Origin of the sequence: Tardiphaga sp. 768_D3_N2_1 (genome assembly GCF_052076105.1) — a bacterium.
Taxonomy (GTDB): Bacteria; Pseudomonadota; Alphaproteobacteria; order Rhizobiales; family Xanthobacteraceae; genus Tardiphaga.
The window spans coordinates 5,481,330-5,942,702 of sequence record NZ_CP197245.1 but is presented as its reverse complement, the minus strand read 5'-3'; the positions used below and the strand labels follow the sequence as shown (position 1 = coordinate 5,942,702).

The 461,373-nt window shown below is 61.6% G+C and carries 421 protein-coding genes, 3 tRNA genes, 4 pseudogenes and 2 riboswitches (2 of these 430 running past the window's edge); of the genes and pseudogenes, 182 read left to right on the top strand and 246 right to left on the bottom strand.

Going from position 1 to position 461,373, the window contains the following annotated elements:
- Positions 1–756, top strand: the end of a protein-coding gene (gene feoB, locus AB8A27_RS27945; protein WP_441244684.1) for a ferrous iron transporter B. Its footprint begins 1,131 nt before the window's first position; only the last 756 of its 1,887 coding nucleotides appear in the window; the start codon falls outside the window, past its left edge; its stop codon occupies positions 754–756.
- Between the two features lie 106 nt (positions 757–862).
- Here the strand turns inward: feoB and AB8A27_RS27940 are convergent, their stop codons facing one another.
- Entirely contained in the window at positions 863–2,455 is a 1,593-nt protein-coding gene (locus AB8A27_RS27940) for a gamma-glutamyltransferase family protein (protein WP_441244683.1), read from the bottom strand.
- A 176-nt stretch (positions 2,456–2,631) separates the two neighbouring features.
- Here AB8A27_RS27940 and AB8A27_RS27935 point away from each other — a divergent pair, with 176 nt between their 5' ends.
- Entirely contained in the window at positions 2,632–4,080 is a 1,449-nt protein-coding gene (locus tag AB8A27_RS27935; RefSeq protein ID WP_441244682.1) for an amidohydrolase family protein, read from the top strand.
- Positions 4,081–4,129: 49 nt separating this feature from the next.
- On the opposite strand, the gene AB8A27_RS27930 is transcribed toward AB8A27_RS27935, so the two are convergent.
- The gene (locus tag AB8A27_RS27930) at positions 4,130–5,383 is read right to left on the bottom strand and encodes an acetyl-CoA C-acetyltransferase (protein WP_441244681.1); all 1,254 of its coding nucleotides are present in this window, start codon (positions 5,381–5,383) and stop codon (positions 4,130–4,132) included.
- Positions 5,384–5,637: 254 nt separating this feature from the next.
- On the opposite strand from AB8A27_RS27930, the gene AB8A27_RS27925 reads away from it, so the two are divergent.
- Entirely contained in the window at positions 5,638–7,200 is a 1,563-nt protein-coding gene (locus tag AB8A27_RS27925) for an adenylate/guanylate cyclase domain-containing protein (protein WP_441244680.1), read from the top strand.
- 127 nt (positions 7,201–7,327) lie between these two features.
- On the top strand, positions 7,328–8,242 hold the full coding sequence (locus AB8A27_RS27920) for a 3'-5' exonuclease (protein WP_441244679.1): 915 nt from the start codon (positions 7,328–7,330) through the stop codon (positions 8,240–8,242).
- 64 nt (positions 8,243–8,306) lie between these two features.
- On the opposite strand, the gene AB8A27_RS27915 is transcribed toward AB8A27_RS27920, so the two are convergent.
- A complete protein-coding gene (locus AB8A27_RS27915; protein WP_441244678.1) occupies positions 8,307–9,296 on the bottom strand; it encodes a Bug family tripartite tricarboxylate transporter substrate binding protein in 990 nt (329 codons plus the stop codon).
- 234 nt (positions 9,297–9,530) lie between these two features.
- Here AB8A27_RS27915 and AB8A27_RS27910 point away from each other — a divergent pair, with 234 nt between their 5' ends.
- On the top strand, positions 9,531–10,589 hold the full coding sequence (locus AB8A27_RS27910) for a ketopantoate reductase family protein (protein WP_441244677.1): 1,059 nt from the start codon (positions 9,531–9,533) through the stop codon (positions 10,587–10,589).
- Positions 10,590–10,675: 86 nt separating this feature from the next.
- Here AB8A27_RS27910 and greA read toward each other — a convergent pair whose 3' ends face one another.
- Positions 10,676–11,158 carry a transcription elongation factor GreA gene (gene greA / locus AB8A27_RS27905; protein ID WP_441244676.1) on the bottom strand — a complete coding sequence of 161 codons (483 nt, stop codon included), beginning with the start codon at positions 11,156–11,158 and terminating at the stop codon, positions 10,676–10,678.
- Between the two features lie 343 nt (positions 11,159–11,501).
- Here greA and AB8A27_RS27900 point away from each other — a divergent pair, with 343 nt between their 5' ends.
- Positions 11,502–13,370 carry a dihydroxy-acid dehydratase domain-containing protein gene (locus tag AB8A27_RS27900; RefSeq protein WP_441244675.1) on the top strand — a complete coding sequence of 623 codons (1,869 nt, stop codon included), beginning with the start codon at positions 11,502–11,504 and terminating at the stop codon, positions 13,368–13,370.
- A gap of 99 nt (positions 13,371–13,469) precedes the next feature.
- Here AB8A27_RS27900 and AB8A27_RS27895 read toward each other — a convergent pair whose 3' ends face one another.
- On the bottom strand, positions 13,470–13,814 hold the full coding sequence (locus tag AB8A27_RS27895) for a hypothetical protein (RefSeq protein WP_441244674.1): 345 nt from the start codon (positions 13,812–13,814) through the stop codon (positions 13,470–13,472).
- Positions 13,815–14,271: 457 nt separating this feature from the next.
- Between AB8A27_RS27895 and AB8A27_RS27890 the strand changes: the two genes are divergently transcribed.
- From AB8A27_RS27890 to AB8A27_RS27860, 7 genes are all read left to right on the top strand, one after another.
- The gene (locus tag AB8A27_RS27890) at positions 14,272–14,997 is read left to right on the top strand and encodes an outer membrane protein (RefSeq protein WP_441244673.1); all 726 of its coding nucleotides are present in this window, start codon (positions 14,272–14,274) and stop codon (positions 14,995–14,997) included.
- Positions 14,998–15,186: 189 nt separating this feature from the next.
- Positions 15,187–17,334, top strand: a complete 2,148-nt coding sequence (locus AB8A27_RS27885; protein WP_441244672.1) for a methyl-accepting chemotaxis protein — start codon at positions 15,187–15,189, stop codon at positions 17,332–17,334.
- Between the two features lie 119 nt (positions 17,335–17,453).
- A complete protein-coding gene (gene bioB, locus AB8A27_RS27880) occupies positions 17,454–18,506 on the top strand; it encodes a biotin synthase BioB (RefSeq protein ID WP_441244671.1) in 1,053 nt (350 codons plus the stop codon).
- A gap of 87 nt (positions 18,507–18,593) precedes the next feature.
- The gene (locus AB8A27_RS27875) at positions 18,594–19,658 is read left to right on the top strand and encodes an MBL fold metallo-hydrolase (RefSeq protein WP_441244670.1); all 1,065 of its coding nucleotides are present in this window, start codon (positions 18,594–18,596) and stop codon (positions 19,656–19,658) included.
- Between the two features lie 176 nt (positions 19,659–19,834).
- Complete coding sequence (gene hemA / locus AB8A27_RS27870; protein ID WP_441244669.1) at positions 19,835–21,064, top strand: 5-aminolevulinate synthase; 1,230 nt, start codon at positions 19,835–19,837, stop codon at positions 21,062–21,064.
- A gap of 29 nt (positions 21,065–21,093) precedes the next feature.
- Positions 21,094–21,582: a GlpM family protein gene (locus AB8A27_RS27865; protein WP_441244668.1), complete on the top strand. Its 489-nt coding sequence runs from the start codon at positions 21,094–21,096 to the stop codon at positions 21,580–21,582.
- 113 nt (positions 21,583–21,695) lie between these two features.
- Positions 21,696–25,214, top strand: coding sequence for a NahK/ErcS family hybrid sensor histidine kinase/response regulator (locus tag AB8A27_RS27860; protein ID WP_441244667.1), 3,519 nt, complete (start codon positions 21,696–21,698; stop codon positions 25,212–25,214).
- 121 nt (positions 25,215–25,335) lie between these two features.
- On the opposite strand, the gene AB8A27_RS27855 is transcribed toward AB8A27_RS27860, so the two are convergent.
- Positions 25,336–26,013 (bottom strand): response regulator, encoded by a 678-nt coding sequence (locus tag AB8A27_RS27855; RefSeq protein ID WP_092140136.1) that lies wholly within the window; start codon positions 26,011–26,013, stop codon positions 25,336–25,338.
- 374 nt (positions 26,014–26,387) lie between these two features.
- On the opposite strand from AB8A27_RS27855, the gene AB8A27_RS27850 reads away from it, so the two are divergent.
- Positions 26,388–28,076: an MFS transporter gene (locus tag AB8A27_RS27850; protein WP_441244666.1), complete on the top strand. Its 1,689-nt coding sequence runs from the start codon at positions 26,388–26,390 to the stop codon at positions 28,074–28,076.
- A gap of 100 nt (positions 28,077–28,176) precedes the next feature.
- On the opposite strand, the gene AB8A27_RS27845 is transcribed toward AB8A27_RS27850, so the two are convergent.
- Positions 28,177–28,647: a secondary thiamine-phosphate synthase enzyme YjbQ gene (locus AB8A27_RS27845; protein WP_441244665.1), complete on the bottom strand. Its 471-nt coding sequence runs from the start codon at positions 28,645–28,647 to the stop codon at positions 28,177–28,179.
- A gap of 32 nt (positions 28,648–28,679) precedes the next feature.
- Here AB8A27_RS27845 and AB8A27_RS27840 point away from each other — a divergent pair, with 32 nt between their 5' ends.
- Positions 28,680–28,901 carry a hypothetical protein gene (locus AB8A27_RS27840; protein ID WP_441244664.1) on the top strand — a complete coding sequence of 74 codons (222 nt, stop codon included), beginning with the start codon at positions 28,680–28,682 and terminating at the stop codon, positions 28,899–28,901.
- A gap of 15 nt (positions 28,902–28,916) precedes the next feature.
- Here AB8A27_RS27840 and AB8A27_RS27835 read toward each other — a convergent pair whose 3' ends face one another.
- The 3 genes from AB8A27_RS27835 to AB8A27_RS27825 all read right to left on the bottom strand — a co-directional run bounded on the left by AB8A27_RS27835 (position 28,917) and on the right by AB8A27_RS27825 (position 30,516).
- On the bottom strand, positions 28,917–29,138 hold the full coding sequence (locus tag AB8A27_RS27835; protein ID WP_441244663.1) for a DUF6894 family protein: 222 nt from the start codon (positions 29,136–29,138) through the stop codon (positions 28,917–28,919).
- Between the two features lie 160 nt (positions 29,139–29,298).
- Positions 29,299–29,835, bottom strand: coding sequence for a hypothetical protein (locus tag AB8A27_RS27830; RefSeq protein WP_441244662.1), 537 nt, complete (start codon positions 29,833–29,835; stop codon positions 29,299–29,301).
- 57 nt (positions 29,836–29,892) lie between these two features.
- Positions 29,893–30,516, bottom strand: coding sequence for a 2-hydroxychromene-2-carboxylate isomerase (locus tag AB8A27_RS27825; protein WP_441244661.1), 624 nt, complete (start codon positions 30,514–30,516; stop codon positions 29,893–29,895).
- A 274-nt stretch (positions 30,517–30,790) separates the two neighbouring features.
- Here AB8A27_RS27825 and AB8A27_RS27820 point away from each other — a divergent pair, with 274 nt between their 5' ends.
- From AB8A27_RS27820 to AB8A27_RS27800, 5 genes are all read left to right on the top strand, one after another.
- Positions 30,791–31,165 (top strand): AtpZ/AtpI family protein, encoded by a 375-nt coding sequence (locus AB8A27_RS27820; RefSeq protein WP_441245058.1) that lies wholly within the window; start codon positions 30,791–30,793, stop codon positions 31,163–31,165.
- A gap of 104 nt (positions 31,166–31,269) precedes the next feature.
- Positions 31,270–32,019, top strand: coding sequence for a F0F1 ATP synthase subunit A (locus AB8A27_RS27815; protein WP_092140142.1), 750 nt, complete (start codon positions 31,270–31,272; stop codon positions 32,017–32,019).
- 71 nt (positions 32,020–32,090) lie between these two features.
- Positions 32,091–32,318: a F0F1 ATP synthase subunit C gene (locus AB8A27_RS27810; protein ID WP_068732626.1), complete on the top strand. Its 228-nt coding sequence runs from the start codon at positions 32,091–32,093 to the stop codon at positions 32,316–32,318.
- A gap of 62 nt (positions 32,319–32,380) precedes the next feature.
- On the top strand, positions 32,381–32,950 hold the full coding sequence (locus AB8A27_RS27805) for a F0F1 ATP synthase subunit B family protein (protein ID WP_441244660.1): 570 nt from the start codon (positions 32,381–32,383) through the stop codon (positions 32,948–32,950).
- Positions 32,951–32,954: 4 nt separating this feature from the next.
- The gene (locus tag AB8A27_RS27800) at positions 32,955–33,443 is read left to right on the top strand and encodes a F0F1 ATP synthase subunit B family protein (protein ID WP_441244659.1); all 489 of its coding nucleotides are present in this window, start codon (positions 32,955–32,957) and stop codon (positions 33,441–33,443) included.
- Positions 33,444–33,514: 71 nt separating this feature from the next.
- Here the strand turns inward: AB8A27_RS27800 and AB8A27_RS27795 are convergent, their stop codons facing one another.
- The 12 genes from AB8A27_RS27795 to coxB all read right to left on the bottom strand — a co-directional run bounded on the left by AB8A27_RS27795 (position 33,515) and on the right by coxB (position 44,475).
- Positions 33,515–34,198 (bottom strand): hypothetical protein, encoded by a 684-nt coding sequence (locus AB8A27_RS27795; RefSeq protein WP_441244658.1) that lies wholly within the window; start codon positions 34,196–34,198, stop codon positions 33,515–33,517.
- 167 nt (positions 34,199–34,365) lie between these two features.
- Positions 34,366–34,953: a GNAT family N-acetyltransferase gene (locus AB8A27_RS27790; protein ID WP_092140145.1), complete on the bottom strand. Its 588-nt coding sequence runs from the start codon at positions 34,951–34,953 to the stop codon at positions 34,366–34,368.
- Positions 34,954–34,987: 34 nt separating this feature from the next.
- Positions 34,988–36,277, bottom strand: a complete 1,290-nt coding sequence (locus AB8A27_RS27785) for a M16 family metallopeptidase (protein WP_441244657.1) — start codon at positions 36,275–36,277, stop codon at positions 34,988–34,990.
- The gene (gene thrC, locus AB8A27_RS27780; protein WP_441244656.1) at positions 36,277–37,692 is read right to left on the bottom strand and encodes a threonine synthase; all 1,416 of its coding nucleotides are present in this window, start codon (positions 37,690–37,692) and stop codon (positions 36,277–36,279) included. Before thrC ends, AB8A27_RS27785 begins: the two co-directional genes overlap by 1 nt.
- A gap of 127 nt (positions 37,693–37,819) precedes the next feature.
- Entirely contained in the window at positions 37,820–38,575 is a 756-nt protein-coding gene (locus tag AB8A27_RS27775; protein WP_441244655.1) for an SURF1 family protein, read from the bottom strand.
- Positions 38,572–38,967, bottom strand: a complete 396-nt coding sequence (locus AB8A27_RS27770; protein WP_441244654.1) for a DUF983 domain-containing protein — start codon at positions 38,965–38,967, stop codon at positions 38,572–38,574. Before AB8A27_RS27770 ends, AB8A27_RS27775 begins: the two co-directional genes overlap by 4 nt.
- Before the next feature lie 80 nt (positions 38,968–39,047).
- Positions 39,048–39,905, bottom strand: coding sequence for a cytochrome c oxidase subunit 3 (locus AB8A27_RS27765; protein ID WP_441244653.1), 858 nt, complete (start codon positions 39,903–39,905; stop codon positions 39,048–39,050).
- 97 nt (positions 39,906–40,002) lie between these two features.
- Positions 40,003–40,653, bottom strand: a complete 651-nt coding sequence (locus AB8A27_RS27760) for a cytochrome c oxidase assembly protein (RefSeq protein WP_441244652.1) — start codon at positions 40,651–40,653, stop codon at positions 40,003–40,005.
- 18 nt (positions 40,654–40,671) lie between these two features.
- Positions 40,672–40,845 (bottom strand): CoxF protein, encoded by a 174-nt coding sequence (locus AB8A27_RS27755; RefSeq protein WP_092140163.1) that lies wholly within the window; start codon positions 40,843–40,845, stop codon positions 40,672–40,674.
- A gap of 16 nt (positions 40,846–40,861) precedes the next feature.
- Positions 40,862–41,803: a heme o synthase gene (locus AB8A27_RS27750; protein WP_441244651.1), complete on the bottom strand. Its 942-nt coding sequence runs from the start codon at positions 41,801–41,803 to the stop codon at positions 40,862–40,864.
- Between the two features lie 97 nt (positions 41,804–41,900).
- Positions 41,901–43,526, bottom strand: a complete 1,626-nt coding sequence (gene ctaD, locus AB8A27_RS27745; protein WP_092140165.1) for a cytochrome c oxidase subunit I — start codon at positions 43,524–43,526, stop codon at positions 41,901–41,903.
- 103 nt (positions 43,527–43,629) lie between these two features.
- Complete coding sequence (gene coxB / locus AB8A27_RS27740; RefSeq protein WP_320446422.1) at positions 43,630–44,475, bottom strand: cytochrome c oxidase subunit II; 846 nt, start codon at positions 44,473–44,475, stop codon at positions 43,630–43,632.
- A 483-nt stretch (positions 44,476–44,958) separates the two neighbouring features.
- On the opposite strand from coxB, the gene AB8A27_RS27735 reads away from it, so the two are divergent.
- Positions 44,959–45,519, top strand: coding sequence for an invasion associated locus B family protein (locus AB8A27_RS27735; protein WP_441244650.1), 561 nt, complete (start codon positions 44,959–44,961; stop codon positions 45,517–45,519).
- Positions 45,520–45,536: 17 nt separating this feature from the next.
- On the opposite strand, the gene AB8A27_RS27730 is transcribed toward AB8A27_RS27735, so the two are convergent.
- From AB8A27_RS27730 to AB8A27_RS27720, 3 genes are all read right to left on the bottom strand, one after another.
- On the bottom strand, positions 45,537–46,169 hold the full coding sequence (locus AB8A27_RS27730) for a TlpA family protein disulfide reductase (RefSeq protein ID WP_441244649.1): 633 nt from the start codon (positions 46,167–46,169) through the stop codon (positions 45,537–45,539).
- 46 nt (positions 46,170–46,215) lie between these two features.
- Entirely contained in the window at positions 46,216–46,728 is a 513-nt protein-coding gene (locus tag AB8A27_RS27725; RefSeq protein ID WP_441244648.1) for a DsrE family protein, read from the bottom strand.
- 91 nt (positions 46,729–46,819) lie between these two features.
- Entirely contained in the window at positions 46,820–47,203 is a 384-nt protein-coding gene (locus AB8A27_RS27720) for a DoxX family protein (RefSeq protein WP_441244647.1), read from the bottom strand.
- Between the two features lie 227 nt (positions 47,204–47,430).
- On the opposite strand from AB8A27_RS27720, the gene AB8A27_RS27715 reads away from it, so the two are divergent.
- Positions 47,431–47,766 carry a winged helix-turn-helix transcriptional regulator gene (locus tag AB8A27_RS27715; RefSeq protein ID WP_441245057.1) on the top strand — a complete coding sequence of 112 codons (336 nt, stop codon included), beginning with the start codon at positions 47,431–47,433 and terminating at the stop codon, positions 47,764–47,766.
- A 17-nt stretch (positions 47,767–47,783) separates the two neighbouring features.
- On the opposite strand, the gene AB8A27_RS27710 is transcribed toward AB8A27_RS27715, so the two are convergent.
- Positions 47,784–48,968 (bottom strand): PepSY-associated TM helix domain-containing protein, encoded by a 1,185-nt coding sequence (locus AB8A27_RS27710; RefSeq protein ID WP_441244646.1) that lies wholly within the window; start codon positions 48,966–48,968, stop codon positions 47,784–47,786.
- Positions 48,969–49,343: 375 nt separating this feature from the next.
- Here AB8A27_RS27710 and tldD point away from each other — a divergent pair, with 375 nt between their 5' ends.
- Positions 49,344–50,771, top strand: coding sequence for a metalloprotease TldD (gene tldD / locus AB8A27_RS27705; protein WP_441244645.1), 1,428 nt, complete (start codon positions 49,344–49,346; stop codon positions 50,769–50,771).
- On the top strand, positions 50,768–51,544 hold the full coding sequence (gene lepB, locus AB8A27_RS27700; RefSeq protein WP_441244644.1) for a signal peptidase I: 777 nt from the start codon (positions 50,768–50,770) through the stop codon (positions 51,542–51,544). Before tldD ends, lepB begins: the two co-directional genes overlap by 4 nt.
- A gap of 16 nt (positions 51,545–51,560) precedes the next feature.
- On the opposite strand, the gene AB8A27_RS27695 is transcribed toward lepB, so the two are convergent.
- From AB8A27_RS27695 to AB8A27_RS27675, 5 genes are all read right to left on the bottom strand, one after another.
- A complete protein-coding gene (locus AB8A27_RS27695) occupies positions 51,561–52,052 on the bottom strand; it encodes a DUF6644 family protein (protein WP_441244643.1) in 492 nt (163 codons plus the stop codon).
- Between the two features lie 10 nt (positions 52,053–52,062).
- Entirely contained in the window at positions 52,063–52,422 is a 360-nt protein-coding gene (locus AB8A27_RS27690; protein WP_441244642.1) for a DUF6152 family protein, read from the bottom strand.
- Positions 52,423–52,449: 27 nt separating this feature from the next.
- Positions 52,450–53,007, bottom strand: a complete 558-nt coding sequence (locus tag AB8A27_RS27685; RefSeq protein ID WP_175500294.1) for a PAN domain-containing protein — start codon at positions 53,005–53,007, stop codon at positions 52,450–52,452.
- Positions 53,008–53,114: 107 nt separating this feature from the next.
- Positions 53,115–54,485: a glutamate--cysteine ligase gene (locus tag AB8A27_RS27680; RefSeq protein WP_441244641.1), complete on the bottom strand. Its 1,371-nt coding sequence runs from the start codon at positions 54,483–54,485 to the stop codon at positions 53,115–53,117.
- A 96-nt stretch (positions 54,486–54,581) separates the two neighbouring features.
- Positions 54,582–55,082 carry a MarR family winged helix-turn-helix transcriptional regulator gene (locus AB8A27_RS27675; protein ID WP_441244640.1) on the bottom strand — a complete coding sequence of 167 codons (501 nt, stop codon included), beginning with the start codon at positions 55,080–55,082 and terminating at the stop codon, positions 54,582–54,584.
- 125 nt (positions 55,083–55,207) lie between these two features.
- Here AB8A27_RS27675 and gstA point away from each other — a divergent pair, with 125 nt between their 5' ends.
- On the top strand, positions 55,208–55,822 hold the full coding sequence (gene gstA, locus AB8A27_RS27670; protein ID WP_115031594.1) for a glutathione transferase GstA: 615 nt from the start codon (positions 55,208–55,210) through the stop codon (positions 55,820–55,822).
- 156 nt (positions 55,823–55,978) lie between these two features.
- Here the strand turns inward: gstA and AB8A27_RS27665 are convergent, their stop codons facing one another.
- The 4 genes from AB8A27_RS27665 to AB8A27_RS27650 form a co-directional block, all read right to left on the bottom strand.
- Positions 55,979–58,192, bottom strand: coding sequence for a 3-hydroxyacyl-CoA dehydrogenase NAD-binding domain-containing protein (locus AB8A27_RS27665; RefSeq protein ID WP_441244639.1), 2,214 nt, complete (start codon positions 58,190–58,192; stop codon positions 55,979–55,981).
- 12 nt (positions 58,193–58,204) lie between these two features.
- Entirely contained in the window at positions 58,205–59,413 is a 1,209-nt protein-coding gene (locus AB8A27_RS27660) for an acetyl-CoA C-acetyltransferase (protein ID WP_441244638.1), read from the bottom strand.
- Positions 59,414–59,608: 195 nt separating this feature from the next.
- The gene (locus tag AB8A27_RS27655) at positions 59,609–61,399 is read right to left on the bottom strand and encodes an acyl-CoA dehydrogenase C-terminal domain-containing protein (protein WP_441244637.1); all 1,791 of its coding nucleotides are present in this window, start codon (positions 61,397–61,399) and stop codon (positions 59,609–59,611) included.
- A gap of 98 nt (positions 61,400–61,497) precedes the next feature.
- Entirely contained in the window at positions 61,498–61,884 is a 387-nt protein-coding gene (locus AB8A27_RS27650) for a nuclear transport factor 2 family protein (RefSeq protein ID WP_441244636.1), read from the bottom strand.
- Positions 61,885–61,997: 113 nt separating this feature from the next.
- Here AB8A27_RS27650 and AB8A27_RS27645 point away from each other — a divergent pair, with 113 nt between their 5' ends.
- The 5 genes from AB8A27_RS27645 to AB8A27_RS27625 all read left to right on the top strand — a co-directional run bounded on the left by AB8A27_RS27645 (position 61,998) and on the right by AB8A27_RS27625 (position 69,034).
- Entirely contained in the window at positions 61,998–62,549 is a 552-nt protein-coding gene (locus AB8A27_RS27645; protein WP_441244635.1) for a TetR/AcrR family transcriptional regulator, read from the top strand.
- A gap of 226 nt (positions 62,550–62,775) precedes the next feature.
- Positions 62,776–66,189, top strand: coding sequence for a hypothetical protein (locus tag AB8A27_RS27640; RefSeq protein ID WP_441244634.1), 3,414 nt, complete (start codon positions 62,776–62,778; stop codon positions 66,187–66,189).
- Between the two features lie 115 nt (positions 66,190–66,304).
- Positions 66,305–67,120: a hypothetical protein gene (locus tag AB8A27_RS27635; RefSeq protein ID WP_441244633.1), complete on the top strand. Its 816-nt coding sequence runs from the start codon at positions 66,305–66,307 to the stop codon at positions 67,118–67,120.
- Between the two features lie 214 nt (positions 67,121–67,334).
- Complete coding sequence (locus tag AB8A27_RS27630; RefSeq protein WP_441244632.1) at positions 67,335–68,264, top strand: sulfite exporter TauE/SafE family protein; 930 nt, start codon at positions 67,335–67,337, stop codon at positions 68,262–68,264.
- Positions 68,261–69,034, top strand: a complete 774-nt coding sequence (locus AB8A27_RS27625) for a TIGR02186 family protein (RefSeq protein WP_315840312.1) — start codon at positions 68,261–68,263, stop codon at positions 69,032–69,034. The genes AB8A27_RS27630 and AB8A27_RS27625 overlap by 4 nt, the downstream gene beginning before the upstream one ends.
- On the opposite strand, the gene AB8A27_RS27620 is transcribed toward AB8A27_RS27625, so the two are convergent.
- The 3 genes from AB8A27_RS27620 to AB8A27_RS27610 all read right to left on the bottom strand — a co-directional run bounded on the left by AB8A27_RS27620 (position 69,031) and on the right by AB8A27_RS27610 (position 72,103).
- A complete protein-coding gene (locus AB8A27_RS27620) occupies positions 69,031–70,335 on the bottom strand; it encodes an NRAMP family divalent metal transporter (protein WP_441245056.1) in 1,305 nt (434 codons plus the stop codon). The two genes, AB8A27_RS27625 and AB8A27_RS27620, sit on opposite strands and share 4 nt — an antisense overlap.
- Positions 70,336–70,408: 73 nt before the next feature.
- A complete protein-coding gene (locus tag AB8A27_RS27615; RefSeq protein ID WP_441244631.1) occupies positions 70,409–71,173 on the bottom strand; it encodes an MBL fold metallo-hydrolase in 765 nt (254 codons plus the stop codon).
- Positions 71,174–71,176: 3 nt separating this feature from the next.
- Positions 71,177–72,103, bottom strand: coding sequence for a DMT family transporter (locus AB8A27_RS27610; RefSeq protein ID WP_441244630.1), 927 nt, complete (start codon positions 72,101–72,103; stop codon positions 71,177–71,179).
- Between the two features lie 95 nt (positions 72,104–72,198).
- Here AB8A27_RS27610 and AB8A27_RS27605 point away from each other — a divergent pair, with 95 nt between their 5' ends.
- Positions 72,199–73,062 (top strand): LysR substrate-binding domain-containing protein, encoded by an 864-nt coding sequence (locus tag AB8A27_RS27605; protein ID WP_441244629.1) that lies wholly within the window; start codon positions 72,199–72,201, stop codon positions 73,060–73,062.
- A 20-nt stretch (positions 73,063–73,082) separates the two neighbouring features.
- Positions 73,083–73,616: an ureidoglycolate lyase gene (locus AB8A27_RS27600; RefSeq protein WP_441244628.1), complete on the top strand. Its 534-nt coding sequence runs from the start codon at positions 73,083–73,085 to the stop codon at positions 73,614–73,616.
- 30 nt (positions 73,617–73,646) lie between these two features.
- Here AB8A27_RS27600 and pdeM read toward each other — a convergent pair whose 3' ends face one another.
- From pdeM to AB8A27_RS27585, 3 genes are all read right to left on the bottom strand, one after another.
- The gene (gene pdeM / locus AB8A27_RS27595) at positions 73,647–74,339 is read right to left on the bottom strand and encodes a ligase-associated DNA damage response endonuclease PdeM (RefSeq protein ID WP_441244627.1); all 693 of its coding nucleotides are present in this window, start codon (positions 74,337–74,339) and stop codon (positions 73,647–73,649) included.
- Positions 74,340–74,377: 38 nt separating this feature from the next.
- Positions 74,378–77,113 carry a ligase-associated DNA damage response DEXH box helicase gene (locus AB8A27_RS27590; protein ID WP_441244626.1) on the bottom strand — a complete coding sequence of 912 codons (2,736 nt, stop codon included), beginning with the start codon at positions 77,111–77,113 and terminating at the stop codon, positions 74,378–74,380.
- 87 nt (positions 77,114–77,200) lie between these two features.
- A complete protein-coding gene (locus tag AB8A27_RS27585) occupies positions 77,201–78,421 on the bottom strand; it encodes an ABC transporter substrate-binding protein (RefSeq protein WP_441244625.1) in 1,221 nt (406 codons plus the stop codon).
- Between the two features lie 347 nt (positions 78,422–78,768).
- Here AB8A27_RS27585 and AB8A27_RS27580 point away from each other — a divergent pair, with 347 nt between their 5' ends.
- Both AB8A27_RS27580 and AB8A27_RS27575 read left to right on the top strand, forming a co-directional pair.
- Positions 78,769–80,142 (top strand): outer membrane protein, encoded by a 1,374-nt coding sequence (locus AB8A27_RS27580; RefSeq protein ID WP_441244624.1) that lies wholly within the window; start codon positions 78,769–78,771, stop codon positions 80,140–80,142.
- A 208-nt stretch (positions 80,143–80,350) separates the two neighbouring features.
- A complete protein-coding gene (locus AB8A27_RS27575; RefSeq protein WP_441244623.1) occupies positions 80,351–81,757 on the top strand; it encodes an outer membrane protein in 1,407 nt (468 codons plus the stop codon).
- Between the two features lie 71 nt (positions 81,758–81,828).
- Here the strand turns inward: AB8A27_RS27575 and AB8A27_RS27570 are convergent, their stop codons facing one another.
- Positions 81,829–82,755, bottom strand: coding sequence for a methyltransferase domain-containing protein (locus AB8A27_RS27570; protein WP_441244622.1), 927 nt, complete (start codon positions 82,753–82,755; stop codon positions 81,829–81,831).
- A 69-nt stretch (positions 82,756–82,824) separates the two neighbouring features.
- Here AB8A27_RS27570 and AB8A27_RS27565 point away from each other — a divergent pair, with 69 nt between their 5' ends.
- The 4 genes from AB8A27_RS27565 to AB8A27_RS27550 all read left to right on the top strand — a co-directional run bounded on the left by AB8A27_RS27565 (position 82,825) and on the right by AB8A27_RS27550 (position 87,310).
- Positions 82,825–83,865, top strand: coding sequence for a ligase-associated DNA damage response exonuclease (locus AB8A27_RS27565; RefSeq protein ID WP_441244621.1), 1,041 nt, complete (start codon positions 82,825–82,827; stop codon positions 83,863–83,865).
- On the top strand, positions 83,862–85,538 hold the full coding sequence (locus AB8A27_RS27560; protein WP_441244620.1) for an ATP-dependent DNA ligase: 1,677 nt from the start codon (positions 83,862–83,864) through the stop codon (positions 85,536–85,538). Before AB8A27_RS27565 ends, AB8A27_RS27560 begins: the two co-directional genes overlap by 4 nt.
- Positions 85,539–85,624: 86 nt before the next feature.
- The gene (locus tag AB8A27_RS27555; RefSeq protein ID WP_441244619.1) at positions 85,625–85,930 is read left to right on the top strand and encodes a DUF6460 domain-containing protein; all 306 of its coding nucleotides are present in this window, start codon (positions 85,625–85,627) and stop codon (positions 85,928–85,930) included.
- A gap of 30 nt (positions 85,931–85,960) precedes the next feature.
- Complete coding sequence (locus AB8A27_RS27550) at positions 85,961–87,310, top strand: MATE family efflux transporter (RefSeq protein WP_441244618.1); 1,350 nt, start codon at positions 85,961–85,963, stop codon at positions 87,308–87,310.
- Here the strand turns inward: AB8A27_RS27550 and AB8A27_RS27545 are convergent.
- Positions 87,285–88,379, bottom strand: a complete 1,095-nt coding sequence (locus AB8A27_RS27545) for a quinone-dependent dihydroorotate dehydrogenase (RefSeq protein ID WP_441244617.1) — start codon at positions 88,377–88,379, stop codon at positions 87,285–87,287. The two genes, AB8A27_RS27550 and AB8A27_RS27545, sit on opposite strands and share 26 nt — an antisense overlap.
- Positions 88,379–88,720 carry a DUF952 domain-containing protein gene (locus tag AB8A27_RS27540; RefSeq protein WP_441244616.1) on the bottom strand — a complete coding sequence of 114 codons (342 nt, stop codon included), beginning with the start codon at positions 88,718–88,720 and terminating at the stop codon, positions 88,379–88,381. The genes AB8A27_RS27545 and AB8A27_RS27540 overlap by 1 nt, the downstream gene beginning before the upstream one ends.
- 235 nt (positions 88,721–88,955) lie before the next feature.
- On the opposite strand from AB8A27_RS27540, the gene AB8A27_RS27535 reads away from it, so the two are divergent.
- Together AB8A27_RS27535 and AB8A27_RS27530 are read left to right on the top strand one after the other, a co-directional pair.
- Positions 88,956–89,585 (top strand): S24 family peptidase, encoded by a 630-nt coding sequence (locus AB8A27_RS27535; protein ID WP_441245055.1) that lies wholly within the window; start codon positions 88,956–88,958, stop codon positions 89,583–89,585.
- An 84-nt stretch (positions 89,586–89,669) separates the two neighbouring features.
- Positions 89,670–90,179, top strand: a complete 510-nt coding sequence (locus tag AB8A27_RS27530; RefSeq protein ID WP_441244615.1) for an SgcJ/EcaC family oxidoreductase — start codon at positions 89,670–89,672, stop codon at positions 90,177–90,179.
- Between the two features lie 62 nt (positions 90,180–90,241).
- On the opposite strand, the gene AB8A27_RS27525 is transcribed toward AB8A27_RS27530, so the two are convergent.
- On the bottom strand, positions 90,242–91,885 hold the full coding sequence (locus AB8A27_RS27525; protein WP_441244614.1) for a lysine--tRNA ligase: 1,644 nt from the start codon (positions 91,883–91,885) through the stop codon (positions 90,242–90,244).
- Between the two features lie 71 nt (positions 91,886–91,956).
- Positions 91,957–92,787: a transporter substrate-binding domain-containing protein gene (locus tag AB8A27_RS27520; RefSeq protein WP_441245054.1), complete on the bottom strand. Its 831-nt coding sequence runs from the start codon at positions 92,785–92,787 to the stop codon at positions 91,957–91,959.
- 275 nt (positions 92,788–93,062) lie between these two features.
- Here AB8A27_RS27520 and AB8A27_RS27515 point away from each other — a divergent pair, with 275 nt between their 5' ends.
- Positions 93,063–94,943, top strand: coding sequence for a glycosyltransferase (locus tag AB8A27_RS27515; protein ID WP_441244613.1), 1,881 nt, complete (start codon positions 93,063–93,065; stop codon positions 94,941–94,943).
- Here the strand turns inward: AB8A27_RS27515 and AB8A27_RS27510 are convergent.
- From AB8A27_RS27510 to AB8A27_RS27500, 3 genes are all read right to left on the bottom strand, one after another.
- Positions 94,934–95,527, bottom strand: coding sequence for an SCO family protein (locus tag AB8A27_RS27510; protein ID WP_441244612.1), 594 nt, complete (start codon positions 95,525–95,527; stop codon positions 94,934–94,936). The genes AB8A27_RS27515 and AB8A27_RS27510 overlap by 10 nt on opposite strands.
- A gap of 33 nt (positions 95,528–95,560) precedes the next feature.
- The gene (locus tag AB8A27_RS27505) at positions 95,561–95,722 is read right to left on the bottom strand and encodes a hypothetical protein (RefSeq protein WP_441244611.1); all 162 of its coding nucleotides are present in this window, start codon (positions 95,720–95,722) and stop codon (positions 95,561–95,563) included.
- A gap of 279 nt (positions 95,723–96,001) precedes the next feature.
- A complete protein-coding gene (locus tag AB8A27_RS27500) occupies positions 96,002–96,460 on the bottom strand; it encodes a hypothetical protein (RefSeq protein WP_441244610.1) in 459 nt (152 codons plus the stop codon).
- 256 nt (positions 96,461–96,716) lie between these two features.
- Here AB8A27_RS27500 and AB8A27_RS27495 point away from each other — a divergent pair, with 256 nt between their 5' ends.
- Positions 96,717–98,375: an FAD-binding dehydrogenase gene (locus AB8A27_RS27495; protein WP_441244609.1), complete on the top strand. Its 1,659-nt coding sequence runs from the start codon at positions 96,717–96,719 to the stop codon at positions 98,373–98,375.
- 12 nt (positions 98,376–98,387) lie between these two features.
- On the opposite strand, the gene corA is transcribed toward AB8A27_RS27495, so the two are convergent.
- The gene (gene corA, locus AB8A27_RS27490) at positions 98,388–99,395 is read right to left on the bottom strand and encodes a magnesium/cobalt transporter CorA (protein ID WP_441244608.1); all 1,008 of its coding nucleotides are present in this window, start codon (positions 99,393–99,395) and stop codon (positions 98,388–98,390) included.
- A gap of 283 nt (positions 99,396–99,678) precedes the next feature.
- Between corA and AB8A27_RS27485 the strand changes: the two genes are divergently transcribed.
- The gene (locus tag AB8A27_RS27485) at positions 99,679–100,002 is read left to right on the top strand and encodes a hypothetical protein (RefSeq protein WP_441244607.1); all 324 of its coding nucleotides are present in this window, start codon (positions 99,679–99,681) and stop codon (positions 100,000–100,002) included.
- Positions 99,999–100,814, top strand: a complete 816-nt coding sequence (locus tag AB8A27_RS27480) for a helix-turn-helix domain-containing protein (protein WP_441244606.1) — start codon at positions 99,999–100,001, stop codon at positions 100,812–100,814. The genes AB8A27_RS27485 and AB8A27_RS27480 overlap by 4 nt, the downstream gene beginning before the upstream one ends.
- 561 nt (positions 100,815–101,375) lie before the next feature.
- Here the strand turns inward: AB8A27_RS27480 and AB8A27_RS27475 are convergent.
- Positions 101,376–101,636: pseudogene (locus AB8A27_RS27475) on the bottom strand (helix-turn-helix domain-containing protein); the annotation flags it as partial.
- On the opposite strand from AB8A27_RS27475, the gene AB8A27_RS27470 reads away from it, so the two are divergent.
- A complete protein-coding gene (locus tag AB8A27_RS27470) occupies positions 101,535–102,314 on the top strand; it encodes an autotransporter outer membrane beta-barrel domain-containing protein (protein WP_441245053.1) in 780 nt (259 codons plus the stop codon). The pseudogene AB8A27_RS27475 and the gene AB8A27_RS27470 overlap by 102 nt on opposite strands.
- A 65-nt stretch (positions 102,315–102,379) precedes the next feature.
- Here AB8A27_RS27470 and AB8A27_RS27465 read toward each other — a convergent pair.
- Positions 102,380–102,505, bottom strand: a pseudogene (locus AB8A27_RS27465) (AtaL-like protein); the annotation flags it as partial.
- Between the two features lie 37 nt (positions 102,506–102,542).
- Positions 102,543–103,406 (bottom strand): SDR family oxidoreductase, encoded by an 864-nt coding sequence (locus AB8A27_RS27460; protein WP_441244605.1) that lies wholly within the window; start codon positions 103,404–103,406, stop codon positions 102,543–102,545.
- A 100-nt stretch (positions 103,407–103,506) separates the two neighbouring features.
- On the opposite strand from AB8A27_RS27460, the gene AB8A27_RS27455 reads away from it, so the two are divergent.
- On the top strand, positions 103,507–104,400 hold the full coding sequence (locus AB8A27_RS27455; RefSeq protein ID WP_441244604.1) for a LysR family transcriptional regulator: 894 nt from the start codon (positions 103,507–103,509) through the stop codon (positions 104,398–104,400).
- 268 nt (positions 104,401–104,668) lie between these two features.
- On the opposite strand, the gene AB8A27_RS27450 is transcribed toward AB8A27_RS27455, so the two are convergent.
- From AB8A27_RS27450 to groES, 7 genes are all read right to left on the bottom strand, one after another.
- Positions 104,669–104,887, bottom strand: coding sequence for a DUF6894 family protein (locus AB8A27_RS27450; protein ID WP_441245052.1), 219 nt, complete (start codon positions 104,885–104,887; stop codon positions 104,669–104,671).
- A gap of 31 nt (positions 104,888–104,918) precedes the next feature.
- On the bottom strand, positions 104,919–105,176 hold the full coding sequence (locus tag AB8A27_RS27445) for a hypothetical protein (protein ID WP_441244603.1): 258 nt from the start codon (positions 105,174–105,176) through the stop codon (positions 104,919–104,921).
- A gap of 86 nt (positions 105,177–105,262) precedes the next feature.
- On the bottom strand, positions 105,263–106,372 hold the full coding sequence (locus tag AB8A27_RS27440) for a trypsin-like peptidase domain-containing protein (protein ID WP_441244602.1): 1,110 nt from the start codon (positions 106,370–106,372) through the stop codon (positions 105,263–105,265).
- 66 nt (positions 106,373–106,438) lie between these two features.
- On the bottom strand, positions 106,439–106,939 hold the full coding sequence (locus AB8A27_RS27435) for an Hsp20/alpha crystallin family protein (RefSeq protein ID WP_441244601.1): 501 nt from the start codon (positions 106,937–106,939) through the stop codon (positions 106,439–106,441).
- A 77-nt stretch (positions 106,940–107,016) separates the two neighbouring features.
- Positions 107,017–107,478 carry a small heat shock protein HspB gene (gene hspB / locus AB8A27_RS27430; RefSeq protein WP_441244600.1) on the bottom strand — a complete coding sequence of 154 codons (462 nt, stop codon included), beginning with the start codon at positions 107,476–107,478 and terminating at the stop codon, positions 107,017–107,019.
- A 631-nt stretch (positions 107,479–108,109) separates the two neighbouring features.
- Positions 108,110–109,729: a chaperonin GroEL gene (gene groL / locus AB8A27_RS27425; RefSeq protein WP_441244599.1), complete on the bottom strand. Its 1,620-nt coding sequence runs from the start codon at positions 109,727–109,729 to the stop codon at positions 108,110–108,112.
- A gap of 39 nt (positions 109,730–109,768) precedes the next feature.
- Positions 109,769–110,083, bottom strand: coding sequence for a co-chaperone GroES (gene groES, locus AB8A27_RS27420; protein WP_441244598.1), 315 nt, complete (start codon positions 110,081–110,083; stop codon positions 109,769–109,771).
- Positions 110,084–110,854: 771 nt separating this feature from the next.
- Here groES and AB8A27_RS27415 point away from each other — a divergent pair.
- The gene (locus AB8A27_RS27415) at positions 110,855–111,397 is read left to right on the top strand and encodes a DUF4142 domain-containing protein (RefSeq protein WP_441244597.1); all 543 of its coding nucleotides are present in this window, start codon (positions 110,855–110,857) and stop codon (positions 111,395–111,397) included.
- 177 nt (positions 111,398–111,574) lie between these two features.
- On the opposite strand, the gene AB8A27_RS27410 is transcribed toward AB8A27_RS27415, so the two are convergent.
- From AB8A27_RS27410 to AB8A27_RS27400, 3 genes are all read right to left on the bottom strand, one after another.
- On the bottom strand, positions 111,575–112,186 hold the full coding sequence (locus tag AB8A27_RS27410) for a cysteine hydrolase family protein (RefSeq protein ID WP_441245051.1): 612 nt from the start codon (positions 112,184–112,186) through the stop codon (positions 111,575–111,577).
- A 430-nt stretch (positions 112,187–112,616) separates the two neighbouring features.
- A complete protein-coding gene (locus tag AB8A27_RS27405) occupies positions 112,617–112,958 on the bottom strand; it encodes a DUF3147 family protein (RefSeq protein WP_441244596.1) in 342 nt (113 codons plus the stop codon).
- On the bottom strand, positions 112,951–113,523 hold the full coding sequence (locus AB8A27_RS27400) for a phosphatase PAP2 family protein (RefSeq protein ID WP_441244595.1): 573 nt from the start codon (positions 113,521–113,523) through the stop codon (positions 112,951–112,953). The genes AB8A27_RS27405 and AB8A27_RS27400 overlap by 8 nt, the downstream gene beginning before the upstream one ends.
- 162 nt (positions 113,524–113,685) lie before the next feature.
- Between AB8A27_RS27400 and AB8A27_RS27395 the strand changes: the two genes are divergently transcribed.
- Together AB8A27_RS27395 and AB8A27_RS27390 are read left to right on the top strand one after the other, a co-directional pair.
- Positions 113,686–114,174, top strand: a complete 489-nt coding sequence (locus AB8A27_RS27395) for a YciE/YciF ferroxidase family protein (RefSeq protein ID WP_441244594.1) — start codon at positions 113,686–113,688, stop codon at positions 114,172–114,174.
- A gap of 541 nt (positions 114,175–114,715) precedes the next feature.
- Entirely contained in the window at positions 114,716–115,336 is a 621-nt protein-coding gene (locus AB8A27_RS27390) for a cupin (RefSeq protein ID WP_441244593.1), read from the top strand.
- Positions 115,337–115,628: 292 nt separating this feature from the next.
- On the opposite strand, the gene AB8A27_RS27385 is transcribed toward AB8A27_RS27390, so the two are convergent.
- Together AB8A27_RS27385 and AB8A27_RS27380 are read right to left on the bottom strand one after the other, a co-directional pair.
- Positions 115,629–117,305: an ATP-binding protein gene (locus AB8A27_RS27385; protein ID WP_441244592.1), complete on the bottom strand. Its 1,677-nt coding sequence runs from the start codon at positions 117,303–117,305 to the stop codon at positions 115,629–115,631.
- Positions 117,292–118,809 carry an ATPase domain-containing protein gene (locus AB8A27_RS27380; RefSeq protein WP_441244591.1) on the bottom strand — a complete coding sequence of 506 codons (1,518 nt, stop codon included), beginning with the start codon at positions 118,807–118,809 and terminating at the stop codon, positions 117,292–117,294. The genes AB8A27_RS27385 and AB8A27_RS27380 overlap by 14 nt, the downstream gene beginning before the upstream one ends.
- Positions 118,810–119,893: 1,084 nt before the next feature.
- Here AB8A27_RS27380 and AB8A27_RS27375 point away from each other — a divergent pair.
- Positions 119,894–120,523: a MarC family protein gene (locus tag AB8A27_RS27375; protein WP_441244590.1), complete on the top strand. Its 630-nt coding sequence runs from the start codon at positions 119,894–119,896 to the stop codon at positions 120,521–120,523.
- 535 nt (positions 120,524–121,058) lie between these two features.
- Here AB8A27_RS27375 and AB8A27_RS27370 read toward each other — a convergent pair.
- A complete protein-coding gene (locus AB8A27_RS27370; protein WP_441244589.1) occupies positions 121,059–122,174 on the bottom strand; it encodes a S1C family serine protease in 1,116 nt (371 codons plus the stop codon).
- A gap of 284 nt (positions 122,175–122,458) precedes the next feature.
- On the opposite strand from AB8A27_RS27370, the gene AB8A27_RS27365 reads away from it, so the two are divergent.
- Entirely contained in the window at positions 122,459–122,947 is a 489-nt protein-coding gene (locus AB8A27_RS27365; protein ID WP_441244588.1) for an Hsp20/alpha crystallin family protein, read from the top strand.
- Between the two features lie 59 nt (positions 122,948–123,006).
- Positions 123,007–123,747, top strand: a complete 741-nt coding sequence (locus tag AB8A27_RS27360; protein ID WP_441244587.1) for an ETC complex I subunit — start codon at positions 123,007–123,009, stop codon at positions 123,745–123,747.
- A gap of 460 nt (positions 123,748–124,207) precedes the next feature.
- Here AB8A27_RS27360 and AB8A27_RS27355 read toward each other — a convergent pair whose 3' ends face one another.
- Together AB8A27_RS27355 and AB8A27_RS27350 are read right to left on the bottom strand one after the other, a co-directional pair.
- On the bottom strand, positions 124,208–124,426 hold the full coding sequence (locus AB8A27_RS27355; protein ID WP_441244586.1) for a DUF6894 family protein: 219 nt from the start codon (positions 124,424–124,426) through the stop codon (positions 124,208–124,210).
- A gap of 102 nt (positions 124,427–124,528) precedes the next feature.
- Positions 124,529–124,858: a hypothetical protein gene (locus tag AB8A27_RS27350; RefSeq protein WP_441244585.1), complete on the bottom strand. Its 330-nt coding sequence runs from the start codon at positions 124,856–124,858 to the stop codon at positions 124,529–124,531.
- A gap of 241 nt (positions 124,859–125,099) precedes the next feature.
- Between AB8A27_RS27350 and AB8A27_RS27345 the strand changes: the two genes are divergently transcribed.
- The 3 genes from AB8A27_RS27345 to AB8A27_RS27335 all read left to right on the top strand — a co-directional run bounded on the left by AB8A27_RS27345 (position 125,100) and on the right by AB8A27_RS27335 (position 127,929).
- The gene (locus AB8A27_RS27345) at positions 125,100–125,552 is read left to right on the top strand and encodes an Hsp20 family protein (RefSeq protein WP_441244584.1); all 453 of its coding nucleotides are present in this window, start codon (positions 125,100–125,102) and stop codon (positions 125,550–125,552) included.
- 109 nt (positions 125,553–125,661) lie between these two features.
- Positions 125,662–126,540, top strand: a complete 879-nt coding sequence (gene rpoH, locus AB8A27_RS27340; RefSeq protein ID WP_441244583.1) for an RNA polymerase sigma factor RpoH — start codon at positions 125,662–125,664, stop codon at positions 126,538–126,540.
- Between the two features lie 678 nt (positions 126,541–127,218).
- Positions 127,219–127,929, top strand: coding sequence for an outer membrane protein (locus AB8A27_RS27335; protein ID WP_441244582.1), 711 nt, complete (start codon positions 127,219–127,221; stop codon positions 127,927–127,929).
- A gap of 405 nt (positions 127,930–128,334) precedes the next feature.
- Here the strand turns inward: AB8A27_RS27335 and AB8A27_RS27330 are convergent, their stop codons facing one another.
- From AB8A27_RS27330 to AB8A27_RS27295, 8 genes and pseudogenes are all read right to left on the bottom strand, one after another.
- Complete coding sequence (locus tag AB8A27_RS27330; protein WP_441245050.1) at positions 128,335–130,539, bottom strand: xanthine dehydrogenase family protein molybdopterin-binding subunit; 2,205 nt, start codon at positions 130,537–130,539, stop codon at positions 128,335–128,337.
- Between the two features lie 103 nt (positions 130,540–130,642).
- Complete coding sequence (locus AB8A27_RS27325) at positions 130,643–131,659, bottom strand: FAD binding domain-containing protein (RefSeq protein ID WP_441244581.1); 1,017 nt, start codon at positions 131,657–131,659, stop codon at positions 130,643–130,645.
- Complete coding sequence (locus AB8A27_RS27320; RefSeq protein WP_441244580.1) at positions 131,656–132,165, bottom strand: (2Fe-2S)-binding protein; 510 nt, start codon at positions 132,163–132,165, stop codon at positions 131,656–131,658. The genes AB8A27_RS27325 and AB8A27_RS27320 overlap by 4 nt, the downstream gene beginning before the upstream one ends.
- Positions 132,166–133,056: 891 nt before the next feature.
- Positions 133,057–136,362: an autotransporter outer membrane beta-barrel domain-containing protein gene (locus AB8A27_RS27315; RefSeq protein WP_441244579.1), complete on the bottom strand. Its 3,306-nt coding sequence runs from the start codon at positions 136,360–136,362 to the stop codon at positions 133,057–133,059.
- Positions 136,363–136,540: 178 nt separating this feature from the next.
- A complete protein-coding gene (locus AB8A27_RS27310) occupies positions 136,541–136,960 on the bottom strand; it encodes a DUF6647 family protein (protein ID WP_441244578.1) in 420 nt (139 codons plus the stop codon).
- A gap of 38 nt (positions 136,961–136,998) precedes the next feature.
- A complete protein-coding gene (locus AB8A27_RS27305) occupies positions 136,999–137,157 on the bottom strand; it encodes a hypothetical protein (RefSeq protein ID WP_441244577.1) in 159 nt (52 codons plus the stop codon).
- A 134-nt stretch (positions 137,158–137,291) separates the two neighbouring features.
- Positions 137,292–139,259 carry an autotransporter domain-containing protein gene (locus AB8A27_RS27300; protein ID WP_441245049.1) on the bottom strand — a complete coding sequence of 656 codons (1,968 nt, stop codon included), beginning with the start codon at positions 139,257–139,259 and terminating at the stop codon, positions 137,292–137,294.
- Positions 139,260–139,418, bottom strand: a pseudogene (locus AB8A27_RS27295) (autotransporter-associated beta strand repeat-containing protein); the annotation flags it as partial.
- Here AB8A27_RS27295 and AB8A27_RS27290 point away from each other — a divergent pair.
- Positions 139,389–139,940, top strand: a complete 552-nt coding sequence (locus AB8A27_RS27290; protein WP_441244576.1) for a hypothetical protein — start codon at positions 139,389–139,391, stop codon at positions 139,938–139,940. The pseudogene AB8A27_RS27295 and the gene AB8A27_RS27290 overlap by 30 nt on opposite strands.
- A gap of 1,006 nt (positions 139,941–140,946) precedes the next feature.
- Positions 140,947–141,744 (top strand): helix-turn-helix transcriptional regulator, encoded by a 798-nt coding sequence (locus AB8A27_RS27285; protein ID WP_441244575.1) that lies wholly within the window; start codon positions 140,947–140,949, stop codon positions 141,742–141,744.
- A gap of 117 nt (positions 141,745–141,861) precedes the next feature.
- Here the strand turns inward: AB8A27_RS27285 and AB8A27_RS27280 are convergent, their stop codons facing one another.
- The 5 genes from AB8A27_RS27280 to AB8A27_RS27260 form a co-directional block, all read right to left on the bottom strand.
- Positions 141,862–142,101, bottom strand: coding sequence for a hypothetical protein (locus tag AB8A27_RS27280; protein ID WP_441244574.1), 240 nt, complete (start codon positions 142,099–142,101; stop codon positions 141,862–141,864).
- 131 nt (positions 142,102–142,232) lie between these two features.
- Positions 142,233–142,922, bottom strand: coding sequence for an alpha/beta hydrolase family protein (locus AB8A27_RS27275; RefSeq protein WP_441244573.1), 690 nt, complete (start codon positions 142,920–142,922; stop codon positions 142,233–142,235).
- The gene (locus tag AB8A27_RS27270; protein WP_441244572.1) at positions 142,919–144,163 is read right to left on the bottom strand and encodes a DUF763 domain-containing protein; all 1,245 of its coding nucleotides are present in this window, start codon (positions 144,161–144,163) and stop codon (positions 142,919–142,921) included. Before AB8A27_RS27270 ends, AB8A27_RS27275 begins: the two co-directional genes overlap by 4 nt.
- Positions 144,164–144,200: 37 nt before the next feature.
- Positions 144,201–144,746, bottom strand: a complete 546-nt coding sequence (locus tag AB8A27_RS27265; protein ID WP_441244571.1) for an alpha-ketoglutarate-dependent dioxygenase AlkB — start codon at positions 144,744–144,746, stop codon at positions 144,201–144,203.
- Between the two features lie 312 nt (positions 144,747–145,058).
- Positions 145,059–145,304 carry a hypothetical protein gene (locus AB8A27_RS27260; RefSeq protein ID WP_441244570.1) on the bottom strand — a complete coding sequence of 82 codons (246 nt, stop codon included), beginning with the start codon at positions 145,302–145,304 and terminating at the stop codon, positions 145,059–145,061.
- A 94-nt stretch (positions 145,305–145,398) separates the two neighbouring features.
- On the opposite strand from AB8A27_RS27260, the gene AB8A27_RS27255 reads away from it, so the two are divergent.
- Positions 145,399–145,578, top strand: coding sequence for a hypothetical protein (locus AB8A27_RS27255; protein ID WP_441244569.1), 180 nt, complete (start codon positions 145,399–145,401; stop codon positions 145,576–145,578).
- A gap of 113 nt (positions 145,579–145,691) precedes the next feature.
- On the opposite strand, the gene AB8A27_RS27250 is transcribed toward AB8A27_RS27255, so the two are convergent.
- The 9 genes and pseudogenes from AB8A27_RS27250 to AB8A27_RS27210 form a co-directional block, all read right to left on the bottom strand.
- On the bottom strand, positions 145,692–145,934 hold the full coding sequence (locus AB8A27_RS27250; RefSeq protein ID WP_441244568.1) for a hypothetical protein: 243 nt from the start codon (positions 145,932–145,934) through the stop codon (positions 145,692–145,694).
- Positions 145,935–145,951: 17 nt separating this feature from the next.
- Positions 145,952–146,125 carry a DUF2934 domain-containing protein gene (locus tag AB8A27_RS27245; protein WP_441244567.1) on the bottom strand — a complete coding sequence of 58 codons (174 nt, stop codon included), beginning with the start codon at positions 146,123–146,125 and terminating at the stop codon, positions 145,952–145,954.
- 82 nt (positions 146,126–146,207) lie between these two features.
- Positions 146,208–146,981, bottom strand: a complete 774-nt coding sequence (gene xth / locus AB8A27_RS27240; protein ID WP_441244566.1) for an exodeoxyribonuclease III — start codon at positions 146,979–146,981, stop codon at positions 146,208–146,210.
- Positions 146,978–147,316 (bottom strand): annotated as a pseudogene (locus tag AB8A27_RS27235) (hypothetical protein). Before AB8A27_RS27235 ends, xth begins: the two are co-directional and overlap by 4 nt.
- A 28-nt stretch (positions 147,317–147,344) precedes the next feature.
- Positions 147,345–147,854, bottom strand: coding sequence for a YciE/YciF ferroxidase family protein (locus tag AB8A27_RS27230; protein ID WP_441244565.1), 510 nt, complete (start codon positions 147,852–147,854; stop codon positions 147,345–147,347).
- Between the two features lie 194 nt (positions 147,855–148,048).
- Positions 148,049–148,294, bottom strand: coding sequence for a hypothetical protein (locus AB8A27_RS27225; RefSeq protein ID WP_441244564.1), 246 nt, complete (start codon positions 148,292–148,294; stop codon positions 148,049–148,051).
- A gap of 2 nt (positions 148,295–148,296) precedes the next feature.
- A complete protein-coding gene (locus AB8A27_RS27220) occupies positions 148,297–148,617 on the bottom strand; it encodes a hypothetical protein (RefSeq protein ID WP_441244563.1) in 321 nt (106 codons plus the stop codon).
- A 391-nt stretch (positions 148,618–149,008) separates the two neighbouring features.
- Positions 149,009–149,698, bottom strand: a complete 690-nt coding sequence (gene scpB, locus AB8A27_RS27215) for an SMC-Scp complex subunit ScpB (protein ID WP_441244562.1) — start codon at positions 149,696–149,698, stop codon at positions 149,009–149,011.
- A gap of 1 nt (position 149,699) precedes the next feature.
- Positions 149,700–150,512 (bottom strand): DUF1403 family protein, encoded by an 813-nt coding sequence (locus AB8A27_RS27210; protein ID WP_441244561.1) that lies wholly within the window; start codon positions 150,510–150,512, stop codon positions 149,700–149,702.
- A gap of 681 nt (positions 150,513–151,193) precedes the next feature.
- On the opposite strand from AB8A27_RS27210, the gene AB8A27_RS27205 reads away from it, so the two are divergent.
- Positions 151,194–151,730 (top strand): hypothetical protein, encoded by a 537-nt coding sequence (locus tag AB8A27_RS27205; protein ID WP_441244560.1) that lies wholly within the window; start codon positions 151,194–151,196, stop codon positions 151,728–151,730.
- Positions 151,731–151,918: 188 nt separating this feature from the next.
- A complete protein-coding gene (locus AB8A27_RS27200; protein ID WP_120287934.1) occupies positions 151,919–152,932 on the top strand; it encodes a tyrosine-type recombinase/integrase in 1,014 nt (337 codons plus the stop codon).
- A 53-nt stretch (positions 152,933–152,985) separates the two neighbouring features.
- On the opposite strand, the gene AB8A27_RS27195 is transcribed toward AB8A27_RS27200, so the two are convergent.
- Positions 152,986–153,059: transfer RNA gene (locus AB8A27_RS27195), tRNA-Gly, on the bottom strand.
- Between the two features lie 166 nt (positions 153,060–153,225).
- On the opposite strand from AB8A27_RS27195, the gene AB8A27_RS27190 reads away from it, so the two are divergent.
- From AB8A27_RS27190 to AB8A27_RS27175, 4 genes are read left to right on the top strand one after another with little or no spacing between them, the layout of a single operon-like run.
- The gene (locus tag AB8A27_RS27190; RefSeq protein WP_441245048.1) at positions 153,226–153,807 is read left to right on the top strand and encodes a methylated-DNA--[protein]-cysteine S-methyltransferase; all 582 of its coding nucleotides are present in this window, start codon (positions 153,226–153,228) and stop codon (positions 153,805–153,807) included.
- 9 nt (positions 153,808–153,816) lie between these two features.
- Positions 153,817–154,659 (top strand): helix-turn-helix domain-containing protein, encoded by an 843-nt coding sequence (locus tag AB8A27_RS27185; RefSeq protein WP_441244559.1) that lies wholly within the window; start codon positions 153,817–153,819, stop codon positions 154,657–154,659.
- Positions 154,660–154,694: 35 nt separating this feature from the next.
- A complete protein-coding gene (locus AB8A27_RS27180) occupies positions 154,695–155,096 on the top strand; it encodes an SRPBCC family protein (RefSeq protein ID WP_441244558.1) in 402 nt (133 codons plus the stop codon).
- Complete coding sequence (locus AB8A27_RS27175; protein WP_441244557.1) at positions 155,093–155,620, top strand: hypothetical protein; 528 nt, start codon at positions 155,093–155,095, stop codon at positions 155,618–155,620. Before AB8A27_RS27180 ends, AB8A27_RS27175 begins: the two co-directional genes overlap by 4 nt.
- Before the next feature lie 7 nt (positions 155,621–155,627).
- Here AB8A27_RS27175 and AB8A27_RS27170 read toward each other — a convergent pair whose 3' ends face one another.
- Positions 155,628–157,073 carry an MATE family efflux transporter gene (locus AB8A27_RS27170; RefSeq protein WP_441244556.1) on the bottom strand — a complete coding sequence of 482 codons (1,446 nt, stop codon included), beginning with the start codon at positions 157,071–157,073 and terminating at the stop codon, positions 155,628–155,630.
- Between the two features lie 128 nt (positions 157,074–157,201).
- The gene (locus AB8A27_RS27165; protein ID WP_441244555.1) at positions 157,202–158,254 is read right to left on the bottom strand and encodes a hypothetical protein; all 1,053 of its coding nucleotides are present in this window, start codon (positions 158,252–158,254) and stop codon (positions 157,202–157,204) included.
- Positions 158,255–158,381: 127 nt separating this feature from the next.
- Between AB8A27_RS27165 and AB8A27_RS27160 the strand changes: the two genes are divergently transcribed.
- A complete protein-coding gene (locus AB8A27_RS27160) occupies positions 158,382–159,722 on the top strand; it encodes a PQQ-dependent sugar dehydrogenase (protein WP_441244554.1) in 1,341 nt (446 codons plus the stop codon).
- A 2-nt stretch (positions 159,723–159,724) separates the two neighbouring features.
- Here AB8A27_RS27160 and garD read toward each other — a convergent pair whose 3' ends face one another.
- Positions 159,725–161,269, bottom strand: coding sequence for a galactarate dehydratase (gene garD, locus AB8A27_RS27155; RefSeq protein ID WP_441244553.1), 1,545 nt, complete (start codon positions 161,267–161,269; stop codon positions 159,725–159,727).
- 161 nt (positions 161,270–161,430) lie between these two features.
- On the opposite strand from garD, the gene AB8A27_RS27150 reads away from it, so the two are divergent.
- A complete protein-coding gene (locus tag AB8A27_RS27150) occupies positions 161,431–162,285 on the top strand; it encodes an NAD-dependent epimerase/dehydratase family protein (protein WP_441245047.1) in 855 nt (284 codons plus the stop codon).
- A 19-nt stretch (positions 162,286–162,304) separates the two neighbouring features.
- Here the strand turns inward: AB8A27_RS27150 and AB8A27_RS27145 are convergent, their stop codons facing one another.
- The gene (locus tag AB8A27_RS27145; RefSeq protein WP_441244552.1) at positions 162,305–163,297 is read right to left on the bottom strand and encodes an aldo/keto reductase; all 993 of its coding nucleotides are present in this window, start codon (positions 163,295–163,297) and stop codon (positions 162,305–162,307) included.
- A gap of 139 nt (positions 163,298–163,436) precedes the next feature.
- Between AB8A27_RS27145 and AB8A27_RS27140 the strand changes: the two genes are divergently transcribed.
- The gene (locus AB8A27_RS27140; protein ID WP_441244551.1) at positions 163,437–164,330 is read left to right on the top strand and encodes a LysR family transcriptional regulator; all 894 of its coding nucleotides are present in this window, start codon (positions 163,437–163,439) and stop codon (positions 164,328–164,330) included.
- Between the two features lie 243 nt (positions 164,331–164,573).
- Entirely contained in the window at positions 164,574–165,233 is a 660-nt protein-coding gene (locus AB8A27_RS27135; RefSeq protein ID WP_441244550.1) for an outer membrane protein, read from the top strand.
- Between the two features lie 95 nt (positions 165,234–165,328).
- Here AB8A27_RS27135 and AB8A27_RS27130 read toward each other — a convergent pair whose 3' ends face one another.
- Positions 165,329–166,435 (bottom strand): 2'-deoxycytidine 5'-triphosphate deaminase, encoded by a 1,107-nt coding sequence (locus tag AB8A27_RS27130; protein ID WP_441244549.1) that lies wholly within the window; start codon positions 166,433–166,435, stop codon positions 165,329–165,331.
- Positions 166,436–166,541: 106 nt separating this feature from the next.
- A riboswitch (SAM riboswitch) is annotated at positions 166,542–166,621 on the top strand.
- 83 nt (positions 166,622–166,704) lie between these two features.
- Between AB8A27_RS27130 and AB8A27_RS27125 the strand changes: the two genes are divergently transcribed.
- Positions 166,705–167,886, top strand: coding sequence for an O-succinylhomoserine sulfhydrylase (locus AB8A27_RS27125; protein WP_441244548.1), 1,182 nt, complete (start codon positions 166,705–166,707; stop codon positions 167,884–167,886).
- 114 nt (positions 167,887–168,000) lie between these two features.
- Here the strand turns inward: AB8A27_RS27125 and AB8A27_RS27120 are convergent, their stop codons facing one another.
- From AB8A27_RS27120 to AB8A27_RS27110, 3 genes are read right to left on the bottom strand one after another with little or no spacing between them, the layout of a single operon-like run.
- Entirely contained in the window at positions 168,001–168,972 is a 972-nt protein-coding gene (locus tag AB8A27_RS27120) for an SGNH/GDSL hydrolase family protein (RefSeq protein ID WP_441244547.1), read from the bottom strand.
- Positions 168,972–169,730, bottom strand: coding sequence for an SGNH/GDSL hydrolase family protein (locus AB8A27_RS27115; RefSeq protein ID WP_441244546.1), 759 nt, complete (start codon positions 169,728–169,730; stop codon positions 168,972–168,974). The genes AB8A27_RS27120 and AB8A27_RS27115 overlap by 1 nt, the downstream gene beginning before the upstream one ends.
- Positions 169,727–170,983 (bottom strand): OpgC domain-containing protein, encoded by a 1,257-nt coding sequence (locus AB8A27_RS27110; RefSeq protein WP_441244545.1) that lies wholly within the window; start codon positions 170,981–170,983, stop codon positions 169,727–169,729. Before AB8A27_RS27110 ends, AB8A27_RS27115 begins: the two co-directional genes overlap by 4 nt.
- Before the next feature lie 230 nt (positions 170,984–171,213).
- Here AB8A27_RS27110 and apaG point away from each other — a divergent pair, with 230 nt between their 5' ends.
- A complete protein-coding gene (gene apaG, locus AB8A27_RS27105) occupies positions 171,214–171,606 on the top strand; it encodes a Co2+/Mg2+ efflux protein ApaG (protein ID WP_441244544.1) in 393 nt (130 codons plus the stop codon).
- Between the two features lie 1,195 nt (positions 171,607–172,801).
- Here apaG and AB8A27_RS27100 read toward each other — a convergent pair.
- The 3 genes from AB8A27_RS27100 to AB8A27_RS27090 form a co-directional block, all read right to left on the bottom strand.
- Positions 172,802–173,800 carry an Hsp33 family molecular chaperone gene (locus tag AB8A27_RS27100; protein ID WP_441244543.1) on the bottom strand — a complete coding sequence of 333 codons (999 nt, stop codon included), beginning with the start codon at positions 173,798–173,800 and terminating at the stop codon, positions 172,802–172,804.
- A gap of 180 nt (positions 173,801–173,980) precedes the next feature.
- Positions 173,981–174,919 carry an ornithine carbamoyltransferase gene (gene argF / locus AB8A27_RS27095; protein WP_441244542.1) on the bottom strand — a complete coding sequence of 313 codons (939 nt, stop codon included), beginning with the start codon at positions 174,917–174,919 and terminating at the stop codon, positions 173,981–173,983.
- Positions 174,919–176,145: an aspartate aminotransferase family protein gene (locus AB8A27_RS27090; protein WP_441244541.1), complete on the bottom strand. Its 1,227-nt coding sequence runs from the start codon at positions 176,143–176,145 to the stop codon at positions 174,919–174,921. The genes argF and AB8A27_RS27090 overlap by 1 nt, the downstream gene beginning before the upstream one ends.
- A 446-nt stretch (positions 176,146–176,591) precedes the next feature.
- On the opposite strand from AB8A27_RS27090, the gene AB8A27_RS27085 reads away from it, so the two are divergent.
- Positions 176,592–177,101, top strand: a complete 510-nt coding sequence (locus tag AB8A27_RS27085; RefSeq protein ID WP_441244540.1) for a GcrA family cell cycle regulator — start codon at positions 176,592–176,594, stop codon at positions 177,099–177,101.
- 258 nt (positions 177,102–177,359) lie between these two features.
- On the opposite strand, the gene phoB is transcribed toward AB8A27_RS27085, so the two are convergent.
- The 10 genes from phoB to AB8A27_RS27035 form a co-directional block, all read right to left on the bottom strand.
- The gene (phoB, locus tag AB8A27_RS27080; protein ID WP_068737970.1) at positions 177,360–178,064 is read right to left on the bottom strand and encodes a phosphate regulon transcriptional regulator PhoB; all 705 of its coding nucleotides are present in this window, start codon (positions 178,062–178,064) and stop codon (positions 177,360–177,362) included.
- Positions 178,065–178,154: 90 nt separating this feature from the next.
- Entirely contained in the window at positions 178,155–178,868 is a 714-nt protein-coding gene (phoU, locus tag AB8A27_RS27075) for a phosphate signaling complex protein PhoU (RefSeq protein ID WP_092140309.1), read from the bottom strand.
- A gap of 26 nt (positions 178,869–178,894) precedes the next feature.
- The gene (gene pstB, locus AB8A27_RS27070) at positions 178,895–179,722 is read right to left on the bottom strand and encodes a phosphate ABC transporter ATP-binding protein PstB (protein WP_441244539.1); all 828 of its coding nucleotides are present in this window, start codon (positions 179,720–179,722) and stop codon (positions 178,895–178,897) included.
- The gene (pstA, locus tag AB8A27_RS27065; protein ID WP_092140311.1) at positions 179,719–180,564 is read right to left on the bottom strand and encodes a phosphate ABC transporter permease PstA; all 846 of its coding nucleotides are present in this window, start codon (positions 180,562–180,564) and stop codon (positions 179,719–179,721) included. The genes pstB and pstA overlap by 4 nt, the downstream gene beginning before the upstream one ends.
- 1 nt (position 180,565) lies before the next feature.
- Complete coding sequence (pstC, locus tag AB8A27_RS27060; protein WP_441244538.1) at positions 180,566–181,564, bottom strand: phosphate ABC transporter permease subunit PstC; 999 nt, start codon at positions 181,562–181,564, stop codon at positions 180,566–180,568.
- A 152-nt stretch (positions 181,565–181,716) separates the two neighbouring features.
- Positions 181,717–182,727, bottom strand: a complete 1,011-nt coding sequence (pstS, locus tag AB8A27_RS27055) for a phosphate ABC transporter substrate-binding protein PstS (RefSeq protein WP_441244537.1) — start codon at positions 182,725–182,727, stop codon at positions 181,717–181,719.
- Positions 182,728–183,168: 441 nt separating this feature from the next.
- Positions 183,169–184,485: an ATP-binding protein gene (locus AB8A27_RS27050; protein WP_441244536.1), complete on the bottom strand. Its 1,317-nt coding sequence runs from the start codon at positions 184,483–184,485 to the stop codon at positions 183,169–183,171.
- A gap of 39 nt (positions 184,486–184,524) precedes the next feature.
- On the bottom strand, positions 184,525–185,571 hold the full coding sequence (locus tag AB8A27_RS27045) for a lysylphosphatidylglycerol synthase domain-containing protein (protein WP_441244535.1): 1,047 nt from the start codon (positions 185,569–185,571) through the stop codon (positions 184,525–184,527).
- A 330-nt stretch (positions 185,572–185,901) separates the two neighbouring features.
- Positions 185,902–186,201: a hypothetical protein gene (locus tag AB8A27_RS27040; protein WP_441244534.1), complete on the bottom strand. Its 300-nt coding sequence runs from the start codon at positions 186,199–186,201 to the stop codon at positions 185,902–185,904.
- Complete coding sequence (locus tag AB8A27_RS27035; protein ID WP_441244533.1) at positions 186,198–187,601, bottom strand: OmpA family protein; 1,404 nt, start codon at positions 187,599–187,601, stop codon at positions 186,198–186,200. The genes AB8A27_RS27040 and AB8A27_RS27035 overlap by 4 nt, the downstream gene beginning before the upstream one ends.
- Before the next feature lie 162 nt (positions 187,602–187,763).
- Between AB8A27_RS27035 and AB8A27_RS27030 the strand changes: the two genes are divergently transcribed.
- Complete coding sequence (locus tag AB8A27_RS27030) at positions 187,764–188,819, top strand: polysaccharide deacetylase family protein (protein ID WP_441244532.1); 1,056 nt, start codon at positions 187,764–187,766, stop codon at positions 188,817–188,819.
- Positions 188,820–188,868: 49 nt separating this feature from the next.
- Here the strand turns inward: AB8A27_RS27030 and AB8A27_RS27025 are convergent, their stop codons facing one another.
- The gene (locus AB8A27_RS27025; RefSeq protein ID WP_441244531.1) at positions 188,869–189,594 is read right to left on the bottom strand and encodes a CBS domain-containing protein; all 726 of its coding nucleotides are present in this window, start codon (positions 189,592–189,594) and stop codon (positions 188,869–188,871) included.
- 169 nt (positions 189,595–189,763) lie between these two features.
- Here AB8A27_RS27025 and AB8A27_RS27020 point away from each other — a divergent pair, with 169 nt between their 5' ends.
- From AB8A27_RS27020 to atzF, 4 genes are all read left to right on the top strand, one after another.
- Entirely contained in the window at positions 189,764–190,570 is an 807-nt protein-coding gene (locus AB8A27_RS27020) for an SDR family oxidoreductase (RefSeq protein WP_441244530.1), read from the top strand.
- Positions 190,571–190,838: 268 nt separating this feature from the next.
- The gene (locus AB8A27_RS27015; protein ID WP_441244529.1) at positions 190,839–191,573 is read left to right on the top strand and encodes a cysteine hydrolase family protein; all 735 of its coding nucleotides are present in this window, start codon (positions 190,839–190,841) and stop codon (positions 191,571–191,573) included.
- Positions 191,570–193,213 (top strand): regulator, encoded by a 1,644-nt coding sequence (locus tag AB8A27_RS27010; RefSeq protein ID WP_441244528.1) that lies wholly within the window; start codon positions 191,570–191,572, stop codon positions 193,211–193,213. Before AB8A27_RS27015 ends, AB8A27_RS27010 begins: the two co-directional genes overlap by 4 nt.
- A gap of 54 nt (positions 193,214–193,267) precedes the next feature.
- The gene (gene atzF, locus AB8A27_RS27005; RefSeq protein ID WP_441244527.1) at positions 193,268–195,088 is read left to right on the top strand and encodes an allophanate hydrolase; all 1,821 of its coding nucleotides are present in this window, start codon (positions 193,268–193,270) and stop codon (positions 195,086–195,088) included.
- Between the two features lie 181 nt (positions 195,089–195,269).
- Here atzF and AB8A27_RS27000 read toward each other — a convergent pair whose 3' ends face one another.
- The 3 genes from AB8A27_RS27000 to AB8A27_RS26990 form a co-directional block, all read right to left on the bottom strand.
- Positions 195,270–197,315 carry a methyl-accepting chemotaxis protein gene (locus AB8A27_RS27000; protein WP_441244526.1) on the bottom strand — a complete coding sequence of 682 codons (2,046 nt, stop codon included), beginning with the start codon at positions 197,313–197,315 and terminating at the stop codon, positions 195,270–195,272.
- A 273-nt stretch (positions 197,316–197,588) separates the two neighbouring features.
- The gene (locus AB8A27_RS26995; RefSeq protein WP_441244525.1) at positions 197,589–198,293 is read right to left on the bottom strand and encodes a 3-oxoacid CoA-transferase subunit B; all 705 of its coding nucleotides are present in this window, start codon (positions 198,291–198,293) and stop codon (positions 197,589–197,591) included.
- The gene (locus tag AB8A27_RS26990; protein ID WP_441244524.1) at positions 198,290–198,961 is read right to left on the bottom strand and encodes a 3-oxoacid CoA-transferase subunit A; all 672 of its coding nucleotides are present in this window, start codon (positions 198,959–198,961) and stop codon (positions 198,290–198,292) included. Before AB8A27_RS26990 ends, AB8A27_RS26995 begins: the two co-directional genes overlap by 4 nt.
- A gap of 238 nt (positions 198,962–199,199) precedes the next feature.
- Here AB8A27_RS26990 and AB8A27_RS26985 point away from each other — a divergent pair, with 238 nt between their 5' ends.
- The 4 genes from AB8A27_RS26985 (at position 199,200) to AB8A27_RS26970 (ending at position 204,282) form a co-directional block, all read left to right on the top strand.
- Positions 199,200–199,685 carry a (2Fe-2S)-binding protein gene (locus AB8A27_RS26985; protein ID WP_092140359.1) on the top strand — a complete coding sequence of 162 codons (486 nt, stop codon included), beginning with the start codon at positions 199,200–199,202 and terminating at the stop codon, positions 199,683–199,685.
- 88 nt (positions 199,686–199,773) lie between these two features.
- The gene (locus AB8A27_RS26980; protein WP_441244523.1) at positions 199,774–202,128 is read left to right on the top strand and encodes a xanthine dehydrogenase family protein molybdopterin-binding subunit; all 2,355 of its coding nucleotides are present in this window, start codon (positions 199,774–199,776) and stop codon (positions 202,126–202,128) included.
- Between the two features lie 12 nt (positions 202,129–202,140).
- On the top strand, positions 202,141–202,941 hold the full coding sequence (locus tag AB8A27_RS26975; RefSeq protein WP_441244522.1) for an FAD binding domain-containing protein: 801 nt from the start codon (positions 202,141–202,143) through the stop codon (positions 202,939–202,941).
- 258 nt (positions 202,942–203,199) lie between these two features.
- Complete coding sequence (locus tag AB8A27_RS26970) at positions 203,200–204,282, top strand: CaiB/BaiF CoA transferase family protein (RefSeq protein ID WP_441244521.1); 1,083 nt, start codon at positions 203,200–203,202, stop codon at positions 204,280–204,282.
- A gap of 156 nt (positions 204,283–204,438) precedes the next feature.
- Here the strand turns inward: AB8A27_RS26970 and hppD are convergent, their stop codons facing one another.
- On the bottom strand, positions 204,439–205,563 hold the full coding sequence (gene hppD / locus AB8A27_RS26965; protein ID WP_441244520.1) for a 4-hydroxyphenylpyruvate dioxygenase: 1,125 nt from the start codon (positions 205,561–205,563) through the stop codon (positions 204,439–204,441).
- 133 nt (positions 205,564–205,696) lie between these two features.
- Here hppD and AB8A27_RS26960 point away from each other — a divergent pair, with 133 nt between their 5' ends.
- Positions 205,697–206,173, top strand: coding sequence for an Lrp/AsnC family transcriptional regulator (locus AB8A27_RS26960; RefSeq protein ID WP_092140369.1), 477 nt, complete (start codon positions 205,697–205,699; stop codon positions 206,171–206,173).
- Positions 206,174–206,325: 152 nt separating this feature from the next.
- Positions 206,326–206,637, top strand: coding sequence for a DUF1272 domain-containing protein (locus AB8A27_RS26955; protein WP_441244519.1), 312 nt, complete (start codon positions 206,326–206,328; stop codon positions 206,635–206,637).
- 106 nt (positions 206,638–206,743) lie between these two features.
- On the opposite strand, the gene hmgA is transcribed toward AB8A27_RS26955, so the two are convergent.
- The 4 genes from hmgA to AB8A27_RS26935 all read right to left on the bottom strand — a co-directional run bounded on the left by hmgA (position 206,744) and on the right by AB8A27_RS26935 (position 210,953).
- Complete coding sequence (gene hmgA, locus AB8A27_RS26950) at positions 206,744–208,090, bottom strand: homogentisate 1,2-dioxygenase (protein WP_441244518.1); 1,347 nt, start codon at positions 208,088–208,090, stop codon at positions 206,744–206,746.
- A 61-nt stretch (positions 208,091–208,151) separates the two neighbouring features.
- Positions 208,152–209,105, bottom strand: a complete 954-nt coding sequence (locus tag AB8A27_RS26945) for an MBL fold metallo-hydrolase (RefSeq protein ID WP_092140374.1) — start codon at positions 209,103–209,105, stop codon at positions 208,152–208,154.
- 22 nt (positions 209,106–209,127) lie between these two features.
- The gene (locus AB8A27_RS26940; RefSeq protein WP_441244517.1) at positions 209,128–209,343 is read right to left on the bottom strand and encodes a DUF2783 domain-containing protein; all 216 of its coding nucleotides are present in this window, start codon (positions 209,341–209,343) and stop codon (positions 209,128–209,130) included.
- The gene (locus AB8A27_RS26935) at positions 209,340–210,953 is read right to left on the bottom strand and encodes an FAD-dependent oxidoreductase (protein ID WP_441244516.1); all 1,614 of its coding nucleotides are present in this window, start codon (positions 210,951–210,953) and stop codon (positions 209,340–209,342) included. The genes AB8A27_RS26940 and AB8A27_RS26935 overlap by 4 nt, the downstream gene beginning before the upstream one ends.
- A 144-nt stretch (positions 210,954–211,097) precedes the next feature.
- Between AB8A27_RS26935 and AB8A27_RS26930 the strand changes: the two genes are divergently transcribed.
- The gene (locus AB8A27_RS26930) at positions 211,098–211,571 is read left to right on the top strand and encodes a MarR family winged helix-turn-helix transcriptional regulator (RefSeq protein ID WP_441244515.1); all 474 of its coding nucleotides are present in this window, start codon (positions 211,098–211,100) and stop codon (positions 211,569–211,571) included.
- Between the two features lie 4 nt (positions 211,572–211,575).
- On the opposite strand, the gene AB8A27_RS26925 is transcribed toward AB8A27_RS26930, so the two are convergent.
- Positions 211,576–212,388: an N-acyl homoserine lactonase family protein gene (locus AB8A27_RS26925; protein WP_441244514.1), complete on the bottom strand. Its 813-nt coding sequence runs from the start codon at positions 212,386–212,388 to the stop codon at positions 211,576–211,578.
- Positions 212,389–212,654: 266 nt separating this feature from the next.
- Between AB8A27_RS26925 and AB8A27_RS26920 the strand changes: the two genes are divergently transcribed.
- The 5 genes from AB8A27_RS26920 (at position 212,655) to AB8A27_RS26900 (ending at position 220,198) form a co-directional block, all read left to right on the top strand.
- The gene (locus tag AB8A27_RS26920) at positions 212,655–214,169 is read left to right on the top strand and encodes a caspase family protein (RefSeq protein WP_441245046.1); all 1,515 of its coding nucleotides are present in this window, start codon (positions 212,655–212,657) and stop codon (positions 214,167–214,169) included.
- A gap of 256 nt (positions 214,170–214,425) precedes the next feature.
- Positions 214,426–215,082: an OmpA family protein gene (locus AB8A27_RS26915; RefSeq protein ID WP_441244513.1), complete on the top strand. Its 657-nt coding sequence runs from the start codon at positions 214,426–214,428 to the stop codon at positions 215,080–215,082.
- Between the two features lie 230 nt (positions 215,083–215,312).
- Positions 215,313–216,176 (top strand): efflux RND transporter periplasmic adaptor subunit, encoded by an 864-nt coding sequence (locus AB8A27_RS26910; protein ID WP_441245045.1) that lies wholly within the window; start codon positions 215,313–215,315, stop codon positions 216,174–216,176.
- Positions 216,176–219,286, top strand: a complete 3,111-nt coding sequence (locus tag AB8A27_RS26905) for an efflux RND transporter permease subunit (RefSeq protein ID WP_441244512.1) — start codon at positions 216,176–216,178, stop codon at positions 219,284–219,286. The genes AB8A27_RS26910 and AB8A27_RS26905 overlap by 1 nt, the downstream gene beginning before the upstream one ends.
- 9 nt (positions 219,287–219,295) lie before the next feature.
- Positions 219,296–220,198: an efflux RND transporter periplasmic adaptor subunit gene (locus AB8A27_RS26900; RefSeq protein WP_441244511.1), complete on the top strand. Its 903-nt coding sequence runs from the start codon at positions 219,296–219,298 to the stop codon at positions 220,196–220,198.
- A 28-nt stretch (positions 220,199–220,226) separates the two neighbouring features.
- On the opposite strand, the gene AB8A27_RS26895 is transcribed toward AB8A27_RS26900, so the two are convergent.
- Positions 220,227–221,093 carry a caspase family protein gene (locus AB8A27_RS26895; RefSeq protein WP_441244510.1) on the bottom strand — a complete coding sequence of 289 codons (867 nt, stop codon included), beginning with the start codon at positions 221,091–221,093 and terminating at the stop codon, positions 220,227–220,229.
- A 350-nt stretch (positions 221,094–221,443) separates the two neighbouring features.
- Here AB8A27_RS26895 and AB8A27_RS26890 point away from each other — a divergent pair, with 350 nt between their 5' ends.
- The 4 genes from AB8A27_RS26890 (at position 221,444) to AB8A27_RS26875 (ending at position 226,205) form a co-directional block, all read left to right on the top strand.
- Positions 221,444–223,195 carry a hypothetical protein gene (locus AB8A27_RS26890; protein WP_441244509.1) on the top strand — a complete coding sequence of 584 codons (1,752 nt, stop codon included), beginning with the start codon at positions 221,444–221,446 and terminating at the stop codon, positions 223,193–223,195.
- Positions 223,196–223,309: 114 nt separating this feature from the next.
- Complete coding sequence (locus tag AB8A27_RS26885) at positions 223,310–224,035, top strand: thermonuclease family protein (RefSeq protein WP_441245044.1); 726 nt, start codon at positions 223,310–223,312, stop codon at positions 224,033–224,035.
- A gap of 53 nt (positions 224,036–224,088) precedes the next feature.
- Positions 224,089–224,940, top strand: a complete 852-nt coding sequence (locus AB8A27_RS26880; protein WP_441244508.1) for an LssY C-terminal domain-containing protein — start codon at positions 224,089–224,091, stop codon at positions 224,938–224,940.
- Positions 224,941–225,026: 86 nt separating this feature from the next.
- On the top strand, positions 225,027–226,205 hold the full coding sequence (locus AB8A27_RS26875) for a pyridoxal-phosphate-dependent aminotransferase family protein (protein WP_441244507.1): 1,179 nt from the start codon (positions 225,027–225,029) through the stop codon (positions 226,203–226,205).
- A gap of 153 nt (positions 226,206–226,358) precedes the next feature.
- On the opposite strand, the gene AB8A27_RS26870 is transcribed toward AB8A27_RS26875, so the two are convergent.
- The 4 genes from AB8A27_RS26870 to AB8A27_RS26855 form a co-directional block, all read right to left on the bottom strand.
- Entirely contained in the window at positions 226,359–227,612 is a 1,254-nt protein-coding gene (locus tag AB8A27_RS26870; protein WP_441245043.1) for an MFS transporter, read from the bottom strand.
- Between the two features lie 87 nt (positions 227,613–227,699).
- Positions 227,700–228,338 carry a PRC-barrel domain-containing protein gene (locus tag AB8A27_RS26865; RefSeq protein WP_441245042.1) on the bottom strand — a complete coding sequence of 213 codons (639 nt, stop codon included), beginning with the start codon at positions 228,336–228,338 and terminating at the stop codon, positions 227,700–227,702.
- A 68-nt stretch (positions 228,339–228,406) separates the two neighbouring features.
- Positions 228,407–230,608, bottom strand: coding sequence for an amylo-alpha-1,6-glucosidase (locus AB8A27_RS26860; protein ID WP_441244506.1), 2,202 nt, complete (start codon positions 230,606–230,608; stop codon positions 228,407–228,409).
- A gap of 75 nt (positions 230,609–230,683) precedes the next feature.
- On the bottom strand, positions 230,684–232,450 hold the full coding sequence (locus AB8A27_RS26855) for an ABC transporter ATP-binding protein (protein WP_441244505.1): 1,767 nt from the start codon (positions 232,448–232,450) through the stop codon (positions 230,684–230,686).
- Between the two features lie 302 nt (positions 232,451–232,752).
- Between AB8A27_RS26855 and AB8A27_RS26850 the strand changes: the two genes are divergently transcribed.
- The 4 genes from AB8A27_RS26850 to AB8A27_RS26835 all read left to right on the top strand — a co-directional run bounded on the left by AB8A27_RS26850 (position 232,753) and on the right by AB8A27_RS26835 (position 236,784).
- Positions 232,753–233,817, top strand: a complete 1,065-nt coding sequence (locus AB8A27_RS26850; RefSeq protein ID WP_441244504.1) for a glycosyltransferase family 4 protein — start codon at positions 232,753–232,755, stop codon at positions 233,815–233,817.
- Positions 233,818–234,003: 186 nt separating this feature from the next.
- On the top strand, positions 234,004–235,587 hold the full coding sequence (locus AB8A27_RS26845; protein WP_441244503.1) for a Na+/H+ antiporter: 1,584 nt from the start codon (positions 234,004–234,006) through the stop codon (positions 235,585–235,587).
- A 94-nt stretch (positions 235,588–235,681) separates the two neighbouring features.
- Entirely contained in the window at positions 235,682–236,431 is a 750-nt protein-coding gene (locus AB8A27_RS26840; RefSeq protein WP_439095310.1) for a glucose 1-dehydrogenase, read from the top strand.
- Positions 236,432–236,604: 173 nt separating this feature from the next.
- Positions 236,605–236,784 (top strand): hypothetical protein, encoded by a 180-nt coding sequence (locus tag AB8A27_RS26835; protein ID WP_441244502.1) that lies wholly within the window; start codon positions 236,605–236,607, stop codon positions 236,782–236,784.
- 7 nt (positions 236,785–236,791) lie between these two features.
- On the opposite strand, the gene AB8A27_RS26830 is transcribed toward AB8A27_RS26835, so the two are convergent.
- The 10 genes from AB8A27_RS26830 to AB8A27_RS26785 form a co-directional block, all read right to left on the bottom strand.
- Positions 236,792–238,156, bottom strand: a complete 1,365-nt coding sequence (locus AB8A27_RS26830) for an FAD-containing oxidoreductase (RefSeq protein WP_441244501.1) — start codon at positions 238,154–238,156, stop codon at positions 236,792–236,794.
- A 113-nt stretch (positions 238,157–238,269) separates the two neighbouring features.
- A complete protein-coding gene (locus tag AB8A27_RS26825; protein ID WP_441244500.1) occupies positions 238,270–239,265 on the bottom strand; it encodes a branched-chain amino acid ABC transporter permease in 996 nt (331 codons plus the stop codon).
- Positions 239,262–240,128, bottom strand: coding sequence for a branched-chain amino acid ABC transporter permease (locus AB8A27_RS26820; protein ID WP_441244499.1), 867 nt, complete (start codon positions 240,126–240,128; stop codon positions 239,262–239,264). The genes AB8A27_RS26825 and AB8A27_RS26820 overlap by 4 nt, the downstream gene beginning before the upstream one ends.
- Positions 240,129–240,140: 12 nt before the next feature.
- Positions 240,141–240,845 (bottom strand): ABC transporter ATP-binding protein, encoded by a 705-nt coding sequence (locus AB8A27_RS26815; protein WP_441244498.1) that lies wholly within the window; start codon positions 240,843–240,845, stop codon positions 240,141–240,143.
- On the bottom strand, positions 240,838–241,557 hold the full coding sequence (locus AB8A27_RS26810) for an ABC transporter ATP-binding protein (protein ID WP_441244497.1): 720 nt from the start codon (positions 241,555–241,557) through the stop codon (positions 240,838–240,840). The genes AB8A27_RS26815 and AB8A27_RS26810 overlap by 8 nt, the downstream gene beginning before the upstream one ends.
- Positions 241,558–241,602: 45 nt before the next feature.
- Positions 241,603–242,847 carry an ABC transporter substrate-binding protein gene (locus tag AB8A27_RS26805; RefSeq protein ID WP_441244496.1) on the bottom strand — a complete coding sequence of 415 codons (1,245 nt, stop codon included), beginning with the start codon at positions 242,845–242,847 and terminating at the stop codon, positions 241,603–241,605.
- A 208-nt stretch (positions 242,848–243,055) separates the two neighbouring features.
- Positions 243,056–244,003 (bottom strand): glutathione S-transferase family protein, encoded by a 948-nt coding sequence (locus tag AB8A27_RS26800; protein WP_441244495.1) that lies wholly within the window; start codon positions 244,001–244,003, stop codon positions 243,056–243,058.
- A 19-nt stretch (positions 244,004–244,022) separates the two neighbouring features.
- On the bottom strand, positions 244,023–244,232 hold the full coding sequence (locus AB8A27_RS26795; protein WP_441244494.1) for a hypothetical protein: 210 nt from the start codon (positions 244,230–244,232) through the stop codon (positions 244,023–244,025).
- A 133-nt stretch (positions 244,233–244,365) separates the two neighbouring features.
- Positions 244,366–245,646: an MFS transporter gene (locus tag AB8A27_RS26790; RefSeq protein ID WP_441244493.1), complete on the bottom strand. Its 1,281-nt coding sequence runs from the start codon at positions 245,644–245,646 to the stop codon at positions 244,366–244,368.
- Between the two features lie 84 nt (positions 245,647–245,730).
- On the bottom strand, positions 245,731–248,013 hold the full coding sequence (locus AB8A27_RS26785) for an FdhF/YdeP family oxidoreductase (RefSeq protein WP_441244492.1): 2,283 nt from the start codon (positions 248,011–248,013) through the stop codon (positions 245,731–245,733).
- A gap of 186 nt (positions 248,014–248,199) precedes the next feature.
- On the opposite strand from AB8A27_RS26785, the gene AB8A27_RS26780 reads away from it, so the two are divergent.
- The 3 genes from AB8A27_RS26780 (at position 248,200) to AB8A27_RS26770 (ending at position 251,772) form a co-directional block, all read left to right on the top strand.
- The gene (locus AB8A27_RS26780; RefSeq protein WP_441244491.1) at positions 248,200–249,312 is read left to right on the top strand and encodes an alkene reductase; all 1,113 of its coding nucleotides are present in this window, start codon (positions 248,200–248,202) and stop codon (positions 249,310–249,312) included.
- Positions 249,313–249,392: 80 nt separating this feature from the next.
- Positions 249,393–249,584: a hypothetical protein gene (locus AB8A27_RS26775; RefSeq protein ID WP_149529380.1), complete on the top strand. Its 192-nt coding sequence runs from the start codon at positions 249,393–249,395 to the stop codon at positions 249,582–249,584.
- Positions 249,585–249,684: 100 nt separating this feature from the next.
- Positions 249,685–251,772, top strand: a complete 2,088-nt coding sequence (locus AB8A27_RS26770; RefSeq protein WP_441244490.1) for a molybdopterin-containing oxidoreductase family protein — start codon at positions 249,685–249,687, stop codon at positions 251,770–251,772.
- A 47-nt stretch (positions 251,773–251,819) separates the two neighbouring features.
- Here the strand turns inward: AB8A27_RS26770 and AB8A27_RS26765 are convergent, their stop codons facing one another.
- The 3 genes from AB8A27_RS26765 to alr form a co-directional block, all read right to left on the bottom strand.
- Positions 251,820–253,457 carry a GMC family oxidoreductase gene (locus tag AB8A27_RS26765; protein WP_441244489.1) on the bottom strand — a complete coding sequence of 546 codons (1,638 nt, stop codon included), beginning with the start codon at positions 253,455–253,457 and terminating at the stop codon, positions 251,820–251,822.
- Positions 253,458–253,628: 171 nt separating this feature from the next.
- Complete coding sequence (locus AB8A27_RS26760; RefSeq protein WP_441244488.1) at positions 253,629–254,882, bottom strand: D-amino acid dehydrogenase; 1,254 nt, start codon at positions 254,880–254,882, stop codon at positions 253,629–253,631.
- Positions 254,879–256,042: an alanine racemase gene (alr, locus tag AB8A27_RS26755; protein ID WP_441244487.1), complete on the bottom strand. Its 1,164-nt coding sequence runs from the start codon at positions 256,040–256,042 to the stop codon at positions 254,879–254,881. The genes AB8A27_RS26760 and alr overlap by 4 nt, the downstream gene beginning before the upstream one ends.
- Before the next feature lie 153 nt (positions 256,043–256,195).
- Between alr and AB8A27_RS26750 the strand changes: the two genes are divergently transcribed.
- Both AB8A27_RS26750 and AB8A27_RS26745 read left to right on the top strand, forming a co-directional pair.
- Positions 256,196–256,672, top strand: coding sequence for an Lrp/AsnC family transcriptional regulator (locus tag AB8A27_RS26750; protein WP_309940907.1), 477 nt, complete (start codon positions 256,196–256,198; stop codon positions 256,670–256,672).
- A gap of 207 nt (positions 256,673–256,879) precedes the next feature.
- Complete coding sequence (locus AB8A27_RS26745; RefSeq protein ID WP_441244486.1) at positions 256,880–257,209, top strand: GIY-YIG nuclease family protein; 330 nt, start codon at positions 256,880–256,882, stop codon at positions 257,207–257,209.
- Between the two features lie 108 nt (positions 257,210–257,317).
- Here AB8A27_RS26745 and AB8A27_RS26740 read toward each other — a convergent pair whose 3' ends face one another.
- Both AB8A27_RS26740 and AB8A27_RS26735 read right to left on the bottom strand, forming a co-directional pair.
- Positions 257,318–258,940 carry an ABC-F family ATP-binding cassette domain-containing protein gene (locus tag AB8A27_RS26740; protein WP_441244485.1) on the bottom strand — a complete coding sequence of 541 codons (1,623 nt, stop codon included), beginning with the start codon at positions 258,938–258,940 and terminating at the stop codon, positions 257,318–257,320.
- Positions 258,941–259,028: 88 nt separating this feature from the next.
- Positions 259,029–259,937, bottom strand: coding sequence for a LysR family transcriptional regulator (locus AB8A27_RS26735; protein WP_441244484.1), 909 nt, complete (start codon positions 259,935–259,937; stop codon positions 259,029–259,031).
- A 164-nt stretch (positions 259,938–260,101) separates the two neighbouring features.
- Between AB8A27_RS26735 and AB8A27_RS26730 the strand changes: the two genes are divergently transcribed.
- The 8 genes from AB8A27_RS26730 to AB8A27_RS26695 all read left to right on the top strand — a co-directional run bounded on the left by AB8A27_RS26730 (position 260,102) and on the right by AB8A27_RS26695 (position 268,769).
- Complete coding sequence (locus AB8A27_RS26730; protein ID WP_441244483.1) at positions 260,102–261,154, top strand: ABC transporter substrate-binding protein; 1,053 nt, start codon at positions 260,102–260,104, stop codon at positions 261,152–261,154.
- Complete coding sequence (locus tag AB8A27_RS26725; RefSeq protein WP_441244482.1) at positions 261,154–262,611, top strand: amidohydrolase family protein; 1,458 nt, start codon at positions 261,154–261,156, stop codon at positions 262,609–262,611. The genes AB8A27_RS26730 and AB8A27_RS26725 overlap by 1 nt, the downstream gene beginning before the upstream one ends.
- 221 nt (positions 262,612–262,832) lie before the next feature.
- Positions 262,833–263,882 carry an ABC transporter substrate-binding protein gene (locus AB8A27_RS26720; RefSeq protein WP_441244481.1) on the top strand — a complete coding sequence of 350 codons (1,050 nt, stop codon included), beginning with the start codon at positions 262,833–262,835 and terminating at the stop codon, positions 263,880–263,882.
- Positions 263,883–263,950: 68 nt separating this feature from the next.
- The gene (locus tag AB8A27_RS26715; RefSeq protein ID WP_441244480.1) at positions 263,951–264,745 is read left to right on the top strand and encodes an SDR family NAD(P)-dependent oxidoreductase; all 795 of its coding nucleotides are present in this window, start codon (positions 263,951–263,953) and stop codon (positions 264,743–264,745) included.
- Between the two features lie 14 nt (positions 264,746–264,759).
- Positions 264,760–266,187 (top strand): dihydroorotase, encoded by a 1,428-nt coding sequence (locus tag AB8A27_RS26710; protein WP_441244479.1) that lies wholly within the window; start codon positions 264,760–264,762, stop codon positions 266,185–266,187.
- A gap of 4 nt (positions 266,188–266,191) precedes the next feature.
- Positions 266,192–267,034, top strand: coding sequence for an ABC transporter ATP-binding protein (locus AB8A27_RS26705; RefSeq protein ID WP_441244478.1), 843 nt, complete (start codon positions 266,192–266,194; stop codon positions 267,032–267,034).
- A complete protein-coding gene (locus AB8A27_RS26700; RefSeq protein ID WP_441244477.1) occupies positions 267,031–267,807 on the top strand; it encodes an ABC transporter permease in 777 nt (258 codons plus the stop codon). The genes AB8A27_RS26705 and AB8A27_RS26700 overlap by 4 nt, the downstream gene beginning before the upstream one ends.
- Positions 267,808–267,821: 14 nt before the next feature.
- A complete protein-coding gene (locus tag AB8A27_RS26695; protein WP_441244476.1) occupies positions 267,822–268,769 on the top strand; it encodes an acetamidase/formamidase family protein in 948 nt (315 codons plus the stop codon).
- On the opposite strand, the gene AB8A27_RS26690 is transcribed toward AB8A27_RS26695, so the two are convergent.
- The 4 genes from AB8A27_RS26690 to AB8A27_RS26675 form a co-directional block, all read right to left on the bottom strand.
- Positions 268,766–269,785, bottom strand: coding sequence for a carbon-nitrogen hydrolase family protein (locus AB8A27_RS26690; protein WP_441244475.1), 1,020 nt, complete (start codon positions 269,783–269,785; stop codon positions 268,766–268,768). The two genes, AB8A27_RS26695 and AB8A27_RS26690, sit on opposite strands and share 4 nt — an antisense overlap.
- 189 nt (positions 269,786–269,974) lie before the next feature.
- Positions 269,975–270,286 (bottom strand): hypothetical protein, encoded by a 312-nt coding sequence (locus tag AB8A27_RS26685; RefSeq protein ID WP_441244474.1) that lies wholly within the window; start codon positions 270,284–270,286, stop codon positions 269,975–269,977.
- A gap of 134 nt (positions 270,287–270,420) precedes the next feature.
- Entirely contained in the window at positions 270,421–270,975 is a 555-nt protein-coding gene (locus AB8A27_RS26680; RefSeq protein ID WP_441244473.1) for a helix-turn-helix domain-containing protein, read from the bottom strand.
- 254 nt (positions 270,976–271,229) lie between these two features.
- Complete coding sequence (locus AB8A27_RS26675) at positions 271,230–271,433, bottom strand: hypothetical protein (protein WP_441244472.1); 204 nt, start codon at positions 271,431–271,433, stop codon at positions 271,230–271,232.
- A gap of 24 nt (positions 271,434–271,457) precedes the next feature.
- On the opposite strand from AB8A27_RS26675, the gene AB8A27_RS26670 reads away from it, so the two are divergent.
- The 4 genes from AB8A27_RS26670 to AB8A27_RS26655 all read left to right on the top strand — a co-directional run bounded on the left by AB8A27_RS26670 (position 271,458) and on the right by AB8A27_RS26655 (position 275,287).
- A complete protein-coding gene (locus AB8A27_RS26670; protein WP_441244471.1) occupies positions 271,458–272,747 on the top strand; it encodes a sensor histidine kinase in 1,290 nt (429 codons plus the stop codon).
- Positions 272,740–273,381, top strand: coding sequence for a response regulator transcription factor (locus tag AB8A27_RS26665; protein ID WP_441244470.1), 642 nt, complete (start codon positions 272,740–272,742; stop codon positions 273,379–273,381). Before AB8A27_RS26670 ends, AB8A27_RS26665 begins: the two co-directional genes overlap by 8 nt.
- A 99-nt stretch (positions 273,382–273,480) precedes the next feature.
- The gene (locus AB8A27_RS26660; protein WP_441244469.1) at positions 273,481–273,846 is read left to right on the top strand and encodes a response regulator transcription factor; all 366 of its coding nucleotides are present in this window, start codon (positions 273,481–273,483) and stop codon (positions 273,844–273,846) included.
- Between the two features lie 136 nt (positions 273,847–273,982).
- Positions 273,983–275,287: a PQQ-dependent sugar dehydrogenase gene (locus AB8A27_RS26655; RefSeq protein ID WP_441244468.1), complete on the top strand. Its 1,305-nt coding sequence runs from the start codon at positions 273,983–273,985 to the stop codon at positions 275,285–275,287.
- Positions 275,288–275,350: 63 nt separating this feature from the next.
- On the opposite strand, the gene AB8A27_RS26650 is transcribed toward AB8A27_RS26655, so the two are convergent.
- Positions 275,351–276,844: a CoA-acylating methylmalonate-semialdehyde dehydrogenase gene (locus AB8A27_RS26650; protein ID WP_441244467.1), complete on the bottom strand. Its 1,494-nt coding sequence runs from the start codon at positions 276,842–276,844 to the stop codon at positions 275,351–275,353.
- Between the two features lie 98 nt (positions 276,845–276,942).
- Here AB8A27_RS26650 and AB8A27_RS26645 point away from each other — a divergent pair, with 98 nt between their 5' ends.
- Positions 276,943–277,830 (top strand): LysR family transcriptional regulator, encoded by an 888-nt coding sequence (locus AB8A27_RS26645; RefSeq protein ID WP_441244466.1) that lies wholly within the window; start codon positions 276,943–276,945, stop codon positions 277,828–277,830.
- A gap of 12 nt (positions 277,831–277,842) precedes the next feature.
- Here AB8A27_RS26645 and AB8A27_RS26640 read toward each other — a convergent pair whose 3' ends face one another.
- From AB8A27_RS26640 to AB8A27_RS26600, 9 genes are all read right to left on the bottom strand, one after another.
- Positions 277,843–278,289, bottom strand: a complete 447-nt coding sequence (locus tag AB8A27_RS26640; protein ID WP_441244465.1) for a CoxG family protein — start codon at positions 278,287–278,289, stop codon at positions 277,843–277,845.
- 27 nt (positions 278,290–278,316) lie between these two features.
- Entirely contained in the window at positions 278,317–279,021 is a 705-nt protein-coding gene (locus tag AB8A27_RS26635) for an ABC transporter ATP-binding protein (protein WP_441245041.1), read from the bottom strand.
- Complete coding sequence (locus AB8A27_RS26630; protein WP_441244464.1) at positions 279,014–279,769, bottom strand: ABC transporter ATP-binding protein; 756 nt, start codon at positions 279,767–279,769, stop codon at positions 279,014–279,016. Before AB8A27_RS26630 ends, AB8A27_RS26635 begins: the two co-directional genes overlap by 8 nt.
- Entirely contained in the window at positions 279,766–280,689 is a 924-nt protein-coding gene (locus AB8A27_RS26625) for a branched-chain amino acid ABC transporter permease (RefSeq protein WP_441245040.1), read from the bottom strand. Before AB8A27_RS26625 ends, AB8A27_RS26630 begins: the two co-directional genes overlap by 4 nt.
- An 80-nt stretch (positions 280,690–280,769) precedes the next feature.
- A complete protein-coding gene (locus tag AB8A27_RS26620) occupies positions 280,770–281,636 on the bottom strand; it encodes a branched-chain amino acid ABC transporter permease (protein ID WP_441244463.1) in 867 nt (288 codons plus the stop codon).
- An 18-nt stretch (positions 281,637–281,654) separates the two neighbouring features.
- The gene (locus AB8A27_RS26615) at positions 281,655–282,902 is read right to left on the bottom strand and encodes an ABC transporter substrate-binding protein (protein ID WP_441244462.1); all 1,248 of its coding nucleotides are present in this window, start codon (positions 282,900–282,902) and stop codon (positions 281,655–281,657) included.
- A gap of 30 nt (positions 282,903–282,932) precedes the next feature.
- Entirely contained in the window at positions 282,933–285,305 is a 2,373-nt protein-coding gene (locus AB8A27_RS26610) for a xanthine dehydrogenase family protein molybdopterin-binding subunit (protein ID WP_441244461.1), read from the bottom strand.
- On the bottom strand, positions 285,302–285,814 hold the full coding sequence (locus AB8A27_RS26605; protein ID WP_441244460.1) for a (2Fe-2S)-binding protein: 513 nt from the start codon (positions 285,812–285,814) through the stop codon (positions 285,302–285,304). Before AB8A27_RS26605 ends, AB8A27_RS26610 begins: the two co-directional genes overlap by 4 nt.
- Positions 285,811–286,674 (bottom strand): FAD binding domain-containing protein, encoded by an 864-nt coding sequence (locus AB8A27_RS26600; RefSeq protein WP_441244459.1) that lies wholly within the window; start codon positions 286,672–286,674, stop codon positions 285,811–285,813. Before AB8A27_RS26600 ends, AB8A27_RS26605 begins: the two co-directional genes overlap by 4 nt.
- A gap of 149 nt (positions 286,675–286,823) precedes the next feature.
- On the opposite strand from AB8A27_RS26600, the gene AB8A27_RS26595 reads away from it, so the two are divergent.
- The 4 genes from AB8A27_RS26595 (at position 286,824) to AB8A27_RS26580 (ending at position 293,420) form a co-directional block, all read left to right on the top strand.
- Complete coding sequence (locus AB8A27_RS26595) at positions 286,824–287,504, top strand: TetR/AcrR family transcriptional regulator (RefSeq protein ID WP_441244458.1); 681 nt, start codon at positions 286,824–286,826, stop codon at positions 287,502–287,504.
- Positions 287,505–288,215: 711 nt separating this feature from the next.
- Positions 288,216–289,883 (top strand): calcium-binding protein, encoded by a 1,668-nt coding sequence (locus AB8A27_RS26590; RefSeq protein ID WP_441244457.1) that lies wholly within the window; start codon positions 288,216–288,218, stop codon positions 289,881–289,883.
- A 241-nt stretch (positions 289,884–290,124) separates the two neighbouring features.
- Positions 290,125–291,927 carry a type I secretion system permease/ATPase gene (locus tag AB8A27_RS26585; RefSeq protein ID WP_441244456.1) on the top strand — a complete coding sequence of 601 codons (1,803 nt, stop codon included), beginning with the start codon at positions 290,125–290,127 and terminating at the stop codon, positions 291,925–291,927.
- A gap of 146 nt (positions 291,928–292,073) precedes the next feature.
- Positions 292,074–293,420 carry an HlyD family type I secretion periplasmic adaptor subunit gene (locus tag AB8A27_RS26580; RefSeq protein ID WP_441245039.1) on the top strand — a complete coding sequence of 449 codons (1,347 nt, stop codon included), beginning with the start codon at positions 292,074–292,076 and terminating at the stop codon, positions 293,418–293,420.
- A 119-nt stretch (positions 293,421–293,539) separates the two neighbouring features.
- On the opposite strand, the gene AB8A27_RS26575 is transcribed toward AB8A27_RS26580, so the two are convergent.
- Genes AB8A27_RS26575 through AB8A27_RS26565 form a run of 3 tightly spaced genes read right to left on the bottom strand, consistent with a single transcriptional unit; the run spans position 293,540 to position 296,509 of the window.
- On the bottom strand, positions 293,540–294,160 hold the full coding sequence (locus AB8A27_RS26575) for a hypothetical protein (RefSeq protein WP_441244455.1): 621 nt from the start codon (positions 294,158–294,160) through the stop codon (positions 293,540–293,542).
- Positions 294,157–295,179, bottom strand: a complete 1,023-nt coding sequence (locus AB8A27_RS26570) for a TAXI family TRAP transporter solute-binding subunit (protein WP_441244454.1) — start codon at positions 295,177–295,179, stop codon at positions 294,157–294,159. The genes AB8A27_RS26575 and AB8A27_RS26570 overlap by 4 nt, the downstream gene beginning before the upstream one ends.
- Before the next feature lie 55 nt (positions 295,180–295,234).
- Entirely contained in the window at positions 295,235–296,509 is a 1,275-nt protein-coding gene (locus tag AB8A27_RS26565) for a hypothetical protein (RefSeq protein WP_441244453.1), read from the bottom strand.
- A 572-nt stretch (positions 296,510–297,081) separates the two neighbouring features.
- Between AB8A27_RS26565 and AB8A27_RS26560 the strand changes: the two genes are divergently transcribed.
- Complete coding sequence (locus AB8A27_RS26560) at positions 297,082–297,609, top strand: DsrE family protein (RefSeq protein WP_441244452.1); 528 nt, start codon at positions 297,082–297,084, stop codon at positions 297,607–297,609.
- Between the two features lie 62 nt (positions 297,610–297,671).
- On the opposite strand, the gene AB8A27_RS26555 is transcribed toward AB8A27_RS26560, so the two are convergent.
- The 14 genes from AB8A27_RS26555 to AB8A27_RS26490 all read right to left on the bottom strand — a co-directional run bounded on the left by AB8A27_RS26555 (position 297,672) and on the right by AB8A27_RS26490 (position 318,154).
- Entirely contained in the window at positions 297,672–300,293 is a 2,622-nt protein-coding gene (locus AB8A27_RS26555; protein WP_441244451.1) for an AMP-binding protein, read from the bottom strand.
- A gap of 220 nt (positions 300,294–300,513) precedes the next feature.
- Positions 300,514–302,679, bottom strand: a complete 2,166-nt coding sequence (locus AB8A27_RS26550; RefSeq protein WP_441244450.1) for an oligosaccharide flippase family protein — start codon at positions 302,677–302,679, stop codon at positions 300,514–300,516.
- 7 nt (positions 302,680–302,686) lie between these two features.
- Positions 302,687–304,642 carry a hypothetical protein gene (locus tag AB8A27_RS26545; RefSeq protein WP_441244449.1) on the bottom strand — a complete coding sequence of 652 codons (1,956 nt, stop codon included), beginning with the start codon at positions 304,640–304,642 and terminating at the stop codon, positions 302,687–302,689.
- 11 nt (positions 304,643–304,653) lie between these two features.
- On the bottom strand, positions 304,654–306,642 hold the full coding sequence (gene asnB, locus AB8A27_RS26540; RefSeq protein WP_441244448.1) for an asparagine synthase (glutamine-hydrolyzing): 1,989 nt from the start codon (positions 306,640–306,642) through the stop codon (positions 304,654–304,656).
- A 3-nt stretch (positions 306,643–306,645) separates the two neighbouring features.
- A complete protein-coding gene (locus tag AB8A27_RS26535) occupies positions 306,646–307,899 on the bottom strand; it encodes an O-antigen ligase family protein (protein ID WP_441244447.1) in 1,254 nt (417 codons plus the stop codon).
- On the bottom strand, positions 307,896–309,116 hold the full coding sequence (locus tag AB8A27_RS26530) for a glycosyltransferase (RefSeq protein ID WP_441244446.1): 1,221 nt from the start codon (positions 309,114–309,116) through the stop codon (positions 307,896–307,898). The genes AB8A27_RS26535 and AB8A27_RS26530 overlap by 4 nt, the downstream gene beginning before the upstream one ends.
- A gap of 366 nt (positions 309,117–309,482) precedes the next feature.
- On the bottom strand, positions 309,483–310,181 hold the full coding sequence (locus AB8A27_RS26525; RefSeq protein ID WP_092140506.1) for a helix-turn-helix transcriptional regulator: 699 nt from the start codon (positions 310,179–310,181) through the stop codon (positions 309,483–309,485).
- 294 nt (positions 310,182–310,475) lie between these two features.
- Entirely contained in the window at positions 310,476–311,750 is a 1,275-nt protein-coding gene (locus tag AB8A27_RS26520; RefSeq protein WP_441244445.1) for a polysaccharide biosynthesis/export family protein, read from the bottom strand.
- Positions 311,728–312,897 (bottom strand): hypothetical protein, encoded by a 1,170-nt coding sequence (locus AB8A27_RS26515; protein ID WP_441244444.1) that lies wholly within the window; start codon positions 312,895–312,897, stop codon positions 311,728–311,730. The genes AB8A27_RS26520 and AB8A27_RS26515 overlap by 23 nt, the downstream gene beginning before the upstream one ends.
- A gap of 119 nt (positions 312,898–313,016) precedes the next feature.
- Positions 313,017–314,024, bottom strand: a complete 1,008-nt coding sequence (locus tag AB8A27_RS26510; protein WP_441244443.1) for an SDR family NAD(P)-dependent oxidoreductase — start codon at positions 314,022–314,024, stop codon at positions 313,017–313,019.
- Positions 314,025–314,029: 5 nt separating this feature from the next.
- Positions 314,030–314,734 carry a sugar transferase gene (locus tag AB8A27_RS26505; RefSeq protein WP_441244442.1) on the bottom strand — a complete coding sequence of 235 codons (705 nt, stop codon included), beginning with the start codon at positions 314,732–314,734 and terminating at the stop codon, positions 314,030–314,032.
- Between the two features lie 2 nt (positions 314,735–314,736).
- Positions 314,737–315,873: a DegT/DnrJ/EryC1/StrS family aminotransferase gene (locus AB8A27_RS26500; protein ID WP_441245038.1), complete on the bottom strand. Its 1,137-nt coding sequence runs from the start codon at positions 315,871–315,873 to the stop codon at positions 314,737–314,739.
- Positions 315,874–315,948: 75 nt separating this feature from the next.
- Positions 315,949–316,671: a sugar phosphate nucleotidyltransferase gene (locus AB8A27_RS26495; RefSeq protein ID WP_092140516.1), complete on the bottom strand. Its 723-nt coding sequence runs from the start codon at positions 316,669–316,671 to the stop codon at positions 315,949–315,951.
- Between the two features lie 565 nt (positions 316,672–317,236).
- On the bottom strand, positions 317,237–318,154 hold the full coding sequence (locus AB8A27_RS26490; protein WP_441244441.1) for a LuxR C-terminal-related transcriptional regulator: 918 nt from the start codon (positions 318,152–318,154) through the stop codon (positions 317,237–317,239).
- A 525-nt stretch (positions 318,155–318,679) separates the two neighbouring features.
- On the opposite strand from AB8A27_RS26490, the gene AB8A27_RS26485 reads away from it, so the two are divergent.
- Positions 318,680–319,363 (top strand): LuxR C-terminal-related transcriptional regulator, encoded by a 684-nt coding sequence (locus tag AB8A27_RS26485; RefSeq protein WP_441244440.1) that lies wholly within the window; start codon positions 318,680–318,682, stop codon positions 319,361–319,363.
- A gap of 163 nt (positions 319,364–319,526) precedes the next feature.
- Here AB8A27_RS26485 and AB8A27_RS26480 read toward each other — a convergent pair whose 3' ends face one another.
- The 11 genes from AB8A27_RS26480 to AB8A27_RS26430 form a co-directional block, all read right to left on the bottom strand.
- Positions 319,527–320,465: a helix-turn-helix domain-containing protein gene (locus AB8A27_RS26480; RefSeq protein ID WP_441244439.1), complete on the bottom strand. Its 939-nt coding sequence runs from the start codon at positions 320,463–320,465 to the stop codon at positions 319,527–319,529.
- 233 nt (positions 320,466–320,698) lie between these two features.
- On the bottom strand, positions 320,699–321,340 hold the full coding sequence (locus tag AB8A27_RS26475) for a response regulator transcription factor (protein ID WP_441244438.1): 642 nt from the start codon (positions 321,338–321,340) through the stop codon (positions 320,699–320,701).
- Positions 321,337–322,479, bottom strand: a complete 1,143-nt coding sequence (locus AB8A27_RS26470; protein ID WP_441244437.1) for a sensor histidine kinase — start codon at positions 322,477–322,479, stop codon at positions 321,337–321,339. The genes AB8A27_RS26475 and AB8A27_RS26470 overlap by 4 nt, the downstream gene beginning before the upstream one ends.
- Positions 322,476–323,630 carry a histidine kinase dimerization/phosphoacceptor domain -containing protein gene (locus AB8A27_RS26465; protein WP_441244436.1) on the bottom strand — a complete coding sequence of 385 codons (1,155 nt, stop codon included), beginning with the start codon at positions 323,628–323,630 and terminating at the stop codon, positions 322,476–322,478. The genes AB8A27_RS26470 and AB8A27_RS26465 overlap by 4 nt, the downstream gene beginning before the upstream one ends.
- Positions 323,631–323,759: 129 nt before the next feature.
- Positions 323,760–325,196 carry an alginate export family protein gene (locus tag AB8A27_RS26460; protein WP_441244435.1) on the bottom strand — a complete coding sequence of 479 codons (1,437 nt, stop codon included), beginning with the start codon at positions 325,194–325,196 and terminating at the stop codon, positions 323,760–323,762.
- Complete coding sequence (locus AB8A27_RS26455; protein ID WP_441244434.1) at positions 325,162–326,070, bottom strand: glyoxalase; 909 nt, start codon at positions 326,068–326,070, stop codon at positions 325,162–325,164. Before AB8A27_RS26455 ends, AB8A27_RS26460 begins: the two co-directional genes overlap by 35 nt.
- A 17-nt stretch (positions 326,071–326,087) precedes the next feature.
- Complete coding sequence (locus tag AB8A27_RS26450; RefSeq protein ID WP_441244433.1) at positions 326,088–327,722, bottom strand: MFS transporter; 1,635 nt, start codon at positions 327,720–327,722, stop codon at positions 326,088–326,090.
- Positions 327,719–328,129 carry a DoxX family protein gene (locus tag AB8A27_RS26445; RefSeq protein WP_441245037.1) on the bottom strand — a complete coding sequence of 137 codons (411 nt, stop codon included), beginning with the start codon at positions 328,127–328,129 and terminating at the stop codon, positions 327,719–327,721. The genes AB8A27_RS26450 and AB8A27_RS26445 overlap by 4 nt, the downstream gene beginning before the upstream one ends.
- On the bottom strand, positions 328,126–330,012 hold the full coding sequence (locus AB8A27_RS26440; protein ID WP_441244432.1) for an amidohydrolase: 1,887 nt from the start codon (positions 330,010–330,012) through the stop codon (positions 328,126–328,128). The genes AB8A27_RS26445 and AB8A27_RS26440 overlap by 4 nt, the downstream gene beginning before the upstream one ends.
- Before the next feature lie 63 nt (positions 330,013–330,075).
- Positions 330,076–330,366, bottom strand: a complete 291-nt coding sequence (locus tag AB8A27_RS26435; RefSeq protein WP_092140538.1) for a XapX domain-containing protein — start codon at positions 330,364–330,366, stop codon at positions 330,076–330,078.
- A gap of 31 nt (positions 330,367–330,397) precedes the next feature.
- The gene (locus AB8A27_RS26430; protein WP_092140540.1) at positions 330,398–331,045 is read right to left on the bottom strand and encodes a hydrolase; all 648 of its coding nucleotides are present in this window, start codon (positions 331,043–331,045) and stop codon (positions 330,398–330,400) included.
- A gap of 401 nt (positions 331,046–331,446) precedes the next feature.
- Between AB8A27_RS26430 and AB8A27_RS26425 the strand changes: the two genes are divergently transcribed.
- Positions 331,447–331,737, top strand: coding sequence for a hypothetical protein (locus AB8A27_RS26425; protein ID WP_441244431.1), 291 nt, complete (start codon positions 331,447–331,449; stop codon positions 331,735–331,737).
- A 405-nt stretch (positions 331,738–332,142) separates the two neighbouring features.
- Here AB8A27_RS26425 and AB8A27_RS26420 read toward each other — a convergent pair.
- Both AB8A27_RS26420 and AB8A27_RS26415 read right to left on the bottom strand, forming a co-directional pair.
- Positions 332,143–332,232, bottom strand: a tRNA-Ser gene (locus tag AB8A27_RS26420).
- A gap of 375 nt (positions 332,233–332,607) precedes the next feature.
- On the bottom strand, positions 332,608–333,702 hold the full coding sequence (locus AB8A27_RS26415) for an ROK family protein (RefSeq protein ID WP_441244430.1): 1,095 nt from the start codon (positions 333,700–333,702) through the stop codon (positions 332,608–332,610).
- A 248-nt stretch (positions 333,703–333,950) separates the two neighbouring features.
- Here AB8A27_RS26415 and AB8A27_RS26410 point away from each other — a divergent pair, with 248 nt between their 5' ends.
- Positions 333,951–335,291: a TadE/TadG family type IV pilus assembly protein gene (locus AB8A27_RS26410; protein WP_441244429.1), complete on the top strand. Its 1,341-nt coding sequence runs from the start codon at positions 333,951–333,953 to the stop codon at positions 335,289–335,291.
- Positions 335,292–335,385: 94 nt separating this feature from the next.
- On the opposite strand, the gene AB8A27_RS26405 is transcribed toward AB8A27_RS26410, so the two are convergent.
- Positions 335,386–336,279 carry a LysR family transcriptional regulator gene (locus AB8A27_RS26405; protein ID WP_441244428.1) on the bottom strand — a complete coding sequence of 298 codons (894 nt, stop codon included), beginning with the start codon at positions 336,277–336,279 and terminating at the stop codon, positions 335,386–335,388.
- Positions 336,280–336,412: 133 nt separating this feature from the next.
- Here AB8A27_RS26405 and AB8A27_RS26400 point away from each other — a divergent pair, with 133 nt between their 5' ends.
- From AB8A27_RS26400 to AB8A27_RS26385, 4 genes are all read left to right on the top strand, one after another.
- Positions 336,413–337,576 carry a mandelate racemase/muconate lactonizing enzyme family protein gene (locus AB8A27_RS26400; protein WP_441244427.1) on the top strand — a complete coding sequence of 388 codons (1,164 nt, stop codon included), beginning with the start codon at positions 336,413–336,415 and terminating at the stop codon, positions 337,574–337,576.
- A 417-nt stretch (positions 337,577–337,993) separates the two neighbouring features.
- On the top strand, positions 337,994–338,488 hold the full coding sequence (rplU, locus tag AB8A27_RS26395) for a 50S ribosomal protein L21 (RefSeq protein ID WP_441244426.1): 495 nt from the start codon (positions 337,994–337,996) through the stop codon (positions 338,486–338,488).
- A gap of 80 nt (positions 338,489–338,568) precedes the next feature.
- Positions 338,569–338,841, top strand: a complete 273-nt coding sequence (gene rpmA, locus AB8A27_RS26390; RefSeq protein WP_092140556.1) for a 50S ribosomal protein L27 — start codon at positions 338,569–338,571, stop codon at positions 338,839–338,841.
- A gap of 135 nt (positions 338,842–338,976) precedes the next feature.
- Positions 338,977–339,567: a GNAT family N-acetyltransferase gene (locus AB8A27_RS26385; protein WP_441244425.1), complete on the top strand. Its 591-nt coding sequence runs from the start codon at positions 338,977–338,979 to the stop codon at positions 339,565–339,567.
- 194 nt (positions 339,568–339,761) lie between these two features.
- Here the strand turns inward: AB8A27_RS26385 and AB8A27_RS26380 are convergent, their stop codons facing one another.
- Complete coding sequence (locus AB8A27_RS26380; protein WP_441245036.1) at positions 339,762–340,679, bottom strand: DMT family transporter; 918 nt, start codon at positions 340,677–340,679, stop codon at positions 339,762–339,764.
- A gap of 161 nt (positions 340,680–340,840) precedes the next feature.
- Between AB8A27_RS26380 and obgE the strand changes: the two genes are divergently transcribed.
- From obgE to AB8A27_RS26365, 3 genes are all read left to right on the top strand, one after another.
- Positions 340,841–341,890, top strand: coding sequence for a GTPase ObgE (gene obgE, locus AB8A27_RS26375; protein WP_441244424.1), 1,050 nt, complete (start codon positions 340,841–340,843; stop codon positions 341,888–341,890).
- Between the two features lie 51 nt (positions 341,891–341,941).
- The gene (gene proB / locus AB8A27_RS26370; protein WP_441244423.1) at positions 341,942–343,072 is read left to right on the top strand and encodes a glutamate 5-kinase; all 1,131 of its coding nucleotides are present in this window, start codon (positions 341,942–341,944) and stop codon (positions 343,070–343,072) included.
- A gap of 138 nt (positions 343,073–343,210) precedes the next feature.
- Positions 343,211–343,432 (top strand): cysteine rich repeat-containing protein, encoded by a 222-nt coding sequence (locus AB8A27_RS26365; protein ID WP_441244422.1) that lies wholly within the window; start codon positions 343,211–343,213, stop codon positions 343,430–343,432.
- 68 nt (positions 343,433–343,500) lie between these two features.
- On the opposite strand, the gene AB8A27_RS26360 is transcribed toward AB8A27_RS26365, so the two are convergent.
- Complete coding sequence (locus tag AB8A27_RS26360; RefSeq protein ID WP_441245035.1) at positions 343,501–345,186, bottom strand: MFS transporter; 1,686 nt, start codon at positions 345,184–345,186, stop codon at positions 343,501–343,503.
- A gap of 164 nt (positions 345,187–345,350) precedes the next feature.
- On the opposite strand from AB8A27_RS26360, the gene AB8A27_RS26355 reads away from it, so the two are divergent.
- From AB8A27_RS26355 to AB8A27_RS26335, 5 genes are all read left to right on the top strand, one after another.
- The gene (locus AB8A27_RS26355) at positions 345,351–346,727 is read left to right on the top strand and encodes a hydrolase (protein ID WP_441244421.1); all 1,377 of its coding nucleotides are present in this window, start codon (positions 345,351–345,353) and stop codon (positions 346,725–346,727) included.
- A gap of 95 nt (positions 346,728–346,822) precedes the next feature.
- On the top strand, positions 346,823–348,208 hold the full coding sequence (locus AB8A27_RS26350) for a cytochrome P450 (RefSeq protein WP_441244420.1): 1,386 nt from the start codon (positions 346,823–346,825) through the stop codon (positions 348,206–348,208).
- A 137-nt stretch (positions 348,209–348,345) separates the two neighbouring features.
- Entirely contained in the window at positions 348,346–349,755 is a 1,410-nt protein-coding gene (locus tag AB8A27_RS26345; protein ID WP_441244419.1) for an adenylate/guanylate cyclase domain-containing protein, read from the top strand.
- Positions 349,756–349,912: 157 nt separating this feature from the next.
- Positions 349,913–350,392 carry a TerB family tellurite resistance protein gene (locus AB8A27_RS26340; protein ID WP_441244418.1) on the top strand — a complete coding sequence of 160 codons (480 nt, stop codon included), beginning with the start codon at positions 349,913–349,915 and terminating at the stop codon, positions 350,390–350,392.
- Positions 350,393–350,603: 211 nt separating this feature from the next.
- Positions 350,604–351,383, top strand: coding sequence for an SDR family NAD(P)-dependent oxidoreductase (locus AB8A27_RS26335; RefSeq protein ID WP_441244417.1), 780 nt, complete (start codon positions 350,604–350,606; stop codon positions 351,381–351,383).
- A gap of 113 nt (positions 351,384–351,496) precedes the next feature.
- Here AB8A27_RS26335 and AB8A27_RS26330 read toward each other — a convergent pair.
- Positions 351,497–351,572, bottom strand: a tRNA-Ala gene (locus AB8A27_RS26330).
- Positions 351,573–351,767: 195 nt separating this feature from the next.
- Here AB8A27_RS26330 and AB8A27_RS26325 point away from each other — a divergent pair.
- The 3 genes from AB8A27_RS26325 to folD are packed head-to-tail and all read left to right on the top strand — an operon-like array spanning position 351,768 to position 353,302.
- The gene (locus tag AB8A27_RS26325; protein ID WP_068737841.1) at positions 351,768–352,058 is read left to right on the top strand and encodes a YggT family protein; all 291 of its coding nucleotides are present in this window, start codon (positions 351,768–351,770) and stop codon (positions 352,056–352,058) included.
- A gap of 15 nt (positions 352,059–352,073) precedes the next feature.
- The gene (locus tag AB8A27_RS26320; RefSeq protein ID WP_441244416.1) at positions 352,074–352,421 is read left to right on the top strand and encodes a DUF167 domain-containing protein; all 348 of its coding nucleotides are present in this window, start codon (positions 352,074–352,076) and stop codon (positions 352,419–352,421) included.
- Positions 352,418–353,302, top strand: a complete 885-nt coding sequence (gene folD, locus AB8A27_RS26315) for a bifunctional methylenetetrahydrofolate dehydrogenase/methenyltetrahydrofolate cyclohydrolase FolD (protein ID WP_441244415.1) — start codon at positions 352,418–352,420, stop codon at positions 353,300–353,302. The genes AB8A27_RS26320 and folD overlap by 4 nt, the downstream gene beginning before the upstream one ends.
- On the opposite strand, the gene AB8A27_RS26310 is transcribed toward folD, so the two are convergent.
- The 3 genes from AB8A27_RS26310 to AB8A27_RS26300 form a co-directional block, all read right to left on the bottom strand.
- The gene (locus tag AB8A27_RS26310) at positions 353,299–354,780 is read right to left on the bottom strand and encodes a M20 family peptidase (RefSeq protein WP_441244414.1); all 1,482 of its coding nucleotides are present in this window, start codon (positions 354,778–354,780) and stop codon (positions 353,299–353,301) included. The genes folD and AB8A27_RS26310 overlap by 4 nt on opposite strands.
- A gap of 31 nt (positions 354,781–354,811) precedes the next feature.
- A complete protein-coding gene (ppa, locus tag AB8A27_RS26305) occupies positions 354,812–355,351 on the bottom strand; it encodes an inorganic diphosphatase (protein WP_092140582.1) in 540 nt (179 codons plus the stop codon).
- A 103-nt stretch (positions 355,352–355,454) separates the two neighbouring features.
- Entirely contained in the window at positions 355,455–355,964 is a 510-nt protein-coding gene (locus AB8A27_RS26300; RefSeq protein WP_068737851.1) for a GNAT family N-acetyltransferase, read from the bottom strand.
- Between the two features lie 280 nt (positions 355,965–356,244).
- Here AB8A27_RS26300 and AB8A27_RS26295 point away from each other — a divergent pair, with 280 nt between their 5' ends.
- Together AB8A27_RS26295 and AB8A27_RS26290 are read left to right on the top strand one after the other, a co-directional pair.
- Positions 356,245–357,138, top strand: coding sequence for an alpha/beta hydrolase family protein (locus AB8A27_RS26295; RefSeq protein ID WP_441244413.1), 894 nt, complete (start codon positions 356,245–356,247; stop codon positions 357,136–357,138).
- Positions 357,139–357,171: 33 nt separating this feature from the next.
- Entirely contained in the window at positions 357,172–357,582 is a 411-nt protein-coding gene (locus AB8A27_RS26290; protein WP_441244412.1) for a thiol-disulfide oxidoreductase DCC family protein, read from the top strand.
- A 9-nt stretch (positions 357,583–357,591) separates the two neighbouring features.
- On the opposite strand, the gene AB8A27_RS26285 is transcribed toward AB8A27_RS26290, so the two are convergent.
- A complete protein-coding gene (locus tag AB8A27_RS26285; RefSeq protein ID WP_441244411.1) occupies positions 357,592–358,845 on the bottom strand; it encodes a flavin monoamine oxidase family protein in 1,254 nt (417 codons plus the stop codon).
- Positions 358,846–358,938: 93 nt separating this feature from the next.
- On the opposite strand from AB8A27_RS26285, the gene maiA reads away from it, so the two are divergent.
- Positions 358,939–359,604: a maleylacetoacetate isomerase gene (gene maiA, locus AB8A27_RS26280; RefSeq protein ID WP_441244410.1), complete on the top strand. Its 666-nt coding sequence runs from the start codon at positions 358,939–358,941 to the stop codon at positions 359,602–359,604.
- A gap of 218 nt (positions 359,605–359,822) precedes the next feature.
- On the opposite strand, the gene typA is transcribed toward maiA, so the two are convergent.
- Positions 359,823–361,646, bottom strand: coding sequence for a translational GTPase TypA (gene typA / locus AB8A27_RS26275; RefSeq protein ID WP_441244409.1), 1,824 nt, complete (start codon positions 361,644–361,646; stop codon positions 359,823–359,825).
- A gap of 243 nt (positions 361,647–361,889) precedes the next feature.
- Positions 361,890–363,440, bottom strand: coding sequence for an alkaline phosphatase D family protein (locus AB8A27_RS26270; RefSeq protein ID WP_441244408.1), 1,551 nt, complete (start codon positions 363,438–363,440; stop codon positions 361,890–361,892).
- Positions 363,441–363,586: 146 nt separating this feature from the next.
- Positions 363,587–363,778: riboswitch (cobalamin riboswitch) on the top strand.
- A gap of 106 nt (positions 363,779–363,884) precedes the next feature.
- Between AB8A27_RS26270 and AB8A27_RS26265 the strand changes: the two genes are divergently transcribed.
- Positions 363,885–366,152, top strand: coding sequence for a TonB-dependent receptor (locus AB8A27_RS26265; RefSeq protein ID WP_441244407.1), 2,268 nt, complete (start codon positions 363,885–363,887; stop codon positions 366,150–366,152).
- A 2-nt stretch (positions 366,153–366,154) separates the two neighbouring features.
- Positions 366,155–367,603, top strand: a complete 1,449-nt coding sequence (locus AB8A27_RS26260; RefSeq protein ID WP_441244406.1) for a PepSY domain-containing protein — start codon at positions 366,155–366,157, stop codon at positions 367,601–367,603.
- Here AB8A27_RS26260 and AB8A27_RS26255 read toward each other — a convergent pair.
- Positions 367,600–369,018 carry a TAXI family TRAP transporter solute-binding subunit gene (locus AB8A27_RS26255; protein ID WP_441244405.1) on the bottom strand — a complete coding sequence of 473 codons (1,419 nt, stop codon included), beginning with the start codon at positions 369,016–369,018 and terminating at the stop codon, positions 367,600–367,602. The genes AB8A27_RS26260 and AB8A27_RS26255 overlap by 4 nt on opposite strands.
- A gap of 200 nt (positions 369,019–369,218) precedes the next feature.
- Here AB8A27_RS26255 and AB8A27_RS26250 point away from each other — a divergent pair, with 200 nt between their 5' ends.
- Together AB8A27_RS26250 and AB8A27_RS26245 are read left to right on the top strand one after the other, a co-directional pair.
- Entirely contained in the window at positions 369,219–369,542 is a 324-nt protein-coding gene (locus AB8A27_RS26250; protein ID WP_441244404.1) for a 4a-hydroxytetrahydrobiopterin dehydratase, read from the top strand.
- An 83-nt stretch (positions 369,543–369,625) separates the two neighbouring features.
- The gene (locus AB8A27_RS26245; protein ID WP_441244403.1) at positions 369,626–370,024 is read left to right on the top strand and encodes a YkvA family protein; all 399 of its coding nucleotides are present in this window, start codon (positions 369,626–369,628) and stop codon (positions 370,022–370,024) included.
- Positions 370,025–370,044: 20 nt separating this feature from the next.
- Here AB8A27_RS26245 and AB8A27_RS26240 read toward each other — a convergent pair whose 3' ends face one another.
- Positions 370,045–371,019: an NADPH:quinone oxidoreductase family protein gene (locus AB8A27_RS26240; protein ID WP_441244402.1), complete on the bottom strand. Its 975-nt coding sequence runs from the start codon at positions 371,017–371,019 to the stop codon at positions 370,045–370,047.
- A 119-nt stretch (positions 371,020–371,138) separates the two neighbouring features.
- Between AB8A27_RS26240 and AB8A27_RS26235 the strand changes: the two genes are divergently transcribed.
- The 6 genes from AB8A27_RS26235 to argG all read left to right on the top strand — a co-directional run bounded on the left by AB8A27_RS26235 (position 371,139) and on the right by argG (position 376,937).
- Positions 371,139–371,978 carry an SDR family oxidoreductase gene (locus AB8A27_RS26235; protein ID WP_441244401.1) on the top strand — a complete coding sequence of 280 codons (840 nt, stop codon included), beginning with the start codon at positions 371,139–371,141 and terminating at the stop codon, positions 371,976–371,978.
- Between the two features lie 247 nt (positions 371,979–372,225).
- Positions 372,226–372,825, top strand: coding sequence for an invasion associated locus B family protein (locus AB8A27_RS26230; RefSeq protein ID WP_441245034.1), 600 nt, complete (start codon positions 372,226–372,228; stop codon positions 372,823–372,825).
- Positions 372,826–373,029: 204 nt separating this feature from the next.
- On the top strand, positions 373,030–374,208 hold the full coding sequence (gene rlmN / locus AB8A27_RS26225) for a 23S rRNA (adenine(2503)-C(2))-methyltransferase RlmN (protein ID WP_441245033.1): 1,179 nt from the start codon (positions 373,030–373,032) through the stop codon (positions 374,206–374,208).
- Between the two features lie 2 nt (positions 374,209–374,210).
- Positions 374,211–374,687 (top strand): hypothetical protein, encoded by a 477-nt coding sequence (locus AB8A27_RS26220; protein ID WP_441244400.1) that lies wholly within the window; start codon positions 374,211–374,213, stop codon positions 374,685–374,687.
- Between the two features lie 45 nt (positions 374,688–374,732).
- Complete coding sequence (locus AB8A27_RS26215; protein WP_441244399.1) at positions 374,733–375,527, top strand: phosphatase PAP2 family protein; 795 nt, start codon at positions 374,733–374,735, stop codon at positions 375,525–375,527.
- A gap of 72 nt (positions 375,528–375,599) precedes the next feature.
- Positions 375,600–376,937, top strand: a complete 1,338-nt coding sequence (gene argG, locus AB8A27_RS26210; protein WP_441244398.1) for an argininosuccinate synthase — start codon at positions 375,600–375,602, stop codon at positions 376,935–376,937.
- Positions 376,938–376,994: 57 nt separating this feature from the next.
- Here argG and AB8A27_RS26205 read toward each other — a convergent pair whose 3' ends face one another.
- Complete coding sequence (locus AB8A27_RS26205) at positions 376,995–377,657, bottom strand: O-methyltransferase (RefSeq protein WP_441244397.1); 663 nt, start codon at positions 377,655–377,657, stop codon at positions 376,995–376,997.
- 90 nt (positions 377,658–377,747) lie between these two features.
- Here AB8A27_RS26205 and AB8A27_RS26200 point away from each other — a divergent pair, with 90 nt between their 5' ends.
- A complete protein-coding gene (locus AB8A27_RS26200) occupies positions 377,748–378,386 on the top strand; it encodes a TetR family transcriptional regulator (RefSeq protein WP_441244396.1) in 639 nt (212 codons plus the stop codon).
- A 108-nt stretch (positions 378,387–378,494) separates the two neighbouring features.
- Entirely contained in the window at positions 378,495–380,246 is a 1,752-nt protein-coding gene (locus tag AB8A27_RS26195) for an alkaline phosphatase (protein ID WP_441244395.1), read from the top strand.
- Positions 380,247–380,373: 127 nt separating this feature from the next.
- Here AB8A27_RS26195 and AB8A27_RS26190 read toward each other — a convergent pair whose 3' ends face one another.
- Both AB8A27_RS26190 and AB8A27_RS26185 read right to left on the bottom strand, forming a co-directional pair.
- The gene (locus AB8A27_RS26190) at positions 380,374–382,446 is read right to left on the bottom strand and encodes an OmpA family protein (protein ID WP_441244394.1); all 2,073 of its coding nucleotides are present in this window, start codon (positions 382,444–382,446) and stop codon (positions 380,374–380,376) included.
- A 198-nt stretch (positions 382,447–382,644) separates the two neighbouring features.
- Positions 382,645–382,905, bottom strand: coding sequence for a hypothetical protein (locus AB8A27_RS26185; protein ID WP_441244393.1), 261 nt, complete (start codon positions 382,903–382,905; stop codon positions 382,645–382,647).
- A 227-nt stretch (positions 382,906–383,132) separates the two neighbouring features.
- Here AB8A27_RS26185 and AB8A27_RS26180 point away from each other — a divergent pair, with 227 nt between their 5' ends.
- On the top strand, positions 383,133–383,519 hold the full coding sequence (locus tag AB8A27_RS26180; protein ID WP_441244392.1) for an MAPEG family protein: 387 nt from the start codon (positions 383,133–383,135) through the stop codon (positions 383,517–383,519).
- Positions 383,520–383,532: 13 nt separating this feature from the next.
- On the opposite strand, the gene AB8A27_RS26175 is transcribed toward AB8A27_RS26180, so the two are convergent.
- The 9 genes from AB8A27_RS26175 to sdhC all read right to left on the bottom strand — a co-directional run bounded on the left by AB8A27_RS26175 (position 383,533) and on the right by sdhC (position 394,051).
- Positions 383,533–385,512: an ABC transporter ATP-binding protein/permease gene (locus tag AB8A27_RS26175; RefSeq protein ID WP_441244391.1), complete on the bottom strand. Its 1,980-nt coding sequence runs from the start codon at positions 385,510–385,512 to the stop codon at positions 383,533–383,535.
- A 51-nt stretch (positions 385,513–385,563) separates the two neighbouring features.
- A complete protein-coding gene (locus AB8A27_RS26170; RefSeq protein ID WP_441244390.1) occupies positions 385,564–387,693 on the bottom strand; it encodes an ATP-binding protein in 2,130 nt (709 codons plus the stop codon).
- Between the two features lie 99 nt (positions 387,694–387,792).
- Positions 387,793–388,566: an ABC transporter permease gene (locus AB8A27_RS26165; protein WP_092140631.1), complete on the bottom strand. Its 774-nt coding sequence runs from the start codon at positions 388,564–388,566 to the stop codon at positions 387,793–387,795.
- Entirely contained in the window at positions 388,563–389,351 is a 789-nt protein-coding gene (locus AB8A27_RS26160; RefSeq protein ID WP_441244389.1) for an ABC transporter ATP-binding protein, read from the bottom strand. Before AB8A27_RS26160 ends, AB8A27_RS26165 begins: the two co-directional genes overlap by 4 nt.
- 30 nt (positions 389,352–389,381) lie before the next feature.
- Positions 389,382–390,398, bottom strand: a complete 1,017-nt coding sequence (locus AB8A27_RS26155) for an ABC transporter substrate-binding protein (protein WP_441244388.1) — start codon at positions 390,396–390,398, stop codon at positions 389,382–389,384.
- Positions 390,399–390,605: 207 nt separating this feature from the next.
- Positions 390,606–391,388, bottom strand: coding sequence for a succinate dehydrogenase iron-sulfur subunit (locus AB8A27_RS26150; protein ID WP_441244387.1), 783 nt, complete (start codon positions 391,386–391,388; stop codon positions 390,606–390,608).
- 24 nt (positions 391,389–391,412) lie between these two features.
- Complete coding sequence (sdhA, locus tag AB8A27_RS26145; protein ID WP_441244386.1) at positions 391,413–393,251, bottom strand: succinate dehydrogenase flavoprotein subunit; 1,839 nt, start codon at positions 393,249–393,251, stop codon at positions 391,413–391,415.
- 3 nt (positions 393,252–393,254) lie between these two features.
- A complete protein-coding gene (gene sdhD / locus AB8A27_RS26140) occupies positions 393,255–393,656 on the bottom strand; it encodes a succinate dehydrogenase, hydrophobic membrane anchor protein (protein WP_092140639.1) in 402 nt (133 codons plus the stop codon).
- Positions 393,653–394,051: a succinate dehydrogenase, cytochrome b556 subunit gene (gene sdhC, locus AB8A27_RS26135; RefSeq protein ID WP_092140641.1), complete on the bottom strand. Its 399-nt coding sequence runs from the start codon at positions 394,049–394,051 to the stop codon at positions 393,653–393,655. The genes sdhD and sdhC overlap by 4 nt, the downstream gene beginning before the upstream one ends.
- Positions 394,052–394,297: 246 nt before the next feature.
- On the opposite strand from sdhC, the gene AB8A27_RS26130 reads away from it, so the two are divergent.
- Positions 394,298–395,146, top strand: coding sequence for a sulfite exporter TauE/SafE family protein (locus AB8A27_RS26130; RefSeq protein ID WP_441244385.1), 849 nt, complete (start codon positions 394,298–394,300; stop codon positions 395,144–395,146).
- A gap of 96 nt (positions 395,147–395,242) precedes the next feature.
- Entirely contained in the window at positions 395,243–396,238 is a 996-nt protein-coding gene (locus tag AB8A27_RS26125) for a cation diffusion facilitator family transporter (RefSeq protein ID WP_441244384.1), read from the top strand.
- A gap of 79 nt (positions 396,239–396,317) precedes the next feature.
- Here AB8A27_RS26125 and AB8A27_RS26120 read toward each other — a convergent pair whose 3' ends face one another.
- On the bottom strand, positions 396,318–397,832 hold the full coding sequence (locus tag AB8A27_RS26120; RefSeq protein ID WP_441244383.1) for a malonate--CoA ligase: 1,515 nt from the start codon (positions 397,830–397,832) through the stop codon (positions 396,318–396,320).
- A gap of 410 nt (positions 397,833–398,242) precedes the next feature.
- Here AB8A27_RS26120 and AB8A27_RS26115 point away from each other — a divergent pair, with 410 nt between their 5' ends.
- From AB8A27_RS26115 to AB8A27_RS26105, 3 genes are all read left to right on the top strand, one after another.
- Positions 398,243–398,830 carry a fasciclin domain-containing protein gene (locus AB8A27_RS26115; RefSeq protein WP_092140649.1) on the top strand — a complete coding sequence of 196 codons (588 nt, stop codon included), beginning with the start codon at positions 398,243–398,245 and terminating at the stop codon, positions 398,828–398,830.
- 225 nt (positions 398,831–399,055) lie between these two features.
- Positions 399,056–399,691, top strand: a complete 636-nt coding sequence (locus tag AB8A27_RS26110) for a cytochrome b/b6 domain-containing protein (RefSeq protein ID WP_441244382.1) — start codon at positions 399,056–399,058, stop codon at positions 399,689–399,691.
- A 12-nt stretch (positions 399,692–399,703) separates the two neighbouring features.
- Positions 399,704–400,486, top strand: coding sequence for a molybdopterin-dependent oxidoreductase (locus AB8A27_RS26105; RefSeq protein ID WP_092140651.1), 783 nt, complete (start codon positions 399,704–399,706; stop codon positions 400,484–400,486).
- Here the strand turns inward: AB8A27_RS26105 and AB8A27_RS26100 are convergent.
- Positions 400,473–401,657, bottom strand: a complete 1,185-nt coding sequence (locus AB8A27_RS26100; RefSeq protein ID WP_441245032.1) for a YbfB/YjiJ family MFS transporter — start codon at positions 401,655–401,657, stop codon at positions 400,473–400,475. The genes AB8A27_RS26105 and AB8A27_RS26100 overlap by 14 nt on opposite strands.
- A gap of 134 nt (positions 401,658–401,791) precedes the next feature.
- Between AB8A27_RS26100 and leuB the strand changes: the two genes are divergently transcribed.
- Positions 401,792–402,904, top strand: coding sequence for a 3-isopropylmalate dehydrogenase (gene leuB / locus AB8A27_RS26095; RefSeq protein WP_441244381.1), 1,113 nt, complete (start codon positions 401,792–401,794; stop codon positions 402,902–402,904).
- A gap of 192 nt (positions 402,905–403,096) precedes the next feature.
- Here the strand turns inward: leuB and AB8A27_RS26090 are convergent, their stop codons facing one another.
- Positions 403,097–403,474, bottom strand: a complete 378-nt coding sequence (locus AB8A27_RS26090) for a hypothetical protein (protein WP_441244380.1) — start codon at positions 403,472–403,474, stop codon at positions 403,097–403,099.
- A gap of 180 nt (positions 403,475–403,654) precedes the next feature.
- Entirely contained in the window at positions 403,655–404,458 is an 804-nt protein-coding gene (locus AB8A27_RS26085) for a hypothetical protein (protein WP_441244379.1), read from the bottom strand.
- A gap of 116 nt (positions 404,459–404,574) precedes the next feature.
- On the opposite strand from AB8A27_RS26085, the gene AB8A27_RS26080 reads away from it, so the two are divergent.
- The gene (locus tag AB8A27_RS26080; RefSeq protein ID WP_441244378.1) at positions 404,575–405,609 is read left to right on the top strand and encodes an aspartate-semialdehyde dehydrogenase; all 1,035 of its coding nucleotides are present in this window, start codon (positions 404,575–404,577) and stop codon (positions 405,607–405,609) included.
- A 191-nt stretch (positions 405,610–405,800) separates the two neighbouring features.
- Here AB8A27_RS26080 and AB8A27_RS26075 read toward each other — a convergent pair whose 3' ends face one another.
- Positions 405,801–406,457 carry a carbonic anhydrase gene (locus tag AB8A27_RS26075; protein ID WP_441244377.1) on the bottom strand — a complete coding sequence of 219 codons (657 nt, stop codon included), beginning with the start codon at positions 406,455–406,457 and terminating at the stop codon, positions 405,801–405,803.
- Positions 406,458–406,663: 206 nt separating this feature from the next.
- On the opposite strand from AB8A27_RS26075, the gene AB8A27_RS26070 reads away from it, so the two are divergent.
- Positions 406,664–407,542, top strand: a complete 879-nt coding sequence (locus AB8A27_RS26070) for an HpcH/HpaI aldolase/citrate lyase family protein (RefSeq protein ID WP_441244376.1) — start codon at positions 406,664–406,666, stop codon at positions 407,540–407,542.
- A 1,230-nt stretch (positions 407,543–408,772) separates the two neighbouring features.
- Here the strand turns inward: AB8A27_RS26070 and AB8A27_RS26065 are convergent.
- The 3 genes from AB8A27_RS26065 to AB8A27_RS26055 form a co-directional block, all read right to left on the bottom strand.
- Entirely contained in the window at positions 408,773–409,564 is a 792-nt protein-coding gene (locus AB8A27_RS26065; RefSeq protein ID WP_441244375.1) for a hypothetical protein, read from the bottom strand.
- A gap of 21 nt (positions 409,565–409,585) precedes the next feature.
- Positions 409,586–410,191 (bottom strand): 3-isopropylmalate dehydratase small subunit, encoded by a 606-nt coding sequence (leuD, locus tag AB8A27_RS26060; RefSeq protein WP_092140665.1) that lies wholly within the window; start codon positions 410,189–410,191, stop codon positions 409,586–409,588.
- Between the two features lie 71 nt (positions 410,192–410,262).
- Positions 410,263–410,664, bottom strand: a complete 402-nt coding sequence (locus AB8A27_RS26055) for a metallopeptidase family protein (RefSeq protein ID WP_441244374.1) — start codon at positions 410,662–410,664, stop codon at positions 410,263–410,265.
- Positions 410,665–410,861: 197 nt separating this feature from the next.
- Here AB8A27_RS26055 and AB8A27_RS26050 point away from each other — a divergent pair, with 197 nt between their 5' ends.
- A complete protein-coding gene (locus tag AB8A27_RS26050) occupies positions 410,862–411,173 on the top strand; it encodes a hypothetical protein (protein WP_441244373.1) in 312 nt (103 codons plus the stop codon).
- Positions 411,174–411,237: 64 nt separating this feature from the next.
- Here AB8A27_RS26050 and AB8A27_RS26045 read toward each other — a convergent pair whose 3' ends face one another.
- Positions 411,238–411,453: a hypothetical protein gene (locus AB8A27_RS26045; RefSeq protein WP_441244372.1), complete on the bottom strand. Its 216-nt coding sequence runs from the start codon at positions 411,451–411,453 to the stop codon at positions 411,238–411,240.
- Between the two features lie 242 nt (positions 411,454–411,695).
- Between AB8A27_RS26045 and AB8A27_RS26040 the strand changes: the two genes are divergently transcribed.
- From AB8A27_RS26040 to AB8A27_RS26030, 3 genes are all read left to right on the top strand, one after another.
- Positions 411,696–411,989: a hypothetical protein gene (locus tag AB8A27_RS26040; RefSeq protein WP_441244371.1), complete on the top strand. Its 294-nt coding sequence runs from the start codon at positions 411,696–411,698 to the stop codon at positions 411,987–411,989.
- A 163-nt stretch (positions 411,990–412,152) separates the two neighbouring features.
- Entirely contained in the window at positions 412,153–412,596 is a 444-nt protein-coding gene (locus AB8A27_RS26035) for a hypothetical protein (protein WP_441244370.1), read from the top strand.
- Positions 412,597–412,905: 309 nt separating this feature from the next.
- A complete protein-coding gene (locus AB8A27_RS26030) occupies positions 412,906–413,583 on the top strand; it encodes a hypothetical protein (protein ID WP_441244369.1) in 678 nt (225 codons plus the stop codon).
- 124 nt (positions 413,584–413,707) lie between these two features.
- Here AB8A27_RS26030 and AB8A27_RS26025 read toward each other — a convergent pair whose 3' ends face one another.
- From AB8A27_RS26025 to AB8A27_RS26005, 5 genes are all read right to left on the bottom strand, one after another.
- Positions 413,708–414,877: a winged helix-turn-helix domain-containing protein gene (locus AB8A27_RS26025; RefSeq protein ID WP_441244368.1), complete on the bottom strand. Its 1,170-nt coding sequence runs from the start codon at positions 414,875–414,877 to the stop codon at positions 413,708–413,710.
- Between the two features lie 87 nt (positions 414,878–414,964).
- Entirely contained in the window at positions 414,965–416,377 is a 1,413-nt protein-coding gene (leuC, locus tag AB8A27_RS26020) for a 3-isopropylmalate dehydratase large subunit (protein ID WP_441244367.1), read from the bottom strand.
- Positions 416,378–416,754: 377 nt separating this feature from the next.
- Positions 416,755–417,153: a 50S ribosomal protein L19 gene (gene rplS / locus AB8A27_RS26015; RefSeq protein WP_092141905.1), complete on the bottom strand. Its 399-nt coding sequence runs from the start codon at positions 417,151–417,153 to the stop codon at positions 416,755–416,757.
- Positions 417,154–417,274: 121 nt separating this feature from the next.
- Entirely contained in the window at positions 417,275–418,033 is a 759-nt protein-coding gene (gene trmD, locus AB8A27_RS26010) for a tRNA (guanosine(37)-N1)-methyltransferase TrmD (RefSeq protein WP_441244366.1), read from the bottom strand.
- A 51-nt stretch (positions 418,034–418,084) separates the two neighbouring features.
- Entirely contained in the window at positions 418,085–418,507 is a 423-nt protein-coding gene (locus AB8A27_RS26005; protein WP_441244365.1) for a winged helix-turn-helix transcriptional regulator, read from the bottom strand.
- 143 nt (positions 418,508–418,650) lie between these two features.
- Here AB8A27_RS26005 and AB8A27_RS26000 point away from each other — a divergent pair, with 143 nt between their 5' ends.
- Complete coding sequence (locus tag AB8A27_RS26000) at positions 418,651–419,517, top strand: SDR family oxidoreductase (protein WP_441244364.1); 867 nt, start codon at positions 418,651–418,653, stop codon at positions 419,515–419,517.
- Positions 419,518–419,520: 3 nt separating this feature from the next.
- Here the strand turns inward: AB8A27_RS26000 and rimM are convergent, their stop codons facing one another.
- From rimM to ffh, 3 genes are read right to left on the bottom strand one after another with little or no spacing between them, the layout of a single operon-like run.
- Complete coding sequence (rimM, locus tag AB8A27_RS25995; RefSeq protein WP_441244363.1) at positions 419,521–420,045, bottom strand: ribosome maturation factor RimM; 525 nt, start codon at positions 420,043–420,045, stop codon at positions 419,521–419,523.
- A gap of 6 nt (positions 420,046–420,051) precedes the next feature.
- On the bottom strand, positions 420,052–420,375 hold the full coding sequence (gene rpsP, locus AB8A27_RS25990) for a 30S ribosomal protein S16 (RefSeq protein ID WP_441244362.1): 324 nt from the start codon (positions 420,373–420,375) through the stop codon (positions 420,052–420,054).
- A gap of 49 nt (positions 420,376–420,424) precedes the next feature.
- Complete coding sequence (gene ffh, locus AB8A27_RS25985; protein WP_441244361.1) at positions 420,425–421,942, bottom strand: signal recognition particle protein; 1,518 nt, start codon at positions 421,940–421,942, stop codon at positions 420,425–420,427.
- A 345-nt stretch (positions 421,943–422,287) separates the two neighbouring features.
- Between ffh and AB8A27_RS25980 the strand changes: the two genes are divergently transcribed.
- A complete protein-coding gene (locus AB8A27_RS25980; protein ID WP_441244360.1) occupies positions 422,288–423,352 on the top strand; it encodes an MBL fold metallo-hydrolase in 1,065 nt (354 codons plus the stop codon).
- A gap of 128 nt (positions 423,353–423,480) precedes the next feature.
- Here AB8A27_RS25980 and AB8A27_RS25975 read toward each other — a convergent pair whose 3' ends face one another.
- On the bottom strand, positions 423,481–424,194 hold the full coding sequence (locus AB8A27_RS25975; RefSeq protein ID WP_441244359.1) for an SIMPL domain-containing protein: 714 nt from the start codon (positions 424,192–424,194) through the stop codon (positions 423,481–423,483).
- Between the two features lie 70 nt (positions 424,195–424,264).
- Positions 424,265–425,011 carry a GyrI-like domain-containing protein gene (locus AB8A27_RS25970; protein ID WP_441244358.1) on the bottom strand — a complete coding sequence of 249 codons (747 nt, stop codon included), beginning with the start codon at positions 425,009–425,011 and terminating at the stop codon, positions 424,265–424,267.
- Between the two features lie 194 nt (positions 425,012–425,205).
- Between AB8A27_RS25970 and dapF the strand changes: the two genes are divergently transcribed.
- Together dapF and AB8A27_RS25960 are read left to right on the top strand one after the other, a co-directional pair.
- On the top strand, positions 425,206–426,078 hold the full coding sequence (gene dapF / locus AB8A27_RS25965; protein WP_441244357.1) for a diaminopimelate epimerase: 873 nt from the start codon (positions 425,206–425,208) through the stop codon (positions 426,076–426,078).
- 133 nt (positions 426,079–426,211) lie between these two features.
- On the top strand, positions 426,212–426,904 hold the full coding sequence (locus AB8A27_RS25960; RefSeq protein WP_441244356.1) for a hypothetical protein: 693 nt from the start codon (positions 426,212–426,214) through the stop codon (positions 426,902–426,904).
- Positions 426,905–426,949: 45 nt separating this feature from the next.
- On the opposite strand, the gene AB8A27_RS25955 is transcribed toward AB8A27_RS25960, so the two are convergent.
- Entirely contained in the window at positions 426,950–427,585 is a 636-nt protein-coding gene (locus AB8A27_RS25955; RefSeq protein WP_441245031.1) for an RluA family pseudouridine synthase, read from the bottom strand.
- 154 nt (positions 427,586–427,739) lie between these two features.
- Here AB8A27_RS25955 and ftsY point away from each other — a divergent pair, with 154 nt between their 5' ends.
- Positions 427,740–428,684: a signal recognition particle-docking protein FtsY gene (ftsY, locus tag AB8A27_RS25950; protein ID WP_441244355.1), complete on the top strand. Its 945-nt coding sequence runs from the start codon at positions 427,740–427,742 to the stop codon at positions 428,682–428,684.
- 13 nt (positions 428,685–428,697) lie between these two features.
- Positions 428,698–429,297, top strand: a complete 600-nt coding sequence (locus AB8A27_RS25945; protein WP_441245030.1) for a septation protein A — start codon at positions 428,698–428,700, stop codon at positions 429,295–429,297.
- Positions 429,298–429,325: 28 nt separating this feature from the next.
- Here the strand turns inward: AB8A27_RS25945 and AB8A27_RS25940 are convergent, their stop codons facing one another.
- Positions 429,326–430,117: a crotonase/enoyl-CoA hydratase family protein gene (locus AB8A27_RS25940; protein ID WP_441244354.1), complete on the bottom strand. Its 792-nt coding sequence runs from the start codon at positions 430,115–430,117 to the stop codon at positions 429,326–429,328.
- 85 nt (positions 430,118–430,202) lie between these two features.
- Between AB8A27_RS25940 and AB8A27_RS25935 the strand changes: the two genes are divergently transcribed.
- A complete protein-coding gene (locus AB8A27_RS25935) occupies positions 430,203–430,784 on the top strand; it encodes a TetR/AcrR family transcriptional regulator (RefSeq protein WP_441244353.1) in 582 nt (193 codons plus the stop codon).
- 85 nt (positions 430,785–430,869) lie between these two features.
- On the opposite strand, the gene AB8A27_RS25930 is transcribed toward AB8A27_RS25935, so the two are convergent.
- The 9 genes from AB8A27_RS25930 to rimP form a co-directional block, all read right to left on the bottom strand.
- On the bottom strand, positions 430,870–431,625 hold the full coding sequence (locus tag AB8A27_RS25930; protein ID WP_439095462.1) for a superoxide dismutase: 756 nt from the start codon (positions 431,623–431,625) through the stop codon (positions 430,870–430,872).
- A gap of 227 nt (positions 431,626–431,852) precedes the next feature.
- Positions 431,853–433,997, bottom strand: a complete 2,145-nt coding sequence (gene pnp / locus AB8A27_RS25925) for a polyribonucleotide nucleotidyltransferase (RefSeq protein ID WP_441244352.1) — start codon at positions 433,995–433,997, stop codon at positions 431,853–431,855.
- A gap of 309 nt (positions 433,998–434,306) precedes the next feature.
- Positions 434,307–434,576, bottom strand: a complete 270-nt coding sequence (gene rpsO, locus AB8A27_RS25920) for a 30S ribosomal protein S15 (protein WP_441244351.1) — start codon at positions 434,574–434,576, stop codon at positions 434,307–434,309.
- Between the two features lie 2 nt (positions 434,577–434,578).
- Positions 434,579–435,697 carry a tRNA pseudouridine(55) synthase TruB gene (truB, locus tag AB8A27_RS25915; protein WP_441244350.1) on the bottom strand — a complete coding sequence of 373 codons (1,119 nt, stop codon included), beginning with the start codon at positions 435,695–435,697 and terminating at the stop codon, positions 434,579–434,581.
- A gap of 86 nt (positions 435,698–435,783) precedes the next feature.
- Complete coding sequence (gene rbfA / locus AB8A27_RS25910) at positions 435,784–436,197, bottom strand: 30S ribosome-binding factor RbfA (protein ID WP_441244349.1); 414 nt, start codon at positions 436,195–436,197, stop codon at positions 435,784–435,786.
- 170 nt (positions 436,198–436,367) lie between these two features.
- The gene (gene infB, locus AB8A27_RS25905; protein ID WP_441244348.1) at positions 436,368–439,142 is read right to left on the bottom strand and encodes a translation initiation factor IF-2; all 2,775 of its coding nucleotides are present in this window, start codon (positions 439,140–439,142) and stop codon (positions 436,368–436,370) included.
- Between the two features lie 9 nt (positions 439,143–439,151).
- Positions 439,152–439,940, bottom strand: a complete 789-nt coding sequence (locus AB8A27_RS25900; RefSeq protein ID WP_441244347.1) for an RNA-binding protein — start codon at positions 439,938–439,940, stop codon at positions 439,152–439,154.
- A gap of 16 nt (positions 439,941–439,956) precedes the next feature.
- Positions 439,957–441,561 carry a transcription termination factor NusA gene (gene nusA / locus AB8A27_RS25895; RefSeq protein ID WP_441244346.1) on the bottom strand — a complete coding sequence of 535 codons (1,605 nt, stop codon included), beginning with the start codon at positions 441,559–441,561 and terminating at the stop codon, positions 439,957–439,959.
- Between the two features lie 3 nt (positions 441,562–441,564).
- Positions 441,565–442,344, bottom strand: a complete 780-nt coding sequence (gene rimP, locus AB8A27_RS25890; RefSeq protein WP_441244345.1) for a ribosome maturation factor RimP — start codon at positions 442,342–442,344, stop codon at positions 441,565–441,567.
- Positions 442,345–442,709: 365 nt separating this feature from the next.
- Here rimP and AB8A27_RS25885 point away from each other — a divergent pair, with 365 nt between their 5' ends.
- Positions 442,710–443,813 carry a DUF2336 domain-containing protein gene (locus AB8A27_RS25885; protein WP_441244344.1) on the top strand — a complete coding sequence of 368 codons (1,104 nt, stop codon included), beginning with the start codon at positions 442,710–442,712 and terminating at the stop codon, positions 443,811–443,813.
- Here AB8A27_RS25885 and AB8A27_RS25880 read toward each other — a convergent pair.
- On the bottom strand, positions 443,790–444,743 hold the full coding sequence (locus tag AB8A27_RS25880) for a LysR family transcriptional regulator (RefSeq protein WP_441244343.1): 954 nt from the start codon (positions 444,741–444,743) through the stop codon (positions 443,790–443,792). The genes AB8A27_RS25885 and AB8A27_RS25880 overlap by 24 nt on opposite strands.
- Before the next feature lie 127 nt (positions 444,744–444,870).
- Between AB8A27_RS25880 and AB8A27_RS25875 the strand changes: the two genes are divergently transcribed.
- Positions 444,871–445,872: an aldo/keto reductase gene (locus tag AB8A27_RS25875; RefSeq protein WP_441244342.1), complete on the top strand. Its 1,002-nt coding sequence runs from the start codon at positions 444,871–444,873 to the stop codon at positions 445,870–445,872.
- A gap of 41 nt (positions 445,873–445,913) precedes the next feature.
- On the opposite strand, the gene AB8A27_RS25870 is transcribed toward AB8A27_RS25875, so the two are convergent.
- On the bottom strand, positions 445,914–446,714 hold the full coding sequence (locus AB8A27_RS25870; protein ID WP_441244341.1) for a HesA/MoeB/ThiF family protein: 801 nt from the start codon (positions 446,712–446,714) through the stop codon (positions 445,914–445,916).
- Between the two features lie 229 nt (positions 446,715–446,943).
- Here AB8A27_RS25870 and AB8A27_RS25865 point away from each other — a divergent pair, with 229 nt between their 5' ends.
- On the top strand, positions 446,944–448,317 hold the full coding sequence (locus AB8A27_RS25865; protein WP_441244340.1) for a serine protease: 1,374 nt from the start codon (positions 446,944–446,946) through the stop codon (positions 448,315–448,317).
- 30 nt (positions 448,318–448,347) lie between these two features.
- Here the strand turns inward: AB8A27_RS25865 and AB8A27_RS25860 are convergent, their stop codons facing one another.
- Both AB8A27_RS25860 and AB8A27_RS25855 read right to left on the bottom strand, forming a co-directional pair.
- Positions 448,348–449,025, bottom strand: coding sequence for a PilZ domain-containing protein (locus AB8A27_RS25860; RefSeq protein WP_441244339.1), 678 nt, complete (start codon positions 449,023–449,025; stop codon positions 448,348–448,350).
- Positions 449,026–449,200: 175 nt separating this feature from the next.
- Entirely contained in the window at positions 449,201–449,998 is a 798-nt protein-coding gene (locus AB8A27_RS25855; protein WP_441244338.1) for a class I SAM-dependent methyltransferase, read from the bottom strand.
- A gap of 185 nt (positions 449,999–450,183) precedes the next feature.
- Between AB8A27_RS25855 and rutA the strand changes: the two genes are divergently transcribed.
- Positions 450,184–451,284 carry a pyrimidine utilization protein A gene (gene rutA / locus AB8A27_RS25850; RefSeq protein WP_441244337.1) on the top strand — a complete coding sequence of 367 codons (1,101 nt, stop codon included), beginning with the start codon at positions 450,184–450,186 and terminating at the stop codon, positions 451,282–451,284.
- Between the two features lie 13 nt (positions 451,285–451,297).
- Here the strand turns inward: rutA and AB8A27_RS25845 are convergent, their stop codons facing one another.
- Positions 451,298–451,924, bottom strand: coding sequence for a HEAT repeat domain-containing protein (locus AB8A27_RS25845; protein ID WP_441244336.1), 627 nt, complete (start codon positions 451,922–451,924; stop codon positions 451,298–451,300).
- Positions 451,925–451,953: 29 nt separating this feature from the next.
- On the bottom strand, positions 451,954–452,835 hold the full coding sequence (gene mutM / locus AB8A27_RS25840; RefSeq protein WP_441244335.1) for a bifunctional DNA-formamidopyrimidine glycosylase/DNA-(apurinic or apyrimidinic site) lyase: 882 nt from the start codon (positions 452,833–452,835) through the stop codon (positions 451,954–451,956).
- Between the two features lie 94 nt (positions 452,836–452,929).
- Here mutM and ubiE point away from each other — a divergent pair, with 94 nt between their 5' ends.
- The 6 genes from ubiE to tsaE all read left to right on the top strand — a co-directional run.
- Positions 452,930–453,691, top strand: coding sequence for a bifunctional demethylmenaquinone methyltransferase/2-methoxy-6-polyprenyl-1,4-benzoquinol methylase UbiE (gene ubiE / locus AB8A27_RS25835; protein WP_441245029.1), 762 nt, complete (start codon positions 452,930–452,932; stop codon positions 453,689–453,691).
- Positions 453,692–453,708: 17 nt separating this feature from the next.
- Positions 453,709–455,256, top strand: coding sequence for a 2-polyprenylphenol 6-hydroxylase (ubiB, locus tag AB8A27_RS25830; protein WP_441245028.1), 1,548 nt, complete (start codon positions 453,709–453,711; stop codon positions 455,254–455,256).
- A 61-nt stretch (positions 455,257–455,317) separates the two neighbouring features.
- On the top strand, positions 455,318–456,763 hold the full coding sequence (coaBC, locus tag AB8A27_RS25825; RefSeq protein ID WP_441244334.1) for a bifunctional phosphopantothenoylcysteine decarboxylase/phosphopantothenate--cysteine ligase CoaBC: 1,446 nt from the start codon (positions 455,318–455,320) through the stop codon (positions 456,761–456,763).
- Positions 456,760–457,224: a dUTP diphosphatase gene (gene dut / locus AB8A27_RS25820; RefSeq protein WP_441244333.1), complete on the top strand. Its 465-nt coding sequence runs from the start codon at positions 456,760–456,762 to the stop codon at positions 457,222–457,224. Before coaBC ends, dut begins: the two co-directional genes overlap by 4 nt.
- A gap of 173 nt (positions 457,225–457,397) precedes the next feature.
- Positions 457,398–459,920, top strand: coding sequence for an ATP-binding protein (locus AB8A27_RS25815; protein WP_441245027.1), 2,523 nt, complete (start codon positions 457,398–457,400; stop codon positions 459,918–459,920).
- Positions 459,917–461,373 carry the 5' portion of a tRNA (adenosine(37)-N6)-threonylcarbamoyltransferase complex ATPase subunit type 1 TsaE gene (tsaE, locus tag AB8A27_RS25810; protein ID WP_441244332.1) on the top strand. 67 nt of this gene lie beyond the right edge of the window, so 1,457 of the gene's 1,524 nt are visible here — the first part of the coding sequence; the start codon lies at positions 459,917–459,919; the stop codon falls past the right edge of the window. The genes AB8A27_RS25815 and tsaE overlap by 4 nt, the downstream gene beginning before the upstream one ends.

The following is a 461,373-nucleotide window of genomic DNA, read 5'->3' as shown; positions in this document are numbered from 1 at the left end:
TCGGCGCGCATCCCGGTCTATACGCTGATCATCTCCGCCTTCATTCCGGCCGAGACCGTCTGGGGCTGGGTCAATCTGCAGGGCCTCGTGATGTTCGGGCTCTATGTGGCCGGCATCACCAGCGCGCTGGCGGCATCCTTCGTCATCAAGTTCTTCATGTGGCGCGACTACCAGCCGGCGCCGTTCATGCTCGAATTGCCGGACTACAAGCTGCCGCGCCTCAAGAGCATCGTGATCGGCGTCTACACGCGCGCCAAGATGTTCCTGCAGCGCGCCGGCACCACGATCCTGTCGATGATGATCCTGATCTGGTTCCTGGCCTCGTTCCCGCAGGCACCGGCCGGCGCCGAAGGGCCGGCGATCAATTACAGCCTTGCGGCCATTATCGGACATGCGCTTGAACCGTTCTTCGCGCCGCTCGGCTTCAACTGGCAGATCGCGGTGGCGCTGATCCCCGGCATGGCGGCGCGCGAAGTCGCGGTCGGCGCGCTCGGCACCGTCTATGCGATCGAAGGCGGCAAGGAAGCGGCCGACGCCATCGGCCAGGCGCTGGCCAGCAAATGGAGCCTCGCCACCGCGCTGTCGTTCCTGGCCTGGTTCATCTTCGCCCCGCAATGCGCCTCGACGCTGGCCGTGATCCGCCGCGAGACCGGCAGCACCAAATGGATGGTGGTGACGTTCCTCTACATGTTCGCGCTGGCTTACGTGGCGAGTTTAATCACCTACACCGTGGCGAAAGCGGCGGGACTGGGCTGAGGCAGAGGAAGCTCGTCATTGCGAGCGCAGCGAAGCAATCCAGAAAGCCAAGAACTGGATTGCTTCGTCGCTTCGCTCCTCGCAATGACGGATCAATAGAGAATCCTCAATAACCCGCCGCGTGGCCGTCCTTGCGCGGGTCGGAGCCGGCGACATAGCCGCCGTCGATCCTGCGCACGAGCTGCGCGCCGCCGAAGCCGAAGGCGGAATCCGGCGGCTCCCGTTCGATGACATGGCCGCGGCTGGCGAGATCTGCCGCGACATTGTCCGGCACAGCCGTCTCGATCGCCACTTTCAAGCCCGCGACATAGCGCCAGCGCGGCGCGTCCGCCGCCGTCTGCGGATCCTGCCCCCAGAGCTGCATGCGCAGCATCATCTGCAGATGGCCCTGCGCCTGCATCGGGCCTCCCATCAGGCCGAAGGCCATCAGCGGTTCTTTGCCCTGCATGACGAAGCCCGGAATGATGGTCTGGAACGGCCGCTTGCGCGGACCGACCTGATTGGGATGACCATCGGTCAGGACGAAACCGAAGCCGCGATTCTGCAGGCTGATGCCGGTACCCGGTACGACCACGCCGGAGCCAAAGCCCGAATAGTTCGACTGGATATAGGACACCATCATGCCAGTGGCGTCGCCAGTCGACAGGCACACCGTGCCGCCGGTCTTCGGCGCGCCGGCGCCAAAATCCTGCGCGCGGCTGCGATCGATCAGCTTGGCGCGTGACGCCAGATAGGCCGGGCTGAGCAGATGCGCGACGGTGACGTCACGCATGTAATCGAGATCGGCCGCATAGGCATAGACATCGGCGAAAGCGAGTTTTGTGGCTTCGATCTGCAGATGGAACGCATCGCCGCTGTCGAGCACGAGACCGTCGGTGCCATAAGTCCGCATGATGCCCAGCGCCATCAGCGCCGCGATGCCCTGCCCGTTCGGCGGGATTTCATGCAGCGAGGCATCGCCGAAATCCTGATGGATGGTGCCGCACCAGTCGTTTTTGTGCGCAGCCATGTCGGCCTCGTCGAGTACTGCGCCATTTGCGCGTGCGAAATCGGCAATGCGCTTTGCGAGTTCGCCGCGATAGAACGCTTCGCCCTTTGTCTCCGCGATCAGCTTGAGCGAATAAGCGTGGCCCGGTGCGCGAAACAGTTCGCCGGCCGCGGGCGCACGCCCGTTCGGCATGAACGCCTCGGCAAAACCCGGCTGGTTCTTCAGTTCATCCGCGCCACGGCGCCACAGCTCGGCAATCACCGGCGAGACGTTGAAGCCGTTCTCCGCATAGGAGATCGCGGGCCCGAAGAGGTCTGCAAAGGGCAGCTTGCCGAACCGCTCGGACAGATCGACCCAGGCCGAGACGGCGCCGGGCACGGTGACGCTTTCCCAGCCGCGATGCGGAAAGGTCTTGTGATTGGCGAAACGCTCAGGGGTCCATCCCGCCGGCGACCGGCCGGATGCGTTGAGGCCATGCAGCTCATTGCCATCCCACAGGATGCAATAGGCGTCCGAGCCGATGCCGTTGCCGGTCGGCTCGACCACGGTCAGCGTGATCGCCGCCGCGAGCGCCGCATCCAGCGCATTGCCGCCGCGCTCCAGCATGCGCAGACCCGCCTGTGTCGCCAGCGGCTGCGACGCCGCCACCACATTGCGCGCCATCACCGGCGAGCGGCGGGAGGCATAGAGGCCATCGTGTCGGTATTGCATCAGTTCAAGCTCTCTTCAGGACTTTGCAGATCAACGTGTCTTCTTATCGACATTTGCACGTGCCGAACAGACAGGTTGCATATGCCGAATAGACAGGCGGGTCTGCTCACCTCTCGATCTTGCACCGCCGGGTCGCTTGCGCCTACGGTTCCTCGCCTTCCATCAAGAGGATCAGTATGGCCATCACCGTCATCCGCAACGCGGACTATGTCGTCGCCTGGGACGCCGCAAAGAGCAGCCACACCTATGTCACCGGCGGCGATGTCGCTTTCGACGGCGGCCAGATCGTGTTTGCCGGCCGCGACTATCGGGGCGAAGCGGCCAAGACCATCGACGGACGCGGTTTCATGGTGATGCCGGGCCTTGTCGATATCCACTCGCATCCGTCCAGCGAACCGCTGAACAAGGGCTTTCTCGACGAGATCGGCTCGCCCGGCCTGTATAATTCGTCGCTCTACGAATACATGCCGATCCTGCGGTCCGATCCGGAAGGCGTGCCGGACTGCGTACGCGTCGCCTATTCGGAATTGCTGCTGTCCGGCGTCACCACGGTGGTCGATCTGTCGATGCCGCATCCGCAATGGCTCGATCTCGCCGGCGAAAGTGGCCTGCGCGTCTATATCGCGCCCGGCTTCCGCTCGGCCCGCTGGTTCACGCCGAATGGCACGCTCGTCGATTACGAATGGAACGAGAAGGCCGGCGAAGAGGGCATGCTGCAGGCTTTCGCGCTGATCGATGCCGCCGAGAGCCATTCGTCCGGCCGCCTGTCCGGCATGATGTATCCGGCGCAGATCGACACCTGCACGCCGCAACTGATGAAAGACAGTTACGCCGAAGCGAAGCGCCGCAACATTCCGTGGCAGACCCATGCGGCGCAATCGGTATCCGAATTCCACGAGATCGTCCGCCGCCATGGCGTGACGCCGATCCAGTGGCTCGGCGAACTCGGCGTGCTCGGCCCGACCTCGCTCGTCGGCCACTCCATCTTCGTCGACGACCACCCGCTGACGCCGTGGCACACGCGCCGCGATCTCGCGCTGCTGGCCGAAACCGGAACGACAGTGGCGCATTGCCCGACCGTGTTCATGCGGCGCGGCATCGCGCTGCGCGATGTCGGCCGCTATCGCGCAGCCGGCATTTCGGTGGCGATCGGCACCGACACCTATCCGCACAACATGATCGAGGAAATGCGCAACGCGACGATGACCTCGCGGCTGATGGCCGGGCATCCGCGCGGCCTGAACTCGACCATGCTGTTCGAGGCCGCCACTACCGTCGGCGCCAAGGCGCTCGGGCGCGACGACATCGGCAGGCTCGAAGCCGGCTGCAAGGCCGATTTTGTGATGGTCGACGTCACCCATCCGATGATGCAGCCGCATCGCGACCCGATCCGCAGCATGATCTATGCGGCGGCGGAACGCGCGGTGCGTCATGTTTATGTGGATGGCCGGCAGGTGGTGAAGGACGGTGTGGTACAGACGTTCGATTATCCGGCTGCGGCGCTGCGTGTGCATGAGGCGCAGATCCGCGCGGAAGAGCGCACGCCGGGTCTCGACTGGGCCGGCCGCAAGCTGACGGAAATCTCGCCGCTGTCATTCCCGATGGCGTGGCCTTCAAACGAATAAGCCGGACGCTTTCGCGCCCGGCTCATTCGGATCAGGCGAGTTAGCGGCGTTACACGCGCTCGATGATGATCGCCGGTGCCATGCCGCCGGCGGCGCACATGGTGACCAGACCGCGCTTGAGGTTGCGGCGCTCGAGTTCGTCGAGAACCGTGCCGATCAGGATCGCGCCCGTGGCGCCGATCGGATGGCCGAGCGCGATCGAGCCGCCATTGACGTTGACCTTGCTGCGATCGAGATCGAGATCGCGCATGAATTTCTCGGCGACCACCGCGAAGGCTTCATTGATCTCCCACAGATCGATGTCTTCCTTCTTGAGACCGGCCTTTTCCAGCACCTTCTTCGCAGCCGGCACCGGCGCATTCAGCATCAGGGTCGGATCGTCGCCGATATTGGCCATAGCCACGATGCGCGCGCGCGGCTTCAGGCCATGCTTGTCGGCATAGGACTTCGAGGTCAGCAGCAAGGCCGCGGCACCATCGACCACACCCGACGAATTGCCGGCGTGGTGGAAATGCTCGATCTTCAGGTCCGGATATTTCTGGTTGATCTGCTTGCGGAAAGTCATGCCGCTGTCATCGAGCGGATGATCGGCCATCGCGGCGAAAGCCGGCTTCAGGCCGGCGAGACCTTCGGCAGTGGTTTCCGGACGGGGATATTCGTCCTTGGCGAGGATGATGTTGCCGTCGTCATCCTTCACCGGAACGATGCTCTTGTCGAAGCGGCCTTCCTTGATGGCGACGGCTGCGCGGCGCTGGCTTTCCAGACCGAGCGCGTCGAGCGCTTCACGCGAAATGCCTTCCATCGAGGCAATGGCGTCGCCGCAGATGCCCTGATGCGACTGCGGATGCACCTTGGCGAGACGCTTGTTGCCCGAGCCCATGCCGAGCGGCGCCTTGCCGGCGGCCATATCCTCGGCAGCCATCGCACCGGTGAGCGACATCATCTCGGTGCCGCCGGCGATGACGACGTCTTCCATGCCGGACATGATCTGCGCCGCGGCGAAGTTCACCGCGGTGATGCCACCGCCGCAGAAGCGATCCAGCGTGGTGCCGGAAGCCCTGATGTCATAGCCGGCATCGAGCGCGGCCATACGGCCGAGATCACCACCCTGCTTGCCGCGCTGGGTCGAAGTCGACCAGATCACGTCATCGACGTCGGCGGTGTTGAGTTTGTTGCGCTCGGCAATCGCCTTGAGCACGGTGGCGGCGAGATGCTGCGGATGCTGTTCGGCGAGCTTGCCCTTGCCCACTTTGCCGATGCCACGGGGCGTGCGGACTGCGTCGATAATATAGGCGTCGGCCATCGTCTTCTCCCAGGAGTTCTGAAGTGTTTTTCTGACCGCGAGATTGGCCAAGCCACCCGTGAAGTCAAGGTGCGCGCGCAGCATGCACGTCTGCCAAAATTGGCGGGCATCGCGCATAGTCCTGGCCGATGCCGGCAAATTGGCACAAGCCGGGCACGATATTATAACCATGCCGGTGCTATGTGGCGGACACTCGCCGTTCCGCTCACACGCGTCGCGTCATGCATTCAGGCCAATTCTAGGGACACACTTCCATGAACAAGCTCGATGCCGCCCGGCGGCGCCCGCGTGCGTTCGTTCCCGGTCTCGTCGTTGCCGCACTGTTGTTGCTGCTTCCGGTGGCGGTGTGGCTCGATCTGACCAATCTGGTTGACGCCGCGTTGCGCCGGCAGGCCAGTGACCTGAACTCCGTGATCACCAGCGTGCGTGGTTATTATGCAACCAATGTGGTCGGGCGCGTATTGGCCCATCAGGGCACCACGCAGGTGGTGCACAATTACGAAAGCGTACCGGGCGCGATCCCGATCCCGGCAACGCTGTCCCTCGAACTCGGCCGCGTCATCGGCGCGCAGCAGGAGAACATCAACTACCGCTTCGTGTCGGACTATCCGTTCCAGAACCGCGCGCCGCACCAGCTTGACGATTTCGAGAAGACATCGCTGCGCAGCCTGCGCGACAATCCCGAGCAGAAGATCATCGATACCAGGACGTCGCTGTTCAGCGACACCGTCCGCATCGTCGCGCCGGTGCTGATGGGCCCGGCCTGCGTGAGTTGCCATAACAGCCACCCGGAAAGCCCGAAGAAGGACTGGAAGGTGGGCGACGTCCGCGGCATCCAGGAAGTCATCATCACGCAGCCCATTGCCGCGAACCTGTTCTCGTTCAAGTTCCTGCTGGCCTATTTCGCGCTGGCGGCCGTCAGCGGCGTCTCGTTCCTCGCTCTGCAGCGTCGCCAGTCGCGGCGCATTGCCGGCATGAATCAGGAGCTGGAAGCCAATAACGATTTCCTCGCCACGCTCTCGATGAAGATCTCCCGCTATATCTCGCCGCAGGTCTACAAGAGCATTTTCAGCGGCCAGAAGGACGTCACCATCCATACCGAGCGCAAGAAGCTGACGATCTTCTTCTCGGACATCCAGAATTTCACGGCGACCACCGAACGGCTGCAACCGGAACTGATCACGAATCTGCTCAACGAATATTTCACCGAAATGTCGGCCATCGCGATGGAACATGGCGGCACCATCGACAAGTTCATCGGCGACGCGATGCTGATCTTCTTCGGCGATCCCGAGACCAAGGGCGACCGCCAGGATGCGCAGGACTGCCTGCGCATGGCGTGGCGGATGCAGCGCCGGCTGATCGAGCTGAACGCGAAATGGCGCACCGAAGGCATCGAGGAGCCGTTCAAGGCCCGCATCGGCATCAATTCCGGCTATTGCAATGTCGGCAATTTCGGCAGCAGCGACCGCATGGACTATACGATCATCGGCGCCGAGGCGAACCTCGCGGCGCGCCTGCAGTCGATTGCGGAACCCGGCGGCATCGTCATCAGCTATGAGACCTTCGCGCTGGTGAGCGACATCATCACCTCGCATCCGCTGCAGCCGATCACAATGAAGGGCATCAGCCGCGAAGTCGTGCCCTATGCGGTGGACAGCGTGATCGACGCCAAGCCGGAGCAATCCGACATCGTGGTGGAGCGCATGCCCGGGCTCGATTTCTATCTGGACCCTTCCGCCGTGCGACCCGACGATGCCGAACGCCTGCGTTCCGTGCTCAGCGAGGCGCTGGCCTCGCTGGACCGCAAGGTATAATCGGACGCAAACGACGCCCGGGCGTTCTCGCACCTGTGTCTATCGGCGGCAGGCATATTGCTCCGATTCAGCGAAGCACATAGTCATGGCTGAATCACGCTGCGCTTGAAGAACTGCCCGGAATCAGATGCTCCAAGACGATCTTAGCCTGCAGGACGATCCCAGCCTTGCCGCCATGGCGGATACGCTCGCCAGATCGACCGACTATCGCGTGCTGCGCCGGCTGATCCCGCGCACCGAATTCGCGCCGGCGAACGGCCAGCCGACACGGTCTGGCATTCTTCTCGATGTCGAGACCACGGGCCTCGATCAGGTTCGCGATGAAGTCATCGAACTGGCGATGGTCAAGTTCGACTATCTGCCGGACGGCAGCATCACCCGCGTCACGGATATCTTCACATCATTCAACGAGCCGTCGCGGCCGATCCCGCCAGAGATTACCGAACTCACGGGGATCACCGACGAGACCGTTGCGGGGCACCGCATCGATCCCGATGCCGTCGCCGCTTTCGCCGAGGACGCCGTCATCGTCATCGCGCACAATGCGGGCTTCGACCGCAAATTTTCCGAGCGCTACTGGCCGGTGTTCCAGCACAAGGCCTGGGGATGTTCCGCGACGGAAGTGGACTGGCGCAAACACGGCTTTGATGGATCGCGTCTCGGCTATCTGCTCGCGGGCGCAGGCTTCTTTCATCAGGCCCACCGGGCGATCGACGACTGTCACGCGCTGCTTGAGATTCTCGCATTCGAATTGCCCGATCTCGGCGAGCCTGCACTGGCCGTTCTATTGGAGCGCGCCCGCAAGAAGACCATGCGGATCTGGGCGGAGCAGTCGCCCTTCGATCTCAAGGACGAACTGAAGCGGCGCGGCTATCGCTGGAGCGACGGCTCCGATGGCCGGCCGAAGTCCTGGTACATCGATGTCGACGAAAGCAAACACGAGAGCGAAATCGAATTCCTGCGCAAGACGATCTATATGCGCGACGTCGAGCCGCGCGTGCAGGCGCTCAGCGCGATGAGCCGGTTTTCGGTGCGGGGCTAGCAGAGTCGGCTGCAGCAGGGCGGGTTAGCGAAGCGTAACCCGCCACACGCTGCTCTATTCACCGTCAGACCGGCTGCAAACCGAGTGCCTGTGCTGCCTCGATCCAGACCGGCAGTTCCTTCTGATACAGCGCGTTGGTCTCCTTGAAGCCGAGCGCGGGTTCGAGCACGAAGGTCTTCAGCACTTCCTTCACTTTGGGATCGCTGTTGGCGGCGACGCAAAGCTGCGCCAGACGATCGACGATCGGCTGCGGCGTCGCCTTGGGCACGGCCCAGCCCGTGAAGCCGCTGACAGTGAAGAATTTTGACGTCGCCCCCTGCTCGGGCAATGTCTTCACGTTGGGGATAGCGTCGACCTTCTTCGAATGCACGGCGAAGACAACACCGCGATCGCCTTGCAGCACGGTCTGCGCAGCGGTGTAGCTGCCCATCGCAAAATCGATCGAGCCTTCCGCCAGTCCCGTCCACATCGGCGCTTCGCCGCGATAATGGATCGGCTCGATCTTGAGGCCATACTGTTTGTTGAGTTCGTTGATGGTCATATGCGGAGCCGAGCCCACGCTATAGGTGCCGAAGTTCACCTTGTCATTCTTGCGCGCGAAGGCGACGAAGTCCTCCAGCGTCTTGACGCCGGATTTCGGACTGGCGACCAGCGGCAACCCGGCGCCGGGAATGACGCTAACCAGCGTCAGGTCCTTGTCCATGTCGTAGCCAGGCGTCTTCAGCATCACCCGGTTCATCACATAAGTGGTCGAGATGGAGCAGAGAATCGTGTGGCCATCTGGCTCGGCGCGCGCAACTTCCGCCGTGCCAATGGCACCGGATGCGCCCGCCTTGTTTTCGATGACGACGGTCTGTCCGACCTGTTTGGAAATATACTCGCCAAAGGCACGCGCGAGCAGATCGGTCTGTCCACCGGCTGGATAACTACAGATCATGCGAATCTGCCGCGATGGCCAGGCGGCCTGCGCCGAAGCATCGCGCGCTACGAACGGCATGGCGACGGCTGCCGATCCGGCAGCAATGAAGTGACGACGATTGATGATTGCAGACATGTTTCCCTCCGTTGTTTTTTATGACGGTAGCCGATCGTTCCATCATTCGCCACGACGATAGACGGGACAGATTGGCGCATTTGAAAAGCAAATCGTTTTCACCTCCGTAGAACTGCACGCATCGGCACGCACCATCTGGATCGCAGCGCGGCAGTGCAGTAGTGTCCGCGCAAACTAAAAATGCCGGACCGTTCGGATCTGGCGCGCACACATCACCTTGAGGAACGAAACACCATGGCGCGGAATATTCTGATTCTCGGAGCTTCCTACGGCTCCTTGCTGGCAACGAAGCTTTTGATGGCGGGTCATAACGTGACCCTCGTATGCCGGAAGAAGACCGCCGAACTCATCAACCGCGATGGTACTGAAGTGCGCATCAAGCTGCGCGACGAACCGACCCACCGCGCTATCTTCTCACGCGACCTGCCAGGCAAACTGGATGCGACCTCGCCGGATCAGGTCGACCTGTCGCGCTACGATCTGGTCGGTCTTGCGATGCAGGAGCCGCAATATACCAATCACACGATCCGCGTGTTGATGATCAAGATCGCCGCGGCAAAGCTGCCGTGCCTGTCGATCATGAACATGCCGCCGCTGCCCTATCTCAAGCGCATTCCGGGGCTGGCCGACATGAATCTCGAAGAGGCCTATACCAATGCGCAGGTATGGGAGCGCTTCGAGCCCGGCCTGGTCACGCTGTGCTCGCCCGATCCGCAGGCCTTCCGGCCGCCGGAAGAAGCCGCAAACGTTCTTCACGTCGGCCTGCCGACGAATTTCAAGGCATCGGCCTTTGCCGATCCGGTTCACAACAAACTGCTGCGCGAACTCGAAGCCGACATCGACGCTGTGAAACTCGATGGCCAGGACGTGCCGGTGAAGCTGAAAGTGTTCGACTCGCTGTTCGTCCCGCTGGCGAAATGGTCGATGCTGCTGACCGGCAACTATCGCTGCATCACGCCGGAAGAGCCGCAGTCGATCCGCGAGGCGGTTCATGGCGATCTGGCTGTCTCGCAGTCGATCTATGATCATGTCGATGCCGTCGCGCGGCGTCTCGGCGCCGACCCCGCAGATCAGGTGCCGTTCGCGAAATATGCCAAGGCAGCCGAGAGCCTGCTGAAGCCGTCATCGGCGGCCCGCGCGGTCGCTGCCGGCGCGCCCTTCATCGAGCGGGTCGATCTTCTGGTGAAGCTGATTTCGCATCAGCTCGGCATGACCAATCCAAATATCGACCGCACGGTCGAAGTCGTCGATCAGAAGCTCAACGAGCGGCTGGAGTCCGGCGCGGGAATCTGACGCGCTGGAGTGACGGTGCTGCAATTGAATACCGGCTTCGCGACTGATCTTTGTCGCGAAGCCACCGCCGTGACGGCGTGTGTCCTCTATTCGATCGACATGATCTCGAGTTCCTGAGCGCCCGCGCCCACGACGTCACCGACGACCTTACCCATGAGCGACTTCGCCACCGGCGAGACGAAGGAAATCGAGCCGGCTTTCGGGTCCGCCTCATCCTCGCCCACGATCCGATAGGTCTGCACACGCCCGTCGTTGCGGCTGAAGGTAACCTTGCTGCCGAAGGCCACGGTGTCCGTCGATGTCGGGGCGGGGACGAGCTGGGCCGTGCGGATGCGGGCCGCGAAATAGCGCATGTCCCGCAGCGGGATGGCAGCCTGACGCCGTCGCTCGTTCACGTCGTCTATCCCGCTTGCCGCGTCATGGGCTTCGCGCGCCTGCTGGAGCTGCGTCTCCAGCGCCTGCAAACCCGCCTCCGTCACGAGGTTCGGATGTGGCGAAATCGGCCGGTCGGGCAACTGGGTTTCCGCAGCCGTTTCGGCACTTTCTTCCTTGGTGAAGGCAACGCTCAATCTCGAACTCCGTATCGACGCGATCCGCTGTGACCGCGTCAGGGACGATTACCCCATCTGTTTGTCAAAACCATGCATAGCAGGGGGCCGCGTCAACGTCCCCCCGCCGCCTCATTTGCTGCTTTGCGGCACCGGGAGACGACAAGGCAGCCTTGTTCCAGCGGAGGGGCAATCCGATTGTGTTTGCGATCTTCGGGGGTTATGGACTGGCTAGACCGATCCTAAATTGGATCGTGGACGGACCCTGCCCTGACCGCAGGGTCTGACATACGCCAATGCCAAGCGCCGGCGGCGGTGTATTCAAACCTCGCAGATCAAGAACGCCGTCAGGAAGGAATTCGTCGTGTCCAAGTCGCCCGTCGTCACCATCGACAATCATCCCGGCCGCTCCGCGCAGACCATTGGCATGGCGCGCGTGCTCGGCACCGATGAAACGCTCATTCATGAGCCGTCGGTGGGCGTGGTCGGCACCAAGGGCGACAGCCAGTGCTATATGGGCGTGATGTCCAAGGTGGACGCGATCCATGAGAGCCTGAAGCGCCGCATCGGCCGCGGCAAGGGCCAGCTCCCCTATCGCCTGGTGCAGCCGGAATACACCATTGCGACCTCGGACGGCATCCGCAACGGCACCCGCGAGATGCGCTATTCGCTGATCGGCCGCGAAGTGACCAATGATGCGCTCTCCGAGCATCTGAGCGCCACCGGCCTGCTCGGCACCATCGCCGTGGTCGCCTGCGACAAGCCGCCAGTCGGCACGCTGGCCGCGCTGCTCGAACATAACGAGCCGGCGATCATCATGTCGGACGGCTCGATCCATCCCGGCGAGGATCCGAAGACCGGCGAGAAGCTGGACATCGTCAGCGCCTATCAGGTCGCCGGCAGTCCAGACGCGGAATATCGCCACCACATCGCCTGCCACGCATGCCCCGGTATCGGCAGCTGCGGCGGCATCTTCACCTATAACACGATGCAGACCTTCATCGGCGTGGTCGGCATGCAGCCGCTGCACATGGTGGCGCCGCCGTCCGACGATCCGCGCCGTCTGAAGGATTTTCCGGAGCAGCTGGTCGGCTATCTCTCGAACATGATCGCCAAGGGCATCAAGCCGCGCGACATCGTCAGCCGCGACTCGATCCGCAACGCGGTGATCGTGTCGCTGGCGATCGGTGGCTCGACCAATGTGACGCTGCATGCGCCGGAAATCGCGCGCGCCGCGGGCTTCAGTGACTTCTGGAAGGAAGTGATGACGCCGGCCGAGTTCAACTATCTCTCGCAATATGTCGTGCCGGTGCTCACCGACGCGCGGCCCTATGGCAAATATTCGATGGTGGACATCGACAATGTCGGCGGCGTGCAGGTGATCGTGCGCGAACTGATGGAAGCGGGCCTGATCAATGGCGACGTGCTGACCTGCACCGGCGAAACACTGGCCGAGCAGATCAAGCGCCTCGAGACCAAGCCGGCGGACGGCAAGGTGGTCTACAAGGTCGCCAATCCCTACAAGCCGACCGGCGGCCTGCGCGTGCTCGGCGGCAACCTGTCGCCGGAATTTTCCGCTATCCTCAAGCTCGCCGGTGTCGAAGGCGGCCTCGAGGACAATTGCTTCCGCGGCACCGCGCGCGTGTTCGAAGGCGAGCGCGGCCTGATCGCAGCGCTCGACAAGCATCCGGAGAAATTCCAGAACCACGACATGGTCATCGTTCGCTACGACGGCCCGGTCGGCGCGCCCGGCATGCCGGAAATGCTTGACCCGACCTCGCGCATCACCACGCTGTGCCGCGAGCGCAATATCGTCGTCGGCCTGATGACCGATGCGCGCTTCTCCGGCGGCTCGGTGGGTCTGGTGATCGGCCATGTCGGACCGGAAGCGGCGCTCGGCGGCGCCATTGCGCTGGTGGAAGACGGTGACGAGATCGTGGCCGATCTCAACATCAACGAGCTCAACTGCACGGAGCTTCAGGACGCTGCCGTCTACAGCAAGCGCAAGGCAGCATGGGACAAGGTGGTCGCCGACAATGGCGGCATCCATCCGAGCTGCGGCGAAGCCGACACACGCCTGCTGCATCGCGCACGCCAGACGGCGGTGCCCGCGACCCGTGGCGCCGGCCTGCATCCGAACCGCGAAGTCTGGGTGCGCAATGCGCGCGAAGCCACGCGCTCGGGCTTCACGCCGAAGAACAAGCATCGGCCGGAAGCCAACAAGGCCTTCTAGACCTTTGGACTGGCAGTCAGGGCCGGGTTTGCTGCGAAGCTCCCGGCCCGAACGATTTCCGCTTCCATCGGCTCTTCCCAAAGCCGCCAGCCGGATATCCTAGCCCTCACCCGCTTCAAGCATTTTGAGCGCCTCGCGGTTATCGGCGGCACGCGCATCGTCGATGTAAGCGACGAGCAGCCGGTTGATGGCGACCGAATCAAGCAGCCTGAATTCGCGGGGCCTGATCCAGCCATCGAAATAGCGGTCGATATAACCGATGGGGCTATCGCGCTCTTCCACCCAGTTCGGCCCGATCAGGCCCTGGGGGCGCAGTTCCCAGTAGCAGGAAATGAGGTGGCCGCCCTGAACAGAGTGGCCAAGGATTCGCTGACCGTCGCGTGGCGCCTCACTCATCGGCCGAAGGAAGTGGCCGTACTCACGTAAAATCCGGTCAACCTGCATGCAACGCGATTCCATTCACGGAGGCGCCGACCGGCACCGCGCAAACATGTAACGGATCGCGCGTTTTTTGTTTCCCATGACAGACCGGGTCGCGTCATCACGCAGCCGGCATTCGCACAGCAGCGCTGTCGAAATGTGTTCCAAATGTGGCGCGAGAGAAGTTGCAAGCGGTGCACATGAAGCGCTGTGGTTTTATCGATCACAATAAATCGATCTAGAGCAAAACCAAACTGCTGCGGGTTAGCGCTGAGTCCGCCAAACCTCTATAAATTAAGGCTTCTTTCAACTTTTATTAAGATGCCGATAAGCATGCCGATGCGCCAATCCGAATTGTGTCGGGTTGTCGATCGCTGTGGCGAATGGGTGACAGCATTTTACGCAAAAGCTGGCTAAGTCCACGCCCATAGACGGAGCGAACGCGCTCTCGCTCTAAAATGGTTTTCTGGAGAAGAAGAAAATGAAGAACTTCCTGATGGGCACCGTTGCCCTGATCGCTCTGGGCGCTTCGGTTCCGGCAATGGCCGCTGACCTGGCTGCTCGTCCCTACACCAAGGCTCCGGCTTACGTTGCCGCCCCGATCTACAACTGGACCGGTTTCTACATCGGCGGTCACGTCGGCGGCGCCTTCAACGGCTCGAACGGCTTCGGCGGCACCAGCGACAACTCGGACGGCCGTTTCCTCGGCGGTCTGCAGATCGGCGCTGACTACCAGTTCGCTCCGAACTGGGTTGTTGGTATCGAAGGTCAGTACAGCTGGGTTGGTTCGAACAACACCAACGTGCTGTTCGCCGGCACCGGCCTCACCTACAACCTGAACCAGAAGGGCCTCGGCTCGGTCACCGGTCGCATCGGTTACACTTGGGGTCCGGCACTGCTCTACGTGAAGGGCGGCTACGCTTACTCGGACTACAGCGAAACCCTCGTGAACGCTGCTGGCGCACCGGTTGCTTTCGCAGCTGGCACCAAGCATGACGGTTACACCGTCGGCGCCGGTCTCGAATACCTGTTCACCCAGAACTGGTCGGGCAAGGTCGAGTACCAGTACTACGACTTCGGCAAGACCCAGTTCTCGACCCCGACCGCTCTGGTTGCTTTCGGTTCTTCCAAGAACGACGAGCACACCGTCAAGGCCGGCCTGAACTACCGCTTCAACTGGGGTGGCCCGGTCGTCGCGAAGTACTGAGCTTTGCGCCTGATTTCAGGCTCTTAACTACGGAAAGGCCGGCGGAAACGCCGGCCTTTTTCGTTTTACCCTTTGGTAACCGCGCAAGCCCCGCGACAGCCAAGGGTTGCCGATTTACCCGAATGTTAACCCGGTACCTACATACTCTCTGCGCGATCCGCCACCAGGACGGTGGGCGTAGGGGGAATCATGGCACTGACGTCATTCATCGGAAAATTCGGACGGTTTCGTTTCTCGCGGCCCCGTTGGGGCATCCGCGGCAGCCTGTTCGCCGCCTTCGCGGTTATCGCGGGCATGGCGATCCTGATCAGTGCCGGCGCCGGCATGATTCTCGGTCAGCTCGGCGGCATGATGACGGACCTGAACGGCCGGGACATTCCGAAACTGACCGCCAGCCTTCAACTGGCCACCGCCAGCGAGAGCCTGGCCAGCCAGGGCCCGATGCTGCTGGCATCGAGCAGCGCCGAGGTTCTGAAGGAACGCTCGCAGCGCATGCGGGATACGCACAAGATTGCAGTCGAGAAGCTCGACACCATCGCCAAGCTCGGCGCCGACAAGGCCGTGGTCGCCGCGCTCGGTGACAGCGTGAAGAATATCGAGGACACGATCCGCAGTCTGGGCGCCGCGACGCAGGAAAAGATCGACGTCGCCGTCCAGCACGAGAAGCTCTACAACGCCATACGCGCCGCCGCGGATAACTTTGTCAGGAAGGCCGCCCCAGCGATTACCGACGCACAGGGCGGCATGGACGCCACCCTGCGTGCCGTCGTGTTCTCCGCCGAGGATTCCGGCGAAGCCTCCCGTATCATCGTGCAGATCGGCAGCGTGGTCGCCGACACCAACTTGATCTCCTCCGACCTGATGGCCGCCTTGTCCGCCGGCACCGGTGACGCGCTCTCCCCCATCGAGGAGAGTTTCAAGACGGCGCAGGAGCGCGTGCAGGGAAATCTCATCGCCCTCGACGGCGCCATCAGCAGCATCCCCGATCTGCGCAAAGCCGCCGAACAGCTACTCGCTTTGGGCAACGGCAAGAACGGCGTGTTCAAGATCCGCCAGAAGGAGATCGACACGCTGGAATACGGCGAACTCATCCTCGACGAGACGCGCAAGCTCAATGTCGGCCTCGGCATGAGCGTCAAGCAACTGGTCGACAAGGTGCGCAGCGAAACCGACGCCGCCACGACGCAGGCGCAGACGACAATCACGCTGGCGACGCAGGTGATGCTCGGTCTCGGCGCGCTGACGCTGATCGGATCGGCATTGTTCGTCTGGCTCTATGTCGGCCGCAGCATTCTGCGCCGCCTCGCGCAATTGCAGCGCGCGATGCAGCGGCTGTCCAGCGGAGATCTCGACACCGAGATCGCCCGCAGCCGCCAGCAGGACGAAATCGCGGCGATGGCGAGCACGCTCGAAGTGTTCCGCGACAGCATGATCAACGCCCGCACGCTCAGCGCGGAGCAGGATCAGGACCGCATCGCCAAGGGCGAACGCACGTCGCGCATCGAAGCCCGCATCGTTGACTTCGAGAGCAAGGTGCGGAGCGCCTTGGAAAAGCTGCAGACCTCGGCCGATTCCATGCAATCGACCGCGCAGAGCATGACGGCCACCGCCGATCGCTCCAGCGCTCTGGTCAGCGCCGTCGCATCGGCCGCCGAGGAAACCTCGGTGAACGTCCAGACGGTGTCGGCCGGGACCGAGCAACTGTCGTCATCGATCAACGAGATCAGCCGACAGGTCGTCACATCGACCGAAATCGCAGCAAAGGCCGTCAACGAGGCCGGCGAAACCGATGCAACGATGCAGGGCCTTGCCGACAACGCCAATCGCATCAGCGTGGTGATCGATCTGATCCAGACCATCGCGTCGCAGACCAACCTCCTGGCGCTCAACGCGACCATCGAGGCGGCACGCGCGGGCGATGCAGGCCGTGGCTTCGCCGTGGTGGCTTCCGAGGTGAAGAGCCTTGCGGATCAGACCGCAAAGGCCACCGACGAGATCCGCACGCAGATCGTGTCGATGCAGCAGGTCACTTCCACCGCCGTCGGAGCGATCCGCAACATCGGGCAGACCATCGCCGAGATCAATCATGTGAGCGCTGCCATCGCCACCGCCGTCGAACAGCAAGGTGCGGCAACACGCGAGATCGCGCGCAACATCCAGCACGCCGCCGGCGGCACCAGCGAAGTGTCGAGCAACATCATCGGCGTCAGCGATGCATCGACGCAGGCCGGCACGGCTGCCAATGACGTGCTCGGCGCCTCGGGCGAACTGCGTCGCGAGGCCGACGTTCTTCGCGGTGAAATCGACGAATTCCTGTCGAGCATCCGCGCCGCCTAAAGCGACAATCCAGCGCATGGCTGCACCCGGCCAGCGTCATTGCTCCAAACCTCAAAATCATGGACTGCTTTCACAGCAGCCCATGATCGGTGGCTGCGCAGAATGTAAGGATTGCGTGAATGCCCCCAACACCCTCTGCATGGACATCGACCGAGCTGCGCCACGACTGGCAGCGTCATGAAGCCCAGGCCCTGTATGACCTGCCATTCGCAGACCTGATCTTTCAGGCGCAGAGCATCCACCGCAGCAATTTCGATCCGAATCACGTCGAAACCGCGAGCCTGCTCAGCATCAAGACCGGCGGCTGCGCGGAAGACTGCGGTTATTGCTCGCAAAGCGCCCACTACAACACTGACGTCAAGGCGACCAAGCTGATGGATCGCGACGCCGTGATCGCCACGGCGCAGCGCGCAAAGGATGCCGGTGCGAGCCGCTTCTGCATGGCCGCAGCCTGGCGCAATCCCAAGGACAAGGATCTCGACCGCGTCTGCGACATGGTCAGCGCGGTGAAGGGTCTCGGCCTCGAGACCTGCGCGACACTGGGCATGCTCACGGAAGACCAGGCCAAGCGCCTGCAGGACGCCGGCCTCGACTTCTACAATCACAATGTCGATACCTCGCCGGAATTCTACGGCAAGATCATCACCACGCGGACGATGGAAGATCGCATCGAGACATTGGCGCGAGCGCGCCATGCCGGCCTCAAGGTCTGCTGCGGCGGTATCATCGGCATGGGCGAACAGGTCGAGGATCGTCTGGGCATGCTGATGTTGCTGGCGAACCTGCCGCATCATCCGGACAGCGTGCCGATCAATATGTGGAACGAGGTGAAGGGCGTGCCGGTCAACGACACCGCCGAACGCCCGGATCCGATCGCGCTGGTCCGCATGATCGCCGTGGCGCGTATCATGATGCCGAAGAGCGTGGTGCGGCTTTCCGCCGGACGGCAATATATGACCGACGAATTGCAGGCACTGTGCTTTGTCGCCGGTGCCAATTCGATCTTCATCGGCGATGTGCTGCTGACCACGAGGAACCCGCAGACCGACCGCGACGCCAACCTGCTGGACCGGCTCGGCATGACCTCGCGGCTCGACGAGGTCAGCGGAAAGAGCGCGCCGGCTGTGCCAGTTACCGGTTCGGTACAGGCCGATATGCGCGCCAGCGCATAAACCCATGCCCTGCGCCAGCCGAATTTGTGCTGGCGCAGGGGTCCTTGGCCCGCTAAGCCGGATGAAAAGGACATTGTGACAGAACCGATGCATTCGAAAACAGACGCCAGCGCAAAGCCAGCCGACGACCTCCGCTATCCCTGGGAGAACCATCCCGGTACTGATCAGGTGGCCGAAATCGCCCCGGGCGTCCTCTGGATCCGGCTCGACCTGCCGTTTCGTCTCAACCATGTGAACATCTATCTGCTCGCCGACGGCGATGGCTGGGCCATGGTGGATACCGGCATCGGCAATGACGCGACCATCGCTGCGTGGACGAAACTGTTCGAAGGTCCGCTGAAGGGCAAACCGATCAGCAAGGTGATCGTGACCCACGCGCATCCCGATCATGTCGGCCAGGCCGGCTGGATGGTGCAGCGGTTCAACTGCCCCTTCTATATGTCGCAGGTCGAATATCTGCAGGGCGTCTATCACCAGCACCGCCGCACCGAAGAGCGCATCGTCAATATGCGGCAGTTCTTCCATCGCCACGGCATGGATGCAGATATCACCGAGCAATTGCTCGGCCGCGGCCAGGAATATCTGAAGAAGACAGTGCCGCTGCCCGCAGCCTATCGCCGGCTGTCGGACGGCGACGATCTCGTGATCGGCACGCGCACCTTCCGCGTGCTCACCGGCGCCGGCCATTCGCCGGATCAGGTGATGCTGTATTGCGAGGCCGACAAACTGTTTCTGTCAGCCGATCAGGTGCTGAGCAAGATCTCGCCCAATGTCAGCGTCTGGGCGCATGAGCCCGACGAGAATTCGCTCGGCTCCTATCTGCATTCGCTGAAGCGTCTCGCCGATACGCTGCCCGACGATGTGCTCGTGCTCCCGGGTCACGGCGTGCCGTTTCATGGTCTCAAGATCCGCATCAAGCAGCTCGCCGACCATCACGAAGAGCGCTGCCAGATGATTGCCTCAGCGTGCAAGAATGCCGGCAAGACGTCTGCCGAACTGGTGCCGGTGGTGTTTCACAAGCACAAGCTGGACGCCCACCAGACCGGATTTGCCGCCGGGGAGTTGATCGCCCACGTCAATCACATGCTGGCGCAGAAGCGGCTGACCTCGACAATGGGCGCCGATGGCGTGTTGCGCTTCAAGGCGACATAGCCTGCGGTGAAGCGCCCGCAGCGCAGCAAAAATTCGTGAATGACCTCAGGCTGTTGATGCACATCAAAAGCCCCGGCGCTTGGTCAAATTGACCAATTGCGCCTCGACAGTCAGGCTGGAAAAGCTCTAAAACGCACCTGACGCAGGGTTCAGGTTCGGTTTTTGGGTCTTTTGCGATGGATTACAGCAAGTTCTTCACTGACGCGCTCAATCGTTTGCATGACGAGCGCCGCTATCGCGTCTTCGCCGATCTCGAGCGCATTGCCGGCCGGTTCCCGCATGCGATCTGGCACACGCCCCAAGGCCCGCGCAATGTCGTGATCTGGTGCTCCAACGATTACCTCGGCATGGGCCAGCATCCGAAAGTGGTCGGCGCCATGGTCGAAACCGCGACCCGCGTCGGCACCGGCGCCGGCGGCACCCGCAACATCGCAGGCACCCATCATCCCCTGGTCCAGCTCGAGGAAGAGCTCGCAGACCTCCACGGCAAGCAGGCGGCCCTGCTGTTCACCTCGGGCTATGTCTCGAACCAGACCGGCATTTCCACGCTCGCCAAGCTGATGCCGAATTGCCTGATCCTGTCCGACGCGCTGAATCATAACTCGATGATCGAAGGCATCCGGCAGGCCGGCTGCGATCGCGTCGTGTTCCGCCATAACGACGTCGCGCATCTCGAGGAACTGCTGAAGGCCGCCGATCCCGCGCGACCGAAGCTGATCGCCTGCGAAAGCCTGTATTCGATGGACGGCGACGTCGCGCCGCTGGCTGCGATCTGCGATCTCGCCGAACGTTATGGCGCCATGACCTATGTGGATGAAGTCCATGCGGTCGGCATGTATGGCCCGCGCGGCGGCGGCATCGCCGAGCGTGATGGCGTGATGCATCGCATCGATGTGCTCGAAGGCACGCTTGCAAAAGCCTATGGCTGCCTCGGCGGCTATATCGCGGCGAGCAAGGATATCGTCGATGCCGTGCGCTCCTATGCGCCGGGCTTTATCTTCACCACCGCACTGCCGCCGGCGATCTGTTCGGCCGCGACAGCCGCAATCAAGCATCTCAAGAGTTCGACCTGGGAGCGCGAGCGTCACCAGGATCGCGCCGCGCGTCTCAAGGCCATTCTGACGGCCGCCGGCATTCCGGTGATGTCCACCGACACCCATATCGTGCCGGTGTTCGTCGGCGATGCCGAACTCTGCAAGAAGGCCTGCGATCTGCTGCTCGAAGAGCATGGCATTTACATCCAGCCGATCAACTACCCGACCGTCGCCAAGGGCGCCGAGCGCCTCCGCATCACACCGTCGCCCTATCACGACGACGTGCTGATCGATCACCTCGCGGAATCGCTGCTGCAGGTGTGGGACCAGCTCGGCCTGCCCCTGCGCACCAAGGCGCTGGCGGCGGAGTAATCCTGGCCGCCAATGGTTGAAACACCGTCATGCCCGGGCTTGTCCCGGGCATCCACGTTTTTAGGATGTGGGTAGTGACAAAGACGTGGATGGCCGGGACATCTAGCGAAGCCGCGCTTCGCGCTTTGCCCGGCCATGACGAGTTTAAACGGCGCATCTACTCAAGCCGGACAATCGGAGACTTCCCCTTGGACATCATCTGGAAAGGTATTCTCGGCGGACTGCTCACCGCCCTGATTGCCTGGTTGTCCAAACGGGGCAACACGCTGCCCGGCATCCTGCCGCTGTTTCCGACCTTTGCGATCATTGCGCTTCTCATCGTCGGCGCAAAAGGCGACAGCGCGGGCTTCCGGGAAGCCTGCATGGCCGGTGCGAAGACCATTCCGGCCTATCTCGCTTTTCTCGGCATCTGCTATCTCGCGATCGGTACGTTCGATTACCGGCTCGCTCTCCTGGCCGGCGTGACCGCATGGCTGTTCATTATCCTGATCGCCTTTTTCGGCCCGCGCTGGATTTAACGACGATCCGGTATTCCCCGGCGTCCGGCCAAATCCCTGTCGCCTGCACCGGCGCAACCGGCTAGATTTTCGCCTGACGGACGGGCTTCAGCCCGCCAAAGGGAGCATGCAGGATGCTGCACGACTGGGGCGTGATCGTTGCCGCCCTCTGCTACATCGGATTTCTGTTCTGCGTCGCCAGCTATGGCGACCGGATCGGGCTGTTCCAGAGCGGTCGCGCCAAGGCCGTCATTTATCCGCTGTCGCTGGCGATCTATTGCACGTCATGGACGTTCTTCGGCTCGGTCGGCGTGGCCAGCCGAACCAGCGTGGATTTCCTCGCGATCTATGTCGGACCGATCCTGTTCTTCGCCTTCTTCTCGCCCGTGCTACGGCGTGTGATCCATCTCGCCAAAACCCAGAACATCACCTCGATCGCGGACTTCATCGCCGCGCGTTACGGCAAGAGCCAGGCCGTTGCCGCCACCGTCGCTGTGATCGCCATCATCGGCTCGGTTCCGTACATCGCGCTGCAGCTGAAAGCCGTGGCGTCATCGCTGGAAACAATCCTCGGCGAAGACAAGGCCATTGCCGGCGTTCCCATCGTCGGCGACATGGCACTGGTCGTGACGCTGGCCATGGCGATGTTCGCCGTATTGTTCGGCACAAGGCAGACCAATGCGACCGAGCATCAGCACGGCTTGATGCTCGCCGTGGCCACCGAATCCATTGTCAAACTGGTGGTGTTCATCATCGCCGGCGCCTTCGTGACATTCTGGATGTTCGGCCCCTCGGAGCTGATCGAGCGCGCGATGAAGACACCGGAGGCGATGCGCGCCATCACCTATGTGCCGTCATTCGGCAATTTCCTCACGATGGTGCTGCTGTCGTTCTGCGCCATCATGCTGCTGCCCCGGCAGTTCCATGTCAGCGTGGTGGAGAATTCCAGCGACTCCGAAGTGAGTCGTGCGCGCTGGCTGTTTCCCACCTATCTGATCGCCATCAACCTGTTCGTCATTCCGATCGCCCTGGCGGGCCTCGTGACCTTTCCGTTCGGCGCCGTCGACAGCGACATGTATGTGCTGGCGCTCCCGATCGAAGCCGGCTCCAGCGCGCTCAGCATGGCGGTGTTCATCGGCGGCTTGTCGGCTGCCACCGCCATGGTGATCGTCGAATGCGTTGCGCTGGCCATTATGGTGTCCAACGACATCGTGTTGCCGCTGGTCCTGCGGCGCGGCCCGCAGACGCAGAACGAGCAGACCGACTTCGGCAACTTCCTGCTCAAGGCAAGGCGGTTTTCGATCTTCGCCATCATGGTGATGGCCTATTTCTATTTCCGTGCGCTCGGCAATACGCAACTGGCCGCCATCGGCCTGCTGTCATTTGCCGCCATCGCGCAACTCGCTCCAGCTTTCTTTGGCGGGTTGATATGGCGGCGCGCGACGGCCCGTGGCGCCATGGGTGGCATGGTGGTCGGCTTCATCGTCTGGGCCTATACGCTGTTCATCCCGAGTTTTCTGGACGGCAGCACCGCGGGCGTTCTGTTCCTTCAGCACGGCCCCTTCGGTATCGACGCGTTGCGGCCGCAGGACCTACTCGGCACCGAACTGCCGCCGCTCCTGCACGGCACCCTGTGGAGTCTGTCGCTCAATATCCTGACTTATATCGTGCTCTCGCTGATGCGGGCGCCGTCGTCGATCGAACGGCTGCAGGCCGACGTCTTCGTACCGAACACGCTGGCGCCGATCACACCGGCATTCCGGCGCTGGCGGACCACAGTCACGGTGCAGGATATCCTCAGCACCGTGACCCAATATCTCGGACCGGAGCGCGCGCGTGAATCCTTCGACGCTTTCGCCACGCGTCGCCGTGTCGATCTCGATCCGGCGGCACCTGCGGATTTCGAACTGCTGCAGCACGCAGAATATCTGATCGCGTCATCGATCGGCGCGGCCTCGTCCCGCATGGTGATGTCACTGCTGCTGCGCAAGCGTACGGTGTCGGCCAAAGCCGCCTTGAAGCTGCTCGACGATTCCCATGCGGCGCTGCATTTCAACCGCGAGATCCTGCAGACTGCGCTCAACCACGTCCGCCAGGGCATCGCCGTCTTTAACCCCGACCTGCAGCTCATCGTCTCCAACCGGCAGTTCGGCGAACTGCTCGGCCTCCCACCGCAGATCGTACAGATCGGCATCCCGCTGCGCGAGATTCTGGAATTCATCGGCCTCCAGAGCGCGTCGCCTTATGGCGACAACGCGACGCTGACGCAGGCGCGGCTGGCGGCCTATACGACTGAGGGCGAGCCTTATCTGGAACGTCTTCAGGACCGCCAGATCGTCATCGAGGTCCGCACCAACAAGATGCCCGATGGCGGGCTCGTGCTCACCTTCTCCGACGTCACACCCAGCTTCGAGGCAGCAGAAGCGCTGGAGCGCGCCAATGCGACACTGGAAAAGCGCGTCCGCGACCGCACTGAGGAACTGACGCGCCTCAATTCCGAACTGGCGCTCGCCAAGAGCACCGCGGAAGACGCCAACATCTCCAAGACCCGCTTTCTGGCGGCCGCCAGCCACGACATTCTGCAGCCGCTCAATGCCGCCCGTCTCTACGTCACCAGTCTCGTCGAACGAAAGAGTGGCGGCGAGGACGCGCGGCTGGTCGAGAATATCGACGACTCGCTGGAGGCCATCGAGGAAATCCTCGGCGCGCTGCTCGACATTTCGCGCCTGGATGCGGGCGCCATGAGCCCTGCGATTTCCAGCTTCCGCATCGGCGACCTGATGCGCTCGCTCGAAATCGAATACGCGCCGATCGCGCGCGCCCGCGGCGTGAAGCTCACATTCGTGCCGTGCTCACTGCCCGTGGAATCCGATCGCCTGATGCTGCGGCGTCTGCTGCAGAACCTGATCTCGAACGCGATCAAATACACGCCGCATGGCCGCGTGCTGGTCGGCTGCCGGCGCCGCGGCAAGGCCCTGCAGATCGGCATCTACGATACCGGCGTCGGGATTCCGATTCTCAAGCGCGGCGAGATCTTCAAGGAATTTCACCGGCTCGAACAGGGCGCGCGGATCGCGCGTGGCCTCGGGCTCGGTCTGTCGATCGTCAAACGTCTCGCGCATGTGCTCAATCACGGCATCGCGCTGGATTCCAACCGCAGCGGCGGCTCGTTCTTCTCGGTGACGGTGCCGGTGGCCAAGGCGATCAATCACACCACCGCGGTCACGTCAGCGACGCCGCTGTCGAAGTCACCCATGTCGGGCACGCTCGTTGTCTGTATCGAGAACGACATGGCGATTCTCGATGGCATGAAGACGCTGCTGCAGGCCTGGGGAGCCGAGGTCGTCGCAGTCGCCGATCCGGAAGCCGCGATGAACGCGATTGCCGAAATCCAGGCCTCGGGCCGACGCCTCACGGGCCTGCTGGTCGATTACCATCTCGACCGCGGCAACGGCGTCGCCGCGATCCGGGAAATCCGCAGCCGCTTCGGCAAGGAAATCCCGGCCATCCTGATCACCGCCGATCGCAGCCCGCACGTGCAGTCAGCCGCGCGGCAGGACAAGATCGCGGTGCTGAACAAGCCGGTGAAGCCGGCGTCGCTGCGCGCTCTGCTCGGGCAGTGGCGCACGCAGCAGATGATCGCGGCGGAATAGGGCTCTGCCCTCATCCTGAGGAGCGACGTCTTCGTCGCGTCTCGAAGGATGGCCGCTTGCACCAATTCATAGTTCTAGACGGCGTCAAAGAGGCGCCTCCTCACAGTGTATTATGGGTGAATTATTGCGGCGTCTGTTCGCCCTGACGCCACTGGCCGCCAGCGATCTTCGCGGCAGCGATGACAGCCTGGGTGCGGCTCTCCACACCGAGCTTCTGCAGGATCGCCGAGACATGCGCCTTGATGGTCGCCTCGGACACGCCGAGCTCATAGGCGATCTGCTTATTGAGGAGCCCTTCCGACAGCATCATCAGCACGCGGACCTGCTGCGGCGTCAGCGTCACCAGCCGATCGCGCAGCTTGCTCATTTCCGGATCGGCCGCGGCGGACATGTCCACGTCCGGTGGAACCCAGACGTCGCCATCCATCACGCGCAGGATGGCGTCGCGCAGCGTATCGACGCCGAACCGCTTTGGAATGAAACCGGATGCGCCGAAGTCCAGCGATTGGCGGATCGTACCGACGTCATCGCTGGCGGAGACGATGACCACCGGAATCGCGGGATACTGTGCCCGGAGGTAAATCAGCCCCGAGAAGCCGCTGATCCCCGGCATCGACAGATCGAGCAGGATCAGATCGACGTCGGAATCCTGTTCCAGCAGCTTGGTCAGATCCTCGAACGTGCCGGCTTCATCAACCGTAGTCGTCGGCAGCACAGTGCTGACCGCCTGCCGCAATGCACCGCGGAAGAGTGGATGATCGTCAGCAATAATGAGGCGCGAGGGAGCGATAACGGTCATCAAAATCCATGCAAAAATCTTGCGGCAAACCAGCGACCGCGTTGAGACGACGCGCAAAAGCGCATTTCGCCACAAGTGTCCCCCGCGCGACAACGTCTTGCAAGCGTCCAATGCTGCCACGCGGTAAATTGGTGAACGGACCCCATTGTGCGCCGCAATATCTCATGGGCGCGCGTATGTCCCGAAGGCAATTGATGGTGCTGCGACGTCTGCGCGCAGCCCCCTTGCGCAGGGCCTAAAGTCGTATTGGGTCGCATTTCCCCGCGATGCTACCTTTCGCATCGAAGTTCTCTGCAATGAGCCGACAGAAGTTCGGCGCAGCGAGCGAGAATCCAAGAACGAAGTTGGCAACATATTTGGGGAGCGATTCAAACATGTCCACCATGGCAGCAACATCCGCGAAGTCCGCGGGGATGACGAAGGACGAACGTTTCGTCATCTTCGCCTCTTCGCTCGGCACTGTTTTCGAATGGTATGACTTCTACCTGTTCGGCTCGCTTGCCGGCATCATCGGCGCGCAATTCTTCGGCGTGATCGATCCCGCCACCAAGGCACCGATGTTCAACCAGGCCACGCGCGACATCTTCGCGCTGCTGGCCTTCGCCGCGGGCTTTATCGTTCGCCCGTTTGGCGCCATCGTATTCGGACGCGTCGGCGACATCGTCGGCCGCAAATACACCTTCCTCGTCACCATCCTCATCATGGGCCTGTCGACCTTCATCGTCGGCATTCTGCCCAATGCAGCGACCATCGGCATCGCAGCTCCGATCATCCTGATCGGCCTGCGCCTGCTGCAGGGCCTGGCGCTCGGCGGCGAGTATGGTGGTGCGGCGACTTACGTGGCGGAACATTCGCCGGCCGGCAAGCGCGGCTACTACACATCGTTCATTCAGACCACGGCTACACTCGGCCTGTTCCTGTCGTTGCTCGTGATCCTGTTCACGCGGTCGGCGCTGGGCGAGGGCGAATTCGCTGCCTGGGGCTGGCGTATTCCGTTCCTGGTCTCGGTGGTTCTGCTCGGCATCTCGGTCTGGATCCGTCTGCGCCTGAATGAATCGCCCGTGTTCCAGAAGATGAAGGACGAAGGCAAGGGCTCCAAGGCTCCGCTGACCGAAGCCTTCGCCAACTGGAGCAACGCCAAGCTCGTGCTGATCGCACTGTTCGGCGGCGTGATGGGCCAGGGCGTGGTCTGGTACACTGGTCAGTTCTACGCGCTGTTCTTCATGCAATCGATCCTCAAGGTCGATGGCTACACCGCGAACCTCCTGATCGCCTGGTCGCTGCTGCTCGGCACCGGCTTCTTCATCTTCTGGGGCGCCCTGTCCGACAAGATCGGCCGCAAGCCGATCATTCTGGCAGGCTGCCTGATAGCAGCACTGACCTTCTTCCCGATCTTCCGGATGATCACCACCAACGCCAACCCGACGCTGGAAAAGGCGATCGAGACCGTGAAGGTGGAAGTCGTTTCAGATCCCGCGCTGTGCGGCGATCTGTTCAACCCGGTTGGCACCCGTGTCTTCACCAAGCCCTGCGATACAGCACGCGCCTATCTTGCTTCGTCATCGGTCAAGTACTCGACCTCCTACGGTGCAGCGGGCTCGGGCGTGAAGGTCGTTGTCAATGGCAAGGACGTGCCCTACACCGCGGCTGCAGCATCGAACCCGCAGGTTCTCGCAGCGGTCCAGGCGGCGGGCTATCCCAAGGCGGGCGACGCGCAGATCGTGAAGATGGCGCATCCGTTCGATATCTTCCGTCCGCAGGTCGCGGCAGTGATCGGACTGCTGTTCATCCTGGTGCTGTTCGTGACCATGGTCTACGGGCCGATCGCGGCAATGCTGGTCGAACTGTTCCCGACCAAGATCCGCTACACCTCGATGTCGCTGCCCTACCACATCGGCAACGGCTGGTTCGGCGGACTTCTCCCGGCGACCGCCTTCGCCATCGTGGCCTCGACCGGCGATATCTATGCCGGTCTGTGGTACCCGATCATCTTCGCGGCGATCACCGTGGTCGTCGGCTTCTTCTTCCTGCCGGAGACCAAGGACGTCGATATCGGCGCCTGATTCCGCAAGGCCGGCAGCCCGAGCTGCCGGCAGACGCGACGACAACAAAAGGCCGCGGAGCAATCCGCGGCTTTTTTTTATTTTAGCCGATCTGCGAGCGTCAGGTCGCGCCGGTAAATTGCAGCACCACTTCGCGGCGATGCGGGCGGGCACGGTGTTCGATCAGATAGATGCCCTGCCAGGTACCAAGCGCGATCTTGCCGGATAGGACCGGAACATGCAGCGAGGTCGCAGTCAGCATGGTGCGAACATGCGCGGGCATGTCATCGGGCCCCTCCGTGTCGTGCGTCCAGTTGAAATCCTGAGGCGCAAGACGATCGAACGTTGTCATGAGATCGACCAGCACGGAAGGATCGGCGTTTTCCTGGATGGTGAGCGACGCTGAGGTGTGGCGGATGAACAGCGTCAACGCACCTTCTCGGGCGCCGGTCTCGCTCAGGAATTTGGCGACCTCGCGGGTCAGATCGACGAAACCTGCGCCGGATGTCTGCACTGTCAGTAGCGACGACACAACAGTTTCGACGCGAACTGCAGACGGCGCGCTGCGCGTGATGGACTTGGCAGATGTCATAACATCCCCTTTCGGCTAATAGATCCCGGCTGATGAACCAAAACGCGCTGATGGCGTTCCCATTTCAATCAGGATGGACAAGGGAAAACGCCATGAAGCCCAAAACATCAAGGGACATTCCGGGGCCGGGACCACGCAAGGACGAACAGCGGACGCAGGAGAAAGCTGTCATAAAGGACGCAGACAAGACCGATCAGGCCGACCGCGACATCATCCATGGCGACGGCGACAATATCGGGCTCGACCGCAAATGAGAGCTGCGCACTGCGTTAATCGTCGGAGCTCACCACGTCTGCGCGGTGAATTTCCTCGCCCTCCTCATTGCGGACGGAAATGGCGAAGTGCTTGCCGCGCAGCTCGGGCCTGATCTTGTAAATATCACCTGCGAGCTTGTCGGCGACCTCAGCGGCCAGCAATTCACTGCGCAAAATCTGCCCGGAAGCGTCAGGCACGGTCGTTCCATCGACCAGATCAAAATAAAATCTCGGCATCAAAGTACTCCTCCCTTGGGTCGAAACCTTGAGTCGAAAAATGTCCGATTGGGCTCCTGTCTGCTTGCGCTGAACTGTTCTCGATATCGCGGCAAAAAGCCCCGCGCATCATATCGATCAACAATGTGAGCACTGCCATCTGTCGCGAATCTGGCCGCGCTCAGATCTTCCCGCTGGCGTCGCGCTGGATGCGGCTCGCCATATCGACAAGGCGTCGCCACGCGTTTTCGACGAAGGCCATCATCCGATCGACGTCGCGCTCGCTCGGCAGCGGAATCTCGATCTTCCTCTCGCCATCGGCACTGCCTGACTTCCCGGGCTTCAGCGAATCCTGCTTCGGGAGCGCTTCATCGGTCTTGCCGGCGACGGCTGGACCGCGCTGCGCAAGCTCCGCCTTCAGCTTGTCGTTGTCCTTCTGCAGCCGTCCGATCTCGGTATCGAGCGCGGCACGTTCATCCGGCAAAACATAGCAGGCCCAGCCGGCCCCCTTATCCGTGCAGGTCGAAACCGTGCCGGTGCGGGTATCCAGGCGAATGACGCCTTCAGTGATCGGCGACAGCGAATAACGACCGTTCTCGATGTCCGGGAGGGCCTGCGCAGACGCACCGACGATCCCGGCCATCAGAACCGCGCTAACCCGCGCAGCGTAGCGCATGGACTGCCCGGGGAAGGTAAAACGCACCACAGCATTCTTCATGGAGATGCTCCGCGTTGCGAGTTCGGGGCGATAGCCGCCTTTTGCTCTCAGATGTGCTCAGATTTGAGATTTGAAAGGCGCCCGCTTTGCTTTCAACGCATCAGCCAGCAATTCGAGCCGGTCCTGCCCCCAAAATACTTCGCCGTTGAGCACATAGGCCGGCGAGCCGAACACGTCAGCCGCAATCGCCTCCTGACGGTTCTGTTCGTATGTCGCAGCGACATCGCTCGACGCCGCGCGCTCTACCAGTTTCGCGCCCGGCAGCCCCGAATCATCCGCCAGCCCGATCAGCACGGCCGGGTCGCCGAGATTGAGCTGACCTTCCCATACCGCAGGAAATGCGCGGCGCAGGAAGGGATCCGGATCGTGTCCGGCCTCGAGCGCCGCAATCACCAAACCATCGGCGAGTCGGCCATCGAATGGCCAGTTCTTCGGCTGCAGATGGAAATCGAGACCGCGCTTGTCGCGCCAACGCTGCAATTCAAGCATCCGGTAGCGCTGCCGCACCGGATGACGCTTGCCGAGCGGGAGGCCGCCGGTTTCCGAAAACAGATCGCCGAGAAATACCGGCTTGTGATTCACCTTGAGATCGTAAGTACTTACGAGATCGCGAAAGAGCGTATGGCCGATATAGGCCCAGGGTGACGGCAGCGAAAAATAGTAATCGATCTCTTGAGGCATTCCGGACTCCGGCAGAGGCATTTTCAAACTCTGCGGTACTCCAACAGAGCGCCCTGCGCCGTGCAAGATAGATCACCTCGAAAGTCACTCTTGCGCTGCGGCGATCCCGCGCAGCGGGATTCGAATTTCGCCAATAAAATCAAGTGAATCAAAGGACTAACAGGTGATCAGCGAATCTTGACTTGGCAAGATGCGCTAAGTATGGTCCGCCCGGCTTTGAAGGGTGACGGGGCGTTATTTCCAGCATTTGCAGCGTTATTTCGAGTGTCGCAGCATGACCAACGACACACGGGACGATGACAGTGGACGCGGACGTGACGGCAAAACGTCTCCCGATGAGGCTGCGCTTTCCGCAAGGCTCGGAAGTCTGAATCAGCGTCTGTCCAAACTTCAGGATGAGCGCAAATTCCAGACTGACCAATCCGACACTGGAAGCGGAAACGCGCAGTCCAGGGCATCGGCCATGGCAGTGGGTCTCCGTCTTTCATCGGAACTGGTCGCGGGCGTCGTCGTCGGAACGATTCTGGGCTGGGGCTTCGATCGTTTGCTGTCGACATCACCGTGGGGGCTGATCGTTTTCATGCTGCTCGGCTTCGTCGCCGGCGTAATGAATGTGATGCGCTCGGCTGGTGTCGGAAAGAAGCAATAAGAAATTCGTGCCCGAGACCTTTGCGTCGATGGCGCAGCATTTGAGTGCCGGCTGTCCGGCAAGGAAACGCCGGGCGTTCCGGCCGAATTGAAAGACCGACGTGGATGGCCGATCCGATCCATCAATTTGAGATCCACAAGATCTTCACCCTGGGCCATATCGGCAATCAGGAAATCGCCTTCACCAACTCGTCGGCCTATATGTTCGGCGCCGTCGCCGTCGTGTCGCTGCTGATGCTCGGTGGCAGCGCCGGTCGCCGGCTGATCCCGAACCGTTTCCAGTCGGTCGCCGAACTGTCCTACGAATTCGTGTCGAATACGCTACGCAGTAGCATCGGCGAAGAAGGGATGAAGTTCTTCCCCTTCGTGTTCTCGCTCTTCATGTTCATCCTTACGGCGAACCTGATCGGCATCATTCCCTACACCTTCACCGTCACCAGCCATCTGATCGTCACCGTCGCGCTGGCGCTGATGGTGTTCCTCACGGTGTTCCTCTACGGCCTCTACAAGAACGGCCTCGGCTTCTTCAAGCTGTTCGTGCCCCACGGCATTCCGATCTACATCCTGCCGCTGATCATGGTGATCGAGGTCATCTCGTTCCTGTCGCGCCCGGTGTCGCATTCGGTTCGTCTGTTCGCCAACATGCTGGCCGGCCACATCACGCTGAAGGTTTTCGCCGGCTTCGTGACCTCGCTCTCGGCGCTCGGCGCAGTCGGCATCTTCGGTGCCGTCCTGCCGCTGGCCATGACCACGGCGCTGACCGCGCTGGAACTGCTGGTCGCCTTCCTGCAGGCCTATGTGTTCACGATCCTGACCTGCATCTATCTCAACGACGCACTTCATCCGGGCCACTAACCGCATTTTAGTGTCCTGGCGGAATTCCACCCCTCACCTGTCTTATCCCTATCCCAAGAAGGAGTTTTACTATGGATCCCATCGCAGCGAAGTACATCGGCGCCGGCATTGCTTGTCTCGGCATGGGTGGCGCTGGCATCGGCGTCGGCATGATCTTCAGCCAGTTCCTCAACGGTGCGCTCCGCAACCCGTCGGCTTCCCAGGGCCAGTTCGCTAACCTGATCTTCGGCTTCGCCGTGACCGAAGCGCTCGGCATCTTCTCGCTGCTGATCGCGCTGCTGCTGCTGTTCGCCGTCTAAGCTGAAACGGATCCGGTTGCCGCTCCATCCGGGGCGCGCTTCCGATCGATAAGGAGACTGCTGTGGCTGAAGGTCAGGGCAAATCCAAGGGCGCCGATCACGGGACTGCCGCACACACTGCGGCAGACGGTGGTCACAAGGCGTCGTTTCCGCCGTTCGAGAGCAGCACCTTTGCTTCACAGCTGGTGTCGTTCGCGATCGCGTTCGGCTTGCTCTATCTGATCGTGTCGCGTCTGGCGCTGCCCCGCGTCGGCGGCGTGCTTGCGGCCCGTCAGCAGGTTCTCGATACGGACCTGAACGAAGCCGCCAAGCTCCAGGCCGATTCCGACGCTGCATTGAAGGCTTACGAAACCGAACTCGCCAATGCCCGCGCCAAGGCGCAGGCGATGGCGACCGAAGTTCGTGAGAAGCTCAATGCAGAACAGGAGCAGGCCAAGGCGAAGCTCGAAGAGAGCCTTGCCAGCAAGCTTGCTGCAGCGGAGCAGACCATCGCGACCACCCGCGCAACGGCGATGGGCAATGTGCGCAGCATTGCTGCGGACACGGCCTCGGCGATCGTCGAACGTCTGACGGGCGTCAGCCCCGATGCAGGCGCCGTCAACGCCGCGCTCGACGCGTCGCTGAAAGGATAAACGGATGTTCGGACTTCAAGCTGAATTCTGGGTCGCCGTCGCTTTTGTCATTCTGATGGTGGTGTTCGGCTGGTTCGGTATTCACCGCACCATCCTGACGGCGCTCGACCACCGCAGCGTCCGCATCAAGCAGGAACTCGACGACGCCCGTCGCCTGCGCGATGAAGCCGCTGCGCTGCTCGCAGACTACAAGAAGCGTCATGCAGCGGCCGAGCGCGAAGCGCAGGACATCATCACTTCCGCCAAGGAAGACGCTGAGCGCATTGCCGCCGAAGCCAAGGCCAAGATGGAAGATTTTGTCTCCCGCCGCACCAAGACCGCGGAAGGCAAGATTGCTCAGGCGGAAGCCCAGGCTGTCGCAGACGTCCGCGCAGCCGCAGCCGAAGCCGCAGTGAACGCTGCAACCTCGGTACTGTCGCAGTCGGTGAAGGGCTCGGTGGCCGACGACCTGATTGCCAAGGGCATCGGCGAAGTTCGCTCCAAGCTGAACTAAGCGAAACACTTCAAACTAAAAAAGCCGGCGCGAGATCATCGCGCCGGCTTTTTTGTTGGCTGAATGTCCTCTTAGCGCCGCTTGCGGGCGGGCGCCTGCGATTTCAGGGCCTGCGGATCGAAGCCGATATAGAAGATATAGGAATCGCCTGCAGTGCCCGTCGGCACCGGATAGACGAGATCCTCGCCGACCAGACTGAAGGGCACGCTGGTCTCGCTGCCGATCTGCACATTGGTCTGGAATACCTTGGTGGCAATGGTCTTCGGCGTCACGCCTTCCTGCACCACAGCGACACGCAGCGGCACATCCACCGCCGCCGGTGCACCGGCCGGTCCGACGATGACGCGGCCCTGGATGCCGATCTTGACCGAGATCTGACCTGCATTGAGATCGCAGGAGCGCGCCGTCCGGGTGATGGTGGCCTGGAAAGCCAGATCGTTGCCGACTGCCGGCTTGCCTGCAGCGCCAACCGCATAGGTCGAGGCGCCTGGCCGGATGCTGACGCTCGGGCAAGTCAGATCATTCTCATCGGTCTGCGGCGACTGCGGCGCGCCGACCTCGGTGGACTTGCCCGAGAACAACTGCGTGAAGCGATCGGTCATCGACGGACTGCCGCCGCCACTACTGGGCGAACCGCCGCCAAACATGCTGCCGCCGCCGCAACCGGCCAGCGTCAGGCTTGCGGCAGTGATCACCAGCAGGCTGCGGAGCGCGCCGGTGCGGCCGCTGATCGGCATCGAACGAATGTTGCGCATTATGAAGATATCCCCGGAGATTCAGTCGTTTGCGCTGCCCCGCCCAAGGCGTGCGCAGGGCCTTATAACAGCGCAATGGCGGCGAACCCAAGGCACTTAAACGAGGCACTTAAGAGAGGACAGACGCGCGCCATTGCGCCACATCCGGACATCGCGTTGCAGCACGACTACCCGCGGAAGTCCTCATGCAGCATGCCGTAAAGCAGGTGATCCTGCCAGATGCCATTGATGCAGAGATAACGCCGCGCCAGCCCTTCGCGCGAGAAGCCGCATTTCTCCAGCACCCGCACCGACGGCATGTTGGTGGGAATGCAGGCCGCCTCGATGCGGTGCAGGTTGAGCTCACCGAACAAGGTCGGCAACAGCACCCGCAGCGCCGCGGTCATGACGCCCTGCCCGGTATAGGGCTGGCCGACCCAGTAACCGATGGTGCCAGCCTGGACGATGCCCCGGCGCACATTGGCCAATGTCACGCCGCCCAGCAGCGTGCCGTCGGACTCGCGAAACACCAGAAACGGATAGGCGCGATCGGCCGCCGCATCGTCGGCATAGCGGCGCAGCCTGCGGCGAAAGCCGGATCGCGTCAGATCGTCTGACGGCCAGATCGGCTCCCACGGCGTGAGATAACCCCGGCTCTGCTCACGCAGATCGGCCCATTGCGGAAAGTCGCTCATCACGGGTGCGCGCAAGGCAACGCCGTAGCCGCGCGGCGCCAGCGCCGCCGGCATACTCGATGGCAAACGAAACAGGGCCATAGGGTCGCTCCCTGATGCCTCGGACCTCGCCGGCCTAGTGCAGCAGGCTCTTGTCCTTGGCGCGGGTCAATCCTTCCGCAAAAGCCACCGCCGTGTCCAGCCCCCGGCCGCTGCCGAGCGCCGCCACCGCCGGGCGGCTGCGCGTCAGCAGGCCACGGGCGACGTTGCGGGTTGATTCCACGCTGACATCGTCGATGCGCTTGACGAGTTCTTCCACGGTGAGCGGACGGCCATAGGCCAGCATGTGCCGCGCCAACTGCTCGGCGCGCGAGCTGCAGCTCTCCAGCGCCATCAGCAGGCCGGCCTTCATCTGCGCCTTTGCGCGCGCGATCTCGGCTTCGGTCAATGTCTCCACCGACTCGTTGATGACGTCGACGATGACTTCCATCATCTCCGGCGCATCGGTGGGATCCGTGCCGGTATAGAGACCGAAGAAGCCGGTGTCGGTATAGGGCGCATGGAAAGTGTAGATCGAATAGCAGAGGCCGCGTTTCTCACGCACTTCCTGGAACAGACGCGACGACATCCCGCCGCCGAGAATGTTGGTGAAGACCTGCAGGCTGAACAGCGACAGGTCCGACTGCGGCAGACCTTCCAGCGCCAGCGTCAGATGCGCCTGTTCGAGATCGCGATTGACCACACGCGAACCTCCCTTGCCGAACATCGCCGGCTGCGGCTTCGGCGCGGCAGTACCTGCGAAACTTGAAAAACGATCGGATGCTTCGTGCACGACCTGACGGTGATTTACGGCGCCCGCAGCAGCCACCACCATGTCCGGCCCGCGATAATGCGTGGACAGGTAGTGCTGCAGCATGTCGCGATCAAATCCCTTCAGCGTCTTGGCGGTGCCCAGAAGCGAACGGCCCATCGGCTGGTCGGGATAGCAAAGCTCGTTGAGATGTTCGAACACCACATCATCCGGCGTGTCCTGCGCCGCACCGATCTCCTGCACGATCACGCTCTTCTCGCGCTCCAGCTCATCCGGCACGAAAGTGGGATTGGCGAGAATGTCGGAGAGCACATCGAGTGCCAGCGGCACGTCGGCCTTCATCACGCGGGCATAATAGGCCGTGGTCTCGGTGGAGGTTGCAGCATTGAGATCGCCGCCGACCGCCTCGATCTCCTCGACGATCTCGCGCGATGAACGCTTCTTGGTGCCCTTGAACGCCATATGTTCGAGCAGATGCGAGATACCATGCTCGTTGGACTTCTCATCGCGGCCGCCGACGCCGGTCCAGACGCCGAGTGCTGCGGTTTCCAGATGCGGCATGGTGTCGGTGATGACCGTCAGGCCCGAAGGCAGCTTTGTAACCTCGACGGTCATCAGGACACTCCCTGCTTTGCAGCGCGGCTGACCGACAGCACGAACTGCTCAATATCGCTTTGGTCATTCTTCATAACCTTAATATGCTCGGGCTTCGTCATCAGCCCTTCCAGATAGACCGGCAATGCCGGCCGGACGCCGCAGGCGGCTTCCACCGCATCGGGGAATTTCGCGGCATGCGCCGTCGACAGCACGACGTTGGGCACATGCATCTCGGTGGTGTCGCGGTCGGCCACGGCCAATGCCACTGCGGTATGCGGATCGATCAGATCGCCGGTCTCGCGCCACGCGGTGCGAATGGCTGCCGCCGTCTCGTCCTCGTCGGCGCGACCGGATTCGAAATCGGCACGGATCGCAGTCAGCACCTTCTCCGGCAGCACGAAGCGGCCGGACTGCTTGAGCGAATCCATCAATCCGCGCACCAGCGCAGCATCGCGGCCGGAGGCCTCGAACAGCAGACGTTCGAAATTCGACGACACCTGAATGTCCATCGACGGCGACGACGAGGCGTGAACTTCACGCACCTCGTAGATGCCGGTCTTGAGCGTGCGATCGAGGATGTCGTTGACATTGGCGGCGACGCGCAGCTTGCGCACCGGCAGACCCATGCGCTTGGCCACATAGCCCGCAAAGATGTCGCCGAAATTGCCGGTCGGCACGGTGAAATCGACACTACGCGCGGGCGCGCCGACGGCGACGGCCGAGGTGAAGTAGTAAACCACCTGCGCGACGATGCGCGCCCAGTTGATCGAATTCACACCGGACAGCGAGACCGCATCGCGGAAGCTGTGATGGTTGAACAGGCCCTTCACGATCGCCTGGCAATCGTCGAAATGCCCCTCGACGGCAAGCGCATGGACGTTCGACGCGCCTGTCGTCGTCATCATCCGGCGCTGCACATCGGAGATACGGCCGTTCGGGAACAGCACGACGAGATCGACATTGTCGCGCCCGGCAAAGGCATCGACGGCGGCACCACCGGTGTCGCCCGAGGTCGCGACCACGATGGTAGTGCGCTGGTTGCGCTTGGCGAGGACATGATCCATCAGCCGCGCGATGAGCTGCATGGCGACGTCCTTGAACGCCAGCGTCGGGCCGTGAAACAGCTCGAGCACGAACTGGTTCGGCGCGGTCTGATCGAGCGGCACCACGGCAGGATGGCGGAACGTGGCATAGGCCTCATTGGCCATGCGGCCGAGATCCTCGTCGGAAATCTCGCCGGCCACGAATGGCCGGAGCACCTCGACAGCGACTTCCCAATAGGGCCGGCCGAACAGCGACGCGATGGTCTCAGCCGAGAGCTGCGGCCAGACCTCGGGAATGTAGAGGCCGCCGTCGCGGGCAAGGCCGGTCAGCATGACATCGCAAAAGCCGAGTTTCGGGGCCTCTCCCCGCGTCGAGATATAGGTCGTCAAGGCGTCCTCCAAAGGCGCGGAAACCGCCAAGCCTTTGATAATAATGGGGTTAAAACTTCACGCCGCGTGAAATCAGAGGGCACCATAATGGGTTTCGCCGGGCGAGGAAACCAACAATGGCCGGGGTTCAGGCCCGCCGCTGGCCCCTGATCCAGACCCCGAAAGCGATCACCACGGCAGCCGCGAGGCCAAACCAGGTGATCGCATATTGCATGTGGTCGTCCTTGAGGTGGATTTCGAGCGGACCCGGCTTCGGGATGGCGCTGGCCGGTACGGGACTTTCCAGATCGACATAGAACGGGGCCACAGCGCCCCAGCCGAGCGCCTGCGCCATGGCGCTCTGATCGCGGTTGAACCAGAGGCGCTTGCTGACATCGTCATGGGGCGTCAGCGTGCCCGCCGTTTCGGGGAAACGCAGATAGCCGGTCAGGGTCACTGGGGCGCCGGTGATGAGCTTCTGCACGGCGCGATCCTGCTGCGCGCGGTCCTGCATCGTGTTCTGCACGAAGCCGGCATTGATCACGACGGTTTCGCCGGATGCGAGCTGCGCCGGCAGGAAGGCCCAGGTCACCGGGCCCGGTACATCTGGCCGCACGCCGGAGCCGGAGCTGTAGACCATGCCGTCCGGGACAGGTTTGTAGGTGGCCGAAAAGCTGACACGGCGAAATTCATCCGTCGCTGCCGTCAGCGCGCTCCATGTGGCTGGTGCAGGCAATGCACCCGGCGCAGCTGCCAGACGCTCCGTGAGTGCGGCGATCAGCGCGTGTTTCTCGGTGCGGCGCTGCAATTGCCAGAAGCCGAGGCCGAGGAGCACGCCAACGATGATCAGCGTAACGATGCCAAGACCGGTGATACTGCGCCGGCGCGCTGCAACAGAGTTCATTTCGGCGTGCGATCGATGAGCTGGCCTTCGGAGGCCTTGTGGTGGAATTGCAGGGCGATCAGCAACGACTTCATGGACCGCAAAGGTAACAGCGTGGTCGCCAGAATCAGTGGCAGCCACAGTGCGGCATGCAGCCAGAATGGGGGCTGATACTTGACCTCGACGATGAGGGCAGCACCGACCACGATGGCACCAGCGAGCATGATGATGAAGATGGCCGGACCATCGCCGGTATCGATAAAAGCATAGTCCAGTTCGCAACGCTCACATCGCGGCGCCAGATTGATGAAGCCCGCATAGAGCTTGCCCGCACCACAACGCGGGCATTTGCAGGTGAGGCCGCGGATAACGGTCTGGCTCAGCGTGGCGGGGGCGGTGAGTTGATCGGGCATCGAGTTAATTTCTTTCACGCCGCAGAGGCCAACGAAAAAGGGCGGCCCTGCGGCCGCCCTCTTGTAGCACCCGAATGCGATCAGTGCGCGGCTGCGCCGGCGATGGGGCCGCCATAGCCCCAGACATAGATCGTGACGAACAGGAACAGCCAGACCACGTCCACGAAGTGCCAGTACCAGGCGGCGAATTCGAAGCCGAGGTGCTGTTTCGGCGTGAAGTGGCCGGCATAGACGCGGAGCAGACAGACCAGGAGGAAGATGGTGCCGACCAGCACGTGGAAGCCGTGGAAGCCGGTCGCCATGAAGAAGGTCGCGCCGTAGATGTTGCCCTTGAAGCCGAAAGCAGCGTGGCTGTATTCGAACGCCTGCACGCAGGAGAAGGCAATGCCGAGCAGCACGGTGAGGATCAGCGCATGCTTCACCGCCTTGCGGTCGCCTTCCAGCAGCGCGTGATGCGCCCAGGTCACCGTGGTGCCCGAGGTCAGCAGGATCAGCGTATTGAGCAGCGGCAGGTGCCAGGGATCGAAGGTCTGGATGCCCTTCGGCGGCCAGACACCACCGAACAGCGCCTCGCGGGTGGCGTGGACGGGATCGCCGGGGAACAGCGACGAATTGAAATAGGCCCAGAACCAGGCGACGAAGAACATTACCTCCGAGGCGATGAAGAGGATCATGCCGTAGCGATGGCTGATCTGCACCACACGGGTGTGGTCGCCCTTGTACTGGGCTTCGCGAACCACGTCGGTCCACCAGCTCGCAAATGTGTACAGCACGCCAATGGTGCCGACGCCGAACACGAGGGGCGCCGCCGCATACATGTGATGCATCCAGCTGACCGCGCCGACCGCCATGATGAAGGCGAACAGCGAGCCTACCGCCGGCCACGGCGAGGGATCGACGAGGTGATAGTCGTGGTGCTTAGCTTGCGCCGTAGCCATTGCGGTTCTCTCCGTCAGCTGCGCCGGTTGAAGCCGGTGCGAGTTCTCTCAGTTTTATAACTCGGAACGCTCCAAAATTATCTCTTGGAGCTTTCCCTTAGAGGTTACCCTTGCGCTTGTCAGTCTCCGTCGCCGCCAGCGGCTTCGGCGCCGGATCGCGCAGGGGGTAGAACGTGTAGGACAGTGTAATCGACTTCAGCCCGTCATTCTCGCTATCTGCGGCTAGTGCCGGATCGACATAGAATACGACGGGCATTTCGCGCTTCTCACCGGGCGCCAGGGTCTGGTCGGTGAAGCAGAAGCAATTGATCTTCTGAAAATACGCCCCCACCGTCAGCGGCGCCACATTATAGGCAGCCTGTGCAGAGGTGGTGCGGGCGGACTGGTTGGTCACGGTGTAGAAAACGGTCACGACCTCGCCGATCCTGACCTCGATCTCGCTCTGCTCCGGCACGAACTTCCATGGCAGCCCGCCCGATACATTGGCATCGAAGCGCACCGCGATTGTACGCGCGATCGGGCCGTTTGCGGGCGCCGAACTGGCCACCATCGTGGTGCCGTTGAAACCGGTGGCGCGGCAGAACCAGTTATACAGCGGCACGGCGGCATAGGACGCGCCGACCATGAAGGCCACCAGCAGACCGCAAGCCGCAGCCACCGTCGCATCGCGACCCAGACCGCGGCGCGCAATCTTATCGCTGCGCGGGCTGTTCACTTCAACTGGCTTGATCTGCGGCTGATCGGTCATGTCACTCAGCTTCTGTCATTACATGGGCCGGATGAGAACGGCCGGCCCCTTGACCATGGTGACGGCAAAGAACAGCACGACGAGAATGCCGAGCGCCCAGGCGATAGCCAGCGAGCGTTCGCGTCGGCTTTTCTTCTGTGCCTCAGTAAGGACGATGCCTTCCGGCTCTTCAGGCTTGCGCTCGTTGTCCATGAGATCATGCGCCCCTCTACCAGACCAGCGGGAGGATGGCCTTCACGACCACCTCGAGCAGCAGAATGGCAAACAGTGCGAACAGATAGACGATCGAGAAAGCAAACAGCTTGCGCGTCGCGCGGTTAGCAGGCGTGCCTTCGCGCAAGCGATAGACCTGCACGGCGAGATACATCATGCCGGCGCCGAGGATCAGCGAAGCGGTGCCGTAGATGGCCGAGAAATAACCGAGCGGCCAAGGCGCGACGGCCGTTGCGACCAGCACGACAGTGTAGAGCAGAATCTGCAGCCGGGTCGCGTCGGGACCGGCAACCACCGGCAGCATCGGCACGCCGGCGCGGGTGTAATCGTCGTTGCGGAACAGCGCCAGCGCCCAGAAATGCGGCGGGGTCCAGAAGAAGATGATCAGGAACAGCAGGATCGGCTCCATCGAGAGCGTTCCTGACGACGCAGCCCAGGCCACGACCGGCGGCAGCGCGCCGGCGGCACCGCCGATGACAATGTTCTGCGCGGTCCAGCGCTTCAGGGCGATGGTATAGATCACGACATAGAAGAAGATCGTGAAAGCGAGCAGCGCACCGGCCAGCCAGTTGACAAGGATGCCGAGCGTCATCACCGAGAAGAAGGCCAGGACCAGACCGAAGGTCAGCGCTTCCGGCCGGGTGACGCGGCCGCGCGGAATCGGGCGGTTGGCGGTGCGCAACATCAGCGCATCGATATCGGCCTCGTACCACATGTTCAGCGCGCCGGAGGCGCCACCGCCGACAGCGATGCAGAGAATCGAGGTAATCGCCAGCACCGGATGATGATCGCCCGGTGCCAGGAAATAACCAACCATGGCCGTGAACACGACCAGCGACATCACCCGCGGCTTGAGCAGCGCGATGTAGTCCGCCACGCCCGCTTCGGAGATGCGGGGGCTGGACAGGTCGATGGCGTGGTGGTCGAGAACGGACAAGATCAATCTCACTTTGTTACGAGCACTCCGCCGAAGCCAGACTGGCCGCGGCGGAGGCATTCACTGGCGCGGCGCCCGAAGGCGCCACGGATAGTTGTCACTTGATGCGCGGCAGCACTTCGAACTGGTGGAAGGGCGGTGGCGACGTCAGCGTCCATTCCAGCGTGGTCGCACCGGCACCCCACGGATTGTTCGCGGCCTTTTCCTTGCGGACGAAGGCTTCGATCACGCCGTAAATGAAGATCAGCACGGCAAAACCGGAAATGTAGGAGCCGATCGACGACACCAGGTTCCAGCCGGCGAAGGCATCCGGATAGTCGACATAGCGGCGCGGCATGCCCGACAGACCGAGGAAATGCTGCGGGAAGAACACCAGGTTCACGCCGACGAAGGTGAACCAGAAATGCGCCTTGGCGATGGTTTCCGAATACATGTAGCCGAACATCTTCGGGAACCAGTAGTACCAGCCGGCGAAGATGGCGAACACGGCGCCGAGCGACAGCACGTAGTGGAAGTGCGCGACGACGTAATAGGTGTCCTGCAGAACGCGGTCGACGCCGGCATTGGCGAGCACCACGCCCGTGACGCCGCCGAGGGTGAACAGGAAGATGAAGCCCACAGCCCAGACCATCGGCGCCTTGAACTCGATGGAGCCGCCCCACATCGTGGCGATCCAGGAGAAGATCTTCACGCCGGTCGGCACCGCGATCACCATGGTGGCAGCGACGAAGTAGGCCTGCGTCGCCGACGACATGCCGACGGTGTACATGTGATGCGCCCAGACGACGAAGCCGATGCCGCCGATGGCGACCATCGCATAGGCCATGCCGAGATAACCGAACACGGGCTTCTTCGAGAAGGTCGAGATGATCTGCGAGATCATGCCGAAGCCGGGCAGGATCAGGATGTACACTTCGGGGTGACCGAAGAACCAGAACAGATGCTGGAACAGGATCGGATCACCGCCGCCGTCTGCGGCGAAGAAGGTGGTGCCGAAGTTGCGATCCGTCAGCAGCATGGTGATGGCGCCCGCCAGAACCGGCAGCGACAGCAGCAGCAGGAACACGGTGACCAAAATCGACCACACGAACAGCGGCATCTTGTGCAGGGTCATGCCCGGCGCGCGCATGTTGAAGATCGTGGTGATGAAGTTGATGGCGCCGAGGATCGACGACGCACCGGCGATATGCAGCGCCAGAATCGCGAAGTCGACGGCAGGGCCGGGATGGCCAGATGTCGAGAGCGGCGCATACATGGTCCAGCCGGCGCCAACGCCGTTCGCCCCAGGCTCGCCTTCCACGAAGGTCGAGATGATGAGCAGCGCGAAAGCGGCTGGCAGCAGCCAGAACGACACGTTGTTCATGCGCGGGAAGGCCATGTCCGGTGCGCCGATCATCAGCGGCACCATCCAGTTGCCGAAACCGCCGATCATCGCGGGCATCACCATGAAGAAGATCATGATCAGGCCGTGCGAGGTGACGAAGACGTTATAGGTGTGGCTCTCGTGGAAGATCTGGACGCCGGGATACATCAGCTCGATGCGGATCAGGATCGACATGATGCCGCCGATGACGCCCGCCACAATCGCGAAGATAAGATACATCGTGCCGATGTCCTTATGGTTCGTCGAATAGACGTAGCGCCGCCACCCCGTCGGATGCGCATGCGCATGATCGTCGTGGGCGTGATCGTCGTGAGCCGGTGTTGCCGCGGTCGTTGCCATTTTCAAATCCTGCTTTGTCTTCTTCTGGCAGTCTTTGGACCTTGCGGTCCCCTCGCCCTAATTTCTTACAGTGCGTGCGGAGCCTCGCGGCTCCGCCACCCGCTTACTGCGCCACAGCAGTTCCGGCCGAAGCGTAGGAATTCGCCGGATTGGACGCGAACTTCTTCTTCGCGGTCTCGACCCACGCGGTAAATTCCTGATCGCTGACGACGCGGATCGCGATCGGCATGAACGCGTGATCCTTGCCGCACAGTTCCGAGCACTGGCCGTAGAACATGCCGGTCTTGGTGGCCTTGAACCAGGTCTCGTTCAGACGGCCCGGAACGGCGTCGATCTTGATGCCGAAAGACGGGATCGCAAAGGAGTGGATCACGTCGGACGCCGTGGTCTGCACGCGGACGACCTTGTTCACGGGAACGACGACTTCGTTATCGACGGCCAGCAGACGCGGCTGCTTGTCGGCAGCCATCAGCGAATCGAATTCGAACGGACCGTTATCGGGATAGCTGTAGGTCCAGAACCACTGCTTGCCCGTCGCCTTGATGGTCAGGTCGGCCTTGGGAACATCGAGCTGCAGGAACAGCAGACGGAACGACGGCACCGCAACCGCGACCAGGATAAGCACCGGGATGATGGTCCAGGCGACTTCGATCAGCGTATTGTGGGTGGTCTTGGACGGAACCGGGTTGGCCTTGGCGTTGAACTTCATCACCACGATGACGAGAAGTGCAAGCACGAACAGCGTGATGGCGGTAATCAGCCAGAGCAGAAAATTATGAAACCAGGTGATGTTTTCCATCACCGGCGTGGCGGCTTCCTGCAGCTTGAATTCCCACGGCGCGGGCTGGCCCATCACCTCTGCGAATGCAGCACCGCCAAAAGCGAGCCCGGCCCCAACAACTGCTAACCCCAGCAACCGGCGGCCAATCTGGCCCCTCGACATCCTCATGCCGCTCGCGCTCCCATATTTACTGTCGCATTTCGGCGTGTCGCCGAATTATGCCGCCCGATCCACACCCTAACAATTTGCCAAAACGCCCAACCAATTGGCTTGGTGGCAGTTGTTAGAATGCGTCGAAATCTAGCCTCTCAAACCATAATTCGCGCCTTGTCGCAATGCAGGAGTAGCGCATCCCGTAATGCATTCGGCGGTATTGAACGAAGGTCGCAATTGCTGCATGAAATCAGGCATAAACGGGTGCCCGACGGCTGCACGGTGCTTGACAGCAGAATTGTCCGTTGTAGGCACAGATCAGGCGATCGGCAGGATGCTGATTCGCACCCGCGAGCGTTATCGTGGCTCCGTGGATGCCTTCAAGGCGCCGTCATTGCCGTATCATTCCGTGGTCTGGAAAAATCCTCCGGACAGACAGCGTCAAGCGTGCTGCCCTGGACTACGACCACCATGTCACCGCCTAAGGAACCGACCCGGATGGGGCACTCGAAGTTGCAGCATAAACCGACCCTGAACCGCCCGGCCCGCGGGATCGCAGGCTGGCGCCGACTGGCGCTCGGTTGTCTGGCCCTGGCAGCGATCGCCGCCGTCCCGGCAACTGCCAACGCCCAGGGCGCGGTGCGCTCGGTCCATGGCGACTGGCAGATCCGCTGCGATACCCCGCCTGGCGCCCAGGCCGAGCAATGTGCCCTGATCCAGAGCGTGGTGGCGGAGGACCGTTCCAATGCCGGCCTGACCGTGATCGTGCTGAAGACCGCCGACCAGAAGAGCAAGCTGATGCGCGTGGTGGCGCCGCTCGGCGTGCTGCTGCCGTCCGGCCTCGGCCTCAAGCTCGACAATCAGGATGTCGGCCGTGCCGGCTTCGTGCGCTGCCTGCCCAATGGCTGCGTTGCCGAAGTCGTGATGGACGACAAGCTGCTCGCCCAGCTCCGCACCGCAAAGACTGCCACCTTCATCATCTTCGAAACACCCGAAGAAGGCATCGGCTTCCCGCTCAGCCTCAACGGCATCGGCGAGGGCTACGACAAGCTGCCATAGGCTTGAACCCGGCAGCATTAGCCGGAACCATGCCCTCTGTAATAGTCCAGCAATCGCCGGGCATCTTCAGATGTCCAGTCGGCCTCTCCAGCAAGATACCCCTCGACCTGCCCCGTCGTTCCAATCAGATATGAGATAGGCATCGCGTAGAGGCTGAACGGAGTATCCGGACCAGCAACCTCGCCGGCACGCGCGACCAGTCCACCAGGGTCGATACCGACATCGAGATGTTTCAGCTTCAAGCTGCGCACAAACGAAGCAACATCCGCACGATCAGTGGCAATCGCGATCACCTGCAGGTTTGCGCGCGTCTCGATATCCTGCAGTCGATCAAGGATCGGCAGTTCGATCTTGCACGCCGGACACCATGTCGCCCAGAAATTGACCAGCACGACCTTCCCTGGAAACGCGGTCAGATAGACCGGCTTGCCAGCAAGGCGAGGCACCGCAACAGACGGGATCGGCCGCGCTCCTCGGATAACAGTGAACTGATGCCGGGCGGTACCAAACGGCGGCGGCCCATCGAACCGCGCATCCGCATCACGCCGTCCCCCGGCCGATACGACCGCCGTAGCTAGCGCCCCTGTGAGCAGCGTACGCCGCGAGATCGGCGAGCGCGCATCGGGGCGCCCGCGCTGGTGTGCTGTCACGGTCCAACCTCCAATGGGCATAAAATGGGGTGGTTCAGGGTACCGCTCAGGATCGGATGTAAGACCAACCCGCCTCCTGTAGCTCAATGATCCGTCCAGGGCCGTTCGGGACCATCTGAACATTGTCGATAAACGAAATCGGATGGCCCTCGCTGCGCTCCATGCCGAGCTTGGTCGCTTCGCAGACCACGAAGCGAATGTCAGGGGTGAGACCCTGGACGACCTTCAGCAGTTCCTTGACCGGCGACGTATCCACTCGAAACATGTGAATACCGGCGTTGTAAGCGACGATTTCGATCGAGAAGTCCTGCTTCGTCTCCCGGTAGTATTTCGGCAGATTCAGCGACGTCGAAATCAGTGCTCTCATAACGGTCGGGTCGTCAGTGTTGATCTGCAGAACGAGACGATGTGCCTTGACCGCCGCAGGCTTCGTCTCCGGCGCCCACGGCTTTGAAATGGCGGACCCCATGTCCGTCAAAGCCAGAGTGACGAACAACGGTACGGCAAATGCCAGACCGAACGCCACCGTGGCCAAGGCCTTGCCGCTATAACTCCGCATTGAAATCATCACTTGCACTCGAACACACTGAAACGTTCGGCTTTTTCCAACGGCAATCCGTGGATGGTCGGATGAGAGCGATGAGCGCTCGCTACCTGAGGATCATGCTGCGCTTGGCGTAAGCCACGATGCCGCTCAATGCGAGCAGCACGATCGCTGGAATGGGTGAGCCGCCAATGACAAATACATGCGTAAAAATCGCACCGATCATGATGCAGCACAGGAGAACCGCGCCAAACCCGACCGTTGACGGAATGATGATCAGGGCTGCTCCGAGGATTTCGAGCGTGCCGGTCAGATAGCGGAACCATTGCCCAAGACCGATATGTTCGAACTCCTCGACGAGCATCGGCACGCCGTAAAGCTTGGCAGCACCTGCAGCAGCGAACGCAAGAGCGAGTACCCCTCTGACAGCCCAGAGACTGACGGAGGTCCAGCGCCGCGGCGCTGATGAGGTGACGGAAGACGATGACATGGGCAGCTCCGAAGATGGTCAAAACGGTTTCGGCTGCGCGGATGACTGCAAAGCCTGCTTCAGATCCGCGACGCGCTTTCGAAACACGAACTTCGGCCGTAAGATGAAAAAGACAAGTAGAATGCTTTTTCTGAGATAGTATGAAAAACATGACTAATGGAAAAACAGACGATATCGCGACCCCTGAATGTCAGCAGGACCGGGCGGTAGAAGATTTTCATCGCGCGATGGGGATGATTACCGGCAAATGGAAAGGTGAAATCCTCTGGCAGCTCGTCCAGCGCAAGCACCGGTTTGGAGAACTGCTCCGAGCAATTCCAGGCGTCACTCAGCACATGCTGACGACGCAACTGCGTGACCTCGAGGCCAATGGGCTCGTCAAGCGCACAGCGTTCGCCGAGATACCTCCCAGAGTGGAATATGAAATCACGGAATCGGCGAGGGCGCTCAGGCCGGTCTTCGACGAACTGTTCCGATGGTCGCAGGCGCATTTCTCTGCGATGCAGACCCAATCCGCGACTTCACCCTCCGATGAGAGCGCAGCGCCTCTGACTCACCCCTAATCCGGAAACGGAGCGCCTTACTCGCCGGGCACCAACCCGACCGCATGACGGCGCCCAGGCTTCGATGCCGCGCGCAACTTCCGGCGCGAGAAATACAGGATGAAGCCGGTCACGGTGAATAGCGGCATCAAGGCCGCGGCCAGCAGGAACACGATGCGACCGGGTAGCCCCAGGAACGCACCGGTGTGGATGTGCAGCACCGCGGCCAGAACGCGCTCGCCGAATGTCTTGTCGTTATAGAGCTCCGCCGACACCATGCGGCCAGTCACGCCATCGATGCGGAAGTCGTCACGCGCTTCATCGAATGACGCATCCTTTGCCACCGAGCGGATGCGCACCACAGTGCCCGGCCCGTTCGGCACCTGCATGATCGCCATCGCATAGCGGCTGCCCTGGTCGGCCAGAAATGTCGACCAGACCTTGTCGAGTGACGGTACGGCCGGCGCATCAGCCGCAGGTGCCTTGGCGCCGCCCTTCGCCCCGCGCGGTGCCTGCGCGGTCGCTGCCGGCTTGCTCGACAGAAGCCAGGTGGCGCTGGCCTTGTACCAGTCGAACGACCACCAAAGACCGGTGAGAATGGTCACCAGATAGACCGGCAGCAACCAAGTGCCGACGACGCTGTGCAGCGACCAGTGAAACGGACGCCCGCTCAGTGCCAGCTTCGGCTTCAACCAGGTCTTGATGCTGCGGACACGGCGCGGCCAGCGCAGCACCATCCCGGAGATCAGCAACACGAACAGGCCGAGCACGGAGACGCCGGTAATCAGACGGCCATAGCCATTGCCGTTGCCCGGCAGCAGCAGAAAGCGATGCAGATTGCGCAGCGTCGCGAAGAAGCTCTCCCCCTGCATCGCCGAAACGACACGGCCATCATAGGGATCGACATAGACGGACGAGCGCTCTCCGGTCTCGCTGCGGGCAAAGCGCATCCGCACCGCCACACCCGGTTCGCTCGAAAAGACGATGAGACCAACCTTGCCCGCCCCCGGCACCGCCTGAACCCGCGCCACCAGCGCATCAGGTCCGAGCATCGGCGCCGGCCGTGGATCAACCTTCGCCACATCGCGATTCAGCGCGGCGACGATTTCGTCCTCGAAGCTCAGCATGGCGCCAGTCAGACCGATCACGCCCAGGATTAGCGAGATCGCCAGGCCGATGATGGAATGGACTTGCAGGAAGGCGGATTTGGTTCGTGAGGCCATGAAAAGCGACAGTATCTCGCAGGAAAAGACCGCGTCCCGGCCTTCTGGCGCGTCGACGAACGATGGTTTCCTCATAGCCCGCGAAGGGCTCCGCTGCCATCAATCCCGGCCTCCGGCAATTTGTAATAGTTCAAATCAGAACCGAGGACTGAGCGGACACCTCGATCCGGCGTCTCTTCCCGGTGCCATGACACCATTTGACTGCCGCTGATGGGCTCTCCCTTTTTCCCGCCGCAGCACCTATCTTGGTTTGAATCGCCTGTTTCACCGCAGGTTACGCCATTGTAAGGCGACCCATCCCCGGGTTGTCGCTACAAATTGAAATCGCGGCCCCGCGCCCGGCGCCGGGGCCGCGCCGCTGACATTGGAGCTTGCATGACCAGCCCAGCCACCACCTCCCTGCTCGACCGCGCCAATCTCGACCGTGACGAGGTTCGCCGCGAGTTGCTGCGCGGATTGCAGGGCGCCGACGACGGTGAGCTGTTCCTCGAATACAGCCAGTCAGAGGCGCTCGGTTTCGACAACGGCCGGCTGAAGCAGGCGACCTACGACACCGCGCAGGGTTTTGGCCTCCGCGCCGTCAAGGACGATGCGGTCGGCTATGCGCATTCCTCGGATGTGTCGATCCCGGCGCTGATCCGTGCGGCCGATGCGGTCAATGCGGTCCGTGGCGGCTATGCCGGCACCTTCGCCGCAGCGCCTTCGCACACCAATGTGCGGCTCTATAGTGACGACAATCCGCTGGACGCGCCGGGCTTCGAGGCCAAGGTCAAGCTGCTGGCCGAAATCGACGCCTATGTCCGCGACAAGGACCCCCGCGTCCGCCAGGTCTCCGTCTCTCTCGGCGCGACCTGGCAGGTGGTCGAGATCCTGCGCCCGGACGGCGAGAGCTATCGCGACATCCGTCCGCTGGTGCGCGTGAACATCTCCGTCGTCGCCGGTCAGGGCGATCGGCAGGAGAGTGGTTCCAAGGGTTATGGCGGCCGCGAGGGCTATGCGCGCTTCATCGAGAGCGGTTCGTGGCGCACGGCAGCCGACGGCGCGCTGCGCGAGGCGCTGGTCAATCTCGAATCGATCCCGGCCCCTGCCGGCGAAATGGACGTCGTGCTCGGCCCCGGCTGGCCCGGCGTGATGCTGCATGAAGCCGTCGGCCACGGGCTCGAAGGCGATTTCAATCGCAAGCAGACCTCGGCTTTTGCCGGCCTGATGGGCCAGCAGGTTGCCGCCAAGGGCGTGACGGTCGTCGATGACGGCACGATCTCGTCGCGCCGTGGCTCGCTCTCCATCGACGACGAGGGCACACCGACCAACCGCACCGTGCTGATCGAGGACGGCATCCTTGTTGGCTACATGCAGGACCGCCAGAACGCCCGCCTGATGGGCATGAAGCCGACCGGCAACGGCCGCCGTCAGGGCTACGCCCATGTACCGATGCCGCGCATGACCAACACTTACATGCTGGCTGGCCAGCGCGATCCCGCCGAGATCCTCGCCTCTGTGAAGAACGGCATCTATGCGGTGAACTTTGGCGGCGGCCAGGTCGACATAACCTCCGGCAAATACGTGTTTCAGTGCACCGAGGCCTACAAGATCGAGAACGGCAAGATCGGAGCGCCTTTGAAAGGCGCGATGATGATCGGCAATGGTCCGACCGACCTGCATCGCATCAGCATGATCGGCAACGATCTCGCGCTCGATGACGGCATCGGCACTTGCGGCAAGCATGGCCAGGGCGTGCCGGTCGGCGTCGGCCAGCCGACGCTGCGGATGGATAAGGTGACTATCGGAGGAACGGGCCAGTGAGTACGGATACCGAAACCACATCGGTCGCATCGACGGCAAGGCGCTGGTCCGGTCAGCTGGCGCAGATCGCCGCCATCGTCGGCATCGTATTCGTCGCCAAGGGCGCCCTCGCCGAACCGTTCTATGTGCCGTCCGCCTCGATGGAGCCGACACTGCTGATCGGCGACGCGCTGCTCGCAACCAAGTTTCCCTACGGCTATTCGACAGCTTCGCTACCGATCCATGTCTCGTTTCCCGAAACCGGCCGCGTCTTCGCGACCACGCCAAAGCGCGGCGACGTCGTGGTGTTTCGCTGGCCCGGCGACCGCTCCCAGGTCTGGGTCAAGCGTGTGATCGGCCTGCCTGGCGACCGCGTCGAACTGCGCGGTGGTCAGGTCTGGCTCAATGGCGCCGCGACTTCGGTGAAGGCCGACGGCATCGGTGCCGCGGAAGACGATAGCGGTGGCTCCGAACCGGCGCAGCGTTATGTCGAAACCCTGCCCGGCGGCGTGTCGCATCCGATCTTCAAGCTGCGTGACAATGGCCGCCTCGACAACACACCGGAGGTCACGGTGCCGCCGGACCATCTATTCGTGATGGGCGATAACCGCGACAACTCCGCCGATAGCCGCGTGCCGGTCAGCCAGGGCGGCGTCGGCCTGCTGCCGATGGATAATCTCGTCGGCCGCGTCGATGCCATCGTCGGTTCATGGGATCTCGGCGTGCGCAACCAGCCGGTCACCAACTGGCTGTCTGGCTTCCGCATGGCGCGGTTCTTCACCGGGGTGCATTGAGCACCGCGACAGCAGCTCAGAAGTAAGCAATGGCGCGGCCGCATATGGCGACCGCGAACCAGATGGCCATCGATGCCAGCGCGCCTTGCCGCGCGCCTGCAGGCATCGGTGACAGCGGCGGCAGCGCCGCGATCTTCGGCATGATCATCGCCTCGACCCAGACGACATTAAGCAAGCCCAGCGCGATCAAAGCCGCCTTGATCTGAAACACGCGATTCAGCACGACATGGCTCGCTTCAGCCGTAAAAAGTGTCGCGCCTGTAAGGACGAGGCCGAGAAATCCGGCAATCGCGAACCAGCGCGCCCTGCGCAGCAGCGGACCGGGCGCCGTTGCAGCCAATCCACCCGCGAGCCGGACATCCATCACCGCAATGGCACCGGCGAAGCACATCAGCGCGACGATGTGGCCGATATTGGCGGACATATAGAGCCAGCGCGATTGCCGGATCGCAGCGCCAATGGCGGACGCCTCCATCGCCATGAAGATTGCCGGCGCGCCCTCGGTCATCAGCCGCTCGCTAACGCAGTTCGTAGGTCTTGCCGTCCACGGTGATGCGTTCGGCGCGCATCTCGTCCTTCTCGACGGTGGATGGATAGCCGAAGGCCGAGACCATCTTGCCGACAGCCACGATATCGGCAGATGCCCCACGCGACGTCATGCGGGAGGTCGGTGCAAGAGTGACGGTCCAGGCCTTATCGGCCCCCTTGATCACGATCGTCGCGTGCGGGTTCTCGAATTTGCTGCTTTCGACAGGACCGTTCACGGTGACCGGATTGGCAGCGTCATAGCTGCCCCAGCCGTGATGAGCGACAGCGGCGACCGTCGTGCCAGCAATCAGCAATCCAGCGACTGTCACTACGGGCAGGAGACGCGTCATGGCTCAACTCCCTTCGTTGCTGGAATGCTACCTCACAACGCCCGAGATAAAACCCGGTTTCCGCCGCGGCGGCTTGATGTCGTTCTTCAGGAAGCAGCGCGCATTCTTGCCGGCATAGCCGGGCCGCGCAAAGGTCCAGGCGCGACATTTGTTGTCATCCTTGCAGGCGTCACGGCAGGCGTCGCCGCGCTCGGCCTTGTCGTCATTCTTGATCTCGAACGAACGATAGTCCCCGCCAAAACGATCGGTCGAGGTTTCCACCGGACCCGTGCGGGGCTCGATGACGCCGGCACCACGCACGCCCGAGACGCAGCAATAGCTCTCGATCCGCGGCGGGACCTTGTCCTTCAGCCAACACACTGCATTTTCGGAATTGTCGCTCGGATAGTTGAAGCTCCAGGCGCGGCACTTCTTGTCGCGCTCGCAGATCAGCGCGCATTCGGCGGGATCGCCGGACAACGAGACCGAGCGCGAATAGTCACCGCCAGGACGATCGAAATTGGTTTGCGCCTGGGCAGGTGCAACGGCCGCCAGCAACAGCATGGCAAAGGCTGTCAGACACGCTCTGAACAGGTTCCTCGACATGCAGGATGACTTTCAGCGGTTTGCAACGGCGTAAAGAGGAACGCCATTGGAACGCCGGTCACCTGTACCGCCGATGAACGGATTTTCAGCTTCGCCAAGCCGCTGATCTAGAAGCAGTATTCCTTGTAGGCCGGCGCCACGGAGCCGCCCCAGGCGCCGTGGAACCTGTCGAGCATCTGCTCGGCCGGGGTCTTGCCGGAATCCAGGATCTGATCGAGCGCATCCAGATGATGGGACTCATCACGCCCGTGGGCGTCGAGTTTGCCGCGCCGGCGCAGACCGCCATGGGCGAGCAACAGGCACTCCTTGGCGATCTCGAACAGATAGCGATCCTTGATCTTCGCCTTGAAGCCCAGCTTCGGCACGTCGTCGCGCAGCGCCTGGCGCTCCCCAGCGGTCCAGTGCTTGACGATGTCCCAGGTAGCATCGAGAGCGCCGTTGTCGTAAAGCAGCCCGACCCAGAACGCTGACAGCGCCGGCAAACGATCCGACGGCACGCCATCGGCGCCGCGCATCTCAAGATAGCGCTTCAGGCGGACTTCCGGGAAAATCGTCGAGAGATGATTGGCCCAGTCCGAGAGAGTGGGTCGCTCGCCGGGTATCTTTTCGTTCTTGCCCGCGAAGAAATCGCGGAACGACGAACCGGACACGTCGATGTAAGTGTCGCCGCGCTTGACGAAATACATGGGAACATCGAGCGCGTAATCGACCCAGCGCTCGAAGCCCATGCCGTCTTCGAATGCCCACGGGATCATGCCAGAGCGCGCATTATCCGTGTCGCGCCAGACTTCGGACCGGAACGACAGGAAGCCGTTCGGCTTGCCTTCGGTGAACGGCGAATTGGCGAACAAGGCAGTCGCGATCGGCTGCAGCGCAACGGAAACGCGCAGCTTCTTGACCATGTCGACTTCCGAGGAGAAGTCGAGATTGGTCTGCACCGTGCAGGTCCGGTACATCATGTCCAGACCGTATTGGCCGACCTTGGGCATGTAGTTGGTCATGATCTTGTAGCGGCCCTTGGGCATCACCGGGATCTGCGCACGCGACCAGGACGGCGTGAGACCGAGGCCCAGAAATCCGATGCCGAGCGGCGTCGCCACTTCACGCACCTGCGCCAGATGCGCCATCAATTCGGACTGCGTCTGATGAATTGTCTCGACCGGCGCGCCGGACAATTCGAACTGGCCGCCGGGCTCCAGCGAGATCGCACCGCCGCCTGTGACGTCATAAAGGCCGATGATATTGCCGGCTTCCATGATCGGCTCCCAGCCGAGCAGGTGCTTCATGCCGTCGAGCACCGCGCCGATGCCGCGCGGGCCTTCGTAAGGCACGGGATTGTGACCGACTAGCGTGAACGGCGTCTTCTCGTGTTCGGTGCCGATGCGGAATTCCGATGGCGGCTTCACGCCCGCCGCCAGCCACGCCACGAGTTCGTCGCGCGACTGCAGCGGCGTCATATCGATTTGGTCACGCGCCATGAAAATTCCGAATGAAAGGCGCTGCAATCTGTCGCGCGCGGTGTCGGGAACGCCCGCGGCCCGTACGGGTCGCGAACGCAGGCAAAAATTTAAGGTTCATCGCGCCGGCGCGGCGTCTCTGGCGGCCGGCGATGTCACTGTCTGTGCCGCTTCTTGGCACGCGCAGCCGAGCCGGTCGAGCAGGCCGCACAATTTTGCTGCATCTGCGTCGGACAATTTCGAGCCGACATGTTTCTCGATCGCCGTTGAATAGGCGCAGCCCATCTTCTTGTGCAACTCGCGCCCAGCAGCCGTGATCTCGACGAACAGGCCGCGTTTGTCCATCTTGCATTCGCGGCGCGCGGCCAGGCCCTCATCGACCAAGCGATCGATCAGCCGCGACGTCGAATATTGCGGTATCAGCATCTGCTTTTCGAGCTCGACCGGGCGCATCTCGCCGGTCGGCGAGCGCGACAGCTCGGCCAGCGCGTCGTACCATGCGAGCGGCGGAAAGCCGGCGCGCTTGAGGTCCTGCTCGACGGCATCCAGCACCCTGCTCTGGATTCGCATCAAGCGGATCCAGGCGGCTGTCGCCTCGGTGGAAGGTTTGCGTTTCATGACTCAGTCCAAATGGTGGCGGCACCCTAGCCCACTTGATGCAGCTGCATCAATCTTGACTCTTTCATGCAGATGCATTTAGTCACCCGCGTGGTTAAACCAATGTCTTCAGGGAGGAATTTTCGATGAAGCTGTATTATTCGCCGGGCGCCTGCTCGCTCTCTCCTCATATCGCACTTCTCGAAGCCGGCCTGCCCTACGATCTCGTGAAGGTCGACCTCAAAGCCAAGAAACTGGAAAATGGCGACGACTATCTCGCCATCAACCCCAAGGGCCAGGTGCCGGCCCTCGGCCTCGACAGTGGTGAACTCGTGACCGAAGGCCCGGTCATCGTGCAGTACATTGCCGACAAGGCAGCCGCCAAGAATCTGGCGCCGGCTCATGGCAGCGACGAGCGCCGTCAACTGCAGGAATTTCTTGGCTTCATCAATGGCGAGCTGCACAAGAATTTCAGCCCGCTGTTCCAGCCGGCGTTCGACGACGAGGTCAAAGGCTTCTTCAAGACCCGCCTGATGGGCAAGTTCAAATATCTCGACAGCCATCTGGCGGGTAAGGACCACCTGCTCGGCAAGGACTTCAGCGTCGCCGACGGCTATCTGTTCGTGATGCTGAAATGGGCCGACCGGATGAGCATCGACCTCTCCGAGTTCAAGAACCTGATGGCCTACAAGGATCGCGTCGCCGCCCGCCCGCAGGTGCAGGCTGCGCTGGAGAAGGAAGGCCTGATGAAGGCGGCGTGAGCCGACTGCATTGAGTGAGAATACGAAAGGGCCGGATCGATGATCCGGCCCTTTTTTGTTTTGTGTTGGAGCCGCGTTGATCACGACACAACAGACCTGGCGCTGTCGTCCCCTCTCCCCTTGCGGGAGAGGGGACATTCCTGTCCGTGTTTGGCTTTAAGCCGCCGCCTTCTTCGGCGGGAATCGCCCATAGAACGTCTCGCCCTTGGCAGCCATCTCTTCGAGCAGCTTCGGCGGGGTGAAGCGGGAGCCGTATTTCGCTTCCAGCTTGTGGCAGAGCTCGACGAACTTCTTGGTGCCCATGAAGTCGATATAGCTCAGCGTACCGCCGGTGAACGGCGCGAAGCCGAAGCCGAGAATCGAACCGACATCCGCCTCACGCGGATCGACGATCACGTGATCCTCGACGGTGCGCGCGGCTTCCACCGCCTGCACCACCAGGAAGCGCTGCTTCAGTTCCTCGACATCGAGCGTGTCGGGGTCAACAGGCTTCGGCAACAGCGGGGCGATGCCCTTCCAGAGGGCTTTCGAGCCTTTGCCCTTCGGCGGATACTCGTAGAAGCCCTTGCCGTTCTTGCGACCGAAGCGCTCCTGCTTCTCGACCATTTCGACGATCAGCTTCTTCTGCGCCTGATCGACGGCCTGCGAACCGAGATCGGCTTCGGTCGCCTTCATGATCTTCAGCACGAGGTCGAGCGCGATCTCGTCCGACAGCGACAGCGGGCCGACCGGCATGCCGGCCATCTTGGCGGTGTTCTCGATCATCGCCGGCGGCACGCCTTCGAGCAGCATTTCGAGGCCTTCGGCCGTGAAACGCAACACGCAGCGATTGGCGAAGAAGCCACGGGAGTCATTGACGACGATCGGCGTCTTGCCGATGACGCGGATGTAATCCAGCGCGGTGGCGAGCGCGACATCGCCGGTGTTCTTGCCGACAATGGTCTCCACCAGCATCATCTTCTCGACCGGCGAGAAGAAGTGGATGCCGATGAATTTCGACTGGTCAGTGAATTCCTCGGCCAGCGAATTGATCGGCAGCGTCGAGGTGTTCGACGCGATGATCGCACCTTCCTTCAGCAGCGGCTGCACCTTCTTGTAGATCTCGGCCTTGACCGCGCGATCCTCGAACACGGCCTCGATGACGAGGTCGCATTCCCGGATCACTTCAAAATCTGCGGTTGCCGTGATCTTCGACATCAGCGCGTCGCGATCGGCTTCCTTGGCGCGGCCCTTGGCGATCAGCCCGTCGATGACCGACTGGCAATGCGCACGGCCCTTGTCGGCCGCAGCCTGATCACGGTCGATCAGCACCACATCGATGCCACCCTTCGCCGACACATAACCAACGCTGGCGCCCATGAAGCCGGCGCCGATAATGGCGAGCTTCTTGACCTTGGTCGGCGGCACGTTGGTGGGACGGCGCGCGCCCTTGTTGAGCTCCTGCATCGACAGGAACAGGCTGCGGATCATCGCCGCCGCTTCCTTGGTCTGCAGGATATGCGCGAACTGACGGGACTCGACGCGGAGCGCCGCGTCCATCGGCAATTGCAGGCCTTCATAGACGCACTGCATGACCGCACGCGCGGCCGGATAGTTGTCGAAGGTTTCGCGGCGATAGATCGCGTTACCCGCAGGGAACATCATCATGCCCTGCTTGGAATAGACGGGGCCGCCGGGCAGCTTGAAGCCCTTCTCGTCCCACGGCGCGACGGGTTTGCCGCCAGCCTTGATCCACTCCTTGGCAGCCGGGATGAGATCGGCTGATGGCACCACCGCGCCGACGATCCCCATCGCCTTCGCCTTGACGAGATTGATCGCGTCGCCTTTCAGCAGCATCTGCATCGTGTCCTGCGGCTGCAGCATGCGCGCGAGGCGCTGGGTGCCGCCGCCGCCGGGGAACAGGCCGACCTTGATTTCAGGCAGGCCCAGACGCGTCTTCGGGTTTTCCGCAGCAACGCGGTAGTGGCAGGCCAGCGTCAGCTCGAACGCACCGCCGAGCGCAAGGCCGTTGATGGCCGCGACCCATGGCTTGCCCGATGTTTCGATCTTGCGCAGCGTCAGCGACAGCTTGCGGCTCTCGTCGAACAGCATCTGCTGCGCGGCTTCCTCGCCTTTGGCCGCCTTGGTCTCGGCGAACACCTTGCCCATGCCTTCCAGCATCGACAGATCGGCACCGGCCGAGAAAGCTTCCTTGCCGGAGGTGATGACGACGCCCTTTACAGCGGCATCCGCAGTGGTCTGATCGACAATGGCGCCGAGTTCCTCGATGGTCGCCACGTCGAGCACGTTCATCGAACGGCCGGAAATATCCCAGGTGACGAGGGCGATGCCATCGGCGTCGGTCTCAACCTTGAAATTCTTGAAGGTCATGTTGGCCGCTCCTTACACGCGTTCGATGATGGTGGCGGTGCCCATGCCGCCGCCGATGCAGAGGGTGACGAGGGCCGTCGATTTGTTGGTGCGCTCGAGTTCGTCCAGCACGGTGCCGAGGATCATCGCGCCGGTGGCGCCGAGCGGATGGCCCATGGCGATGGCGCCGCCGCAGACATTGATTTTCTCGTTGTCGATCTCGAAGGCCTGGATGAAGCGCAGCACCACCGAGGCGAAGGCTTCGTTGAGCTCGAACAGATCGATGTCCGACAGCTTCATGCCGGAACGCTCCAGCACCTTCTTGGTGACATCCACCGGACCGGTGAGCATCATCGCCGGCTCGGAGCCGATATTGGCGAAAGCGCGAATCTTCGCGCGCGGCTTCAAACCTGCCTTCTTGCCGGCCTCGGCACTGCCAAGCAGCACGGCGCCAGCGCCATCGACGATGCCCGACGAATTGCCGGCGTGATGCACATAGTTCACGGCTTCGATTTCCGGATGCGACTGGATCGCGACGCCGTCGAAACCGCCCATCTGCGCCACGGTGGCGAAAGACGGCTGCAGCGCGGCCAGCGACTGCATCGTGGTGGACGGGCGCATATGCTCGTCCTTGGCCAGAATGGTGAGGCCGTTGATATCCTTGACCGGAATGACCGAGTTCTTGAAGCGGCCTTCATCCCAGGCCTTGGCAGCGCGCTGCTGGCTCTGCACCGAATAGGCATCGACGTCGTCGCGCGAGAAGCCGTATTTGGTTGCGATCAGATCGGCCGAGACGCCCTGCGGCATGAAGTAGGCGGGAACGGCGATCGACGGATCGACCGGCCATGCACCACCCGCGGCACCAATGCCGACGCGGCTCATGCTCTCGGCGCCGCCGCCAATGGTCATTTCGTGCTGACCCGACATGATCTGCGCCGCGGCAAAATTCACGGCGTCGAGGCCGGAAGCGCAGAAGCGGTTGATCTGGATACCCGGCACGTCATTACCGTAACCGGCTGACAGCGCCGCCATGCGCGCGATGTCGCCGCCGGCCTCGCCGACCGGATCGACCACGCCGAGGATGACATCATCGATGGTGCCGGGCTTGAGGTTGTTGCGCTCCTTCAGAGCCTTCAGCGGCGCGGTGGCGAGCGCCAGCGCGGTCACCTCATGCAGCGAGCCATCGGCCTTGCCGCGGCCGCGCGGCGTGCGAACGTGATCGTAGATATATGCCTCGGGCATGGTGTCTCCCTCGAGATTAATCGTGTTGTTCGAATTCCGAAGACGCTGTCATCGCCCGGCTTGACCGGGCGATCCAGTAAACACTGGCGCTGGTGAGTTACTACGAACGCCTGTGTTTACTGGATCCCCGCTCTGCGCGCACCTTCGGTGCGCTAGGCGGGGATGACAGCCTGAGTGTATGGCAACAACTGAGTATCAGAACGCTTCCGCTGGAAGCTCCATCGTCGTGGCCGCACCCGTCTGGATGCGGGCGAGATGAAGCGCCGTTTCGGGCAACATCCGCTCCATGAAGAAGCGGCCGGTGACCAGCTTGGTCGTCAGATAGGGCGTCGCGCCATCAGTGGCAATCTTATCCTGCGCGACCTTGGCCATTTTCGCCCACATGTAAGCGAAGGCCGTGAGACCGAACAGCTGCATGTAATCGGTTGCGCCCGCGCCGGCATTGTCGGGCTTGGCCATGGCGTTGTTCATCAGCCACATGGTCGCCTGCTGCAGATGACCGAGCGCGTTCGACAGCGGATCGATATAGGGCTTCATGGCTTCGTTGCCGCCATGCTCCTTGGCAAAAGCCGCAACCTCGCCAAAGAAGGTCATCGCCGCACGGCCGCCGTCGCGCGGCAGCTTGCGGCCGACGAGATCGAGCGCCTGAATGCCGTTGGCGCCTTCATAGATCATGGCAATACGCGCGTCGCGCACGAACTGTTCCATACCCCATTCGGCGATATAGCCGTGACCGCCGAACATCTGCTGCGCAGAGACCGCATTGGCGAAACCGCCATCGGTGAGGATGCCCTTCAGTACTGGCGTCATCAGGCCCATGTGATCGTCGGCGGCCTGGCGCTCCTTCGGATCGTCGGAGCGATGCGCAACGTCGCTCTTCAGCGCGGTCCACACAACCATCGCGCGGGCAGCTTCGTTGAAGGCGCGAATGGTCAGCAGCGTGCGGCGCACGTCGGGATGCACCATGATCGAATCGGCCGGCTTGTCCGGCGACTTCGGACCGGTGAGCGAGCGGCCCTGCAGGCGATCCTTCGCATAGGCCACTGCATTCTGATAGGCGACTTCGGACTGCGCGAGGCCCTGCACGGCAACGCCGAGACGGGCTTCGTTCATCATCACGAACATGCCCTGCATGCCCTTGTTCTCTTCGCCGATCAGCCAGCCGGTGGCGTTATCGTAGTTCATCACGCAGGTCGAGTTGCCGTGGATGCCCATCTTGTGCTCGATCGAGCCACAGACCACGCCGTTGCGCGCGCCGAGCGAGCCGTCGTCATTGACCAGCACCTTCGGCACCACGAACAGCGACACGCCCTTGATGCCGGCCGGCGCGCCCTCGATGCGGGCGAGCACGAGGTGGATGATGTTGTCGGCCATGTCGTGTTCGCCGGCCGAGATGAAGATCTTGGTGCCGGTGATCTTGTAGCTGCCGTCAGCCTGCGGCACTGCCTTGGTGCGCAACAAGCCCAGATCCGTGCCGCAATGCGGCTCGGTGAGATTCATCGTGCCGGTCCATTCGCCGGCGACCATCTTCGGCAGATACTTGGCCTTTTGCTCCGGCTTGCCGTGCACGATCAGCGCCGCGGTCGCGCCCATGGTGAGGCCGCCATACATCGAGAACGCCATATTGGCGGAGATCTGGAATTCGGCGACGGTCTGCGACAGCGTCACAGGCAGGCCCTGACCGCCAAACTCCGTCGGCGCCGACAGACCAAGCCAGCCGCCCTCGGTGACCTGCTTGAAGGCTTCCTTGAAGCCCTTCGGCGTGGTCACGCTGCCATCGTCGTTGCGCTTGCAGCCTTCGAGATCGCCGACGCGATTCAGCGGCTGAAGTACTTCTTCGCTGAGCTTCGCGGCTTCGCCCAGAATCGCCTCGCGCACATCCGCCGATGCATCGGCGAAGCCGGGCAGATTGTTGTAGCGATCGAATTGAAACACATCGTTGAGCAGGAATCCGACGTCTTCGAGCGGGGCTTTGTAGCTGGGCATGGGATTCTCTCGGTTTGAATTCGATGGAGTGGATGATACGGCGCCGCCGTGTCAGTTTTAAGCGATTGCTATTGGACTAGAAGCGGACAGAAGGCGGCTCATTGCCGCGCCAATTCCTCGCCCATCAACCGGTGCAACAGGTTGATGGCTTTGAGTGGCCTGACCATCACCTTGAAGTGGGTGATGCGTCCATCGTCGGCAAAGGTGATCATGTCGACGCCATTGATTTTGATGCCGTCGATCTCGTTCTCGAATTCGAGAACCGCGCCGTTGTCGCTGCGCCACTCGCCTTTGTAAGCGAAGCCGGGGCCACCCAGCACTTTCTCCGCAGTCGTCAGATACTTGAACACGATCTCACGGCCCCGCTGCGGCGCATGCACGACCGGGCTTTCGAACACGGCGTCCGGATGCAGCAGATCCCACAGCGCGGCCCGATCATGAGAGCGCATGAAGCTGTACCACCTATCGAGACTGGTCACACTCATCGGCTCTGCCTCCCGCATCGGGCACTGTTCGGCCAGCGCCGCTCCATACACTTCTGCATGGACGTTAACGCCAGAGCGTGGATTTCGTCAATACACATGTGTATGGTCGGGGAATGGATGACCAACTGACCAAGGACCGCCTGACGCGTTCGGCCTGGCTCGATCACGGGCTGAGGATCCTCGCGCGGCAGGGCGTCGACGCGCTGAAGGTCGGCGCACTGGCGACCGGACTGAACGTGTCGCGCGGCAGTTTCTATTGGCATTTCAAGGATATATCAGATTTTCGACTACAGCTTCTGCAGCGCTGGCAGGAGCGGACGACCGATCAGGTGATCGAGGGAATCGACACGTCGATCGTCGGCGCCGCACGTCTGACCCACCTGATGAAGCTCGCCTTCAACGAAGATCGCAGCCTGGACCGTGCCATCCGCGCCATGGCCTCGACCGACTCGGACGTCGCCAAAATGGTCGCTTCGGTGGATGCCAGGCGGGTTGGATACATGGCGAAATGGCTGATCGAGGCCGGGGTGGAAAGCCAGCGAGCACTACCCCGCGCCGAGTTTCTCTATTGGGCCTATATCGGCCAGTCCGCAGTGATGGACCCGCGCCATAGCGCCATCACCGAACTGGATGTCGACGATTTGAGTGCGCTGTTTACGCGCTGACACCAGGCCAGAGACACCCGATATCGCCTGCAATCCGGCACAAGTGTATCGCCGGGTTAACTTTTAAGGCGGCCAGGGCGCCAACCTTAACCCGTTATTTACCCTAACCCTGAAAAGTCCGGATCAGAGGCAGACGACCCGCGCACGTTACGATTGTCTTCACGATGGGACGCGCGGGGGAGGCTGCAGGTGCCAGTTGGCGCCATCCTCGGAACCGGGCCAAGGCATGAATTCGCGCGTATCGTGGAGTGTTGACGGGATTGAGCCATCGGTTCGCGAGCGGGCCGAAGCTGCGGCGCGCCGTGCCGGCATGTCGCTCGGCGACTGGCTGAACTCGACCATCGGCGAAGCTCCCGCGCGCTTCAACTCGCCCAATGCACGCCCGCGCGACCAGGAACGTCCCCTCACCCCGCGTGCGGCCCTGCCGCAGCGCGACGCCGACGACGTCGCCGACATCCACCAGCGGCTCGACGCCATTGCCCGGCAGATCGAACTGTTCTCGAAGCCTGCGCCGCGCAGCGAGCCCGGCGTTGCGCGCCAGCTCAATGATGCGATTTCGCGGCTCGATGCGCGTTTGTCGCAGATCAGCGAGCCCATTCACCGTCAGCACCAAATGCCGCCGCAGCAGCCGCGCATCGATATGGTCGAGCGCGCCGCCAATCAGGTCTATAGCGCGTCACCGCCGATCGATCCGTTCTCGCTGGATTTCGCCATCGCCGAGATCGCCGCGCGCCAGGGCGAGCTCGACGGCACGCCGCGCATGGCCCCGCGCAGCGCGCCGCCGATTGCGCCGTCATTCGTGCAGCCTCCTTATGCGCAGCCCGCCGCACAGCAGTCGCACAGCCTCCTGCCGGATATGTCCGGCCTGGAACGGCAGCTGTTCCAGATCACGACCAAGATCGATGCGCTGCAGCGCCCGGACAACACGATCGAGCAGTCGATCGCGACGTTCCGCGGCGAACTCGCCGACATTCGCAATGTCATCACCGAAGCGATGCCGCGCCGCGCCATCGAATCGATCGAGAACGAAATCCGCGAGCTTGGCCGCCGCATCGACGACAACCGCCATAGCGGCATCGACGGCAACGTACTGGCCAATCTCGAACGCGCACTCGCCGACATCCACAAGACGCTGACCACGCTGACGCCGGCCGAGCAGCTCGCCGGCTTCGACGAGGCGATCCGCAATCTCGGCGGCAAGATCGACATGATCGTGCGCTCGAGCAACGATCCCGGCACCATGGAGCAGCTGCAGGGCGCGGTCGCCGCGCTGCGCGCCATCGTGTCCAACGTCGCCTCCAACGAAGCGCTCGGCCGTCTCAGCGACGACCTGCAGACGCTGTCGTCGAAGGTCGATCAGCTCGCACGCGCCGACAACAGCGATTCCTTTGCCGCGCTCGAGGCGCGCATCGTGACGCTGACGACGGCGCTGGAAAATCGCGAACGTCCGGCCGTCATGGCCAGCTCCGATCATCTGGAAACCGCGTTGCGGGCGCTGTCCGAGCGTCTCGATCATATGCCGGTGGGCAATGACTCGTCGTCGGCCTTCGCGCATCTCGAACAGCGCGTCTCATATCTGCTCGAGCGGATGGAGAGCATCACCGATACGCGCGGCAACAATCTCGGCCGCGTCGAGGACGGGCTGCAGGACATCCTGCGCCATCTCGAACGCCAGCAATCCGTGTTCGCCGCGCTGGACAATCCGCGCAGCAAGGCGCCATCGGTCGATCCCGGCCTGGTCGACACGATCAAGCGCGAACTCTCCGACATGCGCTTCAGCCAGTCGGAAACCGACCGCCACACGCAGGATTCGCTTGAGGTCGTGCATTCGACGCTCGGCCATGTAGTCGATCGCCTTGCCAGGATCGAGGGTGATCTGCGCGCGGTCAGCGCAGCGCCTGCCAAGCAATCCGCGCCCGTTGCCACACCCGCACCGGCCCCGCGCCCGGCAACCGCACCAGCCGTTTCGGTACCGGCTCCGCCGCGCCCACAGATGCCCAATCCGGTGAAGCCACAGGCTGCGCCGTCGCAGGTCGAGGTACGTCCGCCGCAGGTTCATTTCGATGCCGCGCCGCGCGACTTCGCGGCAACCGCGATCTCGCACGAGCCGGCGCTGGCTTTCGTGGTGCCGAAGGCCATCAGCGAGATTCTCGATCCACCGCCCGCGCCAAAGCCGGTCGCGCAGTCTGCATCCGCTGCCGAGCGTTCCTCGGCCCGCCCGATGGTTGACCCGGCTTTGCCGCCGGATCATCCGCTGGAGCCCGGCACGCGTCCGCAGGGGCGCGGCGCATCGCCATCCGAACGCATCGCCGCGTCGGAAGAGGCGATCAGCGAAATCGCCGTCGATGCTCCTGAACCGGCCACCGCGTCGAGCTTCATTGCTGCCGCGCGCCGCGCCGCACAGGCCGCCGCCGCGACCGGCAACGACAAGTCCAGGTCCGACAAATCCAGGACTGATAAATCGAAGGTCACCAGACCCGGGCCGCAGCTTGCCGATAGCGAAAAGTCATCTTCCACGATCGGCTCGAAGATCCGCTCGCTGCTGGTCGGTGCCAGCGTGATCGTGATCGTGCTCGGCTCGTTCAAGATGGCGATGACGCTGCTGGACAGCGGCTCGCCGGCGCCGGTGGCCGAGAACATTCACTCGGCACCGCCGCTGCAGCTGAACGCGCCCGAGCCGGCCGAGGTCCCGACCAAGCCCGCCGCTCCCGTGCCGGCCACGCCGTCGATGACATCGCCCACTCCGATCGGCAAGCAGTCGCTGATCGCACCGCCCGCCGCCGTCGAGCCAGCGCCGCAGCCGGTGCCACAGGCTGCGCCCGTGCCATATGTGTCGCCCGATGTGACCGGCAGCATTGCCGCGCCCGCACCGCAGGCCAGCGCCACCGGCCCGGTGCTGCCGTCGAGCGGCCAGAAGATCACCACGGCCCCGGTCCCTGCCGGCGAGCACCTGCCCGAGACCATCGGCAGCACCGCGTTGCGCAACGCGGCGCTCAAAGGCGACGCCTCGGCAGCGTTCGAAATCGGCGTCCGTTATGCCGAGGGCAAGGGCGTGGCGCAGAACTACGACGAAGCCGCCAAGTGGTATGACCGCGCGGCACAGGCCAATGTCGTGCCGGCCATGTTCCGCCTGGGCGCGCTGTTCGAGAAGGGCCTCGGCGCGAAGAAGGATCTCGACGTCGCCCGCCGCTATTACGTGCTCGCCGCCGACCGCGGCAACGCCAAGGCGATGCACAATCTCGCCGTGCTCGATGCCGATGGCGGCACCAAGGGGGCCAACTACAAGAGCGCGTCGTACTGGTTCCGCAAGGCGGCCGATCGCGGCGTCGCCGACAGCCAGTTCAATCTCGGCATCCTCTATGCCCGCGGCATCGGCGTCGAACAGAACCTCGCCGAGAGCTTCAAGTGGTTCAGCCTCGCCGCCGCCCAGGGCGATGTCGATGCCGGCCGCAAGCGCGATGACGTCGCCAAGCGCCTCGATCCGCAGTCGCTGGCTGCTGCCAGGCTGGCGGTCCAGACGTTCACACCGGAAGGCCAACCCGAAGACGCCATCAACGTGGCCACTCCCGCGGGCGGTTGGGATGCCACGCCGGCACAGGCCGGGGCGAAAGCATCGATGGGCAAGCGGGCTGCGCGCTAGGCCGGATTTCTGGACCGCCGGATCGAGCCGGCGGTCTTATTTCCTCAACAAACCTTCAGCAGACTTGACGCGATAACATGCGCGCCGGGCCGGACTGAACGACGAGGAAATTGATTTGTCTTTTCGAAATGACGACACATCGGGGGGCGCGGAACGCCCATCGGGGATCCCGACGGTCAATCCCTGGGCCGCACGTCCCGCCGAGCCGCCCGCGCCATCGCAGCCCCCGCCGCCTGAGGCACCGCGCAGCAAATGGTTCAACTGGCCCTCGGTCGCATTCGCGGTCCTGATATTCGGCGGTATCGGCGCGCAGGCCTATCAGGAGCTCTCCAAACCCGAAGCCTGGGCCTATTGGAAAGACCTCTATGTCTCGCCGAGCATGGCGTCTTCGGAGGTCGCCAATCTCGATCCCGACAATTCAGGCCGCGGCCGCCCGGCGCTGGCGATCACGGGCGAGATCGGTCCCGCCACTGCAAGCTGGTTTCGCGAAAAGCTCGATGAAGCCAAGCTCGCGCCCGGCGATACCGTGCTGCTGTCGTCTCCGGGCGGAAATGTCGGCCAGGCCATCATTATGGGCGAGATCATCCGTGCGCGTGGTCTCGCCACCGCCGTGGGCACGGTGGATTCGGCGGGCCGCATCAAACCGTCCTACTGCGCCAGCGCCTGCGTGATGACCTATGCCGGCGGCAAGGCCCGCATCGGCGTCGAGGGCTCAAAGCTGGGCGTTCACCGGTTCGTCTCGCCCAGGCCGGGGGCCGATCCTGTCGCGTCCGCGCAGCGCACCATGGGCTATGTGCTGAGCTACATGACCAAGATGGGCGTGGCCTCGTCGGTCGTCGAGGCGATGTCAGCCACCGAGAAAATCCGCTGGCTCGGCACCAGCGAGGCTGCCGCCATGAACCTCGTCACCGATCCGGCCAGGAAGTCGTGACGCCGCCGGCCTACACCTGACCCAACAAAATTTACCACCTTGAAAGGTGCATCATCGGTCGCGGCGGAAAACCGCGCCTTTACCGGATTCTTTAATCCCATCAACGGACGATATCGTCTAAGACGGGGTGCGGCTCGCAATCCGCGCCGCCTCCAGAACCACGCCGTGAGCGGTTTCGGCCCAACTCAGGGCCAGAATTCCGAAGCGAACGCGCGTGCAACTGTATCTCCCGATCGCCGACATTCCGATCAATGTGCTGCTCATCCTGGCGATGGGCGCCGCAGTCGGCTTCGTGTCTGGCATGTTCGGGATCGGCGGCGGCTTCCTGATGACACCGCTGCTGATTTTCGTCGGCATCGCTCCTGCGGTGTCGGTCGCGTCGGTGGCGAGCCACATCGCAGCCTCGTCTTTCTCCGGCGCACTGTCCTACTGGCGACGCCGCGCCATCGATCCCGCGCTTGCGACTGTCCTTCTGACCGGCGGCGTGGTCGGCACGGCGCTCGGCGTCTGGACCTTCACGCTGCTGCGCAATCTCGGCCAGCTCGACCTCACCATTTCGCTGTCCTATGTGATCCTGCTCACCGCTGTCGGCGGATTGATGTTCTGGGAAGGCTTGCGCGCGCTACTGCGCATGCGGCGCGGTGATCCTGTGAACTTGCGCCGGTCCGGCAGCCATAGCTGGGTTCACGGCCTACCGCTGAAGATGCGGTTCAAGCGCTCCAAGATCTATCTCTCGGTGATCCCGGTGATCGCCGTCGGCCTCCTGATCGGCTTTATCGGCGCCGTGATGGGCATTGGTGGCAGCTTTATCCTGATCCCGATCCTGATCTACTGGCTGCGCATTCCGACCTCGACGGTCATCGGAACATCCATGGTGCTGACGCTGGTCACCATGGTGATCGCGACATTGCTGCACGCCGTCACCAATCATCTGGTCGATGCGGTGCTGGCCCTCATCCTGATGGTCGGCGGCGTCACTGGCGCACAGTTCGGCGCCCGTGCCGGGCAGAAGATTCGCGGCGAGCATTTGCGCCTGCTGCTGGGTCTGCTGATCCTGGCGGTCGGCGTCCGCTTCGCCGTGGAACTGGTCGTTCGCCCCGCGGATCTGTACACGATCCGCGAGACCGGAGGCGTCGCTCCATGATACGCGCGCTCCCGATCATCGCCGCACTTGGCATCGGAATGCTCGCCCCGGCACGCGCCGAGCAACTGATCGTCTCGGTGTCGAACCATCGCGTGACCGTGACGCCGAATTATGCCGGCGAGGAACTGGTGCTGTTCGGCGCTGTCGAGAAAGACGACAAGACACCGCCCGGCCGCAACAACTACAATCTCGTCGTCACCGTCAACGGACCGCGCACCGACCTCACGACCCGGCGCAAGGAACGTCGCTTTGGCATCTGGATCAACACGGATTCGCGCCAGTTCCTGCAGGTGCCGTCCTATCTCGCCGTGTTTTCCAACCGTCCTATGGACGCCATCGCGCCCGCCGACATACAGCGCCGCCAACAGCTCGGAATCAATAACGTCCTGCTGACCCAGCGCGTCGGCACCGACTACGCCGACGTCGTCGCCACCGACCCGTTCCGGAGCGCCTTTGTGCGACTGCGCAAGGAACATGGACTGTATCGCGAAGAGACCTCAGCGGTGACATTCCTGACACCGACGCTGTTCCGAACCAGCATTCCGCTGCCCGCCGAAGTCCCCATCGGAACCTATGATGTCGAGATCAAGCTGTTCGCCGACGGTGCACTGATCTCGAAAGCGGAGACGGCGTTCGATATCGTCAAGGTCGGCTTCGAGCAGTTCGTTGCCAATGCCGCGCGCAATCACGGTTTCATCTACGGGCTGCTCACCGCCGCGATGGCGCTGATGTCCGGCTGGGCCGCGTCGATCGTATTCAGACGGGACTAAAGAAAATTTCCGGCGACCATCGCCACCACGCTGATAGCCATTACGGCAGTCGACAGCCAACCGAGCCAGTGCAACGGCCCCTTGATCACAAAATCGCCCATCACATCCTTGTGGCGCGACATCACCATCAGCAGCACCATCACCGGCACGGCCAGAACGCCGTTGATGACGGCGCTCCAGTACAGCGCCGAGATCGGGTTGATCGAGGTGAAATTCAGCGCGATCCCGATCGTCGCGGATAGCGTCAGCACGGAGTAGAACGCCACGGCCTCGCGTGGCTTGCGATCGAGGCCGACGCGCCAGCGCTGACCTTCGCCGACGGCATAGGCGGTTGAGCCCGCAAGCACCGGAATCGCCAGCAGACCGGTGCCGACGATGCCCAGCGCAAATATCCATTCCGCGAATATTCCGGCGATCGGACGCAGGGCTTCAGCCGCCTGCGCCGAGGTCTCGATATCGGTCTTGCCGGAGGCATTGAGCGTGGCCGCAGCCGTGATGATGATCGACAGCGCGATCAGGTTCGAAAATGCCATGCCGAAGATCGTATCGGCCCGAATGCGCGAAAACTCCATCGCGGCGCCAATCGGCCGCTCGATCAACGGAGCCTTGGCGGGATCGATACGTTCGTCCTCCGCCTCCTGCGAGGCCTGCCAGAAGAACAGATAGGGCGAAATCGTCGTCCCCAGAATCGCGACGACGGTAGTGAGATACGAGGCGCTCCAGGTGATTTGTGGCAGCAGGATGCCTGTAAGAGCCGCGCTCCAGTCGACCTTCACCACCGCAAGCGCGGCAACATAGGAGAACAGGCAGAGCGTCAGCCACTTCAGCACTGAGACGTAACGCTTGTAGTCGAAGAAGATTTGCGCGCCGACCGACAGCACGCCGAACAACACGACATAGATGATGCTGTGACCGCCGATGAGCAGCTTGGTGGCGTCGGCCATGGCGCCGAGATCAGCCGCGATATTGATCGTATTGGCGATGAACAGGAGCGACACGATCAGATGCAGCAGCGGTGCCGGATAGTGCCGGCAGACATTGCCGGAAATGCCACGACCCGTCACGCTGCCGACGCGTCCGGAAATTTCCTGGATCGCGACCATCAGCGGAAAGGTCAGCAGCATGGTCCAGCCGATGCCGTAGCCAAGTTGTGCCCCGGCCTGACTATAGGTGCCGATGCCGGAAGGATCGTCATCGGAAGCGCCGGTGATCAGACCAGGACCAAGCCGCTTCAGAAAGCCTTTCGGACCGGTAGCTTCTGCCTCCTGATCATCAGGCTTCCCGCTGGACTTGTCCGACATCTGATCCATGCCATTTCACCGTTCGGCAACGTGCCGTCGCAGCTAATGTTCCAAATCAGGAACTGGCAACGGGCTAGATCAAAGTCCGCACACCCGGTTCGAGGATACGCAGACGGGCACCGAAGCCGAGCGTATCGAAGGATGCGCGCAGGTCGCCGGCGGTCTGTTTGAAATGCGCCCATCCGTCGGTGTGGACCGGCACAATCGTCGCATCGGGAAACGCGCGCGCCGTCTCGATCGTGTCATTGGTGTCCATGGTGAGGTGGAATGGCCCGCGGGTTTGCGCCGCGCCGGCAAAGGGCAGCACCACGCCGGCCGGAAAACGCCGCGCGACCTCGGCAACGCCATCGAACCAGACGGTGTCACCTGTAATGTAGATCGGCCTGCTCCCCGGCGCGTTCGAACTCAGCACGAAGCCGATGACATCGCCTGACAGCGGCTCGATGCCGGCCGGGCCGTGGCGCGCGGGCGTCGCAGTGATCGTCAGCGCGTGGCCATCCTTGCCTGTCAGCTCGGTGCTGTCCCATGGCGCGAGACCTTCGACATTCCCACCGAGGCGCTTGGCACCCGCAATGGTTGTCAGCGTGCGCGGCGCGTGGCGCAGGAAATCGCGCCCGGAATTGTCGAGATTGTCGGAGTGCTGGTCGTGACTGAGCAGCACCGCATCAACCGCGCCGACCTGCGCAGCGGAGATCGCGGGGCCGACGAGTTTTTCCAGCGTGACATGCGGCAGCTTGTAGGCGCCCGGATGATCGAAGGTGGGATCGGTGAGCAACCGGAAGCCATCGAATTCAATCAACGCGGTGGGACCGCCAATCAGAGTGATGGTGAGAGACATGAACTACTCCTGTCGCAAAGGTGCTGGTGAAGCGGCCGGTCTGGTGACGAGATAGATACCGAGGGCGACCGGGACGATCCCCATGAGGTCACGAATTTCGACATGCTCGCCGAGCACCATCCATGCGAACAGCATGCCGAGGGGCGGCATCAGAAAGTGATAGGCGCTGGCAGCGGTGGCGCCGCAGGTCTTCAGGAGATGAAACCACAGCAGATAGCCGAGGATAGAACCGCCCAATGTCAGGAATGCAAACGAACCGATCAATCGCGCACTCGGCACGATCGCACCGATATCGGAAAATGTGAGCGCCACCGGGATCAGCACCACGCCGGCCGCAAGATTCTGCACACCGTTGCCGAGCCACAGGCTACCCTTCGGGGCCAGCAGCTTGAACAGGATCGTCCCGGTCACAATGGACGCGAGCGATGCCAGCGTGAATACGATGCCGTGCGCGCTGTCGATACCTACCGACATGCGGTGCCAGACGATCGAGGCGACGCCTGCGATGCCGAGCAGGAGCCCGGCGACCTTGCGTCCGGTGAGCGGCTCCTTCAGCAACAGCGCCGCGAGCACGGCCGTAAATACCGGGTTTGCGCTGACGATCAGGCCACCGAGACCGGCGGAGACGGTTTGCAGGCCGGTATAGCCGAGGCCGAGATACAGCGCGTTATTGGCCAGGCCGATGACAGCGTAGGCAGCAACATCACGCCAAGACAGCGACCAAGCATTCCGGCGCAGGGCAGAGATGCCAAGAATCAGAACACCCGCGATCGAGAACCGCGCGGCGAGCAGAATGAGCGGCGGGCAATCGGTGACGGCGATCTTTCCTGCGACGAAGGAGAAACTCCAAAGCAGACAGAAGATGCCGATATAGATCGGCAGCGGATTGAAGGCGGCACGGGGAACCGCGACTGACGGCGTGAGGGACATCGGAAATCTCCTTTGTCCTTGGTCTATGCGCCTGCCTTCTCATTTGGAAATTAAATGATATACTCGTCGTCAGTTAAAAATCGAATGGATAGCCGATGCTGGATCTCGAACTCCTGCGCAGCTTCGTCTCGGTGGTCGATGCGCGCGGCTTTACCCGCGCCGGCGAGCGCGTTCACCGCACCCAGTCCACCGTCAGCCAGCAAATCAAGCGACTGGAAGAGGATATCGGCCAGCCGCTGCTGAACCGCGCCGGCAAGGACGTGACCCCGACCGAAGCCGGCGAGCGGCTCTTGTCCTATGCACGACGGCTGTTGGCGCTGGCGGAAGAAGCCCGCGACGTGCTGGCCCGGCCGACCAATGAAGGCGCTGTCAGGCTCGGCATCCCCGAGGATTTCGCGGCCTATCGCCTGACCGAATTGCTGGCGAATTTTTCGCGGTCGCGGCCCGGCTTGCGGCTCGACGTGCGCGCCGACCAGAGCACATATTTGCGCCGGGATCTCGAACGCGGCGAACTTGACCTGGCACTGTTCAAGCGCGCCGTCGGTGAGAAAGGTGGCATTGCGGTGTGGCCCGAGCGGATCCATTGGGTCACGAGCAAGGCGCATCCGATTGACCCCGCCATCCGGTCCGTCCCATTGATCGGTTTTCCCGCCGGCTGCCTGTACCGGACCCGCGCGATCCATGCCATCGAGGCGGCTGGCCGCAGTTGGCACATGGCCTATACGAGCTCCGGCCTCGCCGGCATCCAGGCCGCGGTCGCCGCCGGACTTGGCCTCAGCATCCTGTCCGACATGGCTATCCAGCCCGACCATCGTATCTTGACGGCGAAAGAAGGCTTCGCGCCGATCGACCAGACTGAACTGACGCTGATGGCCGCCCCCGACGCGAGCCCGGCAACGCTGCGGCTTGCCGACCACCTCGCCGAGTTCTGCGATACGGTGCAGGCGAAGGCGGCTTGACCGAGCCTAGGGAACCGATGATGCCGACGACCAAGGCCGTCACTGTGGAGGTCGCGAATTCCGATTCGTTCGAACCTTTTGGGTGGATACTGGGCAAGTCCGACGCGCTGAAGACAACACCGATCGCGTTTCGCAGCCCCGCTAGCGATTTCTGGCACGAGCACTTCTTCAATCCGGGCACAGACGGCGACACCGAGGTCCTGTGGGTGGAATACCGCGACAACAGTCCGCTCGTCTCAAAGCTCGAAGTCCATCACCTGACCCAACAGGCGATCGTGCCTCTCACGAACGAGATCGTTCAGATTCTTTGTTTGAGTGACGCAAACCAGAAACCGGATCTGGCGACGTTGCGTGCGTACCGCCTGTCTCCAGGTGTCGGAATCTGCATGCGTCCCGGCGTTTGGCACGCAACGCGTGCCGACGATGCGACCTGCCTGATGTTGACCCGTCGCTCGACAACCAGGGATCTCATCGATCATCTCGTCAATGATCGCCCGGCGAAGGAGTCCACCATCTCGGAGATCACTCCCGTTCGCCTCGGCACAGACGGCTAGGCGTCTGCATCGACACGCATTGCATGCTTGTTAACAGCAGCGCGACGCTGCGATGGCGTGCATACGCCGGTCGCCGAGCACATGGGCAACGAAGCCGAGGGTCTGGAAGATTTTCGCGAAGGCTGCATCGCGGATGTTGAGCCCCCCGGTATAGGCGCCGAAGGCCGGCATCACCGCGCGGGTGCCGTCGCTCGCAAAGCAACGACGTTCGACGGCGCGACCGCGGGTGCTGACGCGCGCCTTTGGATGCAGGTGACCGGCAATCTCACCTGCAGCACCCGTCGGCTCATGACGGAAGGTGATCGGGCCAATGGCGACCTCGTCCGCGACGGTGCCGCCGAGATCGGGTGGCAATGCGGGATCGTGATTGCCTGATATCCAGATCCAGTCACGGCGCATCTGCAATGCGGACAGAACCTCGCGATTGGCCGGCGACAACCGCTCGTGGGCGTCACGGTCGTGGAAACTGTCGCCGAGCGCAATCACACTGCGCGGATCGTGACGCGCGATCACCGCACCAAGACGGCCGAGTGTTGCGATCGTATCATAAGGCGGCAGCAGCACGCCGCGATTAGCATAGCTCGATCCCTTTTCGAGATGCAGATCGGACACCACGAGAAGTTTCTGCTCTTCCCAATACAGGGCGCCCGACAGGTCCGCAGCCAGCGTGACGCCAGCGATGCTGACGGTGCTCATATCGGCGGTGATGGTCTCAACGTGCATGGTGCTCTTTTAAGACGAATGCGAGATTCGCAAAACCCTTACGATCCCGTCTCTTCGAATCCCGCCGCTTCTTTCACGAGTTCCTCGGCGGCTTCTGCCAGGAGCTCGTCCGATGCCTCGCCGTATACCGCTTCACGGCCGATTTCCAGCATCACCGGCACCGCCAGCGGCGACACGCGGTCGAGTTCCCGATGAACGATGCGGCCCTGAATGCGCGTCAGCATGTCGCTCAATCGTCGAATGTCCAGCAATCCCGTCGCGGCATCGGCGCGCGCGGCGCGCAGCAGCACGTGATCGGGCTGATGCTTGCGCAGCACGTCGTAGATCAGGTCCGTGGAGAACAGCACCTGACGGCGCGATTTCTCCTCGCCGGTGAAGCGCGTGTGGATCAGCCCTGAGATCACCGCGCAGGTACGGAATGTGCGTTTCATCAGCGCCGATTCCGCGAGCCAGGCTTCGAGGTCGTCCCCAAGCATGTCGGGATCGAACAGAGCGGCGAGATCGAGCCTGCCGTGTCTGATCATGTGCGACGTGTCGCCAAGGCCCCATATGGCCAGTGCATATTCGTTGGCGACGAAACCCAGCGGCCGCGCACGCGCGCGTTCAAGACGGCGCGTCAGCAGCATACCCAGCGTCTGATGCGCGAGGCGGCCTTCGAACGGATAGCAGACGAGGTAATGCTTATCGGCGCGCGGAAAGGTCTCGACCATCAGCTCGCGCGTGCCGGGCACATGCGAGACATGAGCCTGCAGCGACAACCATTCGCGCACCTGATCAGGCAAGCCTTTCCAGGCGCGCTCATCGTCCAGCAGTTTGCGCACACGTTCGGCGAGATAGGTCGAGAGCGGAAACTTGCCGCCCATATAGGACGGCACCTTGGCGTCCTTGTCGTTCGCGCGCGAAACATAAACCTGATCCTCGACCAGGGATTCATAGCGCACGACTTCGCCGCCAAAGACGAAGGTGTCGCCGACCACGAGGCCTTCGATGAAATATTCCTCGATCTGGCCGAGCATGCGTCCCCCGCGCGCCAGCGCACCAGTGACACCCTTTTTGCCTTTTCCGCTGCCTCCGCGCACCAGCCGCACCTTCAGCATGCTCTCCTCGACGATGGTGCCGACATTCATGCGATACATCTGGCGCACCTTGGGATTGGTGACGCGCCATTTGCCCGAGGCGTCCTGCTTGATACGGGCGAAACGTTCGTAGATTTTCAGCGCATAGCCGCCGGACGCCACGAACTCCACGGTGTCGTCGAAATCGACACGCGACAATTCGGCATAAGGCGCTGCCGAGCGCACTTCGTCATAGAGATCGTCCGCGTAAAACGGTGCGCCGCAGGCACAGCCGAGCACGTGCTGCGCCAGCACATCAAGCGAGCCAATCCGCAACGGCGGCGTGTCCTGTGCATTTTCCGCGACGGCATCGATAGCGACACGACATTCCAGCACCTCGAAACGATTGGCCGGCACCAGCACAGCGCGCGAAGCTTCGTCGATCCGGTGATTGGCGCGGCCGATCCGCTGCATCAGCCGCGATGCACCCTTGGGCGCACCGACATTGACGACGAGATCGACATCGCCCCAGTCGACGCCGAGATCGAGCGACGAAGTACAGACCACGCCGCGTAACTTGCCGGCCGACATCGCGTCCTCAACCCTGCGGCGCTGCGCGACGTCGAGGGAGCCATGATGCAGCGCGATGGCGAGGCCATCGTCGTTCATGCGCCAGAGATCCTGAAACAGCATCTCGGCCTGACTGCGCGTATTGACGAAGACCAGCGTGGTCCTGTTGGCCTTGATGAGATCGTAGATCTCGCCGAGCGCATGGCGCGCGGAATGCCCGGCCCAGGGCAACCGTTCCCTGGTGTCGAGCATCTCGACCACCGGCTCGGCCGCGCCGCCGGCGGTGACGATATCGGCGGAGACGCTTTTGCCTGCTGGCTGCGGCACGAGGAAGCGCGCCAGCGAGTCAGGCTCGGCGACCGTCGCCGACAGCCCGATGGCGCGCATCTCAGGCGCGAGCTTCCAGAGGCGCGCAAGGCCGAGCGCGAGAAGATCACCGCGCTTCGACGTCACCAGCGCATGCAACTCGTCGAGCACGACGCGTTTGAGTGACGAGAACAGAAACGGCGCGTCGTCGGACGACAATAGCAGGGCGAGCTGTTCCGGCGTGGTCAGCAGGATGTCCGGCGGATAGCGCCGCTGCCGCGCGCGGCGCGACACCGGCGTGTCGCCAGTGCGCGTCTCGACCTTGATCGGCAGACTCATCTCCGCAATCGGCGTTTCCAGATTGCGCGCGATGTCGACGGCGAGGGCTTTCAGCGGGGAAATGTAGAGCGTGTGCAGGCGGCCGCTGCGCTGAACGCCGCGACTGGTGGAGACCACCTTGCTCGGCGCGCTTCCGGCAAGCGCAGGTGCTCCTTTCTTACCTCCCCCCTTGCGGGGGAGGTCGGCAGCCGCAGGCTGCCGGGAGGGGGGTATCGCTGGTACGACAACACTTGTGGGCCCCCCTCCCCGGCCCTCCCCCACAAGGGGGGAGGGAGCAGGCGCCGCAGCGTTTTTGTTTCCACTCAGTTCCACCAGCGTCGGCAGGAAGCCGGCCAGTGTCTTGCCCGCGCCGGTCGGCGCGATCAGCAGCGCCGAGCGATCGTCGCGCGCCTTCTCGAGCAGCGCCAGCTGATGCGCGCGCGGCGACCAGCCGCGCATGGCGAACCAGCGCAGGAAGTGATCGGGCAGCAGGTCGGGTCTGGCGACGGATTTACGAGGCGGCACGCGTCAGAGTTAGGCATTCACCGCCGTCATTGCGAGGCTAGAAAAGCAGGCTTTCCCGGGCTCGCAATGACGGCGAGGTCGGAGACGCTATTGCGTCACCGACTTGTCGGAGATGATCCAATCCTTGCCGTCGAACCGCTGGGTATACAGCGTCGCCATCGGAACATAGGCGTCATTGGTATAGCTGTAGCTCACCCCTGGCAGCATTTGCGGAGCACGGAAGCCGTTCAGGCCGATGGCCTGTTTCAGCACGTTCTCATGAGTTAGCTCGTCGCCGCAGCGGCGCAGGATCTCCGCCATGGATACAGCCTGACCGTAGCCGAAGAAGGCGATCGAATTATCGGCAGAGACCGTGGGCAGATATTTCGCGCGCAACGCCTCGAACGCCACGATATCAGGATCCTTGGCGTAGAGTGGCGAACCGATATCCTTGCCATAGGCAATCGAGACGATGCCCTTGGCATTCTCAAGCCCTGCCGCCTCCAGGATCGACCGGCCGGTGGAGCCCGCCGACAGCAACTGCAGCGGCTTCCAGCCGAGTTCGACCACCTTGCGGATCGACTGCGACGTCGCCTTGCCGGTGGTGATGTTATAGAAAACATCGGCACCAGATTTGGCGAGATTGATCAGCTGCGAGTCGATCGTGGGATCGGTGAGATCGTAGGTCACCTCGGCGATCACCTTCGCGGTGCCGCCGGCTTTCGCGAGTTCATCCTTGAACGGCCCCAGGAAATCCCGGCCGAAATCATCGTTCTGATAGAGGATGCCGACCTTCGCATTCGGATTCACGCTGACGACATATTTGGCGAGAATGCGCGCCTCGGTCGGATAGAGCGGCAGGCCGGCCATGGTCCATTTGTTGTTCTTCGGATCGTTCCACTTCGATGCGCCCGTGTTGAGGAGCAACTGCGGCACGCCCTTGGAATTGAGATATTTGTGCACGGCCGTCTGCGGCGCTGTGCCGAGCGAGCCGTACAGAGCCAGGACTTCCTCCTGTTCCACCAGACGGCGCGTCGCCTCGACCGCCTTCGGAGCGCTGTAGGAATCGTCCATCGTGAGGAACTTGACCTTGCGGCCGTTGATGCCGCCTTTCTCGTTCAAGCTCTGGAAATAGGCTTCGCCGACGCGGCCGAGCACGCCATAGAGCGAGCCGGGGCCGCTATGCGGAATGGTTTGCCCGATCTTGATCTCGGTGTCGGTAGCACCCGGATCGTATTTCTTGTCCGCCGCAAAGGCCGAATGGGTCAGTATCGAGACAACTGCAGCGAGTGTTGCGGTCCGGAAGACGGACCTGTGGCGTGAAGGCATCTGGCGTTTTCTCCCCGAAACCCGCTGTGCGGGTGTGTTTTTATGACCCGCCGCCGCGTTGATCGCGGCTGTGCGGGCTTACCCATATCCTCTGCGGACACGGCAGGGTTGGCAATCCCCAGCGGGTTGCGACGTGTTTTCCGTGGGTTGGGACGATTGACGGGGCGTCAGCGCGAGGAAACGTGACGTAACACGCACCCGGGCAACGGTACCTAAACGTTTATTTAACCGGCTTTTTCCGGCCGAACTCTCTGCGGTTGCAATGTCGGACAGTGTGGCCGCGCGGATACAGCCAATATGGCCCGACTCCCCTATTCTACCGGTTCAAATCTGAATTGGGGTCGACCATGAAACGTATTCTTCTTGCGAGCGCCGCGCTGCTCGGAACCGCTGTGAGCGCGCAGGCTGCCGATCTGGCCGTCAAGGCCCCTTATTACAAGGCTCCGATCGTCGCCGTCTACAACTGGACCGGCTTCTACATCGGCGTGAACGCCGGCGTCGGCATTGGCCGCGACCGCACCACCCACAGCCTCAACAACGACTCGCTGTACATCTCGCCGCAGGGCGGCTTCGGCGGCGGCCAGATCGGCTATAATTGGCAGGGCGACTCGCTGCTCGGCCCGATCGTTTACGGTCTCGAAGCCGACATCCAGGGCGCAGGCCTCACGGGCGGTGGCGCCTTCGTGTCCCCGGGCGTGGCTTACGGCCAGAAGTCGGATTGGTTCGGCACCGTGCGCGGCCGCGTCGGCCTCGCGACCGGTCCGGTCCTCAGCTACTTCACCGGCGGTTTCGCTTACGGCAACATCAAGAGCACGATCACCGAAGGCGGCGTGACGGCGTTCTCGGAAAACCGCACTGCGACGGGCTGGACCATCGGCAGCGGCGTCGAAGCTGCGCTGGGCGGTAACTGGACCGGCAAGATCGAATATCTTTATCTGAACCTCGGCAACAAGACGAACGCCTTCGGCGCGCCGTTCGCTGGCCAGTTCACCAACAATGAAATCCGCGAAAACCTTTTCCGTGTCGGCCTGAACTACCGTATCGGCGGCAACAGCGTTTATACCCCGGTGGCTGCGGCTAACTGGACCGGCTGGTATCTCGGCGGCAACCTCGGTTCCGGCACGGGCCGCAACGCGACCACGCTCGGCGCGCCGGGCTTCAATCCGGAACAGTTCAGCCTGAACCCGGATGGCATCAATGGTGGTGGTCAGATCGGCTACAACTGGCAGTCGACCAACTGGGTGTACGGTCTTGAGACCGATATCCAGGCCTCAAGCCAGCGCGATAACAAGACCGTGGTTGTTCTCGGCTCCGCCGCTTATGATCAGAAGCTGCCCTGGTTCGGTACAGTTCGTGGCCGTCTCGGCTACTCGGTTGGTTCAAGCCTGTTCTACGTCACTGGCGGTTATGCTTATGGCGGCGTGAAGACCAAGATCAGCTCTGCTGGTGTCGAACTCGCCAACTTCTCGACCACCAAGAGCGGCTGGACTGCAGGTGCCGGCCTCGAGACCCCGTTCAAGTTCCTCGGCCTGTTCGGACCGAACTGGACCTCGAAGACCGAATATCTTTACGTCGATCTCGGCTCGACCTCAGGCTCGTTCCCTGTCGTCCTCGCCGGCGCTGGTGCGACTACACTCACCTCCAGCAGCAAGGTCACCGAGCACATCTTCCGCACCGGCCTGAACTACCACTTCAACAGCCCGGTCGTTGCGAAGTACTAATCTCAGCAACATCCGCTCAATCGAAAACCCCGGCCTCGCGGCCGGGGTTTTTGTTTGCGTCATTGTTTGCATCCTGGACAACGCCATTCCGAGAAAATTAACCACGAGAGACCCAATATCGAAATACCGCAATTTCTGGTCGCGCGGCTACAGACAGCACTCCGTTACCCCTTCATAGTTCGGCCAGAAACCTGAACTGGATCCCATCATGAAAACCCTTCGCCTCACCGCCGCGGCACTGCTCGCTCTGACCGCCGGTGCGCAAGCCGCCGACATGGCCGCGAAGGCCCCCTACTACAAGGTGCCAGTAACAGCGGTTTATGACTGGACCGGCTTCTACATGGGCGTGAACGCGGGCTACGGCGTCGGCCGGGATCGGCTGCAAAATAACGACCCTATCACTCCGGGCTCAGCCACCTCGACCTATCTGCAGCCCGCCGGCGGATTCGGCGGCGGCCAGATCGGCTACAACTGGCAGACCGGTTCGATGTTCGGCCCGCTGGTCTACGGCGTCGAAGCCGATATTCAGGGCGGCGAGTTGAAGGACAGCTATCCACTGCTGAACAACGGCGCCTTTCCGCTGGCGCCACAAGACACTTATAGCCAGAAAATCGACTGGTTCGGCACGGTGCGCGGCCGCATTGGTCTCGCAACGGGTCCGGTGCTCAGCTATGTGACCGGCGGCTATGCCTATGGCAACGTCACCACAACCACCACATCTCTGGGCTTTCCTGCCCTGGCTACAAGCCGCATCCAAGGCGGCTGGACCGTCGGCAGCGGCGTCGAGGCATCTCTCGGCGGCAACTGGACCGGCAAGATCGAATATCTCTATCTCAACCTCGGCAACAAGACAGACCAGGTGATGGTGCTCGGCACCTTCCCTCAGACCACCACCACAGAAGTGCGCGAGAATCTGTTTCGCGTCGGCCTGAACTATCGCATCGGTGGCAACAACAGCGCCTATGTGCCGGCGCCCGCAGCGAACTGGACCGGTTGGTATCTCGGCGGCAATGTCGGCTCCGGCATCGGACGCGACCGCACCACGGTCTCCAAAGCCGGCGACGGCCTTGGCGACTTTCCCTCATACGACGCCTTCAACCTCGCTCCCGATGGCATCAACGGCGGCGTACAGCTCGGTTACAACTGGCAGATGGCGAACTGGGTCTACGGTCTGGAAACCGACATCCAGGCCTCCAGCCAGCGCGACAACAAGACGGCCATTGCCCTCGGCGACGCCCCGTTCGATGCCAAGCTGCCCTGGTTCGGCACCGTTCGTGGCCGCCTCGGTTATTCGATCGGCTCAACGCTGTTTTATGCCACGGGCGGTTACGCTTACGGTGGCGTGAAGACCAAGATCCGCGAAGACGGCGCCCAGGTACTCAATGCTTCGACAACCCTGAGCGGCTGGACCGCGGGCGCCGGCATCGAAACGCCGTTCACCCTGCTCGGCCTGTTCGGCCCGAGCTGGACCTCGAAGACCGAGTATCTCTATGTCGACCTTGGTTCGACCTCGAATCTGGTCAACACCACGACCGTCACGACCAGCGTCACCGAGCATATCTTCCGTACCGGCCTGAACTATCATTTCAACAGCCCCGTCGTTGCGAAGTACTGATCACAGCGACATACGCTCAATCGAAAACCCCGGCCTCGCGGCCGGCGTTTTTGTTTGCCGAGGTATAAACGTCACGACTTCGACGCGACCATCACAAGACTTGGCACCGGCATCTCTCGTTCGTTGCGAATCGAGCCGTGATCCAAGTGGTCAACGACAAGGCCCGCACCGGATAGCAATTCGCGCAGATGCGCCTCGCTCTGGGCGTAGCGCAGGCCGGTGCCGAGAATGACGCCTTCGCCACCATGGGTCTCGGCCGTGAATGCGAACAGTCCGCCCGGCTTCAGCACGCGCGCGGCCTCGTCGATCAACGGCGCGAGATCGTGCAGATAGATCATCATATCCGCGGCCAGAATCAGGTCCGCACTCGCATCCGGCCGATGCGTAAGGCCCGCCGCAGCGTCTGCCACTTCAAGCTCTCGATAAAGTCCGGTTGCGCGTGCCTGCTGGATCATGCCCGGCGACAGATCGATGCCGATGAACTCATCGGTGTGGGCTGCGAAGGCGCGGGCGGCCAAACCAGTCCCGCAGCCGAGATCGATGCCGCGATGGAAGGCTGCCGACTTGCCCTGCGCAGCGCAGGTTTCCAGCACGGCTTTGAGCAGCAGTGCCGGCCCGCGATAGCCGAGTTCGCCGACCAGTGAGGCCTCGAATTTCGGGGCATACTGATCGTAAAGAGCCGTGACATAGCCCGACGGCATGGCCGCAAGCGGATCACCATTCAGCCGCATCAGTCTCAAGCCTGCCCCAAGAGAATCGGAAGAATTCGCAGCCTTTGCGCGCTGAAACGCGGCAATCGCGCCGTCCCGATCGCCCTGCTTTTCGCTGATGTCACCGAGCGCAAACCAGGCGGACGCAAAGCCCGGCGCGACCTCGATGGCCTGCCGGAACAGGTCGGCAGCGGCCTCCAGATCGCCGCGTAATTGCAGATCGCGGCCGTAGTCGAAGCGGCGATCGGCGACCAGATCGCCGGATGACATGAAGACGCGGCTGGGCATGCGGGAACCGATGGGTCAAAGGGGCGTTCGCAGACTCGAACCAACCCGAGGCGGGCTTATATAACCGACATGCGTCCGCAAGACATCCTCATGTCCGCCCCTGCCGGCCTCTGCTGCAAGCCGGGCGGCTTTCATATCGATCCGGTCCGCCCCGTCGATCGCGCGGTCATCACCCACGGCCATTCCGATCACGCCCGCCCCGGTCACGGCCATGTGCTGGCGACGCAGGAAACCCTCGACATGATGCGGCTACGCTATGGCGACAATTTCGCCGGCAGCACGCAAGCCATTGCCTATGGCGAAACGGTCAGGCTCGGCGACGTCACCGTGTCCTGCCATCCCGCCGGCCATGTGCTCGGATCGGCGCAGATGGCGGTGACCTGCAAGAATATCTGCATCGTCGCCTCTGGTGACTACAAGGACGCCCATGATCCGACCTGCACGCCGTTCGAGGTCGTGCCTTGCGACGTGTTCATCACCGAAGCGACGTTCGGGCTTCCGGTTTTTCGTCACGGCGATGCCGCCGATGAAGTAAAGAAGCTGCTGGCTTCCGTCGCGCTGTTTCCGGAGCGCGCGCATCTGGTCGGCGCCTATTCGCTGGGAAAGGCGCAGCGGGTCATCAAGCTGATCCGTCAGGCCGGTTATGACGCACCGATCTATCTGCATGGCGCGATGGAGACGATCACACACTACTATCAGAGCCGTGGCATCGATCTCGGCGAGTTGCGCCCAGTGAAAGGCGTCAAGAAAGCCGACCTCGCCGGCACCATCACGCTGGCGCCGCCATCGGCCACATCGGATGTGTGGACGCGGCGCTTTCCCGATCCCGTCACCGCCTTCGCGTCCGGCTGGATGCGCGTGCGCGCCCGTGCAAGGCAGCGCGGCGTCGAACTGCCGCTGGTGGTTTCCGATCACGCCGATTGGGACGGCCTCTGCGCCACCATCGACGCAACCGGCGCCGGCGAAATCTGGGTCACCCATGGCCAGGAAGACGCGCTGGTGCATTGGTGCCAGAGCAAGGGCCTGACCGCGCGACCTCTTGCGCTGGTCGGCTATGGCGACGAGGAGGAAGAGGAAACTCTGCCGCCCGGCGAAAGCGCCGAGGCATGAATCGGTTCGCCGCACTGCTCGATCGCCTCGCCTATGAGCCCGGCCGCAACAACAAGCTGCGGCTGATCACGGGCTATTTTCGCGAGGTACCCGATCCCGACCGCGGCTACGCGCTGGCGGCGCTGACCGGTGCGCTGTCGTTCAAACATGCGAAAGCCGGATTGATCCGCGACCTCATCGCATCGCGGACTGATCCGGTGTTGTTCGAACTCTCCTATGACTATGTCGGTGATCTCTCGGAAACTGTTGCGCTGATGTGGCCGAAGGCCCAGGAGATCGCGCACAACAACCCGCCACCGCCGACACTGACCGAAGTCGTCACGACGCTGCGCACGCTCGGAAAATCCGAGCTACCCGCGCAGCTCACCCGCTGGCTCGACGAACTCGACGAGACCGGGCGCTGGGCGCTGCTGAAGCTCGTCACCGGCGCGATGCGCATCGGCATCTCCGCACGGCTCGCCAAGACGGCCGCTGCAGCCCTCGGCGACAAGGATCCGCATGATGTCGAGCTGATCTGGCCCGGCCTCGCACCGCCCTATGGCGAGTTGTTCGCCTGGCTCGAAGGCCGCGCGGAGAAGCCGGTCAATCGTGATCCTGCACCGTTCCGCCCGGTGATGCTGGCGCATGCCATCGAGGAAGCCGACTTCGCCAATCTCGACGCGTCCGATTTCGTCGCGGAATGGAAATGGGATGGCATCCGGGTTCAGGCGGTCAGCGGCAAAGGCAATAACGGCAGGATCGTCACGCGGCTCTATTCGCGCACCGGCGAGGACATCACCGGAAGTTTCCCGGACCTAGCTCCATCGCTACGGTTGCCCGGCGCAATCGATGGCGAGCTGCTGGTGCTGCGCGAGGGCCGCGTGCAGTCATTCAACGTGTTGCAGCAACGGCTGAACCGGAAAAGCGTGACGCCGAAACTGACGAAGGAATATCCCATTCATCTGCGCGCCTATGATTTGCTGAGCGATGGCGAGACAGATCTGCGGCAGCTCCCATTTGAGCAACGCCGTGCAAAGCTCGAAGCCTTCATCACCGAGCTTGATGACGATAGGATCGATCTGTCCGACCAGATCCCGTTCGCAACATGGGATGCCCTCACCGCCGCACGTGCTGATCCTGTCAGTGCCGGAGCCGGCCAAGATGCCGACGCCGTCGAGGGCGTGATGCTGAAGCGGCGCGACTCCCCTTATCTGCCGCGACGACCGAAAGGCCAGTGGTGGAAGTGGAAGCGCGACCCGCACATCATCGACGCGGTGCTGATGTATGCGCAGCGCGGCCATGGCAAGCGCTCGTCCTATTATTCGGATTACACCTTCGGCGTCTGGACTGCAGGCGACAGCGGCGACCAGCTCGTGCCGGTCGGCAAAGCCTATTTCGGCTTCACCGACGAGGAGCTGCTGCAAATCGACCGCTTCGTCCGCCGCAACACCACCGAGAAGTTCGGCCCGGTCCGCCACGTCACCCACGAGCCCGACAAGGGGCTCGTGCTGGAAGTCGCCTTTGAGGGGCTAGCCCGCTCGCCCCGGCACAAGTCGGGGGTCGCAATGCGGTTTCCCCGCATCAGCCGGCTGCGCTGGGACAAGCCCCCGCGTGACGCAGACCGCCTTGAGACGCTGGAGCGCATGCTAAAGGCGGAGACCACAATTACGCCCGCCGAGCCTGCCACGCCTTGACGACGCATACTTGACGAACAAGCCGGGTTCCCCATTTGCGTGGGACCACCTATGATCAGCGCGCGATTTGCGCGCAGGAGACTACGATGCAGCCAAATGAGACCCGGGACTTGCCCGCCAACAATGACGGCCTGTCGCGCTTCCTCGGCGGTTCGCCGCTGGCTGTGCTCGGCCGGTTGGTGCTGCTGTCGATTCTGGTCGGCGTCGTTCTCGCCGCCATCGGCTTCGATCCGTGGAACATCGTCGCCAGCATCCGGCGCCTATTTCAGTGGGTCTATGACCTTGGCTTCGACGCCATCAATGGTCTGTGGCGCTACTTCCTGCTCGGCGCCGTCATCGTCGTTCCGATCTGGCTGATCTCGCGACTGTTCAGCGCGCCGCGCGGCCGCTGACAACAGCATCATCCGCTTCAGGCTGCATTGATGTCGTCGGAACTGTCCGTCACCAACAGGCGCGTCTTTGCCATCGCCGGCCCGGCCATGCTGGCCAATCTGACGACGCCGCTGATCGGCATCGTCTCGACCGCAGCAATCGGCCGACTCGGCGACCCACATTTGCTCGGCGGTGTGGCTTTGGCCTCCGTGGCATTCGACTGCATTTTCTGGCTGTTCGGATTTCTGCGCATGGCGACGGTTGCCTTTACCGCACAGGCGCTTGGCGCCGGTGAGCGGATCGAGGTCCGCGCGATCCTGCTGCGTGCATTGATGCTCGGAGCGGTGATCGGGCTGACGCTGATCATCTTGCGTACACCGCTGGCGGGGCTGGTGTTCAGCATCATGGGCGGCAGCGACGCCGTCACATCCGCCGCACGCGAGTATTTCTTCATCCGACTCTGGTCCGCGCCGCTGATGCTTGGCAACTATGTCATTCTCGGCTGGCTGGTCGGCCAGGCGCGTACCGGCATCGCTCTGGCACTGCAGGTCGGCATCAATCTCGCCAACATGGCGCTCACCGCCTTGCTGGTTCTGCAATTCGACTTTGGCGTCAGTGGCGCAGCACTGGCCACGGTGGTCGCGGAAACCGCTGGCTTTCTCGCCGGCCTCGCCGCGGTGTGGAAAATCCTGGGCGGCCGCATCGATGTTCCGCGCGCTGTCCTGTTCGACCGCATCCGGCTGTTGCGGCTGTTCGCAGTCAACCGCGATATCATGATCCGCACGGCAGCGTTGATTGCTGCATTTCTCTTCTTCACGGCGCAGGGCGCCCGCGCAGGCGACCCGATCCTGGCTGCCAATGCCGTGCTCAACAACTTCGTCATGATCGGTTCGTTCTTCCTCGACGGCATCGCCACCGCCGCCGAGCAGCTCTGCGGTCAAGGCACCGGCGCTCGCGACCGCAAGCAGTTTTCCCGAGCCGTAAAGCTCGTCCTGATCTGGAGCGCGGCATTCGGCATCGCTGTCACGCTGCTATTCGTGCTGTTCGGCGGCGCGCTGATCGATTTCATCACCACCAGCCCCGAAGTTCGGCGCGCTGCGCGGGATTACATGCTGCTAGCGGCGCTGGCACCCGCATGCGGCGTCCTCGCTTATGCCTATGACGGCATCTATATCGGCGCATCATGGGCCCGCGACATGCGCAACCTGATGCTGCTGGCGCTGTCGATTTACATCGCCGCATGGTTCGCACTGGCCAGCCTCGGCAATACCGGACTATGGCTCGCATTTCTGGTGTTCATGCTGTCGCGCGGCGCGTTGCAGGCGCTGCGTCATCCAGCCCTGCTACGACAGTCGTTTCCGCAGCAGACCTGGCTTACGCCGGCCAGTCTTCCGCTGTGATCGTCGCCGCATCGGCGCCGACGATTTCCGACAGCGACTCGCGACCGGTGCGCAGCAGCGTCGAGGACAGATCAGCCTTGATGCTGTCGACGAGACCGACGCCTTTATAGACCAATGACGAGTACAACTGGATCAGGCTCGCACCCGCGCGGATCTTGGTCAGTGCAGCACCGCCGCTGTCGATGCCACCGGCGCCGATCAGCGGGAACGCACCTTCGACACGCACGAAGGTCTCCGCCACCATGCGGGTGGACAGCCTGAACAGCGGGCGGCCAGACAACCCGCCCTGCTCTTTCGCGCGCGCCTGCTCGCGCAAGGTCGAGGGGCGACCGATGGTGGTGTTGGCGACGATCATGCCATCGACGCGGCGCGAGCGCGCGACATGGACGACATCGTCGAGGTCGGCGAGGCTGAGATCGGGCGCGATCTTCAGCAGTACCGGAGAATCTCCCGCATTCTTGCGGACGCGCTCACGCGCGTCGATCACCCGCGCCAGGAGATCGTCGAGCTCGGTGGCCTGCTGCAGATTGCGCAGCCCCGGCGTGTTCGGCGATGACACGTTGACGGTGAAATAGCTCGCCACCGGCGCAAAGGTCTCAATCAGCCGCACATAATCCTGCGTGCGATCGGGCGAATCCTTGTTGGCGCCGACATTGACGCCGACGATACCACCATTCTGCACACGTGCAGCCAGCCGACGCAGCACGACCTCCGCACCGTCATTGTTGAAGCCGAGCCGGTTGATGACCGCTTCGTCACGCTCCAGCCGAAAGATGCGCGGGCGTGGATTGCCGGATTGCGGCTTCGGCGTCACCGAGCCGATCTCGGCGAAGCCGAAGCCAAGACGCAGCAGCGCATCCGGCACTTCGGCATTCTTGTCGAAGCCGGCCGCGATCCCGACCGGATTGGGGAAGTTCAGACCGAATGCACGGACCGCGAGTTTCGGATCATCCGGCCGCGGGCGGGCGTAAGGCAGCATGCGCAACCCGCGGATCGCGAGGCGGTGCGCGTCTTCGGCATCGAGCATGCGCAGCATCGGCAGGGAAAAGGCATCGAAAGCGCGGATCACTATTTGAGCTCCGGAATGTCGTGGTTGCCATCGGAGCGCGCGCGCAGATCCATGATGGCCGTGACGGCGCCGAGATCGAGTTCGCCGTAGAGATGCGGGAACAGATCGCCGCCGCGGGACGGCTCCCAGCGCAAGTCGTCACCGAGTGCGTCTGCGTCCACAGCGATCAGAAACAGGCCGGTCTGGCCGAAATAGTACTTTCGGAGCGTCTCGGGGAGCTGTGCCGCGGTCGAGAAATGGATGAAGCCATCCCGGGCATCGTCGGCGCTGCCGCGATAGGCGCCCTGACGCTCGGCCTCGCGCCAGCTTGAGGCCGGACAGATTTTATAGATGGTGCGCAACCGCCCAGACTTCCAAATTGTTGAATCAGCTGTTTTTCGATGTGGTGCGGACGCCAGTCGCTCGATTCAGGGCTGGAGTCGGCAGGTGACCGTATCGACGGCACCCCTCCACTTCAAGGCTGCACATTTTTTTCAAATGCCTGTTGCGAAATCCGTGCATTCACGGCAATAATTCCTAGATTTCGCCACGATTCACCGCCCCGCAGAAATCCGGGCCAACGGACTGAAACCGATGATGCTCTCGCACGCCCAGATCTGGAACGCCCTTGACCGCCTTGCCGAACGCAATGGCATGTCACCCTCCGGCCTTGCGAAGAAGGCGGGGCTCGACGCCACCACCTTCAACAAGTCCAAGCGCATCACCAATGACGGCCGCGAGCGCTGGCCCTCGACCGAGTCGGTCTCGAAGGCACTGACCGCGACCGGCGTGACCATCGACAGCTTCGTCACGCTGATCGAAGGCACCAAGCGCATCGTGCAGTCGGTGCCGCTGCTCGGCTTCGCACAGGCCGGCCATGGCGGTTACTTCGATGATGCCGGCTTTCCCGCCGGCAGCAAGGGCTGGGATGAAGTCGGCCTGCCTTCGGTAAATGACGAGCACGCCTATGCGCTGAAGATCACGGGCGACTCGATGAAGCCCGCTTATCGCGACGGCGACATCATCGTCGTTTCGCCGGAAGCACAGATCCGCAAGGGCGACCGCGTCGTGGTCAAGACCAAGGACGGCGAGGTAATGGCGAAGGAATTGAAGCGCCGGACCACGAAGATCATCGAACTGCAGTCGCTCAATCCGAACCATGTCGATCGCAGCTTTCCGGCCTCCGACATCGCCTGGATCGCGCGCATCGTCTGGGCGAGCCAGTAACCGAACACACTTCTGGACTGGCGTCCGGCCATCGAATGATCTATGCGAGTTCCCCATCCGGAACTCGCAACCTTCGGTGAAGCCATGAAAGCCAGAACCATCGTTGCCGGCGCGATTGCGCTGGCCCTCGTCAGCGTAGGTTCTCTCGCACATGCGAAGCCCATGACCTGCGCAGTCGTCACGACGAAGCAGATCGAAGCGCTGTTCGACCGCTGGAATGCATCGCTCGCGACGCTCGACGCCGCCAAAGTCACCGCCAATTACGCCTCCGACGCGGTGCTGCTGCCGACGGTGTCCAACACCCCGCGCACCGACAGCGCCGGCATTCAGGATTACTTCGTCCACTTCCTGGAAAAGCACCCGCAAGGCAAGATCGATACGCGGACCGTCAAGATCGGCTGCAACATGGCATCCGACGTCGGAACCTATACCTTCACGCTGACCGGCAAGTCCCCCGGCGATACGCAAATCGTCAAGGCCCGCTACAGCTATGTCTATGTCTACCGCGACAAGAAGTGGCTGATCGCGCATCACCACTCATCGGCAATGCCGGAGCCTGTCACACCAGCAGCAGCGACTGCAGCGCCGAAATAGGCATCAAGACAAAGGCGCGCTCCATCAGGAAGCGCGCCTTTGACGTTTCGCAGGTGTGGGCCTCACGCCGAGCGCGCCAACGCGCCGTCGATCATGTTGATCGCATTCTGCACGCCATAGATCGCGACGAAGGACCCGAAACGCGGGCCTTTCTCCTGGCCGAGCAGCACCTGATACAGCATGTTGAACCAGTCCAGCGACACGCCGGGCCGGCCATCCTTGGCGAGCTTCTTGTGATCAAGGAACGGCTCGCGGCGACCGATCTCATAGACCGCGTTCTGGATATCTTCCGGCGTCGCTTCTGTCGGCAGTTGCGACAGCGCATCGCGCAGATCCTGCAGCGCCACACGCTCGACATCGGTGGGCTCGCGGAACATCTTGGTCGGCGCAACGAAGTCCCGGTAGTAGTTGATGGCATAGCCGACCATCGCGTCGAGCCGCGGATGCGTCTCCGCGGAGACGCCCGGGCGATAGCGCCGGATGAAGCCCCACAGGGTTTCGGCATTCTCGGCGTTCGACGACGACACCAGCGTCAGCAGCAGCTGGAACGTCACCGGCATGTCCGACACCGGCGGATCGCCGGCATGGATGTGCCAGGCCGGATTGGACAGCCGCTGCTTCGGATCCTGCTTGGCGTAACCTTCGACGAATTGCTGGTACTCGTCGACATTGCGCGGGATCACGTCGAAGAACAGCCGCTTGGCCGCCTTCGGTTCGCGATACATGAACAGTGACAGCGATTCAGGCGAGGCATAGCGCAGCCATTCGTCGATGGTCAGGCCGTTGCCCTTCGACTTGGAGATCTTGCCGCCCTTGTCGTCGAGGAAGAGCTCATAGTTGAAGCCTTCCGGCGGTGTGCCGCCGAGTGCCGCGCAGATCTTGCCCGACAGCTTTACGGAGTCGATGAGATCCTTGCCGGCCATTTCATAGTCGATGCCGAGCGCAGCCCAGCGCATCGCCCAGTCGGCCTTCCACTGGCACTTCACATTGCCGCCGGTGACCGGCGTCGTCACTTCTTCGTTCGTGTCAGGATCGACATAGGTGACGGTGCCGGCAGCCACGTCGCGCCGGATCATCGGCACCTGCAGCACAACGCCCGTTACCTTGCTGATCGGCAGGAACGGCGAATAGGTCGCGCGGCGATCCGGGCCGAGGGTCGGCAGGATGATGTCCATGACCTTGTCATAGACCGCGAGCATCTTCAGCAGCGTCGCGTCGAAACGGCCGGATGTGTAGTAGTCGGTCGACGAGGCGAATTCGTAGTCGAAACCGAAGTGATCCAGGAACGCGCGCAGCCGCGCATTGTTGGCCGCGCCGAATGACGGATATTCGTTCGAGAACGGATCCGGCACCCGCGTCAGCGGCTTGCCGAGATGCGATGCCAGCATGTCCTTGTTGGGCACATTGTCCGGCACCTTGCGCAGGCCGTCCATATCGTCGGAGAAGGCGATCAGCCGGGTCTTGATCTTATCCTCGGTGAGCACGCGGAAGGCATGGCGCACCATGGTGGTGCGCGCGACCTCGCCGAAGGTGCCGATATGCGGCAGGCCCGATGGACCGTAGCCGGTCTCGAACAGCACTTCGTCTTTTGGCGTTTTCTTCAGACGCGCCACCAGCGCCTTCGCCTGCTCAAACGGCCAGGCGTTGGAATTCTCGGCGAGCGCACGCAGGTCGCTCGGGCTCATGGTGGGATCAGGCGTGGACATCGTGATTTGGGCCTCCGGGCCGCGGAACCTAGCGGCTCCGCACCAAAATGCCAAACCGCGAATTGAGAGAGTTAGAAGGGGCTGACCGAGAAATAACGCAGCCACAGATCGGTGTAGCGGCCTTTCTCCCAGACCCGGAACAGGGCCCAGTTCAGCGCCTGGCGCAGTGTGTCGTTGCCTTTGCGGACGGCGATGCCGATGCCTTCACCGAAAAAGCGGCTTTCGACGAAGGGCCCGCCGCTGAAGGCGCAACAATCTGCGGAATCGCTGCCGTTGATCCAGAAGGCGAACGAGATCGCATCGCCGAAGATGAAATCGACCTCGCTGCGTTTCAGCGCCTGGCGTAGCGCATCGTCGTTCGGAAAAGGCACCAGCACCGCATCGGTGAACATCGCCTTCAGATAGGCCTCGTGGGTCGAGCCCGCGATCACGCCGACCTTCTTGCCCTCGATATATTCCGGGCGAATCTCGGGCATTACGGCATTCTTGCGGGCCGCGAAGCGCGCCGGCGCGCGGTAATAGGGATCGGTGAAGTCGACGCGGGCGCGGATCTGCGGCGTCACAGCCATGGAAGCAATGATGGCGTCGCCACGGTTGCTGGAGATGGCATCCAGCAGCGTCTCGAAGCGGCGCATCTGCACGGTGCAGGTGACCTTGATCTCCTCGCAGAGAAGCCGCGCGAGATCGACGTTGAAGCCTGCCGGATTGCCATCGGGGCCGGTGAAATTGAACGGCGGATAGTCGGTCTCGGTCAGGAAGCGGATCACGGTGATGCGCGACAGGTCCGGACGGTCCGGACGGCGACGCGGATCCCAGAAGCCGGGCGCGGCCTGCGGACCCGGCTGGCCCACGGCCGGAGTCGGCGTCTGCGCCAAAGCCGGCGCGGCCGAAAACAGCGACATCGCCACGGCCAGCAACATGCCAAAAACCGTCGCGAGCGTCAGCGCAGTTGCGCGACGCCCTGCCAGAGGTATTTGGTTGCTGGAATTAACCATCTGTGGTTGCATATAGGTGCTTCCGGATCGCGGTCTTATAGACCATCCGGCGCGAGACGCGAGTAGCGTTTGTGGCGTGGGGGCGTTGCATGGGCGTGCAGCAATCTTTCGGGGGTCATCGGCCGCGCGTCTGGCGCCAGCCGGCTGCCGCGCTAGACCCGCCTCCCATACCGATCGGCAGAATGTCTTCCTTCCCCATGCGGGATCCTGCCGGGCTGGACCGGGGCAAAAACCCAGCCAGCGAGCTCGACTGCCTGCGTGGCATACTCCCGGTCCCGCTTCTGCACGCTGCGGAACGACGGAGTCGCGAACTCAATCTGGGCGCCGATCAGATCCTGATCCGATGGGGCGTCATCAGCGAGGAAAAGTATGTCGCACATCTGGCCCGCCACCTCGGCATCGGCTTCGACGATCTCTCGACTGTCGGGCGCGCTCACTGCCCCCTGGCGGATGCCGACCTTGCGCGGATCGCAGAGTCCGACATCCTGCCGCTCCGGGATGATGACGCACTCAACTGGGTCGTCGCGCCGCGCGCCTTCGCGGCACGGCGGCTGACGCGTTTCTCCACCACATATCCATCACTGATCGCGCGCATTCGGCTGACCACGCGGCGTCACCTGCATCAATATCTGACCGAGCAAACCGGTTGCGCGCTTTCTGATATCGCCGCCGAAGGCCTGCTGCAGAAGCAACCTGCCATGTCGGCCAAGTCGGCCATCGGCTGGCGCCAAGGATTGCAGCCGGCGATTCTGCTGCTGGCATGCGCGGTTCTCACGCTTCTGTATCCGACGCTGACAATGGATCTGATCGGCGGCCTGGCGGCGATCTGGTTTCTCGCCTTCTCGCTTCTCAGGCTGACTTGCGTGCTGGTTCCGCCGCAGCCGGAGCAACAGTTTCCGCCGCTCCGCGACGATGAACTGCCGATCTACTCGGTGGTCGTCGCGCTCTATCGCGAGGAAGCGTCCGTTCCGGGCCTGTTGCGATCCCTGCAAAGGCTCGACTACCCCTCCGAAAAACTCGACATCATTCTGGTGCTTGAGCCCGACGATCTACGGACACGCGCGGCGATTGCCAGAGCCCGGCCGGGGCCACAGGTTCAGGTCCTGATCGCACAGACTGCGGGACCAAAGACCAAGCCGAAGGCACTGAATGTTGCACTTCCCTTCGTGCGCGGCAGCTTTCTGACCGTGTTCGACGCCGAAGACGATCCTGACCCCGGCCAATTACGCGCCGCGCTCGGCATGTTTCGCCAGCACAGCGACGACGTCGCCTGCGTTCAGGCCGGGCTGCATTTCGACAACCTGACGCACAGCCTGCTGTCGCGCATGGCGGCAGTCGAATATGCCGGGCTGTTCGCTGTCTTCCTGCCCGGGCTTGTCGCACTGGGTATGCCATTGCCACTTGGCGGCACCTCCAATCATTTCCGCACGGACACCTTGCGCCGCATTGGCGGCTGGGACGCCTATAACGTCACGGAAGATGCCGACCTCGGGATTCGCCTGGCGCGGCTGGGCTATCGCTCCGTAACCATTCCGTCAGTCACGCTCGAGGAAGCACCGATCGCGTTCGGCGCGTGGCTGCGGCAGCGCTCACGCTGGATGAAAGGCTGGATGCAGACCTGGGCCGTGCATATGCGCGATCCCCGCCGATTGTGGGACGAAGCCGGCGCGCGGGGATTCCTCGCACTCAACATCATTTTCGGCGGCAATATCCTGACGTCGCTGGCCTTCGCGGTGCTGGTCGTCAAACTTGTCGCCTGCCTGCTGCTTGCCGATAGCGCCCTGCTGTTTGGCGACCGGTTGTCGTCACTGCACGTGCTGGCCATCGCCTGCGGCTTCATCGCGACCTGCGTCCTGGGTCTCACCGGACTGATACGTCGTGGCCGTCTGCGCGATGGCTGGATCCTGGCCCTGACGCCGATTTATTGGGGATGCCTCTCGATCGCGACCTGGCGCGCCCTGTGGCAATTCTGGACCCAGCGCTATCACTGGGAAAAGACCGAGCACGGACTCGTCCATCGGGCCGGGACGATGGCCGCGAGCCGCGGGCGAGTTCAGAGATAGCGCTTGAGATCCGCGACTGCTTCCTCCGGCTTCCGCTTGAGGTTGAACGGCGCGACGAAATTGCCGTCCTTGTCCATCAGATAGACCAGCGCAGTGTGATCCATCGTATAGTCGCCGTCCTTGGTCGGCACCTTCTTGGCATAGACGCGGTAGCCGGAAATCACCTTCGCCACCGCATCGGGCGTGCCGGTTAGTCCCTTCAGATGCGGATCGAAGCTCGTCAGATAGTCCTTCATGATCGCCGCCGTATCGCGCTCGGGATCGACCGAAACGAAATAGGTATTGAGGCGATCGGCATCCTTGCCCATTGCGCGCAGCACTTCCGACATTTCAAAAAGCGAGGTCGGGCAGATATCGGGGCAATGGGTGAAGCCGAAGAAGATCAGCGTCGGCTTGCCCTTCAGGCTCTGCTCGGTGACGGTCTGGCCGGACTGATCCGTGAGCTGGAACGGACCGCCGATCGCGGCCGGTGCAGCGACATTGCGGAAACCTCCCGTCAGCCACAGCACGACCAGCAATCCCGCCGCGAGGCTGCTGGCGAAGGCAGCAATGACGACCAGCGGCCGGGTGGTTCGATCAGTCATGGAATGTCCCCTGAAATGCCCTTTGGCAGCCGATCACATGCAGGCGGCGATGCCGGTCTTGATCATCTCGAAAAATACGGCCGTGCCGTAATGTGCCCATAGCCCGATTGCCCCCACCAGAAGGAGCGCCACGAACGCCGCGGCCGATGCGACAATGACCGACGCAAGCCGAGACGACCGCTCGGAGGCGGGCATGGTGCTCTCGGGCGTCGATAAAGGCTGCACCATCAGACGATCTCAGAATGGCCAAGGCCCGAGATCATTCCGGAGCCCGCCATCCGGGTTCCAGATATGCCGAGATGATGACGCGGGCAAGCGCTCCCGGCGCCGCAGGGCATCACGTCATGCTGATGGAATAAAAGTCAAATCGACCTGGAGCCTTATCGGTTCTGATTGCATCAGAACCGGGCTCTAGCTTTTTGTTTTGACGCGTTTTCTCGACGCGAACCGGTATCCACTTCGCTCGAAAACGCTCTAGCGCGCGCTGGAGGCGTGGGCGTCCATGTAACAGGGCTTGTACATGCCCATCAGCTGGCGGCCGCGCAGGAAGATCATCTGCGCCTTCAGTCCGCCACGCCTGGAGATCCAGCGCCGGATCTGCGTCGGATACATCGAATACAGCATCTGGGTGGCTTCCGGATTGGTCACCGCGCGACCATTGGCACCCATGTCCCAGGCCGCATGAAAGCCGAGATTGGCATTGGAGGTGACGCAGATCCGGTCACGCGGAACTGCGCCGAGCACGATCGTGCAGGCCGAGGCGCACAGGCCGTCGATGATCACGGTTTCGCCGGAAGTGCGCAATCCCTGATACTTGTCGACATAGGTTCCGATCCGTCCGCCACGATCATCTGCGATGCGAACCACCGCGTGACTTGCCCCGACGCCCGCGAACAGCAAGACCGCCGCCAGCAAACCCGTAACGAACTTCATGTCCAGCCCCAAAACCTGTCGATCCCGAATCTGACTGCCTTGGTGATGCAAGGCCTAGTCAGCGTGTTGCCAGATCGTGGCTTTGTCCAGACGAGCATGACGCTTCCAATGCGATTCAAATCGAGTGTTGCGCGCGGGATGCACCTCGTTCCCTCGCGGTACCAATCTGAAACAGCGCCGCCCTTCGCGCGCAATTTCCGTTGACCAAAGTTCCCGCGCCGACTTCAATCTCCGTTAACAAGATGGGGGAAACAGAATGGCCGGTGATGCGGATGTCATCGTCGTCGGCGGTGGACTCGCGGGCCTCGTTGCGGCCACGGAAATTGCCGATGCGGGCAAGCGCGTTGTCGTGGTCGATCAGGAAGGCGAGCAAAATCTCGGCGGCCAGGCGTTCTGGTCGTTCGGCGGTTTGTTCTTCGTCGACTCTCCGGAACAACGACGACTTGGCATCAAAGACTCTTATGACCTTGCGATGCAGGACTGGCAGGGCACGGCCGGCTTCGATCGTGATGAGGACCTGTGGCCACGGCGCTGGGCCGAAGCCTATGTCGCTTTCGCCGCCGGCGAGAAGCGCGACTGGCTCCGCGCCATGGGGCACCGCGTGTTTCCCGTGGTCGGCTGGGCCGAGCGCGGCGGCTATGACGCGATGGGCCACGGCAATTCGGTTCCGCGTTTCCATGTGACCTGGGGCACTGGCCCCGGCATCGTCGAACCGTTCGAGCGACGTGCGCGCGAGGCGCAGAAGAAGGGTCTGCTGAGTTTCAGGTTCCGCCACCGCGTTGATGCACTCAGCGTGACCAACGGAACTGTCGATGGCGTGAGCGGCGCGATCCTCGAACCATCCAACACCGAGCGCGGCGAAAGCAGTTCGCGCAATGTGATCGGCGACTTCTCGCTGCGTGCGCAGGCGGTGATCGTCGCCTCCGGCGGCATCGGCGGCAATCATGATCTGGTGAGGCAGAACTGGCCCAAGCGCCTCGGCGAGCCACCGACGCGCATGATCTCCGGCGTGCCCGCCCATGTGGACGGCCGCATGATGGGCATCACGGAAACAGCGGGTGCGCGGCTGATCAATCGCGACCGCATGTGGCACTATGTCGAGGGCATCGAGAACTGGAATCCGATCTGGCCGAAACACGGCATCCGCATTTTGCCCGGCCCATCGTCGATGTGGTTCGACGCCACCGGCAAGCGGCTGCCGGCGCCGCTGTTTCCAGGCTCCGATACGCTCGGCCAACTGCAATATATCCAGTCCACCGGCTATGATTATTCATGGTTCGTGCTGACGCAGGCGATCATCAAGAAGGAATTCGCCCTTTCCGGCTCCGAGCAGAACCCAGACCTCACTAGCAGGAGCTGGCTGATGACCGCGCGCCGCGCCACCAACAAGGGCGCACCGGCGCCGGTCGAGGCCTTCAAGGATCACGGCATCGATTTCGTGGTGCGCGACAATCTCGACGACCTCGTCAGCGCCATGAATGCGCTGACCGGCGACAATCTGCTGAAGCTCGACGAGATCCGGACGCAGATCGAGGCGCGTGACCGCACCATGGCCAATCCCTATGTCAAGGATGCGCAGGTGATGAACATCCACAATGCGCGCAAATATATCGGCGACCGCCTGATCCGCACCGCGAAGCCGCATCGCATTCTCGATCCCGCGCAGGGCCCGCTGATCGCCGTGCGGCTGAACATCCTGACGCGCAAGACGCTGGGCGGTTTCGAGACCGACCTGGACTCGCGCGTATTCGGCAGCAATGGTCAGATCATGCCCGGCCTCTATGCGGTCGGCGAAGCCGCAGGCTTCGGCGGCGGCGGCATGCACGGCTATCGTTCGCTGGAAGGGACGTTTCTTGGCGGCTGTTTGTTTACGGGGCGCACCGCCGGGCGCGCGGCGGCGAAGGCGGTGGGATGATCGCTTCGCCAGTCACAGCCATCCGTTACGCTTGAAGCGCAGATACAGATAGCCGCAGATCACGGCGATGCCGCCCAGCACGACGTAGTAGCCGTAGGTCCATTTCAGCTCCGGCATATGTTCGAAATTCATGCCGTAGATGCCGGCAATCGCTGTCGGCACTGCCAGGATCGCCGCCCAGGCCGCAAGCCTGCGGGTAATCTCGGTCTGCTGCGATTGCCCTGACATCAGACTGGCTTCAAAGGCAAAGGCCAGCACTTCCCGCAGCGAGTCGATATCTTCTTCCGCGCGCTTGACGTGATCCAGAACATCGCGAAACAGCGGTTTCATTTCATCGTCGATGAACAGGATATCGATATGTTCGAGGCGATGACAGACATCGACCAGCGGTCCGACCGCGCGACGCAGCCGCAGCAGCTCGCGGCGCAGCTTGTAGAGCCGCTCGAATTCGGCCCGCGTCAGCATCCGGTGCAAGACACCATCCTCGAGCTCATCGATCTCGGACAGGATGGATTCGATGACGGGACGATAATTATCGACGATGAAATCGAGAATTGCGTAGAGGATGTAGTCTTCGCCGCGCGTCAGATTGGACGGACAGGCCTCGCACCGCTCGCGAACCGACGCATAGGACGTCGAGGCGCCATGACGCACGGACACGACGTAGCCTTTGCCCAAAAAGATGTGCGTCTCGCCGAAGGCAACTGCCCGGTCAACCAGTTGGGCCGTGCGCGCCACGATGAAAAGCGCCTCGCCATATTGCTCCACCTTGGGATGCTGATGCGACTTCAGCGCATCCTCGATGGCGAGGGGATGCAGATCGAGCTGCACCCGCAATTTCTCGAGCAGTTCGATCGACGGCTCCAGCAACCCGATCCAGACGACATGACCCGGCTTCTGCGCCCAGACGCCCGCCTCCTCGACAGGGATGTCGGCGACGCGGCGGCCATTGGCATAGACGCTGGAGGCGACAACGCCGGGGACATTGCCGGCGGTTGCAGCTGAGAGGGGAAACGTCATTCAAAAACCTTGTGTTGTGCGAACAGCAACGGGCGCCTTTGAAGAACGGCGGGGATGCCAAACCGTTCAATCGCCATGCGGCGCCGATCATCTGGAATGAATGAAGGGGCTGGAGCGGACGGAGGGAATCGAACCCTCGTATGCAGCTTGGGAAGCTCAACGTTTTTAAAGAACGTCAGGGACTTAGCTGCAAAACATGTACTTTACCTCTCAAACGAGATCAATGCGTTAGAAGCCAAAAGCAAAACTTCGCGCCCCCTCCTGCTGCACCGGGAGTGGCAGTATGAAGGACGCGGGTGGGCGACATCACACCTCGGAAGCACGCGCCAAAATCGCGGCCTCCAACCGCGCTCGCTGGACTGATCCTGCTAAACGAGCGGAAGTCAGCGTGGCGACCAAAGCCCGAATGGCCGACCCGGCGGTGCGACAGCGCATCAAGGACGGTATGCGCAACGCTGCGCAGCAGGCCGGCGAACTGCAGACCTTGAGGGCGGCATGGCAAGCCGTGTCTTCCGCCACGCGTCGGCGATTTTTATCCGATCTGATTTTGCCCATCAGTTCCGCGCCGGCCCTCGCGAGAGATACGGACGGCGAGGTCGTGACATGAGCTGGGAAGCGACCAATTGGGCTACCCAACTGCGCGTCGGGTCGCCGATAGACAAGTTGTGCCTGCTGATGCTCGGTAATCGTGCCGATCAAGATGGTGTTTGCTGGCCGTCACAAGCACGTCTGGCGGACGAAGGCGAGATGTCAGCCGATACAGTACAGCGTAGCCTGAAGCGCTTGGAGGAGGCCGGATTCATCCGTCGAAGCCGATCGCTTAAGACGCGGGGGCGAAAAGGATATGTTTATCAGCTGATGATGCCGCATGTTGTAGGCGAGAAGGCCGCACAAAGCGGCCTTCCTAAAATCGCTGAGCAAAAACAAACTCAGAAGGCCGCCGTGAGCGGCGTACCTCCAAAGCAGAGTAGGCCGCACAAACCGGCTTCACTACCTCGCACAGAGCGGCCTAAGTACCCCGCACAGAGCGGCCTAGAATCTTCACTTGAATCATCAATTGAACCTTCAGTGAAAATTCCAGTCAAAGGCGCGGCCGAAACTCAGGGACGCGAGAAACCGGCGCAGCACGCCTTTCCGATACCGGACGTCGTCGCGTCGTGCCTCCGCAGGAAGCTTGGCAATGATCGGTATGCGGCATGGTTCAATGATGTCGTTGTGATCGCCAGTGACTGCGGCAAGGTCACGCTATCTGCCGGGACCAAGTTCAGGTCCGATCGCATCAATTCAAATTACGACGTTGACCTTGTTCAGGCTTGGCAGACGCTCGATCCAGAGATTCGTCGCGTAACCGCGATCGCGGGTCTCCCTCGTCCGCAGGACGAACGTACTGCTAGCTCCAGCAACCAACGGGAACGATGATGTTCGGTACAAGAAGCGAAGTTCGAAGTCAGGTCTACGGCGCTTCGACAATCTTCTCGGCGCTCTCGGCGGCGGTCCCGCCCGCGCTGTCATGATGCGCACGCTCAATCATGAGGGCGACAAGCCGAGACTGCTGAGACCTTCACGAAGAGCAGCGCATGGATCACTGGTCGCGTTACCCATGAGATCTCCCGTGTGTTCCCGTTGGAGACAAGTCATGGGTGTCAGCGTGGCTCTGCTGGGCGTGGCGGCCGGCGCCCTCGATGCTACCCACCCCCATGTAGGGACCGTATCCCGCATTTCTCGTGCTCCACGGGGTCGCGGCCCCTGGGATTTCGGCAGTAGGTCCATCGAAAAGCGGTACACGCGAACGCGTGCGGGACACGTGTCTGCACGCATCGGCGATCCTCGAGAATGCAAAGCAACCTTGGCCGACACCAGGCCGAGTCCAGAAGGTTGGATGGCGCACGCCTCCGACGCAGAGCTAGAGCGGTCCGCCTCTATTCCTGCAGTGGAACGGAGCTCTTAACGCCGAGTTGCTGCCCGTCATCGGGCACATATTTATCCGGCGACGGTCATCCACCACTGCTGGACCACTTCGGGGCTGGTGAGTTGGATGCTCGCCGATGCATCGAGCTGTAATTTACGATAGGTGCTGGCCGTGATGCCAAATCGAGCGCGGAAGCTGCGGCTGAAATGGGCCTTGCTGTTGAACCCCAGATCGGACGCGAGGCGGGACAACCGACGGGTTTCCAGTGGGTCGCTGAGCGCAGCCTGAACTGCAAGCAACCGGCGTTCCTGAACCTGGCGCATGATGCCGCCGGCGCTGCATTCGGCTTTGCACGGACTTCAGCGACCAGCACCGATATCCGCGGCACGTCCGACATCTATGCCGGCGCGCTTTATGCAAGCTGGACGCCGGGCGCTGCGGTAGTGGACCTCCGTGTTGCGGCTGGTCCCAGCCAAATTTCGACCACCCGCCAGATCGTGCTGACGTCGTCGGCTCTACAAGGCACCACCAACGGCATTGGTGTCGGCACGTCGCTCGAAGCTGGCTATCGGATTCCGCTGGCGACGAATGCGGTGCTGAAACCGTTTGCCGGCATCAGCTGGCAGGGCTTCCGACGCGACGGCTACAGCGAAAACCAATTGCCCTTTGGGCTGATCTATGCGGCCCAGACCTATGACAAGCTGACCACCACCGCCGGTGTCGCACTCAGCGCGCAGCTGCGTACCCTTGATGGCAATGTCATTATGCCAGAATTGAAGTTGGGCTGGGGCCACGACCTGCGCGACACTACGCTGATCAGCCAGGCAGCACTACTCGACCAGACATTCACTGTCGGGGCCGCACAACCCGGCCGCGACGCCGGACTGATCGGCGCCAAGATCTCCGGCTGGCGGACCGAAAACTTCCGGCTGTTCGCCGCCTATAACGGCGAATTCCGCAGCAACGCCGAGAGCCATCAGGTGTCGGGCGGCGCTCGCGTCAGTTGGTGACTTTAAGCTGGCCGACCTACCGCCTGCGGCCTAGGTCGCCAACGCACCCTAACGTGCGACGGCCGCAGCCCCGGCGGAAGAAACAAGCGCGCATCGCGTGCCTTGAGCTCCAGATCCTTCCAGGCCTGCTCGCGGGTGAGCTTGGTTTCACCGGCCGGATTCACCGGAACGGTAGCGGTCGAATAGATCATAATAGTTCTCCTGATCATTAAATGACATCGCCGCGCGCTATGCCGTGATCTGCGCGATGTGGTCGCGGTACGAGCGGAGCGGACGGCCCAGCAGCTTGGTCAGCCGCTCGACGTCGCCGGTGTCCGGAACCATGCCTTCGGTCAGGAACCGTTCGGCCATCAGGCGCATGTCGAAGGCCATCCAGCTCGGCATGAACTGGCGCAGGTTCTTCTCGAAGCCAGCGGTGTCGTTGCCGGGGAAGGTGATCGTGCGGCCGAGAGCATCCGACCAGATCGCAGCGGCGTCTGCGCCGGTGAGCGTGTCGGGCCCAACCACGTTGATGTAATCGAGCGGAAGAGGCGTGGGCGATTGCTCGCGGCGGATCAGTTCAAGCGCCGCGACCTCACCGACGTCACGCGCATCGATCATCGCGAGGCCCTTGTCGCCGATCGGCATCGGGTAGATGCCGTAGCCGGTGACCACGTCCTTGATCGTGATCTCGTTGTCCATGTAGTAGGCGGGCCGCAGGATGGTGGCGCCGAGCTTCATCTGGTCGATCATGCGCTCGACGCCGAATTTGCCTGCGAAGTGCGGCACGTTCACGTAGCGGTCGCTGTGGATGACGGACAGGTACACGAACCGCTCGATCCCGGCCTCGCGGGCGACGTTCAGCGCGATCAGCGCCTGGGTATATTCATCGGCCACGACACCGTTCAGCAGGAACAGCGTGGACACGCCCTTCATGGCAGACCGGAGGGAATCGACGTCGAGCAGGTCGCCTTGGACGACCTCAACACCGGCAGGAAAGTTGGCTTTAGACGGATTGCGGACGAGTGCGCGCACCGGGGCGCCGCGCTTTGCGAGCTGTTCGACGACGTTGCGACCGATGTTGCCGGTCGCGCCTGTTACGAGGATGGTCATGGGATATTCTCCTATTGGTTGGTCAGCTCCTGAATATGAGCGGTTCACCAATGACCCGATAGACGGTATAAAGAGACAGACAGTCTCATGCGTGGAACAGATGGATCTTCTCGCCTTAGCTGACTTCAACCTCGTTGCCCGCCATGGCGGGTTCGGTCGTGCCGCGCGCGAAACCGGCCGGCCGAAAGCCACCCTTTCGCGGCGCGTGGGGGAGCTAGAGAGCAATCTCAACATCCGCTTGTTTGAGCGGGGCAGCCGGGTCTTGAAGCTGACCGAGGAAGGAAGGGCGCTGTTTGAGCGGACAGCGGTGCTGCTCACTGAACTTGACGAAACAGCCGCAGCGATCGCCTCGGGTGGACACAACCCGCGAGGCAGACTTCGGATCAGCGCGCCGCTGCTCTTTTCACAGATCGCCATGGGCAAGCTGGCCGCGGGGTTCGCGCTCAAATATCCCGAGATACGGCTGGAGATCACGACTGAAGACCGGCCGGTCGATATGGTCGAGGAAGCCTATGACCTGGTCATTCGGGTCAACCCAAAGCCAGATGCAAACCTCGTCGGGCGGGTCTTCCTACACGACAGGTTGGTCATCGTGGCAAGCCCTCGCCTCGCTCCTTCTGCAGACGGTGCGGCTATTCCGGCCGTCGTGCATGGTGCGATCAGCCAAGCTACAATCTGGGAGTTCAGCACTCCCTCAGGCCAATCGAGCGCTTCCGTCAATCCGGTTCTCGGCCTGTCTTCGCTGGTCATGGTTCGCGATGCAGTCCGGATGGGCGTCGGCGTGGCACGACTTCCGGTGTCCCTCGTCAGTCCCGATCTCGCAGCTGGAACGCTGGTGCGTTGGGGCGACGTCGAAGGACCGGGCACCGCCCTTTGGGCGCTCTATCCCACACGTCGATTGCTGAGTGCCCGCGTGTCGGCATTCCTTGAATATCTGCGGGAGGCATTTCCGCAAGGAACGCCCGATGAACTCGCAGCCTATCTTCGTCAATGAAATTTGGAAGCTTGTGCCAACCGGTACTGTTGCCTTGCAATCCGCCGACTCGCTCAGAATGCGGAGCCCTGTTCTCGAGAAAACGCAGCTCGGCGAGAAGAGGAAGGTTATTCAATTGCCTTGTCGATATCTGTGCCGCGGTTGAGCGGTGACGTTGACGTTAAGAAAGACCGCCAACGACTGAGAGGCTCCGTCACAGTGGCCGAAGTCGCGCGTGTGCAATTCGGGCCGGTCGAAGCCATCGATAGGTAAGCGATCGCCACTCGGTTCAGTTAAAGGCTTTGACAGCCATTCTGAAGATTTCTTCTCCGCCCTCATCGACCACAGCCACGAAACGGCTAGCGCCTACATAATTCGGCGTTCCCTTCGCGACGCCTCGAGCGATGCGGGTCGCATGTTCGACCGCAGCTGTTCGAGTCGGAAAGTCCATACCTGAATCGTCAGGGAGACTGGCCCCGCCGACTAAAGGAAAGAAATACTTAGCGATCTAGGACGAGGAACGATCTTTCAGAGGGCCGTCAATTGCTGTTATCTTCCGTGAAGTCGGAGAGAGCGACGCGCGCCCGGGCAAGATCTTCGCGGGCAACTTCGACAAGTTGCTCAGCTGCATCGAGCGCCGCAAAAGCCGCTACGGACGGCTCGGGGCGCTGTGCCCTAATTCTGACCCACGCGGCATCGACCTCAGAAAGTGCTGCATGAAGATTAGCGATCGCCCGCCCAATTGCGTCGTATAAGTCGGCTTCCTGATTTACCCACTGCGTCGGATTTCGTGACATCGACGTACACCTTCATTCGAGTTGGGCGGTTGCCCGCGCTCGACGTCCTCTGACTACGCTGTTACGTTGCCTACCTCGCTCTTTCACTATTGATCTGCCGTGCGCCTTGCCGGCGCTTTTGCGGGCCCAACCTCGATGAGAGCGTTGCGAGTCATGCCATTGCGATCGAACTTGAGCTCCATCCGGCTACCCAGCGGCGTGAGACCGATTAAGTTGCGAAGCTGGGACGCACTTCCGATCGGCGTGCCGTCAACTGACTTGACGATGTCACCTTTCTGCAAACCCGCATTCTCTGCGGGGGACCCACCAACGACGTCGCCAATTAACGCACCTTGATACCCTTCCTTGGAAGCCATGGCTCCAAGGTCGCGGACTGAAATGCCAATCTGCCCGCGACGAACCTCGCCGTACTGCACCAGCTGCTCCATAACCCGGCGTGCCATGTTGATCGGCACAGCGAAACCGATTCCAACGTTGCCACCTGCCGGTGAAATGATTGCCGTGTTAATCCCAATCAGCTGTCCGCTAAAGCTGACCAACGCGCCGCCCGAATTTCCGGGATTGATGGAGGCGTCGGTTTGGATGAAATCCTCGTAGCCCTGCTTACCAAGACCGGTTCGCCCGAGAGCACTGATAATTCCTGACGTTACTGTTTGGCCCAAGCCGAACGGGTTGCCGATCGCAATTACGAAATCACCGACCTCGATCTTGTCGCTGTCGCCCATCGGAATGGCCTTGAGATTTCCCTTGGGACCCTGGAGTTGAAGAACCGCGATATCGGTTGCCGGGTCACGCCCGACCAGCTTTGCATCGAATTTGCGCCCGTCTTTAGTCGTTACCTGCGCCCTTGTGATTTGTGCCACCACGTGATTGGCGGTGAGCACAAAGCCGCGTTCGGCGTCGACAATCACGCCCGAGCCGGTTGCCTGGATTTCTTTTTCAAGCTGCTTGGGAAGATCAAAAAATTCCCGAAAGACTGGATCGTTGTAGAGCGGATTATCCTGTTTTACGCGCGCATACACCGAAATATTGACAACCGAAGGCGTCGTTTCCTTGACGACAGGGGCCACCGTTTGAGTGTAGGCCCCGCGCGCGTCGGCCAAGTTCGCCGGCGACCACACGAGGAGCATGCAAAGAAGCAAAGGCCATCGGTTAGGCCAACGTTTGATCGTCTTTAACGATGAACGAATGAACATTGCTGTAGCAGGTTTCTCAGAATTGTCGTGGTCGGGCGCTCGAAAGGCCCGACCACGGCGTTGCTGTTAGCCATTGCGATTAATCGAGATCCGGCGGACATTCTTTCCTTCGGCGGATTTGGGCACTGTTATTGTGAGTATCCCATTCTTGAATGTGGCCGAGATCTTGTCGTCGTCGACGTCCTGTAACGGTATGAGCCGCTCAAATCGGCCGTAGTACCGCTCGCTGAATCGACGACCTTTGTCTTCCGATTCCGACTTCTTCTCGCCTGAGATAGAAAGGACGCCGTCAGCGATTTCGAGGTTGACGTCCTGTTCGTCGAGACCAGGCAGTTCAGCGGTGATGCGCACCTCCTTATCCGTCTCATCGATTTCGATCTGCGGCCACCCTAGCGCGCTTAGCGTCCGGGTCGACCCGAATGGGGCAAGATCAAAACCGCGGAACACGTCGTCGAACATGCGGTTCATCTCACGATGCAGCGTGAGGAAGGGGTTCGCGTCGGTTCCGCGATGAACGCCGACCTCGCGTCCATTGCCGTTCCAGGGAATGAGATCCTTGAAAGCCATATAGTCTCTCCTTTATTTCGAGCGACTTCCGCCGCGAAGGAGCCGCGGAAGTCGAGTCGTTGACGTGAGTTTCGCGTTCAGGCTGCTTTGCCGTCGATCTGCCGAACATTGGAGCCCGCTGAGCCTGCGATCGAAATACGGCGCGGCTTCATAGCCTCTGGTAGCTCCCGGACCAGTTCGATCTGTAACAAACCGTTGTCGAACGCGGCTCCTTTGACCTGCACGTAGTCGGCCAAATTGAACTGGCGCTTGAACGGCCGCGAGGAAATTCCCTGGTACAGGAACTCGCGCTGCTGCTTATCTGCTTTGCGGCCTTCGACCGTTAGAACGCTCTGTTCAGCAGTGATTGCGATCTCGTCCGCGGAGAAGCCTGCGACGGCCAGCGAAATCTGATAGCGGTCGTCACCAAGGCGCTCGACATTGCACGGCGGATAGTTGTCCTCGGTACCGGACTGTTGCGCCGCGTCGACAAGATCAAATAGGCGGTCAAAGCCGATAGTCGACCGCCAAAGGGGGGCAAAATCGTAGCTAGTCCTCATAGCCAAATCCTCCATTGAGCAAGTTGGATACGAGCGGGCGTCGGACACCCCAGGCGCCCGTCTCCGCCGGGCCCTCGAATGGCGCCCGGACCGCTTCTCGCGGCAAACTAAAAATTAGAAAAGCCTGATCTGGTTTCAAGTGGGTGTCCAAATCTTTTTGGAAGGCCGGCAACGTCGCAGCCTGTCCTTGGCCGGGCGCTCTTCCTCATTCGAATAGCCGCCGCCATGAGCCTTGAGCAGTCTCTTGTTGCTGAACGAGACAAGTATTGTCGCGGGATGCGGCGATCGCCGAACGCTGCGAAGTATGTTGGAGGGAGTTTCGATAGTCAGGTGTCTAAACGTTGCAATTCCGTTACCGCGAGTTCGACCAACCGGGTCAAACGGCGGCGGTCTTCTGACGTAAGCTGGTTAGCCTTGAGAAGCCGGCCGCAATGTTCAATCACTTTGCGTTCGCTCTTAATCAGAAACGATTTGACGCCTGGGATCTGGATCCGTCCCGAAATGAGGGCTTCGTGTGAAGGTCGGACGTTGGTTGATAAATTTGACATGGCTTGGCTGACGAGGGAGGTTTCATCGAAATCCTTTGTCTTTGAGGGGAGCCCGAGATCTAAATCCGGGCTCCCCTCGTTGCTCAGATTTCCATTGTAGGTATGGCCGAAACGTTCGCCTTCTTCGGCGTGTCAGCCACGAGAGCCTCCGTCGTAATTAGCAGCGAGGCCACCGAAGCGGCGTCCTGCAGGGCGGTGCGAACCACCTTCGCAGGATCGATCACGCCGGCCTCTACCATGTCTTGGTACTGGCCAGTCGCGGCATTGAAGCCCCAATTGTAGTCACTGCTTTCCAGCAGCTTGCCGACCACCAGCGAGCCGTCCCCGCCCGCGTTCTGGACGATCTGTCGAGCCGGTACCTGGATGGCTCGACGCACGATGTCGACGCCAGCCTTTTGATCTGGGTTCGAGGTGGTTACGCCGTCCAGTGTTTTGAGGGAGCGTAGGAGGGCCACCCCTCCACCCGGGAGGATCCCTTCCTCCACCGCGGCGCGGGTCGCATGTAGCGCGTCATCAACACGGTCTTTGCGCTCCTTGACTTCGACCTCGGTCGCCCCTCCAACCCGAATTAGAGCAACGCCGCCGGCCAGTTTGGCAAGCCGCTCCTGTAGCTTTTCACGATCATAGTCAGACGTGGTTTCCTCAATCTGAGCCTTGATCTGCGTGGTGCGTGCGTCGATTTCGTTCTTCGCGCCTGCTCCATTGACGATCGTGGTATTGTCTTTGTCGATCACGACCTTTTTGGCTCGGCCGAGCATGCTCAATGTAACCTTTTCGAGCTGGATGCCGAGATCTTCCGATATCGCGGTACCGCCAGTGAGGATCGCGATGTCCTCCAGCATGGCTTTGCGCCGATCACCGAAGCCGGGAGCCTTGACCGCCGCAATCTTCAAGCCGCCCCGCAGCTTGTTGACGACTAATGTCGCCAGCGCTTCGCCCTCGATCTCCTCTGCAATGACCAGCAGCGGCTTGCCAGACTGGACAACCGACTCGAGGAGGGGGAGCATGGTTTGCAGCCCCGTCAACTTCTTCTCATGGATCAGAATATAGGGATCGTCGAGTTCGACCCGCATCTTCTCGGCATTTGTCACGAAATAGGGCGAGACGTAGCCGCGGTCGAACTGCATACCCTCGACCACCTCCAATTCGGTGTTGAGGCTCTTTGCCTCCTCCACCGTAATGACGCCCTCATTGCCGACTTTCTGCATTGCCTCGGCCAGGAAGCGACCGATTTCAGTATCCCCATTTGCTGAGATCGTACCGACTTGGGAGATTTCGTCGTTAGAGGTGATCCGTTTGGCATGCGATTTGAGATCGGCCACGATCGCATCCACCGCCAGATCTATGCCGCGCTTAAGGTCCATCGGATTCATGCCGGCCGCGACGGACTTTGCACCTTCCTTGACGATGGCCTGTGTTAACACGGTTGCCGTCGTGGTTCCGTCTCCCGCGAGGTCATTGGTCTTGGAAGCAACTTCCCGCACCAATTGCGCGCCCATGTTCTCGAACTTGTCTTCCAGTTCGATCTCCTTGGCGACCGTGACGCCGTCCTTAGTAATGCGGGGGGCGCCGAACGATTTTTCGATAACCACGTTGCGGCCTTTTGGACCAAGGGTCACCTTGACGGCATTCGCAAGCGTATCGACGCCCCGCAGCAAGCGGTCACGGGCTTCGGTCGAAAACTTCACGTCCTTGCCAGCCATGATACTTAATTCTCCTTTCCCTTCGATGACTGCGATATCTCAGGCGGCATTCTTCAGCGCGTCGGTCGTTTCGACGACGCCAAGAAGGTCGCTTTCCTTCATAATCAGAAGATCCCGGCCATCAATTTTCACTTCCGTGCCAGTCCATTTTCCGAAAAGGACACGGTCACCAGGCTTTACGTCCAGGGATACTAATTGTCCTTGCTCGTTGCGCGCGCCAGGCCCGACGGAAATCACCTCGCCCTCCTGCGGCTTTTCTTTCGCAGTATCGGGAATGATGATGCCGCCGGCAGTTTTTTCGGTTGCTTCAATGCGTTGCACAACCACGCGGTCTTGCATTGGACGGAAATGCATAGACATCCTCCTTTACGGTCTAGCGATATCATGAGCCCGGCGCCGGACTGCGCGGGCAAAGACGACCTAGGAGCAGCCCAAAAATGGTTCAAGGGGATTTGCGAAATTTTGAGGTCCGGCCGTCAGCGCGCGCGCCGTAAAAAAGCGCTAGAAATTCTGGAAGGAGCGCTCGATGCGGTGAGTCGTGCGAGCTGCTGCGCGATCCCACCCTTTAATGTCGCGCGAGGGCGACAGGGTGATCTTCTTCTTGGTAATAGACATCGGGATTTACTCCGGACGGGCGGCCGAAAGCCTCTCTCTCGGCCTCCGACCCGTCACGAAGCGCAGCGCCGCCCTCTCACTCTGAGGGCAGCGCCATAGAACAGGCGATCCGGAGACACGAAAAAGCACGAAGCCGGAGACACGCCGTTCCGCATCTCCGAAGCCGCACTTGCGAAGGAATTCGCTGCGATCGTCGTCGGTGCGGGCGACGATCTTCGGGCAAGACGGCTCGCTCAACGTAACCGCAAGAGAGAATGACGAACAGGAGCTGAATGGCTGAAACGCTTGGCGGATCCGACGTCGAATCATAAAGAAGAAGTCGCGGAACGACGATGGTGCAGTGTGTCCCATGAGAGCCGCCAGAGAGTGCCCGGCAACGGTATTAGCTGCCCTTGGTCCGGTTTACCCAATCACATCTTCTGAAATCCGTTGCTACTGACGATGCACTGGAACCTTGCCTGAAATTGATCATTTCTTCCGCCTACAAGTGGAAATTTCAGGGATTGCGCCATGAACAAAGTAACTTTCGCCGCCGCGTCTGTTCTCTCTCTCGCTCTCGGCGCCACCAACGTCAACGCACAGTCAGTCGGGGAAAAGACAGGCGTGAACTCCGTCCTAGGCGTAGCGCCGAGCACTGCCGACTTCCTCAAGGAAGCCGCCCTTAGCGACTTGACTGAGATCGCGACCAGCAAGCTCGCGCAAGAGCGCGGAGATGCGGATGCCAAGACATTCGCGTCCCAGATGATCACCGACCACTCCAAGACATCCGAAGAGCTAAAGGCGCTAGTCAGCGGCGACATGAAGGCGGCGTTGCCAACGGCGCTTGACGAAACGCACCAGAAGAAGGTGGACAAGTTGAAGGACGCCAAAGCCGACAGTTTCACGTCCGACTACGCCTCCATGCAAGTAAGCGCTCACAAGGACGCTGTCTCGCTCTTTGAGCGCTACGCCAAGGGAGGAGAGGATCCGAAGCTGAAGGATTGGGCTGGGAAGACACTTCCCCACCTTCAGCATCATCTTGAGATGGCGCAAAACCTAAACAAAAAGAAGTAGCTGAAAAGCGACGCGAACCGGGCGTGCCGTCGACGGAGACCACACCTACCTTTGAAACGAAGCCCGCGGGCTCCGCCCCATAACTTGCCGTCCACGGCGAGTATGAGGGCGGAGAGGCCGGACGAACTCGTTGCATTTGCGTAGCATCGCATGTTGGCCCATCCTACGACGGGAGAGCTAGGAGGGCGCGGACCAGCGAGCTAATATCTCGGCACAGTCAGCCAATTCGATCTGCAGGTCAAAGCGTTTGGCATAAAGCCCCAGTAGTGCATCATGCGTTTCGTCTGCCGAACTGCAAAGTCCATCTTTTGCAACGACGATGCGATAGCCTAGATCGACTGCGCTGAGGATTGTGGAAAGGACGCAGACGTCGGTCTCCGCCCCAGTAATGATCAGAGTATCGACGGCGCGCCGCCGTAGAAAATTATGCAGTCCTGAGTTCGAGAATGCGGAATAGGCAGGCTTGTCGAAAACAACCGCGGGCGGAACGTGGCGCCGCAGGGGCTTCATGAGTTCGAGAAGGTCGAGATCCACCTCCTCGCGCGTCACCAATCGCCACTTGCGGAAATAACTCCGCCACATCCCGTTCGCCTCATCCGGCGATACAGGCGGAATGAACCGCGTAAACACGGTCCGGGACGGAGCGCGCTCGACAATGCGGATTACAACCGGCATGACGCGCTCAAGCCATGGCGTCGGCCATGGTCCTTCCGGTCCGAACAGACGCTGCATGTCGAGACACAGATGGACGGTGCGATCGCCGCCGATCTCCGAGCGGAGTTCTCCCATATTCAGCTCCGGTAAATGCGAAATCGCTTGTAGATCCACCAGCAAGAGCCGGCCGCCACCGCCCAGGCAACCGATGCTAGAGCCAGACTGATCCACGGCGCCGATGCGCTGGTACGAAGGACGACTGTAGCGAATGCCATCAGCCCGACGCTGCCAAGTGCAGCTCCGGCGGCATCGAGTGCGGCGGCATCCGCACCACGCCGATCACCCGTCAAGCCGGCTTCGGTTTTTCGCCGGCGTTCGTGGGTCTGGACAAGCGTCGCGCTCGCGCACAGCATAGCCGGAAAGGCCAGGAAAAGGCCGCCAACCGCCGGCCCCCACCATTTTCCGACGAGTCCCGTGACGACTGTCGCAGCCCCACCAAGCAAAAACCGTACGACATATTCGTACCAGCGACTGTCGCCCAGCGAAGAGAATGACACCCTCACGATCATAAGCTCACCGCCGCGTAAAGGCCGAAAGCGACCGCAAGCCAGACAGGCAACGCGAGGAGAGTGGCCAACGCAGCAGATAATCGCGTGCGTTTACAGAGATGACAGATCGCGATGCTGAAAGCGAACAGCGCTGCTGCGCCGCTGAGCATCGACATGGCTTGGATGGACACGTAATCCGATCCGTGCATCGAAATCGCGAGTGCCAACGATACCAACGCAACCGAAGGAGCGGCGCCGAAAAGTCCCGCAAATGACTTGGGCCGCAAAACGTCGCCGATCAGGGCGAAGACCGAGACAACGGCGCCGCCCGCGATGAAGCGGATGACGCTTTCAGTCATGATACCCGCGACCCCTGCCATAACCCGTCCAACGCCTGACGAGCCGCTCAACTAGAAATCCGCCGACAAAGCCCGCCACAACATCGCTACCCCAGTGCGCGAGGACGGCAACCCTCGTCAGCGAAAGCCCGATCGCGGCGGTCCAGGTAAGCTCTCGATACGGCTCAGGGAACGCCGACGCCGCGCCCGCCAGAGCGCCCATATGGACGGCGTGCCCCGACGGAAACGCATCGTTAGGACGGCCAGATAATGGGATACCATGCAGATGGCCGATCACCGTCAGCCGATCCGGCCGACGCTGATTGAAGATACGTTTGAGAGCGTGGGGGATGATGCCGGTTACAACTGATGTCGCCAAAAGATGTGTGGCAGCAGTTCGCGTCTGTTCGCTGCTTTTTCGCGAGAAGAACCAAAGGGCCGCGGCGGCTGCGATGAGAATATGTTCGTCCGCACCCCAGGTCAGAAGCTGTGCCGCCTGCTCGAAGGCAGGATTGGTGTGCTGCGCTATCGCTGACGCAATGTCGCGATCAAAGGCCGCCGGGTTGACCGTGACCGGCCGCATCATGCACCTCCTAATGACAGTTAGATGACAGGCCCTTTCAACTGCGGCTCTGCGGCTTGGTTCCCGCCGTGGCCCAATAGCGTCTTCGCGTATGGCGACCGTTTTGGAACTAACATCGCGGCGTCGTGTTCTCAGACGATCCTTGGCAACCAATAGGAGAGCGAGATGCCCGAGAAGGACCTGAACGATCTTTTCCTCGATACCCTCAAGGACATCTATTACGCAGAGAAACAGATCTACAAAGCTCTGCCCAAGATGGCCAAAGCTGCGAGCTCCGGCCAGCTTCGCGCCGCGTTCGAGAAGCATCAGGCGGAGACCGAAGTGCAAATCGAGCGCCTGGAGCAAATCTTCGAGAATCTTGGCAAGGCTGCTCGCGGCAAGAAATGCGACGCGATCGAGGGTATCCTTGATGAAGGCAAAGAGATCATGGAAGAGTACGCCGACGCTGCAGCACTCGATCCCGGCCTTCTGGCCGCGGCCCAGGCGGTGGAACACTATGAAATCTCCCGCTATGGCACGCTTCGCACTTGGGCAAACACCCTCGGCCTAAAGGACGCCGTGAAGCTGCTTGATCAGACACTCGCGGAAGAAAAAAAGACCGACGACGCGCTCTCGAAGCTGGCCCTAACGGCCGTGAACGCTGAGGCAGCATGACAAAGCTCGGGCGGGGGCACACGGCCTCCGCCCTCTCATCCTATATCTAAAGCATCTCTATCGACACGTTCGAGGGCGAAGTATCGCGCCACGCTCAGTCAGTCCCTTCGGCCCATAATGGGCACCATGCGGTGACCGCTCACTCGGTGCTTGCGAGCGCGTGGTCGCTCCAGATCTTGCCGTCGCGATGTGCGCGACCGTCCATGTGCGGGCTGGCACGGTTTCCGGCCCGGTGCTAAATCTACTGTGTTGCCAACCAAGATTTCCCGGAACTCTTTGGACACGCATGGGGCCGCGCTGACACGGCGTTACGCACTCGAGACCTATCTGCCGAGTCCTTGCGCAGGGCCGAGAGACTGGTTGACGCACATGGGCTTATCTCGGCCGGAACGCTGGCCGGTCGAAGCGACGCAACCACATTGGGCCGAGCGATCAAGTTGCAGGAAGAGGGTTGCGTGAAGGCGATTATATTTTCCGGCCCGTTAACTAAAAGCAGCAGCCAACATGTCCCACTGGCTGTGTAATGCGACCCGAGGGTGTTATGCCGCTGAAAAAGCAGATCGAAAACTTAGGAAGGAAGCTGGTCGAGAACCGTCCTGACCCGGAAACGCTGGTTAGCTCACTGCGGACGCGCAAACCGGCTGCAGTATTCTTTGCCGACGATGGTATCATCCCAAATAATCCCCGTTTTCCAATGCTGCTCTATCGTGGGGCTGTCACGCCGGCGACCCGAAAGTCCGACACTGCGACGATCATTGATAATATTTTCGCAGAAAATGGCTGGGGCAGATCGTGGCGCGACACCGTCTACGATTTCGTTCATTATCACTCTCAGGTCCACGAAGTCTTGGGTGTAGCGACTGGGTGTGCTGTTCTCGAATTTGGCGGACCGAAGGGGCGTGTGCTTACCATCAAGCAAGGCGACGTCGTCGTTCTGCCTGCTGGTACAGGACATCGGCTCATCAAGGCGAGCCGCGGCTTTCAGGTGGTCGGAGCATACCCCGCAGCTGGCAAGTACGATGAATGCACGGACAGCCGAGATCGTCTGGATGCGGTGAAACGAATCGCGAGGGTTCAGAAGCCGGGAAGTGATCCCCTCTACGGAAAGCAGGGCCCATTGACCGGACTGTGGTCCGCATCGAAGAGGCGGCAGGGCAAATGAGGGGATTCCCGTGATGGCTCTGAGTGATACAATGCGCATCTTCCGAACCGGCGCTGAAAAAGCCTAAGCAAGCCGGAAAGTGATGAGGCCGCGATTGCATTTCAACAACCCATGGCTCGCGAAAGTTTCTGGAATAATTAACCAAGGTCGATGCTCAAGTTGCCGCCGCCGCCGCCGGAATGCCTTTGAAAGATCCTGTGAAGCTGGCGACGCGTTAGCGAGCTCAACCGCCTGCACGCGGCGGAAAGCGATCGCCCTAGGCGACGACACATTAGGACGTGTCCAGCAATGCTCACCCTTCAGGCAGAGCTGGAATAAGACTCGCTATCGCTCTTGAAAGCTGATCCTGAGTATATGGTTTTGAGAGCCGGGGAAGCGCAGCGACGCCGTTTCCCTCCAATTCAGCGAAGCCCGTTGCCAGCAGAACGGGAAGGCTTGGAGATCGGCGCCGCACTTCATAAGCCAGTTCGCTCCCTGTCATATCCGGCATCGCATGATCTGTAATAAGAAGATCTGCGATTAACCCTCCTTCCAGAAGTTGTAGGGCCTCTCGCGCCGAGTGAGCTTCAGTTACGTCGTGGCCTAAATCCTCCAATAGCGAGACGGTGCTTGCCGCCGTCAGGAGATCATCGTCGACAAGCAGTATTCTTGCTCTCGCGGTGTTCGCGGGGGTAGGGAAGCCAAGGCAAGCTGCCGGTGTCGCGTTCGTTGCGACAGGCAACCAAAGCCGAACCGTAGTACCCTTCCCAAGAGAGCTTTCGAGACCTAGGGCACCGCCCGATTGCTGCGCCAAGCCAAATACCATGGATAAGCCTAGGCCTGTGCCTTTACCAACACCCTTGGTTGAGAAAAAAGGCTCAACCGCCTTCGCCAGTGTTTCAGAGTCCATTCCTGTACCGGTGTCTTTAACCGACAGTACGACGTATTCGCCAGGCGAAACGTCAAGTTGATCGCTTTCATGCGCGTATTGCAGACTCAGCTCGATCGTGAGGACTCCGCCGGAGAGCATTGCATCTCGCGCATTTAGTGCCAGATTAAGCAGCGCAAGCTCAAGTTGGTTCGGATCAATGTTGATAGCTGGTAGCTGCCCGTCAGATTTTAGATCCACTCGGACCAAAGGGCCAACCGATCTATCAATAAAATCCATCATGCCGGTGACCAGCGCTTGAATATCCGTCGCTTCGGCTTTCAGTTCTTGTTTGCGCGCAAATGCGAGCAAACGTTGAGTGAGCCCGGCGCCGCGACGAGCGCCCTCCATAGCGCCGTTCACAAGTCGTTTGAGGCGGGCATCCTCTCCGATTCTCTTTGAGAGAAGGTCGAGGTTGCCGGTGATAGCCATCAGCAAATTGTTGAAGTCGTGAGCAACGCCACCGACGAGCTGTCCCAACGCCTCAATTTTCTGAGTCTGAAGCAATGCAGCTTGGGCTCGTTCGCGTTCGGCAATTTCTTCACGAAGGAGGCGGTTAGCCCGCTCTAGTTCGTGCGTTCTTTCGGCAACCAACCGTTCGAGCTCCTTGGCCGCGCTTTGCTGGTCCTCAAGATGCGCTCGGGTTTCGTACTGCCGCGTTCGAGCGCGTTGAGCCGCAATAACGGTTGCCTGAATGGTGAAGCCCTGCATCGGACGTTCAAGAAATCCGACGTTCCGCAGGCGCTTGGCCACCTCGCGCCGGAAGGCAGCGAACCTGGATCCTACGTTTTGACTTGCCATTACGATAAATGGTTGATCCGACCAAGGAGGTTGGCGGGTTACCCATTCTTCCAGCATGTCGACGCATCTTCCAGACAGGGCTTCCTCCGTCAACAGAACTACATCGACGACACACTCCAGATTGTCCAACAATTGCTGTGCATTATCGCAGATGACAGGACGTAACCCTACCTTTTCAACCAAATCAGCGACAGCGACGGCGTCCCGACCGATGGGCATCATAATCAGCGCGGCGCCTTCTTTCGTTTTAGCGCCTTGCATCGGTCTGAGACAGCAGAGGTGTCTCCTCCCCCTTGTACAGCGGCGTCCCTGTGAATATGCCGGCGAACCCCCTCAGGGGGGGGCCGACGGTAATTCCTTGCTCGCTCAGCCTGAATTCTCGGATTGTATGCTCGTGCGTACCGCTTCGCTTTTTTACGACAGAAAGCGCGCGCCGGACGCTACCGTCGAACTCAAAATACCGAAGCATCAAAACTCCGTCAGCGAGGTAGCTGATATCGAGCGGGGTATCCATGGGACCAACTAGGCCATGTTGAGCGAGTACCAAGATCGTGGAGACACCACGCTGACTAAGGTAGGAAAGAAGCTCGTGCATCTGAAGTATTAAAAAGCGTTCGTCAGGCATCGCGTTGAGGTAACCGTTAAGACTGTCAATGATGACCACCTGGACGTTCCGGACCTCTACGCTCCGGCGAACGGCGTCCGCAAACTCGCCAGGCGCCATTTCAGCGGGGTCAATTTGCTGAATCTCTATTAGATCGCCGTCGATGCTTTCCTGGAGCGGAAGGCCCAGAGCTTTGGCACGCGCTTTGATCGTACCGCGCCCCTCGTCAAAAGTGAAAATCGCGGAGCGCTCGCCGCGGGACGCTGCTGCGATCGCATATGTAAGAGCCAACGACGATTTTCCCACGCCGGCCGCACCGATGAAGAGCGCGTTCGTTCCACGTTCCATTCCTCCGCCGAGCATCAAGTCAAGCTCCGAAATTCCGCTTGAGACTACTTCGGTGTTGAAGTCGCTATGATGCTCGGCAGCAACAAGACGGGGATAGACCCTTAGGCCACCATACCGGATAGTAAAGTCGTGAAATCCGCCCTTAAAATCGATGCCACGCATTTTTACCACGCGAAGCCGTCGCCGCTGCGCGCCATAGTCGATGGCCAATTGCTCAAGTAAGACGACTCCATGAACAATGGAATGAAGTTGTAGCTCGTTCTGCTGGGATGACAGATCGTCCAGCAGAACAACGGTGGACCGTCTCCCAGAAAAAAAGTGCTTTAGTGCTAGAATCTGGCGACGGTATCTCAGCGGACTTTGTGCCAACAGTCGCAGTTCCGATAAACTATCGAGCACAATGCGACTGGGCGCGAGCGCGTCTACCTTGTCGAAAATCGCTTGCGTAGTTTCGCTAAGTTCCATCTCTGCGGGGTGAAGCACTGTGAGCTCACGAGTGGAATCCAAGCTGGCCTCCGCTGGAATCAGCTCAAAGATTGTGATGCCCTCAAGAGACCAGCCGTGCCGCTTTGCAACGAGACGTAGCTCACGTTCTGTTTCCGAGAGCGTGATGTAGAGGGTGCGCTCGCCGCGGCGGCCGCCTTCCAGGAGAAATTCCAGCGCGAGCGTGGTCTTGCCCGAACCCGGCTGCCCTTCGAACAGGTAAACCCTTTCGGGATCGACACCGCCTCCCAATATGTCGTCCAGCCCGATATTTCCCGTTGAAATCTTGGGAAGCTCTGGCCCCTCAACGGGTTCGATCTCGCCGGGCATATTACATACTCCTTTCAAAAAGCGCAGCATTAACCGCTTCGCTGAGCTTGGAGTTCCAGAGGTTCGCACGCCGGAAGGCGCGATGTCTTCTGGAAGCGAAGGCTCCGGCCAGAATCAGCGCGGCGCTGGGTTTCGAAGCCAGCAACGGCCGTCTGCGCTGGGCCGGATCCTTGTGGGTCAACCCAAGCACGTATGGTGCGAAGGCGGCCATTGAAGGCGCGGCGCTCATTTTCGCGTTGTGTATTCCGCCCCTGTGATTGGGCGCTCAGAGTATAGCCATGCCAAAGTAGAGCTACCAACGATGCCAGCCGCGGTGACGCCATCCCCAAGGGCCTGGGCGGAAGCGCGGGCCAGGGTAGTAGCTGTACGACCGATAGTGGTGGGGTTGCCACCAGCACCGCCCCCACGGGTTGCACACCCATCTCACGTGCTCAACGTTCGAAGCATGATGGGCGAATGGCAATCCGTTAGGCAGTGCCGCCGCAGACTGCGGGACAGAGGCGATCGCGCCGATAACGACCAAACCAAGGAAGGCAGCTTTAGCTTTCATATTCTCCTCCTGAAATTGAGGCTCGGAAAACTCAAATCAGTGGCCGGAAGTTGCGGTATCGAAGATTTAATTTCGATGAAATGGGCGGTTAGGCAGTCAATGTGTCAAGCGCGGTCCAGTCAGCCGAAGCTGTCACGCCGACGTCGAAGGCCCGCGTGGAACAAATGCCTATTAACGACGTTCAAGGCCGCGGAGCCATCGCCCGCCGTTCACATCGGCGCCTTCGCGGATAGCCAAAGGTCAACGGACCCGCTGCTATTCACCAGTAGCGCTCGCGCGGATAGCCAAAGGCGATGGCTACCGCCCCGTAAATCAAGATCGCATTTCGTTGCAAAATGGATGACGTGTACGATCTGTTGCTAGCCATGCTCACCTTGGTGATTGCTGTCGTGATGCTGGTGGCCGGCGAGCTTTATCTCGTAGCACGTCCAGATCCCCCAGAAACGACTACGACCCGCTCGGTCGTCATATCATCGGTCGAGTAGTAGCAATCTGCGGCCAAAGCGAGCAATTACCAACGGTTGGAAACGTCCGATGCAGGTTCCTTCAAGCATGTTGTCGAGCCTGGTCACGCTCTTCGTCACGATCGGCCCGATCGAGACCGCGGTTATATTCGCTGGTCTTACCGCGGGTGTGCACCATAAAGACCAGCGGAGCCTTGCCCTTCGTTCCGTCGGCGTCGCTGGATTGATGCTGCTGCTTTTTGCATTGCTCGGCAACTTGGTACTGTCGTTGCTGCACGTCTCGCTCTCGGCTTTTCGCGTGGCCGGCGGCATATTGCTATTTCTGCAGGCCTTGACGCTAACATTTTCGAGCCCAGGGCTGTCCTCGATTAACGAGGGGGAACGGAGGGACGCCGAGAAGCCGGGCGATATCGCTGTGTTTCCGCTCGCGTTCCCGTTGATCGCCAGCCCTGGCGCGCTCTCAGCGACGGTGCTTCTGACAGGCCGCGCGGGCGACTGGGTGGAAACAGCATCGATCGTTATGATGATTGGGGTATGTTTGATCTTCACATATTTTGCGATGCGCGCCGCCGACGCGCTCCTGCGGCTCCTTGGACAGACCGGAGCGGATGTCGTTGGCAGAATATCCGGCGTATTCCTTGCCGGCCTCGCGGTACAATTCGTGTTCGACGGTCTTCAGTACCATCCGTTCGTGCAATAAGCTCAACGGACAGTCGGTTTGCCAATTTGCGTGAGCCGTGGAAGCCAGGAGCCCCGCGATGTCCTTGCCCCAACCATGTCAGTTATAGCTGCCATCCTTCCGTTTTTCTGTCAGCACCCTCTGCAGATGTCGGGGATCATCGTTTCGACGCTCCTGTCCGTCGCTTTGAGGCGAGGGTTTTGAGAGACTGGCAGGCGCTTGGCGGGCGATAACACGGAAGCCGCAGGCCTGTCTCGGGGTGGGCTTGATGATCGAGTTTCGCTCTCTTTCGTTTGCGAATTACTGGTTGCCGCAAGGAGGATAAGAGCTGTCGCGAAAAGTCGGATATGACGGGTCTTCATTGTACTAGTTCCGGAGGCGGTTTCTCCGCGGGCGCATTCCCGCATAAGTTACAAGTCAGTAACAAGGCGGCCCCGCACGGTGCATAGCCTGGCAGGCTTATGGTGTTGGATGTCGAGTAACCCGAATAGGTCGCCGCGTGTTCCTGGGCTGCGCATTTTTTAGGGCGAGTGGCTGGATTTTCTGGTCTCGCATATCATCCCGATCGGCCGATATCCTGGATTTTGACGCGCACAGTCGTCAGGCCGTCCTTGCGCTTGACCGAGAGTTCGATTTCCCGCCCGACGCCGACGGCCTCGAGCTGGTCGGTCAAGTCTGACAGCCGCCTTGCAGGCTGTCCGTTTGCGGTTACGATAACGTCGCCCAGTTCACCGATCTCCTCGATGCCGCGAAGCCCGGCTTGCGCCGCAGGCGAACCCGGCACCGCGCGCACCACGACTACGCCCTCGATCCCGAGCCGTGTTGCCACAGCCTCGTTCGCGGCGACGATGCCGATCCCTGGCGTCGGGACGCGCCCATTTTTAATCAACTCGGGAACGACGCGGTTCACGGTATCGACAGGGACAGCGAAGCCTATGCCGGCATTGGACCCGGACGGCGAGATGATAGCAGTCGTAACCCCGATCAACCGCCCAGCGGAATCCAATAGGGGTCCGCCGGAATTGCCCGGATTAACAGCGGCGTCGGTCTGGATGACATTGCCAATTTCGCGTCCGCCGTTCGTTGGCAGCCGCCGCTTGAGGGCGCTGATCACGCCGGTCGTTAAGGATTGGTCGAGGCCGAAGGGGTTTCCGATCGCGAACGCTGCCTGGCCCACTTTTAAGTCGGCCGAGCTTCCAACAGCGATCGGAGTCGGCAGGTTTCTGGTGCTCTGGAGCTTGACTACGGCCAGATCGTAATTCGGAGCGGTCCCGACAATCGAGGCAGCGACGACTTCGCCGGTGGCTAAGCGGATCGCAACCTCCCTGGTCCCGCTCACGACGTGGTTGTTGGTAACCACATGACCGGCGCCATCCCAGACGAAACCAGTCCCGCTTTGTCCTCCACCCTCACTCTCAGCGTATTGGGGACTGGATACATTTGCCGCACCGACCACCTGAACCACGGCAGGAGATACCCGTTCGAAAAGCTCTATTGTCGCGCGCTCTGCCTGCGCCAAGTCGCTTCGTGCTGCAATGGGCCTCGGCGATGTCGCGGAAAACAGCGGGCTGTTGACGTAGGGTCGTCCGATCACGACGGCGAGCAGGACAAGTAGGACGACAAAAGCCGTCCGCGAAAATTTTTGGCGCACAAGACTACTCCAGAGTGCCATTACTCAGCGGGAATCCGATTACTAAGCACGCGCTACCGGTTCAATTCCGCCCCTTCCAGGTGCGGCAAATTTTCCACCCACTTGAAACCAAAATATGGCCTTCTAAATTTTTTTGATAGCCACACGCCGAGTGTAGGGTGCCGGATTCAGGACATGCGGCGCAGGCTGTGAGGACGATCGCTTTAGACGGCGATGTCATCGCGGTAGCATGCTTAGCCACGGCGTGCGCCGTTGTGGCTTAACGCGGCAGGTCATTTCAAACAGAAAGGAGAAAGGAGAAAAGCATGGCACTTCGCGATCTTGTTCCGTGGAACAACAGATCTAGCAACGTGACCGCTCACGGCGGCGAAACGGGCAATCCGTTTTTCGCGTTACATCGCGAGATGATGAATAGGCTGTTCGAAGACACATTCCGCAGCCTTGATCGCCCATTCGGCTCGCCGTCGCTAGGCTGGCCCCACATTGAAATCGACGACGTCGATAAAGAAATCAGGGTCATGGCCGAACTTCCCGGTCTCGACCCAAAGGACGTCAACGTCGAGCTTGCCAACGGCATATTGACCATCAGCGGCGAGAAAAAGAGTGAGACCGAAGACAAGGGGCGGCTCTTCAGCGAGCGATATTATGGACGCTTCGAGCGGCGCATCCCGATCGACAATGTCGAGCAGGACAAAGTGGCCGCGTCCTTCAAGAACGGCGTTCTCACAATTACGCTGCCGAAAGCACCAACTGCACAACAGAAGGCGAAACGGATAGCGATAAACGGCAAGTGAGGAAAAAGGGGCGGCGGGGAGTGACTGCCCCGTTCGCTCCAGTCCGAGGAGGTAAATCCATGCAGAAAGTTGTGCCTTTATCCACGTGGACGGACCTTACGTCGCGCGAGGCAGCACCGACGAAGTCGGTGTTCCCTTCGGATGCGCACGCTGTGATCTACCGGCCGGCTCAATCTCCGATGACCTCCCGGCGGGCCCATCTGCCCCAATGGAAGCTGCGTTTCGAACGACGTTCTGCACCATACATCGAGCCTCTAATGGGTTGGACCGCAGACGATGATACGCTCAGCCAAGTGGAGCTCTCGTTTCCTTCCATAGAATCCGCCATCGCCTATGCGCGCCGCCAAGGCCTTCAATATACCGTGCAAGGTGTGCCTGAGCAGGAAGCCAAGCCGCTCCTGATCTCCGACAATCGCCGCTCTGGCGAAGCGCCTGCAACGGTCCGACAGCGCCGCCGGCGGTTGGAATGGGTCGAGCGCACGCTTGGACCTGACGTGACTGGCCGGGCCGGTCGGAAAATTGATCCGGCCGCAACTTATCCAGATCCTCAAGACGTCCTGCGGGATCCCACACTGACAGGGGAAGACAAGCGCAACGTGCTGCGACGCTGGGCTCTTGACGCCTATCAAATCGAGATCGAGCATTCAAAAGACCAATTGGTAGCAGAGCCGTCCCGCCTACAGCAGGTAATCGATGCCTTGCTCGATCTGGAGGATCCGCATCTCGCCGGCGCCTTATTCCAAAAGGGCAAGAGAAGGGATGATGGAGGTGCTGTGCTGCCACCTGGCCTGGCCGCGTGACCGAGACCAATGGGATCATGAACAATCAAACACGTCACCATCCAACGCCTGACGGACGATCGCTCCTCATAACGCGGGAAGAGCGCCAAAATAAGATGGCGGTCTGCTTGGCGGGCGTGCCGCAGTCCTAAAAGCTCGGCCGCGTTGCCTACGACCGCGAGAGCCCGGCTTTCGTTCCTGCGCCAGACTCCATACCGAGACCGCGGACTCGCTGAGCGGACGGCTGCTTTGATCGACAAGAGGTCCAGTCGATCGTGCAGGCTACGGCCGAGCGTGCATTAGACATCTTCGCGAGGTCCGCCCTTGCTGGAAGAGGCGGCCAAGCGGCGCATGGAAAAGGAAACGATCGAGGAATCGGAGATTGCCGAATTGTGGCGTTCAGCGGCGGCGAAGAGGGAAGCTGCTGAATAGAGCAACCAGCGACCGATTTTCGCTCGTTGACCAGTTCGCCGCAATTCGGTCAGTTGCGGTGCTGAACAGGTGCTCTGAAGACTTCCTCCCCGCTTTCATTAATGACGACAACAAAGCGGCTAGGCCCGGCATAGTTCGGAGTGCCTTTCGCGCCCCCACGAGCGATGCGTGCTGCATGTTCGATCGCTGCCCGTCGGTTCGGAAGGTCGATCCCTGAGTCGCCAGAGAGCCGTATGCCGCCTAGCAAAGGAAAGAAGTACCGAGTCATCTGGAGGAGATAGTTTGCAGCGCGATGAGCCCGCCACAATTGCGGCGGGCTCGTCAGCCGGCTGATCGTCCCTTGATACGTGGGCTCCGAGGCTACCTGCGGCTAAAAGCCGACTGCCATTTTGGGCTCCTCCAACATCGGAAGCCTCATGGCCGGCGCTCCGCTCAGAGGCGGAGGATCGTCATCCTCCTCATCGAGGTCTCTCAACGCACTCAAGATGAGTCCAACCGGGATAGCAGTTGGAGAACCCGGAAGTTGCCTCAGCCACGGATTATTTTCGACCGCGAATGCGTCCGACGCCCAGGCCGCCAGCACGCAGCGCTTTTCAACGCGTGACAGGACAGGGTCGGCCAAAACGTCCGACGGGTCACTATAGGTCGCTACAAGAAGTGGATTTGCATGAATATCGAATAGTGTCTGGTTCGAGTTCATGGTCGCCTCCATTTACTCCTTTCAGTTAAAGAGGGCGATGAGCGATGTAGAGCGGTCGACGTGCAGATCAAGCACATCGGGCTGGCAGGCGCCAAAAAAATTGCGATGCCCCCTTGAAACTTTCCGCCCGTTTTTTCTATTTTAGAACCGTTGGATGCCAAACGTCGGGTCCAACGTGAGGCGGACGCCCGGGGTGTCCGGCGCCTGCCCATACCCATCTTGCTCATTGGAGGATTTGGCTATGAAGACTTATGACTTCGCCCCGCTCTGGCGCTCAAGCATCGGCTTCGACCGCCTGTTTGACCTCGTGGATGCCGCACAGCGCGCCAACGAGGACCATTTTCCCCCATACAATATCGAACGGGTCGGGGATGACCGATACCTGATCTCGCTTGCTCTGGCGGGTTTCTCGCCGGACGAGATCAGCTTGACGGCAGAGCAGAACGTTCTGACGGTCGAGGGCCGCAAAGGCGAACAAAAGCGCGACTTCCTTTTCCAGGGCATTTCTGGTCGGGCGTTCAAGCGGCAATTCAACCTCGCTGACCACGTCCAGGTTACCAGCGCGACTTTCGAAAACGGCCTTCTGCAGATCAATCTGGTCCGCGAGATTCCCGAGGCCATGAAGCCGCGAAAGATCGCCATCAACGCTGCTCCGCGCTCAAACGTCGAGCAACTTGAAGCGCAGGCCGCCTAACGCCTTTTGTTCGCTTAATGCATCCGTTCCGCGATGGCTTCGGCCGTCGCGGATCGCGCCATTTGGGAATGGCGCGCTGATCCACTCGCGAAATTGTCAGGAGACGGGGATGACCCATTTCGCACTTCCAGCTTTGGCCGGTGGAGAAGGCCTCACAAATTATCTTACCGCGATCAAACAGTTTCCTCTCCTCAAACCTGAAGAAGAGCTCGCCTACGCGAGGCGCTTGCGCGAAGACGGCGACCGGGAAGCTGCCTATCATCTTGTGACCAGCCATCTCCGGCTGGTCACTAAATTGGCGATGCGCTATCGCGGCTACGGGCTGCCTATCGCCGACGTCATTTCGGAGGGCAACATCGGCCTGATGCAGGCCGTGAAACGATTTGATCCGGCCAAAGGGTTTAAACTTGCGACCTACGCGACCTGGTGGATCAAGGCAACGATCCAGGATTACATCCTGCGGTCCTGGTCGATCGTCCACATTAGCGCTACTTCGACCCAAAAGCGGCTGTTCTTCAACTTGCGTCGCTTGAAGAGCAAGATTGCAGCTCTCGAGGAAGCGGATATGCAGCCCGACCATGTCGCAACGATTGCGCATCGCTTGAACGTTCCCGAGAGCGAGGTGATCGATATGAACCGGCGGTTCCTCGGCGACATGTCGCTCAACGCAACTGCAAGAGAGAATGACGAAGAGGGAGCTGAATGGCAGGAGCGCTTGGCTGATCCGACGTCTAATTTTGAAGACGATGTTGCGGAACGGAGCGAGCTCAACTGGCGGCGGCACATCCTCAGGCGAGCACTCGACGAGCTGAAACCGAGGGAGCAGCGAATTATCGAAGCACGGTGGCTAGCGGATACTCCGCTTACACTTGACGAGTTGGCCGCAGAGTTGAAGATTTCGCGGGAGCGGGTACGTCAGGTGGAAGTCAGAGCGCTGGAAAAGGCCCGAGCATATGCAGCTTCGCTAGCGAGCGCTGACGTCAAGTGAACGACAATGGTTGCGAAATTCGGAGGTGTTGCTTCGACTAACTCTCGCAATGTGTGCGGGCCGAAGGCGCGGATCTTGTCGTCGGCGCAGCGGGCGGTACGTCACAGTGCTTGCCGGTTCCATGGTGGAGACATGACGGTCCGTTCCTGTAGCTGAAAGCGGGCGAAGGGTGTATGGTCCTCCCATCATCGCCCGTTCCTCGGCAATCAACGGTGACTGAGAGTGCGTTACGCTCCCGCCAGACCTCGCGGTGAGCCATGTGTGAAAAATGTACTGATATCGACTTCAAGATCGCAAACTATCGGCAAATGTTCGTGCTGGTCAACGATCCGCTTGCCCGGGACGCCATCACCGGGCTGATTGATCAGATGACGAAAGACAAGGTTAACCTCCATCCCGAGAGGAAGATACGTGTTGGCTCCGGTGCCTCGATAAGTTGACCTGGTGGTTCAACGCCTCGACCAGCCCCATCTCCGACAGCTCGCCGAGCTGACCCCCGTAATCGGCGACAGCCGGTTGGCATAGATGTCTCGAAGCTTCAGCAGAGCTCGATCGACCTGCCATTTTTTCCGCCGTCATGTCCGTTTTAAAAAATTCAGCCTGTAGCGAATTGGTGACAGCCCCGAGAAACACTCAGAAATATTATGGATTCGCGAACAGAACCTACAGGGGATTCCAATGAACAAGTATGTGTTGGCCACGGCCGCTTTGGCCATGAGCGCAGCCTCGGCATCCGCCGCCGATTTGGCGGCCCGCCCGTACACCAAGGCTCCAGCGGCTCCCGTCGCAGTTGGTTACAACTGGTCCGGTTTCTATGCCGGCGTCATGGGCGGCTATAGCTGGTCGGACCGTATCCGCGTTGACGGCTTCACCGCCGCCTCGAGTGACATCAATGGCGGCTTTGGCGGCGGCACTATCGGCTACAACTGGCAGACGCCCGGCAGCAATTTCGTTTGGGGCCTTGAAGTCGACGCGGCAGGCGGTGACGTCAAGTATCGTGAGACGGGGTTGTTCGGCATTGTCCCGGTCACCGCGGAAGATAAGATCCGCGCCTTCGGCAGCGTCACGGGACGCCTTGGTGTAACCTCGGGTGCGGCTCTATTCTACGTGAAGGGCGGCTATGCTTGGGCTGACAACCGCCTTTCATTCACCACTCCCGGCGCCGCGCTGTTCTCGGAGAGCAAAGTTCACTCAGGTTGGACCGTGGGTGGCGGCGTCGAGTACATGTTCGCCCCGAACTGGTCGCTCAAGGGCGAGTACATGTACGCCGATTATAGCAGCGAGCGGTACGGCACAGTGCTCACCGGTTTCACGGACATTGGAGTCACGACCCATACTGTTAAGGGCGGCGTCAACTACCACTTCAACTGGGGCGGTAGCAGCTTCTAAGACCATTTTTGAAGACCAGGGCCCGGCGAAAGCCGGGTCCTTTCTTGTGCTAAAGCTACGGTGTTGCCAATATTGGTCATGACGTCGGAGTCGGCCAGACTGTGACGCCCGTAGAAATGCTACGAACAGTGATTGTGTGAGGGGCGTTACTTTTATGTAGCCTTTCTGCGATCTCTATAGCGACGTTAAGATCGGCATAAGTGCCACCAGTGCGCTGGTTATTCACGAGCATTTCGTGTGCCTCGCAGCGTGCTCAGTACGCTGATTGACAAGGGCTACCTGGTTTCACCGACGACGCGTAGCACGGTGTGGCTGAGATTCCCGCCCGATACCGTCGATCGATGGTTTCCCAAACTCTATCAACCACGGTCAGCTATATTCCGCTCAGTTGTCGCCCCCCAAAGATCAGCGCTGCAACTTATCTAAGGTAACCGGCAGGTCGCGCACTCGCTTTCCGGTCGCGTGGTAGATCGCATTGGCTATCGCCGCGGCGACGCCGACGAGACCAATCTCACCCAAACCCTTGATGCCGAGCGGATTAACAATGTTATCCTGCTCCTCGACGAAGATGACCTTGATGTCGTGGACGTCGGCGTTAACGGGAACATGGTATTCGGCGATATTTGCATTCATGATGCGGCCGAACTTATGATCGATCAGCGTCTCCTCGTGCAGCGCCATTCCGATACCCCACACCACGCCGCCCATGACCTGGCTGTGCGCAGTCTTGGGGTTCAAGATTCGCCCGGCCGCGACCGCGCTTACGATACGGGTGACGCGGATGACATTGAGCTGTTCGTCCACCTTCACTTCGGCGAAGAGCGCAGAATGCGCGTTGTGCGCATGCTTGCCGTCATTGGCAAAGCTGGTGGATTTCTCCTGTTCGATGTGATCGACTGCGCCAGCCCGCATTACGTCCGCGATCGATATCGCGAGCGACGCATCTAGCCGGCTCACGAGCCTGCCGTCCGCAAGTGCGACTTCGTCGCTTGTTACATTTGCGAACGGCGAATCCGGCACTCGCTTCGCCAGACGCAGTAACTCCTCGCGGATCGCGTTGCTTGTCGTCACGATCCCGTTCGACACCGATGCCGCGATCCATGATCCACCTTCTACTGGTGACTGCGGCAGTGTGGAGTCGCCAAGCTTGATACTGATGTTGTCGAGCGGTAGGCCGAGCGCGTCGGCCGCAACCTGGGCCATGATGGTGTAGGTGCCCGTGCCGATATCGGACGTTGCGCACGCCACCTCAGCGTGACCGTTCGCTGTCAGCTGAATCCGGACGGTGATCGGCACCTGTAACGCTTCCCAGACGCCCGTCGCCATGCCCCAGCCGACCAGCTCACTGCCGTCGTGCATCGAGCGGGGCTCCCGATTGCGCTTTTCCCAGCCAAACATTTCCGCGCCCTGGCGGTAGCATTCGCGCAAATTCTTACTGCTGAACGGCACGTCGCCATTGTTCTGGTCGCGATCCGAGTAACACCGCAGACGCAGCTCCAGCGGGTCAATGCTAAGTGCAACCGCGAGTTCGTCCATCGCGGATTCGAGCGCATAGACACCGGTCGTAGCGCTCGGACCGCGCATATCGCACGATGTCGGAAGATCGAGTCGGGTGAGTTTGTGGGTGTACTGTGCGTTGGCGCATTTATAGAGCAAGCCGGACCAGGTGGTCTCGTTCCGATAGAAGTCTTCGTATTGCGACGTCACCGTAATCGCATCGTGCGTGATTGCATTCAGTATTCCGCCTGCAGTCGCGCCCAGCTCAACCCGTTGAGTCATGGCGGGTCTGTACCCAAGCGAATACATCTGCTGACGCGTCAGAACGAGACGGACGGAGCGCTCCAGCGCGCGCGCGGCCAGTACGGCCAGGACCACCTGATATTGCGGGCGCAGTCCTGAGCCGAATGCCCCACCAACGAATGGTGACATGACGCGCACATCGTCCGGCTTCATGTCGAATATGCTGCACACATAGCGTTGCACGTTCTGTACGCCTTGGGTCTTGTCATAGACGGTCAGCTTGCCGCCGCCATCCCATGTCACCGTCGATGCAAACGGCTCCATGGGATTGTGATGCTCGATCGGGACGTAATACTCGCCTTGGTGGCGCACGTCGGCCGCGGTAAAGGCCTCTGCCGTATTGCCCCGGGCTTTTGCCGGTTCCGGTAATGCAAAGGCAGCTTCACGCTGACGGTAGGGGTCCGTAACGTGCGCCTCCTGTTCGTATTGCACGCGCACCAGCGAGGCGGCTAAGCGCGCGATCTCCCAGCTCTCCGCAAGCACAAGGGCAACCGGTTGTCCGCTGAACAGGATCCTGCCGTCATAAAGCGGCCGGAACGGCGAGCCCTCCGGCGCGACGTCGTCTTTGTAGGCGTGATCAGTACCAGCCATGCGCGGCCGTTTTTCGTGCGTTAGAATATCGATTACGCCTTCGACGCGGAGTGCCTCGCTCGCATCGATTCGCAAGATGCGTCCTTTGGCAATGGTCGATGCGACAACGAAAGCGTGGACGAGGCCAGGCACGTTGAATTCGCCCGCGTATTTAGCCCCGCCGGTCACCTTCGCGTGTCCATCAATGCGCGAGGTTGCAGTACCGATGTAAGACGTCATTGGCTTGCTCACCTGGTTCTTGAGGTCGACTGCGATGGCGGCATGCGGCACCGCGATCCGCGGATCGTCCTGGTCCGAACGCCCCAAGCGCACCATCGCGCCCTCACGCGATCTTCTTGCTCGATTGCGACTGCGGCGTGCCATTCGCAGCTTGCGTCAGCGCACGTACTGCCGCTTGGCGCGCCAGTTCGATCTTGAACGTATTGTGGGCAAAGCCCTTGGCGTCACGCAGCAGCGCATCCGCGGCGCGCCTAAAAATCTCGGGGCTTGCGGCCTGACCATTCAAGGCCGCTTCGGCTGCGATATCTCGCCACGGCTTGTGCGCGACGCCGCCGAGAGCGATTCTCGCTTGGCGAATGGTACGACCATCCATCTCGAGTCCGATCGCGACTGACACAAGCGCGAAGGCGTAGGAGAGACGGTCGCGTATTTTAAGGTAAGTGTAGTTTTTGGCGAAGCCTTGCGCGGGTAGTTCAATCGCAGTGATGATTTCATCACGGTCCAGATTGGTGTCCCGCTGCGGTGTGTCGCCGGGGAGTCGGTGAAAGTCCGCAATGGCAATCGCGCGTTCACCTTTGGGCCCCGCAACGTGAACTGTCGCCTCCAGCGCCGCTAGCGCCACGCACATGTCGGACGGGTGCGTGGCGATGCAGGCCTCGCTTGTGCCGAGTATCGCATGTCCGCGATTAATTCCGTCGATTGCGGAGCAGCCGCTGCCGGGTGTCCGCTTGTTGCACGGCATCACCGTATCGTAGAAGTAAGCGCAGCGTGTTCGTTGCAGCAAGTTCCCGCCGGTCGAGGCCATATTGCGCAATTGCTGCGAGGCACCGGCGCGGATTGCACTGGAAACGACCGGGTACCGCTGCTCGATCAGCGGGTGGTAGGAGAGGTCGCTGTTCGGCACGAGTGCGCCGATCCGCACACCGCCGCCAGCTGTCTCCTCGACGGTCTTGAGCGGTAGGCGCGTGATGTCGATCAATAGGGTCGGGCGCTCGACATTCTCTTTCATCAGGTCGAGCAGGTTTGTGCCGCCAGCGATAAATTTGGCGGCCGGGTCCGCCCTGATCTGCTGCACTGCATCTGCAACGTCGCTTGCGCGCGCATAATGAAAATTGATCATGGCTTTTCAACCATCACGGACATTGCCTGCCTGATCGCCGCAACAATGTTAGGATAGGCGGCACAGCGGCAGAGATTGCCGCTCATTAGCTCGCGGATTTCGTCGTCGGTCTTCGCCTTGCCTTCGGCGATCAGGCCTGCCGCCGAGCAAATTTGTCCCGGTGTGCAGTAGCCGCACTGGAAGGCGTCGTGGTCGATGAAGGCCTGTTGCAGCGGATGCAGGCCACCGCTGGGCGCAAGGCCTTCAATCGTGGTCACTGCGGCGCCGTCCGTCATCACCAACAGCGTCAGGCACGAATTGACGCGGCGACCATCGACCAGCACGGTGCATGCGCCGCACTGACCATGGTCGCAGCCCTTTTTTGTGCCGGTTAGGTCGAGGTGGTCACGGAGCGCGTCAAGCAATGTCGTCCAAGGCGCAACTGTAAACTGCTGTCCGGTGCCGTTAACTACCAACGCTACCGAAATGTTATTACTGGTACGCGCTGTCGTATTGTTTTGCGTCATCTGATTCCCCCCCCCACGAGTCGAAGAGAGTCACGCGGCCGCTACCGGGGTCATAAGCCCCGGTGTTTAGGCGCAGCCAGGAGGCAGGTTCTCACAATGCGTTGCTTGAGGCAACCGTATCCGGCGCGCTCAAATCAAATCTTCACGCCTTGGAAGCGCGAGATGCGCTGAAGACGCGGCGGGTTTGCAATTCTGCGCTTAGGAAGAAGCCGGCGTCCTGATCGAGGCCACAGGTCATAACTAGGATTGAGACGAAAAGATCGCTACTGCAAACCGAACGAGATGCATCTATGGTGGCACGCTATAAGCGCCTCCAGATCGTGCCATCTTTTGATGCTGTTGGTGCAGGCGGCCGATTGCCTGCCCCGGGGTTCGGCGAATCGCACTTCGTAGAGCGTGCACTTTCCATTCTAGGTTTTTATTCCACAATGTAAGTTATGCGCATTGGCGCTGCGCCCTTCGGAAAGAAGCACCATAAGCCGTGCCATCGCCCGTCGCAGACTGAGTCCAGTGCGGCTCTCGTCAAGGATTTTGATTATCTCGGCCACAGAATTGTTTGCTCCATGAGCGGAGCACCAACGACGACGCGGGTCAGCACTATCGTGCGAGTACCGATGACCTTGACGCCATGGTGCACCTCCGCAATCGGATATGCTCTGGTCGCATCCAAGTAGAAACGCGTGCCAGGTACGTAACTTCCGAAAGGTGTGGTAGATGATATTGGTGCTGAGAGAGCGTGATTGCTGGTGTCGTGAATTTCTAGAGAATACTCAGTCATTCTTTCTCCTGTAGCTCAAAGAACAATGTCCGCTAAAAGCTGCATTCTTGCGATACAAAATTTGACGATACTTTTGCTCCGGCATTCGATCCTCTGAATCACCGGTCAGCACCTCACCACGCATACCGCACCACGCCCTTGCCGGCGTAGCTGCGCGTGACATCCGAGAACTCGCCTTCAAAGGTCCCGGCGACGGCCCAACCGTTCGTCCACTTCATCTCCGCGGATGCGGTCGTCAACGCGGTGTCGCTCGCCTGCGCCGCGCCGTTGACGACGAAGCTCGCACCGGGCAGCGTCTGGAACGTCGCCGAAGCGAAACGGTCGCTATTGAAATCGTGCGCCCATGCGACGCGGCCACGTAGCGTCAAGATCGCGTCCGTCACGGCAAACGACTTGTCGGTGCGGAAGCCGAGTTCGCTGCGGGTGCTGGTCACGGTCTTGCCCGCATAGGCCAGTGCGAAGGTGTTGGCGCCGCCGCCGTCAGTCTCTGCATAGGACGGCAAATCGAGCGCTGTAACCTGCGCCGCGGCATAAGGCGTAAAGCCGACGCCGCCCAGCCAGGACATCAGGTAACGATTGCCACCTTCGATGCGACCCGAATAGCTGTTAGCATTGAATTGCGCGCGCAGCCGATCGCCGCCGACGACACGATCGGTGGTGATATCCTGCCAGCCATAGGCCGCCGCTGCTGTGATGTAAGCTGATCCGACCGTGTGGCGCACGAACGCACCCGCCTGGAACAGGTCGCTGCGGCCCGAGCCGCTGTTGGCCACCGAGAAGTTGGTGCCGCCGCCAGCCAGCGAGAAGCCCGCCAACGTATTTGGCGAGAACCAGTAGTCGGCGCCGACCGCGACGCCGCCGATGCTCGACCGGGTGTCGTTCGAGCCGGCCACCGTATTGCCGTCGGTGTTACGCGAGCCGCCGAAGGCCGCCGCCCACACGTTCCAGCGTTCCTGAAACGCAGGTGCCATTAACGGAGCCTTGCGATAGATCGCCGCCAGCGCATCGCTCGGAGACCGCTTCGCGGCATAGGCCGGCGTCTCGTCGACATAGCCAACGGCGCCAGTCTGCGGCGTGCCGCGGCCTGCGGTGAACGGATCGGTCATCACGCCCATGAACTGGGTCATGGCATCGAAGGTGGTCTGCTGGGCGCCGGTGGCTGTCTCGCCGGAGGCTTGCGACAGTCTATTGAGCAGCTCGTTGCCCGACAGAAGATACAGCGCGTTGAAGCCGGTCGGCAGCACTGCGCCGCCGATGATCGCATTGTCGATCGCGCCAGCGACGCTGCGCTGATTGGTGCCGGCACTGCCGGGCAGGATCGGGCCGAGCAGGCCGGGATCAAGCGTCAGCAGCACATCGTTGCCTACATAGCTGAGCCGGGCATTGCGGGCAAAGAAGTTGTCGATGCTGACGCCGTCGAAGGTGCCCGTCCGCGTGCCGGCATTCAGGATCGTGTAGGTCGTGGTGACGCCGAGCGGACGCAGCGGATCGACGATCACCTTGCCTGCGAGCGTGGCAACGCCCGTGACGGCAGTTTTGTCCGAGAAGGTGCCGGAGACCTGCACCAGATAGGTCGATGCCGCCGTCATCGTAAGGCTGCCGCTGACGGTGAGCGTGCCGATCGAATTGCCGGGCGCCAGCGTGCCGCCATTGATCGCTGTCGTGCCGACGACGCCGTTGCCACCGAGCGTGCCACCGGGATTCACCGTCAGGCTGCCGGCCGAGGTGATGTCGCCATTGACTGACAGGGTGCCGCCGTTGACGTTGATCGGCCCCGCGAACGTGCTCGTGCCGGTCAGCGTCCAATTCGAGGAGTCGACCTTGTTGAAGGTGCCGAAGCCGGAATACTGTCCCGCGTCGCTGACCTGCGAGATGTCGAAGCTGCCTGTCCCGGTGCCGCCGAGCTGCAAGGTGTCGGCGACACCCGGCACGTGACCTAAAGGAATCTGGAACGAACTGGCGCCGCCAATCACTTGGCCGATGATGACAGAGGTCGGTGCCAGCGTCAGCGTGTGGGGGGCGCCGTTCGCTATAAAGTACACTGCGGCCGTTGAACCAGATGAACCGTTGATGGCGCCAGCGTTGAACATCGTGAAGCCGGTGACGCTTTCCACGTAGACTGCACCGAATGATCCGGGGGCTCCTGCCGCTGTGAGGCGCGCGCCGTTGCCGATCGTCAGCGAGCCGCTGTCTGCGCTGATGCCGATGGCTGATCCGCCGCTGAGGATTGCCCCAGCGCCGATTGTGACCGTGGCGATGCCACCAAGCGCCTCGACAACAAGGCCTCCCCCTCCTCCGCCGCCGCTGACAATGCTGCCAGCGCCGATCGTCGCCGTGGTGTTGCCGGTGATCGTGTGCGCAAAGATCGCGTCACCAACTGAGCTGATGGACGCTCCCCCGCCCACCACGAGATTTACGTTGCCGAAGGGTGCACCGACATCGATGGCCTGGACGCCGCCGACGATCGACACACCGTTGGCAACAGTCACGGTGGCTAGTCCACCTTGGCTGGTGGCCCTTACAGCCGTGTCGGTGACCGATGTGACATTCCCCAGGACGTTCACCGTCGCCGATCCAGCACCTGCGTCTGCATAGAGGCCGGCGCCGTTGCCAGTGTTGTTGACGGTGCCGTTCCAGGCAATCAACGCGTTGCCATGGCCAATTGCGGCGACGTCCGCCCACGCTTTGATGGTGGTGCTAGCGTCGGAGCTTGTCACGTTGCCGGACCCGGTCACCGTGGCGTTTCCGTCGGGGGTCGACGCAGAGAGGGCGGCATCTACCGATGTGATGGCCCCGTTGTAGATGATGGTGGCGTTGCCCAGGCCGGTGGTCGAGGCGCTGATGCCGGTCGTCGTGGACGTGACGCTGCCGGAGCCGCTGATGAATACGTCGCCTGCGCCGTTGGACAGTCCGATGATGGTGCCGTTCACGGCGGCATTGGAATTGATGATGATTTTGCCGTTGCCGGTGGTAAGGGCAGAGATGCCTCCCGTTCCGATCGCTGCAGTATTGAGAATGCTGATCGTGCCGTCGGCACCTTGGGCGCCGATCCCGAACGCCGCGGCATTGCCGATATAGCTGATGTCTCCGAAAAAGTTGCGGAGGTTCACCATGTTGGCGATGCCGAAGATGGTATCGCCGTTGGTGAAGGTGAGGCTGCCGGGCGCTGTGACGGTAACGCTTGCGCCGCCGAAGGTGGCGTTTCCAAACAGGGCAAAACCATCGATCTTTGCCCCCGGATTGACGGTCACGACCGTGGCGCCGGCGAAAATCGACTCGAGCGTGCCGCCGGTCGCCGGATTGGCCGCGTCGCAGGTCACGTTGCCGGTGTTTTCGCCGACACAGGCCGCCAACGCTCGGTCGGAAACCGCGGCGATCATGGCGATGAACGCACCGGTTAAGGCCGTGCCGATGAGCAAGCGACGCCGATATCCTGCCTTTGACCATTCAGCAGGCTGCGTGGGGTGCCACGTTGGCGATCCGAGCTTGAACTTCATAGTGCGTCTCCAAACGCTCGGGTTTTATGTGCGATTTGCGACAAATGAGGTCGTTGCAGACTCGCCGCACAACGTTTGCGTGGCGATCGATTTGCGCCCGTCACGAATCATCGCGGCAAGTGCTGACCATGTAGATTGTGAGTTCGTTCGTGCCGATGAGACCGTAAGGATCGTCGACGCCCTGCTCGCGGAGCCATTTGATCTGCAGGTCGTAGGCTTGGCGTTCAAGCGCGGCCTTACAGGGCGCCTGAACGTTGCTCGCATGTTGGGCGTGGTGCACGAGCTCATGCAACAGCGCGCTTCTGTTCCGCAGATCCTCAATGTGCCAGCCGTTCGGCAGGAAGATTGTATTCTCTGCATGACTGTAGAGCGCTTGAAACTCCAGGCCATTGCTTTCCGGCGCGCCATACCGCGCTGCCATTTCCGTGGACGTCACAAAATGGACAGCTGGGCGATCTGGCGCGGTCAGCCCGGTTTGAGCGACGATCCAAGCGATATAGACGGCAATTAAACTGTTCAACGGACAAACCTCGTTTGGATTCGTAAATCGTTCGGTGCCTAGTCAGAGTGAACCGCTTCGATCGCGCGTGGGCGCTGATCGGAGGCTGCGCTGCGCGACAGAATGATCGCGCCGATGACGTGGGCGATACCAAACGCGAGCAGCACCAGCGCGATCAGGCATTTGATGCCAAGCGTGTTGTACCCACGCGTTCTCATGTCATTGACCGCCAAACGAAGTGCAGCTTTCGCCGCCGAACTATCTTCGCTTGATGCTTGGCCGGCGCTACCGATCTCACTTCGGTCAGAGTGCATGTGAAGATTCATCGCGACGCGCCTCATCTTGCCCGGTCTCACCACGCATACCGCACCACGCCCTTGCCGGCGTAGCTGCGCGTGACATCCGAGAACTCGCCTTCAAAGGTCCCGGCGACGGCCCAACCGTTCGTCCACTTCATCTCCGCGGATGCGGTCGTCAACGCGGTGTCGCTCGCCTGCGCCGCGCCGTTGACGACGAAGCTCGCACCGGGCAGCGTCTGGAACGTCGCCGAAGCGAAACGGTCGCTATTGAAATCGTGCGCCCATGCGACGCGGCCACGTAGCGTCAAGATCGCGTCCGTCACGGCAAACGACTTGTCGGTGCGGAAGCCGAGTTCGCTGCGGGTGCTGGTCACGGTCTTGCCCGCATAGGCCAGTGCGAAGGTGTTGGCGCCGCCGCCGTCAGTCTCTGCATAGGACGGCAAATCGAGCGCTGTAACCTGCGCCGCGGCATAAGGCGTAAAGCCGACGCCGCCCAGCCAGGACATCAGGTAACGATTGCCACCTTCGATGCGACCCGAATAGCTGTTAGCATTGAATTGCGCGCGCAGCCGATCGCCGCCGACGACACGATCGGTGGTGATATCCTGCCAGCCATAGGCCGCCGCTGCTGTGATGTAAGCTGATCCGACCGTGTGGCGCACGAACGCACCCGCCTGGAACAGGTCGCTGCGGCCCGAGCCGCTGTTGGCCACCGAGAAGTTGGTGCCGCCGCCAGCCAGCGAGAAGCCCGCCAACGTATTTGGCGAGAACCAGTAGTCGGCGCCGACCGCGACGCCGCCGATGCTCGACCGGGTGTCGTTCGAGCCGGCCACCGTATTGCCGTCGGTGTTACGCGAGCCGCCGAAGGCCGCCGCCCACACGTTCCAGCGTTCCTGAAACGCAGGTGCCATTAACGGAGCCTTGCGATAGATCGCCGCCAGCGCATCGCTCGGAGACCGCTTCGCGGCATAGGCCGGCGTCTCGTCGACATAGCCAACGGCGCCAGTCTGCGGCGTGCCGCGGCCTGCGGTGAACGGATCGGTCATCACGCCCATGAACTGGGTCATGGCATCGAAGGTGGTCTGCTGGGCGCCGGTGGCTGTCTCGCCGGCCGCCTGCGACAAACCACTTGCGGACATGTTGGCGAACACTGTGGGAATGCCGCCAGTCGTATTGAAGAAATTGGTCAGCGCGTTGCCGACGTTCTGCTGATTGACGTTGAGGCCGCCTGGAATGGCGAAATTCAGGATCAGACCAAGATAAACATTATTGGCGTCATAGCTCAGCGTTGAACTGAAGTTCGATGGCGCATTATAGGTGGACACTGCGGAGGAGAAGGCGCCGCTGACGCCGCCGGTCGCGGTGAGGATCCTGTACGTCTTTTGCACATAGGCGCCGTCGGCAAATACGACGAACGCGGTCGCGCCACCAAGTGTGGCCGTGCCGGTGACATTCGCAAATGTTGACGTGCTGGGATTGAGGGAAACTACATAGAATGCGCCGGACTGGAATGCGAGATTGCCCGTAATCTTCGTTGATGAGCCCGGTAGACTGAGATCGCCAGCAGAAAACGAGCCGGAAATCGTGCTATTGGCGCCCGTCACGGTGCCGGCACCGCTCAAATTAAAGAACGTCTGGTTGAAGCCGTTCAAATCCACGGTCGCGCCGGCTGAAACATCGACTGTTGGGAATATTCCAAAAGCGCTGGCGGACGCGGCCCGTAATGTGCCGGTTTTCACATTGGTCGGGCCGAAATAACTATTCGCTCCCGCCAGCTCCAGGGTTCCCGCACCGATCTTGGTGAAGCCGGAGCCGTTCCCAAAAGGCCCTATCAAGTTTGCAATCACGCCTTGTATCGTGGTCGTAGTCCCTGCTGCGATATCGAAATTGGGATTGCCGCTCATCACAAATGTGAGGTTGTTGGCTAACGTGGCATTGGCCGTCACGGCCAACGTCCCGCCATCGAACATCGTGATCTGTTTATTGCCGCTGCCCAGGTTAGTGCCGTTCGTAATGGACAACGCGCCCGCTTTAATATCGACGTTACTGCTGAATGTATTGGCTCCAGACAGCACCAGAGTGCCGGCGCCGGTCTTCGAGATTAAGATCCCGTGACCGGTAATGATTGCCGCGAGCGTTGAGTTGGTCGATTGGTCAAGGGTGAGCGAGCCGGTTGCCAAATCGATGTTTCCAACGATGCCATCTGTCGCATTGCCGAGCGTCAGGGTGTTGACGCCGCCTGTGAAGCTGATGGCATTGGTCCGGGTTATGCCGTCACCGTTCAGTCCGCCGCGGATCGTGCCGTTGTTAACAATCGCTATGTCCGCACCGACAATGCCGACACCACCTGCTCCATTGGCGCCATTGCCGGCGCCTCCAACGCCTCCGGCGCCGCCGGCACCGCCGCTCAGCAGAGCTCCTGTCCCCACCTTCACCGTTCCGCCAGCAGCGAAAAACGCTCCGAACCCACCGGTGCCGCCCGAACCACCGAACCCGCTAGCGCTCGCCCCGCCGGCGCCACCAGCGCCGCCTATCCGCTGATCACCACCACCGACATCGAAGGCGGCAGTGTTTGTGAATGCAACCTGAGCGCCGCCTGCTCCGCCACCACCACCACCACCACTGCCGTTCGCGGCACCGCCATTGCCGCCGCCGCTTCCCGTGAAGTTTCCGCCAGTCGTTACAGCCGTGTTATCCCTTAAGACGTTGAAGCCACCTCCGCCACCGCCGCCGCCACCTGCGGCCGCGCCGGCGGCGCCATCGCCCCCGGAAAAGGTTATGTCAGTCGCCCCGAGTCCGCCTGCGGCACCGCCGCTCCCATCGCCGCCCGCCCCTCCAGCGCCCGTAGGGCCGGGAGAATAGACACCGCCGGAGCCGCCGCCGCCACCACCGCCGCCTCCACCAGGATCGGGGAAGCCAGGAACTCCGGCACTTGCCGCTCCATTGAAAAGATTATCAGAGCTTCCCGCGCCTGCTCCTGGAGCGCCTGTAGCACCGCTTCCGCCTGAGCCACCATTTGCGAACGCCGGACCGCAGCCAACACCGCTCGCGCTCACCACGATGGACAGTGACATCCACAGCGCGGTGGTTCTCAGAAGTGCGCTGCGACGTTGAGAAGCTGCAATCGCAGGCTGCGTTGTTTGCTTCGTTGGCGAACTGAGCTTGAACTTCATAACTTAACTCCAAAACGCCAAGCGCATTTGCTTTCGACAAGAAGTCCCGTCAGTCGCCTCGAAAGAGCGGCGGCAAGACGGCTCACCCGGTCTTACGAATAGGCAGAGAGCACAGCGCAACAGAGCTGACCCGCAGACGGTGACGAACGCGCATAAAGGGCATTCCGGTATGTCAATGACGTCAGCGGACCGTCATTTCAGCGTTAGTATTTCTCGTGTGAGAGTGATTTCGTGCGAGTTGCTCAAACGGCCCGTCAGGAGAGGTTGACCGCAGTTAGAACAGCGCATGACAGAACGATGAAAGAGCCGGCAGGCCATCGCCTCTCCGTCCGGTCGTCGCCTGGCATTCACGCCGGCTCACGCCGTGTGCGCATCGTTATATCCCCCATATCGGCACGGTGAGAGAATCCGCCTTCCCAGCACCCGCGCTGAATATCGCGCTACCTGATGCGTCTGAGAACCACCTAGAAAGGTGGTTCGCTGTGCTTTATGTATGCCCGCGCAGGCTCGGCTTCCTGCACTGATTGGGAATGACATGCATCTCTCGACGGATCCCACCGATCCGCAAAATCAAGAAGTCTATGCACTCTGGGATCAGCTGGCCGAGTTCCCAGTCGCCGACGGCGACGCCGCGCTGACACATCTGCTGTCCGCACTGCGTACCATGTTGTCGGCACGCAATGTGCTATGGGGCGTGGTCGTGCGATTGCCTTCGCCGAAGCGGGCAGATCCCTTGCTCGGCTGGCGTCCGCGCCTCGTCAGGGTGCTGGACCCGATACCGGCGGTGGCGGCATCAGTGCAGAAGCAGTACGATACGCTCTGGTCCGACGACGTCGACATGTCTCAGATCCTTTCCATGTCGGGCGATGAGCCGTTCCGCGTCCGCCTGCTGTTTGAAGCGCTGCCGCCGGAATGGTTCGAGGGCAAGCACTATCGGCGGCACTATCTGGACGTCGGCTTCGCCGACAGCATCTCAGTGCGCATTGCGCTCAATGACGACGTGAGGATTCGCCTGTTCGTGTTCCGCGATGCGCAGGCACCTCGCTTTACGCCGCAAGACGGCCAGCGTCTGGGCTTCGTCATGCGCGCCTTGAGATGGTTTCACCGAGAACAATTGCTCAGCCACGGCCTGCTCATCGCCAAGGCGCCCCTCACACCCGCTGAACGCCGCGTGTTGCTCGCACTGCTCGACGGGGACACGGAAAGCCGGATCGCGCAGAAGCTCGACCAAAGTCCGAACACCACGCACTTCCACGTCAAATCGATCTACGCGAAGTTCGGCGTGCGCAATCGCCCATCGCTCTCTGCACTCTGGCTCGGCAAGCTGCGATAACGCAGGACGAAGAACTTGCTCAGTAATGATTTTCTAGCTTTGCTGCTACAAGAGACATTCGCCCATCGGATGTTATGGAATGGGACTTTCCCAGCGACTAAATTGTGCTTCGCCGCGTTACGTTTCTGCCGGCCTTGTCGAAGTGTCTCCAACGCCGATGGTCTTCTCGACTTCCCGCGCGACGCGAAAATCGTCCATGCGATGCGTGTTCGGGCCGAATGCGGCTTCCTTGCTGAGCCAGTGGTACACGCGACCCACGGCACGCTGCAGAACCTTCGGTCTGCCCGGGCGCATATTGCGCGCCTTGCAGATCACACGCTCGGCATAAGCTTTAAAATAATCGACTGCGTCAGACATCGGTGCTCCATCAGGGCGTGCTGCAGGACAAGCTAGGGTGAGCCGTCCCAGAAGCCGGGACGCCTCATGGGCGTCAACGGAACAACGGAGAATCCATCGAAAGGGTCCAGCCGGCTATTGGCTGCCCGAGGTCAGCTTTTCAAGCGCCCCGCCCACTGTGAGATCATGAGTGCAATTTCGGCTACAACGTCCTGGTCGGTCCGTCCGCTGCGGGCCGGGATATGAAAGCCGTGATCGGCGCCATCGATTAGGTGAGAGGTCGCCTTCGATCCCAAGCCTTTGCAGACCTGGCGTATGAGCGCGGGCTCCGCCAGCTTGTCACGCGTTCCCTGGATGAAAAGCATGGGGATCCGAATGCCCGCGAGGTGTTCGGCTCTTGTGATCGAGGATTTACCGGCGGGATGCAGGGGGAAACCGACAAATGCCAAGCCGCATACGGCTTCGATCGGATCTTCTGCCTGCGCCTGCGAGGTCATGCGTCCGCCGAATGACTTGCCGCCCGCTATAACGAGCATCCCGGGGCATCGACGGCGGGCCTCCGCCGTGGCCAATCGTATGGCCGCATGTGCGACAGCCGGAGTGTCTGGGCGTTTGCTGCCCTTCTCCATGAACGGGAACTGGAAGCGCAAGGTCGTGATGCCATGGCCATAAAGCTTTGCAGCGACATCTTCCATGAACGGGTGCGTCATGCCTGCGCCTGCCCCGTGCGCAAAGACGAAACAGGCTCGCGCGTTCCGCGGCTTCATCAAGAGGGCCGATAGCGCGAGCGCGTCCTTGCTCTTCAGCGTCAGCGGCGTTACGCGGGGCGGCCGGGTTTTCATTTCTTTGCCGACTGCCTGCCGGATTGCTCCTCTTCAGACCCGAAGACCGAGCGACCGCCGAGCGCGGGGGATGCCCGCAACTCACCATCCACGAAATCCTCGAATGAGGGGCCGCTCGCCGTCCGTTCGAGGCGGCGAGCTTGGTCGTCGAGCCGTTTAAGCGTCTGCATCTCCTCATCTCGGCCGAGCTTGGCGTTCTGGACGGCTGTCTTCAACACGCGGATGGTCTCGTCGTAGACCTTGATCGGCACCGGGTACGGGTGACGATCCTTGCCGCCATGGGCGAGTGAAAACCGCGCCGGGTCGCGGAAGCGGTACGGCGCGCCATGGACGACCTCCGCCACCATTGCCAGCGAGCGGACCGTTCGTGCGCCGACGCCCGGCGTTAGCAGTAGGTCGGGAAAGTCGAGCGGCCCGCGCTCGGCAGCGGCGGCGAGCGTACCATGAAGGCGCCGGGTGAACACATCGCTCGAGCGGACATCGTGATGTGCCGGCATGACGAGATGCGGCAGGAGGGGCTGGGCCGGCGCGTTACCAGTCAGCGCGGCGAACTCATCGACGATGCCGTCGGGACCCAAAGACGTCAGCAGGTCTAGCTGGGCCCGTCGGGAAGGTGCGGCGCGCCCATCCGTCAGATTGACGACGTTTCCCTGAAACGGACCATCGATGGCGCTGTGCGGTTCGTCGACGAAACTCGTCAGGTTCTCCGAATGCCAATGATAGCGACGGGCCTGTTTCTTGTCGCCGTTCATGCCCTGCTGCACCACGGTCCATTTGCCCTCGTCGGTGACGAAGAAGCCGTGCAGGTAGAGATCGAAGCCATCCTGGACGGCTGCGCTGTCGACCTTGGCGACGAGACGGCTCGCGCGCGTCAGGGCGAGCCCGTCAAATCCGATGCGGTCGCCGAGCGCGTGAAGTTCGTCGGGAGTTTTCCGCGAATGCTGGCCCCGCCCTCCGCAGACGTGGATGCCGAGTTCGTCCTGCAGCGGACCCAGGCCGCGCTTGAGAGCACCGATGACGCTGGTTGTGATCCCCGACGAATGCCAATCCATTCCCATCACGGCGCCGAAGGATTGAAACCAGAACGGATGGGACAGCCGCCGCAAGAACTCGTCGCGACCGTAATGGTGGACAATCGCCTGGGTGACGATAGCGCCGAGCGCTGACATGCGAGAGGCCAGCCATGGCGGAACCCGTCCACCATGCAAAGGAAGATCGGCGCTCCCGGTCCGTTTCGCCATTCGCCCTCGTATCCGACACTTTGCCTTCTAAGGCATTCTACACCATCGTCCGGAAGGTGATGGAGTAGCGTTTGGCCTCGACGGCCGGAATGCTGTGTTCCCATACCGACCGCGCCTCGCCGGACATCATGTAGATCGAACGGGACTTCGCTTCGAGGGTGAAACGCTCGAACTTGGTCGAAGCGGGCCTGCGAAATCGGAACTTGCACATCGCGCCCAGCGATAATCCGAATATCCGGTCGAAGTGCGGCTTGTCCCTGTGCCAACCGATCCCGACTCCGACGTCGTATTCGGTGCAGAGAACTTGCTGTATGCGCGTACTGGGTCCACCGAAAGTCTCGACGCGATGTGAGACATCGGCGAGCCATTCAGGAATCAGCTCGGCTTCAACGAGGCGGCGCGCCGTATAGTCGTAGCTGAACCCGAAGGAGGCTACGCGACGCTTGCCCTCATACTGGCCGAACTGAAACGGCTGGAGGGGCAAGTCGGCCACCTGGGCTATAAGGTCGAGCGCTTCCGCTTCCGAAACGAAGTCGTCGACATACCGGAGGCCTTCGGGACCTGTCGTGTTTTCCGCAAACAAACTGAATTGGTCGGACAGTGGATTTTACCAAGGCTGTGGATCTACGACTTAGTTATGGAGCCGCAGCGCACTCAGCGCCGTCTCTGAGAATCACAAAAGTAACAAAGGCAAGCTAAACACCAGCAGGAAAATGACGAGGACGCCAAGTCCCAGATTATCGTCGCCCTTTACTTCGCTTGGGGTCGTCGGTTTGACCGTCGACATGTTTCAGCCTGACAATAAGCCAGCCACTTCTCGACGAGCCATCCAATGGCCGTCTGCTGGCGCCTGAGATATAATTGATTGCCACCCATCACCATCGTCACGGCCCTGCTAAGAGGCCGCTTGAAGCGTGCGAGCTTCAAGAGCTTCCATGTATTGAGCAATGGCTCTGTTCGAGAGTAGCAGGCGGCGCCTTACGCCCTGCCGCACCATGTTTTCAACGGAATGGAGCAGAATATGAGAGCAGAACTCCGCATTTTCGATTTCGCCTGCCCGCTCCAGATAATCCCATGCAATTTGGATCGCCTCTTCCATGAGGACAGCGAGATGAACCGGTTGGTCAGGATGATTTCTCATGCCTATTCAAACAGCGCGAATTGGAATCGTTCCACGCGAACGGGGAACACTCAATGAAAACGGAGGTTACCTCATCTAAATGGAAGGACAGACCATGAGCGCCGAGAAAACAAACCCGCCGAGCGATGATGACCGCGATAAGCAGGACTGGGGTAAGCATTCACAGAGCAACCAGCCCTGGAAGCAGAACGCTCAGAACACCACTGACCCGAGCCTGCCGCCGGATACACCCAAGCCGGACCTGGAGAAGTGGAAAGACACGAAAACTCACTGATTCACAAAAGCCCGCCGCACCGGGTTCTGGACGGCCGCCATGATTCTCGACGCGTCGCCGACCCTGGTCGAAAACGTGCAGCTGGATTTCGATCTAGGGTCGCGAAAAAAGCATTAATGGCGGCGGGCGAACAAGATCCCACCGACAAATGCGATCGCCAGCATCGCGAGCGGAGCGGCTTTGGTGACGTCCTTGAGCATCTCCAGATATGTCTCCGGCTGCTTTGCCGCTTCGACCTTTTCTTTGAAATGCTGCCCCACCTTATCAACCTGCTCTGTGGCAGCGTTCACCGCGCCCTTCGCAGCGTCGAGCGCATTTTCACCCAAAGACCCGCCGTTCCCATCTTCTCGGCTCATCACGCGCTCCTGAATGCTCATTCGGGCATAGGCTTCGGATTATTCGTGTCGAGCTCGTCTCCAGGCTCATCGCTTTCAAGTTCGGCCTTGGCTTGATGCCAGAACTCATCGGCCCGCCCTTCCGGCCGTCCCTGCTGGTCCCACAGCTTGTGGGCGTACTCGCGAATCTGATCCTCAGAATACTTCGGCATTTGTTTCTCCTCAAAGCGAAGAACCGCTGGCGCCGACATCCGTTCCGAGAACTGCCATCGCATTTTGTCGCGCCGCCGTGGGTCACTTCAGCACGATCCATGCCGGTGCATGATCGCTCGGATCTGGCTTCCCGCGGATTGCGCGATCGACGCCGGCGGATACCAGACGCTGTCGCAACGTCGGACTGAGCAGCAGGTGGTCGATGCGAAGGCCGGCGTCCCGATCGAAGCGGTTTCGCCAGTACGACCAAAACGTATACATTGGCTCGTCGGGATAGGCCTCGCGAAGCGCGTCGGCCCACCCGTTTTTGAGGAGCTTGGCAAACGCCGCCCGAGCCTGTGGCTGCACCAGAGCATCCTTGTTCCAGGACTTCGTCGGGTAGATGTCGGACGGCGTCGGTACGACGTTGAAGTCACCAGCGACAACGGCTGGCGCGCCGGACTTCATCAGCTTGGCTGTATGCGTATTCAAGCGCTTCAGCCAGGCAAGCTTGTAGTCGAATTTCGGTCCCGGCTGCGGGTTGCCATTGGGTGCATAAACGCAGGCGACGAGTACGCCGCTGACGGCGGCTTCAAGATAGCGGCTCTGGTCATCATTCGGATCCCCGGGGAGCCTGCGACGCGTGACGATGATGTCGGATTTCTTCCGTGCGAGGATCGCAACGCCGTTCCATGCCCTTTGCCCGACCCAAGCGGCGGAGTAACCTGCCTTTCGCAAGGCCACTTCCGGAAACTCGGATTGAGATGCCTTCAACTCCTGAAGGCACGCGATATCCGGTTTCGACGACTTCAGCCACGCAAGTAGGTTCGGAAGGTGCTTGTTGACGTTGTTCACGTTAAAGGTCGCGATCTTCACGCTGTCGCTTTCGCACGGGATAGCTTGAGGCCGGCAAACCAAGCCGCATATGGCGTGCTTTTCGCCATATGCCTGTTGAGATCCGGGGCGCCGTCGGTCCACCAGACAGGGCCACGCTCGCCCAAGGCCCGCTTGGCGTCGTCGACGTCGCTATGGGCATTCCCTTCTGTGAAACGTCACCAGCCTGCTTCGCTGCCTTGACCGCGCGGCGGGCCCGCATCAATTCAGCCACAAGCGCTGTCTTCTTCGATTCCGGTAGCGACCGCTAGACGCCAAAGGCGCCCCTTCACGACAAAGTACCGGCCATCCGGCGTCACGGGGTGCCGAAGCGTCATGTCCGCGCGCCGGACTATGACAAGGATTTCACGCCACAGCCTTCTTGTTCACGCCCTTCCGAAGAGCGATCGTGTTTAACTTGGTGTTGGCGGCCTTCTCCTCATTCAGGTTTGTCGTAAGTAGCCGTACGACATCTTCATGACCGAGTTCTTCAGCCCATGCGATCAACGTTCCATATCGGGCAATCTCATAGTGTTCGACGGCCTGCGAATTGGCAACGATGGCGGCGTCGAGCACGGCTTTGTCGTCGATCTCGCTCGCGGTCTCTTTGGCTTCCTTAATGATGCCGTCAATGGCCGGGCAGTCGGTGGCACTTGGCTCCTTGCCGAGCTTCTTGAAGACTTGTTCGAGACGACCGATCTGCTTCTCCGTTTCGTCGAGATGCGCCCTCAGACCGGCTGCGAGATCCCGATTTGTGGCCTGTTCGATCATCTGCGGGAGCGCCTTCGTGATCTGATGTTCCGCATAGTAGATGTCTTGCAGACCATGCACGAACATGTCCTCCATGGTCTTGATGTCTTTGCTGAACAGACCCATTGCATCCTCCTGTTTTGAATTCGCCCTTCGTGACGGCAAGTCAAACGATGATGAGGGCCCTGAGTTCCAGCGGTATTTCGCTAATCCCCAAACACGCCGCTGTGCGCGCAATGTGAGAAGACGTATGATGCGACCGATCGGGGTATTGCGGCTGCGGACTGACCCCGTAAGAGGTTTGTAGGCCGTGATGTAAATTATGTGCAGGCCGGGCACTCATCACCCAGGCCATCAAGTACGCGCTCAACAGCGGCCTTCCGTTCCTTCTTATTTTTGCCTGAGAACTTACGGTGCTCTGCAAGCGACATAGCGTAGTCGACGGCATGATGGCTGTGACGCAGGCGCATATACCCGTGCTCATGGCATGGAGCGATCGCATGGGCTTCCATCAGTAAGTCTGCGGCCCACATCTCGAGGGTGCGCTCTGTCTTCTTCTTGGGCATGGTCAAGCCTTCTTGATTCGCGTTGGCTTCGGAGCGGGCGGCGTCGGCCTCGATCGAAATATGACATCGCCGATCACGTATCGCTCAGTCGTCTCGATGCTGTCGGCAGTGAATAGATGGATATCTCGCCAATTTCGGCCCATGGGGTCTGCTGTTGTGGCAATGGCCCGAGCATCGTCCTCGGTGTCTGCAGAGATAATCGCGATCTGCCTGCTCTTCTCGAGCAGATTAAGCGCAGGCGTGAGCTTCCACTGCCGGTTGGTCTCTGGAACCAGGGCAGGCGGGGCGGCGATCTCGGTGATGGGTTCGTCATCGTCGGACATCGCTGGAAAACGATGGCCGCCGCGCCATGTTCCCGCGTTCTAGGATGGGTTATTCGCGAAGACGTTCCGAGTCTCTGGCCTAGCGTGAGCGGTATGGCACGCGGCCGTTTGCTCAACTCCGCATATCCATTGTGCGCCATGTTCGAGAAGGTCGGCCGCCGCCGCCACCCTGCCGATCCCAACGTTCCGCGGCCGCGCTTCTTTTTAAATGGCGTGTCGCTTGCTAGCGGGATTTATGATCCAGGTAACCAACGATGGCAGCGCCCGCGGCGATGCCGATAATAATGCCAGCGGTTACGTTTCTAATAGCCAAGCCGAGAACAGCTCCGAGGCACACCCCAAGGGCAATACCTACCCCCATCCGCGAAGGACGTTGTTCCATCACATCCACTCAATCGCAATGACTTGCAAACTCGCGTTCCGAGCTTGTCGTTCCTTCGTCGATCACATCATCCGACGGTAGTATGTCCGCTGCGAACAGCTGGTCCTTGCTGAGCAGGCCGGCGTCCTCGAGCGCCTCGATGTCCGGCAGGTCGCGCAGCGTATCGAATCCGAACTGCGCCAGGAACGCCTTAGTGGTCACATAGGTGTACGGCGCGCCAGGCTGTGGCGCCCGCGGGCCGGAGCCGATCAGATCCAGCCTGCGCAAATGTCCGATCACGTCGCGGCTGATCTCCTTGCCGAAGAACTTGCCGAGCTCGCTGCGGGTGATCGGCTGGAAATATCCCACAGACAGCAGCACCTGCATCTCGCTCGCCGACAGCGCGCTGCCCGGCTCCCCGGTGCCGGTCGCGGTGCGGATCGCGTCGGCAAACTGTGTGCGGGTGCGGTGCTGCCAGCCGCCGGCGGCGGCGACCAGCTCATAGGGGCGGCCACGCAGCTCGGCCTGGATGTCGTCGATGATCAGATCGAGATTGCAGTCGGGTCCCACGACCTTCGCCAGCATGGCGCGGGTGACCGGCTCGGGCGAGGCGAAGATCACCGCTTCGACCCGGCCCATCCATTCGCGCCAGCGCAGCGCGGTCGGCAGATCCGTCAGCGCGGTGTCCAGCATGAGTTTGGCTTTTGGTCGGCGTCCCATCTTACAGCCCGTACAGTCGGAAGGTGGGGCGCCCGGTCAGTTCGCGGACGACGCCGAGCGATACCAGACGTTCGAACAGCCGGCGGCTGGAGCGATCGCTGGCGGTCTGCCCTCCCCGCGCTGGCTGCGCATCCTCGCTGAGCAAGGTCGCCACCATGGTGTCGGCGTCCTTGCTGCGCAGTTTTGGCGCCGCGCCGAGCAGGCGATCGGCGCGGTGTCCAAGCTCGGCATAGCGATCCCAGGCCGCCGCGGCGGCGCGCGCATAGGCCAGGCTGCAGACCTGCATCCAGCCTTGCTCATCGCCGTCAGTTGCCGTCCGGCGCAGACCATTGCCGGTGAGATGCGCCGCCAGCAGCGGCACCGGCGCCGGCCAGCTGAGGTGATGGGCGAGCACGGCATCGGCCAGCCATAGCGCCAGCGGCCAGCAGTCCGGTCGCAGCCGCACGCTGATCGCCGCCGTTGCCGCGGCGGCCTGCACCGGATTGCCGCCGCCGATGCACTGCGCCAGCGCACATGCGATCGCCTCCTGCAGCGCTTCGTCGTCGCGGCACGCCAGGAGCGCCGGCAGCATGGTCGGCCACGTCTCCTTCAGCGTGAGCGCCTTGCTGGTCCCGAGGCGGCGCCAGGCGCCGAGCAGTCGGCCGGCGGGGCCCGGATCATCGCTGCTCTGGCGCAGATACCAGTGATCACGCAGCTTCGCTTCGTCTTCGCTGCGGCCGCCCTGCCCGGCCAGCCTGGTTGCGCATGTGAGCGCCAGGCGCTGGCGCCACAACGCGCCAAGCAGATGCTCGTCGCGTGCGATCGCCAGAGACATCGCGCAGCCGCGCCCAGCCAGGCATTGGCGGGAAGCGGCGGGGTGGTGCTGGAATCAGGCGGACGCGAGAAGACATGCGGCAGCGTAAGTCGCCGCGGCGCTTTGTGCCATAGAATCTGCCCAAACCGCCCCAGGTTATGGCTAATAAAAACGAACGATAATGTTGGCTTATCGTTCATTGAAAGCTTTGGAAGCGTTGAAGCGGCACAGTCGTCAGTCGCTACGGATGGATCACTCTTTCCGAATCTAGGCGCGGCATCTATGCGCTCGCAATTTGGCGCTGGTCTTCGCCCCGCAGGGCATCGCTCAGCGTGACACTCGGTGACGTTTCATAAGTCGATCGACCAAGTAATTGGGTTGAGCTTACTAGTGGCGAAGTGAACCGATCGCAGCTTATGGGCCGCTTTATAGCCCCAAAAACTCCATATCCACGATTAGGGGACGCGCATTAGAACGGAACCGCCCGAGCGGCCGTAAATTCCGAAGCGACAACGCCATATCGGCATCGTTCTTTGAGAGGAAGTCGAAGAGCGGCTATGCGGTTTGTGTGGATCTAACCTGGTTTGTCGCTGTCCAACGGCAGAGGGGCACTGAATAAAAAGAGAGGGGGCATCTTGCCCCCGTTTATCAAGCGGGGTACAAAGGGGGGCAATTCGCCCCCCTTTTTACTTTGGAATGCCCATGATTGTTCTGACACGCGAACAGCACTGCTTCCTAGCCGGTATCGACGTTGAGACATTCAAGTCAATGAAGAAACGCGGACAGCTACCAACCGCCGATTACGCCAAAACGCCCGAAGGTGATCGTGGTTACACGCCGACGTCGACACTTATGTTACTCATAGCGATCGACCTATTTTACGCCTGCGGCCTCTCCCGCGACAGCGCTGCTATCATTGCAAACGCAGGCAATTATGCACATCGCAATTGGCCTGCAATCGCAAGCTCCAGCTTGTTGATAGCTCAAGGCAAGCCCGTCGAAAACCCGGTCATGTGCGGTCTGGTGGAAAGAACGAAGCACAAAGCCGAAGCCGCCCGACAGTATGCCCTCTCCCACAATCGTCACCTGTCCGCCTTTTGCGGAACCGTTAGCGATCTCGCTCACCTCGCTCCCATAGGGCGGATGGTTTGCACCAATGTCTCGGAGATCGTCGCACGCATGCGGCTGGCCGCTGAGCGCGCAAACATCGATCTCGAACAATTCTGGCGCGAGGGCTAATCGCATGCGCCGGCCAACCATCCGTAAAACGGACATTGACGCTGCCACGGCGTCGTTGCTGGCCCGCGGCCTTAAGCCAACGGCTATAGATTTCTTGCCCTCCGGCGGTATCCGCTTCCATTTCGGAGCAAGCGCAAAGCAAGCGGACGAGGATCTCGACCGTGAGCTTGCCGAGTTCGAGGCTCAGCATGGTGCAAGTTAACCTGAAGGGCCTCGTCAAAGTCAAAGCTAAGGGCAACACGTACTGGTACGCGTGGCGCGGCGGCCCTCGTCTGCGCGGCGAACCAGGATCGCCAGAATTCATGGCGTCATACAATGAGGCAGTCGAAGATCGACGCACTCCTGACAAGAACCGCTTCCGCTTCGTCGTGGCTGACTATAAAAGCAGCAAGGACTACAAGAAGCTTGCTCAATCTACCCGCGATCAGTGGGGCAAGTGGCTGGATCGGATATCGATCCACTTTGGCGAACTGCGCACAAAACAGTTCGACCGCCCGGAAAAGATTCGTCCGGTGATCCGGCAATGGCGGAACAAATGGGCTGACACACCCCGTACGGCTGATTACGGCATGCAGGTGCTCTCTCGCGTTTGCGCCCATGCTGTCGAACGTGGAAGCGTCGCCGGCAACCCGTGCGAGGGCATCAAGCGTCTTTACAGCAACGACCGTTCGGAGATCATCTGGACCGACGCCGACGTTGCGCAGATTAAGAGAAGCTGTTCGCCCGAGATTGCGCACGCGATCGACTTGGCTGGTCATACAGGTCTTCGTCTAAGCGACCTGATGCGGTTGGCGTGGTCGCACGTCGGTGAAGATGCGATCGTTCTGACAACAGGGAAAAGCCGGCATCGCCGCGAGGCGATCATACCTCTTTACGATGGCTTGAGCGAAGTACTGGCCCGCATTCCGAAGCGAGCGACCACCATACTGACAAATAGCCGCAGCCGTCCTTGGTCCGCTGACGGCTTCGGTAGTTCTTTCAACAAGGCAAAAATCGACGCCAAGATGGCTGGGCAAGATCTCCACTTCAACGATCTGCGTGGCACCGCGGCTACCAAATTTTACGTCGCCGGCTTCACCATGCGCGAGATCGCGGAGACGCTCGCTTGGGAAGAGGAATCCGTCGAAAAGATCATCCGGCGCTATGTGGGTCGCGCCGCAGCGATGAAGGCGCGCATTAGGAAATTGGAGGCCAGACAATGAACAAACTTTGCAAAACAGCCAGCAAAACTTTCAAGGATTTCCCGGGTAAGTGCTGGAGCGGACGGAGGGAATCGAACCCTCGTATGCAGCTTGGGAAGCTGCCGTTCTACCATTGAACTACGCCCGCATCGTTGCGCCTTCTGATCTAGCCGAGACCGGCCGATCCGCCAAGCGGATTGATGGCAGCCGGTTACAGTTTCCTTGCGCTGCACTCCCGCCCGCGCCTTCGAAAGATGACCGCTCAAAAGATTCCGGATGACGGCTTCAATTCGCCTGCTAACATCGCCTTCGGGATGGCTGGGCACGGATACACAACCTTCGACACGTCGGTGGGCCGATGCGGTATCGCGTGGGGCGATGCCGGCATTGTTGGCGTGCAACTGCCGGAAGCGCGCGAGATCGAGACCCGGCGCCGCCTCCTGCAGCAATTTCCCGATGCGCGCGAATTCCGGCCGCCCGCCGATGTCGCCTACGCTATCGAGGGCATTGTTGCGCTGCTGCGCGGGCAAGCCGTCGACCTCAGCGATGTCCCCGTGGATATGTACGGCCTGCCGCTGTTCAATTGCCGCGTCTATGACGCCCTTCGGATGATCCCGCGCGGCGAGACCCGCACCCATGCGGAGATTGCAGCAAAGCTCGGCGCCAGCGGCGCGGTCTATTCAGTCGGCCAGGCCATCGCCCGCAATCCGTTTGCGATCCTCGTGCCATGCCACCGCGCACTGGCCGTTGCGGGCCAGACCAGCGGCTTTGCCGGCAATGGCGGCATCATTACCAGATCGCGGCTGCTCTCGATCGAAGGTGCGCTGGCCGGCCGGACGACCACCACCCTGTTCGACGCCCTGCTGTCGGTTGCCCCACCGCGCCCGCAGGGCTAAATTCAGCCTATGCAGGCAACGACACTGTTCCAGAGCAACGCGATCACCGTCACGGACTATCGCTGCACGGCGGGTCCGGACGACCAGCCGTTTTCCGAACAGCATGCCGGCCATTCGCTCTCCTATGTTCGCAAGGGCAGTTTCGGCTGTCGCTGCCGCGGGCAATCGCACGAACTCATCGCCGGCGCGTTGCTGATCGGCCATCCCGGCGACGAATATACCTGCCATCACGAGCATCACGGCTCTGGCGACGAGTGCCTGTCATTCTCCTTCGCGCCTGAGCTGATCGAGACCGTCGGCGATGCCAGGGACATCTGGCAGCAAGGCGCTATCGCGCCCCGCGCCGAATTGATGGTGCTCGGCGAGCTCGCACAGGCCAGCGCAGAGGCGCACAGCGATCTCGGGCTCGATGAGATCGGTTATGCGTTTGCCGCGCGGTTTGTCGACGTCGTCTCGGGCGAGCCCCGCAGGCGTATGACCGGCAACGCACGGGATCGCCGGCGCGCGGTCGAGGCCGCGCTGTGGATCGACGCCCATGCCAGCGACGAGATCGATCTCGATGCGGCTGCCCGTCAGGCCGGGTTGAGTCCGTTTCATTTCCTGCGCCTGTTCAGGAACGTGCTCGGCGTGACACCGCACCAGTATCTGGTGCGCGCGCGGCTACGGCGGGCTGCAAACCTGCTGGCCGAGAAAGACCGCGCGATTACCGACATCGCGTTCGATGTCGGCTTCGGCGATCTCTCGAATTTCGTCCGCAGCTTCCATCGTGCTGCGGGCGTCTCGCCCCGCGCCTTCCGGCAAGCCTCGCGCGGCGACCGCAAGATTTTCCAAGAACGGCTGGCCGTACACTGAGTAGCTTGCCGTCCTGATCAACCGGGAGGCACAGCATGGCATCGATTCACAAAGAGATTTTCCTTGGCGCACCGGCAAACGATGTCTGGTCCGCGCTGGCCGACTTCGGCGCGCTGCATACAAGGCTGGTGCCGGGTTTCGTCACCGATACAAAGCTGGACGGCGACGCACGCATCGTGACGTTCGCCAACGGCTCCGTCGCACGCGAAATACTGGTCGATTGCGACCATGACCTGAAGCGCCTCGTCTATGCCATCGTCAACGAGCGCATCACCCAGCACAGCGCATCGGCGCAGGTGTTTACCGATGGCGACACGCGCTGCCGGTTCGTCTGGACCGCCGACGTGCTGCCGAATGAGATCGCGCCTTACATGAGCGAGCAGATGGATCTGGGCCTCGCGGCGATGCAGACCCAGTTCGGGAAGGCCGCGCGATGACCGCATCGTTTCTCGATGCGCTCAAGGCCGACGGCCCTGCGCCGGATCGCATTGGCCAGATGGATCTCTATGGCTGGCTGATCGGCGCCTGGGAGCTCGATGTGGTCAGGTACATGCCGGACGGCGGAGAGCGCCGGCGCAAGGGCGAATGGCATTTCGGCTGGGTGCTGGAAGGCCGTGCCATCCAGGATGTCTGGATCGTGCCGCCGCGCGGCCAGTTGCGCGACGGCGATGCCGCAGCGAATGCCTACTCCTATGGAAGCACGTTGCGGATCTACGATCCGCGTATCGATGCCTGGCAGATCCAGTGGACCGATCCAGTGATGCAGAATTTTCTCACCATGACCGGCCGCAAGCAGGGCGACGACATTGTCCAACTCAGCCGCGACAATGACGGGCGCCCGATCCGCTGGAGCTTCTCGCAGATCACGCCTCGCTCGTTCCTGTGGCGCGGCGAAACCTCGCATGACAACGGCGCGACGTGGCGGTGCGATGTTGAGTTCACCGCGGCGCGCGTCGGCTAGAAACTGCTCAGACGAGTTCTGGCCGAATCTCGGGCACGGGGCCAGCCTTCGGTCCCCACGACGTCAGCAATACGCTGAGTGCCGACAGCACGCCGAGCAGCACCATGGACGCTGCCGCGAGCCAGAAAAAGCTCGTGGCCGAGGCATCGATAGACAGCAGATACCAGCCTCCAACGCTGACGAAGACCAGCCGCGCGGTTTGCGCCAACACCGGACCGAGCACCTTGGCGGCGCCCTGCGAGGCAAAATATGCCACCGTGGACAGCCCGAGAAAGGCATACATCGGCGCGCAGGTGGCGAGATAGGTCCGGCTTGCCGCGCGCACGCCGGCATCATTGGTGAACAGATTGACCCAGGCATCGGGGAAGATCGCGATCAGTGTGCCGAGCAAACCGACGACACCGAAGGCGATCACGCTGCCAGTCCAGGTCACACGGCGCGCACGCGCGATGCGGCCAGCGCCGATTGCCATGCCGACGATCGGCACCGAGGCGATACCCACCGCGAAAGCCAGCGTGCTCAGCATGAATTCGAGCCGCGCACCGATGCCGTAGCCGGCCAGCACCGCGGTGCCGTATTGCGCCAGCATATGGGTGAAAATCAGGAGGGTCAGAACGCCCTGTAGCGGGTTGAAACAGGCGATGGCCCCGACTTTCAGGATGTCGAAAAACATGCCGCGCTGGATACGGAAGCCCTTTAGCCGCGGCCTGACCCGAGCGCGGCCAGAAAACACGTACCAGCCCATAACGCCTGTGCCGATCGTGAAGGCAGTCAGCGTGCCCGCCGCGACGCCGGGCATGCCGAATTGCGGGATCGGACCGAAGCCGAGGCCCAGCACGCCGCCGAGAACCACCTGCAAGGCGGCCCCCGCCATCTGCATGGCGGAGGGCATCTTCATGTTGCCGGTGCCACGCAGGATCGCCGCGAAAGTATTCAGCAGCCACGGGATCACGCCACCAGCGAAGAAGACGGTGATGTAGCCCTGCGCCTGGCTCAGCACATTGCCGCGGCCGCCCAGCAGTTGCAGCAGCATGGAGCCGAAGGTCAGCATGCCGACCGTGAAGGTGAGGCCGAAGCAGATGGCGATGAGCAGCGCATGGCCCGCCAGCGTATCGGCGCGTGCGCGGTCGCCTGCGCCGAGCGCGCGCGCGATGGCCGAGGACACGCCACCGCCCATGGCGCCGCCGGACATGGTCATGGTCAGCATTACGAAGGGGAACACCAGCGCCATCGCCGCCAATGCTTCGGTGCCGAGCCGGCCGACATAGGTGGTCTCGAAAATCACGACGACGGCGCCTGCCGTCAGCGCGATGACATTGGGCCAAGCCAATCGCAGGATAGTCGGCAGAATGGGATGATCCAGCAGGGGATTTCTGGCCGGCGCCTTCAGGCTCGGAAGCGGCTGCTTGTCGGCATCGACCAATCGGGGTTCGGCGACGACAGCGTCGGACATGCATTCTCCCTGAGCTTCCGGTCTTGCTTGCCGGACACCTCGTTCCTAGCACCGATCGCGGACAATGCCATGCGCGCGCACGCATGGGGGATGTTCGATTTGCACTGCAGTATCAGCCAGCGTCAGCGTTAGCCGATCGACCAGATGAACGGCAGCGCACCACCTCGTGCCGGCGTCATCGCGATGGGTATATTGCGACCGCATCCGGCGGCGAGGCCCTCGACCAACCCCTGCAAGGCCCTCGCGCAGGGGGCATTGTTGTCGGCGACGCCATCCATCAGTTTCCAGCTCTGCTGCCGGATTTCGAACTGGCCCTCGGATGCGCTGATCTCCACAACATCGTCCTGCGCCGCGAACAGAGTGCCGAGGAATTCCGCGAAGACCCTGGCATCGCCGCGCTGCAGGCCGAAGCCGGCAGAGACCTCGTCGAAATACTGCATGCCGATCAGCTTGCCGGTGAGATGCAACAGATAGCCGGCATCGACCGGACCGAACAGTTGAACCGCCGCAGGCGCTGCGGTCCGTACATATTCCATGGCGTAGTTGCGATAGGCCTTTTCCAGCCGGGCTTTTGGCCAGCTATCCACCGGCAGCGCCGGTGCCTTCGCGGGATCGAACAACGGCGCTTCCAGATGGCGCGCGAAAACCAGACGCTGATCGATATCCAGATCATGGTCGTATTCGCAGTAATAGCCTTCGAGCCCGTCCTGGCCATCGACGCTCTGCTTGGTGCAGACGAAGCCCATGCGGGGATTGCCGAGCGAGACGCCGTTATTGGCGTGCCAGCCGCGCAGCATTGCGCGGGACACTTCACCGGGTACGCCGCAGATCGCGGTGCCTCGCCAAATCCAGCGCGGCGGCGGATAGCGGATCCACGCCTTGCGGTCGCTCTCATACATATATTCGACGGAGACGCCGCCGATCCAGTTGGAGAGATAGTGATACTGGGCCGCAGCGACCGCGGGTGGCAGGCCTGTCAGACCGAGCTTCACGAGTCCCGGCAGAAAGCGCTCCTGCTGCTGCCGGCGGAAGATGCGAAACATGAACTCGGCGGCGTCTGCCGTGCCGCGGCGCGTGACCGTGGTCAGGATCAGGCCGGTGAAATAGGCGTGATAGAGATCGGCAACGCTGCGCCAGCGTGTCCAAGTGGTTTCGTCGCTCGCGCTTGCCGGTCCAGTCATCGTTTCTTCCCTGATTATTGAGAGGACCATAGCCGCGCATCACTCCGGCTTCACATGAAATTCATGCAGGGAGGTCGAACGTTCCTGCATTGGCCGCATTAGATCGTTTCAGTCACAAGGACATTCCATGCGCCAGAAATTCCTGCTTTCAGCCTGTCTCGTCGCTCTGGCGCTGCCACTGGCTGGATGCAACGAACAATCCACCATCGCATCCGGCGAAGATTTCGGACCGTCGCCGAAACTTGTCGAGCCCAACAAGTCGCTGATCCCGACCGTCAATGTCTCCAAGGCGGTCGGCTGGCCAGAGGGCGCCAAGCCGAAGGCTGCGGAAGGCATGACAGTCAACGCCTTTGTGCGCGGGCTCGATCATCCACGCACGGTCTATGTATTGCCCAATGGCGACGTGCTGGTGGCGGAAAGCAATGCGCCGCCGAAACCGGAAGACGGCAGGGGCATCAAGAGCTGGGTCGTGAAGATGGTGATGGGCCGTGCCGGCGCGAACACACCGACGGCAAATCGCATTTCGCTGCTGCGCGACGCGGACGGCGACGGCATCGCCGAGACCAGGACCGCGTTTCTCGAAGGGCTCAACTCACCCTTCGGCATGGTGCTGGTCGGCGACGAATTCTTTGTCGCCAATGCCGATGCCGTGGTGAAGTTTCCCTACAGGACCAATGATACCAGGATCACGACGCCCGCCGTGAAGGTGGCCGACCTGCCCGGCGGCCCGATCAATCACCACTGGACCAAGGATCTCACGGCGAGCCCTGACGGCACGAAACTCTATGCAACCGTCGGCTCCAACAGCAATGTTGGCGAGAATGGCATGGAGGCCGAGAAAGACCGCGCCGCAGTGCTCGAAATCGACCGCGCGACCGGCGCCTCACGCGTCTTCGCATCCGGCCTGCGCAATCCCAACGGCCCGTCGTGGCAGCCGCAAAGCGGCGCGCTCTGGGTGACCGTCAACGAGCGCGACGAGATCGGCAGCGACCTTGTGCCGGACTACATGACTTCGGTGAAGGATGGCGGTTTCTATGGCTGGCCCTACAGCTATTACGGCCAGCATGTGGATGTCCGCGTGCAGCCGCCGCGCCCCGACATGGTGGCCAAAGCCATCGCGCCGGACTATGCGCTCGGCGCACACACCGCATCGCTCGGGCTGACCTTCAATACCGGCGACCTGTTTCCAGCCAGCATGAAAGGCGGCGCCTTCATCGGCCAGCACGGCTCGTGGAACCGACGCCCGCAAAGCGGCTACAAGGTGATCTTCGTGCCCTTCACCGACGGCAAGCCATCGGGCAAGCCGCAGGATGTGCTCACCGGCTTCCTCAATGACAGCGGCGAAGCACAGGGACGCCCGGTCGGCGTGCGCATGGACAGCAAGGGCGCATTGCTGGTGGCCGACGATGTCGGCAATACGATCTGGCGCGTGACGCCATCGGGCGCGAAAGCGGCGTCACTGCAATAAGATCAGGTGACCGGCGCCGGGTTGAACAGCACGAGATCGTTGTGGAGGCCCCATTTGTCCGCCCACACCTGCTTGCGGCCGCTGGCGACATCGAGGATCAGCTGGAACAGCTCCCAGCCAGCTTCCTCGATGGTCATCTCGCCTGACGCGATACGGCCGGCGTCGAAATCGATCAGGTCCGACCAGCGTTTCGCCAGTTCGGTGCGCGTCGAGACCTTGATGACCGGCGCCTGCGCCAGCCCATAGGGCGTGCCGCGTCCCGTGGTGAAGATCTGCATCTGCATGCCGGCGGCAAGCTGCAGCGTGCCGCAAACGAAATCGCTCGCCGGTGTTGCTGCGAACAGCAGTCCTTTGGTCGTCGCGCGCTCGCCCGGGCCGATCACGCCGCTGATCGCGCTCGAGCCCGACTTGACGATCGAGCCCAATGACTTCTCGACGATATTGGCGAGACCGCCCTTCTTGTTACCGGGCGTCGTATTGGCACTGCGATCGGCGCCGCCGCGCGCCAGATAGGAATCGTACCAGCCCATCTCGCGTATCAGCGCGCGGCCGACATCCGCGTTGACCGCACGGCGCGTCAGCAATTCGATCGCGTCACGCACCTCGGTGACTTCGGAGAACATCACCGTTGCGCCGGCGCGCACCAGCAGATCGCTGGCGAAGCCGAGCGCAGGATTGGCTGTCACGCCGGAGAATGCGTCGCTGCCGCCGCATTGCAGGCCGATCACGAGATCGGAGGCCGGGCAGGTTTCGCGCTTACGCTGGTTCAGGATTTTCAAGCGCGCATCGGCCATCGTGAAGATGGTCTCCACCATGTCGCCGAAGCTCTGATTGCCTTCATCCTGCAGGCGCATCATGCTGGCAGGATCGTCCTTCGGCAGCAGCCGCTCCGGTGCGAGCTTCTCGCAGCCGAGGCCGACCACCATCACCTCGCCGCCGAAATTGGGATTGCGCGCGATGTTCTGCAGCGTGCGGATCGGGATATAGGCATCCGGCGCATTGATGGCAACACCACACCCGTAGCCATGGGTGACAGCGACAACGTCATCGACATTCGGATAGCGCGGCAGCAATTCCGCCTTGATGCGCTTCAGCGCGAATTCGAGCGTGCCGGCGACGCATTGCACCGAGGTGCTGATGGCGAGAATGTTCTTCACGCCGACGGAGCCATCGGGATTGCGAAAACCTTCGAACGTATAATCTGTCAGCGGCGGCTGCGGTTCAGGAACCGCATTGGCAATTTCGAGGCTGTCGAGATCGGGGGCGTCGGGCATATGGATGCGTGCCTCCTCGACCCATTCGCCGGCCGAAATCGTATCCAGGGCATAGCCGATGATCTCGCCGTAGCGGATGATCGGCGCATCCTTTGCGATATCTTCCAGCGCCACCTTGTGCCCCTGCGGCACGAAATTGCGCAGTTCCAGACCGTCGGTCATCCTGGTGCCTGCAGGCAGGCCAAAATCATTGACGATGATGGCGACGTTGTCGCGCGCATTCAGTTTGATGTAGCGCGGCGCATGTGCATCTGCTGCCAGCGTGGTGGCCATCGCCTTGTCCTTCCCGTGTCTGCCGGCATTCGCGCCGGTCTCGTAACAGAGCAGTAGCACAAAAGATGACGGTGTCGCGCACTTGACCGGCGCGTTTTGCCCGCTGAAAGATGACTTTCGACGGGGCTTTTACGGCCGCTTCATGCAGAAATGGGATGAACGTGCGTCTTTTCGTCTTCGGGCTCGGCTACAGCGCAAACCGCTTCATCGCGCAACATGGCGGTGAATTCACCGGGATTGCCGGCACCGTCCGCACGGCCGGAAAGCCCGCTGCCTTGGCGCCAGCCCGGGATATCGAAACGCTCGTCTTCAACCCGGACGTCACCGATCCCCGCATTACCGATCACCTCGCAAATGCCGATCTGCTGCTCGTCTCGGTCCCGCCCGGCGCAGATGGCGATCCCGTGTTGCAGACTTTTGGCTCAGACATCGCCGCCAGCGGCGTCCGCCGCATTGTCTATCTCTCCAGCGTCGGGGTTTACGGCGATTATCAGGGCGCCTGGATCGACGAAACTGCCCCGGTCTCCGGCGAGGGCCGGCGCAAGGCACGTATCGATGCGGAAGCTGGCTGGCGCGCCGTGGCTGGCGACAGCACCACGATCCTGCGTGTCGCCGGCATCTACGGCCCGGGCCGCAATGCGCTGGAGAATCTCAAAGCCGGCAAGGCGCATCGTATCGTCAAGCCGGGCCAGGTGTTCAACCGCATTCATGTGGACGACATTGCAACGGCCATCGCGGCTGCATTCGAACATCCGCAGACCAGCATCTTCAATCTGTGCGATGATGAGCCTGCGCCGCCACAGGACGTCGTGACATTCGCCGCGTCGTTGATGGGGATCGCACCACCACCCGAGCAGAATTTCGATGATGCCGAGATGAGCCCGATGGCGCGCAGCTTCTATGCCAGCAATAACCGCATCTCGAATGCGCGGCTGAAACGCGAGCTTGGCGTGAAGCTCGCATTTCCAACCTATCGCGAAGGCCTCACGGCGCTGTGGCAGCAACGCGAGACCTGAGCAGCGCGTGACTCCCGGGCTATCGCCCCGTCATCGCCTCCAACTTGTCCGGATATCGGTTGCCCTGAACGGTGATCTTTGCAGCAGCACTATTGATATCCCGCAGATCATCGGCCGTTAATTCGACGTCCGCCGCACCGAGATTTTCCTCGAGCCGATGCAGTTTCGTGGTGCCCGGGATCGGCACGATCCACGGCTTCTGGGCCAGCAGCCATGCCAGTGCGATCTGCGCAGGCGTCGCCTGCTTCCGTCCAGCGATCTCGCCGAGCAAATCGACCAGCGCTTGGTTGGCCTTGCGCGCTTCGGGCGTGAAGCGCGGGAGAATGTTGCGGAAGTCACCGCTGTCGAGCGTCGTGCTCTCGTTCATGGCGCCCGTGAGAAAGCCTTTGCCGAGCGGGCTGTAGGGGACGAAACCGATACCGAGCTCCTCGAGCGTCGCCAGCACTTCCTTTTCGGGACCACGCGTCCACAGCGAATATTCGCTCTGGATTGCGGTGATCGGCTGCACAGCATGGGCGCGGCGAATTGTCGTTACGCCCGGTTCGGACAGGCCAAAGTGCTTCACCTTGCCCTCGCGGATCAAGTCCTTCACCGCGCCGGCCACGTCCTCGATCGGCACATCGGGATCGACGCGGTGTTGATAGAACAGATCGATGGCATCGATCTTCAAGCGCTTGAGCGATGCTTCGGCGACCTCGCGAATATGAGCGGGGCGGCTGTCGAGACCCATCTGCTGGCCGGTTGCGGGATCGAGCCTGAAGCCGAATTTGGTGGCGATGACAACCTGATCGCGAACCGGCGCGAGCGCCGCGCCGACGAGCTCTTCATTGATGAACGGACCATAGACTTCTGCGGTATCGAAGAACGTCACGCCGCGCTCAACAGCCGCACGGATCAGTGCGGTCATTTCTGTTGTGTCGGCCGGAGGCCCGTAGCCGAAGCTCATCCCCATACAGCCGAGCCCAATGGCTGACACTTCCAGTCCGCTTGCCCCGAGTTTGCGTGTCTTCATTTCAAATCTCCTGCGTCATTCAGACAACGAGCGGCTCCCGCGATGGTGGGATATTGCCGCCGACATGCGACATCTGGAGATCGTGCGCCGATGAGACTAGGTGATATAATCTGCACGCACTTATCAGCCGGATTCATGAATGGCCCGCCAGACGATCGACGACCTCCTTGCTTTCTTCGCCGTGGCGAAGGAGGCGAGTTTTACGCGCGCAGCCGCCAAGCTCGGCGTCTCGCAATCCGCGCTTAGCCACACCATTCGCGGCCTTGAGGAGCGGCTGGGACTGCGCCTCCTCACTCGAACAACCCGCAGCGTTGCGCCGACCGAGGCTGGCGAACGCCTGATCCGGACGATCGGCCCGAAGCTGGAAGAGATCGACGCCGAACTCGCGGCTGTCACCGAGCTGCGCGAGAAGCCGGCCGGCACCATCCGCATCACCACCGGTGAGCATTCCGCCGAGACGATCCTCTGGCCCGCCCTTGCGAAGCTGCTGCCGCGCTATCCCGACATCAAGGCCGAACTCGTCGTCGATTACGGCCTCATCGATATCGTTGCGGAGCGCTACGACGCCGGCGTCCGTCTGGGTGAACAGGTCGCAAAAGACATGATCGCCGTTCGGATCGGACCCGATTTTCGCATGGTCGTGGTCGGCACACCGTCCTACTTCGCCAAACGCCCGCTGCCGAAACGGCCGCAAGACCTCACCGCGCATGACTGCATCAATATCCGTCTGCCCACCATGGGCGGCCTCTATGCATGGGAGTTCGAGAAGCGCGGGCGCGCCTTGAAAGTGCGCGTCGATGGCCAGATCGTGTTCAACAACATGTCAATGCGCCACAAGGCGGTGCTGAACGGATTGGGGCTGGCCTATTTGCCAGAGGATCGCGTGCGCGATCACATTGCCTCAGGCCGGCTTGTTCAGGTGCTGGACGATTGGTGCCAGCCGTTCTCGGGCTATCACCTTTATTATCCAAGCCGCCGGCAACCGACATCCGCATTCGCGGCGCTGGTTGAAGCGTTGCGGTACCGCGGCTGATGATCAGCGATCGATCCTGGTTCCAACGCCTCAATCCGAACATGATTGGAGCGAATTCACACATTGTGCAAAGCCGTGAAAAGTTCCTGAATCAATCTGGGCGATGCTGTGTCATAAGCACGACGCGGTCGCCAAAGCTGCCTTTTTCGTTTGAGACGTTGTTGCACGCGTGTGACAGCAATCACCGCGCAATAGTCTAGGTTGCCTTCGTCATCCCCCGTCGGGATCGAGAAGGAACACCTGATGAAGAAGCTTCTACTGTCTACCGCTGCTCTGGCCCTCGTTGCCCTGGCTGCTCCTGCGTCTGCTGCCGACCTGGCTGCGCGCCCCTACACCAAGGCTCCGGCCTATGCTCCGGTTGCTCCGATCTACAATTGGACCGGCTTCTACATCGGTGGCCACATCGGCGGCGCCTTCCCGGGTGAAGACAACGCGCTGATCGGCAGCCGCGATGGCACGTTCATGGGCGGTGTGCAGGGTGGTTACGACTACCAGTTTGCGCCGAACTGGGTGTTCGGTCTGGAAGCCAACTACAGCTTCAAGGACACCAACAGCAACTTCGACAATCGCGGCCTCGGTTCGGTGACCGGCCGTATCGGTTACACTTGGGGTCCGACCCTGGTATACGCCAAGGGCGGTTACGCCTGGGCTGACTCGCGCTTCACCAATGGCTTCGGCGGTGATGGCGGTCGCGATGGCTACACCGTCGGCGGCGGTCTCGAATACCTGTTCACCCAGAACTGGTCGGGCAAGGTCGAATATCAGTATTACGACTTCGGCAACGTCACCTTCCTGACGCCAGCTCTCGCTGTCGGCGGCTTCAAGAACGACGAGCACACGATCAAGGCTGGCCTGAACTACCGCTTCAACCTGGGCAACTTTGGCGCAGGCTTCGTCCAGTAAATTGGACGCATCTTCGTCTATTTGATCTCCAGAAAAAACTTAGGCCCGCAGCGATGCGGGCCTTTTTTTCGTTGCGTCTTTGAGTTCGTCAGCGATCACACCTTGAAGTGCTTCGAAAGCTTCAGGCTCTGGCCCTGGTAATTCGAGCCAATGCGCTGGCCATAGAGTGCATCCGGACGATCCAGCATCCGCTCATAGACCAGACGGCCGACGATCTGGCCATGTTCGAGAATGAACGGCACTTCGCGCGAGCGCACTTCCAGCACCGCGCGCGAACCTTTGCCGCCGGCGCCGTCATGGCCGAAGCCGGGATCGAAGAAGCCGGCATAATGCACGCGGAATTCGCCGACCAGCGGGTCGAACGGCACCATTTCGGCGGCGTAGTCCGGCGGCACCTGCACGGATTCCTTGGAGGCCAGAATATAGAACTCGCCGGGGTCAAGGATCAGCGTGCCATCCTTGCGCGCCGCGATCGGCTCCCAGAATTCATCGACGGCGTAGCCGCCACGGCGATCGATATCGACCACGCCGGTGTGCCGCTTGGCGCGATAGCCGACGAAGCCCGACGCATTCTCGCCGGAGAGGTCGACGGAGAGAGCGAGCCCTCCCTTGAGATCGGCCGTCTCGCTGTCGACCAGCGGATCCTGTGCGTGCAACTCTTCCAGCTCTTCGCTATCGAGCACCGCGTCGCCGACGCGGAAACGCACTTGGGAGAGCCGTGATCCTTCGCGCAGCAAAACGGGAAATGTCTTCGGGCTGATCTCCGCATAAAGCGGGCCGTGATAGCCGGCGCCGATGACGTCGAAACGGCGGGTGCCGTCAGCGATCACGCGCGTGAAGACGTCGAGGCGGCCGGTCGAGCTTTTCGGATTGGCGGCAGCGAAGATGTTCGGCGGCAGCGCGAGGCTCTCCAGCAGCGGCACGATATAGACGCAGTTGGTTTCCAGCACCGCGCCTTCGGAGAGATCGATCTCGTGCAGCTTCAATTCGTCGATGCGCTCGGCGACCGTGACATTCGGCCCGGGCAGAAAGCTGGCGCGGACGCGATAGGCGACGGGGCCGAGGCGCAGGTCGAGGCTGGCCGGCTGAATCTGGTTTTCGACGAAATCGTATTCGGGAAGGATCAGGCCGGCCTCGGCCATCGCCTCGATCATGCTATCGGGCAGAATTCCATCGGCATCGGGCGCGAGCGTAAACGGCACAGGTCTGGTCCTTCGGTCGTCTTTCGGGACAATACCCTGAAAAATCGCGACTTTACCGGCTATCTCAAGCCTGCCTTGACGGAAAGGGCAAGCGGGAATAGGAACACGGTTATCCCGTGGTGATTTGAGCCGGCCGGCTTGCAGCCACGTAAAATAAGTCGCTAAACAGGCCGGGGACACATGTCCTTCCAGCATGCGATCCCGGCCTGAGGACATCCGTCCAGGCCGGTTTTTTTGTGCCCGCGTCACGCGGGTACGTTGGAGGTCACATGTCTGAGAAGTCCTATCGCCCCGAAACCCGGCTCGTTCATTCCAGCGCCCTGCGTTCGCAATTCAACGAGACGTCCGAAGCCCTCTTCCTCACGCAAGGCTTCATCTACGAGACCGCCGAGGCCTGCGAGGCGCGGTTCAAGGGCGAAGACCCCGGCTTCATCTATTCGCGCTTTTCGAACCCGAACACATCGATGTTCGAGAACCGCATGATCGACCTCGAAGGTGCGGAGGCTGCACGCTCGACGGCCACCGGCATGGCTGCCGTGACCACCGCCATTCTGGCGCCGCTGCGGAAGGGTGATCACGTCGTCGCTGCGAAGGCGTTGTTCGGCTCCTGCCGCTACGTCATCGAAGAGCTGTTGCCGCGCTACGGCATCGAGTTCACGCTCGTCGACGGCCTCGATCTGGACCAGTGGCAGAAGGCGATGCGGCCGAATACCAAGTCGTTGTTCCTGGAAAGCCCGACCAATCCGACGCTCGATGTGCTCGATATCGGCGCCATCGCCAAGATCGCCCATGCCGGCGGCGCGCGACTGATTGTCGATAACGTGTTCGCGACGCCGCTCTGGCAGAGCCCGCTGGCGCTCGGTGCCGATGTCGTCGTGTATTCGGCAACCAAGCACATCGACGGCCAGGGCCGCTGCCTCGGCGGCATCATCCTGTCGTCAAAGGACTTCATCGACGAGCACATTCACAACTATCTGCGCCAGACCGGCCCCTCGATCTCGCCGTTCAATGCGTGGACATTGGTGAAGGGACTGGAGACGCTGGCGATCCGCGTCGAGCGGCAGACGCAGAACGCCGCGGCGATCGCGGACGTGCTGGCGCAGCATCCGAAGATCTCGCGGCTGATCTATCCCGGCCGCGAGGATCACCCTCAGGCGGCAACGGTGAAGAAGCAGATGCGTGCCGGTTCGACGCTGATCGGCTTCGAGGTCAAGGGCGGCAAGGCAGCGGCGTTCCGCGTCCTCAACGAGCTGAAAGTCGCCCGCATCTCCAACAATCTCGGCGATGCAAAGAGCCTCGTCACGCATCCGGCGACGACGACGCATCAGCGCCTGCCGCTGGAGGCACGACTCGAACTCGGAATCACGGAAGGCTTCATCCGCTTCTCCGCCGGCCTCGAGCATCGCGACGATCTAATCGAGGATCTCGAAGCGGCGCTCGCTAAGGCGTAAACACCACTCCGACGTTTCCGTCATGGCCGGGCTTGTCCCGGCCATCCACGCCTTGGCTACAAGTGAAGACGTGGATGGAGTTTTGTTGCACGTATCGGCGAAAGAACGGCCGCCTTACAGCGGCTTCTGCGCCTGCTGAATCTGCGGCTCGTTGATGCCGAGCTTCACCTGGCCGACCGACTTGATGATGTTGTCGCCGAGCAGTTGCGCGAAGCAGGCATAGCCCCAATCGTTCATATGCAGACCGTCAGCGATGACGAAGCTGTCGAACGACATCTGCTGGCCTTCGTGCCACTCCTTCATCACTTCGAAGCGCGGGAAGATGCCGACCTTGCGCAGCTCGGCCACCTTGTGCAGCAGCGAGACCATCTTGCTGGTGCCTTCGGGACGCGTATTCACCAGCGGCGAATATTGCGGATCGACCAGCACCAGATCGGCACCCGCCGCCTGAATGCGGGCGACACCGTCTTCCACCATCTTGCTGGTTTCGCCGGGATCGAGATTGCGCAGCACGGCATTGGTGCCGACCTGCCAGATCACCAGATCGGGCTTCGAATTGATCACTTCGCTCTGCAGCCGCGCCATCATTTCCGGCGCGTCTTCGCCGCCCTTGCCGCGGTTGAGCACGGTGATGTTGGCCGACGGGTAAGCACGATGCAGCTGCGCTGCAAGGCGGTTCGGATAGGTGAATTCCGGCGCCGTCGAACCATAGCCTTCGGTGGAGGACGAGCCGAACGCAACGATGACCACGGGCTTGCCGGCAACGAGCTTGCTGGCCACATGCGGCAGCGCGCCCATCGCCTTCATTCCGCCTTTCGGCGCACGGCAAGGCACGCGGCTGAAGATGTCGGTCGCCGTCTTCGCGACTTCCCTGACCTTGTCGATGGCCTTCGCAGCGACGCCCCTCTTCACCGCGTCAGCGGGATCAGTGGCTGCAACGCTCTGATCGGCGCCCTTGCTATCAGACGGAGCGGCCTGCGCCGTTTCCGCGTGAGCGACGGACGATGAGATCGGGAGTGCGAGAGTCGTAGAGGCAGCAAAGGCAGCGACGACAGCAAGGCGAGACAAATGGCCGACGAAACTCATTAACGCTGAATCCTCAAATCCGCTGCTTTGATCTTCGCCGCATCGATGACAAAGGTCGAAAGCGCGCGGCCAATACAATCATGCACCCGCTTGGCCAATTCCATGCCCGGCGAGGCGCTAAACAAGTCAAAATCACCGCTCTCATTCCAGTGCCGCATGATGGCGAAACGGTCGAACAGCGGAACGTCGTGCTGCTGCGCCACCACACGCATGTTATCTAGGTAGGCGGAGCCAGAAATCATGGTCTCCGTGCGCGGACTGTACTGCAGATTCATTAAAATGACGTCAGTTCCCGCCTTTTGCATGGCAGCAACCCCCTCATCCAGGGCGTTCCGGAAGTCCTCGGCGTCGGCCTGTTTCATGGCATCCACGGTTCCGGTCTGCCAGATCACCAGGTTCGGCTTCTTGTCCATCACCAGCTGTCCCAGCCCCGGGGCCATTTCCTCGGCGGTCTTCTTGACCTGCAGCTCCAGCGCCACGTTCACCTCGACGCCCGGCAGCTTCTCCTTCAGATAGGCCTGCAGGCGGCTCGGATAGGCCGCGGAATGGTCGGAGACCCCGATCACCGAGGATCGGCTGCCAACGACCAGAATATCGAGCTTTCCGCCCGGTTTGGCCGCAGCCTGGACCTTGGGCAGCGTGCTTTCGGATGTCAGGAGGTAGGCCGGAACCTCACAGGCATGCGCGGGCGGTTCGGCCCGGACAGGAGCCGCCACCAGCAGGCCAGCCAGCATCGTGAGCCGCAGAACGGCCTTCATGCTTCCCCTCCTGCGAGATCCGCGTCGGATCGTTTGGCGCGGGACCCGCCTTTGACAGTGACGTTCTTGTACCACGAAAACACCCAGGCGGCGGTTGACATAACAACTATGCCTAGGAAGCTGACTAAAGCATGCATGCCAGCCCCGCCAGCGACCTCAGCCAGCACGAAATGGCCGGCAAAGGCCAGGAACACCCCAATACAGAAAATTTCGAGCGAATGCTGGCCGCACAGCACCATCGGCCGCAGCCAGACCGATTTCAGCGCAGGCCATTCCTTGGGCAGGAAACGGACCGTCAGCGCCGCCAGCGCCAGGAAATGAGCGAAGCGCAGCACATCGAGATCGGTCTTGTTGATGGGATACATCCACTGCTCGATGATCTTCGGTAGCAGGTGATGGATCTGCGGAATGTACCAGGTCAGCGTCACCCAGAACGCCGCCAGGAGATAGGCCATGCAAAGCCACAGCGTGATGTTGGATGACAGGATCCGCGACATCCGTTTCGCACCGCCCATTGCGCACCAGGCGCCGAACACGAACAGCAACTGCCAGGCGAACGGATTGAAGGCCCAGACGCCGTTCGGGTAGGCGGTCAGATGCAGGTCGAATTCCCAGGTCAGCGCATAGAGACCGACCGACAGCGCCAGCGTGAGATCGGCGCGGCGCCGCATCAGCCAGAGGATCGGCGGCAGGAACAGCATAAGGACGATATAGAGCGGCAACACGTCCATGTTCACGGGGCGAAATTTCAGCAACAGCGCCTGGACGATGGTCACATCAGGCTGTTTGAGAAAATCGAGAATGCCCATTTCCTCGGAATAGAGCGGGTTCTCGAAGCGCGTCGCGACATAGGAGATTTCCGCAAGGAAGATCGTGAACAGGAAGACGTGGGCGACATAGATCTGCCAGACCCGCTTGAAAATGCGCGCGCTGGCCACCAGCGTGCCCTGCTCCAGCATCGCGCGGCCATAGACGAAAGCGGCGGTGTAGCCGGAGATGAAGATGAAGATCTCGGTGGCGTCGCTGAAACCGTAATTACGGATCGTCAGCCAGGTCAGGATATTCGGCGGCAGGTGGTCGATGAAAATCAGCCACAGCGCCAGCCCGCGGAACAGATCGAGACGCAATTCACGCTCGGTGCCTGCAACGGGAAGCGACACGGTATCGGCACGCGTCGAGGCCCGCGACGCGGAGACGTGCATTGACGTGTCTGCGTGGGGCTGGTCGGCGATCGGATCGGCAACAGAGGTCATTCAGCACCGCTCAACGGCAATCGTCGCATCATGAAAATTAACCGTCCCACCACACGCAGGCCATTTGCATGGGACGATCCGTCACGTCATAACCAAATCAGGGATCGATTATGCGGTAACTATGTTGAAACAGCGATGGCCCGCCGGCGTTAGACGCCGAACTTCACGTGATTTGGCCAAAGGCGCGGTTTTCGCTATGCTTGCGACGTATTTTAAACGATGACACCGCCATGTACCGCGCCATAACACGACAGATCGAAGTCACCGTCGAACCGAATTTCATGCCCGAACGCTCGTCGCAGGAGAAGCGCGAGTTCTTCTGGTCCTATACGGTCGTCATTACCAATGCCGGCAAAGAGACCGTGCAGCTGAAGACCCGCCACTGGATCATCACCGATGCGTCCGGCCGCATGCAGGAAGTACGCGGCGAAGGCGTCGTCGGCGAGCAGCCCGTGCTCGGCCCCGGCGAACGCTTCGAATACACGTCGGGCGTGCCGCTGCCGACAACGTCCGGCTTCATGGAAGGCACCTATCAGATGGTGACCGATACCGGCGAGCCGTTCGAGATCGACGTGCCGCTGTTTTCGCTCGACGGACCGGACAGCAAGCGCGTGCTGAATTAGGAGCTGGTTCTTCTCCCTCTCCCGGGCGGTGTAGCGCGCAGTGGGGAGGGGATCACCAGCTTCTCCCCACGTCATGGCCGGATGGTGCGACGCTCGTCATGGCCGGGCAGCGCGAAGCGAGCTTCGCTAGATGTCCCGGCCATCCACGTCTTCCTTCGTGTGTGGCCAAGACGTGGATACCCGGCATTCGCCGGGCATGACGGCGTCTGGTTTGAGCGTGCGCGCGTCACGTCTTTCACGGATTCAACTGTCAAACAGCCACCGCGCTCCAGACATGCGTCATCGCCCCCATTGTTAGCGGCGCGGGGGCGCCGTCGTCTGTCGCATTCCCACCCCCTTGTGAGAGGGCGTGCGGAACGCCGGGTGCCCGTTGCACCCTTGGGCCTGATGCGATGCGGTCTTCCGCAATTCAGAGTGCATCAGGACTTTCGGAGGCGCCGAGCAAGTGCCCGACGTTCCGCCTGCGGTGTTTTTTCGACTTGCTTGCACTTTGCCTCAGCGAACGATCCGATCACCAAATTAAAGTCCCAAGGCGATGGGAAGGGAGCCTCAAGCACTTGGGCCGGACGCATTTCGATTTGGTCGTCCGTCACACTGTCCAGGGGTCTTTCCATCTCAAGGTCGGCCGTGTCCTTGCCAGTGGCAGTGCTGGCGCAGATCCGTCCTGCCCGAAGACAGACGTCACCCGTGAACCGCGTAACGCCGCATCTCCGGCGTCCACCGCATCCCACCCCGCGAACGTGACGATCGCGATCGCCCCTCTCGGTGGGGCAGGACGATGGGGAATATAGTCCATGAAGGGTTATTGTCAACGGGAGATAGGAAAAAATGTTTGACCCAAATCTCTCCGCTGTCGTCCCCGCGCAGGCGGGGACCCATAACCACGGTCAGCGCTTCTGAAACGACAGAGCTATCACTATAGCGCTCTCACCAGTTCTCCAGCGTGTATGGGTCCCCGCCTGCGCGGGGACGACGTGGAGAGGTCAGCGCGGTCCCCACTGTCATTCCGGGGCGGCTGCGCGCCTTCGCGCAGACGAACCCGGAATCTCAGCATGGGAGTCTCTAGTCAGCGCAAAACACTTCGAGATTCCGGGTTCGCACTTCAGCGGCTTCGCCGCTTTCGTGCGCCCCGGAATGACGAGCCAAGACGCGCGCCCCGGAATGACGGTGGGGCATGACGAGCCAGGCGAGCGCCCTATTCCACGCCCGCTTCCTGCGGCGTGAACTCATAGACCGACGAACAGAACTCGCAGGTCACGACGACCTTGTCGTCCTTGACCATGTCGGCGCGGTCCTGCGGCTCGAAGCTCTTGAGCATACCGGACACGGCATCGCGCGAGCAGGAGCATTCCGCGCGCAACGGCGAGGGCGCAAAGACGCGAACACCGCGCTCGTGGAACAGTCGATACAGCAGCCGCTCGCCGGACAGATCCGGATCGATCAGCTCCACATCCTCGACCGTCCCGATCAGCGACTGGCCTTCAACCCAGGCATCATCTTCCGGCACGGCATTGGTGCTCACGCCATCCGGCACGTCGCCAGCATGGAGATCGCGCTGTACGCGTTCCGGCGCCTTCGGCAGGAACTGGAGCAGCATGCCGCCGGCGCGCCAGCGATGTGTCGGGCCGCCTTCCTCACCGCTGCGCCATTCCTCACCCACGGCGAGGCGCACCTTGGTCGGAATCTGTTCGGAACGCAGGAAGTACTCATGCGCGGCATCTTCCAGGGTACCTCCGTCGAGCGCGACCATGCCCTGATAACGGCTCATATCCGGCCCCTGATCGACGGTCATCGCCAGATGGCCCTTGCCGAGCAGGGCCGCGGTATCCAGACCGGGCACAAGGCGCTCGACATCGAAGCGCGCATAGGCCCGCATTTTATCGGGCGCGCGGAAATCGACGATCATCAGCGACACCGGACCGTCGGTCTGGGTTTGCAGGATGAAACGGCCGTCGAATTTCAGTGCCGAGCCGAGCAGCGTGGTCAGCACGATGGCCTCACCGAGCAGCTTGGCCACCGGCGCGGGATAATCATGTTTGGCGAGCAGTTCATCGAGCGCCGGGCCAAGTCGCGTCAGCCGCCCGCGCAGATCGAGCGGCGCAACCTCGAAGGGCAGCACCGCGTCATCGACCGGAACGGAGGACGGCGCGCGAATGGGGGCGTCGGGCTGGAGATTTGGATTTGATGGGGTCATGGCGCTCTATTTGGGGGCTGAGGGCCGCAAGTGAAAGGGGCGAATGGAACCGGGAAATATTGGCTCGTCATGGCCGGGCTTGTCCCGGCCATCCACGTCTTTGTTTGAAGCCAAGACGTGGATGCCCGGCACAAGGCCGGGCATGACGGAGATTTTAGAAACTGTAGCCGCAGAAAGACCTCACGCCACAGCGTTGAGGCACCAGGCCAGAATGCCCTTCTGCGCATGCAGACGGTTTTCGGCCTCGTCGAACACCACCGACTGCGGACCGTCGATCACCTCGTCGGTAACTTCCTCGCCGCGATGCGCCGGCAAGCAGTGCATGAACAGTGCGTCCGGCTTCGCCAGCGACATCAGGCGCGCATTGACCTGATAGGGCTTCAGCAGGTTATGGCGGGTCTCGCCGTCCTTGTCGCCCATCGACACCCAGGTGTCGGTGACGACGCAGTCGACGCCCTTCACCATCGCATCGGGATCGTTGCTGAAGGTGATCGGCGCGTTGGCCGCCTTGACCCAGTCCTTGAACGGCTTCTTCGGCGACAGCTGCGGCGGCGTTGCGATATTGAGCTTGAACTGGAAGCGCTCGGCCGCATGGGCCCAGGACATCAGCACATTGTTGTCGTCGCCGGTCCAGGCCACGGTGCGGCCCTTGATCGGCCCGCGATGTTCCTCATAGGTCATGACATCCGCCATCACCTGGCAGGGATGCGAGAAGCGCGTCAGGCCATTGATGACTGGCACGGTCGCATTTTCCGCCAGCTCCACCAGCGAGTCATGATTGAGGATGCGGATCATGATGATGTCGACGAAGCGCGACAGCACGCGCGCGGTGTCGGCAATGGTCTCGCCGCGACCGAGCTGCATTTCGGCGCCGGTGAGCATCACGACTTCGCCGCCGAGCTGGCGCATGCCGACCTCGAACGACACGCGGGTGCGCGTCGACGGCTTTTCGAAGATCATCGCCAGCGTCTTGTTCTTGAGCGGACGATCGGGCTCGGCATTGGAGCCGTCCTTGCCCTTCAGCTTCGCCTTCATGGCGGCAGCCGCGTTCATGATGTTGCGCAACTCACTGGCCGGCACGGCCGTGAGATCGAGGAAGTGCCGCGGTGACGTGCTCATCACGCGGCTCCCTGCGTCTTTGCCGATGAGCCCAAGGCCACGCAGGCCTGTTCCAGCCGCTGCACGGCCTGCTCGATCTCGGACTCGCTGACGATCAGCGGCGGCAGGAAGCGCACGACGTTGTCGCCCGCGCCAACCGTCAGCAGCTTCGCGTCACGCAATGCGGCCACGAGATCGCCCGCCGGCACGACGGCCTTGAGGCCGATCAGAAGACCTTCGCCGCGCACTTCGCTGAGCACGTCCGGATGGCTATCGACCACGCCCGCGAGTTTCTGTTTCAGCAGCAGGGACATCTTCTTCACGTGATCGAAGAAGCCGGGCTTCAGCATGATATCGAGCACGGAATTCGCAGCAGCGACCGCCAGCGGATTGCCGCCGAAGGTCGACCCATGCGAGCCGGGCGCCATGCCTTCGGCTGCAGCGGCCGTGACGAGGCACGCGCCGATCGGGAAGCCGCCGCCGAGCGCCTTGGCCAGCGACATCACATCCGGCGTCACGCCGATGCGCTGATAGGCAAACAGTTCGCCGGTGCGGCCCATGCCGGTCTGCACTTCGTCGAAAATCAAAAGGATGCCGTTCTCGTCGCAGATCTCGCGCAGCGCACGGAAGAATGCGTTGGCCGGCGCGCGTACGCCGCCCTCGCCCTGCAGCGGCTCAATGAGAATGCCGGCAGTGTTCGGGCCAACCGCCTTCTTTACGGCTTCGATATCGCCGAGCGGCAACTGGTCGAAGCCATCGAGCGGCTTGCCATAGCCTTCGAGATATTTCGCGGCACCCGTCGCGGCGAGCGTGCCGAGGGTCCGGCCATGGAACGCGCCTTCAAAGGTGATGATGCGCGTGCGCTCGGGATGGCCCTTGGAGAAATGATAGTGCCTGACGACCTTGATCGCGCATTCCATCGCTTCCGCGCCCGAATTGGCGAAGAACACGAAGTCGGCAAAGCTCTGTTCGCACAGCCGCGCGGCGAGGCGCTCACCGTCCGGGCTCTTGAACAGGTTCGACATGTGCCAGAGCTTGGTGGCCTGCTCCTGCAGCGCGGCGACCATATGCGGATGCGCATGACCGAGAGCGTTCACGGCAACGCCGCTGGTAAAATCGAGATAGCGCTCGCCATCGGTTCCAATCAGCCACGCGCCTTCACCGCGCTCGAAAGCGACATCCGCACGCGCGAAAACAGGCAGCAAGTGAGCCTGAGAGAGGGGCGAAGACGTTGCGTTGCTGGTCATAACCGTTCCGATCGAAAAGACTGCGGCCGCGTCGATGACAATTGTGCGAAATCGAACAACGGACCCTAGAAACGAAACGTGCCGCCCTTCTCGGGCGGCACGTGGGCATTATTCTATGTGTGCTGTGAAGACTGTCAACCGCGCACTGCGGCTTTCGAGTCACACGGAGTCGCAGAAAAAGCCGATTTTGCAGCTTTATTTGCAGAAGCATGTGGACGCGGCATGCCCGACTCTTGCGTGCGAGTCACGGCATATTGTAGCTTTTGCCTTGTCGGATACGACATCTCGTGCGGCGGTAGATCCTTTTGACACATCCAGTGCGGCGTAACAGCCGGACGCGAAATTCGCGCCCGGTGAGCGCTAAGGGATTCTGACCGCAGGGATTTTTGAAGTCTCAACTCGCAGCGCCGCCTGGTCAGGCCGGCGTTCACGAAGGGAAAACTGCGATGACGGTAATGACATGGACCGACGATCGCGTCGAACAGTTGAAGAAACTCTGGGAAGGCGGCCTCTCCGCCAGCCAGATCGCTGCGGAACTCGGCAACGTGACCCGCAACGCCGTGATCGGCAAGGTGCACCGTCTCGGCCTGTCCGGCCGCGCCAAGAGCCCCTCTTCGGCAGCTCCGCGGCAGCGCAAGGCGCGCCCGGCGCAGCAGATGGTACGCGTCGCCCGCCCGATGGCCCGCGGCAACACCGCGCTGGCCCATAATTACGAGGTCGAGGCCGAGCCCGATCCGATCGCCTATGACAATGTGGTGCCGATCAGCCAGCGCCTGTCGCTGGTCGAACTCAGCGACGCCACCTGCCACTGGCCAATCGGCGATCCGTCGAGCGCAGACTTCTACTTCTGCGGCGGCAAGGCCCTGACCGGCGCCCCTTATTGCGCGCATCACTCGCGCATCGCCTATCAGCCGGCAAGCGACCGCCGCCGCGCAGTACCGAAGCCGGCACGCTGAGCTGGAAGATATCTAAAGCAAATGAAAATGCCCGGTGATGAGCCGGGCATTTTTCGTTGGGGGCAGCAAGTGTGACCGAGAGACGCCTGAACCAAACTCAATGTCGTCCCCGCCTAGCACGCCGAAGGCGTGCGCGGGGCGGGGACCCATAACCACCGACTAAGTGGTTGGGGCGAGTATTCGCAGGCGTCCTGGATAGAGCCGAGAAGACGGAGGCTATGGGTCCCCGCCTTCGCGGGGACGACACAGCGTGTGTTGTTACTCCGCCGCCTTGTCGAAGCGGTCGTCCAGCGCGTAGCCGGCACCACGCACGGTGCGGATCGGATCCGGCTCGCCGGCGGGATTGAGCAGCTTGCGCAGGCGGCCGATATGCACGTCGACGGTGCGCTCGTCGATATAGATGTCGCGGCCCCAGACGCTGTCGAGCAACTGTTCGCGGCTGAACACGCGGCCCGGATGTTCCAGGAAGAACTCCAGCAGGCGATATTCGGTCGGACCGAGATCGATCGGGCGGCTTGAGCGCACGACGCGGCGCTTGTCACGGTCGAGTTCGATATCGCCAAACGCCAAGACGGTGGCGAGACGCTCGGGAGCTGCACGACGCAGCAGACCCTTCACGCGCGCCAGCAGCTCCGGCACCGAGAACGGCTTGACGATATAGTCGTCGGCGCCGGTGGCGAGACCGCGAACGCGTTCGCTCTCTTCGCCGCGCGCCGTCAGCATGATGATCGGCAGTGCCTTGGTTTCAGGCCGTGCGCGCAAACGGCGGCACAGTTCGATGCCGGACAGGCCCGGCAGCATCCAGTCGAGCACCACGAGATCCGGCACCCGCTCCTTCAAGCGGGTGTCGGCATCGTCGCCGCGAGCGACGGTTTCAACATCATAGCCTTCAGCGTCGAGGTTGTAGCGAAGAAGCGTCGTGAGGGCTTCCTCGTCCTCCACCACCAGAATGCGTGCATTCACAGCCATATGGTCAATATCCTCAGTGACGTCCGATAAGCCTTAAATCATGATCCTTGCGGGAAACCGGCTTCCGCTTTCCCGCATCATGCTTCAGGCCGTCGGCGTATTCGCGAATGTGGTCATGTCGCCCTTCGGGCGCTTGTCGAGGATCTGCTGGCCCTCGATCATGTAGAACACGGTTTCCGCAATGTTGGTGGCGTGGTCGCCGATCCGCTCGATGTTCTTGGCGCAGAACATCAGGTGGATACAGAACGAGATGTTACGCGGGTCTTCCATCATATAGGTGAGGAGTTCGCGGAACAGCGAGGTGCAGATCGCGTCGATTTCCTCGTCGCCCTTCCACACCGTCATGGCGGCGGGCAGATCGTGCGCGGCATAGGCGTCAAGCACGGCCTTGACCTGGGTGGTCACGAGGTCGGTCATGTGTTCGAGGCCGCGGATCAGCTTCAGCGGATGGAAGTCGCTGTCCAGTGCATTGACGCGCTTGCCGATGTTCTTGGAGAGATCGCCGATGCGCTCCAGATCGGTGGCGACGCGCAGCGCGCCGACGATCTCGCGCAGGTCGACAGCCATCGGCTGGCGCTTGGCGATGGTCAGCACGGCACGCTCTTCGATCGTGCGCTGCAACTGGTCGATCTCGGCGTCGGTGGCGACGACGCGCGCACCGAGCGCGACGTCTCGGCGGATCAACGCATCGACGGATTCGACGATCTGCCGTTCTGCGAGGCCACCCATCTCGGCGACGAGACGGGTCAGCTCCTGCAGATCGTCGTCGAAAGCCTTGGTGGTGTGTTCAAAAGCCATATCTAAATCCTCCCGCGAATATCGCGTCAGCCGAAGCGGCCGGTGATGTAATCCTGGGTGCGGCGATCGGTCGGCGACGTGAAGATCTTGTTGGTCTGATCGAACTCGATCAGCTCGCCGAGATACATGAAGGCCGTGGTGTCGGAGACGCGGGCCGCCTGCTGCATGTTATGGGTCACGATCGCGATCGTGTACTGATCCTTGAGCTCGTCGATCAGTTCCTCGATCTTCGCGGTCGAGATCGGATCCAGCGCCGAGCACGGCTCGTCGAACAGGATCACCTCCGGCCGCACCGCGATGGTGCGTGCGATGCACAGACGCTGCTGCTGACCGCCCGACAGGCTGAGGCCCGACGCGTTGAGCTTGTCCTTGACTTCGTTCCAGAGCGCACCGCCGCGCAGTGCCTTTTCGACGCGGCCATCCATCTCCGACTTGGAGATCTTCTCATAGAGACGGATACCGAAGGCGATGTTTTCGTAAATCGTCATCGGGAACGGGGTCGGCTTCTGGAACACCATGCCGACACGGGCGCGCAGCAGGTTGAGGTCCAGCTTCGGATCCAGAATGTTCTGGTTGTCGAGCATAAGCTGACCCTCGGCGCGCTGGCCGGGATACAGGTCATACATGCGGTTGAAGATGCGCAGCAGCGTGGACTTGCCGCAGCCCGACGGGCCGATGAACGCCGTCACGCGGTTCGCCATCAGCGTCAGGTTGATCTTCTTCAGGGCGTGATGTTCGCCGTAATAGAAGTTCAGATCGCGCACGGTGACCTTGGGCCGGGTCTCGCCCTGCAGGACCGACGGCGGCGGCATCGAGACGGAAGAAACGCCAGACGACACAGAAAGCTCACTCATTTTGCTGTCCTCTCGGCGCCGAGAATGCGTGCGCCAATGTTAAGGGCAAGTACGGTCAAGGTGATGATCAGGGCACCGCTCCAGGCGAGCTGTTTCCAGTACTCGTAGGGGCTCTGCACGAAGTTGTTGATGGTCACCGGCAGGTTGGCCATCGTCTTGGTGAGGTCGAGGCTGAAGAACTGGTTGCTCAGTGCGGTGAACAGCAGCGGCGCCGTTTCACCGGCGACACGCGCGGTCGCCAGCAGCACACCGGTGATGAGACCGGCGCGGGCTGCACGATAGGCGATCCGCTTGATGACCAGGGAGCGCGGCAGGCCGAGCGCCGAGGCCGCTTCACGCAGCGGGTTCGGCACGAGGCCGAGCATGTCTTCAGTGGTACGAACCACGACGGGGATCACGATCACGGCGAGCGCAAGCGAACCGGCGAGAGCCGAGAAGCCGCCCATCGGAACCACCACCGCACCATAAACGAACAGGCCGATGATGATGGACGGGGCCGACAGCAACACGTCGTTGATGAAGCGGATCACCGAGGTGAGTTTGTCGTGCTTGCCGTATTCCGCGAGATAGGTGCCAGCAAACAGGCCGAGCGGCGCACCGATGCCGACGCCGATGATGGTCATGATGACCGAACCGACGATGGCATTGAGCAGACCGCCCTCCTGCGAACCGGGCGGCGGCGTGTTCTGGGTAAAGATCTGCAGGCTGATGCCGGCGAGCCCGTTGTAGAACAGGGTGAACAGGATCAGCGCGAGCCAGGTGACGCCAAAGAGAGCGGCACCCATGCAGAGCCCACGGACGATCTTGTCATTGCGACGGCGTGAAGCGTAAATCGGGTTCATGTTAGTTGCCCGCCTTCTTTTCCAGACGCAGCAGCATCAGGCGCGCTGCCGAGAGCACCACGAAGGTAAGCACGAACAGCAGCAGGCCGAGCAGGATCAGACCCGACTGATGCAACCCGTCGCTCTCCGCGAATTCGGAGGCGATCGCCGCCGAGATCGTGGTACCCGGACCGAACAGAGATCCGGTAATGCGGAACGAGTTGCCGATGATGAAGGTCACCGCCATCGTTTCACCGAGCGCACGGCCGAGCGCCAGCATGACGCCACCGATCACACCGACGCGGGTGTAGGGGATGACGACATTGCGGACGACTTCCCAGGTGGTGCAGCCGACGCCGTAAGCGGCTTCCTTGAGCACCGGCGGCACCGTCTTGAACACGTCGACCGAGATCGAGGTGATGAAGGGGAGCACCATGATGGCGAGGATGAGCGAGGCGTTGAACAGCGAGAGATAGGACGGCGGACCGGCGAAGATGGTGCCGAGCACCGGCACGCCTTCGAACATGTTGATCAGGAACGGCTGGAAGTGATTGGCCAGGAACGGGCCGAGCACGAAGAAGCCCCACATGCCGTAGATGATCGAGGGAATACCCGCGAGAAGCTCAACGGCCATGCCGATCGGGCGGCGCAGCCACTGCGGGCACAGTTCGGTGAGGAACACCGCGATGCCGATGCCAACCGGAATGGCGATAGCCATCGCGATCACCGAGGTGATCAGCGTGCCGTAGATCGGGCCGAGCGCGCCCAGCACCGGCGGATCGGCCGACGGCGCCCAACGCTGCGTGGTCAGGAAGGAGAAACCGAATTCCTTGAGCGCCGGCCATGCGCCGACGATGAGCGACAGAATGATGCCGCCGAGAATAAACAGAACGGACAGTGCCGAGATGCGGGTGATCCAGTAAAACGCCTGGTCCCCGGTCTTGAAGGCATTCAGAGCCTTCGCACGATCATAAGGTCCGGCAGCGTCCATCGAAGAGCTCTGTACGGCCATGTCTGCCACGCCAGTCCCCTGTAATTGTTACAATACCCCAAAACGCGTTGCCCTGGATGGGCTTGTCAGGGCGCGAAGTCAGAAGAGAAGAAGAAAGAAACTCAGCCCTGCAGTGCAGCGAACGGAGGAGAGATGCCCCTCTCCTCCGCCCACACGCCAGATTAGCTCTTGATGTCAGCCGACCAGGTCTTTTCGATCAGCTTGACGACCGAGTCCGGCATCGGGATGTAGTCGAGCTCTTCAGCAGCCTTGTCACCCTTTTCGAACGACCACTTGAAGAACTTCAGCGCTTCAGCCGACGCCGCCTTGTCGGTCGGGGTCTTGTGCATGAGGATGAAGGTCGCCGCAGTGATCGGCCAGGACGCGTCGCCCGGCTGGTCGGTGAGGATCACGTAGTAGCCGGGAGCCTTTGCCCAGTCGGCATTGGCAGCAGCAGCCTGGAAGGCAGCGACGGTCGGCTGCACGGTCTTGCCAGCCTTGTTGACGAGACCAGCATAGGTCAGCTTGTTCTGCTTGGCGTAAGCATATTCAACATAACCGATTGCGTTCTTGGTCTGACCGACGTTGCCAGCAACGCCTTCATTGCCCTTGGCGCCGACGCCAACCGGCCACTCGACAGCCGTACCGGTACCGACCTTGGTCTTCCAGTCAGCCGAAGCCTTCGACAGATAGTCGGTGAAGTTGAAGGTGGTGCCCGAACCGTCCGAACGACGAACGACGGTGATGGCGGCCGACGGCAGCTTCAGCTTCGGGTTCAGCTTGGCGATGGCAGCGTCGTCCCACTTGGTGACCTTGCCGAGATAGATGTCGCCGAGCACTTCGCCGGAGAGGATCAGTTCGCCCGAAGCAATGCCTTCGAGATTCACGACGGGAACGATGGCGCCCATCACCATCGGCCACTGAACCAGACCGTCCTTATCGAGCTGCTCAGCCTTGAGCGGCGCATCGGTGGCGCCGAAGGTCACGGTCTTCGCCTGGATCTGCTTGATGCCAGCGCCCGAACCGATCGACTGATAGTTCAGACCGTTGCCAGTCTCTTTCTTGTAGGCGTCGGCCCACTTCGAATAGACGGGGAACGGGAAGGTCGCGCCGGCACCGGTGATGTCGGCGGCAAATGCCGAGGTCGAGGCGGCAACGAGGCCGGCAGCGACGATCGCTTTGAGGAATTTCATGGGATGTCTCCAATCTCGTGAGCGACCGCGCCGGATGCGCCAGTCGTGCTCACGCCGCCCGTTTAGGGGTGGTCGATTGTGCTTTTATGATAGTTCCATGACACTTGGATGACGACAACAAGCATCTGTAAATGCTTTGTTTTTCAGCTTCTACAGATAATTTTACCGTGCAAATGACACCGAAAATGCCCTTCCATAAGCGTCATGGCAGGCCGTCAAAATCGGCCGTCACAGGGGTTAACAATATGTTTCAGAAGGTAGAATCCGGCCTCGCGAACATGTGCGCCTATGACGCCTGCGGGCACGATCCTGAGGTTGATCGGACGCAATGCCGCACCCAGCCGCCAGGCTTTTTTTGATGGCCTGAGCGAAGCGCAGCCATGCGAGACCGCCCGGGGGCGGTCGTGACGGGGGAAGGCAGAACGATGGGAGTTTGAGGCGTCAGGACGCCGCAGAGGCGGGAGGCGCCGGCGGGGTCTTCACTTGCGGAAAGGCGGCGGTAAAGGTCGCGCCGTTCTTGGGCACGCTTTCGATCAGCAGCCGACCGCGATGCCGGTTCAGGATGTGCTTCACCAGTGAGAGGCCGAGGCCCGTACCGCCCTGCGCGCGGCTGTCGCCGACATCGACCCGGTAGAAACGTTCGGTCAGGCGCGGCAGATGCTCGGGGGCGATGCCCGGGCCATAGTCCCGCACGGCGACGCGGATTTCCGGTACACCCTCCGCAGTCGCCTCGGTGGTCAACGAGACGTCCACCTTGCCGCCCGAGGCGCCGTATTTCAGCGCGTTCTCGATCAGGTTCTCGAACAGCCTGAGCAATTCCTCACGATCGCCGGCGACGGACACCGGGGTCGCCGGAAGGGCCATCTCGATCTTGACGTTGCGCTCATTGGCCAGCGGCTCCAGTCCGTCGCCGACCTGACGGATAATCGGGAGAATATCCACCAGCGTATCCGGCCGCACATGCGCCGACAGTTCGACGCGCGACAGCGACAAGAGATCGTCGATCAGCCTTGCCATGCGGGTCGCCTGCGCATGCATGATGCCGAGAAAACGCTCACGCGCCTTGGGGTCGTCCTTGGCCGGTCCCTGCAGCGTGTCGATGAAGCCGGACAGTGCCGCCAACGGCGTACGCAGCTCGTGGCTGGCATTGGCGACGAAATCGGCCCGCATTTCCTCGACACGGCGCAGCGGCGTCTGGTCGTGGAACGTCATGAGCATGCAGGTGTCGGTGCCGCCAAAGGCCGTCGGGACCGGCACCGGTGTGATCATCAATTCCATCCAGCGATCGACCGGAACGTGATCAAGATAGGTCGCGCGGCGCGGCTCGGTGGTGGCGATCGCCTCGCGCAAGGCGGTGATGATCTCCGGCGAACGCAGCGCGAATTGCGCCAGTTCGTTCTTGCGCAAAGCGGGCGCCAGTTGCGCCGCGGCGGGATTGAGATGGATGACGCGGCCGGCCCTATCGAGCAGCACGGCGGGATCGGGAATGCCGGCGATGATGGCGCGGACTGCAGGCGCCTCGACGGGGTTGGCGGCCAGAGCCTCATCGCGTGCCGTCACCGCGTCATGCAGGCGCCACGGCACCAGTGCCGCACCGGCGATACAAACGAACACGATGCCGGCGCGCAGCGGCGACAACTCGCCGAAGAACACCAAAGCAGCCAGCGCCAGACCGGCTGCCAGCAAAATGATCGCCGAATGCCGCAGCCGGTCCGGCCACGGCGAGAACATGGTCGATGGAGAAGCTTCAATGGCCATCTGAACCGGATCTCTTCCTGCTGCGCATGCGAACTCGTGTCAGGCGCCGGAGCGGCCATGTTCCTTCAGCGGGTGGCCGACACCCGGCTGGGCCTCGGCCGCGACCGCCTGCAGCTTTTTCGATCGCGAACCAATGATAAGCTCGCGAAGCGTCAGTAACATGACTGATATAAAGAATGGCGCGAGGTAATAAAGCACCCTGAACAGCAGCATGCCGGCGAGCAGCTTTTCCTGATCCATCATTTCGAGGCCGACCAGCATCGCGGCATCGAACACGCCGAGACCGCCCGGCGAATGGCTGGCGAAACCCAGCAAAGTCGCCGAGACGAACACCACCGCCACCACGACGAAACCGACGTCAGGCTCGGCAGGCACCAGCATGTACATCGCGAGCGCACAGAAACCGAGATCGATGATGCCAATGCTGATCTGGAGCAGGGTCAGCGGGCCACCCGGCAGCACCACCGACCATGGACCACGGCCAACGCTGCGCGGCTTCATCCAGACCCAGATCACATAGCCGACGAGGCCGGCGAGGATGACGTAAGCCAGAATGCGGTTCATCCAGGGCGGCACCTGGTTGATCGCGCTGGCCGCCTCCGGGTGATAGGCGATGCCCAGGCCGAGCACTGCGAGATTGCCGAGCCAGAAAGTAAGGCCGGCCAGAAACACGATCTTGGCGACATCGACCGCGCTGAGGTCCCAAGCCGAATAGATGCGATAGCGCACCGCGCCGCCGGTGAAGACGCTGGCGCCGACATTGTGGCCGATCGAATAGCTGGTGAAGGCCGCCAGCGCATTGATCCGGTAAGGCACGTCGCGGCGACCGATCGTGCGCACCGCAAACCAGTCGTAGAAGGTCAGCGTGAAATAGCCGGCGGCGACCGACAGCGCCGACAGCATGATCAGCCGCGGCTCGGTTTCCGTCATCGCCCGGAAGACGGCGGCGGCGTCGATGTTGCGCAGCTTGTGATACAGCATGTAGCAGGCGACGCCGATCACCGCGACGCTGATCAAGACACCGAGCTTGTGCAGGACTTGCTTCTCGCGCAGAAACGAAATCGCCCTGCGTATTGCTTCCAGCATCTCAACCTCGAATGCGATCCCCTGACCACGGAATCCGGACCAGGGAAGTCAGACTAGCCTCGGCGGAACCGCCACATCACGTTGTCTCCGGCACAACCGTCGTAGCGCGTTTTTCAGCAAAGTGGAATTCGCCGGCTGTGAATAAAAACAAGTCACATCAGTATATTAGGTCAGTCCTAACAAACCACCAGCCTCTCGGGCGCATTCGCTGCGGCAAAATGCCAACGTCCTGACGCGTCTCACGTCACAATGAGGCTTTCGTGACCTCATGCCGCCGATTTGGCGGCGAGACGTTGATAAAAAAGACGGCAGCGGCCTGCACCGCTGACCTCACCTCGCGCGGGCCTGCTGCCTGACCACCACAATGTCGCGCAGCCACGACCCGATGGCGCAGCCGACGAGATAGAAGCCGAACAATGCAAGGCCGAGATCGAGCCAGTAGCCGAAGCGGCCGGGCACGACTTTGGCAATCGCGATACCGACGATGACCACAGCGATCACCGACAGGCGCTGGATCCAGACCCGCGACACCGAATGCCCGCGATAGACCACGGCGATCCAGCCCATGCAGAAACCGATCAGGAACGCTCCGAGGAGCCAGCCCCAGTGAAACATCGCAAGATAGGTCATGGCGCTTGCCTCACGACGAATTCGATCCGGCGATTCTGCAACTTGCCTTCGTCGGTGTCATTGGTGGCGATCGGCTGGGTGCTGCCATAGCCGATCGTCGAGAAACGATCCGCAGGCAGGCCGGCCTTCACCAGATATTCCACGACGGCGAGCGCGCGCTTTTCCGAGAGCGACTGATTGAACGCCGCGTCGCCATCGCCATCAGTATGCCCGGCGATCTCGACCCGGACATTGGGACAGCGCATGGCGATTTCCACAAGGCGATCGAGCAAGCCCGCGGAATCCACATTGATGCTGGCGCTGGACGGTTCGAACCGGATGCGGCCCTTGGTCAGGTTCTGCGCGAAGAGCTGCTGGCAAACGCTGGCATCGACCGGTGCCGCCGCGGGCTTCACCGATACTTCGGCCTTGGCCTGCCAACCCTGCGGGAGCTCGCGCGCCAGGCTTGCGCGTATCTGGTCGGCGGCGACTTCGTAGAGTGCGTCGCCCGACAGCCTTACCTCGCGATCGGACACCACCAGCGTGCCGGTCGACAGCCGCGACAGCGCGCCCAGCGCCGTCGTTACCGCTGCGGCAAAACCGCCAGGCGCGCCGATGCTGGCCTTCAGGTTGTCGACGATCTTCTCATTGCCGAACTTGCGTCCGGCAGCCGACGCAAGTGCGGCATGGATGTTGTTGTCCGGGACATAGCCGCTCAACGTCAGCGTATTCGTCACCGGGTCCTTGTTGGCCTGGAACACATAGGGCGGCGCCTTGATGTCATTGGCCGCGACCGTGAAACCTTCCGGCAGGTTCTTCAGCGCTGCCGCGATGGCCTCGCGGCCGCCGAGATCACGCGCCATGCCGGAGAGGCTGACATTGGTATCCGAAATGACCGCCTTGCCTTCCTTCAGCTTGGCGACCTGATCAAGCAACAGCACGGCTGCGGCATCGAACCGCGGCGGCGCGCCGCGCTTCAGACCCATCCGGTCGGAGACCTCGGTTCCGCTGAGTGCGGCGCGGGCCGCTTCCACAATTCGCGCCCTGCTGGCCGGCAATGGCGCGGTCCCCCACAGCGTGACGCGGACATTGTCGCGCTCCGCGACCCAGACGAACGGCTTGGCCTCGGCGACGAGACGGGTTTCGTCATTGACCAGGCGCACGCCCGGCGTGGCCTCGACCGACGAGACCGCGCTGAGGCGGCCGTCTTCGGAAAATGCTTCGGCAGAAAACGATACGTCACGGCCGGCAACCGTGATCTGGCTCTTGTCCAGGATCGTGTTTTTCAGCGCCGCAGTGCTGCGCGCCGTTAAATCCGTCTCAAGCGGAATCGTGCTAACCCAGGCAGCAACCACCCAAAGAATGGCAAGCGGGATGAGCCCGGGCCACCATTTGGCACTCCACCTGTAAAATCCGTGCATTCGACGTCCTGCGGGTCTGGAAACAGAGAGAAAACAAACCCTTGCGGGACTGTCAAATTGAAATCAAGGCAAACCTCTGGTGCTGCCGCGGGTATTCGAATAACGCTTTGTTCAATCGTTTCTGATCATTTCCGTGGGTAGCATCAATTGCTCGGTCATACGATGAAGCAGATTCGCAACACGATTATTCGTGCCGGCCTGGATGCGCTGTATTTCAGCGGCGCCCACCGCGTGTTGCGACCTTTCTTCGGCGGCGTGGGCACCATTTTCATGCTGCACCATGTGCGCCCGGCGCATGCCGGTCCGTTCCAGCCCAACCGCCACCTCGAGATCACGCCGGATTTCCTGCGCGCCACCCTCGCTTATCTGCGCGCGACCGACGTCGATATCGTAACGCCCGATGAAGTGCGGCGGCGGCTGACGGAACACGATGTATCGCGCCGTTTCGCCTGTTTCACCTGCGACGACGGCTATCGCGACAACCGCGACCATGCATTGCCCGCGATGCAGGATTTCGACGCGCCCTTCACGGTCTATGTGACCAGCGACTTCGCCTCCGGCACAGGCCGGCTGTGGTGGGTGGCGCTGGAGCGCGTCGTCGCCAGGGCCGATGCGATCGAGGCCCCGATCGACGGACAGATGATGCGCCTCGACACATCGACTCTCGCCGGCAAGGACATGGCGTTCGACCGCCTGCATGGCTGGCTGCGCGGATTGCCGGAAGAAGCGGACGTCCGCCGCGAGATCAGCGCGCTTTGCGCCGCGCATGGCGTCGACGAAGACGCGGTCAGCCGTGAGCTGTGCATGTCATGGGACGAACTCAAGCCTTTCGCCGCCGATCCGCTGGTCACGATCGGCGCGCATAGCGTCAGCCACTGCAATCTCGCCAAACAGACCGAAGCGATGGTCGTGCATGAGCTGTCAGCCAGCCGCACCGATATCGAGAACGTTCTGCAGCGCCCGGCCATACATCTCGCCTATCCCTATGGCGATCGCTGCGCCGCTGGGACACGGGAATTCGAACTGGCGAAAAACGCCGGCTTCCAGACGGCCGTGACGACGCGCCCCGGCGTGATCGCCTCGGCGAACTCCGCGCAGCTCACCGCGCTGCCGCGGGTCTCGCTGAATGGCAACTATCAGGACACCCGCTACCTGCCGGTGCTGACCTCCGGTGCCGCCACCGCTATGTGGAACGGCTTCCAGCGCGGCGTCGGATAGTCCACTCCATGCGCTGCAGGCGAACTGCAGCGCCGCGTCCCGCATCGGATCAGACCGGCTTTTGCGGCAGATCGGTATCCGGCGGGAAATAAACACCCGATATCGGATCGACCCAGCACAGATGCTCGTTGACGCGGGTGACGCCGGCCACATTTTCAGCAGCCACGACGATTGCCTGACGGACATTCTCGTCCGTGATGAAGCCGTCGATGTCCACGACGCCATCCTTCACCCGGACGCCGAGGCCGACGGGTGTCCATTCGTTATGCCTGAGCACAGCGACGATGCGGCGGCGGATCAACGCATCGCTCGACCCGATATCGGAGACATCGTGCATGACATCGGCGATCGCCTCGACGAAATTCTGCCGGCTGACGATACCCACGAGCTTGTCGCCCTGCACCACCGGCACGCGCTTGATGTGATACTTCTCCATGACTTCGACGATATCGGCCAGACCGGTCTCCTCGGTCACCGTGCGGACCTCGCGGGTCATGATCTCGTGCACCTTGCGGCCGGCTTCGCGGACATAATCGACGGCCTGCAGGCTGGGGCCACGCACGAATTCGAGCCAGCGCGGACGCCTGCGCTGCGTGCCGACCTCGTGCCGGCGCAGAAAGTCCCGCTCGGTCACAATGCCAACCAGCTTGCCGGCCGCATCCACCACAGGCAATCCGCTGACGTGGTAGTCGATCATCAGCCGCGCAGCCTCGCTGATCGACGCGTCTGGCGACACGGTGACGAGCTTGCGGGTCATAATTTGATGAGCTCTCACGACACTCTCCCATTGGGTTGAGGTCCGTTTGCTGAACGAACCAACGCAAGAAGCCTATGCCGGCCGCCGGTTCCGGCCTTGATATAGCTCAACTGCAGCAGCGCTTGTTGACTCGCCTTGCCCGCCGCCGCACACAATCGGCCCAACGACAAAACAAACGGGAGGCATCATGTTCACCAATCTGTTTTCGCTCGATGGCCGCATCGCATTGGTAACCGGCGGCTCGCGCGGCATCGGCAAGATGATCGCAGCGGGATTTCTTAGCCAGGGCGCGGCGAAGGTCTACATCACCGCGCGCAAGGCCGGGCCTTGCGAAGCAACTGCGAAAGAACTCTCCGCGCAGTATCCAGGCGAATGCATCGCGCTGCCGATCGACATCTCGACAATGAACGGCATCGAGATGCTGGCCGCCGAGATCAAGAAGCACGAATCCAGGCTCGACATTCTCGTCAACAATGCGGGCGCCGCCTGGGGCGCGGACTTCGATGAATTTCCAGAGAGCGGCTGGGACAAGGTGATGACGCTGAACGTCAAGACACCGTTCTTTCTGACCAAGGCGCTGGCCGGGCCGCTGCGCGCAGCAGCCAGCGCGGACAAGCCCGCCAAGGTCATCAATATCGCGTCCATCGACGGCATCTTCGTCAATCCGATGGAGACCTATTCCTATGCGGCGAGCAAATCCGGCCTGATCCACCTGACGCGGCGGATGGCCGTCAAACTGATCAAGGACCACGTCGTCGTCACGGCCATCGCGCCGGGCCCGTTCCAGTCGGACATGAACAAGGCTGCGCGCGACAATGCCGATCAAGTGGCGACCCGCGTGCCCGCCGGCCGGATCGGCACGGACGAGGACATGGCGGGTGCCGCGATCTATCTCGCCTCGCGTGCCGGCGACTATGTGGTCGGCGCCACCATCGCGGTGGACGGCGGCATCGTCTACGCCAATCCCGGCATCAAGGGCGATGGCTGGGACTGATAACGGACAACGATGGTCGCCCCGGATGGGGCATCAGCCCAATCCGGGCGACCGGCTGCCGTCATAATCAGCCGAGGTTATAAAATGAGCAATTAACGAATTCCGGTCTCGCCCGGGACCGATATGCTGCAAAGCTATTTTCAGACAAGATACTGAAATATCCCGAGATTATCTCCGAATAAGATTGCCATTTGTCATTGTACACAATGGCACGCGCCTTGCTTCGTTAACTCCTGAGAGGCCCATGGCTCCTGGGGAGAGACGGCAAATGGCGGACTCACCACACTCAGCAACGGTTATTGCCGAACCCGGCCCGATCACACTCGACTGGGCTGCGACGGCGCTCGTCATCATCGACATGCAGCGCGATTTCATGGAGCCCGGCGGCTTCGGCGAGACGCTGGGCAACGATGTCTCGCAACTCGCCCGCGCGGTCGAACCGATTGCAGCGGTCCTGAAAGCCGCGCGCGAAACCGGGATGATGGTGGTGCACACCCGCGAGGGGCACCTGCCCGATCTCTCCGACGCACCGCCCGCCAAGATCGAACGCGGCGCGCCGTCACTGCGGATCGGCGATCCCGGTCCGATGGGACGCATCCTCATTCGCGGCGAGGCTGGTCACGACATCATTCCCGCGCTCTATCCGGTCGAAGGCGAGATCGTCATCGACAAGCCCGGCAAGGGCGCATTCTACGCCACAACACTCGGCGCCGACCTTAAGGCGCGCGAGATCGACACGCTGCTGGTCTGCGGTGTCACCACGGAAGTCTGCGTCAACACCACCGTGCGCGAAGCCAATGACCGCGGCTATCGCTGCATCGTCATTTCCGACGGCTGCGCATCCTACTTTCCCGAATTCCACGAGATGGGCCTGAAGATGATCAAGGCCCAGGGCGGCATCTTCGGCTGGGTCGCGGACTCCGCCGCCATTCTCGATGCCATCACACGTTCTGAACATGCACCGGAGACTTCAAACAAACTCGTAGCAGGAGCATCACGATGAGCACGACCGCGGGGACGTTTTCTAAAGATTCTGCCGGCAACTCCGACTTCAAGCCCGCGCTGTGGACGCCGGGCGACTGGAATGCGTTTTTTGGCTTCGGTACCAATATTCTCGTCAACATGCTGGTGCTGACCGGCCTGCTGCGCTTCGTCCTGAAAATGCCGGACAATATCGTGTTCGGACGCATCCTGCCGGCGATGGGCCTGATGATGTGCCTGTCGACGATGTATTACGCTTGGCTCGCCTACAGGCTGGCGCAGAAGACCGGTCGCAGCGATGTCTGCGCGCTGCCCTCGGGCATCAGCGTGCCGCATATGTTCATCGTCACCTTCGTGATCATGCTCCCGATCTCGATCACCACGGGCGATCCCATCAAGGGCTGGGAAGCCGGCCTCGTCTGGGTGTTCTTCCAGAGCTTCATCCTGATGATCGGCGGCTTCATCGCGCCCTGGATCCGCAAGGTGACGCCGCGCGCCGCGCTCTTGGGCACGCTGGCAGGCGTCTCCATCGCCTTCATCGCGATGCGGCCGGCGCTGGAAATGTTCATGACGCCGGTGATCGGCCTCACGTGTTTTGCCATCATCCTGCTGAGCTGGTTCGGCGGCTATAAATATCCCAAGGGCATTCCGGCCGGCCTCGTCGCCATCGGCGTCGGCATGGTGATCGCATGGGGCTCCACGCTGCTCGGCTTCGGAGTCGGTGGCCTCAGCATCGCGGGTGTCAAAGCAGCCTTCACCAATTTCGGCTTCTCGGTGCCGATTCCCGCCTTCGACCACGTGTTCTCGGGCTTCCAGTTCCTCGGCATCATCCTGGTCACTGCCATTCCCTACGGCATCTACGATCTGGTCGAGGCCATGGACAATGTCGAGAGCGCGGAAGCTGCCGGCGACGAATATCCGACCACGCGCGTGCTGACCGCTGACGGCGTCGTCTCGCTGATCGGCTGCTTGATGGGCAACCCCTTCATCAACGCGGTCTATATCGGCCATCCCGGCTGGAAGGCGATGGGCGGCCGGATCGGCTATTCGGCAGCGACCGGCCTGATGGTGATCGTGCTGTCGTGGTTCGGCGTCATCTCGCTGATGCTGGCCATCGTTCCGCTGGTCGCGATCTCGCCGATCCTGCTCTATATCGGCATGCTGATCTGCGCGCAGGCGTTTGAGACGACGCCACGTGAACACGCGCCGGCCATCGCGCTTGCGCTGACGCCGCATCTCGCGGCCTGGGCCTCCGTACTGATATCGGGAGCGCTCGGCGCCGCCGGCATGAATTTCGGCGCGATCCATTCGCCGGAGTTCATCGCCAAAATGGGGCAGAACGGCGTACTGCTCCACGGCCTCGAAGTCATGGGCGGCGGCTCTATCCTGGTCGGCCTGGTGCTCGGCGCCATCGCGGTCTTCATCATCGAACGCAAATTCGTCAACGCATCGGCCTTCGCGCTGGCCGGCGCGGTGCTGACCTATTTCGGCTTCATGCATGGTGAGGCGATCGGGATCGGCGGCGGATTGGGGGTGACGCCCGGCGTCGCTCTCGCTTATGCTCTCGTTGCAGCCGGGCTCTTTGCCGCGGACAAGTTCGGCGCAACCAGCCTGTCTTCTGTCCCGCAATCGGAGCCGCCACTTGCCGTGCCTGCTGAATAACATCGTCTCGACCTGCGGGTGGCACACCCGTGCCATCCGCAGCAGGTTCGCATCGTGAGTGAGTCCGTTCCCGAGACTACCGTTCCCGAAACGATCGCCGCCATCGTTGCCGCGCATCGCGCCGGCACCGTCACGCCCGCACAGACAGTCGCACGCAGCTATCAGCGCATCCGCGAGCGCGGTGATACGGCCATCTTCATCACGCTCCGCGTTGAGGCCGAGGCGATCGCCGAAGCCGAGGCGCTCGCTGCGAAAGATCCTGCCACGCTGCCACTCTATGGCGTGCCGGTCGGCGTGAAGGACAATATCGACGTCGCCGGCCTGCCGACCACCGCGGCCTGTCCCGCTTTCACCTATAACGCAACGCGTGACGCCAGCGCCGTGGCGCGGCTGCGCGCGGCGGGCGCGATCATCATCGGCAAGACCAATCTCGACCAGTTCGCCACCGGCCTTGTCGGCGTGCGCTCGCCCTATGGCATTCCAAAGAACGCGATCCGTGACGATCTCGTGCCGGGCGGATCGAGCTCCGGTTCTGCCGTTGCCGTCTCCGCAGGCATCGTGCCGCTGACGCTCGGTACAGACACGGCGGGCTCCGGCCGCGTGCCGGCGATGCTCAACAATATCGTCGGCCTCAAGCCAAGCCTCGGCCTGATCCCGACGGCCGGCGTCGTGCCGGCCTGCCGCACGCTGGATTGCGTCTCGATCTTCACGCTCACGGTGGACGATGCTATCGCCGCGCTCGATGTGATGGGCGGTTATGACGCGCATGATCCCTATTCACGCAAGCGGGTGCCGGGTTCGGTCACGGAATTTCCGAAAGGACTGAAGCTCGGCGTGCCGCGCAATGGCCAGCTGATCTTCTTCGGCGACAAGGCCTCGGAGAAAGCCTATGGGGACGCGCTGAAGCGTTGGACCGCGCTCGGCGCAACGCTGGTCGAGTTCGACCTTGAACCGTTCTATGAGACGGCGCGGCTGCTTTACGATGGACCCTGGGTCGCCGAGCGTCTGCTGGTGATCCGTGATCTGCTGGCGTCTGCACCGGATGCGATCCATCCCGTCACGCGCGAGATCACCATCGCCGGTGCACGCCAGAGCGCGACCGATACATTTGCGGCCCTGTACAAGTTGCAGGATCTCAAACGCGTCGCCGAGCAGGCATTCACTGTTATCGACGCGCTGGTGCTGCCGACCGCGCCGACCGCCTATACGACGGCGCAGGTACTCGCCAATCCCATCGAGCTCAATTCGCGGCTCGGCACCTATACCAACTTCGTCAACCTGCTCGATCTCTGCGGTCTCGCTGTCCCTGCAGCGATGCGCGCCGATGGCATCCCGTTCGGCATCACCTTGCTGGCGCCGGGCGGCGACGACGCCTTGCTCGCCAGCATCGGCCGGGTGTTTCACGCCGATACCAAGCTCCCGGTCGGCGCCAGGGCGCTGCCGCAACCGGCACTCGCGCCGCTTTCCACCGAGGTCGCCCCCGGCGAAATCGCGATCGCCGTTGTCGGCGCGCATCTTTCCGGCATGGCGCTGAATGGCGAATTACAGGCGCTCGACGCTCGACTGCTGAAAGCCACGACCACCGCGCCGGACTACAAGTTCTATGCGCTGAATGGCACCACGCCGCCGAAGCCGGGCCTGCTGCGCGTCGCCGATGGTACAGGCGCCAAAATCGCGTTGGAAATCTGGGCCCTGTCGGCAGCAAATTTCGGCAAATTCGTCGCGTCGCTGCCGGAACCGATGTCGATCGGCACGCTGCGGCTGGCGGATGGATCGAGCGTGAAGGGCTTCCTGGTGGAAGCCAAGGCGACGGAAGATGCGCGCGATATTACGTCGTTCGGCGGATGGCGGGCGTATATGGCTGAGAAGAAGTAGCACACCGACGGCGCGCTCCCTCGCCCCCTAGCGAAGCTACGCTTCGCACGGCTTGCGGGGAGAGGGCTGGGGTGAGGGGCTCTTACTTCACTTACTGACGCGTACGCGGCAGCTCCCCCTCACCCGAAATCCGCTACGCGAATTTCGACCTCTCCCCGCAAGCGGGGAGAGGTAAGAAAACTTACGCCGCCCGGATATTCCCCATGAACCGGTCCAGTTCGGCACGCAGGCGCGCGCTTTCGCTCGACAGGGTCTGTGCTGAATTCAGCACCTGAGCCGATGCGGCGCCAGTTTCGGTCGCACCGCGATTGACGTCGATGATATCGCCGGCAACCTGCTGCGTGCCATGCGCCACGCGCTGGACGTTCTGCGCGATCTCGCGTGTGGCAGCGCCCTGCTGTTCGACGGCGCTGGCGATCTCCGAGGCAATGCCCGAAATTTCGCCGATGGTGCTGCCGATCTGCTTGATCGCCGACACCGACTCCTGCGTCGCACTCTGCATGCCGGCGATCTGGGTCGAGATTTCCTCGGTCGCCTTTGCGGTTTGGCTGGCCAGCGACTTCACTTCGGACGCCACAACCGCGAAGCCGCGACCGGCATCGCCGGCACGCGCAGCCTCGATGGTCGCATTCAGCGCCAGAAGGTTGGTCTGTTCGGCAATCGCCGTGATGAGATCGACGACGTCGCCAATGCGCTGTGCGGCGCGCGACAATTCGCCGATGCGGGCGTCGGTCTGCTGCGCCTGCACGACGGCGCTGTCGGCGATCTTGCTGGAGGTCTGGACCTGGCGGCCGATTTCATTGACCGACAGCGAGAGCTCCTCGGTCGCGGTCGCCACCGACTGCATGTTCGAGGAGGCCTGATCCGATGCACCGGCGACGCGGCTCGACAATCCTTCGGTGGTCTCAGCGGTGCGCGTCAGCGTGCCTGCTGCGGTTTCCAGCTGGCCGGCTGATGCCGACACGTTCGAGACGATCGCGCCCACGGCGGCCTCGAAATCGTCGGCAAAGCGGATGAGTTCGGCACGGCGCGCAGCACCAGCCTCGCGGCTTTGCTCTTCCTGCATCGCGGCATCCCGCTCGGCCTTCGCGATGGCCTGTACCTTGAACTCTTCCACGGCGGACGCCATGTCGCCGAGTTCGTCACGGCGGCCAAGACCCGGCAGCACGACCTCGAAATCGCCGGCCGCAAGCTTGCGCATCGCGGCGCACATCGCAATCATCGGACCGGCAATGCTGCGGCCCAGCAGCAGCGCAAGGATAGCACCGACGATGAAGCCACCAACGCCCAGCGCCATGACCTGGCGCTCGGTATCCTGGATCGTGGTGTCGGATTCGGTTTCAAGACGCTGCTGATCAGCCAGCAAATCGCTTTTCATCGCCGTCGACAGCTTGGTGATCGCTCCCGCCGTTTCCGACATCTCCTGAACGAGACCGTCGACCTTCTTGGTATTCTCGACGAACTTGACGAAAGCTTCGGCGTAGAGCTTCGTCTCCGCGACGATCTCCTTCACCTTGTTGTTGATCTTGTCGTCATTGGCATAGATCGTCGCGAACGAGTTCTGCAGGAACTTGATGCGGGCCGTCGCGGCATTCGAGGTCTTGTCCTCGGCCTTGCCGATATAGGTGTTCACGAGCGAGGTCGCGGTGATGAACTGGGTGGTGATTTCCTTGACCTGATCCTGCACGGAGGCAAGGCCAGCCATGGTCGCGGTGTCGCCGAGATCATCGATCTTGTTACGCAGCATCAGGCTGGTGCGCGACAACTGGCTCGACGCGATGGTGTCGTTCTGCCCCTTCACAGTCAGGATGTCGGCGAAGACCTTGGTGAAGGTCGTGAATTCGCGGGACAATTTGGTGATCTTGTCGAGCCGCGCGGAGTCCTTGGTCACCTTCATCGACTGATCGATGGCGTCCTTCAGACTGGCTTCCGCAGCCTTCGCTGCCTTGGCGTCCGCTTCATTGCTGGTGAGGACGTAATAGCGCGTCAGCGCCTGATAGGAGGTCAGTTCGCGGTCGATATTGCGGGCCAGACCGGACTCCGCAACGCTGGTGCGATACGACACCACGCCGGCCGAGATGCGCTCGAAGCCGATATAAGCGAGCACCATGCTGAGCGCGGAGATCGCGAGCACAGCGGCAAAGCCCAGCGTCACCTTGGCGCGAAATCTGAGGGCAGGAAACTTAAAAGAAGCCGGCTTCTTCCGGACAAGCGTCGTCGTTGCCACCTGGGGCCCCCGTTCATCACTGCCAACATTCGGGTCATCGCGCGCAAGCGCGCGCAAAGCCGATGCTCAAACCTACGGCACATTGGCTAAGGACGAGTAAACGGATACCGGAACTTCTGGAGGTTGCGCGGCAGGCGAACGGGGGGGGGGGGGGGGGCTGGATTGTCATCGCCCGGCTTGACCGGGCGACCCAGTAAACGGTGCCGCTGGTGGCAACAACTCAGACCGCCGGTTACTGGATCGCCCGCTTTCGCGGGCGATCCAGGGAGAGTGCTACGCCGCCATCGCCGGCGGGGCGAGCGCCTGCCAGTCATTTGCGAGCTGCAGCTTCGGCTCGGTCAATTCCTGCAGCTTCTCCAGCGTCATGCCCTCAACCATCTCGCGCACGAACAGGCCCTGCGGCGTGACATCGATGACCGCCAGATTGGTGTAGATGCGCTTGACGCAGCCCGGCGCGGTGAGCGGCAGGCGGCACTTGTTGAGAATGCGCGGTTTCCCGTTTTTGTCGGTGTGATCCATGATCACCCGGATCTCCTTGGCGCCGACCGCCAGATCCATCGCACCGCCGACACCGGGCGGGAAGCTCGGGTCTTCCGTGGTCCAGTTGGCCAGATCGCCAGCTTCGGAGACTTCAAAGGCCCCGAGCAGGCTGACATCGAGATGCTTGCCGCGGATCATCAGGAAGGCGTCGGCGTGATGCATGAACACGCCGCCCTTGATCAGCGTCGTGTAGTTCTTGCCAGCGTCGATCAGGTTCTCGTCTTCGGTGCCCGGCTCCGGCTTCGGGCCGAGACCCAAAATGCCGTTCTCGCTGTGGAAGATCACCTCGCGGCCGTCGGGCACATAGCTCGCCGCCCGCGTCGGCATGCCGATGCCGAGATTGACATAAGCGCCCTCCTGCAGGTCCTGCGCGGCGCGCCAGGCCATCTGGTCACGGTTGAGCGGCTTATACGTCCGGGTCTTGTCAGACGGCGTCATGCCTTTGCTCCCACTACCAAGATACGATCGATGAAGATGCTCGGCGTCACCACCGCTTCCGGATTCAGGCTGCCAAGCTCGACCATCTCGTCCACCTGCACCACGCTGAGATCAGCAGCCATGGCCATGATCGGATTAAAATTACGTGCCGACTGGTTGTAGATCAGATTGCCCCAGCGATCGGCCTTCATGGCACGCAGCAGCGCAATGTCGCCTTTCAGCGGCTTCTCGAACACATGCAGCACGCCGTCGATCTCGCGGGTCTCCTTGCCCTCGGCAAGTTTCGTATGCGCCGTGACCGGCGAGAAGAAACCGCCAAGCCCGGCGGCATGGGCATGCATGCGCTCGCTGATGATGCCCTGCGGTACCAGTTCGAGTTCCAGCGTCTTGGCGCGATAGGCATTCAGGAAAGCGCTGTAGTCGCCCGAGCGCGGATAAGAGCAGATCACCTTGCTGACCCGGCCGGAATTGATCAGCCGGGCGAGGCCGGTGTCGCCATTGCCGGCATTGTTGTGGACGATGGTGAGATTGGTCGCACCCTGCTCGTGCAGCGCCTCCAGCAGATCATCGGCGATGCCGACGGTACCGAACCCGGCCACCAGAACGACAGCGCCGTCCTTCACCCCGGCCACGGCCTCCGCCGGGCTGGCTACACTCTTATCGATCACTCCCGGAAACTCCTCGTCGCGGAATTGTTATTGTCCGCAATCGCTTGCGGCGTTTGTTGCGGCGCGACTAGAGCATTGTGGGTAGGGAAGTTGAAGGCATAAATTTGCAAGGCGGGGGCGCGTCACCTCTCCCACAAGGAAGAGAGAAGAAGAGCACAGCACCCCACCAAATTCCCAGTTGCAAACTTTTCGGAGCGCGCTTCTAATTGGAATAATTAAAAAATATCGGGAGGTCTGCGTGTCCACAGTCAAACTGACGGTCAATGGCAAATCTGTCTCTGCCACGGTCGAAGACAGAACCCTTCTCGTCCACCTGCTCCGCGAAAATCTCAACCTGACCGGGACCCATGTGGGCTGCGATACCAGCCAGTGCGGCGCCTGCATCGTGCATATCGACGGCAAAGCCGTGAAGTCCTGCACCACCCTGGTCGGTCAGATCGACGGCGCCAATGTCACCACCATTGAAGGCATTGCCAAGGGCGACCAGCTGCATCCGATGCAGGCGGCGTTCCGCGACAATCACGGCCTGCAATGCGGTTACTGCACGCCGGGCATGATCATGTCGGCGATCGACATCGTGAACCGGCACGCCAGCGATCTCGATGAAGAGACGGTGCGCCAGGAACTCGAAGGCAATATCTGCCGCTGCACCGGCTACCACAACATCGTCAAATCGGTGCTCGACGCCGCCGGACGCATGAAGGTTGCGCAAGCGGCTGAATGAGCCGCCGCGCAATGGACTGAACGAAGCCAGCCGCGCCTTTCGATGGAAAGCGCGGACAATCAAAAACTCCGGCAGGGAGACCCACGAGATGGGCGTTGAAGGCATCGGCGCACGCGTTGCGCGCAAGGAAGACAAACGATTCATCACCGGCCGCGGCCGCTATGTCGACGACGTCAAGATCGTCGGCCTCACCCACGCGCATTTCATCCGCAGCCCGCATGCCCATGCCAAGGTCAAAGGCATCGACGCTTCCGCGGCAAAGGACATGCCCGGCGTGGTCGATGTGCTGACCGCACAGCAATTGGTGGACGACAAGATCGGCAATCTGATCTGCGGCTGGGCGGTGTCCTCCAAGGACGGCTCGCCCATGAAGATGGGCGCATGGCCGGCGATGGCGCCGGACACGGTGCGCTTCGTCGGACAGGCCGTGGCGGTTGTGATCGCCGAGACCAAGAACCAGGCCAAGGATGCGGCTGAAGCTGTCGTCGTCGAGTACGAAGAGTTGCCCGCCGTCAGCAGCATGACCGCAGCGCTCGCCTCGGGCGCGCCGCAACTGCATCCGGAAGCGCCGGGCAACGTCGTCTATGACTGGTCGATCGGCGACGAGAAGCTGACCAAGGATGCCTTCAGCAAGGCGGCCAATGTCGTCTCGCTGGACCTGACCAATAACCGCCTGGTGCCGAATGCGATGGAGCCCCGCGCGGCCGTCGCGGAATATGACGAAGCTGAAGAGCACTTCACGCTCCATACGACGTCGCAAAATCCGCATGTGGCGCGACTTGTCCTCTCCGCATTCTATAATGTCGCGCAGGAACACAAGCTGCGCGTCATCGCCCCGGACGTCGGCGGCGGCTTCGGGTCGAAGATCTTCATCTATCCCGAGGAAATGGTCGCACTCTGGGCGTCGAAGAAAGTGCGTCGCCCGGTGAAATGGACCGGCGACCGCACCGAGGCGTTCCTCACCGACGCGCATGGCCGCGATCACATGTCGCATGCCGAGATGGCCTTCGACGCCAACAACAAGATTCTGGGCCTGCGGGTGAAGACCCACGCCAATTTCGGCGCCTATATGTCGCTGTTCTCGTCGTCGGTGCCGACCTATCTCTACGCGACGCTGCTGTCGGGTCAGTACAATATCCCGACCATCTATGCCGAGGTGATGGGCGTCTATACCAACACCACGCCGGTCGATGCCTATCGCGGCGCGGGACGGCCGGAAGCGAGCTATCTGCTCGAACGGCTGATGGAGACGTCGGCGCGGCAGTTGAAGGTCGATCCGGCCGAACTGCGGCGGATCAACTTCGTCACGCAGTTTCCGCATCAGACGCCGGTGATCATGGCCTATGACATCGGCGACTTCGGCGCTTCGCTCGACGCGGCATTGAAGGCGATCGATTACAACGGATTCGCTGCACGCAAGGCCAAGGCGAAAGCCGCCGGCAAGCTGCGCGGCATCGGCTTCTCCTGCTATATCGAGGCTTGCGGCATCGCGCCGTCAAAAGCGGTCGGTTCGCTCGGCGCCGGCGTGGGCCTGTGGGAATCCGCCGAAGTGCGCGTCAATCCGGTCGGCACCATCGAAGTGCTGACGGGATCGCACAGCCACGGCCAGGGCCATGAGACGACCTTCGCGCAGCTGGTCGCCGGACGGCTCGGCATCTCCGTCGATCAGGTGCAGATCGTCCACGGCGACACCGACAAGGTGCAGTTCGGCATGGGCACCTATGGCTCGCGCTCGGCGGCGGTCGGCATGTCCGCGATCTTCAAGGCGATGGAGAAAGTGGAAGCCAAGGCGAAGAAGATCGCCGCGCATCTGCTGGAAGCCTCGGAGGGCGACATCGTCATCGAGAATGGCGAGTTCAAGGTGACCGGCACCGACAAGGCGATTGCGCTGCCGATGGTCGCGCTTGCCGCCTATACCGCGCACAACCTGCCTGACGGCATGGAGCCCGGCCTGAAGGAAGGCGCGTTTTACGATCCCACCAACTTCACCTTCCCGGCCGGCGCTTACATCTGCGAGGTCGAGATCGACCCCGGCACCGGCAAGGTGGACATCGTCGACTTCGTCGCGGTGGATGACTTCGGCCGGCTGATCAATCCGATGATTGTCGAGGGCCAGGTCCATGGCGGCCTCGCCCAGGGCATCGGACAGGCGCTGCTGGAAGGCGCGGTCTATGACGACAACGGTCAGCCAGTGACGGCATCGTTCATGGATTACGCCATGCCCCGCGCCGACGACGTGCCGTCGTTCCGGGTCTCGCACACCACGACACTATGCCCGGGCAATCCGCTTGGCGTGAAAGGCTGCGGTGAGGCCGGCGCGATCGGTTCGTCACCCGCCGTCATCAACGCCATCACCGATGCACTTGGCCACAACAAGATCGAGATGCCGGCGACGCCCGGTCGCGTCTGGGAAGCGCTGCAATTGCAGCAGGCAGCGGAATAAGGGAGAGCGATCATGTACGAGACCACTTATCACCGCCCTGCCACCATCGACGAAGCAGCGGCCCTGTTCGCCAAGCATCCGGAGGCCAAATATCTCGCCGGCGGCCACACGCTGATCCCCGTGATGAAGCAGCGGCTGGCGGCGCCTTCGGATGTCATCGACCTCGCCAAGATCAAGGACATGATCGGCATCGAGGCGACGGCTGATGCACTGATCATCAAGGCGGCGACGACCTATTACGACATCACGCAGAGCGCCGCGGCCAAGAAGGCGATCCCGGCGATCGTGTATCTGACATCGGTGCTCGGCGATCCCGCCGTGCGCTATCGCGGCACCATCGGCGGCTCCATCGCCAATAATGATCCGGCCGCGGACTATCCGGCGGCGGTGCTGGCGCTCGGAGCGACGATCAAGACCAACGCACGCGAGATCAAGGGCGATGATTTCTTCCAGGGCCTGTTCGCAACGGCGCTTGAAGACAACGAGATCATCACATCCGTGTCGTTCCCGATCCCGGCCAAGGCCGGCTATGCCAAGATGCGTCACCCCGCCTCGCGCTTTGCACTCACCGGCGTGTTCGTCGCACAGACGAAGTCCGGCGAGGTCCGTGTCGCCGCCACCGGCGCATCGCAGAACGGCGTGATGCGCGTGCCGGCGATCGAGGCTGCGCTGAAAGCGAACTGGTCGGTGGGTGCGCTGGATGGCGTGAAGATCTCCGCCGACGGGTTGATGAGCGACATCCACGGCTCGGCGGACTATCGCGCCAATCTCATCAAGGTGATGGCACAGCGCGCGGTGGAAGCGGCGGGATAGAACTCGAATCTCTCAATTGTCATCCTCGCGAAGGTCGTAGGATGGGTAGAGCACAGCGAAACCCATCACGACCACGCGACAGAGATGATGGGTTTCGCGAAGACGCTCTACCCATCCTACAGCCTCGGGTTTTGTGCACCGCCCACGCATAGCCGCATGCATCGCCGCGGCCAAAAGGCGCTTGCCCTCGCGGCATGGCCCGGTAACAGTTTTCCGCAATGAACCGGCACCACGCCGGACCACAAACGGGAAACGCAAGTGACGGACACGACCAAACTCTCCGGCCCGCTCAAGGGCACGCGCATCGTCGAATTCGCCGGCATCGGCCCCGGCCCGTTCGCCTGCATGCTGCTGGCGGATATGGGCGCCGAAGTGATTACGCTGGTGCGCCCGAAGCAGATGCCGAAAGGCGCTGCGTCACGCGGCCGCAAGGTCATCGAGGTCGATCTCAAGGACAAGGCTGCCATCGCACAGGTGTTGTCGCTGCTGGATAGCGCCGATGCGCTGGTGGAAGGCTATCGCCCCGGCGTGATGGAGCGCCTCGGCCTCGGGCCGGATGTGGTCCTCGGCCGCAACAGGAAGCTGGTCTATGGCCGCATGACCGGCTGGGGTCAAGAAGGGCCGCTGGCGCAGGCCGCCGGTCACGACATCAACTACATCTCCATCACCGGCGCTCTCGCCGCGATCGGCGGCGCCGACAAGCCCGTGCCGCCACTGAATCTGGTCGGTGATTTCGGCGGCGGCTCGATGTATCTCGTGATGGGCATGCTCGCCGCCATGCTGGAAGCCAGCCGCTCCGGCCAGGGCCAGGTGGTGGACGCCGCCATGTGCGACGGCGCGGCATCCCTGATCACCATGTTCTTCGACATGACCGCGGCCGGTCGCTGGAAGGAAACCCGCGAGAGCAACATGCTCGACGGCGGCGCGCATTTCTACGGCGTCTACGAATGCAGCTGCGGCAACTTCATCTCGATCGGATCGATCGAGCCGCAATTCTATGCCGAGCTACGCGAACTCGCCGGGCTGTCGGAGGCCTGCTACGACAATCACATGGATCCGAAGAACTGGGCGGCGGTGAAGGACAAGCTGACCGCGGTGTTCAAGACCAAGAGCCGCGACGAGTGGTCGAAGATCATGGAAGGCACCGATGTGTGCTTCGCGCCGGTGCTGACCATGTCGGAAGCGACGAAGCACCCGCATATGGTGGCGCGCGAAGTCTTCATCCAGCACGAGGGCGCGACACAGCCGGCACCCGCACCGCGTTTCTCACGCACGCCGTCGGCGGCACGACCGGCAGTCAAGGTGGAGCTAGGGGATGCGGTGAAGGAATGGGCGAGCTGAGGCGCGTCTGGTCAACGCCAAGCAGACGTCTCTCCGCTTACCGCCAACCTCTCGGCCGTCATGCCCGGCCTTGTGCCGGGCATCCACGCCTTTTCTTGCCAGCTCAAGACGTGGATGGCCGGGACAAGCCCGGCCATGACGTGGAGAGGTCGGGACCTACGCCGCCGTCTTATCTCCGACGTGCAGCACACCGCGCCTGATCTGATCTTCCTCGATCGACTCGAACAGCGCCTTGAAATTGCCCTCGCCGAATCCGTCATCGCCCTTGCGCTGGATGAATTCGAAGAAAATCGGGCCGATCGCATTGGCCGAGAATATCTGCAGCAACACCTTGGTCTCGCCGCCTTCCACCACGCCCTCGCCGTCGATCAGGATGCCGTTCTTCTGCAAACGCGGCACGTTTTCGCCATGCTTGGGCAGACGCGCGTCGATCTTCTCGAAATAGGTCTCCGGCGGCGACGGCATGAAGGGCAGGCCATCGGCGCGCAGCTTCTCGATGGTCGTGTAAATATCCGTCACGCCGCAGGCGATGTGCTGGATACCCTCGCCGTGATAGGTGTTGAGATATTCCTCGATCTGGCCGGAATCGCCGGCATCCTCATTGATCGGAATCCGGATCTTGCCATCCGGGCTGGTCAGCGCCCGCGAGAACAGGCCGGAGGCGCGGCCCTCGATGTCGAAGAATCGGATCTGGCGAAAATTGAACAGCTTCTCATAGAAGCCGGTCCAGACATCCATGCGGCCGCGATGGACGTTGTGGGTGAGATGATCGAGATAGAACAGGCCCGCGCCCTCAGGCCGCGGATTCCTGGCGCCCAGCCATTCGAATTCATGGTCATAGGCCGAACCTTTGGCGCCGTAGCGATCGACGAAATACAACAGGCTACCGCCAATGCCCTTGATGGCCGGCACGTCGAGCGTCTTCTCCGTCGCTGTCGCATCAGCCGGTTCCGCACCGAGCAAAATCGCACGATCAAAAGCCGCCTGCGCATCGACCACGCGGAACGCCATCGACGGCGCGCAGGGACCATGCGCGGCGACGAAATTGAAACCGTGGGTGCCGGGCTCTTCGTTGACGAGATAATTGATATCGCCCTGGCGATAGACGGTGATCTTCTTGGTCTTGTGGCGCGCCACCGGGGCATAGCCCATCAGCTTGAACAGCGCGTGGAGTTCCTCGGGTCTCGGATGCGCGTATTCGACAAATTCAAAGCCGTCGGTGCCCATCGGATTATGGACCGAAATGGTGGCGGCCGGCGCGTCGTGCGGAAACGGACCCATGGTGATCTCCCTGACCTGATTGCGAATTTCGCTTGCCAGAAGTGTCCGTCGTTTTCGACGCAAGGTGCATGCAAATCGACGTTACTTATGGCATCATGATGCACGCTTTGTGCATGAGATGGACATTTGACGCATGATCCCGGTAGACGCCTTCGATCTCAAGATGCTGGCCGCCTTGCAGGATGATGGCCGGCTGACCAACCAGCAGCTCGCCGATACGGTCGGCCTGTCGGCCTCGCAGTGCTCACGGCGGCGGATGCGGCTCGAAGAGGAGAAGGTGATTTCCGGCTATCATGCCGACCTGTCGTCGGATGCGCTCGGTTTCAACGTGATCGCCTTCATCCAGGTGCAACTTGCTACCCACTCGCCCGACAACGCCAAGAAGTTTCGTACACTGGTGCAGCGGGTCGACGAGGTGCAGGAGGCCTACTCACTCACCGGCGATGCCGACTATGTGCTCAAGGCCGTGCTGCGCGATCTCAAGGGACTGTCCGATCTCGTCAACAACGTGCTGATGCCGCACCAAAGCGTCGCGCATGTGCGCTCGTCGATTGTGCTCGATCGTCTGAAGGAAACATCGCGGCTGCCACTGAAATCCGCGCTCGCCTGACCGCAAATGGCATTGCCTGGGCGCAGCGGCTCAATATCCCGCGCCCGGATGCGGCATCGTAGCATCCACCTCCCGACGTCACGTCTTCTGGCAGTTCCCGAACCACCGGCCTTCTGCCAAGATCGACTCAACGAACAGATTGGGAGTGAACCATGGCACTGGCGTTGCGGCCGAACTGCGAATATTGCGACAAGGACCTGCCGCCCGCGGCGCGCGATGCCATGATCTGCAGCTATGAATGCACCTTCTGCGCGGATTGCGTCGAGACGAAGCTCCACAATGTCTGCCCGAACTGCGGCGGAGGTTTTACACAGCGCCCGATCCGGCCAGCCACGGAATGGCGACCGGGTTTGTCTGTTGCCAAGCGCCCGGCATCAGACAAGCGCGTGCATCTGACAAAAAGTCTGGAGGACATCGCAGTGCATTCCGCCCGTATCAAGGACATACCGCCCGGAGAGCGGTGATCCCCAGCACCGAATCGTAGGATGGGTAGAGCGTCTTCGCGAAACCCATCTGACACGCAAGGAACGTGATGGGTTTCGCTGCGCTGTACCCATCCTACGGCCCGCTCTAGCGCTTATTCGGATCGAACCGCTTCTCCAGGCCCTTCCAGCAATCCGCATAATCGCTCTGCAACGTCGCCGTCGTGGCAGCGTGTTCCGTGACACGCTGCGGATAGCGGGTCTCGAACATGAAGGCCATGGTGCCGGTGAGCTTCACGGGCTTCAACTCGCCATTGCTGGCGTGATCGAAGGCTTCGCGGTCCGGGCCATGGGGCAGCATCATGTTGTGCAGGCTGATGCCGCCCGGCGTGAAGCCCTGCGGCTTGGCATCATAGACGCCGTAAATGAGGCCCATGAATTCCGACATGATGTTCATGTGATACCACGGCGGGCGGAAGGTGTTTTCCGCCACCGCCCAGCGCTCCGGAAAGATCACGAAGTCGATATTTGCAGTGCCCGCCGTTTCGGACGGCGAGGTCAGCACCGTGAAGATCGACGGATCGGGATGATCGAAGCCGATGGCGCCGACCGGCGAGAAAGTGCGCAGATCGTATTTATACGGCGCATAGTTGCCGTGCCAGGCGACGACATCGATGGGCGAATAGGGCAGCTTCGTCACGAACAGTGAGCCGCCCCACTTCACATAGAGCTCGGTCGGTGTGTCCTTGTCCTCATAGGCGGCCACTGGCGTCAGGAAGTCGCGCGCATTGGCGAGACAATTTGCACCGATGGGCCCGCGCTCAGGCAACGTGAAAGCGCCGCCGTAATTCTCGCACAGATAGCCGCGCGCAGCGCCGCCGGTGAGTTCAACGCGGAACTTGACGCCGCGCGGGATCACCACGATTTCACCCGGCTCCGCATCGATGCGGCCGAATTCGGTGACGAACAACAGGGTACCCTGCTGCAGCACGAACATCATCTCGCCGTCGGCATTGTAGAAATTCTGATCGACCATTGATTTGGTGATCAGATAGACGTGAGCGGCCATGCCGGCCTGGGTGCCGGCATCACCTGCCGTGGTCATGGTCTGCACGCCCTGCAGGAAGGTCATCTCTTCCTTCGGGATCGGCGCCGGGTCCCAGCGCAATTGCGCGATCGGCAGATCGTTCTCGTGACACGGCGCGGTACGCCACAGCTTCGCGTCCGCTTTCTCGAAACGGCCTGAATGCTTCACCGACGGGCGGATGCGATACAGCCAGGACCGCTCATTGGTACCGCGCGGCGCCGTGAAGGGCGAACCTGACAGTTGTTCCGCATAGAGCCCATAGGCGCAGCGCTGCGGCGAATTGCGGCCGATGGGCAGCGCGCCGGGCAGCGCCTCCGTTTCGAATGAATTGCCGAAACCGGACATGTAGCCCGGCGTAACGTTGGACGTCGCACGGCTGATTACATCGGGATTGGTATTGATGTTCATCTCATCCTCCGCTTTGTCTTGCGCATGATCTCGACCGAAAACCGGCATCCACTTTTCGGGATCATGCGCTTTGAAGCGCGGCCCACATTTCGCGGTCGCGCTTGTCGGTCCAGATCACGGGATCGTCGATTCCCGAGGCTTCATCGAAGGCGCGCGACACGTTGAACGGCAGGCAGTGCTCGTAAATCGCGAAGCTCGAGAACTTCTTGTCCATGACCTCGCGGGTCGCCGCCATGGTCTCCTTCAGGCTGCGCCCCCTGGCGACCGACATCTCCGCCGCGCCGTAGAGCGACATCACGAAGTCACGCGTCATCGCGATCGCTTCGCGGGTGGTTTCCAGCCCCTTCAGCGCATCGCCGCGGCCAGGCGCGATGGCCTTCGGATTGAACGCGCGAATCTCGTTGAGGGTCGACGGCCATTCGCGCAGCAGCGCATCGCCGCAATAGCAGGCCGAGTGATATTCGATGAGGTCGCCGGAGAACATCACCTCGGCATCCGGTACCCAGGCAACGATGTCACCCGACGTATGCCCGGCGCCGAGCTGCATCAAGCGCACCTCGCGCTTGCCGAGGAAGATCGACATCTCCCCCTCGAAGGTGAGTGTCGGCCAGGTCAGGCCGGGAATGCTCTCGGCATCCTGGAACAGACGCGGGAAACGCCCGAACTCGGAATCCCAGTCCTGCTGGCCGCGCTCCTCCACCAGACGATAGGTTTCCTGCGAGGCGACGATGCCCTGCGCCTTGTAGGCGGACGCACCGAGCACGCGCACCGCGTGATAATGCGACAGCACGACATATTTGATCGGCTTGTCGGTGACGGTGCGGACGCGCTCGATCACCTTGTTGGCCATCGCCGGCGTTGCCTGCGCGTCGAACACGATGCATCCATCATCGCCGACGATGACCGCCGAATTCGGATCGCCCTCCGCCGTGAAGGCATAGAGATCAGGACCGATCTCGGAGAAGGTGACCTTCTTCTCGGTCATGTCGGTGGTGGATGCGAAACCCTTGGTCATCGAATTCTTCCTTTGATTCTTGTCATTCAGTTCGTGTCGCAACGGGCAGCCGCCGCTTCGCCAGCGCAATCGCATCGCCGAGCACGCCGGCATCGCCGATATGATTGGCGAGGATCAGCACCAGCGCGGTATCGAGTGCTGCGCTTTGTTCATCACTCAATCCACGATGCGCCTCGACGATGGCACGATAGGCGTCGTCGGGACTGGCGAAATTGGACGCTGTCGACAACACCGTCATGACGCTCTCCCGGAGGCACGCGCGACCGCGGCCTTGATCGCTTGCGGCGTCGGATACCGGAACCGTGCAGCGACATAACCGTCCGGTCGCAGCAGATAGGCGTTCCCGGGATCGGCGCCGTAACGCGCCTTGAACAGTCCGGCCTCGTCACGCAGCGCCGCATCATCACCGACGACCAGACGCGCCACGCCCTCGGGCAGTTCGATCGCCTGACCGTCCGATTGCAACACGGTGAAACCGCGGCCGGCCCCCGCGAAACATTCCGAGAGGAATACATGTGCGCCATCGTCCGTCGCCAGCGGCGCGTCCGGCATATGCGCACCCGGCTGAGGACCATTGGACCAGTCGTCGCTATCCGCGGTCGAGAGCGGCGTCTGATAGACCGACGGCACGGACAGCCGCCCGCCATTGATCATCCGCTTGGCGAAATCGGCTTCCCTGGCGAGGGACAGCACCGCCTGCCGCATCCGTTGTTCCTGCTTCGAATGTGGCGCGATGAAATCCGTCGCATGGGTCGAGGCCCGGATGTTTTCATCTGCCGCCCGGCCACGCTCGGCATCATAACTCGCCAGCAGCGACGCCGGCGCATCGCCTGCCAGCACCATCGCCAGTTTCCACGCGAGATTCTCCGCATCTTCCAGGCCGGAATTGGCACCGCGCGCGCCGAACGGCGACACCTGATGCGCGGCGTCGCCGGCAAAGATCACGCGCTCATGCAGAAAGCGCTGCATGCGGCGGCACTGGAATTTGTAGACCGAGATCCACTCGAAATCGAAATCGTCGTGGCCGAGCATGCGCGCGATGCGTGGACGCACTTTCTCCGGCTGCCGCTCCGCGACTGGATCGGCATCGGGCCCGAGCTGCAGATCGATACGCCAGACATCGTCGGGCTGACGATGCAGCAGTGCCGACTGGCCGGAGTGGAATGGTGGGTCGAACCAGAACCAGCGCTCGGTCGGAAATTCCGCGGTCATCTTGACGTCGGCGATCAGGAACTGGTCCTCGAACACCTCGCCGGAGAAATCCGCGCCAACCATGCTGCGCAGCCCTGAGCGCGCGCCATCGCAGGCAACGACATAGCCGGCGCGCAGCGTGTAAGGCCCATCGGGCGTCTCGATGGTGAGTTCCGCGTGATCATTGTGCTGCGCCAGTGCGATGACCTTGTTGCGCCAGCGCAGATCGATCTCAGGCAATTGATGTACCCGATCGACCAGAAAGGACTCGGCGTAATATTGCTGCAGATTGATGAAGGCCGGCATCTTGTGGCCGGTCTCCGGCAACAGGTCGAACTGGTACAGCATGTCTGGCCCGAGGAAGATCTTGCCGACCTTCCACACCACACCCTTCTCGATCATGCGATCGGCTACGCCGAGACGATCCCAGAGTTCGAGCGAGCGTTTGGAGAAGCAGATGGCACGCGAACCGTCACCGATGCGATCGGCATCGTCGAGCAGCACCACGCGCTGGCCGCGCTGCGCCAGATCGATGGCCAGGGACAGACCGACCGGTCCGGCGCCGACGATCACGACCGGATGATGCGCCGCGTCACTCGCCGGACGCGCCTGATCGGCATGGCGAGAATAGGCAAACTGGCGGACATGCTGCGCCATGGCTCAGACCCCGCCCTGCAACCGGATATGTTTTCGGATCAACGCTGGTCTGGCCAACGGATCGCACTCCCTCTAAGATAGTCTCATTTGCAACCATCTAAACGCCGGACCCGTGGCGGCGTCAACAGCAGAATCGGTGGCTCCGTGGCGAAATTCGACCTGTTTCAGTTTGTGCCGTTCCGGCTGAACCGGCTGGCCGCGGAGGTCAGCGCTGCGCTGTCCGACGAGTATCAGCAGCGCTATGGGCTCGACATTCCCGAATGGCGCGTCATCGCCACACTGGGTTTTCGCGACGATGCCTGCAGCGCGCAATTCATTTCGCAATGCACGCGCACCCATAAGTCCACCATCAGCCGCGCGGTCACCGCCCTGCTGGACCGCGCACTCATCGAACGCGTCGAGAACGAGGATGATCGCCGCGCCTTCGAATTGCGCCTCTCCGCGAAAGGGAAAGCGCTTTACGAGGAACTGATCCCGCGCCTGCTAAGCAAAGAGCGCGACATCCTGTCATGCCTGACGGCGCAGGAGCGCAGGGATTTCGCGGCCGCGCTCAGCAAGATCGAACGCAGCCTCGACCTCGTGCAGACACGGCACGGGCACAAGGCCGACGCCTATTGAGCGGCTAGTCGCGCACGAAGGAGCGCGACGGCGTCACATGAAGCGCATAGGCATCGGCCTTGCTGCCCTCGACACGCGGATAAAGCTCGCGCACCAGCGGATCATGACCGGGAATGATCCGGTCGGGATGACCGGCGAGGCGCTCGCAGGTCGTCCAGCCGTCACACATGTCACCGATATTGTAGACGATCGGAAACGGACTGCGGCGCTGCATGTTGCCGTAATAGTGGGAGGCGTCCGAGGCCAGCACCACCGGCCCCCGCGCCGTCTGCACGCGCACGATCTGCAGACCGTCGGAATGGCCGCCAACGCGGTGCAGCGTGATGCCCGGAGCAACCTCGCCATCGCCATTATGGAACGTGACACGCTCGTTGAAGACGTGCCGCACCATCAAGGTAACATCTTCAGCCGAAAACGGATGCCGCAGCAGTCCATTGCACATGCAGCGGCCTGTCGCGTAGCTCATCTCGCGGTCCTGCAGATGGAACCTGGCATTGGGCAGGCGATCGAGATTGCCGGCATGATCGTAATGCAGATGCGTGACGATTACGTCGCGGATGTCCGCCGCGCGGACGCCGAAATCGGCCAGCGCATCGATCGGATTGATCGTGAGCTTGCGGCTGCGCTCCTTCGAGGCGGCTTCGTTGAAGCCTGTATCGACCAGGATGTCGCGACCACCGCCGCGGATCAGCCAGACGAAATAATCGAGATCGGCCGCTGCTGTTTCATGGGGATCGGGTGCGAGATAATTCATCTGCGGCGTCCGCGCCGTCATCGTGGCATAGCGGATCGCATAGATTTCGTAAGTCGCACTCATTCGTTTCGCCCCATTCCCGGTCGTTGTTATGCGCAACAAGCCATTGCTGCCGGGAAAGGTCAAACCATTCCAGCCACTGGAATCACCGGAAACCGGAACTGGAGCGACAACGCGAGACACGTGGCGAATTCACGCGATAGCTGCTGCCCATACCGCACATTGACAGCATCGATCACGCCGGTTTGATAATGCGAATGGCGTGGATTAGTGTCGCTGCGGCGCAAGCCGAGCATGGGCAGCGCCTTCAAGTCTGGACCGGTTTCATTATGAAAATGCGCATTGCTCTGATTGCTCTTCTGGCGCTTGCCGCCACACCCATCTGGCAGGCCTCTGCCGCGGAAGATCGGACCCAGCGGATCGCACTGGTGATCGGCAATGCGAAATATCCGGACGCCGAAACACCGCTCAAAGAGCCCATCAACGACGCCCGCGACGTCGCCGCCGAATTGAAGCGTGACGGATTTGAGGTTGATACCGGCGAGAATCTCAACGGCGACGGCATGCGCCGGGCGCTCGACAAATTCTACGGCAAGGTGAGGCCCGGCTCGGTCGCCCTGGTGTTCTTCAGCGGCTTCGGCATCCAGTCCGCGCGGCAGAGCTACATGATCCCGGTCGATGCCCAGATCTGGACCGAGCCTGACGTGCGCCGCGACGGCTTCAGCCTCGAGACCGTGCTCAACGAAATCAATGGCCGCGGCGCAGGCGTCAAGATTGCGCTTCTGGACGCATCCCGCCGCAATCCGTTCGAACGCCGGTTCCGCAGCTTCTCCGCCGGGCTCGCTCCGGTGATCGCACCGAGCGGCACGCTGGTGATGTATTCGGCGGCACTCAGCTCGGTGGTCAGCGAGGGCGGCGGCGATCACGGGTTGTTTGTCGGCGAATTGCTGAAGGAAATCCGGGTTCCCGATCTCACCGCCGAACAGACACTGAATCGCACCCGGGTCAGCGTTACCCGCGCATCGCGCAGCGAGCAGGTGCCATGGATTTCCTCGTCGCTGGCGGAAGACTTCTCCTTCATTCCCGGTACGCGCCCGGCATCAGCCCCTGTGGCGGAAGCCAAGCCGGCTGATCCAGCGCCGGCTACGACACCGCGCCCCTCTGCCGTGGCCAAGCCGGAGGTCGCCGCCGCGCCTGCAGCCCCGGCACCCGCACCTGCTGCACCCACACCGGCCGCTCCAGCAGCAACGCCAGCGCCAGCCGCGGCGCCGACTCCCGCTCCCGCTCCCGCTCCCGCTGTCGCCGTCGAAGCGCCCCGTGACGAAAACAAGATCCTGCTGGCGCTGGCCGAGGATCCGACTGTCAAAGCGCTGAACGTCAAGCTGACCGATAATCCGGAAGATGCCGGCGCGCTGTATCGCCGCGGGCAGGTCTATGCCAGCAAAGGCGCCTATTCCGCCGCGATCAAGGACTTCGACGCCACGATCAAACTGAATCCCAAGGATGTCGAGGCCTACAACAATCGTTGCTGGGCGCGCACCGTGACCGGCGACCTCGCCGCCGCGCTCAAGGACTGCAACGAAGCCCTGCGCCTGCGCCCGAATTTCGTCGATGCACTGGACAGCCGCGGCCTGGTCAACCTCAAGAACGGCCAGAGCAAGAATGCGATTGCGGATTTCGACGCTGCGCTAAAGATCAATCCGCAGCTGACCTCATCGCTTTATGGCCGTGGCCTGGCCAAACATCGCCTTGGCCAGACCGCTGAAGGCGATCTCGACATCACCAATGCCAAGGCCATGGACCCGGACATCGTCAAGGAATTTGCTGGTTACGGCGTGCGATAGCACGGCGTCCGATAGGACAGCGTTCGATAGAACGGGCATGCGATAGCACGGCATCTGGTGATCCCGGGAGGTCACCGGAATTTCGCAGGAAAGTCGCAAGATCATCGCAAGAAAGTCGCAAGCCCGGTTTGAACCTCCGGCGCGCGAGCGGACACTATTGATGGCAGACCGGAGGCCGTTCCGAAGCGATCCGGCACCAGATTTTGTTGAATTTGATTCAAGCGCGTTTCGCGCGGCTACAATGAAGGATGCACCCATGTCGAACACATCCGCACGCTCCGGCTTCAACGCGCTTCGCACGATCGCCATGATCGGCGTCGCCCTGTCGCTGACCGCAGGCATCGCCGCAGCGGCCGAGGAAGTGACCTCCGACCAGATCCTGCGCGCATTGGCGCCGAAGAAGCCGCTGACCCGCGGCCTGTCGATGACACCGCCGGCCGAGCCGGCCGTGAATGCCGCCGAAGGCAAGTTCGTCGAATCCCTTCGCAATCGCAGCACACGGTCGCTCTCGATCGGCGAGCGCGAGCAGATCGCCGCTGTCGCGCAGACCAAGCCGGCGATCGATCTGGAAATCACCTTCGACTACAACTCGGCGAATATCAGCAAGAAGTCGCTGTCCTCCGTGCAGGCCCTCGGCAAGGCGCTGAGCAGCGACGACCTCAAGGGCGCGACCTTCGTGGTCGCCGGCCATACCGACGCCGTCGGCGGCGAGGAATACAACCAGGATCTCTCCGAGCGCCGCGCCGATGCCATCAAGCGCTATCTGACGGACAAATACGGCATCGCCGGCGCCGACCTCGTCACCGTCGGCTATGGCAAGGGCAAGCCGAAGGCCGGCGTTGCGCCAACCGACCCGTCGAACCGACGCGTCCAGGTGGTGAACATGGCGAACAAGACCACCGCGTCCCAGTAAGGCTCAGTGGTACTTCCGAGCTTGCTGCGGATTGCCGCACCACAGCGTTCCGTACCACACGGGACGCTGTTTGCTGTGGTGATCGCGGATATCCTGTATAGATTGCCCCGACCTCCCACCGCACCGATCGAATGCCCCTGGTGCTCCGTAATACCAAGTGGATCGATCCCGCAATGAAGGCTCTTGCCTGCTTCTCCCCGTCTCTCGCATGTCTGTCGCTGGCGGCCACCATGGTCGCAACAACCTCTATCGGCTTCGCCGCTGAACCCGCACCCGCGGGCTCCGCCTCGCCGAATGGCGCCATGGTGATCGTCGCCAAGGCCACCAATGCCTGCTTCTCCGATCTCGTGCGGGTGACCGGCTTCGTGGTTCCGCGCCGCGAGGCTGTGGTCGGCGTGGAGACCGAAGGTTCGAAGGTCTCCGAAGTGCTGGTCCGCGAAGGCGATACCGTCACCGAGAACCAGGAACTGGCCCGGCTGACACCGCCGCCCACAGCAGGCAATGCACGCCCGAATCCTGTGACGCTGCGCGCTCCCGCGGCAGGCCTGATTACATCCGTGAACACCATTGTCGGCGCGCCGGCCTCACCGCAGGCCGGGCCGATGTTCAGGATCGCCATCAACAACGAACTCGAGCTCGATGCGGAAGTGCCGAGCATCCACATCCTCAAGATCAACCCCGGCGTCACGGCGCGGATCAGCCGCGACGATCAGCCCGATATTGTTGGCAAGGTGCGGCTGGTGTCGCCGCAAATCGACCGCGTGACACAGCTCGGCCATGTCCGGATATCGCTGCCCAGCAACCCCTCGCTCAAGGTTGGCGTCTTCGCCCGCGCCAGCATCGACGCCAAGCGAAGCTGCGGCGTCGCGATCCCGCGCTCGGCGATCGAGCACTTCACCGTGCAACTGGTGAAGGGCAACACCATTGAAACACGCCGCGTGAAGGTCGGGCTGGTGTCCGATACGTCGGTGGAAATTCTCGAAGGCGTCGAGGTGGGCGACATCGTCGTTGCCGACGCCGGCACATCACTTCATGACGGCGACAAGGTCCAGACCATGTTCGTCGATGACCTCGATCGATCGCGGGTGCGTTAATGGCAATGAATATCTCGGCATGGTCGATCCGCCATCCGCTTCCGTCCATCGTCTTCTCGATCATTCTTCTGGTACTCGGCTGGATCAGCTTCACCAAGTTGGCGATCACGCGGCTGCCGAGCGCAGACATTCCGGTGATCTCGGTCGCCGTCTCGCAATTCGGCGCGGCGCCTGCGGAACTTGAAGCGCAGGTCACCAAGACCATCGAGGACGGCGTCTCCGGCGTCGAAGGCGTGCGGCACATCTCGTCGTCGATCACTGACGGCCTGTCGGTCACGACGGTGCAATTCGCGCTGGAAACCAACACCGACCGCGCGCTGAACGACGTCAAGGACGCCGTAACACGCGTACGCGCCAACCTCCCCCAGAATGTCAATGAACCGCTGATCCAGCGCGTCGACGTGATCGGCCTGCCGATCGTCACCTATGCGGCGATCTCGCCGGGCAAGACGCCGGAACAATTGTCATGGTTCGTCGACGACGTGGTGAAGCGCGCACTGCAGGGCGTGCGCAACGTCGCGCAGGTCGAGCGCATCGGCGGCGTCGAGCGCGAGATTCTCGTGTCGCTCGATCCCGACCGCCTGCAGGCCGCGGGCCTGACCGCCGTCGATGTCTCCAGACGTCTGCGCGGCACCAATGTGGACCTCGCCGGCGGCCGCGCCGAAATCGGCAAGAACGACCAGGCGATCCGGACACTGGCGGGCGCCAAGACGCTGAACGAACTCGCCGGCACCATGATCAGCCTGCCCTCGGGTGGCGAAGTGCGGCTCGAGGATCTCGGCACCGTCACCGACACCATCGCCGACCGGCGAACATTTGCGCGCTTCAACGGCGAGCCTGTGGTGGCGCTGGGTATCAAGCGATCCAAGGGCGCCAGCGACGTGGTTGTCGCGGCAGCCGTGCAGAAGCGCATCGATGCGCTGAAAGCGTCCTACCCCGATGTCGACCTGAGGCTGATCGATACGTCGGTGGATTTCACCAAGGGCAATTATGAAGCCGCGATCTCGACCCTGTTCGAGGGCGCGGCGCTTGCCGTCATCGTGGTGTTCTTCTTCCTGCGCGATCTGCGCGCCACGGTCATCGCCGCGATCTCGCTGCCGCTGTCGATCTTCCCCGCCTTCTGGGCGATGGACCTGCTCGGCTTCTCGCTCAACCTCGTGAGCTTCCTCGCCATCACGCTCTCGACAGGTATTCTCGTCGATGACGCCATCGTCGAGATCGAGAACATCGTGCGGCATATGCGGATGGGCAAATCGCCCTATCGCGCCGCACTGGAAGCCGCTGACGAAATCGGCCTCGCCGTAATCGCCATCAGCCTCACCATTATCGCGATCTTTGTCCCGGCCAGCTTCATGTCCGGCATCGCCGGACAATTCTTCAAGCAGTTCGGCATCACCGTGTCGGTACAGGTATTCTTCTCACTATTGGCGGCACGCTTCGTCACGCCTGTACTGGCCGCGTACTTCCTGAAAGATCACAAGCACAACGACCCGCCGCCCGGGCGCATCCTGCAGGCTTACAACAAGCTCGTGACCCTGTCGGTGAAACGCTACTACGTGACGGTTCTGTTCGGTCTCGCCGTCTTCGCACTGTCGATCTGGAGCATCCAGCTGCTGCCGCAGGGCTTCCTGCCGGCCCAGGACACGGCGCGTTCGCTCATGGCGATGGAATTGCCGCCGGGATCTCAGCTCGCTTACACCGAGAAAGTCACAGAAGACATCGTGGCAAGGCTCCGCAAGCGACCTGAAGTGAAGAGCGTGTTCGTCGATGGCGGTCATGTCCCGCCCGGCACCTATGAGGTGCGGCGCGCAGCCCTGATCATCAACTACACCCCGAAGAGCGAACGCGACAGCGCACATACACAGCGCCTGCTCGAACTCGATATCAGCAAGGAACTCGAAAGCGTTCCGGATATTCGCTACTGGTTCCTCGACGAGAACGGGCTGCGCGCCATCTCGCTGGTGGTGACCGGCACCGACAGCAATATCGTTGCCAATGTCGCCAGCGAACTGGCGACGCAGATGAAGCGCATTCCGCTGATCTCCAACGTGATCTCGGAAACCTCGCTGGATCGTCCCGAGCTGCGCGTGCAGCCGCGCGCGGATCTCGCGGCACGGCTCGGCGTCTCCACCGAGAGCCTGTCGGAAACCATCCGCGTCGCCACCATCGGCGACGTCGGCCCGGCTCTGGCGAAATTCGATGCCGGCGATCGCCTGGTGCCGATCCGCGTGCAGCTCGAAGACACGGCCCGTGCCGACTTCCAGATTCTCGAACAGCTGCGGGTGCCACTTGGCGGCGGACGCGGCGGCGTGCCGCTATCGGTCGTTGCCGACATCAAGCTCGATCAGGGACCGACCAGCATCAACCGCTACGACAGGGAACGTCAGGCCACCGTGGCCGCGGATCTCGTGGGCACCGCCGCACTCGGCGATGCCCTGAAGAAGATCTACGAACTGCCGGTCATGAAGAGCCTGCCGAAGAATGTGAGCGTCAAGCAGTCCGGCGACGCCGAAAGCCTGAACGAACTCGCGGATGGTTTCGCCACCGCGATCTCGGCAGGCCTGATGATGGTCTATGCCGTGCTGGTGCTGCTGTTCGGTACGTTCCTGCAGCCGATCACCATCCTGTTCTCGCTGCCGCTCTCCATCGGCGGCGCGATCCTGGCGCTGCTCCTGACAGGCAAGCAACTGACGACGCCTGTCTGGATCGGAATCCTGATGCTGATGGGCATCGTCACCAAGAACGCCATCATGCTGGTGGAATTTGCCGTGGAAGCCATTCGCGAAGGCAAGCCGCGAGAGGTTGCGATCATCGATGCCGGCATGAAGCGCGCACGGCCGATCGTGATGACCACCGTTGCCATGGTCGCCGGCATGATGCCGTCCGCACTGGCCTTCGGCGCGGGTGGCGAATTCCGCTCACCAATGGCACTTGCTATCATTGGCGGGCTGATCTTCTCGACGGCGCTGTCGCTGCTGTTCGTGCCGGCGATGTTCATGATGATGGACGATGTCGGACAATTGGCATGGCGCTTCGGACGCAAGCTGCTGGCATCGAGCGGCGAGGAAGACCCGCACAACGGTCAACCACCCGCCGTCCCGCACAAATAGGCACATGCAATGACCCCCGTCGCCCCTTCCAAGCGAACCACCACATGGGCCAGATTGCTGGTCGCGCTGTCGCTATGCGTGTTCACACAGCCGGCTCTTGCCGCCGACGATCCTGCCGATGCCCCGAAGGGTGCAGCAGTGACCGTGCTGACCGCCGCGAAGTCCTGCTTCTCCGCCACGGTCGAAGTCTCCGGCATCCTGATCCCGCGTGAGGAAGTCTCGATCCGTCCGGATCGTCCGGGCCTCAAGGTCGCCGAGGTCATGGTCGATGCCGGCGAGAATGTCACTGCGGGCCAGATCCTCGCACGCCTGACGTCGCCCGAAGGCGGATCGGTTCAGGTTCAGGCGACGGTCGCAGGATTGGTCAGCGCCTCGTCCGCCGTGGTCGGATCACTTGCATCGGCCAAAGGCGAAGCTCTTTTCAACATCATCGCGCGGAGCGAGTTCGAATTCATCGGCCAGGTACCGACGCGCGATCTGCCGAAGCTCAAGATCGATCAACCCGTCAAGGTCAAGGTGATCGGCGCGGGCGAGCTCGACGGCAAGGTCCGGCGCGTCGCTTCCACCGTGGAGCCCAACAGCCAGCTTGGCCAGGTCGTGGTCTCGATCACCTCGGCACGCCGGCTGATGAGCAATTCCTACGCGCGGGCCATCATCAAGACTGGCGAAAGCTGCGGCGTCTCGGTGCCATTGACCGCCGTTCTCTACAGTGCCGGCGGCACCGTCGTGCAGGTGGTCCGGCGGCAGCGCATCGAGACGCGACGCGTCGAGATCGGCCTGATGTCGGGTGGCCGCGTCGAAGTGCGTGAAGGTTTGAACGACGGCGACGTAATTGTCGCGCGCGCAGGCGCTTTGCTGCGCGAAGGCGATCCGGTTCGTCCGGTGATGGCCAGTGCGGACGCCAACAAGTAAAGGCGACAGAAAAGCTTAGTTGCCGGGCTTAGCTACCGGCTTTGGCCGTTGCGCTATCGCCGAGCTGGATGTCTTCGATGAGCGACGACGACACGGCAGGAACCTGCTCACCGGCGGTTGCGCGGGTCACCGCAACGCGGGTGTTGGTGAAGACGGACTCGGCACTCGCCGGCTTGGCCTTCATGTTCTTCAGCAATTCGGTTGCGAGCAGGCTGTTCTGACCATCCACATCGTCGGCAACCTTGCCCGGCGTCGCCGAGGTCAGGATCAGCGCATTCTCCGGAACGTCGATCGGCGCGAGACCACGGGAATAACCGCGGAAGCGACGCTCATAGGGATTGCGGCGGGACGCATCCAGCACGACCAGTTTGGCCTGGGCGCCCTGCTCCTTCATGACATCGAGAACGGCCTCGACGCTCATGCCATCGCGGCGGATGTCACGCTCTTTCCAGATCGCGGCATCGACGGGGATCATGTAGCTCTGGCGGCCGACCTGGACGCCATAACCACCGAAATAAAGCATCACGACGGTTTCAGGCTTGATCCTGGCCTTCAGGCGCTCGACAGCGCGGATCATGTCATCGCGGGTCGCGTCTTCCACCACATCGACGTCGAAACCGTCGCGACGGAGTGCACTCGTCATGGCGCGTGCATCATTGATCGGCTGGCTCAGCGGCGCTCCGGCGTCGGGATAGTGACCATTGCCGATCACCAGCGCGATACGCGACGCCTTCGTCACGGGATTGATCGTCCCGGTCACCGTCGCCGCCTCTGCAGCTTCCAGCGCGCGCTTGTTCAGCGCGGCATTGGCGCCAAGCGCCAGCGAAACCAGACCGACAAAAGCTGCGGCCACAGTGATCGAGCGACGGGATACGCGAAACTGCCGTACGTTCATAAGATCATTCCTGCTCATCGTTCACGCGCAACCGTGGGTCGCGCGAACGTCGAAATAGGTTTGAAGGGATGCCAAACCAATGAATATCAAATGCGCTCAATTTGCGGCATCGCAGCAAACTGGTTGTTAACCCGCCGGGGCCATCCGGGCAACCGGTAAAGGCCGGGATTTAAGACAGGGTTACTGACTGACCAGGCTAAGGTCTTGAACCGGCTTGTGCTTCACGCAATTGTAATCCCTGCCGATTCGTGCAATTTTTCAAAGGGTTGCAGGTGTCGGGAGACGATAGCGCCGCGTCAATGGCGGGTGGTTTTCGACACGTGCGCAGGGGACGCACTGAAAGAAACCTCATGGGTGTGACTTATTTTGCCGGCGCCGCATACCGCGCGCTGACAGCCAGCAAGGACGGCCCGTCGCTTTACGACCTCTGCGATCCCCTGTTTCACAAGCACACTTTTCATAAGCACTCGGGCGGCGACGCCCATATCGTCAAGTTCTACAAGACCGCGCTCGGCAATGCCGCGCTCCGCCCGTTACTCTGCCGCGCCGGCCTGCCCGAGCTGCGCGATCCCGCCCGCTTCAAAGCCATACAGCAGGCCCTGAGAGCGGCGCGCGACGACGAGACCCCTGACTGGGAAGCCATCGGCCGGCCTATCGCCGAGCTGCTCGACACGGTCACACTGAACCATCCGGCGCCGAAGCCCGTAACGACTTCAGCGCAGGCACCGTCACTGGGCGAGATCGACGATGTCATCAAGGCCTGCGGCACGCATCTGCTGCGCTCGTTCGATCGCAACGGCTTCATTCCCACTTACGCGGCGTTCAACCTGATCGGCGACCCCGACATGCATGGCCGCGATTTCCTGCTGGCGCTGACGGGCCTGAATTCGCGCGGCTACAAGAATTCGACGCTGCTGTTCACCCTCGCGCGCATCTTCATCGCGCGCTCGCCGGCCGCAAAACTCATCAATCCGCCATGGACCGGAATTGCCGAACCGATGTGGGAGCCGGTGCAGATCCGGCATCGCTCGGCCTATTACGACGCTTTCTTCACCGAGGCGCTGCTCAGCTTCGGCGAAACCGGACTGCCGTCGCCGGACCAGACGACATCCTCGCGCCGCGCCATCGATGCGATGGTTGAATTCTGCCTGGTCACCAGCCGCGAGGAAGTCCGCTCACATGACGGGACGCATGTGAACGTCATCACTGCGCTGGCACCGCCGCCGCATCCGCGCTTCAGCCGGCTCTTCGCGCAGATCAAGCAGGACCTCGGCTTCGGCATCTATGTGCCGGACTGCGACACCACCGCCTGCTCGTTCTCCGCCGCCACACAGGCCGGCTCGACCGATCCTATCCTCGATCAGCCCCTGCTCGATTTCTATGCCGGCTATCAGGTCGGCAATGGCAGCAATGAGCCGATGGTTACAGTGTCCATCAACGACAACATCGACTATGACGGCGCCATCGTCACCTGGATCGACAATCTCGCGGGGCAGCGGCCCTACGGCAACGATCTCGATCCGACGCTCAATCTCGACGTGCTCGAAGTGTCATTCCGAAATCTGCTTCGCTGGAAAGTCATGGAGACGCCGAAGCGGCTGGAAACACTGCAGCGGATCATCGGCTTCCAGCGCCGCCTCGTGGCGTCCGGCGCCTTCACCGATCCGAAATCGCACATCTATTATCTGCCGGAGCTCTACAGCGCCTATTTCGGCCGATGCTACGCGGCTTTCCGTGAACTGCCGGCCAAGACACAGCAGACCATCGATACCGATGGCACATTCGAATTCATCCGCCTGCGTGTCCTCGCTTATGTGCAGGGCGAGTTGATCGCACGCGAGATGAATACGTTCGATGCGGCACTCGCATTGATCGCGCTCGGACATCTCGGCGGCGAGCTCACATATTTCGCACCTGCGCTGCGCTGCATCATCGCGGCAAGAGGCGAAGGCGGACGCAAGGGTCCGTTCAAGGCCTATGAATGGAACAAGATGAAAACGCCGACACGGATTCTCGTCGGCGGCCCCGAGGTGACCTCAGCCTTCGTGCTGATGGGTCTCGCGCTGGCACGACGGAGAATGATGAACGGCCACGCCGCATAGTTCATCGCGCGAAGTTGAAGCTATGAAGGGGTGACCGCGCTGGCATGCGCGGCGAAATGCCCGCACTGTCTCCGGATTGTCGTCATGATTTTGCAATCAAACGGTTCGATGCGCATGTTCCGCACCTTCTCTCTTTTTATCGCGATGCTTTGCATTCCCGCGCTGGCACAGGCCGCCGATGTGACCGGCGTGCCGAAGATCCGCGATGGCGACCAGATGACCATTGGCGCGACCCGCATCCGGCTCGCCGGCATCGATGCGCCAGGCCTCGACCAGTTGTGCCTGAATGCCGATGGCGAGCGCTGGACTTGCGGCGTCTCAGCACATGAAGCGCTGGTTGCGCATGTCGGCGACAAGAGCTGGACCTGCCATGTGCTACGGACCGACCGCTTCGGTCGCACGGTCGCCAGATGCGAGGTGGACGGCGAGGACATCGGCCAATGGATGGTGAAAAGCGGCTGGGCGCTCTCCTATGTGCGCTTCTCGCATGTCTATGATGCCGACGAGAAAACCGCACGTGAGGCCAAGGCCGGACTTTGGGCAGGCGCGTTCTTTGCGCCGTGGGACTGGCGCGTGCGCAACAAGAAGACCGCCATCCTCGGTGCAATTAAGCCGCCGGAGGACGCCTTGCCGATCCTGCTGGCCTCCGCATCGGGCCATGTCGCGCCATCCCCGGCCTGCCGGATCAAGGGCAATGTCAACCGCTCCGGCGTCTGCATCTATCACACGCCGGAAAGCCGCTGGTATGCCAAGATCAGCATGCGGATTGCTAAGGGAACACGTTGGTTTTGTTCTAAAGAAGAGGCCGAAGCCGCCGGCTGCCGCGAGACCCGACGATGACATCGCGGCGCTGACGTGGCAGGTTCCCCGCTCAGATTCGATCGAGCGGAACCTTGGCTGACCTGCAGACGGATTTCAGTGCGCAAAAACAACGCCGCAGCCGGACATTCCGGGCGGTGCGACTGACGTTGCTCGCCTTGGTCATCTATGGCGGCATCGCCTATCTGTTGCTCCCGGAACTCTGGACGCATTACGAGCACCAGAAGAGCCTTTCCGGATTGCCGATGACGACGATGACCGCGCAAGGTATTCCCGGCGATCCCATCAATGTCGGCCTGATCGGCGACAAGAAGGACGTGCTGTGCGCGATGCATGCTGCCGGCTGGTACCCCGCCGATCCCGTGACGTTACGCTCGTCCCTGGAGATTGTCGGCAGCGTCCTGCTCGACCGGCCCTATCGCGAGGCACCGGTGTCGCCGCTGGTTTATCTTGGCCGGCGCGAGGACCTCGCTTTCGAGAAGCCGGTCGGCAACAGCGCCGATCATCGCCACCACATCCGGCTCTGGAAGGTACTCGACAAGGGGCAGGAAGATCGCCCGGTCTGGCTTGGTGATGCGACTTTCGACCGCAGTGTCGGGATCAGCAAATACACCGGCGCGATCACGCATCATATCGCTGCCGATATCGACGCCGAGCGCGCGGTGCTCGCGGGCGACCTCGAAAAGGCCGGCATGGTCGAGGCCAAATATCAGGTCACCGGAATCGGCCCAACCGTCGCCGGGCACAATGGCGGCGGCGACCTGTACTACACTGATGGCGAAGTCTGGATCCTGCGGCTGGTGGTGGCCTGCGCCAAACACGACGGCCCTCCCGAGACGATCCCGAGCCCGGCGGCGACCGAGATCAAGGATCAGATCTTCCAGGCCATCGCAAATGTGATCGGGCGTGATGCGCTGACTCACTAAGCGGTCAAATTCAAACCACCTCACACGCGCTTTGATTTCGCGCTGCGCCATGGCACCATGGCCGAAAATACCAACAAGGACTGAAAATGGTCGTTCGTGCAGGTCGTGAATTTCTCGCCATCCCCGGCCCCACCACGATGCCAGATGAAGTATTGCGGGCGATGCATCGTCCGCCGCTGGATATCTATTCCAAGGAAATGGTGCAGCTCACATTCGGGCTGCTACGCGATATCGGCACGTTGTTCGCCACCAAGGGCAACACCTATATGTATATCGCCAACGGGCATGGCGCCTGGGAAGCGACGCTCACCAATGTGCTGTCGCGCGGCGACAAGATCCTGGTGCTGGAAAGCGGGCGTTTCGCGGTTGGCTGGGGCCATGCGGCGCGCGCCATGGGCGTCGAGGTACAGAGCCTGAAAGGCGACTGGAATCGCGCCATCCGTCCTGCCGAGGTTGAAGCAACGTTGCGGCAGGACACCAGGCACGAGATCAAGGCTGTGCTCGCGGTGCAGATCGACACGGCATCGGGCGCGTTCAACGATATCGAGGCGATCGGCAAAGCGATCAAGGCGGCCGGTCATCCCGCGCTGTTCATGGTCGATACTGTCGCATCGCTCGGCTGCATGCCGTTCGAGATGGATGCATGGGGCATCGATGTCGCCATGTCAGGCTCACAGAAAGGCCTGATGACGCCGCCCGGCCTCGGCTATGTCGCGGCGAATGATCGTGCGCGCGAAATGCACAAGACCGCCAATCTGCGCACGCCCTATTGGGACTGGACCGAGCGCGACGGCGACGAGCACTACCGGAAACATTCGGGCACCGCGCCGGTGCACCTGATGTTCGCGCAGCGCCAAGCCATCGACATGCTGTTCGACGAAAAACTCGTCAACGTGTTCCAGCGCCATCGGCTGCTGGCGGAAGCCGTCCGCCGCGCCGTTGCCGTATGGGCCGATGGCGGCGTGCTGAGCTTCAATATCATCGAGCCGAAAGAACGCGGCAACACCGTCACCACGGTGAAGATGGACAACCCGACGCCGCTGCTCGATTACTGCCGCGACAAATGCGGTGTCATTCTCGGCGTCGGCATCGGCGATCTGCATGGAAAAGCATTCCGCATCGCCCATATGGGCCATATCAATGCGCCCATGATTCTCGGAACGCTCGGCGTGATCGAGATGGGACTGCAGGCGCTCGGCATTCCGCACGGCAAGGGCGGCGTCACGGCGGCGGTCAACTTCCTCGGCGAGAGCGTCGGGGCATAGCGAACATCTCAATTGTCGTCCCCGCGAAGGCGGGGACGCATACACACCATCAGTGTCGTTGAATCGGCATAGAAGCGCCGATCGCATTTTAATTATATCTCTTGAGGCTATGGGTCCCCGCCTTCGCGGGGACGACAACCGGAAGAACTGAGCCTACGCCTCGCCGTGTTCGCGGCGGGTTTCCGGCATCACCAGCCAGATCAGCAACAAGCCAAGCCCCGCGACGCAGGCCAGGCCGACAAAGGCAACTGGCGCGCCAAGCTTGTCGGCGACAAAACCTGCCGTCACCGTGCTGAGCGACGCGCCGATGCCGGTGGCGGTGCCAACAATGCCTTGCGCAAGGCTGAAGCGACCGCTGCCAAAGGCGATATCGGCGACAATCAGCGGGATCATCACGCTGAACACGGCGGCGGTGACGCCGTCGAAGACCTGCACAGCAACCAGTGCAAACGGATCGGTGACCACGGCGAATAGCAATCCGCGGGTGGCGAGCGCGGCGAAGGCGATCAGCAGCAGTGGCCGTCGGCCCCATTGCTGCGCCTTTCGGCCGACCGTCGGTGAGGTCAGCGCGACGATGGCCTGCGGTACCACGATGCAGAAGGCGATCAGCGCCGGCGCCCAGTCGGCCGAGCGCGTCGTGACGACGCCGGCCATCAACGGCAGCATCGCGGCATTGGCGAGCTGCAGCAGCAGTACAGCACAGGCGAAAATCAACAGCGGCTTCTGCCGCACCAGATCGCGGAAGCGGATCGGCTTTTTGCTCTCAACGTCCTTGGTACCGGCGCCATGCGCCTGTGCGGAATTGATCTCCTGAGGCCGAATCCGTGACAGCGCATAAAGCACTGGGAACGCCAGTAGGAATGTGACGATGAACACCGACCGGCTGGACAGCAGATAGCCGCAAGTACCCATGACGGCGGCAGCGACGCCATTGCCGAGCGAGGCGAAACGTGCGTTGCGCCCCAGCCGTTCGCCGATCCGCATCGGCCCGACCAGCCCGAGGCTGATAGCGGCAATCGCAGGGCCGAGCACACAGCTCGCCATCGCATGCAGTGTCGCTGCCGCAACGACCACAGGAAATACCGGCAGCACGGCATAGGCCAGCGCACAACTACCGATCGTTGCGACCGCGGCACCGGCGACCAGCCGCGTCGAGCGCGCCGCATCGATGATCGCACCACCCGGAATTTGCCCGAGCAGCGCGACGACGCCGCCGATCGACAGCACGAAACCGATCTCGACCTGCGTCCATTTCTGCGTGGTGAGATAGACCGCGACAAACGGACCGAAACCTGTCTGCACGTCGGCAAGGAAAAAGATGAACCAGTCGAGCCCGCGCAGGCTCTGCTTTGACGGCTCAGGACTCCGCTGCGGCTCCTGCGGGCCCGGCTCGGATTCAGGCGAGATCCCAGGCGCGCAGGCAACCTCGGGCACCGCCCCGACATCATCGCGGCGGGCGAGATCAGCTGCGCGTGTAGTCGCGTGAACCGCCAATTAGCGCTCCTGCATGGTGAGAGGCGGAAATTTCAGCGGCGTCAGCGTGCCGGACGCGCCGAGCACGACGATGGGCTGATCGTCCTTGTATTCCGGCGCGGCACGCACCTGTTCGCGCGTGAGATCCAGCGTGATGCTGGCGGTCTTGTCGGCGACGTTCCAGAAATGCAGTGCCCCCCAATCGACCACGATCTTGCGCGATCCGACCCCGAGGAATCCGCCGAAATCGATGACAGCACCGCGCACCTGCCCCGCGCGATCGACGATCACGTCGGCGATGCGTCCCATGTTCTCACTTGCGGGACTGCGTATGTCGCGACCGAGAATACCCTTGGCATCGAAGGCATCGATCACCGTAACCGATGGCGGCTTGGCGACAGGTGCGGGCACGGCTGCGTCAGGTTTTGGCGCCGTCTGCAGAGCGGGCGGCGATGGCTGTTTCTCAGACGCGGATGCGACAGGCGGCGGCGTTGCCGGCTGCACCGCAGTCGCATCAGGTGCGGGCGACGGCACGGGCGATTGCGCTTCAGGAGTGGGCTTCTCCGACGCTGCGGGCGGAGGCACAGGCGCGTCCGCCGCCTGGCACACTGCCACGGCGTTCAACACCAATGATATCGCCAATCCAGCACCGATGCGAATTGCAGGCATGGAAACTCCCTCACTCACGCGTTTCGCTGATGGGCACGACCCCGGCGCCAGGCGACGCATCAATGCGTCAACACGATCGAGACCTGGATCTGACCGCGGGTTCGCAGCACTTCCAGCGACACATCGTTCTCGTGTTTGCGCAGGCAGAGATCGACGCTGGATTCGCCGAGCCGGAGATCACGCAAAATGACGTATTGCAGGAAGGCGGGCAGCCGCGGATTGCGGAAGCGAATCTCGCCGCGCGCGACGTCGAACTCGATTCCAAGCGCTGCCTCGAGCAGGGTAAACGGCGTTGCGCTCGCCCATGCCTGCGGTGCACAGGCCACCGGATACAAGGTCGGGCCACGGCGTTTTTCGCGCTGGAAGCCGCAGAACAATTCCGGCAATCGTCGCAGGTCCATATAGGTGGCGGTGTCGAACAGGCCCTTGAAGACCGCCTCGACCGAATGCTTCAGGCCATAGCGCGCCAGGCCGAGTGTGATCAGCGCATTGTCGTGCGGCCAGATCGAGCCGTCATGATAGGACATGGGATTGTAGCGGGCCTCGCCGCGCGCAATGGTGCGAATGCCCCAGCCGGTGAAGAAATGCGGGCGCATCATGTCAGCAGCGACCATGCGTGCACGATCTTCACGGACGATGCCGGTGAACAGCAACTGGCCCGCATTGGAGGCGCGAACCGCGCAACGCATCTTCCTGCCGTCGAGCGCAAGCGCATAGGTGCCTAGTTCCTCGCACCAGAACGCTTCCTCGAAACGCGCAGCAAGCTGCTCGGCCTCGGCCTCGAGCTGCTGTGCCTTGTCGGGCAGGTTCATCCGCAATGCGAGACGCGACGCCAGTTGCTTGGCGGCGAAGACATAGCCCTGCACTTCGGCCAAGGCGATATTGCCTTCAGCGAGCTTTCCATCGGCATGGAAGATGGCGTCATACGAATCCTTCCAGCCCTGGTTTTGCAATCCCTGCTCGGTGGCGCGCTGATATTCGACGAAGCCATCCTTGTCGGGATCACCGGGACCATCGATCCATGCGAGGCCCGCCTCGACTGCTGGCCACAGCTCGCGCAGGGTTTCATCATCGCCGGTACGCTCGACATACAACCCCGCGAGCATCACAAAGAGCGGCGTGGAGTCGACGCTGCCGTAATATTGCGCGAACGGAACTTCGCGAAGCGCAGCCATCTCGCCGCCGCGCATTTCATGCAGAATCTTGCCGGGCTCGGCATCCGCAAGCGGATCGACCGATTTCGCCTGAAATGCCGCAAGCCGCTTCAGCACGCCGCGCGCCACGCGCGGATCGGTCCACAACAGTTGCAGCGCCGTGATCAGGCCATCGCGGCCGAATGTCGTCGAATACCAGGGAATACCGGCATAGGGATATCGCCCCTGCGGCGTATTCGTCATCAGAATGCTGAGATCGGCCATCGCCTGGCAGAGCACCTCGTTGAAAATATCATTCGAGGTCTCGATCGTTGCCGCGCCCTTGCTGAAATTGCGCATCTCGCGGCGATGCGCGAGCAGCCCGCGAAAGAACGGCGCAGGCTTGTGGCCGACCTCGGCGTTGCAACTGGCGGCAACGAACAGCGACGTCGTTTTCTGCGCTTCCAGCTCTAAATGATAAGTCGCGGTATTGGCCGCCAGACGCGTCGGACGCGGGTCGAAATGCACCATCGTGCTGAGCGGCTTGCCATCGAGGCCGGTATATTCCAGCGCAACGTCACTGGGCCCGATCAGGCGGCTCGTGGCGATGCCGCGATGCTTGCGCTTTTGGCCCCGCACCTCGAACAGATCGGCAAAGTCATTGTCGAAGGTGAGCGTCAGATCGAAACTGGCACGATGTTCACCGTGATTTTGCAGGCCGATCCGCTGATAGGCCGCACCACGCCACAGGAAGAAGGTGCGCACGATGTGCAGCATATCCTTCTGCAGCACGAGGCGCCCGTTGCGATAGATATCCGGATTGGTCAGATCGACGGTCAGCGACGAATTGTCATCGCGCAAATTCGAGCCGAGCAATAGCGGCTGAACGTCGTTCAGCGCCAGTTCAAGCCGCGCGAGATAACGCGTATCGGCATTGAACAAGCCATCCGGCCCGCCCGCGGACGCGCCAATGTCACCATGACTGTCGAGCACCACGAACGTATCATCGTGCTTGAGAGAGCGCCGCGGGCGCGACGCGGGACCCGTCATCGGAATGTAGAACGGCGATTCGACTGCCTTCTGGTCAGCGATGGCGTTCAACGTGGCAGCAGCGGCTTCAACAGGCATGAAAGTCCTCGGCCGGTTGTAGGATCAGGGCAGGCACGGAGACAGACGCAGCGCTCACACAGGATAGCTGAGTCGTCAGGCGGCGTGCTGCGCAAGGCGACTCATCTCCTGCGTCACCAGATCCCGATACGGTCCCTGGGCCTGCATGAGATTGTCCGGCTTGCCATCTTCGATGATCTCGCCGCTTTGCAGCATGACCACGCGATCGAAATTGCGCAGCGTCGCTAGGCGATGCGCAATCGCGATGACCGTGCGACCACGCATCAGACGCGACAGCGCTTCGCGGATCGCCTCCTCCGATTCACTGTCGAGGGCAGCCGTCGCCTCATCCAGCAACAGAATGGGCGCGTCCTTCAGGAAGGCCCTGGCAATGGCGATACGCTGGCGCTGGCCGCCGGACAGCTTGACGCCGCGGTCCCCTACCATGGTGTGAAGACCTTCCGGCAGCGTTTCGACGAAGTCGCAACGCGCCGCAATGGCCGCACGCAATACCTCGTCATCCGTCGCCTCGGGACGTCCGTAACGGATGTTCTCCATGATGGAGCGATGGAACAACGAGATGTCCTGCGGCACCACGGAGATCGCATGACGCAGGCTATGCTGGGTCACGCGAGAAATATCCTGGCCATCGATGGTAATGCTGCCTTCCTGCACGTCGTAGAAGCGCTGCAGCAAAACAAACAGGCTCGACTTTCCGCCGCCGGACTGACCGACGAGGCCAACGCGCTGCCCGGCATCGAGCCGCAGCGTGAACTTGTCGAACACCTGCAGACCGCCAGGGTAGCGGAACGAGATATTGTTGAAGGCGATCGCTGCGCCTGACTTCACCAGCGGCTCGGCCTCGGGATGGTCGCTGAGCTCGTGCGGCACCAGCAATGTGGACAGCGCCTCGGAGAGGCGCGCAACATGTTGCGTGACATCCACGAGCGCCACCGCAAGATCTCGCGTCGCATGCAGGATCGAGAGACCGAGCGTACAGATCAGAACGACGTCGCCGGTGCTGGCCCCGCCGCGTTGCCAGAGCATGATCGCCCAGGCGAGCAAACCGATGGTCAGCGCAACTGTAATGGCCGCATGTGTCAGGCGCAGGCGCTCGAGGTAACGCAGGCTGCGGCCACGGGCGTTCAGCTCGCGATCGACCGTTTCATCGAAGCGGTCATGCTCGAAGCTCAGTCCGCAGAATGCGCGGACCAGCGGCATATTGTTGATGACATCGACCATTTCGCCATCGACGGCGGCCGCCTTGCTGGCGAAGTCGTCATGCAATTTCTTGCCGGCCGCGGCCATCTTGAACATCATCACGACCACCGCGCCCGCCACGACTGTCAGTCCGGCCGCCATCGGCAGGCTCACGGTTCCAATCAGCAGCATCGCCGCGAATGTCGCGACGCAGGGCGGCAACACGTTCCAGACAAACATGTTTTCGACGGTGAAGACGGCGTTGGATGTTGCCGTGATACGGCTGGTCAGCATGCCGGGCAGCCGATCCGAGAAGTAACTCGGCGCATGCCCGGTCAGATGGCGAAAGATATCGCGCCTGAGATCGCCGGTGACTCCAACGAATGTGTAGCTCGCGGTCCAGCTGGCCACGCGCCACAGGAACATGTCGGCCGTGATCAGCGAGATCAGAACGCCAAATGCGATCCAGACGGTGTTACCGGTTCCCTGAGGACCCGATGAGAGGCCATCGACCAAAAATTTAATTCCATATTGCGTGCCCACCGAACAGGCGACGGCCGCAAGCACGGATATCAGGATGATCAGATGCGATGCTGAACGCATCCTGATGTAGCGCATCACGAAAGCGAAAGGGCGATACGCATATCCGGAAAGACTGTCCATGTGATTGTCAAAACCCGTTGAATGAGAACCAGAATCTCGACGGACAGCGTCCCCGCCCGCTGATGGAAATGATGCCATCCCGAATTACCCACGCTCTCGCCATCTCGGCGCAACATTCGGGCAGCATTAACACTCGGGAAACCGTGGTTGAACGTGATGGCATCAGCAAGACCACAGTGTGGACGAACTACGCAGATCACATAGGAACCTCGCAGATGCGAGAACGTTCCAACTTCCGGCATGTCGCTACCGATACATTGTCATTGAAGTTGTTCACCACTTCCAACATGGGAGATATGTAAATGCGCATCGCGCAAGTTGCTCCGCTGACAGAAGCCGTTCCGCCGAAGCTCTATGGGGGTACGGAACGTGTCGTGCACTGGTTGACCGAAGAGCTGGTGGCGCAGGGGCACGATGTTACGCTCTTCGCCAGCGGCGACTCCCAAACGTCAGGCAAACTCGACGCCGGATGGCCGAAGGCGCTGCGGCTCGACGGCTCTGTCCGCGATCCGAACGCACTCCATATGGAAATGCTCGAGCGCGTGAGGCAGAAATGTGACGACGACGAATTCGACGTTCTGCATTTCCATCTCGACTACTATCCGTTCTCGCTTTTCTCCCGTCAGCCCACACCATTTCTCACGACGCTGCACGGCCGTCTGGATTTGCCGGAACATCAGCCGACCTTCACGACCTTCTCCAAGACTCCCGTGATTTCGATTTCGAATGCGCAGCGCCGCCCGGTACCGCAGGCGAATTTCGTGCGCACGATCTATCATGGCCTTCCCGAGAAACTGCTGACGCCGCAACCCATCACGCCGAGCTATCTGGCCGTGCTCGGGCGTATTGCGCCCGAGAAGGGCGTCGACCGTGCGATCAAGATCGCCATCCGCGCGGGCATCCCGCTGAAGATCGCGGCCAAGATCGACCGCGCAGATGAGGAATATTACGAGCAGGTCGTTCGCCCGCTGATGGACCATCCGCTGGTCGAATATATCGGCGAGATCAGCGACCGGGAGAAGCCGGAATTCCTCAGCGGCGCCTATGGCCTGCTGCTGCCGATCGACTGGCCCGAGCCGTTTGGCCTGGTGATGATCGAATCCATGGCCTGCGGCACGCCGGTCATCGCCTATAACCGCGGCTCGGTGCCGGAGATTATCGACGAGGCTCTGACCGGCTTCATCGTCGAGGACGAGACTAGCGCGGTCGCGGCCGTGGGACGTCTCGCCAGCATGGATCGCATAGCGATCCGCAAGCAGTTCGAAACCCGCTTCACCGCCCGGCGCATGGCCCTCGATTATGTGGCCGCCTACCGGAGCATGAGGGAGCACAAGGTGCCGCTGCGACTGGTCAGCAGCGCAGAGTAGTCTGAAGCGCATGGAAAGCATCGAAGGGCGGCCCGTCGGGTCGCCCTTTTTCGTGTTGACCTGCCGCAAAATTACCGGCCCGCTGTACAGCCCGCGCGGCATTTGCAAGATAGATGACAGACATCAGATCACGGCATTGGCCCGAATCGACGTCCGACCGTTTTTCTCGCATTTCGACAGGCCATTATGACCGCCGTTTCCCGTTTCGAAATCATCCTGCTATTGATGGCCGTGATCGTGCTGCTCGATATGATCGCGCGGCGTTTTCAGCTTCCGCGCGCGGCTGCACTCATCCTCGGCGGTATCGGCTTCGCGCTGATCCCGGGCACCCCGGATGTCGAAATCGACCCCGAACTGGTGCTGGTGCTGTTTCTGCCGCCACTGCTGATGTCGAGCGCCTGGTTCACCTCCTGGCGGGATTTCCGCGCCGATTTGCGCATCATCCTGCAACTCGCCGTAGGCGCCGTCTTCTTCACCACCCTCGTGGTCGGCGTGGTCGCGCATCTGGTGATGCCGTCGCTGCCCTGGGCCGCCTGTTTTGCGCTTGGCGCCATCGTCTCGCCGCCGGATTCGGTGGCGGCCAAGGCCGTGCTGCAGAGCGTACCGCTCCCGCCGCGCATCATCGTGCTGCTGGAGGGCGAGAGCCTCGTCAACGACGCATCGGGCCTGGTGCTGCTGCGCTTCGCCATCGCCGCAGCGCTAACCGGCTCGTTCAGCGCCGCCGCGGCCACTGTGAGTTTCTTCTCGGTCGCGATAGGCGGCCTGCTTGTCGGTGTCGCCTTTGCGTTCGCCGCGATCCTGGTGATCAAGCGCATCAAGGAAATCGACCTTGCTATCGCCTGGACCTTTCTGGTCGCCTGGATCTCCTATATCGCCGCGGAAAAGCTGCACGTCTCCGGCGTGCTGTCCACAGTTTCCTGCGGCATGATCCTCGGATGGAAGCAGCACGAGTTCTTCGGCGCTGCGACGCGCACCCGCGCCACCGCAGCGTGGAGCGTTGTCGTTTTCGTCCTGGAATCTCTGGTATTTATCCTGATTGGGCTGTCGCTGCGCGGCGTGCTGTATCGCCTCGGCGGCTATGACGCGGTGGTGGCGCTGCTGCCGGTGACAGGCGCAATCATCGCCGCGGTGATACTCGCACGCTTTGCCTGGATGTTTCCCGGCACCTATCTGCCGCGCATGCTGATGCCGAAGCTGCGCGCCCGCGATCCCGCTCCGCCATGGACGGTGCCGTTCATCATGAGCTGGGCCGGTTTGCGCGGCGTGGTCAGTCTCGCCGCCGCACTGTCACTGCCGGAGCAATTCCCGGGCCGCGACGTCATCCTGGCGATCACCTTCGCGGTGATCCTGGTAACGGTCCTTGTCCAGGGCTCGACGCTGGCGCCAATCGTACGCCGTCTGATCAAAACCGACGGCGCCCACACCCCGCATCACTCCAAACTCAGCGAGGCGCAGGCACGCGCGCGGATCGCAATCGCGCAATTTTCTGCCGTCGAGAAGGCGTCACGCAATGATGACGGCACACATCGCCATCCGCGCCTGTTCGAGCAATATACCTATCGCAAGGGCGCCGCGGCGCGCTATGCCGAAGAGGCTGAAACACTGTCGCCGCAGCGTATCGACCATTACACAACGGTGCTGGCCGCCATCGAAGCCGGCCGTGCAGAGCTCCTGAAGATGCACCGCGCCGGTGAAATTCACGACAGTGTGCTGCATTCCATCGAGGAAGGCCTTGATCTCGAAGAAGTCAACGCAAGACGTTTCCTCTAGCAGCCATTCGCTGTCCAGACTTCCCACCCGTGACTTCAAGCCTTAACCTTCGTCGCGAAGCGCCGAACAAGGCGCGGTATCCGGGAGAAACACTATGAGACTTCAAGGCCTTTCCACCATCGTCACCGGCGGCGCATCAGGTTTCGGCGCCGAAATCGCGCGATCTTACGCGCGTGAAGGCGCCAAGGTCGTCATCCTCGATCTGAATGCCGATGGCGCGAAGAAAGTTGCGGCCGAGATCGGCGACAGTGCAATCGCCCTCGGGGGCAGCGTCACCAGCAAGGCCGATGTCGATGCCTCGGTGAAGCTCGCGGTCGAGAAATTCGGCAAGCTCGACGTGGTCGTCAACAATGCCGGCTGGACCTTTCGCAACAAACCCCTACTCGAAGTGACCGAGGAAGAATTCGACAAGGCATTCGACATCAATGTGAAGTCGATCTTTCTGATGACCAATGCCTGCGTGCCCGTGATGAAGAAACAGAAGAGCGGCCGCATCATCAATATCGGGTCCACCGCCGGTGTCCGGCCGCGCCCGGGCCTGACCTGGTACAACGCCACCAAGGGCGCGGTGAACCTGATGTCGAAATCGATGGCCGTGGAACTGGCGCCCGATGGCATCCGCGTCAATTGCATCGCGCCGGTGATCGGCGAAACCGCACTGCTGGAATCCTTCATGGGCGTGCCGGATACGCCAGAGAACCGCGCCAAGTTCGTCGGGACGATCCCGCTCGGCCGCATGTCACGCCCCTCGGATATTGCGAATGCCTGCGTTTATCTGGCGGGTGAGGAATCCGAGTTCCTCACCGGCGTGATCCTCCCGGTCGATGGCGGGCGGACGATTTGAAACAGGGAAATTCGTAAACCATCGAATCCAGTCAGATTCGATTTACCAATCGCGTTAAGCAGTTCACCGGCCATTCATGCGATGGTCGCGTCATGATCGAGGGATGAACCTCGGCAGGGAAGGCGTCAGGGTCAGGCCGGTCAACGGTCTGACCCCTCTCTTTGGGGATCATCATGGCAGCAAAAAAGAAACCGGCTCCGCGCAAGAAAGCCAGTGCACCGGACGCTGCTCATCCGACTTTTGCTGTCGCTGCCGTTGCAGTCCGCAGCCTGATCGATATGGCGATTGTATCCGCATCCTGCGCAACCACGTTGTTGACGCTAATGGCTGTGCTCAAGTTCCAGACCGCCTGAACGGCGCTCACTTCATCTCGTTGAGCAGCGTCGGGATCAGTTCCGACACTGTCGGATGGATCGGCACCGCCCATTGCAACTGGGTGTAATCGGCGCCGGCATTCATGATGTCCAGAATGCCATGGATCGCCTCGTCACCTCCGGTGCCGAGGATGGCGGCTCCCAAAATCTTCTTCGTCTCGGCATCGACCACAACCTGCATCATGCCTGCGGTTTCGCCCTTCTCGACGGCGCGGCCCACGCGGGTCATCGGCCGGTTGCCGATCAGCAATTTCCTTCCCGTGGCCTTTGCTTGAGTCAGCGTCATGCCGACACGGCCCAGCGGCGGATCGATGAACAGCGCATAGCCAGGAAGCCGATCGCTGACGCGACGGCTTGCGCCATCGAGTAGGTTCGCAGCGATAATCTCGAAGTCGTTATAGGCCGTATGCGTGAAGGCGCCGCGGCCATTGCAATCCCCCATGGCAAAGATGCCGGGCACATTGGTGGCAAGGCCGTCATCGACCTTGATGTAGCCGCGGGCATCCACAGCGACGCCGGCCTTGTCGAGACCGAGATCGTCGGTGTTCGGACGGCGTCCCACCGCGAGCAGAACGTCACTGCCGATGATCTCCGGCGCGCCTTCGGTGCAGTCCACACCGACAGCCACGCCATCTGGATGACGCTTGAAGGTGATGCATTCGGCATTGGTTCGGATATGGATGCCTTCAGCGAGCAGGATATCGCGAATCGCTTCGGAGATCTCGGCATCCTCACGCGAGACCAGATGCGATCCCTTCTCGACCACCGTCACTTCCGCGCCGAAGCGACGATACATTTGTGCAAATTCGAGCCCGATATAGCTGCCACCGATCACCACCAGATGTTTCGGCACGCGATCCAGCTGCAGGATGCCTGTATTGGTCAAATAATTGACATCGTTGACGCCGGGCATATCAGGCACGACAGCCCGCCCACCGACATTCAGGAAGATCCTCGGCGCGGTCAGCAGTTCATCGCCAACACGGATCGTATCCGCGGATTCGAAGCGCGCATGGCCGTTGATGACCGTGCACTTGTCCATATCGCGCAACCAGCTTTCGACGCCGGTTCGCGAATCATGGATCACCTTGTCGGCGCGCGCCTTGACCTTGGCCATGTCGATCCGCAACGGCGCATCGATCATGACGCCATAGTCGGCGCCGCGGCGCGCGAGATGTGCGGCATAGGCGCTGGCAACGAGCGTCTTTGTCGGTTTGCAGCCGGTATTGACGCAGGTGCCACCAAACAGATGACGCTCGATAATCGCGACCGACATGCCTGCGGATGTGAGCCGGCCCGCGAGTGAAGGTCCGGCCTGCCCGGCCCCGATGATGATCGCGTCAAAGTGCATGACTTCAGCTCCCGACCGGCACAGTCAATGCTGCGCCGTGGCGAGAGACTATCGCTGGAAACAGCGCCAGCCAACGGATGACCGAGTTCCAGCGCCGGCAATTCCCGAACTGTTTAAGACTTGCCGGCGACCGCCGGTCTGCGCCAGCGTGCCCAGAGCCGCTCGAACAGCGGCAGCAGTCCGCGCGGCGTGACCAGAATCACCGAGATCACGACGATACCGTAGATGAAGTAGTGCAGGCCGGGCAGCGTGCTGCCAAGCTTGCCGCGCAGGATTTCGCCAAGCGGCACCAGCAGCAATGCGCCAAGCGCGGGGCCGTAGGCACGACCCAGACCGCCGACCGTTGCGAACAGCACGATCTCGATCGTGATCACAGGCGAGATCAGCAGATAGGGATCGGCAAAAGTGAGATAGCGCACATAGGCGGTACCGACGACGGAGGCGAGCATCGCCGAGATCACCATGGCGGTGATCTTGTAGCGCAGGATGTTGACGCCAATCGCCTGCGCCGCCTTCTCGTTGTCGCGAATGGTCCGCAGATAGTAGCCAAGCGGCGAATTGAGGATCGCGACATTGACCAGCACGCAAATTGCGGCCAGCCCCAGCATCATCCAGAACGCACCATGACCACCGCCGAACTGGAACGCCAGGAAATTACCCGTGTCCTTCGGCAGCAGCAGCCCGGACGCACCGCCGAGAAAGTCCCAGCCCTCGACCATGATGCTGCCCATTTCCGCGAAAGCCAGCGTGATCAGCACGAAGGAGAGATGGCCGAGCTGGAAGCGGAAGTCGATCCAGGCGATGACGGCGCCCAGGATTCCGGAGATTACTGCCGAGATCACGAGCCCCAGCCACATATTGATGCCGAGCTTGAGCAATAGCGCGGCCGAGAACATCGATCCGATACCGATGAACAGGCTGTGCGCCAGCGAGATCTGCCCGGCCATGCCGCCGACGATATTCCACGACGAGGCCAGTGCCACATAGACCAGCGCCAGCGTGAGAATGTGGACGTAATAGCTCGACAGCACGAACGGCATGATGGCGGCGATAGCCAGCGCACCCCACCAGATCGGCGACGCCAGCGTCTTGTAGAATTCCTCTCTCATCGTGCCGAGCTCCAGGTCAGGCCCTTCGGGAGAAACAGCATGATCGCCACGAAGATGATGTAAGGCAGCAGCAGGCCGATCGGGCCGTCGAGATAGATCGTGCCGAAGGCTTCGGCGATACCGATGATCAGGCCACCAAGCATGATGCCGACGAAATTGGTCATGCCGCCAAGCACCACCACCAAAAGCGTGATCACGGTGTAGCGCAGGCCCTGGGTCGGCTGGATCGGCGTGCCAGGCAGCAGCAGCGCGGCCGCCAATGCGAGAATGCCGATGCCGAGCGCAAAGGTGAGCACCTGGACGCGGCCGACATTGATGCCCATCAACGCTGCAGCATGGGCATTCTGGTGCACGGCGCGGATCGAGCGACCGAAATCGGTCGAGCGCAGCATGATGTAGAGACCGATAGCGAGTGCAAAGGAGACGACGAAGGCCACGATATGCGGCACCCGCAGCACCACGTCACCGAGAATGATCAACTTGGACTCGACGAAGGAGGGGGTGCGCGCCGGCTCGCCGCCGAACACCATCAGGATGCCGTTCTGCAGCACCAGACTGAGACCGAGCGTCAGTTGCACCACCATCAGGAACTGATGCCCGACCATCGGCCGTATCAGGAAGATATAAACCAGTGCGCCGATGGCGGTCATCAGCGGCACGGTGATGATGATGGACACATAGGGGTCCATGGCGAAGGCGGAATACAGCGCGAGGCACATGAACATGCCGAGGGAGATGAAATCGCCATGCGAAAAATTGACGACGCCCGATACGCCGTAGACGAGCCCCATACCGAGCGCCAGCAAACCATAGGTGGCGCCGATCAGAAGGCCTTGGGCGAGAGCCTGATAAAGTTCGCTCACATCACTCTCCGATCACAGACCAAGATAGGCGCTGCGGGTGCGCGGATCGTTCTTCACGGTGTCCGCGTCACCCTCGACCGCCACCTGCCCGCGCTCCAGCACGTAGCAGCGCCTGGCGTGGCGCAACGTCAAATTCAGATTCTGCTCGACCAGCAGGATCGTCAGGCCGTCGGCATGCAGCTTGTCGATGATCTCGAAAATATACTGCACGAACAGCGGCGATAGACCGAGCGAGGGCTCGTCGAGCATCAACAGCTTGGCTTCCGCCATCAAACCGCGGCCGATCGCCAGCATCTGCTGCTCGCCGCCCGACAGTGATCCGGCACTCTGGGCCAGCCGCTCGCCGAGCCGCGGGAACAGCCCGATGACCTTTTCCATCTGCTGCGGGCGGTGCTTGCGCGCATGCGCGTTGATGCCGCCAAGCAGAAGGTTTTCGCGGATGCTCATCTCCGGAAACACCAGACGGCCTTCCGGCACCTGCACGATACCGAGTTCGACCCGCGCCTGCGGCGTCAATTTGCTGATGTCTTCGCCCGAAAACAGAATGCGGCCGGATATGGGCTTGACCATACCGGACAGTGCATTGATCAGCGTGGTCTTGCCGGCATTGTTGGCGCCGAGCAGGCCGACGATCTCACCCGCAGCGATCTTCACATTGATGTCGCGCAGCACCGGAACGCCGCCATAGCCTGCGACCAGATTATCGATCTCAAGCATCGAGATGATCTCCGAAATAGGCATCGACGACGCGCTGATCCCGAATGATCTCGTCGGGCGTGCCCTGCGCGATCTTCTCGCCGAAATTGATGACCACCATGCGCTGCGCCAGCCGCATGATCACCGGCATCACATGCTCGACCATCACAATGGTGACGCCCTGCTTGTTGAGTTCCTCGATGATCGCGATCGGCGCGGCGGTCTCGGCCATGGTCAGGCCGGCCATCACCTCGTCGAGCAGAATGCAGCGCGGATCGGTGGCGATGCACTTCGCCAGCTCCAGCAGTTTTTTGTCCTGCAGCGACAGCGTCGCCGGCGTCTTGTGCTCCTTGCCGCCGAGGCCGACGCGCAGCAGCGCCTGGGCCGCATAGTCGATGGCTTCGCGCATCGGCCGGCGCGTCAGTGCTGCGGTCGTCACGACATCGAGCGTCGTCATATCGGCAAAGGACTGGACGATCTGGAACGAGCGCATCAATCCGCGGCGCACCAGCCGGTCGGGCGATACGCCGATGATGCTTTCGCCGTCATAGACGACGTCGCCCGAGCTCGGCGGAATGAAGCCGGAGATCACACCGAACAAGGTGGTCTTGCCGGCGCCGTTCGGGCCGATGATGCCGAGAATCTCGCCCTTCTCGACTTCGAAACTCACCGCGTTGAGCGCGACCAGTCCGCCAAACCGCCTGGTGATGTTGGAGACTTCCAGAAATGCCACAGCCGTCCACTCTTTATGTTGCGCCGAGCCTTAGTGCTGCGTCGATCAGGACTTCGGCCGCGGCGGAACCTGGGCGAATTCCTTCGGGAACACGACCTGCTGATCCTGCTCGGGGGTCCACTGGATGAACATCGCAGAACCATCCTTGAGCAGGCGATCTTCCGCGAATTGCAGGCCCTTCGGCTTGGCAATGTAGAGGTTCGGATCGCCCGCCGGGATGTTGACGTTCTTCAATGCGTCCAGCAGCGCCTCGCTCTGCAGTGACTTGGCGTTTTCCAGCACTTGCTGCAGCACGCGCGCCGCCTGGGCATATTGCACGGCGCCCTGGCCAATCTTGTCGAGCTTGGCGACATCGCGCAATTCCGTGACGATCTTCTGCATCGACTCGATCTTGGCGCCGGCGCTGAATCCGGTCATGCCGAACAGATTCCTCGTCAGCACGGCCTTGCCTATCTCGGGGCCGAGATCCTTCCAGAGCGACAGATCCGAATAGCCGCCGGTGCCGCCGCAGAAGATGCTGCCGTGATAGTTCAGATTGTAACGCGCCTGATGCAGCAGAATGCCGTCACGCGGCGTCACAAGACCGACGACGACGTCCGGCTTGAGCGAGCGGATACGAACCATGGCCGCGGTCTGGTCCTGCGCACGAATATCGAGCGCCGCTTCGCCGATGATCTGGATGCCGCTGGCCTTCAGCTTCTCGACCAGGAACTTGTTGGACTGCTGGCCGGCCTCGTAATTCGAATAGGCCATGACAGCGGTCTTGATCGGAAACTTGAAATCGTCGCGCAGCGAGATGACGAAGTCATGCATGGTCTGCGCATAGCCGCGATCATAGGGATATCCCAGCGTGAACATGTAGTTCGACTGCGACCCGCCGGCCCAGACCGACAGCGTCGGAATCTTGGCTTCGTCGACCACCGGCGTCAGCGCCAGCATCTGCGCGCTGAGAATGGTGCCGGTCAGAAGCTGCACCTTTTCTTCGGTGATCAGGCGCCGTGCTTCTGCGGCAGTTCGCGCCGGCTGGCTGGTATCATCTGCCAGCACCAGCTCGATCTTCGCGCCGCCCTTGCTCTTGATACCGCCCTCGGCATTGATCTTCTTGATGATGTATTCGAAAGCCGGCTGGCCTTCCTGCGCATAGGCGGCAAGACCACCACTCATCGAATTGACCATGCCGATGCGGATCGCCGGTTCGGCGGCGCCTGCACCGCGAATGAACGGCGCAGCGATCGGCCCTGCCAGAACGGCAGAGGCACCAAGTCCAAACGTGCGGCGGGTCATGGTCATGTCGTATCCTCCGATGCACAACGTCGCTGAAACGGCGTGCTTTCTTGTTCTGTTACTGGGCGCTGAAGTGTCGAACACTGCGCCGCAGATTGGGAGTCTGCATATCGCAGTCAGGCAGCGTTTTCGGACTTAGCCGCCTTTGCGCAGCTGCGTCAAATTGCGGCGCAAGGAAATAACGAATGAGGGCCATGCATCTGCGAGAGGGCTTTCACAGCCGGGCAATCGCAAATCCTGCACGCGGAAAATGCACTGCCGTTACGCCGACATCGGGATCTTCACGCCGCACAGCGATGCTGTCATGTCCGCCAGAAACAAATGCGCCGATGACGGGATCGAAACCCCAATCGGTCGGCGTGACCGATATCATCGCGCCTTCCTTGAGTGGCTGACCTTGATCATCCGCAATATCGTCGTGAGCAGAAGCGGATGACGCCAATGGCTGGCCGAGCCGCGCTATATTCAGCGCGTGTTCGGGCGATAGCTCCTCAACCGGTCCGTGGCCCAGCGACGCGACCCTATCCATCCACGCAAGCACAGGTAGGTATTCGGCAAGACCTTCACCCTCGCCAAGATTGCCGCGCAGGTACCAGAGCGGATGATAGACGGCGAGATCGGCAAGTGACGGCGCCTGGCCGAGCAGGAACGCGTCGCCATGCGCGAGCCAGTCGCTGAGCCATGCACGATGGATGCGAAACTGTTCGCGCAGCGCGGGAATTTGCATACGCATCTTCACGCTATTCCAGCCATCGAACTTGCCTGACGTGAAACTTGCGCGATCGGCATGCAGCTCCGGCGGGAAACGATCGCCGTTCAGCCCGAAGACCAGTCCAAGAGCATTGGCAAAGAGCGCGCGATCGGCCCAGGCCGCGATAATATCGGCCTGACCGCGCGTGCCCGTCGGATAAAGCGTTGGCTCGGGAAAACGCCGTTCGAGTTCAGCGAGAATGCGGCGTGTATCGCAATAGATATCCGCGCCAATCTGCAGAACCGGAATGCGGCGATAGCCTCCGGTGAGCGGCACAAGCTGTGGCTTCGGAGCGATCCGCGGCTGGATCACCGAGCGCCAAGACAGGCCTTTCAATCCGAAGGCGATGCGCACCTTCTCGGCAAACGGCGAACGCGGATAGTGATGCAGGACAAGATCGGTCGTTGTCACTGCATCCCTTGCCTATCGACTATCGCGCGTGCACGGCCGCCGTCGCGCCGGTGGAATACATTGCCTCGAATTCGGCGATCGGATGCGGAAGCCCATCCGGACCGGTGATCTCAACATCCCAGCTGCCGTCATCGAGCAGCTCCTTGGCCTTCTTGACAGCTCCGGCGGCATTGTCGCGGCGGAGTGAAACAGTCCCTGACGTATCGGTTCCCCTGACGAAAAACGGCAAGTCACGTCCTCCCTGTGTGAGGCGCCCCGCGATGCGAGACCGTGCGCGACGTCTTGATCGCGTCACTCTGCGCATCAGACCATAGGACTCACGGCAATGCTAGCAACTTGCCGTCGCAATCATAACGAACCTGTTATGCAGTCCCGCGCTGCGCTGCGGGACGCGTCAGCACGAAAAAGAGAAACGTGCAGATGGTCAGGAATACCGCCATTGAGATTAAAACTGCAGGCAATCCCCAGGCGGCTGCGATCGGGCTGGTAGCCGACTGCATCACTGCAGTGCCGAGAAAGAAGGCGAGATTGGCCGCGGAAAGCGCCTTGCCAATGTTCTCGGCAGCAACGACCTGGCGGATCATCGCATAGACGAGCGGCTGCATGGCAACGAGCACGCCGATGACCACCAGAAGGCCGGTATCGACTGCCACCGGCATCACTGGCAGGCCGAAAAGCGTGGCCAACGGATAGCCCGGTGCACCGAGCGCCATCACAAGCAACAGCGCTGCGGCACACAAATGGACCACGAACAGCAGCACGCGGCGATGACCCAGCTTGCGATCGAGCAAGCCCGACAGCGCCGGTCCAACCACAAGCGCTACCGTAAACAGGACCAGCACATTGCCGGCCTCTATGCGCGACAGTCCCTTGATATTCATCAACCAGGGGCCTGCCCAAAGGCCACGCAACACGAGTTGAACCGCCAGCGACACGAAGGCGAGGATCACGATACCGCGCACTGCGCGGGAGACACCGAGCTGCAGGACCGAAACCATCTCCCCCAGGAGTGCGCGCTGTTGACCTTCGGGACGCGACGACGGGACGATAATCGCGATCAGCATGGCCACGACGATCGCCGCGGCCGCCGCAATCCAGAAACCGGCGCGCCAGCCCCAATGCTCGACGACATAAGCCAGCGGACTGGCCGACAACAGCAGCCCCGCATTGCCGAATGACAGAATGATGCCAGACCACAGACCGAACTGCGCCGGTGTCAGCCGCTTTGCCGCGAGCGTCATCGGGCACATCAGCATGCCCGACGTCGCCATGCCGATCGTGGCCTGCGACGCGAAGAACGACAGAGGCCCTGTCGATAGCGCGGCGATCGCCGCACCGCAGATCGTGCCGGCGAACAGCACGAGCGATACCGTGCGGATGCTGTAGCGATCCAGCGCCACGCCGACCGGAATCTGCAGCAGTGCGAAGAAAAAATGATAGGCCGAGGTCAGCGCGGCCAGTGTCTGCGGCGTGACGCCGAGATCGGCCGACATCAGGTCGATCGCGACCGCCGGCGTGGTGCGCAGCATGTTGGACAATACATGCCCGCAAGTCAGAATGAGCATCGCAGCCACGAGGGCTACGCTCACAGGCGGATCAACGACGATAGGCTTGAAGGTGGGGGATTCGGCAGCGCTGGTCATGGCGCTCGCCTACGCGGAAACACGCCACGCAGCAACCGCCACGAAAGCCGTGGCGGTCATGCGCTCATGATGCTGCGGTGCAGCTTAAGCTGCAGACGCCTCGATCCGAATCGGGATCGATTTGTAGGCCGGCGTTCCCGACTTCAAATCGTGCTGGTCGAGCGACACGAGCACATTCGCCTCCGGATAATAGGCCGCCACCGATCCTTGTGGAATGTTGTAAGCCACCGCTGTCACCCGACGCAGCGCGCGTGACGCGCTGTCCGGACGGTCCAGCACGATGTCGATCAGATCGCCGTGGCTCAGTCCGCGGCGGGCGAGGTCCTGCTCGTTGACGAACACCACATCGCGCCGCCCGGTGATGCCGCGATAGCGATCGTTCATGCCGTAGATCGTGGTGTTGTACTGGTCGTGGCTGCGCAACGTAGTCAGCGTCAACGCGGTCTCGGCGGGGCCGTCCTCATAGACGCCGGAGAAGACCAGGAACTGCGCCTTCTTGCTCGGCGTCAGCCATTCCCGTTCCGAGGCGGCGTTGCGCAGCCGGAAGCCACCCGGCTTCTTGATCCGCGCATTGTAATCCTCGAAGGCCGGGAAGACCGACTCGATGGCGTCGCGGATCTTGCCGTAGTCGGCGACGTAATCGAGCCACTTCACCTTGGTGTTCGGCAAAGTCGCGATGGCCATATCGGCGACGATAGCCGTTTCGGACTTGAGGTGTTCCGACGCCGGTTTCAAGCCGCCGCGCGAGGCGTGCACCATCGACATCGAATCTTCCACCGTCACCATTTGTGGGCCGGTCGCCTGCACGTCGATCTCGGTCCGGCCAAGGCATGGCAGGATGATCGACTCTTTCGCGATCAGAAGATGCGAGCGATTGAGCTTGGTGGCAATATGCACCACGAGATCGAGGCTGCGCATCGCCGGATAGGTTTCCTCGGGATCTGACATCGCCACCGCGAGATTGCCGCCGAGACAAATCAACGCTTTTGATCGTCCGTCGCGAATTGCCTTCACCGATGCGACGGCGTCGTGACCATGTGCAGTCGGCGGCTTGAAGCCAAAGGTGCGTTCGATACCGTCGAGCAGCGCGGCGTTGGGTACTTCGGTGATTCCGACGGTGCGATCACCCTGCACGTTGGAATGGCCGCGCAGCGGCGAGATGCCGGCGCCGGGACGGCCGATATTTCCGCGCAGCATCAGAAGATTGGCGATCTGCTGCACGTTGCCGGTGCCGTGGCGGTGCTGGGTGATACCCATACCGTAATTAACGATCACGCTCTTGGCCCTGGCGTAGATGTTGCCGAGATTTTCGATATCCGCGCGTAGCAGGCCCGAGGATTGTTCGATCGCCTCCCATGAGGTCGCGTCGAGATCCGCGAGCAGCGTCTCGATGCCGTCAGTGTGTTCTGCGATGAAGGCGCGGTCGAGCACGCCGGGGCCGCCCTCGGCCAGACTCGCGGCGTCGAGCGCCACGATGGTCTTCATCATGCCCTTCAGCACTGCAATGTCGCCGCCGACCTTGACCTGGTAATACGTTGACGAGATCTGCGTGGAGCTGAGCGTCAGCATTTCCGCTGGATGTTGCGGAGATGTGAACCGCTCCAGCCCGCGCTCGCGCAGCGGATTGATCGAGACGATGGCAGCGCCGCGCTTGGCGCACTCGCGCAGAGTCGTCAGCATGCGCGGATGATTGGTGCCGGGATTGTGCCCGATGCAGAACACAGCGTCCGCATGGTCGAAATCCTCCAGCGTGACTGTACCCTTGCCGACGCCGATGGATTCCGGAAGTCCGACGCTGGTGGCCTCGTGGCACATGTTGGAGCAATCGGGGAAATTGTTGGTGCCGTATTCGCGCACGAACAACTGATACATGAAGGCTGCTTCGTTAGAGCAACGGCCCGACGTGTAGAATTCGGCCATGTTCGGATCAGGCAAAGCGCGCAGGCCGGCACCGATCCGCGCCATCGCATCTTCCCACGAGATAGGAAGATACTTGTCGCTCGCCCGGTCATAGGCCATCGGATGAGTGAGACGTCCCTCGTTTTCGAGGTCGTGATCATGCCAATTCCAGAGTTCGCTCACGGTATGCTCGGCGAAGAACTCCGGCGTGGTGCGCTTGGCCGTTGCTTCCCACGACACCGCCTTGGCGCCGTTCTCGCAGAACTCGAATGACGACGTATGCTTTGGATCGGGCCAGGCGCAGCCCGGACAATCGAAACCGTGTGGCTGGTTCATCGTCAGGAGGCCGTGCGTTTCGTTGACCACCGCCATCTGGCCGCGCACCGCGTCGGCCACTGCCTTCAACGCACCCCAGCCTGCGGCCGCACCTTTATAGTCCTCGACGCCCTGAACGTGCTTCTTCGCCATCGCGATCCGTCCTTCACCATTCCGGCCCATATGGCCTAATTCCGCCTCGTAGCATTAAAGGCTGCATTGCTGCGAATAGATGCCATCAACTTTGATTGACCGAGGCTGCGCTGTATTGAACGATACGAATGTCGCGACATCTCTCGCGAATGCTATCGCCCGATTGACATGTTGAATGGAGCGCCGATGACGTCTTCTTCCCTGTTCCAGCCGCTGCAAGTTGGCCCATATCGATTGAGCCACCGCGTCGCGATGGCGCCGCTGACGCGCATGCGCGCCGAGAAGACATCTCTCGCTGCATGGACGCTCAATGCCGAATATTACGCGCAGCGCGCGACCGAAGGCGGATTGATCATCGCCGAGGCGTCGCAGGTCATGCAGGAAGGACAAGGCAGCCCGAACACGCCGGGTATCTATTCGAAAGAGCAGATCGCCGGCTGGCGTCAGGTCACCGACGCCGTGCATGCCAAAGGCGGCATCATCTTCCTGCAGCTGTGGCATGTCGGCCGTGCCTCACATTCCTCGTTCCAGCCCGGCGGCGGGCTTCCGGTCGCACCGTCAGCCATTGCGATCAACGCTACCACGCGGACGGCTTCAGGCGAGACAGTATCTTACGAGACGCCCCGCGCTCTGGAGACCAGCGAAATTCCCCGCATCATCGACGCCTACCGACAGGCCACGCACAACGCCAAGGAAGCCGGCTTCGACGGCGTCGAGGTGCACGGCGCCAACGGCTATCTGCTCGAACAATTCCTGCAGACCCGCAGCAATCAGCGCACTGACCAATATGGTGGCTCAATCGAGAACCGCGCCCGCCTGCTGCTCGAAGTGACCAACGCCGTCATCGGCGCCTGGAGTGCGGATCGTGTCGCCGTCCGGCTGTCTCCCTATGGTGTCTCGAACGACTCCGGCGAAGCTGATCCGATGCCACTCTACAGCCATGTGGTCCGTGAACTCGACAAGCTCGGCCTCGCTTATCTCCATTTCGTCGAGCCGCGCACCAGTGGCGTCGGCCGCGCGGAAGTGTTCCATAACAACGTGCCGACAGCCTATGAGCTGTTCAGGCCGATGTGGAGCGGCGTGCTGGTCACCGCCGGCGGCTTCGACGGCACCTCCGCCGAGGAGGCCGTCGCTTCCGGCAATGTCGATATCATCGCCTTCGGCCGCCCGTTCATCGCCAATCCGGACCTGCCGGAGCGTATCAAGCGCAAGGCGCCCTTTACGCCCTACAACCGGGCGACGTTCTACGGCGGGGATGTGGCGGGCTATACTGACTACCCCGTCATGGGCGCAGGCTAGGCTGCGGATTATTCAATAGAAAGCACTCCTGGCGCGCTATAATCTGTGCACGGCCCGTAGCGGGCCAGGAGTATCGCCCCATGGATTCCACCCTATCAGCCGCCGAGCTCGACGATCGCATCGCCATCCTTCGCGACAATATCCGGCAGTTGATCGAGCAGGCCGCCGCGGCCTCCGGCGAGAGCAACGAGGAGCGCACCGCGGATCGGTTGGCTCAGCAGAATGAGGAGCTGGACCGGCTGATCGCCCAGCGCGACGCCCTCGGCAAATAGGCGAAGTCCTGCAGGATATTATCCGGACCTGCCCGGTTGCCGGGCGGGATGCGTAAAACCACGGCTTTTCCTCCAGTAAACTTTTGGCTAGCTTGGCTGCATGAACGTTCAAGCCAAGATCGACATCAAGCACTCCACCTGCCCTCATGATTGCCCCTCCGCCTGCGCCCTCGATATCGAGGTGATCGGCGGAAACACGATAGGCCGGGTCCGCGGCTCCAAGGAGCAAACCTATACCGCCGGCGTGGTCTGCGCGAAGGTCGCGCGCTATGCCGAGCGCATCCATCACCCCGGGCGGCTGATGTATCCGATGCGCCGCACCGGGCCGAAAGGCTCCGGCCATTTCACCCGCATCACCTGGGACGAGGCGCTCGACGAGATCGCTTTGAGGTTCAACGAAGCCGAGCGCGACTTTGGCGCGGAGTCGGTGTTTCCCTATTACTATGCCGGCACCATGGGTCTGGTGATGCGCGATGGCATCAACCGCCTCGCCAATGTGAAAAAATATTCGCGCTTCTATTCGACGATTTGCGCAACCATCGCCTGGGCCGGCTTTGCCGCCGGCACCGGCAAGGTCGCCGGCGTCGATCCGCGCGAGATGGCGAAGTCGGACCTGATCGTGATCTGGGGCACCAACCCCGTCTCGACGCAGGTCAATGTGATGACCCACGTGGCTCGCGCCCGCAAGGAGCGCGGCACCAAGCTTGCCGTCGTCGATATCTACGATAACGACACCATGAAGCAGGCCGACATCAAGATCCTGCTGCGGCCGGGCACCGACGGTGCCTTCGCCGCCGGCGTGATGCATGTGCTGTTTCGCGACAACCTGGCAGATCGCGACTATCTCGCGAGATACACCGACCACTCGCCGGAATTCGAGGCGCATCTGGCCACGCGCACGCCGGAATGGGCCTCAGCCATTTGTGGCGTGCCGGCCGCCGAGATCGAGGCCTTCGCGCATCTCGTCGGCGAAAACAAACGCAGCTATTTCCGCCTCGGCTACGGCTTCACCCGCAGCCGCAACGGTGCCGCGCAGATGCATGCCGCGCTGTGCGTGCCCACCGTGACCGGCGCCTGGCAGCAGGAAGGTGGCGGCGCCTTCTTCAACAATGCCGCGATCTGGAAATTCGACAAAACGTTGATCGAGGGCCTCGACGTGCTCGACGAGAGTGTTCGGCGCCTTGATCAGTCGAAGATCGGCCGCATCCTTACCGGCGATGCCGAGGCCTTGCACAACGGCCCGCCCGTGAAGGCGATGCTCATTCAGAACACCAATCCAATGACGGTGGCGCCAGAACAGGCCCTGGTGCGGCAGGGCTTTGCCCGCGAGGACCTGTTCGTCGCGGTGCATGAGCAGTTCATGACCGAAACGGCCATGATGGCCGACATCGTGCTGCCGGCGACCATGTTCATGGAGCACGACGATCTCTATTACGCCGGCGGCAACCAGCACATTTCGGTCGGCGCCAAGCTGATCGACGCGCCGGAAGAATGCCGCTCGAACCACGACGTTCTGCAGGGCATCGCCACCCGCCTCGGCGCCAAACACCGCGCTTTCGACATGCATCCGCGCGAGATCATCGACGAAACGCTGCAGGTCAGCGGCCGCGGTGGCATCGAAGGGCTGGAGGCCGACAAATGGCGCGATATCCAGCCGGATTTCCGCACCTCGCACTATCTCGACGGATTCGCCCATGCCGACGGCAAATTCCACTTCAAGGCCGACTGGTCGACAGTGCCGATGCCCAATGCCGGGTTGATGGGCGCGTGGGACGACATGCCGTCGTTCCCCGACCATTGGGCGGTGATCGAACACGTCGATAAGGCACATCCGTTTCGTCTGGCCACCAGCCCGTCGCGCTCGTTCCTCAACACCTCGTTCAACGAGACGCCATCATCGCAGGCCCGCGAAGGCGCGCCGAGCGTGATGATGCATCCGGTCGATGCTGCGAAATTGAGAATCGCCGATGGCGATGCCGTGACACTCGGCAACATGCGCGGCGAAACGACCTTGATCGCACGCATCTTCGACGGCTTGCGCCGCGGCGTGCTGATCGCGGAATCGGTGCACCCCAACAAGGCGCATATCGGCGGTCATGGCATCAACATGCTGACCGGTGGCGAAGCCGTCGCGCCCTATGGCGGTGCGGCGTTTCACGACAACAAGGTGTGGGTGAAGAAGGCATGATTCCCTCCCCCCGTTAAGGACGGGGAGAGGTTAAGAACGCCGCGCCTTCACCGCGCATCTTCCAGAATCATGTCCGACGCCTTCTCGGCGATCATGATCACCGGCGCGTTGGTGTTGCCCGACATCAGGTCCGGCATGATCGATGCATCGATCACGCGCAAGCCTTCCAGCCCACGCACGCGCAGACGCTGATCGACCACCGCTTTCGCATCATTGCCCATCCGGCAGGTCGAGGTCGGGTGATAGACGGTGCTGCCGCGCTGGCGGCAGAAGGCGAGCCACTGCTCGTCGGTCACTGTGCCTGGGCCGGGCTCGACTTCCTTGGTGACGAACGGCTTCATCGCCGGTGCGTTCAGCATCTTTCGCAGGATCTTGAGCCCTTCGACATTCGCCGTCCGGTCCGTTTCGGTTGCCAGATAGTTGATGCGGATCGCCGGCGGCACTGATGGATCAGCACTATTGATGCGCAGCGAGCCGCGGCTTTCCGGGCGCAGCTGACAGACCGAGGCGGAGAAGCCGGAGAACGGATGCAGCTTCTCGCCCATCTTGTCGGTGGAGAACGGCAGGAAGTGGATCTGGATATCCGGCGACGCCATGCGCGGATCGGTCTTGAAGAAGGCCCCGGTGGTGCCGGCAGCATAGGTCAGCGGACCGGTGCGGAACGCCGCATATTGCAGAGCCATCATCGCCCTGCGAACCGGATGATTGACGAAGTCATTGAGCGTGATCTTCTGCGGACACTCCATCACCATGCGGACCTGCATGTGATCCTGCAGATCACTGCCGACGCCGGGGGCATCGAGAAGGACCTCGATGCCGTGCTCCTTGAGCAGATCGGCGGGACCAACGCCGGAGAGCTGCAGCAGTTGCGGTGAATTATAGGCGCCGCTGGACACCAGCACTTCCTTGCGGGCGCGCGCCTTGCGCACCACGCCGTGCTGCTTGAATTCGATGCCGATGGCACGCTTGCCTTCGAACAGGATACGCTGCGCGAGCGCTTCGGTCTCGACGCGAACATTGCCCTGCTTCAGCGCCGGGCGCAGATAGGCCCGCGCGGTCGAGGCACGACGGCCGCCCTTTGTCGTGGTCTGGAACCAGCCGGCGCCTTCCTGCGTGGCACCATTGAAGTCGTTGTTCACCGGAATGCCGGTCTCGGCAGCTGCAGCAATGAAGGCTTCCGACAACGGGTCGGGGCAGCGCGAATCCGACACCGGCAGCGGGCCGCCGACACCGTGATAGTTGCTGGGTCCGCGCGCCTGATTTTCCGCCTTCTTGAAATAGGGCAGCACATCGTCATAGCCCCAGCCGGTATTGCCCAGCTGGCGCCAGCGGTCGTAGTCCTCGTGCTGGCCGCGCACATACAACAGGCCGTTGATGGAGCTTGAGCCGCCGAGTACTTTGCCGCGTGGCTGAAAGACGGAGCGTCCGTCGAGACCCGGTTCGGGCTCGGTCTGGTACATCCAGTTGACGGATTTTTCCTTGAACAGTTTGCCGTAGCCGAGCGGCACGTGGATCCAGATGTTGCGATCCTTCGGGCCGGCTTCCAGCAGCAGCACCGAATATTTGCCTGAGGCCGACAGGCGATTGGCAAGCACGCAACCGGCCGAGCCGGCACCGACGATGATGTAATCAGCCTCAATCGCATCAGCCGGCGCGCGATGCGTCGACGCAGTTTGACCGCTCATGTTTCCCCCGATTGTTTTCAGCAACTGAAAACGGAAATGACGGGGATGTAAATGGGCGTGGCCGGAAGCATGGCACGCATGCGACTAGAATCGTCGCAATGCGAAAGGGGAAGGATACAGCCCATCAGATGTCGTCCCCGCGAAGACAGGGACGACCGACCGAGAACCTGCTCAGCTATAACGACTGATCGCCAGATCCTTCACATCCAGATCCGGTGCCTTGCCGGAAATCTGGTCGGACAGCACGCGGGCGGTGCCGCAGGCCATGGTCCAGCCGAGCGTGCCATGACCGGTGTTGAGATGGAGATTGCCGATACGCGTCGGGCCGACGATCGGCGGACCATCCGGCGTCATTGGTCGCAACCCGCTCCAGAAGGTCGAGCGCGAGAGATCGCCAGCGGTCGGAAAGAGATCGGTTACCGATTTATCGAGCGGCATACGCCGCGGCGCAGTCGGCACCGGGTGATAATTGCCGACTTCAGCGGTGCCGCCGACGCGGATGCGGTCACCAAGGCGCGTGATTGCCACTTTGTAGCTCTCGTCCATGATCGTCGACTGCGGCGCAACGCTCTCATCGGTAATCGGAATCGTGAGCGAATAGCCCTTCACCGGATAGACCGGCGCGTCGATGCCGAGCGGGCGCAATAGCAGCGGCGAGAAGCTGCCGAGTGCCATCACATAAGTGTCCGCGGTAAAGACGCCCTTATCGGTCGTGACCTGCGCGACCCGGCCGCCGGTGACATCCACCGACTTGATGGTCGTCTCATAGACGAATTTCACACCGAGCCCGGCCGCAATCTTTTCCAGTCGCTGCGTGAACAGATGGCAGTCGCCGGTTTCGTCCTCCGGCAGACGCAGACCGCCGACGAACAGATCCCGCACCCCGGCAAGGCCCGGTTCGTATTTCACGCAACCGGCGCGATCCAGCACCTCATAGGGCACGCCATATTGCTTGAGCACGTCGATATCGCCGCCGGTGGCGTCGAGTTGCGACTGCTTGCGGAACAGTTGCAGTGTGCCCTGACTGCGGTCGTCATAAGTAATGCCGGTTTCGGCGCGCAACGCGCGCAGGCAATCGCGGCTGTATTCGGCGATGCCCACCATGCGCGACTTGTTCAGCGCATAGCGTGCGCTTGTGCAGTTGCGCAGCATCTGCAGCATCCAGCGCCACTGGTGCGGATCGGCCTGCGGCCGCACCACCAGCGGACCGTATTTGTCCAAGATCCAGCCGATCGCCTTTTTCGGCACACCAGGGCCGGCCCAGGGCGAGGCGTAACCGGGCGAGACTTCACCGGCATTGCCGAACGACGTCTCCAATGCGGCGCCGGGCTGGCGGTCGATTACCGTCACCTCGTGACCTGCCTTGGCCAGATAATAGGACGTGGTGACGCCGATCACGCCCGCGCCGAGAACCAGAACCTTCATCGCACCGTGCCTCCAGACCGGGCGGTCCACCGCACGTCGATCTCATCCGAGTAAATTCTCTCATAACGCTGACCCAGCGAGGTCAGCATTTCATAGCCAATGGTGCCCGCCGTTGCGGCCAGCGCGTCGAGCGACTGATGCCCGCCGATGATTTCCACTTGCGAGCCCTGTGCCAACATGCCGGGCGGCAGATCTCCGAGATCGACGGTCAGTGAATCCATGGAGACGCGCCCGGCAATCGCCAGCCTTCGTCCGCGGAAATACACGGCACCGCCATTGCCGAAAGCGCGATGCAATCCGTCGGCATAGCCGATGGCCAGCGTCGCCAGCCGCGTCGGCTTCGTCGCCTCGAACGTCCAGCCGTAGCCGACATGGGCAGCGGCCTCGACCTCGCGGGTCTGGATCACCTGCGCGGTGAGCCGCACCACCGGCAGCATCGGATTGCATTGCGCGGGATTGGGATTGAGACCGTAAAGCGCCGCACCAGGGCGGACGAGGTCGTGATGGAACTCGCGGCCAAGGAAAATGCCTGAAGAGTTGGCGAAGGATTTTCGCGCGCCGGGAAAGCGCTTCGCAAGCGTCTGAAACGCCGCGAGCTGATGCGCATTGGCGGGATGCTCCGGCGTATCGGCGCAAGCGAGATGGCTCATCACCACCTGGATATCCAGAGTGCTGGTGTCCATGCCCGAGAGATCAGCGACCTCACGCGGCGACATGCCCAAACGCGACATGCCGCTATCGACCTGAACGACCGCTGGCAGAATCCGGCCGCGTTGCCGCGCCTGATCGGACCAGGCTTGAAGCTGTTCACGCGAATTGAGCACCGGAATAATGCCGGCTTCGGCGCAGTCGCGTTCGCCGCCGGGTGGCAGACCGTTGAGCACATAGATCGCAACGTCGCGGGGCAGATGGGTCTGGAGATCCAGCCCTTCATCGAGATGCGCCACGAAGAAGGTGCGGCAGCCGGCCCGATAAAGTGCCGGCGCGACGCGGTCGGCACCGAGGCCATAGGCGTCCGCCTTCACCACGCCGGCGCAAGTGACGCCGGGGCCGACCCGCTCGGCCAACAGCCGGTAATTGCGTGAGATTCCTTCGAGGTCGATGGTCAGCACCGCGCTCGCATGCCGCGTGCCCGTCCCGCCTGTCCAAGGTGCCAGCATCACATCCCCCGTCACGAATGATCGCAACGGCAGTATCTCACCTTCCGCATAGCGCTTTACGGCGATTCCGGCCGCTGCTACGGTCAGAAACGGTGATTATCGGCGTAGATCTACGCTTCTGTAGAGAAATCCTGCGAAATTTTGGCAAGAACCATGGCAAGCGACCTCGATTCGACCGACCGGAAGATCCTTCGCGAGGTGGTCCGGGATGCCCGGATCAGCCAGATGGCACTGGCGGAGAAAGTCGGCCTGTCGCCTACCGCCTGTACCCGGCGTCTCACGGCCCTGGAAAAGAAGGGTGTCATCAAGGGCTATGCCGCCGAGATCGACGCATCCGAGCTCGGTTACATGATGACGGTCCACGTCCACATTACACTCGACAAGCAGAGCGAGGACGCGCTGTCGGCCTTCGAGCGCGAGATCGCCAAATGCCCGGATGTCGTGTCCTGCTATCTGATGTCCGGCAATGACGACTATCTCGTCCATGTGCAGGCGCGCGACATGGAGGACTATGAACGCATCCACAAGCAGCATCTCTCGCGGATGCCGGGCGTGGCGCGGCTGCATTCCTCATTCGCCATGCGCAGCGTGGTGAAACGCGGCGTTTCACTGTCGGCGCTGACGGGATGAGCTCTGTCCCTCCTCCTGAGGAGCGGTCGTCTTCGACCGCGTCTCGAAGGATGGTCGCACGCTCTGTGCCCGGCCAGCTCATGGTTCGAGCCGCGCGCGAGGCGCGCTCTTCACCATGAGGATCTGGACGCGCGACTTGACAGAACGAAGGATCAATCCATTCTCACTATCGCAATTCTAGTATCTCATTTAAATGATGCGGATTCTATGCGAGACGGAGCTTACGTCTACATCGTCCGATGCGCTGATGGCAGTTACTATATCGGCATCACCCGCACATCACTTGATATTCGGATAGCCCAGCACAATGCCGGGGTGTTTCCGGGCTATACCTTCACGCGACGGCCGGTCGAACTGGTTTATTCTCAGTGGTTCGAAAGCATCACGGATGCCATCGAAAACGAGCGCAAGCTTAAACGCTGGAGCCGGGCCAAGAAAGAGGCCCTGATCCGGGACGACTTGGCGCAGTTGCAGCAACTTGCCCAGCGCAGATCGCCTCACTCGTCGAAGCAGCCAGAAACTCCGTCCTCATCCTGAGGAGCCGCGTACTTGCGCGGCGTCTCGAAGGATGGTCACATGTTCCGTGCCCGGGCAGCCATGGTTCGAGACGCGCGCAAGGGCGCGCTCCTCACCATGAGGGCTGAGTTAGGGATGCAGACCCGGCGCTTCCTGGCCAGTGCGCGCGACATATTCGGTATAGCCGCCGCCATATTGATGGATGCCGTCGGGCGTCAGCTCGAGCACGCGGTTCGACAGTGCCGCCAGGAAGTGACGGTCATGGGACACGAACAGCATGGTGCCTTCGTAGTCGGCGAGCGCCTTGATCAGCATTTCCTTGGTGGCCATGTCCAGATGGTTGGTCGGCTCGTCGAGCACCAGGAAATTCGGCGGATCGAACAGCATCTTGGCCATCACCAGACGCGCCTTCTCGCCACCCGACAGCACGCGGCAACGTTTCTCGACATCGTCGCCGGAGAAGCCGAAGCACCCTGCGAGCGCGCGCAAAGTGCCCTGCCCGGCCTGCGGGAATGAGTCTTCGAGATTCTGGAAGATCGTGCGCTCGCCATCGAGCAGATCCATCGCATGCTGCGCGAAGTAGCCGAGCTTGACGCTGCCGCCGATGGTGACGTTGCCGTTGTCGGGCTCTGCCGCGCCAGTGACAAGCTTCAACAGCGTCGACTTGCCGGCGCCGTTGATACCCATCACAGCCCAACGCTCTTTGCGACGGACCGAGAAATCCAGCCCTTCATAGATGGTGCGGCTGCCATAGGCCTTGTGGATGTTCTTGAGGCTGACGACGTCTTCGCCCGAGCGCGGCGCTGGCAGGAAATCGAACGACACGACTTCGCGGCGCTTCGGCGGCTCGACTCGCTCGATCTTGTCGAGCTTCTTGACGCGGCTCTGCACCTGCGCGGCATGCGAGGCGCGCGCCTTGAAGCGCTCGATGAACTTGATTTCCTTGGCCAGCATCGCCTGCTGGCGCTCGAACTGCGCCTGCTGCTGCTTCTCGTTCATGGCGCGCTGCGCCTCGTAGAATTCATAGTCGCCCGAATAGGAATTCAGCGAGCCGCCATCGATCTCCATGATCTTGGTGACGATGCGGTTCATGAATTCGCGGTCATGCGAGGTCATGAGCAGCGCACCCTCGTAACCTTTGAGGAAGCCTTCGAGCCAGATCAGGCTTTCGAGATCGAGATGGTTCGACGGTTCGTCGAGCAGCATGACATCCGGGCGCATCAGCAGGATGCGGGCCAGCGCGACGCGCATCTTCCAGCCACCGGACAATTTGCCGACATCGCCGTCCATCATTTCCTGTGTGAATGCGAGACCGGCGAGTACTTCGCGGGCGCGGCCTTCCAGCGCGTAGCCATCGAGTTCCTCGAAGCGCGCCTGCACCTCGCCGTAGCGCTCGATGATCTTGTCCATATTGTCGGCCTGGTCCGGATCGGCCATGGCCGTTTCCAGTTCCTTCAGCTCGGTCGCGACCACGCTGACGGGACCAGCTCCCTCCATCACCTCGGCAACCGCACTATGGCCGGACATTTCACCGACATCCTGGCTGAAATAGCCGATGGTGACGCCGCGCTCGACCACGACCTGGCCCTCATCGGGCAGTTCGCGGCCGGTGACCATGCGGAACAAGGTCGTCTTGCCGGAACCGTTCGGCCCGACCAGACCGATCTTCTCGCCCTTCAGCAAGGCGCCGGCGGCTTCGATGAAGACGATCTGATGACCGTTCTGTTTGCTGATATTGTCGAGACGAATCATGGGAACTACGGGCTCACGGGACAGAATTTAGGCCAGCCAATAAGGCATCCGGCCCCCGTACGGAAGGATATTTTGCGCCGCAAAAGAGCTAGGTGCCCGGCCGCATCTCGCTCAGGCTCTTCATCAGGATTTCCGCGAAAGTCGCCGCGGCCACCGGTAGCGTGCGACCGCGCAGCTGGCACAGCACCAGGTCGGCGGTGGGCACGTCGCGGGTATCGATCGGGCGGCCGACCAGCCCCATACCCAGGTTCCCGGTGGGAGCCCCGATCTCGATCTGGAACGAAATCATGTCGCAGCGGAACACCAGCCCGCGCAGCATCTCGAAGGAGTTTGATTCCGCGAGCATGTTGAGGCGCAGATCGCGGCGAGTCGTGACCTCATCGAGAATCTGGCGGCCGCTCAAAGTCCGATCCGGCAGGGCTGCGGGATAATCGACACAATCGGAGAGGCGCAGCATCTTCTTGGCGGCCAGCGGATGATCCGAGCGGGTGATCACCACAAGACGCTGGGGAATGCTGGCGATGACGCGCAGCGACGGCCACATCGTCGGGCGATGCACCAGAGCGAGATCGACATCGTAGGCCGCCAGCGCGGCCAGCGCACGCTCATGATCCATCACCTTGAGATCGAACACCACTTTCGGATGCTTCTTCTGGAATGCAGCGACACGCAGCGCCAGAAAATCCAGCGCCAACGCCTGGCTGCAGGCGATCTGGATCGGACCGCGCCGCAGACCTCTGAGATCCTCGACCTGCGATCTCATCCGCTCGGCATCGGCAATCTGGCTGCGCGCATAGCGCACGAACATCTCGCCGGCGGTCGTCAGCTTCACGCCCCGCGGCCGGCGTTCGAACAAAGGCGTACCGATTTCGGCCTCGAGGTCCTGAATGCGCCGGTTCATGGCCGATGGCGTCAGATTGAGCTGCTCCGCGGCGCGGCGGATCGAGCCCAGTCGCGCCACTTCAACCACATGGGTCAGCAACCGCAGATGCCTCATTGCCCCGCCTCTCGAGTGATGCCTTTTTCACACCGGTCACTGGAAGAGATAGCAGCAGATGTGACCACTCGGATAGGTCTATCCTGATCCACGCAGGAAGATAGTCGCGAGAGCGACGTCGCCCACCGACCAATTATGTGACGTTTCGCAACAGGAAAGCATCGATGACCGAACACCGGGCACTTCGTGGATTACTGACGCTCGTGTTGGCCTTGGGCGTAAGCGCAGGATCGCTCACTCTTGCCCAAGCTGCCGGGCCAACCAAGATCAAGTTTACCCTCGACTGGAAGATCCAGGGTCTGCACGCCTGGTACTACTGGGCAAAGGCCAAAGGGTACTTCAAGGATGAAAATCTCGACGTAACGATCGATCAGGGCGAAGGCTCGGCGGCGACCGTCACGCGGATCATGTCGGGCGCTTATGATGCCGGCTTCGGCGATATCAACGCCATCATTCAAAATGCCGCTACCAAGCCGGACGATGCGCCGGTGATGGTCTACATGATCTATAACAAGACGCCGTTCGCGCTGCTCAGCAAGGCGGATGGACCTATCAAAACGCTCAAGAATCTCGAAGGCTCTAAGCTGGCCTCACCTTCCGGCAGCGCGTCGCTGAAACTGCTGCCGCTGCTCGCCAAGCAGAACGGCATCGACTACAGCAAAATCAGCATTCTGCAGGTTTCGCCGGCCTTGCAGGAACAGATGCTGCTGCAGGGCCAGGTGGATTCGATCGCAGTGTTCGCGGCCACCAGCTATCTCAACCTGGTGTCGCTCAAGGTCGATCCCGACAAGGACGTCCGCTGGAACTTTTATTCTGACGCTGGCCTCGACCTCTATTCCAACGGCGTGATGGTATCGCAGAAGCTGCTGAAGGAACATCCGGAGGCGGTGAAGGGTCTGCTGCGCGCCATCAACCGCTCGATCAAGGAAACCGTCCAGGCACCGGACGCCGCCATCGACCTGCTCGCCACCGAGGAACCGCTGATCAAGAAGGATATCGAGAAACGGCGCCTGACCTATGTCTACAACAACTTCATCAACACACCGGAGGTCAGGGATCTGGGCCTCGGCGAGCTCGATCAGAAGCGTCTGGGTTCGGCGATCTCCACCATCGTGACCTCGTTCGAACTACCGCGCACGCCAAAGCCCGATGAGGTGTTCAACGATACGTTCCTGCCGGCCAAGCCCGACCGGGTGCCCCCGACTATTGCGCCGTAATGACAACGACTCGCCTCACCGACGCACCACGTCGTATCACCTGCGCGCATGTGATTGGCCCGGACGGGCCGATGCCCGGCGCGCAGGTGATCGCGCTGCAGGACGACAAGATCCAGTCGATCGCACGGACAACCGAAGCAGCAGAGCCGATCGTAGCGCTGCCCGCCTTGGTCAATGCCCACGACCACGGCCGCGCGGTCCGCACCAGCTCCATCGGCGCCGACGCCAAGCCGCTTGAGTCCTGGATCCACTATCTCGCATTGTTTCCTGCGGTCGATCCTTACCTGGCGGCCTGCGTCGCGTTCGCCAGCAGCGCGCTGGGCGGCGCCGGTATCGTCATGAACCATTACACCCGCGTGCAGGGCTTCACTGATCTGCCGGCCGAACTGGCCGAGGTATCGCGCGCGGCACGCGATGTCGGCGTGCGCGCCGGCCTCGCCGTGGCAATGAGAGATCGCAATCCTTTGGTCTACGGTCCCTCGGAACCTGTGCTGGCGGCGCTGCCGCCAGACGTTCGGCCGGAGATCGCGCAGCGTTTCACGCGTCCGCCGCTGTCGCCGCGCGACTACTTGACGCTAATGGACGAGGTCGTCTCCGCCGCCGACGGCCCGAAATTCGATGTGCAATATGGTCCCAATGGCGTGCAGTGGTGCAGCGACGCGCTGTTGCAGGCGATCGCCGAAGCTTCGGCACACACCGGCCGCCGCGTCCACATGCATCTGCTCGAGACCAAGTATCAACGCCAGTGGTGCGACGCCAATTATCCTGGCGGCGTCGTCCGCATGCTGGACGAGATCGGTCTGCTGTCCCCGCGGCTGACGCTGGCACATTGCGTCTGGGCCCGGCCCGATGAACTGGAACTCCTGGCCGAACGCGGCGTCGTCATTTCGGTCAATACCAGCTCCAACCTGCATCTGCATTCGGGCCTGGCTCCCATGACCCGGATGCGGGCCGCCGGATGCCGGATCGCCCTCGGCATCGACGGCAAAGCATTCGACGACGACAATGATGCACTGCGCGAGCTCCGGCTGTCACATCTGCTCCATGCCGGCACCGGTTTCGATCAGGTCGTGACCCGCCATCGGGCGCTGCATGAAAGCGTAAGCAACGGCCGCTTCGCCGTCACCAATATCGCCAGCGACGGCGGTCTGCGCGAGCGCGCCGATGCGGACATGCTGCTGCTGGACTGGAACGCGCTCAACGACGACGCGCTGCGCAGCGACCTCGACCCGATCAATCTCCTGTTCTCGCGGGCAACCGCGCGCCATATCCGGGAGGTGATCGTCGCCGGCCACACGATCGTGCGCGATGGGCATGTCACCGGGATCGACTTCACGGCCGCACGGCTGGAGATTCTGGCGCAGATGCGCGCCGGCATGCCCTCTGGCCAGAACCTGGCTGGGGCCCTCGCCGCGCTCGACGGCGTGATTGCTGCAAGTTTTTGCGGATGCTGCTGACGCGCCTGCGCCTCGCGGTTCTGCGAGCGCCGACCCGAACAACGCGTTATCTGGACGATTCCGAGCGAGGCCTTTTTTGCACCGCTCAGGCGAAAAGATAGCAGCAGATAAGCTCACTCGGATAAGCTTAACTTTGCTCCCGAGGGCGGCCGCGGGGCAAGAGACGCCACCGGCCGAACGTGTCGCACACTGCAACGGGACCACACCCAGGAGCACTTTGGATGACCGGACACCATGCATTTCGTGGCTTGAAGACGCTTGCGCTCGCGCTGGCGGTGACCGCCGGATCGCTTGTCGCCGCGCAGGCCGACACCAAGATCAAGATGGTCCTGAACTGGAAGTATGAAGGTCCGCAGGGCATGTTCTTCCTTGCGCAGGATCGCGGCTACTTCAAAGCGGAAGGCCTCGACGTCACCTTCGACCAAGGTAACGGCTCCGGTGCGGCAGTGCCGCAAGTCGCCAACGGCGCCTATGACATGGGGTTCGGCGACATCAATGCGCTGATCGAACTCGCCGCCAGGAAGCCGGACGAAGCGCCGATCGGCGTCTACCAGATGTACAACCGGCCGCCCTTCACGGTGGCAGTGAAAGCCGACAGCCCGATCAAGACGCCGGCCGATTTCGTCGGACGCAAGCTCGGCGGCGCGGCCAATGACGGCGCGCTGAAGCTATTCCCGGCGCTCTGCGCGGCGACCAAGATCGACTGCACCAAGGTCGAAGTCACCAACATGCAGCCAAACCTGCGCGAACAGATGCTGATGAAGGATCAGGTCGATGGCGTATTCGGCTACATCACCACCATCCGCTTCAGCGCCAGGCTGATCGGCATCGATCCTGAAAAGGAGATCCGCTTCATCAAGTTCGGCGATTACGGCATGGATCTCTATTCCAATGCCATCATCGTCTCGCGCAAGTTTGCCAAGGAAAACCCCGACGCCGTGAAGGGCTTCCTCAAGGCGCTCAACCGCGGCGTCAAGGATGCGATGGCCGATCCGAAGGCCGCCATCGAGGCGGTGCAGAAGCGCGAACCACTGATCAAGCCGGAGATCGAACGCGCGCGCCTGGAAGCCACGCTGTCCGACGAAATGACTTCGCCGGAAATTTCGAAGATCGGCCATGGCGACATCAACGACGAACGCATGAGCAAGGCGATCGACATCCTCGTCAGTGCCAAGGAACTGCCGCGCACGCCGAAGATCGGCGACGTATTCGACCGCAGCTTCATGCCACCGCTGGCCGATCGCCCGACGGCCATCAAGGCCGCGATGTAACGCAAGGCCGCCCTGTGGACCGGGCGCCGCGGCACCCGGTTTCTCCTACACCACCGAAAGACAACCCCATGAAACTCTCCCTCGAAAATCGCGTCGTCATGATCACAGGCCCCGCCAAGGGGATGGGTGCTTCCATCACCCACGCCTTTGCCGAACAAGGTTGCAAGCTGGCGCTGCTGGGCCGCGACACATCGGCGATCGAGCCGGTTGCTGCCGAAGTGAAGGCTAACGGCGGCGAGGTTATTGTCATCCCCTGCGATCTCACCAAGTCCGAGCAGTGCGAAGCCGCGGCGGAGACAACCAAGGCGGCATTCGGCGGACGCATCGACATTCTCGTCAATGTTGCCGGCGGCTCCGGCCCGATCGGCAAGACCGGCGTGCAGACCACACCGGAGGAATTCGACGAGATCGTCACGCTCAACATGAACGGCTGCTTCCACACCATGCATGCCGCGCTGCCCACCATGATCGAGCAGCGCTACGGCAAGGTGGTGAATGTCGGTGGCACTTTCGGCATGCGCGGTCGCGCCGGCCGCATGGCCTATTCGGCGTCGAAATGGGGCTTGCGCGGCATCACCAAGAGCTTCGCGCTCGAGGTCGGGCAGTTCAACATCAACGTCAATTGCGTTGCGCCGGGCATGGTCGATGGCCCGCGCTTTCGCGAGAAGGTGTGCCGCGACATGGCGCTGAAACTTAGCATCACCGAAGCGGAAGCCGCCGAGCGCCACGCCATGGATTACGCGCTGCGCCGCGTCACCGTGGATGCCGATGTCGCCAATGCCTGCCTGTTCCTGGCCAGCGACGTCTCGCGCCAGATTACCGGAGTCGACCTGCCGGTCGATGGCGGCTGGGCGATGCTGTGAGCGGAGATCGTGAGATGAGCGACAAGGTCGATCTGGTCATCAATGGCGGCACCATCGTATCGCCCGATGCAAGTTACAACGCCAGCATCGCGATCAAGGACGGCGTGATCCACGCTATCGGCGCGCCCGAGGCGATGCCGCCGGCGACGCAGACACTCGACGCCACGGGCCTGCATATCCTGCCCGGCGCGATCGATGTCCATGTGCATTTCCGTGATCCCGGCTATCCGCAGAAAGAAGACTTTGCCAGCGGCACAGCAGCGGCGGCCTTCGGCGGCGTGACGACCGTGTTCGACATGCCGAACACGCTGCCAACCATCAACAATGCTGAATCATTGGCCGGCAAGCACAAGATCGCGTCGTCGAAGGCTTACGTCGATTACGGGCTCTATGCGGTGCTCGGTGAAGACAGCATCGAACATGTCGGCGCCCTGATCGATGGCGGCGTGATCGGCTTCAAGCTCTATATGGGCAACACCTTCGGCCGCATCCCGTCGCCGTCGACGGGCGCGATGCTCGAAGCCTTCGAAGTGGTGGCGCCCACCGGCAAGCGGATCTCGCTGCATGCCGAGACCAACACCATCATGGAGCGCCGCGAAGCACGCCTCCGCGCCACCGGCCGCACCGAGCCGATCGCACATCTCGCGGCACGCCCGGCTGTGGTGGCTGTCGAGGCCGTGGCCCGCGCAGCGATTCTCGCTGAATGGACCGGCGCACGCATTCATGTGCTGCACATCTCGTCGGCTGCCGAATTGCGTCCGCTGGCCGAAGCCAAGGCGCGCGGCGTGGACATCACCGGCGAGACCTGCCCGCAATATCTGCTGCTGGACGAGACAGACTACGAGAAATTTGGCGGCGTCGTGCGCGTCAATCCGCCGGTGCGCGAAAAACCGAACCAGCAGCCGATCTGGGATGCGCTGATGGACGGCACTGTGGACATGATCGCCACCGACCATGCGCCGCACGCACCGGACGAGAAGACCCGACCGGACATCTGGACGGTCGACTGCGGCTTTCCCGGCGTCGAGACCCAGATGCCGCTGATGCTGACCGAGATCAACAAGGGCCGCGCCTCCATCAATGACTACGTGCGCTGGAGCGCCGAGAGTCCCGCCAAGATCTGGGGGCTGTATCCGCGCAAGGGCACGCTGACGGTGGGGTCTGATGCCGACATCGCCATCGTCGACCTCAAGCGTGAATGGACCGTCGACGACGCGATGATTCAGTCACGCGCGAAGATTTCACCGTGGCATGGCCGCAAGGCCTCGGCACTGCCAATCCATACCATCGTGCGCGGCCGCTTCGTGATGAAGGACCGGATCTTGCAAGAGGATGCACGCGGCACCGGGCAATCGGTGCATGCGATCCAGCAGATGCCGCCGGCAGTGCCTGTCAACACCGACTCGACCATGGCTGCGATCACCTCCGTGCAGAAAGCCTGACCCGATGAACGCACCGCTCGTCCACTCAAAGCCCCGCACCGCGGACAATGTGATCGAGCTGGAAAAGGTGCGTGTCACCTTCGGCACGGCGAAAAAAGCCGTGACCGCACTGGCTGAGACATCCCTGCTAATCAACAACGGCGAATTCGTAGCCCTGGTTGGACCAAGCGGTTGCGGCAAGTCGACAATCCTCAAGCTTGTGGCAGGCACGCTCACGGCGACGGAGGGCAACGTGTTCGTCGCCGGCCGCGAGATCGGCGCAGGCGCGGCGCGCATCGGCATGGCGTTCCAGAACCCGACATTGCTGCCGTGGCTGAATATCCGCGACAATGTCATGCTGCCGCTGAAGATCGTGCCGCCGTTCAAGGAAACATTCGGCGCCAAGCGCAAGACCGAATATCGCGACCGCGTCGAGGCATCGCTCGCGCAGGTCGGCCTCGGTGGTTTCGGCGACAAATTTCCCTGGCAGCTGTCCGGCGGCATGCAGCAGCGCGCCTCGCTGTGCCGGGCGCTGATTCATGATCCGACCTTGCTGCTGCTCGACGAGCCGTTCGGCGCGCTCGACCAGTTCACCCGCGAGGAATTGTGGGAGATCATGCAGAATCTGTGGATCGAGAAGCGTCCCACGGTGCTGCTGGTCACCCACGATCTCAAGGAAGCGGCCTATCTGGCCTCGCGCATCTGCGTGATGCAGGCGCGGCCCGGTCGGATCGTCGATGACAGCACGGTGCCGTTCGCGCGGCCGCGCACCATCGACGTGTCGTTCGAGCCGGATTTCGTCACGCTGACCCAGCGCCTGCGCCAGCGCATCGTCGCAGCCCGCGCCGTTCAGGAGATCGCGTCATGAGCGAACGTGTCCGCCGCCAGATCATGTCCACCGCCTGCATCATCGGCTTCTTCGTGCTGTGGGAATTGCTGTGCCTGATGTTCCATGTCTCGGACATCGTACTGCCGCGGCCGAGCCAGGTACTTGCGACGCTCTGGACGCGTTTCCCCGCGATCTGGCCGCATGCGCTGCAGACGCTGTACACCACCATGGTCGGGTTCGGCTTCGGCATCGCGATCGGCATTCTGCTGGGCATGCTGATCGGCTCGTCAAAGCTGGCTTATGACGTCGCCTATCCGATGCTGGTGGGGTTCTCGTCGATCCCGAAAGTCGCGGTGGTGCCGATCTTCGTGCTGTGGTTCGGCGCGGGCACCGTGCCGGCAATCCTCACCGCGATGATCATGTGCATCTTCCCGATCGTCGTGAACGTCGCCACCGGCCTTGCGGCGACAGAGCCCGAGTTGCAGGATGTCATGAAGACGCTGCGCGCGACCAAGCTTGAAATCCTGTGGAATGTCGGCCTGCCGCGCACCATGCCGTATTTCTTCGCCTCACTGAAGGTGGCCGCGACGCTGGCTTTCGTCGGCACGGTGATTTCGGAGACCGTGGCCTCCAATCGCGGCATCGGCAATCTGATGATGATCGCGTCGTCCAGCTTCGATGTGCCGCTGGTGTTCGCCGGCCTGTTCATTCTGGCTGCATTGGGCGTCGGTTTGTATATTGTGTTCTCGCTGATCGAGGCGCGCGTCACCGGCTGGGCCGTGCGCAGCGACAGTTTCGCCGCCGGCGGCTGAACACAGGATATTCCATGACGCAGACACTGCTTCCGAGCCCGAAGACCGTTCATTGGGGCTATTTCGACGCCGCGCTGAAGCCGATCGTCACCATCGATCCCGGCGAAACGGTCACGATCACAAGCGTCAGTGGCACACGCGAGAGCCTTCCGACAGAAGCGGGCATGACCGTCCGCCCCGAACTTGTCGCCATCCTGGATGCCGTCACTCCAGAACTCGGGCCGCATATCCTCACTGGGCCCGTCGCCGTACGCGGCGCCCGACCGGGTGATGCATTGCGTGTCGAGATTCTCGACGTCCAGCTCGCGGATGACTGGGGCTATACGCTCTTCAGACCCGGCATGGGCACGCTGCCCGACGACTTCGACTATTTCCGCCGCGTTCATATCGGCCTTGATCGGGCCAATGGCGTGGTGAAGACCCCATGGGGCATCACGTTAAAGGCACAGCCGTTCTTCGGCGTGATGGGCACCGCGCCGAAACCTGCGGTCGGCCGGGTCAGCACGACCATGCCCTCGCATTTCGGCGGCAATATCGACAACAAGGAGCTCGGCGCAGGCTGCGTTCTCTATCTTCCCGTCTGGACCGAGGGCGGCCTGTTCTCCTGCGGCGACGGTCACGCCGTGCAGGGCGACGGCGAAGTCTGTGTGACCGCCGTCGAGACTGGTCTCACCGGCACGTTCAAGATCGATCTGGTCAAGAATGCGCAGTTGGAGGCGCCCTATGCCGAGACTAAGGATCACCTCATCTCGATGGCCTTCGATCCCGATCTCGACGAAGCCGCTCGTGTCGCGCTCCGCCGGATGGTCAGCATGATCGTCGCACGCACGACGCTGACGCCCGACGATGCCTATATGCTCTGCAGTCTCGCCGCTGATGTCCGCGTCACTCAGCTGGTCAATCTCGACAAGGGCATCCATGTCATGATGCCGCATGCGGTTCTGAACCAGTCGAAGCGCTAGATCACGCGCTCAATCAGCTCCGGCGTGGCGCCTTCGTCTTCAGCCGTATCGGCGAAGGTTGCCGGCACGAGGCGCTTGCGATTGATGGTCAGATCGAACACGTCGAAGCGATTGTAATAGCCAACGACGTCGTGGAACTGCTTCGGCTCAATACAGCGACGCACATCGAACTCGGCATAGGCGATGCCTTCGTCCTCCTGCAGCGTGTCACCGAGCACCTCGCCGGTGGGATCGACGAAAAAGCTGGCGGCGCGCTGCGTGCGATCGATCACATCGACCACATCGGGATCCCGCGCGATCAGGAAGTCGCGCATCGCCTTGTCCATATAGCCGGCGGTGACGATGCCGAAGGCCTTGGCCTCGAAGGAATGTGCGCTGGCACGAATGCGATTGGCTGCGACATTGTTGAAGTTGCCGCCGCTGCTCGGACGGCGCGTCGGCCACATCGGCGGCCAGCTCGAAATGTGGATCTGCTCGGCCTGCGCCATCAGCGTATAGCGCGCCAGCGGATTGGTGTTCTCGCCGCAGATGAGATTGCCGACGCGTCCCACAGGCGTATCGGCGACGCGGAGGCCCGCGCCATCACCGGCGGCCCAGATCAGCTTCTCGTAGAAAGTCGGCACCAGCTTGCGGTGATGATTGAGAATATTGCCGTCGGGCCCGATCAACACGTTGCTGTTCCAGATCAGGCCGACGCTGACCGGCGAGCTTTCGCTGATGCCCATCGAGATCGTCACGCCAAGCCCGCGCGCCTCATTGCGCAAGGCGGCCATTTCCGGACCTGCAATCGAGACCGACTGTTCGGCCATCGTCACAAACAGATCATGATTCTCGATCGGCGCCCACAGCGCCGCCCATACCGGAAACGCCGGGATATAGGTTTCAGGAAACGCGATCAGCTGGGCGCCTGCGGCAGCAGCCTCGCGAATGATCGAAATCGCCTTCGCCGTGGTGGCTGCCCTATCGAGAAATACCGGCGCAGCATGGACCGCAGCGACTTTAACCTGTGACGACATCGTCATTCATCCCCTTGCATCGGTGCAGCGACATTCCCGACCGAGCAGAACGGCCGGAAAACATCGCTGAACCATGTTGAGGAGGAACCTATCCATTCGCGGCAGCGGGACCACGGGGCATTTCTGCAACCCGGGGTGCACGGACCACTATGCCTCAAGGACCGACCGGCCCTGGCTCGGCGTCTCGCTTCACCACGTCTGATTGCGGGAGTTGTCGCCGATGCCGTAGCCATAGCTGGTGGGCGCACTCGCATAGGAATCCATCGGCCGCACCGGCGGAGCAATGGAAGGGACAGCCACGCTGGCGGGAGCATTGACACGTCGCTGCACGCGGCGGGCTGCGCTGATATCGGTGGCCAATCGGGGATCTCCGATCCAACGATAGGCCTTGTCGGATGCCGCCGGGCTTTCCCCCATGGATGCCAGCATCACAAAGGCCACGGACGCGGGCACCACGAGCCATCGTCGGGCCGATTTCATCATCGTCTTGCGCGCAAACATCTTCGATCCTTTCACTTGGATTGAGCCAGGGAGATAACTTCAGGGGCGGAGTGGCCCGGGTGAACTATTCGTCAAAGGCCGGGACGATCATGCAAGCGGTCGCGGCCACATTCTGTGATACCCCGTGCCGGGTATCACTGCCGTGTTGCGAGCTCGGACATCATCATGTTGTCGCGGCGCCAGGCATTGGGGCTGGCTCCGGTCGCGCGGCGAAATTGGCGGCACATATGAGCCTGATCGGAGAAGCCGCAATCGATGGCAATCTCGCTGAGCGCCTTGCTGCTGGATTTCATCAGCTCCATCGCGCGCGTCAGACGGCGGGCAACGATATAGGCATGAGGAGACTGGCCGAACGTGATCTTGAACGCATTTGAGAAGTAACCGCAACTCAGGCGGGCGATACTCGCGAGATCCGACACTTGGATGGCTTCATCCAGATTTGAATCAATGTGACGTTTGATCCGGTCCACCTGCCAGCGCGCGAGGCCGCCCCGGGCAGGAATGACCGACGGCTGGACCGGGGCTTCGAGCAGTGAAGCGGCCTGCTTGATGCATCGAAGAGCCGCACCGACATCCGACCCGATCGCCTGCCGCGCATCTAGCAGCAGCTGCGCGACCGTCGTAGAACTTGCGTCAGACAATACACCGGCAAACGAGTCAGAATTCTGGGACTGTGAATCGAGCAGCATATCGGTCTCCTTTGGGTGGTGAATGCCATCGATATCGCGATGACTTCGACGATCCCAGGATGAGAGATTCCGGCCGCGCTAACTATTCTACGAGGATAGAGATTCAAGAAACGAAGGTAATCCCTCCCTATACCAAGGTTTATCCCGGGCGGTATGCCGCCGACCTCGACGGACTTAATCATTCCCTGCAGGACGCACGCCCTGCTTGCTAATTTACGGTTCAAATGACCAGTTCTGATCGCAACCGACGATCCTCACAGCTGCCCATGTCTGTTGCAGCGGCCATCCTTGCCGCGGGCATTTTCGCGTTCGACGCTTTCAGCACATTCGAGATCGCCGTCGCGGCACTTTATATCGTCGTGCTGCTGATGGTGCTCCGTTTCACCAATGTAACGGGCATCGTCCTGATCGCCCTCGGCTGCATCGGCCTGACAATCCTCGGTTATCTGATCGGCCACGCGAACGACCCCGATGAGGGAGCGATGCTGCGCGGCGGCGTCAGCGCGCTCGCCATTGCTATCGCCGCCGTGCTCTGCGTCCAGATCAGGATGTCGGATGCAAGGCTCCGGCAGAGCGAAGAGCGCTACCGCAACATCTTTCAGAACACGAGCGTCGCTGTCTGGGAGCAGGACTTCACGGAAGCGGCCAATGCCTGTGCGCCGATCCTGCAACAGGGCCTTCCCCGACTTCGGGACTACCTCATCGCCAATGAGGGCTTTCTCAAGCATTGCCTGCTTCTGGTGCGGACCATCGACGCGAATGACGCCGCGAAGCAATTGATCGGCGATCTCGACCAGAAGAACGTTGAGCAGTCCTGGGATGCGGCACTTGAGCCGGAGACTTTGGCTGCCTTTCGCGAAATTCTGCTCGCATTTCTTGCAGGAGAGAGTTTTTTTACAACTGAAGCGACCATCCGTGCTGTCAACGGGGAGTTGCGCACCACCATCGTCACGGCAACCTTCCCTACCGATCGATCTCGCTCCGTCCTGATCAGTTCGCTTGACGTCACCGCCAAGATCGCAGCCGAGCAAGCACTTCAGCAGAGCATCGCAGAACTCACCCGCGTTTCGCGTATCGCGACATTGGGTGCCCTGACCGCATCAATCGGCCATGAGGTCAACCAGCCACTTGCCGCCGTGGTAACCAATGCAGAGGCGGCCTTGCGTTGGCTGTCGCGGGAGCGGCCCGATCTCGGCGAAACCACGGCCTGCCTCAAGGAAGTCGTGCAGGAAGGCCGCAGGGCGGGCGACATCATTCACCGGCTGAGATTACTCGCCGTAAAGGGCGAGTTGGCACGCGGCCCGGTCGACGTCAACGCCATCGTCACGCAGGTACTGGCGATGGTTCAGCGCGATCTGGCACAGCACCAGATTGCAGCAGTCCTCGACCTGACACCCGATCTGCCTACCATCGCGGGCGACGAAGTACAGCTTCAGCAGGTGCTGATGAATCTCGTCAACAACGCCGTTCACGCCATGAAGGCGACCGAGACAAAAGAGCTGAAGGTGTGGTCCGCATTCGACGCGGCACAGGGAATTCGCGTCTCGGTGCGCGATTCAGGATCGGGTATACCGGACGACCATATGCAGCGCCTGTTCGCGCCGTTTTTTACGACAAAGGCCGAGGGAATGGGGATTGGTCTCTCGATCTCCCGCTCCATCATCGAGTCGCATCATGGACGCATCTGGGCGGAGCGAAACGAGAGTGGTGGAACCACCTTCCATTTCGTGATACCGACAGCCTCCGCAGCAGGATCCGGTAACCTTGCCTAACGACGCAGAAGCACCTTTGGTCGTCATTGTGGACGACGAAGCCGCCATCCGCACTGCGGTTGGCAGTCTGCTGCGCTCGGTCGGATATGAAGTCAGCTTCGCCTCCTCAGCGGTCGAGCTTCTCGAGAGCGACATTCTCACCAGGGCCAGCTGCCTCGTCCTTGATATCCGGCTGCCGATCGTCAGCGGCCTCGATTTTCAGAAGCGTCTTGCGGATCTCGGCGGCAATACGCCCATTGTCTTCATGACCGGCCATGCCGATGTGCCGATGACGGTCCGCGCCATGAAGGCCGGCGCCGTCGATTTTCTGGCCAAGCCGTTTCGCGATCAGGAAATGCTCGATGCCGTCGCTGGCGCTGTGGAGCGCGACCGCAAGGCGAGGCAGCAACGCGATGGAGTAGCCGATATCAAGGAACGTTTCGGCACGTTGAGCGCACGCGAACGCGAAGTCATGGAGCTGGCAACTGCAGGGCTGCTGAACAAGCAGATCGCCGCGAAGCTGAACCTCAGCGAAATTACGGTTAAGATTCATCGCGGCAAGATGATGAAAAAGATGGATGCCAAATCCTTCGCTTCTCTGGTGCGCATGGCCGAGGCCATCGGCATGAAACCAGCCCCGGGTACCTCCCGATAAACCTCAGTATGATTTCGCCGCACGGCGTTATTTGACAATATTCTGGGCGAAACGGCTCAACACTGGGGTCGCTGTCAAAGCTGCCGCGTGGAGATTGCGTTGAACTCTGACCATGCCATTGCCATCATCGACGATTCCTCGTCGGTTCGCCGCGCGCTTGAAAGCCTGCTGCGATCGCTGGGCTTCGCTGTTCTCAGCTTCGAATCCGCCGAAGCGTTTCTGACTTCGCCTTCGGCTCTCGATACGTCATGCGTGGTGACCGACGTTGAAATGCCGGGCCTCACCGGCATCGACCTCTATGAAAAAATGCGCTCGGACAAGAACGAGACGCCGGTCATTTTCATCACCGCCAATTCCGAGCAGAAAGTGCGTCAGCGGCTGGGCGACACGCCTTGTGTTCTGAACAAGCCGTTTGAAGTTGACGAACTGGCGGACTGCATCAACCGGGCTATCGCGACGCCATAGTCGCACTGCACTTCCGAATGCTCTTTGCGCCGATCCCCCAATAGCGATGGGCTCACATGTCCGGCACGCCGTCACGCGAAGGTTTTAACGTGCACGGGTGTCAGATAGTGTGCGCGCACTTACATGGGGGAATGACATGAGCTTTTCCGGAATATTTGCGCGCGTCGTCGCAGTGATCGGTGGTGCTGCGCTGCAATGGCGCCGTCTGCAGGGCGCCACACATGCACCGGCCTGGGGCAGTGCGCCCGTGGTCCCGGAAGCGAAGCCGCAAGGCGCCATCCCCACATTGAAGATGCCCACGGCCCAAGGCTGGGCCACAGGACAGAAGCCTGTCGTCGCACCGGGCCTCAAAGTCAATGCATTCGCAACCGGCCTGAAACATCCACGCTGGATCAATGTTCTGCCCAATGGCGACGTCCTCATTGCCGAGGCCACGCAGGTCGCAGGCCCCGTGCGCAACATGTTCGGCTATGCGATGCAAGCGACAATGCGGCGGGCCGCAGCACTCGGCATCAGTGCGAACCGCATCACGCTACTGCGCGACCGCGACGGCGACGGCGTCGCCGAGATCAGCCAGACCTTCATGGAGGGGCTGAACCAGCCGTTCGGCATGACACTGCTGAACGACACGTTCTATGTCGGCAATGTCGATGGCGTGGTGGCCTTCCCCTATGTGGCCGGCGCAGACAGCATCACCGCGCCGGGCAAGAAACTCACCAATTTCAAATCCGGCGGCCACTGGACGCGCAGCATCCTGCCGAGCCCGGATGGCAGCAAGCTCTATATCGGCGTCGGCTCGCTGAGCAATATCGCGGAGATGGGCATGGAGTCGGAAGAAGGCCGGGCCGCCGTCTATGAACTCGACGTCGCGACCGGCAAAAGCCGCATCTTCGGCGCCGGCCTCCGCAACCCCGTCGGGCTCGCCTGGGAGCCCACGACCGGTTCGCTCTGGACGGTGGTCAATGAACGCGACGGTCTCGGCGACGAGACGCCGCCGGACTATCTGACCTCGGTGCGCGACGGCGGCTTCTATGGCTGGCCCTATTGCTACTGGGGCAAGACGGTCGACGACCGCGTGCCACAGGATCCGGCGTTGGTCGCCACCGCGATCACACCCGATTACGCGCTTGGCGGTCACACCGCCTCGCTCGGACTGTGCTGGCTGCCCGCCGGCACACTGCCGGGATTCCCTGACGGCATGGTTATCGGTCAGCACGGGTCGTGGAATCGCAGCACGCTCAGCGGCTACAAGGTAGTCTTCATCCCGTTCGTGAACGGCAAGCCGTCCGGACCGCCGCGGGATATCCTGTCAGGCTTCCTCGCGCCCGACGAGAAAGTGTCCTATGGGCGCCCTGTGGGCGTCACGCTCACCCCGGACGGTGCGTTGCTGGTGGCCGACGATGTGGGCGACGTCATCTGGCGTGTGACGGGCGCGGCCTAAACTCCGCGGAATAATCCGGCACGTTCGTGGGGCACGTGTTCATCGCGTGCCCCACGCTCCGGCCTACTTCATTGTTGGCATCACGAATTCCGGCCCCTGCGCGATGCTGGTCGGCCAACGGCTGGTGACGGTCTTGAGGCGGGTATAGAAGCGAACGCCTTCCGGCCCGTGCATCGAGTGATCGCCGAACAGCGACGCCTTCCAGCCACCGAAGGAGTGGAAGGCCACGGGCACCGGGATCGGCACATTGATGCCGACCATGCCGACACGGATGCGATGAGCGAATTCACGCGCGACGTCGCCGTTCTGCGTGAAGATCGCAGTGCCGTTGCCGTATTCGTTGTCGTTGATCATACGCGCTGCCGTCGCATAGTCAGGCGTACGCACCACGGCGAGCACCGGTCCGAAGATCTCTTCCTTGTAGATCTTCATGTCCGGCGTCACGTGATCGAACAGCGATCCGCCGATGAAATAGCCGCCTTCGTTGGACCGGAAGTCCCGCCCGTCGACGATCAGTTTGGCGCCCTGTTCGACGCCGGAATCCACATAGCCACGCACCTTGTCCAGATGCTGCTGGGTGACCAGCGGACCCATTTCGGATTCAACATTGAAGCCAGACCCGACCTTGAGCGCACGGATCTTCGGCTCCAGCTTGGAGATCAAGGCATCCGCCGTCTTCTCGCCGACCGGAACCGCGACCGAAATCGCCATGCAGCGCTCGCCGGCCGAGCCATAGGCGGCGCCCATCAGCGCATCGACCGCCTGATCGATATCGGCATCCGGCATCACCACCATGTGGTTCTTGGCGCCACCAAGTGCCTGGCAACGCTTTCCGGTACTGGTCGCAGTCGAATAGATATAACGCGCGATTGGCGTCGATCCGACGAAGCTGATCGCTGCAACATCGGGATGGTGCAGCAGCGCATCGACGGCTTCCTTGTCGCCATGCACGACGTTGAACACGCCGGCAGGCAGACCGGCTTCGGCCAGCCATTCGGCAATCAGAAGCGACGCCGAGGGATCACGCTCGGAGGGCTTGAGCACAAACGTATTGCCGCAAGCCAGCGCCACCGGGAACATCCACATCGGCACCATGACCGGGAAATTGAACGGCGTGATACCTGCCACGACACCGAGCGCCTGACGCACGCCATAACTGTCGACGCGTGTGCCGACATTCTCGCTGACTTCGCCCTTCAGCAATTGCGGAGCACCGACGGCGAATTCGACGACTTCGAGGCCGCGCTGGATTTCGCCCTTGGCGTCCGACAGCGTCTTGCCGTGTTCGGAGGTGATGACCGCGGCCAGCTCGTCGATGCGATCTTCACAAATGCGCAGGAACTTATTGAGAATGCGGGCGCGGCGCAGCGACGGCGTATCGGCCCAGCTCTCTGCAACCGCCTGTGCGGCTGCAACGGCGGCACCTACTTCGGACGTGCTGGCCAGGCTTACCTGAGCGGTCTGCTCGCCGGTGGCCGGGTTGAAAACCGGCGACGTCCGTCCGCTGCGACCTGCCACCTGTTGTCCGCCGATATAGTGCTTGATTTCCGAAGCCATCGAACTCTCCTTTGATGCTCCGGCCGTCTTGCGCCGCTTCCCTGCCCCGGACAACGCGCAGTATTGCGGCTTCGATGTGCAGCAAATAAAGTCCAGCGATGGATTGGGACAAAGTTCGGATTTTCCTGGAAGTCGCCCGCACAGGCCAGATTCTGGGCGCCGCCAAGCGACTGAAGCTCAACCATGCGACAGTGGCGCGCCAGCTCACCGCCCTCGAAAAAGACCTGAAGACAAAGTTGCTGAACCGCCAGACGACGGGCTCATCGCTGACGCCATCAGGGGTTGCGTTGCTCGCGGCGGCAGAGCGCGCAGAATCCGAACTGCTCAAGGTCGGATCGCAGCTCACATCGGCCGCGGACAAGGTGGCAGGCACGGTGCGGATCGGCGCGCCGGACGGGCTCGGAAACTATTTTCTGGCAGATCGGCTCGGCGGCTTTGCCGCAGCCAATCCGGATCTGATCGTCCAGCTCGTGGCGCTGCCGCGCACTTTCTCCCTCGCCAAGCGCGAAGCCGATATTGTGGTGACACTGGAACGGCCCGATGAGGGCAAGCTGATCTGCACCAAGCTCACCGACTACACGCTGAGCGTCTACGCGTCGGAGGACTATCTGGCCCGATCGACGCCGATCCGCGAACCCGGGGACCTCGCCGATCACCTGCTGATCACTTACATCTATGACATCATCTACAGCCGCGCGCTGGACTATGCGTCGACTTTCAGTGAGCTGATGACACGGCGCTTCGAATGCGGCAGCGTGGTCGGCCAGCTTGAAGCCGTTCGTGCAGGCCACGGAGTCGGCATCCTGCACGACTACGCAGCGCAGCTTTATCCGGAGCTAAAGCGCATTCTGCCGGCCAGTCGCTTTACACGCAGCTACTGGCTCGTTTCCCATCCCGATACGCACGACACCAGCCGGGTCCGCGAAGTGCGCCGCCATATCGTCGCCAAGGTACGCGAGGCGCGCAACCAGTTCGTCGTGCAGTAGACCACAGCGACTTCAGCTTGCGGAAACGACCGCGCCGAATTTGGTGAAGAACTCGCCAGCCAGCTTCTTGGCCGTGGAGTCGATCAGGCGTCCGCCGAGCTGCGCCAGTTTGCCGCCGATCTGGGAATCGACCTCGTAATGCAGGATCGTTTCGTTGTCGCTCACCGCCTCGAGCCTGATCGCCGCACCGCCTTTGGCGAAGCCGGCAACGCCACCCGAGCCTTCGCCGGTGATCCTGTAGCCGATCGGCGGATCGAGATCGCTCAGCGTCACCTTGCCGCCGAACGTCGCCTTCACCGGGCCGACCTTGATCACGACCTTCGCCGTCATCTCCGTCGGCGATGTCATGTCGAGTTCCTGGCAACCGGGAATGCACTGTTTCAGGATTTCAGGATCGTTGAGCGCCGCCCAGACCTTCTGTTGTGACGCGGGAACGCTTTGGCTGTCTTTCATTTGCATGGGATCACCTGTTCGCAAATATGCGCGTCAGACCGCGCAATAGCGCTCCTGAATTTCCTTGTCGGCCAGCAGCGCTGCCGAACTGCTCTCATAGACCACCTCGCCCTGATCCATGATGATCGCGCGATCGGCGAGACGCAGCGCCCATTCCACATTCTGTTCGACCAGGAGCAGCGTAACGCCCTGATCACGCAGCTTGCGGAACAGCACGCCCATCTCCTCGACCAGCACCGGCATGATGCCCTCCGACGGCTCGTCGAGCAGGATCATCTTGGGCTTGGCGATGGTCGCGCGGGCGATCGCCAGCATCTGCTGTTCGCCGCCGGACATGGTGACGCCTTCCTGATCGAGGCGTTCCTTGAGGCGCGGAAAGCTCTCCGCGATCTCCTCGATGGCGTCTTTCTCGTTGATCTGGCCGCGGCTGGCGACGAGACCGAGTTGCAGGTTTTCGCGCACCGTCAGGCCCGGAATGATCCGGCGCTCTTCGGGAACATAGGCCAGACCCAGACGAAAGCGATCATGCGCGGCCAGCGATACGAGGTCGGTACCGTTGAACGTGATGCTGCCTGTGGTCTTCGACATCAAGCCCATGACCGAACGGATCGTGGTGGTCTTGCCGGCGCCATTGCGGCCGACCAGTGCGACGACTTCGCCCTGCGCCACCGAGATCGAGACCCCGTGCAGCGTATGGCTGGCGCCGTACCAGGCGTGCAGGTCTTTGGTTTCAAGCATAGCCATCATTCTGTCCCAGATAGACGCGACGAACCTCCGGGTCCGTCTGGATATCGTGCGGTGAGCCATCGGCGATCAGACGGCCATGGTGCAGCACCAGGATCCGGTCGCTGAGGCCAAGGATCATCTTCATCTTGTGCTCGACCAGCAGAATGGTCCGCTCCGCCGCCAGCTTCTCCAGCAGCGCGACCATTTCCTTGGTTTCTTCCGGCCCCATGCCTGCGGTCGGCTCGTCCAGCAGCAGCACTTCCGGGCTGGAGATCAGCGCGATGGCGATCTCCAGCGCGCGCTGCTGACCATGCGCCAAAAACTTGGCGGTCTCGTCGCGCTTGGCGACCAGACCAACGGCTTCCAACGCGGCGTCCGCTTTTGCATCGAGTTCGGTGAACTTGTTGCGGTTGGTCCAGATATTGTAGCGCGAGCGGCTGGCCTGCGCCGCGACGCGAACATTCTCGTGGACGCTCAGATCGGGAAAGATGTTGGTGATCTGATAGGAGCGCGCGATGCCGCGATGCACGAATTCATGCTGTTTTGTGCCCTTGAGATCGGTGCCTTTGAAGCGGATCGATCCGCTGGACGGCGTCAGCACGCCGGACAGCACATTGAAGAATGTGCTCTTGCCGGCGCCGTTGGGGCCGATGATGGATGTGACGCGACCGGGACGGAATTCCGTCGTCACGCCTTGCAGCGCGACGAAGCCGCCGAACTTCACTCCGATATCGTTGACGGCGAGAAGCGGCGCGTTCATCGCATGACCTTTGTGAGAAATGTGCCCCAGATGCCCTTGGGCAGAAACAGCACGAACAGCACGAAGATGGATCCGACGATGATCTGCCAGTGCGACGTCCACAGCGAGAACACGTCTTCCATCACCAGGAACACCAGCGCGCCGATGAACGGGCCAAAGAAGCTGCTCGCCCCGCCCAAAAGCGTCATCATCACGATCATGCCGGAGGACAGGTAGTGCAGCGAATCCAGCGGCACGAAAGCGAGATGCAGCGCCGACATGGTGCCGCCGAGGGCGCAGATCGTCCCCGACAGGGTGAATGACAGGAGCTTGGTACGCTCGACATTGTAACCGCAGGTCCGGGCACGACGCTCGTTCTCGCGGATCGCCTCGATGGCGGCGCCGAACGGCGAGTTGAGAATGCGCGAGACCAGCCACAGCGCCGCTGCCGCGAACACCATCAGAACATAGTATTTGTTGACCGGATCGAGAAAATTGATCTCGAAGCCGAACAGGTTGATCTTGTTGACGGTGAAGCCGCGCAGGCCGTTTTCACCACCGGTCCAGGACGGTGTCTGCAGCGCGACGTAATAGACAAGTTGCGCCAGAGCGAGCGTGACCATCGAGAAATAGATGCCGCGCGTCCGCGTCGACAATGCTCCCATCACAAAGGCCAGCAGTGCGCCACCAATAACGCCCATCAGTACGGCAAGATACCAGGGCACGCCGAACTGGCCGATCGCGATGCCGGTGATGTAGGCACCGGTGCCGACAAAGGCCGCGTGGCCGAACGACAGCAGGCCGGTATAGCCGAACAGCAGATTGTAACCGACGGCGACAACGCCATAGATCAGCACATTGACCGCCAGTGCCTTGGACGGCAGAAGCCATGGCAGCAGGCAGAGCGCCAGGATCGACAGTGGAACGCGATACCTGGTCATGAGCGCCTTGAAACGCGCGGGCTTGCGCACGCTGGCGGGTGGGGAAACGGCGAGCGCCGGGGATGTCATGGTCCGCTCCGTTACGCGAGTTTGCCGAACAGGCCCTGCGGCCGGATCAGAAGCACGATGGCCATCAGTGCGAACATCACGATGGTCGCCATTTCCGGCGCGAACAGCGCGGTCATGCTGATGACGACGCCGACGAGAAGACCGGCGATGATCGCGCCGACCAGGGAACCGAGACCGCCGATCACCGTCACCACGAAGGCCTCAGCGAGTACCAACGCACCCATTTCCGGATTGACTGACCGCATCGGGCCGGACAACACGCCGCCCAGCGACGCAAGACCGACGCCGAGACCGAAGACCAGCAGCCAGACCTTGCTGATGTCGACACCCAGTACCTTCATCATGGTCGGATCGCGCGCACCGGCACGGACGATCAGACCGAATTTGGTTTTCTCCAGGCCGAGCCACAGCAGCACCACGATCAGAAGGACGATGCCGATGACGAAAATGCGGTAGATCGGAAAGAAACCGACACCGAGATCGACCACCCCGGTCAGAAGCGACGGTGTCGGGAACGGGATGCCATCACTGCCGAACACGATCCGTACACCTTCCACCAACACGTAACTCAGGCCGAAGGTCAGCAACAGCGGATCGTCGATCGAACGCCCATAGAGTGGACGGATCAAAACATATTCAATCAGCATCCCGAAGACGCCGATCATGATGGGGGCAACGAGAAGCCCCCACCAGAAACTGCCGGTCAGTGAGGCAACCCACAGCCCGGCATAGGCGCCGACCATGAACAGCGCGCCATGCGCGAAGTTCACCACGCCCAGCATGCCGAAAATGATCGACAGGCCGAGCGCGGTGATCACGAGGATCGCACCGAGGGCAACTCCCGAAAAGAGTTGCATCAGAATGAGTTCTGTATCCATGGACGACGGATGCTTTCGTTAGGCCGGGAAGCCGAGTTCAGTGCAGCTGCGCAGCACGTTTTCCGAGGCCGGTTCATTGGCCACGATGCTGAACAGGTCGCTGTCGCCCTTCATATCGGCCTTCTTCTTGGACTCGAGTACGAGAACCGACTGGACCGACTGGTGATCGCACTTGCGGTAATACTGCGAGCCCTTGGCGACGTCGTATTTCAGGCCTTCCAGCGCGGTGATCACCTTGTCGGTATCAGTGCCGCCGGCCGCCTGCATCGCCTGCAGCAGCGATGAAACACCGGTGTAGCCATAAGCGCCGTAGTCGGTCGGGATGGCGCCGCCATTGGCCGCGCGATAGGCGTCGTTGAACGCCTTGGCGCTCGGCAACTGACTCTCCAGCCCCCAATAGAAGTTGGAGCCACCGACGACGCCTTCGAACACTTCGGGGCTGACCGCCAGTCGCTGGTTGTGCAGCAGCACGGGCACGACGATCTTCGACTGCTGCTTCAAGCCGAAGTCCACCGCCTGCTTGATGGAATTGGCCTGATCGCGACCGAAATTGCTGATGCACAGGATGTCCGGGCGCATCGAGCGCAGACGCGGCATGAAAGTCGAGTAATCTGCCGCACCGAACGGATGCATGATCTCGCCGACAGTCTCGGCGCCGATCGCAGCCTGTGCGCGTTTGAAACCGCGCAGCATTTCATGGCCATAGGCATAGTCGGCTACGAGATGCGCGACCTTGGTGCCCTTCTTGAACGCATGGCGCGCCACGGCGCCTGCGGTCATGGTCGGGTTCAGCGCTTCGTGGAAGGTGTATTTGCTGAAGTCTTTCACTTCGTTGATGGTGTCGGACTGGCTGATCGAGACATAGAGCACGCCGCGCGCACGGGTCACTTCGTTCACCGCGAGCTGCACGGCGCTGGACAGCGACCCGACGATCGCATGGACCTTGTCCTTCTCGATCAGTTCGAGCGTGCGCGTTGCCGCCTCGCCGCCATTCAGCTTGTCGTCACGCACCAGCAGCTCGACCTTGCGGCCATTGATACCGCCCTTATCGTTGAATTGCTTGACCGCGAGCTCGGCGCTCTTGACCTGATCCTTGGCCTCGGCCGCGAAAGGGCCGGTCAGTGGTGTCGGAAAGCCGATGCGGATCGTGTCGTCGGCGGCGCGTGCGATCCACGGCATGGCGACGAAACTTGCACCTGCGCCAAGGCTGGCCAGCACATGGCGCCGCGAGAGATGGGATCGGTTCTTGCCTCGAATGTCCTTCATGATGTCCTCCGATTGCTCTGTTTTGTGTTTTCAGATGTGTCCAAGCGCCTTGAGAATTCGCGCAGGTGTCATCGGCACCTGTGCGACCGTGCCTCCGAATGGTCTCATCGCATCATTCACTGCATTCATCGCGGCGGCCGACGCCGCGGCCGTCCCGGCCTCACCTACGCCCTTGGCGCCGAGCTGGGTGTCCATGGTCGGCGTTTCGACATGCCCCACCTCGATGTCCGGCATCTCCACCGCCATCGGGACGAGATAATCCGCGAGCGAGCCGTTGGTCAGCTGGCCGCTTTCGCCATAGACGCATTCCTCGAAGAACGCAGCGCCAAGTCCCTGCACCACCCCGCCGCGGATCTGCTCATCGACCAGCAACGGATTGATGACACGACCGCAATCCTCGACCACCCACAGCTTGAGTATCTTGACGAGACCTGTCTCGACATCGAGCTCAAGATGGCAGCCCTGAACGCCATTGGTGAAGGCAAAGGGATAGCCCTGCGGCGCATAATGATGCGCGACGGTGAGCTGCGCCTGTGTCCCGGGCGGCAGCGTGTCCGAGCGGAAATAGGCGATGCGCGCGATCTCCGAGAGCTCCATGCGCTGCTGCGCCGTGGCGGCATCAACGATCCAGCCACTATGGATGTCGAGCTTGTCCGGCTCGTCCTGCAAAATCGCCGCCGCCACCGCGAGTACATTGGCTTTCAGCTTCCTGGCCGCTTGCAGCGCCGTCTCGCCGCCGATACCGGCGCCGCGGCAGGCATAGGTCGCACCGCCATGCGGCGTCGTGTCCGTATCGCCTGTCATGACCTTGATGCGGTCGCGATCAACACCGAGATGTTCGGCGACGATCTGTCCAATGATGGTTTCCGTGCCCTGCCCGAGTTCGGTTACCGAGATCGAGCAGTGAACGTCGCCGGCCGGCGTGATCTTCACGATAGCCCCGTCCTGCGAGGAAATCCGTGCGCCACCGACGCCATAGAAGGCCGGACCGGGATTGGTGATCTCCACGAAAGTGGCGATGCCGATGCCGCGATGAATGCCCTTGGCCCGTAGCTCCGCCTGTTCGGCGCGCAGCCGATCATAGTCCATCATCGCCTTCAGCTTGGCCAGACAGGCGTGATGCGACAGCGCTTCGAACTGGTAGCCGGTCGGCGACGTGCAGGGATAGGCATCGTCGAGGATCATGTTACGGCTGCGGATATCGAACACATCCTGCGCCGTCTTGTCGGCGATCATGTCCACCAGACGTTCGGTGACAGTGCAGGCCACCGGGTGTCCGACGGCCCGGTACTGGCTCATCTGCACCTTGTTCTGGAACACCACCTGCAGATCAGCGCGATAGTTCCTGAATGTGTAGGGTGCGCCCATCAGGCGATAGACCTGATTGCCTTCGACAACGCTGGTGCGCGGATAGGCCGAGAAAGCCCCGATGCCGGTGACGTCCTCCACATCCATCGCCAGGATATTGCCGTCGGCGTTCGCCGCCATGCGGGCGCGGACGCGATGATCGCGCGCATGGATATCCGATACGAAGGATTCGATGCGGTCGGCCACGTATTTCACCGGACGCCCGAGCATCATACTGAGCCCGACCACCGCCATGTCCTCATGATACATGTGCAGCTTCATGCCGAACGAACCGCCGATATCCGGCGCGACCACACGGACGCGGGATTCAGGGAGGCCGTAGTGGCGGGCATAGATGTCCTGGAACTGATAGGGCGTCTGCGTCGCGTGATGCACCGTCAGTTGCCCTTGGCTGGCATCGTAGTCAGCGATGATCGCGCGCGGCTCCATGGTGACCGCTGTGTGGCGGCCGAAGTGAAACTCCTCTTCCACCACATGGGCGGCGCCGGCGAAGATGTCGTCGACACCGCCGGTGTCGATCTTGCCATGAAAGCAGACATTGCTGCCCAGCTCCGGCGCGATCAACGGCGCATCGGCTGCGCGTGCGGCGTCGATATCGACCACCGCCGGCAGTTCGTCGAATTCGATATACACTGCCTCGGCAGCATCCTCGGCCAGCGCGCGCGTGTCGGCAACAACGGCCACCACCGCCTGACCGGACCACACCACCTTGTCGATCGGCAGCGGAAGCTGTGGGGGCGACTTCATGCCCTTGAAGTGGTCCATGGTGCCAACCCACGGCGTGCAGAGTTTGGCGAGATCAGCGCCGGTCGCGATCAATCGCACGCCGGGCATCTCGCGCGCCGCCTGCGCGTCGATCGAGACGATCCGGGCATGCGCGTAGGGACTGCGCACATAGGCGACATACAGCATCCGCGGCAGCGTGATATCGGTGACGTATCGGCCGCGACCGGCGAGCAGACGTTTGGCATTCGGCCGCGGGACCGAACGGCCGATATAGGAATTCGGACGATCGAGTGGGGTCAACACGCTCATGCGCCGACCTCCCCTGAGGCCGGAGCATTCAGCCCTGCGTCGCGATCGCGCGCGACTTTCTCGATCGCATCGACGATCGCCTCATAGCCCGTACAGCGACAGTAATTGCCCGACAGCGCGTCGCGAATCTCCTCGCGCGACGGAACGCCGGGCTGCGCCAGCAAACTGTGCGCCGTCATCAGCATTCCCGGCGTACAGAATCCGCATTGCAGCGCATTGCGCCGGTGAAATGCCTCTTGAAGATCGGCAATCGCCGCACGTTCCGATAGGCCTTCGACCGTCTCGATAGTCGAGCCGCTCGCCTGCACAGCGAAGGTCAGGCAGGAATGCACCACGCGGCCGTCGAGCACGACGAGACACGCGCCGCACACACCCATCTCGCAACCTGTATGAGTGCCCGTGAGCTCCAGCGTCTGCCGCAGGAAATCCGCCAGCGTGGTGCGCGGCGCGATGCCGTGCGACACCTCGGCGCCATTCACCGTCATGGTCACATTGACGAGATCGCTCATGGCGCCTGCCTCGCGATCTGGCCGAGCAAGCGCCCGAGAAGCACGCGCGCAAGACGGCGCTTCATGGCGGGTGGCGTGTGTTCGTCCTCCGGCGGATCGAGATCGTCGCCGACGATTGCCTGTGCCGCAACAATTGCGGCCTGATCGAGCTTCTTCCCGATCAGACTGTCTTCGGCCTGCCGCACGCGGACCGGCGTGCTGCCGACAGAAAAGAACGCAATACGGATCTGCTCAATCACGTCGTCAGAAAACCCGGCAAGAATGCCGCAGCCGACCAATGCGAAATCGCCGCGCCGGCGGGCGAGTTCATGGAAGGCCCAGCGATGACCCGGCCGAACCACCGGCACATGAATGGCGACAAGAAGTTCGCCCGGCTCGATCGCCGTCTGAAACAGATCAAGGAAAAAGTCGTCGGCCGGCACGCGGCGTGCCCCGTCGCGGCCGGCAATCTCGAGCTCGGCACCGAGCGCCAGTGTCATGGCTGGAAATTCCGACGCAGGATCGGCGTGAGAAATACTCCCGCCGAGCGTACCCTTGTTGCGGATCGCCGGATGCGCCACATGCGGCGCGGCCTCGCTGTAGAGCGGTGCATGTTCGCGGATCAGTGGATCGGCCAGCACCTCGTGATGCCGCGTGAGCGCGCCGATGCGCAGCCAATCACCGTGCAGCTCGATGCCACGAAGGTCAGGGATATGCGCGATGTCGATCAGCAATTGCGGCGCCTGCAAACGCAAGGCGAGCGCCGGCACGAGGCTCTGGCCACCTGCGATGTAACTCGCATCGTCGCCAGCTTCCTCGAACGCTTTCAAAGCCTCCACCACCGTGGACGGCCTCACATAGTTGAACGCCCTCGCCTTCAACTTTCCCCCCGAACGTCTCGCAGACGTCAAAGTTTGTGACCATTTGGTCTTAAATCTAGAACACGCCGAGTTCTGAGGTCAACAGAAAACGACCATTTGGTCTCTTTCCTGAATTGGGTTATTCAGGAATCCCGCAATGCGAAGCCAAAATGGCCAAGAAAACCGTCAAAACCGCAAAAAAGCCCCCGCGTCGCAACATGCGCGCGGCAGAGCGCGAGCGCTTCATCGTCGACGAAGCCGTGAAATTTTTCGCCGAGCACGGCTTCGGAGGGCAGACGCGCGAACTGGCGAAACGCATGGGCATCACCCATTCAGCCATCTATCGGCACTTCCCGAGCAAGGAAGCGCTGATCGAGCGTGTCTATGAAGAGATTTATCTCAGCCGCTGGTCACCTTCATGGGCCGGCCTGATCCAGGATCGAACGCTGTCTCTTCAAACGCGACTGTCGCGCTTCTATCTGGAATATGTCGAGCAGGTCTTCGAATACAACTGGGTGAGAATCTTCGTCTTCTCCGGGATGAAATCATTCGACATCACCAAGCGCTATCTTCAAATCGTCCGCGAACAAATCATCGAACCCGCCTGCCGCGAACTCCGTCACGACCTGAAGCTGCCCTCAAGCGACGAGGTGCCGCTATCGGAGCGTGAAATCGAAATGTTCTGGGGTTTGCACGGCCGCATCTTCTATATGGCCATCCGACGCTTCGTCTACGACACGCCAACACCGGATCGACTGGACGACATTGTCAACGACGCGGTGCGTGTGTTTCTCGACGGCTCAAAACAGCTGATGCCCGAGCTTGTGCAATCCTCGTCACACCGTTTGTAGTCCATCGCGATCGCCGCCTTTTGCGATCAGCACACGCCTGCTTCTTGATCTCATCCGAAAGCTTGCGATCCCGACAGGCATACTTCGGGACCGCGAATTCGCCGAGGCTATTATCGATTGGCCTGCACGACTAACGGTCAGCACAGCCGCGCCAGCAGATTGATCAAGTTGATCGAGCACATGAAGTACATTGACAGAGTCCACCCCTGCCGGAGCAGAGACGCGACTTGGCACTAGTTCACGCTTTTCTGCCGAAGAAGTGCAATCATACCACGCCGGTATTACGGGCTTTTCGAAACGCTACACTCGAAGTGAGCACTGCTGCAGCAGGGAAGAAGCTTGCTATCGTTGTCGCAAGCACTACTGCCGTAGAGGAATCCAGAGTGTGTATCATCAAGTATCATTTCTCTCGGTAAGACTTATCAGCACGTTTGTGTAGTTCGTTTACCGGGGCTGTCGATAAATACCGTTGCTAGTGCGCGATGAGTCGTTGCGCACCGTGCTACCGCAGCTCTGATACCAGTCTCCAAGTTTTAGCACAATTAACTCACTGTTTTGCCCATTGCCGCGCCAAACTCCCGCCTCAAACGTAAACAAACGTTAATCCACGGGCGCTTCGATCGAAGCTAATGCAGAACTGTAGTTACGTACCTGCACTTTCTTTTGCGAAGTTTCTTGGGGGCTTCGTCAACACAATACAGGGGAACGGTATTGGCAACATTACACTACACATCCGGAGATAACATCAACGCCCAGGGCGAATACACTCCAGCGAAGGCAGGCTTCAACCTTGCCGACGTTTCATCGGTGGAGGAATTGAATTCGTTGCCGGCAGGCGTGAAGGGTCTCGTCTGGCTCGACCAGGGTGACGGCGTGACCCAAAGTTTCATCGACGCTGTGAAGCCCTACATCGGAAATCCTAACGTCTACGGCTTCTTCCTCAAGGACGAGCCAGATCCAACGGGACAGTGGAACACGCTCGTGACTGCGGCAAATCTGAAAGCCGAGTCGGACTGGATTCACGCCAACGTTCCGGGAGCGAAGACCTTCATCACCATGATGAATATGGGATCTTCGGAAAACCCGAGCTTTGCGAACACCTATACTCCGGAAAATACCCACATCGATTACTTCGGAATCGATCCGTATCCGGTGCGATCCGGCAGTTCGACGGTCGACTACAGCATGATCGACAAGGCTGTTGCTGCTGCCAAAGCCGCCGGTATTCCGGAAGCGAACATCGTTCCGGTCTTCCAGACGTTCGGCGGCGGTAACTGGGTCACCGATCAGGGTGGTCAATATGTGATGCCGACTGCCGCGCAGGAACAGCAGATGCTCGACCATTGGGCATCTGTCGTTCCCAATCCGGCTTTCGACTACGCCTATGCCTGGGGATCGCAGAACGGAGACGTGGCGCTCGAAAACTCGCAAGAGCTCCAGAACGTATTCCTGCAGCACAATACGAGCACCACGACGACGGGTTCGACCTCGACTGGAAACACGACTCCGGTTGATACGTCGAGCAGCAGCCCGGCGACGCCGGTCGATACGTCAAATAGCGGCACTTCGACAGACACGACGTCTTCGAACGATTCTTCGACGACGCCGACGACCTCCCAGCCGACAACGACGGCGCCGACCACCGATACCAGCAGCTCCGGGCACAACCACCATCACAAGGCTGACTCCTCCCAGTCGACAGATGGAAGCACATCGTCCGGTTCCGGAGGTGGACACCATCACCACGGATCCACGGCAAACGCGTCGGTGAGCACTGCAACGGATACCGCTTCCAGCAGCGTTACCGACAAAGCGTTGGTCGATACGTCAACAACGACGGACTCGACCTCGTCGGTCGACACCTCGACTGCGCCCACGACCACGGAGCCAACGACGGCGCCGACCACCAACGCTGGCCACTCCGGACATAACCACCATCACAAGCTGGACTTCTCCCAGCTGACCGATGGAAGCACGTCATCCGGAGGTGGACACCATCACCACGGATCCGCGGCAACCGCGTCCGTGAGCGCTGCAACGGATACCGCTTCCAGCAGCGTTGTCGACACAGCGTCGGTCGACACCTCGACTGCGGCGGCCACCACCGAGCCGACGACGACGGCTCCGGCCACCGACGTCGGCAACTCCGGGCACAACCACCATCACAGGCTGGATTTCTCTCATCTCACGGATGGGAACAAATTTTCCTGGGGTGGTCATCATAACCAGGCATCCGCTCCGCCCGCTGCAACCGCAGCAGCGACGGCTGCAACCGATACGGCTTCGAGCGACGTCACCGACGCAACTCTGGCGCCGCATCTGGATCTCGCTAGCCTCCACAACAACCATCACGTGGATCACCATTCGTGGCACTGGTAAGCCCGCAGAACTGAGTCTGCGACAAAAACGACATATGCGCGGTGATCCGCGCATATGAAAGCGACTTGGGGGGGCCTTCATGGCCCCCCATTTGGGGATCATCGCGGCCAGTATGGTCGCGAGAGGAATGCCGTCTCGCGCAGTGCGGGATGTGTTGCGTACGAGCGCATTCGCGCTCGCTTCTTCGCATATGGCTTCTCTAACGTTAGCGCCGTCCGATCCGGGCGGCCTGGATGCACACATGTATACTTCAGCAAAGCCACCCGCGCTTGCGGACGCTTTCCGTCAGATACGTCCCGGCCTGCTTGCCGCCGGCGGCCTGTCTGTCTTCATAAATCTTCTGGTATTCGTTTCGCCGCTTTATACGATGCAGATCTACGATCGCGTTCTGACGAGTCGAAACGCGATGACGCTGTTGCTGCTTTCGCTCATCGCGCTCGCGCTTTTCATCAGCTACGCAGCACTCGAACACTTTCGCAGCCGCGTTCTCGTGCAAACCGGGATCCGCTTCGACCAGCTACTCTCAGGAGAAGCTTTCGAAACGGCGCTTGCACAGGCGGTGCGCACGGGGAGCTCGCGTCATGTCCAGCTGTTGCGCGACGTCGATACATTGCGCGACGTTCTTTCCGGCGGCGTGATCACGTCTTTGATGGACGTACCCTGGACTCCAGTTTTTCTCGGCATGTGTTTTCTGCTTCATCCGTCGATCGGCCTCGTTGCCCTGACGGGTGCGCTGGTTATTCTTGCGCTCGCCTTTCTCAATGAGCGCGCGACCAAAGCGCCGCTGATGGCCGCCTCGGCCAAGAACCTCCACGCTTTGGATCGACTGACATCCTCGCTGCGTAATGCGGAAGCCATCCGCGGCCTCGGCATGGGGCCAGCCATCCGCTCCGCCTGGGGCGCGATGCATGGACAGGCACTCGTTGAAAGCGCCAGGGCGGGAGAACGCGGCGGAACACTGCTCGCAATCTCAAAGTTCCTGCGGATGGCGATTCAGGTGGCAATTATGGGAGTCGGTGCTTACCTGGCCATTCACCAGGAAATCTCGGGAGGCGTTCTCTTCGCTGCCTCACTCATCATGGGGCGTGCGCTTGCACCGGTCGAGGCCGCCGTCTCCCAGTGGAGAGCGTTCGTTGCAGCACGTACCTCTTTTTCTCGACTCGACGAGGCCCTGCGAACGCGCGCGACAGAACGACAGCCGACACGGCTGCCGCCCCCGGTTGGCCAAATCTCAGTCGAAGCCTTGACCGTTATGGTGCCGGGATCACAGCTGGCGGCGATTGCCGATGTTAATTTCCGGCTGACGCCTGGCGAGGTTGTCGCGATCGTCGGTGCGTCCGGCTCCGGCAAATCCTCTCTGGCGCGCGCGCTGGTCGGAGCATGGCCCGCCGCGCAGGGTTGCGTGCGCGTCGACGGAAACGACATCCGCCATTTCGATGCCAGCTACCTTGGCCAAAGTTTCGGATACCTGCCGCAGGACGTTGAACTGTTCGCCGGAACCGTTCGCGACAATATCGCTCGCTTTCGCGACGGCGCTTCGGACGAGCAGGTTGTCGAAGCGGCGCAACTGGCTTCGGCGCATGCCATGATCCAGCGACTGCCGCAGGGTTACGACACCGTCATCGGGGAAAATGGCGCTGGTCTTTCCGGCGGCCAACGACAGCGCATCGGACTGGCCCGCGCGCTGTTTGGCAGGCCCGTCTTCGTCGTGCTCGATGAACCCAACGCCAACCTCGACGGCGACGGCGATCGCGCTTTGGCTGATGCCATCCAGGCGCTTCGGCAGCAACGCGTGACGATCGTGATCATCAATCACCGACCCAATCTTCTGTCCTTGGTCGACAAGATCGTTTTCATGCATGAAGGCCGCATCGGACGCGCGGGAACACGCGAAGAGCTGCTCCCCCTGCTTCTTGGTGACACGTCTACGCCCAAGCCCCGCGAGACACGGATCGCGCCGGAAGAAGATCGCCTAGTTCACGGACCCTCACGCCACGCGCCGTTTCCACGTTCGGTGCGGCCTGTCCATATAACGAGACAATGATGAATATACCCAAGCTGCGAGCAGAGACGGCTGCTCACGACGAATTGGCGCGCCTTCTCACGCGCCTGAGCGATGGCGGACGCGCATTGCGGTCGCCTGATGTCCTGCAACGTTTCGCGGAGGTCAAGACACGATTGCTCGCCTGGCTGTCGAAGGCGAAGCTGGCGATCTTCCCGAACAACAATCCCGGGGACGACAATGGCGCCCCAACGGGCGACTGGCACACTCCGGCACGACGCGGCTTCGGCATCGTATTCCTGACCTTCGTTGTATTTGGTGGTTGGGCCGGCCTGGCATCTATCGATGGCGCCGTCGTCGCTGCAGGCTCGGTCGTCGTCGAAAGCGACCGCAAATCCGTCCAGCATCTCGAAGGCGGCATCGTCCAAAGCCTGATGGTCAAGGGCGACTCACATGTCGAACAGGGGCAGGTGTTGCTGCGGCTCGAACCCACCCAGGAGCGGGCGCGGGAGGAGATGGCTCGTTCGGCTGTCTATTCGGCAATCGCGGAAGAGGGACGGCTGCTTGCAGAAGCTGAAGGAGCCGACACGATTACGTTTTCGTCCGAACTGATGCAGAAGGCCTCCGACCCTTCCGCGCAGCGGGCCATGGGCGATCAGAAGCGGCGATTTGACGAACGCCGGACCGCACGAAAGATCGAGGTGTCGATCCTGGAAGAAAAGATCGGACAGGCGCAGCGCCAAATCCAGGGGAACGCTGCGCAAAGCAAGGCCGCACGGGCGCAGTTCGACAGCATGGCGCAGGAATATACCAAGCTCAAGCCACTCGCCGACCAGGGAATCGTTCCGTTCGCGCGGATTGCGACTCTCGAGCGTTCCAAATCCGACCTTGAGGGGCGAATTGGTTCATACGACGCAGATATCGCACGCTTCGGACGGATCATCGACGAGGCACGGTTACAGATCAATCAGGTTGGGCAGAAAGTTCTGGAGGAGGCCACCGGCAAGCTTGCCGATACCCGCGCCCAGCTTGCCGATGCGCGCGAGAAACTGCGCATGGCCGCCGACGTTCTCAGCCGGACGGAAGTGCGCGCTCCCCGCTCCGGACGCATCGTCAATCTAAAAGTCCATACGGTCGGAGCGGTAATCAAGCCGGGCGACGTCTTGATGGAAATCGTGCCGGACAACGACGTGCTCGTGGTTGCCGCGAGAATACCATCGCTCGATGTCAACCACGTACAGGTGGGCATGCCCACGGAAGTGCGGCTTCCTTCGTTCAAGGCGCGTTCAACGCCGATCGCCATCGGCGAGGTTCTTTCGGTCGGCGCCGACGCACTTCGCGACGAGGCCACGCACCAGCCTTACTATGAGGTCAAAGTTTCGGTGCAGGTGACGAAGTTTCCGGAAAAGATCCGTGAAAAGCTCAAGCCGGGCATGATGGCTGACGTCCTGATCGCCACCGGCGAGCGCACCGTTCTTGCCTATCTCGTGCAACCGATGACCGACGCGATACGGCGTGGCATGCGGGAAGACTAAGGAGAACAACCGGCATCGCGACTTGTCGGGGCGCCGGATGTCAGGCTGGTATCCATCCGTTCGCCACGGAGGCGGCGAACTGGTCGCGTTGTCCTGCACACGCTTGGTATGCGCGCCGGTCAGGGCGTGGGCCAGTTGCATGCCGCCGCGATCTTGCGTCGGATGGAATCCAGGCCGACCAATTGAAACGTACTCTCATATGGCGGACCTTTCCCAACCTGGACTTTAACGAGAAGCCGGCCGCCATCCGGTATTGAGCGGAGTAAGCGGATGACGTCGCCCGGAAAGGCGAGACTTTTCCCCACTTCTGTGGCTCTCCAGCGTTGTTCAACAACCGGCTCCTCGTTGATCCGGTGCGCGACCTTCACCTCACCATCCGGGACCTGTTTCCAGGACCCCGTTGTAGAAATTATCAGTTCCGTGCGATGGGCACGGCAATGGATGGCGAGCGCGGAGGCAGCATTTTGCGACGCCGCGCGCGCTGTCATCAGTGCCTCAATCTGAGGCTGATAATCCACCGGCGAGGTTGTCTCGCTGATGATCCAGTTCGGATTTTGAGACGGCGCCGCAGCAGAGGGGGCGGCCATTTCCCCCAACAGCGCGTCGACGCATTTCAATCGCTCCATGCCTTCGAGCTGTGAGCAACTCTTCAGACGATCGATGGCGCCGCCGGTTTGAGCACACACAGCCTGGCCCATAACCAAGAGCACAACCAGGCCGAGAGCACTCGTGCCCTTCATGGGGACCGTCCCGCTGTTACGGCCTGCGGAAGATCAAGCCATTCCTGCGCCGGCTTAAACCGGCCGAGGCTCGGCACGCTGGCCCGCAGATTGACCTCTTTCCATTTCGAATCGAAACCAGGGGACTGCAACCGGTCGAAGCGACCAAACAAGTGATCTACAAGACGCGCCACGCGCCGGTATCGGTCGGACTGTTGCGGCCAGTTGTAGGCCGCAAGAATGGTGGGGACTGCAATTGTCGCTATCCGCTCCCCCTTTGGCACCAGACTCGGATAATCCGTCGCGTCGATAGACGACGGAAGATAGTAGTCCTCAAATTTGGCGCCGTATTCGACGGGGAGGAACTTAAATCCGGGATCCCAGCGTCCCTTCAGAAAAGCGTCGACGGGCTTTGACGTCACAAACACAACGGCTGCGATTTCTCCACGCTTCATTTGCTCCAATGCGACCTGGTGCGGAATGAACATCTTTTCCACATTTAGTCCCAGCCGGCTGAAGATCAGCGGACCGGAATAGGCGGCTGCGGTACCTTGCGTATTGAAATTGACCTTTTTGCCCTTGAGTTCTTCGAGCGACCGGATCTCCGGGCGGACGAAGATGTGCAGTTCGGACGGAAAGAGGTTCAGAACGTAAACGATGCGCCGTTCGATAGACGGAACTTGAGCTTTATATTCCTCGAGAGCATCCGTGTTGATGATCGCCGCATCAACACCCTTGAGATACAGCAGCGAATTGACGTTTTCCGTCGCTCCGCGCGTCACGATCGGGAGGACATGAAGCTTATTCTCCTCATTTGCGACGCGAGCGATCTCCGCCGCGAGACGAAGCGGAGCCCCTTCGATGAGCCCGCCGGCGAGGCCGACAGTCCATGCATTGATGCGTTCTTTAGCGGCCGCTTCGGTCCTTTTCGCCGCCGCCGCAGCCTGCGTCTCGCGCGTCGTGAGAGATTGGGCGTTGGCAGCCAGTTGCAGCCCAAACGCCGCCAATGCCATAGCAAATGAGAGCTTGATGAGCGACATGCGGGTCTCCATTCTCAGAATGACTACCTTGGGCTGACGCGTCAGAGGCTGGCGGCTATTTCAGCGTCTCGATCCGAGCCTTCGCATCCTCAATGCCGCCCGCTTGTGCCTTTTCATACAGTTCGCGTGCCTTTCTGGAATCACCGAGCACCCCACGTGCGCTCCACGATTTCAGCACGCGAGCATCGTAGGTCTCCGCGAGCATAAAGGCGGCTCGCGCGCTGCCATGTCCAAGAGCGTGCTCAAGCAATGGGCGCGCCCCGCTGATGTCAGCTTGCCGGAGCAATGCGTTGGCCCGAACAAGCAGTCTCTGTTCGTCCGCCACAGAATGGGGAGCGACACTCGCCAGCACGGTTGCCTCTGATGCCACGGGGACTTTCAGCTCCACACTTGGCACGGCTTCGCGAGCGGTCGACCGTGCTTGCGGTGGCGTTTCCAACACGGACGATCGTTCCGCATATGAAGCGACGGCCTGAGTGGAAGCCCACTGCGGCAAGGCGCTCTTTCCCTCGGTCGTCTTCGCACGGGGCTCCGCCGCGCCTTCGTTCCGGCCAGTCGTGGAGGGTTTGCGCGAAGCGAGAGTCTGAGACGCACTCACGGCAGCAAGCTTCTGGTTTCCAGCCTCCAGTTGGTTCTTAACAAGAGCAAGCTCCTGCACAAGTGCGTCACCACGCTCCCGCTCGCTGGCAAGAGCTCGCTTCTGCTCTGCTGCCGTGGTGTTGCCGACCTCCGTCACCCGAAGCACATCAGCGTGTGCCGCCGCGAGACGGCTGGCATGCTCTTCGATCTGCTGACGCGCCGAGGAGAGCTCGCGGGCGACTGCCTCGGTCCGATTGCGCTCCTTTGCAAATGTCCGTTCGTGTTCGATCTTCGCAGCCTCGATGATCCGCGCGGCCTCCGGCATGGCGGCATGCGCCGCGTCGAGTTCGATCCGGAGGGAGATCAATTCACGCCTGAGGGCTTCTGCTGCGTCTTGCTGCTGTTTGAGCTGTTGTTCGAGCGCCTGCTTTTGTTCGATCTCTGCCGCGGTAGCCTTTGCAGAGTCCGAAGCTGCGATTCGCACCGTATCGAGTTCCACCCGAAGGGAAGCAATGTCATGAGCAAGAACGTCTGCCTTGCCCCGATCCTGCTGTTCGAGCGCCTGCTCCTGTTTGATTTCGGCCTCGGTGGCTTGCACAGCTTTCGAAATCACGATCCGCGCCGCGTCGAGTTCCGTCCGAAGGAAGGTAAGCTCACGCATAAGGTCGATTGTTTTTTCGCGTTCCTGTTCGAGCGCTTGCGTTTGCCTGATCCCGACCTCAATGGCCTCGGTAGGTTCCTTGCCTGCCACCCGCGCCGTATCGAGTTCCGCCCGGAGGGTCGCAAGTTCACTCGCAAGAGCGTCTGCCCTGGCTCGCTCTTGATCAAGCGCGCGTCTTAGCGAGGTGCTGGCTGCTTCGTCCGCCGACTGCGCCGCATTGAGTTCCGTTTGGGCTTGTGCAGTGGAGGCCTGCGTGCGGAATTGGCTTTCACCGCATAGCCCATCCTTCGCAATCCCAATGAAGACCCACAGAATGCAAGCTCCCGCTGCAGACGAGGCACGCGCAGCGGTTCTGCTTCTTACACGGGAGCCCTCAACAGCTTTGGATCGCGGTAGCCAATGCGATGCTACCTCAATTGCCTGTGACCACATCGTGACAACTCAGGTGAGCTTTTATGTGTGTCTATTTTCATGACACAGCCTTCATCGACCGTTTGTCGATGTAGCAATGGAAGTAGTCACAATGAGGTAGGCGCACCAATCGTGGCAATTAAGTAGATCGCGCCTGCATTGTCTGAACTATTCTTGACCCGCTTGTTCGCGCACGATTACGCTGTAGCGCACACTTGAGTCAGCACTCCCAGCACACTCAAGGAGACAACATGAACAGATCACTCGTCGTCTTCGCCAGCGTGGCCGCCGTTGGGAGTATCCTGGTGCTGAGCACCCAAACCAGCGGCGCTGTAGAAATCAATAATTCTGCCAAGACTTCTGCCAGAATGAACGTAAACGCCAAGATGACCACGGGCGCCGTCCGAACGCAGCCACATCGCCTCGCTGTACAGGTTGACGTCAATGACCCCGCAACAATGAATCTCGCTCTCAATAATGTCAGCAATGTAGTTCAGCACTACAGCGAGATCGGTCAAAAGGTTGGGATCGAAGTGGTCGTTTTTGGACCTGGACTACATATGCTACGAGATGACACCTCTCCCGTCAAAACGCGCATCAAATCCATGAGCGAAGCTATGCCACAGCTGACCTTTTCAGCATGCGGGAACACCCGGGAGAATATGGCAAAAGCTGAGGCAAAAGATATTCCTCTTATCCCCCAGGCCAAGGTCACCAAATCCGGAGTGGTACGACTTATGGAGCTGCAAGAGCGAGGCTGGAGCTACTTGCGACCTTGATTGAAGGGGCCTTTGTGATCTGCATCGCCTCGTTTCAATCTGTCGGATCTGTTGGTCGAAGATCAGGAACAGGACAACGTGATCGCTCGCTCGATGACCGGTCGGTTTACGGTCAAATGCGGGTCGATCACCAGATCGAGATGCCCGCCAGCAATCGGAATAACCTCCAGTTTTGCAAACAGAGAGTCCCACCCGAGATGTGCTGGCGCCCCTCGCCGGTTGCAGAGGAACAGCGTTCCGGTGATTGGCAAGCGAGATTTGGCACTCGCCACCCAACGGCCGAATTCCTGCATCCGGAGAATCTCCTCAAGCTCCAACTTAAGCATGAAGCGGGTGCCGGCCAGACGTGTCCAGATCCTCGTATCGAGAATTCGGCAGAACTCCACCTCCCAGTGGAGTCGAACGACGCATTTTGCGATAGCGCGACACAGCATTCGGTACATCGTGACCCGGTGCGATCTAACTCGCTGCAGCGTACGCGACAGGGTCTCCCGATAATCACTCCTGCGCGGGCCGATGTTCGTGTCCAGTATGCCCAGGGATTTCACCGACCGACCTTCCGCAATCAGCCTAGCTGCCACTTCAAATGCGACGCCGCCACCCAGCGAATAGCCAATCAGACTTATGTCGCCGCGAGGATGAACGGCGTTGATCTGTTCCAGAGCCAACGTCGCCATGTGGTCGACCGTACCGCATCCAGTCAGGGCAGACGTCAGATCCGGGTAGCGGATCGGGATCACCTGAGCCGTCTTGCTCAACTGCGCCCCGAACGCCGCCAGACTTGGGCCGTACCCCATTGAACCTGGCAACATCACAAGATGAGGGAGCAGGTCTTCGACCGGTTGTCTCCGCTGCGCCTTACCTCCTGCAGCGACGATCTCGATCATATCGGCTGCGCTCATGTCCACCGTGAAGGCCTCCATGTTGAGCTCTTCACCGATCAGTTCTTCCAACTCCATCACGCATCGCAGAAGCTTGAGGGAATCGCCACCGGCCTCGTCCCAGCGGCCGGCAACATCAGTCGTGCCGAGGATCCGCGTCCATACCTGCGCCACCATCTTTCCAGCTTGCTTCACTTCGTCCGCCCCTGGGGGCCGAGGCGAGGGCGGACCTCTTCGGCTTTCGGTATCCAGCGCCTTGAGTTTCGCGACGTCTATCTTTCCGCCGGCGAGACGCGGAAGTTCCGCGATTTCATGCAATCTGGTCGGATGTAACGCGGTCGGAAGCGTCTGCCTGATGACGTCTCGAACGTCAGCTGTGAATGTTGCCTTGGCTTCGACGCCGGGCGCTGCAAAAATAACCAGCTCGCTTGAGTCGGTCACGATGGCGACGGCGTCGCTCACATAGGGAATCCTCCGGACGACAACCTCAAGCTCCGCCGGTTCGACACGCCGCCCGTTGATTTTGAGTTGACGCCCCTTTCGTCCCAGCATCTGCATCAATCCGCGCGCATCGACAATAACAAGGTCGCCTGTCGGGAAAATGCGACAACGGTCGTCATCCGGGTCAGGTAATGCAGGCAGCACCTGACCGTTCTCCCAGTAACCAAGTAGCACATGCATGCTCTTGATGATCAGCTCACCAACCTCGCCGATGGGCACAGGTACCCCGTTGTCGTCGACAACGGCAAACGACATTCCGGGAAGCAAATAGCCAACCGGGGGCATACTGAAATCGCTTTCTTTGCAGTCGTCGGGAAGAAACCACTGCGTGCCGGTGGTTTCGGTCGACGAATAGCTGATCTGAATGAAGCAGGAGGGCCTCACGACCTTTCGGACGAGTGCGACATCCGTCCACAACACCTTCTCACCGCCAATACGGACGACCCGAAGCGATTCGAAATCACCGGTATCGCTTGCGGCGATCACTGCCCGCAGAAGAGCAGGAACGATATAGGTGATCGTTATCTGCTGCGATCGGATTTGACGCAACACGCCGCGAAGGCCGAGGGCTTCGACATCCGCCATATGCAGTCTTGCGCCAGTCAACAAGGCCGTGAGCATCTCTCTGGTGCCCGCAATGGTTGTAGGGCCGCTCAGAGGCATAAAGACATCGGTGGCGTCGATATGGCATGCATCCGCATATTGCTGGACACGTTGGAGTAAGCTGCGCTGGCTATTCACGACACCCTTTGGCTGTCCGGTGCTGCCCGAGGTGTAGAGCACGAGGGCAGGCGCATCCACCGAGATCGGCTCAAGCGATGCGGTGCCGCCGAAGGGTTCGTTGGCGCGCGTAATATCGATCCAACGCAGGCCGTCTTCATCGATCCATTTGGTCGAGCTACTGTCGCCCTGGCCGATCAGTGCAGAAATCTGCGCATTGGCAACAATGTGGGCAAGCCGCTGGTCCGGATCGCGCGGATTGAGCGGCACCAAGGGTCGCCCTGCCGCCATACATGCAAGCATGGCGATCGGATGCCAGATCGAGTGGCGCAATAGCAGGCCGACGGCCCGCCCTTCGGGAACCACCGCTGTAATCGCCTGGGCCAGCGTCAAAACTCTGATGAGAAGATCCGAATATGTGACTTGGCGGGCGTCATCGCTAATGGCTATGTTGTTCGGAAATCTCTTTGCCACCGCATCCAGATGCGTGATGGCGGGCACGCCGGCAAATTCGGCCCCCATACGATTGAACGGGCGATCGACAGGCCCGCCTACGTCGAGAGGCAATTCGGGAGATTTCATCCAGAGGGCTTTTGCAGGCTCCCTTACATCTCCGGGAAGTGCGCGCCGGCCAACGAAAGTCTTCGCGCGGTTCGGCAGGGATCCATCGGGAAATCTTTGAAGTTGCATGACGGTACTCACCGTTGCGGGATGGACATCGTAGGCTACACGTCGGCTATTGGCGTCCTTCGAGTGAATGATAGGGTTGCACCAATTTTCCGGCCTCTATCCAACTACCGGTTTATTTGGCGGCGGCGGGACGACGAAACTCTACAACGGCGAAGAGCAGGCCAGCCGTCATGTTCACGCGTTTGTAGATGTAGATCGCCATTGCCGTGTTCCAGGCCACATTCGTCACGGCCGTCGCAACGGCGGCACCCATCACTCCAAAGAAAGCAATGCCGATCGCACAGGCTGCGACATTCATGACGGCTCCGATCGCGGTGATTGCGGCTGCTGCCCGCTCGTGCCCAGTCATGGTCAGAAGATTTTGCTGCGGACCAGTAGCAGCAGCGAAGATCTGTCCGACGATAAGAATTTGTGCGACCGGAGCTGTTGCAACGAATTCCTCGCCAAAAAAACGGAGTAGCGGTACCGTTAGCAACAAAAGTGGAAGTGCCAGCACGACTGTTCCAGCGAGCGACAGGACAGTTGCTCGGGCAAACAGACTCTGAAGCGCTGCCTCATTCCGATGCGCGTGAAGCTTCGAAACGTTTGGCGAAAAGAAAGTCCCCACTGCCATCCGAGGGAGAACAAGAAAAAGAGCTAGATTCAACCCCAATGCAAAGATGCCAGCCTCGTGGGCATCGCCGATCCAGCCGAGGATAATCACGCCGGCGCGGCTCATGAGAACCTCAACTCCAATAAGGATCATGACAGGGCAGGCGAGATGCCACCAGTCGCGGGGCGCATAAGCCGGCCCCGCTGAGCGTAGTTGTGGCGGCCAAAGCTTCCGCATGCTCAGTCCGACAATGGCTGCCGTGACGGCAGAACTTGCCATCAACGCGATCAGGACTGTTGTCGCATCGATTGGCGTGACGTTGAGCGCCACTGCAAGCAGAAGCAGAACGACCATAAGGCCGTCCCGAACGAAGCGTTCGGGAGCAATTGCCGAAATGACGCCACCTAACGCGCGTACCGTAGCGGAACCGAGAACGTAAAGCGCGACCAATGGGACGGTCGCCATGCCAACCGCCAGACTGATAGTCAGCTCCCGATGAAGTGTCTCCGACAGGAATAGCGCGGTGGCGATTCCGCAAAGCGCGATCAACATCCCGACCAGCAATGATCGCCCGAATGCAAATTGAATGACTCCGCGCGCCAATGGCCACTTTCCGGTCGCACTGTAGGCCGGCACATATCGCAACAGAACCGTGTTGAACCCGAGTCCGGCGATGTAAGAGAGAAGGGTCGTCCAGGCCAAGACGTATGAGTAGATACCGTAACTCGTCGCTCCTATCGTACGGGCGATGACAAGTTGAGCCATGCACGTCAGCCCGGCGCCGCCAACATAGATAACGAACGCCCACAGGCTTGCGCTGGCCATGCGCCGAGCGAGTTCGGGTTGAGTCTGAGCTGCAAAAGTTCCGATTGCCTCGGGCGCCGGCAGAGGTGGCGTGAACTTCTCGGCACAGGGTTCGAAGCCGTCGTCCCTTGGGTCCGGTGACGAGCCGACCGCTCCATCGGGCCTGAACTTGCTGGAGACCTCCTCTTCGATGCGATCGAGGGCCCTGGACATCAGTCCGGGATCCAGCGAGTTGATGCAGATCACCCGTTGATGCTCGGCCGCGAGTAGTGAGCCAACGTAATCAGTAATCGGCTTTGCTTTGAGAAAGGTACCTACATCGGGTTCGAACCATTTCTCCATGTACGTCTTCTGGCGCACTCGCTCATGGAGGCGCTGTTCTAACAGCTCCTTCGGAGCATCAAACCTGATCAATAGATCTGATTGCGTCCTCATACCGATCGCATGAGCGATCGTCTTCTCGTCCGCTCGGCTAAACAGGGCCAAGGTGCAAACGATCTGCACGAAGCCTTGGTCGAACAAGACGATGCGATCGGGCTTGTGCGAATCTCTCCACACGCAGGAAAATCGGACGACGTATTGGCTAAGCCTGACCCACCAGACGGGATTGTTGGGTGGCATTAGTCGGAGCAGGTCGTTCGCCAGACGCAGCCCTCGGGCATTTGCAACAGGACGGCACAAGATTGCGATGGTGGCGAAGATCGCGAGAGAGACGCGCTGCAGTGCCGGAAGAAATCCCCCAAAATTTAGAAGATGATTGGATAGATGCGGCAACGTAAGTACGAGGTCGACCTCATACCCACGGTCACGCAGGCGCTGAGCGAGTGCCCGGCTGAAAGTTGTTTTGCCGGCGCCAGGTGGACCAAAGGTCTCGATAATCATGCTGCCCTCAATCGCTTCTCAACCAATTGCGGGGGTTCAGTTTGGGCGATCCGGGGCGCTTCAACTCGATTGCGTCGCCGCCCCATGGTCGCCAGGTGATTGCTCTCTTCGACCGCTGGCGGAATGCGTCCCACATCCTCTTGAACAGTTGCTGCGCGCGCTCACCGAACTGGTCCTGTTGTGGTGGTTCGACGCGAGTTAAGACCGACGAGAATCTCGTGCTCTGGGCGGGGCTGAGATGTTCCGTCCGAACAAGTTGATGCAGCGCGGTCTGTGCCGCCTCACGATCAGTGCTTCCCGCGTGAATGGCGAGCAAAACGTGGTCGGCCCAACTCGCCAGCAATCTTGCTTCTGGGGCTTCCAGCAGCGAGGGTCCGTCGATGATCACGAAATCATAAGTGTCGCTCAGTTGCCGGAGCAACGAAGGAATCTTGGGGTCGGAGAGAATCCGAAGCCGATGCCCCCCAAACGGTGTTGCGGGCAGATAGTCAATTCCGGACTCATGGATATGTTCGATCGCGTCTGCCAGTGGGCGGCCATACGCCAGTACACTGTGCAAGTTGGCGGTCTCGCCACCCGGTCGACGAGTGAATTGACCAAAGTCAAGGATTAGCGTGCGCCACCCGAGCCGGGCAGCGTAAAGACCAAGGCTCCACGCTAATGTAGTCTTGCCTTCTCCACCGACGCTGGAGCTGACGAGGACAACACGCTGCGATCGTGGGGTTGCCGGGTCGGAGGCCAGTATGGATACCAGAATGGAGCGGATTGCTCTGGCATAGTGGCTCGCAGGTTCCTCCAAGACATAATGCGGCTGCTTGCCTGACTCCAGGGGAATTGAAGGTATCAGTCCGGCGCATGGAATACGCAAAGCTTCAGCGGCGTCAGCCTCCGTATGCAAGGTCCGATCGAAGTGGTTCAATATCACTGCGAGAACACAACCCAGCAGAGCGAAGATAATTACGGTAGGAGGAATCATCAGTAACGGGTGTAATGAAGTCGGTCGTTCTGGCGGTGTGGCCGTGGCGAGAATACTGACGTCTGATTGCGCGGTCAGACCTTTTGCCGTTAGCTCCTGCCGTCGCCGCAGGAGCGTTTCAAACTGTTGCGCCAGCGTGGTGACCTGCCACTCCAGCGCGGCGTTCCGGGAGGGCGAGAGCTGACCAAGACGGGAGGCTTTTAATTCCTCCTCCGCCTTTACCAGATCCCGCTGAACTTTGGATGATTGTGTCGCGAGGGAGCTCAAAGCATACTCCACGTCGCTTTGCTTCTGACGCGTGACCTCATCGACATACGATTGTGCCACCGTATTGGCGATTTCCGCCGCTCGTTGCGGATCGGAGGCCGTAGAGGTAACGGCAATGATCCTGGAGCGCCGTTCCTGACCAACCCTCAGGCTGCGCTTTAGCGCAGCGAGAGCGGACCCGTCATCGGGCTCGTGGCTTTTACCAAGCAGTAGCTCCTTGGTTGCAGACCATGTACGACGAAAGAGCGCGCGCAAGCTCTGCATCCACGTTCCTGACCCCGCTGCCGCAGCGTGTCTCGCGTCTTCGAGAGCGCGGAGCGTTGGAAGAAGTCTCCGCAGATAGGCGTCGGAGAGCAGCACCGTGACATGCGTGTCGATGGTGGATTCCTCAGCCGCCGGTGTAGGTGCTGCGGACGCACCGCCGGCATTCAAGACATCGGCTGCGCCGGATTGTCGAACGTCAACAGCGAGTTGTGCCGTCGTCATGTAGGAAGGTGACATGAGAAGGCCAGCGGCTCCAGCCAGCAGGGCGCCGATGACAATCATCCTGACGACAAGCCGCTTGTACTTCCGTACGCTATCCAGCACGCGCTTCAATGACTGGAGACCATCATTTGAAGCCAGGGATTGTTCCGTCAGGCGTCGCCCAAGTTCATCCTCTGCCAGATCCGGCGAAAGAGCCTGTAGCGGTCGAATACGCCTTCCTACTAACGCTTCCATAGCTCGCTCCTCTACTGTGCGGGCTCGAGGGTGTCTGTCGATCGGACCGTTCTCTGTTCAACCGTCGTTTCCAGCCAGGACTGCAACATCAGGACGGCCCATAGCGTTCGCGAATGATCACGATTGCCATTCAGATGATCCTGCCAGCAGTTCTGGATCCCTTGTGCATCCAGCAAATTCTGGCGGCGAAGGCGCGCTTCGGAGAGCAGGTCTGCAGCCCACGAGCGCAGGGGGCCTTTCAACCAGGCACCAACAGGCACGTCGAATCCTTGCTTGGGTCGATCTATCAAGTGGCGCGGCACGTAACGATTGAGAACCTGCCGCAATATCCACTTGCCCTGCCCGTCGCGCACCTTGGCCGTGTTCGGCAGCCGCCAGGAGAATTCCACGACGCGATGGTCGAGAATTGGACAACGCGCCTCCAGACCAGTCGCCATGCTGGCGCGATCGAGCTTCACCAGAATGTCGCCGGGGAGATACCCGATCATGTCGCGCACAATGAAGTCGGACAGAAGATCATTCAGCGGCGGCACGTTGCTCGAATCGGAGATCGTCTGCTCCGGGGTTAATTGCAGCTCGGAAAGCCGCATGACTTTCCGGTACATCTCGTCGGCGTTATTGCCTGCAAACAGTTGCGCAAGGCGGTTAATCCGGTCGCTTCCGATCATCCGTCTCAGGCGACCTGAAAGAGGCAGGGCGTCGGCGATGTCCTCCCGGATACCGCGGGCGAGCAATGACACACCCATTGCCGCTGTTCGCCGAATTGCCCGATTGGAGTTAAGGAGAGGAGCCAGACGGGCAGTCAAAAGATGCCTGGAGTATCCAGCAAAACATTCATCTCCGCCGTCACCGGAGAGGACAACAGTTACATCCCGGCGCGCGAGACGAGATAGCAGCAGTGTCGGAATCTGCGACTCGTCGGCGAATGGCTCGTCCCAAATACGGGGCAGCTCGGGAATGACATCTCTGGCCTCCGAGGGAGTGAGACGTAGCTCCGTGTGGTCCGTGCCGAGGTGACGGGCCACAGCCGCGGCACAGGCTGCTTCATCGAAGGCGGGTTCGCCGAAACCGATAGTGAACGTGCGAACTGGCCGGCTGGATTGGGATTGCATCAGGGCCACAACAGTTGAACTGTCGATGCCACCGGACAGAAATAGCCCGATTGGCACGTCGGCAACCATGCGCTCACTGACTGCCTCACGAAGCAAGCCATCAAGATGCGACACGAGCTGGCAATCGTCCGCCGACACGAGGTTTTCTCGGCCGCTCTTTGCGATGTCAGTCAGCGACCACCAAGTATGCGTCTTTGCTCGAAGCTCTGCAGCATCCTGCGATGCCAGAAGATCATCGGCGCTGAAAGATAGAATGCTGCCGGGTGGAAGTTTGAAGACATCTCGCCATATGCAATGTTCGTCCGGTAACCAGCCGCGGGCGAGAAACTCAGCCACCCCGCAAGGATTGATCTCCGGATGGAAATCGGGGAACGCATCGATCGACTTTAATTCTGAAGCAAAGACAGCGGCGTTTCGCGTTCTGGCGACGTAGAGGGGCTTCTTTCCCATTCGATCGCGAGCCAGATGGAGAGTGCGGGTCTGGCGATCCCAGAGACCGATTGCGAAGATGCCGTTGCTGCGCTTCAGGGCTGCCTCAAATCCCCATCTCTCGATCATTGCGAGCAAGACTTCGGTATCGCTGCTGCCGATGAAGGTCTGGCCGAGACGTTGGAGTTCGTGTCGCAGCGACGGGTAATTGTAAATCTCGCCATTGAACGTGATGACGAACCGGCCGCTCTCGGAAAGCATCGGTTGTCGCCCCGCGTCCGTAAGGTCAACGATGGCGAGCCGGCGATGCCCGAATGCAACCCCGGCGTCGCGATCACACCACAAACCGTGACCATCAGGTCCGCGATGGTGCAGACGATTCGTCATTCGGCCGATCGCATCCAGATCGGCGGATCGGGAAGCTCGTGGCATCTGAAGAATTCCGGCGATTCCACACATGATCTAGCTTCCGATGCGCGTGCGTGGCGACGAGGCCTGCACCGATCCGAGGATCAGGCTGAGGGCAAACGCGAACCACACGATGGGATGACGCAAGATGAAATGGCTGATGCTGAAAATAGCCAGCGCAGCGAACAATGCTGCAAGGGCATCGAGTTTCGCGCGGAACATGAGTATGAACGTGCCTGCGAAGAGGCCGCAAACGGCAATCACAGCGAGCAAGCCACCTTGCGTATATATATCCAGCAGCGTGCTGTGAGCTTCGAAAGGAGTTGGAAGCGCCTTGTTATTGGCGACATTCGGCTTCTCAAGATGCGGGCCCGGCCCGAGCCCGAGCGATCCGGATTCCAGTCCTCGATGGAGCGCATCTCCCCAGAGCTGCAGCCGCAGGGATGCGGTGCGCTTCGTCGCCTCACCACCACGGTCCTTCGCCAAACTGATCGCCAGACCTTCAAACTCATCGGCGGTCGCGACGGCATACGGTGCTAATGCGAGTGCCAGAGGAACGGCGGCGGCGATGACCAGAACCGCCACTACAGACCGGAAATTCAATCTATGCTGTGGCGAGGTCAGCCAACTGCGCAAACGCAGCACAGAAAAGATCGCGGTGGCAGTCACCATCGCAACGAGAAACGTATCGCTTTTGGTCAGGCGCCCGACGGCGAAGGTTAGCAGGCAACTGAACGATCCCGCTATGCGGCCGAAGCCTTTGGCCGATAGGGCAAGGCTGAGAGACAGCGGCGTCAAAACGGCGCAATAGAGAGCAATCTGATTGGGATTCTCCGCCCAGCCTCGAAATCGATCCCAGTACCATGGATCGACCGATGGCAGGCTGATGATGGACCAGCCCGCGGCGATCTGAAGGACCAGTGCGACGTTCCAGAAAGCGATCAGGAACCATTGGGTTTGTCGTACGGCAGCGTTGGCTTCCATCGTTGCGACGATAAGACAGGTCAAGGTTGCCACCAACAGATACGCGAAGGCGTCATGTAACATCGAGGGAAGGTCCAGCTCCTGGCTCAGATAGGCCACGCATGTCCCTATGCTCAGGGCGAGTGCAAGACAGACCCAAAACGCACCGATTCGGAGCAAGGCTGTCGCGTTGTAAATCTGGCCGGTAACGACGATCCGCAATGAGACGAAGGCTAACCACAGGACGAGACAGACCTCGCCAACACCCAGCGGAATTCCCGGAAGGCGCAGCTGTGAAGCTGTGGTAAGTACGATGCCAAAAGAGAGAAGCGCATTGGCGATCATGGTACTTTTCCACTGTGCTGGCTCACCCTTCGATCTTCATGGGTGTCGCGAGATAAAACAGTCGGCTCTTCGCTTCGCCTCCCGGTGAAAACCAGCTTCCTGTAAAGATCGGCGTAACGGTCAGCCACAACGTTCAGGTCGAATTCACGGCGCACGAGTGCGATCGAACGCTGCCCCATACTCTTTGCGCGGGTAGGATCCTGGAGAAGATCGAGAATGGCGGCGGCGAGCGCACGCGGGTCCCGGGGCGGCACCAGATGGCCATTACAGTTCTCCACCACAACATCACCGCAGCCTGGCATACGCGTGGCGACAATAGGCACACCCGCCAATCCTGCTTCCAGCAGGACACGGGGAATTCCTTCGCGATATTCCGTCGGGAAGGCGAAGACATTCGCGATTCCAAGAAGCGAAGGAACGTCGGATCGCGCACCGAGAGCGATTACGTGTGGCGCGTATCGATCAATCAAAGCCTGATCCACGGCAAAAGGACCTTCACTCTCCCTTGGCCCGACAAGCAGGAAACGAACGCTGGGTCGCGCTTCGCGGACGATCGCCGCCGCATCCAGAAGCGTGGGTATGCCCTTTTGTACTGTCAGCCGGCTCACGGTCATGACGACTTCATCGTCGCCGATTCCGAGTTCTGTACGAAGTTGTGCAGCGGGCGGCGCTTGGGCCCGCGCCGTCTCGAAAGCATCGACATCGATTCCCGAACTTCCGATCAGTACAGCGGGGCTTTTGCCAAGCAGACGGTAACGGCGGAAAAAGTCGCCATCCTCCTTGTTCTGAAATACCGTTGCCGAGGTCCAGCAGGCGGCCAGCCGCTGCAGTGCCAGGTAGGCGGGCCTGAATGCAAGAGCCTTCAGGTGAGCCGAGGAGAATACCCAACCCATTCCGTTGATGGTGCGCACAATGGGGATCGCCCCTCTAACCGCAAGAGGAGCAAGCAGATTTGGTTTGGTATCGAACGTTTGAACAACATCCGGTCGAATGCCACGCACAAGTTGTGAGAGCTGGCCGACGGCCTGGCGGTCGGCAACTCGTGCGCCGAACCTGTTGAAGTCATAGCGATGATACTCGATGCCGCTATTTGAGAACGGGAATGCAGCGCCGGTGCCGGCAGCGCTCACCCGGAAACCACGACTGCGCAAAGCTGCCAGAAATGGGATCCGCAGGGCATGATCCTCGCCTCCCACGCAAAGCACATGCAACGTCATGCTAATCCTTTCGATCGCAATCGGAATGCAGCTCAGTCGAGCCGAGCGCTCGGCTACAGATGGATTTCGATGTCCTCGAGTATGAGCGGACTATGTGAGCTTACGAGACGGTCACGAAGTGTCTTCATTCGTTCGAATGACGGCAACGTCGGAAATACTCGGCGATCCTGAAGAACTGGGACATCGACACGACGAAGATTACTCCGAATTGCGTCTGGCATGATGTGCGCAAGCTGAAGCGTCATATCGTCAGATTCGGACTCAGTTCAAACGTCTGAGTAAGTGGGGCAGCCGGCGCCCCGTTTCACTTGCGCTGCATTTGCGCCCGGATGGACAACAAGGCTTGCCTGGGTGCCTATCGTCGGCTCAATTGCCGGGAGAAGGCAGGACGGCGACACGCCCGAGCAAGGCAACCAACTCCGCCTGCCGCCGTGTCTGTGTCTTGACGAACAGGGATGCCAGGTGTGAGCGGATCGTCGTCCGGCTCAGCCGTCGGGAGCGAGCAATATCAAGCAAATTATGGCCGCGCGCCAATTCGACTGCAAGCTGGGTTTCCGCGGCTGTGAAGCCGAACAAACACCGGAGCGCCTGGGGCGTCGGCTCTGGATGAGCGTCGAGATCGAGCAGAATGATGGTGCTGGTTTCATCCGTCCAGACGTTGACCATCTGGCTCACAAGGCTGGTGACGCCCTCCTTGAAGGAAGTCGCAAGCCATGATGTCGAGCCAACGGGAATCTGGGCCCCCGCGCGATTCACCAGCTGCTTTACGGCGCTGTAGAGGGTTTCAGGACTGGCGGTGATTTTGTACTCGCGCTCCAATATCGCACGCCCGATCGCACTCACGTCGAGCACGCAACCACGCTTGAGCAGAACTTGCCCGCAGCCGACACGCGCCAGAACCGCGTGCAGTACGTCGCGTTGTTCGCCAAGGTCGGGCTTCTTGTCTGGATCAGCGTCTGGCCTGACAAGAGGAGCGCGATTCGAAATGTTGAAGATTGATTCCCTGCAGGGATGAAGCGATGCAATCGCGCCTGGCAATGCGGCACTCTGGTTCAAGTTCAACATTTCGCCATTCCCTTTGTCTACTCGTTCAACTGGATGACAAGGATTGATCGAACCAAAAGCATTCCAATTTCAACGCGCCATGTAAATGTTCAAATCGGGGTAACCCGACTGCACACCTGAGCGAAGCGATCCGCTATTCGCAGGCCCTCTAGCGGTCTGACCGACAGGGAGGAATGGAAGAAATGCCGCCTGAAAAGCGGTGCGCAACCTCAGCGCGCAGTTCTGTGCAGGCCGTCGGGCTAGAGGCTGCGAATAGCCGTATCCATTGTGGGTACCCCCGCCGGGGCCAATGGCTCAATTGGATGCGCTGGCTACTCCCGAAGCGCGCAGCGAAACTTCGACCACGTCTCCCGGCTCTACATCGAAATCAACTGATGCCGCGATCCTGTTCCACTGCTGACCGACCTTTCGCGCGATCGTTATTTCTGGTCGGAGATCGCTGGTTCCGACCGGTAGTGCTCCCGCACCACCGACAGGCTGCAATTTTTGACTCAACGCCTGCAATTTGACCCGCAGGTCCGCCATCCGCACGGTTGAATCCTTCAACTCGCGCAGCAGATTGATGATGCGCTGGCTGGTGACCCGCTCGATCTGGCGCAAAAAATCTTCGCGCTGACGTTGCAGCCGCATGACTTCAACCGTCGTCTGAAGGCGCCGTGTCGACGACAGCAAAAGAGCGCGTCGGCTTTCCGTGACACGAGGGCTTGGCAATGATCCTGAGCCAAATAACTTGACTACCCGATCCAGCTCATCCTCATCAGCCTGCACACCCTTTTCCTCGCCGTCCTGCTGCTTCCTGAGAGTTATGAGCTGCACGTCCGACTGTTTTACCGCATCCTCCAGAAAGCTTCGTTCCTTGCGGTAATCGATCTGCGCGGTCTTGAGCGACGCTGCCTCGGATTGCACGAGCGGCTCGATGACGGAGGCCGGTAAAGATATCTCGCTGGGTACCTTCTGATCGAAGTTATCGTTGCCCTGGATTTCCGCATTAGTACGGGCAACGTGGAAGTACTCTTTGATGTACTCGGTCGACAAAGATTGGTAATCGCGCAACAGATCCGCCGGATCGGTGGCGCCGACCTGACCGCGAGAACGCAGCAGGCTAAAGCCACCAGCGACCGCAACGGCTTGGCGTACCGTCATGGACGCGCGATACACCAGCTGCCCCGGCGTGAGAACGTCGCCAGTGACATAGATGGGTCGATACTCCACGACGCTCGTGATCACGTCCCCAGGCTTGATTACCAGCGCCTGCTCGCGCCCGTCCGGTGAGCGCTGACGCAGGATTCTGGACTGCAGCAGCGTTTCCATACGGGCCTGAAGTTCGGCCGGGGTCAGACCGGCAACCGGCACCGTACCGACTCCTGGGAGAGCAACGGTGCCGTCCATCTGGATCTGAGCTCTATTGCGCTGTTCAGGCGCCCCACCAACCGCCACTTCGATAGTGTCGCCGGGCGCGAGGCTGTATTGAGCTCCAAGGCAACCGTCGCTGCCCGCCAGGACAATGATTGCTGCCCAGACGCTGATGGGGACATAACTGAAAGTTTTACTGCGCCTGTTGTCTTTCATGACGATCTCCTTGCGCCAAGCTGCTTCCACTGTCTCGATCAGCCCAGTCGATGCGGGAAACAAAATCAAATACGGGCCCGCCTCGTTGCCCCCAGTTGCTCGACCAGATGACTTGCGAGCCATCAGGAGAAGGTGAGCCGTGCGTTTCGCTCCAATAGTCATACGGAGCATTGCGCGTATGCGCGATACGTCGGAATTCGCCGCTGCCATCGATTTTCAATGCGATAACTTCCTGAGCGAACGGGGCCACTTTCTTGCCGCCGGCGGGAGCGAGCGCAGCGCCGGCATAACTCAAGAAGACCCAACCAGGACGGCGTATCGCTCGCATCGACGCATGCTGAGCTTCGCCATAGGGAGCGAGCGCCGTGACTTGTCCGTCCTGGAGCCTCCGTTTGATGACCTGATATTTGTCAGGCACCGACTTGCTGATGCCGACATAAACTTCATGGCCATCGCCATCGACGGTCATGTCGCCGTGGCCGGGCCGATGGTGCTCGGTCCAGCTCTGCAGGAGATCGCCCTCGACGCTGAAGACAAATGCTTGATCCGTGAAGTCAATGAGAGACTGCTGGCAGAATATGTACTTGCCCAGCGGCGAGATCCCGCAATAGTTATTCTTTCCGGGAATTCGCGCCAGCTCAATGTCGGGGAATTTCTGGCGATCCAAAAGATCCAACGCAAATGCGACAAGCCTGCCCTGTTGGCTGATGGCGCGCACTACGATGCGGTTACCGTCCCATGAGGGATTGCCCTTGTAGGGACCGAATTGAAGCTCGCTATATGCTTCAGTATCAAGAATCACATCTTCGGCGTTGCTGCGCGGCGCCCATCGCGAAATGCGACGTCCGGCGACACAAATCATGAGCTCTGGATCTTGCGGATGCCATTCGCATTCCCCCCCGCGCTGTCGCCGGAACAGTGGGGCATAAGTGCGCCCGTCAAGAAAGCACAGACCATTGCACCCGTTGACAATCAAAAGCAGGCTCTGGTCGGCGTTCCACGCCTGCGCGCTCGAATAGCGATGGGTGCAATAGGAACGCTTGCAAGCCAAGCCGTTTCCCATCGGACTGTCAGGCGTGGTCACACGTACAAATGTCGTGCCGAGGGATGCCTCGGCGGCTGGCGCGAGATAGCCAGGCAAATCCATGGCAGGCGCCGGGAGGAACTGGGCGTTTGCGAGCGATTCCGTTGAGGCAGGTCTCGAGGACACGAGCAAGACAAGGGCGCCACAGCACAGGAGAGCTCGGGCATAACCCAGCCGGGCCTTCATGTGATGAAATCCCTCTGCCGCCGGACTTGCTTTCCCGAAAGGCGATGACGCCACCAGTCAACTGTCCGTTCCAACCCTTCCCGCAGCGTGACCTGCGGTGACCATCCCGTCGCATGGACGAAGCGGGTGCAATCAGCCAGCAGCGCTCGCACTTCCGAATTTGTCGGCCGCAGACGCTTCTCCTCCTGAAGCACAGGCTTGTCGCTGGAAGTAAGATCGACGATGACGTCAATCAGGTCGCGGATCATGATCGCCCGCTGACTGCCTGCGTTATATGGCTGGCCATATTCGATGCCCTCGGCCAGCCCGGCAGCCATGAACGCGGCTGCCGTATCTGCAACGAATGTGAGATCGCGTACGGTTGTTGCATCCCCGATCATGATCGCGGGGCAAGAGGGATCGAGTGCTTGCCGTATGATGGCGGCGATGATCGCCCTCTCGCTTTGCCGTGGCCCAAACGTATTGAAGGGCCTGAGGATGACGACCGGTACGCCGAACGACTTCGCGAAAGCCCCCGCCATCATGTCTGCGGCAATTTTGGAGGCGGAGTAAGGCGATTGTCCCTGTAGCGGATGATTTTCATCGATCGGCATTGTTATGGCCGTGCCGTAAACCTCGCTGGTCGACGTGTGAATGACCCGCTCGGTGCCGTGCTGCCGCGCGGCTTCGAGCACATTCAAGGTGCCGAGCACGTTCGTTTCGACATAGGATTGCGCAGCGACGTAGGAATAGGGGATCGCAATCAGTGCTGCGAGATGAAAAACGATTTCGTGGCCAGGCACGAGACGACTGATGAAAGCCGCATCGCGGATGTCGCCGCGAACGAGATTGACTTTCTTTCGGGTCGAATCCGGCAAATCATCCAGCCAACCATGGCTGTCGAAGGAATTGTACTGGGCAAGCGCGGTAACATTGGCTCCTGCCGAAACAAGCGCTTCGGTTAGGTGCGAACCAATGAAACCATCGGCTCCCGTAACGAGAATTCTGGCACCAAGGTAACTCATGGCCGTCAATCTCCGGTTTGTTGTCCAGAGTCTTTGGATTGATCTTTCGGCGTGGATTCAGTCCACGATCCCACGGCGATTGCCCAGGCTGCACGAACAATCCAGCCAAGATCGGAAATCAGTGTTCGGCGCGGGAAATAGGCGAGATCGATCTTCGCCTTGGTCGGGAACAGAACTTGTCGATAGAAGTCCACAGCCGCAACGTCAGCGGGATAGAGCTTGCTTTCATGACGAAACATGACCTGGCAGGGACCAACAAGGCCGGGCTTGTGGTCGAGAAGCTTCTCGAAGCCACTATGAAAGCAGTCGAAGAATGCAAGCGATTCGGGCCGCGGCCCCACGAGCGCCATGTCGCCGCGCAAAACGTTCCAGAGTTGCGGTAACTCGTCCAGCTTGCTCGCGGCAAGGAAGCGACCAATCATCGTTAGGCGGCCATCGCCTTCTACCGTGAGCGGATACCCATGCAGATCGCAATCCGGTCTGAATTTGCGAAATTTATACATGCGGAATGGTCGTCCATTTTGCCCGAGACGAAGTTGCGAAAACAAAATCGGCCTTCCGCTTTCGATCCAGATAGCGAGCGCTACGATCAGGAACAGAGGAGCGAGAGTGGCTGCCGCAGCGCCGGCAACCAGAACATCAAAGGCCCGCCGCAAGCCCACTTGCGTAACAGGAGTTGACGTCGAGAGTTGGTGAGCTGCACCACGCATGGCTATGCGATTGCCCCTAGTGGAAACTCGGTGCCAAGTGCGGCTGCGAGGGAATTCACCGCCTGCTCTACATCGGCCGGGTTCATCCGGGGGTGGAGCGGCAGCGTGAGTTCGCGTTGGGCAAACTCCTCGGTTCGCGGCAAGAGCGTATCGGGGTAAAGCTCTCTGTAAAACGTCAGCTGGTGTACAGGGGGATAGTGAATGGTGGTCTGTATCCCGCGCTTGCGTAGCCGATCAATCACGGGCTGCCGGTCGGTTGCCGCCGGCAGAACAACAGGCATCAGATGGTGCGCCGATGGCCAAGGATTTGCAAAGGGTATCATCACCGTTGGGCAATGCTCCGCCATCAACTGACGATAGCACAGTGACAGGCGTCGTCTGGTGTCATTCCATTCAGGAAGTTTCTTGAGTTGGGCAAGACCGAGGGCCGCACGCAACTCGTCCATACGATAGTTGAACCCAAGGATCGTCACATCGTAGTCGGGGCGGCGGCTGGTGAGGCGCTGCCGCGTGCTGCTTGTCATGCCATGAGATCGTGCTCGCCTGATAGTTTCCCTCAAAGCGCGGCTGCGGGCGATAATGGCTCCACCCTCGGCGGTCGTCATGTTCTTGTTGCCATAGAAGCTGAATGCCGCCGCCTCGCCAAACGTCCCCACGGCGGGCAATCCTGGCGCATGAGCTGCATCCTCAATCAGGAGCAGCCCCTTACGACGAGCAAAGGCCTGCCAAGTATCGCGGTGTGCGAGGTAGCCGGCGAAATGGACGAGAATAATCGCTTTGGTTCTCGATGTGCATTTGGCCTCAGCGTCATCCAGCGACATCAGCGGAATCTCGGCTGAATCGATATCGACGAAGACCGGGCGCGCTCCCACGTAGAGAACGCTATTAGCCGTGGCGACGAAGGTTAGCGATGGAACGAGAACTTCGTCGCCAGGCCCAATGCCAAGCGCGTGCAAGATGAGGTGAAGGGCCGCCGTGCACGAGCCGACGGCGATCGAATCCTCAGCCTCATGAAGATGGGCGAACGCTTGTTCGAATTCCCGAACGCGGTCGCCCATCGTGACCCAACCGCTCTCGATTACAGAGGCTAGGGCTGTCTGCTCGTCCGGACCCAGGACTGGCTCTGATACCAATAGCATGTGTTTATCTCCGATCCCGGATTCAGCGAAACGTTTGAGCAGCACGGACAACAGCCGTGACAAGCGGTGCCTGCGTCAGGCCGCGACGGTTGCCACGAATGCCGGCGGCGACTGCTCGTCCCAGGCAATATCCTGAGCCTTGAGGAAGTCATCCACCCGCCCGATGTCGAGCCACATGCCGTTGTGCTTGAATACGTTCACGGGCACTTCTTCCTCGAGCATCTGGGCCATCAGATCATCGAAGCCGAATGGAACACCTGACGGAATGCGATCCAGCACCGAGGGATCCATGCAATAGATGCCCATGCTCACGAGATGCGATAGTTCGGGCTTCTCGCGGAATCCGGTGACGCATCCGCCCGTCTCGTCGATCACGCCAAAGTCCATCTTGGTGGGACGTGTTGCAGTGGCGATAGTAAGAGGACCTTGATGCCGTCGATGACAGCTCACGAACTGGCTGAGGTTCAGGTCCGTAAGCACATCGCCATTGAGAACCAGAAACGGCGTGTCGAGTTGCTCTCGCAGAAGGGACAGTGGCCCGATCGTTCCAAGCGGCTCCAGCTCCTGCGTGTAAACGATCTGCATATTCCACTGATTGCCGTCGCCGCACACGCTGCGAATAAGATGGCCCAGATATCCAGTCGTGATGAAGACTTCTCTGATTCCGTTTCGTCGGAGCCATTTGAGCAGGAGCTCGAGAACGGGCCGCGATCCGATCGGCATGAGCGGCTTCGGCAAAATGGATGTATGCGGGCGCAGGCGCATTCCCTTTCCGCCGCATTGAATGACAGCTTTCATATTATCCTCCTGTGTTGCTGGAGCACGCAATCGTTCATCATATCAACGCGACAACCCGACCTGGCGCTGACGGCCGAACCGGAATGGCATTGACGAGAAAGCTAGACGTTGACTGTCAACACGTCTTCGTGCGTTTGCATGAGATCTCGCAAGGATAGTTGGATTTTACGTGAGCACATGCATTGAAGCGGCTGTGCTACAGCTCGAAGTAGCTGCCTGATGTGATGGGATAGACCAAGCCCGACTTCGGCTGTCTCGCTGGCGTAGACGTAGATATCGCGAGGCAAGATCGACATCATTGCGATTGGAATGGCGACGACAGACGCAGCGCACCGACTTGTCAGCAAGTCTTCAGAAACTGACGCCCGGCATCCGTCATGCATGCGAGCGACGTTGTACTAACTGTCGCCGAGGATCGGTGGAACAACTTATTGAATCGCATCGCGACAGTACGCGTGATCGTCAACGCATCACGTATCTATGCTTGATCGTTCATCCGCATGGGCGCGACCGCCCGACAATCGTCGGTCAGCGCGACTTGCTCGCCCACACCAACAATCGCCGGCTACTTGCCGATCCGGGCCGTGCCACAAATCTTTCGATTGATGCCCTTGCGGATCAGACCGTCGATGTGCGGGACCTCGACGTGATCTGGCTCGTCGTTGACCACACTGAGAGGTACCGGCGCCTCGATTGTCTTGATCTCGGAGATCATCGCAACAGGATTTGAAAGCCGGCCGTTCGAATCGCCAACCAAAGGTGGAGAGTTGCTGTTCGCTGGTTCTGCCAGTGATCCGTTGTTCATCCCCCAAATCGCTGCCTGTGTCCGATTCTGAACCCGGAGCTTACGAAGGATCGCCTTGACGTGGACTTTCACAGTTGCCTCAGCGATATGGATCTTTCGCGCGATGCTCTTGTTAGAAGCGCCTTCGATCAGGCAGTGCAGAATTGATTTCTCCCGCGGAGAAAGCTGCGGCGCCATCGCACCTTCCGGAGCAATAAGAATCGCATGTTTTTTGTTCTGGCCGCGCGACTCTACCTCGCCTGGGTCGTCACCCTCAGGAGCGAGAACAGATGATAGAAATGCCGGAGGAAAGATAGTTTCGCCCATCATGATCAGTTCGATGGATTTTATGAATACATCGCAGGTCATAACGTTGACAAAGTAACCACTCGCACCTGCCCGGAACGCCGACGCCAGTTCGTCCATTCGATAGTGATCGGCCACGATCGCAATCCGCCCGTTCGGATGGACGTCTCTGAAAAGTTCGATTTGCTCGATTGCGGCGTCAAAATCATCGCCGGTGTAGACAATAAGAAACAGAGGTTGGTGTGCTTGCAGTTGGCCCGGGAGCAAATCATCAACACTTGATACTGAAGCAAGGATACGAAAATTTGCTGAGCGTAAAATTCTGGCAAGCCCCTCTCTAAGTAGAATGCTTTTCCCAACGAGAATGGTCAAAAAAGATTGTTGCCTTCGCATAGCGCTCTCCCAACCACACGCAAACTGATACTAAAAAACGGAGCGATTGAAATTCAGCTCCTTCTTGGTGATCTGTCGGCGGTTAAGTACCGCTTCTTCGGCAGAAGTTTTGGTATTGAAATATTCTTAGTCGGTAAGAAATTCTGTCTTTTAGAAAGCATTTTACGGTCGATTTTAGGAAGCCTCCCTGTCGGTTTGCGACCATTTTATGAATGTTAGATGCGAATTCCCGATCTCCCTATATACCTTTAGTTATAGGCGATGGACCGGTACTGAGGGATGTCGTTCATAATAGTAAACGGGGCAATCACCGCAGACTCCGTAGTGGGAGTGCGTGCTTCGTCATACGGGACATCCATCCTTGAGTGACAATTTGAAACATTGACACTCGACGTTGCATCGTCTTTTGATTGTTGCGCTGCGATGTAGCGCAACAAATTTGAGCCTCCGGAAAATTAGGTTAAGAAGGAAATATCCGGGGTAGTCTGGAGTTTAAGTTTTGGGGGGCGAGGCTGAGGACCGCCCATGAGCTGCACCAGCGTAGTGATAGCAGACCGCCATCCAGTGGTTCTGCAGGGTTTGACGAGTGTGCTTGAAGCGCAAAACGGCTTCAAGGTAGTCGCATGCTGCAGCAATGGCATGAGCTGCATCGAAGCGATCCGAAATTTAACGCCGGACATCGCCGTTATCGACATCGCAATGCCAGGCCTGACCGGGCTGGAAATTATTACCATCGCCAATTCCGAGCGGCTTGCAACGCGGGTCGTCTTTTTCAGCGCCGTGGTCGAAGATCGCCAACTGGCTCTATCGGCCGCGGCTGGCGCCTACGGTGTCATCCTGAAGGACGTGCCGCTCGAAACCCTGGTGCAATCCTTGCGGAAGATCGCGACTGGCCAAAGGCTATTGCCGCTCCCCTCGGTCAATCACGGTATACCTTCCGAGCAAAAGAGTATCGCGATCGCGGAGAGCGTGCTGACGGCGCTGACAGAGCGCGAGCGTCAGATCATGCGCCTGGTCTCTGAAGGGTTGTCGAACAAGCAAATTGGTCGCCGGCTGAATATTGCCGATGGCACCATCAAGCAGCATCTCCACCATATCTATCAGAAGCTTGAAATCAGCAACCGAACAGTGCTTGCGGCGCTCGCTATATCCCACAATGAACGTGGGGGCTTTCTTGAGGACCGAGCTCTGTCGATTCATTGTGATTGAGCGCGAGCAGTCCCGCGCTGACCCGTGCGCTACTTCCACGCTGATGCTGGCGCTGATCGGAGCACAAGCCTGGTCAACGACATCCATCTTGCCGCCAGCGTGGAGGCCGAAAGGCCCCTGATGCCCGGCTTCACCACCATGCGCGACATCGGCGGGCCCTTCTTCAGAAAATCGCTGGAGAGCCTGCATTGCCAGTTGCGCGGCGCCATGCCCCCGGCGGCAGTCCGGTCGCAGCGGAGAAGACGCGGGTGAAGTGACTTTGATCGGCAAAGCCGCAAGCCAGTGCGACATCTGCCAATGGCATATCGCTCTTCATCAGAAGACCTCGGGCCTGCTCGACGCGCTGGGACAGGATCCACTGGTGGGGCGCCTTGCCCGTCGCCTTCTTGAAGCCGCGGATGAAATAGCCGCGCGACAACCCACAGGCCTGGGCAACATCAGCAACGCGCACATTTCCGGCAGCGTTGCAGCTCAGCATTTCGACGGCGAGCGCCAGTTGCGGCCGTGATAGCGCCGCGCCTTGCGACGCGGATTCGAGACTGGCCGCATTGTTGTACCGCTCGATCAGATGAATGCCGATCGTCGTTCCGAGCTGATCGAGGAACAACGGACTCGCCTCGCTACTCTTCTGCAGCAGGGGCTCGACCACGCTGACGAGCCGCAACAGAACGGGATCGGTGTCACCGGCGTGGCACGCAAGGTCGACCGTACCGCGCCACCCGTGCTCCTGCGCCAGTTCGATCAGGAACGGCCGCGATACCTCCATCAGGAGAAAATCGAACGCGCCGCGCAGATCGGCACGATAGTCATCCGCGAGGTTGCGAATATAGATCGAGCCTTCCTCGAACTCATGACCCGTGGCGTGATGCTCGTGGAAAATACGCCGCCGATGACCACGGCCTTGCGAGATGCCTATCAGGAAACCGCGATCGTCGGCTGCGGTCGAGACCTGACCGAGATGCGGATCGTCGCTCCCTTTGCGGAAAAACTTGATCCCGGCGCCGCGCAGCTCCTGATCCTTGTGGAGCTTGCTGGCGGGACAACCAAACAGGTCGATCGTCGGCGCTTTCGGCTTGGCCGGGATTTGCTGCCGCTCCGGCATATGGACGGATCCCGCATATGGTGCACTGTCGGGAATTCGGGTATCCGCCATCATATACCGCCATTGCTGCACGCCACAGATCGCCTGGGCGCTTTCATGCGCCCGACGAACCACCGCAGGTTTCCGTTCAGCCACACACATCGTTGCGCGTCGCCGCCGCTCCATGATTCCAGAATGCGGAATTGTACGCGGACAGACAATTGGAGCATGGTGGAGACTGACTAGACCTTGGTCTAGGCGAGCGAGGGCGGCTCATATCCCAACCGGTCGGCCATCCGCACGATGTCAGCCAGCGAGTTCGCCCGCATCTTGCGCATCATCGTGCCGCGGTGGAGCTTGATCGTGGCCTCGCTCAGGTCCAGCGCAGCCGCAATCTGCTTGTTCATCAAGCCGGCGGCGACATGCGCGAACACCTCGCGCTCCCTGACCGTCAACGTCTCGAAATCCGCCCTGAGGCCAGCGATTTTCTCGGCCGCCTGCTTCATTGCACAGTCGCGCTTCACAGCCGCCTCAACCGCAGCGAGAAGATCCATCGCGCGGACGGGCTTGGTCAAGAATTCGATAGCACCGGCCTTCATCGCCCGCACCGACATCGGCACATCGGCAAAGCCGCTAATCACGATCACTGGCGTCGTGACATGCAGGGCAGCCAGATCATCAAGGAAATCGAGACCGTTACGGCCAGGTAAATGCACGTCGAGAACGATGCAGCCGAATTTGTCCCTGTCATCCTTCGCCAGAAACTCCTGCGCCGAGGCAAAGCACTCGACCTGAAGACCGACCGAGCGCAGCATGCCGTCCAAGGCCTCGCGAATACCCTGGTCATCGTCGATGACGGCGACAACGGCCGCAACTTTTTCTGGATCTGCGATCACGGCGCCACCTGCAGTATACGTGGTGGCAGCGTGAATCGAAAGCACGTACCGGTGGGCACGCGTGGCTCCGCCCAAAGCCTTCCGCCATGGGCATCGAGAATGGAACGGCAGATCGACAGCCCCATACCAATGCCATCCCGCTTGGTCGTGAAGAACGGATTGAAGATCACGTCAAGATGATCGGGGTTGATACCCACCCCGGCATCTTCGACGGTGACGCAGACCTCTCCCAATGGATCCATCGCCGACACCACCGTCACGCGTCGCTGCTGCGTCCCCGACGCATTGATGGCGTCTGCTGCGTTCGATACGAGGTTCAGCATCACCTGTTGCAGCTGCACCCGATCACCAACGATCGACGGCTGGTCGGGCTGAAGATAGACGTCCAGCGCAATCCCTTGCCGCGACAGTTCCGGCTGCACAATCGAGAGGACGCTTTCGATCATCTCGTTCAGGTCGTGCTCTTCGAACACCACCGGCGCGTTGCGCGCAATCGCGCGGATGCGCTGGATGATCGTTCCGGCGCGATGTCCTTCCGCGATGGCCCGCTCGGCAGCGGCGCGGGCCTCGCCGACATTGGCCTTCTCGCCCTTGAGCCATTGCACACAGGCCTCGGCATTCATGACAACGGCCATCAGCGGCTGATTGACCTCATGCGCAATGGACGCGGTGAGTTGCCCCATCGTGGTGATCCGTGACATGCGCGCCAGTTCCGCCTGCGCGACCTGAAGCGCCGCCATGCTCTCGCGCAGCTTGCGGTCGGCACGATCCTTGTAGAGGGCCATTTCGATCACGGTGCGCAGTTGCAGATCCTCGAACGGTTTGAGCAGATAACCGAATGGCTCGGCCTCACTGGCCCGCCTGATCGTCTCGTCATCGGCATAGGCCGTGAGGAATACCACCGGGATCTGGCATCTGGCACGGATCTGCCGGGCGGCATCGATGCCGTCTATCTCGCCTTCCAGACGGATGTCCATCAGCACCAGATCGGGGCGATTGCTGATGGCAAGCTCAACGGCCGCCTCGCCGCGGGCGGTCACCCCGATCACGGAATGACCGATCCGGCCGAGTTGCTCGCTGATATCGCGGGCGACGATGCGATCGTCCTCAACGACCATGACGCGGGCGCGCGTTGTCATGGCGCGAGCCTCGCGCTACGACCAGCCTGGAATGTAAGGATGCAAGTCGTACCGCTGGCGCGATCGACAGAAAACGCGCCATGCAGCTGCTCGACCAGATCGCGCACCAGCTGCAGGCCAAGCGATCTGGTTTCTATGAAGTCGAACTGTTCGGGCATCCCGATGCCGTCATCCGCGACGGTCAGAGTACATATCCCGTCGTCGCTGCGGCCGAACGCGACCTTGATATAGCCAGTACGCTCGCCAGGAAAGGCGTGTTTGAACGCATTGGACACGAGCTCGTTGATGACGAGGCCGCATGACACGGCGCGGTCCATGTCCAGCGTCACGTCATCGCTCTCAGCCGTGATCTCGACGCGAGCCCGCCCATAGGCGCGGCGCAGATGCGTGCACAGACTGAGCACGTGGGTTTGCATCTCGATCTCGGCGAAGTTGCCGGCGCGATAAAGATTTTCATGCACCAGCGCCATCGACCGCACGCGGTTGCGGCTGTCCGCAAACAGCGCCGCGGTGATCGGGTCGGTGATGCGCGATGCTTGCAGGTTCAGGAGGCTGCTGATGAGCTGCAGGTTGTTCTTGACGCGGTGATGCACTTCCTTGAGCAGCGCTTCCTTTTCGTTCAGCGATGCTTCCAGCCTTTCCCGCGCAGCGTTTCCCGTTGTGATGTCCATCATTGCGCGCCGCAGTTCGAGCTGGTTCATGATCTGACGCGCGAGCGCCTGCAGCGTGAATCGCTGACGGGCCGAGAGACCATCCGGGCGCGGCGTATGGTCAAGCACACAGACGGTGCCGATCGGCAGGCCGTTTTGCGTTTCCAGCAAAGCACCCGCGTAGAAGCGCAGCTTTGGACCGCCGCTCACCAGCGGATTGTCCTGGAAGCGCGTATCCGAGGAGAGATCGGGGACCACAAACAAATCAGTTTGGCGGATCGCCTGCGCGCAGATCGAATGATCCAGTGGCAGTTCCCGGTCGCCATGCGCGATGCCGGTCAGTGTCCAGTGCCGGTCGCCATCGATCAGATTGATGGCCGCGATCGGCGCATCGCAGATATCCGACGCGATCTGCACGAAGTCCGCGAAATCCACATCAGATGCAGAATCGAGAATATCGTATCGATGCAAGGCCGCGATGCGATCGCGTTCATTCCACATGTCAGCCACTTATGTCGGCGTCATCCGAACCATCACGCCAAAACAGGACCAATGGCGGGTGCTCGCGTAACCTATTCTGCGGCGGTGGAAAATGAAACCACACCGTAACGCGGTCGACGGAGCGCCCGGCTACCACCCATATTTGAGCTCCAGGCCGAGATAGTTGCTGTCATGGCCGCCAGCATTCCGCACAGTATCGCCGATGACATAATGCACCGCCTCGACGGCTCCGGTCAGGTTGGCGTTGAAGACGTAATCCGCCCGAAGCTGCGAATAGACCCCGGTCCAGCGACTGCCCTGCCCGGCCGTACCCGCAATGGCAACGTTGGGCTGAACATAGACGGCATCGGCGACCGTCTGACGCCACTGCATGCCCACCCCGGCGGTAACCGTCAGATTCGCGATGGGCTTCACCGTCAGTGTCGGCTTGAGATGGATCAGGTTGGCGTAACCGGTATAGCCGGCCAGCGAGAAATAGTAGCCGTTCGGGAATAGCGGATTGAACGTTCCGATCGTGTTGTCGCCTGCACGTCCGTCGCCTGACGCCGCATCCGCCTGCAGGCCGATCCTCGGCGTCCATGCAATGTTAGAGAATGTGTAGCCAGTGCGGCCGCCCAGTGCCCAGGCTTCGATATCCTTGGGTCCGACATGACCGGTCTGGCCCATCGCCTCGAGATCCCAATCGAAGCCATTGGCATTGCCCGCAAAGCGGACGTCGAAGATATGCCGCGCCTCCTCGCCCAGCGCGTCGAGATAACGCGCAGACGACCGCTCGAATAGCGAGTAGTAGCCGGACAGTTCGTTGTCGCCGAACACCTTGCGTTCGATACGCGCGGTGCTGAAGCGGAAATTCTGGCCGGAGAAATCATCGAACACGTCGCCAAAGCGATATTGGACGGGCTGGCTGACAAAGCCGATGAAGCGCCACAACCCGGTCTCGTAATCCGCCCATACCGCGTCGAAGGACTGCCGCACATTCGGCCCATCGCGCGACGACACGAAGCGCTGCAGATCAAAGGCAAAATCCTGCCGGCCGACACGGGCCTTGAAGATTCCATCCCCCAGCGCACCGCTATAGGCGATGAAGGCCAGTCTCAGATCGAGCTGGTTTTGATCGACCGGCGAGATACTCGCCTTGTCGATGGTTCGCACGTCCTCGAGCTGGGTGAATATCTGCCAGTTCTCGTTCAGCCGGATATCGACATGCATCTGCAGCCGCTGCAGCAGATAGGAATCGCCACGCGTATTGCCGACGCCAAAATTCGGCGCGTCGTTGAACTCGAACCGCTCGCGCAGAGCGGCACCGAGCGAGATATAGCTTTTCGGATCGGTGACGAAGAGCGGGATATATTTCAGCGCGTCGAACGGCTCGGTCCGCAGCGCCGGATTGGCGAGCGCTGACCAATCTTCCTGCCAGCGATTGGTGAGGATCTTCGGGCGCGCCGGCTGCGACGCGGCGTCTTCAGCACGCACAGGCGAGAGCAGCGCGGCGACCACGCTGAAAGCAAGTGCGGTCGCCGCTGCCCGTCTTCTATTTGCTGATGGTGGAGTGAATCTCGGCAACATAGCCTCCGGGGAATTTCACCAGCGCCGCACGCCGCGCATCTGCCACATAGGGCTCGACCAGCACGGCGGCACCGGCAGTCTTCGCCTTGGTCAGCGTCTCATCGAGCGACGGCACTTCGTAGCCGGTCAGCTCATGGCCATAGGGATAGGGAAGCACGCCGTCGGTGACCAGAACGGTCATCTTGCCGAATTTCGACGTGAGGCGGATCCGCCGATAGGTGTCGTTGGGGCGGCCGATCTCGATGCCCGGCGCCTTCGCCGTGTCGGAGACGACGCTGCCTTTCGAGAAGGCGACGAAGCTCTTCACGAACTGGTCGGCCCGGCTGGCCGGCACATAGACACGATTTTCCGGAACTGTCTGCAACTCCGGGTAGGACGGCGCGGTCGTGTGCCAATAGAGCTGCATGTTAATGCCACCCGGCCATTGCACCACGACGTCGCGGCCAATGGGGTCGGGGAATGTCTTGACGAGCACGTCGGCGCCCGCGCCCTGCGCGGCTTTGACGGCGGCGTCGATATCGGTGACGAGATATCCGGTGCGCTCATGGCCGAACGGATACGGAATCGGCGTCTTGAAGCCGAACACCGAGACCGACCCCGCCGGAGTCAGCAGAAGCTGCGACGTCGTACTGCTCGGTGTCGGCGTCACCGTGGCAACGACCTGTTTGGTACTTTTGCCGCCAAAGGTTGCGATGAAGCTCTCGACAAAGCGATCGACCTCTTCCGGCGCGACATAGACATGCGTCGTGTCATATTGCGCGCCGACCGCAAAATTGGTCTTCGCCGGTACCTCGCGCGACCATGCATCTTGCGGCGCCGCCGACAGCAACGCGACGGAAACAATAGCGGCAGTGAATTTGAACAAACGCATCATGGCAGTCCTTGTGACGACTAATGCTGGTTGACCAGTTCGGGCTTCGACATCGGGTTCTTCAGATCCAGCGTCAGAAAATGCCGGACCACTGGGGCGGCAGGCCCGATGTGATATTGCGTCATCTCGCGCTGCACATCGGCATCAGCCTTCGAGACACGGTCATGCTGCCGCAGATGTTCCGCCCATGATTCCACCAGGAACCACTCCACGATCTTCTCCGGATCGGCGGCATCTTCGGTGATACCCCAGCCATAGGCACCATCGCGGCGGCGCGCTTCGGAGAGGCGCTTGAGCCCGGTGAAGAATGGCGCGCGGTTTTGACGCGCGATTCGGTACTCAATCAGGATCAGGACGGGACCGCGGTCATGTTCGACCTCATCCGACGTCAGCGGCTCCGGCCAGTAATTGGATGGCGTGAGATCGGCTTCGCCGGTTGGTAGCTTGACCCGGTGCATGATGAAGGCGGCGATGGCGAGACCGCAGGCGCTAACCAGTAACGTCGCCGGCAGGCTCAGCGCTTGGGCCACCGCGCCCCAGCCGAGGCTTCCGGCGGCCATGGCACCGTTGAATATCATCAGATAGACCGCGAGGCCCCGGCCGCGCACCCAGTTCGGCAACACCGCCTGCGCAACACCGCTAAATGTCGTCAGCGCCGTGATCCACGCAGAGCCGAGCAGCAGCAGAGCCGGAAGCGCAACCCATCGTGGTGGCGCGAAGGACAATACGGCCATCACACACGCCGACAACAGCGCGGCGATCAGCAACAGCGCATCGGAGTCGAGCTTCGCGCGGAGCCGCGGCAGCACCAGCGCGCCACCGATTGCACCCGCGCCGACCGCACCAAGCAGCACGCCGTAGAAGCTGGCATCGCCGCCGAGCAAGTTACGCGCCACCAGCGGCAGCAGCGCCCAGATCGAGCTGGAGAACGCAAAGAAGATCGCCGCTCGCAGCAGCACGACATGCAGCTCGCGGCTGGAGCGCGTGTAGCGCAAGCCCGCCCGGAATGCGCCGAAGAACTTCTCCGACAGCACGTCGTTCTCGGCCTTGGCGCGCGGCCACCACAGCAACGCTGCGATGACGAACATATAGCTGATGACATCGGCACTATAGGTGACGGCTGCACCGAATGTGGCCAGCAGGATACCGCCGGCCGCAGGACCGATCGAGCGCGAGACGTTGATGCCCAGCGAATTCAGCGCGACCGCACTCTTGATATCCTGCCGCGGCACGAGCTCCGGCACGATCGCCTGCCACGTCGGCCCGACCAGTGCCGCTCCGACGCCGCCAATGAAGGTCAGGCCGATCAGCAGATTGACCGTCAGCAGCCCGTAATAGGACAGCATCATCAGCGTCGCGCTCACCAAGGCGAGTAGCACCTGCACCGCTATCAGGAATTTGCGACGATCGAGAATATCAGACAGCACCCCAGCGGGGATCGCGAACAAAAAAATGGGCAACGTGCCCGCGGCCTGGATCATCGTGACCGCTGCGGGCGCTGCCGACAGGTCGGTAACGAGCCAGGAACTCGCCACATCGCGCATGAAGCTGCCGGTATTGCCCATCACCGTCGCGGCCCAGATCACCGCGAATACGGATTGACGGAATGGCGCGAAGGCACTGATTGCCTTGGCAGTGTCGGCAGTGCCGCTCATGATTTTGCCTTGTTGAGGTCATGCCATGCGACGAGCAAGAAGCCGCCGCACAGGCCGATATGTTCGAAAAACGAATTGGCGCTCATAAAGCGCTCTGGCGGGGCCAGCTCCCAGAATCGATTCGCCAGAAACGTCGCCATCAGCGTAAAGCCTGCCAGCGAAAGTGCGCCGAGCCACCGCAGAACGCCACCGAGAATCAACAACGAGGCAACCAGTTCGAGCCCGATCGTCGCTAGCGCGAAGGGCGCTGCCGGCTGCAGTCCGAAATGGTTCATCTCGGCAATCGCCCCCGGAAGATCGAACGCCTTCACCAGCCCACCTTGTAGATAGGCCGCGCACAGGCAGAGCAAACCCAGCCAATGCACAAAGGGCGCACCGATCACGCGACGTGCGAGATTCGTGATCATACCGCCCAGCACGCGCAGCCGAGCGCGCCCCAGAAGCTCTTGAGATCGGCGATTGGCAGCTTGCTGGACCACGCCGTGGCATGATCATGGCCGTGAACGCCGCATGAATTGGTGCAGCCGCAGCTCATCGCCATCTTCTGCGCGACGACCTGTCCATTCGCATCGGGCGCAGCCCATGCGCCATAGCCACCGAAGGTGCTAACAGGCGACCAGTCCGGCATCGCCGGCGGCGGCGCATTCTCGTCAAAGCGGGCGAAATCGCCGACACCATAGACGACCTTGCCGCCAACGATGGTGAGAACTGAGCTGATATCAGCGATCTCGTTCTCCGAGCACGAGAAGAAATCACGATCCGGCACAACAACGTCCGCCAGCTGCCCGACCTGGATGCGGCCCTTCTTGCCTTCCTCATTCGAGAACCAGGTGACGTTCTCGGTCCACATGCGCAACGCCGTTTCGCGGTCGAGGCAGTTGCGCTGCGGATAGAGCTGCATGCCGCCGACGGTGCGACCGGTGACCAGCCAGGACAGCGACACCCAGGGATTATAGGACGCGACCCGCGTCGCATCGGTGCCGGCGGAAACCTTGACGCCCTTGGCGAGCATTTTCGATACCGGCGGTGTGGCTTCCGCCGCGCCATGGCCATAGCGTTCGACGAAATATTCGCCCTGATAGGCCATGCGATGCTGGACGGCGATGCCCCCGCCGAGCGCCGCAATACGATCGATCGACTGATCGGAGATCGTTTCGGCGTGATCGAAGAACCAGTTCAGCCCTTCCAGCGGCATTTCCTGATTGACGCGTTCGAACACATCCAGCGCGCGACTGATGGTCTCATCATAGGTCGCATGCATGCGCCATGGCCATTTGTTCTGCACGAGAACGCGGACCACTTCCTCCAGTTCGCCTTCCATTTCCGGCTCCATGTCCGGCCGCGGCTGGCGGAAATCCTCGAAATCGGCCGCGGAGAACACCAACATCTCGCCAGCGCCGTTATGGCGGAAGTAGTCGTCGCCCTGCTTGTATTTTGACGTCTTGGTCCAGTTCAGGAAATCGTCCTTCTCGCCCTTTGGCTTCTGGGTGAAGAGGTTATAGGCGAGACGAATGGTCAATTGGTTCTCGTCATGCAGTTTCTGGATGACGGCATAGTCTTCCGGATAGTTCTGGAAACCACCGCCGGCATCGATGGCGCCGGTGACGCCGAGGCGATTGAGTTCGCGCATGAAATGGCGGGTCGAGTTGACCTGATAATCGAAGGGCAGTTTCGGTCCCTTGGCCAGCGTCGCATAGAGAATGCCGGCATTGGGCTTGGCCAGCAGCAACCCGTTCGGATTGCCGTTGGCATCTCTGATGATCTCACCGCCCGGCGGGTTCGGCGTATCCTTGGTGTAGCCGACAGCACGGAGCGCGGCACCGTTGAGCAATGCGCGGTCATAGAGATGCAGCAGGAATACCGGCGTATCAGGCGCGACGGCATTGAGCTCGTCGATGGTCGGCAGCCGCTTCTCGACAAACTGATGCTCGGTGAAGCCACCGACCACGCGCACCCATTGCGGCGGCGGCGTGATGGCGACCTGGCGCTTCAGCATGCTCATGGCATCGGAGAGCGAGCGCACGCCGTCCCAGCGCAGCTCCATGTTGAAGTTCAGACCACCACGAATGATGTGCAGGTGATTGTCGATCAGGCCAGGCAGCACGCGCTTGCCCTTGAGATCGACGAGCTTCGTCTTCGGTCCCGCCAGCGGCAGGATTTCCGCGTCGTGGCCGACATGGGTAAAGTGGCCATCCTTGATGGCCACAGCGCTGGCGACCGGGTTGGAGCGATCGAGCGTCGTGAACAGGCCACGATGGAGAATGAGATCGGGGGTCTGTGACTCGGCCATAGGGAGCTCCTTCGGAGGTAGTAAATTGAACGGTCGACGTGGTCGTGAGACGCGTACCGGCGACTAGCCGCCAGCGGGCGGCTGCGGCGCCTTCTCGGCCACAACACGCGTAGCGGAGCGCTGGCCCTTCGGCAGATGGCCGAACATGTGTGGCTTCACCTGTTCGAGCCAGGACTGCACCACCGGCTCCTTCTGCCAGATGCTGCGCACCAGCGGCGGCAATTGCTCGCCGACGAGAATGCCGAGCAGGCCAACCAGCGCCACCACCGGTGGCGCCGGAGAGCGCACATTGATCAGACTGTAGATGACACCCACCAGCAGGCCTGCGCCCAGCGAGATCATATGCGCTTTCATGTCGTTGTCCTCGGTTGTGTGACGTGACGGCTTACTTGGCCGGACCGCCTTCGGAAGCGTGTTCACCAAGTGCCCACTTCGAGAAGCGGATCTGGATGCCGTAAGGCGAATGCGCCTTCTGGATGTCCATCATGCCCTCATAGGTCTCGCTGCGCGCCCAATCCTGCTGCAGTTCATAAGCATATTGCGACGATGTGATCGGCACCGCACCGGCCTGGATCGCGCGCTGCACCGCGCGCTCATGGGCTTCAGGCGAGAGATCGCCGCAGGCATCGGTGGGGATGTAGATCTCATAGCCTTCGCGGAGCATGTCCAGCGTCGGGAAGATTACGCAGGCTTCGGTCCAGAGACCGGCGATCACAAACTTCTTGCGGCCCGTTGCAGCGACAGCCTTGCGGAAGTTCGGATCGAGCCACGAATTCATCGAGGTGCGATCGATGATCTCCTGTCCTGGAAACAACGACACCACCTCGGGGATGAACGGGCCGGAAAACGACTCTGCCGCGACGGTGGTGAGAACGGTCGGAATCTTGAAGAGCTTCGCAGCTTTTGCAAGAATCTGGACGTTGTTCAATGTGACAAGACGATCGTGCGACTGGACGCCCTGGAACATCGCGGGCTGAAAATCGATCAACGCGATAGCGCTGTTCTGCGGCGTCAACATTTCCTGAAATGACATTCGAATTCTCCATGAAAGGGTTGTGACGGCTTCGCTTGTGTCCGCACGATGGCGGCTCTTCTGCTGATCCGTACGTCGATACCAACCATCGTTGATCAGGGGATCACGGACCATGAAGCCACCACGCTGGATAGCCCGAGAAGAAAACACGGTCTTGTCTGGAAGTCATCGGCATTGAACGATCGGCTACGACGCGGCGTTGCAGACGCTTGTCCACGGCCTGACTTGCGTCTCTCTGCCCTGCTTCGGAAGCTATCGCACGTCGCATCACAACAGACGGTGATGGGTCTTGGATGCGTCGCCTGAACCAGAAGACTCGAAAGAAATCGAGAAGCCTTCTGGTCCAAAGAATTTCCCACCCCCGCCGACGTGATCACGGGTGAACTTACGGAGCGCGGCGAGTGGATCGTCGCGAACATCCAGCCCAATGGGCACGGCCGGGCGCTGAAGATTGCGAACTGCTGGTTCGTGGCGTGCAGAACACTGTTGAGAGGACGATCAACATCCCGGAGATCAACTGCGAACTTTTCGACAAGTCGCCCTACGACCCCTTGAAGAACTCGCCCCCTGAAATGGGGCAGGACGGCTCGAAGCTGTTCATCGTGTTCGCTCGACCGATGACACCGTCCTCTTCCGCCTGCGTCTGGACTTCGCAAAAGAGTGGCTTCTGTTCTCAGCGCTCACTGATGTGAGCATCACAGACACCTGTGAGCGTCACAGACACCGGGAGCGCAGCCTCAGCGGGACGAGTGCGCGAGGTGCGGAGGGTCGAGCAAGAGCTGTTCGAGTACGGACGATCGCGGAATATCGATGCCGATACGGGCAAGCTGATCAGTTGGAAGAGCGCCTACATTCCCTCAACCTGTTTCAGAACCCGGGCGGCTGCGAACAGGAGCTTGCATCGTGGAACCGACTCGCTGCGCAGCAGCAGGACTTCAAAGACCGGTACACAGTCAGCCTGAGCGGCTCAGCCAAGGCTGCCCCATAGTCATCGGTCCCAAGGCATACCCAGTTGATTTTGGGGCACGCTACGGGACACCCTAGTTCGGGTTCACCTAAACCGCTGATAGTAAATGATATTTTTGATCAAGACATAATGGCGGAGAGGGGGGGATTCGAACCCCCGATGGGCTTGCACCCATGCCGCATTTCGAGTGCGGTACAATCAACCACTCTGCCACCTCTCCAAGGCGCCAAGACCCGCGGTCGCCCGTGGGTGGTTGCGCGGTGTTCTAGGCGAGGATGGCGGGCCAGACAAGACGGGCAGAGCGGAAAATCCGCACCCGATCGCCCACAGGGCCGCAAAAGCTGGCTCGGGCTGGCGCGTGGACCAGAAAGCCCACCTTTTGGTTGGAGATTCCCAGCAGCGCCGGGCGCTATGGTCGTCCCTGCGCCACGACGAGCCGTACGACGTCGGAATGTTTCGACAGCAGGAGCCGGCACTCGGCCATTGGCTGAGGCGGCACCGGGACCATCCGGCCTCGTCTCGCAGTCAGCCACAAGATTGAAGGACTGAAGGTCATCACACCGAATCGCTGTGGCCAGCCCGGCAACTGTCCGGCTCAATCCTTGTCTTTCTTCGCTTTCTTGTCGTCCTTCTCTTTCTTGCGATTCGTGAAGCGAGCATTGCCCAACCCTGTTCCGATCGTGAGCACGCCCCACCGTTCGAAGTCCTGCATGAAGGGGACTTCACTGAGACCCTGGACGACGCCGTCATTGTGCATGAGCACCGCAGTATCGTGATCCCCGATTGTGGGAATGCCTTCGGCGAGCAGCGCCGGCAGGTTGAACTTGCTGCTTTCCCAATTGCCCGGAAGATTCTGCGCGCCTTTCTCGATGGTGCCGTCTTCGTTGATCACGCCGGGGCATGAGATGCCGATGAACGGCGCCAGCTTGAAGCCTTCTTTCTCGGCGGAGCTGATCAGATCTTTCAGCATCTTCACCAGGCGCTTTACCGCGCCTTCGCGCGTCGGCTCATCGTCGGCATGTTTCCATAGATCGGATTTCCACACCGCAGCCTTGGAAAGATCCTTCGATTTCCTCCACCCGGTTTCGACCACGCCGCAACGGATGTTGGAGCCGCCGATATCGACCGCAAGAATGCTGTCGTAACCTTCGAATATCCACGACGGCGCCAGATGCAGGCAGCCGATCAGACCAGCTTCATCGGGATGAAATCGGATCGGCACCAGATCGACCTTTAGACCGTCGGCCTTGAGGACGATATCGGCACGCGCAATCGCAAGCTCGCCGACGCGACTTTGCCGGAAACCGCCGCCAACCACGATACATTCGGTATCGGCCCAGGATTTGGTCTTGAAAAAGCGCCGGACGACGTAAGCCAGTTCCTGGGCAAACTCTTCTATCGCGCCGTGCACCAGCGCTGCCGCAGGTAAATCGTCGCCGAGCAGAATCTCATCGAGGCTGGATTTGCTGATCTTGTTGGCGGCTTTCTCGCCGAGCGGATCCTCGCCGTTTTTCTTCAGCGGCTTGCGTAGATCGTCCAGAATTTTTTGAAATGCGCCCTTGCTGGCCCGATCGCCGAGAAAGCCGTCATCGTCCTTCAACTCGATGTTGAACGTGTCCACGTCAACGGATGGCAGCCGCTTGGCACCGTGATTGCCGATGCCCACGGTCGTCATTGTGTCTTCAGCCATATTGCCCCTGCCAGACTAGAACCGCACGATAATGCCCGGGGAGGCGGTTTGTTTCATCGCCTCGCCGCACGATCGTACCGCGCCTCCCTTTGCGTCGATCCTGCGAGCCCGGTTTCAGCGATGCCGGTAGAACATCCTTAACTAACCAAGCAGTGCAGCAAACCCAAGCCACTATCTTTCTGCGATCAACCTAACGGTAAATTTATCAGCTCAGGTAATTATCTCCGCATTCATACGGGTGCGTATTCATGCTGAAGTCATTCCTCGGGCTATCGTTCCTCAAGCTAACTGATCGTTTTCGCTGCGACCAACGCGGCAATGTCGCGATCATATTCGCGATCACATGCATACCTCTTATTTCCATGGTCGGTGCCGCGATCGACTATACGCGAGCGCTACAGATCAGATCCCAACTGCAAGCTGCCCTTGATACCGCCAGTGTCGGCTCCATCGTACAGAAGTCAGCTGCATTCATTACCGCAGGTTCGATGACATCGGACGGCCCTGTCCCCGGGGGCGACGTCGATGCAATCAATATTTTCAAGGGCAACACATCAGGCAGGACCGGTTTCACGCTGACCAGCACGACAGCGACGGTCAATCGCGCCAACGGCGTCGTGACGGCAACCATGCAATTCTCGGCGGATGTACCGACCAGTCTCACATCCGTCATGGGCTTTTCCAAGATGACCGTCACCGGCACTTCTGTCGCGACGGCGACGATGCCGAATTATATCGATTTCTATCTGCTGCTCGACAATTCGCCATCCATGGGCGTTGGCGCGACACCGACCGACGTGGCTACGATGGTCAAGAACACGTCGGACAGCTGCGCCTTTGCCTGTCACGACCTCAACAACAGCAATAACTACTACAAGCTCGCCAAGACACTTGGCGTAACTACGCGCATCGACGTGCTGCGTACGGCCACCCAAAAACTGATGGATACTGCAGCCAGTACACAAACCTATTCCAACCAGTTTCGCATGGCGATCTACGACTTCGGCGCCGCTGCCTCGACTGCCGGTCTGAGAGCCCTGTTCACATTGTCATCCAGCCTCTCGAGTGCGAAGACGGCGGCCGGAAACATCGACTTGATGACGGTGAACGGCCAGAACGACAACAACGATCAGGACACTGGCTACAGCGCTATATTCCCGGCAATTAACACTGCCATCAGCGCCCCTGGAGCCGGTACAGCCGGTGCACCACTCAAATATCTCTTCTTCGTATCCGATGGCGTGGCTGATGAATACAATCCAAGCAACTGCCTGAAGCCGACAACTAATGGACGATGCCAGTCACCGATCAATCCGGCGCTTTGCACCACGCTGAAGAATCGCGGCATCAAGATTGCCGTACTCTATACGACCTATCTCGCACTCCCGACCAATGCCTGGTACAATACATGGATCGCACCATTCAACGCTGGTCCTTACGGACCCTCGCCCAACAGCCAGATCGCAAGCAACATGCAGAGCTGTGCTTCGCCGGGCTTCTATTTTGAGGTCAGCCCGACCCAGGGCATCTCGGAAGCGATGACCGCGCTGTTTCAGCGTGCCGTCGCCGATGCGCGTGTGAGCCGCTAACCGGCGCAACCACCGGGCAAGTCGGCGAGCTCTGCGACACCGACTGTGCGGTCCATCTTCAAGATCGTGTACGACACCGCGCCGCGGCGAATGCTCATTCGCCCGCGCTCTCCTTCAGGCTTTCCAGCAGCAATTGCGCAGGCCGACTGAGGCCCTTGTCGCGCACGGCAACGACGAACTGCCGCTTCGCCCAGTCGTTACTGAGCGGACTGACTTTCAGCCCCAGCGTTTGCTGGATCGTCGAGGCCTCTTCCTGCGGAACGATGGCGACGGCCAGTTGCGCCGCGACGATGCGATAGGCGGCGTCCACCGTGGAGACCTGGATGCGATAGCGCATCTGCTTGCCGGCCGCCGCGGCGACACTGCGCTGCATCGTCTGCATGATGCTGCGCGCGACGATGTCGACATGCTCATAGTCGATCGTATCCTCGAACGACACTGACTTGCGTCTCGCGAGCGGGTGATCGGGATGCACGACCACGGCGAGATGATCGCGGTGATAGGGAAATGTCCTGAGACCGCGAAGGTCGACGGCATCCCAGCACACACCTATATCAGCGCGCCCTTCCTCGACGCCGCGCACGACTTCCCAGATCTCGCGTTCTTCCAGACTGACACGCACGTCGCGATAGCGCTTGGCAAACAGGCTGATATCTTCCGGCAGCACCTGCGCCACCGCCGACTTCGAGGCGAACACCCGCACATGTCCTTGCACGCCATCGGCAAAGGCGCCGAGTTCGGCCTGCATCCGGTCGAGCAATTGCAGCGACTCCCGCGCATAACGGCACAGCGCTTCGCCGGCCGCCGTCACGCTCACGCCACGCCGGCCGCGCTCGAGCAGCTGCACGCCGGCTTCGTCTTCCATCTGGCTGATGCGCTTGCTGATCGCCGACGGCACGATGGCCTCGCGCTTCGCGGCATTGGCGATGTTGCGCTCCTCGCAGACAGCGATGAACAGGCGGAGCGACACGGGATCGAAGCTTTGCATAGGACATCCGTGAACAGACACCCAGCCATCTTACTTCGGAACTCCTTAGATGAAAAATGACCATTTCAGAGATGGCTGAGGAGAGCGTATACCTCTCCGCAAGCCCATCTCATCCAGCCCGCAGGAGCGCCTCATGCGCATTGTCGATATCCGGGAGCGCACTGCTCCAATCGCCTCCCCCATCGCTAACGCCTTCATCGATTTCAGCAAAATGACGCTGAGCCTGGTCGCCGTGGTCACTGACGTGATCCGCGACGGCAAACCCGTGATCGGCTACGGCTTCAACTCCAATGGCCGCTATGGCCAGGGTGGCCTGATCCGCGAGCGTTTCGCGCCGCGCATCCTGGAAGCCAAGCCCGATAGCCTGATCGACGCCGCCGGCGACAATATCGATCCGCACAAGGTGTGGGCGACCATGTTCACCAATGAGAAGCCCGGCGGTCATGGCGAGCGCTCGGTGGCGATCGGCACCATCGACATGGCGGTGTGGGACGCGGTCGCCAAGATCGCCGGCAAGCCACTGTTTCGTTTGCTAGCCGAGCGCTACGGCACCACGGCCGACCCGAAGGTGTTCGTCTATGCCGCCGGCGGCTACTACTATCCCGGCAAGGGCCTTGAGGGCCTCGCCACCGAGATGAACGGCTATCTCGAGCGCGGCTACAATGTCGTGAAGATGAAGATCGGCGGTGCGCCGCTCGCCGACGACTGCAAGCGCATCGAACACGTGCTGAAACTGCTTCCAGCAGGGGCTAAACTCGCAGTCGACGCCAATGGCCGCTTCGACCTCGAGACCGCCGTCGCTTATGCCAAGGCGCTGCGCAACTACGACCTGTTCTGGTACGAGGAAGCCGGCGATCCCTTGGACTATGAACTGCAGGAAAAACTCGCCGAACATTATCCCGGCCCGATGGCCACCGGCGAGAACCTGTTCTCCATGCAGGACGCGCGCAACCTGATTCGCTACGGCGGCATGCGCAAGGACCGCGACTGGCTGCAATTCGACTGCGCGCTGTCTTACGGTCTGGTCGAATATCTCCGCACGCTCGACATGCTGAAGAGTTACGGCTGGTCATGGCGCCGCTGTATCCCGCATGGCGGCCACCAGATGTCGCTGAACATCGCGGCTGGCTTGGGCCTCGGCGGCAACGAGTCGTATCCGGAGCTGTTCCAGCCCTATGGCGGGTTCCCGGACGGCGTGAAGGTTGAGAACGGGCACATTGTGATGCCGGAACTCCCGGGCATCGGCTTCGAGGGCAAGTCGGACCTGATCAAGGAAATGCGCAGCCTGGCGTCCTGAGAGGCCGCTAAGCCATTGGCAGATAGATAGAACTCCGTCATGGCCGCGCTTGTCCCGGCCATCCACGTCTTGGCTTGCGAACGAAAAAGGCGTGGATGCCCGGGACAAGCGCGGGCATATCGAGAGCGTATCGGTCAAAGGGGCGCGAGGACCGATACCCGCGGGGGGCACGCCAAGACTCTGTTTTTGGCTCACTTTTCGCCCGTCTTTCCTTGACTCTCCGCCTTCACCCTCTATAAAGCACGCTTCGGCGCAAGCTTTGCTTGGCGCCGATTGTTTTTGCGTGGGGTCGCAACGTCGACCAGAAAACGCAGAAATTCGCGACTTCCTAGGAGTCGCGGTGAACCCTTATCGACTGAACAAGAAGCCGTCCCGGATCTGATCCGAGGACGGGATCGAACACGAAGGAATAGAACGATGTTCGCAGTCATCAAAACCGGCGGCCGGCAATACCGCGTCGTTCCGGATGATGTGCTCGAGATTGGCAAGATCGCCGGCGATGTCGGAACGATCGTGCAGCTTGGTGAAGTTCTCGTGCTGGGCGGTGATACGCCTGTGCTCGGCCTGCCCCTGGTGGCTGGTGCGTCGGTTGCGGCCGAAGTGCTCGACCACAAGCGCGGCCCCAAGGTCATCTCTTTCAAGAAGCGCCGCCGCAAGAATTCGAAGCGCAAGCGTGGCTACCGTGACGAGATCACGCTGATCCGCGTCACCGAGATCCTGGCAGACGGCAAGGCGCCGACCATCGGACCTCGCCCGAAGCGTGAGAAGCCGGTCGTGACCGCTCCGGTCGACGGCGATGAAGCTCCTGCCAAGAAGCCAGCCGCCAAGAAGGCTGCTGCTCCGAAGGCAACCGCCGAGAAGAAGCCCGCAGCCAAGAAGCCGGCCGCGAAGAAAAAGCCCGCAGCGGAATAAGTCGCTGCGAAAAGTTGAGAATCTGTGAGACAATTCCTTCAAGGAATTGATCTAGAACTTATCGAGATCGGAGACGGGCTATGGCTCATAAAAAAGCAGGCGGTTCATCGCGCAACGGCCGCGATTCAGCTGGCAAGCGCCTCGGCGTGAAGGCGTTCGGCGGCGAACGCGTGATTCCCGGTAACATCATTGCGCGTCAGCGCGGCACCACCTGGCACCCCGGCCTTAATGTCGGCATGGGCACAGACCATACCCTGTTCGCCAAGGTCGAAGGCCGCGTGGAGTTTCGCGCCAAATCGAACGGCCGCACCTTCGTATCGGTCCTTCCGATTACTGAAGCCGCGGCCGAATAAACGGTGGACACATTGGAGTCCGCCGGGTCCTGTTGAACCGGCGGAGCGCCAGAATTGGGCTCCAGAGGGGAGGCGGGAAACCGGCCTCCCCTTTTCGTTTGGTGCGTCGCTTCGGGGCGCACACAGGAGCCCGAGATGCTGCAGGATATTCCGACCCCGACGCTGAGAGAAACCAGAGGCTGCGTCCTCGAGACCGAACGGCTGGCCTTGCGCAAGCCGACCCTCGCGGACGTAAAAGCCATCGCGCATCTCGCCAATGATCGCCGCATCGCCGAGATGACGCGTCGCCTGCCGTTTCCCTATCAGCAGGATCACGCGGTCGAATTCGTCAACTCGCTGAGCGAAACCGCAAGCGACAGCGTGTTCCTGATCGAACTCGATCGTCGCCCCATCGGCATGGTCGGGATCGACTGGCGCGAAATCGAATCGCCGGAGCTCGGCTACTGGCTCGGCGTCGACCACTGGGGCCAGGGTTTTGCGACCGAGGCCGCACGTGCCGCGATCGACTACGCTTTCGACGAATTCGATATCGATCACCTGATCTCGGGTGCGCGCGTCGCCAATCCGTCGTCGCGCAACATCCTGGAGAAGTGCGGCTTCCAGTGGAGCGGCGTTCAACTGCATCGCTTCGAGGCCATCGGATCCTCGACTCCCGTCGACTGCTTCCGCCTCACCCGCGGCGTGTGGTCGTCGCTGAAGAACTGGGGAACGTCGACGCGGCGGTAGTGTCTTCCCCTCTCCCCCGGAGCAGCGAAGCTGCGACAGGTGGGAGAGGGTGGATCGAATGCGCGAAGCGCGTTCGAGACGGGAGAGGGGGTGCTTCGCTTACGAAGAAAAGGGCCCTCTCCCGCCTTCGCTACGCTCAGGCACCCTCTCCCACGGCGCGCGGCTTTGCCGCGCTGGGGGAGAGGGGAAAAAAGCTAAACCGCCGGCGGCACCTCATCCGCGATCTTTCCGAGCTGCTGCTCGCGCAGGAAGATATAGAGCCCTGCTGCGATGATGACCGCGGCGCCGATCAGCGTGGCCCACGACGGCACTTCGCCGAATACGAGATAGCCGAAGATCACCGCCCAGATGATCATCGAATACTGATACGGCACCACCGTGCTGGCCGGCGCCAGCTTCAGCGAGCGGTTGACGCAGAGCAGCGCGCAGACCGAGACAACGCCCGCGAGAAAGAACAGGCAGAGATCGCGCAGATCGGGCGTCACCCAGCCGAACGCCGTGAATACAGCACCGAAAGTAAACGTCCCGATGAACTGTGTCGTCGCGAGTACGACGTCCGGCGCGGAACGCAGCGAGCGGGTGATCAGCATCAGCGTGGCAAAGGACAGGCTACCGCCGAGCGCGATCAGCGCCGGCCATGTCACCGTCTGCGCTGAAGGCTGCAGCGCGATCAGCACGCCGCAGAAGCCGACGAAGATCGCGGTCCAGCGTCGCCAGCCGACGGCTTCGCGCAGAAAGATCGCAGAGCCCGCGGTGACGAAGATGGGACAGGCGAGATAATAGGTGATGACATCCGCCAGCGGCAGATAGGCCGCCGCCCAGAAGAACGCGGCGACTTCCAGCGTCGACAGCACCACGCGAATGAGCTGAAGACCCGGCCGGTCGAGCCGCAGGAAATCCGCACGATGCCGCCAGATCGACGGCGCCAGCAGCACCAGCGCCGCGCAGGCACGTAGCAACATCAATTGCCCGACTGAGTAGGTGCCGACCAGGAACTTGCCGATCGCATCGCCGCAGGAGAACATGCAGATGCCCACGAGCATCAGACCGATACCGGCCAGCCTGGCGGCACGATTGTCGGCCGCAGTCGAAATGGTCGCAAACATGCCTATATGAGCCTTTACGTAAGCTTCTAGGTGCGGCTTGGTTAACGGCGAGACGAGTCGTTTAGGACGTCACCTGATGCGCAGCAAGGCCCCAAAATAAGGGCTTTTCACGATGCGCCGGCGATGAAGTGGTTGCCGCGCCCCCCCCCCTGCGATACGGATACGCCATGAAATTCCTCGATGAAGCCAAGGTTTACATTCGCTCCGGCGACGGCGGAAACGGCTGCGTGGCCTTCCGCCGCGAGAAGTATATCGAATTCGGTGGTCCCTCCGGCGGCAATGGCGGCCGCGGTGGCGATGTTGTCGTCGAGGTCGTCGACGGCCTCAATACGCTGATCGACTATCGCTACCAGCAACACTTCAAGGCGCCGAAGGGCGTCAACGGCATGGGCAAGGATCGCCACGGCGCCAATGGCGCATCGATCACGCTGAAAGTGCCCGTCGGCACGCAGATCATCGACGAGGATCGTGAGACGCTGATCCATGACTTCACCAAGCTCGGCGAGAAATTCGTGCTGGCCGAAGGCGGCAATGGCGGCTTCGGCAACGCGCATTTCAAATCGTCGACCAACCGCGCGCCGCGCAATGCCAATCCCGGCCAGCCCGGCGAGGAGCGCTGGATCTGGCTGCGGCTCAAACTGATCGCCGATGCCGGTCTCGTCGGACTGCCCAATGCCGGCAAATCGACGTTTCTTTCCAAGGTCAGCGCCGCCCGGCCGAAGATCGCCGACTATCCGTTCACCACACTGCACCCGCAGCTCGGCGTCGTGAATGTCGACGCCCGCGAATTCGTGCTGGCAGATATTCCCGGCCTGATCGAAGGCGCACATGAAGGCGCCGGCCTCGGTGACAGGTTTCTGGGCCATGTCGAGCGCTGCCGCGTGCTGCTGCATCTGATCGATGCGACCTGCGAACATGCGGGCAAGGCCTACAAGACCGTACGCAACGAACTCGAGGCCTATGAGGGCGATCTTGCCAACAAGATCGAGATTGTCGCACTCAACAAGATCGACGCTGTCGAGCCAGATGAATTGAAGAAGCAGAAGGATCGGCTGAAGCGCGCCGCGAAGCAGACGCCGTTGTTGATCTCCGCCGCATCGGGCGAAGGCGTCATCGATGCGTTGCGTGCGCTGGTTGAGGTGATCGGCGAAGCGCCAGTGTCGGACAAGGCCAAGAGCGCAGCGCAAGCTGCCCCATGGGCGCCGGCCTCGAACTGATCTGCGTCTCACGCCCGTCCAAGCATCACACGTCCTGCCAAAGCCCACATCATGTCGCGCCCCGAGCTGAAAAATTTCCGCCGTATCGTCGTCAAGGTCGGCTCGTCGCTGCTGATCGATTCCGCGGCTGGTGAAGTCAGGGCCAAATGGCTCGCGGCGCTGGCTGCCGATATCGCCAAGCTGCATGGCGATGGTCGCGACGTGCTCGTGGTCTCATCGGGCTCGATCGCGCTCGGCCGCAGCCGTCTCAAATTGCCGCGCGGCCCGTTGAAGCTCGAAGAGAGCCAGGCCGCCGCCGCCGTTGGACAGATCGCGCTCGCGCGTATCTGGTCGGAAGTGCTTGGCCATCACGGCATCGGCGCCGGACAGATTCTGGTGACGCTGCAGGACACCGAGGAGCGCCGCCGCTATCTCAATGCACGCTCGACCATCGGCAAGCTACTGGAATGGCGCGCGGTGCCTGTCATCAACGAGAACGACACGGTCGCGACCAACGAGATCCGCTATGGCGACAATGATCGCCTTGCCGCGCGCGTCGCCACCATGGCATCGGCGGATCTGCTCGTGCTGCTATCGGATATCGACGGGCTCTACACGGCGCCGCCCGGCGCCAATCCCGATGCGAAGCTGATTCCGATCGTCGACAGCGTCACCGCCGAGATCGAAGGCATGGCGGGCGCGGCCGAAAGCGAGTTGTCGCGCGGCGGCATGTACACCAAGATCGAGGCTGCGAAGATCGCGACCACAGCCGGCACGCATATGATCATCGCGTCCGGCAAGGTCGACCATCCGCTGCAGAAAATTGCCGATGGCGGCCTCTGCACCTGGTTCCTGACGCCTGCAAATCCCGTCACGGCACGCAAACGCTGGATTGCGGGATCGCTGGAACCGAAGGGCACGTTGACCATTGATGCAGGTGCTGTTGCTGCACTTCGTGCCGGCAAGAGTTTGCTGCCTGCCGGCGTCATCAAGGTGGAAGGTGACTTCGCGCGCGGCGATGCTGTTATCGTGCGCGGACCGGATACGCACGAAATTGGCCGCGGCCTTGTGGCCTATGATGCAGACAATGCCGAGAAGATCAAAGGCCGCTCATCTCCGGACGTGATGATCATTCTCGGTATCAGCGGCCGTGCCGAAATGATCCATCGCGACGATCTCGTAATCTCGGGATCACGAAGTTAAGCAGCGACACTTCGCGTGAATGGCGTAACGCGCAATCCGTGAATCCGGTGCCGGACGTTTGCCGCCATCATTGCGCCATTCCCGCGTACTTCGTTGCGCGGCATACAGTCAGATAACCAATTTTTGGGAGGCCATTTCATGACTCGACTTTTGATGATCCCGTTCCTGCTGCTCGCTTCCTCGGCCTATGCGCAGGGCAACAACACACCGGCCAATCAGTCGGCCTGCTCGCGCGACGTGTCGCGCTTCTGCCGCGCCAAGATGAATGATGGCGACATGGTCGTGCTCAGCTGCCTCAAGGAAAACCGTTCGAAGCTCAGCAAGGCCTGCGCGAAAGTTCTCGCCGAGAATAATCAGTAGCGCCAATAGCGCCTTCTTGCGAAGTGGGCGCCGGTTCGCGTCGAGAAAATGCGTCAAAACAGGAAGCTCTAACCGCTGCTGCCGGCCGGCGTCGCGGCAGGAAGCACCTCGGTCGATGCGCGATCGGGCGTATCGTCTTTCCAGCGCACCGAACCGAACGGCCGCTCCAGCATGCGGCGCACGCGGACCGGATCCGGCCCGCGATGGAACGCCACTGCGCGCTGATACAATGCGCGCTCGGACTGCGTCGCGCGGTTGCGCTGGCGCAGGAAGTCGAGCCAGGTCGGGCAGTGATAACGCTCGGTCCATAGTTCGGGATCAGCGATATCGCGCGCGATTGACCAGCCATAGGCGCCGTTGCGTTGGCGGGAAAGCTGCACGTCCTGCATCACACCGTGGAACGCCCGCGCACTCTCCTGATCCACGCGATATTCGATCTCCACCACCAGCGGGCCGCTACGCGCCGTCAACTGGAGCTGCACTTCGGGATCGGCCAGCGTTTCGGCATCCTCGTCACGCACGCCGGTCGGCGGCATCCGCAGAAACAAGCCGAACAGTGGCGACAGAAACATTGACGCGCCGGACACAAGAAGCGCGGCCTCGACGCCGACCATGTCGGTGAGATGACCCCACCCCCAACTGCCTATGGCAATGCCGCCGGCAATCGCCGCCTGGAATGCCGCAAGCGAACGTCCGGCAACCCAGCGCGGTGCGGAGAGCTGCACGCCGATGTTGAACAGCGCGACCGCCAGCATCCAGACTGAGCCGGCCACCACCAGCGCCGCCGCGGTGATCACCGGCTCGCTGCTCACGGCAACGACGGCAATCGCGACACCCATAATCAGCGCGCAAGCGCGGATCGCGCCTTCGCCGCTGAGATGCTTGCGGACATGGCCGATATTCATCGCGCCGATCACCGCGCCCATGCCAAAGGCGCCGAGCATGATGCCATAGGTCTGCGCCCCGCCATGCAGAAGGTCGCGCGCGACCAGCGGCATCAGTGCCGACACCGAGCCACCGCAGATACCCGTGATCAGCGTGCGCGTCAGCACGATGCGGATCGACGGCGAATTGGCGATGTAGCGCACGCCGGACACGATGGCGCGGCTCATCCGCTCGCGCGGCAGCCTGGACACATCGACCTTGCGACGCCACAGGAACAACACCACCAGCAACGGGATGTACAGCACCGCATTGGCCGCAAAGGCTGCGACGGCACCGGCGGTAGCGACCACAATGCCGCCGATCGCCGGGCCGAAACTGCGCGCGATATTGTAGCTGATGCCGTTCAGAGCCACGGCGGATGGCAACACCTCCGGCGGCACCTGCTCGCCCACTGAGGATTGCCAGGCCGGCCCGAACAGCGCCATGCCGCTGCCGATGATGAAGCAGAAGGCCAGCAGGATGTTCGGCGTGATGTGGCCGGTCCAGTCCAGCATGGTCAGCATGGTGGCGCCGACCAGCGATAGCACCAGCGACACCAGCGACACGACACGGCGGTCATACATGTCGGCCACAGCGCCTGCGGGCATCGAGATCAACATAATCGGCAGCATCAAGGCGGTCTGCACCAGCGCCACCTTGTCCGCCGACGCAGTCATCTGGGTCATCGCCCAGGCAGCGCCCACGCTCTGGATCATCAGGCCCAGATTGGACAGCAGGCTGGCGAGCCAGATCCGCCGGAACACCGCAAACCGCAGCGGGGCGGCAATGCCATCGGAGGGAAGAACCACTGGTTTCGCTGCTTCGGCCATCATCGTCCCGTCGTCTGCTGCAGATCGCGACTGCAGGGCCATGCGGGACCTGATTCCCCGCGGGCATATCCAAGGTGATGCCTGCGAAACGCGTTGTCTGTCCAGTGCCTGCTCCGCTATCACGGAGGCAAGAGCCGGAGGTGCGCAGATAAGGGAGACCAGCCATGGCGCTGTCGCGACGAACCATTCTCACAGGCGCCACGATGTTGCCGCTGGCCGTCCATGCGCTCCGTTTCGAGGCGGTTGCACAGACAGCCCCCGGCACGACTGCGGGGTCCGACATCCCCCCGATCCTGTTCGTCCACGGCAATGGCGACCACGCGGCGCTCTGGATAACGCAGATCTGGCGCATGGAATCCAATGGCATTCCGCGCAACAGCCTGATGGCGCTCAATTTCACCGATCCGCTGGCGCGTTCGGACGATGCTGTGGCGCAGCAAGGCCGCTCCTCCACCGAGGACCAACGCCGCGAGCTCGGCGAGGCCATCGCGGAACTGAAAAAGCGCACGGGCGCTGCGAAAGTGGCGCTCGTCGCCAATTCCCGCGGCGGCAATGCGGTGCGCAATTACATCAAGAATGGCGGCGGCGCCGATGTCAGCCATGCCGTGCTGTGCGGCACGCCCAATCACGGCGTGTTCGACTGGGCCGACAGTCCCGGCAGCGAATTCAACGGCAGCGGGCCGTTCCTCAAAGGGCTCAATGGCACCGAAGGCCCCGAAGTGACAGAGGGTACTGCGTTCCTGACGCTGCGCAGCGATGGCATCGACAAATATGCGCAGCCCGATGGCCGCCTGCTCGGCAAGCCGGGCGTGGCCACCGGCGTCACCTCCGATGGTCCGGCGCTGCGCGGCGCCACCAATCTGGTCCTCGGCGCCATCGATCATCGCGAGACGGGCTTTCACCCTCGCGCCTTCCGCGAGATCTACAAATTCATCGCCGGCCGCGAACCCGCGCGCATCGATATCGCGCCGGAAAATGAGGTGAAAATCAGCGGTCTCGTCACCGGCATGCCTGGCGGCGTACCCACCAACCGGCCTGTCGCGGACGCCATGGTCGAGGTGTATCGCGTCGCGCCTGACACTGGCGAACGGATCGGGGCAGCACTCCATGCGGCCCGCACATCAGCCGATGGCCGCTGGGGTCCGGTTCAGGTCGACCCGGCCTGGCCTGTCGAGATCGTGCTGACCTTGGCCGGCGCACCGATTACACATTCCTATCGTTCGCCATTCCCCCGCTCGTCCGAGGTTGTGCATCTGCGCGCCGGCCGCGCGCTGGGACCTGCCGATACCAATGCCGGCGCCGTAGTGTCGATGTCGCGCGTCCGCGGCTATTTCGGATTGCCCCGCGATGTCGTGCTGCTCGACGGCAAGGAGCCAACCGACGTGAAAGCCGGCGTGCCCACGGATTCGCTCTCGACTATCCGCCTTCAAGCTACAGATATCGGACGTCCGGTGGCAGCGCTGTTCAATCAGGAACGGATCGTGACGCGCGCCTGGCCGGCGTCGGAAAACCGGATCACGGTGGCGGAATTCACCGAGTAGCCGACGAGACCGCCCGTCGCCTTCATGACGCCCGGATTTGCAACTGCTATAATGAGGCTACACCCAGCGCCACATTCCAGGTTGCGAGGTCCATCGTGAGCATTGCCGAAGTCTACGACTTTCCCGCTACACGACAGCCCTTGGTGCCGCCGAGCCCGCCACGTGCGCCCGAGAACATGGGTGCGCTGGGGCGTATGTCCGCAATGCGCCGCAGTGCCATCGAGACCTGGGGCCAGCGCGCCTATGAGGATGACATCATCAAGGGCCGCTTCTTCGGCCACGCCAGTTTCATCCTCAACGATCCCGATGCAATCCGCCATGTGCTGGTGGACAATTACGAGAACTATACCCGCACGCCGGCTGCGTTCCGTGTGCTGCGGCCAATGCTCGGCGAGGGCCTGCTGCTCGCCGAAGGTCGCACCTGGAAGCACCAGCGCCGCACACTGGCGCCGGCCTTCACACCGCGCGCGGTCAACCCGTTGGTGCCGCACATGATCTCGGCCATCGATGACACACTGGCCGACTTGCAGCGTGCTGAAGGCAAGCCGGTCAATCTGCGCGAGATCATGCAGCGGATGACGCTGGAGATCGCTGGCCGCACCATGTTCTCGTTCGGCATGGCCGAACATGGCGCGAAGCTGCGCGACTTCGTGATGGAATACGGCATGAATCTCGCCCGGCCGCATTTCCTCGATCTGCTGCTTCCGCTGGGCTGGCCAACGCCGCAGGATATCTCGCGCGCCTTCTTCCGCAGACGCTGGACAAAGTTCGTCGGCGAACTGATGGCCGCACGGCGCGCCGCCGGCAAGAACGACGACGCGCCGCGCGATCTGTTCGATCTGATGGTGACTGCGCGCGATCCGGAAACCGGCGCGTCCTTCACCGATGTGCAGCTCGGCGATCAGGTGGCAACGATGATCCTCGCTGGTCATGAGACCACGGCAACGGCGCTGTTCTGGGCACTGTATATGTTGACACTCGATCCGGCGACCCAGGAACAGGTTGCGGCCGAAGCCTGCACCGCCAGTGCGAGCGGTACGTTCGATATCGAACATCTGAAGTTCACCCGCGCGGTGATCGACGAAACCATGCGGCTCTATCCGCCCGCCTTCCTGATCGCGCGCGCCGCCGCAGGCCCTGATCATCTGGCTGGCCAGTCTGTCGCCAGCAAGGACGTGATCCTGATCGCGCCCTGGCTGCTTCATCGGCACGAGAAATTATGGCACGAGCCCAACGCCTTCATGCCGTCCCGCTTCATGCCCGGCGCGACGCCGCCGGACCGCTTCGCCTATCTGCCTTTCGGCGTCGGTGCCCGGGTCTGCATCGGCGCGCATTTCGCACTTGTCGAGGCCACATTGGCGCTGGCGAAAATCATCGGCGCGTTCCGCGTCGAGCTTCCGGATAAAGCACCTGTCATGCCGGTCGGCGTGGTGACGACACAACCGGATCGTTCGCCACTGTTCCGGATTGAGCGACGCTGACGTTATTTCAACACGTCCTTCCCTCACGTCTTCCCCGCCACCCCGCACGCTCATGGCATGCAAGGCGGAACGACAAGTTGAAGTGCTCCGGCAAAGGCCTTCTTGGATGCAGCGCCCATTTGGCCTAAACTCGAGCTATGAGTGATGTTCAGGCACAATTCGCGACATTGAACCAGACGATCGATCCCGCCGTGGCGGATGCGATTGCGCAGCTGATCCGCGATGGCGAGGACCACGAACTCAATCGTATCAATGTGCTGGATTTTGCGGCCCGCCGCGGCCTGAACGAAGAGCGCGTCATTTCCGGCTTCCTGCATGCCTCCCGCCTCGGCCTATTCGACCTGACCTGGAATGTGCTGTGCCCGGGCTGCAGCGGCGTCCTCGACGCCCACAGCACGCTGAAATCGCTGCGTCACGACGACTACCATTGCGGGCTCTGCGCCTGCGGCTATGAAGCGTCGGTTGACGAGCAGGTCGAGGTGGCGTTCACGGTTGCGCCGCGGGTCCGGCACATCGCTGCACACGACCCCAATACGCTGCCGCTCTGGGAATATTTCAAGCAGGTGTTCTGGAGCTCCGGCGTCGATCTCAACCAGGAATCGTTTGCGTCACTCACCGATGAGGTGACGCTGGACGCAATGGAGTTGCCGGCACATGAAAAAGCGGTGATGTCGCTGCACTTGCCAGCGGAGTTCGTCATCGTGTTCGAGCCGGTAACCCATGCCGCGCAGTTCATCGACGTGCAGGGCGAGCCGACCAAGGAACGACAGCATTTGTCGCTGATCTACAACCGGCAGCATACACCGACCGGCACCATCACACTGCAACCCGGACCGCTGCGGTTGTCCCTCGAAAACCAGACCGAGGTGCGCGTGCTGCCGTCGGTATTTGTCGCGGCCGAGGGCCTCCACCACCTGATCGGCAAGCGCAAGCCGTTCCTTACGGCCAAGCGGATACTCACCAACCAGACCTTTCGCGATGTCTACAAGGCCGACAACCTCAATATCGATCAGCGCCTGAAGATTACCTCGCTGACCTTCCTGTTCACTGACCTCAAGGGCTCGACCGCCCTGTACGAGCGCGTCGGCGATCTCGCAGCCTTCGATCTGGTGCGCGCGCATTTCCACGCGCTGCTGGAGATCATTGCGTCGGAAGCCGGTGCCGTCGTGAAGACCATCGGGGATGCCGTTATGGCGACCTTTACGCGGCCCGAACAGGCGCTGGCTGCGGGTCTGCGCATGCGCGCCGCGATGGAGCGACTGAACGAGGAACGCGGCACCAAAGACCTCGTGGTCAAAATCGGTATCCATGAGGGACCCTGCCTTGCTGTGATGCTGAACGAGCGGCAGGATTACTTTGGCCAGACCGTCAATATCGCTGCCAGGGTGCAGGGCCTGTCGACCTCGCAGGCGATCCACGTCACCAGCCCAGTGATATCGGCGCAGGCAGTGGAAGCCATCCTGCAGAAGGCTGAAATCACGCCAATCCAGAAGCATGCGGCCTTGCGCGGTATCGCCGACAAGGTCGTGGTCTATGAGATCCCGTGACAGAAGATCGGGTAAACGGCCGATCGTCTCAATTGTTACTTAACTGTCATCAGCGCTTCGGGAACCCGGCCGCATTGCACGCGTTCCATTTTCGCGTCACAAAGCACGAGCGCTTTCGCCACATGGCAGCCCGCTCGATCATCTGGTTCAAAGAATAATGCTGGAAAAACTGCGCCAATTCATTGCCGATGTGGTGTCTCCCGATGCGCACGAACATCAAGCATTCGACGATACCGGTTTCCGTCTTGCCGCCACGGCACTGATGCTTCACGTCATCTCGCTGGACGGCGCGCCCTCCGCGATCGAGAAAGCCAAGTTGCACAGCCTGATCGAGTCGCGTTTCGAGCTCGATCCCGGCACGGCTGACAGGCTCATCTCGGCTGCCACGCTCGTCGAAGGCGAGGCCGTCGACCTCTATCACTTTACGAGCGTCATCATGCGCGTGGTCGATGAGCCCGGTCGTGTCCGTCTGGTCGAGATGATGTGGCAGCTGGTCTATGCTGACGGCCGCGTCAGTGAGTTCGAGGAAAATGTGGTCTGGCGCGCAGCCGACCTGCTCGCCGTTTCATCACGTGACCGGATGGAGCTCAAGCGACGCGTGGCGGGCGGCACAGCCACAACGGACACGACTGTCTAGGCAGGCGCAGCCTGACCGGCAAATGACAGCACCACGACGCATAACCAAAGTTTAATGCGCGGTCCCCGATAATTCATGCCACTGCTACGCATTCGGGAACCGAAGGCCACGCGGTATTCCGGTGGTCATTCCGGCTTGCACATCACGGGTATCCCTATTACGCCTGTAGATGCATGCAAATCGTCCCCACGTATTTCAAGAGTACCTTATTGTGACTGAGCGCGTGACGTTGATAACCGGGGCCTCGGCCGGAATTGGCGCCGAACTCGCCCGCATCTTCGCTGCGAACAAGCATCGCGTCGCTCTGGTTGCGCGCCGTGCCGAGCGTCTGAATGCGCTGGCCGCTGAAATCACGGCAGCAGGCGGTGCTGCGCCCATTATCATTCCCTGCGATCTCGAACAGCGCGACGCCTGCGCCCAGATCGCCGCCGCACTCGCTGCCGCCGATGTCGAGGTCGAGTATGTGGTCAACAATGCCGGCTTCGGCATGTTCGGTCGCGCGATCGAGATGGACCGCGACAGGCAACTCGGCATCATCGAGGTCAATGTTCGCGCACTGACGGATCTCTCGCTGCGTTTTTCCGACAGCCTGATCCGCAACAAGGGCGGCATTCTCAATCTCAGCTCGATCGCGGGTTTTTTGCCGGGTCCCGGAATGGCCGTGTACTATGCCAGCAAGGCCTATGTGTTGTCCTTCACCGAAGCACTGCGCCAGGAGCTTGGCTCCAAGGGTGTGCGCGTGACTGCATTGTGCCCCGGGCCGGTGCCTTCGGAATTCCAGGCACGCGCCGGATTCACGCCGGGCCTCGATTCGGCGATCCTCAATGTCTCGGCGGCCGACGTCGCCCTGCTGGGCTATCAGGGCCTGATGGCCAACAAGCGCACGGTTTTCCCCGGCCTCGGCATCAAGATCGTGCCACTGCTGCTGCGGCTGTTTCCGCGCGGCTTCATCGCGGGGGCGGTGGCAAGGTTGCAGTTGAGACGGGTGTGAACCCGGTTCGCCCGGGCCCTGTGCGGGCTTCGGCGAGATATTCTTCGTTTAATTCGCTTTGTATGGTTGGGAGCGTCGCTGGCCGAGCCAGACCTTGCGAAGCAAGCGAAGGATGGTGGAGCCAGGCGGGATCGAACCGCCGACCTCGTCATTGCGAACGACGCGCTCTCCCAGCTGAGCTATGGCCCCGATACGAACCGGTCGCGCATGCGATCCGGTCAGCAATCGGCGCCATTTACAATCCCCGTTAACGGCAAGTCAAGAACGTCGCAAAAGCGCGGTTTTCCGGCACTTTTCGCCCGGAACTTCCCTTGTTTGAGGGGGGCTGAACCGATATTTAGCGGACAGTCGAATCCGCGACCTAACCCGCGAGCCATCCCCGCCATGCGCGCCGTTCTCGATATCGTGCTGATCATTCTCGATCTCTATGTCTGGCTGCTGATCGCCTCGGCGATCCTGTCCTGGCTGATCGCTTTCAACGTTGTCAACACCCGCAACCAGTTCGTCTCCGCGATCGCCGAATTCCTGTTCCGGATTACCGAGCCCGTGCTGGCGCCGATCCGCAGGATGCTGCCGAGCCTCGGTGGCCTCGATATCTCGCCGATCATCCTGATCCTGATCATCATGTTCCTGCAGCGGGTGATCACCTACTACATCTATCCCAGCGTCTTCTGATCGGCCCCCGGGTTCGTGGCGGATCCCTGGCGCTTCGCGACTGACGGTGTCAGCATCGCCGTTCGCGTAACGCCGCGCGGCGGCCGGGACGACATCGATGGGATTGAAACCATGGCCAATGGCCGCCCGGTGATGAAGGTGCGGGTTCGCGCGATCGCCGAGGGCGGCGAAGCCAACCGCGCCGTGACCGAATTGCTTGCCAAGCGGCTCGGCGTACCCAAGCGCGATGTGCGCGTGCTGTCCGGCACCACATCCCGTGTGAAACAGATCGCGGTCGATGGCGACCCGACGAAACTGGGCGCGATGCTGCGCAGCATCACTGCCGCAATGCCCGACGACACAGACGACAGGAGCGACACATGACCGCCAGCATCATCGATGGAAAGATCATTGCCGCCGAATTGCGTGACCGCGTCGCAACTGAAGTCGCGCGCGTCAAAGCCGAACATGGCGTGACACCAGGCCTCGCCGTGGTGCTGGTCGGCAGCGATCCCGCCAGCGAAGTCTATGTCCGCAGCAAGCACAAGCAGACCCAGGAAGCCGGCATGGCCTCCTTCGAGCACAAGCTGCCGGCCGATGTGGCCCAGGCCGATCTGATCGCGCTGGTGCAGAAGCTCAACGCCGACCCCACCGTCCATGGCATTCTCGTGCAGTTGCCGCTGCCGAAGGGGTTCGACACCGACGCTGTCGTCAACGCCATCGATCCCGCCAAGGACGTCGATGGCCTGCACCCGACCAATGCCGGACGTCTTGCCAGCGGCATGCCCGCTTTGTCGCCCTGCACGCCGCTCGGCTGCATCATCCTGACCAAGAGCGTGCACAAATCACTCGAAGGCATGAATGCCATCGTGATCGGCCGTTCCAATCTGGTCGGCCGGCCGCTGGTGCAACTGCTGCTCAATGAAAACGCCACCGTGACCATCGCGCATTCGAAGTCGCGCGATCTTGCCAAGCTCTGCGCGCAGGCGGATCTCGTCTATGCCGCCGTCGGCCGCCCTGAAATGGTGCGCGGCGACTGGATCAAGCCTGGCGCCACCGTCATCGATGTCGGCATCAATCGCCTGCCCGGCGCGGAAGGCAAGACGCGCCTCGTCGGTGATGTGGCCTATCAGGAAGCGCTGAAGACCGCCGGCGCGATCACCCCTGTCCCCGGCGGCGTCGGTCAGATGACAGTCGCCTGCCTGCTGGTGAACACGCTGCGCGCGGCCTGTGCGATTCACAAGCTGCCGGCGCCTGCAGTTTAATTCGCCGTGTTCTCGATCAGCCGCTGATAGAACCGGATCATGTCGGCGTAATTCGCGACGCTCAGCCGTTCATTGGTGCCGTGAAAACGCTTGAGGTCTTCCGATGTCGCGCGCACCGGCGAGAAGCGAAAGATATTGTCGGTGACGTCGGTGTAGTGCCGCGAATCCGTCGCCGCGACCATCAGGCCCGGCGCCACCAGCGCATCCGGGAAAATCTCGCGGATGGTCTGGTTGAGCGCGCGATAGGACGGGCTCGCCGTACCGGTCACCGGGGGCGGATCGGTATTGCCGGGGAATGGTGCGATCGAAATCCTGTCGTTGCTGACCGCGCTGCGCACATGCTCGGTGACGCTGGCCTGGGTATCGCCGGGCAATAGCCGGAAGTTCACCGTGGCCTCGGCATTGCCCGGCAGCACATTGTCCTGCTCGCCGGCCTTGAAGATCGTCAGCGCCGTGGTGGTGCGCACCGTTGCCTCGGTCGGGCCACTCTTCTCGAATTCGCGCAGCAACAGCGGCTTGAACAGCCACAGATTGGACAGTACCACGCGGTTGAAGCCGCTCATCTCCGGCGCGATCGTGTCGAACATCTCGCCGACGGTGCCGCGGATCTGCATCGGCAGTCGCTTGTTTTCGAGCTGCGCCAGTGCCGCGCTCATCATGCCGATGGCCGTCTCGCGCGGCGGCATCGACGAATGACCGGGCGTACCATGCGCGGTCAGCACCAGCGTTGCATAGCCCTTCTCGGCCACGCCAATCAGCGCCATTGGCTTGTCGAGACCCTTGAGAATCCCCTCGGTGATCAGCAGACCTTCATCGAGCACAAAGTCGAGCTTCACACCGCGCGATTTCAAGAGTGCCGCAATCGCCTTTGCGCCGCGGGTGCCGGATACTTCCTCGTCGTGGCCGAAGGCGAAATAGATGGTGCGTTTCGGCTTATAACCCTGCTTCGCCATCGCCTCGGCGGCTTCGAGGATCGCGTACAGATTGCCCTTGTCGTCCCACGACCCGCGGCCCCAGATGAAGCCATCCGCGACGACGCCCTTGAACGGCGGTTGTTGCCAGTCCTTCTCGGTGCCCGGCGCAATGGGCACGACATCCTGATGCGCCAGCAGCGCAATCGGCTTCAAGCCGGGATCGCTGCCTTCCCATATGTAGAGCAGGCTGTAGTTGCCGACGATCTCGCGCTTCGCCTGATCATGGAAAGCCGGAAAGCTTGCCACCAGATGCGCCTGCATGGCGCGCAGCGGTTCGGCAGCCTGATCGGGATTGAGGAAATTGGAGATGGTCTGGAAGCGAATTGCTTCCGCAAGTCTCTGCGCCACCGCCTGCTCATCGACGGGCGCTTTCGCCGCTGCGGTCACCTGAAGCTGCCGCGATCCATGGCTGAAGGTGTTGACGAGCACGATGCCCGCAAGCAGCAGAACGGCCGCGATGACAATCAGCGCGGCCGTTCGAAGCAGTTTGATCCATCGGCGCATCGGAAGTCCCCTTCTGCTACGCCGATCTCTGTTACTTGGTCTTGGCCGCTTTGGCGCGGTCGATGCCTTCCTGGATCAGGCGCTGTGCGTCGGCGGCGTCGCCCCAGCGCACCACCTTGACCCACTTGCCGGGCTCGAGATCCTTGTAGTGTTCGAAGAAGTGCTGGATCTGCTGCAGCGTGATCTCGGGCAGATCGCTGTAGTTCTTCACCTTGTCGTAACGCTGGGTGAGCTTTGAGGTCGGCACGGCGATGATCTTCTCGTCCTGGCCGCCTTCGTCTTCCATCAAAAGCACGCCGACAGGGCGGCAAGCCATCACTGCACCCGGCACAATGGCGCGGGTGTTCGCGATCAGCACGTCGCAGGGATCGCCGTCGCCGGACAAAGTGTGCGGGATGAAGCCGTAATTCCCTGGATAGCGCATCGGCGTGTAGAGGAAGCGATCGACGAACAGCGCGCCGGATTCCTTGTCCATCTCGTATTTGATGGGCTCGCCGCCCACCTGGACCTCGATCACGACGTTCACTTCATGCGGCGCCTTGGCGCCGAGCGGGATTGCGTCAAGGCGCATCGAACACTCCGGATTTGACTGAAAAGGTTGCGACAGGCGTAGCCGAGCGGGAGCCCGGATTCAACGCCTGCGAGACCAGAAAATAATGAACCGGCTTAATGGCTTAATTCGTCCAGGCGAATGCCACTTTATCGAGCGATTTTGCGCCGAAACGCTCCGAGGAGCGGGCCACCATGCGGCCCCCCAGAGCGCGGTAGAACTCGGTGGCGCCCTCATTGTCCGACAGCGCCCAGATCACCATGCTCTTCAGCCCGCTCTGCACGAGGTCGCGCTTGGCGGAGGCGAACAGCCGGCGGCCGAAGCCAAGGCCCTGGAATTCCGGACGCAGGTAAAGTTCGTAGATCTCGCCTTCGAACTGCAGGCTGCGGGCACGATTGCGCCCGTAATTGGCATAGCCGGCGACCTTGTCGCCGAAGCACAACACGCTGACGCGGCTGCCCTTGCGGATCGCCGAATCCCACCAGCCGGGACCACGGCGATTGATCAGTTTTTCCAGTTCGGGGCCCGGGATGAGGCCCTGATAGGCCGCACGCCAGGCTTCGTCATGGGTGGACGCCACCGCGGCTGCATCCGCAGCTTTGGCCGGCCGAACCTCGATCAGGGTTGTGCTCATGGAGGGGATCAAAGCAAGTCGGCGGGCGCTCTTCAAGGTCCATCGTTAATTATCGGTTAACGTGTGGATTTTCAGCATCAGTTTACCAAATCAGTTGTATCGAAAAAGGACAGAGCTGCATCCCATGCGCGCCAAGCGCCGAGTTTTCCACTGGTGGCACGTATCGCGCGTGTCATGTCGCAGTTGCACACGCGTCTCAACGTGCATCACAGCACCGATGTGATTCGCGGCGTGTAGAATGCGACAGGCATTACGTCCGCACGAAAGTCCCTGAGCGCCCATGAAATACGTCCAAGCGCTTTGCCTGCTGGCTGCATTGCTCGGAAGCGCTGCACCCGCCGCGGCCCAGACATCAGGCGCGCAGGGCCCGGAAGAAACACCGCATCGCCGGCAGCTCTGGTCTGTGCCGTCGCCCGATCCAAATACCAGTTCCCGCGCGGTGCTGTTTCGCCCGCCCGGCAACGGCCCGTTCCCTCTCGCTGTTATCGCGCATGCCACCACACAGAACGCACTGCGCCGCGCGCAGATGCCGCAACCGGAATATCGCGCACTGGCCTCCTGGTTCGTTGCGCGTGGCTACGCCGTGCTGGTGCCGGAGCGCCCCGGCCATGGCTTGACCGGCGGACGCTATCTGGAAGATCAGGATGGCTGCGACAATGCCGACTATCTCGGCGCCGGCCGCGCAACGGCGGAGAGCATCGCGCTCGCAATGAACGGGATGCGCAAGCAACCTTTCATCCACGGCGACGGCGCGATCATCGTCGGCCATTCCGCAGGCGGCTGGGGCGCGCTCGCCATGGCCGGCGCCAACCCCAAAGGCGTCAGAGTGATCGTCGCCTTTGCGCCCGGACGCGGCGGCCACGCCAATGACAGGCCGCACGACGTCTGCGCGCCGCAGCGCCTGATCGCCGCTGCCGCAGCCTTCGGCAAGACGGCGCATGTGCCTGTGATCTGGCTCGTCGCGCGCAACGACAGCTATTTTTCGCCGGACTTGTCACGCCAGCTCGCCGATACGTTCCGCAAGGACGGCGACAAAGTCGATTTCCGCGAATTGCAAGACTTCCGGAGTGAGGGGCACTGGCTTGCGGAGAGCGACGGCGGTGACGACATCTATGGCGCCGCGCTGGACAAGGCACTCAAGGCCGTTATGACCGGCCCGGCGACAGCGCGATGACGCGCAAGCTTGCGCAACTGGATGGACACCGCAGTGACAGAGCCCTGGCCCGATGACGACGTCATTCTCTATGACGGCGTCTGCGTCTTCTGCTCGCGTTGGATCCAGTTCGTGGCCAAGTGCGACACCAATCATCGCTTTCGCTTCACCCCGATCCAGTCCGACTATGGCAGCCGCCTAGCCCGCCATTTCGGCATCGACCCCGCCGATCCCGACACTAATGCGGTGATCCATGGCGGCGTGGCTTACCTCAAATCCGACGCAGCGCTGACGGTGTTGTCGAACCTGCCCGGCTGGCAATGGGTGCGCGTGCTGTCCGCCGTGCCAAGAGCACTGCGCAATCCCGTTTACAATCTGATCGCGACGAACCGCTATCGCATCTTCGGAAAGACGGAGGCGTGTATCGTCCCGGATGCTGGGATGCGGGCAAGGGTGATAGAGTAGCGCACTCCGCTAGGCTTTCGCGCGCTTACTCGCGGCTGTGACTTCCTTCGCCGCCCGCTCCCCGCTTTCCCTCGCCCCATGCGCCGTTGAGAAGAAATTCGGCGATGTCGCCTCGCCGGCGAAGAACAGCCTGCCATCGACCGGCGCCGCGAGAGCGGCGCGCGCATCGGCATGGCCGGGTTTCGCCGCCGAGTAAGCGCCTTGCGCAAAGCGGTCGTGACACCAGCGGGATTCCGCGAGCGGCGTAAGCTGGCTGCGGATATCGGAGCCGAGCAGCGCCACGATCTCGTCGATGCTCTGTGCGGCGAGCGCGCCATTGCCGGCATCTTCCAGTTCGCGCGCGAAACTGCCGCCGAAGAAGCCGGCGATACACGGACGGCCGGAGGGACGCAGGTGGAAGCTGCCGACGCCAGCGCGCAGGGCCGCGCCGCGCAACCCGATATCGGACGGCCACTTGTCGGCATCGGCGAGCGCCAGCATCACCTTGTTGTCGGCGCCGAGCGGCAGGCCCGCGGCGGCCTCGACCTTGCCGGGCAAGGGTGATGCGAAGCGGATATTTTCATTGGCGATGAGATTGGTCGGTACGCAGACGATGACTTTCGCCGCGCTGAGCGTGCCGCGTGATGTTTCGATGCGGATGCGTGCACCAGAGTGATCGATCACGGTGACTTCGGTATTCAGCGCCACCGGACACGGCGCGCCATAGGCCGCGATCAACGCGCCGTAGCCATCGGGCACGCGCCAGTTGATCTCGGTGTCCTCATAGGCATCCATGTCGTGCAGCGAGACATCCTTGAGCTCGAAACCGTTGATATAGGTAGAGACCGCATCGATCATCGGATTCCACGGATTGCCCGGCTCAAGGCAGGTCGCAGCAGGCGCATCGACGGGATTTTCGGCGGCTTCCTCGGCGCGATCGTAAAAGGCATCGATCGCGGCGAAGAATTCATCACGCTTCTCTTTCGAGAAGGCCGCGTCATAGGCGTGATCGCGCCATGGCGGGCGCGTCTTGTCGATGGCAAAGCCGAGATCTTTCGCGATGGCGACAAAATCGTTTTTGTCGGCGGAGTGCAGCCATTCGCAGCCGAGATCGAACGGAATGCCGGGCGCTGCCATGATCGTATGCGCGCGGCCGCCGATCCGGTCGCGCGCTTCCAGCACGATCACGGAGAGCCCCGAGCCTTCCAGCGCACGCGCGGCGCCGAGGCCGGCCGCACCGGCGCCGATGATGGCGACGTCTATCTCGGAAGGCAGTCTGGTCATCGCGTCGTATTCACAGCGGATGGGAAACGGGTGACAACGGGATAAAGGCTTGCTTGAATTATTCAAGCCACCGCTACTCCCCGGAGAAAATGCATGACAGCCCCACCCGATTTCGAACTTTACGGTTTCTGGCGGACATCCGCGACCTATCGCGTCCGCGTCGCGCTCAACCTGAAGGGATTGGCGGCACACGAGCGCGTGATCGACCTCGACAAGGGTGAGCAGCGCGGCGACGCGTTCCTCAAGATCAACCCGCTCGGCGCGATTCCGGCCCTGATCGAGCCCGGCCACCTGCCGCTGACACAGTCGCTGGCGATCCTGGAATTTCTCGACGAGACCCATCCGACCCCGCCGCTGCTGCCGGCCGATCCGCATGGCCGCGCCCGGGTGCGTTCGATCGCCGCGATGGTGGCTGCCGACACCCATCCGCTCATCACGCCACGGGTGCGCAAATATCTGGCCATCACTGCCGGCTTCGACGATGCCGCGGTCCGCGCCTGGCTGGTGCACTGGTTCACCACAGGCCTCGCCGCTGTGGAAAAGCGCCTCGCCAGCGAACCCGCCACCGGCCGCTTCTGTCATGGCGACGAGGTGACGATCGCCGACATCTGCCTGCTCAGCATCACTGCGACCATGAAGGTCCTGAAGATCGAGATTGCAGGCATCCCGACCATCGACCGCATCGTCGCCGCCTGCGAGGCGATGGAGGCGTTTGCGAAGGCGGATCCGTTGAAGCAGGTCGGCGCGCCGAAGGGGTAACCCCCACTCTCCACATGTCATCCCCGCGAAGGCGGGGATCCATATACGCTGTAGAGATGGTTGAAGCGCTATCGAAGTGACCCTGCCGTTTCTATTGTGCCGACCGTGGTTATGGGTCCCCGCCTTCGCGGGGACGACGAACGGAGAGTGATGTACCAAAACAAAAATGCCCGGCTCTCGCCGGGCATTTCGTAACAGTGAAAGAACGTTGCAGCAGCTTACGCCACGGCTTCTTTGCTCTTTTCCGCGCGCTTGCGGTCGTTCGGATCGAGGTGCTTCTTGCGCAGGCGGATCGACTTCGGGGTGATCTCAACCAGCTCGTCGCTCTCGATGTAAGCAAGCGCCTTTTCCAGCGTCATGCGGATGGGCGGGGTCAGGCGCACCGCTTCGTCCTTCGAGGTGGTGCGGATATTGGTCAGCTGCTTGCCCTTGAGAACGTTGAGTTCGAGATCGTTCTCGCGGGTATGCTCGCCGATGATCATGCCGCGATAGACCTTCCAGCCCGGCTCGATCATCATCGGGCCGCGATCTTCCAGCTTGAACATGGCGTAAGCCACCGCTTCGCCCTGGTCGTTCGAGATCAGCACGCCATTGCGGCGGCCGGCGATCTCGCCCTTATAGGGCAGGTAATCGTGGAACAGGCGGTTCATGATCGCCGTGCCCTTGGTATCGGTCATCAGTTCGCCCTGATAGCCGATCAGGCCGCGGGTCGGCGCGTGGAACACGAGACGCAGGCGATTGCCGCCCGACGGACGCATTTCCATCATTTCGGCCTTGCGCTCGCTCATCTTCTGAACGACGACGCCCGAGAACTCATCATCGACGTCGATGACGACTTCCTCGATCGGCTCAAGCGTATTGCCGTTCTCGTCCTTGGTGAGAACCACGCGAGGACGCGACACCGACAGCTCAAAACCTTCGCGGCGCATGTTCTCGATCAGGATCGCGAGCTGCAATTCGCCGCGGCCCGAGACTTCCATCGCGTCTTTGTCGGCGGATTCGACAACCTTGAGCGCGACATTGCCTTCGGCTTCGCGCAGCAGGCGGTCGCGGATCAGGCGGCTGGTGACCTTGTCGCCTTCGGTACCGGCGAGCGGCGAGTTGTTGACGATGAAGGACATCGACACGGTCGGCGGATCGATCGCCTGCGCCTGAATCGGCGTATCGACCGTGGGATCGCAGAACGTGTCGGCGACGGTGCCCTTGCTCAGGCCCGCGATGGCGACGATGTCGCCGGCTTCCGCGAAGTCCACCGGCTGGCGCTCGAGACCACGGAAGGCGAGGATCTTGGAGATACGGCCGGTTTCGACGGTCTTGCCGTCACGCGACAAAACCTTGACGGTCTGGTTCGGCTTCACCGAACCCGACGCGATACGGCCGGTGATGATGCGGCCAAGGAAGTTGTTGGCTTCGAGAATGGTGCCGAGCAGGCGGAACGGACCTTCTTCGACGACCGGCGGCGGCACATGCTTGAGCACCAGCTCGAACAGCGGCTTCATGCCAACATCGTGCGAGGCATCAGGGCTGTTGGCCATCCAGCCGTTGCGGCCTGATCCGTAGAGGATCGGGAAGTCGAGCTGCTCGTCGGTGGCATCGAGTGCTGCGAACAGGTCGAACACTTCGTTGACGACTTCGTCGATGCGGGCGTCCTGACGGTCGACCTTGTTGATCGCGACGATCGGGCGAAGGCCGAGCTTGAGTGCCTTGCCGACCACGAACTTGGTCTGCGGCATCGGGCCTTCAGCGGCGTCGACGAGCACGATAACGCCGTCGACCATCGACAGGATGCGTTCGACTTCACCGCCGAAGTCGGCGTGGCCTGGGGTGTCGACGATGTTGATCTGGGTGTCTTCCCACAGCACCGAGGTACACTTGGCAAGAATGGTGATGCCACGTTCTTTTTCGAGATCGTTCGAATCCATCGCGCGTTCCTGCACGCGCTGATTGTCGCGATAGGTGCCGGACTGCTGCAGCAACTTGTCCACGAGGGTGGTTTTGCCGTGGTCAACGTGAGCGATGATAGCAATGTTGCGAAGTTTCATAGGTCTTCTTCTGTTTTACGGTCTGGGTGCCCTGATGCGGGTTCAACAAGACATGCTCGACAAAGGCCAGATCAATTAGAGTTGGGCCTTGCGCTCGAGCGCGTTCGATAACTGCCTCGTCTGAAAACGCGCTGGGGCAATCCCTCCAAAAGCAAACCCGGCCAGAAGGGGCCGGGTACTCGGACGCGTTGCGGCGCAATATAGGGGGAAATCGCCGAAAAACAATGCGAATCTGCCAAATGGTTAGCCCAATTTCGGGTCCAGAACGGTGGCCCAAAGGGCCGTATCGGCCCGATCCCGCAGGGTGACGGTCATTTGCCCGCTTTGGCCGTCGATTTTGACGTGGCCGAAGAACTGCATACCCGCAGACGGGGGTAAATTCTGCTTGTCAGGCCCCGGCGCCTTCACGAAACGGACCTCCGGACCAAAGGTATTGTCCAGCGCCGCCGGCCCGAAGGTTCCGGCGTGGAACGGCCCGGAGACAAACTCCCAAAACGGCTCGAAATCCTGAAACTGCGCCTTGTCCGGGTTGTAGTAATGCGCCGCCGTGTAATGCACGTCGGCGGTCAGCCAGACCGTGTTGCGAATGCCGGCCGATTTGATGAAGCGCAGGATATCGGCGATTTCCAGCTCGCGACCGCGCACCGGACCGTCGCCCTGCGCGATCGCCTCCGAGCCCGTCCTGTCGGCGGCATTGTCGTAGACGACGAGGCCGATCGGCATGTCGGAGGCGATGACTTTCCAGGTGGCCTTCGACGCCATCAAGGCGCGCTTTAGCCAGGCCATCTGCTCCGGCCCGATGAAATACGCCTCCGGACCATAGGTCTCCTGCAGGTTCGGGCCGTTGGGACCGCGATAGCTGCGCTCGTCCAGCATGAAGACCTCGAGATGAGGGCCGTAATTCAGCGTGCGATAGACGCGGCCGGGTTCGGCGGGATTGACCGAGATCGGATACATCTCGTGAAAGGCACGGGCGCCGCGCGCCGCCAGCAGCGTGATGTCGCGCTCCTTGTAAGACGACGGCAACTGCTTCGAGAGCGACCAGTTGTTGGTGACCTCGTGATCGTCCCACTGGCCGAAAATCGGCACCTGCGCATTGAAGACGCGAACATTGTCGTCCAGCAGATTGTATTTGTGCGCCGCGCGGAATTCATCGAGCGTCTCGGCGACCTTCGCTTTCTCCGGCACCGTGATGGTGTTCTTCCAGATCGTGCCATCGGGCAATTTGACTTCGGGCAGGATCGGGCCATCGGCGTAAATCGTGTCGCCGGAATGGATCAGGAAATCCGGATTATGCTTGCGCATGGTGGCATAGGTGACCATGCCGCCATCGTCGGCATTGATGCCCCAGCCCTGGCCTGCGACATCGCCGCCCCAGACAAAGGACACATCGCGGCGATCCGCCGGCGCGGTGCGAAAGCGGCCGATGACCGGTTCGCCGACGATTTCGGGGTGCGACAGATCGCGGAATTTGACGCGGTAGAAGATGTCCTGTCCCGCAGGCAGATTGTCGAGCAGCAGTTTTGCGGTGAAATCGGTTTCAGACAGCGCGGTGAGCGGCGGCAATGCGCGCGCATTCCTGAAAGAGTCCGTGGTCGCGACTTCGACCATCATCTGCGCCGGCCGATCGGCACGCGACCAGATCATGCCGCTGTTGATCCCGACATCGCCGGACTGCACGCCATGCGAGACGGCAGGACGATCGGCAGCGCGACTGAGATAGGGCATCGCCAGAAAGCTCGCACCGCTCGCTGCGGCGTAAGTCATGAAACGACGGCGAGAGAGGAATGCCATGGCGAACTCCTGATCCTGCTGGCTCTGGCACCAGTGGCTCTAGGCAGTTCGCTTGACGCTGCGATGACAGGTGATGCGCAATATCAACACCCGCCAAGGCAAGCTGCGAATGATTGGCAGCTTGATTGACACATTTGGAAATTTCACCTTAACGTGAACGTGACGGTTCCCTTCGGGGATCAAAAGGGAATGCGGTGAGGGGGATCCCCCGATTCCGCGGCTGCCCCCGCAACTGTAAGCGGCGAGCCTGCGCCAAGAGCCACTGGGTGTTCACCTGGGAAGGCGGCGACAGGCACCGACCCGCGAGCCAGGAGACCTGCCGCCAGTCGTGGTCACACGCGAGCACATTGGGCGGGGTGTCCTGGTGGAAGTCACACTGCCTGTTTGAAAGCGGCAGGACGACTTGGTTTGCGGTGACGTGCCACGTAACCGCGAGTCCCGTAGATGACCTCCGCTTCTCCCATCGCATCGAAGCAATTCAAAGCTCTTCTTTCCTCCGTCGCTCTTACTTGCCTGTTCTGGCCTGCTGAAAGCTGGTCGCAGGCTGCGCCGCGAAGCCAGACGCTCGATCCTGTTGTCGTTCAACCGTCGGCGACGCCTCAGCGCGCACGCCGCGCCACATCAGGCAACGCATCACGCGCTGCGCGCTCGCGGCAGCAGCGCAATGTCGCCGCCAATACCGGCGCGCCGGCTGCCACGCCGACAGGCCCTGTCTTTGCGGCGCCGACGCTCAACCTCACGGGCACCACATCCACCGGCAGCCGTCTCGGCCTCACGCGCTTGCAGACGCCGGCCAGCGTCGAGGTGATCTCCGCCGAGACCATGGCCGAACGCGGCCAGCAGAACGTACTCGATGCCGTGACGCAGAACGCCACCGGCTTCACCGCCATCGGCGACCCCGGCAATGGCGGCGTTGCCTTCTCGACCCGCGGCTTCGCCGGCAGCGGTTCGGTGATGTCGCTCTATGACGGCACGCGCCTCTACATCGGCGCCGGCACTGTGAACTTCCCGTTCGATACCTGGACCGCCGAGAAGATCGAAGTGCTGCGCGGCCCGGCGTCTGTGATGTATGGCGAAGGCGCCGTCGGTGGCGCCATCAACGTGATTTCAAAACTGCCGCTCTGGGTACCGCGTAATCAGGCCGAAATCTCGCTCGACAGCAACATGACGCGCCGCATTGCGGTCGACAGCGGCGGGCCCGTCAGCAAGGACGTTGCCTATCGCATCGCTGTTACCGGCAACATGTCCGATGGCTGGGTCGATCGCGACAACACCTCGAACATCGCACTGCACGCCGCCGCGCAGATCAAGCAGACCGAGGACGTCACCTGGACGATCTCGACCGACTATGGCGACCGACATCCGTCACGCTATTTCGGCACGCCGCTGATCAATAGCCAGCTGAATGAGGCGATCCGTTTCAAGAACTACAATGTCAGCGACAGCCAAATCCGCTATCAGGACAGCTGGAACCAGGTGAAGACCGAGTGGCAGGTCGCAGACGGCATCACCCTGCGCAACACGCTCTACTACATGTATGCGAAGCGGCACTGGAAGGAAGTCGAGACCTACGGCTACAATGCCGGCACCGGCCAGATCGATCGCAGCGACTATTTCGAGATCTTCCATACGCAGCAGCAGGTCGGCGACCGCATGGATGCCACCTTCGAGGGCCATCTGCTCGGCATGGTCAACACTTTCGTGGCAGGCTTCGATGTCAATCGCATCGACTTCAAGCACACCAACAACTCGCCCTATGGCGGCTTCTCGTCGGTGGACCCGTATAATTTCAACCCCGGCATCTTCGACAGCCCGGATGCGACGCGACCGGGCTACAACGCCACCGCCAATCAGTATGCGTTCTTCGCCGAGAACCGCTTGGCGGTGACCGAACAACTGTCGCTGATCGCAGGCGTCCGCCAGGATCAGCCGACCGTCTCGCGCACCGACTTCCGCAATCCCGCCAACAGCTACACGCGGGATTATTCGGCGACCTCCTGGCGCGTCGGCGCGGTCTATACGCCGATCCAGAACCTTGCTTTCTACGGCCAGTATTCTACTGCAGCGGATACAGTCGGCGGCCTGATCTCGGCGAGCAATGCCAATGCAAAGTTCGATCTGGCAACCGGCAAGCAGGCAGAGATTGGCGTCAAGCAATCCTTCTGGGGCGGCCGCGGCGAGTGGACGCTCGCAGGCTATCAGATCGTGAAGAACAATCTGCTGGCGCGCGACCCGAACGATCTCAACTTGGTGGTGCAGGTCGGTCAGCAGTCGTCGCACGGTATCGAGGCGTCGATCGGCCTCGCGCTCGATCACGGCTGGCGCATCGATGCCAACACCGCATTCTTGCGCGCGAAGTATGATGAATTCCTGCAGCCCAGCGGCGCGAACTTTGCGGGCAATGTCCCTGTCAGCGTTCCGCAGAACGTCTCCAATATCTGGGCAACCTGGGCTTTCGCGGCGAACTGGTCGGCCAATGCCGGCGTACAGATCGTCGGAAAAACATTCGCCGATAGTGCCAACACGCTGGAAATGCCGAGCTACACGCTGGTCAATGCCGGCCTGCAGTGGAAGCCCGACGTCAACACCACGGTATCGTTGCGGGTCTGGAACCTGTTCGACAAGATCTATGCGACGTCGAGCTATACCGACAATCAATGGATGCTCGGCATGCCGCGCACGGCCCAGCTTGCCGTCAACGTGAGGTTCTGAGCTTGTCACGTAAGCTGACACGCACTCTCCGGCGGTGGCTGTATATCGGCCACCGCTGGGTCGGCATCGTCACATGTCTCTTCTTCGCGATGTGGTTCATCTCCGGCGTGGTGATGATGTATGTCGCGTTTCCCGGCCTCTCCGACAAGGAGCGGCTGGCAGCACTGCCCCACATCGTATGGGAGAAAGTTACCCTCTCGCCCGACGATGCGATGAAGAAAGCCGGCGCCACGCACTATCCGCGCGAACTGCGATTGAACATGATCGCCGGTGAGCCGGTCTATCGGTTGGCTGATTGGGACGGCAAACGACAAACGATCTCTGCCATCGATGGCCGTGCCATCACTGACGTCACCGAACAGCAGGCGCTTGCTGTCGCAAGGCATCATCCCGCAAGCCAATCACCACAGCTCGAAGAGATCGTCGATCGCGATCAATGGAGCGTCGTCGCCCGCTACGATCCGCTGCGTCCGTTCTATCTGGTCCATCTCGGCGACGATGCCGGGACAAAGCTCTACATCTCCTCGCGCTCCGGCGAAATCGCACTCGATACCAATCGCACTGAACGTGTCTGGAACTGGCTGGGCTCGATCCCCCACTGGATCTATCCAACCGTGCTGCGCAAGGACCAGCCGCTCTGGCGACAGGTGATCCTGTGGACCTCCGGTACATGTCTCGTCGTCGGCATCACGGGAATCTGGATCGGCATTTTGCGCGTGCGCATCAAGCGCCGTTATGCGAGCGGCAACATCACGCCATATCGCGGCTGGATGGCGTGGCATCACGTCACCGGCCTGATCGCCGGCCTGTTCGTCCTGACCTGGATGTTCTCGGGCTGGCTGTCGGTCAATCCCGGCGAATATTTTGCCAACCGCAATACGCCACGCGAGGTATTGCAGCGCTATACGGGCCACGACGCGCCGACTATCGCCACGGCTATTCGCGCATTGGCGGACAAACGCGCGGCCGAGGCACGCTTCGTGTGGCTGGACGGCATGCCGCTGGTGATCCTGGCGTCGCATGACGGCACGCGGACCGTAATCGATGCGGCAAGTGGCGAAATCGCAAGATTGCCGCAAGAAAATCTCTGGAAAGCTGCAACGACGCTGCTGCCGGGTTCACGCCTCGAAAGCAGGCTAACTATCGGAGAATACGACGCTTATTGGTACGCACACCACAATGACCGCGAATTGCCGGTGCTGCGCGCCAAATTCGATGACGATGCGCAAACCTGGTTTCACATCAGCCCGGTCACCGGCGAGATTCTCGGGCGCATCGACTCAAGCCGGCGCACCTATCGCTGGATGTTCAACGCGCTTCACAGTTTCGATTTTCAATTGCTGCTGGTGTATCGCCCGGCATGGGACATCGTAGTGTGGTTGCTATCGATCCTCGGCACCATCGTCTCGGTGAGCGGCGTCGTGATCGGCTGGCGCTATCTCAAGCGCTAGACCGCGAGCGGCCGCGGCGGCTGGCGCAATTGCTCCGGCGGATTCATCGGCTCCGGCGGGACCATCCCGATCAGTGCCTTGCGATCGGCGACGGCATTGTGGAATTGCTCGAGCGCAATGTTGAAGGCTGTCAACGTACCTTCCTCGATGGCGCCGTGCTCGTAGCAATTCAGGGTATGACGCAGAATATCGTCGGCCTCCGCCTGCATCGTATCGAGCTCTTCGAGGGACTCGCTCTTGCGCGCGGCGGCAATCATGTCGAGCAGGCGATCGCGCTCCGACACATTCACGTTGCGCTCATCCTTCTTCAGATAGCTCGCGAACCAGGCGCCGATCGAGCCCATCGCCGAGAGCCCCATCAGGCTCCACCAGATGTAATCGCTGTAGCGATCGAGGAAGGTCTTCTCTTCGCCATCCACATAGGCGGCCGCGCCGGGATGCACGGGAACAACCGCATCCTTGTCAGTATCGGGCGTCTCGATCTTTGCCGCCAGCGGGAAGTCGTTGATGATCTGCTGGCGGATCGCAAACAGCTGCCGCGTGAAGGCAGCGATGGTCACATCCGACAGGCTCTGCCGCGCCACGATGTGATGCGAGAAGCTGATGGTCTTGACGTCATCATCCGGCCGCGCGGGCGCGCCGCCGAATGCGCCTGCAGGAATTTCCGATGCTTCATACATCGGGAAATTCTGCGCGATGGCTTCGGCCGAATCGATCGCGAGGAAAGTCGGCGTGCCATCGCGGCTCGAGGCCTGGATCGCATCATTGGTGATCTTGCTGTTCACCGGGCCGGCCGCAATGAACGCATCGACCTTCTGATCCTTCACCGCCTCGGCCACTTCGGTGGTCGAGAACTGCACGATGGTGACCTTGGCGGGATCGACGCCGTATTGCCGCAGGATGATGTTGAGCAGGTTGACGTTGGCCTGCGTCTTGCCGATCACACCGACACGGCGTCCGGCGAGCTGCGAGAATTTGGTGATCTTCGGCCCGGACTTCTTGCCTTTGACCGCCGGCGGCACCCAGATCACGGCGACGTTCTTGCGCAGCGTGGCAACCGCGCGCGCATTCTTCGGCACTTCCAGATCCCCGCGGATGATCGCGAGATCGGCCTTGCCGTCGGCCAATGCCTTCGCGCTGGCGGTAGCGCCTTCGGTGAAGATCGGTCGCAGCCGGACCGTATAGTGATCGCGCGAGAACGACTGCACCAGCGCCTGCACCACCTTGACGTCATCGCTGTTCGGCGGACCGACGGCGATCCGCAGCGGTACCGGCTTCATGGCGAAGTAGTAAGCGCCGGCCACGGCCGCGACGATCGCCAGCGTCCCCGCCAGCGTGATCAGCGTCATCTTCCGCCGGATGGACCGCGGCGATGGCGGCCCCACCGGTCCGACAACATCGGGACCGTCTGCCATGGATCTAGAAAACAATCGCTTCAAATTCATCTGCGCCAAATGGGTTCGAGCGACAATGTAGCAAGGTTTCGGGTCGATGCGCCGTTCCAGCGGCAGCATGGTTACCGGCGGGCTTGGTTACTTTCCTGCATGCGCGGCATTTACTGCCTTATTGTGGCATGGATCCCAATTGTGTCACCGGGCGTTAGGGTAAAGTTCAAGTGAAGCAGGAGGTTGGCATGGTGGAACGACTCTCGGCCGAGACCCGCAAGGCGGCGCTGAAGGAGCTCTCGGGCTGGAGTGAGGTTTCCGGGCGCGATGCCATCGCCCGGACCTTCACGTTCAAGGATTTCAACGAGGCCTTCGGCTTCATGGCGCGGGTCGCCCTGGTCGCCGAGAAGAGCGACCACCATCCGGAATGGCGCAATGTTTACAAGACGGTGGAGGTAGTTCTGTCCACCCATGACGCCGACGGCGTCACCAAACGCGATGTCGATCTGGCGAAGGCCATGAATACCATCGCCGGGCAACTCGGCCATTCCTGATGCATTGCTGAATGTTGCGACGATCAGGCCGGGTCACCATTTAACCGGCAGGCTCCAATCTGGGGCCGCGAGGATATTTGCCGATGGCAACCGACCACAGCGTGGGCTTCGAGCCAGCCGATGAGCTGGCAAAGGACCGCGAAAGCGTACGCAAGCAGTTCTGGCGCAAGTTCAAGCGACTGGCCGCCAAGCTGCCGTTCGCCGAAGACTTGCTGGCGGCTTATTATTGCGCCTTCGACCGGCAGACACCGCGCCATGTGCAGGCGGCGCTGCTCGGCGCCATCGCCTATTTCGTGCTGCCGTTCGATTTCGTGCCGGACGTGCTGCCCGTTCTGGGATTCACGGATGACGCAGCGGTGCTGGCCACCGCCTTACGCCTCGTGGCGAGCCACATCACGCCGGACCACCGCGAGGCCGCCAGAGCGGCCATCGCGCGTGGATTGAAAGATAGTGACTCGAAGGACAGCGAGACGAACGCGTAATCCACGTCCGCCTCGGTCGCTTATGGATGCAGGATTACCTTGCCCATGGCCTGACGGCCGGCGAGCACCTTGAGGGCATCTGCGGTCTTGGCCAGCGGGAATGTGCGATCCACGTGGGATGAGATCTTCCCTTCGGCCGCCCACTTCACCAGCTTTTCCAGATTGGCACGGTTCTTCTCGGGGTTTTGTCGCACCCATGCGCCCCAGAACACGCCGCGAATGTCGCAGCCCTTCAGCAGCGCGAGATTGAGCGGCATTTTCGGAATGTCACCGGCGGCGAAGCCGATCACCAGGAAGCGCCCTTCCCAGGCAATGGCGCGCAGTGCAGCTTCCGCAAACTTGCCGCCGACGGGATCGAAGATGATGTCGACGCCCTTGCCATCGGTCAGCTTCTTCAGGCCTTCCTTCAAATCCTCTGTCGCATAGTTCAGGCCGATATCCGCGCCGTGCTTCCTGGCGAATTCCAGCTTCTCGTCCGACGATGCGCAGGCGATGACCTTGAGACCAAGCAGCTTGCCGAGTTCGCAGGCGGCAAGGCCCGTGCCACCGGCGGCGCCGAGCACGGCCAGCGTCTCGCCGGGCTTCGGGCTGGCGCGATCTTCCAGCGCATGCAGCGCGGTGCCGTAAGTGATGATCACACCGGCGGCGCGATCGAAATCGAGATTGTCGGGAATCTTCACCGCCGAGGCCGCAGGCACCGCGATCTTTTCACGGGCGCCATTGTGGCCCACGGATGCGACCACACGGTCACCAACCTTGAGGCCGGTGACACCGCTGCCGATGCTCTCGATCACACCAGCGACTTCCGCAGCCGGCGAGAACGGGAACGGCGGTTTGACCTGGTACTTGCCCTGAATCATCAGGATGTCGAAAAAATTCAGCGCCGCGGCCTTGATGGCGATGACGACCTGACCGTCGCCCGCGACTGGATCATCGATATCGGCGAAAACGAGATCGTCGGGTTCGCAGAACTGCGAGCAGAGAATGGCTTTCATCTGATCATCTGACCTTCGGCTTGAGACAGTTGAAGGGAGTCATGCCGGATTTGACGGCGCGCTACAATCTGATTCGAGAAAAGGTAATTCCGCCCCGCGGCCAAATGAGGAACCGTCCCATGTTCGAGACAACGCTGCTCGCCAACAAGCGCATTCTGGTCACCGGCGGCGGCTCCGGCCTCGGTGCGTCCATGAGTCGCCGTTTCGCGGAACTAGGCGCAGAACTCGTCCTCTGCGGTCGCAGACTTGAATTGCTTGAACAAACTGCAGCGCAACTGCGTACCGATTTCGGCGGCAAGGTCAGCGTTGCCCCATGCGACATTCGTGACGCATCGGCCGTTGAGACGATGATGGAAACGATCTGGCGCGCCGGACCGCTCGATGTCCTCGTCAACAATGCCGCGGCCACCTTCATCGCGCAGAGCGAACATCTCTCCGCCCGCGCCGCGGACGCGATCCTCGCGCCGACCCTGCACGGCGCGATGTATTGCACGCTTGAAGCCGGACGGCGCTGGATCGCAGGACACCACAAGGGCGTCGTGCTGAGCATCCTCTCGACATCCACGATCACCGGCCGCGCTTTCACGGTGCCATCGGCGATGGCCAAATCCGGACTCCTTGCCATGACGAAGTCGCTCGCGGTGGAGTGGGGACCCAGGGGCATCCGCACGGTCGCCATCGCGCCCGGCCCGTTTCCCACCACAGGTGCGGCCGGGCAATTGCGGCCCGAGGGACGCGACGGCGGACCTGCGGCGCAAAATCCGCTCGGCCGCGTCGGCGAACACAGCGAGCTCGCCAATCTCGCCAGCTTCCTGATTTCCGATCAGGCCGGCTACATCAATGGCGAGATGGTGGTGCAGGACGGCGGCGCACACCTGCGCGCATCTGGCGCAGAGGATCTGCTGCAGTGGAGCGATGCGCAGTGGGCAGCACAGCGCGCAGCGCGCACAAAGACCTGAGCCGAAGGTTGGACAAAAAACTGAGGACGACGCCTGTGCCGTCAGCGCGCAGCAAGGCAAGGATTGCTATCCTTGCGGAAGTCACGTCTGCCTTTTCAAGAATGCGATTTGCGGATATGGCAGACATCGTGACGTCAGCGATTCCAGATCGTCCTGGTAAAGCCGTCTTGTTGCGAGCCATCTTCCAGTCACAATGATAGAGGATCGAGACTTGATGTCCGTGCGGCGATTCCTGACAGTTGTGTCGATGAGTGTAGCGATGGTCGGCATCGCAACGATCGGTGCTGCCGATCTTGCGCAGGCGCAGACTCCTGCATCGAAGGGCAAGGCCGCCGCACCGAAGGCGGCGCCCACACCGGCAAAGCCCGCAGCCGCGGCGCCTGCTGCAGCGGGTGGCGCCGAGCCCACATTGGTCGGACAGTTCGGCTCCTGGGGCGCCTACACTGCAACACCGAACGGCAAGAAGGTCTGCTTCGCTCTGGCGAAGCCGGCGTCGTCGAAGACCAATCCGGCGAACCGCCCGCGCGATCCCGCTTATGCCTTCATCTCGACCCGCCCGGCCGAAAAGGTGACCAACGAAGTCTCGATCATGATCGGCTATCAGTTGAAGCCGGGCTCCGAGTCCACGCTGGAAGTCGGCGGCGCGCGCTATGCGATGTACACGCAGGGCGACGGGCTCTGGATCAAGAATGCCGCTGAGGAAGAACGCATGGTGGAAGCCCTGCGCAAGGCCGCAGACGTGACTGTAAAGGGCGTCTCCGCCAAGGGCACCGAGACCACCGATACGTTTTCGCTGAAGGGCCTGGCCCAGGCGCTGGACAAGCTGGCGCAGGATTGCCGGCGGTAATTGCCGCCAGAATACCCGCTAAATCCTTGTCGCCGTTAATATTGCCGCATTTCGTGCCTTTTCATTCGAGCGCGAAAAGCCTATTTGAGGTCGGCCCGGTAGAGGCCAGATTTCCCGCGACATCATAGATCGAACGCCATGACCCCCGTTGCAACCGAGGCCGGTTCCGCCATCGACGCTTCCCGCGCATTGCCCGCGGGCGAGATGCCGCTGGAGAAGATCGCCACCGAGACCTATGTGCCGCTGGCCAAGCCGTCCCTGATCGGCCTGTCGCGCGCGGAAATCGCCGAAAAGCTCGGTTCCATCGGCGTGGCGCCGGCCCAGCGCAAGATGCGGACGCAGCAGATCTGGCACTGGATGTATGTGCGAGGCGTTCAGACCTTCGCTGAAATGTCCAGCATTTCCAAAGACATGCGCGCAGATCTCGAAAAGCACTTCACGGTGGCGCGGCCCGAGGTGATCGTCGAGCAGATCTCCAATGACGGCACCCGCAAATGGCTGCTGCGGCTGCCCTCGGGGACCGCCGGCGAGAAGGCCCATGAGGTCGAGTGCGTCTATATCCCCGAGACCGACCGCGGCACGCTCTGCGTCTCGTCCCAAGTCGGCTGCACCCTGAACTGCTCGTTCTGCCACACCGGTACCCAGCGGCTGGTGCGGAACCTGACGGCCGGCGAGATCGTCGGCCAGATCATGGTCGCCCGCGACCGCCTGAACGACTGGGCCGACCGCGAGACCCCGGACGGCAACCGCCGCGTCACCAATATCGTGATGATGGGCATGGGCGAGCCACTCTACAATTTCGATGCAGTGCGCGACGCGCTGCTGATCGTCTCCGACAATGAAGGCATCGGCATCTCGCGCCGGCGCATTACGCTGTCGACCTCTGGCGTGGTGCCGAACATCTCGCGCACCGGCGACGAGATCGGTGTCATGCTGGCAATCTCACTGCATGCGGTGCGCGACGAACTGCGCAACGAGCTGGTGCCGCTGAACAAGAAATATCCGCTGGCTGAATTGATGCAGGCCTGCCGCGACTATCCCGGCGCCTCCAATGCGCGGCGTATCACGTTCGAATATGTGATGCTGAAGGGCGTCAACGACTCGCTGGACGATGCCAAGCTGCTGGTGAAGATGCTCAAGGGCATCCACGCCAAGATCAACCTGATCCCGTTCAATCCGTGGCCCGGCACGCGCTACGAATGTTCGGATTGGGACCAGATCGAGAAGTTCTCCGAATACATCTTCAATGCCGGTTATTCCTCGCCGGTGCGCACGCCGCGCGGCCGCGACATTCTCGCCGCCTGCGGCCAGTTGAAGTCGGAAACCGAGAAACTGTCGGCGCGTGAACGTCAGGCCTTGCGCGCGATGGCGATGACAGACTGACAATGGCGCTGATCGGCCGCCTGTTCGTCATCTTTCTCGGCTTCTGCGCAGCCTGTCTCGTCGGCGGCGCGATCGTGGTGTTCTCGATCCTGTTTCCGGAACTCAGCGCGCTCGACACTGGCGTCATCGATCCAAATACGATCAACATCCTGCTGGGCTTCGGCTTCATCTTCATCAGCGGCTTCGCGCTGATTCCAGCGATACTCGTCGTCCTCATTACCGAGGCCTTCTATATCCGCAGCGTCATCGTCTATGCGCTCGGCGGCGCCGTGGTCGGCCTCGCCTGCTATCTCGGCCTGATCCCCTACGACCCCGCCACCATGACATTCGATGGCATCGTCCGCCGCCATCTTGAGGTCATGACCGGTGCAGGCATCATTGCCGGGCTGATCTACTGGGTGATCGCCGGCCGCAATGCCGGCGCCTGGCGGCAGCCACGGCGCGCGCCACCGCAGTCGGATGCCACAGCCCAGCCGTAGCGCTTTAACTTTCCTTCACCCCCCGCCTCGGTTAAACCGCCCGCCATGAACCGGACCGGACTCCTCATCGCACTCGCGCTGTTTGCTGTCATTGCTATCGTCTTCGGAGTCTGGCCCGAACTCGACCTCAAGCTCGCGGCACTGTTCTACGACCCCGAAACCAGACGTTTTCCCACCACCTCGCTGCCCTATGCGCAATTGGCCCGCGACGCGGCCATGTGGATCGCCTGGGCTTTCGTCGCGCCCTCGATCCTCGCGCTGATCGTGAAGCTGATCTGGCCGAACCGGCCGTTGCTGGTGAAGGGCCGCACCATGGCCTTCCTGATCCTCACCATGCTGATGTCGGCGGGCATTCTCACCAATTTCACCTTCAAGACCTTCTGGGGCCGGCCGCGGCCAGTAACGGTGACGGAATTCAACGGTCCCTGGCAGTTCAAGGCCTGGTGGGATCCGCGGGGGGAATGCGGGCGCAATTGCTCGTTCTTCTCGGGCGAGGGTGCCACGGCGTTCTGGACCTATGCTCCGGCCGCGCTCGCGCCGCCGGCGGTGCGGCCCTATGCCTACGCGGCGGCAACGGTGTTCGGCCTCGCCACCTCTGGCTGGCGAATGGCCTTTGGCGGCCATTTCTTTACCGACGTGACCATCGCCGGCCTCGTCTCATTCCTGGTCATCTGGTTGATTCACGGATGGATTTACCGCTGGCCCTCGACCCGGAAGACCGACGAGGAGATCGATGCCGCGTTGACGCGCTTCGCCTGGCCGGGCTATCGCTGGCGGCAGAAATTGCGCGGTCGCGACATCGGTCCCGTGCCGGCCGCGATCTCCGTCAACCGCCATTAAACGGGTGCCCGTTCACGGGTCGTTTGATAGCGCGCTCCGTACGCACCCGAAACTGCCCCGATTGGACGTTCGATGACCACGATCTTGAAGAGCCTGCCCCAAGGGAAAAACGTCGGCATCGCTTTCTCCGGCGGGCTGGACACGTCAGCCGCGCTGCTGTGGATGAAGCAGAAGGGCGCCAAGGTCTTCGCCTATACCGCCAATCTCGGCCAGCCTGACGAGGCCGATTACGACGAGATTCCGCGCAAGGCCATAGAGTTCGGCGCCGAGAAGGCGCGCCTCGTCGATTGCCGCGCGCAACTGGTCCATGAAGGCATCGCCGCCATTCAGGCCGGCGCGTTCCACGTCTCGACAGGCGGCATCACCTATTTCAACACCACGCCGCTCGGGCGTGCCGTTACCGGCACGATGCTGGTCTCCGCCATGAAGGAAGACGGCGTCAATATCTGGGGCGACGGCTCGACCTATAAGGGCAACGATATTGAGCGGTTCTACCGCTACGGCCTGCTGACCAATCCGGACCTGAAGATCTACAAGCCCTGGCTCGACGATCAGTTCATCGACGAACTGGGCGGCCGCGCGGAAATGTCAGCTTTCATGACCGCCCACGGCTTCGCCTACAAGATGAGCGCGGAGAAAGCCTATTCGACCGACAGCAATCTGCTCGGCGCCACACATGAGGCCAAGGATCTCGAACAGCTCGACAGCGGCATCAAGATCGTCAATCCGATCATGGGCGTGCCGTTCTGGCGCGACGACTGCGCCGTCAAGGCCGAGAAGGTCAGCGTGCGGTTCGTGGATGGTCAGCCCGTTGCGCTGAACGGCCAGACCTTCACCGACCCTGTCGCGCTGTTCCTCGAGGCCAATGCGATCGGCGGCCGCCATGGCCTCGGCATGAGCGACCAGATCGAGAACCGGATCATCGAGGCCAAGAGCCGCGGCATCTATGAGGCGCCAGGCATGGCGCTGCTGCACATCGTCTATGAGCGTCTCGTCACCGGCATCCACAACGAAGACACCATCGAGCAATACCGCATGAGCGGCATGAAGCTCGGGCGGCTGCTCTATCAGGGCCGCTGGTTCGACTCGCAGGCCTTGATGCTGCGCGAGACCGCGCAGCGCTGGGTGGCCCGCGCCATCACAGGCGAAGTGACGCTCGAACTGCGCCGCGGCAATGACTACTCGATCCTGAACACCGAGAGTCCCAATCTGACCTATGCGCCGGAGCGGCTCAGCATGGAGAAGGTCGAGGATGCGCCGTTCACGCCGGCGGACCGGATCGGCCAGCTCACCATGCGCAATCTCGATATCACCGATACCCGCGCCAAGCTGGATCTGTATTCGAAGACGGGGCTGCTGAGTGCCGGCGAAGGCGCGAACATTCCGAAGCTGGGCAGCGATAAAGATTAAGGCGCGTAGGATGGGTTGAGCGCCAGCGACAACCCATCCTAAGCTCTCGCGCCATAGCTACATGCGCATCGACAACTCGACGTCATCGCCGAACGGGACCGACAGGTAACCGTTCGCAGGATTGCGGACATAAGCGAGATAGTCGGGGCTGTAATCCGCATTGTCAGCGATGACGAAAGCACCAGGCTTGAGACGGCTTTCGACGATCGCAAGCACTTCCGGATAGAGCGCCTTGGCGCCATCGAGCAGCAGCAGATCAATCGTATCGGGCAGATCGGCACGCAACGTCTGCAACGCATCGCCCTCACGGAATTCGACAAGATCGATTAGGCCGCCTTCGGCAAGATTCTGCCGCGCGATGACGATTTTCGAGCGCTCGAATTCGCTCGTGATCAGCTTGCCACCGCCACTATCGTTGAGCGCCGCCGCCATATGCAGCGTTGAGATTCCGAACGACGTGCCAAATTCGACGATTGATCGAGCACCGGTCGATCGCGCCAGCATGTAAAGCAGCGCACCGGTCGCACGTGATACGGCGAGCGGGACATCCCTGAACCGGCTGTAGAGATCGACATAGTCGGTCTTGCTCTGCATCATCCGCTGCCGATCGTCCTCAGACAGGTCGGCGACGGCCTGGCTGGTGCGAGACCGTGCGGCATCCGCTTCTTCAAACAAGCGCTTGAGAAGGGGGCCGACGGGATCCGTCGTGAGTGTGGTCATGATATTTCCTGCAAAAAAGACGCTTGATTGCGCCCCTCTGCAAATACGAATATTTATTCGCATTCGCTAATCGCATTGCGGAGGCGGCAAATGACTCGTCGCACAAGTCATTCAATTCATTCGAGAAAACAGCCGCAACAGGCCCGCTCGGGAGAGCTGGTGAGCGCCATTCTCGAGGCTGCTATTCAGGTTTTGGCGAAAGAGGGATTTCACCGCTTCACCACCGCGCGCGTCGCAGAGAAGGCCGGTGTCAGCGTCGGATCGCTGTATCAATACTTCCCGAACAAGGCGTCGATCCTGTTTCGCTTGCAGAGCGACGAGTGGCGCGACACCAACGACATGCTCCGCCAGATTCTGGAGGACGAAAGCGCGTCGCCATCGGCGCGGCTCCGCAAGCTTGTCCATGCCTTCATCAAATCGGAATGCGACGAAGCCGATATTCGCCATGCGCTTGACGGTGCGGCGCCGCTCTATCGGGATACACCCGAAGCCCGCAAGGTGAAGGCAGCGGGAAATCGCATCTTCGTGGCCTTCATCGCGCAAGCACTTCCATCAGTCACGAACGAAGAGCGATCGCTCGTCGTCGACGTCATCACGTCGACGCTGAGCGGGGTGGGAAAGGACTTCTCCATGCGCCCGCGATCGGCGGCCGATATCGAGTTTTTTGCGGAAGGCCTGGCGAACATGCTCTGCAGTTACTTGGAAAGCTCCGGGAGACATGAAACCTAGCGTCTCGGACTGCCATTGCGTGATCGCAGCGCATGTCACCCGTTAGTCATCCAACTGTCGTAATGGAGACCGCGCCTCCTAAGCTGGGCGCTTCAGGGGATATCCATCATGTCGAGAATCTTTCTTGCGGCTGCGGCGACGCTGCTACTGACGAGCGCATCGCTGCCAGCACAGACCATCTATCCGATTGACCGCGCCGAGATCCTCGCCGGCAGCAAATTCGACTTCAAGGTTGAGCTGCCCGAGAAGATCGCAGCCGCCGACATCAAACTCACGATCAACGGCGCCGACCAGAGCGCGGCATTCGGCAAGGCCACCGACTATATCGAGCGCGAGGATGGCAAGGACCAGTCAGCGCTGCTGCTGCGCGACGTCACGCTGGACAAGCCTGGCGTCTACAAGATCGACGTTACAGCTGGCACGCTCGCCAAGTCGGTGACGTGGAACGTCTATGACACCGGCGCGCGAAAAGCGAAGAACGTCATCCTGTTCATCGGCGACGGCATGTCCCTGTCGCATCGCGTCGCCGCGCGAATCCTGTCCAAGGGAATCAGCGAGGGCAAGAGCAGCGGCAAGCTCGCTATCGACGACATGCCGCATATGGCGCTGGTCGGCACCGCCGGCACCGATTCGATCATTACGGACTCGGCCAATTCGGCAAGCGCCTATACGACCGGACACAAGAGCGCGACCAACGCGCTCGGTGTCTACGCGGACCGCACACGTGACGTATTCGATGATCCCAAGGTCGAAACAATCACCAGTCTCGTGAAGCGCAAGCTCGATCTTGCCGTCGGCATAGTCACCAACACCGAGATCGAGGACGCAACACCGGCCTCGATGGTCGCGCATACCCGCCGCCGTGCGGCCTATGACGAGATCGTCGCGCAGATGTTCGCGGCGAAGCCCGATGTCATCCTCGGTGGTGGCGCAGCGAACTTCCTGCCGCAGACGGCCGAGACCTCGAAGCGCCGCGACGATATGGACTATATCGTCAAGTTCAAGGACGCCGGCTATCCGTTTGCGAAGACCGCTGGCGAGATGAAGGCAATTGCCGACAAGCCCGACACGACGAAGCTGCTCGGACTGTTCACGTCCGGCAATATGGACGGCGTGCTCGACCGCAAATTCCTCAAGGGCGGCGGCGTCAAGAAATATCCGGAGCAGCCCGATCTGACCGAACAGGTGCAGGCCGCACTCAACGTGCTGTCGCGCAACGACAAGGGATTTGTCCTGATGGTCGAGTCCGGCATGATCGACAAGTATGCGCATCTGCTCGACATGGACCGCGCCGTCTATGACGTCATCATGCTCGACAATGCCGTGAAGCTCGCCCGCGACTGGGCGGCCAAGCGCGGCGATGACACGCTCATCCTCGTCGTCTCCGACCACAGCCATCCCAACAGCCTTGTCGGCACGGTCAATGACGACATGAGCAAGGAGCCGAACCTGCCACTGCGCGAGCGGCTTGGCGTCTATGAGAAGGCCGGCTTCCCGAACTATCCCGCGCCGGATGCCGAAGGCTATCCATCGCGCGTTGATGTCAGCCGGCGGCTCGCGATCATGTCGGCGAGCCTTCCCGATCACTATGAGACGCTGCGGCCGAAGCTCGATAACCCGAACGATCCCACAGAGAAGGGCGAGGAGCCCGGCACTTTCAAGGCCAACGAGAAATACAAGAATGCGCCCGGCAGCATGCTGCGCCTCGGCAACCTGCCGGCCATGATGGGCGCCAGCGTGCATTCCGGCGAGGACGTGATCCTCACTGCCACCGGCCCCGGCAGCGACCGCGTGAAGGGCTCGATGGATAATACGGAAGTGTTTCGCGTAATGGTGGACGCGTTGGGGTTGGGGAAATAGCGCTCCGAACCACCAACGCACTCCGCTCACCTCTCCCGGGTGGGGAGAGGCGACAGCAACGACGAGGTACTATCAAAACAAGAATGGCCGGGATTGCTCCCGGCCATTTCCATTCATGTCAGCCCACTTACCGACGCGGCGGCGCCGTGCCCGGAGGGGGCGGGGGCAGCGAGGCCTGACCGCCATTCAGAAGCGGCGTGATGTTGCGGATCGTCACGCGGCGGTTCTGGCGCTCCGGACCGTCGGTCTGGATCTTCAGATACTGCTCACCATAGCCCTGCGACGTCAGATTTTCCGCCGGCACCTGGAATTGCTGGGTGAGCAATTCAGCCGCCGACTGCGCGCGGCGATCCGACAGCGACAGATTGTCGACGTCTGATCCGACCGCATCGGTGTGCCCCTCGATGAGGAACACTGCACGCGGGTTGCGCGAGATCGCCCGGTTAAGACCATCTGCGATCACCTGCAGCTTCGAGGCCTGATCCGGCGGGATGTCCCACGATCCGGTCTCGAAGTTGATCGAGTCCAGATCGATAGACGGCATGCGCTGACGCACCATCGGGCTGTAGCGGATTTCATCGAGCGTGTAGCGGCGCTCGATGCGATCCACCGGCGGTGCGATCAGCGTATCGTAGACAAGATCGGGCGAGGCCTGATCGTAATCAACGATATAGCGGTTCTGCGGGATCCGGATCATCGGCGGCGGCAGATCGACATAGAAGCCGAGGCCACCCGGACCGCCGGGGCCACGCGGACCACGGAACGAGTTATCGATGATGATGATCTCGCGTCCCTCACGATCCCTGCGGATACGTCGCAGCAGCTCGCCGTCGCGGCCAACCACCGTGATGATCTGCGAACCATCGGGACGGATCACGATGGTCCGGTCCTCGCCGCCAATCCGATCCGTACGGATGTCACGCGCGCCGTAGCGGAAGCGATCGAGTTCGTTGTGGCGGATGAACGACTGACCGCTCGGATCCTGCACGATGATGCGTCCAGGCTCGGTGATGATCGTGCGACCGCCTTCCTGGCGCTCGCTGCGCTGACCACGGAAATCGCCCATGTTGCGCGGGCCCTGCGGGGCAGCGCCCGGTGCGATCGGCGTCAACGCTGCTGCCGGCGGCGGTGCCTGAGGGATCGGTGCAGTCACCGCGGGTGCGGGCGGCTGCACGACCTTGATGTTGCCACCACCGGGCGCAACCACGACAGGTGCAGCGGTGCTCGTGGGCGGCGCCGCGGCGGGTGCCGCAGCGTTCGGCGCCACTCCGGGCGCGGCAGCATTGGGCGGCGTGCCGGGTGCACCGGGCGCACCTGCGCCGGGGCCACCAGGAGGACCACGACGTCCATCGGAACCACGGCCGTCAGGACCACGCCCATCAGGGCGACCTGACGGAGGCGTACCCGCAGCAGGCGGTGTGCCAGGCGCAGCCGGAGCAGCCGACGGCGCTGGTGCTGCAGCAGGAGGCGTTGCCGCAGGAGGCGTCGCAGCTGCTGGCGGCGTGGCAGGCGTCGGAGCTGGCGTCGGCGTAGCAGCAGGCGCTGGCCGCGCGGCAGGCGGAGTCGTGCCAGCAGGCGGTGTCGCCGGTGCAGCGGCTGGTGGCGTCGTAGGCGCGGGACGTGCGCCGGCCGGCGGCGTTGCACCAGGTTCACGGCGCTCAGGACGTCCTTCGCCGGGTTCACGACGTTCGGGACGCGCAGCGGGCGGCGTTGGCGCGGACGGAGCTACAGGCGCAACGGTAGGCGCTGGAGGTGCGGCGCGCGGGGCCGGAGGCGCGACGGGAGCCGGTGGCGGAGTTGGGCGCGGCGGCGGTGCGGCAGCCGGAGGAGGAGGCGTGGGGCGAGGCGGTGCGGCCGCAGGAGGCGGGGGCGGCGGCGGTGCCGGGCGCGGAGGTGCAGCCGCAGGCGGCGGCGCAGCAGGAGGTGCCGGAGGCGCGGGACGCGCAGCAGGGGGAGCCGGTGGCGGCGGTGGTGGCGGCGCAGGGCGTGCGGCCGGCGGCGCAGCGGCGGGAGGCGCAGCAGCTGGCGGAGCCTTGGGTGGTGCCTTCGGGGGAGCCTTGGGCTCACCTTCAGGCGCAGCAGGTGCGGCCTGCGCGAGCACGATCGGCGCATCGACACTCGACGCATAGGCAGCGGTCGCTGCGATATGCGCAACGCCGAGCGTCGTCGTGGCCAGCAATACGAGACGAAGTTTTGTCATGATAGACCTTGGGCCCCCGGATAAGGATCTTCAACAAACTGATTTTTGTCGGCCGAACAAATCGGCAAATTGATCAACTGATATGCATTGGGCCGGAATGTGGCGACAGGCAAATGCAAATTCGTTTTTATTTTCGACACGACAATGGCCCAAACGCGCTTTGTTCATTTCGCGTTCAGGCCATCGATCTGTAGTTCGCTACATCACCGCCGCTGCATCGCTGTAGGGGGGCTGCTGACCCGGATTGATATCAGGGTTCGGTAACGGCACTTCATCAGGTTGATCTCCCGGCAATTCGTCCGGTCGCGACGGTTCACCGGGATCGTGCACCGGTGACGGCACCTCGGGCCGCGGGCTGCCGGGCGGACTCTCCTGCGGCGGTTCGGTGGGTTGACCGGGCTTGATCGGCGGATCCTCGACGGGATCGATGCCAGGTGAACTCATCATCGACATTGGCATCACGACTCTCTTCGCAATCAGAGACGCTTAGCCCCACCGCATCGGCAGGACTCGCATCAGACTTTGCCATTGCCTTTCACGGCTTTGGTTCAGTACCGAGGACAACGGCACAACGCGCGCGATGTTCCTGGAGAGCAGAATGCCGCTTGTCAGTTGAGTTTGACAGCGGAACCGGAACCGCTCATCAAGACGCAGTTTGGCCATACTGTTTGATTTGGGGGATTTCGATGCCGTTTGCCTATTGGAGCATTTTGATTGCTGCACTGCTGCCGCTGATCATCATTGGTTATGCCAAAGCGGGATCGCGCGACAACAGTGCACCGCGCGACAGCGCCAATAACCTCTCGGGCGCGAAGCGCCGTGCCTATGCCGCGCACCAGAATGCCTTCGAGAGCTTTCCGTTCTACGCGGTCTCGGTCATTGCAGCGCTCAACTTCGGCGCGTCGGCCACGACCGTGAGCGTGCTGGCCGGGCTCTATCTCGCATTTCGGATTGCGCATGCGCTGCTGTACATCGCGGATCAATCGTCACTGCGCTCGACTGCCTATGCCGGTGGGCTGTTCGCGAATATCGCGATCTTCCTGTCGCCAGCGCTGAAGATCAACTTCTTCTAGTTCAAAACACGGATCACGCCGCGCTCCTGGCCGGCTTGCGATGGCGCAGGAAGCGTCCGAGCAGGCGGCGCCTGCCCTTGCGCGGGATGAGATCGATATCGCGAACCAGCTTGGCGCCACCCTTGCGGCGCTCCAGCACGATCTTGCGGCTGTGGAAGGCTTCTAGCTCGGCGCGATGCGCGACGGAAACCACCGTCGCATTGGGCAGCTCCTTGATCAGCAGCTCCATCATCTTATCCTGGCTCTTGGCATCCAGCGCCGACGTCGCCTCGTCGAGCACGATGATATCGGGATTGTGCAAGAACAATCGCGCGAAGGCGAGCCGCTGCTTCTCGCCGCCGGACAGTGTCTGGTCCCATGGCGCGTCTTCCTCGATCTTCTCCTTGAGATGGCCGAGCCCGACCTTGTCGAGCGCCTCGCCGATCTGTTCGACGCTCCAGTCCTCGGCCGCAGCAGGATAGGCCGCCGCCCGGCGCAATGTGCCTGATGGCACATAGGGCTTTTGCGGCAGCATGAATAGCCGCCGGTCCGGATGGAAATTGACACTGCCGCCGCCCCATGGCCACAGGCCCGCAATGGCGCGCACCAGCGTGCTCTTGCCGGTGCCGGACTCGCCCGCAACAAGCAGACGCTCACCGGGCTCGATCTTCACTTCGGCATCGCCGACCACAGCCGTGCCGTCATCGAGCGTGACGGAGAGGTCATGCAGGCTCAACATGGTCTCGTCGGAGGTCTCGCCACGCTGGATGCGGCCGATGCCATCGCCGAGTTCGGCGCGTTCGAGGCCGTCCAGCGACATCATCAGCGAGGCGATGCGACGTGCGCAGGCATTCCAGTCGGCAAGGCGCGGATAGTTGTCGACCAGCCAGCCAAATGCGCTCTGTACGATGGTGAAGGCCGACGCCGCCTGCATCACCTGACCGAGCGACATGCTGCCATCGAGGAATTTCGGCGCACACAGCAACAGCGGCACGACGGGAGCAATCAAGCCCGAGCCCTGCGACACCAGCGTGGTGCGCATATGCTGGCCGGCGAGGCGCGCCCATTGCCTGAGAACATGACCAAAGGTCTTGTCGATACCGTCGCGTTCTTCCTCTTCGCCGCCGAGCAGCGCGATACTCTCGCCGTTCTCGCGCACGCGGGTGAGCGCATAACGATACTCGGCCTCTGCCTGGTTCTTGTCCTCGGAGATCTGCACGAAACGGCGGCCGATCACCGTGATCGAGCCGGATGCGATGGCGGCATAGATGATCGCAGCAATGACGAGGAAGCCGGGAATGGAGATGACGCTGTCGCCCACCTTCAGCGTAAGCGCGCCGCCGATGGTCCACAACACGACGATGAAGGTCGCCGCAGAGAGGAACGCAGCGATGACGCCGGAGACGAAATCGACCGGCGAGTCGGTCGCAATGCGCAGATCCTCGGCGATCCGATATTCGGGGTTCTTGTGATCGCCGCCGACAAGATTGAGCTGGTAGTAGCGGCCGGCCGTGAGCCAGCGCGATACGACGGAATCGGTCAGCCACGCCCGCCAACGGCGCTGAATGCTCATCCGGGCAAATACCTGCGCGACACCAAGGAGCACGCTGCCAATCGCCAGCGGAAAAAACACGCCGGTGAGATGAAACACACCGGCCGCATCGCGCTTCTCGATCGCATCGAAGATCGCGCGATTCCAGACATTGATGCCGTATTGAAACGCGACATTGGCGACGATCAGCAGCACCAAGCCGATAGAGAACATCCAGGCGAGCTTGTCGCCGGACCTGCCCCAGAAGCCACGCGCAGTGATCCAGAACCGCGTCAGCAGATAGTCCCTGCGCACCTGCTCCGCCTCTTCCGGCGTCAGCTCCGGGTCGGGCTCGACCGCATCGGGCGGCGGCGGCTCGATATGCTTGCCGTTCTTGCCAACCACTCCGGCAATCGGCCCCTTCACATCAGACGCATCGGATGCTGATGCGGACTTGGCTTCGTTGGCGGAATGCTTGTTCATGGCGCGATAACGCCAAGGAAATCAGAAGGTTCCCGCGGGTTCCCCGGCGGCTCAGACGGCCTCGCGCTGAGCCTTGCGCCAGATGCCGGCCCTGGTGAGCACCCGCGACAATTGTTCGACCGAATAGGGCTTGTGCAACAGCTCGAACCCGAAGGTGCCGTTTTGCGCAAGCACGTGACTGTAGCCGGAGGTCAGCACCACCGGCAGATCCGGATAGAGCTTGCGGATCTCCTGCGCCAGCTCGATACCGGTCATTCCCGGCATCACCACGTCCGAGAACACCACGTCATAGCGCGTGGCGTGGCGGGCGAGTTCTACGAGTGCTTCCTGAGCATTCGGCCGCAGCACCGTGATGTAGCCGAGCTCGCTTAGTGCATCGGTCGAAAAAGTCCCGACGTCGCGATTGTCCTCCACAACCAGCACTGACATGCCGTGACCATCGACGACGGGCGCTTCGTTCGCCGACAGCGCCGGCGCGATGCTGTCGCCGGAGACACGCGGCAGATAGAGGGTGAAAGTGCTGCCCTTGCCGACTTCACTGGCAACCACGACCTCGCCACCGGATTGTTTGGCAAAGCCGAACACCTGCGACAGTCCGAGGCCAGTGCCCTGCCCGACTTCCTTGGTCGTATAGAATGGCTCGAAGATACGCTCGAACTGATCGGCGGGAATACCGGCGCCGGTATCGGATACGGAGATCGCCACATAACCGTCAGACCTCAGGGCGAGCGCAACAGGGATTTGCTCTGCCGCGCCGACAGCGATCGTCAGCCGCCCCTCGCCCGTCATGGCATCGCGCGCGTTAACCGCGATGTTGATCAACGCGGTTTCGAACTGACCGACATCGGCATTCACGAACAACGCCTCATCGGGCACGTGAGTCATGATTTCGATGGGTGCCCCCGTCAGCGTGCCGATAATCTCGCTGACCGAATGTACGCATTGACCAACGTCGAATACTTCAGGCTTCAGCGTCTGGCGCCGCGCAAAAGCCAGCAGCTGCGCCGTCAGCTTGGCCGCGCGATTCACTGTTTCGGAGATCGCTGCAATGTAGCGGGCACGACGATCCTGCGTGAGATCTGGCCGTTGCAGCAGATCGACTGACGAACGGATTACGGTCAGCAAATTGTTGAAGTCATGCGCGACGCCGCCGGTCAACTGGCCGAGCGCTTCGAGCCGCTGGCCATGTTTCAGCGCCTCTTCGGCCTCGCGCCGCTTCATCGCTTCGAAATTGAGCCTGCGTGTGCGACGGAGTGCGAATACCAGTAGCAGGAACACCAACGCCGTCGCAGGAACACCGAAGATCAGCTGATAGCTGATGGTGCGTAGCCAGCGCGCACGGATCGCTGACGTTTCAAGGCCAGCCGCGACATAGATCGGATAGCTGGCGAGCTGCTGATAGCCGATACGGCGCTCGACATTATCACCGGGCGAGACAAGCGTGACCAATCCTCCAGCAGGATGAGCCGACAGTGTGCGGCCCACGGGCCCCTTGGGATCGAGTCGCACCTCACGGTCGAGCTCCGGATAACGTGCCAGGACCGAGCCATCGGTGAGACCAAGCGCAAAGAAGCTCCCGGCATCGTGGCCGATGCGCGCATAGAAACGATTGAAATATTCCGGAAAGACAGAGGCCTGCACCACGCCGGTGAAGCTGCCGTCGGCCGAGACCCGCCTGCGGCTCACACCGAAGAATGACGCCCCCTGATAGGGCGGGCGCGGCAACAGTGATTGACCGATGAAAGTGCCGGCGTCGCTTGCGATATGAGCGCTGTAGTAATCGCGATCCGAGAAATCGAGATCCGGCAGCGTCAGACCCAGACTGTTGACCAGCGCACGGCCCTTGTTGTCGAACACCCAGACCGACTTCAGCTGCGGCAGCGCATCAGTGAGCTGCTTCAGCCGGCCCGCTATCTGGTCCGATTGCGCACGCAGCTCATCGTCGCTCCTACCGCGCACAATCTCGTTTATTTCGGACAGACTGCGATCGATGGTCTCGAACACTTTCAACGCGTGTTCATGCGCAACATCGAGCGCGCGTTCGATCTCTCGGTCGGCGATCTCGCGCGTCGAGACCCACGACGTCGTCGCCGCAAACAGAAACAGTGCAAGCGGAAGGGCCAGCGAAGCGGCCATCATCCATTGCAGCGTTCTCAACGAATTTTGGTGTTCTGTCTTCAAAGCACCTGCCCGACTCCTTGCAGTCTAGCGCAAGGGCGGTGTCTCACCAACCGCTTCGCGAGCAGGAACCCGGCCCTGGCCGGGCCGGGTCCTGCAGCCCTAGCCGGCTGCACTCATCTGTGACCGGAACGCCCATTTGGTGAAATGCTGCTCGATCCCCGCAAAGACGGCGTACATGAGCACGCCTTCGAAGGCGAGCAGCAGCAAGGCGGCGTAGACATTCGCCATGCGGAAGCTGGCGCCCTCCAGCGCGATCAGATAGCCGAGCCCGGCATTGGCGCCGAGCGTCTCCGACACCACGGTGCCGACGAAAGCCAGCGTGATGGCGATCTTCAGCGAGCCGAAGAAATATGGCAGCGCACGCGGAATGCCGACCTTGAGCATGATGTCGAGCTTGCCCGCGCCGAGCGCCCGCAACACGTCCTCGAGTTCCGGCTCGGTAGTCGCCAGACCCGTGGCGATATTGACCACGATCGGGAAGAACGAAATCAGGAAAGCGGTGACGATTGCCGGCACTTCGCCGATGCCGAACCACAGGATCAGCAGCGGGACGATGGCGACCTTCGGGATCGTGTTGAAGCCGATCATCACCGGATAGAGACCGCGATAGATGGCGCGCGACCAGCCGACGACGAGCCCGAGGATGATGCCGAAGCCGACGGCCAGGGCAAATCCGACCATGGTCACCCAGAGCGTGACCCAGGAATGATAGAGAAACACGCGCCAGAGCTTGAACATCGCCGCAAAGGCAGCCGACGGCGGCTGCAGCACCGACGTGTTGATCTTGAAAACGATGCAGGCCAGCTCCCAGATCAGGAAGATGGCAATGGTGAAGAGCCAGGGCGAAAGCTTTTCGAGAGTCCGCGGGTTCATGACTGGCGCACCTGTGCGATCTTCATGCGCAGCTCCAGCACGATGTCGCCGAAATCCTTTTCATAGGTGACCTGCAGATCGCGCGGGCGCGGAAAATCTACCGACTTGATCTGGACGATGTGACCGGGGCGCGCGCTCATGACGTAGATATTATCAGCAAGGAACGCCGCTTCGCGCAGATCGTGCGTCACCAGAATCACCGTGAAGCCCAGCCGTTGCCAAAGATCGCGCAGCACACACCACAGCTCCTCGCGCGTGAACGCATCGAGGGCGGCGAAAGGCTCATCGAGCATCAGGAGCGCCGGCTCGTGGATCAGCGAACGACACAGCGAGACGCGCTGCTGCATGCCGCCGGACAATTCCCAGGGATAGCGGTCGCCGAAGCCGGCAAGACCGACCGTGGCCAGCAGCTGCTCGGCCTTGGCACGGAACTCCGCTTTCTTCGCGCGAAACTGCGAGCGATACGGCTCGACGATTTCCAGCGGCAGCAGGACGTTGTCGATCACCTTGCGCCACGGCAGCATATTGGCGTTCTGGAACGCCATGCCGGCCATCTTCACCGGTCCCGTCACCTGTTTGCCGTCGATGGCGATGGTGCCGGCCGTTGGCTTGTGCAGGCCCGTGACGAGCCGCATCAACGTGGACTTGCCGCAGCCGGAGGGGCCGACCACCGTGGCGAATTCGCCGCGCTGGACTTTGAGCGTCGCATCCTGAAGCGCGACAATGTCACCCGAGGCGCCGCGGTATTTGAGCGTGACGCCATCGATATCTACGAACGCTTCCATGCGCGCCGACCTGGCCTTCTGTCGTGACGCTTAGAACTTGCGCTCGTCGGCCGAGGGCAGGTATTCCGACGTGAACAGATCACCCGCCTTCGGCTTCGGATTCTTGAACTCGTAGGTTACGGCGATCTGATCGATGGCATCGGTCATTCGCTTCTCGTCGATGCCGCCGACGCCATTGGCCTTCACCCAGGGCGTCACGAAATTATCCTTCAGCGACATCTTGAGGCGGGCGAGTTCGATCTTCTCGTCAGCGGTCTCATTGCGCTTCATCACCGACTTGATGGCCGTATCGGGGTCCTTGATGGTGTCGATGATGCCCTTGACGGTCGCGCGCACGAAGCCGGCCACGAGTTTCGGATTGGCCTTGGCGAATTCGGGATTGACCATGATGGCATTGCCATAGAGCACGATGCCGTAGTCGGACATCAGCATCACCTTGATGTCCTTTTCGGCGATGCCCTTGGACATCAGGTTGAAATAGGACGAGAACGAGAAACCGGTGATCGCATCGACCTTGCCGTCGGCGAGCATCGGCTCGCGCACCGGAAAGCCGACATTCTCGATCTTCACCTTGCTGTCGTCGATCTTGTTCTCTTTGACGAAGGCCTTCCACTGCGCGAAGGCACCGTCCGGCGCCGGCGCGCCGAGGATCTTGCCTTCGAGGTCCTTCGGTCCGTTGATGCCGGACTTCGCGATACTGACAATCGAGAAGGGCGGCTTGTCATAGACCATGAGGACGCCCTTGACGTCCTTGTCGGGATTCTGGTCGCGGAAGCGCGCCAGCGAATTGATGTCGAAGAAGCCGATCGGATAGGTGCCCGCTGCGACGCGCGCGATACCGGCCACCGAGCCCGGGCCGGAGTCGATGGTCACGTTGAGGCCTTCGGCCTTGTAGTAACCCTTGTCGAGCGCAACAAAATAGGGAGCCGACGGGCCTTCGAATTTCCAGTCGAGTGCAAATTTGACATCGGTGTCGGCGCTCGCGGACATCGCAGATGCCAGCAATGCTGCACCCGCCACCACGCTCAAACCCAGCTGACGAAACATCGAAAACTCCCCCTGATCAAATATCAGGCACAGGCTAGCACAGCCCGTGCCAACCTTGGCGAGTCCCCTTTTCAACGAGAAATAGCGCCGCAGCTTCGGGGGGACCGGATTCGAGGAGGCAATCTGATTAAATCATAGGCAAAAAAAGAACACCGGCCTGCTTGCGCAAACCGGTGCCCTGATCGGCAGATCCGGAACCGTGAAACGTCAGACCTGACGTTCGACCATCTTCATCTTCAGCTCGGCGATGGCTTCGGAGGGGTTGAGCCCCTTCGGACACGCCTTGGCGCAGTTCATGATGGTGTGGCAGCGATAGAGCCGGAACGGATCTTCGAGATTGTCGAGACGCTCGCCGGTGGCTTCGTCGCGCGAATCCTTGACCCAGCGGGTGGCCTGAAGGAGCGCAGCCGGTCCGAGGAAGCGGTCGCTGTTCCACCAGTAGCTCGGGCACGAGGTCGAGCAGCAGGCACACAGGATGCATTCATAGAGACCGTCGAGCTTTTCACGGTCGGAGTGACTCTGCTTCCATTCCTTCTGCGGGGTCGGCGTGGTGGTCTTCAGCCACGGCTCGATCGACGCATACTGGGCATAGAAGTTGGTGAGATCCGGCACCAGGTCCTTCACGACAGGCTGATGCGGCAGCGGATTGACCTTGATGGCGCCGTCGTCGACTTCGTCCATCGCGCGGGTGCAGGCCAGCGTGTTCTGACCATCGATGTTCATGGCGCAGGAGCCGCAGACGCCCTCGCGGCAGGAGCGGCGGAAGGTCAGCGTCGGATCGATGTTGTTCTTGATCCAGATCAGACCGTCGAGGATCATCGGACCGCAGTCGTTGGTGTCGACGTGGTAGGTATCGATCGACGGGTTCTTGCCGTCATCCGGATTCCAGCGATAGACGCGGAATTCGCGCGTCTGCGTGGCACCGGCCGGCTTCGGCCATTCCTTGCCGCCGGTGATCTTGGAATTCTTCGGAAGTGCGAACTCAGCCATTCTCTCAAGCCTTCGCTGTCATCATTAGTACACGCGCGCCTTAGGTACGATGTACTGAACGTCGTTGGTCATCGTGTAATCGTGCACCGGACGATAATCGATGGTGGTCTTGCCGCCCTGATCGATCCACGCCAGCGTATGCTTCATCCAGTTCTTGTCGTCGCGCTCCGAGAAATCCTCGCGCGCATGTGCGCCGCGGCTCTCGGTACGGTTCGCCGCCGAGTCCATGGTGACGATCGCCTGAACGATCAGGTTGTCGTATTCGAGGGTCTCGATGAGATCCGAATTCCACACCAGCGACCTATCGGACACGGCGATATCGCCGATGCCGCTATAGACCTTGTGGATCAGGGTCTTGCCCTCATCCAGCACTTCGCCGGTACGGAACACGGCGCAGTTGGTCTGCATCACGTGCTGCATGTTCTCGCGCATCTTCGCGGTCGGCGTGCCGCCCTTCGAATTGCGATAGTGATCGAGACGACCGAGCGCGCGGTCGGCCGAGTCCTTCGGCAGGTCGGGCTGCTTGGCATTCGGCGTCAGCTTCTCGGCGCAGCGCAGCGCAGCCGCACGGCCGAACACCACGAGATCGATCAGCGAGTTGGAGCCGAGACGGTTGGCGCCGTGGACCGAGACGCAGGCAGCTTCGCCCACGGCCATCAGGCCCTGCACCACCGCATTGTCGTCGCCATCCTTCTTGGTGACGACTTCGCCGTGATAGTTGGTCGGAATGCCACCCATATTGTAGTGCACCGTCGGAACGATCGGGATCGGCTCCTTGGTGACATCGACGCCGGCGAAAATCCGTGCCGAGTCGGAGATACCCGGCAGACGCTCCGCCAGCACCTTCGGATCGAGATGGTCGAGATGAAGGAAGATGTGATCCTTCTTCTTGCCGACACCGCGGCCTTCGCGAATTTCGATGGTCATCGCGCGCGAAACGACGTCGCGCGAGGCGAGATCCTTGGCCGACGGCGCGTAACGCTCCATGAAGCGCTCGCCTTCGGAATTGACGAGATAACCGCCTTCGCCGCGTGCACCTTCGGTGACGAGACAGCCCGAACCGTAGATGCCGGTCGGGTGGAACTGAACGAACTCCATGTCCTGCAGCGGCAGGCCGGCACGTAGCGCCATGGCGCCACCGTCACCGGTGCAGGTATGCGCCGAGGTACAGGACGCGTAAGCGCGGCCATAGCCGCCGGTGGCGAGAATAACAGTCTGCGCCCTGAAGCGATGCAGCGTGCCGTCGTCGAGCTTGAGCGCGATGACACCGCGGCAAACGTTCTGATCGTCCATGATCAGGTCGATGGCGAAATATTCGATGAAGAATTCAGCCGAGTGGCGCAGCGCCTGGCCGTACATCGTGTGTAGCATGGCGTGACCGGTACGGTCGGCAGCGGCGCAGGTACGCTGGGCCTGGCCCTTGCCGTAGTCCATGGTCATGCCGCCGAACGGGCGCTGATAGATCTTGCCGTCTTCGGTGCGCGAGAACGGCACGCCCCAGTGCTCGAGCTCGTAAACGGCGTCGGGCGCGTTGCGCACCATGTATTCGATGGAATCCTGATCGCCGAGCCAGTCCGACCCCTTCACGGTGTCGTACATGTGCCAGCGCCAGTTGTCCTCGTGCATGTTGCCGAGCGAAGCGGAGATGCCGCCCTGTGCTGCAACCGTGTGCGAGCGGGTCGGGAACACCTTGGTGATGCAGGCGGTGCGCAAACCGGCTTCACCGCAGCCAACCGTCGCGCGCAGGCCAGCGCCGCCGGCGCCAACGACAACGACGTCATAGGTGTGATCTTCGATAGGATAGGCGTGGCCGTTGGTGGCGGGGCCGCCAACGCCGTTCGCGCCAGTGCCGTTGACGGCCATGCGCTACACTCCGGATGAAAGTTTAAGGATGGCGTAGATCGATGCCAGCGCCACGGCGGCAGAGAAGAAGTTGTTGCCGATGATCGAGATCAATTTGATCTTCTCGTCATGGACATAGTCTTCGATCACAACCTGCATGCCGATCTTCATGTGCCAGATGCTGGCAATAATGAAGAGCAACATGACGATGGCGACAATGGGCGAACCAAGAACCTGCGCGACGCCGGCCTGGTTGCTTCTGAGAAGCGACATCACGATGAAGATCACAGGAATCAGCAGAAGCAGCATCGCGACAGCTGTGAGGCGCTGACGCCAGAAGTCTGATGTGCCCGAATGCGAGGAGCCGAGACCGCGAACGCGACCGAGCGGCGTGCGTACCGACTTCGGGGAGTTGGAGCCGCTCATCGTCCGCCTCCGATCGCATATGCAATGATCCAGAGCAGGATGGTGATGCCGATGCCGCCGATCAGTGCGGCCCAGGTGAGCCATTCACGCTCGGATGGCTTGAAGCCGTAGCCGAGATCCCAGACCAGATGGCGGATGCCGCTCATGGCATGATGGATCAGCGCCCATGTATAACCGAAGGCAATCAGGCGACCCAGAATACTTCCGGTAAAGGCCTGCACATGGGCATAGGCGGCTGGGCCGGATGCGGCGGCGATCAACCACCAGACAAGAAGCAGAGTGCCGAAATACAAGGCGACGCCGGTAGCACGATGCACGATGGACAGGGCCATCGTCAGGGTCCAGCGGTACACTTGCAGATGCGGCGAAAGGGGACGTTCGATCCGAGCGGTCATTTAGCAACTTTGACAGGTTAATGGGCAGACGGTGCCCGATTGGGGATCGCGTAGAGCAATTCTATTTACGAACTCAAAACAACCAGTGCAATCGCGAAATGACATACTCCGAACAATCGTTCAGAGCTTCAATTGAGCCTTGCATTTGTGGGTATTGACAGTTGCCGGGCTTGTTGCTGACAGCCTTGGTGAAGCGCGATTCATGAGAACTTCATGACGCGATAGCAAATGGCAATCGGGGCGGGAATGGCCGGGCTCAATGTAACCGAGATTGCCGAACTGACGGCGCTTCTTATTGCCGTCGGCGCACTGGCCGGTTTCCTGGCAGGTGTCTTCGGAATAGGCGGGGGCGCCATCCTGGTCCCCGTATTTTACGAGTGTTTCCGAATCGCCGGAGTGCCTCTGGAAGTGCGGATGCCGCTCTGTATCGGCACCTCGCTGGCCATCATCATCCCAACCTCGATCCGGTCCTTCCGTGCCCATATGGCGCGCGGCGCCGTGGATATGGAGATCCTTCGGAAGTGGTGGTGGCCGATCCTGATCGGCGTCATCATCGGCAGTGTCACTGCCCGCTATGCGCCGGAGCGGCTGTTCAAGATCGTTTTCGTTGCCGTCGCCTGGTCCGCAGCGGCACGGCTGCTACTTGCGCGCGACGGCTGGAAACTCGGTAACGACCTGCCCGACGGCCCGCTGATGAAGATCTACGGCTTCTTCGTCGGCCTTCTCTCCACGCTGATGGGCATCGGCGGCGGATTGTTCTCCAACCTGCTGATGACCTTTTACGGCCGCCCGATCCATCAGGCGGTGGCGACCTCGTCGGCCCTTGCCGTGCTGATCTCGATCCCCGGCGCCATCGGCTACATCTATGCCGGCTGGCCGGCTGCCGCGCACTTTCCCGACGTCGCAGCGCTGCAGCTGCCCTTCGCTGTCGGTTATGTCTCGCTGATCGGCGCGCTGCTGGTGATGCCGACCAGCCTGCTGGTGGCGCCGTTCGGCGTGAAGGCAGCACACGCGATGTCGAAGCGCGCGCTGGAAATGGCGTTTGGAATTTATCTATTCATCGTCGGCGGCCGGTTTGTCATCGCTCTAATATGACCCCGAAATCGGGGCGACCGACGCGCATCGGTCGCCGTAATAGTATCCGGATCACAACTTGCTATGGATGCCGTCAGACCACGCGACGGAACACCGATGGCGCATTCACATCACGATCATGACGACCACGGTCATACACACGACCATGCCGGCCACAGCCACGCGCAAGGCGATCATGCCGGTCATTCCCACGGCCCCGGCGGGCATGTGCATGCGCCCGCGAATTTCGGCATGGCCTTCGCAATCGGCATCAGCCTCAATACCGTCTTCGTCGTCATCGAGGCGATTTACGGCTATGCCAGCGGCTCGATGGCGCTGGTGGCCGATGCCGGGCACAATCTCTCGGATGTGCTCGGGCTGATCGCGGCATGGACTGCGGCTGTGCTGTCAAAGCGCGCGCCGACGCCGCGCTTCACCTATGGCTTGCGCGGCTCTTCAATTCTCGCGGCACTCTTCAACGCAGTGTTCCTGCTCGTTGCCGTCGGCGCCATCGCCTGGGAAGCCGTGCTAAGACTGTTCAATCCCGAACCGGTAGCCGAGATCACCGTGATGATCGTCGCCACCATCGGCATCGTCATCAACGGCGTGACCGCCTGGCTGTTTGCCTCGGGCCGCAACAGTGACCTCAACATTCGTGGCGCCTATCTGCATATGGTCGCCGACGCTGCGGTCTCGGTTGGCGTGGTCATCGCCGCAATCATCATCATGTTCACCGGCTGGCTGCGGATCGACGCCCTGACCAGCCTCGTCATCTGCGTGCTGATCGTCTGGGGCACCTGGAGCCTCTTGCGCGACTCCACTGCGATGTCGCTCGCCGCCGTCCCGCGCGGCATCGACCCCGTTGCCGTGCGCGGCTACCTCGAACAATGCCCTGGTGTAACTCAGGTGCACGACCTGCATATCTGGCCCATGAGCACCACCGAAGTGGCGCTGACCTGTCACATGGTGATCCCGTCAGGAGCGCCCGGCGATGCCTATCTGATGGAAGTCGCCGCGCGCCTGAAGCGCGACTTTGGCATCGAGCATTCGACCATTCAGATCGATATGGTTCCGACCTCAGCCTGCGCGCTCGCGCCGGAGCATGCGATCTAGGGCACGGCCGCATGCTCCGTCCTCATCCTGAGGAGCGCGTTGTTGCGCGCCTCCTCACCATGAGGGATCGTGCGAGGACTTATTTCGCGTAGATATCCTTGTAACTATCGCGCAGCACGTTCTTCTGCACTTTGCCCATGGTGTTGCGCGGCAGATCGTCAACGAAGATCACGCGCTTCGGCATCTTGAACTTGGCGATCTGGCCATCCAGCGCCTTGAGCACGGAGGCCTCGTCGATCGCGGTCTTCTTGTCGCTCACGACTACGGCGGTGACGCCCTCGCCGAAATCCGCATGCGGCACACCGATCACGGCGCTTTCGATCACGCCGGGCATGGCGTCGATCTCGCTTTCGATTTCCTTCGGATAGACGTTGAAGCCGCCGGAGATCACCAGATCCTTGCCGCGGCCGAGAATGTGCACATAGCCTTTGGCGTCGATCTTGCCGAGATCGCCGGTGATGAAGAAGCCGTCGTCGCGGAATTCCGCCTTGGTCTTCTCCGGCATCCGCCAATAGCCCTGAAATACGTTCGGGCCCTTCACCTCGATCATGCCGATGGTGTCGCGCGCGAGCTCTTTGGCCGTCTCCGGATCGGTGACGCGCACTGAGACTCCAGGCAGCGGGAAACCGACCGCACCGGGCACGCGCTCGCCATCATAAGGGTTCGACGTGTTCATGTTGGTTTCGGTCATGCCGTAGCGCTCCAGCACGGCATGACCGGTGCGCGCGAACCATTCACGATGGGTGTCCGCCAGCAGCGGCGCGGATCCCGAGATGAACAACCGCATGTGGCTGCAAGTCTCTTTCGACAGGTTCGGCGACTGCAGGATACGAGTGTAGAAGGTCGGCACGCCCATCAGCACGGTGGCGCGGGCCATCAGCTTGATGATGAGTTCCGGATCGAGCTTCGGCAGGAAGATCATCGACGCACGCGCAAACAGCGTCACGTTGCTCGCCACGAACAGACCATGGGTGTGATAGATCGGCAGCGCGTGGATCAGCACGTCGTCCCTGCTGAAGCGCCAGTATTCGACGAGGCTCAGCGAATTCGAGGCCAGATTGTCGTGGCTCAGCATCGCGCCCTTGGAGCGGCCGGTGGTGCCGGACGTATAGAGGATCGCGGCGAGATCCTCGTTCTTGCGCTCGACGGTCCGGAAATCCGGATTCTCCTTCGCTGCGGCATCGGTCAGCGAGCCCTTGCCATCAGCACCCAGTGTTTCGACCTTCGCGCCGACCTTGGCCGCAATGGCGGCAAAGCCCTCGGCCTTGGAGGGATCGCACACCACCAGGGACGGTTCGGCATCGGTAATGAAATAATCGAGCTCGTTGAGCGTATAGGCGGTATTGAGCGGCAGATAGACCGCGCCGGCCCGCACGGTCGCCAGATACAGCACCAGAGCGGGCACTGACTTCTCGGTCTGCGCCGCCACGCGGTCACCCGGCTTGACGCCGCGGGCGACCAGAACATTCGCCATCTGCCCCGCCAGCGCGATCAGATCGCCATAGCTGATGTGCTTGCCCTCGGGCGTCTCGATCGCGAGACGCGAGGCATCGTCGAGTTTGTCGAACAGGCGAGAAAACAGATTGGCGTTCATGGCAAGGTCACGCGGGGCAGGAGTGCGGGAGCGACCGTGCGGTTAGCCCAACGATCGCGTCAATTTGTCCCGTTCCTTAGCAAGAATGGTCACATCTAGGCAACGTATCCTGCAGGCGGATGGAGTGCCATATCTGGTGGATCAGCCGCTTGGAGCAGCGTCATCCCGTCGCGGTTTCCGCGCGTGATTGTATCAAACGCGATGTATCGAACTGGTTATTGCCTCGCGCGAACGAAATGCATCCGCGAAAGTTTCAGCAGTGACGAAAAATATAGACTGAAACCGGCCCCGAGGCCTCGCGTAGCTCGGGCATCGACGGCGCAATCGAGCCTCCAGGGATCACCGCGGTCGATACCCAATCATCGCACCGGCGAGATCGCCGGTCACTCACATCACTCGGGAGACGATCCATGTCCAAGCGCATTGCACTTCTGTCGGCCGTCGCATTCAGCACCCTCGCCATCACTGGCGTCGTGCTTGCCCCCGCACAGGCCGAAGACAAGAAGATGATGAAGAGCGAAATGTCGGGCGAGAAGACCGTGATGGTCGGCGGCGCGCCGATGTATCCGTCGAAGAACATCGTCGAGAATGCCGTCAATTCGAAGGATCACACCACGCTGGTCGCCGCCGTGAAGGCCGCCGGCCTTGTCGATACGCTCTCCAGCAAGGGACCGTTCACGGTGTTCGCGCCGACGAATGCCGCCTTCGGTAAACTGCCTGCCGGTACCGTCGATACGCTGGTGAAGCCTGAGAGCAAGGCGACCCTGACCAAGATCCTGACCTACCATGTGGTCCCCGGCAAGCTGAACGCCGCCGACCTCAAGGACGGCCAGAAGCTGAAGACCGTGGAAGGCGAAGAGCTGACCGTGAAGGCTTCGGGCGGCAAGGTCATGATCGTCGATGCCAAAGGCGGTTCCTCAACCGTGACCATCGCCGACGTCAACCAGTCGAACGGCGTGATTCACGTCATCGATACTGTCCTGATGCCGAAAGCCTGATCTCCGGCTTCCGCGCAACAAGTTCGCGCATCCTGACTTGTCCCCACAGGATGCGCGCGCGTCCCCCAAGGATACCGAGGGGCGCCAAGAAGCGAGCCGGGGCAACCTGGCTCGCTTTTTTGTGATCGGAATGATTGGCGTCCCGGAAGGTTGAGAAGACAGCGTCCGTAACGAATGGCACTTTATGCCGTATAGATGCCAGAACCCATGCAAATGGATGATTCCATGTCGAGCATCTCCCTGAGCGAAGACCACACGGCTGCAGCCAAGCCCAAAGCGAAGGTGATCCAGCCCGCCTGGGTCCGTGTCGTGCACTGGATTAACGCCGTGGCCATCGTGTTGATGATCATGTCAGGCTGGCAGATCTACAACGCCTCCCCGCTGTTCAACTTCACCTTCTCATCGTCAATCACGCTCGGCGGCTGGCTCGGCGGCGGCATCATGTGGCACCTCGCCGCGATGTGGCTGCTGGTGATCAATGGCCTCGTCTATCTCACACTCGGTATCGTCACCGGCCGCTTCCGCAGGAAGCTGCTGCCTATCTCAGCGAAAGGTGTGCTCGACGACACCAAGGCCGCGCTGACCGGCCAACTCTCACATGCGGATCTTTCGACCTACAATCAGGTGCAGAAGCTGCTCTATACCGGGATCATTGTGGTCGGCATTCTGATCGTGCTGTCGGGCCTCGCGATCTGGAAGCCTGTCCAGCTGCAATATCTCACGGCGCTGTTCGGCGGCTACGATACCGCCCGCTATGTGCATTTCTTCATGATGGCTGCCATCGTCGGCTTCCTCGTCATCCACGTGGCTCTGGCTTTGATCGTACCCAAGAGCCTGCGCGCGATGATTATCGGACGCTGAGGGAGTACGACCATGATCAGAAAAATCCGCTCCCTCATCATTCCCGGCGTCGACAAGGATCTCCTCGTCAAGGATGCCACCAAGCTGATGCCCGATCTGTCGCGCCGCCGTTTCATCGCGTCGGGTGCAAGTTTCGGCGCCTTGACGTTGCTCACCGGCTGCGATGTCAGCGACAGTCTCTCGGCTGAAAACCTGCTGACGCACATGTCCAAATTCAACGACATGGTGCAGGCCCGAATCTTCAATCCGAACACGCTTGCTCCGACCTACTCGGAGAAAGACATCAAACGCCCATTCCCGTTCAATGCGTTCTACGCCGAGGACGACGCGCCGAACGTGGACGGCAAGGAGTGGAAACTCGAAGTCTCCGGGCTGGTGCAGGACAAGAAGTCGTGGACGCTCGATGAACTGCACAAGCTGCCGGAAGTGTCACAGATCACCCGCCATATCTGCGTGGAAGGCTGGAGCGCCATTGGTTCCTGGCAGGGCACGCCGCTGCGCGACTTCCTCAAGCTGGTCGGTGCAGACACCAACGCGAAGTGGGTCCATTTCCGCTGCGCCGAGGATTATACGAGCTCGCTCGATATGCCCACGGCCATGCATGCGCAGACGCAGATGACCTTCAAGTTCGACAATCAGCTTCTGCCGCGGGCCTATGGTTTCCCGATGAAGATCCGCGTACCGACCAAGCTCGGCTTCAAGAATCCGAAGTACGTCGTCGCGATGGAAGTCACCAACGACTACAAGGGCGGCTATTGGGAAGATCAGGGCTATAACGATTTCAGCGGGAGCTGATCGGCTTCTGGAACATCGACATGGCAGCGCCGACGCCCAGCGTCGCCGCCGACACCACCAGCGCTGAAGTCAGACTCCCTGTCGCGTCGCTGATGGCGCCGACCGCAATCGGTCCCAGCGTCTGCCCAATACCGAACACGATCGTCACCACCGCAATCGCCTTCGGCCATGTCTCCTTCGGATAGTTGAAGCGCACGAAGGCCGTCGTCGCCGCGACGACAGCGAAGAACGACACGCCGAACACTGCCGCCGACACGCCGAGCACCAGCGGCGAATGGCCGAGCAAGGGCATCGCAGCACCAACGGCATTGGTGCCGAGAATGATCGCCATCGCGCGTCCGCTCTGTCCGCGCGCCAGCACGCCGCGCCACAGCCAGGGCGACGCGAAAGAACTCGCGCCGATCAGGCACCAGAACGCGCTCTGCGCGACGGCGCTGCCGCCGCCATCGCGGACATAGGCGATCATGAAGGTCATGTAGGCGATGTAGCCGGCACCAAACATGAAATAAGCGACCAGGAAAATCCACATCGGCCGGATCGTCATGGACGGCGCCGCGGCGCGCGACGTGCCTTCGCTTGCGTCCACCAGCTTGCGTAGCAGCGGCAGGCCCATCACCACCGAGACGAGACCGATCACCAGCCAGACGATCCACCAGGAGCCGGCGCCGAACCCCTGCAGCACGAAGGGGGCGATCAGGCCGGACACCAGAATGCCGATTCCAGGTCCGGCATAGAACAGGCTGAGCAGATAGGACGACCGCTCCGGATGCGCGAGGCCGATGGTTGCCGCGAGCGCACCGCCCGCAACGAAAGAGATCGCCGCACCAAATCCGGTGACGAAACGGGCGATGCTGAGCAGCGTAAAATCCGCGGTGACGCCGCAGAGCAACAGCGACGCAATGCAGGCCACAGTGCCGAGCTGGATCACCGCGAAAAGCCCGTAGCGTTTGCCGAGACCTGCTGCTGCCAGCGCGCCGAGCAGATAGCCGGCGGCATTGACGGTATTCATGAAGCCTGCGGCCGAATAGGACCATTGCAGGCTGTCGCGCATATCCGGCAGCACGAGCGAATAGACGAAGCGGCCGATGCCAAGGCCGATGGCCGGCGCAAGCGACAAAACAAGGATCAGCAACGCCGGATTACGGCGCGAAAGCGAAGTGTCAGTCAAAATCTGGCGTCTCCCGGCCGCACTGTCGCAGCTTTCGCAGAGCTTGCAATCGACGCGTGCAGCAAGGCTGTCTTGCCAATGCTGCAATGACGGCTTAGCACTCGCCCGAAATTCGATGTTCAGAGAAGGAAACGGTTATGGCGGCGCATAAACTGCTGGTTCTCCCCGGCGACGGTATCGGCCCGGAAGTGATGGCGGAGGTGACGCGCCTAATCGACTGGATCGACGCCCAGGGCATCGCCAAATTCGATACCGAGACCGGCCTCGTCGGCGGCGCATCGATCGATGCGGACGGAGTGCCGATCACCGATGCCACAATGGCGAAGGCCGACGCGGCCGACGCCATCATCTTCGGCGCCATCGGCGGCCCCAAATGGGATGGCGTACCTTACGAGAACCGTCCGGAAGCTGGCCTGCTGCGCTTGCGAAAAGATCTCGGCCTGTTCGCCAATCTGCGTCCGGCCGTCTGCTATCCCGCGCTTGCGGACTCCTCGAGCCTGAAGCGCGAAGTGGTCGAAGGTCTCGACATCATGATCGTGCGCGAGCTCACCGGCGGCGTCTATTTCGGCGAACCGAAAACCATCACCGATCTCGGCAACGGCCAGAAGCGCGCCGTCGATACGCAGGTCTATGACACCTATGAGATCGAGCGCATTGCCCGCGTCGCTTTCGATCTGGCCCGCAAGCGCCAGAACAAGGTGACGTCGATGGAGAAGCGCAACGTCATGAAGTCGGGCGTGCTCTGGAACGAGGTCGTCACCCAGGTGCATGGCCGCGAATACAAGGACGTCACGCTCGAGCATCAGCTCGCCGATTCCGGCGGCATGAACCTCGTGAAGTGGCCGAAGCAGTTCGACGTCATCGTCACCGACAACCTGTTCGGCGACATGCTCTCGGATATCGCAGCGATGCTGACGGGGTCGCTGGGCATGCTGCCCTCGGCCTCGCTCGGCGAAATCGACGCCAAGACCAAGAAGCGCAAGGCGATGTATGAGCCGGTGCACGGCTCGGCGCCGGACATTGCCGGCAAGGGCATGGCCAATCCGCTGGCGATGATCGCCTCCTTCGGCATGGCGCTGCGCTATTCGCTGGAGATGGGCGAGTTGGCCGACAAGGTTGACCAGGCCATCGCCGCGGTTCTGGCAAAGGGTCTGCGGACGGCGGATATCAAGTCGGAAGGCGCGACCGTTGTGAGCACGTCAGGCATGGGCGAAGCGCTACTGAAGGAATTGCAGGCGCTGCACGCTTAGTAGCTGAGCCTCATGGTGAGGAGCCCGCCTCTTGGCGGGCGTCTCGAACCATGAGGCGGGTTACACCTGCTGCACATCCTTCGAGACGCGGCCAAGCGGCCGCTCCTCAGGATGAGGTCAGAGATAGTTGGCCCCCCAAAACAAAAAATGCCCGGCTAAGCCCGGCATTTTCGTATCGATAGGTCACCACGCTCAGTAGAGCGGGAAGCGCTCGGGATAGCCGCCGAGATCCCACTGCGAATTGAGCGGCTGGCGGTCCAGCGGACGGTTGTTGTTGTCGCGGGCGAAGGAGTAGCCGGGCGGATAGGCGTAATCGGTGAACTTGCGATCACCCGGGAGCACTTCGACGCCGGCATCGAGCCAGGAGCGGCGCGTCACGTAAACGCGGGTGCGGCCCTGCTGATAGGTCACGTTCGGGCCGCGCGCACCGTAAACGGCGTCACGGTCAGAGACGCGAACCTTCTTCTTGGGGGCGGCGTCGGCCGGAGACACGGCAACGGCGGTCGCGATGACGGCAACCGTCGCGAACAACATGGCGAGAGTTTTCGCGGCGGGGAATTTCAAGGTCATCAGGTCCTCATTGCAGTCAAAAGATCGGCCACGCGAGTCGGCAAATCCGATTTGCGGTCAATTTAGCTGGCCGGGGTATCCGGCCACAAGGTCTATCCGGCCACAGTCGCCGATATAATGCGCGGTGTGGCCGAATGTTGCATGTAATCCAAGGTCTTGGTCCTGCCTATCACGAAGAGGTCACAGACTGCCGCGGAGCAGCGGATTTTGGGCGCCGGTGACCCAATCGGCCGATGTCGCCGACAGCGCCGCGCCGCTGATGCAGCCGGCCCGCTTCAGTTCGGCCTGGGCAAAGGCGTCCTGCAGCCGGGGTTCATTGCCGGCTGTCAGCAGCACGAGCCGGTTCAGGGTGCAGCCTATGGCCGCCCTCCGGGCCGGCAGGCCGTCGCCCTGGCACGACCAGCCGGAAATCCGGAGATTGGCGGCATCCAGGGTCTTCATGAAGCCGAGGCAGCGCTTGCTGTCCTTCAGCCGATCGGCAAAGCCCATCAGGGCAACCGGCCCGAATTTGGTATCGATGATGCCCTCGCCCACCACTTCACGGACCCCGCCGGGGTCCATGCGACCCGCGATCTCGGCTGCCGGCGGACCTTCCCGACCGGCCTCGGCGCCCGGGCGATACAATTCCAGCTCAGCCACCGGGGTCTCCCCGGGCGACGCCCAGCGCAGGACATCCTTGCGGCCCCCTTCGGGGTGCCTGAATATCTCATAAGATGATGTTTTACCTGATGAATCGAACTGGCTGACGGCAAAAGCGGGATGCGAGCGACTGGCGACACTCCAGCCAGCCTTGGCGGGTGGTTCACTGCCGACGTCGAATTCCAGTCCGTCGAACACGGTGACCGCGGCCATGACAACCAGTGCCAGCACTCCCATATAGGCGAGCAGACGTATGGCGACGGCGCCGCACTCGTCGGCAAAGCTCTGCAGGGCCGGATGGACGCCTGCCGGCTTTGGGTGGTGCGGAACCAAAATTGAACGCATCAAAACACGCAAAAACGCTTAGGACGTTGTCTTTGCGGCGTTTCTCGCATAGAAGCGCTCGCTCTTCCCTTTCCGCAAACGGCGGCCGGGAGGCATTTTTCTTCGGAGAGTGAACGATGGGTTACAAAGTCGCGCTGGTCGGAGCGACCGGCAATGTCGGGCGTGAAATGCTCAGCATTCTGGATGAACGTAAATTCCCCGCTGACGAGGTCGTGGCGCTTGCGTCGCGCCGCAGCATGGGCGTTGAGGTTTCCTTCGGCGACAAAACCCTGAAATGCAAAGACCTCGCGACCTATGACTTCAGCGACATCGACATCTGCCTGATGTCGGCCGGCGGAGCCGTGTCCAAGGAATGGTCGCCGAAGATCGGCGCAGCCGGTGCGGTCGTGATCGACAACTCGTCGACATGGCGCATGGATCCGGACGTGCCGTTGATCGTGCCGGAAGTGAACGCTGCTGCCGTTGATGGCTTCACCAAGAAGAACATCATCGCAAACCCGAACTGCTCGACTGCGCAGCTCGTGGTGGCGCTGAAGCCGCTGCACGACAAGGCGACCATCAAGCGCGTCGTCGTCTCGACCTATCAGTCAGTGTCGGGCGCCGGCAAGGATGCGATGGACGAGTTGTTCTCGCAGACCAAGGCCGTCTACACCAACAGCGAACTCGTGAATAACAAATTTCCGAAGCGTATCGCCTTCAACGTCATCCCGCAGATCGACGTGTTCATGGAGGACGGCTACACCAAGGAAGAGTGGAAGATGATGATGGAGACCAAGAAGATTCTTGATCCCAAAATCAAAATGTCCGCGACCTGCGTGCGTGTGCCGGTGTTCGTCGGCCACTCGGAAGCGGTCAACATCGAATTCGAGAATCCGATCTCGGAAGATGAAGCCCGCGACATCCTGCGCAATGCGCCAGGCTGCCTCGTGATCGACAAGCGCGAGCCCGGTGGCTACGTGACGCCTTATGAAGCCGCTGGCGAAGATGCCACCTATATCAGCCGCATCCGTACGGACGCGACGGTCGATAACGGTCTCGTTCTGTGGTGCGTTTCGGACAACCTCCGCAAGGGCGCAGCGCTCAACGCCGTGCAGATCGCGGAATGCCTGATCAACCGCAAGCTGATCACCGCGAAGAAGAAGGCCGCGTAAGCCGCTTCGATATCGAAACACGAAAGGCCGGGTGCATCGCATCCGGCCTTTTTATTTACCCCGCGACAACCCAGCTCCTCATGGTGAGGAGGCGCGTAGCGCCGTCTCGAACCATGAGATGCAGGCACTCCGAGTTTGCGGCCATCCTTCGAGACGCGGCTTGCGCCGCTCCTCAGGATGAGGACGGAGCGCTACGCCGTCGGCTTCGCTTGTCCCACCGGCTTGAACACCTTCTCGACCTTGTCGAGCACCGATAGCGAGCCGAGCGCTACGCCGAAATAGGCGCCATGCAGCAAGAGATCGCCGGCCTCGACGCGCTTCTTCACGAAGGGAAAGGTCATCAGGTTTTCGAGGCTGCGGAACACTGCAGCCTTCTCGATGCGGGTGACGAAATCCTGCATCGATTCATGGTCGCGGATCTCGACGACCTCGCCCGGCTTGGTGAACATCGACATCCAGCGGCCGATGAAGTCGCCCGGCGACAGCGGCGCGGTCTTGTCCACGAAGGCACGGATGCCGCCGCATTGCGCGTGACCGAGAATAACAATGTGCTTCACCTTCAGCACCTGCACGGCATATTCCAGCGCAGCAGAGACGCCATGCGCATTGCCGTCGGGCTGATAGGGCGGCACCAGATTGGCGATGTTTCGCACCACGAACAATTCGCCCGGCGAAGCATCGAAGATGACCTCCGGCGACACCCGCGAGTCGCAGCAGCCGATCACCATTACTTCAGGGAACTGGCCCTTTTCGGACAGCTCGCGGAAGCGCGACTGTTCGGTGGGCAGGCGTTCCGACGAGAAGGTCTGGTAGCCGGAGATGAGTTGCTGCGGAAACGATGCGGTCATGGTTTGCCTCGTCAGCATGATCCCGAAAAGTGGATGCCGGTTTTCGCCGACAAACGGGTTCGTTTGTCGAGGGATCATGCCCAAACAGATGGGTCCCCACGGATAACCATAGGACGCCAGCGCGAACAAGCCTTCCGGGCGGCTGACTGAGATGCTATCGCGAATGCCAACCCATAAGCAGGCACCAAATTTCAGGGAAATACGCCATGATCCGTCCGCGCCGCAGCCATTTGTTCATGCCAGGCTCGAATCCGCGCGCGCTGGAGAAGGCCCGCACCGTACCGGCCGACGGCATTATCCTAGACCTTGAAGACGCCGTGGCGCCGGACGCCAAGGGAACGGCGCGCGATGCCATCGCCCAGACGCTGGCTGCCGGCGGCTTCGGCAAGCGCGAGGTCATCATCCGTATCAATGCGCTGGATTCGCCGTGGTGGATCGACGACGTCACCATGGCCGGCAAGGCCAAGCCGGACGGCATCCTGGTGCCGAAGATCTCCAGCGTGGAGGATCTCTCCGCCGTTGCGGATCGCCTGAGCGACGTTGGCGCCGACATGTCGATCAAGGTCTGGGCCATGATCGAGACTTCGCGCGCCATCCTGCATGCGGAAGAGCTCGCGGCTGCCTCGCGCGATTCCGAGAATCGCCTGGCCGGCTTCGTGTTCGGCCCCAATGATATCGCCCGCGAGACCCGCATCCGCATGATGCCCGGCCGCGCGGCGATGCTTGGCATGATCACCCATTGCGTGCTGGCGACGCGGCTGCATGGTCTCGAAATCCTCGATGGTCCCTACAGCAATTTCAGCGATACCGAGGGTTTCATCGCCGAAGCCGAACAGGGCCGCGACATCGGCTTCGACGGCAAGACGCTGATCCATCCGAGCCAGATCGAGGCGTGCAACAAGGTCTTCACGCCGCCCGCCGACGAAGTCGCCCAGGCCCGCCGCATCATCGCCGCCTTCGAGCAGCCGGAAAATGCCAGCCGCGGCGCGATCCAGCTCGACGGCAAGATGGTCGAGCGCCTGCATGCGGAGATGGCGAAGCGCACAATCGCGATTTCGGACGCGATCGCGGCGATGGGGAACTGACGCGCAGGCGTCATTCCGGGGCGGGATGACAGCGTGAAGTTCGCTTCGCGATGCTCTCAGGTCTATCACCACGTCATGGCCGGGTAGCGCGAAGCGAGCTTCGCTAGATGTCCCGGCCATCCACGCCTTGCTGTGGATGTCGCCAAGACGTGGATACGCGGGACAAGCCCGCGCATGACGACTGAGTATGTCGTGGACCACGGAGCGCCACGTCTCTGCTGATTCAAATTTCAAATAGCCACTGCTCTCCAGACATGCGTCATCACCCCTGTTGTTTGCGGCGCGGAGGCGCCGTCGTCTGTGCATTCCCGCCCCCTTATGAGAGGGCGTGCGGAACGCCGGGTGCCCGTTGCACCCTTGGGCCTGATGCGATGCGGTCTTCCGCAAGTGAGAATGCATCAGGACTTTCGGAAGCGTCAGGCAAGTGCCCAGCGTTCCGCCTGCGGTGTTTTTTCAGCCTGCTTGCGCGTTGCCATGGCGAACGATCCGATCACCAAAATTACAGTCCCAAGGCGAATGGGACAGGGTGCCTCAAGCACTTAAGCCGGACGCGTTTCGATTTGGTCGTCCGTCACACTGTCCAGGGCTGTTTCGATCTCAAGACCGGTCGTCTCCTTGCCAGTGGCAGTGCTGGCGCAGATCCGTCCTGCCCGAAGACAGACGTCACCCATGAACCGCGTAACGCCGCATCTCCGGCGTCCACCGCACCCTGCCCCGCGAACGTGACGATCGCGATCGCCCCTCTCGGTGGGGCAGGACGGAAGGGATAATAGTCCTTGAAGGGATATTGTCAACGGGAGATAGGAAAAAATATTTAACCCGAACCTCTCACTGTCGTCCCCGCGCAGGCGGGGACCCATACACGCTGGAGAACTGGTGAAAGCGTTGTCGTTGAGGCTCTGCCGCTTCAATCACGCTGACCGTGGTTATGGGTCCCCGCCTGCGCGGGGACGACGCGGAGAGGTCTGTGCGGCCATACACTGTCATTCCGGGGCGGCTGCCCGCCTTCGCGCAGACGAACCTCAGCCACTCCAATTGGAGTGGCGGGGAATCCCGACATGTTCAGCGCAAAACACTCGGGGATTCCGGGTTCGCACTTCAGCGGCTTTGCCGCTTTCGTGTGCCCCGGAATGACAGTGGAAACTCAGGGTTCGCGCTCTGCCGGCTTCGCCGGCGACGCGCGCCCCGGAATGACGCAGGAGGCTTGGGCGCTTCGAAAGCCTGGCTCGCCTACCTCTTGCCGACCCGCTCGGTCGCCCAGGCATAAAAGCTTCCCGGCATCGGCGCTTCCTTCCCGCGCCCTTTCGGCGAGATGTGAAAACCCAATATTTCGGGATCGCCGACCAGCGTCGCAAAGTCCGACGGCTCGAAGAACAGCTTTGGCTCCGCGTGAATCGAATAATAAGCCTTCCGCGGTAGCGCGTGATGCTGCGAGCCGTGGCGCTTCGCGAGCGCCGTCAGCGATGCCGGGCCGAAGATCGCGACGCGGACGTCGCTGGCGCGCTTGGTGCTGTCGCGTAGCTTGCGCCATGCGAAAGCAAGGCGATGGCGCAGTGACATCCAGTCCGGCGTCAATTCGTCCTGCCTGATCAGCGCCTCGAACGCTGCAACGATTGGATCATCCGGCGGCAGATACAGCACCGAATTGCCGAGCTGACGTCGCTTCTCCCAGGCGAAATAGGGCTTTGCGGGATCGATCTCGATCGGCTTCAGCAGCAGCACATCCGCATCGAGCCAGAGGCCGAGACCTTCGGCCATCAACCTGATGCGAAAGAAATCGCTGAACTGCAGGGGTGTCCAGCCCACCCATGTGCCGTCGGGAGCAGACGGCCGCAGCCGATCCGCAAAAGCGCGCGGCAGCACGGCTTCCGCATCGGCATTGCTCACGCCATCCGGCAGATCAGCAATGGGTGCGAAACTATAGAGCGTGACGCGGTGACCGGCCTGCACCTGCGAGCGCAGGCACAGCCTGCGCAGCGCATCGAGCGGCCCCTCCCAAAAGGTGACGACGTCAGGAATCACGCGTCACCTTCCGACGTCAGATCAGGCCCAGGCGCGCTCGGTCTTGAGCTTGGACTCGTAGCTGTCGATGGAGGCCTTCTTCTCCATGGTCAGGCCGATATCGTCGAGGCCGTTGAGCAGGCAGTGCTTGCGGAACGGATCGATCTCGAACTTCACCGTGCCGCCGTCAGGACCGCGGATTTCCTGGTTCGGCAGATCGATGGTGATCGTCGCATTGGCGCCGCGTTCGGCGTCATCGAACAGCGCATCGAGATCTTTCTGCGAGACGCGGATCGGCAGCACGCCGTTCTTGAAGCAATTGTTGTAGAAGATGTCGCCGAACGAGGTCGAAATCACGCAGCGGATGCCGAAATCCAGCAGCGCCCAGGGCGCGTGCTCGCGCGACGAACCGCAGCCGAAATTATCGCCCGCGACCATGATCTTGGCGTTGCGATAGGCAGGCTTGTTGAGGACGAAATCCGGGTTCTCGCTGCCGTCATCGAGATAGCGCGCTTCCGAGAACAGACCCTTGCCAAGGCCGGTGCGCTTGATGGTCTTCAGATACTGCTTCGGGATGATCATGTCGGTATCGACATTGATGATCTTCAGCGGCGCCGCGACGCCTTCCAGCGTGGTGAACTTGTCCATGAACGTATCCTCGGATTGGGCGGCCGTTTTAGCCCGATCGGGCGGCCCGTCCAAGGGTGATTTATGCAGGGCTAGTCCGTGACGCCAGCCTCGATCGCCTCCATATCGGCATCCGAGAGGCCGAAATGGTGGCCGATCTCGTGGATCAGCACGTGGCGGACGATATGGCCGAGGGTTTCGTCATGTTCGGCCCAGTAATCCAGGATTGGCCTGCGATACAGCCAGATCATGTTGGGCAACTGCCCGGTATTGTCCTGGCTCTGAAACGGCAGGCCGACGCCCTGGAACAGGCCGAGGAGGTCGAATTCGGTCTCCGCCTGCATCTCCTCCAGCACCTCGTCCGTCGGGAAATCATCGACCCGGATGATCACGCCCTCGCAGAGCTTGCGGAAGTCGTCCGGCAGGAGGGCGAGCATGGCGTGGGCCATGTCCTCCATTTCGGCGAGATCGGGTGCTTTTGCCTGGTGCCACATGGTCCCTGTCTAGCCAATTCCCGTGACATGGCAATGCACCGGTACGGCGCGGTCCCGGCGGTTGACGGGCGGGCGTCAATCGGAGACTTTGCGGCGTTTCCTTTTGAAGCATGATCCCTCGACAAACGAACCCGTTTGTCGGCGAAAACCGGCATCCAGTTTTCGGGATCATGCCCATGGCGGGTTGGGGTGTTAAAATGCGGATCATGATGGCGGCACTGGGATTGGCGGTTGCAGGTCTGGCAACTGTACTTGGCGGCTTGCCAATGGCTGACACCGCACAGGCACAGACGGCCACGCAGCTCGCCCAATCCGACGACAGCGTTCAGCCTCGCCGTGCGCGCCCGCGCGTTCGCATCTATCGCACCCCGGACGAACGCGGTGTCTATCCGAGCTACAATCCCGGTCCGAACGCCGTGCGCGATTGCACCGCCAATCTGGTGCAGGAATATCGCCCGAGCGGCACCGTGATCGTGCCGCGCATGAACTGCTACTGGCGCCGCGGCTAAACGAGAGCGTTTTCACGCGAAGTGGGTACCGGTTCGCATTAAGAAAACGCGTCAAAGCAAAAAACTAGCGGCGCTGCCGCGCGGCGCCGATCAGACCCGCTGCAATCACCATCGCCGAACTGCCATAGACGATGATCGCCATGGCGAGCTGAACTGTCGTGCTTGCCGTGCCGGGCATCACGCCGGGGCCTTGCGACGCCTGCGCGCGTTCGATCCACGGATCCAGAGCGGCGGAGACAAGTGCGAGCGTGACAACAATCGTCGAGATCAAACGCATCATGATGGCCTCCATCATTGCATGATCGAGATACGTGTCGTGCAGCGATTCGGTTTTACAACCACGCCTCCGTCTGGCGCGATGACGCGTATTCGTTCCACCGCTGCGACAGTCCGCCACCGCGTCATATCGCTCACGCAGCATTCACATCGCGTTCACCTCCCGAACCCTAGCGTCATGCACATGGGCGATGATCCATTTGCAGCGTGCATGTTGAGATGCGCGCAGACCTGAGGAGACGACACGTGAACGTAAAGAAAATTCTTGGCTTCGCTGCCATCGCAGGATTGCTGTTCGTCACAGCGCCAACGCAGCAGGCGAACGCCGCTTCGCTGAACGGCCCGGGTATCGCGGCATCGGTTCAGGGCGGCGGCAGCGAGAAGCTGACGACCGAAGTTCAGTATCGTCATCATCACGATCGCGGCTATCGCCCGCATCACGGCATGCGCCGTCACCATGGCTGGCACCGGCCGCATCACGTCCGCCGTCATCATGGCTGGCACCGGCCACACCATGTGCGTCCTCACTGGCGCCACTGAGAATATTTCAAAAATGGAAACAGGCGCACGCAAGTGCGCCTGTTCTCGTTGACGGGATGTTGACCGCGTCCCTCTGTCGCGGGAAATCGCGGTCACCATATGCGTTATGGGTTGAAGGCGACGAAAGACGATCGATGGAAAGCGATCGAGGCAAGGAAGAAACATGAAGAACTGGGTAGGCGCAGCCATGCTGGCTGCAACACTTTCACTGTCAGGCGCATTGAGCAGCGCCCCCGCCATGGCTGACACGCAGGCGACTCACAAGGCTGCGTCGGACAACAAGGCGAAGGCGACGGACTTCAGCGCACAGCGGCGCCATCGCCACTTCCACCACCGCCATTACTACGGCCACCGGCATTACGGGTATCGGAGCTATTACGGCCCGCGTTATGGCTACGGATACGGTTATCGCCCGTACCGCTCCTATTACGGCCCGGCCTATTACGGACGCCCCTATGCCTATCGCCCTGCTTACTACGGCGGATACGGCTATCGGCCCTACGGCTATTACGGCGGCTATCATCCCTATGGCGCCTATGGCTACGGCCCGGGCTTCGGTATCGGCGGCGGTCCGCTCAGCGTCGGCTTCAGCTTCGGCCGCTGGTAAATCCTGACATCACCTGATGACATCGACAGGCGCCCTTTGCGGCGCCTGTTTTTTTCGCGCGCATGACACAGCCTGCCTGCGTCATTCATGACGCGTTCAGATCGGCATCCTTAATTTTCGGTCAAGGCGCGACAACCCACATGACACGACCATGCGCAAACGCACCGTTGGCGCAAGCGAGGACCTGCGCCGTCAGGTTTGCGCGATCGACGTCCCATGCGCTGATCGATGGAGGATGTTTCGATGAGACATGTTCAAGATCGACAATCTGTCCCGAATGCCGAACGAGGTCTTGCGATCAGACAATTCATGACGCGCTCGCTCGGCGTCGCTGCCGCCGCAGCGATGATGATGTCGCTGACGCCACCGGCACGGGCCGTCTCGCTGATCAATCCCGGCGCGGCACCCGCAGCGAAGCAGGCGCATGACGCTTTGTTCACGCAGGTCCAGCATCGCGGTGGACGCGGCGGCGGCGGCGGAGGAGGTTTCCGCGGCGGTGGCGGAGGCGGCGGTCACGCCTTTCATGGCGGAGGCGGAGGCGGATTTCGCGGCGGCGGCATGCCGGCATTTCGGGGTGGCGGTGGCGGCGGAGGCTTCCGTGCCGTAGCGCCTGCGTTTCGCGGCGGCGGCGGAGGCTTTCGTGCCGTCGCACCTGCGTTCCGCGGCGGTGGCGGTTTCCGTCCGGGCCCGGCCTTTGTCGGCGGCGGCTTTCGGCGTGGACCCGTATTCCATGGTGGCTATCGTGGCAGCTATCGTCACTTCGCGCCAGTGCGCTATTATGGTCATCGCCATCACTTCTTCCGACCGCGCTTTTACGGATATTACGGACCGAGCTACTATTACGGCCCGCGCTACTACTACCCGCGACGCTTCTGCCGCATCGTCTGGACCTATTACGGCCCACGCAAGATCTGCCGCTATCGCCCCTGGCATCACCGCCACTGGCACTACCGGCGGCATTACCATCGCTTCCATGCTTATTGGTGAAGTCGACGTTCGCTACCAAACACACCGTCATGGCCGGGCTTGACCCGGCCATCCACGTCTTTGCTTTTTGCCAAGACGTGGATACGCGGGACAAGCCCGCGCATGACGACTGAGTGTTAGTCGCTCACTCACCCAGCTGAAACGCCTCGAAGCGCCCGAGCTCTTCCTCGATGCGCTGCTTCCATTCCTTGCGCGGCGTCTTCGGCTTCGTGCCCTCACCGACCCAGCTCCATTGCTGCATCAGCAATTTGCGCTTCTGCCGATCGGTCTTGAGATCGACGGCCGCCACGATCTTGTCGTCCACCAGCACCGGCAATGCGAAATAGCCGAGCTGGCGCTTCTCCTTCGGCACATAGGCTTCAAAGCGGTGGTCGTGGCCGAAGAACAGATTCGTGCGCTTGCGCTGGATCACCAGGGGATCGAACGGCGACAGCACATGCACCAGCCCCACCTCGCCTTCGCTTCTGTCTTCGAGCGCGACAGGTGTCGTCCAGTGCTCCTGCTTGCCGGCGCCGTCGAGCGCGACGGCCACCAGCTCACCCTTGCGCAACCGCGCCTCGATCAGCTTGCGAATGCCGGCCTTGGAGGGCGCATCGAGATGGCAGATCGAATCGAGGCTGACGATGCCCTGCGAGCGCAGCGCCCGATCGAGCAGATAGGCCAATTTCTCGTTCGCCGACGCTGCCTTCGGCAATTTCTCCCAACCAAAATGGCGCAGCAGAAGATCATAGGTCTTCAGCATGCCCGTGCGCTCGGAAATCGTGAGGTGGCCTTCATAGAACGCCAGTTGCAGCGCCCGCTTCGACGGCTTGCGGCTGGCCCATTCGTGATCCTTCTCGCGCAGCACATCGTCATCGATGTCGCGAATTGACAGCGGACCGGCCTTGGCCAGCCGCATCACCTTGCGCTTGTCCGCGGGCGTTACCGAAGCGAACCAGCCATGGCCCTCGCGGCGATAATATTTCATGTCCGGCACGAAGAAGCCGATATCGTCGGTCGGCACATAAGCGAGCGCATGGGTCCAGTATTCGAACACGCTCTTGTCGTGGGTCTGCGCCTGTTTGAGATCGGCGCGCCTGTAATCGGGAATACGCGAAAACAGGATGTGATGATGGCTGCGCTCGATCACGTTGATCGTGTCGATCTGGACGTAGCCGAGATGCTGCACGGCAGCCTTCACTGCCTCCGCGCCATCACCGAACGGCGCGCGGCTATCCAGCCGCTGCGCCCGCAGCCAGATGCGGCGGGCGGTGGGGATGGAGATGGCCAAGGGTTTTGCGGGAATGCGAGGCATGGCGTGGTGGATCGCTCAAAAGAAAAACGGCCTGCGAGAGCAGGCCGTTGATCTTAGCGCGAATGATATCGAAGCGTAGTCAACAAATCAGTGCCACTCTCTGATATCGACGAAGTGCCCCGCGATCGCAGCCGCAGCCGCCATCGCCGGCGACACCAGATGGGTGCGGCCCTTATGGCCCTGGCGGCCTTCGAAGTTGCGGTTCGAGGTGGCGGCGCAGCGCTCTTCCGGACGCAGCTTGTCGGGGTTCATCGCCAGGCACATGGAACAGCCCGGCTCGCGCCATTCGAAGCCGGCCTTCAGGAATATCTTGTCGAGGCCTTCGGCTTCCGCCTGTTCCTTTACCAGACCCGAGCCCGGCACGATCATGCCCGACACATTGCCGTTGATGGTCTTGCCCTCGACCATCTTCGCGGCGGCGCGCATGTCCTCGATGCGGCCATTGGTGCAGGAACCGATGAAGACGCGATCGATCTTGATGTCGGTGATCTTCGTACCCGCGGTCAGGCCCATATAGGCCAGCGCGCGCTCCTTGGAGAGACGCTTGGCCTCATCCGCGATATCGGCCGGGTTCGGCACCTTGCCGGTGATCGAGATGACGTCCTCGGGCGAGGTGCCCCAGGTGACGATGGGCGGCAGCTTCGCGGCATCGAGACGGATCTCGTGATCGAAATGCGCGCCTTCGTCAGAGCGCAGCGTGTCCCAGTAGCGGACAGCCTGCTCCCACATCTCGCCCTTCGGTGACATCGGGCGACCCTTGAGGAATTCATAGGCCTTCTCGTCGGGCGCGATCAGGCCGGCGCGAGCGCCGCCTTCGATGGACATGTTGCAGACCGTCATGCGGCCTTCCATCGACAGCGAACGGATTGCCTCGCCGGCATATTCCAGCACATAGCCGGTGCCGCCGGCGGTGCCGATCTCGCCGATGATGGCCAGGATGATGTCCTTGCCGGTGACGCCGTCGGGCAATTTGCCATCGACGGTGGCGCGCATGTTCTTCGCCTTCTTCTGGATCAGCGTCTGCGTCGCCAGCACGTGCTCGACTTCCGACGTGCCGATGCCATGCGCCAGCGCACCGAACGCGCCATGCGTCGAGGTGTGGCTATCGCCGCAAACGATCGTCGTTCCCGGCAGTGTGAAGCCCTGCTCGGGGCCGATGACGTGGACGATGCCCTGACGCTTGTCGAACTCGTTGTAATATTCGATGCCGAATTCACGCACGTTCTCGGCCAGCGTGTTGATCTGCTCCGTGCTTTCCGGATCGGGATTGGGCTTGGTGCGATCGGTGGTCGGCACGTTGTGATCGACAACGGCGAGCGTCTTCTCCGGCGCATGCACACGGCGACCGGCGGCGCGCAGACCTTCGAAGGCCTGCGGGCTCGTTACTTCGTGCACCAGATGGCGATCGATATAGAGCAGGCAGGTGCCGTCGGCGGCTTCCTCGACCAGATGGTCGTTCCAGATCTTGTCGTACAGGGTGGTCGGCTTGGATGTTGTCATTTTGCTTGGGCCTGACTTGGAAATTTCTTGGAAACTTCCTGGAAATTTCGAACCTGTTGCGGCTGCCGGGAGATTTGCCGCGCTGGCGGCGCAGGGCACGCAACTGAAGAACGGAAGGCTTAACGCGTGAGATTGCTCACGCGCTTCTAAGCGCGCCCACGATGGAGGTCGTGAAGCGACCGAAGAAGCGACCGGGCAGCCGGCTGTGATCGTCGATGACGATGCGCAAAGCGTGCTGGTGCAGGTCTAGAAACATTCCAGTCATATAGCATTCGGGGAACGCAACGCCAATGCGACAGAGGCATGCGGCATCCGCCCAACAAAAAAGCGCGGCTTGCGCCGCGCTTTTCGTCTCGCACAATTCAATGGTGCGGAAATTACTTGGCAGCGGCCGCAGCTGCGACCTTCGCCGGACGATCGGTCTTCTTCTCGACGATACGGGCCGACTTGCCGCGCAGATCGCGCAGGTAATACAGCTTGGCGCGACGCACCTTGCCGCGACGCACGACCTTGATCGAGTCGATCATCGGGGAGAGCAGCGGGAACACGCGCTCGACACCCTCGCCGTAGGAGATCTTGCGAACGGTGAAGCTCTCATTGATGCCACCGCCGTTGCGGCCGATGCAGACGCCTTCATAGGCCTGCACGCGGGAGCGCTCGCCTTCGACAACCTTCACGTTGACGATGAGGGTGTCGCCGGGACCGAATTCCGGGATCGACTTGGTGGCGGAAAGGCGGTCGAACTGCTCTTTTTCAAGCGTCTGAATTAGGTTCATCGAAATCTCCATCGGCGGCGCGCCCAGACATTGCGCGGGCTGCGCTCGAAACTCTTACCCTGCCATTGCACGGATTTGGCGCTGCTCTACAGGAAAGCGAAGCCGTTGTCACCCGTCTGTGTCACTCACCCGTCGTGATTTTTGGCGGTTTTCGCTTTTTGCCCGATTCTGGCACTTTCGGACGGGCCGCCCATAACTCGGGCCGCCGTGCCGCGGTCAGGGCTTCGGCCTCGGCCAGCCGCCATTTGGCAACCCTGGCGTGGTCTCCTGAAATCAACACATCAGGGATTTCGCGCCCCTCGAAGACCTGCGGACGGGTATATTGCGGGTACTCCAGTAATCCGTCGGAAAAACTTTCGTCGGTTCCAGACGCCAGCTTGCCCATGACCCCCGGCAAAAGCCGCACACAGGCGTCAATCAGCGTCATGGCGGCGATTTCGCCGCCGGACAGCACGTAGTCCCCGATCGAGACTTCCTCGAGCCTTCGGGCATCGATGACGCGCTGGTCGATACCCTCAAAGCGGCCACAGACGATCAGCGGCCCGGCCCCTGCAGCGAGTTCCGCCACCCGGGCCTGGGTCAATGGCCGACCGCGCGGGCTCATGACCAGTCGCGGGCGGTCCCCGGCATCGACCGCATCGATCGCCGCCGCCAGCACGTCCGCCCGCAGCACCATGCCCGGACCGCCGCCCGCCGGCGTGTCATCGACACTGCGATGCTTGTCGGTAGCCGAAGCGCGGATATCGCGCGCCTCCAGCTCCCACAGGCCAGACGCCAGCGCCTTGCCTGCGAGGCTGATGCCGAGCGGCCCCGGAAACATCTCGGGAAACAGCGTCAGCACCGTCGCGCGCCATGGGGCGGATGAAAGATCGGAAGTCATGTCACTCCATCGCGCGTCCGGAGCAAAGCGTCAAACCCCGGCAATATCGGCTCAGGCCGCCGACATCTGTTCGCTGGTGTCACCTGCATCGAAGGCGGCACGGGAGGCCTTGATCTCGGCAAAGCTGCGCTCAGCCCAATCAATCAGGTTCGCCAGTGGAGCCATCGCGGACTGGCCGAGCGGTGATAACCGATATTCGACCGAGGGCGGCTTGGTCGGAAATACGTGACGGGTGATCAGCCCGTCGCGCTGCAGATCGCGCAGGGACTGGGTGAGCATCCGCTTGGAAATATCCGGCACGGCGCGATGCAGCTCGCTGAAACGGCGCGGCTTGGCTGCGAGAGCGACTAGCAGCAACGACGTCCATTTGTCGCCAATGCGATCCAGCACATTGCGGACCGGGCAAGCTTCGGCATCGAAGCCTTGTGCCTGCCATTCGTCGAAGCGGGTGGCCAAAGACGCATCATTTGGCATCGGGAAGCTCCTTCAGATCGGGAACAGGTCACTTCCAGGTAACTCCGAGGTAACCTGGCGAGAAAAACCTGCCTCCTTACGGAAATGGTCTTCGGTCTCTATTCAAGACCTACTGTCAATCAGAGACCATATAGGATCCCACCATGTCGAACCACCGTATTCTTGTCACCGCCGCCGGCGGCCAGCTTGGCCGCCTCACCATCGACGCCCTGCTCAAGCTCGTCCCGGCCAGCCAGATCGTCGCCGGCCTGCGCGATCCGGCCAAAGGCAGCGATCTCGCCGCAAGGGGCGTCACCGTTGTGGCCGCCGACTACAGCAAGCCGGAGACGCTGGACGCAGCCTTCAAGGGCATCGACCGCCTGTTGCTGATCTCGTCGAATGAACTCGGGCAGCGCGTCGCCCAGCACCGCAACGTGATCGACGCCGCAAAGAAAGCCGGCGTGAAGCTGATCGCCTATACCAGCGTGCTGCGCGCGGACACCTCGCCGCTATCGATCGCAAAAGAGCATCTCCCGACGGAAGAGTTGATCCGCGCCTCCGGCATTCCCTTCGCGCTGCTGCGCAACGGCTGGTACACCGAGAACTACACGGCCTCGATCCCTGCCGCATTGGCGCATAATGCGCTGATCAGCAGCGCCCGCGATGGCCGCATCGCATCGGCTTCGCGCGCAGATTATGCAGCAGCGGCTGCAGCCGTGCTGGCGGGAGAAGGTCACGCCGGAAAGATCTATGAACTGGCGGGCGACGAAGCCTTCACGCTGGAGCAGTTCGCAGCGGAGATCACGAAGCAGTCCGGCAAGACTGTTGCTTATGTCCGTCTGCCCGAGGCCGACTTCAAGGCGGCGCTGCTCGGCGCGGGACTGCCGCCAGAACTTGCCGAGCTGATTGCGACGTCGGATACGGCCGCAGCGGACGGCGCATTGTTCGACGACAGCCGCACCCTCGGCAAGCTCATCGGACGGCCGACCACGCCGTTTGCGGCAACGATTGCGGAAGCGCTGAAAGCGTAAGCCTTATGCCGCGGTGGGATCATCGCCGATGATCTCACCGGGCAATTCGATCACGACACGGCCGGCCGCGAGATCGACCGTCGGCACCACCGCATTGGTGAAGGGCAACAGCAGGGTCGCGCCTTCTTGTGGCGCGATCTCGATGATGTCGCCGGCGCCGAAATTATGGATCGCGACGACACGGCCGATCGCATCGCCCGCGGCATTGACCGCAGCGAGACCGATCAGATCGGCGTGGTAATATTCATCGTCTTCGGTATCGGGAAGCGCATCGCGCGCCACATAGAGCTCGACGCCATTGAGGCGCTCGGCGTCTTCACGGGTGGCGACGCCCTTCAGCGTCGCGACCAGATGGCCCTTGGCCTCGCGCACATTATCAACCTCGAAACTCCGCTTGCCGTCCTTGGTGGCAAGCGGGCCGTAGTCGAGCACGGCGAATGGATCTTCGGTGAAGGTCCACAGCCGCACCTGACCGCGCACACCATGCGGCGCGCCGATGCGCGCGACGCAGATTTGCGCGGTGGTCATGCGACCTTACTTGCCGGCTTCAGCAGCCTTGCGCTCCTTGCGCGGCACGGCCTTCTCGGGGTTGTTGCGGGCTTCGCGCTTCTTGACGCCGGCGGCATCGAGGAAGCGAGCCACGCGATCCGACGGCTGCGCGCCCTTGGCGATCCAGGCCTTGGTCTTTTCGAGGTCGAGCTTCAGGCGCAGCTCGTTGTCCTTGGCGAGCAGCGGGTTGAAGTAGCCGAGACGCTCGATGAAGCGGCCATCGCGGGGGAAGCGCGAGTCGGCAACGACGACGTGATAGACGGGGCGCTTCTTGGTGCCTGCGCGAGCGAGGCGGATAACGACGGACATGGGATTCTCCTAAGTGTGTTCGATTTGAATGTGAGTGAATTTGATCGCGTTATTTCTTTTTCCCGAGACCGGGAAAGCCGCCGAGTCCCGGCAGCGTCGGTTTGCCCAGGCCCGACAGGCCCGGGAAATCTTTCGGCAATGACGGCATGCCCTGCGGCAGTCCGCCCGGCATCTTCTCGGCCATCGCCTTCATCTGTTCGGGCGACGGCATGCCGCCGCCACCGAAACCCATGGCCTGCGCGATGCCCGCCATCGGGCCGCGCTTGCCGGAGCCCATGGCCTTCATCATGTCGGCCATGTTCCGGTGCATCTTCAGCACCTTGTTGACTTCCTCGACCTTGAGGCCGGCGCCGGCAGCAATACGCTTCTTGCGGCTGGCCTTGAGGATGTCGGGATTCTTGCGCTCCTGACGAGTCATGGAGTCGATGACCGCGATCTGGCGCTTCACCACGCGGTCATCGAGACCGGCGGAGGCGATCTGGTTCTTCATCTTGGCGATGCCGGGCATCATGCCCATCAGGCCGGAGAGACCGCCCATATTGGTCATCTGGATCAGCTGCTCACGCATGTCGGTGAGATCGAACTGACCCTTGCGCATGCGCTCGGCGGTACGCGCAGCTTTCTCGGCGTCAATGTTCGCAGCAGCGCGCTCGACCAGCGAGACGACGTCGCCCATGCCGAGAATGCGGCCGGCGATACGGCTCGGATGAAAGTCTTCCAGCGCATCGGTCTTTTCACCGGTACCGATCAGCTTGATCGGCTTGCCGGTGACGGCACGCATCGACAATGCGGCGCCACCGCGGCCATCGCCGTCCACGCGCGTCAGCGCGATGCCAGTGAGGCCGACGCGTTCATTGAAGGAGCGCGCGAGATTGACCGCGTCCTGACCGGTCAGCGAGTCCGCGACCAGCAGCACTTCATGCGGATTGGCGACGGCTTTGATCTCGATCGCTTCCGACATCATCTCTTCGTCGAGCGTCGTACGGCCGGCGGTGTCGAGCAGCACGACGTCGTAACCGCCGAGCTTCGCGGCAGACAGCGCGCGCTTGGCGATCTCGGCGGGCTTCTGGCCGGCGACGATCGGCAGCGTCTGAATGTCGAGATCGCGGCCGAGCACCGCGAGCTGCTCCATGGCAGCCGGACGATAGACGTCGAGCGAGGCCATCAGCACCTTGCGCTTGTCGCGCTGGGTGAGACGGCGTGCGAGTTTCGCAGTGGTGGTGGTCTTACCCGAACCCTGCAGACCGACCATCATGATGGCGACGGGCGGGACGGCCTGAAGATCGATGCCGCCTTCGCCGTCGGCGCCGAGGGTGGCGACGAGTTCGTCATGGACGATCTTGACGACCATCTGGCCGGGCGTGACCGACTTGACGACGGTGGCGCCGATCGCCTGTTCGCGCACGCGGTCCGTGAAGCTGCGCACGACGTCGAGCGAGACGTCAGCCTCGAGCAGTGCGCGGCGTACTTCGCGCATCGCGGCATCGACGTCAGCCTCCGACAGCGCGCCGCGCCCGGTGAGCCGGTCGAGAATTCCGCCAAGTCGTTCCGACAGATTGTCGAACATCGCGTACCGCTTCCGAATGCCATCCCAAGGAGATGGCGATGAACCAAACACTTTTGCGCCCGAGGGCGCATCGCGCTGTCGGGCGTTGACCTCCGGTCTCCAGGACCGGTCGGCGGATCGAAAAGAGGACTTTTCGAGAATTGGCGGGGATTTACAGCGCCGGGGCCCGGCGAGTCAAGGAAATACACCCGCGGCGTCACCATCCAAAACGGCAACTTGTTCAAGATAAAGGATATTTTCGGCCAAGGGCGATTAAATTGATAATTGGCAATTGGATTTCCGCGTGAGCTGGCCTAGATGTGAGTGATCGCTCACCTGGGTTCCCCTTTTTCGGCGCCTCACATCATGACCATCACCCGCCGCAAGCTTCTCGCATCCATCGGTGGCCTCGCAGCCACAGTGGGGCTATCGGCCATCTGGGCTTCCCGCATGACCAATTATGACGGCCCCGTCTCCGATCACTTCGACGGCAAGATCTTCTTCGATCCCGATGGAGTGCCGCCCAGGTCGCTTGGTGAAGTGCTGCGCTGGCAATTCGGCGGCGGCCGCACCCGGGAGGTCTGGCCCGACTGGGTCGAGAACGAATTTGCCGACACGCCGCCGGCCAGGGTCGAGGGCACGGGCGTTCGGTTTTGTTACGTCGGTCACGCCAGCTGGCTGATCCAGACCGCCGAGATCAATATCCTGTTCGATCCGGTGTGGTCCGATCGCGTATCGCCATTGTCATTTGCCGGGCCGAAGCGTCACAACGCGCCGGGCATCGCCTTCGACAAACTGCCCAAGATCGACGTCGTGCTGGTGTCGCACGGTCATTACGACCATCTCGATCTTCCGACCCTGTCGAAGCTGTCAGCCAAATTTGCACCGCGCGTGATCACGCCGCTCGGCAATGACGCCACCATGAAAAGCGCCGACAGCACGATCAAGGCCGAGGCCTATGACTGGACAGATCGCGTCGAGCTTGGCGGCGGCCTCGCCGTGACGCTTGTCCCGACGCGGCACTGGACGGCGCGCGGCCTGTTCGATCGCAACAAGTCGTTGTGGGCGAGCTTCGTGCTGGAGACGCCAGCTGGCAAGATCTACATCGTCGGCGACAGCGGCTATGGCGACGGCCTGCACTTCCGTCGCGTGCGCGAGGCCCATGGCGCTATCAGGCTCGCGATCCTGCCGATCGGCGCCTATGAGCCGCGCTGGTTCATGAAAGACCAGCACATGAATCCGGAAGACGCCGTGAAGGCGTTTGCGGATTGCGGCGCGCAGCAGGCGCTGGCCAGTCATCACTCGACGTTCCAGCTCACCGACGAGGCGATTGACGGCCCGGTGAAGGGATTGGCCGCCGCATGCAGCGCGGCGGAATTGCCCAGCGAGAAGTTTATGGCGCTGAAGCCGGGACAGGTGGTGGAGATCTAACGGAGGTCCCCCACCTCTCAGCCGTCATTGCGAGGAGCCCTTGCGACGAAGCAATCCAGCCTTCGCTTGCGGCCCCTGGATTGCCGCGTCGCTTCGCTCCTCGCAATGACGACTGATGGTCCAGCGCGTTACTGCGCCGGCTTGATTTCCCAGGACACGCTGACATTCACGCGCAGCACTTCCTCGCCTTGCGCCACCGGAGCCGATGCCGCATCGGCGCCCATCTTGCGCAACATCATCGGCGCCGGCGCGCTGCCGGAGTCCTCGGAGATGCTGATCGGCGCGCCGAGCTTGACGCCGGCCGCCTTGGCGTAAATCTCCGCCTTGCGCCGCGCATCAGCAACCGCTTCGCTGCGCGCATCGTCGAGCAGTTGCGACGCCTTGGTCACCATGAAATTGATGCCGCCGACCTCATTGGCACCCGAAGCCACCAGCGCGTCGATGGTGCCGGCCACCTTGGTCACGTCGCGCACGCGGATGGTGACGCGGTTGCTGGCGCGATAGCCCGAGATGACATTGGGGCCAGGATTGGGATTGGGACGGGTCTGCTGCGTATATTGCGGAAACAGCGACAGCCGCGATGTCTGCATGTCCTTCTCGGCAATGCCGGCGCTCTTCAGGGCCGCAAGCACCTTGGCCATCGCCGCATTGTTGGCCTCAGCGGCCTCGCGCGCCGTCTTGGCGTCGGTTGTCACGCCGCCATCGACGACAGCGAGATCCGGCGGCACCGAGACGGTGCCTTCGCCGGAGACGGAAATCATCGGCGGTGGATTGACCTGCGCAAGCGCAGGAGTGGCGATGAGCGCAATGCCGAAAACGGCCAGAGTCAGATGATTTTTCATGCCCGATCTCTCGCGACCGTCCAAGGCTTCTTTATGACCAGAGCTTCTTTATCGCTGGCCTTCGCTTCTATTACTTCAGCGGCACATAGACATTGATGACGAGCTTGTCTTCCGCCGTCTTCAGGGGATCGGTCATGTATTCCTCGATGAAGGTGTCTTTCGCTTCCAACTTCTTGTCATCGAGGTGATTGGTGATCGCCTCATAGGTGTTGTCCATATTGTCGTAGGAGCCGCGATGAACGAACTTCAGCGCCTTGCCATCCGGTGACAGACCCATCTTCATCGCCTTCGGCAGGTTCTTCACCTCCTGATCGACCGGGATTTCCGCGAGGAAGGTGAAGCCAGTGTCGTCGGTGGTCGTATAGACGATCATCGGATTGCCCGATGACTTGACGCCCTGTTTGTCGAGCACGGTGGTGATCTGCTTGAACGCATCCATCAGCGTATCGAAGGCCGAATCCCAATTGGCCTTGCCGACGAAGGTCACCATCTGCTTCGGCGACAGCGTGATTTCCTCGCCGAACGGATCGGCAACCTGGACCTGAGGCGCGGCTGGCGTTGCGGGGGCCTGGGCTGCAGCGGGCGGCGTTGCCGGCGCGACTGGGGCCGGCGTCTCCGGTGCGGCGGGAGCGGGAGTGGCGGGAGCCGCTGCCGCCGGAGCTGGTGTGGCGGGTGCGGGCGCGGGCGGCGTCGCCGGGGTGCTTGCCGCTGGCGGCGTGGCGGGTGGAGATTGCGCCCAGGCCGCGGCGTTCAGCGTCAGCGCGGCTGCCGGAATCAGCGCCGCAGTGGCGAGGCGGGACAGGCGAGAACGGGTCATTCGAAGGGTCTCCAGTGACATCCTGCAGCGCAGTGTCCGGCAACATGCGCGATACGGCACCATGGTAACACGCAGCCGCGCCTTTCGTCCCCTCCCCAAATTGCGCAGGGCCATTCAAAACAACCGACACAGAATAGCCGCACTGGTCAATCGGAGCGGCCTCGCCATATAAGGCAGGGACAACGGGACACGACATGAGCGCACTGGCCAACCATTCCTTCGCCAAGATGAACGGCATCGGCAACGAGATCGTCGTGATCGACCTGCGCGATACGGCGTCCGGTATCACGCCGGCCGACGCCCGCGCCGTGGCCACTCCCGAAGGCGTGCCCTATGACCAGTTGATGGTGCTGCAGAAGCCCCGGCTGGCCGGCACCGACGCCTTCGTCTCCATCTACAACAATGACGGCTCCGAAGCTGGCGCCTGCGGCAACGGCATGCGCTGCGTGGCACGCCAGACTTTCGCGGGCGGCGACAAGACGGCGCTCACATTCGAGACCAAGGCCGGCCTGATCAATTGCTGGCAAGGACCGGCGCCGGATCTCTACACGGTGGACATGGGCACGCCGAAGTTCGGCTGGCAGGACATTCCGCTGGCGGAGGAGTTTCGTGACACCCGCGGGATCGAGCTGCAGATCGGCCCGATCGACGCACCGATCCTGCACACGCCGTCAGTCGTGAGCATGGGCAACCCGCACGCAATCTTCTGGGTCGACGATATCCAGGCCTATGACCTCGAGAAGTTCGGGCCATTGCTGGAAAATCACCCGATCTTCCCGGATCGCGCCAATATCACGCTGGCCCATATCGTCGACCGCGATCACATCGTGATGCGCACATGGGAGCGCGGCGCAGGTCTGACCAAGGCCTGTGGTTCCGCAGCTTGCGCAACCGCTGCCGCCGCCGCTCGCCTGCGCCGGACCAATCGCACCGTGCATATGACGCTGCCCGGCGGAGAACTCACCATCGAATGGCGCGAGAGCGACGACCACGTGCTGATGACGGGGCCGGCCGCGTTTGAATATGAGGGCACGTTCGATCCGAAGCTGTTCGCTTCGGTCGCCTGAAGCAAGCCGCGCGCACGAACGGCCGAACTGATCTTCAGTCAGGCACCATAGCCGACAATCCATTTTGTATTGCCACGCCCTTTTATTCAACTTTTAGTTGTGATACACCGATCCAGCGCGTGGGGAGGTGGACATGCCGTCAGTCATTCGCGTCAATTTCGCAGACCACAGCAGTAGCGGGCCAGGTACGACGGCAGCATCGGCCGCCGCGGGCGGCATGCCGACCTACGAACTGAAATTTCTCAATAACACTGCTGCGACACAGACATTTGTCTGCTTCCAGTCCAGCCAGAACCCGCCTTCCGGGCTTGTCCCAGCCTGGTTCGCCATGCGGGTCAGCCCGAGGACGCAATTGCTCTTTTCCTGGCAACAGACTTATGACTTCGTCTGGATGGAGAGCGGCAAGCTTGCGCCGGGCATCACATTCGCTGCAATCGAGGTCCTTCCGGCGACACTGCCGGCCAGCAGCCTCGTGACATTGACCTATGGCAGCGGGGCCTTTGGCTTCATCGACCAGCGGCAGGGGCGCAGCGACTCCCTGATGATCACATGCGACGGGACGGTTCCAACGGACACGGCAAGCGTCGGCATCGGCATGGCCGGGGCGGCGACCGAGGTCATGCAGGCCGCACCGAACATGACATTCACCTTCGCGCCGACGGCGAGATACTGGATGACGCTCGCTGATGTCGTGCAGGGCGAAATCTTCGATCCGTCCAAGCTGGTGCCCGTCGTGCCATTGGTCTTCGAACCGAACGTGTATGCACTCACCGCCACGTTAAACCCCGATGGCACGGTGACAGTTCAGAACGGCGTCGCCGCATGAGCATGGCCTGTCATCGCGCGGCTGATGCCGCGCTATACCGGCGCGTTACTCCCCGTTCCAGCCACATGCCTTGAGCCGTTCATGCAGATGCGGCGGGGCCGGCGCAACGACGCGGATCGGGTCCTTGTTGCGCGAGATCGGAATCACGATCTCGCGGGCATGCAGATGCAGCGTCGGTTCGCCGAAGCGCGGCCCATTGCCATAGATATTGTCGCCAACGATCGGATAGCCCGACGCCGACGTATGCACGCGCAGCTGATGCGTGCGACCGGTGACCGGCTCCAGCGCCAGCCAGCTCATGCCGCCGCCGCGGCCCAGCACGGTGAAGTTCGAGACCGATTTCAATCCTTCCGGATCCGGTTTCATCCACCAGCCCCGATCGGCATTGAGCCGCCCGAGTGGCATGTCGATCACGCCCGAATCTTCAGCAGGCCCGCCCTCGACCACCGCCCAATAGGTCTTCTGGATACGGCTGTGCTTGAACAGCAGGCCGAGCGACGCCGTCGCCTTGCGATGCCGCCCCAGCACCAGGCAGCCCGACGTGTCGCGATCGAGCCGATGCGCCAGCACCGGCGGGCGCGGCAGGCCATATTGAAGGAACTTGAAGGAATTCTCCAAATTCGGCCCACCTTTGGGGCCACGATGCACCGGCAGGCCGGCCGGCTTGTCGATGACCAGCATCAGCCCGTCCCGGTGCAGCACCCGCGACAGGATGTCGGCTTCGGTCAGATCGCCGACGAGGGCAGGCTCGACGACCGCAATCGGCAGGGCGTCGACGTCACTTTCACTGGCATTACTTTGATTCATGGCGCGAAACGGCTAACACACCCTCCACATGAGCGACACTCCCCAAACGCCAAAACAGAGCTGGTGGCGACGGCTCTCCGACGGCCTGAAGCGCACCTCGAGCTCGATCGGCTCGGCGGTCGCCGACCTCGTGACCAAGCGCAAGCTCGACCGCGCGATGCTCGAGGACATCGAGGACGTGCTGCTGCGCGCTGACCTCGGTACCGATGTCGCGGCGCGGATTTCCGCCGCCGTCGGCCATGGCCGCTATGACAAGGCGATCTCCGCCGACGAGGTCAAAACCGTGGTGGCCACCGAGGTCGAGAAAGTGCTCTCGACGGTCGCCAGGCCGCTGGTGATAGACACAGCGCACAAGCCGTTCGTGATCCTTGTGGTCGGCGTCAACGGTTCCGGCAAGACCACCACCATCGGCAAGCTTGCCTCGAAATTTCAATCCGAAGGCCGCAAGGTCATGCTCGCCGCCGGCGACACGTTTCGCGCCGCCGCCATCGAGCAGCTCAAGGTCTGGGGCGAGCGCAACAAGGTGCCGGTCATCGCCGGCGCGCAGGGTTCGGATTCCGCGAGCCTCGCCTTTACCGCCGTCACAGCAGCCCGCGACGACAATCGCGACGTGCTCCTGATCGACACCGCCGGCCGGCTGCAGAACAAGACCGAGCTGATGGTCGAGCTCGAGAAGGTCGTGCGCGTCATCAAAAAGGTCGATACCACGGCGCCGCATGCGGTACTGCTGGTGCTCGACGCCACGGTGGGACAAAACGCGCTGTCGCAAGTCGACGCGTTTCATCGTACGGCTGGCGTCACCGGCCTGGTGATGACCAAGCTCGATGGCACCGCGCGCGGTGGCATCCTCGTGGCGCTGTCCGAGAAGTACAAATTGCCGGTCCATTTCATCGGCGTCGGCGAAGGCATCGACGATCTCGCGCCTTTCACCGCCAAAGATTTCGCGCAGGCGATTGCAGGAATTGAAAGCTGACATGAGTGATGTGATCGACAAGAAGCAGCCGCACCCGCTGTTCAAGCTCGCTACCGAGCTCGGCCCGCTGATCGTGTTCTTCGTCGCCAATGCCAAGTTCAACCTGTTCGTGGCCACCGGCGCCTTCATGGTGGCGATCGTCGCGGCGATGATCGCGTCCTATGTCGTGGTCAGGCACGTGCCGATCATGGCGCTCGTGACGGCCGTGATCGTGCTGGTGTTCGGCACGCTGACGCTGGTGCTGCATGACGAGACCTTCATCAAGGTCAAGCCAACTATCATCTACGGCCTGTTCGCGGCGATCCTCGGCGGCGGCCTGTTGTTCGGCCGCTCCTTCATCGCCATCATGTTCGACCAGATGTTCAATCTCACGCATGAAGGCTGGCGTGCGCTGACGAAGCGCTGGGCGCTGTTCTTCCTGGCCATGGCACTTCTGAACGAAGCGATCTGGCGCACCCAGAGCACCGATTTCTGGGTGGCCTTTAAGGCGTTCGGCGTGATCCCGCTGACCATGGTCTTCGCGGTGGCGCAGATGCCGCTGATCAAGCGCTATAGCATCGAACCGGCGACGCTCGCGGAGAGTGCGGCCGATGAAGGCGATATCAGCAAATAAACCAGCCGCACGTCGTCCCTGACGACGATCATCGCCCCGTATAGACGGGCTGCCGCCGCGCGGCCCAGGCGCGCAATCCCTCACCGAGGTCATGCGTCGGCACCATGCGCGCGAATTGCTCGCGTTCCATTTCCAACCCTTCGCCGATGCTCTGGTTCAGGCCGCGCGTGACGGCCGTGATGATGCCGGCCACCGCCAGAGGCGAATGACGCAGGATGCGCCGCGCGAGATCATATGCCGCCGGCAGCAACTGATCGTGCGGCACCACCGCATTGACCAAGCCGATCTGCAGGGCATGGGCTGGCGAAAAGCTGTCGCCGGTCAGCAATAGCGCAAGGCTGCGCTTGCGCCCGGCAAGGCGCGGCAGACGCTGCGTTCCGCCGAAGGTCGGCGGCATGCCGAGATTGATTTCCGGCTTGGCGAACAACGCCCGCTCGCTCGCAACGGCCAGATGCACCGCCTCGGTGATCTCGCATCCGCCCCCGAAAGCGAGGCCGTTCACGGCTGCGATGACAGGCTTCGAAAACGCTTCGAGACGCGCCGTCATGGCCTGCCCGCGCCGGACAAAATCGCGAACCGCCCTATTCGGCCCCTGCGCCACGCTTGCCGTGAATTCCGGAATGTCCGCACCGGCCGAGAATGCACGATCTCCCGCACCGGTGAGAATGACGGCGCGAATGTCATCTGTGACCTCGATCTCGTCGAGCAGCGCCATCAGGCGATCGATCAGCGCATAGCTGAGTGCGTTCAGCTTGTCCGGCCTGTTGAGGGTCAGGAGCGCGATTCCGCGATCGACCTCCATGGTGACGATGTCTGGCATATCCGGTCTCCCGCAGGTGAAACTGCCGCAACCCTAAGAGCCAGGCGCCATTGTGTATATTCACTGGTCGGTATACTTGCAGCTTATGGCCAGTCCTGCACCATCGACCCGCGACCGCATTGTCGCCGCAGCCAACAAACTGTTCTACGCCGAGGGCATTCGCGGCGTCAGCGTCGACGCCGTGGCCGACAAGGCCGGCGTCACCAAGCGCACGCTGTATTATCACTTCCAGAGCAAGGACGATCTGATCGCCGCCTATCTGGCGGGGCGGGATCAACCCAATCTCGAACTGTTCAAGCGCTGGTTCGACGAAGCCAGGGGCGGACTGGCTGCGAAGGTGCAGGCGATCTTCGACAATCTCGCCACATCGGCACGTCATCCGAAATGGAAGGGCTGCGGCTTCCTGCGCACCTCGGCCGAACTCGCCAACATGCCCGGTCATCCCGCCATCAAGATCGGCGCGGCGCACAAGAAGAAGTTCGAGGCATGGATGGCAGCCGAACTTACGGCTGCCAAATTGTCCGACGCGGCATTGCTCGCGCGGCAGATCACGCTACTGCTCGATGGATCTTTCGCGACAGTGCTGCTGCACCGCGACCCCGCCTATATGGAAGCTGCGGGGCAGGCAGCAAACGCTTTGCTGAGAGGAGCAAAGCGGAAGAAGTAGCGCTCGCCGAAGAACTCGTCATTCCGGGGCGCACGCGCGCGAAGATGCGAACGTGCCCCGGAATGACAAATTCCTGGCAGCTCAATCACACCGCCAGCGTGCCGGCTTTCGCCGCCGCGTAGCGCTCACCAACCTTGGTCCAGTTCACCGTATTCCACCACGCCTTGAGATAATCAGCGCGGCGGTTCTGGTAGGTCAGATAATAAGCGTGCTCCCAGACGTCGTTGCCCATCAGCGCGCGCTTGCCGTCCATGATCGGATTGTCCTGGTTGGGACGCGTCTCGATCGACAGCTTGCCGTCCTTGTCGACGATCACGAACACCCAGCCCGAGCCGAACTGGCGGCCGCCAGCGGCGTTGAAGTCGGTCTGGAATTTCTCAAGGCCGCCGAGGTCGCGATCGATCGCAGCCAGCACGTCACCTTCGGGCTTGCCGCCATTCGGGCCCATGATCTGCCAGAACATGGTGTGGTTGGCATGGCCGCCGAGATTGTTGCGCACACCGGTGCGGATCGCATCAGGTACGCTGTTGAGATTGCCGAGCACCTCGACCAGCGGCTTCTCGCCGATCACCGGGGTGTCCTTGGCAAAATTGTTCATATTGGCGACATAGGCGGCGTGATGCTTGTCGTGATGGATCTCCATCGTCTTGGCATCGATATGCGGTTCAAACGCCGTGACCGGATAGGTCAGCGGCGGCAGAATGAAGGGCGCATTACCAGCGGCGGGGGTGGCCGGCGCAGCAGCCTGGGCGAAAGCAAGACGGGGCGCGACGGCCGCGGCAGCGATGCCGGTCGCAGCGAGCATGAGATGACGTCGGGACATCGATGCAGAGGTCGTCATGGGGCTTCTCCCTGAGGAATTTGCAGGTGCGTCGGACAGATACGCAATGCATCACTGCCAGTTTCATATGCGGGCATTGTGACGCAGCAGGACATAGCACATCACGTGATGGGGAGGCGGGCTTCTCTTCTTTCTCCCGGCGTCCTCACAAAACATCGCCGCAAACAAAAAGGGCGACCTCTCGGCCGCCCTTTCGCAACTCATTTCTCATTTCGCGTGAGCGAAGATTACTCGGCTGCCGGAGCAGCTTCAGCCTTCTGCTTGGCTTCGAGGTCTTCGCCGGTCTCCTGATCGACAGCCTTCATCGACAAACGCGTCTTGCCGCGATCGTCGAAGCCGAGCAGCTTGACCTTGACCTTGTCGCCTTCCTTGACGACATCGGAGGTCTTCTGCACGCGACCGCCAGCGAGCTGGCTGATGTGAACCAGACCGTCCTTGGCGCCGAAGAAGTTCACGAATGCACCGAACTCCATGACCTTGACCACGGTACCGTCATAGATCGCATTGAGCTCCGGATCCGAAGCAATCGACTTGATCCACTTGATCGCAGCCTTGATCGACTCACCATCGGATGAGGCCACCTTCACGGTGCCGTCGTCTTCGATGTTGACCTTGGCGCCGGTCTTCTCGACGATCTCGCGGATCACCTTGCCGCCGGTGCCGATCACTTCACGGATCTTGTCCGTGGCGATCTTGAAGGTCTCGATGCGCGGCGCGTATTCGCCGAGCTCGGCACGGGCATTGTTCAGCGCCTTCGACATCTCACCGAGAATGTGAATGCGGCCTTCCTTGGCCTGGCCCAGAGCGACCTTCATGATCTCTTCGGTGATGCCGGCGATCTTGATGTCCATCTGCAGCGAGGTGATGCCGGTATCGGTACCTGCCACCTTGAAGTCCATGTCGCCGAGGTGATCTTCATCACCCAGGATGTCCGACAGAACCGCGTAGCGCGAACCTTCGAGGATAAGGCCCATGGCGATACCCGCCGTCGGACGCTTCATCGGAACGCCCGCATCCATCAGTGCCAGCGAAGCGCCGCAGACCGACGCCATCGACGACGAACCGTTGGACTCGGTGATTTCCGACACCACGCGCACCGTGTACGGGAATTCGTGGTGGCCCGGCAGAACCGGATGGATCGCGCGCCAGGCGAGCTTGCCGTGGCCGATTTCGCGACGCTTGGTGCCGCCCATACGACCGGTCTCGCCGACCGAGTAGGGAGGGAAGTTGTAGTGCAGCAGGAACGTCTCTTTGTACGTTCCCGACAGCGAGTCGATGTACTGCTCGTCTTCACCGGTGCCGAGCGTGGTCACGACCAGCGCCTGGGTTTCACCGCGGGTGAACAGCGCTGAACCGTGGGCGCGCGGCAGCACGCCGACTTCAGCAACGATCGGACGAACCGTGGTCAGGTCGCGGCCGTCGATGCGCTTCTTGGTGTCGAGGATGTTCCAGCGAACGATCTTCGATTCCAGTTCCTTGAACACGGCGGCGATGCGGAGCTTGTCGTATTTCGGCTCCTGGCCTTCCGGGAAGTAATGCGCGATCGCCTTGGCCTTGACGTTGGCGACGGCGGCATAGCGGTCCTGCTTCACAGGGATCGCGTAGGCAGCGCGCAGCTCGGACTCGACGAGACCGAGCATTTCCTTCTCGATTTCGCTGTCATCGATGGTCTTGACCTCGCGCGGCTCCTTGGCGGCCTTCTCGGCGAGTTCGATGATCGCCTTGATGACCGGCTGGAAATGGCGGTGACCGAACATCACGGCGCCGAGCATCACGTCTTCGTTGAGCTCCTTGGCTTCCGATTCCACCATCAGCACGGCGTCGGCGGTGCCGGCGACGACGAGGTCGAGATTGGTGTCGGCCATTTCGTCGAGGGTCGGGTTGAGGACGTATTCATCATTGATGAAGCCGACGCGGGCCGCACCGATCGGGCCCTGGAACGGGGCGCCGGAAATCGTCAGCGCAGCCGAAGTGGCGACGAGAGCGAGAATGTCCGGATCGTTTTCCATGTCGTGCGACAGCACGGTGACGACGATCTGGGTTTCGTTGCGCCAGCCGTCGACGAACAGCGGGCGGATCGGACGGTCGATCAGGCGGGAGACCAGCGTCTCCTTCTCGGTCGGACGACCTTCGCGCTTGAAATAGCCACCGGGAATGCGGCCGGCTGCGTAGGTCTTCTCGATGTAGTCGACGGTCAGCGGCAGGAAGTCGATGCCGTCCTTGGCAGCCTTCGCGGCGACGACGGTGGCGATAACAACGGTCTCGCCATAGGTGGCGATGACGGCGCCGTCAGCCTGACGGGCAACCTTGCCGGTTTCCAGCTTGAGCGGACGACCGCCCCAATCGATCTCGACGGAGTGAACATTAAACATCTTAGGTTTCTTTCATGGGTTCACGGAGAACGTGACGGCCAAAAACACAAAAGCCATGCGCAAGACGGCAAGAGGCTGTCCGCGAAGCCGCGAAATCAGCGTCCGGCGATCCTGCCATGGCTCTCGTATTCTTCTGAATGGCGTCCATCCTTCCGATGGTCGCGGGGATCTTTGAAGGATCGCGCCGCGCGACGGGCACCTTGCCCGTCATCGTCCAGTTGCCGGATTGCTTCTGAACGTTATCGCGAAAGCCACACATGGCTTCCGCTACAAAAAACGCGCGCAAGAAGCTTGCGCGCGTGAATTCGCTTAACGGCGAATGTTGTGCTTTTCGAGCAGCGCCTTGTAGCGCGCCTCGTCCTTGCGCTTGATGTAGTCAAGCAGCGAGCGACGGGTCGAGACCAGCTTCAGAAGACCACGACGGGAATGGTTGTCCTTGGTGTGGGTCTTGAAGTGGCCGGTCAGGTTGTTGATGCGTTCCGAGAGGATCGCAACCTGGACTTCCGGCGAACCAGTGTCGCCGGCCTTGTTGGCATTGGTCTTGATGACTTCCGCTTTGCGTTCTGCGGTAATCGACATCGTCAGTTACTTTCTTTGCGAGCCGAACTGGCGGTCAGTCCGGTCAGGTTAAACACGCGCTTGGGGATGAGTTCGCCATTGCCAACTTCAGCGAGGGCCAATAACCGCCCTGCCACCGTGACATAAACTGTGCCGCTACAATCGGGCGCATCCCGTCCGCGCAACAAAACGGCCTGGCCCCGATGGAGCCTTGCCGCATCCGCCCGTGTGACGGCCAGTGCCGGGATGTCGTCCAGCGCGGTCTCAACGGGCAGTAGCGCGTCGGCGAGGCTGCCCTCGCCAGACGCGGCTCTATCGCACAAAGCCTCCAACTGTTCCAGCGGAATCATGTCGGCTTCGGCGAAAGGTCCGACCAGGGTGCGACGGAGCGCACTGATATGGCCGTAGCAGCCGAGCAAACGGCCGATATCGCGGGCCAGCGCGCGCACATAGGTGCCCTTGCCGCACTCGGCCTCGAACACGGCATGGTCGTTATCTGGCTGTTCCGTAAGGATTAATTCATGAATCACGACCGGCCGGGGAACCAGCGGCACCACCTCGCCGTCGCGAGCGAGGTCATAGGCGCGCTCGCCCTGAATCTTGATCGCCGAGTATTGCGGCGGGGTCTGCTCGATATTGCCGGTAAATTGCGGCAGCAGCGCCCGGATCTGGTCGGCCGTTGGCCTATTCGGGCTGGTGAAGGTCACCCGCCCCTCGGTGTCGTCGGTATCGCGCTCCTCGCCCCAGGCCACCGTGAAGCGGTAGCGCTTGCGGCCGTCCATCACGAACGGAACCGTCTTGGTGGCTTCGCCCAGCGCGATCGGCAGGCCGCCGGAGGCCAGCGGATCCAGGGTCCCGGCATGGCCGGCGCGCTTGGCCTGGAACAGGCGCTTGGCGACCGCGACCGCCTGGGTGGAGGTCATGCCGATCGGCTTGTCGAGGATCACCCAGCCGTGGACGTCGCGCTTGTCGCGCCGGACCTGGCCCTGCTGACGCTGCTTGCCGCCCTGATGGCGCGGGTCATTGTTGCCACGCGGATTGCCGTCACGCTGGACGTTCTGGGCGCCGTAGTCCTGCTCCCTCCCCCCTTGCGGGGGAGGGCCGGGGAGGGGGGTAACCGCGGGCGACGGCGTGTGTGGCACACCCCCCTCCCGGCGCTGCGCGCCACCCTCCCCCGCAAGGGGGGAGGGGTCCAAAACATGAGCGGCTTTTGTCGTGGTCGCGTTCATCAATTTTCGTCCGAGTCTGGTTTGAGGTCGCGCGCAACGGCAGGCGTGCGCAGAAGTTTGTCGATGCGCTCGGCTTCGTCGAAGCGCTCATCGATGCGGAAGCGGAGATCGGGGGCGTATTTGAGGTTCACGCGATGCGCGGCCTCGGTTCGCAGGAAGCTCTTGTTCGCCGCGAGCGCCTTCAGCACCGGTTCGGTGTTCTGGCCGCCGAGCGGCATCACATAGACGGTGGCGAGCTTGAGATCGGGCGACATCTTCACCTCGGGCACGGTGATGATGGTGGTCTGCAGCACGGGATCGTGGACTCCACCCTGCGACAGGATATCGGCAATCGCGTGGCGCATTAGTTCGCCAACGCGCAACTGACGCTGCGAGCCGCCCGGCGTCGCGGACTTCTGGTGATGCTTGGGCATCGGTTTCCCTGTCAAAAACAACATACGTCATGGCCGGAATTGTTCCCGGCCATTCACGTTTTCAACGACTGAAATTCAAAGACGTGGATGCCCGGCCATCTAGCGAAGCTGGCTTCGCGCAGGCCGGGCATGACATCTCGTTAAATCCGGTCTCTCTGTAAGATTTGGACTTACAGGGAGCGCTGGATGGTCTCTACGCGGTAACACTCGATCACGTCGCCGGCGCGCATGTCGCCGTAGTTCTCGAACGCCATGCCGCATTCCTGGCCTGACGCCACTTCCTTCACTTCGTCCTTGAAGCGCTTCAGTGTCGACAGCTTGCCTTCGTGCACAACGACGTTGTCGCGGATCAGGCGCACATTCGCGCCGCGTTCCACGGTTCCGTCGGTGACGCGGCAACCCGCAACCTTGCCGACCTTGGAGATGTTGAACACTTCCAGGATCTGCGCATTGCCCAGCATGGTTTCGCGCAGCGTCGGCGCGAGCAGGCCGGACATGGCCTTCTTCACGTCATCCACGAGGTCGTAGATGATGTTGTAGTAGCGGATTTCGATGCCGTTGCGCTTGGCAGCGGCAGCAGCTTCCTTGTTGGCACGAACCGAGAAGCCGATGATGGCGGCGTTGAAGCCTTCCGCCAGCGTGACGTCCGATTCCGAAATGCCGCCGACGCCCGCATGGAGAATGCGCGCAGCGACTTCGTCGGTGCCGAGCTTCTCGAGCGAGCCGAGAATGGCTTCGAGCGAACCCTGCACGTCGGCCTTGATGATCAGCGGGAAGTCCTTGCGACCCGAGGTCTTCAGCTGGCTCATCATCTGCTCGAGCGAGCCACGCATGCCGGAGGCGGAGGCAGCGGACTTCTCGCGCTTCTGATGCGCGCGATAGCTGGTGATTTCGCGGGCGCGGGCTTCGTTCTCGACCACAGCCATACGATCGCCAGCTTCCGGCGGGCCGTTGAAACCGAGCACTTCGACCGGCACCGACGGACCTGCTTCGGTCAGCGTCTCGCCCTGATCGGAGATCAGCGCGCGGACACGGCCCATTTCTGCACCGGCCACGATGATGTCGCCAACACGCAGGGTGCCGCGCTGAACCAGCACGGTTGCCACCGGACCACGGCCACGATCGAGCTTGGCTTCGATCACGGTACCTTCCGCCGGACGTTCCGAATTGGTCTTCAGGTCGAGAATATCGGCCTGCAGCGCGATCATTTCGAGCAGCTTGTCGAGATTGGTCTTGTTCTTCGCGGACACTTCGACGTCAACGACATCGCCGCCGAAGGATTCGACCTGCACGTCATGCTGCAAGAGCTCGGTACGCACGCGCTCCGGCTTGGCATCGGGCTTGTCGATCTTGTTGATCGCCACGATGATCGGCACGCCGGCAGCCTTGGCGTGGTTGATGGCTTCGACGGTCTGCGGCATGACGCCGTCATCGGCCGCCACCACCAGGATGACGATATCCGTGACCTTGGCGCCGCGGGCGCGCATCGCGGTGAACGCAGCGTGGCCGGGCGTATCGATGAAGGTGATCTTCTTGCCGCTCTCGGGCGACATGACCTGATAAGCACCGATATGCTGGGTGATGCCGCCGGCTTCGCCGGACACCACATTGGCATGGCGCAGTGCGTCAAGCAGCGAGGTCTTGCCGTGGTCGACGTGGCCCATGACGGTCACGACCGGCGAACGCGGCTCGGTATCGGTGGAATCGTCGACAACGTCGAACAGACCTTCTTCGACGTCCGATTCGGCAACGCGCTTGACCGTGTGGCCCATTTCTTCCGCCACCAGCTGCGCGGTGTCGGCGTCGATGACGTCGTTGATCTTGTGGATCGCGCCCTGCTTCATCAGCAGGCGGATCACGTCCACGGCGCGCTCGGCCATACGGTTGGCGAGTTCCTGAATCGTGATCGCTTCCGGGATCGTGACTTCACGAACCAGCTTTTCCTTCGGCTCGTTCGACTGATGACCCTTCAGGCGCTGGGTGCGGCGACGGAACGAGGCGATCGAACGCTCACGCACGTCGTCGGCCGACAGCGCGGTGACGACCGTGAGACGGCCGCGCTGCTTCTGCGGTCCGGGCTTGGCGGTCGGCTTCGGTGCGATGACCGGACGCGCGGCACCACCGGGACCACGGCGAACCGTACGCGGACCTTCATCCTCGTCGGAACCATCGGCAGCGACACCGGGCGCACGTGCGGGCGCAGCGGCAGTCGTCGCGGGACGAGCCGTCGTCGCGGCCGGCTTGGCGGCCTTCGCATCGGCTTCAGCCTGACGGCGCTTGGCCTCGACTTCGGCGCGGCGCTTGGCTTCCTCTTCCTGACGGTGACGCTCTTCCTCGGCCTTGCGACGGGCTTCGGCGGCTTCACGCTCTTCCTGTTCCTTGAATTCCTTGGTGTTGCGGCGGGCAGCCTCGAGTTCGGCGAGACGACGCTCTTCCTGCTCGCGCACGCGGGCATCGGCCAGCGCGCTGGCGCGGGCATTGCGCTCTTCCTCGGTCAGGGTGCGGAGCACGACGCCCGAACCCGAACGGGCCGGCGGCTGCGGGCGCTGCGGCGCGCGCGACGGCGCTGCGGGTGCCGGGGCTGAGCTGCGTCCTGCGGGAGAAGGTGCAGCAGTACGGGGAGCCGGTGCAGGCGCAGCAGCGCGCGCAACCGGCGCCGCGGGCGCAGCAGTTGCAGCGGGAGCAGCCGGCGCAGCAGCAACGGGAGCAGGTGCAGCAGTTTCGACAGGCGCGGGAGCAGCAGCCGGTGCCGGAGCGGCAGCGGGCGCAGCAGCCGGCGCATCGCCGGGCATGCGGCGCTTGCCGCGCTTCTCGACCACGACCTGCTTGGTGCGGCCATGGCTGAAGCTCTGACGCACAGTGCCCTGCTCGACGCGCGGCTTGAGCGTCAAGGTCTTGCTGGGAACGCTCAGAGTCTTGTCGCCAGGCGTTTTCGTATCAACCATTCAGCAGTCCTAATCTTGTTGCGTTGTGCGCGGTCGCACAGTCGTCGAAGTTTCGATCAGCGAGATCGTTGGTGTCAGCGGCGCCGGTTCCGGCGCAGCGGTTGTCAGCAAAGCTTTGGCGCTTGCGTTGATGTCGTCGTCGGCCAGCCGGTATTGGACCAGAGTCTGGCTGCGTGACAGGAACGTTTTGCCCGCCGGGCCCGTAAGCACGGCAGCATGTATCACATTTGACCGCCCCAATGCCAAATCCAATTCATCGGAGCTCAAAACCGTAATAATCGGCATTTGTCGCGCGTCATCGCCGGATTCCGCATCAAATTCCACGCGTTGGCGGGCAATGCCGTCGAGTTTGCGGATTCCGTCGGCGGCGCCGTCGGAGGCATGGAGCAGAACACCTACCGTTCCGCGGCGCAGGGCATCCTCGACCTTGGTGAAGCCGGAAACCACCTGACCGGCCTTGGCGGTCATGGCCAGCGCCTCGATGACGCCGCGCACCATGAGCTTGTCGGTGTCGTCGGCCAGGGTTGGCGACGATTTAACGGCTTTCTTGAAGCCCTTGGCGAAAAGATTGCGCTTGGCGGCCTCAGCGACCGCCTTGCGGGAAGCCGTGACCCAGAGGCCGCGGCCGGGAAGCTTGCGCTTCAGATCGGGAATCGCCTCGCCCGTGGGCGCGACGACGAACCGGATCAGATCGTCGATCGGGCGCACACTCCGCGTGACCACGCACATCCGCATCGTCCCGGGCTTGGTGCTCCGGGGGCCGTTGTCCAGATCTGCTTGGTCAGCAATGGCGAGCATGCGCGTGGCATTGTCCTTACGCTTCTTCGGTGGCGTCGAGCACGGCACCCTTGTCGAGATCGGCCTGGGTGATCCAGCCGGCCACGACGCGGGCCTGCATGATCAGCTGCTCGGCGTCTTCGCGCGAAATCTCGCTGGCATCGAGAACGCCCGGGTGCTTGACCGGCTCGGAGCCTTCCTTGCGCTCGGTCCAGCCGACGAGATCGTCAGTGGCACAGCCGGCGAGATCCTCGACGGTCTTGATGTCGTTTTCGCCGAACTTGACCATCATCTTGAGGGTCACGCCCGGAACGTCCTTCAAAGCGTCTTCCACACCCAGTTCCTTACGTTTGCCTTCGAGTTCAGCTTCGAGCTGCTCGAGGTATTCACGTGCACGGCTCTGCAATTCGGCCGCTGTTTCGTCGTCGAAGCCCTCGATGCTGGCCAGTTCCTTGGCATCGACCATCGAAAGCTCTTCCACCGAGGTGAAACCTTCCGACGCGAGCAACTGACCGACGACTTCGTCGACGTTCAACGCTTCCATGAAGACGCGCGTGGAATTTTCGAAATCGGCCTGGCGACGTTCGGATTCTTCCTGCTCGGTCAGGATGTCGATATCCCAGCCGGTCAGCTGCGAAGCCAGGCGCACATTCTGGCCGCGACGACCGATCGCAAGGGATAGCTGGTTATTCGTGTCGGGAACGACAACCTCGATGCGCTCACGATCTTCATCGATCACGACTTTCGAGACTTCCGCCGGCGCCAGCGCGTTCACCACGAAAGTGGCGATATCCGGCGACCACGGAATGATGTCGATCTTTTCGCCCTGCAGCTCATTGACCACGGCCTGCACGCGGGAACCACGCATACCGACGCAGGCACCGACCGGATCCACCGACGAGTCGCGCGAGATCACGCCAATCTTCGCACGCGAACCGGGATCGCGGGCCACAGCCTTGATCTCGACGATACCGTCATAGATTTCAGGCACTTCCTGCGCGAACAGCTTGGCCATGAATTGCGGATGGGTACGCGACAGGAAGATCTGCGGACCGCGGGTCTCGCGGCGCACGTCGAACACATAGGCGCGAACGCGGTCGCCGTTGCGGAACACTTCGCGCGGCAGCATCTCGTCGCGGCGCACGATGGCTTCGCTGCGGCCGAGATCGACGATCACCGAACCGTATTCGACGCGCTTGACGATGCCGTTGACGATCTCGCCGATGCGATCCTTGAATTCCTGGTACTGCCGGTCACGCTCGGCTTCGCGCACCTTCTGCACGATGACCTGCTTGGCGGACTGCGCAGCGATACGGCCGTATTCCAGCGGCGGCAGCGTGTCGGCGATGGTGTCGCCGATCTGCGCACCCGGATTGGCGCGCTGCGCATCGTGCAGCGAAATCTGGAAAGACGAATTCTCGACGTCCTCGACAACCAGCATGTGGCGGGTCAGCGAGAGCTGGCCGGTCTTGGGATGAATCTCGGCATGCACGTCGGTTTCGGAGCCGTAACGGGCACGGGCCGCTTTCGCGATCGCCTCTTCCATCGCCTGGATGACGATGTTGCGGTCGATCGATTTTTCGCGCGCGACGGCGTCGGCGATCTGCAGCAGTTCGAGTTTATTGGCGCTGACAGCGGCCATGGCTCATTCTCCTTCGATGGGATCGATTTCGCCTCGACGCGCACGCTCGGCGGCCAGACGATGTTCTTTGGTATTCTTCGGCAAAGGCTTCTTGGCAGCTTTCGCAGCCTTGAGTTTCGGCTTCGGTGCGTAGCTCTTCTTGGGATCGCTGCGCTTGGCATGCGGCGCCGGCGGCGGCGCGAGACCCAGCTGCTGCTTCAAGTCACGCTCGGCCTGCTTGCCGCGGCGCATGGACTCGGCGATCAGTTCGTCGGTCAGCACCAGACTGGCATTGGAGATATCTTCCAGCGGCAACCGCGTGATGGGGTCCTCGCCGTCGCGGGCGCCTTCGCGCTCGATCAGAACGACATCACCCTCAATGGCGCCGAGCGTGCCACGGAAACGTTTGCGGCCACCGACGGCGACAGCCATCTCGATCTTAACCAGATAACCATTATAGCGCTCAAAATCGGAGCGTCGAACCAGCGGACGATCGATGCCGGGCGAGGAAATCTCAAGCCGATAGGCGCGCTGGATCGGATCGGCGACATCCATCACCGGCGACAGCGCGTGCGAGATCGCCTCGCAGTCCTCGACCAGCATGGTACCATCGGGCCGCTCTGCCATGATCTGCACGGTGCAGCCGAGCTCGCCGGAAATCTTGATCCGCACCAGCCGGTAACCCATGGCCTCGAGTACCGGCGTCGCCACAGCCGACACCCGCGCCGCAGCACCCGGCTCGATCACCAGGCGCGGCTCGGAAAGCAGCTCGGTATCAACGGTTTCTGGCTTCTGGTCGGTCATGTGAGGATCGAAATATTCCGGTTCGAGGATGTCTGAATGTGCGTGCAGCCTGTAGATCGTGTGTCGCGTCGGGCTTTCGGCCCTTCCTTGGCCCGGACGAGCCACGCCCGGAGATCACCGGCCAAGGTCCGTTCAGGTAATAAAAAAGAGCGGGTCCCGAGGGGCCCACTCTCAAACGCGATCGTATGAGAACCTAATAAGTTGTGGGCGATATAGCCGTTTTCCGGCGCCCCGGCAAGGCCGCAGTGGCTGCCTCGCAATATTTCTGCAACCCGCGGTAGCCTAATCCTGCGGACTAACCGTTCCTTCATCAACGCCATCTAGGGTGCGTCAGCCTTTCCGTAGGTGGTGTTGAGTATTTTTTGATGGCTGAGGCGAAATCGCTCATTCCGGGGCTGGAGAACATCGTCAGAGATGGCGATCCCAAGCGCCGCGGCGAGGCGGTGCGTAAGATTTCCGAGCTTTTCCTGCGGGGCGCATCCCGTTTTCAGCCGGCCCATGTCGATCTGTTCGACGGCGTTCTGACGAGTCTGGTTCCACAAACCGAGGTCGAAGCGCGCAGCGCGCTGGCTGAACGGCTGTCCGATCTCGTCAACGCACCTCCGCAACTGGTGGCCTTGCTCGTCCGCGATGACGAAATCCTGATCGCCGGGCCGCTGCTGCGCCGCTCACCGCTGATCGACGAGCCGACGCTGGTCGATATCGCCAAGGTCCAGGGCCAGTCCCATCTGCTGGCGATTTCCGATCGCTCGACACTGACGCCGCGTATTACTGACGTGATCGTCCGCCGCGGCGACCGGGACGTGATCCGTCGCGTGGCCGGCAATGCCGGTGCCGCGTTCTCGCAGCTCGGCTATACCGGTCTCATTCGCCGCGCCAGCGATGATGGCGTGCTCGCCGTCACGGTCGGGCAGCGCGACGATCTCGCGCCGGAACAACTCAAACACCTGTTGGCGCAGTCGGTCGAGGTGGTTCGCCGCCGGTTGTTCGATGCCGCTGCGCCCGAACTGCGCAACGCGATCAACCGGGCGATGCAGGACATTACCGGCACGCCGACGCATCTCGCCGCCACCCGCGATTTCGCCACCGCGCAGCGGGCCATTCGCAAGCTCCACCAGGCCGATGAGCTCGACGAAGGCGCGTTGCTGCGCTTTGCCCGCGCCCATCAATATGAGGAAACCGCCGCCGCCCTCGCCGCTCTGTCAGGCGTGCGGATCGGTACTATCGACCAGCTTCTCAAAGGCGACCGCGACGATCCGATGCTGATCCTCGGCAAATCGATCGGTATTTCCTGGGCCACCGTCCGCGCCCTGATGACGCTGCGTCTCGGCCCCGGCCGTTCGCCTGCCGCCGCCGATATCGAGGAAGCCCGGCAGAATTTCGAGCGCCTGGTGCCTGCCACGGCACAGCGCGTGCTGACCTTCTGGCAGACCCGCGAAACCGCCTCAGCGATCCCCCTGCCGCTCTGATCGACCCGGCTTCTCCGGGGCCGCCGTCCGGCGTTCCCGCTTGCGCCACTCCGCGACAAAACTCACGAAGGCCGCCAAGGCCGGCGGCGGTTGCCGGCGGCTTGGGTAATACAAAAACGGCCCGGGGAACGGCGGCAGCCAGTCTTCCAGAACGCTGACCAGCCGGCCGGCCGCGAGGTCGTCCCGCACATAGCCTTCGAAGGTGACGTAGAAGCCCAACCCGTCCCGCGCCGCGTCCAAGCCCAGCCGTGAATAGCTCGCCAGCAGCGGCCCCCTGGGTGGAACCCTGACCACCTCGCCGTCTTTTTCGAACTCCCATTCCGGAATCGAACCGTTGTCGAAACGCGTTCTGATGCAGCAATGCTGCAGCAATTGCTGCGGCGCAATAGGGCGCCCATGCTGCGCAATATATTGCGGGGAGGCCACCATCACGAAGCGCTGCGGTGGCCCAAGCGAAACCGCGATCATGTCCTGCGCCAGATCCTCGCCATAGCGAATGCCGGCGTCGAAGCCTTTGGCGACGATGTCGATCAAGGACGTTTCGGCAACGATCTCAATCTCAACCTGCTGATATTGCTGCAGAAATGGCGTCACCATCGGCGCCACGACGATATCGACGGCTGGTGCCGGACCGTTGATCCTCAACCGGCCAGACGGCACATCACCGAAATCACGGACTTGCTGCAACGCAGCATGAACGTCGCCCATGGCTGGAGTGATTTTGCGTTGCAGCAATTCCCCTGCCTCGGTCAGCGCTACGCTGCGCGTTGTGCGATGCAGCAAACGCACCCCGAGCCGTTCTTCCATGTCGCGCAGCCGCTGGCTCAGGCTGGACACCGACACATGGAGCTCCACCGCCGCCCGCCGGAAATTCCGGGTCCGGGCCACCGCCAGAAAGGCCGCCAGATCGCGTAAATCGAGATCGCTCATTGTTCGCCAAAGTGAACAAGCCTTTCGGGATTGTCCAGCTTATCGGCTCAATGCACCGGGCTCATATCGGGGCGGCAGCGGCATGGATCGGTAGGGATCGGTCCGGCCGTCTTCTGGGAGAACCACAGTGAAACATCTTCAACTCGGAAAGACCGGCCCCTCAGTGGGCGCCCTCGGCCTCGGCTGCATGGGCATGTCGGATGTCTACGGCCCCGCCGACCGCGGCGAGAGCATTGCCACCATCCACGCCGCGCTGGAGGCCGGCGTCACCCTGATCGATACCGGCGACTTCTACGCCATGGGCCATAACGAGCTCCTGATCGCCGAGGCCTTGCGCGGCCGCAGCCGCGACAACCTGCAGCTTTCGGTCAAATTTGGCGGCTTGCGCGACCCCGCCGGCGCCTTCATGGGCTTCGACAACCGCCCGATGGCGGTGAAGAATTTCGTGGCCTATTCGCTGGTGCGGCTTGGCGTCGAGGCCATCGACATCTACCGCCCGGCCCGTCTCGACCCCAACGTGCCGATCGAGGACACCGTCGGCGCCATCGCCGATCTGATCAAGGCTGGCTACGTCAAACATATCGGCCTGTCCGAAGTCGGCTCCGAGACCATCCGCCGTGCCCACAAGGTGCATCCCATCACCGACCTGCAGATCGAATATTCGCTGATCTCGCGCGGCATCGAGGACGACATCCTGCCGACCTGCCGGGAACTCGGCATCGGCATCACGGCTTACGGCGTGCTGTCGCGCGGCCTGATCGGCGGCCACTTCTCCAAGACCCACCTCAACGCCAGGGATTATCGCAGCCACAGCCCGCGCTTTAGCGCAGCAAACATCGATCAGAATCTGGCGCTGGTCGACAAAATCCGCGCCGTCGCCGACGACATCGGCGCCTCAGTCGCGCAGGTCGCTATCGCCTGGGTCGCCGCGCAGGGCCAGGACATCCTGCCCGTGGTCGGTGCCCGCCGACGCGATCGGCTGACGGAAGCGCTGGGTGCACTGGATGTGAAACTGACGCCTGCGCATCTTGAGGCGCTGGCGGAGGCAATCCCTGCCGACGCCGCCGCCGGTGGCCGTTATCCGGACGAGCATCTGGCGCATATGGACAGCGAGAAGAAGCGGGCGTGAGTGCAGCTTGGCTACCCTCTCTTACAGGAGGGTAGCTTAAACTACAGATACCCGCTCAAGTCCTTGATCGTCGGCGCGTCGCCGTTCAGCGGATTCCCCGGATCACGCCCGTAACGCAGCGTCTCGAAGCGCATGTTGCGGGCGTCGATCATCAGCAAGCGACCCACCAGGCCCTCACCAAAGCCAACAATCTCGCGAATCGCTTCCAACGCCATCATCGAACCCACTATGCCGGCCAGCGCGCCCATCACGCCGGCTTCCTGGCAGCTTGGTACAGTGCCTGGCGGAGGCGCTTCGGGAAACAGGCAGCGATAGGTCGGGTTCAATGCGCCCGCCGCATTGGTCTCATGCGCACGGATAGTGGTCAGCGACGCGTCGAAAGTGCCCAGCGCCGCCGAAATCAGTGGCTTCCTTGCGAGATAGCACGCGTCCGACAGCAGATAGCGCGTGGTGAAATTGTCGGAACCGTCGAGCACGATGTCATAGCCCGACAACAGCGCCATCGCATTCGCCGCATTGAGCCTGACGGCATGGCCGATAAATCTGACATGCGGATTGAGCGCATTGATCTTCGCAGCGGCGCTGTCGGTTTTCAGCGCGCCGATATCCGGCGTTGCGTGAATGACCTGCCGCTGCAGGTTCGACAGCGATACCGTGTCGTCATCAACCACACCGAGCGTGCCGATGCCCGCGGCCGCGAGATACATCAGCGCCGGTGCGCCGAGCCCGCCGGCGCCGATCACAAGCACTTTCGCGCCCTGCAGCGCGGTCTGGCCGGGACCGCCGACCTCGCGCAACACAATGTGACGCGCATAGCGCTCGAGTTCATCGGCATTCAGCATCGCAATATTCGCTCCAACTCCACCCTCATGGTGAGGAGCGCGCATCTTGCGCGCGTCTCGAACCATGAGATGAACAGCTCATCCTTCGAGACGGCGCTGAAGAAGCGCCTCCTCAGGATGAGGTTCGCAGACAATCATGAACCCATCCCGCGCTGTCACCGACCCAGCAGATGTGCTTAATTCCACTGAAATCAATCGCCAGCTTCAAGGCCCAGGGTTTGGACATGTCATGAGATCGATGCTTTCAGCAACATTGATGATCGTGACGGCCTCAGCAGCCCAGCAACAGGCTCATGCACAGATGCAGGCGACGCCACCCGCGGTGCAGGGCGTCAAACCGAAGCCGGTGACCACCACGCCGGTCCGTCCGGCGCTGCAGACCCCTGCCGACACCGCCAATGCCATGGCGCAGGCCGAGCGGCTGGGGATCCAGTCGGATCTGGCATGGACCGGGCAATATAACGGCGCCATCACCGGCGAGGTCTCGGATCGCATGGTCAATGCGATCAAGACCTTCCAGAAGGATAACGGCGCCAAGCAAACCGGCGTGCTGAATCCGCAGGAGCGCGACGTATTGCGCGCGGCAGCGAAGAAACTTCAGGACAATGTCGGCTGGAAAATGGTCACCGAACCGGTGACCGGCGCACGGCTTGGCATTCCCGGAAAGCTGGTGCCGCAGCAGACCACCGACATCAACGGCAGCAAGTGGTCGTCCTCCACCGGCACGATCCAGATCACGCTGGCGCGCCGCAAGGAGGACGCGCCCTCCACCGCGAAACTCGCCGAGGCCGAGCGCAAGGAGCCCGGCCGCAAGATCGACTATCAGGTGGTGAAGCCGGATTTCTTCGTTCTGTCCGGATTGCAGAACCAGAAGAAGTTCTACATCCGCGGCCAGTTCAAGGACTCCGAAGTCCGCATCCTCTCGATCTTCTATGATCAGGCCACCGAAGGCACGATGGAGCCGGTGGTGATTGCGATGTCGTCAGCCTTCAACGCATTTCCGACCGGCGCACAGGCGATGGGCCCGCCGCCACGCAAGAAGGTTGAATATGCGTCGGGGATCGTCGTGAGCGATGACGGCACCATCGTCACCGATCGTCAGGCCGTGGACGGCTGCATGTCAATCGTCGTCGCTGGTTACGGCAATGCCGACAAGCTGGCCGAGGACAAGGTGCGCGATCTCGCTCTGCTGCGTATCTATGGCACCCGCGAGCTGAAGCCGCTGTCGCTCGGCGCAGGCGCAACGAAACCCAATCTCGATCTCGTGGGAATCGCCGATCCGCAGAACCAGGGCGGCGGCGCAGCCGTCACCAGCTTGAAGGCATCCACCACGCCGGTTGGCACCGGTACAGAACTAGCGCTGTCGCCTGCCCCCGGCATCGGCTTTTCCGGCGCGGCAGCCATCGACAGCGACGGCAAATTCGCGGGCCTCGCGCAATTGAAGCCGCTGCTCGTTGCCGGCCCGCCCAATGCAGCCCCGCAGGCGGCACTGGTGCCCGCGGAACTCGTGCGGAATTTCGTGAAAGCGAATGACGTGAGCGCGAACGGCACCTCGACCGATGCCAGGGCTGCGATGGTGCGTGTGATCTGCGTGCGGAAGTAGCTGTCGGACTCAGACGCGTGCCGACGTTTGCTAGTCCACTTCCTCGTACATCGAATCCATCTGCGCCGCGAACGGCGTCGCACGCGGCGGCGGCGCTGCGGGCGCGCGGATAATCCGGCGTTCGAGTTGTTCGCGGTTCTGCTGCTCGACAAATTTCACTGCGAAGCCGCCTTCGAGATGACGCACAACGCGGCCGATGCAGGCACCGACCGCCAGCGGCGTTCCGACCTCCGGCTGTATATCGGCCGAGACCGCGGCGCCGGACACCGACATATCGATGACGAAACAGCTTTTCATCGATCCGTCGCCAAAGGTCAGCATGGAATGCGGGCTCGCGGGAATGATGCGGGCCTGCTTGCGCTCCTCGCGCACCATCGGGTCCTTCTGGAATTTCTCCAGCCAGGTGAGCTTGTCCGACAGCTTCTGGCGCATCGGCGGCGTCATGTTCAGTTCGAGCAGAAAGCTGCCCGAGATAGTGTCCGTGATGCGACCTTCGAGCTGACCGAAATCGCCGAAATAGGGCGTGATGCGATCGCCGATACGACCGACCACCGGCACATCGACAATCATCCGGAACGGCGAGACGCGGCTAGTCCGGCAAGCAAAGCTGCGCGGCCTGCCTTCGGAATCCAGCCAGTTCGACAGCGTATATTGCCCGCTGACGACAACATTGACGGCCCGCTGCTTGAGGAATTTTTCGACGGACACAGGTTCACCCTCTACGGTACATTCCCACCACCATAGAAAACCCAGCCACGCGAGCATTTCCGCCCGCCGTGGTTATTTCGTTACTTATATACCCCTTCAAGTTGAGGAAATATTACCTGCAAATCCCGGCTATTTGGCCATGGCAGCCGGCAGAAGCCTTGCCTTAGTCAGGGCTTTAGCCGGACACTCGCCCCTTGATGGCATTGGCGCGGGCACTGCAGGTGATCCGGCCCGTCGCATCCTCCGCAAGTCCCGCCCGGACACGCGATTTGAGCTGCGCGATTTCTCCAGGCGACATCACCGTCAAAGCCGCTTTCACAGACGGGCCCGCTGACGAGGCCGCCCAGAAGTCCTCGAAGTCGGTGAACACGCGAGTCACGTCGATCACGCGCGTTTCGACGTCGCGCAGGCCGGCAGAGGTCCATAACGGTTGCATCACGTCGAGGCGCGATGCGTCCACACTCGGCGGAAGCGATGGCATCTGACCCATTTTGCGGAGTTCGCCAAGAATCGGCTCCAGCGGAAAACCGCCGCCATCCATATCCCAGGCATAGGCGGCCACCGTGCCGCCGGGCGATACGACACGAACCATTTCCGACACGCCCCTGGCCGGCTCCGGCACGAAGAAGATCACCAGCGCCATCACGGCCACATCGAAGCTGCGATCCGGAAACGGCAGCGCCATCGCATCGCCCTGATGGAACGCGGCCATCGCCGCGCCCGGCCGCGTCCGCGCATAGGCAAGCTGAGGCTCTGAGGGGTCGATGCCGTCGATCTTTGCTGGCGCATGACGCTCGGCGATCAGCTGGGTGAACGCGCCATTGCCGCAGCCGACATCGACCCAGGCAAGCCCCGGCTTTGGCGCCATCCACTCCAGAAAGATCTCGCCCGCATTGCGGCTCCACACACCCATCATCCGCTCATAGGACGCGCCGTCGTTGAAACGGATGGAGGGGGAAGATGCGTCGGTCATGGGAGTCCTCAATAGGGTGTTGGCGGCAGATCATGGACGGAAATGCATCGCCTGCAACCTCTGCCTTCGTGGCGGGATCATGCGGTCGGCGCGAAAGCACGTATCGGCACGGTTGTTGCTTAGCTCAACGCAAGCGAATGGTTCGCGATGCCTTGGGGCGTCACGCGGTTGCGGAGGAGAGCGAGATGAAAGTCGGCGTATTCATTCCAATCGGGAACAATGGCTGGTTACTATCCGAAAATGCCCCGCAATACATGCCGACTTTTGACCTCAACAAGGAGGTCACGCTGAAGGCCGAACATTACGGGCTCGATTTCGTGCTCTCGATGATCAAGCTACGTGGCTTCGGCGGAAAAACCGAATTCTGGGATCACAATCTGGAATCCTTCACCCTGATGGCCGGACTGGCCGCGGTGACCAAACGCATCAAGTTATTCGCCACGGCCGCAACACTCGTGATGCCTCCCGCGATTGCAGCAAGGATGGCTGTGACCATCGATTCGATTTCGCATGGCCGCTTCGGCCTCAATCTCATCACCGGCTGGCAACGTCCTGAATATTCGCAGATGGGGCTCTGGCCGGGCGACGACTATTTCGCACGCCGCTACGAGTATCTCTCGGAATATGTCGAGATCCTCCGCGATCTCTGGCAGACCGGCGCCTCGGATCGCAAGGGCGAGTTCTTCCAGATGGAGGATTGCCGTGTCAGCCCGCGGCCGCAAGCCGACATGAAGATCATTTGCGCCGGCCAGAGCGGCGCCGGAATGGCCTTCTCCGCAAAATACGCCGACTACAATTTCTGCTTCGGCAAAGGCGTCAACACCCCGACCGATTTCGCTCCCGCCGCCGAACGGCTGATCGAAGCCACGCGGGAGAGCGGTCGGCACGTCACGACCTATGTCCTGTTCATGGTGATCGCGGCAGAGACCGACGAGGCCGCATTCGCCAAGTGGGAGCACTACAAGGCCGGCGTGGATCACGATGCCGTCGCCTGGCTGGGCGTGCAGGGCGCCGCCGATACCAAGTCCGGCAAGGATACGAATATTCGCCAGATGGCGGACCCGACGTCAGCGGTCAATATCAATATGGGGACCTTCGTAGGCTCCTTTGCAAATGTCGCCCGCATGCTCGACGACGTCGCCACCGTGCCGGGCACCGAGGGCGTCTTGCTCACCTTCGACGATTTCGTTCAGGGCGTCGAAGACTTCGGGCGGCATATCCAGCCGCTGATGACATCGCGCAAGGGTGTTGCAGAAGCTGCAGCAGCGGCATTGAAGGAGATGTAACCGCCGGCGTCGATTACCCGGCAATCGCTGCGAGGATTTGCTCCTTGCCGGATTCCCGGCGTGCAGCGTCCTGCGACATCACCCGGGGCAACATGGAATGGGTCTTCTGGGCGTCTGTGGCCAGACCATGGCGGGTGAGAAGCCCCTTACCAGCGTGGTAACGCACCAGAGCATCGGAATCGTCGAGCGCCACGATCAACGCGCGTGTCACAGCAGGCTCGTTAACATCGCCAAGTGCCTCGGCGGCACTCTGTCGCTGCAACGCATCTGGCGCAGATGCGAGAATATCGACGATAGCGTCTGACCAACGTCGATCCGGCCTGATCTGCAGCAAAGCCTTCGCCTGATGTATCAGCGCATAAGGCTGCCAATCATCGCCCGCCCCGTCTCTTGACGCGTGCTGCATCCGCCGTTCGGCTTCGAACAGAACCTGCAACTCGGCTTGCGCCTTCTCTGAGCGCAGCACACCCAGGCCAATCACGCTGCGCGCGTCAGGCAAACGCTGGAGCAGCATATCCTCGGCGCCTGCGCGTTCCTCGCCGACGAGTTGTGCAAGCGCCTCGAGGTCGAGGCCCTGACGCGCGGAGTCAGCATCCTCGAAGAAGCTGACGCGAAACCGTTCAAATAGATCCGATGTCAAACGCCGCCCTCCGTCTCGAAGCGGTCACGTCACCTCTGGCACTTCGGGCACCAAAAGGTCGACCGTCCGTTCTGCACGAAGCGCTTCACGATGCCCGAACAGCCATCTGTCTGGCACGGCTCGCCTTCGCGGTCGTAGACCTGAAACGAGTGCTGGAAGTAACCCAGCTCGCCATCGGTCTGGCGATGATCGCGCAGCGATGAACCGCCGGCCTTGATGGCCTGGTTCAGCACCTCGTGGATCGCAATGACCAGTCGTCTGGAGTGATCGGTTGGTTCACCTTTTTTGGTCGCCAGCGTCGCTGCCAGCCGCCGCGGCGACAAATGCGACCGAAACAGCGCCTCACAGACATAAATGTTGCCGAGGCCGGCGACGACGCGCTGATCGAGCAGCGCGGCCTTGAGACTGGTCTTCTTGCCCGCGGTCGCGCTGGCCAGCAGCGCGGCATCGAAAGCGTTGCCCAGCGGCTCCGGGCCGATGTCCTTCAGGAACGGCTCCTGATCGATCTCGCTGCGCGCAAAAATCCTCATGAAGCCGAAGCGACGGGGATCGTTGTAGATCACCGACGGGCCCGACGACATGTGAAACACCACGTGGTCATGCGCGCGTTCGTCGCTACGCGGATGATGGAAGGCGCCGGGCATCACGTTATTTTCATCGGAGACCACCCGGAACGAGCCGGACATGCCCAGATGCATCAGCAGCACGTCGCCGGAATCCAGATCCGCCAGCAGATATTTGGCGCGACGGCCGAGGCTGGTGATGACCCGGCCCTGCAACCTCCCGGCAAAATCCGGCTGAAACGGAAACCGCAGGTCCTTCCGGCGCAATTCCAGGCGGGTGATCCTGGACCCCTCCATGGCCGGCTGCAGGCCCCGGCGGACAGTCTCGACTTCGGGTAATTCAGGCATGATTCACGTCATTCACCTTGAGGTAGGGACGTGATAGCCCCATGCGCGCCGGCGCGCTATGGTCCGCCGCATTGAGGCTTTTGAGATGAAAACGATGGATCAGCCGGGCGAAACCACCCATTTCGGCTTCAGGGACGTCCCGGTGGGCGAAAAACAGACGCTGGTGAACGACGTGTTCCACAGCGTGGCCCAGCGCTACGACCTGATGAACGATCTGATGTCCGGCGGCATGCATCGCGTCTGGAAGGACGTGATGATCAACCAGCTCAACCCGCCGCGCTCGGACGCGCCGTTTGCGCTGCTGGACGTTGCCGGCGGTACCGGCGACATCTCGTTCCGCGCCGCCAGGGCGTCGGGCCTCGGCTTCTCGGCGACAGTTTGCGACATCAATACGGGGATGCTGGCAGTCGGCCGCGAGCGCGCCATCAAGCAGCATCTCGAACATCAGGTGTCCTTCATCGAGGGCAACGCGGAAGAGCTGCCATTCGCCGACAAGAGCTATGACGCCTATACGATCGCCTTCGGCATCCGCAACGTGCCGCGCATCGACCGCGCCCTCAGCGAAGCTTACCGCGTGTTGAAGCCCGGCAGCCGTTTTCTCTGTCTCGAATTCTCGACCGTCGACGTGCCCGGTCTCGACAAGATCTATGACCTGTTCTCGTTCAAGGTGATCCCGCCGCTTGGCAAGGCCGTCACCGGCGACTCTGAATCGTATCAGTATCTCGTGGAATCGATCCGCAAGTTTCCGAAGCCGCCCGTCTTCGCCGACATGATCCGCGATGCGGGCTTTTCGCGCGTGAAATACGAACTTCTCTCGGGCGGCATCGTCGCACTGCATTCGGGCTGGCGTTTGTGATCGCTGGTCTCTCTCATATGGCGCGGCTTGCCCGCGCCGGTTTCGTGTTTGCGCGCGAAGGCGTGTTCGGCGTCGTCGATCCGTCGCTGGTGCCACCGCCGGGGCAACTCGCGCTGCGCATGGCGCGGCTCATTGAGCGGCCTGGCGCAAAATCCGGCGCAAGGCTGTCGCGCGCGCTGACGCGGCTTGGACCTGCCTATCTCAAGCTCGGACAGTTTCTCGCGACCCGTCCCGACGTGGTCGGCGTTGCCATGGCGCGGGATCTTGAAAGCTTGCAGGACAGGCTGCCGCCATTCTCCCTGACCGAAGCCGAAGGCGTCGTCGCCGCTTCGCTGGAACGCCCTGTGGCGCAGCTCTATGCGAGCTTTAGCCCGCCGGTCGCCGCGGCCTCGATCGCGCAAGTGCATCGCGCCGAGATCGACAGGGACGGTGTCCGCAAGACGTACGCCGTGAAAGTGCTGCGCCCGAATGTCGCCGGGCAATTCCGCCGCGACCTCGGCGATTTCGCTTACGTCGCCCACAAGGCCGAAGAGCATTTTTCCGAAGCGCGGCGCCTGCGGCTGATCGAGATCATCACCACCATGTCGCGCTCGGTGGCCATGGAGATGGATCTCCGTCTCGAAGCCGCTGCGCTGTCCGAGATGGCGGAGAACACCCGCAACGATCCGGATTTCCGTGTCCCCGAAGTGGACTGGGATCGTACCTCGCACAATGTTCTGACGATGGAGTGGATCGACGGCATCGCGCTGAACGATCACAAGCGCCTGGAAGACTCCAACGTCGATCTGCCGGATCTCGGCCGCAAGGTGATCCAGAGCTTCCTGCGTCACGCGCTGCGTGACGGCTTTTTCCATGCCGACATGCATCCCGGAAATTTGTTTCTGGACAGCGACGGCCACCTCGTCGCCGTCGACTTCGGCATCATGGGCCGGCTTGGCCTGAAGGAACGGCGCTTTCTCGCGGAGATTCTGCTGGGCTTCATCACCCGTGACTATCGCCGCGTCGCCGAAGTTCACTTCGAGGCCGGCTATGTGCCGGGTCACCACTCCGTGGAGAATTTCGCACAGGCGATCCGCGCCATCGGCGAGCCGATCCACAATCGCACCGCCGAAGAAATCTCGATGGCCAAGCTGCTGACGCTGCTGCTCGAGGTCACCGGTCTGTTCGACATGCGCACGCGGCCGGAATTGATCCTGCTGCAGAAGACCATGGTCGTCGTCGAAGGCGTCGCACGAAGCTTCGATCCCAAGCTCGATATCTGGAAGGTCGCCGATCCCGTCGTGCGCGAATGGATCGAGCGTAATCTTGGCCCATTGGGCAAGATTCAGGGGGCGGTCTCCGGCGCCGGCGAACTCGGCAAGGTCGTCGGCAGCCTGCCGGCCATGGCAACGCGCGCGCTGACGGTGCTCGAACAGCTCGAGACCATGACCCGGGACGGCGTCAGGCTCGACGATGCGACCATCGCCGCCATCGCACGGGCACGGGCCAAGCAGCTGCGCTGGCGCACGGTGGGCGTCTGGGTGATCGCGTTGTCGTTTCTGGGACTACTGCTCTCGGTGCGCTAGGATTGATTGCAATGCCTGCATTTTGTGCTAGCATTGCAATCAAATTAGCGCGAGACGCCACATGGCCAGCCTGACGATCCGCAAGCTCGACGACGCCATTCGCGACGAATTGCGACTGCGGGCAGCGCGCAACGGGCGATCGGTCGAGGATGAGGTGCGGGTCATCCTGCGCGACGCATCGCAAGATAACCTCAAGACTGACGCAAGGTTTTCGCAAGATGCGCCGGTTCCCGAAAACCTATCCAAGCCATTGAAAAATATCGGCGATCAGCTTCACGTGACGCTCATCATCGGCGGCGGAATCGCGGCCTATAAAGCGCTCGATCTGATCCGCCGGCTAAAGGAACGCGGCATCCATGTCCGCGTGGTGCTGACGCGCGCTGCGCAGCAATTCGTCACCCCGCTGGCCGCCAGCGCGCTGTCCAACGAGCGCGCCTATACGGACTTGTTCGACCCACAAAGCGAATTCGATGCCGGGCATATTCGGCTCGCCAGGGAATGCGATCTGATCGTGGTTGCGCCGGCGACGGCGGACCTGATGGCGAAGATGGCGAATGGTCATGCAGACGATCTGGCGTCTGCGATCCTTCTGGCCTCCGACAAACCGATCCTGATCGCGCCGGCAATGAATCCGCTGATGTGGAATAACGCCGCGACGCGCCGCAACGTCGCGCAGTTGCAGCGTGACGGCATCAGGATGATCGGACCGAATGCCGGCGAGATGGCCGAGCGCAACGAATCCGGTGTCGGCCGCATGGCGGAGCCGACCGAGATCGCGATAGCCGCTCACACATTCCTGCGGCCACCGACGCCGAAGCCACTGGCCGGCAAGCGCGTGCTGATCACCGCAGGCCCGACCCATGAGCCGATCGACCCCGTGCGCTACATCGCCAATCGCTCATCCGGCAAACAGGGCTATGCAATTGCCGCTGCGGCACGGGCTGCAGGCGCCGAGGTGATTCTCGTCTCGGGTCCCGTCGATCTCGACGAAGTCCCGGGCGTGACCGTGACGCATGTCGAATCCGCGCGCGACATGCTCGCTGCGGTCCAGTCCGCACTGCCCGTCGACATCGCGATCTTCGCGGCGGCCGTAGCCGACTGGCGCGTGGTCAACGAGGGCGCGCAGAAGCTGAAGAAGACCGCCGGCGCTGCGATGGCGCCGCTGCAGCTCACGGAAAATCCCGACATTCTCGCGACGATCTCGAAACTTCCCGAGCATCGCCCGCCGCTGGTGATCGGATTTGCCGCCGAGACCGAACACCTGATCGACAATGCGAAAGCCAAGATCGCGCGCAAGGGCTGCGACTGGATCGTCGCCAATGACGTCTCGCCGGCCACCGGCATCATGGGCGGCGACGACAACACCGTGCATCTGCTCACACGCAGCAAGGACAGCGCCGATATCGCCGTTGATTCATGGGCACCGATGAGCAAGGAACAGGTCGCGACGACCCTGGTCGCGCGAATCGCCGATACCGTGACGCCATCCACGAAAGATCCATCATGAGCGCTGCCACCCCTGTTCAGGTCGACGTCCGGCAGCTCCCGCATGGCGCAGGCCTCGCCCTGCCGGCCTATCAGACCGCACATGCAGCCGGCCTCGATCTGCTCGCCGCGGTTCCCGAAGACAGCCCGATGATTCTCGCCAGCGGCAAATATGCGCTGGTGCCGACCGCGCTGACTATCGCGCTACCACCCGGCTATGAGGCGCAGGTGCGCCCACGCTCCGGCCTTGCCGCCAAGCACGGCATCACCGTGCTGAACTCACCGGGCACCATCGACGCCGATTACCGCGGTGAGATCGGCGTGCTGCTGATCAATCACGGCCCGGCAGACTTCACGATCAAACGCGGCGAGCGAATCGCGCAGATGGTGATCGCACCGGTCACGCATGCGGAACTCGTGGTGGCCGCGGCGCTCAGCGAAACCGAACGCGGCAGCGGTGGGTTCGGATCCACCGGCCGCTAGCGCGTATTTCGTCATATCGCGCATCATTTGAATCAAACCTGACTGCATTTTTTAACCGGGGACTCGGCGTTCACGGTCTGGACTCTTACCCGGCGACTCCCGAAGCGGATATTGTCGAACGATTCGCTGGTGGTGAGGGGCTGCCGGGGAAGACGTGCGGTTTGGGGCGAATGATGTCAGGCGTGATCGCGGCGATGCGTCGGACCTTGCTGTCGTGCACTTCTATAGTGCGCGACGGGCTTGTCGGCATCAGTGCGTCTGCACTTCTGGCCACCTCCTCGGCATCGGCCGCCGACGAACCCTTCATCAGCCAAACGCTCGCCAATCTGCTCGATCTCGATCGCCAGGAAATCGCTGCTCTGACGACAGCGACGGCCGTGCTCGGCTTCTCCGTCGTCTCCGCCATCCTGTTGATGCACAATCGCATTCGCTCGGCCAAGACCGAGGCGAAGCTGCGCGCCGAGCTCCATACGCTGCAGGTAGAGTCCGACCGGTTTCGCGCCTTGCTGTTCACCGAACCGCAGGTGTTGATCGCCTGGGCTGCGGGCGAAACCCGCCCCGATATCTCCGGCGACACCGCATTGATGATGTCGCAAGACCCGCAGCAGCATCAGCCGCAGCGCATTCTCGCGTTCGGAACATGGCTGCCGCCGGAACCCGCGCTGCGGATGGATCACGCCGTCGACGCACTGCTCGATGCCGGCGAAGGCTTTGTGCTGAACCTGACGACCTCGAGCGGCCGCGCCATCGAGGCGATGGGCCGCGCCATCGGCGGCCAGGCCATTGTCCGGATTCGCGAATTGAGTGGCTTGCGCCGCGAGCTCGCCGAAGTCTCGCTGCGTCACAAGGAACTTGCGGAAGAAGCCGAAGTTCTCCGTGGCTTTGCCAATGCCGCGCCATGGCCGATCTGGGCCAAGGGTGCGGATGGCGGCTTGAGCTTCGTCAATGCGGCCTATGCGCGTGCGACTGATGCGGCCGATGCGGGCGATGCGGTCGGTCGCAATCTGGAACTGCTCGACAGCGACGACCGTAGCAATCTGGCGCGCGCGCTGAACGACAATCTGCCCTTTGCCGCGCGCGTGCCGATCGTGATTTCCGGCGAACGCCGCATCTTCGACGTCCACGCCGCAAAGGTCGCCAGCGGCAGCGCCGGCATGGCCATCGACGCCAGCGAAGCCGCCGCACTATCAGCCGCTTTGGTACGCATGGCCGAAGCGCATCGCCGCACGCTGGATCAGTTGTCGTCCGGTGTCGCCGTGTTCGACGGCCAGCGCCGCCTTGCTTTCTATAACGACTCGTATCGAAGGCTGTGGGATCTCGACCGCACCTTCCTCGACAGCAATCCCGACGACTCAAGCGTGCTGGATCGTCTCAGGGCCGCGCGAAAACTGCCGGAACAGTCCGACTACCGCACCTGGAAGTCCAAGCTGCACGAGGCCTATCGTGCCGTCGAGGCAGCCAAGGACGTCTGGTATCTGCCGGATGGCCGCGCGCTCTCGATCGTCACCACGCCTAATCCCGAAGGCGGCGTCACCTATCTGTTCGACGATGTGACCGAGAGTCTCGAACTGGCACGGCGCTTCGACGGGTTGATCCGCGTTCAGCGCGAGACGCTCGACAATCTCGCCGAGGCCGTCGCCGTGTTCGGCAGCAACGGTCGCGCGCAACTGTTCAATCCGGCTTTCGCCAAGATGTGGAAGCTGTCGGACGAAGCGCTGGAGCAGCGGCCGCATATCGAGATGGTCGAGACCTGGTGCCGGCCGTTGTTCGACGATACTCCGACATGGCAGACGATCCGTAGCGCCATTACCGGCATCGACAATCGCAAGTCGGTGCCGCTCAAACTGGAGCGCAAGGACGGCAGTGTCCTCGCCTGCATGACCATGCCGCTGCCTGACGGCGCGACCATGCTGACGTTCCAGGACATTTCCGATGCCGAGAATGTCGAGCGCGCGTTGCGCGAGCGCAACGAGGCGCTGGAGACCGCCGACCAGATGAAGGTGGATTTCGTCCACCACGTCTCCTACGAGCTGCGTTCGCCGCTGACCACGATCATCGGCTTCGCGCATCTGCTCAGCGATCCCGTTACCGGCCCGCTGATGCCGAAGCAGGCCGAATATCTGGACTACATCACCACCTCGACCGGCGCGCTGCTGGCGATCATCAACAATATTCTGGATCTCGCCACCATCGACGCCGGCGCGATGACGCTGAATCTCGGCCCGATCGATATTCGCAAGACCATCTCCGCGGCAGCCGAAGGCATCCAGGATCGTCTGGCGAAGGATCACATCGCACTGCAGATCGAAGTTGATCCCGCGATCGGCAGCTTCACCGGCGACGAGAGCCGTGTCGTGCAGGTGCTCTACAATCTGCTCGCCAATGCCGTCGGCTTCGCCCCGCAAAATTCGGCGGTTACGCTGACCGCGCGGCGGTCTGAACACACCATCACCTTCACCGTCACCGATCGCGGCCCCGGCATTCCGCCCGAAGTGAAGGACAAGGTATTCGACTGGTTCGAGAGCCACGCCAATGGTTCACGCCATCGCGGCGCCGGCCTCGGCCTGTCGCTGGTGCGCTCCTTCGTCGAACTGCATGGCGGCAAGGTCCGCGTCGATTCCGCGGTCGGCAAGGGCACCACCGTCACCTGCGACTTCCCCATCGACCAGACCGCGCATCGCAACGCCGCCGAATGACCGAACCGACCACATTTTCGCTGGCGCTCGCAAATGAGAACGCCACTGCGCAATTGATGGCCGATCTCGCCCTGCTGATCGGCCCCGGCGATGTCATCACGCTCTCCGGCGATCTCGGCGCCGGCAAGACGGCGGCCGCGCGCGCGATGATCCGCCATCTCGCCGGGGATCCCGAGCTCGAAGTGCCGAGCCCGACCTTCACGCTGGCGCAGAACTACGAGCTTCCGCCGTTTCCGCTTGTTCACGCCGATCTCTATCGCATCAACGACGCCAGCGAACTCGAGGAGATCGGCCTGTCGCCGCTGCCGGATGGCGTGGTCGCGCTGATCGAATGGCCGGAGCGCGCCGACGGCACGCTGCCGCCGGATCGTATCGATATCGCGCTCAGTCATCGCCCTGCGCTCGGCTCCGTGGCGCGCGCAGCAGAGATCACTGGTCACGGCAAGGTCGCATCGGTCGTTCTGCGCCTCAAGGCATTGCGCGAATTTCTCGAAGAAGCGCGCTATCTCGACGCCACGCGCCAGCGCATGGCAGGCGATGCCTCGACGCGCTCCTATGCGCGGCTGATCCGCGGTGATGACGTCTTCATCCTGATGAATGCGCCGAAGCGACCGGACGGTGCGCCGGTCTATGACGGCAAGTCCTATAGCGCAGCGGTGCATCTGGCGGAGGACGTCAAGCCGTTCGTTGCCATTGCGAATGGACTACGCGCGCAGGGTATCTCCGCGCCAGCGATCCATCACGCCGATCTCGATGCGGGTTTTCTCATCACCGAGGATTTCGGCACAGCGTCCGTGATCGAAGGCGATCCGCCGGCACCGATTGCCGAGTGCTACAAGATCGCGACCGACATGCTCGCTCTGCTGCACAGCAAGACGCTGCCGGAGACGCTGCCGCTGTTGCCGCATGTCGACTACGCCATTCCCGTCTTCGATACGGACGCATTGCTGGTCGAGATCGGTCTGATGCCGGAATGGTATCTGCCAGACCGCGACGCACCGCTTGCCGATGACGCTCGCACTGAATTTGTCACGATGTGGCGTGAACTGCTGGCGAAGCCCGCGGCCGCGCCGAAGACCTGGGTGCTGCGCGACTTCCATTCGCCGAATATCATCTGGCTCGACGATCGCGAGGGCATCAGGAAGGTCGGTGTGATCGACTTTCAGGACACGGTGCTCGGCCCCGCCGCCTATGATCTCGTCTCGCTGCTGCAGGACGCGCGTATCGACGTGCCCGAGCAGCTGGAGCTGACCATGCTGACGCGCTACATCAAGGCGCGCCGCACAGCAGATCCCGCTTTCGATGCTGCGGCTTTTGCCGAACTCTATGCGATCATGTCGGCACAGCGGAACACACGATTGCTTGGGACGTTTGCGCGACTCAATCGCCGCGACGGCAAGCCACATTATCTCAAGCACCAGCCGCGGATCTGGACCTATCTCAACCGCTCACT

Excerpts from the sequence above, each read along its gene's own strand:
- AB8A27_RS26090 (WP_441244380.1), bottom strand. The coding sequence starts at position 403,474 with ATGACCTTGAAATTCCCCGCCGCGAAAACTCTCGCCATGTTGTTCGCG.
- AB8A27_RS27260 (WP_441244570.1), bottom strand. The coding sequence starts at position 145,304 with ATGAGAAATCATCCTGACCAACCGGTTCATCTCGCTGTCCTCATGGAA.
- AB8A27_RS27285 (WP_441244575.1), top strand. The coding sequence starts at position 140,947 with ATGCATCTCTCGACGGATCCCACCGATCCGCAAAATCAAGAAGTCTAT.
- AB8A27_RS26900 (WP_441244511.1), top strand. The coding sequence starts at position 219,296 with ATGACCCCCGTCGCCCCTTCCAAGCGAACCACCACATGGGCCAGATTG.
- pstB (WP_441244539.1), bottom strand. The coding sequence starts at position 179,722 with ATGAGTGAGCTTTCTGTGTCGTCTGGCGTTTCTTCCGTCTCGATGCCG.
- AB8A27_RS26980 (WP_441244523.1), top strand. The coding sequence starts at position 199,774 with ATGGGCGTTGAAGGCATCGGCGCACGCGTTGCGCGCAAGGAAGACAAA.
- AB8A27_RS26845 (WP_441244503.1), top strand. The coding sequence starts at position 234,004 with ATGACCGCCGTTTCCCGTTTCGAAATCATCCTGCTATTGATGGCCGTG.
- AB8A27_RS27785 (WP_441244657.1), bottom strand. The coding sequence starts at position 36,277 with ATGACCGTCGAGGTTACAAAGCTGCCTTCGGGCCTGACGGTCATCACC.
- argG (WP_441244398.1), top strand. The coding sequence starts at position 375,600 with ATGACCACGATCTTGAAGAGCCTGCCCCAAGGGAAAAACGTCGGCATC.
- AB8A27_RS27820 (WP_441245058.1), top strand. The coding sequence starts at position 30,791 with ATGACCAACGACACACGGGACGATGACAGTGGACGCGGACGTGACGGC.
- AB8A27_RS27020 (WP_441244530.1), top strand. The coding sequence starts at position 189,764 with ATGTTCACCAATCTGTTTTCGCTCGATGGCCGCATCGCATTGGTAACC.
- AB8A27_RS26185 (WP_441244393.1), bottom strand. The coding sequence starts at position 382,905 with ATGCCAATGTCGATGATGAGTTCACCTGGCATCGATCCCGTCGAGGAT.
- AB8A27_RS27520 (WP_441245054.1), bottom strand. The coding sequence starts at position 92,787 with ATGTCGCTGTTTTCGGCCGCGCCGGCTTTGGCGCAGACGCCGACTCCG.
- AB8A27_RS27170 (WP_441244556.1), bottom strand. The coding sequence starts at position 157,073 with ATGTCCGACGCTGTCGTCGCCGAACCCCGATTGGTCGATGCCGACAAG.
- AB8A27_RS26690 (WP_441244475.1), bottom strand. The coding sequence starts at position 269,785 with ATGTCGTCACAGGTTAAAGTCGCTGCGGTCCATGCTGCGCCGGTATTT.
- AB8A27_RS26910 (WP_441245045.1), top strand. The coding sequence starts at position 215,313 with ATGGTCGCAACAACCTCTATCGGCTTCGCCGCTGAACCCGCACCCGCG.
- AB8A27_RS27355 (WP_441244586.1), bottom strand. The coding sequence starts at position 124,426 with ATGACTCGGTACTTCTTTCCTTTGCTAGGCGGCATACGGCTCTCTGGC.
- AB8A27_RS26120 (WP_441244383.1), bottom strand. The coding sequence starts at position 397,832 with ATGAACGCCAATCTGTTTTCTCGCCTGTTCGACAAACTCGACGATGCC.
- AB8A27_RS25870 (WP_441244341.1), bottom strand. The coding sequence starts at position 446,714 with ATGCTGAATGCCGATGAACTCGAGCGCTATGCGCGTCACATTGTGTTG.
- AB8A27_RS26105 (WP_092140651.1), top strand. The coding sequence starts at position 399,704 with ATGATCAGAAAAATCCGCTCCCTCATCATTCCCGGCGTCGACAAGGAT.
- AB8A27_RS26895 (WP_441244510.1), bottom strand. The coding sequence starts at position 221,093 with ATGAACGTACGGCAGTTTCGCGTATCCCGTCGCTCGATCACTGTGGCC.
- AB8A27_RS26710 (WP_441244479.1), top strand. The coding sequence starts at position 264,760 with ATGAGCGACAAGGTCGATCTGGTCATCAATGGCGGCACCATCGTATCG.
- sdhA (WP_441244386.1), bottom strand. The coding sequence starts at position 393,251 with ATGGCCGTCAACGGCACTGGCGCGAACGGCGTTGGCGGCCCCGCCACC.
- sdhC (WP_092140641.1), bottom strand. The coding sequence starts at position 394,051 with ATGACCGCTCGGATCGAACGTCCCCTTTCGCCGCATCTGCAAGTGTAC.
- AB8A27_RS27415 (WP_441244597.1), top strand. The coding sequence starts at position 110,855 with ATGAACAAAGTAACTTTCGCCGCCGCGTCTGTTCTCTCTCTCGCTCTC.
- AB8A27_RS25970 (WP_441244358.1), bottom strand. The coding sequence starts at position 425,011 with ATGACCCGTTCTCGCCTGTCCCGCCTCGCCACTGCGGCGCTGATTCCG.
- AB8A27_RS26340 (WP_441244418.1), top strand. The coding sequence starts at position 349,913 with ATGCTGGAAAAACTGCGCCAATTCATTGCCGATGTGGTGTCTCCCGAT.
- coxB (WP_320446422.1), bottom strand. The coding sequence starts at position 44,475 with ATGAGGATGTCGAGGGGCCAGATTGGCCGCCGGTTGCTGGGGTTAGCA.
- ftsY (WP_441244355.1), top strand. The coding sequence starts at position 427,740 with ATGAGCGACACTCCCCAAACGCCAAAACAGAGCTGGTGGCGACGGCTC.
- AB8A27_RS27505 (WP_441244611.1), bottom strand. The coding sequence starts at position 95,722 with ATGCCCGCCTCCGAGCGGTCGTCTCGGCTTGCGTCGGTCATTGTCGCA.
- AB8A27_RS26310 (WP_441244414.1), bottom strand. The coding sequence starts at position 354,780 with ATGCGCCGATGGATCAAACTGCTTCGAACGGCCGCGCTGATTGTCATC.
- AB8A27_RS27840 (WP_441244664.1), top strand. The coding sequence starts at position 28,680 with ATGAACCAAAACGCGCTGATGGCGTTCCCATTTCAATCAGGATGGACA.
- AB8A27_RS27180 (WP_441244558.1), top strand. The coding sequence starts at position 154,695 with ATGGCATCGATTCACAAAGAGATTTTCCTTGGCGCACCGGCAAACGAT.
- AB8A27_RS26875 (WP_441244507.1), top strand. The coding sequence starts at position 225,027 with ATGGTCGTTCGTGCAGGTCGTGAATTTCTCGCCATCCCCGGCCCCACC.
- AB8A27_RS26780 (WP_441244491.1), top strand. The coding sequence starts at position 248,200 with ATGACGTCTTCTTCCCTGTTCCAGCCGCTGCAAGTTGGCCCATATCGA.
- hmgA (WP_441244518.1), bottom strand. The coding sequence starts at position 208,090 with ATGAACATCAATACCAATCCCGATGTAATCAGCCGTGCGACGTCCAAC.
- AB8A27_RS26385 (WP_441244425.1), top strand. The coding sequence starts at position 338,977 with ATGCTGCAGGATATTCCGACCCCGACGCTGAGAGAAACCAGAGGCTGC.
- pstS (WP_441244537.1), bottom strand. The coding sequence starts at position 182,727 with ATGAAATTCCTCAAAGCGATCGTCGCTGCCGGCCTCGTTGCCGCCTCG.
- AB8A27_RS27445 (WP_441244603.1), bottom strand. The coding sequence starts at position 105,176 with ATGTCACGAAATCCGACGCAGTGGGTAAATCAGGAAGCCGACTTATAC.
- AB8A27_RS27680 (WP_441244641.1), bottom strand. The coding sequence starts at position 54,485 with ATGGCGCGTGACCAAATCGATATGACGCCGCTGCAGTCGCGCGACGAA.
- AB8A27_RS26815 (WP_441244498.1), bottom strand. The coding sequence starts at position 240,845 with ATGCTTGAGATCGATAATCTGGTCGCAGGCTATGGCGGCGTTCCGGTG.
- AB8A27_RS27200 (WP_120287934.1), top strand. The coding sequence starts at position 151,919 with ATGGTGCAAGTTAACCTGAAGGGCCTCGTCAAAGTCAAAGCTAAGGGC.
- AB8A27_RS27125 (WP_441244548.1), top strand. The coding sequence starts at position 166,705 with ATGTCTGAGAAGTCCTATCGCCCCGAAACCCGGCTCGTTCATTCCAGC.
- AB8A27_RS26905 (WP_441244512.1), top strand. The coding sequence starts at position 216,176 with ATGGCAATGAATATCTCGGCATGGTCGATCCGCCATCCGCTTCCGTCC.
- AB8A27_RS26585 (WP_441244456.1), top strand. The coding sequence starts at position 290,125 with ATGTATACTTCAGCAAAGCCACCCGCGCTTGCGGACGCTTTCCGTCAG.
- AB8A27_RS26555 (WP_441244451.1), bottom strand. The coding sequence starts at position 300,293 with ATGAAATCTCCCGAATTGCCTCTCGACGTAGGCGGGCCTGTCGATCGC.
- AB8A27_RS27580 (WP_441244624.1), top strand. The coding sequence starts at position 78,769 with ATGAAACGTATTCTTCTTGCGAGCGCCGCGCTGCTCGGAACCGCTGTG.
- AB8A27_RS27790 (WP_092140145.1), bottom strand. The coding sequence starts at position 34,953 with ATGGCCCTGTTTCGTTTGCCATCGAGTATGCCGGCGGCGCTGGCGCCG.
- AB8A27_RS26545 (WP_441244449.1), bottom strand. The coding sequence starts at position 304,642 with ATGGAAGCGTTAGTAGGAAGGCGTATTCGACCGCTACAGGCTCTTTCG.
- AB8A27_RS27530 (WP_441244615.1), top strand. The coding sequence starts at position 89,670 with ATGAAAGCCAGAACCATCGTTGCCGGCGCGATTGCGCTGGCCCTCGTC.
- AB8A27_RS27275 (WP_441244573.1), bottom strand. The coding sequence starts at position 142,922 with ATGAAAACCCGGCCGCCCCGCGTAACGCCGCTGACGCTGAAGAGCAAG.
- AB8A27_RS27875 (WP_441244670.1), top strand. The coding sequence starts at position 18,594 with ATGCATTCGAAAACAGACGCCAGCGCAAAGCCAGCCGACGACCTCCGC.
- AB8A27_RS26750 (WP_309940907.1), top strand. The coding sequence starts at position 256,196 with ATGGCAAGCGACCTCGATTCGACCGACCGGAAGATCCTTCGCGAGGTG.
- AB8A27_RS26450 (WP_441244433.1), bottom strand. The coding sequence starts at position 327,722 with ATGAGCGGCACTGCCGACACTGCCAAGGCAATCAGTGCCTTCGCGCCA.
- AB8A27_RS27220 (WP_441244563.1), bottom strand. The coding sequence starts at position 148,617 with ATGTCCGACGATGACGAACCCATCACCGAGATCGCCGCCCCGCCTGCC.
- AB8A27_RS26840 (WP_439095310.1), top strand. The coding sequence starts at position 235,682 with ATGAGACTTCAAGGCCTTTCCACCATCGTCACCGGCGGCGCATCAGGT.
- AB8A27_RS26685 (WP_441244474.1), bottom strand. The coding sequence starts at position 270,286 with ATGTTTGCGCGCAAGACGATGATGAAATCGGCCCGACGATGGCTCGTG.
- AB8A27_RS27185 (WP_441244559.1), top strand. The coding sequence starts at position 153,817 with ATGCAGGCAACGACACTGTTCCAGAGCAACGCGATCACCGTCACGGAC.
- AB8A27_RS27460 (WP_441244605.1), bottom strand. The coding sequence starts at position 103,406 with ATGACCATCCTCGTAACAGGCGCGACCGGCAACATCGGTCGCAACGTC.
- rpoH (WP_441244583.1), top strand. The coding sequence starts at position 125,662 with ATGACCCATTTCGCACTTCCAGCTTTGGCCGGTGGAGAAGGCCTCACA.
- AB8A27_RS27610 (WP_441244630.1), bottom strand. The coding sequence starts at position 72,103 with ATGTCCCTCACGCCGTCAGTCGCGGTTCCCCGTGCCGCCTTCAATCCG.
- AB8A27_RS26115 (WP_092140649.1), top strand. The coding sequence starts at position 398,243 with ATGTCCAAGCGCATTGCACTTCTGTCGGCCGTCGCATTCAGCACCCTC.
- AB8A27_RS26345 (WP_441244419.1), top strand. The coding sequence starts at position 348,346 with ATGAGTGATGTTCAGGCACAATTCGCGACATTGAACCAGACGATCGAT.
- AB8A27_RS26175 (WP_441244391.1), bottom strand. The coding sequence starts at position 385,512 with ATGAACAAGCATTCCGCCAACGAAGCCAAGTCCGCATCAGCATCCGAT.
- AB8A27_RS27010 (WP_441244528.1), top strand. The coding sequence starts at position 191,570 with ATGAGCACGACCGCGGGGACGTTTTCTAAAGATTCTGCCGGCAACTCC.
- AB8A27_RS26235 (WP_441244401.1), top strand. The coding sequence starts at position 371,139 with ATGTTCGAGACAACGCTGCTCGCCAACAAGCGCATTCTGGTCACCGGC.
- AB8A27_RS26770 (WP_441244490.1), top strand. The coding sequence starts at position 249,685 with ATGAACGTTCAAGCCAAGATCGACATCAAGCACTCCACCTGCCCTCAT.
- asnB (WP_441244448.1), bottom strand. The coding sequence starts at position 306,642 with ATGTGTGGAATCGCCGGAATTCTTCAGATGCCACGAGCTTCCCGATCC.
- AB8A27_RS27775 (WP_441244655.1), bottom strand. The coding sequence starts at position 38,575 with ATGAACTCTGTTGCAGCGCGCCGGCGCAGTATCACCGGTCTTGGCATC.
- AB8A27_RS26495 (WP_092140516.1), bottom strand. The coding sequence starts at position 316,671 with ATGAAAGCTGTCATTCAATGCGGCGGAAAGGGAATGCGCCTGCGCCCG.
- AB8A27_RS27190 (WP_441245048.1), top strand. The coding sequence starts at position 153,226 with ATGGCTGGGCACGGATACACAACCTTCGACACGTCGGTGGGCCGATGC.
- leuC (WP_441244367.1), bottom strand. The coding sequence starts at position 416,377 with ATGACAACATCCAAGCCGACCACCCTGTACGACAAGATCTGGAACGAC.
- AB8A27_RS26805 (WP_441244496.1), bottom strand. The coding sequence starts at position 242,847 with ATGACCATGACCCGCCGCACGTTTGGACTTGGTGCCTCTGCCGTTCTG.
- AB8A27_RS26255 (WP_441244405.1), bottom strand. The coding sequence starts at position 369,018 with ATGGCAGACGGTCCCGATGTTGTCGGACCGGTGGGGCCGCCATCGCCG.
- AB8A27_RS26705 (WP_441244478.1), top strand. The coding sequence starts at position 266,192 with ATGAACGCACCGCTCGTCCACTCAAAGCCCCGCACCGCGGACAATGTG.
- AB8A27_RS26070 (WP_441244376.1), top strand. The coding sequence starts at position 406,664 with ATGATCCGTCCGCGCCGCAGCCATTTGTTCATGCCAGGCTCGAATCCG.
- AB8A27_RS27480 (WP_441244606.1), top strand. The coding sequence starts at position 99,999 with ATGAGCTGGGAAGCGACCAATTGGGCTACCCAACTGCGCGTCGGGTCG.
- AB8A27_RS26960 (WP_092140369.1), top strand. The coding sequence starts at position 205,697 with ATGATCCCGGTAGACGCCTTCGATCTCAAGATGCTGGCCGCCTTGCAG.
- AB8A27_RS27030 (WP_441244532.1), top strand. The coding sequence starts at position 187,764 with ATGAAGCAGATTCGCAACACGATTATTCGTGCCGGCCTGGATGCGCTG.
- AB8A27_RS27330 (WP_441245050.1), bottom strand. The coding sequence starts at position 130,539 with ATGACGTCTTACATCGGTACTGCAACCTCGCGCATTGATGGACACGCG.
- AB8A27_RS26075 (WP_441244377.1), bottom strand. The coding sequence starts at position 406,457 with ATGACCGCATCGTTTCCGCAGCAACTCATCTCCGGCTACCAGACCTTC.
- AB8A27_RS26995 (WP_441244525.1), bottom strand. The coding sequence starts at position 198,293 with ATGACGCCGTCTGACAAGACCCGGACGTATAAGCCGCTCAACCGTGAC.
- AB8A27_RS26940 (WP_441244517.1), bottom strand. The coding sequence starts at position 209,343 with ATGACGGTGTTGTCGACAGCGTCCAATTTCGCCAGTCCCGACGACGCC.
- AB8A27_RS26430 (WP_092140540.1), bottom strand. The coding sequence starts at position 331,045 with ATGTCATTTCAGGAAATGTTGACGCCGCAGAACAGCGCTATCGCGTTG.
- AB8A27_RS26650 (WP_441244467.1), bottom strand. The coding sequence starts at position 276,844 with ATGGCTTCGGAAATCAAGCACTATATCGGCGGACAACAGGTGGCAGGT.
- AB8A27_RS25855 (WP_441244338.1), bottom strand. The coding sequence starts at position 449,998 with ATGACCGACGCATCTTCCCCCTCCATCCGTTTCAACGACGGCGCGTCC.
- ubiE (WP_441245029.1), top strand. The coding sequence starts at position 452,930 with ATGGATCAGCCGGGCGAAACCACCCATTTCGGCTTCAGGGACGTCCCG.
- AB8A27_RS26150 (WP_441244387.1), bottom strand. The coding sequence starts at position 391,388 with ATGGCTGAGTTCGCACTTCCGAAGAATTCCAAGATCACCGGCGGCAAG.
- AB8A27_RS27110 (WP_441244545.1), bottom strand. The coding sequence starts at position 170,983 with ATGACCTCTGTTGCCGATCCGATCGCCGACCAGCCCCACGCAGACACG.
- AB8A27_RS26410 (WP_441244429.1), top strand. The coding sequence starts at position 333,951 with ATGCTGAAGTCATTCCTCGGGCTATCGTTCCTCAAGCTAACTGATCGT.
- AB8A27_RS27695 (WP_441244643.1), bottom strand. The coding sequence starts at position 52,052 with ATGACCGAGGGCGCGCCGGCAATCTTCATGGCGATGGAGGCGTCCGCC.
- AB8A27_RS27850 (WP_441244666.1), top strand. The coding sequence starts at position 26,388 with ATGTCCACCATGGCAGCAACATCCGCGAAGTCCGCGGGGATGACGAAG.
- AB8A27_RS27620 (WP_441245056.1), bottom strand. The coding sequence starts at position 70,335 with ATGTCGGACAAGTCCAGCGGGAAGCCTGATGATCAGGAGGCAGAAGCT.
- AB8A27_RS26920 (WP_441245046.1), top strand. The coding sequence starts at position 212,655 with ATGAAAATGCGCATTGCTCTGATTGCTCTTCTGGCGCTTGCCGCCACA.
- AB8A27_RS27115 (WP_441244546.1), bottom strand. The coding sequence starts at position 169,730 with ATGAAGGCCGTTCTGCGGCTCACGATGCTGGCTGGCCTGCTGGTGGCG.
- AB8A27_RS27035 (WP_441244533.1), bottom strand. The coding sequence starts at position 187,601 with ATGCACGGATTTTACAGGTGGAGTGCCAAATGGTGGCCCGGGCTCATC.
- AB8A27_RS26695 (WP_441244476.1), top strand. The coding sequence starts at position 267,822 with ATGACGCAGACACTGCTTCCGAGCCCGAAGACCGTTCATTGGGGCTAT.
- AB8A27_RS27510 (WP_441244612.1), bottom strand. The coding sequence starts at position 95,527 with ATGACTGATCGAACCACCCGGCCGCTGGTCGTCATTGCTGCCTTCGCC.
- AB8A27_RS26005 (WP_441244365.1), bottom strand. The coding sequence starts at position 418,507 with ATGCCAAATGATGCGTCTTTGGCCACCCGCTTCGACGAATGGCAGGCA.
- AB8A27_RS26355 (WP_441244421.1), top strand. The coding sequence starts at position 345,351 with ATGGCGCTGTCGCGACGAACCATTCTCACAGGCGCCACGATGTTGCCG.
- AB8A27_RS27800 (WP_441244659.1), top strand. The coding sequence starts at position 32,955 with ATGTTCGGACTTCAAGCTGAATTCTGGGTCGCCGTCGCTTTTGTCATT.
- AB8A27_RS26025 (WP_441244368.1), bottom strand. The coding sequence starts at position 414,877 with ATGCCTCGCATTCCCGCAAAACCCTTGGCCATCTCCATCCCCACCGCC.
- AB8A27_RS26360 (WP_441245035.1), bottom strand. The coding sequence starts at position 345,186 with ATGGCCGAAGCAGCGAAACCAGTGGTTCTTCCCTCCGATGGCATTGCC.
- AB8A27_RS25865 (WP_441244340.1), top strand. The coding sequence starts at position 446,944 with ATGAGATCGATGCTTTCAGCAACATTGATGATCGTGACGGCCTCAGCA.
- AB8A27_RS27255 (WP_441244569.1), top strand. The coding sequence starts at position 145,399 with ATGAGCGCCGAGAAAACAAACCCGCCGAGCGATGATGACCGCGATAAG.
- AB8A27_RS26045 (WP_441244372.1), bottom strand. The coding sequence starts at position 411,453 with ATGATGCGTTTGATCTCGACGATTGTTGTCACGCTCGCACTTGTCTCC.
- AB8A27_RS26125 (WP_441244384.1), top strand. The coding sequence starts at position 395,243 with ATGGCGCATTCACATCACGATCATGACGACCACGGTCATACACACGAC.
- AB8A27_RS27830 (WP_441244662.1), bottom strand. The coding sequence starts at position 29,835 with ATGAAGAATGCTGTGGTGCGTTTTACCTTCCCCGGGCAGTCCATGCGC.
- AB8A27_RS26510 (WP_441244443.1), bottom strand. The coding sequence starts at position 314,024 with ATGAGTTACCTTGGTGCCAGAATTCTCGTTACGGGAGCCGATGGTTTC.
- AB8A27_RS26415 (WP_441244430.1), bottom strand. The coding sequence starts at position 333,702 with ATGGCTGAAGACACAATGACGACCGTGGGCATCGGCAATCACGGTGCC.
- AB8A27_RS26270 (WP_441244408.1), bottom strand. The coding sequence starts at position 363,440 with ATGGCATTCCTCTCTCGCCGTCGTTTCATGACTTACGCCGCAGCGAGC.
- AB8A27_RS26205 (WP_441244397.1), bottom strand. The coding sequence starts at position 377,657 with ATGACCACACTCACGACGGATCCCGTCGGCCCCCTTCTCAAGCGCTTG.
- AB8A27_RS27890 (WP_441244673.1), top strand. The coding sequence starts at position 14,272 with ATGAAGAACTTCCTGATGGGCACCGTTGCCCTGATCGCTCTGGGCGCT.
- AB8A27_RS27645 (WP_441244635.1), top strand. The coding sequence starts at position 61,998 with ATGGATGACCAACTGACCAAGGACCGCCTGACGCGTTCGGCCTGGCTC.
- AB8A27_RS27795 (WP_441244658.1), bottom strand. The coding sequence starts at position 34,198 with ATGCGCAACATTCGTTCGATGCCGATCAGCGGCCGCACCGGCGCGCTC.
- AB8A27_RS26405 (WP_441244428.1), bottom strand. The coding sequence starts at position 336,279 with ATGCAAAGCTTCGATCCCGTGTCGCTCCGCCTGTTCATCGCTGTCTGC.
- AB8A27_RS26860 (WP_441244506.1), bottom strand. The coding sequence starts at position 230,608 with ATGCCTGTTGAAGCCGCTGCTGCCACGTTGAACGCCATCGCTGACCAG.
- AB8A27_RS26300 (WP_068737851.1), bottom strand. The coding sequence starts at position 355,964 with ATGAGCACAACCCTGATCGAGGTTCGGCCGGCCAAAGCTGCGGATGCA.
- AB8A27_RS27935 (WP_441244682.1), top strand. The coding sequence starts at position 2,632 with ATGGCCATCACCGTCATCCGCAACGCGGACTATGTCGTCGCCTGGGAC.
- AB8A27_RS25935 (WP_441244353.1), top strand. The coding sequence starts at position 430,203 with ATGGCCAGTCCTGCACCATCGACCCGCGACCGCATTGTCGCCGCAGCC.
- AB8A27_RS26850 (WP_441244504.1), top strand. The coding sequence starts at position 232,753 with ATGCGCATCGCGCAAGTTGCTCCGCTGACAGAAGCCGTTCCGCCGAAG.
- AB8A27_RS27380 (WP_441244591.1), bottom strand. The coding sequence starts at position 118,809 with ATGCCCGGCGAGATCGAACCCGTTGAGGGGCCAGAGCTTCCCAAGATT.
- obgE (WP_441244424.1), top strand. The coding sequence starts at position 340,841 with ATGAAATTCCTCGATGAAGCCAAGGTTTACATTCGCTCCGGCGACGGC.
- AB8A27_RS27735 (WP_441244650.1), top strand. The coding sequence starts at position 44,959 with ATGGGGCACTCGAAGTTGCAGCATAAACCGACCCTGAACCGCCCGGCC.
- AB8A27_RS27895 (WP_441244674.1), bottom strand. The coding sequence starts at position 13,814 with ATGCAGGTTGACCGGATTTTACGTGAGTACGGCCACTTCCTTCGGCCG.
- AB8A27_RS27575 (WP_441244623.1), top strand. The coding sequence starts at position 80,351 with ATGAAAACCCTTCGCCTCACCGCCGCGGCACTGCTCGCTCTGACCGCC.
- AB8A27_RS26575 (WP_441244455.1), bottom strand. The coding sequence starts at position 294,160 with ATGAAGGGCACGAGTGCTCTCGGCCTGGTTGTGCTCTTGGTTATGGGC.
- groES (WP_441244598.1), bottom strand. The coding sequence starts at position 110,083 with ATGCATTTCCGTCCAATGCAAGACCGCGTGGTTGTGCAACGCATTGAA.
- AB8A27_RS27495 (WP_441244609.1), top strand. The coding sequence starts at position 96,717 with ATGGCCGGTGATGCGGATGTCATCGTCGTCGGCGGTGGACTCGCGGGC.
- AB8A27_RS27405 (WP_441244596.1), bottom strand. The coding sequence starts at position 112,958 with ATGACTGAAAGCGTCATCCGCTTCATCGCGGGCGGCGCCGTTGTCTCG.
- AB8A27_RS27350 (WP_441244585.1), bottom strand. The coding sequence starts at position 124,858 with ATGAACTCGAACCAGACACTATTCGATATTCATGCAAATCCACTTCTT.
- AB8A27_RS27100 (WP_441244543.1), bottom strand. The coding sequence starts at position 173,800 with ATGACCCCATCAAATCCAAATCTCCAGCCCGACGCCCCCATTCGCGCG.
- AB8A27_RS27250 (WP_441244568.1), bottom strand. The coding sequence starts at position 145,934 with ATGAGCCGAGAAGATGGGAACGGCGGGTCTTTGGGTGAAAATGCGCTC.
- AB8A27_RS26530 (WP_441244446.1), bottom strand. The coding sequence starts at position 309,116 with ATGACGTTGCATGTGCTTTGCGTGGGAGGCGAGGATCATGCCCTGCGG.
- AB8A27_RS26455 (WP_441244434.1), bottom strand. The coding sequence starts at position 326,070 with ATGATGCGTTTGTTCAAATTCACTGCCGCTATTGTTTCCGTCGCGTTG.
- AB8A27_RS27410 (WP_441245051.1), bottom strand. The coding sequence starts at position 112,186 with ATGGGAGAACTCCGCTCGGAGATCGGCGGCGATCGCACCGTCCATCTG.
- AB8A27_RS27765 (WP_441244653.1), bottom strand. The coding sequence starts at position 39,905 with ATGGCTACGGCGCAAGCTAAGCACCACGACTATCACCTCGTCGATCCC.
- AB8A27_RS27435 (WP_441244601.1), bottom strand. The coding sequence starts at position 106,939 with ATGGCTTTCAAGGATCTCATTCCCTGGAACGGCAATGGACGCGAGGTC.
- AB8A27_RS27135 (WP_441244550.1), top strand. The coding sequence starts at position 164,574 with ATGAAGAAGCTTCTACTGTCTACCGCTGCTCTGGCCCTCGTTGCCCTG.
- AB8A27_RS26525 (WP_092140506.1), bottom strand. The coding sequence starts at position 310,181 with ATGTTGAACTTGAACCAGAGTGCCGCATTGCCAGGCGCGATTGCATCG.
- AB8A27_RS26760 (WP_441244488.1), bottom strand. The coding sequence starts at position 254,882 with ATGAAGGTTCTGGTTCTCGGCGCGGGCGTGATCGGCGTCACCACGTCC.
- coaBC (WP_441244334.1), top strand. The coding sequence starts at position 455,318 with ATGGCCAGCCTGACGATCCGCAAGCTCGACGACGCCATTCGCGACGAA.
- AB8A27_RS27305 (WP_441244577.1), bottom strand. The coding sequence starts at position 137,157 with ATGAGAACGCGTGGGTACAACACGCTTGGCATCAAATGCCTGATCGCG.
- AB8A27_RS27865 (WP_441244668.1), top strand. The coding sequence starts at position 21,094 with ATGCCCGGGCTTGTCCCGGGCATCCACGTTTTTAGGATGTGGGTAGTG.
- AB8A27_RS27370 (WP_441244589.1), bottom strand. The coding sequence starts at position 122,174 with ATGGCACTCTGGAGTAGTCTTGTGCGCCAAAAATTTTCGCGGACGGCT.
- phoU (WP_092140309.1), bottom strand. The coding sequence starts at position 178,868 with ATGGCTTTTGAACACACCACCAAGGCTTTCGACGACGATCTGCAGGAG.
- AB8A27_RS27550 (WP_441244618.1), top strand. The coding sequence starts at position 85,961 with ATGTCGTCGGAACTGTCCGTCACCAACAGGCGCGTCTTTGCCATCGCC.
- gstA (WP_115031594.1), top strand. The coding sequence starts at position 55,208 with ATGAAGCTGTATTATTCGCCGGGCGCCTGCTCGCTCTCTCCTCATATC.
- AB8A27_RS26825 (WP_441244500.1), bottom strand. The coding sequence starts at position 239,265 with ATGAGAGAGGAATTCTACAAGACGCTGGCGTCGCCGATCTGGTGGGGT.
- AB8A27_RS26215 (WP_441244399.1), top strand. The coding sequence starts at position 374,733 with ATGAACCGGACCGGACTCCTCATCGCACTCGCGCTGTTTGCTGTCATT.
- AB8A27_RS26725 (WP_441244482.1), top strand. The coding sequence starts at position 261,154 with ATGACAACGACTCGCCTCACCGACGCACCACGTCGTATCACCTGCGCG.
- rplS (WP_092141905.1), bottom strand. The coding sequence starts at position 417,153 with ATGAACCTAATTCAGACGCTTGAAAAAGAGCAGTTCGACCGCCTTTCC.
- AB8A27_RS26440 (WP_441244432.1), bottom strand. The coding sequence starts at position 330,012 with ATGGCCGAGTCACAGACCCCCGATCTCATTCTCCATCGTGGCCTGTTC.
- AB8A27_RS27825 (WP_441244661.1), bottom strand. The coding sequence starts at position 30,516 with ATGCCTCAAGAGATCGATTACTATTTTTCGCTGCCGTCACCCTGGGCC.
- AB8A27_RS27140 (WP_441244551.1), top strand. The coding sequence starts at position 163,437 with ATGGCCCGCCAGACGATCGACGACCTCCTTGCTTTCTTCGCCGTGGCG.
- nusA (WP_441244346.1), bottom strand. The coding sequence starts at position 441,561 with ATGGCCGCTGTCAGCGCCAATAAACTCGAACTGCTGCAGATCGCCGAC.
- AB8A27_RS26785 (WP_441244492.1), bottom strand. The coding sequence starts at position 248,013 with ATGGCGAAGAAGCACGTTCAGGGCGTCGAGGACTATAAAGGTGCGGCC.
- AB8A27_RS26165 (WP_092140631.1), bottom strand. The coding sequence starts at position 388,566 with ATGAACCCGCGGACTCTCGAAAAGCTTTCGCCCTGGCTCTTCACCATT.
- AB8A27_RS27770 (WP_441244654.1), bottom strand. The coding sequence starts at position 38,967 with ATGCCCGATCAACTCACCGCCCCCGCCACGCTGAGCCAGACCGTTATC.
- proB (WP_441244423.1), top strand. The coding sequence starts at position 341,942 with ATGTCGCGCCCCGAGCTGAAAAATTTCCGCCGTATCGTCGTCAAGGTC.
- AB8A27_RS26560 (WP_441244452.1), top strand. The coding sequence starts at position 297,082 with ATGAACAGATCACTCGTCGTCTTCGCCAGCGTGGCCGCCGTTGGGAGT.
- infB (WP_441244348.1), bottom strand. The coding sequence starts at position 439,142 with ATGGTTGATACGAAAACGCCTGGCGACAAGACTCTGAGCGTTCCCAGC.
- AB8A27_RS26775 (WP_149529380.1), top strand. The coding sequence starts at position 249,393 with ATGGATTCCACCCTATCAGCCGCCGAGCTCGACGATCGCATCGCCATC.
- AB8A27_RS27560 (WP_441244620.1), top strand. The coding sequence starts at position 83,862 with ATGAATCGGTTCGCCGCACTGCTCGATCGCCTCGCCTATGAGCCCGGC.
- AB8A27_RS26190 (WP_441244394.1), bottom strand. The coding sequence starts at position 382,446 with ATGACAAAACTTCGTCTCGTATTGCTGGCCACGACGACGCTCGGCGTT.
- argF (WP_441244542.1), bottom strand. The coding sequence starts at position 174,919 with ATGAGCACGTCACCGCGGCACTTCCTCGATCTCACGGCCGTGCCGGCC.
- rimP (WP_441244345.1), bottom strand. The coding sequence starts at position 442,344 with ATGACCGACCAGAAGCCAGAAACCGTTGATACCGAGCTGCTTTCCGAG.
- AB8A27_RS27485 (WP_441244607.1), top strand. The coding sequence starts at position 99,679 with ATGAAGGACGCGGGTGGGCGACATCACACCTCGGAAGCACGCGCCAAA.
- AB8A27_RS27555 (WP_441244619.1), top strand. The coding sequence starts at position 85,625 with ATGCAGCCAAATGAGACCCGGGACTTGCCCGCCAACAATGACGGCCTG.
- AB8A27_RS27835 (WP_441244663.1), bottom strand. The coding sequence starts at position 29,138 with ATGCCGAGATTTTATTTTGATCTGGTCGATGGAACGACCGTGCCTGAC.
- AB8A27_RS26620 (WP_441244463.1), bottom strand. The coding sequence starts at position 281,636 with ATGGATACAGAACTCATTCTGATGCAACTCTTTTCGGGAGTTGCCCTC.
- typA (WP_441244409.1), bottom strand. The coding sequence starts at position 361,646 with ATGAAACTTCGCAACATTGCTATCATCGCTCACGTTGACCACGGCAAA.
- AB8A27_RS27400 (WP_441244595.1), bottom strand. The coding sequence starts at position 113,523 with ATGATGCGGCCGGTCACGGTCAACCCGGCGGCCTTTGATCGCGACATT.
- hspB (WP_441244600.1), bottom strand. The coding sequence starts at position 107,478 with ATGAGGACTAGCTACGATTTTGCCCCCCTTTGGCGGTCGACTATCGGC.
- AB8A27_RS26625 (WP_441245040.1), bottom strand. The coding sequence starts at position 280,689 with ATGACCAGGTATCGCGTTCCACTGTCGATCCTGGCGCTCTGCCTGCTG.
- AB8A27_RS26325 (WP_068737841.1), top strand. The coding sequence starts at position 351,768 with ATGCGCGCCGTTCTCGATATCGTGCTGATCATTCTCGATCTCTATGTC.
- AB8A27_RS27585 (WP_441244625.1), bottom strand. The coding sequence starts at position 78,421 with ATGCCTTCACGCCACAGGTCCGTCTTCCGGACCGCAACACTCGCTGCA.
- AB8A27_RS27205 (WP_441244560.1), top strand. The coding sequence starts at position 151,194 with ATGATTGTTCTGACACGCGAACAGCACTGCTTCCTAGCCGGTATCGAC.
- ctaD (WP_092140165.1), bottom strand. The coding sequence starts at position 43,526 with ATGGCAACGACCGCGGCAACACCGGCTCACGACGATCACGCCCACGAC.
- AB8A27_RS27120 (WP_441244547.1), bottom strand. The coding sequence starts at position 168,972 with ATGAGTTTCGTCGGCCATTTGTCTCGCCTTGCTGTCGTCGCTGCCTTT.
- AB8A27_RS26435 (WP_092140538.1), bottom strand. The coding sequence starts at position 330,366 with ATGAAAGCGCATATGATCTCGCTGGGCGCAGGCCTGCTGGTGGGTGTC.
- AB8A27_RS26535 (WP_441244447.1), bottom strand. The coding sequence starts at position 307,899 with ATGATCGCCAATGCGCTTCTCTCTTTTGGCATCGTACTTACCACAGCT.
- AB8A27_RS27690 (WP_441244642.1), bottom strand. The coding sequence starts at position 52,422 with ATGACGCGTCTCCTGCCCGTAGTGACAGTCGCTGGATTGCTGATTGCT.
- AB8A27_RS26520 (WP_441244445.1), bottom strand. The coding sequence starts at position 311,750 with ATGAAAGACAACAGGCGCAGTAAAACTTTCAGTTATGTCCCCATCAGC.
- alr (WP_441244487.1), bottom strand. The coding sequence starts at position 256,042 with ATGCTGGCACCTTGGACAGGCGGGACGGGCACGCGGCATGCGAGCGCG.
- AB8A27_RS27015 (WP_441244529.1), top strand. The coding sequence starts at position 190,839 with ATGGCGGACTCACCACACTCAGCAACGGTTATTGCCGAACCCGGCCCG.
- AB8A27_RS26240 (WP_441244402.1), bottom strand. The coding sequence starts at position 371,019 with ATGAAAGCCATTCTCTGCTCGCAGTTCTGCGAACCCGACGATCTCGTT.
- AB8A27_RS26700 (WP_441244477.1), top strand. The coding sequence starts at position 267,031 with ATGAGCGAACGTGTCCGCCGCCAGATCATGTCCACCGCCTGCATCATC.
- AB8A27_RS27525 (WP_441244614.1), bottom strand. The coding sequence starts at position 91,885 with ATGTCCACGCCTGATCCCACCATGAGCCCGAGCGACCTGCGTGCGCTC.
- AB8A27_RS27920 (WP_441244679.1), top strand. The coding sequence starts at position 7,328 with ATGCTCCAAGACGATCTTAGCCTGCAGGACGATCCCAGCCTTGCCGCC.
- AB8A27_RS27925 (WP_441244680.1), top strand. The coding sequence starts at position 5,638 with ATGAACAAGCTCGATGCCGCCCGGCGGCGCCCGCGTGCGTTCGTTCCC.
- AB8A27_RS26265 (WP_441244407.1), top strand. The coding sequence starts at position 363,885 with ATGACCTCCGCTTCTCCCATCGCATCGAAGCAATTCAAAGCTCTTCTT.
- AB8A27_RS26655 (WP_441244468.1), top strand. The coding sequence starts at position 273,983 with ATGAGCTTTTCCGGAATATTTGCGCGCGTCGTCGCAGTGATCGGTGGT.
- AB8A27_RS26230 (WP_441245034.1), top strand. The coding sequence starts at position 372,226 with ATGAGTGTAGCGATGGTCGGCATCGCAACGATCGGTGCTGCCGATCTT.
- hppD (WP_441244520.1), bottom strand. The coding sequence starts at position 205,563 with ATGGGTCCGTTTCCGCACGACGCGCCGGCCGCCACCATTTCGGTCCAT.
- AB8A27_RS27210 (WP_441244561.1), bottom strand. The coding sequence starts at position 150,512 with ATGTCTCTGGCGATCGCACGCGACGAGCATCTGCTTGGCGCGTTGTGG.
- AB8A27_RS26975 (WP_441244522.1), top strand. The coding sequence starts at position 202,141 with ATGTACGAGACCACTTATCACCGCCCTGCCACCATCGACGAAGCAGCG.
- AB8A27_RS27915 (WP_441244678.1), bottom strand. The coding sequence starts at position 9,296 with ATGTCTGCAATCATCAATCGTCGTCACTTCATTGCTGCCGGATCGGCA.
- AB8A27_RS26465 (WP_441244436.1), bottom strand. The coding sequence starts at position 323,630 with ATGTGGAATGAACGCGATCGCATCGCGGCCTTGCATCGATACGATATT.
- AB8A27_RS27885 (WP_441244672.1), top strand. The coding sequence starts at position 15,187 with ATGGCACTGACGTCATTCATCGGAAAATTCGGACGGTTTCGTTTCTCG.
- AB8A27_RS26885 (WP_441245044.1), top strand. The coding sequence starts at position 223,310 with ATGTTCCGCACCTTCTCTCTTTTTATCGCGATGCTTTGCATTCCCGCG.
- AB8A27_RS27515 (WP_441244613.1), top strand. The coding sequence starts at position 93,063 with ATGTCTTCCTTCCCCATGCGGGATCCTGCCGGGCTGGACCGGGGCAAA.
- leuB (WP_441244381.1), top strand. The coding sequence starts at position 401,792 with ATGGCGGCGCATAAACTGCTGGTTCTCCCCGGCGACGGTATCGGCCCG.
- AB8A27_RS26605 (WP_441244460.1), bottom strand. The coding sequence starts at position 285,814 with ATGAGCGATCTCGTCAATGTGACCATGACGGTGAATGGCGCCGAGGTG.
- AB8A27_RS26485 (WP_441244440.1), top strand. The coding sequence starts at position 318,680 with ATGAGCTGCACCAGCGTAGTGATAGCAGACCGCCATCCAGTGGTTCTG.
- AB8A27_RS27050 (WP_441244536.1), bottom strand. The coding sequence starts at position 184,485 with ATGGCCATTGAAGCTTCTCCATCGACCATGTTCTCGCCGTGGCCGGAC.
- AB8A27_RS25940 (WP_441244354.1), bottom strand. The coding sequence starts at position 430,117 with ATGCCAGACATCGTCACCATGGAGGTCGATCGCGGAATCGCGCTCCTG.
- AB8A27_RS27720 (WP_441244647.1), bottom strand. The coding sequence starts at position 47,203 with ATGTCATCGTCTTCCGTCACCTCATCAGCGCCGCGGCGCTGGACCTCC.
- AB8A27_RS26670 (WP_441244471.1), top strand. The coding sequence starts at position 271,458 with ATGCTGCGCGGCGGCGTCAGCGCGCTCGCCATTGCTATCGCCGCCGTG.
- AB8A27_RS27280 (WP_441244574.1), bottom strand. The coding sequence starts at position 142,101 with ATGTCTGACGCAGTCGATTATTTTAAAGCTTATGCCGAGCGTGTGATC.
- AB8A27_RS27605 (WP_441244629.1), top strand. The coding sequence starts at position 72,199 with ATGCTGGATCTCGAACTCCTGCGCAGCTTCGTCTCGGTGGTCGATGCG.
- AB8A27_RS27345 (WP_441244584.1), top strand. The coding sequence starts at position 125,100 with ATGAAGACTTATGACTTCGCCCCGCTCTGGCGCTCAAGCATCGGCTTC.
- rpsP (WP_441244362.1), bottom strand. The coding sequence starts at position 420,375 with ATGTCCGTCGTTATCCGCCTCGCTCGCGCAGGCACCAAGAAGCGCCCC.
- rlmN (WP_441245033.1), top strand. The coding sequence starts at position 373,030 with ATGCCGCTGGAGAAGATCGCCACCGAGACCTATGTGCCGCTGGCCAAG.
- AB8A27_RS26740 (WP_441244485.1), bottom strand. The coding sequence starts at position 258,940 with ATGATTCGTCTCGACAATATCAGCAAACAGAACGGTCATCAGATCGTC.
- AB8A27_RS27335 (WP_441244582.1), top strand. The coding sequence starts at position 127,219 with ATGAACAAGTATGTGTTGGCCACGGCCGCTTTGGCCATGAGCGCAGCC.
- AB8A27_RS26490 (WP_441244441.1), bottom strand. The coding sequence starts at position 318,154 with ATGCGAAGGCAACAATCTTTTTTGACCATTCTCGTTGGGAAAAGCATT.
- AB8A27_RS26955 (WP_441244519.1), top strand. The coding sequence starts at position 206,326 with ATGGCACTGGCGTTGCGGCCGAACTGCGAATATTGCGACAAGGACCTG.
- AB8A27_RS27395 (WP_441244594.1), top strand. The coding sequence starts at position 113,686 with ATGCCCGAGAAGGACCTGAACGATCTTTTCCTCGATACCCTCAAGGAC.
- AB8A27_RS26295 (WP_441244413.1), top strand. The coding sequence starts at position 356,245 with ATGAAATACGTCCAAGCGCTTTGCCTGCTGGCTGCATTGCTCGGAAGC.
- trmD (WP_441244366.1), bottom strand. The coding sequence starts at position 418,033 with ATGACTTCCGATCTTTCATCCGCCCCATGGCGCGCGACGGTGCTGACG.
- AB8A27_RS27145 (WP_441244552.1), bottom strand. The coding sequence starts at position 163,297 with ATGAAGACACGCAAACTCGGGGCAAGCGGACTGGAAGTGTCAGCCATT.
- AB8A27_RS25880 (WP_441244343.1), bottom strand. The coding sequence starts at position 444,743 with ATGAGCGATCTCGATTTACGCGATCTGGCGGCCTTTCTGGCGGTGGCC.
- AB8A27_RS27815 (WP_092140142.1), top strand. The coding sequence starts at position 31,270 with ATGGCCGATCCGATCCATCAATTTGAGATCCACAAGATCTTCACCCTG.
- AB8A27_RS27725 (WP_441244648.1), bottom strand. The coding sequence starts at position 46,728 with ATGCGGAGTTATAGCGGCAAGGCCTTGGCCACGGTGGCGTTCGGTCTG.
- AB8A27_RS26680 (WP_441244473.1), bottom strand. The coding sequence starts at position 270,975 with ATGCTGCTCGATTCACAGTCCCAGAATTCTGACTCGTTTGCCGGTGTA.
- maiA (WP_441244410.1), top strand. The coding sequence starts at position 358,939 with ATGACAGCCCCACCCGATTTCGAACTTTACGGTTTCTGGCGGACATCC.
- AB8A27_RS26130 (WP_441244385.1), top strand. The coding sequence starts at position 394,298 with ATGGCCGGGCTCAATGTAACCGAGATTGCCGAACTGACGGCGCTTCTT.
- AB8A27_RS27845 (WP_441244665.1), bottom strand. The coding sequence starts at position 28,647 with ATGACATCTGCCAAGTCCATCACGCGCAGCGCGCCGTCTGCAGTTCGC.
- AB8A27_RS27385 (WP_441244592.1), bottom strand. The coding sequence starts at position 117,305 with ATGCAAGGCGCTAAAACGAAAGAAGGCGCCGCGCTGATTATGATGCCC.
- AB8A27_RS27570 (WP_441244622.1), bottom strand. The coding sequence starts at position 82,755 with ATGCCCAGCCGCGTCTTCATGTCATCCGGCGATCTGGTCGCCGATCGC.
- AB8A27_RS26835 (WP_441244502.1), top strand. The coding sequence starts at position 236,605 with ATGGCAGCAAAAAAGAAACCGGCTCCGCGCAAGAAAGCCAGTGCACCG.
- AB8A27_RS27715 (WP_441245057.1), top strand. The coding sequence starts at position 47,431 with ATGGGGATGATTACCGGCAAATGGAAAGGTGAAATCCTCTGGCAGCTC.
- AB8A27_RS27675 (WP_441244640.1), bottom strand. The coding sequence starts at position 55,082 with ATGAAACGCAAACCTTCCACCGAGGCGACAGCCGCCTGGATCCGCTTG.
- apaG (WP_441244544.1), top strand. The coding sequence starts at position 171,214 with ATGTACCGCGCCATAACACGACAGATCGAAGTCACCGTCGAACCGAAT.
- sdhD (WP_092140639.1), bottom strand. The coding sequence starts at position 393,656 with ATGAGCGGCTCCAACTCCCCGAAGTCGGTACGCACGCCGCTCGGTCGC.
- AB8A27_RS26195 (WP_441244395.1), top strand. The coding sequence starts at position 378,495 with ATGTCGAGAATCTTTCTTGCGGCTGCGGCGACGCTGCTACTGACGAGC.
- rimM (WP_441244363.1), bottom strand. The coding sequence starts at position 420,045 with ATGACCACCGCGCAAATCTGCGTCGCGCGCATCGGCGCGCCGCATGGT.
- AB8A27_RS27390 (WP_441244593.1), top strand. The coding sequence starts at position 114,716 with ATGCCGCTGAAAAAGCAGATCGAAAACTTAGGAAGGAAGCTGGTCGAG.
- AB8A27_RS26925 (WP_441244514.1), bottom strand. The coding sequence starts at position 212,388 with ATGAGTGCGACTTACGAAATCTATGCGATCCGCTATGCCACGATGACG.
- AB8A27_RS26615 (WP_441244462.1), bottom strand. The coding sequence starts at position 282,902 with ATGAAGGACATTCGAGGCAAGAACCGATCCCATCTCTCGCGGCGCCAT.
- AB8A27_RS27535 (WP_441245055.1), top strand. The coding sequence starts at position 88,956 with ATGCTCTCGCACGCCCAGATCTGGAACGCCCTTGACCGCCTTGCCGAA.
- AB8A27_RS26945 (WP_092140374.1), bottom strand. The coding sequence starts at position 209,105 with ATGACCAAGGGTTTCGCATCCACCACCGACATGACCGAGAAGAAGGTC.
- AB8A27_RS26470 (WP_441244437.1), bottom strand. The coding sequence starts at position 322,479 with ATGACAACGCGCGCCCGCGTCATGGTCGTTGAGGACGATCGCATCGTC.
- AB8A27_RS26480 (WP_441244439.1), bottom strand. The coding sequence starts at position 320,465 with ATGCCGGAGCGGCAGCAAATCCCGGCCAAGCCGAAAGCGCCGACGATC.
- AB8A27_RS27160 (WP_441244554.1), top strand. The coding sequence starts at position 158,382 with ATGCGCCAGAAATTCCTGCTTTCAGCCTGTCTCGTCGCTCTGGCGCTG.
- rbfA (WP_441244349.1), bottom strand. The coding sequence starts at position 436,197 with ATGCCCAAGCATCACCAGAAGTCCGCGACGCCGGGCGGCTCGCAGCGT.
- AB8A27_RS27910 (WP_441244677.1), top strand. The coding sequence starts at position 9,531 with ATGGCGCGGAATATTCTGATTCTCGGAGCTTCCTACGGCTCCTTGCTG.
- AB8A27_RS27640 (WP_441244634.1), top strand. The coding sequence starts at position 62,776 with ATGAATTCGCGCGTATCGTGGAGTGTTGACGGGATTGAGCCATCGGTT.
- AB8A27_RS26645 (WP_441244466.1), top strand. The coding sequence starts at position 276,943 with ATGGATTGGGACAAAGTTCGGATTTTCCTGGAAGTCGCCCGCACAGGC.
- AB8A27_RS25980 (WP_441244360.1), top strand. The coding sequence starts at position 422,288 with ATGACCATCACCCGCCGCAAGCTTCTCGCATCCATCGGTGGCCTCGCA.
- ubiB (WP_441245028.1), top strand. The coding sequence starts at position 453,709 with ATGGCGCGGCTTGCCCGCGCCGGTTTCGTGTTTGCGCGCGAAGGCGTG.
- AB8A27_RS26635 (WP_441245041.1), bottom strand. The coding sequence starts at position 279,021 with ATGCTTGAAACCAAAGACCTGCACGCCTGGTACGGCGCCAGCCATACG.
- AB8A27_RS27565 (WP_441244621.1), top strand. The coding sequence starts at position 82,825 with ATGCGTCCGCAAGACATCCTCATGTCCGCCCCTGCCGGCCTCTGCTGC.
- AB8A27_RS27270 (WP_441244572.1), bottom strand. The coding sequence starts at position 144,163 with ATGGCGAAACGGACCGGGAGCGCCGATCTTCCTTTGCATGGTGGACGG.
- AB8A27_RS26445 (WP_441245037.1), bottom strand. The coding sequence starts at position 328,129 with ATGATCACGAATCTCGCACGTCGCGTGATCGGTGCGCCCTTTGTGCAT.
- corA (WP_441244608.1), bottom strand. The coding sequence starts at position 99,395 with ATGACGTTTCCCCTCTCAGCTGCAACCGCCGGCAATGTCCCCGGCGTT.
- AB8A27_RS27940 (WP_441244683.1), bottom strand. The coding sequence starts at position 2,455 with ATGCAATACCGACACGATGGCCTCTATGCCTCCCGCCGCTCGCCGGTG.
- AB8A27_RS27175 (WP_441244557.1), top strand. The coding sequence starts at position 155,093 with ATGACCGCATCGTTTCTCGATGCGCTCAAGGCCGACGGCCCTGCGCCG.
- AB8A27_RS26055 (WP_441244374.1), bottom strand. The coding sequence starts at position 410,664 with ATGTGGCACCAGGCAAAAGCACCCGATCTCGCCGAAATGGAGGACATG.
- AB8A27_RS26935 (WP_441244516.1), bottom strand. The coding sequence starts at position 210,953 with ATGGCGCAGCATGTCCGCCAGTTTGCCTATTCTCGCCATGCCGATCAG.
- AB8A27_RS27090 (WP_441244541.1), bottom strand. The coding sequence starts at position 176,145 with ATGACCAGCAACGCAACGTCTTCGCCCCTCTCTCAGGCTCACTTGCTG.
- AB8A27_RS26610 (WP_441244461.1), bottom strand. The coding sequence starts at position 285,305 with ATGAGCGTGTTGACCCCACTCGATCGTCCGAATTCCTATATCGGCCGT.
- AB8A27_RS26050 (WP_441244373.1), top strand. The coding sequence starts at position 410,862 with ATGCGGATCATGATGGCGGCACTGGGATTGGCGGTTGCAGGTCTGGCA.
- AB8A27_RS26080 (WP_441244378.1), top strand. The coding sequence starts at position 404,575 with ATGGGTTACAAAGTCGCGCTGGTCGGAGCGACCGGCAATGTCGGGCGT.
- folD (WP_441244415.1), top strand. The coding sequence starts at position 352,418 with ATGACCGCCAGCATCATCGATGGAAAGATCATTGCCGCCGAATTGCGT.
- AB8A27_RS27860 (WP_441244667.1), top strand. The coding sequence starts at position 21,696 with ATGCTGCACGACTGGGGCGTGATCGTTGCCGCCCTCTGCTACATCGGA.
- AB8A27_RS27615 (WP_441244631.1), bottom strand. The coding sequence starts at position 71,173 with ATGTCTCTCACCATCACTCTGATTGGCGGTCCCACCGCGTTGATTGAA.
- AB8A27_RS26730 (WP_441244483.1), top strand. The coding sequence starts at position 260,102 with ATGACCGAACACCGGGCACTTCGTGGATTACTGACGCTCGTGTTGGCC.
- AB8A27_RS26460 (WP_441244435.1), bottom strand. The coding sequence starts at position 325,196 with ATGTTGCCGAGATTCACTCCACCATCAGCAAATAGAAGACGGGCAGCG.
- AB8A27_RS27045 (WP_441244535.1), bottom strand. The coding sequence starts at position 185,571 with ATGCTGGAAGCAATACGCAGGGCGATTTCGTTTCTGCGCGAGAAGCAA.
- AB8A27_RS27650 (WP_441244636.1), bottom strand. The coding sequence starts at position 61,884 with ATGAGTGTGACCAGTCTCGATAGGTGGTACAGCTTCATGCGCTCTCAT.
- AB8A27_RS27440 (WP_441244602.1), bottom strand. The coding sequence starts at position 106,372 with ATGTTCATTCGTTCATCGTTAAAGACGATCAAACGTTGGCCTAACCGA.
- dut (WP_441244333.1), top strand. The coding sequence starts at position 456,760 with ATGAGCGCTGCCACCCCTGTTCAGGTCGACGTCCGGCAGCTCCCGCAT.
- tldD (WP_441244645.1), top strand. The coding sequence starts at position 49,344 with ATGACCAGCCCAGCCACCACCTCCCTGCTCGACCGCGCCAATCTCGAC.
- ppa (WP_092140582.1), bottom strand. The coding sequence starts at position 355,351 with ATGCGCCTTGACGCAATCCCGCTCGGCGCCAAGGCGCCGCATGAAGTG.
- AB8A27_RS27760 (WP_441244652.1), bottom strand. The coding sequence starts at position 40,653 with ATGACCGATCAGCCGCAGATCAAGCCAGTTGAAGTGAACAGCCCGCGC.
- AB8A27_RS26790 (WP_441244493.1), bottom strand. The coding sequence starts at position 245,646 with ATGACCAGCGCTGCCGAATCCCCCACCTTCAAGCCTATCGTCGTTGAT.
- AB8A27_RS26180 (WP_441244392.1), top strand. The coding sequence starts at position 383,133 with ATGCCGTTTGCCTATTGGAGCATTTTGATTGCTGCACTGCTGCCGCTG.
- AB8A27_RS26890 (WP_441244509.1), top strand. The coding sequence starts at position 221,444 with ATGGGTGTGACTTATTTTGCCGGCGCCGCATACCGCGCGCTGACAGCC.
- ffh (WP_441244361.1), bottom strand. The coding sequence starts at position 421,942 with ATGTTCGACAATCTGTCGGAACGACTTGGCGGAATTCTCGACCGGCTC.
- AB8A27_RS27365 (WP_441244588.1), top strand. The coding sequence starts at position 122,459 with ATGGCACTTCGCGATCTTGTTCCGTGGAACAACAGATCTAGCAACGTG.
- mutM (WP_441244335.1), bottom strand. The coding sequence starts at position 452,835 with ATGCCTGAATTACCCGAAGTCGAGACTGTCCGCCGGGGCCTGCAGCCG.
- AB8A27_RS27325 (WP_441244581.1), bottom strand. The coding sequence starts at position 131,659 with ATGATCAATTTTCATTATGCGCGCGCAAGCGACGTTGCAGATGCAGTG.
- AB8A27_RS26110 (WP_441244382.1), top strand. The coding sequence starts at position 399,056 with ATGTCGAGCATCTCCCTGAGCGAAGACCACACGGCTGCAGCCAAGCCC.
- AB8A27_RS27040 (WP_441244534.1), bottom strand. The coding sequence starts at position 186,201 with ATGACCTATCTTGCGATGTTTCACTGGGGCTGGCTCCTCGGAGCGTTC.
- AB8A27_RS26570 (WP_441244454.1), bottom strand. The coding sequence starts at position 295,179 with ATGTCGCTCATCAAGCTCTCATTTGCTATGGCATTGGCGGCGTTTGGG.
- AB8A27_RS25815 (WP_441245027.1), top strand. The coding sequence starts at position 457,398 with ATGTCAGGCGTGATCGCGGCGATGCGTCGGACCTTGCTGTCGTGCACT.
- AB8A27_RS27360 (WP_441244587.1), top strand. The coding sequence starts at position 123,007 with ATGCAGAAAGTTGTGCCTTTATCCACGTGGACGGACCTTACGTCGCGC.
- rplU (WP_441244426.1), top strand. The coding sequence starts at position 337,994 with ATGTTCGCAGTCATCAAAACCGGCGGCCGGCAATACCGCGTCGTTCCG.
- AB8A27_RS26160 (WP_441244389.1), bottom strand. The coding sequence starts at position 389,351 with ATGGAAGCGTTCGTAGATATCGATGGCGTCACGCTCAAATACCGCGGC.
- AB8A27_RS26365 (WP_441244422.1), top strand. The coding sequence starts at position 343,211 with ATGACTCGACTTTTGATGATCCCGTTCCTGCTGCTCGCTTCCTCGGCC.
- AB8A27_RS25975 (WP_441244359.1), bottom strand. The coding sequence starts at position 424,194 with ATGAAAAATCATCTGACTCTGGCCGTTTTCGGCATTGCGCTCATCGCC.
- pstA (WP_092140311.1), bottom strand. The coding sequence starts at position 180,564 with ATGAACCCGATTTACGCTTCACGCCGTCGCAATGACAAGATCGTCCGT.
- AB8A27_RS26245 (WP_441244403.1), top strand. The coding sequence starts at position 369,626 with ATGGCAACCGACCACAGCGTGGGCTTCGAGCCAGCCGATGAGCTGGCA.
- pdeM (WP_441244627.1), bottom strand. The coding sequence starts at position 74,339 with ATGCACGTTGAGACCATCACCGCCGATATGAGCACCGTCAGCATCGCT.
- AB8A27_RS27245 (WP_441244567.1), bottom strand. The coding sequence starts at position 146,125 with ATGCCGAAGTATTCTGAGGATCAGATTCGCGAGTACGCCCACAAGCTG.
- AB8A27_RS27230 (WP_441244565.1), bottom strand. The coding sequence starts at position 147,854 with ATGGGTCTGTTCAGCAAAGACATCAAGACCATGGAGGACATGTTCGTG.
- AB8A27_RS25885 (WP_441244344.1), top strand. The coding sequence starts at position 442,710 with ATGGCTGAGGCGAAATCGCTCATTCCGGGGCTGGAGAACATCGTCAGA.
- AB8A27_RS27685 (WP_175500294.1), bottom strand. The coding sequence starts at position 53,007 with ATGTCGAGGAACCTGTTCAGAGCGTGTCTGACAGCCTTTGCCATGCTG.
- AB8A27_RS26830 (WP_441244501.1), bottom strand. The coding sequence starts at position 238,156 with ATGCACTTTGACGCGATCATCATCGGGGCCGGGCAGGCCGGACCTTCA.
- AB8A27_RS26035 (WP_441244370.1), top strand. The coding sequence starts at position 412,153 with ATGAAGAACTGGGTAGGCGCAGCCATGCTGGCTGCAACACTTTCACTG.
- AB8A27_RS26550 (WP_441244450.1), bottom strand. The coding sequence starts at position 302,679 with ATGATTATCGAGACCTTTGGTCCACCTGGCGCCGGCAAAACAACTTTC.
- AB8A27_RS27455 (WP_441244604.1), top strand. The coding sequence starts at position 103,507 with ATGGATCTTCTCGCCTTAGCTGACTTCAACCTCGTTGCCCGCCATGGC.
- AB8A27_RS26720 (WP_441244481.1), top strand. The coding sequence starts at position 262,833 with ATGACCGGACACCATGCATTTCGTGGCTTGAAGACGCTTGCGCTCGCG.
- AB8A27_RS25960 (WP_441244356.1), top strand. The coding sequence starts at position 426,212 with ATGCCGTCAGTCATTCGCGTCAATTTCGCAGACCACAGCAGTAGCGGG.
- AB8A27_RS26220 (WP_441244400.1), top strand. The coding sequence starts at position 374,211 with ATGGCGCTGATCGGCCGCCTGTTCGTCATCTTTCTCGGCTTCTGCGCA.
- dapF (WP_441244357.1), top strand. The coding sequence starts at position 425,206 with ATGAGCGCACTGGCCAACCATTCCTTCGCCAAGATGAACGGCATCGGC.
- AB8A27_RS26030 (WP_441244369.1), top strand. The coding sequence starts at position 412,906 with ATGACGCGCTCGCTCGGCGTCGCTGCCGCCGCAGCGATGATGATGTCG.
- groL (WP_441244599.1), bottom strand. The coding sequence starts at position 109,729 with ATGGCTGGCAAGGACGTGAAGTTTTCGACCGAAGCCCGTGACCGCTTG.
- AB8A27_RS26400 (WP_441244427.1), top strand. The coding sequence starts at position 336,413 with ATGCGCATTGTCGATATCCGGGAGCGCACTGCTCCAATCGCCTCCCCC.
- AB8A27_RS26855 (WP_441244505.1), bottom strand. The coding sequence starts at position 232,450 with ATGGACAGTCTTTCCGGATATGCGTATCGCCCTTTCGCTTTCGTGATG.
- garD (WP_441244553.1), bottom strand. The coding sequence starts at position 161,269 with ATGGCCACCACGCTGGCAGCAGATGCACATGCGCCGCGCTACATCAAA.
- AB8A27_RS26500 (WP_441245038.1), bottom strand. The coding sequence starts at position 315,873 with ATGCTATTGGTATCAGAGCCAGTCCTGGGTCCGGACGAGCAGACAGCC.
- bioB (WP_441244671.1), top strand. The coding sequence starts at position 17,454 with ATGCCCCCAACACCCTCTGCATGGACATCGACCGAGCTGCGCCACGAC.
- AB8A27_RS27225 (WP_441244564.1), bottom strand. The coding sequence starts at position 148,294 with ATGCCCAAGAAGAAGACAGAGCGCACCCTCGAGATGTGGGCCGCAGAC.
- AB8A27_RS26640 (WP_441244465.1), bottom strand. The coding sequence starts at position 278,289 with ATGCAAATGAAAGACAGCCAAAGCGTTCCCGCGTCACAACAGAAGGTC.
- AB8A27_RS26515 (WP_441244444.1), bottom strand. The coding sequence starts at position 312,897 with ATGGATTTGCCTGGCTATCTCGCGCCAGCCGCCGAGGCATCCCTCGGC.
- AB8A27_RS26000 (WP_441244364.1), top strand. The coding sequence starts at position 418,651 with ATGTCGAACCACCGTATTCTTGTCACCGCCGCCGGCGGCCAGCTTGGC.
- AB8A27_RS26735 (WP_441244484.1), bottom strand. The coding sequence starts at position 259,937 with ATGAGGCATCTGCGGTTGCTGACCCATGTGGTTGAAGTGGCGCGACTG.
- AB8A27_RS26715 (WP_441244480.1), top strand. The coding sequence starts at position 263,951 with ATGAAACTCTCCCTCGAAAATCGCGTCGTCATGATCACAGGCCCCGCC.
- rpmA (WP_092140556.1), top strand. The coding sequence starts at position 338,569 with ATGGCTCATAAAAAAGCAGGCGGTTCATCGCGCAACGGCCGCGATTCA.
- AB8A27_RS25930 (WP_439095462.1), bottom strand. The coding sequence starts at position 431,625 with ATGACGACCTCTGCATCGATGTCCCGACGTCATCTCATGCTCGCTGCG.
- AB8A27_RS26915 (WP_441244513.1), top strand. The coding sequence starts at position 214,426 with ATGTCGAACACATCCGCACGCTCCGGCTTCAACGCGCTTCGCACGATC.
- leuD (WP_092140665.1), bottom strand. The coding sequence starts at position 410,191 with ATGGACAAGTTCACCACGCTGGAAGGCGTCGCGGCGCCGCTGAAGATC.
- AB8A27_RS26085 (WP_441244379.1), bottom strand. The coding sequence starts at position 404,458 with ATGCGTTCAATTTTGGTTCCGCACCACCCAAAGCCGGCAGGCGTCCAT.
- AB8A27_RS27320 (WP_441244580.1), bottom strand. The coding sequence starts at position 132,165 with ATGACGCAAAACAATACGACAGCGCGTACCAGTAATAACATTTCGGTA.
- AB8A27_RS27755 (WP_092140163.1), bottom strand. The coding sequence starts at position 40,845 with ATGGACAACGAGCGCAAGCCTGAAGAGCCGGAAGGCATCGTCCTTACT.
- AB8A27_RS26595 (WP_441244458.1), top strand. The coding sequence starts at position 286,824 with ATGGCCAAGAAAACCGTCAAAACCGCAAAAAAGCCCCCGCGTCGCAAC.
- AB8A27_RS26155 (WP_441244388.1), bottom strand. The coding sequence starts at position 390,398 with ATGTTTCGTCAGCTGGGTTTGAGCGTGGTGGCGGGTGCAGCATTGCTG.
- rutA (WP_441244337.1), top strand. The coding sequence starts at position 450,184 with ATGAAAGTCGGCGTATTCATTCCAATCGGGAACAATGGCTGGTTACTA.
- AB8A27_RS27085 (WP_441244540.1), top strand. The coding sequence starts at position 176,592 with ATGACGGTAATGACATGGACCGACGATCGCGTCGAACAGTTGAAGAAA.
- AB8A27_RS27625 (WP_315840312.1), top strand. The coding sequence starts at position 68,261 with ATGATACGCGCGCTCCCGATCATCGCCGCACTTGGCATCGGAATGCTC.
- AB8A27_RS27810 (WP_068732626.1), top strand. The coding sequence starts at position 32,091 with ATGGATCCCATCGCAGCGAAGTACATCGGCGCCGGCATTGCTTGTCTC.
- AB8A27_RS26745 (WP_441244486.1), top strand. The coding sequence starts at position 256,880 with ATGCGAGACGGAGCTTACGTCTACATCGTCCGATGCGCTGATGGCAGT.
- AB8A27_RS27500 (WP_441244610.1), bottom strand. The coding sequence starts at position 96,460 with ATGAAGTTCGTTACGGGTTTGCTGGCGGCGGTCTTGCTGTTCGCGGGC.
- AB8A27_RS27855 (WP_092140136.1), bottom strand. The coding sequence starts at position 26,013 with ATGACCGTTATCGCTCCCTCGCGCCTCATTATTGCTGACGATCATCCA.
- AB8A27_RS26505 (WP_441244442.1), bottom strand. The coding sequence starts at position 314,734 with ATGCGTGGTGCAGCTCACCAACTCTCGACGTCAACTCCTGTTACGCAA.
- AB8A27_RS25900 (WP_441244347.1), bottom strand. The coding sequence starts at position 439,940 with ATGCTCGCCATTGCTGACCAAGCAGATCTGGACAACGGCCCCCGGAGC.
- AB8A27_RS27375 (WP_441244590.1), top strand. The coding sequence starts at position 119,894 with ATGCAGGTTCCTTCAAGCATGTTGTCGAGCCTGGTCACGCTCTTCGTC.
- AB8A27_RS27165 (WP_441244555.1), bottom strand. The coding sequence starts at position 158,254 with ATGACTGGACCGGCAAGCGCGAGCGACGAAACCACTTGGACACGCTGG.
- AB8A27_RS26285 (WP_441244411.1), bottom strand. The coding sequence starts at position 358,845 with ATGACCAGACTGCCTTCCGAGATAGACGTCGCCATCATCGGCGCCGGT.
- AB8A27_RS27665 (WP_441244639.1), bottom strand. The coding sequence starts at position 58,192 with ATGACCTTCAAGAATTTCAAGGTTGAGACCGACGCCGATGGCATCGCC.
- rpsO (WP_441244351.1), bottom strand. The coding sequence starts at position 434,576 with ATGTCGATTACCGCAGAACGCAAAGCGGAAGTCATCAAGACCAATGCC.
- pnp (WP_441244352.1), bottom strand. The coding sequence starts at position 433,997 with ATGTTTAATGTTCACTCCGTCGAGATCGATTGGGGCGGTCGTCCGCTC.
- AB8A27_RS27710 (WP_441244646.1), bottom strand. The coding sequence starts at position 48,968 with ATGGCCTCACGAACCAAATCCGCCTTCCTGCAAGTCCATTCCATCATC.
- AB8A27_RS26200 (WP_441244396.1), top strand. The coding sequence starts at position 377,748 with ATGACTCGTCGCACAAGTCATTCAATTCATTCGAGAAAACAGCCGCAA.
- AB8A27_RS27930 (WP_441244681.1), bottom strand. The coding sequence starts at position 5,383 with ATGGCCGACGCCTATATTATCGACGCAGTCCGCACGCCCCGTGGCATC.
- AB8A27_RS26765 (WP_441244489.1), bottom strand. The coding sequence starts at position 253,457 with ATGAGCGGTCAAACTGCGTCGACGCATCGCGCGCCGGCTGATGCGATT.
- AB8A27_RS26630 (WP_441244464.1), bottom strand. The coding sequence starts at position 279,769 with ATGAACGCGCCGCTTCTCGCCGTCAACGATATCGGAGTGAAGTTCGGC.
- AB8A27_RS27660 (WP_441244638.1), bottom strand. The coding sequence starts at position 59,413 with ATGCCCGAGGCATATATCTACGATCACGTTCGCACGCCGCGCGGCCGC.
- AB8A27_RS27600 (WP_441244628.1), top strand. The coding sequence starts at position 73,083 with ATGCCGACGACCAAGGCCGTCACTGTGGAGGTCGCGAATTCCGATTCG.
- hemA (WP_441244669.1), top strand. The coding sequence starts at position 19,835 with ATGGATTACAGCAAGTTCTTCACTGACGCGCTCAATCGTTTGCATGAC.
- AB8A27_RS27655 (WP_441244637.1), bottom strand. The coding sequence starts at position 61,399 with ATGCCCAGCTACAAAGCCCCGCTCGAAGACGTCGGATTCCTGCTCAAC.
- scpB (WP_441244562.1), bottom strand. The coding sequence starts at position 149,698 with ATGGGACGCCGACCAAAAGCCAAACTCATGCTGGACACCGCGCTGACG.
- AB8A27_RS25955 (WP_441245031.1), bottom strand. The coding sequence starts at position 427,585 with ATGCTGGTCATCGACAAGCCGGCCGGCCTGCCGGTGCATCGTGGCCCC.